The sequence below is a fragment of the Bacillus sp. PK3-037 genome, from assembly GCF_054161355.1.
On the sequence record NZ_CP096408.1, the window covers coordinates 749,728 to 1,211,100 of the forward strand.

Here is a 461,373-nt window from a genome sequence, read left to right on the forward strand (position 1 = left end):
TCGATCATGATGAAATGAAAAAAGCGATTATTGATGGAGCCGTCAAGCTGGAGAAGACCGGTGCGGACTTTATTTCTCTTCCTTGTAATACGGCGCATGCCTATTTTGAAGACATCCAGCAGGCATTGTCGATTCCTTTGTTACATATCATTGAGGAAACGGTGAAGGAGCTTCCGGATTCAGCACAAAAAGTGGCTGTTTTAGGAACAGATTCAACCATACAATCCTGTATTTATCAAAAAGGGTTGAAGGCGGGCGGACATGAGTTTATTCATGAGAAACATTGGCAGCGGGAAGTCAATCAGCTCATCGCCGCGATCAAACAGCCGAATCATGTTCACAAGACTCAGGACATATGGCGGGAGCTATATTTGGGAATCAGTAAAAGAGCGGATCTCATCATTTCGGCTTGCACAGATTTGAACACGGTGTTAGATCATTTTCACGGTGATATCCCGATTATAGATTCCTCTGATTGTCTCGCAAAAAGCACGGTCAGCACGTATCTTGCTTATCAAAACGAACCATTCAACAAGGGCTGTATATAATCGGCTCTTGTTTTTTTGTGTTCTTATCGTTTGACAGCCTCATGCAATGTTGTTAAAGTAAACATGTAAATAGTTACATGATTTCTTCTGAAGATCGGGTGGTGCTTATGAAGAAGCCAGTTTTAAAGAAATTCGTCTCTCTAGACATGAAGGTTGATCCTCCGATCACCATTGGTGAGACAGGCTTAGGTCTGAGACGTTGGATTCCGATTCGATCGGGAACAATAACCGGGGAAGTGGAAGGACGTATTTTGCCGGGCGGAGCTGATTCGCAAATCATTCGCGCTGACGGCAGAACAGATTTATCTGCCAGATATGTCATAGAAACAGCAGATCATGAACTGATTTACATTGAAAACAATGGAATACGGCAAGTCAGCGAGCCGTTCCGAACACAAGCAGCTGCCGATGAAATGATTGACACCGAACATGTTTATTTCCGCACGGTGCCGACTTTTGAGACAGGCAGTGAAACCTATCGATGGCTGCATGACCGCTTGTTTATCGGTTCCGCAGAAAGAACCCCTGATTACGTTCGATTAGACATTTATGAAGTAGAGTAAAAGACTAAGGAGAGTGTGAAATATGGAAAACTTTATCGGAAGCCACATGATTTATACTTATGAAAACGGTTGGGAATACGAGATTTATATTAAAAATGACCATACAATTGATTATAGAATTCATAGCGGAATGGTTGCCGGACGCTGGGTTCGGGATCAGGAAGTGAACATTGTCAAACTGACAGAGGGCGTATATAAAGTGTCTTGGACAGAGCCGACAGGCACAGATGTTTCATTAAACTTTATGCCGAATGAAAAACGCATGCACGGCATTATTTTCTTCCCGAAATGGGTGCATGAACATCCTGAAATTACGGTCTGCTACCAAAATGACCACATTGATCTGATGAAAGAATCCCGCGAAAAATATGAAACGTATCCAAAATACGTTGTACCTGAATTTGCGGAAATTACATTTCTGAAAAACGAGGGAATAGACAATGAAGAAGTGATATCAAAAGCTCCTTATGAAGGAATGACAGACGATATCCGCGCGGGAAAATTGTAAAAAACGAAAAACCCGGAAAAGAGAGTTACTCCTCTTTCCCGGGTTTTCTTTTTGCTGAGTATGTGGGAACCATCATAATTCCCGCGAAAAACAGTGTGATGCCAGTCCAGCGCATAGGCTGGTAATAGGCTGTGTCCCGTAAACATATTACAGCTGATAAAATGATGATACAAGCTGCCACAACGATGACAGCGCCAATGTATCCTGTTTTCCCCATGTTTATACTCCTTTTGAAGGGAATAGTTTTTGCCTTTTTTCAGATTCAGGATCGTTTTCGATCGAAATCTTTGAATCTAAAATCAGCGTCTCTCTTGTTTCATCTTGATATGCCGGCCATGTAACATTTTCGGTGCTTGGGTTTCCTGTTTTGGCGAACGAGATCCACGCTGATTGTATGTTAAGAGAAAGCTGTTTCACCTCATCGGTAACCTCCGCTTTTGCCATCCGCTCTAACGCGTCCAGATTTCCGAAAACAAAAGGAAGCTCTAATGCGTGAAACGCCTTATCGTACGGCGGCTGATCCGGGTGCCAGTCAAATCGGTACATCCAGACAGGTGCGTAACGGGACTGGGCGGAGGCGCAGGCGACGGCCGGGCGCCAAAATAACAAATCCGTCATCATATGAATTTGGCTTTCGAGAGAGCGCGGATACAGATCGGCGGCTTTCTCGGCCAGCGGCTGCCCCAATAGATACTCAAGCGCTTCATCTATCGTTTTCTGAGAGTGAACTTCTGAATCGGGCGTAAAAAATAAATACCCTTCATCACGATTTGTTCCGACTAACAGCGGAATGCCGTCAGCGGCCCCTTCAGCAATGGCCTTCTCAGGCTCAGCAGGCAGTGTTTTCGGATCAAGTGCAGGCTGGAAGAACAGCTGAAAGATATTTTCATTTTCGGTTTTTCGCAGCTGGTCGGCGGCTTTAAGCAAATCTTCCGCAGATACAGTATGCAGCCTGTCCAATTGGTGACGTTCAATTCCAAGGACTCGTAAAAAAGCATCCGCGGTGCTGGCCGCTTTTTCTTCCGGCATGGTTCGGGAAGAGCCGCTTTCCAGGATTGCTTTCTGGAACAGGCCTTTTGCAGCAGGCATGGCAAGCAGTGCGGCAATGCTCATACCGCCTGCTGATTCTCCAAACACCGTGACATTTCCCGGATCGCCGCCAAACGCAGAGATATTTTCCTTGGCCCATTTCAGAGCCGCGGTTTGGTCAAGCAGTCCAAGGTTGTCGGAATACGCATCATCAATGGAAGACAAATGCAAAAAGCCGAATGGCCCCAGCCGATAGTTCAGTGTGACGACAATGACATCCCCCAGAGCCGCCAGGTTTGAGCCGTCGTATAAAGGCTCACTGCCCGCGCCGAGATAAAATGCGCCGCCGTGAATCCACACCATGACAGGACGATTTTTGCCCGGAGTGTCAGGCGCAAATACATTTACATACAAGCAATCCTCAGACTGGCGGGGCAGTTCAGCATTTGAAAGTGACAGTAAATCAGGCGGCTGCGGGCAAACCGGGCCGTATGCTGCTGCATCCAGTTCTTCCTCTCACACTTCCGGAGGCTCCGGTGCTTTAAAACGCAATTGCCCAACAGGCGGCTTGGTGAGAAAGCGTGACGGAAAAGTTGATGAAGATGAATTAATGAACAATCATATGGAAAATCAACTTCGACCCTTGAGAAATCATATGAAAACTATAGATTCAAATATTGTGACGAATCAAGGCATTTTTCCTTATCGAAACCCTTATCGTAAACTATTTGTATTTTACTTATAAATAGACGTCATATAGGGGGCATATTTTCCACTTAAAAAGGGGTGTTCATATTTAAGTAACCATTAAAATAAAAGCATGATGACAAAAAGCCCTTTCCGAAGCGAATACTTAACAGACCTCGTTCTCTTCATCCTTTATAAAAACAAACATCCTTAAGAGAATAAAAAACAAAGTCAGGAGATTCTAATCCCCTGACCTGATTGAAAGTCTAATTAAAATGTCTGGTAAAATGCAACAGTTCCAATTATTGCGCCTAATACAAATAGCGCAAGAATAGTCCATAACGTAATTTTAACTTTCTTGCTCATTACCATAACCTAAGACTCCCCTTCTTATATATTAGTCCCTCCACATCTTCTTGTATGTTCTTTTTCCATTTTTATCGCCAACAGCTTTTAAGTAGATGTTTCCTAATTGAATTCCAACATCTTTGATTGGGCCAATTTGATAATAGAAGCTTCCTTTTACAGCGGCCTTATTATCTCCAGTAACCCATGCGCTTTTCCCGCCAGTATTTAAACCTGTTCTAACGACTGGATTCCAATTTCGGACTACGTTAGCAGAGGAACTTAAGATTTTTTTAACTTTCCCTTTAGTGACTCGATATGATACAGATACTCTGTAACTCGTTTGGCTTGCACCAAAGAATTTCACTGAATCCTGATAAGAAACACCTTTGTCGGCCATAATCGTAGCCTGTTCTTCAACGTTGTCTCCACCAAGAACCTGTAACTGGGGTTTGAAGAAACTTTCTACAGTTCTCTCCTGATCATCTCTAGACATTGATTTGAATTGTTTAAGGACTTCCGAAGATTCTTCGACAGCGTCAGCGACAAATTCAGGATCTACTCCTGCGTTTAATGCGTCTTGAGCGTCATAATTTTCTAAATAATTTTCGTAATCTTCTACTGTATATCCTTTTTCTTTTTCGGCTTCTTGTGCTGTTACTTCTTGAGGCAATGTTAATCCAATTGTAGCAAATGCGGCGACAAAAAACAGAGTCAATTTTCTCATCTTTTTCTCTCCTTATCTTATGCGCTTTCTCCATTGAAAAATGCCCACGAATAAACCATCTAAAGAACTAATCAAGTCATCTGATGATCACCACCTCCTAGTAAGACCCTATCATATTAAGAGTTTACAATAAATACCTTTAAGGTAAAATGGTACATATTTACTAGAATATCCCACAGGAAAGGCTAACATAAAAAATGTTAGCCTTAATAAATATTAAAATCATAATCTTTTAGATTCCATTTTTCATTTAAATGTAAAGGGTGCCTCCCCTCTTTACCGTGTTCATCTACGAATATCTTTACTTTATCCCCGTATTTTTCAACTATTTTTAAGACTTCTTCTTTTCTATCGGCATATCCTCCTCTCACCCACGCAATTATTGAAATAAGACTATCTTCGAAAGCTCCTTCTATGTAATCATTGTTAATGCTGTCATGAGAATCATCTCTAGATTTTAGTCCAGACTGCGGAGTTGATACATGAGAAAATATATTTACAACTCTTATTCCACCGAACCCTTTGTCTATTAAGTAGTTAATCACGGCCATAACTGTTCTATCTGTTTTAATTTCCCCTGCTATTGATGGGTTCAACATCAGTACTGTGGCAATGGGAAGATTTCGATCCCAAATCCTTTCAAGCAAGTACCTATTCGACCCATCTTCGGAATATATCGAACGAGATATTATTTCTACCTTTTTCTCAACAACGTTCATAAATATCCCCTCTCATCACTCAAGTAAACAATAAAGAGAAGGTTTGGTACAAACCTCCTCTCAGTTAGTTGATTCTTAATGGCTCTTTGTGATGTTGCTCAAGTTTAACTTCGGCCTCTTCTTCTCTTTACTCTGATCCACATCTTTAATAACTGGCTTAGGACTAGTTTTACGAGGTTGGTTCAGATGTGTCTGTTATCATCTTAAATGTTTCACCACTGCTTTTAGATGCGGCTATATAATATCTAAGCGCCTGTCTAACAGCGTCAGCCTTTCTACTCTTAGGAAAGTTATTTAGCCACTCATAAATATCCTTGTCTACTTCCTTGTTATTAGGAAGCTTATAGATAGCGGCAGTCTCGTCAGACATTACTCATCGCCACCTTTCAAAACGTTGGCAATATACATCCCTACTCTAGATAACCTTCGACATCACTATCTCCATTATTATTAGGAATTGTTATTCCATCTATAATTTCTTCTAGTTGTTCAGAGAAAAATTCTGCACTTCCGCCCACCAATAACACCTCATCTAAGTCTGTATGCTCTTTCCACTTCGACATTATTGTTTGCTGGATTCATGGCAACTTCATTTACACCGTCATACAAGGACTTTGTGAAATCAACTTCTTTTTTACGTTTTGATGGCTTATAAGTATATCTAGCATCTGAACCAGAAGCATCCTTAAGGATTTCAAGTAGCTCTAGTCTGTTACTTTGTGAGATGGATAATAAGGTTGAATACAACCTCTAATAGACTCATATACATCTCTAAAGCCTTTTGGAACACTATCATATCCATTTAATCTTCTCAGGGACTTTACTATATCGATGTCAGAGGTTCCAGCTTCAATATCAATACAATTGTATAGTGTACAAAAATTGAAACCACCCCCTTTAAAATTTGTATGCTCTAGTTCTTTATGATTATTTATTTAAAACATATATATTTAACATTTAAGAAATTTATTAGAACACGAAACGTTTTTCAAATCCGTCTCCAACAGGCCTCAGAGATTAAAATATCGAATCAGAGGCTTCTATGGCCTTCGTACAGAGTTCTAAAAACATCCCTAGACTAAGTTTTTAGTCTATAGACAAAAAACCGTTCTACCGTCCCAATAAGGACCTTAAATACGGCCATCATAATATGCTAATAAATAAACATTAATCAGCTCTCATCGCATGAAACCTATATAAATATAAAAAACATTAAACAAGACCATTGAAATGTATAGGGAATGCCTCTCCATATATGTACGCCATTTTCTGTTGCGCCATTCACTCTGCCGTATTGAGTCGTTACTGTTTATGAGACATAGCGTTCTCTCCCTTTTCCCCCCATTATAAACAGATTTGTCCTGATGATGCGAACTTCAGCCCTTATCTGATAGTCATTTTCCCATCGTTTTTAAAAAGGTTTTGACTTCTTGAACCGACAGGCCGATTTCCCTCGCTTCCGCCATCAGTGCTTTCCACTCTTCTATATTCGATTCTGTCAGCTTTCGGTTTCGGTAGGAGGCTGTTTCAGGCTCCTCTTTCTTTAGTTTGTTCGTAAAAGTGAACAATTCTTCCTTTTCCATTCCGGCTTGAACAGCTTGCACAAGATGCACACGCCATTCATCCTCACCGCCGCTGATTTTTTGATACATCATCGTTTCGGCGTCGAATAATTCTGTTAATTCGACATCCAGGGTTGCTGATACTTTTTTTAAAAATTGAACGGACGGATTCGTATGAACGCCTCTTTCAATCTTGCTTAAATAGGATTTTGAAACGCCTGACTCGATAGCCAGCTGATTAATAGAATAGCCTTTTCTTTTGCGGTACAAACGGATAATTCTTCCAATCATAATATGAAATTCTCCTCTATTCCTGTCGTTATTTCGTTCATTATAAGGAATTATTCGTTCTTTATAAAATTTAAAATAATAAGGGAAGTGCAGTAAATAAGAGGAAAATCATGATATTGTTCTCTAAAGAGAACTTATTGGCTTATTTTGCAATTTTTAAATAATAAAGTTTTCTTTTATAATCCAATCATTAACAGAAAGGGGCTTGGGAAGCCAGCCGTGAGAAGGCTGAAGGCTATGAATATATGAATGAGAATATGAGTTTTAAAGAATTATACGCGATTGTCAGACATAGATTCGTGCTGATTCTGCTCATCACAATAGGCGTCACCTTTATTACAGGTGTTGTGCAATTTAAGGTCATTTCACCTACATATCAGGCGTCGACTCAAGTGCTGATTCATGAATCAGACGGTGAAGAAAACTCGAATCTCAGTGACATCCACCGAAATCTTCAGTACAGCAGCACGTTCCAATCTATTATAAAAAGCACGGCCTTGATGGAAGAGGTCAAGGCGGAATTGCATCTTTCTGAATCGGCTTCCTCGCTGAAAGGAAACGTGATGACCAGCAGTGAAAACGAATCAGAAATTATCACCGTTGCCGTTCAGGATCACAATCCAGAGCGAGCGGCTAAAATTGCGAACACGTTAGTCAGCAAGTTTGAAAAAGAAGTAGATGAAAGAATGAATGTCCAAGGCGTACATATTCTATCTGAGGCGAAGGCTTCTGAAAGCCCGATGATCAAGCCGTCCCGAATGAGAAATATGGTCATGGCTTTTGGAGCGGCCGTGATGGGCGGCATTACACTGGCATTTTTTCTGCATTTTCTCGATGATACGTGCAAAAGCGCACGGCAGCTCAGCGAGAAAACCGGATTGCCCTGCTTAGGCTCCGTCCCTGATGTCAAAAAGAAACGGAATCGCAGGGCTGGATAAAACATTTCGAGGAGTGAAGTGAGTGGTCTTTAGAAAAAAGAAAGCAAGGCGAGGTTTGGCTCAAATATCCGTTTTACATCATAAATCAATTGTTGCGGAGCAATATCGCACCATTCGGACAAACATTGAGTTTTCATCCGTACAGACCAACTTGCGGTCCATTCTCGTCACCTCCTCTGTGCCTGGTGAAGGAAAATCGTTCAGTGCAGCGAATCTTGCGGCAGTCTTTGCGCAGCAGCAGGAAAAGAAAGTGCTGCTGGTGGACGCCGATTTAAGAAAACCGACAATTAACCAGACGTTTCAGATTGAAAATCTGACCGGGCTGACAAATGTGCTGGTCGGCAATGCTTCTCTAAATGAAACGGTGCAAAAAACACCGATCGATAACTTATATGTGCTGACAAGCGGACCGACGCCGCCGAATCCGGCAGAACTGTTATCCTCGAAAGCAATGGGAGATTTGATATCAGATATCTATGACCAATTCAGTCTGGTGATCTTTGATTCTCCTCCGCTTTTAGCTGTCGCGGACGCTCAAATTTTAGCGAACCAGACAGATGGAAGCGTGCTCGTTGTCTTAAGCGGAAAAACAAAGACCGATACCGTCCTGAAAGCGAAGGACGCACTGGAGCAATCCAATGCAAAGCTGCTAGGTGCTCTTTTAAATAAAAAGAAAATGAAAAAATCAGAACACTATTCCTATTAATTTGTGCTTTTAGGTGATGTCTCCTTACCTGTATCAATGGAGGCACTCGGCTCCGCTGTGGGCAGCTTGAACAGGCTGCCTTAGATGCTGGTCGTCGCTGGCGGGGCGTGAGGACGGGTTAAATGCCCACTTATTTGATATATATAGGAAATGTTATCGGTTTAGCTGCTGTCGTTTTTTAGATGACGAAAACCGCCGCAGCTAAACCGATAAAAGTATTAGGGGGGAAAAGGTTGAGTTACCGGAGAAGACTGTCAATGATTATCGCGCTGGATACTTATCTCGTTTTGAATTCAGTTATTGCAGGATATCAATTTTTAAAAGATTCTTATCAATTTTATGACTCCGGAGCATTATTGCTTACCGCTGTCAGCTTGCTCCTCAGCTATCATGTATGTGCTATCCTGTTCCGTCAGTATAAACAGGTCTGGACATACACCGGGCTCGGCGAACTGATCGCTCTGCTTAAGGTCATTACGATTTCAGCCGCTGTGACCGGCATCATTCAGTACGCAGTGTATCATACGATGTTTTTCCGGCTGTTAACGGCGTGCTGGGTGCTTCAGCTTCTGTTCATCGGGGGGACCCGCGTTTTATCGAGAATATTAAAAGAAAGCATCAGAAAAAAACGCTGCACGTCGGCCCGCGCATTGATTATCGGAGCGGGATCAGGCGGAACCCTGATGGTCAGGCAGCTGCTGCAGAAAGATGATCCCGACATTACACCTGTCGCTTTTATTGATGACGATCAAACGAAACATAAGCTGGAAATGATGGGGCTGCCCGTCATCGGCGGAAAAGAAAGTATCATGCCTGCGGTGCAAAAGCTCAAAATTAACTATATTATTATTGCGATTCCTTCTCTTCGTACCCATGAACTGCAGGTGCTATATAAAGAATGCGTGCGGACCGGGGTGAACATCAAAATCATGCCTCATTTTGATGAAATGCTGCTTGGAACGCGCACTGCCGGGCAAATCAGAGATGTAAAGGCTGAGGATTTACTCGGCAGGAAGCCGATAACCCTTGACACAAGCGAAATTTCAAACCGCATCAAAGAAAAAACAGTTCTCGTCACAGGAGCGGGCGGTTCAATCGGCTCGGAAATCTGCCGGCAAATCAGCGCGTTCCAGCCTAAGGAAATCGTTCTTCTCGGCCATGGGGAAAACAGCATTCACTCTATTTATTCTGAACTGAATGGACGATTCGGAAAACACATCGTGTTCCACACAGAAATTGCGGATGTGCAGGACCGCGACAAAATGTTTACCTTAATGAAAAAATACGAACCGCACGTCGTCTATCATGCGGCTGCTCATAAGCATGTGCCTTTAATGGAACACAACCCCGAAGAGGCAGTCAAAAACAACATTATCGGAACAAAAAATGTGGCGGAAGCGGCAGATATGTGCGGGACAGAGACATTTGTGCTCATTTCATCTGATAAAGCGGTGAACCCGGCCAATGTAATGGGGGCAACAAAACGCTTTGCTGAAATGATTATTATGAATCTGGGGAAATTCAGCAGAACAAAATTCGTCGCTGTCCGCTTCGGCAATGTGCTTGGCAGCCGAGGCAGCGTCATTCCGGTTTTTAAGAAACAGATTGAAAAAGGCGGTCCCGTTACGGTGACACATCCGGCGATGACCCGCTATTTCATGACCATTCCCGAAGCGTCACGGCTTGTCATCCAAGCTGGAGCGCTGGCGAAAGGACGCCAAATTTTTGTTCTTGATATGGGTGAGCCCGTGAAGATTGTCGATCTCGCCAAAAACCTCATTCATTTATCTGGCTACACGACGGAGCAGATTCCGATTGAGTTCACAGGCATTCGCCCGGGTGAAAAAATGTATGAGGAGCTGCTGAACAAAAATGAAGTTCACGCCGAACAAGTTTTTCCGAAAATCCATATCGGCAAAGCGGTGGACGGCGACTGGCCATTGCTGATGCGCTTTATAGAAGATTTCAATCAGCTGCCGGAAGCCGAGCTCAGGGAGCGGCTGTTTGCGGCAATAGACACATCAAACGAAATGACGGCTGCCGGCGTTCGTTAGGGGGAGTGAAGATGACGAAGAAAATCCTATTTTGTGCCACTGTCGATTATCACTTTAAAGCCTTTCATCTTCCTTACTTTAAATGGTTTAAACAATTGGGCTGGGAGGTTCATGTCGCTGCGAGCGGACAGACGCAGCTGCCGTATGTCGATGAGAAATTCTCCATTCCGATCCGAAGGTCACCCTTTCATCCTCAGAACATTGCCGTTTACAGACAGCTGAAGAAAGTGATCGAAACCAACGAGTACGACATCGTCCACTGCCATACGCCGGTCGGCGGCGTTCTCGCCCGGCTTGCGTCACGGCATGCGAGACGAAACGGAACAAAGGTGCTCTACACCGCTCACGGATTTCATTTTTGCAGCGGAGCGCCAATGAAAAACTGGGTCCTTTATTATCCGGTTGAAAAATGGCTTTCTGCCTATACAGACTGCCTGATCACCATAAATGAAGAAGATTACACACGAGCGAAAGGGCTACAAAGACCGGGCGGAATGACAGAAAAAATTCACGGCATCGGCGTTAATACAGACAGGTTCCGGCCAGTCAGCCTTGAAGAACAGCATAGGCTGAGAGAAAAGCACGGCTTCCAAAAAGATGACTTTATATTGATCTATCCGGCTGAACTGAACCTCAACAAAAATCAGAAGCTGTTAATTGAAGCTGCCGCACTGCTGAAAGATAAGATTCCTGAGCTCCGTCTTGTTTTTGCCGGAGAAGGAGCGATGGAACAAACGTATCGGGCCTTAGCTGAAAAGCTAGGAGCTTCCCGCAATGTTTGCTTTTACGGCTTTTGCCGCGATATTCACGAGCTGATTCAGCTTGCGGATGTATCTGTCGCCTCCAGCATCAGAGAAGGCCTCGGCATGAATGTGCTTGAGGGCATGGCGGCGGAGAAGCCGGCGATTGCCACTGATAACCGCGGACACCGGGAAATCATCCGGGACGGAAAAAACGGGTTTCTCATCAAAATTGGCGACAGCGCCGCTTTTGCCGATCGGATTGAACAGCTCTGCCTTGAACCGGAACTGCGGAGAACACTCGGACAGGAAGGCCGCCAAACAGCCTTGCGCTTTTCGGAAGCGCGAACGGTAGAAGAAATGGCAGATATTTATTCCGTATACATGGATATGGATAAAAAGGAGAAAAGCGTATGAATTCAGGACCGAAAGTTTCTGTCATTATGGGCATTTATAATTGTGAACGCACTTTGGCGGAAAGCATTGAATCCATTCTCAGCCAATCCTATAAAAATTGGGAGCTGATTATGTGCGATGATGCGTCAACAGACGGCACGCTCCGTATCGCGAAGCAGTATGCCGCTCATTACAGCGACCGTATCAAGCTGATTCACAATCAAACAAACAAGCGGCTGGCCGCTTCGTTAAATCACTGTCTTTCTTATGCAACAGGCGAGTATATCGCCCGCCAGGACGGAGATGATCTGTCCTTTCCGCGCCGTCTGGAGAAGCAGGTTGCCTTTTTAGAAAAGCATCGGCACTACCAGGTGGTCGGCACCGGCATGCTAGTGTTTGATGAATTTGGCGTAAGGGGCACACGGATGCTGCCTTCTGTTCCGGAGCCGGCCATCATGGCGAAAGGGACGCCGTTTTGCCATGGGACAATCATGATGAGAGCCAGCGCTTACCGTACGCTGAAAGGCTATCGTTCGGTGCGGCGGACAAGACGAATGGAGGATATCGATTTGTGGCTCCGCTTTTTTGGAGAGGGCTTCCGAGGCTATAACCTCCAAGAAGCGCTGTATAAAGTAAGGGAAGACAGCGACGCATTCAAGAGGCGGTCTTTTACCTATTCAATCGACAACGCTATTCTTGTGTACCAGGCATGCAGACGCCTGAAGCTTCCTTTTTCCGCTTACATCTATATCGCAAAACCGCTCATTCGCGCGTTTATGCCTCCTGCTGTGATGAATCGTTACCATAAAAAAAGAGTGATGAATCAGAAGGAAGGGCTTGTGAAGCATGAATAACAGCCAGCAGCGCGTGCTCCATGTTCTCAGCGGCATGAACAGGGGCGGCGCGGAAACCATGGTCATGAATTTATATCGGAAAATGGATAGAAGCAAGGTGCAATTTGATTTTTTAACCTATCGAAATGATCCGTGCGCTTATGATGAAGAAATTTTATCGCTAGGCGGGCGGCTTTTTTATGTCCCGAGTATCGGACAAAGCAATCCCCTCACATTTGTGAAGAATGTAAGAAACACAATAAAAGAAAACGGGCCGTTCAGCGCGGTTCATGCGCACACAGATTTTCAAACCGGCTTTATCGCGCTTGCGGCAAGGCTAGCCGGGGTGCAGGTCAGAGTCTGCCATTCCCATAACACCTCGTGGAAGACCGGCTTCAATTGGAGAGACCGCCTGCAGCTGATGGTGTTCAGACGCCTCATTTTGGCATATGCGACTGAATTGTGCGCTTGCGGAGAGGATGCGGGCCGGTTTTTATTCGGGCGATCGAATATGGAGCGGAAGCGGGTTCATCTGCTGCCGAACGGAATCGACCTTGATCTGTTCTCTCCCGCCGTGCAGGCGGCCGATGACGAAAAAAAAGCACGCGGCATAGCGTCTGACCGTCTGATCATTGGTCATGTGGCCCGGTTTCATGAAGTGAAAAACCACGCGTTTTTGCTGAAGCTTGCCGTTCACCTGAAAAAACGGGGAGTTCGCTTCCAGATGGTTCTAGCAGGAGACGGACCGCTGCGGGAGCAGATGGAGGAGGAAGCGCGGCGGCTGAATCTGCTTTCAGATGTCCTCTTTTTAGGAACTGAAGAACACATTCATGAGCTTATGCGCACCTTTGATGTATTTGTCATGCCGTCGCTGTATGAAGGCTTGCCTGTTGTGCTTGTGGAAGCGCAGGCTTCGGGTCTTCCGTGCATTATTTCCGACACGATCACAGAAAAAGTCGACACGGGGCTCGGACTTATGAAAAGGGTGAGTCTCTCTAAGCCGATGGATATTTGGGCTGAAACAATTGTAAGAGCGGCCGCCGCAGGCAGGCCGAAGCGGGAGCTCGTGAAAGATACCCTTGCGAAACTCGGCTATGATGCGCGGCGAAATGTGGGTGCATTGATGAATTTATATCAGATTAGCACTGAAAAAGGACAATAAAAAATGATTGTGTATGTCGTCAATATGGGAATTGTATATATTTGGTCTTGGTTTGCTAAAATGTGCGGCGGACGGGATGAGTCACTTGCTACCGGCTATCGTCCGAACAAGCTTCTCATTTGGATTCCGCTCGCCTCGCTTGTGCTTGTTTCGGGCCTGCGTTACAGGGTCGGTACAGATTTTCAGACGTATACGCTGCTGTATCAAATGGCAGGAGACTATCAAAATATTTGGCAGATATTCGGTTTCGGCACGGCGAAAACGGCAACAGATCCGGGCTTTACCGCGCTGCTATGGCTGATGAATTTTATCACGAAAGACCCGCAAATCATGTATGTGACCGTTGCAATGGTGACCTATATCTTTATTATCAAGACGCTGGCAGACTACGGAAGACCGTTTGAGCTGAGCGTCTTTTTATTTTTAGGAACCTTTCATTATTACGCATCCTTTAACGGAATCAGACAATACATGGTGGCAGCCGCTTTGTTTTGGGCGATTCGCTATATCATCAATGGAAACTGGAAGCGTTATTTTCTGATTGTGCTGGTCAGTTCGCTCTTTCACTCCTCGGCGCTGGTGATGATTCCGGTCTATTTTATTGTCAGAAGAAAAGCCTGGTCACCGGCAATCTTCGGTCTCTCAGCTTTATTTCTCGGCATGACCTTTTTATATCAGAAATTTATTTCGGTATTTGTCGTTGTCCTTGAAAACAGCTCATACAGCCATTATGAAAAGTGGCTGATGACAAATACAAACGGAATGAATGTGGTCAAAATCGCTGTTTTGGTCCTGCCGCTGTTTTTGGCCTTTTGTTACAGGGAGCGCCTCCGAAAGCTGTGGCCGCAAATTGATATTGTCGTTAATTTGTGCCTTCTCGGATTTTTATTCGGGCTCTTGGCCACAAAGGACGTGATCTTTGCCAGGTTTAATATTTACTTCGGACTGTATCAAATGATCCTAGTCCCTTATTTTGTCAGGATATTTGATGAGAAATCGAATGCGTTGATCTATATCGCCATTGTGGTTTGTTATTTTTTATACAGTTATTTGCTTATGCCGGTTGATTCTTCCGTTCTGCCGTACAGAACGATTTTTTCCCGGTAATTTATGCAAGAGGAGCCGGTCATTATGGAAACACCTGCGGTTAGTCTGTTAGTCGCTGTTTATAATACAGAAACCTATATCAGAAACTGCCTTGAATCTTTAAAGAACCAGACATTGGACAATATTGAAATCATCATCGTCAATGACGGTTCGGCAGACGCCAGCCCGGACATCGCGGAGGAATATGCAGAAAAGGATAAACGATTCAGAGTCATTCACCAGGAAAACCAAGGGCTCGGTGCGGTCCGGAACAAAGGGATCGAGGCGGCCCGCGGCGAATTTGTGGCTTTTATTGATTCAGACGATTGGATCGAGCCTGATTATTGCTTGCAAATGGTTCAGGCAGCATCGGAGGAAACCGATCTGGTCATTTGCAACTATGCCGCGGAGTTTGAGGATACTGAAAAAACCGTTGTCTCAGACATTGCGGAAACCTATCAGGATCAGCCGAAGGAGTCCTATATCAAGGCGTTATTCGAAGGGAAGGTCAGGGGATTTTCATGGAATAAACTGTACCGAAGAAGCATGATTGACGCACACCGGCTTTCGTTCCCGCTCAGAGGTGAGCTGGAGCATGTCGAGGATCAGTTTTTCAGCTTCAGGGCACACTTTTTCGCCCGCTCGGTTTCCTATGTAAAAGCGCCTCTCTACCATTATCGAATTCACCTTTCCTCCATCGTGCAGGGTTATCAGAAAAAACTGTTTGAATCAGGACTGGCGCTGTATCAGGCGAACGCAGGGTTCTTACAGGAGAACAACAAGCTGGAGGAGTACCGAAAGGAGCTTGATTTCTTTATCGTTCTCCATGGGACCATCTGTCTCTTGAACGAATGGAAAACAAGCGGCAGCCGGCGTCTTTTGGAAAGGCTCAAAACGGTCGGCGTGATTTGCGCTGATCCGGTGTTTCAAGGCAGTCTGTCGAAAACGGGGACAGCGCCTTTTGACGCAAAACGGTCATGCCTGCTGCTGATGGCGAAATACAGAATGGTTCCGTTCGTTGCTATGGCGTCCGCCGTGTATCAGCGAGTGATCGAGTACAAAATGAAAATCAGAGGGTGAAGACATGTCGTTACATTCATTGAAAATCAACCTTGCAGAATGGCTGCTGCTAAAGGTCAAGTACCCGTCCCAATTTTGGCTGGGTGCGGCCGATCAGCCGGTAAAGGCTGCCGCACATAAGAAGAAAATCATACTGACCCTGCTGCCTTCCCATGACAATTTGGGGGACCATGCCATTGCTTATGCCAGCAAAGCGTTTCTTGAGCAGGAATACTCCGATTTTGAAATCGTTGAGGTCGATATGAAGGACATATACAAATCAGCAAAAGCGCTGATCCGCTCCCGCCACCCGGAGGATATGGTCTTTATCATCGGCGGCGGAAACATGGGGGATTTATACCGGTATGAAGAGTGGACGCGCCGCTTTATCATTAAAACGTTTCATGATTATCAAATCGTCCAGCTACCGGCAACCGTTCATTTTTCTGATACGAAAAAGGGACGAAGAGAGCTGAAACGGGCGCGGAAAATTTATAACGCGCACCCCGGTTTATTGCTGATGGCGCGTGATGAAACGACGTATCAATTTATGAAGCGGCATTTTAAAGAAAAAAAGATTCTGAAGCAGCCTGATATGGTGCTGTATTTAGATAGAAGCAGCACCCCTGCGGAACGCGAAGGGGTGTATATGTGTTTGCGCGAGGATCAGGAAAGCGTGCTTCAGGAAGATCAGAGAAACCGCGTGAAGGCCGCTCTTTTTGATGAATTTGGCGAGATCAAAGCTTTTACGACAACGATCGGGCGCCGGGTCAGCCGCGGCACACGGGAACAGGAGCTGGAATCGCTTTGGTCTAAGCTGCAAAGTGCTGAAGCCGTTGTCACTGACAGGCTGCACGGCATGATTTTTTGTGCGCTGACAGGAACGCCGTGTGTAGTGATCCGGTCTTTTGATCACAAAGTCATGGAAGGCTACCAATGGCTGAAAGATATTCCAGCCATGAAGCTGATTGAACAGCCGGAGCCGGAAATTGTGACAGCCGCAGTGAAAGAGCTGCTGACAAAAGAAACAAACCGTGCCGGCTTTCCGCGGGATATGTATTTTAAAGGGCTGCGGGAGAAAATCAGCGGTGAAGCACAATGACACCGCTCGTCAGCATTATTGTCCCAATGTATAACGTTGAACCATTCATTGAAGAATGCATCAATTCACTGCTTGCCCAAACGCTTTCTGATATAGAAATCATCCTTGTTAATGATGGAACACCCGATCGATCTGGTGAGATGGCAGCGGCATACGCGAAACGGGATGCAAGAGTTCAAGTCATTCATAAAAAAAATGGCGGCTTGAGTTCGGCTCGAAACGCGGGAATCAAAGCGGCGCGCGGCACGTATATCGGGTTTGTAGACGGAGACGATTATGTCTCTCCCGCCATGTTTCAAAGGCTTGCACAAGAAGCGGAGCAGCACCGGCTCGATATCGCCGGTTGCGGATTTTATAAACAGTCCGAAGACAGGCGGGTATACGTACCGCCGCAGCTCGAAACAGGCCGTATGCTGACAAAAGCGGATATAGCTGAACAGCTCCAGCGTGCCCACGAAACGAGATTTATCTGGTATGTATGGCGATATGTGTATCGCCGTGAGCTTTTGGAGAGGGTGAACCTGCGGTTTGATGAAGACATCCGTTTTGCTGAAGATTCACCCTTTAATTTATCTGCTTTTTATGAAGCCGAGCGGGTAAAAATGCTGGATGAAGGCTTGTATATATACCGTGAAAATCCGAACAGCCTGACGGAACGCCCTTATAAGCCTGCGATGGATGAAAATATCAAAAAACAATATCAAGCCAAACTCGCATTCTACAATCAGTGCGGCTTAGCGGCTGTGTGCAAAGAAGATTTAGATGTGTACATTTGCAAGCACCAGCTTCCGATGCTTCTGGCAAACGCCTGTGCCTCACCGCAGCCGCCGAAAGACATCAAAAAACAGATCAGACAGATTTTATCCTATGACATGGTTCGGCAGGCTGTCAGACACACACCGTTCCGGCATGAGAAATTAGGCAGAGGCGAGCGATTGGTCTTAGGACTGTGCAAATGGCGGCTGATCTTTCTCATCAAGCTGTTTTTTGAGACACGCGGAACCATGAAAGGCAGTGCAAAACAGGCATGAAATTCACCATTAACTTCAGCGCCAATCTCACAGCTTTTCTTCTGTCCGTATTTCTGTCTGTCTGGATGACGCCTTTTATTGTCAAGACGCTCGGTGTCGAGGCTTTTGGCTTTGTGAATTTAACGCAAAATGTGATTAATTATTTTTCCATTATCACGGTGGCGCTCAGCTCCGTTGTTGTGCGTTTTTTTTCTGTCGCAGCCCACAGGGGAGAGCAGGAAAAAGCAAATGCGTATATCAGCAATTATTTGGCTGCATCTGTTTTGATTTCATTGCTGCTTCTGCTGCCTCTTGTAAGTGCGGCTTTTTTTATTGACCGCGTTATGAATGTCCCTCAGGATCTTTTGGCTGATGTTCGTCTGTCAATTTTGATTGGGAGTCTGCTGTTTCTTTTAACATTTTTGATGGCGGGGTTTGGGGCGGCACCGTTTTATGCCAACCGGCTGTATATCACCAGTTCGATTCAGGCGGTGCAAATGCTCATCCGCGTGCTGTGTGTGCTGGCGCTGTTTGCATGCTTTACGCCAAAAATCTGGCAGATTCAGCTTGCCGCTTTAGCCGGTGCGGTCATAGCGTCTATTCTGTCTTTCTGCTTTTTCAGAAAACTGATTCCATGGTTTTCATTTAGGCTGAAAGACTTGTCATACCGCATAAGCAAGGAACTGTTTCAGGCAGGAACCTGGAACTCAGTCAATCAGATCGGCGTGCTGCTTTTTTTGCAGATCGACCTATTAACCGCCAACTTGGTGCTCGGTGCATCTGAAGCGGGAAAATACGCGGCGATTATCCAGTTTCCGCTGCTGCTGCGCAGTTTGGCGGGAACAGTCGCATCTCTATTTGCGCCTGTCATTACTTCTTATTATTCAAAAGGCGATATGGACGGCTTGGTCAAGTACGCCAATCAGGCAGTGAGACTGAACGGGCTTTTGCTTGCGCTTCCGGCTGCATTATTGGGAGGTTTGGCCGGGCCTTTTCTGACGATCTGGCTTGGACCGCCCTTTTCCTCTGTAGCGCCGCTTTTATATATTCACGCCGGATATTTGGGGATCAGTCTTGCCTTTATGCCGCTGTTTTATATATGGACCGCCTTTAATCAACAAAAAACACCGGCGCTCGTCACCCTGCTGTTAGGCGCAGTGAATGTTGTGCTGGCGGTCACATTAAGCGGGCCGGCGCATCTTGGGCTTTACGGTATTACGCTGGCCGGGGCGATTTCGCTTGTGCTGAAAAATGTCATTTTTACGCCGCTTTATGTATCACGTATTACCGGCTACAAAAAGCATGTGTTCTTTACAGGCATGTTCGGTCCGGTCTTTGCCGCTTTATTTGCTTGGGCGGTTTGTGAGGCCATCCAGTTATGTATCACCATTGAAAGCTGGACATCACTGATTGCCGCAGGTGCTGCCGTCAGCTGCTGCTATGCGGTTTTCGCTTTTATGTTTGTTTGTACGAAAGAGGAACGACAGCTGGTGCTGAAACGGTTTAGAAAAACGAAAGGAGCTGTAAATATTTGATCCTGAAACGTCTTTTTGATCTGACGGCCGCTATTGTTTTATTGTGCTGCACGGGTGTCATTATTCTATTCACTATCGCTGTAGTCAGGCTGAAAATAGGATCGCCTGTCTTTTTTAAACAAGTACGGCCCGGCCTGCATGGGAAGCCGTTCACCCTTTATAAATTCAGAACGATGACGGATGAACGGGACAGTGAGGGAAACCTGCTGCCGGATGCAGTCAGGCTTACGAAAACAGGCAGGCTGATCAGAAAGCTGAGCATTGATGAGCTGCCGCAGCTTCTGAACGTTTTGAAAGGAGACCTCAGCCTCGTCGGTCCCCGGCCGCTGCTGATGGACTATCTGCCGCTTTATACGAAACAGCAGGCACGGCGCCATGAGGTGAAACCCGGTATTACAGGCTGGGCGCAGGTCAACGGCAGAAACGCGATTTCCTGGGAAAAGAAATTTGAACTGGATGTTTGGTACGTTGACAACCGTTCATTCTTGCTCGATTTGAAAATTTTATGTCTGACGGTACGCAAAGTTCTTGTGTCAGAAGGGATTCAGCAAACCAATCATGTGACCGCAGAACGCTTCACAGGAAGCGGAGATGTGTCCTCATGAGAAATGTGGCCATTGTGGGAGACGGCGGTCACGGAAAGGTGATCAGAGAACTCATAAGCGCCCGTTCAGACACGCGCTTAGCTGCGGTACTGGACGATAAATTCAGCACATTTGATGCCGGGAAAGAGCTGTACACAGGCCCCTCGGAAGCAATTCCTGAATTGCGCAAGCTGATCCCTGACGTTATGTTTGTGATTGCAATTGGAAACAACAGCGTCAGAAAACAGCTGGCGGAGCGGCTGGGGTTATACAAAGAAGATTTCATCACATTAATCCACCCGTCAGCCATCATCAGCAAATCGGCTGTCATCGGGGAAGGATCGGTTATTATGGCCGGTGCGATTATTCAGGCGGATGTTCAGATCGGCGCCCATTGTATCATCAATACGGGCGCGATTGCAGAGCACGACAATCAGATCGGCGATTTCGTACATCTTTCTCCGCGCGCCACGCTTTCTGGTGGTATTGCGGTTCAAGAAGGGGCTCATGTGGGCACCGGGGCCTCCGTCATTCCGCAGGTTACTATTGGCTCTTGGAGCATTGTCGGCGCAGGCTCCGCGGTGATCCGCTCCATCCCTGCCGGGGTAACGGCAGCAGGAACCCCGGCGCGCGTGATTTCCTCTATTCAAACCTAAAGCAAAGGATGGTTACATGCATAAAAAAATCTACTTATCCGCCCCTCATATGAGCGGCAGGGAGCAGCACTATATTTCAGAAGCCTTTCGCTCAAACTGGATTGCGCCGCTTGGGCCGCTTGTGAATACATTTGAAGAAAAATTGGCTGAACGAGTCGGCGCCAAAGGGGCGGCTGCGGTCAGCTCAGGCACCGCCGCGATTCATTTGGCGCTGCGTTTGCTGGATGTAAAAGCGGGAGACACCGTGTTTTGTCCGTCCTTTACATTTGTGGCAACGGCAAACCCAATTTTATATGAAAAAGCGGTGCCTGTTTTTATAGATTCTGAGCCAGATACGTGGAATATGTCTCCGAAAGCACTTGAAAGAGCGCTGGAGGAAGCAAAACGAAATGGAAATCTGCCCAAAGCGGTCATTGCCGTCAACCTGTACGGACAAAGCGCGAAAATGGATGAGATTGTAAGCCTGTGCGGCTTATACGGAGTGCCGGTCATTGAGGATGCGGCTGAATCCCTCGGTTCGGTCTATAAAGGTAAGCAGAGCGGGACATTCGGCCGTTTCGGCGTTTATTCATTTAATGGAAACAAAATCATTACCACTTCAGGAGGCGGGATGCTTGTGTCAGACGATGAAGCTGCCATTGAAAAAGCAAGATTTCTCGCGTCACAGGCCCGCGATCCAGCTGTTCATTATCAGCACAGTGAAATCGGGCACAACTACAGATTGAGCAATATCCTTGCCGGAGTCGGCATTGCCCAGCTTGAGGTGCTGGATGAGCGGGTGGAGAAAAGACGGGAGATTTTTGCGAGGTACGAAAAAGCGCTTGGCATCATAGATGGCGTTTGCTTTATGCCGGAATACTCAGAAGGCGTGTCCAACCGCTGGCTTACTGCACTTACGCTTGATAACGGGCTGACTCCTTATGACGTGGTTCAGCATCTAGCTGAAGAACAGATCGAAGCGAGACCGCTTTGGAAGCCGCTGCATACCCAGCCTCTGTTTATATCATCTGCATTTTATTCCCATACAGATTCTGAAAGTGTGTGCGAAAACTTATTCAGGCGGGGAATCTGCCTCCCATCCGGAACAAATATGACCGAAGAAGATCAAGACCGAGTAATCGATGTGTTGTCACACTTATTCCAAACAACAGAGGTGAAGAGATGGACAGCAAGCATTCAATGATCAGCCTGAAGAAAAAACTGGCCGGGCTGCTCGAAATGATTCCGAAGCAATCCGAAATCATTTACGCCGACTATCCTCTATACGGAAATGTAGGGGATCTATTTATTATGAAAGGAACGGAAGCCTTTTTTAAAGAAAATGCCATTCGGGTCAGAAAACGCTGGAATCCAGACAATTTCCCAATCGGGCGTAAGCTTGATCCGAATCTGATCATCGTCTGTCAGGGAGGCGGCAACTTCGGGGATTTATATCCGTACTATCAAGGATTTAGAGAGAAAATCGTTCAAACCTATCCAAACCACAAAATCGTCATTCTGCCGCAATCCATCTATTTTCAAAATGAAGACAACTTAAAACGGACGGCTGACATATTCTCTGCCCATTCAAATCTGCATATCATCACAAGGGAAAAAGCCTCCTATGCAACGGCACAGGCGTACTTTCTAAACAATCATATCAAGCTATTGCCTGATATGGCCCACCAGCTGTTTCCCATCATTCCGACACAGCAGCCGACCGGCCAAAAGCTGAAATTTATCAGAACAGATCATGAAGCAAATGATGAGCTTCAAAGACATGCGCAAGCGGAAAGCTATGACTGGCGTACAGTGCTGTCAGCTTCAGACCGCCGGACAATCGCTTTTCTCCAAACGCTGAACGTCCTGAACAAAAAAGCGGGCAATCCTCTGCCCATCGCATTGATATGGAGAAAATACTCGGATTACATCGTCACCAAAGCCATTCGCTTTTTCAGCCGTTACCAATCGGTGGAAACGTCAAGACTGCACGGCCATATTTTGTCCTCTCTTCTTCAAAAAGAAAACACGGTCATTGATAATTCCTACGGAAAAAACGCCAATTACTATCATACTTGGATGGAGGGAGTGCCAAACACTCAAATCATTCGGGACGCCTCAAAGAAGGAAAACCTTCCTGCTCACATGTGAGCGGAAGGTTTATTTTGATTCTCCGCGTTTTACTTTGTTGTAGGCTTCATCTAAATGCTGAATCCGCTTGAGGACAACTGAGTTTTTTGTCAGCTGATCCTGCACAAGTGTGGAAACCACAGAACGGTAGTAGCTGTTCATTGCGTGGATCTTATCCTCAGACGGGTTCATTTCAATATGCTGCTTTAAGTTTTCAATAAAATACGGTACAGAAAAAAGTTCAGACATTTCTTTGGCAGCTCCTTTTTCATAAATGTATACGGTGTCATCCCAATCATGTACAATGAAGAAAGGGGAGTGAGCAAGATGGATATGAAACTTCAGCAAGTACAAGTACTAAAGCCTCAACTGACACAGGAGCTCCGGCAGGCCATCACGCTGCTTGGCTATCATTCGGCGGAACTGGCCGAATACATTGATGAGCTCTCACTGGAAAACCCTCTTATTGAACGAAAGGAAACAGACACACCGCCACTATCTTACCATAAAACAAACAAAAACAGGATCAGCAGGCAGGAGGCGGGCCTTCAATTAAGCAATCCGCAAAAAACACTGCAGGATGTCCTCAAACAGCAGTCGCTGGATATGAATCTGTCAAACACTGAAAAAAAGATTTTTAATTATCTGATACATTCGCTTGATTCAAACGGATATCTGGAGGAAGATGTGGAGGAGGCAGCCCGGCGCCTGTCTGTTTCGGCAGAGGAAGCGGAAGCGGTTCTGAGAAAGCTACAGTCGCTTGAACCAGCGGGAATCGGGGCAAGGTCTCTTCAAGAGTGTATTCTGCTGCAATTACAGCGTCTCTCGAACAGAAATGAACAGGCAGAACTGCTTGTTTCAGAACATTTTGATGAATTCGCCCAAAAAAATTGGAAAGCGCTTTCAAAGGAAACTGGAATCCCGCTTCACGCGATTCAGGACATTTCTGATAAAATTGCTGCGCTTCACCCAAGACCCGGCCTTCTGTTTGCCAGTCCGGAGCAGGATATGTATATTGAACCCGACATTTTCATCATCGTTAAAAACGGCCAGATCACAGCGGAACTGAACAGCCGCTCGTTCCCGGAGATTGAGCTGCATCCGCAGTACAGGCCGCTTCTATCGTCGGGCGCCTGTCAGGATACGGTTTCCTATTTATCTTCGAAATATCAGGAGTGGCGCTGGCTGAGCCGCGCGCTGAGGCAACGGAAGCAGACGATTACCAGAATTGTAAATGAGCTGACCGCGCGTCAAAAAGATTTTTTCCTGAAAGGGCGGAGCGCCATGAAGCCGCTGACACTGAGAGAGGTGGCGGATTGTCTGGGCCTGCATGAATCAACCATCAGCCGGGCCATTAAAGGGAAAACGATACAAACGCCTTACGGATTGGTTGAGATGAAAATGTTCTTCTCAGGAAAAGCAGAGGCCTCTGGGGATGGCGATGCATCCAACTATGCGGTCAAAACGCATCTTCAAGCATTGATTCAGCAAGAGGATAAAACAAAACCCCTCTCAGATCAAAAGCTTGCCGACCTGTTATATGAACAGCACCGCATCCAAATCTCCAGACGCACAGTGGCGAAATACCGCGATCAATTGAACATTCCGTCATCGGCAGCAAGAAAACGCTACAAATAAAATCCTCCCTGTAAGGGAGGATTTTTTTACGGGATCATCCAGCTGAAAAACTGGTGCTGCAAAAAGGTGATGATACAGACGAGCAGCAGCAAAAACAAGCTGTGCTTGATCGTAAAGCGGAAAAGATCGGACTCCTTCCCGGCGAGTCCGACTGCCGCACACGCGACCGCGATCGACTGCGGGGAAATCATTTTGCCGGTGACGCCGCCTGATGAATTGGCCGCGACCGATAGGACAGGGTCCATTCCGACCGATAAGGCCGTTACTTTCTGCAGGTTTCCAAACAGCAGGTTAGCCGACGTATCCGAGCCGGTAATAAAGACGCCGAGCCAGCCGAGAATCGGCGAAAAGAAGGTAAACATCGAGCCTGTCAGCGCCAGCGTCATGCCGAGCGTCGTGCTCATTCCCGAGGAGTTGGTGACATATGCAAAACCAACGACCGAGGCGATCGTCAAAATCGGAAACTTCAATTCCTGCAGTGTTTCGCTAAAAACAGCTCCCCATTCTTTCCACGAAATGGACGTGATGAATTTTGACAGCACTGCGGCAATTAAAATCGCGGTGCCTGCCGAACCGAGCACCTCAAGCTTATAAACCGCTTCAATCGGAGTGCCGTCAGCATTGACGATCTGATTGTTCAAAAAAGGCACCCCAGGAGCAAAAGTCAGCTTTTCTCCAATCACATTCAGCCATTTTAAGACAACGGCTGTGCCTTCGTAATGCCCTGTCAGCGCGGATTTGACCGAAGGAATGCCCCAAACAGAAATCATCACCGTCAGCAGCAGAAACGGCGACCAGGCCTTAAAAATCTGCCCGCCGGTGTAAGCAGGTGCATCAGGGTGCAGTTTTGCCGTTTCAATTGCGGCGGCCGATTCCTGTTCCCCCGCAAACCGGAATGTCTTCTTCGGCTTCCACCATTTCAAAAACACAGCTAGCGCAGCCATCGACACTAGCGCCGACAAAACATCCGGCAGCTCCGGCCCCAGAAAGTTGGAACTGAGATACTGAACAGCGGCAAAGGAAACACCGGAAACAAGAATCGCCGGCCATACCTCAAAGGCTTTCCTGAATCCGCTCATAATGATAATTAAATATAGAGGAATAAATACAGATAAAAACGGCAGCTGCCGCCCGACCATTTGAGAAATCTCCATCGCCGGAATCCCTGTCGGCCCTTCTACAGCTGTAATCGGAATCCCAATTGCCCCGAAGGCTACTGGCGCCGTATTGGCAATCAAACAGATCCCCGCCGCATAAAGAGGGTTAAAACCGAGGCCGACAAGCAGTGCGGCCGAAATCGCGACCGGCGCCCCGAAGCCCGCCGCTCCTTCTAAAAAAGCCCCGAATGAGAAAGCGATCAGCAGCGCCTGAAGCCGGCGGTCATCGGTAATAGAGAGAACAGAGCTGCGAATAATATCAAACTGTCCCGTTTTTACAGTGATTTTATACAAAAAAACAGACGTCACAATGATCCAGCCGATTGGCAGAATGCCGTATACGGCTCCTTGTGTAGCGGACATCAGCGCTTTTTCCGCCGGCATCCCGTAAATCAATACAGCAATCAGCAGCGCGATTCCCAAGGTGGACATTCCCGCCGTATACCCCTTCATTCGTTTAATGGCGAGTGCCCAGAAAAAGAAAATAATTGGTACAAGTGCGGCAAGCGCAGATAAAAGCAAATTTCCCCCTATAGGCGTATATGCCTGTGTCCATTGCATCCCAAACCCCTCCTTCAAACATAACTGGCTATGTGTAAGCGGTTTCTAAAGATGATATGATCATCTGATGACTAGATAATAAGACCAGTTACCTAGCATTATATTTTGAAAAAAATCAAAGTACAAGACTTTTTGACGAAATTGTCTAAATCTTTTGGCGGCGCCCAAAAGGGAGTATAATAGATCGTAAACAGCCAGACCTACAAGTTGCGGGGTGAATTGCATTGAAATATAAACAGATTAAAACAAAGAAGATATATGAAGAAGTAGCGGATGCATTATTAGATATGATCAAAACCGGCCAACTGAAGCCGGGGGATAAACTTGACTCCGTTCAGGCGCTTTCCGAAAGTTTTCAAGTCAGCCGTTCAGCCGTGCGCGAAGCGCTTTCCGCATTAAAAGCGATGGGGCTTGTCGAAATGAAACAGGGAGAAGGCACCTACTTGAAGGAGTTTGAACCTGATCAAATTTCTCAGCCTCTGTCAGCCGCACTTTTAATGAAAAAAGAAGATGTCAAACAGCTGCTCGAGGTCAGAAAGCTGCTTGAAATCGGCGTGGCTTCATTAGCTGCCGAAAAACGGACAGAAGAGAATCTCCAAAGCATTCATGCGGCGTTAAAAGAAATGGGGGAGATTGAAGCAGACGGGGAGCTAGGCGAAAAAGCAGACTTCGCCTTTCATTTGGCACTCGCTGACGCTTCACAAAACGATCTGCTCAAACATCTGATGAATCACGTATCATCATTGCTGCTGGAAACGATGAGAGAAACTCGGAAAATCTGGCTGTTTTCCAAGAAGACCTCGGTACAGCGGCTTTATGAGGAGCATGAACGGATTTATAATGCCGTGGCTGCCCAGGACGGAGCAAAGGCGGAAGAAGCGATGCTGGCACACTTGACGAATGTGGAAGATGTCCTTTCGGGATATTTTGAGGAAAACGTGCAATAACCGACTCATTTCCCGGGCAATTCAGCTGGGTGCATACAAACAACCAAGACTGAGCTGTAATGGTTCAGTCTTATTTTCATTGTGCGGCTGACACAGCTTGACATTTACGAAAAAGGAAGTAAAATCTTTTACTAAAACGACTACTGGCATGTTGAAAATGGAGGCAGATATAATGGCGACAATAAAAGATATCGCACAAGCCGCGGGATTTTCGATTTCAACCGTTTCCCGTGTTTTAAATAACGATGAGAGCCTTTCTGTACCGGACGAGACGCGTGAAAAGATATATGAAGCCGCGGAGAAACTTAATTATCGCAAGAAAACTGTAAGGCCGCTGGTGAAACACATTGCTTTTTTATATTGGCTGACAGATCAAGAGGAGCTGGAAGATGTCTATTTCAAAACAATGAGATTAGAAGTAGAGAAATTGGCGAAAACCTTCAATGTCGACATGACGACCTATAAAATAACGGACGGTATTGAATGCATTCCAGCTCATACAGAAGGTTTTATTGCCGTGGGCACCTTTTCTGATAAAGAACTAGCGTTTCTCAGAAATCTGACAGAGAACGGCGTTTTTATTGACTCTTCCCCTGATCCCGGCCATTTTGATTCGGTAAGGCCGGACTTAGCGCAAATGACGAAGAGAACGGTAAACATCCTAGTTGAAAAAGGGCATAAGAATATCGGATTTATTGGCGGCACGTACAAAAATCCAAACACGAATCAAGATGAAATGGATATTCGTGAAAAAACGTTCCGATCCTCTATGCAGGAAAAAGGGATGCTGGACGAGCGCTATATATTATGTCACCGCGGCTTCTCCGTCGAAAATGGCTACCGCCTGATGACTAAAGCGATTGAAGCATTGGGTGATCAGCTTCCGACCGCCTTTTTTATCGCGGCAGACCCGATTGCGGTCGGCTGTCTGCAAGCCCTGAATGAAAAAGGAATCGCGATACCAAACAGAGTGAGCGTCGTGAGCATCAATGACATCAGCTTTGCCAAGTACGTCTCTCCGCCGCTGACGACCTTTCATATTGATATCAAGGAACTATGTAAAAACGCTGTGGAATTATTGCTTGAGCGAGTGCTGGAAAAGCGGAAAACGGTTAAAACGTTATATCTGGGAGCTGAATTAATCGTCAGAAAGAGCATGAATTAAATCGCATTTCAAAATGGCTTAGTATTCTAAGTCATTTTTTGTTTGGTAAAAAAATTTACTTGTAAGAGTAAATAGTTTGTTTACACATTTTCTCAGTCATGCTATATTATTTTTAAAGCGCTTTCATTTAATACGGAAGGGTGACAATTGATGAAAATGGTAAAAAAGTACGCCGGTGTCATGCTCTGCGCGGCTGTCAGTTTATCTTTAGCCGCCTGCGGACCGCAGGGAAGCAGCAGCGAAAAAACAAGTTCAAAGGGCTCAGAGCTTGTCGTGTGGGAGGATAAAGAAAAAAGCATCGGCATTAAAGACGCTGTTGCCGAATTTGAAAAAGAGCATGATATAAAGGTCAAAGTTGTTGAAAAACCTTATGCCCAGCAGATTGAAGATTTGCGTATGGACGGCCCGGCCGGCACAGGGCCTGACGTGTTAACCATGCCCGGTGACCAGATCGGAACGGCTGTCACAGAGGGATTAATCAAAGAATTAAACATCGAAAAGGATGTTCAATCGCTCTACACAGACGCATCCATTCAGTCTCAAATGGTGGATCAGAAGCTTTATGGCTTGCCTAAAGCCGTCGAAACAACAGTGCTTTTTTATAACAAAGATCTCATCTCAGAGGATGAATTGCCGCAAACGCTGGAAGAGTGGTACGACTACTCTAAAAAAACGGCTGATGGCAGCAAATTTGGATTTTTAGCCTTATTTGATCAAATTTACTACGCGCAAAGTGTCATGGGCGGGTACGGCGGATATATCTTTGGAAAGGATAAGGACGGAAACGATGATCCGTCTGATCTTGGAATCAATAATGAAGGCGCTGTCAAAGGTGCTGAGCTGATTCAGAAGTTTTATCAAGACGGCTTATTTCCGGCTGGCATTGTCGGAGAGCAGGGAATCAATGTACTCGAATCTCTGTTTACAGAAGGAAAGGCTGCCGCGATTATTTCAGGCCCGTGGAATGTAGAAGCCTTTTCGAAAGCGGGAATTGATTATGGCATCACCAAGCTCCCGAAGCTGGAAAACGGCAAAAACATGAGCTCCTTTATCGGCGTCAAAAGCTACAATGTCAGCGCATTTTCTAAACATGCAGAGCTGGCGCAGGAGTTAGCCGTTTTTCTGGCAAATGAAAAGAATGCCAAAAAACGATATGAACAAACGAAAGAAGTTCCGGCCGTTCAATCATTAGCAAGTGACACGGCTATTATGAAAAGCGAAGCGGCACGGGCGGTTACCGAACAATCCCGTTTCTCAGAGCAGACGCCGAATATACCGGAAATGAATGAAATATGGACCCCGGCTGATTCGGCATTACAAACGATTGCAACAGGAAAAGCGGACCCGAAAAAAGCCTTAGATCAGGCTGCCGAAACGGCCAAAGGGCAGATGAAGGCAAAGCATGGCGGAAAATAAAGAGAAAAGTAGATTTGTATTGTAAGAGAGGTGAAAACGGTGCAGCATCGTAAAGTCGCTTTGTTATTGTCAATCATTCCGGGCCTTGGTCAATTCTACAACAAACAATGGATCAAAGGCCTCCTGTTTCTCCTCTTGGGCGCATCATTTTTTGCGGTATTTGGAGATTTGCTGAATATGGGGCTTTGGGGAATCTTTACGCTGGGAACAGAGGTGCCGCGGGATAACTCGGTGTTTCTGCTGGCGGAAGGCATTATCGCTGTCATTGTGACATGCTTTGGACTTGCGGTATATTATGTGAATTTGCGAGACGCATATCAAAGCGGAAAACACCGTGATGAAAAGAGGCCCTTGAGCTCTCTCAAGGAACAATATCAAAATATCATCGCTCAGGGTTATCCATATGTCGTCAGCGGACCCTCTCTGTTTATTTTAATTTTCACGGTGATCTTTCCCATCTTATTCAGCTTTGCCTTAGCTTTTACAAACTATGATTTATATCATTCTCCTCCTGCTAAATTAGTAGATTGGGTTGGTTTTCAAACATTCACTGATATTTTTACTGTCGATATTTGGCGCTCTACCTTTTTTGATGTGCTGGCTTGGACGGTGGTGTGGACGCTTTGCGCTTCCACTCTGCAAGTCAGTCTGGGGATATGGCTGGCGATCATTGTGAATCAGAAAGACATCCGGTTTAAACGGTTTTTCCGGACTATTTTGATTTTGCCATGGGCTGTTCCCGGATTTGTTACGATTTTAATTTTTGCCGGTTTGTTTAACGATAGCTTCGGCGCAATGAATCATGACATCTTGGCTTTCTTTGGCATTGATCCGCTTCCGTGGATGACAGATGCGAATTGGTCGAGGCTGGCGCTGATCCTCATGCAGGGCTGGCTTGGTTTTCCGTATATCTTCCTTGTTTCAACGGGTGTTTTGCAATCGATTCCTGAGGATCTTTATGAAGCGGCGACAATCGATGGTGCTTCCATCTTCTCAAAGCTGAGGTACATCACGCTCCCGATGGTGTTCATTGCGATGGCTCCGATTATCATTACGCAGTTCACATTTAATTTTAATAACTTCAATATTATTTATCTTTTCAACGGAGGCGGTCCGGCTGTTGCGGGATCAACAGCCGGCGGAACAGATATCCTCGTATCGTGGATTTATAAATTGACGATGCAGTCCAGCCAATATTCCCTTGCGGCTGCTTTAACCATTTTATTGTCTGTGTTTGTGATTGCCATTGCATTGTGGCAATTCAGACAGACGAAGTCTTTTAAAGAGGAGGGCTGAGACATGCTGGCAGATATGAAGGTCAGAAAATGTATGCGGCTCATTTTCTCTTACTTGTTACTAGCCTGCATGGCGGTCATCATTGTGTATCCTCTCCTTTGGACGGCAGGCGCCAGCTTTAATCCCGGCAACAGTTTAATCAGTACATCCCTCATTCCGAAGAATCCGACGTTCGACCACTACAAAGAATTATTTGCGGGCAAAGAAAGCCTTCAATATGTGCAGTGGTATATCAATTCGATAAAAATCAGCCTGTTTACGATGGCTGGCTCACTGATCTGTGTGACCTTTACGGCTTATGCGTTTTCCCGGTTTCGGTTTAAAGGAAGGAAATACGCATTAACGCTCTTTTTATTGCTGCAAATGATCCCTCAGTTTTCTGCTTTGATCGCCCTGTTTGTGCTGGCTCAAATATTAGGAATGGTCAATAGCCATTGGCTGCTGATCCTGCTTTATATCGGCGGCCTGATCCCGATGAATACGTACTTGATGAAAGGATATATGGATTCCATTCCGATTGATTTAGACGAAAGCGCAAAGATTGACGGGGCAAGCAGCACGAGGATCTTTTTGCAGATCATCCTGCCTTTATCAAAACCGATGGCGGCAGTGGTTGCGATGAATGGATTTACCGGCCCGCTCGGAGATTTTGTTTTGTCATCAACGATATTGAGAACACCGGAATCATATACATTGCCCGTAGGCTTATTCAATTTAGTCAATGATGTCATGGGAGCAAGCTATACGACATTTGCGGCGGGTGCCTTGCTCATCAGCATACCGGTTGCCGTCATCTTTATCATGCTGCAAAAGAATTTTGTGTCCGGATTAACCGCAGGCGGAACGAAAGGATAAGAGAATAAGGGGGAGAAAATCATGTCAAAGCTTGAAAAAAAGCACGTTACAAAAGCGAAGTTTATGCTCCACGGAGGAGACTACAATCCTGATCAGTGGCTGGATCGGCCGGATATTTTGGCCGACGATATAAAGCTGATGAAGCTTTCCCATACCAATACGTTTTCTGTCGGCATTTTTGCATGGAGTGCGCTTGAGCCGGAGGAAGGTGTATATCAATTTGAATGGCTTGATGATGTTTTTGACCGTATCCACAGCATCGGCGGCCGTGTCATTTTAGCAACGCCGAGCGGAGCGCGTCCTGCCTGGCTGTCGCAAACCTATCCTGAAGTGCTGCGAATCAATGCCTCCAGAGTGAAACAGCTGCACGGCGGACGGCATAACCACTGCCTGACGTCCAAGGTCTATCGTGAAAAAACGCGGCACATCAACCGTTTATTAGCAGAAAGATACGGCGGTCATCCGGCGCTTTTGATGTGGCATATTTCCAATGAATATGGAGGAGAATGCCACTGTGACCTATGCCAGAACGCCTTCAGAGAGTGGCTGAGAATGAAATATGACAATAGTCTCAAGGTATTGAATAACGCGTGGTGGACGCCGTTTTGGAGCCATACATTTAATGACTGGTCACAAATTGAAAGCCCTTCCCCGATTGGAGAAAATGGCTTGCATGGCCTGAACTTAGACTGGCGCCGGTTCGTCACGGATCAAACCATTTCGTTTTATGAAAATGAAATCATACCGCTGAAAGAGCTGACGCCGGACATTCCGATTACAACGAATTTTATGGGTGATACACCAGATTTGATTCCTTATCAGGGTCTCGACTACAGCAAATTTGCAAAGCATGTGGATGTTATCAGCTGGGACGCTTATCCTGTGTGGCACAATGATTGGGAAAGCACAGCAGATTTGGCGATGAAGGTCGGCTTTATCAATGATCTGTACAGAAGCCTGAAGCAGCAGCCCTTTCTATTAATGGAGTGTACGCCTAGCGCTGTCAATTGGCATAACGTAAACAAAGCAAAACGCCCGGGCATGAACCTGCTTTCATCTATGCAAATGATTGCCCACGGATCAGACAGCGTCCTCTATTTCCAATTTCGGAAATCCCGCGGATCATCGGAAAAACTGCATGGGGCGATTGTGGATCATGACAACAGCACAAAGAACCGCGTCTTTCAAGATGTGGCAAAAGTCGGGGAGACATTGGAACAGCTGTCTGAAGTCGTTGGAACGAAGAGACCGTCTGAAGCTGCTATTTTGTATGATTGGGAAAATAACTGGGCGCTTGAGGACGCTCAGGGATTTGCAAAAGCGACAAAGTGTTATCCGCAAACACTGCAGCAGCATTACCGCACATTCTGGGAACAGGATATCCCGGTCGACGTCATTACAAAAGAACAAAATTTTTCAGCGTATAAGCTGCTGATTGTCCCCATGCTGTATGTAATCAGTGAAGAAACCATTTCGCGATTAAAGAAGTTTACGGCTAACGGCGGAACCTTGGTGATGACCTATATCAGCGGAATCGTCAACGAGCATGACTTAACGTACACAGGCGGCTGGCACCCAGACTTGCAAACGATATTTGGAATTGAGCCGCTCGAAACAGATACGCTGTATCCGAAAGACCGAAATGCCGTCAGCTTCCGCAATCAAACGTATGAAATGAAAGATTATGCAACGGTGATCGAATTGAAAGCCGCAACGGCAGAGGGTGTGTATCAGGATGACTTTTATGCGCATACCCCTGCGGTTACAAGCCATCAATATGAACAAGGAAAAGCGTATTTTATCGGCGCGCGTTTAGAGGATCAATTTCACCGGGATTTTTATCAAGGTTTGATTAAAGAACTGTCTTTATCTCCGGTTTTTCCGGTTAAGCATGGTAAAGGCGTCTCCGTACAGGCGAGACAGGATCAGCACAATGACTATATCTTCATCATGAATTTTACGGAACAACAGCAGCTGGTTTCGTTTGATAAGCGTGTGAAGGATATCGTTACTGGTGAAATGCTTTCAGGAGACCTGATCTTGGAAAAATATGAAGTGAGAATTGTCGTGAACTCACATTAAGGTGTGCCCCGCCTATATGGGCGGGGTGTTTTTTTGAAATCGCTTACGTGAGAGGGTGGAAATATGAAAGGCAGAATCATCATGCTGTTAACCGCTGTCATCGTCTGGAGCGGTATCGGATGTTCGACGGGATATGCCGCCGCAGAGGAGGAGAAATATGTGTCAGAGCTTCAGGCGAATGACCTTTTTGTTAAAAAGGTAGCGGGCATTAACAAGGACTTTATCAAAGGAGTTGACGTGTCGAGCATTATTGCTTTAGAAAACAGCGGTGTAACCTTTTACAATGCAAGCGGGAAACGTCAGGACATTTTTACAACCTTAAAGCAAGCAGGGGTCAACTATGTCCGCGTCCGCATTTGGAATGACCCGTATAACGCCTATGGCAATGGTTATGGGGGAGGCAATAATGATGTTCAAAAAGCCATCCAAATCGGAAAAAGGGCTACCGCGAACGGGATGAAGCTGCTGGCAGACTTTCATTATTCCGATTTCTGGGCAGATCCTGCAAAACAGAAGGTGCCAAAGGCTTGGGCGAACTTAAGCTTCGAAGCTAAGAAAGCGAAGCTCTATGAATTTACAAAACAAAGTCTGCAAGCCATGGTCAAGGAAGGCATTGATATCGGTATGGTACAGGTCGGAAACGAAACAACAGGAGCATTTGCCGGTGAAACGGATTGGAAGAAGATGAGTCAATTCTTCAATGAAGGAAGCCGGGCAGTCAGGGAAACAAATCGTGACATATTGGTCGCGCTGCATTTCACCAACCCAGAAACGTCGGGACGATATTCATATATTGCTGAAACCCTCAACAAAAACAAAGTCGATTATGATGTATTTGCCAGCTCATATTATCCATTCTGGCACGGTACGTTACACAATTTGTCCTCCGTGCTGAAAGCTGTTGCGGATACGTACGGCAAAAAAGTCATGGTGGCGGAAACGTCATACACCTATACGGCTGAAGACGGAGACGGACATGAAAACACAGCGCCTAAAAGCGGTCAGACGCTGCCATACCCGATTTCAGTGCAAGGCCAGGCAAATGCCGTAAGAGATGTGATGGACGCAGTGGCAAAGACAGGAACAGCCGGATTGGGCGTTTTTTATTGGGAGCCTGCGTGGATTCCGGTCGGCCCGAAGACGCAATTGGAGAAAAATAAAACGATATGGGAAACATACGGTTCCGGATGGGCCTCCAGCTATGCAGCCGAATACGATCCTGAAGACGCAGGTAAGTGGTATGGAGGAAGTGCAGTGGATAATCAAGCTTTGTTTGATTTCAACGGACATCCGCTGCCATCCTTACAGGTATTCAAATACGCGGAACAGGCCATATCCCGAAAAAATAATGAAAATCCATGAGGTGTAACAACGCATTGTTATCTCTCATGGATTCTTTTATTTTACATCTACTAAAATAAAACACTCATCATCGTTTTTGGGCTCAGCTTGGAGAGATGAGAGGATTTTGTTTTTCAGCTCAGCTATAGGCAAATCAGGATGATTCTTTATTAAACGGTGTAAATAACATGATGCCGTCGGGTCCATCACACCGTCTGTATACAGAAGCAGCCTTCCGCCGCGTGTATAGTGAAGGCTGCTTGACTGAAACACCGCTTCTTCAAACATCCCAATCGGCGGTGCGGTTGCGTCCAGCGTTGATTGGGTTCCCTCGGAATCCTGCCATAATGCGGGCGGGTGACCCGCGTTGACATAATCAATTCTTTGCCGGTCTGTATCAATGATGAGGCAAATAGCGGTACAGTAATGTCTTGCTTCCTCGTCGTTTTGAAACAAACTGTGAAGATGGTAGTCTAGTTCCTTCATGACTTTTTCGGGACTGATTCCTTGTGTCATTAATCGCTGGAATAAAGGATGGAGGGACATCGTAACTAATGCAGAAGAAATGCCGTGTCCCATCACATCAAGGATGATCAAGCCGTAGCGGTGCTGATCGATTTGATAAAATCCATATAAGTCGCCTGATAAGTCACTGGATGCTTTATAATACGAATCAATCTGAATGTGGTCATTCAAGATCGGCTCGGTCAATGAATTTTCTTGAATCTTTCTGGCGAGTTCAAGCTCTCTTTTTGTATTCGATCTGAATTGCTGATTTTGCTTATTGATCGCAAGAAGCTCTTCTTGTTTCACCTTCAGCGTCTGCAAAGCAATTTCCAACTCCGCATTTGCTTTCTGTTTGGCGAGCAATGCTTCCTCGGCCGCGTTTCTGGCAATCAGCAGCTCATTTTCATATTCGTTTCGCTTCCTCATCGGAATGACAACGCATTCTGTTACAGCGGCTTCCTGATCCGCTCTCCGTACAGCGTTTATAAGAACGGGGATTTCTTCCCCATTGTTTGTTTCCAGGGAGATGTACATTTCCTCAATATGTTGTTCCAGCTGCAAAAGCGGAACAAAATAAAGCTGATAAAAAAGCTTTGCAGGAACGGTTAAAAGAGCATTGATATGCTGACCGATCACCTGTTCCGATTCATAATCAAGAATCTTAAGCAAGGTGTGATTGACAGCTAAAATTGTACCCTCTTCTGATAAAGTGAGGAAACCGCATGGTGCATGATTCAATTGTTGATCCATTCAGAGGGTCACCTCTATCCCTTTCGTTCCTAAATCACGTATGCGTTCAAATAATCGCTGATCAGCTGTATCGTCTCTTCAGGATGGCTCATATGCGGGCAGTGCCCTTGAGCCTTCATTTGTTTCATTGTGCTGTAAGGGAGATGCTTGTGCATATACTCACCTACTGACGACGGCGCAATGACATCATTCGAACATTGCAGAATAAGTGAAGGCACGGTCACCTTTGAAAGATCCCTTCGATGATCTGAAAAAAACGCCGCATTCGCGAATTGCCGTGCAATGATAGGATCAGTAGAACAAAAACGGCTTTCCAGCTCTTCCTTAATTTCTGGCCGGTCTGGCTGATTCACTACGGTTGCCGCAAAAACGGTTGCCCAGCCTATGTAGTTTTTCTCCATCATCTCTATTAACCCAAGGAGCTGCTCTTTCTCAAAACCCCCGTAATACTCAGGCGGATCATTTAAATAGCAAGGAGAAGGCCCCACCATAATCAGTTGTGAAAAAAGCTCGGGACGTCGTAAAGATGCAAGCATGCCAATCACAGCCCCGACAGAATGCCCCACAAACACGGCTTTTGACAGACCTAAAGCTTCACAAACATCCAGAACATCCTGGGCATAGCCGTCAAGTGTGCGGTAACGATCCATATCATATGCGTGCAAATCAGAATTTCCCGCACCTACGTAATCAAATAGAATCAGCTGGTATTCGTCTTCAAAGGCAGGAGCCACCGCATTCCACACGCTTTGATCACACCCGAAGCCAGGTGCAAATACAATTGGTGTTGTGCCGTTCCCCCTCACTTTCACATGATTCCTAGTTAAAATAACTTGATCCATAGTCGGCTCCTTTCAGCCAAAACGACATGAAGATTACTATGTATATCATACCACTTCAAGGCGTGAATTGCGGGCTTTCTATGAAAGTAAATAGCGTCTTGCAGAAAGAGGACATGCGGCATGGAGAGTTGGATTGATTGGAAGATGTAGCGGAAGGATTGCCTAGGTGCCGGATATAATATAAAGCGGTAATATCATCTGAATGACACAAATGACATTTGTCATCTCAAATCATGACACCCCTTACTAAAATCATCTGATCCGGTATTTTACAATCAATGTAAGCAATCAGGAGGTGCTCATAAAATGAATGAGGTTGTGTCAGTAAGAAATGTCACAAAACATTTTCAAAAAAAAACAGCAGTGAAGAACATTCATTTCAGCATAGGAAAAGGAGAGATTGTGGCCATCCTTGGCCCGAATGGCGCAGGGAAGACAACAGCGATCTCTATGATGCTGGGATTGCTGAAGCCAAGTGAGGGTGAAATCAAATTATTTAACCGTCAGCCTGATGAAAAACAGGTGCGTGAAAAAATCGGTACCATGCTGCAGGAAGTGAGTATCATGCCGGGATTAAAGGTCTGCGAAACCCTCGAGCTTATCCGCAGTTATTATCCCCATCCATTATCCATGAAAGAGCTTGTCTCGCTGACAGCACTCACAAAAGAAGATTTGAAAACACCGGCAGAGAAATTATCCGGCGGACAAAAACGCCGTCTGAGCTTTGCTTTGGCACTTGCCGGCAATCCGGAGTTACTTGTATTTGATGAACCGACTGTCGGAATGGACACGACATCCAGGCACCAGTTTTGGAAGACAGTGAACAGCTTGGCGGATCAAGGCAAGACCATTATTTTTTCAACTCATTATTTACAGGAAGCAGATGATGCCGCGCAGCGCATTTTGTTTTTTGCTGAAGGACGGCTTGCCGCAGACGAAACGCCGAAGCAAATCAGAGCAAGGATTCAGAAGCAGTCTGTTTCCTTTAAGGTTTCATCGGATGAATCATTGGAAAAGCTTTATCGGCATCCGGAAGTAGAACGAGTGACTCAAAAGCATCAGCGAATCAGCATTCAAACGTCAAATACTGATAAAGTGTTAGCGCTCATCTTTCAAGAAAACATCAATGCACGTGATATTCGAATCGAACAAGGAACGCTCGATGAGGCATTTCGACAGCTTGCAGACGGGAATAGGGAGGCGATGTGAGATGAACATGCTGCGGAAACAGTGCATAGCTGAAATGAAAAGGGTGCTCAGGAATAAATACTTTGTGTTTTGGTCGCTTGTTATGCCGATTGCCTTTTACTATCTCTTTACAAACGTAGTGAATACCAATGTTCCTGACAAGGGCGCCTGGAATGCCCATTATTTAATGTCAATGACCACCTTCAGCGTAATGGGTTCGTCTATGATGACGCTTGGAATCCGTTTGGTGCAAGAACGGGCACAAGGCTGGTCAGTTTTTATCCGCATCACGCCTCTGCCGGATCATATTTATTTGGCGGCTCAGATGATCGGGCAAAGTGTCATTCATCTTTTATCTATTACTGTCATTTTTCTTGCCGGCGCCATCATAAACGGCATTGACTTGTCACCGTTTGAATGGGTTATGAGCGGGCTTTGGATTTTAATTGGGGCATTTCCGTTTTTAGCGTTAGGGACATTAATCGGTCTCATGAGAAAAGTAGAAACGGCAGCTGGGGTCAGTAATGTGCTTTACATGCTGCTGGCGATAAGCGGGGGCATGTGGATGCCGATCGAGATCATGCCGGACATATTGAAAAACATAGGTCAATGGCTCCCGTCTTATCATTTTGGGAGCGGAGCGTGGGCTCTTGTTCAAGGCGAGCTTCCAACCTGGAAAAATATTCTGATGTTACTCGCTTATTTAGTGATCTTCATGCTACTATTTAAGTATATAAGAAGAAAACAAGAAGCGGTGTAATACATGAAACTTATAAAATCCATATTTCCCAAGCAATTCGGTTTTTTCCCTTATATCTTTTTGGTGTATACCATTATGCCGTTTCTTTCTTTATTGAGAGAATCAGGCAGCAAACAAGTGCTGGGATATGGCATGCTGCTCCTATTTGTTGTGACATATCGTCAATTGTTCGTCAGTGCGGACAGACCTTCATTTACGTATTGGTTATGCGCGCAAATAGCCATTATTTTTATTTATAGTTTGTTTTATCATATCAGCTATATTTATTTAGGCTTTTTCCCGGCAAACTTTGTGGGCTATTACCGCGAGAAAACGAAGTTCAACCGTGCTTTCTTTGGTCTTGTTTTCATGCTGATATTTCCGTGCGTGTATCATTTTCTGGCGGATTCGGCCTCGATCAGGGAGCTGTTATCTGTTCTTCCGTTTCTGGTCATTATGCTGATTTCTCCCTTCGGAATTCGATCTATGTTTCGAAGAATAGAGCTTGAAAAAAAGCTTGACCAGGCCAACGAACATATAAAGGAACTCACCAAAAGGGAGGAACGTGTTCGGATAGCCCGCGATCTTCATGATACCCTCGGCCATACCCTCTCGCTCCTCACGTTAAAAAGCCAGCTGATTCAGCGGCTGGCGGCAGCAGATGCAGAACGGACCAAGCTTGAAGCGAAAGAAATGGAAACAAGCTCGCGTGCGGCACTCAAACAAGTTCGTGAGCTTGTAGCGGATATGAGAACGGTCACCATGACGGAGGAGCTAGCCAACATTCGGCACATTTTAAGAGCGGGTAATATTACCTTTCAATACGAAGGGGCCGAAGATTTTACAGACATCTCTCCCGTCACTCAAAATATTGTCAGTATGTGTATGCGGGAGGCAGTGACAAATATCATCAAGCACAGCAAAGCGACCCATTGTGCAGTCACCATTTCTCAATATGCCGATAAAATGACTGTTCTCATACGGGATGACGGAACAGGAGCGGTGAAGGAGAAGATGTTTGGGAATGGACTGAGGGGAATGGAAGAGCGGCTGATGTTTATTGACGGAGAGATGACTCTTTCAGACCATAACGGAACGGTGTTGACACTGACGATTCCGCTCATTAGAAAAGCAGAATAATAGGAGGGCGAAATAGATGATTCGTCTGTTTATTGCTGAGGATCAGCGAATGCTTTTAGGCGCTCTTGGATCCTTGCTTGACCTGGAAGAGGATATGAAGGTCATCGGACAAGCGTTAAATGGAGAAGAGGCGCTGAAAGCCATTCTCAGGCTGGAGCCGGATGTCTGCATCATGGACATTGAAATGCCGGTTTACAGCGGGCTGGAGGTTGCAGAGGAGCTAATGAAAAAAGGCTGTAAAAGCAAGGTCGTTATTCTGACAACCTTTGCCCGCCCAGGATATTTTGAACGCGCGGTCAAAGCCGGCGTACACGGATATCTTTTGAAGGATGGGGAAATTGACGATCTGGCAGATGCCATACGAAAGTGTGTAAAGGGAAAACGGATGTTCAGCCCGGAATTAACCTTCAACATGATTCGTGATGAAAATCCGCTGACTGTTAGAGAACAAGAAATACTGCGGCTGGCTGCTTTAGGCAAGACAACAAAAGACATCACACTTGAACTCTATTTATCTCAAGGCACAGTCCGAAACTATATCTCAGAAATCATCCAAAAACTGAATGCGAAAAACCGGACAGAAGCGGCTAGTATTGCTGAGGAGAAAGGATGGATTTAATGAGGAACCTGGTTATTTATAGCCAGGTTTTTTTTGTGTTCATCTGGTCATTTATGGTTGCGATATTCAGTGTAACTGTATATGATGGAATTATACAGTTACACTGAATATTGGAGGCCGTTATATGAAAGAAAATAAGCATTTGCCGCTGACTGAGACTGTTTACTATGTTCTTTTATCTTTGTTACATCCTGCTCACGGCTACATCATTATGAAAAATATTGAAGATCTTAGCGGCGGAAGAGTAAAAATGGCGCCTGGAACTCTTTATGGCGCAATCGAAAACTTATTGAAGCATCAATTGATCGAGCCTTATCCAAGTGAAGACCGCCGCAGAAAAACATATATCATCACTGAGCTCGGAAGAAATGTGTTGTGGAAGGATATGGAGAGAATGGAGCGGCTGGTTGACATAACAAGGCAGGAAGTAAATAAAAAGGGGGAGACCATATGAAGAAATACAGGTATTTTATGGACATAGACAGTGAGGAACAATGGCTGAATAAGATGGCAGATAAGGGGTGCGAATTAAAAGGGAAAGTTTTTTTATCCTATCGTTTTTCAGATGAAGCATCATCTGACAACTCTACCGTCAAAATAGACTATCGCACCTTTAAACATCCGGGAGATTTTACTGATTATCGAACTCTCTTTGAAGACAGCGGATGGAAGCATCTTTTCAGTTCACAAGGCCTGCATTATTTTAGAAAAGAGAAAGCCAGTGCATCAGACGATATTTTTTCTGATACAGAATCCAGAGCCGGAAGATATAAACGCCTATTGCAATCGTACTTTGCACTTTCTTTTATATTCTTATCCTTCATCCTGATCCTCTTTACTACCAATGGTTTGACTGCTGATTTATTTATCCGTCCCCAGAGTTTGTATTATACGCCGGGCCTGTGGGATAAGACGGGAGCAGCTTTTATCAGAGCCTTTTTGTTTGAAACACCTTTTGCACTGATGAGAGGGGGAGCGGGTTGGATAGTTCTCCTTAGCGCTCTTAGCTTCTTTTATTTATTTGTGAAAACATATAAAAAATACAGAAAGTGCCTGTATGGCCATTAAAAAGTGTGTAGTGCTATGAACGTCTGTCCAGTGGAACAGGCGTTTTTTATTGCTGAAATCATTAGAAAATGCTTTCAATTTTGTGTCCAAATAGTGTACGATATTGGTAAAAGCTTTAACTTCAGGTCATCAGATGACCGGATCATATATTGGGGATGAGAGAGGGGTTCATCATGAAAGTCTCACTTTTTGTCACTTGTCTTGTTGATATGTTTCAAACAAACGTAGGAAAAGCAACGGTAGAGCTGCTTGAGCGGCTCGGATGTGAGGTTGATTTTCCGGAGGGGCAGATCTGCTGCGGCCAGCCGGCTTACAACAGCGGTTACGTCAATGACGCCAAAAAAGCAATGAAACGAATGATTCAAACGTTTCAGGAGTCAGATTATGTCGTCAGTCCATCCGGTTCCTGCACCACAATGTTCAGGGAGTATCCGCACCTGTTTAAAGATGATCCGAAATGGGCGGATAAAGCGCAGAAACTGGCGGATAAAACGTATGAATTAACAGATTTTATCGTCAACGTCCTTGGGGTAGAGGATGTCGGCGCGACCCTTCATAAAAAAGCGACCTTACATACGTCATGCCATATGACAAGGCTGCTCGGCGTATCTGAGGAGCCGATGAAACTGCTGAGCCATGTGAAGGGGCTTGAATTCACGTCACTTCCGGGAAAACACAACTGCTGCGGATTCGGAGGAACGTTCTCTGTTAAAATGGCGCAGATTTCTGAACAGATGGTTGATGAGAAAGTCGCATGTGTGGAGGAAACGGGAGCAGAGGTGCTCATCGGCGCTGACTGCGGCTGTTTGATGAATATCGGGGGACGGCTCGGCCGGAAAGACAAGAATGTCAAAGTGATGCACATCGCCGAAGTGCTCAACAGCAGATAACACTGGATACAGAGGGGGAAAAGGATCATGGCGATGAAAATCGGTACTGACGCTTTTAAAGAGCGGGTATCACAGGGGATCGATAATGAATTTATGAGAGGCGCTGTTTCGGGTGCGCAGGAGCGTCTGCGGACGAGACGGCTGGAAGCAGCCGAAGAGCTGGGAAACTGGGAGGAATGGCGTTCGTTGTCTGAGGAGATCAGACAGCATGTCCTTGAAAATCTTGATTTTTATTTGGAGCAGCTTGCATCCAATGTATCAAGCAGAGGAGGACACGTTTATTTTGCTGAGACAGCTGAAGAAGCATCCTCTTATATCCGCAGCGTGATTCAAAAGAAAAACGGCAAAAAAATCGTAAAGTCTAAATCAATGGTGACGGAAGAAATCAATCTGAATGAAGTGCTGGAGAAGGAAGGCTGCGAAGTCGTCGAAACCGATCTCGGCGAATATATTTTGCAGATTGATGATCATGACCCGCCGTCACATATTGTGGCGCCGGCTCTTCATAAAAATAAAGAGCAGATTCGCGATGTATTTAAAGAAAGACTGGACTATAAACAGACAGAAAAACCGGAAGAGCTCGTCATGCATGCGCGCGGCATCCTCCGGAAAAAATTTCTGGAAGCCGATATCGGCATTACCGGCTGCAACTTTGCCATTGCCGACACGGGTTCAGTCAGCCTTGTAACCAATGAAGGAAACGGGCGGCTTGTCACGACATTGCCGAAAACACAAATCACTGTCATGGGAATGGAGCGCATTGTCCCGTCATTTTCCGAATTTGAAGTGCTTGTCGGCATGCTCACAAGAAGTGCTGTCGGACAGCGGCTGACGAGTTATATCACGGCCTTAACCGGCCCAAAACTGGAAGACGAAATCGACGGCCCGGAGGAATTCCATCTTGTCATTGTTGACAATGGCCGGTCCAACATTCTCGGCACCGAATTTCAGTCTGTGCTGCAATGTATCCGCTGTGCTGCCTGTATCAATGTCTGCCCTGTGTACCGCCATGTCGGCGGACACTCATACGGCTCGATTTACTCGGGGCCGATCGGAGCCGTTTTATCGCCGCTGCTCGGCGGTTATGACGATTATAAAGAGCTGCCGTACGCGTCTACACTGTGCGCGGCTTGTTCTGAAGCCTGCCCGGTCAAAATCCCGCTTCATGAGCTGCTTCTCAAGCATCGTCAGAACATTGTCGAAAAAGAAGGCAGAGCGCCGATCAGTGAAAAGCTTGCGATGAAAGCGTTCGGTCTTGGGTCTTCCTCTTTGTCGCTTTATAAAATGGGCTCAAAATGGGCGCCGGCCGCCATGACGCCTTTTACAGAGGACGACAAAATTTCGAAAGGGCCCGGCCCGCTTAAAGGCTGGACGCAAATCCGCGACTTCCCGGCACCGCATAAATCAAGATTCAGAGACTGGTTTACAGACAGAGAAACAAGTGAACGCATGAAGGAGGAGCAGTGATGACGAAGGGAACCATTCAGAATCAAGAGAGCTTTTTAAACCGGATCGCGTCACGCCTTGACCGAGACAGAAGAACGGGTGGCGTGGCCGTCCCTGAGTGGGCGCATCAGCCGCAATATAAAACATTTGAAGGGTATTCGGCCGATGACTTAGTCACGGTGCTCAAAAACCATTGTGTCAAAATCCATACTGAGCTGATTGAGACGGATTCAACCGGTTTGCACGATGCCTTGCGCGAACAAGTCAGCCGGTTTTCCGGAGGGCCTGTCATCATTCCGAAGGACCCCCGGTTTGAGGCTTACGGTTTACATAGCCTGCTCACCAAAGACTGGCCTGGTGAAGGAACGCAAGTCTGGGAATGGGATGCTGACCAAGGTGAAGAAAATATCAAAAAAGCGGAGCAAGCCAATGTGGGGATTACATTCAGTGAAATCACACTGGCCGAGTCGGGTACGGTTGTCCTTTATTCTTCAAAAGACATCGGCCGCTCTGTCAGTCTTCTGCCGACAACTTATATTGCCATTGTGCCGAAATCAAGCATAGTGCCGAGAATGACACAAGCCAGTGATATCATCCGGCAAAATATGGCTGACGGCATCACGGTTCCCTCATGCATTAATTACATTACAGGACCGAGCAACTCCGCCGACATCGAAATGGATTTGGTGGTCGGTGTTCACGGTCCGGTTAAAGCGGCTTATATTCTCGTATCTGACCGCTGATCTAAAAAAGCCCGGCAACCTATGCCGGGCTTTCTGCTTGAAAAAACTTCATGTTCCAAAAATTTGGCCGATGAGAAGAATATGACGTAAAAAGGAGGGAACGACATGAAAAAATGGCTGATCATAGCTGTTTCACTAGCGATTGCGATCGTTCTGTTTATGTATACAAAAACAGAAGCAAAGGCGGCCGGTATGACATTAGGCTATACAACCGGGGATACGGCATCATACAATTCTCTTACGAAATACCATAAATATATCAGCTCCATTGCCACTGATACGTTTGCGTTTGATAAAAACGGACGTGTGATTGGCGATGTCCCGAGCAAGCAGCTTACATACGCGAAGAAAAATAAAATCAAAACATGGGCCGTCATTTCCAATTATAATGACGCTATTTATGATTTTGACGGAAACTTAGCGAATCGGGTCATGACTGACAAAACAGCGAGAAAACGATTCACAGACCAGCTCATTTCTTTGGCAAAAAAGCACCACTATTACGGGGTCAATATTGATTTTGAGGCAGTTAAACCGAAAGACCGTTCTGCATACTCAAGCTTCATTCAATATGTCTCACAAGCTTTGAAAAAGAAACATATCAAAACAATGGTTTCCGTTCCGGCCAAAAACGCCGATAATAAAAACGATGACTGGAGCTGGCCGTATGATTATGCGAAAATCGGGAAATATGCCGACTATGTGCAAGTCATGACTTACGACGAACATGGCGTTTGGGGCGAACCGGGCTCAGTGGCGAGCACAAGCTGGATCAAGCGCTCGCTGCAGTTTTCTGTCAAAAAAATCAAAGCAAACAAAGTGATCATGGGGGTCCCTGCGTACGGATATGATTGGGATCTGAAAGACGGAAGCAGCAGCTCAGCGAAGGAATGGAATGACATCAAGCCCCTCATTAAGAAGCGGAAAGCAAAGCCGGCATTCAATAAAAAAACAGGTTCTATGACGTTTTCTTACACTGACAAAAAGAAACATAAACATGTCGTTTGGTATGAAAATGAAAAAACAATCGAAACAAAAAGCCGTCTGGCGAAACAATATAAAATAGCCGGTGTCTCTGTCTATGCTTTAGGACACGAATCGGAATCCTTCTGGAAGGCCATTCAGAAAGGAACAAAATAACAATTTCTTTTTTCTCGCAAGTTATTGACAGAGAAAACAGAAGCACGTATATTATGTTAATATATTCAGATCATAAAATTTAAGTTTTTCAGAAAACTAAAACACATAGATTGGGAGCAGTAAAAGAAAGGTATCAGAACAGAGAGCTGCGGGATGGTGCGACGCAGCCTGATTCTTCTTTGAACTCGCCCGGGAGTGGTAGGACGAAACGGAATAGATTGAATATTCCCCATGTTTTAACGGCTAACCTTCGTTACAGGGTCAAAAAGCTGGATTCTTCTAGGAAGGATCAACAAGAGTGGTACCGCGGTCAGCCGAAGGCTCGTCGTCTCTTTATCTATTCGTATAGATAAGAGACGGCGGGCTTTTTTGTTTTTGAAGACGAGAAGGAGAGGAAAAAGAGGATGAAAAAGGACAATCAGACGTTAAAACGCACGATGACGTCCCGCCATATTATGATGATGGCGCTGGGCGGAGCAATCGGAGCGGGTTTATTTAAAGGAAGCAGCTCGGCAATCGATGTGGCAGGGCCATCGGTCATTATCGCATACCTGCTCGGCGGCATTATTTTGCTGTTTATAATGCAGGGGCTCGCAGAAATGGCTGTGCGCAATCGAAACGCGAGAACCTTCCGTGATCTTGTGGAGCAGGTGTTAGGAAATTACGCCGCTTATTTCTTGGACTGGATCTACTGGAAAATGTGGGTGCTTAACATTGCGGCTGAGGCTGTTGTAGCTGCGATCTTTATTCAATATTGGCTGCCGGGCTGTCCGATCTGGGTGCTGGCATTAGCGATTTCTCTCGTTGTTACGATTGTGAACTTGCTTTCTGTAAAAATCTTCGCCGAAACTGAGTATTGGCTGGCTATGATCAAGATTACCGTTATTGTTATCTTTATTTTATTAGGATTGCTGCTCTTATTTGTATCATTCGGTGATCACACAGCTGCCGGGTTTTCGAATCTGACAGAGCACGGCGGATTTTTCCCGCACGGAGGAACCGGGCTGATCACAGCGATGCTTGTCGTCATCTATTCCTATGGCGGAACAGAAATTATCGGTGTGACACTGGCTGAGACAAAAAATCCGGAAAAGGTTGTCCCGAAAGCAGTCCGCAGCACATTAACACGGATTGTCGCGTTCTACCTGCTGCCGTTTTTCATCATTGTCAGTCTGATCCCGTGGAATCAAGTGAATTCAGTTCCTGAAAGTCCTTTCGTCATGGTCTTTAAAATGGTAGGCATTCCGGGGGCGGACCATATCATGAATGCAGTCATCCTGCTTGCCATCATTTCCTCTATGAATTCAGGTTTATACGGATCGTCCCGCATTTTGTATACACAGGCAACTGACGGAAGACTGCCGCGGATCTTTTCTAAGCTTTCATCGAAAAACGTTCCGATGTTTGCGATACTGATGTGCACTTCTTCTTTATATATTGGTGTATTGATTTCTCTGTTCGCCGGAAGCCAGACATTTAATTACTTAATGGGGTCACTGGGATATACAGTCTTATTTATTTGGCTGATCATCGGATTGGCCCATTTGAAATCAAGAAAACATCAAACAGAAACACCGGCTTATTATGTCAAATGGTTCCCGTACACCACATGGTTTGCGATTCTGGCATTACTCGCCATTTTGATCGGGGTCATCATGACAACGTCAATTGTCATTACCATCATTACTGCGACGATCTACCTTTTGATTACGATTGCGTATTTGGTCAAAGGACGCAAGCACCAGTAAATAAAAAAACTCTTGTCATTAGACAAGAGTTTTTTTAATGGGCAGCCTTCTCATTTACACCGAGCGCTGCCGCTTTCTGAGCCTTTGATTTTGTATTGACGAGGCAAATGCTTGTGACAATCAGAACAAGGCCTGCCAAGAGGCTGACGGTTAACGGCTCATGCAGGAAAATCGAGCTGGCCACGATGGAAATGAGCGGAATCAAAAAGGTGTAGGAAGCGACCTTGCTTGCTTCTCCAGAACCGACAAGGGTAAAAAAGACAAGCCATCCAAGCGCGATGACAAACACTGAGATGAACAGCAGACTGACGACAAACGGGACTGTCCATTGGATCGCGGAAAAACTCTCTGTCCAGAAGCCGGATACGAGCAAAAATACGCTGCCGATTGTCAGCTGCAAGGCGACCATCCAGATGGAATCAACGCGGCTGCCTGTTCTTTTCATAAATACTGTTCCGAGTGCCCAGCTGAGCGCGGAACCCAGAGCCAGCAGAACTCCTATGACAGAAATATGCCCGTCAAAGCCCGCGGCACTGATGACTGCAACCCCGGCAAAACCGAGCACAAGCCCGATCACTTTCATCGCAAACATGGATTCGCCGAGCCACATCCAAGAAAAGACACCCATCAGCACCGGCTGAAAGAACACGATAGCTGAAAAGAGACCAGCCGGAAGATAATTCAGCCCAATCGTTTGCAGGCCGTAGAATAACGTAATATTTAAAAGAGCAGAAACAAGATAAATCGGCCACGTCTCTTTAAAACGCAGTTTGTGAATACGCGGCAATGCGACAATCACTAATAAAAGCCCGCCGATCAGCGTCCGGATGCCCGCAAACAATAAAGGCGGCGAATAGGCGAGCGCGGCTTTCGACAGCGGCCAATTGACCCCCCACATGATAACGAGAAAGGCGAGAAGGAGCGCTGTCCGCGTTTTTGATAGCTGCTTCACTTTTGATCACTCCTTGTAGAACATTTCCATCATATGATACGGTAGAACATAAGATAAATAAAATGAATCTTTTTTATGAGGAGCATAAGTAAATTGTTATGACCATTACGCAATTAAGAGTTTTCGTCAAAGTAGCTGAAACGGGGAGTTTTACAAAAGCGGGACAGGCGCTGAACATGACACAGCCGGCTGTCAGCCATGCCATTTCCGCGATTGAAGCCGAGCTTGATGTGAAACTGATCATCCGTGACCGCCGAAACGGCTTGATGCTGACAGACACAGGAAAAAAGATCTTAGTCCATATCAGAGAAGTGTTAAAAGGAATCGAAAAAGTTGAGCAGGTCGCAGCGGCAGAAAAAGGGCTTGAGCTGGGAACAATTCATATTGGCACATTTCCAACCGCTTCCGCTTATTTTATGCCGAAGCTGATCAGCGAGTTTAAACAAAGGTATCCGAAATTGGAGCTTGTTTTGCATGAAGGAACCGTAGATGAAGTCAAGGAGTGGCTTCACACGCGGATGATCGATGCCGGCATTCTTCTGTATCCGGCAGACGAGATGGAGTACATTCGGCTGAAAAAAGACAAAATGGTTGTCGTGCTGCGTGATGACCACCCGCTGTGCACTCGCACGGCCATCACGCTGAAAGATCTCGATTGTGAGCCGATGGTTGTCTGCGACGGCGGCTATGAATCACCTTTTATCGATAAGTTCAAGCAAGCTGGTTCAACGCTGCACACTGCTTTCACTGTCTATAACATTAACACCTCGATCAGCATGATCAAAGAAGGCTTGGGGCTGGCGATTTTATCAGAAATGTCCATGTCGGGAATGCCGCTGCCGGAGCATGTGGTCACGCGGGATCTCGATCCGCAGGTGTATCGGGATGTGCAGCTTGCCGTTCCTTCATTACATGAGGCTTCTTTGGCGGCTAAGCTTTTCATTGAGATGGCACAGGAGCTGTTTGCGTAAAAATCAAAATGAAGAAACGTCTTTTTTATTGTTCGAATTTCATCGAATCAAATTCTTTTCATCCTAAACGCAGTTGTGATAAGGTGTGATAGAAGTCCTTTCGATAAAGACATAGCAGCATGAGGCTGTTTACTTATATCACAACTGCAAAGGAGAACAATATGTCTAACAACCAACGCAAAGATACCTTGCTTTCTGTCTTGAATTTATCTCCTGTTGTTCAAGGGGGAACGATAGCAGAGTCATTCCGAAACAGCATGGACTTGGCGCGCCGTGCAGAGGAGTGGGGCTATCACCGTTATTGGCTTGCAGAGCATCATAATATCGAAGGTGTCGCAAGCTCTGCCACCGCGGTTCTAATCGGCCATATAGCCGGCGGCACAAAGAAAATCCGCGTCGGTTCCGGCGGCATTATGCTTCCGAATCACTCGTCACTTGTCATCGCTGAACAATTCGGCACCCTGGAAACACTGTATCCCGGACGGATTGATCTGGGGCTCGGACGTGCACCGGGAACAGACCAATTGACTGCAAGGGCGCTCCGCAGAAACATCAGCAGCGGTGAAGATTTCCCGGAACAATTAGAGGAACTGCGCAATTACTTTAAACCATCAGGAAACGTGCGCAATCAAGTCCGCGCCATTCCGGGAGAGGGCATAGATGTGCCGATTTGGCTGCTGGGCTCAAGCGGCTTCAGCGCCCGTCTGGCAGGTGAGCTGGGTCTTCCGTTTGCATTCGCTGCCCATTTCTCACCGGCGAATACCGTTCCCGCTTTGGAGCTGTACCGCAATTCCTTTACACCGTCAGAAGTGCTCGATGAACCGTATGCGATGGTCGGCGTAACGATTATCGCCGCAGATACAAACGAGAAAGCGCAGCATCTGGCTACATCGCATTACCAGCGATTCCTTGATCTTGTCCGCGGCACGCCGAACCAGCTGAAGCCGCCAGTAGAAGACATGGATCAAATCTGGAGCCCATATGAAAAAGCAATGGTTCATGAGCAGCTCAGTTCAACCATTGTTGGCGGTCCTGAAGAAGTGAAAGAAAAGCTTGAAGACTTTGTCAAAACGACTCAGGCCGATGAAATTATGGTCAACTCAGAAACCTTTGAACACGCTGACAGAATGCGTTCATTTGAAATCGTGGCTGACATTTGGAAAAACAGATAAAGGCCATAAAAAAGCAATGTAAAGGGAAAACCCATACATTGCTTTTTTATTCATTCAGCTTTCTTGCGGACTGGCGGATGATCAGCTCAGGCTCAAAAATGACATCTTCCTGCTTAGGCTTTTTATGCTCCAAACAGTCAATAACATATTTTGCAGCCGCTTTTCCCAGCACAGACTTCGGGTGCTTCACAGAGGTTAATTTCACCTCGGAGATTTGCGCGAAATGAGAATCATCATACCCAACGATGGACATATCCTCAGGCACCTTGATATCCATCTCCCGAAGCATATCAATCACCTTCAGTGCAATTTCATCATTATAGCAAAGAATAGCAGTCGGCATGTTTTTGCTGTTTTTCTCCAGTGTCTCTTTTACTTTCTCCAGCAGCCTTGATTCCTTTTCTTCCGTCGTAAACGTCACAATCATATCAGGAGAAGGAAATAACTCACGCTCACGATGCGCCTGTATGAACCCGTTCATCCGTTTGACACCCTGCGTGTCATCAGCTTTAAAAATACCCATCATGTGCGTATGGCCGAGAGAGAGCAGGTGCTCGGCCGCCATCACGCCGCCTTTCACATCATCCAGAGTAAAACTTGGTGCGGCAAGCTCGGCGTATGACGCATTAATCATCGCAAAAGGAATGCCGTTTTTCTCTAAATTGAGATAGTAGCCAATATTCGGCGTTTGCAGAGCGCTTTTTGTCGGTTCTACAATCAATCCGTCAATATGCTGTGACAGCAGGTTTTCTAATCCTCTGCGTTCATTGTCCGGATTGTTGTTTGTGCTTGTCAAAAGCATAGAATATCCCTGCTCACTTAAATAAGACTCGATTCCCCTAATGATGCTCGGAAAAATATAGTCTGATATGTAGGTCGTCAGAACGCCGATCGTTTTATTGGAATGCAGCGCTGATTTAGCAGAGCGTGAAGCGACAAAGGTGCCCCCGCCTTGCACGCTGTAAAGCAGGCCTTGCGATACGAGATCTCCAATGGCTTTACGAATGGTATGCCGGCTGACGCCAAATTGCTGCATTAACTCGTTTTCGGTAGGGATCTTTTGATCGGGCAGAATTTTACCTTGATTAATCCATGAACTGATTTCTTCTTTTACTTGAGCATATTTTGGTAACATATCTAATCCTCCAAAATGTATACGGACAAATTTTAGTATATCACAGTGATCTATACAAGAAAACATTGACAGAAAATGCAAACAGGATTATTCTATATTTGTACGTACTAATAAACAATAATTTTCATTAAATTTTTAAATAAGTACGTACAATTAGAAAGAGAAATGTAAACGCTTTACTCAACTTTCGGGAGGGCAGAGAAATGAAGAACACTCCAACTCAATTAGAACCAAATGCTCCTGTAACAAGAAGCCATTCAATGGGATTTGTGATTTTGATATCATGCGCGGCGGGGCTTGGCGGTTTATTGTACGGCTATGACACTGCAGTTATTTCTGGTGCTATTGGTTTTCTCAAGGATTTATACAGCCTGAGTCCGTTCATGGAGGGGCTTGTCATTTCAAGCATTATGATTGGAGGAGTTGCGGGAGTCGGGATATCCGGGTTCTTAAGCGACTGGTTCGGGCGCAGAAAAATCTTAATGACAGCGGCCCTGTTATTTGCGGTATCAGCAGTTGTTTCTGCTGTTTCACAAGACGTGTCGACCTTAATCATTGCAAGGATTATCGGAGGTTTAGGGATCGGAATGGGTTCGTCATTATCCGTCACTTATATTACGGAAGCGGCGCCGCCCGCCATACGAGGAAGTTTATCTTCCTTATATCAGCTCTTTACGATACTGGGTATTTCCGCAACGTACTTTATTAATCTCGCTGTCCAGCGTTCCGGAACATATGAATGGGGCGTGCAAACCGGCTGGAGATGGATGCTCGCTTACGGAATGGTGCCATCCGTTATCTTTTTCCTTGTCCTGCTGGTCGTGCCGGAAAGTCCAAGATGGCTGGCGAAAGCAGGCAGAACTAAAGAAGCGTTATCGATTCTGACACGCATTAATGGAGAAACTGTCGCAAAAGAAGAATTGAAGAACATTGAAAACTCATTAAAAATAGAACAAATGGGATCACTATTACAGCTCTTCAAACCAGGCCTCAGAAAAGCGCTTATCATTGGAATCCTGCTGGCGCTCTTTAATCAAGTGATCGGCATGAACGCCATCACCTACTACGGACCGGAAATCTTTAAAATGATGGGATTCGGACAAAATGCCGGATTTGTGACAACCTGTATTGTCGGTGTCGTGGAAGTCATTTTTACCGTCATCGCAGTTTTATTGATTGATAAAGTCGGGCGCAAAAAACTGATGTCCATCGGTTCTGCATTCATGGCTATTTTTATGATCTTAATCGGAACGTCGTTTTATTTTCAGTTAACAAGCGGATTTATGCTGATCTTCTTTATATTAGGGTTTGTCGCCGCGTTCTGTGTATCGGTCGGGCCGATCACATGGATTATGATTTCTGAAATTTTCCCGAACCATCTGCGGGCGAGAGCCGCAGGGATTGCGACCATCTTCTTATGGGGAGCAAACTGGGCGATCGGACAGTTTGTGCCAATGATGATCAGCTCGTTCGGACTTGCCTATACGTTCTGGATCTTTGCCGTCATTAACATTCTCTGCTTCCTGTTTGTCGTCACAATCTGTCCGGAAACGAAGAATAAATCGCTCGAAGAGATTGAAAAGCTCTGGATAAAATGAAAACGCTTTTAAATATGCAGCCCTTTCGATTGAGAGGGTTCTTTTATTTTGTGCGCACCATTAACGGTTTGCTGTATAAGATAGAGATATAAAGGGAAAAATAATGAATAAGAAACGCAGCTGCATGAAAACTGGGCGAATATTGTCGATGAATTGGCTCTTAACAGTTGAATAAACATTTCCACCCTGTTAAAATAATTAAAGAAAGCAGAAATAATTTTTTTTGGCTATGATGGGACGTTTTTTGTCATAGCGGGACGTTTGATGTCCAGCAAAAAAAGGAAGGAACGTTTGAGTCATGAACCAGTTAATACTAGCTCAAAAAAAATTATTGCCTGATCTTCTGCTCGTTATGCAAAAGAGGTTCGAAATCTTGCAGTATATCAGGCTGACAGAACCCATCGGCCGCAGAAGCCTGTCTGCCAGTCTCGGAATCAGCGAGCGTGTGCTGAGAGGCGAGGTTCAGTTTTTGAAGGAACAGAATCTGGTCGATATTAAAACAAACGGCATGACGCTGACAGAAGAAGGTTATGAACTGCTTTCCGTTTTAGAAGATACGATGAAAGATGTTTTAGGTTTGACGCTTTTGGAAAAGACATTAAAAGAACGTTTAAATCTAAATGATGTCATTATTGTATCCGGAGACAGCGATCAATCCCCATGGGTCAAAAAAGAAATGGGAAGAGCGGCTGTCGCATGTATGAAAAAAAGATTTTCAGGCAAAAATATCGTCGCTGTGACCGGCGGTACGACAATTGAAGCTGTCGCCGAGATGATGACGCCGGATTCTAGAAACCGCGAGCTTTTGTTTGTGCCTGCAAGAGGCGGGTTAGGCGAAGACGTAAAAAACCAGGCGAACACCATATGCGCGCATATGGCGGAAAAGGCTTCAGGCACTTACCGGCTTTTGTTTGTTCCAGGGCAGCTGTCACAAGGCGCCTATTCATCTATTATTGAAGAACCTTCTGTCAAAGAGGTGCTGAACACGATTAAATCAGCGAGTATGCTGGTTCATGGAATCGGCGAAGCTAAAACTATGGCTGAGCGGAGAAACACACCTTTAGAAGACTTAAAGAAAATAGATGATAACAACGCGGTGACAGAAGCGTTCGGCTACTATTTTAACGCGGACGGCGAAGTGGTCCACAAAGTGCATTCTGTCGGAATGCAGCTGGATGACATAGACGCCATTCCCGATATTATAGCGGTAGCGGGCGGATCATCAAAAGCCGAGGCGATCGAGGCTTACTTTAAAAAGCCGCGTAACACGGTTCTCGTCACTGACGAAGGAGCCGCAAAGAAGTTATTAAGGGATGAATAATCCCTCAATATAAATATCTCTCACTTATTTAAAGGAGGAAACAATCATGGCAGTAAAAGTCGGTATTAACGGTTTTGGTCGTATTGGACGTAACGTATTCCGCGCAGCATTAAACAATCCTGAAGTTGAGGTAGTAGCGGTTAACGATTTAACAGATGCTAACATGCTCGCTCACCTTTTACAATATGATTCTGTACACGGAAAATTAGACGCTGAGGTTTCAGTTGACGGTAACAACCTTGTTGTTAACGGTAAAACAATTGAAGTTTCTGCAGAACGCGATCCTGCTAAACTTAGCTGGGGTAAACAAGGCGTTGAAATCGTAGTTGAATCTACTGGTTTCTTCACAAAACGCGCAGACGCTGCCAAACACTTAGAAGCTGGCGCGAAAAAAGTAATCATCTCTGCTCCTGCTAACGAAGAAGATATCACAATCGTTATGGGTGTTAACGAAGATAAATACGATGCGGCTAACCACGACGTTATCTCAAACGCATCTTGCACAACAAACTGCCTTGCGCCGTTTGCAAAAGTACTTAACGACAAATTCGGCATCAAACGCGGTATGATGACAACAGTTCACTCTTACACAAACGATCAGCAAATTCTTGATCTTCCGCACAAAGACTACCGTCGTGCGCGTGCAGCAGCTGAAAACATCATCCCAACTTCAACTGGTGCTGCTAAAGCAGTTTCTCTAGTTCTTCCTGAACTAAAAGGCAAACTGAACGGCGGAGCAATGCGTGTTCCAACTCCAAACGTTTCTTTAGTTGACTTGGTTGCTGAACTGAACCAAGAAGTAACAGCTGAAGATGTAAACGCAGCTCTTAAAGAAGCGGCTGAAGGAGATCTTAAAGGAATCCTTGGCTACAGCGAAGAGCCATTAGTTTCTGGCGACTATAACGGAAACAAAAATTCTTCTACAATCGATGCTCTTTCTACAATGGTTATGGAAGGCAGCATGGTAAAAGTAATCTCTTGGTACGATAACGAAAGCGGCTACTCTAACCGCGTTGTTGACCTTGCAGCTTACATCGCTAAAAAAGGTCTTTAATTCATAGCTGAAAAAAGGACCTTACTTGGTTCTTTTGAATAGAAGCGCTATAATGAAAGCGGACAAGGGAAGGGGACGGACTCCCTTTCCCTTTTTCCATGAAGACCGGCTTTCAGAAAACGTTCTGTGAAAGAGAAGCATCTGCGTTTTGCAGCTTTCCGGCGCCTTCGCCTGCGGCCACTGCCCTGGCTTCAGACGATCTGCCCTGTGCCGAAAAGTATGCGATCTGCCCTCGCGGAGTAATCGCTTGATCAGACGGTTTCACGTTTTTCGTGCTGTATGCAAACCATTTTGAAGGAGGATCTCCTAGGCATGAATAAGAAAACTCTCAAAGATATCGACGTAAAAGGCAAAGTTGTATTCTGCCGCGTTGACTTTAACGTTCCAATGAAAGACGGGGAAGTAACAGACGATACACGTATCCGTGCTGCGCTTCCAACAATCAAACACCTTGCAGACCAAGGCGCGAAAGTCCTTCTAGCGAGCCACTTAGGCCGCCCGAAAGGCGAAGTCGTTGAGGAGCTTCGTTTAACTCCTGTCGCTGCACGTCTCGGCGAACTGCTTGGCAAAGAAGTGAAAAAAGCGGATGAAGCTTACGGCGATGCTGTAAAAGCACAAATTTCCGAGATGAAGGACGGAGACGTTCTTGTATTGGAAAACGTACGTTTCTACCCTGGTGAAGAGAAAAATGATCCTGAGCTTGCAAAAGCATTTGCTGAGCTTGCAGATGTATATGTAAATGACGCATTCGGTGCTGCCCACCGCGCTCACGCATCTACAGCTGGAATTGCCAAGCATCTGCCAGCGGTTGCAGGTTTCTTAATGGAAAAAGAGCTTGATGTACTCGGAAAAGCGGTTTCTAACCCTGACCGCCCGTTCACGGCGATCATCGGCGGAGCGAAAGTAAAAGACAAAATCGGTGTCATCGAAAGTCTTCTTGATAAAGTAGACAACCTGATCATCGGCGGAGGTCTTGCTTATACATTCGTTAAAGCGCTTGGCCATGAAGTCGGTAAATCTCTTCTTGAAGAGGATAAAATCGAGCTTGCGAAATCATTTATGGACCGCGCGAAAGAAAAAGGCGTTAACTTCTATATGCCTGAAGATGTACTCGTTGCAGATGATTTCTCTAATGATGCAAACGTAAAAATGGTGCCGATCTCTGAAATCCCTAGTGATTTAGAAGCGATTGACATTGGTACGAAAACACGCGAAACGTATGCTGATGTCATTAAAAACAGCAAACTTGTCGTGTGGAACGGGCCGATGGGCGTATTCGAAATCGACTTGTTCGCTCAAGGAACAAAAGCGGTTGCGGAAGCATTGGCAGAGGCAAAAGATACATACTCTGTCATCGGCGGAGGAGACTCTGCGGCAGCGGTTGAAAAATTCGGCCTTGCTGACAAAATGAGCCACATCTCAACAGGCGGCGGCGCATCCCTTGAGTTTATGGAAGGCAAAGAGCTTCCAGGGGTAGCTGCACTGAACGATAAATAATCTCAAAACTGCTATAAGGAAGTGGAACAGATGAGAAAACCAATTATCGCCGGTAACTGGAAAATGAACAAAACACTCGGCGAAGCTGTCAGCTTTGTTGAAGAAGTGAAATCTTCCATTCCAGCAGCAGACAAAGCGGAAGCTGTTGTTTGCGCGCCAGCGCTTTTCCTAGAAAAGCTGACTTCTGCTGTTAAAGGCACTGACCTTAAAGTCGGCGCTCAAAACATGCACTTCGAAGAAAGCGGCGCGTTCACAGGCGAAATCAGCCCGGTTGCTCTGAAAGACCTTGGCGTTGACTACTGTGTCATCGGCCACTCTGAGCGCCGTGAAATGTTCGCTGAAACTGATGAAACAGTTAACAAAAAAGCACATGCTGCTTTCAAACACGGCATTGTGCCGATCATCTGTGTGGGTGAAACGCTTGAAGAGCGCGAAGCCGGCAAAACAAATGATCTTGTTGCTGACCAAGTGAAAAAAGGCCTTGCTGGTCTTTCTGAAGAACAAGTTGCTGCTTCTGTTATTGCGTATGAGCCAATCTGGGCAATCGGAACAGGCAAATCTTCTACAGCGAAAGATGCGAACGACGTGTGTGCACATATCCGTAAAACCGTCGCTGAAAGCTTCGGCCAAGAAGCGGCAGACAAGCTTCGCATTCAATATGGCGGAAGCGTAAAGCCTGCAAACATTAAAGAATATATGGCAGAGTCCGATATTGACGGTGCTTTGGTCGGCGGCGCGAGCCTTGAGCCACAGTCATTCGTTCAATTATTGGAGGAAGGTCAATATGAGTAAAAAACCAGCTGCACTCATCATTCTTGATGGGTTCGGATTACGAAATGAAACAGTAGGGAACGCAGTCGCTTTGGCGAAAAAACCGAATTTTGACCGCTATTGGAATCAGTATCCTCATCAGACACTGACTGCTTCAGGCGAGGCTGTAGGTCTTCCTGACGGACAGATGGGGAACTCCGAAGTAGGCCACTTAAATATCGGTGCGGGCCGTATTGTGTACCAAAGCTTAACACGCGTAAATGTTGCCATTCGCGAGGGAGAGTTCGAACGCAATCAAACATTCCTTGACGCGATCAGCAACGCGAAAGAAAACGACAAAGCCCTGCATCTGTTCGGTCTATTATCAGACGGCGGCGTGCACAGCCATATCAATCATTTATTCGCGCTGTTAAAGCTTGCGAAAAAAGAAGGGCTGACAAAGGTATATATCCATGGCTTCCTTGACGGCCGTGATGTAGGTCCGCAAACAGCGAAAACGTACATCAACCAGCTGAACGAACAAATCGAGGAAATCGGTGTCGGAGAAATCGCCAGCATTTCCGGACGCTACTACTCAATGGACCGCGACAAACGCTGGGACCGTGTAGAAAAAGCGTACCGTGCAATGGCATACGGCGAAGGCCCGACATACCGCAGCGCACTGGATGTTGTTGATGATTCATATGCGAATGGAATCCACGATGAATTCGTTATTCCATCTGTCATCACAAAAGAAAACGGTGAGCCTGTTGCGAAAATCGAAGATGGCGATTCTGTGATTTTCTATAATTTCAGACCGGACCGCGCCATTCAGATTTCCAACACGTTCACGAACAAAGACTTCCGCGATTTCGACCGCGGCGAGAATTATCCGAAAAACCTGCATTTCGTCTGCCTGACTCACTTCAGTGAAACAGTTGACGGCTATGTGGCGTTTAAACCGATAAATCTTGATAACACAGTCGGAGAAGTATTATCTCAGCAAGGATTAAAACAGCTTCGAATTGCAGAAACTGAAAAGTATCCGCACGTCACGTTCTTTATGAGCGGCGGCCGTGAAGCTGAATTCCCGGGTGAAGAGCGTATTCTCATCAACTCGCCGAAAGTTGCAACATACGACTTGAAGCCTGAAATGAGTGCGTATGAAGTAAAGGACGCGCTTGTCAAAGAAATCGAAGCTGACAAGCATGACGCGATTATCCTTAACTTTGCAAACCCAGACATGGTCGGCCACTCCGGAATGGTTGAACCTACAATTAAAGCGATTGAAGCAGTGGACGAATGCTTAGGCGAAGTCGTTGACGCGATTCTCGCTAAAGGCGGACACGCCATCATTACCGCTGATCACGGTAATGCTGATATTCTGATCACAGAATCAGGCGAACCGCACACTGCACATACGACAAATCCAGTCCCTGTCATTGTTACGAAAGAAGGCATCACGCTGCGTGAAGGCGGAATCCTAGGCGACCTTGCACCAACGTTATTAGACCTTCTCGGTGTTGAAAAACCGAAAGAAATGACTGGAACATCTTTAATTCAAAAATAAGCTGAAAATCAAAGGAGAGACAAACTCATGCCATACATTGTTGATGTTTATGCACGCGAAGTATTAGACTCCCGCGGCAACCCAACAGTTGAAGTTGAAGTATATACAGAAACAGGAGCTTTCGGCCGCGCATTAGTGCCAAGCGGAGCTTCTACAGGTGAATACGAGGCAGTTGAGCTTCGTGACGGCGACAAAGACCGTTACCTTGGAAAAGGCGTGTTAACAGCTGTTAACAACGTAAACGAAATCATTGCTCCAGAGCTTCTTGGCTTTGATGTAACTGAACAAAACGCAATCGATCAGCTTTTAATCGAGCTTGACGGTACTGAAAACAAAGGCAAACTTGGTGCGAACGCAATCCTTGGCGTATCTATGGCTTGTGCGCGCGCAGCTGCTGATTTCTTACAGATTCCTCTTTACCAATACCTTGGAGGATTCAACTCAAAAACGCTTCCTGTACCGATGATGAACATCGTCAACGGCGGAGAGCATGCTGACAACAACGTAGATATTCAAGAATTCATGATCATGCCAGTAGGTGCTCCTAACTTCCGTGAAGCACTTCGCATGGGCGCTCAAATCTTCCACAGCCTGAAATCAGTTCTTTCTGCTAAAGGAATGAACACAGCTGTAGGTGATGAAGGCGGATTCGCTCCAAACCTTGGTTCTAACGAAGAAGCGCTTCAAACAATCGTTGAAGCAATCGAAAAAGCCGGCTTCAAACCTGGCGAAGAAGTAAAACTTGCAATGGACGCTGCATCTTCTGAATTCTACAACAAAGAAGACGGCAAATACCATCTCTCTGGCGAAGGCGTTGTGAAAACATCTGCTGAAATGGTTGACTGGTACGAAGAAATGGTTTCTAAATACCCAATCATCTCTATCGAAGACGGACTTGACGAGAACGACTGGGAAGGCCACAAGCTTCTTACTGAGCGTCTTGGCAAAAAAGTTCAGCTTGTTGGTGATGACCTATTCGTTACAAACACGAAAAAGCTTGCTGAAGGTATCAAAAACGGCGTAGGCAACTCTATCCTGATCAAAGTAAACCAAATCGGTACATTGACTGAAACATTCGATGCGATCGAAATGGCGAAACGCGCAGGCTACACTGCTGTTATCTCTCACCGTTCTGGTGAAACTGAAGACAGCACAATCGCTGACATCGCTGTGGCAACAAACGCAGGACAAATCAAAACAGGTGCTCCGTCACGTACGGACCGTGTTGCGAAATACAACCAGCTTCTTCGCATCGAAGATCAGTTGGCTGAAACTGCTCAATACCACGGTATTAACTCTTTCTACAACTTAAACAAGTAATAAAATGACCGCCGAGATATATCTCGGCGGCTTTTTTGTGCTTTTAGAGATCCAAATAAAGCCTCACCATATCCCGGCATTGAATGCCGTTTTCAAAGATCTCCTCATCGTAGTGTCTGATAAAAAAATCATGGTCGATCGCCTGCAGGCGAAATCCGCATTTTTGATAAAGCGACAGCTGATGGATGCTGGAATTTCCAGTGCCAATCTCAATCACCTTTGCTCCCATCTGTTTTGCTTTTTCGATGGCGTCGCGGATAAGAAGCTTGCCAATGCCCTGTTTTTGCATTGTTTCTTTTACTGCGATGTTAACGATTTCTACAGTTTGCGGTCTAGTTGTAATGATCACGTATACACCAGCTAATTCGCCCGTTATATAAGCTGTATAGCATTCTCCTCTGGCAATGTATTCATCAACGATTTCTTTTGACGGATCGGCGAGCAGCAGAAGGTCATACAGCGCTTGATCATAGTTTATTGCTTTTTGAATGGTGAGATGTTGCATGGTCATTCCACCTTTTCATATGTTTATAGAGATATTTTCATGATTTCCTCCAATTTCATACCATTCTATTATAAAATATGTAACATAGGAAATCTGTACAAAATAGTGGATAAAAAATAGGAGGAAAGTCACATGTTTTGTAAGGAATGCGGTCAAAAAAATAATGAAGGGGCCAAGTTTTGTAAAGAATGCGGCACCCCGATCGGAGGGAGCAGCAGACAGGCAAATCAAGAAACAGCAAGCACTGCTGAAACGAGGCAGGCTCCGCGAAAACCAATCCCTAAGAAAACCATCATGTTATGGAGCAGCATTGCCGCAGCGTGCGTCATATTATTCGCCGCATATAAAACCGGAGCGTACCTTACTTCTAAGGACAGGTTAGTCGACAAATTTGAACAGGCTGTAAATGATGAGGATGAAGACCAAATCGCTACGCTGCTAACGCCGGCAAATGACAAGCTCAAGCTTACTAAACAAAACGTAAAGCCGTTTCTTACATATTTGAAGGATCATCCTGACAAAAAAGATGAGCTTTTTGCATCGCTGCGTGCTGAAACAGTCCAAAAGGATATTGTATACGCGGAGAAAGACGGGAAAAGCTTGCTAGTATTTGACCATTATGATTTAAAGATAGCACCTGTTTATTTTGAAGTAACCAGCAATTATAAACATACCGATCTCTATGTGAATAAAGAGGAAGCCGGATCTGTAAAGAAAGCGGATCAGGCACAAACCCTCGGACCGTACATTCCAGGCGAATATACAGTCTCAGCCAAACTGAAAAACGATGTAGTCGATCTTGTGAAAAAGGAAGACATTCAGGCGGTTGGTGACAACAGCTTTCGTGTTGATCTTTCATTGGAAGCAGATAACGTAACCTTCAGCTTAGCGGACGACATAAAGGATGGAAAGGGAGATTTGCTGATTAACGGTAAATCCATCCATAAGGATCCGTTCAAATCTGTCACATACGGCCCGCTTCTGACAGACGGATCAATGACAGCTGCGGTAGAAGCGGAGTTTCCGTGGGGAAAAACAAAAACAGCGGGTGTGCCGATTGATAGCAAAGAAATGGAGTTAACATTAATTCCTGACCAAGACACACAAGAAACAATCATGAATACGATTGTCAAAACGACAAAGCAATATTCCAAAGCGCTTTCTGATGGAAATACAGCTCAGATGACAGAGGCAAGTGCCAGTTGGAAAGCTGAAGCAAAAGATAACGTGGATTCGATGAAAAACACGGATTCTTACTTAAAAGATAAATACCTGGAAACAGACTTTGATTTGGATACATTTGCTCTATCCCAGAAAAATGACGGCACATGGCAGGCGGCAGTAAAAGGAAAAGAACTTCACCAGTCGGCTAATTATAATGACTATACGAAACCTGAAATGTCGGATGAGAGCCCGAGCTATGAATATCTGCTTTCATATGATAAAAAACAGAAAAAGTGGATGTTCGAAGATGCAGAATCATCTTTTGATTCTGCCGGAACAAATATAAAGAAAATAAAAAATGATCATGCAGAGACGTACACGTCAGCCTGGGCAGACGCGAAAGGCAAAAAAGCAAGCGTAAGCCCATCGACCGGCGATGTCACGGATGAACAAGTGACATCATTTATGGTTAGTTATCTGACAAATCAATCAACCGCAGTGAGTTTAAATGAATTTGCGGTCATGGAAGGCAATCTGGAAAAAGGAAGTTCATTATATTATGATCAGCAGAAATTGGTTAAGAAGCTGTACAGCGAGGGGACGACTGAAGTATTTATTGATGTAGAGGTAAAAAGCTTTAATCAAAGCGGCTCGAATATCACAATTAAAACATATGAAGAATTTGATATTACAAAATCAGGCGGCAGTACAAAGCGCAGAACATACAACTGGACCTACACCGGCGTAGTGAAAGACGGAAGAATCTATTTAACATCTATTCAATAAAAACAAACCCCCATCACCAGCAGGCGATGGGGTGTTTTTTAAAAGAAGATATAACGGAAAATCTCTTTGATATAATGTTCGATGATGAGCCGAAACGCAACGCATGTGATGAGATAAATCACAATGGTTGAGTAAATGATATCAGCCTTTCCTTTATACGAATGCTGGTAACTGCTCAGCATCGCAGGGGGAATAGCGAAGAATGCGCCGATTAAACCAATCGCTAACACGGTGAAACAAAGGTCTGTATGTAATAAAAACAATAGAAGTGCAAGAATCAAAATAGCTGTAAACGGAATAAGAAACGCACCAAATCTGGAGAATGAATCTTTAAATGAGACTTGGTTTCCCGCGATTTTTAAGGAAAAAAAGATCAATGCATGCAACCCGAAAATAAAAAGGGCAAAGTAAATGGTTGGCTTTAAAAAGATTTCTGTAAAGCTCGCACTGCCGGGACCATCTGAAAAAAGAATATAAAACATCAGCGGAGTTAGTAAACTGAAAAGCACCATTGTAATGATTCCGCTGATCAGCTGTTCGCCGCCTGTTGTTTTGCACTCCTGATAAGGGCGTTTCAGAACAGCCAGAACAAATGAACCGAACTGCTTTGCTGCTAGTTTTGCAGCTTCAGCTCCCGCCTGTGCTCCTTGATTTTCGCCGGCTTGGCGTGGAAGAGGCGATCCGCATTTCTCACAAAACTTTCCGCCATCTGCTTGATGGCCGCATTGAGGACAAAACATATGATGACTCCTTTTACATGTAATATAGGGAAAATAGACTAATAATGTCATTATAAAAGAAAAAAGTAGAAAAGTAACCAATATCCAGCCAAAAAATTTTCTCCGAGATTATGTATCAGAAAAAAGACACGAGCTGCCAGATGCGAACCCGTGCCTTGTTTCTAGTTATTAATATATTTTTCAAATACGTCACCGAAATCTTTAATATGGTACTGCGAGCGGACGGAAGTGACCCATGTAAACCCGAATTCGGTCAGCTCTTTGTATTGTGTTTCAATATTGACGTGCTCAGGGCGGGTATGCTGAAGGATGGTGACTGCTCGTTCCAGACTTTGTTCAGCCTGATTGATCAAAATGTCATTTTCATAGATCGTTTCAGAGATACGGAGAAGGGCTTTATACAAATCTTTCAGCTTTTCAATTTGCTCTTTATGCACATCGATGTCAAATTGTTCAGAGCCCAGCTTGAACTTGATTTCAACATCCAAATCGACTTTCCCGGCGGTTTCCAGAAAAACATCAGAGATTTTATATTGGGAATAAGGGTAGCGTTTCAGCGTTCGTTTAGAGGAAGTGGCACGTTCGCCGTCAACATGGATCAGCGCCAGATTTGTGAAGCAATATTCATCGGCTTTTGTTTTAATCAGGAAATAAATTTTTTCGTTGTCTTCATGCATGACATAGTCATCAGCATCTGTTTTATCATAATCCTGAGGTTCGATAATTTTTCCGATATCTGATAATCCGAGTGCATCTGCTGCAATTTTCTTGAACATATAGATACATCCTTCCTATTTACATAGTCACTTCATTGTAGCATGTGGTGTTTCCGAATGGCTATAAACGTTTGCGAAGATTCAGCCTCTGGGTAAGGCCAATGGCACATGGAGGAAGTATACGATGTTCTCATATATGATGTTTCCAATATTAATCTCATCATGTAGAAAAGCAGTTCCCTTACTTCAGGGAGCTGCTTTCAGCTGTTTTCGGCACGTATTCAAATACTTCCTCACTCTCAAAAAACTCAATTAAGCGGCTCAGCCAATCATAGTAATGAAGCCATTCTCTTAATTCATTCAGCAGCCGGTTGACTTTCTCTTCCGCTTCTGGAGAAAGCCCGTCCTTTTGCAAAAGATCAGTCAGCTCCCGGTTTAATTTTTTATACAGTACTTTGTTTTTACTCACGACCTTAGTCCAGTTCGCCGCAAATAAAGAAATGAAGGTTTGAAAATAATCCTGCTCTACGTCGTAAAGATCTTTTCTTACGCCTTTTTCAAACACCTTTTCGGCAATGTTGGCATCAATCATTTCACGGACGACCTGGCTCATCCGCGTTTTGCTCATGCCTGTTGCTTCTGACAGCTCGCTTAACGTCATCGGTTTTCGGTTCATATAAATAATCCCGAGCACACGCCCGACAGTAGAAGGCATTCCAAACGTATGCATGTTTTCGGCAATCTTCTCGATGAGATGCTCTTCAGCATGTTCAATGATGTCGAGAGCAGTTTTTTTCACAGCTGATCATCCCTTCAAATGGCAATTGATGGTGTCAATATATCATATTTCTGCCAGTTGTTGAAAACAGCTGTATGCGGAGGAAGCGAGAGGTATCCGGCGTAATTGTAAGAACACCCTCTCTGCCTGAGTCATAACAATAAATAATCTGTAAATAACATATAATTTCAACACATTGTAAACTTTTTATTTTACAAAGTTCAAATTATAATAAAGATTATACTTTTCAGAAAAATTAACGGAAACCTGCGGAGGTGCACGGATTGCTGAAATTAGAACAAGTGTCAAAAGTATATAAAGGCGGCAAAAAAGCTGTGAACAGCATTGATTTAGATATTGCCAAGGGTGAATTTATCTGTTTTATCGGCCCGAGCGGCTGCGGAAAAACGACGACGATGAAGATGATTAATCGATTGATAGAACCATCGTCAGGAAAGATCTTTATCGACGGAGAAAACATAATGGAACAGGACCCGGTTGAACTGCGGAGAAAAATCGGCTATGTGATTCAGCAGATCGGTTTGTTTCCCCACATGACCATTCAGCAGAACATTTCACTCGTTCCGAAACTGCTGAAATGGCCTGAAGAAAAACGAAAAGAACGGGCGAGAGAGCTGTTAAAGCTTGTTGATATGGGCCCTGAATATTTAGACCGTTATCCCCACGAGCTCAGCGGCGGACAGCAGCAAAGAATCGGCGTGCTGCGCGCACTGGCTGCGGAACCCCCTCTCATTTTAATGGATGAACCGTTCGGAGCGCTTGACCCGATCACGCGGGATTCCCTTCAGGAAGAATTCAAAAAACTGCAGAGAACCTTAAACAAAACGATTGTGTTTGTAACCCACGATATGGATGAAGCGATTAAGCTTGCTGACCGTATCGTGATTTTAAAAGCGGGAGAAATCGTTCAAGTCGGCACACCTGATGAGATTCTCCGGAACCCGGCAAATGAATTTGTTGAAGAATTTATCGGGAAAGAGCGCCTGATCCAGTCAAGGCCGGATATCGAGCGGGTTGAGCAAATGATGAACAGAACGCCAGTGACAGTGTCAGCAGACAAAACGCTTTCCCAGGCCATTCAGCTGATGAGAGAAAAACGCGTCGACTCGCTGCTTGTTGTAGATGAGCAAAATGTGCTGAAGGGATACGTAGATGTTGAAATCATTGATCAAAACCGCAAAAAAGCGAGCGTTGTTGGTGATGTGTACCGCTCGGATATGTATACCGTGCAAAAAGGAGCGCTTCTTCGCGATACAGTCCGAAAAATTTTGAAACAAGGGATCAAGTATGTTCCTGTCGTCGATGAACAGAACCATTTAGCAGGGATTGTGACAAGAGCAAGCCTTGTAGACATCGTATACGATTCCATATGGGGCGAGGAAAACCAGCTAATGACGATCTGATCAGGGGAGGAACTCTTACACATGAATCAAATAATGACTTTTTTACAGACGAACGGCGGAGAGCTGCTGTATAAAACAGGTGAACATTTATACATTTCTCTCATTGCTGTTGTATTGGGCATTATCGTTGCGGTGCCGCTCGGCGTTCTGCTGACCAGAATGAAAAAAGGCGCAGGCGCGGTTATAGGTGCCGTCAACATTGTGCAAACCTTGCCGAGTCTGGCGATTCTGGCATTTTTTATCCCGCTTCTCGGTGTGGGAAAAGTGCCTGCGATCGTCGCTTTATTTTTCTATTCGGTGCTTCCGATTCTGCGCAATACGTATACAGGCATTAAAGGTGTAAACAAAAATCTGCTTGAGTCAGGAAAAGGGATTGGAATGACCGGCTGGGAGCAGATCCGGCTCGTCGAGATTCCGCTGGCGATTCCGATTATTATGGCAGGCATCCGCACATCCACGATCTATTTAATCGGCTGGGCGACCCTTGCCTCATTTATTGGCGGCGGCGGACTCGGTGATTACATTTTTATCGGACTGAACCTGTATCAGCCTGAATACATCATTGGCGGTGCTGTGCCGGTTACAATCTTAGCCATTATCATTGATTATTTGCTAGCCGTGACGGAACGAAAAGTGACACCGAAGGGATTGCAAGGGATGAAGGAAGTTTCTTAAGGAGTTGGCTGTATTGAAAACGAAAAAAATCAGATGGATCGGCGCGCTCGCTTTCGCCTTTGTTATGCTGCTGAGCGGCTGTTCTCTGCCGGGACTTGGCGGCGCCTCACAAGATACGATCAAGGTCGGGGCGCAAAGCATAACAGAATCAGAAATTTTAGCGAATATGATTGCGCAGCTCATTGAACACGATACGGATTTAAATACGGCTTTAGTCAAAAATCTCGGATCAAACTATGTTCAGCACCAGGCGATGCTCGGCGGTGACATTGACATATCCGCCACACGCTATTCTGGCACGGATTTAACGAGCACCCTCGGAATGGAGGCGGAGAAGGATCCGGAAAAAGCGCTGAATATCGTGCAAAAAGAATTTGACAAACGTTTTAAATATAAATGGTTTGATTCTTACGGGTTTGATAACACATATGCCTTTACCGTAACAAAGAAGTTTGCGGAAAAGGAGCATGTAAACACCGTGTCTGATCTGAAGAAAAACGCTTCTGATTATAAGTTGGGGGTCGACAATGCCTGGTTGAAACGGAAGGGCGACGGATATAAAGGTTTTGTCAGCACGTATGGATTTGAGTTCGGCACAACCTATCCGATGCAGATCGGACTTGTTTATGACGCAGTCAAAAACGAGAAAATGGACGCTGTTCTTGCTTATTCCACAGACGGCCGGATTAAGGCGTATGATCTCAAAATCCTAGAAGACGATAAACAGTTTTTCCCGCCGTATGACTGTTCGCCGGTGATTCCGGAAAAGGTGCTTAAGGAACATCCGGAGCTTGAAGGCATTATTGATAAACTGATCGGGAAGATTGACACGGAAACCATGCAGGAGCTCAACTACGAAGTGGACGGCAAACTGAAGGAGCCGTCTGTTGTGGCAAAGGAATTTTTAGAGAAACATCATTATTTTGACTAAGAAAAGAGGCAGACCAAATGGAAGTATTACAGCAGCTTGGCACTTACTATTCGCAAAATGGCGGTTATGTGCTGCAAGAGTTTTACCGCCATTTTCTGATGTCGGTGTACGGCGTTTTGTTTGCGGCCATCGTCGGCATTCCGCTTGGCATCCTGATTGCCAGGTACAGAACATTAAGCGGCTGGGTTTTCGCCGTCACGAACGTGATCCAGACGGTGCCGGCGCTCGCCATGCTGGCCGTGCTGATGCTAGTGATGGGGCTTGGCGCCAATACGGTCATTTTATCGTTATTTCTTTATTCACTGCTGCCGATCATCAGAAATACGTATACAGGCATTGTCAGCATTGAACATGCCTATCTTGAATCAGGAAAAGCGATGGGTATGACAAAGTTTCAAGTGCTGCGGATGGTCGAGCTTCCGCTGGCGCTTTCTGTCATTATGGCCGGCCTCCGCACCGCGCTCGTCATTGCTATCGGCATTACTGCCATCGGGACATTTGTCGGCGCCGGAGGCCTTGGAGACATCATCGTCAGGGGGTCAAACGCAACAAACGGGACCGCGATTATATTAGCTGGCGCGATCCCGACAGCTCTTATGGCGGTGATAGCTGATTTGGTCATGGGCTGGCTTGAACGCGCGTTAAGCCCGATTAAAAAGAAAAAGAAGAAAAAACTGGCCAGTGCAGCTTAATAAAAAAAACGCCTTGTTCATGACAGGGCGTTTTTTACGGTTTCGGTACATATTTAAAAATCTCTTCACTCTCAAAAAACTCAATCAGACGGCCGAGCCAATTGTAATAGTCGAGCCATTCCTTTAATTCCTTCAACAGCTCATTCACCTTTTCTTCCGCTTCAGGAGTAAGCTCTTCATCCAAGACGCTGAGCAGCTCCGGGTTGAGTTTTTTATGCATCATTTTATTTTTGCTGACGACTTTGCTCCAAGTGGCTGTAAACAGAGTGATAAAGGTTTGGTAGTAATCCTCTTCAACATCGTATAAGTCTTTTCGCACGCCCTTTTCGAACACCTTCTCGGCGATGTTGGCATCGAGCATGTCCCGCACGACCTGGCTCATTCGCGTTTTGCTCATGCCGGTCGCTTCTGATAATTCCGTCAGCGTCATTGGCTTGCGATTCATATAAATAATGCCCAGCACACGTCCGACGGTAGAGGGCATTCCAAATGCATGCATGTTTTCCGCGATTCTTTCTATAAGGTGGTCTTCAGTCTGTTCAATTATCGTTAACGGATCTTTCTCCAACAGTTTCAATCCTTTCAGCTAACAATTCCGATGTCAATATACCACATTTTTGATGCGGCGGAAATGCTGTAGTCATAGAATTTGGCAGGAAATTGGAGCAATAAGGAGATCATTACCGGTCAATACGGGTAAATCAGGGTTTACACATACTTTATAAATAATATGAACAAATTGTAAACTTTTTATTTTATAAACTTTATTCTATAATGGGAAGCATTCAATTGTCTGAAAAATTAAATATGAACTGAACGAATTGAATGAATTTAATTTTGGGGGTGCGAATGTTTGCTGACATTAGAAAATGTCTCGAAAACATACAAAGGCGGCAAAAAAGCCGTGAACAACGTGAATCTTAAGATTGCAAAAGGTGAATTTATCTGTTTTATCGGCCCGAGCGGCTGCGGAAAAACAACAACAATGAAAATGATTAACCGATTAATTGAGCCGTCTGCCGGCAAGATTTTCATTGACGGTGAAAACATCATGGAACAGGACCCGGTAGAACTCAGGCGTAAGATCGGCTATGTCATTCAGCAGATCGGACTGTTCCCCCATATGACCATTCAGCAGAACATTTCACTTGTGCCTAAGCTGCTGAAATGGCCAGAGCAGCAGCGGAAAGAACGTGCGCGTGAGCTTTTAAAATTGGTCGATATGGGACCTGAATATTTAGACCGTTATCCTCATGAATTAAGCGGGGGACAGCAGCAGCGAATAGGTGTATTACGGGCACTTGCCGCGGAACCGCCGCTTATCTTAATGGATGAACCGTTTGGGGCGCTTGACCCGATTACGAGGGATTCCCTTCAGGAAGAATTTAAAAAACTGCAAAAAACCTTACATAAAACCATCGTATTTGTTACCCACGATATGGATGAAGCGATTAAACTGGCAGACCGGATCGTCATATTAAAAGGCGGAGAGATTGTGCAGATCGGAACGCCTGATGATATTCTGAGAAATCCGGCAAACGAATTTGTTGAGGAGTTTATCGGCAAAGAGCGCCTGATTCAGTCATCAAGTCCTGATGTTGAGCGGGTTGATCAAATTATGAGTACACACCCGGTGACCATTACGGCGGATAAAACGCTCTCTGAAGCGATCCAGCTGATGAGGCAGGAGCGTGTCGACTCGCTGCTGGTGGTAGATGACAGCCACGTTCTTCTAGGCTATGTAGATGTGGAAATCATTGATCAATGCCGGAAAAAAGCCGAGCTCGTAGGCGAGGTCCTGCATCAAGACATCTACACCGTCTTGGGCGCAACACTGCTGCGGGATACAGTACACAAAATTTTAAAACGGGGTGTAAAGTACGTGCCGGTTGTCGATGAAGACCGCCGTTTAATAGGAATTGTGACGAGAGCGAGCCTGGTTGACATTGTGTATGAGTCCATCTGGGGAGAAGAAAAACAGCTCGCAGTATTGTCATAGGGAGGTTGTCAGACATGGATCATATCATTGAATTTTTGCAAACCAACGGAGGCGAGCTGCTTTACAAAACATATGAGCATATCACCATTTCTCTCATCGCCGTCATTTTAGGCGTTGCTGCCGCTGTGCCTCTTGGGATTGTGCTTACCAGAATGAAAAAAGGAGCCGGCACCATTATCGGCATTGTGAATATCATTCAGACGCTGCCCAGTCTGGCAATCCTCGCTTTCTTTATCCCGCTCTTGGGAGTCGGAAAAGTTCCGGCTATTGTGGCCTTGTTTTTCTATTCCGTTTTGCCGATCCTGCGCAACACGTATACCGGGATTCGCGGCGTTAACAAAAATCTGCTTGAATCAGGAAAAGGCATCGGGATGACGGCCGCTGAACAAATCCGCCTCGTGGAACTGCCGCTTGCCGCGCCCGTCATCATGGCGGGGATCAGAACATCTACGATTTATTTAATCGGCTGGGCGACGCTTGCATCCTTTATCGGAGGCGGCGGATTGGGTGATTACATTTTCATCGGCCTGAATTTATATCAGCCGGAATATATCATCGGAGGAGCGGTTCCCGTCACGATATTGGCGATTGTCATTGATTATGTGCTGGCGTTGACGGAACGAAAAATCACGCCTGCCGGACTGCAGGGAATGAAGGAAGTTTCATAAGGAGGCTGCTCATGAAAAGAAAACATCTTAAATGGCTGAGCGGTTTCACGCTCGCAGTAATGCTGATGCTAAGCGGCTGTTCGCTTCCAGGGCTCAGCGCCGCTTCAGACCAGACCATCAAAATCGGCGCGCAAAGCATGAGTGAATCAGAAATCATCGCCAGCATGCTTGGCCAGCTGATCGAACACCATACGGATTTAAAAACAACAGCCATTAAAAATCTCGGCTCCAACGCGGTGCAGCAGCAGGCCTTGGTGAACGGAGAAATCGATATTGCGGCCACAAGATATACAGGTGACGCGCTGACAGGCACGCTGAGGATGAAACCTGAAAAAGATCCGGACAAAGCGCTGGCGCTGACACAGCAGGAGTTTAAAAAAAGATACGATTTAAAATGGTATGACTCCTACGGGTTTGATAATACGTATGCCTTTACCGTCAGCAAGAAGCTTGCGGACCAATATCATTTAGAAAACGTATCAGACGTCAAAAAATGGGCGCCGCAATTAAAGCTGGGCGTCGACAATTATTGGATGAAGCTGAAAGGGAACGGCTATCAGGATTTTACGAAAACCTACGGCATGACATTCGGCGGCACGTATCCGATGCAGATCGGGCTTGTGTATGACGCGGTGAAAAGCGGAAAAATGGACATTGTCCTCGCTTACTCCACGGACGGGAGAATCAAGTCCTATGGTCTTAAAATGCTAAAGGATGATAAGCAATTTTTCCCGCCGTACGACTGCTCTCCGGTTGTTCCGGAACAGGTGCTTAAAGAACATCCTGAACTGGAAGGCGTCATCCAGAAAATGATCGGAAAAATCGACACAGCCACGATGCAGGAGCTCAACTATGAAGTCGACGGCAATTTAAAAGAGCCTTCTGTCGTTGCCAAGGAATATTTAGAAAAGCATCATTACTTCGAATCATGAAAGGGGGAAGAAACCAATGAATGTGCTTGAACAGGTCATGACATATTATGCGCAGAACGGCAGCTACGTCATGGAAGAATTCGGCCGACATTTTCTCATGTCGGCTTACGGCGTCTTGTTTGCCGCTGTCGTCGGGGTTCCGGTCGGAATCCTCATTGCGCATTTCCGCCGCTTGTCAGGATGGGTATTCGCCGTAACAAATGTCATTCAGACGATTCCGGCGCTCGCCATGCTGGCAGTCCTGATGCTTGTCATGGGGCTCGGCGCAAACACGGTGATTGTATCATTATTTCTGTATTCCCTTCTGCCGATTATCCGAAACACGTACACAGGCATTGTCAGCATTGAACATGCCTACTTAGAATCGGGAAAAGCAATGGGCATGACGAAATTCCAGGTTCTTCGGATGGTTGAGCTCCCGCTCGCGCTTTCTGTCATTATGGCAGGCTTGCGCACGGCTCTCGTCATTGCCATCGGGATTTCAGCAATTGGCACATTTGTCGGAGCCGGCGGCCTTGGAGATATAATCGTCCGCGGCTCAAACGCGACAAACGGAACAGCGATTATTCTCGCCGGCGCGATACCGACTGCGGTGATGGCGGTTGCAGCTGATTTGCTCATGGCTTGGCTGGAGCGGGTGTTACATCCGGTCAAGAAAAAAAGATCCAGGGTGAGACGTATTCAAACAGCTGCATAAGAACAAAAAAAGAGGCTTGGATGATTCCAGCCTCTTTTGTCTTATTTAAATTGTAAACTGATCCATTTTCTCATTCAGTTCTTTCGCCAAACGCTCAAGCTCCTCAGCATTTTGAAGCACTTGATCCATCGAATGGGCGGATTGCTCAGTTATTGAAAATGTTTCTTCAATGCCGGCGGCCGACTCTTCAGAAACGGAGGCGATATTTTCAATCGATTGGTTAATTGTGATCGATTGATTTGTTAACTGCTTTAATCCGTCCGTTACTTCCTTAATGCTGTCCGCTACATAGGTGACCGATTGCTTAATGTTCTGCATGGCCTGTCCGGTGTCAGTCAGGTTTTCAGTACCTTTTTCTACTTCGGTAAAGCTGCTTTCCAGGTATTGAATGACACTGTTGATTTCCTGTTGTGTGCCGCCAACTATTTTAGTGATATCCTGAACGGAGTCAGATACGCCGTCTGCGAGCTTTCGGACCTCCTCTGCCACAACGGCGAAGCCTTTGCCGCTTTCTCCTGCGCGAGCTGCCTCAATGGCGGCATTAAGTGACAATAGGTTCGTTTGCTCGGCAATGCCGTTGATGACCTGAACAAGCTTGTTGATGTCCTGTGAATGCTGTTCCAGCGATCTTACTTTATGAACGGCCTCTTGAACGATATGATGGATGGTTTTCATTTGCTGCACTGACGTATCCATATTTTCGTTTCCGTTTACGGCGAGTTGAAGAACGTTTTGAGACGTATCGCTGATCGTCATGCCGTGATTGTAGGCTTTATCAATGCTTTCTGTAAATTCATTCATTGATTCGGCAATCGTCACAGCGTCTTGCGCCTGCTGCTCGGAGCCTTCAGCCATTTCGTTCATCGTTTCGGTAATATGCCTGCTGCCGGTTCTTGTTTCATTCGTTGCAGTGGTCAGCACCTGTGATGAAGAAAGCACGCGGGTGGAAATTTCTTTTGAATATCCGACGATATCTCTTAAATTCCCTACCATTTTCTGAAGCGCTTCGTTCAGATCGCCGAGCTCGTCTTTTGAGGCCAGCGGCTCTATGTCATTTGACAGATTGCCTTCGGCGATCTCATTCGCAGATGATTTCATTCGAATAATCGGTTTTACAATGCTGCGATTAATATAAAGCCAAATACATATACTGATGGCGATGGAGGCTGCCAGAAGCAAAGCCGTGTAAATCAGACCTTTATGATAAACGTCCTTGGTTTCTTTCACCGCCGTGTTGCTGCCTTCTTTATTAAAGTCAACAAGTTCAGTGATTGATTTTTTCATATCCTCAAAGTTTGCTTCAGTCTGTACCAATAAACCCCTTGCTTTATCTATATCATTCGTGCGTCCGCTCTCTAAAATTTGGTTATGAATATTCGTATATGAGTTGACTTCAGTCTTGAGCTGTTCGAAAATGCTGCGTTCTTTGTCATTAGAGATTGTCTTTTCATAGTTATCAAGCTTTTCATTAATATCCTTAAGGATCTGGTTCATATCTTGGTCCAGCGTATCCAATTTATCTTTGTCTGTATAAATCAGGAAATCCTTTTCCGTAGAGGAAAGGTGCTCTGTCAAATAATTAATAGATGTAATTTCTTTAATGCCGTCTATCCATTTCGTGTTGATTTCATCTGTCTTTTTGATGATGTGCTGCATATTGAAAGCGCCTATTCCGCCTATAAGCAGATTGATGAGGATCAGTGTCAAAAATACCAGGCTGAATTTGCGGGAAATCGTCAGTCGCATATAAGTGTTCTCCTTTAAAAAAAGTGATGTGATGTCCTATATATCGGCTGAGAAATTGTTTTTTCACCTGGAAATAAAAAATAAAAAACGGCTCTTCTCTCCGTTGAGATAGAACCGTTTTAGCAATTACATATGAAAGGAAGGGTCAATCCATTCAGTAGCCCATTTGGAGATTTCACCCAGAATGGGCGCTAACGCCATTCCCTTGTCAGTTAATGAATATTCGATGCGAACCGGAGTTTCGGGGATGACGTCCCGCTTAACCACTCCTTCAAGCTCAAGTTCTTTCAGCCTTTCTGACAGAACTCTGCCGCTTAGATTTGGAAGTGCTGCTTCTATTTCGCTAAATCGCTGCTGACCGTTCAACAGCTGAAAAACGATTAAAGCAACCCAGCGTTTGCTCAAGATGTCGACTGCTTTTTCAAATCTAGGACACATTTCTGATTGGTTCATACTTTTCACCTCGTCTGTCATTATTATAACGCAAATAACGAGGGAACGTATGCATGCGTGATTGATAAAATGCGAAAAGAGATGCAGAGGATTACGTGGAAGAGGAGCGTTTTTTCGCTTCGGAAGCTAAAAAATCGAAGTATTTGCTGAGATTTTCAATATCCTGCTTGGAGAGATACCGCCATTTTTCGCTGTTAAAAAGAGACAGGTTCTCCGTTCCGCGAGTGACAGCCGTCTGATAAATCGCATAAATAGACTGATAGCTTTCCGAAGCCTCTCGAATTTCTTCAGGAAAAGCGGTAATGTGCCCTGCGGCTGCCATCAGGTTTTCGTGCGGTATTTTCAGCACCGCTGCGAGCTTTTTTATGGTCGCGGGCTTTGGTGTGCCGCGCTTGCCGTTTTCTATTTTTGAAATGGTCGCTGAGCTGATGCCCGAGTACACCGCAAGCTGGTTTACTGTCAGTTTGCGGGCGCGGCGCAGCGCCCTTAATTCCTGTCCGAATGTTGACATGATGATCGCCTCGCATTTCTGGAAAGAGTTATTGATCAGCAGATCGTTTTTTGGCTTCGTCTGAAATAAAAGAGAAATAATGATCCAGCATGAGCAAATCCTCTTTGTTGAGATACTGCCATTTTTCACTCTCAAGAAGGGCAAGGTTTTTCAGGTCATAAGCCTCCGCCTTTTCAAGCAGCTGGCACTTCGTTTCATAAGGCGCTCTGGCTTCATGAACCTCTTCGATATATCCCGCTTTATACATAAGCCCTTCATAAGGAATTTTTAAGGCCTCCGCCAGTTTTTTGATGGTGGCAGGTTTAGGAACGCCGCGTTTGCCGTTTTCAATTCTGGAGATGCCGGCCGCGCTTACACCGGAATAAGTCGCCAGCTGGTTGACTGTCAACTTTCTCTCCTCACGCAATGCCCGTAATTGTTCGCCGAAGCTTTCCATATGTCTCACCCCGTCCCTCACTGTTACTCATATTTTAGTATGTTTATTGACTAAAGGGAATAGGTAGGCTGGAAATGTATTGACAAAAGTTAACATACGCCGTAATGTAAATGTATAGAAAAAGTTTTTTCATGAACGGAAGGTGAGGAAAGTGCCAGTAGAAAAGATACAGATTAGACGTGATTATGTATTGCAGTATATGGTCAATAACGATTATTCCCTCAATCAGCTTGCGCTGGAAATCGGAGTCTCACCCGCCACACTGAGCCGTGTGCTAAATGGAGAAAGACGGCCGGGGCAGCTTGTGATCGGAAAAATGCTTCACTATTTTGACTTGAAGTTTGAGGATCTTTTTTACTATGATTTTATTGACAAAAGTCAATGATGTAAAAACGCCTGGGGAACCAAGCGTTTTCTAAGCCTTATCATCAATGTGTCAAAACAAAACCCGTCACAAGTTCATTGCATGTTTTCCATTGTTTTGTCGGCAGCTGATGGCCTTGGTATTCCAGCCTGAAAAATTCAGCGTGGCTGCATGCTTTCCGGTAATAGCCTGCATGTGTAAAGGTCCAGTCGCGCAGGCCGCCATACATAAACAGCATCGGCATGTTAAAACGGGGCAATTGTTCAAGGCAGCTGTAGCTGAGCGAATCCTGATAATATTGATACCAATGGGCGAGGTCAGCTTTTTTCATATGACTCGTTAATAGATTTCGGAGCTGTCTGTTTTTCGTATGGCTGCTGGCGATAATTTTCATCAGCATGCCGGGACTTTTTTCAAGAAGATACATTCCCATTTTGTGAAGCTGCTGACCGGCCAAGGTATGAACAGCAGGGTAAGCGCCGGCCAACACCAAATGAGATACTTTGTCCGGCCGAGTGAAGCCAATGTGCTGTGCGATTAAGCTGCCGGCGGAATACCCGAATACTGCAGCCTGATCAATGTGCAAACGATCCATAAATTGCACGATCTCGTTTGCGTAATAGGAAATCGAGATTTGCTGGTCTGCATGATCGCTGTCGCCATGTCCGCTTAAATCGGGAAATATCACCCTGAAATGATCCGCCAGAAGGCGCTGATAATAAAAAACCTTGCGGCCCATGCCCGGCGGGTGAATAAAAATGATAGGGATTCCCTGTCCATATTCCTCATAATATAGATGTTTCTTATTGGCTGTGCTGATGATCGGCATTGTTGTTCTCCCTTTTCGCTCAATTCATACGAATAGGCTAACCAAAACAAAATGTCTTATCCGGTCTTTTGGCGTCTGATACGGCGTGACATGGCAAACCTTTTCATGTAAAATAGAAGTAATGTAGGCCAGTGAGTCTGGAGGTGTAAGGGATGCACGCGGTTTTGATTACCTTATTGGTTATCGTCAGTATTGCACTTATTATTGTCGTTTTGCTTCAATCCAGTAAAAGCGCCGGATTATCTGGTGCGATTTCAGGCGGAGCGGAGCAGCTCTTCGGGAAACAAAAAGCAAGAGGTCTTGATTTGATTCTGCACCGCATTACGGTTGTGCTGGCAGTCTTGTTTTTCGTGTTGACGATTGCGCTTGCTTATATCCTATAGGGCAATGTTTGTATAAGGTCTGATGTAAAGTCAGGCCTTTTTCACGTTTCTGGCTGATATTCAGAGCGTTTTTTTCTGATCAAACTGTGGAAAACTAAAATGATCGTGCAGAAAGAAAGGGAGACATGAGCATGAAAGTTGTGACACCAAAACCATTTACATTTAAAGGCGGAGACAAAGCGGTGCTTTTGCTGCACGGCTTTACAGGGAATACAGCGGATGTGAGAATGCTGGGACGTTATTTGAATGAACGGGGCTATACGTGCCACGCGCCTCAATATGAAGGACACGGCGTTCCGCCTGAAGAATTGGTACATACGGGGCCTGAAGACTGGTGGAAAAACGTCATGGATGGCTATGAATATTTAAAATCTGAAGGCTATGAGGACATTGCAGCATGCGGACTGTCGCTTGGCGGGGTTTTTTCGCTGAAATTGGGTTACACTGTACCCATAAAGGGAATTGTTCCAATGTGCGCGCCAATGCATATTAAAAGCGAAGAGGTCATGTATCAGGGCGTCCTTTCCTACGCGCGCAATTACAAAAAATTCGAGGGGAAAAGCCCAGAGCAAATAGAAGAGGAAATGAAGGAATTTGAAAAAACGCCGATGAATACCCTTAAGGCGCTGCAAGACTTGATTGCCGATGTGCGAAAGAATGTCGATATGATCTATTCTCCGACATTTGTTGTGCAAGCCCGTCATGATCACATGATTAATACCGAAAGTGCCAATATTATTTACAATGAAGTGGAAACTGACGATAAACAGCTGAAATGGTATGAGGAATCAGGCCATGTTATCACGCTGGACAAGGAACGGGACATCGTACATCAGGATGTGTATGAATTTTTAGAGAAGCTGGATTGGTAACCAACAGGAGGTCGGATTATGGAAAAAGAAGCATTTATGGATAAGCTTCTCTCGTTTATGAAGGAAGAGGCGTACAAGCCTCTGACTGTTCAGGAACTTGAGGAGATGTTACAGATTACGGATGCCGAGGAATTTAAAGAGCTCGTCAAAGCGCTGGTTGCGCTGGAGGAAAAAGGGTTTATCGTGCGGACGAGAAGCGACCGCTATGGCATTCCGGAAAAAATGAATTTAATTAAAGGAAAGCTTTCTGCGCATCCGAAGGGATTTGCCTTTTTGCTGCCTGAGGATACGTCGTTAAGCGATGTGTTTATTCCGCCTAATGAGCTGAATACAGCTATGAACGGCGATATCGTCATGGTACGCCTGAATTCGCAGTCAAGCGGCTCCAGACAAGAGGGTACCGTCATTCGCATTTTAGAAAGAGCGATTCAGCGGGTAGTCGGAACCTATACAGAAACAAAAAACTTTGGTTTTGTCATTCCGGATGACAAAAAAATCACAAGCGATATCTTCATTCCTAATAGCGGGAAAAATGGCGCGGCTGAAGGGCATAAGGTGGTTGTTAAGCTGACCAGCTATCCTGAAGGCCGAATGAATGCAGAGGGTGAGATTGAATCCATTCTCGGCCATAAAAATGATCCGGGCATTGATATTTTATCAGTCATCCATAAGCACGGACTGCCGGGTGAATTCCCTGCCGATGCAATGGAACAGGCGACAAGCACGCCTGATACGATTGATGAAAAAGACCTGAAAGACCGCCGTGATCTCCGTGACCAGGTCATTGTCACCATTGACGGAGCGGACGCGAAGGACTTGGATGATGCGGTTACAGTGACAAAGCTGGATGACGGCAGCTATAAGCTTGGCGTTCACATTGCCGACGTCAGCCATTACGTGACTGAAAACTCGCCGATCGACAAAGAAGCGATGGAAAGAGGAACGAGTGTGTATTTGGTTGACCGTGTGATTCCGATGATTCCGCACAGACTGTCAAACGGTATTTGTTCATTAAATCCGAAGGTTGACCGCCTGACACTTTCTTGTGAAATGACCATCAACAGTCGGGGAGAAGTCACAGAGCACGAAATCTTCCAAAGCGTCATCAAAACAACGGAAAGAATGACATATTCCGATGTGAATCAGATTCTTGTTGATGATGATGAAGAATTAAAGCAAAAGTACGAACCGCTCGTGCCGATGTTCAAAGACATGGAGCGGCTGGCAGAAATTCTTCGCGAAAAGCGGATGAACCGCGGCGCCGTGGATTTTGACTTTAAAGAAGCAAAGGTGCTTGTCGATGAAGAAGGCGCGGTCAAAGACGTTGTGATCAGAGAACGATCTGTCGCCGAAAAACTGATTGAAGAATTTATGCTTGTTGCGAACGAAACCGTTGCAGAGCATTTCCATTGGATGAACGTTCCGTTTATTTACCGGATACACGAAGAGCCTAATGCTGAAAAACTGCAAAAGTTTTTAGAGTTTGTGACAACATTTGGATATGTTGTAAAAGGAACGGCGGGAAATATTCATCCGCGCGCGCTGCAAAGCATTCTTGACGCTGTTCGTGACAGACCAGAGGAAACAGTGATTTCTACTGTCATGCTACGTTCCATGAAGCAGGCGAAATACGACCCGCAAAGCTTGGGGCACTTCGGCCTGTCAACGGAATTCTATACCCATTTCACATCGCCGATCCGCCGTTATCCGGATTTAATCGTCCACAGATTGATCAGAACGTACTTAATCAACGGCAAGGTCGATGAAGCGACACAGGAGAAGTGGGCTGAACGGCTTCCGGATATCGCTGAACATACTTCATCAATGGAACGCCGTGCAGTTGACGCAGAGCGTGAAACAGATGATCTGAAAAAAGCGGAATATATGCTTGATAAAATCGGTGAAGAATTTGACGGCATGATCAGCTCTGTGACAAACTTCGGGATGTTTGTCGAGCTGCCGAATACAATTGAAGGACTCGTCCACGTCAGCTTTATGACGGATGACTATTATCGCTTTGACGAGCAGCATTTTGCGATGATCGGCGAGCGGACGGGGAATGTGTTCCGTATCGGAGATGAAATTACAGTCAAAGTCGTTGACGTCAATAAAGACGAGCGCAATATTGACTTCGAAATCGTCGGTATGAAAGGCACCCCGCGCCGTCCGAGAGAAATGGACAGCCGCAGCCGAAAACGCGGAAAACCTGCCAGAAAACGCGTGTTAAGCACAAATACGCCTGTATCTCCTGCTCCTTCCGAGGAAAAAGGGGAGTGGTTCACAAAGCCGAAGAAGAAAAAGAAAAAACGCGGCTTTCAAAACGCACCGAAGCAGAAACGTAAAAAGAAGAAATAGCAGCTCAACCAGCAAATAGGGCGCAGTGCTCTATTTGCTTTCTTTCGGAAACAGCTTTTCATTGTAGCCATGCGTGACATTTGGTAAAATAGAGCGTATCGCAAAGGTCGACAGTTTTTCCTTAGTGAGAGGAGGTTCTGGCATGCCGAAAGGGTCAGGAAAAGTATTATCACAAAATAAAAAAGCCAATCACGATTATTTTATAGAAGAAACATATGAAACAGGCATTGTATTGCAAGGAACAGAAATCAAAGCGATTCGCGCCGGCCGCGTGAATCTTAAAGATTCCTTCGCCAAAATCGAACGGGGAGAAGTATTTCTCCACAATATGCACGTCAGCCCGTATGAGCAGGGAAACCGCTATAACCACGATCCGCTCCGGACGAGAAAGCTGTTAATGCACCGCAAGGAAATTAACAAGCTGATCGGCTTAACGAAGGAAAAAGGTTATTCTCTCGTTCCGCTCAAGCTGTATTTGAAAAACGGCTTTGCCAAAGTGCTTCTCGGTCTGGGTAAAGGGAAGAAAAACTATGACAAACGTGAAGATCTGAAGCGCAAGGATGCGAAGCGTGAAATTGAAAGAGCGTTCAGAGACAGTCAAAAAGGGTTCTAAAAGCATAACGCTTGATACTGAAATCCAGCCTGTGCTATACTGATTCCACGATGAGATGACACGGTCTTTTCTTGAAGAATTTGTCAATTGAAATGAGCCGTGATCATGTTATAATAGGAACGTAGCCAGTTTGAGTGAGAGCTTGATATTTCTCCCGTATTTCCCTTATAACAAGGGGACGTTACGGATTCGACAGGGATGGATCGAGCTTGAGCTGCGAGCCGAGAGGCGATCTCGTAAACACGCACTAAATATAACTGGCAAAACTAACAGTTTTAACCAAAACGTAGCATTAGCTGCCTAATAAGCGCAGCGAGCTCTTCCTGACATTGCCTATGTGTCTGTGAAGAGCACATCCAAGTAGGCTACGCTTGCGTTCCCGTCTGAGAACGTAAGAAGAGAAAAACAGACTAGCTCTCGGAAGGCCCGCCCGCAGGCAAGAAGATGAGTGAAAACACAAATATGCAGGCTACGCTCGTAGACGCTTAAGTAATCGATGTTTCTGGACGTGGGTTCGACTCCCACCGTCTCCATACATACTTTGTAACCGCAGTGCTATCAAGGCTTCTAAAGCTTTCGAGGGCACTGCGGTTACTTTTTGGTAACACTTTTAAAATTTTTCGTTTTCCATGAAGCCAATAACGTCATTTGTGTAGACGGATAAAGGTGACTATACTTGTTCAATGCGATGACCAATGGATTGCATTTTTTATTGATTAAGTATGACGCATGTGAATGTCTGAAGTCGTGGATCACCCCTGATTTTCTAAGGTATTTTTCGTAGCGTCTATCAATTGTGCTAGTCGCTATGCTATCGTAAAAAGAACCAAAAATCCTATAATCTGATTTTACTGGCGCTGTGTTTTCAGCGCCATTTTTTGTCTTTTAAAAGAGACAGTTACTCTATCGGCTCTCTCTGAATCTGCATGTGAATTTTATCCCTAATCCCAATTATTCGGGAGATGCAATTGAGATGGTATGGGAGGTTTGGGACATAGTGTTAGGGGAGCTGTACACATGAAAAAGAACAAAGGAGGTTATGCAAGCTTGTCGCACTGCGTACCCACTGGATTTTGTAAATAACACAGTGTTGCCCCGACTTGATTCAAAGCAGCTTTACTTAAGTTAAGTGCATCTTCCAAACATCCGTGAACACTACTGGTTTTGACATTCGTATAATTATATTCCTTATTCATATATAAGCGAAAGCGATCATGCCATCTTTTTGACCTGCAGTATAAGGAGACTTTTCAAGCCCATCCTCTTTGACTGTATACCCCGTCTCTTTGTCAAAAACTAAAATTCTAGTAAAAATGTACTCAACTTCTGCTAGAGCTTTTTCAATTGGTTCTTCAGTTAAGCCATCTAAATCGTCCTCCGGATTCACTTGGTTTGCTTAAGCTGCTGGTGCTATTGTCGCAATAGCAAGAAAGAAAAGCGACGCCGGAAAAAACAATCTTTTCAACATGTGTGAACTCCACTTTTTTTGAAATGGTAAAAGGAACATACATTTTTCAAAAGAAGGGTTTTAATCATAATAAGTCAAATATCGACAGAAGATTGTTACCACAAATGCAAAGCAAGAAACGAAAACGCCCATGCCAATATGCCGAACATTACAAAGAACCTAAGAAAAGTTTCATATCTTGTAAGTCTTCGTTCTCTTTTTGTTTTACCTAATCTCCAATAAAGGGCGTAGCCGGAGAACAATAAAATGATTTGTCCAAATTGCGACACAGATTCTATAAATTCTATACCTTTCATTGATTTTCACCTCGTTTATTTATGAGAAAAAAATAAAGCAGACTTGCAGAGAGTCTACTTACCGCTTATCCAAAGTACCCATTTTCTTCGGTTTAAAAATCGCTTGAGGGTGAAATGGCTTGCACGTCGGTTAATAAAGTAAGGCTTAATGCTATTGGTTAAATGCCCTATCCTTATTCGCCCATTTACCCATCACATATTAGTTTTATTATCGCAAATGGAAAGGGAAGTTCCAATACTTACGTGAAATTAGTAATTTGTAATATGTCTAATGGTATAAAGGAATGTCGTTTCCCTTATCCAGCAGAACCTTTTACAGGTTCTGCTTTATTTTTTTCGTATAACAGGCACCAAAAAGTGCGTACTTCCATTTGAATCCCAGCTGTTTCATACTGGTTTTACAGCAGATGTTTTACCAATCGCATTTCTGTTAATAAATAAGAGGAAACAAAAACGGAGGGATGAACGAATGAAGCTGAATTTACATGGGAAAACCGCACTGGTGACCGGCTCAACGTCGGGGATCGGCAAAGCGATTGCCGCTTCGTTAGCGGAAGAAGGCGCGGCGGTTATCATTAACGGACGCCGGGAAGAAAAAGTGAATCAGACGATAGACGATTTGAAAACACAGCATGCAGAGGCTGTGTTTTATCCGGCCGCATTTGATCTTGGAACCGAAGAAGGCTGCAATGACCTGTTTCAGGCATATCCGCAGGTTGATATTTTGGTCAATAATTTAGGGATTTTTGAGCCGGCGGAGTATTTTGATATTCCCGATGATGAGTGGTTCCGATTTTTTGAAGTGAATATTATGAGCGGTGTGAGGCTCACACGCAAGTATTTACACAAAATGATAGAGAAGAAAGAAGGCCGGGTGATTTTTATTGCCAGTGAAGCGGCAATCATGCCTTCTCAGGAAATGGCCCATTACAGCGCGACGAAAACGATGCAGCTTTCCATTTCCCGCAGCTTGGCGGAGCTGGCAACCGGCACAAATGTAACGGTAAATACAGTCATGCCGGGTTCAACCTTAACAGAGGGAGTGGAAACAATGCTGAACTCTCTTTATCCTGGTGAAAACCTGACTGTTCAAGAAGCTGAGACCCGTTTTATGAAGGAAAACCGTCCGACTTCAATTATCCAAAGGCTGATCCGGCCGGAAGAAATCGCTCACTTTGTTACATTCCTAAGCAGCCCGCTGTCTTCCGCGATTAATGGCGCGGCACTTCGGGCGGACGGCGGCTTGGTCCGCAGCGTCTTTTAGAAAACCTCTCCCTCTGGGAAGAGGTTTTTTTTATTGTATTGATTTCCAGAACCTGCTGTCGTATAATTTCGGTACCGAAAAAGTTTTTATAGTACCGAAAGCGAGGTGATTGAATTGGAAAAAAGAATATTGGCGGAAACCATTCGCCTGATCAGACAGAAAGGTTTTTCATTTACAATGAACGATCTGGCGGGAGCGCTTGGAACAAGCAAGCGGACGCTTTATGCGCATTACCCGTCGAAAGATCAGCTTGCGGAGGCCGTCGTGGCGCAGTTTATCACGGAAATGAAGCAAATGGAAAAAAGCATCTATGAAGATGAGACCTTAGATGCGCTTGAAAAGGTGAAGCAAATGCTGATCGGTCTTCCAAAGGAAATGGAATTGCTGAATATGGGTTTATTACAAGAACTCAAGAAATCCCATTACGATGCGTGGCTCAAATTAGACACGTTTATGAAGGAAGAATGGTCAGTTGTTATTGGATTGTTAAACGAGTGCAAGGAGCAAAAGAAGATCAGAAACATCAACATTGATTTATTGGTTCAAATGTATATAGGAAGCATCAACCAAGTGTATGATCCTGATTATCCGCTCAAACATCAGTACACGACAGGAGAGGTTCTTGAATCAATTGTAGATGTATTATGTAACGGCATAACAGAAAAATGAGGAGGCTGGTGGCGCATGCAATGGATGTTTTTATGTTTGGCCATATTATTTGAAGTTGCCGGAACGGTCAGTATGAAGCTTTCAGCGGGTTTTACAAGGCTTCTGCCGAGTGTGCTATTGATGTTTTTTTATGGCGGGAGTCTTTTCTTTCTGACGCTTACGCTCAAATCTATCGATGTATCTGTTGCTTACGCTGTCTGGTCGGGGATGGGCATTGTCCTGATCACAGTTGTCGGGTTTTTGTATTTTCAAGAGAATATAAGTGTCATGAAACTGATTTCAATCGGGCTGATTATTGCCGGTGTTGTGTCTTTAAACCTGATCGATCAAGGGGCGGAGTCTCAAACGGTACATAAAAGTGAGCAGTAATATGAGAATGATGAAACTGTTCTTTCTCGTGACGGATATCGGTTTTATATTGTACTGGCTGTCTGCCGGGTTTTCATTAATGCCGGAAAGCTGGGCCTTTAAACATTATCAAGATCCGTTTATGATCGCCTGGAATTGGTCCTTTTTTCCCTTGGATATTTTAATCTCCATTACTGGTTTGTACAGCTTGTATTTGCAGCGCGTCAAAAGAGCAATATGGAGGCAGGTGGCGCTGATTTCTCTTGTGCTGACCTTCTGTTCAGGCCTTCAGGCTTTATCATTCTGGACATTTAGCGGGGATTTTGATCTTGCATGGTGGCTGTTTAATGGATACCTTTTGATTTATCCTTTATTTTTTATTCACAGACTTTTATCTAAGCAGTGCGAGTAGCACTGTTTTTATTTTTCGAAAACACTTTGTTCTCAGAAAAGTAAAACGATATAATATGTAATATATTGCATATTACAAGTCAGGAGGATATACGTTGGCGACTCAGAAACAACGGTTGTACGGCTTTTTAATGGTGATTGTCGGAGCTGCTTTTTGGGGATTATCGGGAACGGTTGCCCAGCATTTATTTGAAACGAGTGATGTGTCGGTGGAATGGCTTGTAACGGTGCGTTTACTGTTATCAGGCCTGTTGGTGCTGATTATTGTGTCCGCCGGTAAAAACAGGAGGGCAGTTTGGGGCATATGGAAAGATAAAAAAGCGGCTGTCCAGCTTATTGTTTTCGGGATTGCCGGCATGCTGGGTGTTCAGTATACGTTTTTAGCTTCAATCGGAACCGGAAACGCAGCGGTGGCCACACTGCTTCAATACTTAGCGCCTGTTCTGATTATGCTGTATTTGCTTCTGACACGAAAGAATTCATTTCAGTTTTCCGATTTTTTGGGGCTATTATTGGCTTTAACAGGCACTTTTTTGCTGCTGACGAATGGAAACTTCAGCAATTTAACAGTTTCTCCTTTATCTGTTGTATGGGGGCTTCTTTCTGCTGGCGCACTTGCCTTTTATACACTGTATTCCAGTTCTCTTTTGAAAACATGGGGGTCGGCTCTCGTCATTGGCTGGGGGATGCTGATCGGGGGCGTCGGCATGAGTTTTATTCATCCGCCTTGGGCTGTACAGGCAGAAGGCTGGACGGTTTCTGGAATTGTATCGGTCGCTTTTATTGTTATTTTCGGAACGTTATTAGGATTCTGCATGTACCTAGAAAGTTTGAAATATTTATTCCCGCAAGAAGCGAGCATGCTGGGATGCACTGAGCCGGTTGCCGCAGTCGCGTCTTCAATTCTTTGGCTTGGCGTTTCCTTTGGGTTGTTTCAAGCGGCAGGAGCGGCATGCATTTTAGTCATGATTTTTGTCCTTTCACAGAAGAAAAGTGCCGGCAAAACGGCAGCATTAAAAAACCAAACCCATATTCAGAGGTGATGCTTTGTGCCGATACCGTCAAATGCCCCGAAGCCGAAACGGCAGACTGCCAAAAAGCTTGCTTTTGAGCAAATTCAAAAATGGATCGTGGAAGGAGTGCTTGTGCCCGGAGAAAAATTGAATGACGATGCGTTGGCCAAAGCGCTTGGCGTCAGCAGAACACCGGTCAGAGAGGCTTTGCAATTATTAGAGATGCAGGGGTTTGTTGAAATGTCTCCGGGGAAAGAAACAAGAATTTCACAGATTGAAAAAAATGATGTTTTCAAAGTCTATCCGCCGATGGCGTCTCTCCAGTCCGCCGCTGCCGAATTGGCAATTGAAAACATTCAATCGTCTCATATAGAGCAGCTGACAGCCATCAATCACGAAATGAAAGCGGCAATTGACCGAAACGAAATCTATGAAGTGCTTGGCATTGATAAAGCGTTTCATGATGTGATCATTGAGGCGGCTGATAATGAATATATCCGCAATTTTACCTCAGTTCTTCACATGCATATTCTTCGGCTTGAGTACCTTTTTTTCAAGTCTCCGCAGAATTCTATTGAAGAACATAACCAAATCATTCAGGCATATAAGGAGAAAGACCGGAAAAAGGCGGCTGAGCTGACATACAGCAACTGGATCAAACCAATGCATGACATTGCGAAAAAACTTGTGTAATGAAGGCAGAGAAGATATGTCTCTGTCTTTTTTGATGAGGGCATATCCAATGAGAAGATGAGTCTGTTTCTGGGCATACTATGGCGAATAAACGGGAAGAGACCAACATCATGTCGTAGAAGAGGGTTATGTAATATGAACAAGTCTTCTGATCAAAATCGAAGAACAGTGCCAAGTGTTGTCAAGGATGCCTTTCGCATTCATGCAACCCCTTTCCCATGGAAAAAGGCAATCGGGTCAGGCATCGCTTCAGGATTTCCTGTGTTTGTCGGCGTATTGTCGGGACACACGGATTTCGGTTTGACCGCTAGCATCGGCGGCTTTGTTTTTTTATATGCAGGCGGGGAATCGTATACGAAACGTATTCTGAAGCTGCTGTTCGTTTCATTGGGGATCGCCGCATCGTTTGGATTAGGGACGCTTTTGGCAGGGACTTTCTGGAGCATGGCGGCTGTTTTGGGGCTTATCGGGGCAGCTGCAATGTTTATTTTTAGCGCGCTTGGGATACAAGGGCCGGCACCGATGTTTTTTGTCCTTGCCTTTTTGGTGAGCTCGGGTTTGCCGGCAGATCCTTCAGAAGCTCCGTTCAGAGCGGGACTGACATTTGCCGGCGGGCTTTTCGCCACAGGAATCGCCTTGATTGGCTGGATCAATAACAGGCATGGACCGGAAAACACAGTGCTGAAAAGAACATACCGCCAGCTTGCATCCTGCCTTTCTGATGTCGGAACTCCTGATTTTCATAACGCGCAGCATCAGACCGTGCTGATGCTGAGAACAGCCCGTCAAACAGTGCTCGGCAAAGGGAATAGATGGAGAAAATCGCCTCATGATGAACGTTTTATCCGCTTGCTGGAAAAAGCGGATGATCTCTTCATCTCGATCATTCATTTTTCTGCCGAAACACCAAACGCAGATAAGGCGCAGATCGCAAAGGCACTTCGCCAAACTGCCGACATGCTGGGGCAATCTCGTGTTTCCGATGCGTTTCCTATTCAGGAGGATGAAGCGGAGCCAGCCCGGAAGCTGTATGAAGAAATCAACGAGGTGTTGAGTATCGCTTCAGGGCGGAATGATGATCCATCGGACGCGGAGCCAAGCCGGCTGCCATCCTCCTATTACTTTCTGAGAAATGCTTTTGACTGGGAGTCACCTGTTTTGATTCGGGCATTAAAGTATGGGATTGTGCTGTTTGCGGCGGCTTTGTTTGCCAATGTCTTCGGTTTTCACCGTTCTTACTGGATTCCGCTCTCGGCAGCGGCGGTGATGCTGGGCACGACTGTTGTCTTTACGCTGCAAAGAGCCATTCAGCGTTCGGCAGGAACCGTAATTGGCGTGATGCTGGCAGGAGCGATCCTGTTCTTTAAGCCATCCGGCGTGTATATCGCTTTATGCATCACAATGCTTCAATTCCTTCTTGAAATGCTGATTGTCCGCAATTATGCTTTGGCCGTTCCTTTTCTGACCGCAAACGCGCTTGTCATCACAGAAAGCATGCATGGCGGCTTGGGGGCCGGTTATTTTATAGCGGCGAGGCTGACCGATGTGGCTGTCGGCAGCACAATTGGCCTTTTGGGAACGATGCTTTTGTGGAGACGTTTTTCAGCAAAACGCCTGCCTGAATACATGAGGGAAGTGATCAGGCTGGAAGGGCAGTTTATGGAGAAACTGTTAGCCGGACAGCAAATAGATGGACATCAGCTTAGAGTGGGCTTAGTCAGGCTTCGGGATGCATATGATAAAGCACTTGGAGATTTTCCAAAAGCGAAAGCGGATACGCTGTGGCCGGCGATCTCTGGAGTACAGCACGTAGGTTATTATTTGCTCTCGGCTCAAGCCCATCACCGCCCGCCCTCTCCGGTTTCTGAAGAAGAAATAAACCATTTGAGAGCGTTTTTTGAACAGGCTGAGCAATCAGTATTGATGAAAATGCCGCCCGCTGTTATAGAAGTGCCGCGTTTTCCGTATTATCCGCGAATCAGCGGGGAGCTCTACACATTGTATACAGGTTTGCGAACAGCTTATGAAAAGTAAGCTGTTCGTACGGGTTTTTAAAAAATCTTTAATTCGAGATATTTTACTTGAAAGCAATTTTTATTGCACCTATAATAAGGTTTAAGAGATAAAGAATAATCATGACGCGTCTGAATGATAATAACGGATGTGTAATTTTAAAATTGAAAGGGCTGGTAAAAATGGCAAAAGTACTGTATATCACTGCTCACCCGCATGATGAAGCGACTTCTTACAGCATGGCAACCGGTAAAGCGTTCATCGAATCATACAAAGAAGCAAATCCAAATGATGAAGTTGTACATATCGACTTGTACAAAGAAAACATTCCTCACATTGATGCTGATGTATTCAGCGGCTGGGGCAAGCTCCAGTCCGGCGATGCACTTTCTGAAAACGAAAAAGCGAAAGTGGGCCGTTTAGGAGAGCTTAGCGATCAATTTGCATCTGCTAATAAATATGTGTTCGTCACACCATTATGGAACTTCTCATTCCCGCCGGTGATGAAAGCGTACCTTGATTCAGTTGCAGTAGCAGGGAAATCTTTTAAATATACTGAACAAGGTCCTATCGGCTTGTTAACTGATAAAAAAGCGGTTCACATTCAAGCGCGCGGCGGCTATTATTCAGAAGGCCCTGCGGCTGAAATGGAAATGGGCCACCGTTACATTGGCATCATGATGAACTTCTTCGGCGTTCCATCCTTCGATGGCATTTTCGTAGAGGGTCATAATGCAGAGCCTGACAAAGCACAGCAAATCAAAGAAGATGCGATTGCCCGCGCAAAAGAAGCAGGAAAAACATTCTAATGAAAAAGCCTCCCCGTATAAAGGGAGGCTTTATTTATTGTTCTAACGAAATGGTCCGTTTCTCTTCACTGCTTTTCACAGCCGCTTCAATGATCCGGATGACATCAATTCCCTCTTCAGCTGTGACAGGCAGCGGCGCGCGTTCGCGTATACTGTCCGCTATTTTGCGGTAATAGGTAAGGTAAGAGCCGTTAACTGATGGAATGATTTCTGTTTTTTTGTTCTCGCCATGAACAGTTGTCAGCTGACCGTAAGACTCGGGATCATCCGCACCCCAGCTGTCATCCTCCGGTTTTTTCCCGGCTCTGAGGGCATCCTCCTGTCCGTCAATCCCGTATTTGATAAAGCTTGATTGCTGTCCGTGAATTTGATAACGCGGCCCGTTTGCCGGGGCGATTGATCCGCCATATAGAATGGCTTGGAGCTTGCCGTAATCCATTGTCAGATGAAAATAATCAACGGTTTCAGCATGTTCTCTTTGAGCCATGACTTTTGCGGTTACAGTTTTAGGCATTCCGAATAAATGCAGTGCCTGGTCTATGATATGAGAGCCGAGATCATACAGCGTACCGGTGGCAGCCCCTTCTTTTTCCCGCCATTTTGCTTGAACATCAGGTTTGTATCTGTCATAGGAGACCTGATATGTATTGATATCTTGTAGAGACCCGTCATCAATGAGTTTCTTAATTGTTAAAAAGTCATTATCCCATCGCCTGTTATGGTATACGCTTAACAAGACGCCTCGTTCGTCGGCCGCTTTTTTTAATTTCTCCCCTTCTTCAGCAGTGGCTGTCATCGGTTTTTCAATAACGACATGTTTGCCCGCCTGAATGCATGCCAATGCGTGCTCGTAGTGGAGGCCGCTCGGAGTGGTGACGATGACAAGCTCAATTGCCGGATCATTTGTCATCTCCTCAAGCTCATGCACTACTTCGGCATCAGGGAAATCACGCTTCACCTCTTCCGTTCGCGATGTCATCACCTTGCTGATATGATACTCGTCCAGAACGGCAAGCAGCGGCGCGTGAAAGACCGAGCCTGACAGTCCGTACCCTAATATCCCTACCTGTATCGTATTCACTTTTCTTCTCCCCTTTTAAAAGTGCATTGATAAAGGTATATACCCTTATCTTTAAATGGTAAAACCTGCATAGTGATTTTTTTTGCCGCCGCTAGCTTAGACAACGGTTTGGACAATCAGTATAATGGGAATTAATATATGAAACAGAGGTGTGCGCATGGAGAAACATAATGAACATAAAGCATTAAATCATAAAAGCTCGAAAGAAAAGGATCAAATTACAAACCGATTGAAACGGATAGAAGGCCAGGTCAGAGGCATTCAAAATATGGTGGAAAACGATCGATATTGTGTTGACATTCTTGTGCAGATTTCAGCTGTTCAGGCGGCAATGCAAAAAGTGGCTCTCCACTTGCTTGAAGATCACGCCCATCATTGCGTAGCAGACGCCATCAAAAGCGGAGACGGGGACCAAGCCATTTCTGAGCTATTAGACGTATTTAAAAAATTAGCGAAATAATCATATTTTATTATTGTGATACCCTACGGGGGTATGGTAGGATGAAAACAGATCGAGTAAACAGGAGGAATTCATATGGAACAAAAAACATTGCAAGTTGAAGGCATGTCTTGTCAGCACTGCGTCAAAGCAGTTGAAACGAGTGTGGGAGAACTGGACGGAGTTAGTGCTGTTCATGTCAATCTTGAAGCGGGGAAAGTTGATGTCACGTTTGATGCCGGCAAAGTGTCAGTCAAAGACATTGCGGATGCGATAGAAGACCAAGGCTATGATGTAGCCAACTGATTCACGGTATCGCGCCTTCATCAAGGCGCGATATTTCTTTCATTTTTATATACCCCCAGGGTGTATATAAAGGAGTGAGTGTATTGAGTGAGCAAAAGGAAATTGCGATGCAAGTATCTGGTATGACTTGTGCGGCGTGTGCCGCCAGAATTGAAAAAGGCCTGAAGCGGATGCCTGGTGTCACGGATGCCAATGTGAATCTGGCGGCGGAAACGTCAAATGTCACCTATGACCCTGCTGAAACAGGGACAGAAGCAATCCAAGAAAAAATAGAAAAACTGGGTTATCACGTTGTAACGGAAAAAGCTGAGTTTGATATCGAGGGCATGACCTGTGCGGCATGCGCCAATCGGATTGAAAAGCGGCTTAGCAAATTAGAAGGCGTTACAAATGCTCCGGTGAACTTTGCTTTAGAAACTGTGACAGTTGAATACAACCCAAAAGAAGCGGCTGTCAGCGATTTTAAAGAAGCCGTTGATAAGCTCGGATATCAACTTAAGCTGAAAGGCGATGAGGATGGCGAAGCCGCTGCTTCCAAAAAGAAAGAAGAACGGCAGCAAACAGCGAGACTTATCTTTTCAGCTATTCTGTCATTTCCTTTGCTGTGGGCGATGGTGAGCCATTTTACATTTACTTCGTTCATTTGGGTGCCGGATTTATTTCTCAATCCGTGGATGCAATTTGCCCTTGCGACTCCCGTGCAGTTTTTGATCGGCTGGCCGTTTTACGTCGGCGCATATAAGGCGCTCAGAAATAAAAGCGCCAATATGGATGTATTGGTTGCACTCGGAACAACGGCTGCTTATGCTTACAGTCTTTATCTTACGATTCGAAGCCTCGGTTCCCATGGGCATACTGACGGTCTTTACTATGAAACAAGCGCGATATTGCTGACGCTCATATTGTTAGGAAAGCTGTTTGAAACGAAGGCGAAAGGGCGCTCATCAGATGCCATTAAAAAGCTCATGAAGCTGCAAGCCAAAACAGCGGCGGTCGTAAGAGACGGACAGGAGCAAATCATCCCGATAGATGAAGTGGCTGTTGGTGATGTTGTTCATGTCAAACCAGGCGAACGAATTCCTGTCGATGGAGAGGTGCTCGAAGGCCGCTCGGCTGTAGATGAATCCATGATCACAGGAGAAAGTCTTCCCGTTGACAAATCTCCCGGTGACAGCGTGACAGGAGCGACTGTGAACGCAAACGGTTTCCTGAAAATCAAGGCTGTTAACGTCGGGAAAGAAACAGCGCTTTCTCATATCATCAAAATCGTGGAGGAAGCACAAGGGTCAAAAGCGCCGATCCAGCGTCTCGCCGACCAGATCTCCGGCATTTTTGTGCCGATTGTATTGGGGATCGCCGTCCTCACGTTCCTTATTTGGTATCTTTGGGCGTCTCCAGGTGATTTTGCTGAAGCGATCAGCAAGTTTATTGCTGTTCTCGTCATCGCCTGTCCATGTGCCCTGGGTCTTGCCACCCCGACAAGCATTATGGCAGGATCCGGACGGGCGGCTGAATTCGGCATTCTATTTAAAGGCGGAGAGCATTTAGAAAAAACACACCGCCTTGATACCATTGTTCTCGATAAAACCGGAACAGTGACAAACGGAAAGCCGAAGCTGACTGATGCCATTCCGGCCGATGGCTTTGAAGAAACAGAGCTGCTCCGGTTCGCAGCAGCAGCTGAGACGGGCTCGGAACACCCGCTCGGCGAAGCGATCGTTGCCGGTGTGAAAGATAAAGGGCTGGAGATACCGAAGCTCACGCATTTTGTAGCGAAAGTAGGCGCTGGTATTTCAGCCGAAGCCGGAGGCAAAACGATACTCGTCGGCACAAGACGGTTAATGGAGAGCGAACGGATTGAGCATGAGGCTTTTCTTCCTCGGATGGAGGAGCTTGAAGGAGAAGGAAAAACGGTGATGCTCGTGTCCATTGATGGAGCAGCAGCGGGGCTTGTAGCGGTTGCCGACACGATAAAAGACACGTCGCGGGAGGCAGTCACCCGTCTGAAAGAGATGGGTCTGGATGTCATCATGATGACCGGGGACAATCGCAGAACGGCAGAGGCGATAGCGAAGGAAGCTGGAATTGACAGCGTCATTGCTGAGGTCCTTCCTGAGCAAAAGGCAGCGGAAATCTCACGCCTGCAAAAAGAAGGACGCCAGACGGCAATGGTCGGTGATGGAATCAACGATGCACCCGCGCTTGCCACAGCGGATATCGGCATGGCAATTGGAACAGGCACCGACATCGCGATGGAAACAGCGGACATAACGCTCATTCGCGGCGATCTGAACAGTATTGCGGACGCCATCCGTATGAGCAGACTTACGATGAAAAACATTAAACAAAACTTATTCTGGGCACTTGGCTATAACAGTCTCGGCATACCAGTCGCGGCCCTTGGATTTTTAGCGCCATGGATAGCGGGAGCGGCAATGGCTTTTAGCTCTGTATCTGTTGTTCTGAATGCGCTGCGTCTGCAAAAAGTAAAATAAAACCGGTGATTTGCCGGTTTTTATTTTTCATTGACACTTTCTTGGAAAACACCATATAATAGATGTAACTATTATATGAGTATATGCTCATATATGTAATTTTGATACTCACACTCATTCATATGCTTTGATGAGGGAATCCTAAATCGGAAGGTAAGGTGAGACAAATGAAACAAGTGAAGCGGGAATATGTTCTGGACGGTTTGGATTGCAGCAACTGCGCACAAAAAATCGAAAATGGCGTCAAAGGCATCAAAGGCGTTGATGGATGCGCGGTTAACTTTGCAGCAAGCACACTGACTGTCTCAGCCGATGGCAAAGAAGAACAATGGGTCACCAATAAGGTCGAGAAAAAAGTAAAATCAATTGATCCTCATGTAACAGTTCGTCCGAAACATAAAAAGAAATCAGCAGATGACGGTTATCGAAAAAGAATGATCAATATGCTGATCAGAATGGCAGCAGCGGTCCTTCTTGGAGCGGCGGCATATTTGATTCATGCCGGCCCAATGCTGGAATTTTTATTATTTTTCGCCGCCTACTTGATAATCGGAGGAGACATTGTCGTTCGAGCGGTCAAAAATATCAGCCGCGGACAAGTGTTTGATGAACATTTTTTAATGGCTCTTGCTACAATCGGCGCTTTTTTGATTCAGCAATACCCGGAAGGCGTTGCTGTGATGCTGTTTTATCAAATCGGCGAGCTGTTTCAAGGAACTGCGGTCAGCCGTTCTAGAAAATCGATCAGTGCATTAATGGATATCAGGCCGGATTACGCCAATATAAAAATAGGAGACGGCATCAAGACCGTTTCTCCGGAGGACGTGCAGACAGGAGATATCATTGTCGTCAACCCGGGAGAAAGCATACCGCTGGACGGAAAGGTTGTGCAGGGATCGGCGATGGTTGATACATCAGCGCTGACAGGAGAATCTGTCCCAAGAAAAGCGGCAGAAGGACAAGAAGTCATGTCCGGCTTTATCAATCAAAACGGCGTTCTGCATATCGAAGTAACAAAAGGCTATCAGGATTCCGCGGTATCCAAAATATTAGATTTGGTTCAAAATGCGAGCAGCCGCAAAGCGCGGACTGAAAACTTTATCACGAAGTTTGCCAAGTATTATACACCGGCTGTCGTCATTATCGCCGCCCTGCTGGCATTTGTCCCGCCGCTGTTTATTCCTGGCGCTTTACTTTCTGATTGGGTGTACCGCGCGCTTATTTTCTTAGTCATTTCATGCCCATGCGCCCTTGTTGTCTCCATTCCGCTCGGATTCTTCGGCGGAATCGGCGCAGCTTCGAAGGCCGGGGTGCTTGTGAAAGGAAGCAATTACTTAGAAGCCTTACATCAAGTCAAATACGCTGTGTTTGATAAAACAGGCACACTGACAAAAGGCAGCTTTGAAGTGACAGAGATCAAACCTGCGGAAGGTTTTTCGAAGGAGACGTTACTCGAAGCCGCGGCATACGCTGAGCTCCACTCTCAGCACCCGATTGCAGAATCTGTGCGAAAAGCATATGGAAAGCCGCATTCCCCGGACACAATCGAGTCATATGAGGAAATATCCGGGCACGGTATTTTCGCAAAGGTGAACGGAAAAGAAATCCTTGCGGGGAACAAGAAGCTGATGGAAAGAGAGCAGATTGAGAGCGTCCCGGATGAAAACGCCGGTACAATTGTTCACGTGGCTATTGATCAAAGCTATGCCGGGGCGATCATCATAGCAGATGAAGTAAAGGAAGACGCAAAACAAGCGATCGCAGATTTAAAATCGCTCGGTATCAAACAGACAGTCATGCTGACGGGCGATTCAAAACAGACAGGAGAAACAGTCGGAAAACAGCTCGGCCTCGACGAGGTTTATGCAGAGCTGCTGCCGGAGGATAAAGTGGAGCGGGTAGAAGCATTGGAATCGAAGTTGCTCCCGAATGAAAAACTCATTTTTGTCGGTGACGGAATTAATGACACTCCGGTGCTTGCACGAGCGGATATTGGAGCGGCGATGGGCGGACTCGGATCAGATGCAGCTGTAGAAGCCGCGGATGTTGTGCTGATGACAGATCAGCCGTCAAAAATAGCGGAAGCGATTCGGATTGCAAAACGGACTCGGCTAATCGTGTGGCAAAACATCGGATTTGCTTTAGGTGTTAAGGCCATTTTCCTCTTACTCGGAGCGTTTGGATTTGCGACCATGTGGGAGGCGGTTTTCTCAGATGTCGGTGTTACGCTTCTCGCTGTTGCAAACGCTATGCGCGTGATGCGCCTCAAAATGAGATAATTGTCGGAGAGAATTCACTATTTCGGGCTTTTCTTATAGACGGTTGTCTTGTTAAAATAAAGAAGTGGGTCAATTGAGATCCGCTTCTTTTTTAATTTTAAAACGATGAGGTGTCGGAGTGAAAAAGAAACAGCAGTCTTCTGCGAAATTCGCGGTCATCCTTACGGTTGTCGTTGTTGTCTTATTAGCAGCAATTGTCATCATTAATAACAAAACGGAGCAAGGCAACGAAGCAGTGTCAGGACAGCCGTCTATCAAAGGCCAGCCTGTGCTTGGCAAAGATGATGCACCGGTAACGGTAGTGGAATTCGGAGATTATAAATGTCCGTCTTGCAAGGTGTTTAACAGCGACATCTTCCCCAAAATCCAAAAAGACTTTATTGACAAGGGCGATGTGAAATTTTCTTTCGTGAACGTCATGTTCCATGGAAAAGGCTCAACGTTAGCGGCTCTTGCCTCAGAGGAAGTATGGAAAGAAGATCCTGATTCTTTCTGGGCATTTCATGAAAAGCTGTTTGACAAGCAGCCGGACACAGAACAGGAATGGGTAACGCCAGCGGTTCTCGGTGATATCGCAAAAAGCACAACAAAGGTAAACCCTGATACGCTGAAGGACAATCTTGATAAAGAAACATTTGCTTCTGCAGTGGAAAAGGATTCTGACCTTAATCATAAAATGAACATAAAAGCAACGCCTACGATTTACGTTAATGATAAAGTGATCAGTAATTTTTCGGATTATGAAGAAATTAAAGAAACGATAGAAAAAGAGCTGAAAGGGAAGTAAGCGCGATGAAAAATAGAATTGTTTTTTTATATGCTTCCTGGGTTGTTGCTCTTATCGCCATGCTGGGCAGCCTGTATTTCAGTGAAATCAGAAAGTTCATCCCGTGTGAACTGTGCTGGTACCAGCGTATTCTCATGTATCCGCTCGTTCTGATTTTAGGAATCGCCACCTTTCAGGGTGACACACGCGTGAAAAAGTATGTGCTGCCGATGGCGATTATCGGCGCATTTATTTCGATTATGCATTATCTGGAGCAAAAAGTGCCGGGCTTTAGCGGCATCAAGCCATGTGTAAGCGGTGTGCCTTGCTCGGGTCAATATATTAACTGGTTCGGTTTTGTAACCATTCCGTTTCTGGCCTTAATTGCTTTTATTTTGATCATCATTTTTATGTGCCTCCTCAAAGGCGAAAAATCTGAATAAGAAAAAAGCGCCCGCGGCAGGGCGCTTTTTTTTTACGGTGCACATGATAGGCACTGCCAGCGGCAAACTCATGCTGATCGGCGTTTACTGTTTTCCCTCTACATTTATCTTTTTTATCATAAAAATGTTATTGATTTTAAGCTGAAGCGGTTATAAAATCTAGAGGTCGTCAGAAAATTTAACAAATATAAAGGGAGTCATCAGAATGGCTTGGGAGCTGCTCAGTGTGATCGGCATCATTGCGTTTGCGGTCAGCGGCGCAATTGTTGCGATGGAAGAAGAATATGATATTTTAGGTGTTTATATATTAGGGATTGTCACAGCTTTTGGAGGAGGAGCGATCCGCAATTTGCTGATCGGAGTTCCGGTGTCAGCATTGTGGGAGCAGGGTGCGTACTTTCAAATCGCTCTGGTATCGATCACGATCGTTTTCTTGTTTCCGAAGCTGCTGCTGAAGCATTGGAACAAATGGGGAAATTTATCGGATGCGATCGGTCTTGCGGCTTTCGCTATTCAAGGCGCCCTGTACGCCGTCAAAATGGGGCATCCGCTTAGCGCCGTTATCGTGGCTGCGGTGCTGACGGGAAGCGGCGGAGGAATCATTCGCGACCTGCTTGCCGGGCGCAAGCCGCTCGTGCTGAAAGCGGAAATCTATGCGGTATGGGCGGCGCTCGGCGGTTTAATCGTCGGTTTGGGCTGGACCGGAAACTCGATCGGTTTATACGCGCTGTTTTTTGTGCTTGTCGTATGCCGCGTTTGTTCTTATATGTTTAATTGGAAGCTGCCAAACCGTTATTTTCGCTTAGATAGCCAGTAAATAAAAGAAACCTCATCCATGTGGGACTGACCCCCGTTTTTGAGACAGGGATCAAAACACCTTTTATACAGCCAATTGCCGATAGCTTATCGGTGATTGGCTGTTTAGTTTCGTTTGAATACGAATGTTGTTATAATAATAAATGTATTCTTTGACAGTGCGTTCTACGATGGCGGTCGTGGTTCGATCAATGCTGTTAAGATAGAACGTTTCAGACTTTAGTGAGGAATGAAACGATTCGATGGAGGCATTATCAGCGGGCGTCCCTTTGCGGGACATGCTCATGGTAATGCCTTTTGTGTTAACAGCTTTTTGATACTCGTAAGATGTATACACAGATCCTTGGTCACTATGTAACACGCAGTTCTCAGGCAGCGTTGGCAGCTGATCAAGTGTGTTTAAGACAAAGTCTGTGTCCTGCTTATCGCCAATCGTAAAAGCAATCACTTCTCCATTGTATAAATCTAATATACTGGAAAGATACAATTGTTTCTGTCCATAAGGCAAATATGTGATGTCCGTTACTAGTTTTTCAAGAGGGCGATCAGACTGAAAATTCCGATCCAACATATTATCGACCACGGCATATGGCTGCCCATTCTTCTTGCGCTTTTTCACCTTAACCCGGCACTGCCATTGATTTTTCTGCATAATACGCTGAACCGTTTTATGGTTGATACGCATTGTCTTTTTTAGTATGGCTGTGATTTTCCGATATCCATATCGATACTTGTGCTCTCGGCACAACGTGCCGATTTGTTTTTCAAAATAGCGCTTGGGATGATCTTTCGTCTGATTCTTCTTCCAACGATAATAAGACGCTCGAGAGATACCTAAATGAATACAGATATCCTGCACGGTCATTGTGCTGCGCAATCCTTCTACAAGTTCGACTGACGTTTCGCTATCAACTTCCTTTCCAATTCGTTGTACTTTTTTAGAACTTCATTTTGTTGTCTCAGATAACGATTCTCTGCCTGCAGTTTCTCTAAATCGGAAGCATACTCCGGCCCTTTTCCGTAAGTGTATTGCTTTCCAACAGGCTGTTCGAATCTATGTGTATCCCCAGCCTTATGCCATCTAACCCACGTCTTAATCTGTGTCTTATTCTTAATTTTTAATTTCTCCATGATCTCTTTCATAGGCACGCCTGCCAATCTCATTTCTACAGCCTTCTGTTTCACTTCAACCGGATAACTCACTCTTCTCCCCATAGAAAAAACACCTCCAAGTCTAATTTCGGCTAACAATCATCCGTTTTCAAACTTGAAGGTGTTTTTTATTTGTCTCATCTTATGGGGTCAGTCCCTGTCGGAGAGGTTTTTTTACTGCAGCCAGCTGGATCAAAGTCTTTTCAAATGCTGACCGCGCAGAGCAAAGCTGTTTGAAATTAATAAGTAGCCCAAAATGTATAGCTGATGGTCTTTTTTGTTCCTGTGTTAGTGAATTTGAATCTGTAATTTGTTTTGTAGCTTTTAGAAGCTTGTTTGTAACTTAAATTTGTAGAGCCTTTTTTCTTTGCATAAAAAGTTTTCACATTTTTCCAACCCTTATTTGTCTTTTGCTGCAGAGTTGCTGTAATTTTCCCGCTGCCTGATCCGTTTGCCGTAATGTTGGCCCAAGTTCCTTGCCCTGGATAATAAATATGAAAAGTTGGCGAGTAAGTATAGTTTTTAAATGAGCCCGAATGGTAATGAGTACTCCATATTTGACCTTTTTTAACCCAATCTTTAGCTTCCGCTTTGTTGTTTACTAGGTCAATAGCCGTAAAACTTGTTACGGCTACGACGAAAGCCAGCAACATCATATATAGCTTTTTCTTCACTGAGTATTTCCTCCTAGCTTATTCTGGTTCTTTCTTCATGTTCATATCATAAACCGTGAGAAATAATGTAACATCGTCCTAATCTCCCAAATTAGAAACTTCATTTTGTTGAAATATGTCGAAATTGGATAAAAAATGACTATTTTACTGCGTCTATAGGTATGATAGCAAGGATGGAAGGCTATTGATTTTAGTTGCTATATGGATGATAATACAGCCAGTTTAGTCACTCTTCACGTGAGATGAACTGATAAACACGGCAACGCTCTGTGTGTTTTTAAAATGAAAAAGATATATTTTCACATGGAAGATTGAATGTTATAAGGAATCGATACTGATGAAAGAGAAGATTCGCAACCTTAAAAAGCACGTACAAGAGTGACGAATGTGAAATCTTAAAATAAAAAACCGATTTCGAGTTGAAATCGGTTTTTTTATGCATATAAATAACCCAAACCTTGAACGATGTTGGGTGAATGTGTTATTATAAATTGTATTTGCCTGTTTTTATCATATATTAAATATATATCCAATTCTATTTTACATTATTTCTTCTTCGTTTGTCAACTATTTTCTGGAGGTGCCGTTCATGAATCAGCATGATAAGGAATGGAAAGAAGAGCAGTCAAGAATAGATGATGTACTGCAGGAGCTCGAGAATAAAGAGCGGCTTCTCGAAACGTCCGCGAGCGGATTAAAGCATGATATTATCGGATTACGAAAAAACTTCTGGGAGGATGTCACGGTTAACTTTGATGACGTCCATGAAGCGGTTGAAACGATGGCAAGCATGAAGCAGCAGGCAGAGCTGCTGTCTGATCGGGAACGGAATCATCGGCATATGGATCAGCAGCTCAAACGAATTCATCAATTAAAAGCATCGCCTTATTTTGGCCGGATTGATTTTATTGAAAACGGCGAGAAACAGGCGGAGCAGATCTATATCGGTTTAGCATCCTGTATGGATGAGCAAGAGGAACACTTTCTGATTTATGATTGGAGAGCACCGATATCAAGCCTTTACTATCATTATTCCCCAGGAAAAGCTGAATACGAGGTTCCCGGCGAAACGATAGAAGGGGAAATGGTGCTGAAGCGCCAGTTTATCATTAAAAACGGCGCTCTCAAAGCGATGTTTAATACTGATATGACGATTGGCGATGAAATGCTGCAAGAGGTATTAAGCCATCACTCTGATACACAAATGAAAAACATCGTGTCCACGATTCAGAGAGAACAAAATCAGATTATCCGAAATGAAAAAAGCAAATTTCTGATTGTGCAGGGTGCGGCAGGCAGCGGAAAAACGTCAGCAGCGCTCCAGCGTGTCGCTTATTTGTTATACAGGCACCGCGGTGTAATTGATGCCGGACAAATCGTTTTATTTTCCCCAAACTTTTTGTTTAACAGCTATGTCTCCTCTGTTTTGCCTGAATTAGGCGAAGAAAATATGGAACAGGCGACATTTCAGGAATATATCGAGCATCGGCTTGGCCGCAAGTTTCAATGTGAAAGCCCCTTTGATCAGCTGGAATATTGCCTGACCAAAACAAAAGATGGCAGTTTTCAATCAAGGCTTGCCGGAATCACGTGGAAGGCAGGCTTATCTTTTCAGCGATTTATTGATGAATACGTCAGCAGGCTGTCTTCTGAAGGTATGATCTTTAAAAATATCGTTTTCCGCGGACAAAAACTGATCACAAAGGAACAAGTCCAAGCGTATTTTTACTCGCTCGATCAAAGCCTGTCCATTCCGAACCGGATGGAACAAACGGCAAATTGGCTGCTGAGTGAGCTTAACAAGCTGGAGAAAAAGGAACGGCGAAAGGATTGGGTCGTTCAGGAAGCCGAGCTTCTCGACAAAGAGGAATATTTGGAAGTGTACAAAAAGCTGCAGGCAAGAAAACGGTTTAGTGAGAGTACATTTAACGATCATCAGAGAGAACAGCAGCTGCTTGCCGCAATGATTGTAAAGAAGGCCTTCAAACCTATTAAACAGGCGGTCAGGCAACTGGCGTTTCTTGATGTCAAACAGCTGTATCTGCAATTGTTTTCTGACTGGGGAAGCAAAGCTCAAACAGAGGATACTGCGGCACTAGGGGAGCTGACAAGGTCGGCATTTGGAGAAAATAAACTGCTCTATGAGGACGCGTCTCCATTTCTATATTTGCAGGATTTGCTAGAAGGCAGAAAGAAAAACACGCAGATCAAACATCTATTTATCGATGAAGCTCAAGATTATTCTCCATTCCAGATGGCGTATATAAGGAGTATTTTTCCGTCTGCCAGCATGACGGTGCTCGGTGATATCAATCAGTCTATTTACACCCATGCGATAAAGGGTGCAGCACGTATGGATGCCGGCTTTGAAAAAGAGCAGGCTGAGTGTGTCCGTTTAAAAAGAACGTACAGATCAACGAGACAAATTGTGGAATTGACAAAAGCGCTGCTGCAGGACGGGGCGGACATTGAGCCTTTTAACAGAGATGGGGAAATGCCCTGCGTGTTAAAAAGCGAGGGTCGCGAGGATCTTTGTCAAAAGATTACGCGAGAAATTGGGCGACTTAGAAAGAAAGGGCATGAAACCATTGCTGTTATTTGCAAAACGGCGCAGCAGTCAAGACAGGCACACGCTCAAATAAGCGAATATATCGATATTCGGCTGATTCATAAAGAAAACCAAACGTTTCAAAAGGGAGTCTGTGTTATCCCGGTTTATTTAGCGAAGGGAATTGAGTTTGACGCAGTACTTGTCTATGATGCCTCAGAAGAACAATATAGAACAGAGCACGACCGCAGGCTGCTGTACACTGCCTGCACCCGGGCCATGCACGGGCTGACCGTTTCTTCTATCGGTGAACCAAGTCCGTTTGTGGGTGCTGTGCCCCCTCATTTATATAAAAATGCTGATTGAAAGAGAAGGGATGCCTTCTCTTTTTTCTTCATTTAAATGAGACAAAGGGGTTTTATCATTAATAATCTTAATCGTTATCATCATGTAAATATATTTTACTTGCGGTGTGTCTTCCGGTAAAGTTCAATTAGATACTATTTCGATCAGTTTATACAATTTTGTGAGGTGGATACGTTGCAACTTCAGGTAATGAACAGTCCGTTTAATCAGGAGCAGGCAGAGCTCCTTAACCGCCTTCTGCCAACCTTGACAGAATCTCAGAAAATCTGGCTGAGCGGCTATTTATCAGCGCAATCTGTTTCCGTACTGGAAACATCGGGGGAGCCGGCTGCTGTGTCTGCGGGTGTAACGGCACCGGCCATTTCAAAAGAAGTCACCGTCCTTTACGGTTCACAGACGGGAAACGCACAAGGGCTTGCAGAGAACGCAGGCAAGCAGCTTGAGGAGCGAGGCTTTCAAGTCACCCTTTCATCCATGAGTGACTTTAAGCCGAACCAGCTCAAGAAAATTAACAATCTTCTGATTGTCGTCAGTACGCATGGCGAAGGTGAGCCGCCTGATAACGCGCTGTCGTTTCACGAATTTTTGCACGGAAGACGGGCGCCTAAGCTTGATGATCTTCGCTTTTCTGTTTTGGCGCTTGGTGACAGTTCATACGAATTCTTCTGTCAGACAGGAAAAGAATTTGATCAGCGTTTGGAAGAGCTTGGCGGAAAACGAATTTCTCCGCGCGTTGACTGTGATTTGGATTATGATGAGCCGGCTGCTGAATGGCTGGAAAGCGTATGTGAGGGCTTAAGTGAAGCCGAGGGCGGAAGCGCCGCGCCTGCGCCGGCCGCAGCGCCTCAAACTGGTGAATCTGCGTATTCAAGAACAAACCCTTTCCGGGCGGAAGTGTTAGAAAATTTAAATTTAAACGGCCGCGGATCAAATAAAGAAACACGACATGTAGAGCTGTCTCTTGAAGGATCAGGCCTTACGTATGAACCTGGTGACAGCCTCGGCGTCTATCCGGAAAATGATCCGGTACTTGTCGATTTGCTGCTTCAGGAAATGAATTGGGACCCCGAAGAAATTGTGACGCTGAATAAGCAAGGCGATGTCCGTCCGCTGAAAGAAGCGCTGATTTCTCATTATGAAATTACTGTTCTCACAAAGCCGCTTCTTGAACAGGCTGCTCATTTGACGGGAAGCGAGGAGCTTAGAGAGCTTTTAGCACCGGGAAATGAGGGTAAAGTGAAAGCGTATATTGAAGGGCGCGATTTGCTTGATCTGATCCGGGATTATGGCCCGTTCAGTGTAACGGCGCAGGAGTTTGTATCCATTCTTCGAAAAATGCCGGCCCGCCTCTATTCAATTGCTAGCAGCTTATCCGCAAACCCGGATGAAGTGCATTTAACGATTGGTGCAGTCCGGTACGACGCGCATGGCCGCGAACGAAAAGGCGTCTGCTCGATTTTATGCGCGGAGCGTCTGCAGCCGGGAGACACACTGCCGGTTTATGTCCAGCATAATCAGAACTTCAAGCTTCCGAAGGATCCTGAAACACCGATTATCATGGTCGGCCCTGGGACAGGCGTTGCACCGTTCCGTTCCTTTATGCAGGAGCGCGAGGAGACGGGAGCTGAAGGAAAAGCATGGATGTTTTTCGGTGATCAGCATTTTGTCACAGATTTCCTTTATCAGACAGAGTGGCAGAATTGGCTGAAAGACGGCGTGCTGACAAAAATGGACGTAGCGTTCTCACGCGATACGGAAGAAAAAGTGTATGTGCAGCACCGCATGCTTGAACAGAGCGCAGAACTGTTTGAATGGCTTCAGGAAGGAGCGGCTGTTTACATTTGCGGAGATGAAAAGCACATGGCACACGATGTCCATAACACACTCTTAGACATTATAGAAAAAGAAGGCAATATGACCCGTGAAGAAGCGGAAGTTTATCTTGCCGATATGCAGCAGCAAAAACGTTATCAGCGTGATGTATACTGATTTGACCTGAAAGGAGTTTTTCAACATGGTGACCAAAATCTTAAAAGCACCGGACGGCTCTCCAAGTGACGTCGAGCGCATTAAAGAAGAAAGCGATTATTTGCGCGGCACACTAAAAGAAGTGATGCTGGATCGGATCAGTGCGGGAATTCCGGATGATGACAACCGCCTGATGAAACACCACGGCAGTTATTTGCAGGATGACCGCGATCTCCGCAATGAACGCCAAAAGCAAAAGCTTGAACCGGCTTATCAGTTCATGCTGCGCGTCCGTATGCCGGGCGGCGTATCGACGCCTGAGCAATGGCTCGTGATGGATGAACTTTCGCAAAAATACGGTAACGGCACCCTAAAGCTGACGACGCGTGAAACGTTCCAGATGCACGGGATTTTAAAATGGAACATGAAAAAAACCATTCAGACGATCCATTCGGCTCTTCTGGATACAATCGCGGCTTGCGGAGACGTAAACCGGAATGTGATGTGCGCATCGAATCCTTACCAGTCTGAAATCCATTCTGAAGTATACGAATGGTCCAAAAAATTAAGTGATGATCTCCTGCCACGAACAAGAGCGTATCATGAAATTTGGCTTGATGAGGAAAGAGTGGCCGGCACGCCTGACGCAGAAGAAGTCGAGCCGATGTACGGGCCGCTTTACCTGCCGCGGAAATTCAAAATCGGTATTGCGGTTCCGCCGTCAAATGATATTGACGTCTTTTCGCAGGATCTCGGATTCATTGCGATTGTGGAAGATGGCAAGCTTATCGGATTTAACGTGGCAATCGGCGGCGGTATGGGAATGACGCACGGCGACAAAGCGACATATCCGCAGTTAGCCAAGGTAATTGGATTCTGCCGCCCTGAACAAATGTATGACGTTGCTGAAAAAACAATTACGATTCAGCGTGACTACGGAAACCGTTCCGTCCGTAAAAATGCCCGTTTCAAATACACAGTTGACCGCCTCGGTTTGGAAACAGTGAAAGAGGAATTGGAAAACCGTCTCGGCTGGAGCCTGGAAGAAGCGAAGCCGTACCATTTTGATCATAACGGCGACCGCTACGGATGGGTGGAAGGCATTGAAGATAAATGGCATTTTACGCTGTTTGTCGAAGGCGGCCGTGTGACGGATTACGAGGATTATAAGCTGATGACAGGCTTGCGTGAAATTGCTAAAGTTCATACAGGCGATTTCCGTCTGACAGCCAATCAGAACTTGATTATCGGCAATGTTCCAAGCGAGAAAAAGGATGAAATCAACGCATTAATCGATCAATACGGGTTAACTGACGGAAAGCATTATACAGCGCTGCGCCGCAGCTCTATGGCGTGTGTTGCTCTTCCGACCTGCGGATTGGCGATGGCTGAAGCAGAACGTTATTTGCCGACCCTTTTAGATAAAGTGGATGAGATTATTGACGAAAACGGTCTTCGTGATGAGGAAATTACCATTCGCATGACAGGCTGCCCGAACGGCTGCGCCCGCCATGCGCTCGGAGAGATTGGATTTATCGGAAAGGCGCCTGGTAAATATAATATGTATCTAGGCGCTGCGTTTGACGGCAGCCGCTTAAGCAAAATGTACCGCGAAAATATCGGAGAAGAAGACATTTTGAGCGAGCTGCGCGTCCTGCTTTCCCGCTATGCGAAAGAACGCGAGGAAGGTGAGCACTTCGGTGATTTCGTCATTCGCGCCGGTATCATTAAAGCGACAACTGACGGGATGAATTTTCATAATTGAGATGAGAGACAGGGGGGATTGCCCTGTCTCTTTTTGATTTTGCTTTGCGGCAAAAAAGTTCACCATGAGCATATCATGAGAAAAAATACCCTAAAAAGGGTACTATAAAAGAAGACTAGTGTGGAGGAGACTCCTGCGGAATCCAGTATTGGATGTAAGGCCATCCTTTATCTTTTGCAAGCCTCAGCCTCTTCGGACAAATATTTATCAACTCATCATGCAGATACGCAGCAGATTAAGGAGGTTATGCATTTGGACATATTTTTAGTCGTCCTTGTTTTACTGGCTATTATTGCGATTTCTAACATTGTCAATCGGTTTATCCCGCTTATTCCAGTGCCTCTGATTCAGGTGGCGCTTGGGATTATTGCCGCCTCATTTCCACAGGGGCTTCATTTTGAATTAAACACGGAATTGTTTTTCGTCTTGTTTATTGCGCCTCTTCTATTTAATGATGGAAAGAGGACGCCTCGGGCGGAGCTTTGGAATTTAAGAGCTCCAATTTTATTGCTTGCACTTGGCCTTGTATTTGCGACTGTGATTGTAGGAGGATACACGATCCACTGGATGATTCCTGATATTCCGCTGGCAGCGGCCTTTGGACTGGCAGCCATTCTTTCACCGACTGATGTCGTCGCTGTCAGCGCATTATCAGGAAGGGTGAAGATGCCGAAAGGAATTCTGCGCCTGCTTGAAGGGGAAGGGCTGATGAATGATGCATCAGGTCTGGTCGCCTTTAAATTTGCGATTGCCGCAGCGGTTACCGGGGCATTTTCACTGGCGCAAGCAGCTGTCAGCTTTGTGTTTATTTCTGTTGGCGGCCTTTTGTGCGGAGTTGTCATTTCGTTCTTGATTATCCGCTTTCGTCTATTCCTGCGCCGCCTTGGCATGCAGGATGTCACGATGCACATGCTGATTCAAATTCTGACGCCTTTTGTGATTTATCTGGCAGCGGAGGAAATCGGTGTTTCCGGCATTTTAGCCGTTGTGGCGGGCGGTATTACACATGCGGTTGAACAGGACCGTCTCGAATCGACGATGGTGAAGCTGCAAATCGTCTCATCGAGTACGTGGAACATTATTTTATTTATTTTGAACGGCCTTGTCTTTGTCATCCTTGGCGCACAAATTCCGGATGTCATTTCGGTGATTTTTAACGATACAGCGATCAGCAACATGAAAGTGATCGGCTATATTCTGGTCATTACATTTACGTTAATGCTTCTTAGATTTCTGTGGGTGCTGTTCTTCTGGAACGGCAAGTGGTTCTTTAATAAAGATCAAACCATTTATAAGCCGGGACTTCGTTCTACATTGTTAATTTCCATTTCAGGTGTGCGGGGAGCGGTTACGCTTGCAGGTTCATTCTCCATCCCATATTTCCTGGAGGATGGCACACCGTTTCCGGAAAGAAATCTGATTCTCTTTTTAGCCGCAGGCGTCATTTTATGCACGCTTGTTATTGCCACCTTCGTGCTTCCGCTTCTGACAGAAAAAGAAGAAGATGACGAAGAAAAAAATAAGAAGCTGCTGACGGCGAGACGCAAACTGATCAAAACGGCCCTCAAAACGATTAAAGAAGATATGAATGATACAAACAAAACGGCGTCTCTTGCGGTCATTGCCGAATACAATGAGAAAATGAAAAACCTTCGTTTTCAGCAATATACAACGTCAACCCGCATAAAAAAGTATGAACGGAAAGTCCGCGCTCAAGGGATTAAAGCCGAGCAAGAAGAACTGATGAAACTGCTGGAGCGGGGAGACATCCCGGAAGAAACGGCAAACGCTCTGCAAGAACGGTTTAATGAATTGGAAATTTTGTATGCCAACCCGTTTAAAGTCGGTTTATCAAAAACAAGGCTGAAACGTCTGATGTATTGGATTTTCTTCGGAGAACATAAAAAGCCGGAGATGTCGATTTTAAACGAAGAGGGATTAATGAGAGCAACTAGGGTTAAAACGGCTAAAGCTGCGATAGGACATTTGGAAAAGCATATACCGGAAGAACATAAAGAAGTATTTTTATCTGTCATCTCGTTTTATAAACAATTAATTTTCAGATTGGAGCACAGCCATCGCGAATATAAATCGAACGCCCATTTTGAAAATCAGAAGCTGGAAGTGAAGCTGAAGGCTGTGCAGGCGATTAGAAATGAGATTCAGACGCTCTTTGAGGAGCGGGAAATTTCCCGGGACATCTCTCATGAGCTTCGACAATATATTAATGATGTGGAAGCCGCAATGCTAGAAGGCGGCGAATAATTCCAAGAAAAAAAGCTGGCATCGGACGCCAGCTTTTTTCTATAGGTTAGGGGCGATGGAATTCGACAGTGTTGTCGTTTCGGTCGAACCAGCCTCTGAAGGCCCAGTTGATCCAGCCGCCGTCTCCTTTGTTTGTGAAGCTTCCGTCTTCAAATACCCAAATGCCGTACGTAATGCCGTCATAAACGGCCGAGCCGTAAAACTGCACACCATTTAAGTGATCTTCATACTCCTGGCTTAAGTTAAAAACCATGACGTTATATTTTTGGCCGGATGCGTAGAAGGAAGACTCCATGAGATTTTTCACAAAACCGTCCCTGTTCTGGGCTGATTTAATGGCATCTGAGATTTGGTTGGCAATCCCAAGCAAATCAAGGTTGACGTTTAAACCGACTTCTGCGGCAGCTGTTCCGGCTGTTGTTTTCTGTGAGATCTTCGGTGCGGGATTTTCCTCAGCAGAGGCAAGGGACAAAGGGGCAATTGTCAAAGCGGCGCCAAGTGCAAGAGTCATTGGGATACGAATACGTTTCAATTTGTTTCCTCCTCTATGTTTTGTGGGCTACAGTATTCGCTTACCCTGCTCGCTGTCTAAATAATCTTATAATTGATAAAATAGGAAAAAAATAGTACAAATGCGCATTGTTTACTATGAAATAAAAAACGTCCTTATGAAAAAAGAAGCAAAAAGAGGGCCTAAGCGTATTATTGGTATCGGCTGAGAGGAATGTGAGATAATATAGACGCTTACATTTCAGTGAAAGGGTGGATGTTCAAGTGCCAACAAGTTTAAAAGATACTGTAAAGTTACATAACGGAGTTGAAATGCCTTGGTTCGGTCTTGGTGTTTTTAAAGTAGAAAACGGAAGTGAAGCGACTGAATCGGTTAAAGCTGCGATTAAAAATGGCTACCGCAGCATTGATACAGCGGCTGTCTATAAAAATGAAGAAGGTGTAGGCATCGGCATTAAAGAATCCGGTGTTGCAAGAGAAGAGCTCTTCATTACATCAAAAGTATGGAATGAAGATCAGGGTTACGACACAACGCTTGCTGCCTTTGAAAAAAGCCTGGAAAGACTTCAGCTTGATTATTTAGACTTATATTTAATCCACTGGCCTGGCAAGGATAAGTATAAAGATACATGGCGCGCGCTTGAAAAGCTGTACAAAGACGGCAAAATCCGCGCGATCGGCGTCAGCAACTTCCAAGTTCATCATTTAGAAGAGCTTTTGAAAGATGCTGAAATCAAACCGATGGTGAACCAAGTTGAATTTCACCCTCGTTTGACGCAAAAAGAATTAAGAGACTACTGCAAAAAGCAAGGCATCCAGCTGGAAGCATGGTCTCCGCTTATGCAGGGCCAGCTGCTTGATAACGAAGTGCTGACACAGATCGCTGAAAAATATAATAAATCTGTAGCACAAGTGATTTTGCGCTGGGATCTTCAGCATGAAGTTGTAACGATTCCAAAATCGATTAAAGAACACCGTATTATCGAAAACGCTGATATTTTTGATTTCGAATTGTCTCAAGAAGACATGGATAAGATTGATGCGTTAAATCAAGATGAACGTGTCGGTCCAAACCCCGATGAGCTTCTGTTTTAATCAAAAACTCCCCGTCTGCACACGGGGAGTTTTTTAGTGCGTTTTTTTCAGTTGAATCAAAAACAGCATCAGAAAGGAAATCACGATGATACAGACGACCCACGCCCATGCAAGTGTGTTGTTGCCGGAATCCAAAGCGACATAAATGGCTGTCGGCAGAGTTTGGGTAACACCCGGGATATTCCCGGCAAACATTAAGGTGGCGCCGAATTCACCGAGCGCCCGAGCCAGACTGAGAATGCTTCCGGTCAGCAACGATGGATACGCCAGCGGAATGGAGATATGGATAAACACCTTCCATCTGCTTGCTCCGTCTACCATTGCCGCTCCCTCTATATCGGGGTCAATATTGGAAAACCCGGTTTTGGCCGATTGATACATAAGCGGAAAAGCCACGATAGCAGACGCAATCACAGCAGCCCACCAGGTGAAGATCACGGGCTGGTGAAAGATCCATTCGATCGCTTGTCCGATGAAGCTGTGCTTTCCAAACATGACGATCAAAATAAAACCGACAACGGTGGGCGGAAGAACGAGAGGAAGCATAAAAATCGTTTCGAGTATGGTTTTTCCGAAAAATGATGCTCGTGACATCCATGCCCCCGCCAAAGTTCCGAGAATGATCACCGCGATTCCGGCGACCGCCGCCACTTGAAAGGAAAGCATAACCGGCGTGAAAAATTCTGAAGTGCTGATGTTATTCAGCAGTAAAACCATATTTCTCAAACACTTTCATCGCTTCATCTGTTTGCAGGTAATCGTAAAATTCCTTCGCTTCCTTATGGTGTTTCGTATCTTTTACAATTCCTAACGGGTAAACGATCGGGCTGTGTGTATCAGCTTTTGTCTCATCGACGATTTTGACTTTCTTAGAGATCAGCGCGTCTGTTTTATAAACGACACCTGCGTCTACATTGCCTGTTTCTACATATGAAAGAACCTGGCGAACGTCTTTTCCGTACACGATCTTATCTTTTACTTTATCCCATAGAGACAGCTTTGTCAGTGATTCTTTTCCATAAGCTCCTGCCGGTACAGATTCTGGAGTCCCGAGAGCAATTTTTTCTGAATCAGTCAGATTGTCAAAGCCTGTGACCGGTGAATCTCCATCCTTAGGCACAACGAGCACAATTTCATTTCCGACTAAATGAGTGCTGTCTTTTTTAGCGATATCCCCATCATCTACAAGTTTTTGGAATTTGTCCTCAGCGGCTGAGAAGAACAGATCCGCCCCGGCTCCTTGAGAAATTTGCTTTTGCAAGGCACCTGATGAGCCAAAGTTATCTTGGATCGTAATATTGTGATGGGTTTTCTCGTAATTCTTTTGAATTTCCTCGAGTGCATCCTGGGCACTGGCAGCTGCTGAGACAGTTAAGGTCACTTTTTTCTCATTGTCACTTGATGATTGGCTGGCAGAGCAGCCTACTGCAAGCAGGAAAACAGTTAATGCTGCGGTCAGAATGGAATACTTCTTAAACATGATTGCACCCCTTATAATTAGTTATATCTAATTATAACTGATTATGTTTGGGGTATGTGGGTTTTGTTACATTCTCTGAAAAGGTATAATGAAATAGGAGAGTGATGATGATGAATGAAACCTCTTCCTATACGATAGAAGAAGTGGCTGGTCTGCTGAAGGTATCAAAGCTGACCGTTTATGATTTGATTAAAAAAGGCATGATCCCTGCTTACCGTGTCGGAAGGCAGATGCGTGTCGATGAAGCAGATTTAAAGCAATATAAGGCGAACATGAGAATGTCTCAGCCTGTGTCTTCACCCGAAGAGCCGAGAAAGACACAGGAGCCGATGCCGGAGGGAAGGCGGAATGTCGTCCTCAGCGGACAGGATATATCGATGGATCTGCTCAGCAAGCATTTGGAAAATGCCATTCAAGAGACGCCGCTCCGCCAATACAAAGGCAGCTTAAACAGCCTCATTGACATGTACCAAGGCAAATGCGACATTGTCAGTCTTCATCTGTACGATGCGGAAACCGCTCAATATAATACGCCTTATGTCAAACGCATTCTGTCAGGCGAACCGTTTTGTCAGATGAATGTTGTCCTTCGCAAAGCCGGCTTATATGTTCAAAAAGGAAATCCGAAAAACATACAAGGCTGGGATGACCTGAAACGAACCGACATCCGCATCATCAACAGAGAAAAAGGATCGGGCGCAAGAGTGCTGCTTGACGAACAGATTGGTCTGCTTGGTGTGACACCTTCAGACGTCAAGGGATACAGTGACATTGTGACTGATCATTATGCTGTTGCCTCCCAGGTCTCGAGCGGGCAGGCAGACGCGGGAATCGGGGCGCAGCACGCGGCACATATGGGAAACGTTGATTTTATCCCGCTCATCGAGGAACAATACGACATTGTCATTTTGAAAAAACACCAGCAGCTGCTTGAAGCTGTAAGGAGCATCTTGAAATCAGAAGAATATAAGGCCAACCTGTCTCATCTCAATGGCTATCAAACGAAGCTGACAGGTAAAGTGATATACGAAACATGAAAAAAATCCCTCGTAGAGGGATTTTTTATTGACCATAAAAACGCAGAAGGTCTCCGTTTAACATTTTATCAGAGAGAGACAGCTCTTCAGTTGCTTTTTCTTTATAGGGAGCGCACGCATCTTGGTTTTCTAACACTTCTCCTGTTTTTTGGCTGTAGCATGTGTTTTTCGTATATACATAGTCGTTCGTGATAAAGCTGCCGTTTCTCAGCACGGCAAATGGCGTTCGGTTGTTTGACATCAAATCATTGCCAAACTGAATATCACCTTTTGTATCAATTCCGAGCAGGTGCATCAGAGTCGGCCTGACGTCAACCTGTCCTCCGGCATCGGAGATTGTTTCCGGGTTTTGATCAGTGATTCCAGGAATATGAATGATAAACGGCACCCGCTGAAGCTGGATGGTGTCATATGGCGTAATTTCACGTTTTCCTAAAAACTCAGCCAGGGCTTTATTATGGGCTTCTGATATGCCGTAATGATCTCCCATAAAGACAATCATCGAGTTTTCGTATAAGCCTTCATCCTTGAGCTTTTTGATAAAATGCTTCAGTGCTTCATCCTCATAGCGAACCGTCGTCACATAGCGGTTTAACAGGTTGCTGCTTGAATCATATTCATCAATCAGCTGATCCTTTTCATCAATTTCAAACGGAAAATGGTTCGTCAATGTGATGAAATTGCTGTAGAACGGCTGCGGCAGGCTTTTCAGTTTAGAAGCTGACTGTTCCAGAAATTCCTTATCCTTTAATCCCCAGCTTGTTGAGGTTTCGGGAGTCACATGGAACTCATCGACATCAAAAAAGCGGTCAATCCCAAACGTTTCATACATCACATCTCTGTTCCAAAATGTTTTATGATTGGCGTGAAAGACGGCTGAATAATAATCATTCTGCTTGAGTGATTTGTACATCGTATGAAATTGATGGTCACTTTTCGTAAAAAAGACGGCGCCGCTTAGGGAAGGGTATAGAGAGTTAGCGACGATAAATTCCGAATCAGACGTTTTGCCTTGCTCTGTTTGCTGGTAAAAATGATCAAAGGAATAGCTTTTTTTCATCAGATCATTCATAAACGGGGTAATTTCTTTTCCGTTTACCTTTTCATTCAGAACAAAGCTTTGAGTCGATTCAAGCGTCACAAAAATCACATTCCGTCCCTTTGCCAGTCCGAACTTGCTTTGATCAGGCTTGCTGTAGTCAGCCTCAGTATAGTTTTTGATTGTAGAGAGGCTGTCTTCATCGGCAAATGCCTTCGCACTCATATTGACAGTCTGAGAAATGGTATCGTAGATGTGGAACTGAAACAGGCCAATGCTTTTGACGAGCACTTCCCGATCGAAGGAATGTGCCAATAGCTTCGGCTGTTCAATTTCTGCAAGCCCCAGCGTACCTATAAGAATCCCGCAGGAAGCAGCATAGTACCGCTTGACCGTACGGGGGTTCGCTTTCGATTCGGGACTCTTCTCTTTTCTGAAGAGCAGCAGAAGAAAAGCCAAATCCGCAAACAGAGCGATGAACAAAGGATTAAACAGTTCTTTTACACTGCTGCCCATATCGCTCATGTTGCTGGCCTGAAACAAAACCGGAATGGTAATAAAATCGATATAAAAGCCGTAAAAAATCGTGTTGGAGATCAAAATGGCAGTCAGAACCAAATTGGCAATCAGCAAAAAGATGCGCTGCTTGCTGCCTTTTAAAAGCAGTCCAATCCCAAATAGAGGGAGTATGAAGCTAAGCGGATTGATCAGCAGAATCAGCTCCTGCAATAGAGAGTCGATCTGCAAATCAAACCCCAGTTTATAGATCACATAAGTTTTGATCCACATGAATAAGATGGATAAACTTAAAAAACGCTGATTGTGAAAAAAGGTTCCTTTCATCAATTGATAACTCCTCACGTTTTCTTGAACATCTGCCATGAGATGCTTCTTATGTAAAACCTACTAAAAACAGTCTTCTTAGACAAGCTTCAGCACTCGTGTTTAAAACATACGCCCATGGAACAGCATATAAAAATAATAGCATGATGCTATTGTCAGACCGGCCAACACAAGCTGTTCGGAAAAACTGCCTGTCTTCATATACAGCGGCAGCCGTATGCGAATGGTTGAAGGGAATAACAATTTGATGCCGTTCACTGTCCAGGCATCCAGAACCAAGTGGCTTGCCATTCCGATCATCAGCCCTGCTGATATGTTTTTATCCGGAATATATGTAGAAGTGATAAAAAACATGATGAGCAGAAACAGCAGGCTGTGTGTAAAGGTGCGGTGGCCAAAAACGGAGCTGACCACTTTCGATAAAATAGGAAACTTTCTCCCGATTTTGCTTTGCGTGTGGCAGATGTCGGGAATTAATGCGCCAACCGCGCCGGACGCCGCCATGAGTACTGGGTCAAATCCATAATAATAAGCCGCTGCGGTACAAGAAGCGATGCCTCCCATGATGTGTGTTTTTCCTGTCATTTCCCGCTTCTCCTTTATCTTTTGCAAAAATCTCTGAATTACAAATATATCAAGAGAATGTATGTTTGAGCAACAGAACTTTGGCCGATAAAAAAATGAGCCGCATAATTTCCTGAGAAAAAGGCATCTTAAAGATGTACCTATTTTCTAAAAGAGGTGATACGAATGGCTTTCTTTAATAAAGATAAAGGTAAACGTTCTGAAAAAGAAAAAAACGTAATCCAAGGAGCTCTTGAGGATGCCGGTTCAGCTCTTAAAGATGATCCGCTTCAAGAAGCTGTGCAAAAAAAGAAAAATAATCGCTAACCGCATGCGGATAGGGCTTGGCTCTATCCGCATTTTCCATCTGTTCCCTTTGACAGATCATTCTTTCTTTGATAACCTTCTGGGAGTAACTGAATAAATAAATCCTCACTCTTTCTCAGTGAGGTAGAGGTTGCGCGGATGATGAGTCACACATGCCAGGCTGACAGGAGCTGTTAAACATGTGTAAAAGGCATCAGCGCCGAAGTGTGGAGAAAGCCGATCCTTCTCTATGCTGGGACTGTATCTGAATAAGTGCAGGACTGCCGCGTGCTTTTTCGCGGAGGGCTATCCGGAGATCAAGGGTGTGTGTTTCTTTAAGCATGGACTTTTGTTCAGGCTTTTTTTGTGTTTACATGATCTCGGGTTCTGGTCCGTACAAAGAATCATTGGAGGTACTGGAATGGAACAGACAAAAAAATGGGGTTTTTGGTTATTAACGGCGTTTGTCGTTGGAAATATGGTTGGATCGGGGATTTTCTCCCTGCCGAGTTCGCTTGCTTCGATTGCAAGTCCGCTTGGCGCTACGTCCGCCTGGCTTTTAACAGGTGCGGGCGTGCTGATGATTGCGCTTGTCTTCGGGCACTTGTCCATTCGCAAGCCTGAGCTGACAGCGGGACCGCAAAGTTATGCGAGAGCGCTGTTTTCTGATCCGAAGAAAGGGAACGCTGCCGGATTCACAATGGTGTGGGGCTACTGGGTGGCGAGCTGGATCAGTAACGTGGCGATTATCACAAGTCTTGCCGGTTACTTGACTTCGTTTTTCCCGATTTTAGTTGATAAACGTGTACTGTTTGCTGTCGGCAGCCAAGAGGTGACACTCGGCCAATTGCTGACGTTTGCTGTATGTACGATTTTGCTCTGGGGAACGCACACGATTCTTGTTGCAAGCATTAACGGTGCAAGTAAATTAAACTTTATCACAACGTTTTCAAAAGTATTAGGTTTTGTTTTCTTTATCATTGCCGGATTGTTTGTGTTTCAAACGACATTATTCGATCATTTTTATTTTCCGATTCAAGGTGAGAACGGCACAAGCATTGGCATCGGCGGACAGGTTCACAACGCCGCCATTTCTACTCTATGGGCGTTTGTCGGAATTGAATCAGCAGTGATCTTGTCTGGACGCGCGCGTACTCAGCGTGATGTGAAACGTGCGACCATCACAGGTTTGTTGATCGCGTTAAGCATTTACATTATTGTCACATTGATCACAATGGGGGTTCTGCCGCACGATAAGCTTGTCGGATCTGAAAAACCGTTCGTTGATGTGCTGTATGCGATTGTCGGAAACGCAGGAAGCGTGATTATGGCGCTGCTGGCGATTCTTTGCTTATTCGGAACGATGCTCGGCTGGATTTTGCTTGGCTCTGAGGTTCCGTACCAAGCTGCTAAAGCAGGAGATTTTCCGGCGGTCTTTGCGAAAACAAATAAAAAGGGAAGCCCGGTTATTTCACTGATCATTACAAATGTGATGTCACAGGTCTTCATATTCTCTGTTATTTCCCGGACAATAAGTGACGCATTTACGTTTTTAACGACAGCGGCAACCCTTGCGTATTTAATTCCGTATTTAGTGTCTGCGATTTACAGCCTGAAGCTTGTTATCAAAGGCGAAACGTATGATCAGCTGAAAGGTTCCCGGGTAAAAGACGGATTGATCGCGATTTTAGCGTGTGTATACTCATTGTTTGTTATTGTAACAGGCACAGCGGATTTAACGACATTTATTCTCGGCATCGGTTTGTTCTTTGTCGGTCTGGTAATTTATCCGTTTGTGATTAAGAAATTCTCGAAAGAAAAACAAGCATAACAGAAGACACCTGACAATGCAGTCAGGTGTCTTTTTTTATGCTGTTACGAGTCCCATACACAAAATAGCGGACAGGAACGATGTCAGTGATAGAGACATTCGAATATGCAAAAAACGCTTTTTCAGTTTCTCCAGAAAATGAAACAAAGCCAGCACTAGGATAAAAACGAGAAGCACATGAGAAAAAGGCCCGTTGAAAAAACGAATGGCAATGATGATGCAGCTTAATATGAATTGAGAAAGAAAATATGCGATGTGGTTCAATATGAGCTGCTCCGTCCTGTCGGTTTCTTTGCAATATAGAAAAGAGCCGCAGATCAGTGCGGCTCTTTGTTTATTTTGTTAAGCTTTTTGTAATAAATTTCAGCTGTCCTTCTAGTGAAATCGGGTCTGAGAAATAGAAGCCGATCGGGTCAATTTTATAGACATGATCATTTTTGACAGCATCGAGGTTTTTCCAGATGGAACTGTCAAATACGCCGCCATCGTCTCTGCCTGATTGCCATGGACCCGCGAAAATGTAATCTCCGGCGAAGTCAGGGAGCTTTTCTAAAGAAATGCTGGTATATCCTGGGCCTTGGTCAATGGCTTTTTCCTTTGTCAGCTTTGTGGCCTGTAAACCAAGATCTTTGTAGACGATGCTTCCGCCTCTTCCGAAATCTTTACCGAATACATAAATGTCTTTGCCGTTTGTTTGCATAATGGAAACCGTTTTGTCACCGATGACTTTTTGGATTTTTGTTTTGGCTTCCGCAACTTTTTTGTCCCACTCGGCAAGCCACTTCTCCGCTTTATCTTCCGTTCCTGTCATTTTTGCGAATTCTTTCAGCTGTTCGATGTTATCGAGCTTATCGTATTTCACCGCAACAGTCGGCGCGATTTTTTCGAGCTTTTTAATATCGGCGCCTTGTGTTGTCCAAACGATGATCAGGTCAGGCTTTAAATCAATCACTTTTTCAACAGAAGTGCCGTCTCCGATATTTGTGACACCATCGGTTTTACCTTTGTAGTAAGGGTTTTTAAATACATTTTCAGGTGCACCGACGACGTTGATGCCCAGTGTTTTGAAGTCTCCGTAGTAGCCGTCAGCCATGACAACCACCCGTTTAGGATGTTTAGGAATTTTCACATTTCCGTTTTCAGCCTTGTATGTAACGGTTTCTTCGTCTTTTGAATCAGAGGAAGAGCCTTTGCTTTCTGAGTGATTTCCGCAGGCTGCCAGCGCTGCAATCAATAGCAGGGCAAAAAATGAGGCTCCGAGTTTCTTATATATATGGGTCATATCTCATACCTTCTTTCCAAAAAAATAGATGATAAAGAGAATCATTATCATCTGTGATTATACCATCATAAGTGCCAGTTGGCACGATATTATTGCATTTATATTTTCGTTTTTATCAAAACGCTCTATTAAATCAGCGGAAAAAAGTGATATACTGAAACAGCAATTGATAATCATTATCATTATCGAAAGGAAGTACGGCTGTTGAGTCACATGAAAGATAAACAGATGATATCAGATGAAGAAATTCAATGGACATCCCGGTCGTTTGGTGCGGTCATTGTGCTTGTTGCGGGGGTATGTTTATTATGCTTCGGCGCGATGCTGTCCATTTCTCTCGGTGCTGCGGATATCCATTTACGGACTGTGTGGGACGCCATCTTTCATTTCCAGCCAAATGAAACCTCACACCAAATCATACACGATCTTCGGCTGCCAAGAACGGCTGCTGCCGCGCTTGTCGGCGCATTGTTAGCCGTGTCTGGGGCGGTCATGCAGGGCATGACGAGAAACCCATTGGCGGAGCCTTCTATTATGGGGATAACATCGGGCTCTGCTTTTGCTATTTCGATTGCGTTTGCTTTTTTTCCAGGACTTTCTGCCTTCGGGCTTGTGCTGTGGTCCTTTGCGGGCGCGGGACTGGGGGCATCGACGGTATTGGGCATCGGCATGTTTTCCAGGGGCGGTCTCACGCCTGTAAAGCTTGCTCTTGCCGGAACGGCCGTCAGTTATTTCTTTACGGGCATTTCAACCGCAATTGCGCTCCGTTTTGATGTAGCACAGGATGTCAGCTTTTGGTACGCAGGCGGGGTAGCGGGTGTGAAATGGTCAGGCGTTCAGCTGCTGGTTATTGCAGGAGCTGTCGGTTTGACGTTTGCGTTTATCATTGCCCGGTCTGTGACGGTGTTAAGCCTCGGTGACGATCTGGCGAAGGGGCTTGGGCAGTATACATCAGCGGTGAAACTGGTTGGCATGCTTGTCGTTGTCGTGTTGACGGGAGCTGCTGTTTCCATTGCCGGCACTATCGCGTTTATCGGACTGATTATTCCTCATATCACAAGGTTTTTGGTAGGAGTTGATTATCGGTGGATCATTCCTTGCTCGGCGGTGCTTGGCGCTGTTTTGCTTGTTTTTGCTGACATTGCGGCCAGACTCGTGAACGCGCCGTTTGAAACGCCTGTCGGCGCGCTGACCTCCCTCATCGGTGTTCCCTTTTTCTTTTATTTGGCACGTCGTGAAAGGAGAGGGCTGTAATGAAAACGAAAACGAAAACGAAAAAACCTCTTATTGTGATAGCAGTGACTTTTCTGCTGATCGTGCTTGTCTTTTTTATCAGCCTGAATCTGGGTGTCATTAAAATTGCCCCATGGCAAACGCTCAAGGTCTTCTTCGGCCAAGGGACGGCGCGGGATGAGCTTGTCTTATTTGAGTTCAGGCTGCCGCGAATAATGTTGTCGTTGCTTGTTGGGGCGGGTATCGCTGTTGCCGGAGCCATTTTGCAAAGCGTGTCTCAAAATGATTTGGCTGAACCGGGTATTCTCGGAATTAACGCCGGGGGTTCGCTTGCTGTTGTGCTCTTTATTTACTTTTTTCAAGGATCAGCATCAGATATCGGCTTTTTAGGGACGTTTATGCTGCCGTTCAGTGCTTTGGCAGGCGCGTTCCTCGCCGCGTTTCTCATTTATCTTCTGGCTTGGAAAAAAGGTGTGACTCCGATTCGGCTGATCCTAGTCGGAATCGGTGTGAATGCCGGATTTAATGCCCTTTTGCTTATTTTTCAGCTCAAAATGGACCCGCATGACTTTATGCAGGCTGCAGTTTGGATATCAGGTTCGATATGGGGGGCCAATTGGAACATGATCTGGGCGGTACTCCCCTGGATTGTGATCTTGCTTCCTTTTACTTTATATAAAGCACGCTATCTGAACATTTTACAGCTGGGAGACCAATTAGCGACCGGACTTGGCACTGCTGTTGAAAAGGAAAGACGGATTCTCCTTCTGGCAGCGGTCGCTCTTGCCGCATCCTGTGTGGCAGCTGCAGGAGGCATCGCGTTCCTCGGATTAATCGCACCGCATGCGGCAAGAAGGCTTACCGGTCCCCGCCACCAGACGCTTATACCGGTTTCCGCCTTTATCGGCGCGTTTCTGTTTCTGCTGGCTGATACGCTGGCGAGAAATGTATTGGCACCGTCAGAAATTCCGGTCGGACTTGTCATCTCCGTTTTAGGCGCGCCTTACTTTATTTATTTATTGATGAAATCGAATTGAGGAGGGGACCGAACTTGAATTCATTATCAACGGAACAGCTTGGGATCGGTTATGGCGACAGGCTGATTGTAGAAGATTTAAATATATCCATTCCTAAAGGGAAAATAACAACCTTAATTGGGCCGAATGGCTGCGGAAAGTCAACGATATTAAAAACGATGTCCAGAATTATGCGCTCACATCAAGGTGCCGTTTACTTAAACGGCAATGCGATTCATAAAATGTCTACTAAGGACATTGCGAAGGATATGGCCATTCTGCCGCAGACGCCTGAGGCTCCGAGCGGATTAACGGTGTACGAATTGGTGTCGTACGGCAGATTTCCGCATCAGTCAGGCTTCGGCAGATTAAATGATGAAGACCGCCGCATCATCAAATGGGCACTCGAAGAAACCGGCATGGCGGAATACCATGAGCGTCCGATTGAGGCATTGTCAGGCGGACAGTGTCAGCGCGTGTGGATTGCGATGGCGCTTGCACAAGGGACAGAGCTGCTTTTGCTTGACGAGCCAACAACATATCTCGATCTCGCACATCAGCTCGAAATCCTGCAGCTGCTTGACAGACTGAATAAAGAACAGGGGCGGACGATTTTAATGGTGATTCATGATCTGAATCACGCGGCCCGATTTTCCCATTATATGATTGCGCTCAAAAAAGGCACGGTCATTAAGGAAGGAACCGCACTGGAGGTCATGACGCCGGATATTTTGAAGCGGGTATTCCAGATTGATGCCGAAATCGTCACTGATCCTCGTACAAATAAACCAGTATGCTTAACCTATGACCTGATTAAAACTGAAAAACAGCTTGTTTCTGTGTAAGAAAAATCCCGGTATGACGCCGGGATTTTTTATTTTTAACCACAAAAATATAATATTCCTTGCTAATTCCAGATTTTGAAGAAAAAGATTGAAAGTCTATTTGAATTAATAGATAATATTGGTTAGAATGTTTCGGAAATATTACGAAAATTACAGAAAGAGGAGATCATTGTGTCCAAGAAGAAAAAATGGCTTATTGCCGGTTCGATATGTGCCGGTGTGCTCCTACTGGCGGGGATCGGCGCCGGCGGTTTTTACTTTTTTACTCACATGAACCAAGTTGCCGTATCATCGGAGCCTTATGCTGAATCGGTCGCGGTGTATATGGGCGGTGAATCTGAATCTGCCCAATCGTTTTCGGGAAAAGTTGAACCAGAGAAACAGCAAAAAGTATACATAGATTCAGAGAAAGGAAGCATTAAAAAAACGTACGTCAAAGAAGGCGATAAGGTTAAAAAAGGCGATAAGCTTTTCGAGTACGAGGGCGAGGATCATTCTGACGAAATTGAGCAAAGCAATTTACAAACTGAAATGACAAACCTTCAAATCAGCCGCTTGCAAAAATCAATAGCAGAAACTGAGAAGAAGCTGAAGACAGCCGGAAAAGACGAGAAAGCACAGCTTCAAGACGAGCTTGACCAGGCCAATTTTGATTTAAAGACAAGCCAGCTTGAACTGAAGCAGCACCAAAAAGAACTGGCTGCACTAACGAAAAACAAAGGTTCTAATGTGATCACAAGCAAGCATGACGGTATCGTTCAAAGCGTCAATCAGGATATTGCGGACGGCGCAACGGGTGATCAGGCAGCAGGCCCGTATATCCAAATCGTTTCAACGGGCAAATACCTTGTGAAAAGCCAAATCAACGAGCTGTTAATGGACACGATTAAAAAAGGCAGCAAAGTCAGAGTTACGCTGAAAACAGGCGGCGAAGGCGAGTGGAAAGGCAAGATCACTTCAATCGGCAAGCTTCCTGCTGGAACAGGCGAGGGGGAAGAGTCAGAAAGTTATGCTGAAGAGGAAATGAATCCCCAATCCTCTAACTATCCTTTCACTGTTTTATTGGACAGCCATAAGGGCCTTGAAGTCGGCTATCATGTCAATATTGAAGTCATAAGTGACGAAGCAGATGCGAATACGATTAAGCTGCCGTCCGACATGATTATCCAGGACGATGGCGAACCATACGTTTGGAAGACGGATGAGGAGCAGAAAGCGGTTAAACAGCCTGTTGAAATCGGAGAGACAGACGAAAGTGACATGGTCGAAATCAAAAGCGGCCTGACACCGGAAGATTATGTGATCTATCCTGATCCCGCGGTCAAGGAAGGAAAGCAGGTTACAGTCAATGCTGACACTGAATAATATTTCTAAATCGTACAAGCTGGGCAAAGAAGAGGTGCCGATCTTAAAGCATATTAATCTCACCGTCAAAGCTGGTGAATTTCTGGCCATTATGGGGCCGTCCGGTTCAGGGAAGTCTACGTTAATGAATATTATAGGCTGTTTGGACAGGCCGACCTCCGGAACCTATATGCTGGACCAGATGGATGTATTAAAAGGGAAAGACGGTGCTTTGGCTGACATTCGCAACGAATCGATCGGGTTTGTGTTTCAAACCTTTCATTTGCTGCCGCGTCTTACCGCACTGCAAAATGTCGAGCTGCCGATGATTTACAATAAGGTAAAGAAAAAAGAAAGAAGGCAAAGAGCCTATGAAGCTCTTGAAAAGGTTGGTTTGAAAGATAGGATCTCTTACAAGCCGCCAAAGCTGTCCGGCGGACAAAAGCAGCGGGTGGCGATTGCCAGAGCTCTTGTCAATCAGCCTCGGTTTATTCTGGCAGATGAACCGACCGGGGCGCTTGATACAAAATCAAGTGAACAAATTTTGTCGCTGTTTTCACAATTGCATCAGGAAGGCACTACGATTATTATGATTACCCATGACCCGGACGTCGCCAGAAAAGCCGACAGAACCGTTTTTATCAGAGACGGAGAATTAGTGTTAGACGAGAGAGGGATTAGCCATGCTTGAACATATTCGGATCTCCTTTCAATCTATTTTTTCACATAAGCTGAGGTCGATTCTTACAATGCTTGGTGTCATTATCGGTATAGCGGCGATCATTGCGATCGTCTCTATGCTGAAAGGCCAAAGCGAGCAATTAAAGCAAAGCATGATCGGCATGGGAAATAACGCGATTAATGTTGTGTACCAGCCAACAGGCGGGGAGGAGGAAGAAGGCGGTTACCAGGAGGTTTCTTACACGTCAGCACCCCCTGTATCTGAAGAAACCATTAAGACGATAAAATCAGACCCGGTTGTAAAAGGATTATCTTTATATTACTTGTCCGAAGGCGCCACCGTTTTTCACTTAACGAACGTTTCTTATCCTCAAGTGTACGGAGTGGATGCTGATTATTTCGATATGTTCCCGATCAGCATTACTGAGGGGAGAAAGCTGGCGGAAAAAGAATTAAACAGCACACACCAAGTGGTTATGATCAATGAGGCCGCAAGAGATGAGCTGTTTCCTGACGGTGACGCTCTGCACAAAAACATTGAGATGAACGGTGTGCCGTTCCGGGTTGCCGGTGTTTTTCATGAAAAGAAACAGGAAGAAAGCATGTTTGATGGCGACTATGCGAATCCGGTTTTATATGTGCCGAAAAAAGTGTGGCCGCTTATTGAAGGATTTGACGCGCCGACACAGATTGCGGTGCAGGCAGACTCTTCTGAGCATATCCAAGAAGCCGGTGTAATGGCCGCGGACCTTCTAAATCAAGGACTGTCAGATGCTGATTTGGAAAAAGCGGAGTACAGCGTGATGGATCTTCAGGAGATCGCTCAGGAAGTGGAGTCCTTTAACCAGTCGTTTGCTCTGCTGCTTGGCGGAATTGCAAGCATCTCACTTTTGGTCGGAGGCATCGGTGTCATGAACATTATGCTTGTTTCAGTGACGGAGCGCACGCGGGAAATTGGGATTAAGAAGGCGCTAGGTGCCAAGCGGCGCGTGATTTTATTTCAATTTTTAACAGAGGCTGTCGTGCTGACAAGTATTGGCGGAATTCTCGGTGTGCTGGCGGGCTTTGGCATCGCTAAACTTATCACGGTTATCTTTCCGATGCCTTTTATCATCTCCGTTCCGGCAGTTATCGGAGCACTCATTTTCTCAATGGCAGTCGGCATTATTTTCGGCTTGCTGCCGTCCATTAAGGCATCCAAGCTTCAGCCTGTTGACGCGCTTCGATATGAATAAAAAGAACGCATCCAATCGGATGGCGTTCTTTTTTTAGCTGGGCAGTGCTGAATTGCATTTATCTAAAATAAGAAAAACGGCTGCGAGGATCATTTCTTCTGTGGTTGACAGCCAAATGTTATGAATCATTTGATCTGCCGTATAAGCGGTCATCCATAAAAACAGCAGCTGGACGGTGCCGGCCATAAGGATAAAAGCTCGTTTTCCAGTCTTAAAAAACGTAAAACTATGTATCATCAGCCGTTCAAAAGGTTCAAAGCATAGTCCGAGCACAAGAAATAACACAGCAAAAAGCAGGACATGAGCAGCTGATCGATAGCTCGTTCCCGCCAAAGAAAAGACACAGAGAATGATTGTAAAATAGCAAAATAACACAGCCGCCGCTGCCAGCACATACTGTACGGCCTGCCGTAATAAATACTTTTGATGTATCACTGGTTCATCTCCTTATCAGCGCTTGCAGAGAGAGAACGAGCGCTCTCTGCAAGCTGCCAGTTTTTTATTTGCTGCTTTTCTTTTTCACAACCGGATGCTTTTCTTTTGAAAGGACATCCGTAAATTCTTTGCCTAAGTCAAGGTGTTCTTGGACGAAGGTTTCAGGAAGCATTGCGAGCCATTGGTTTAAAGACACATCGGCATAATGGTCATCTTTAAAGATTTCTAAAAAGACGAGCGGTTCATTGCCGAGGTTTTCTACGTAGTGGCCCATCGCAAATGGAACATAACCGACATCACCGGCTTGATAGTTAAAGGTTCTCGCATGGCCGTCAGCAGCAAAAACGGTCATTCTCGCTTTACCGGAGATGTAATATTGCCATTCATGCGTATTCGGATGCCAGTGAAGCTCTCTCATGGCGCCTGGTTCCACGGTTACAAGCGCGGATGCAATGGTTTTAGACACTGTAAAGTTTGTCGAATCCGCAATGTACACCTTTCCTCCTTCTGATGCAATCGGCTCCTGTTCAAGAAGGCGGTACGTAAACGGATAAGGCACTTCGCCGTACGGCCCTTCCACAATGTCATCTTTTAAACAGCCCGGCACAGGTTTTTCAAATATATATTTTTCTTTGCCTGGCAAATTGGCGATTTCTTTTTCTGTTACGCCAAAATTAGCGGCGATCACTTCTTTAGGGGTGTGGGCAAGCCAGTCTGTCAGCTGGAACGTGCTGTTTTCAGAGAATGACCCGTCGTCAAACACGAGCAGGAACTCTGCCCCTTCTTCAAGCGCTTGAATCGAGTGCGGCAGGCCTGACGGGAAGTACCATAAATCTCCTTCGCCTACATCATCAATAAAGCTGCGGCCCTTTTCATCCACAATCGTGACGCGTGCTTTCCCGTAGATCATATAAGCCCACTCTGCTTCCTTATGCCAATGAAGCTCGCGAATGGCGCCTGGCTTCAGCCGCATATTAACAGAAGCCAGGTTTTCTGAAATCGGCAGCTCACGTACGGTAACTTCACGGGCGTACCCGCCTTTTTCCAAACGGTTATGAGTATCTGAGAAAGAAAACTTCATATTTTCAACGGTGCCATGATCGGTTTCCGGCGGTACGAGCATATCGGGATTCTGCCGGTCCCTTTCAATATTACGCGGGATTTTCACTGTCGCTCCCTTATCTCCTCTGATTGGCTGCGGAATGTCGTTTTGTTTTTTCATTTTCCTGTCTCCTCCTTAAAAATAATTGTGGCGCAGAAAGAGAATGTGAAAGGCCTTTCGTTTTCCCTTCTGTCTTGTTAAGTGAAAAAAACCGATGAAAAGTCAACTTCGTTGCAAAATTAATGTTTCGCTTTCCGATCTTTCAGCTCTGTCATCAGTTCAATGAGCTGATCGAATTTTTTCTCGAAACGGGTCAGCAGGTACATCGCGATCAGTGCCGGGAACCCGAGATTGCTGATCTGCTTGACGACTTCCTCTATAAAAACCTGATCCATGAAAAACACCTCCCTCCTTTTTGTGCAGTCATGTAAGTAAGTGAAGGGAATCCAAAAAATCGTAAACCATGACTGGAAGGTTTGCTTCAGCAAGCGCTAGTCTGAAAGTAGTAGTTTACTTTTTTTTGCTTTCCTTCATTTAATTTAGTAGGGAGGCGGTTTGATGGACTATCAAGGTCTGTTGCGATCGAAATGTAAGGAGATTATGAAGCATCCCATCGTGAAGCATTTTTTGAGCAACCCTCAGCATTACCGTTTGTTCAAAAATGTAATGGAAAACCCGAATGAAAAGGATGCAAAATCGTTGGACGAGCAATTCAAGCAATTTTATAAGGAGATTCGCATCGTCAAGTATATGAATTCAATGATTCGGATTTTTTCCATCGATTTTGATAAGCGGGTTCGCAAAAATCAAAAACGGTATCCGCTGACGGTTGATCATCCGGAAGCAGGAGAACGACTTCCTTCCGAAACGGGAAGTGACGCGTTTGAGGAATTTTTAGACCTGCAGGATGATTTGAGCCAGCATGTCCAGGATTATCAGCTTTACCAAGCGATCCAGAAGCTGACTGACAAACAAAAAAGCGTGCTGACAAAAGTCTATCTTCACGGTGCCACGATGCAGGAAATCGCTGATTCATTAGGTGAGTCCCGGCAAAATATCTCTAATATTCATAAAAAGGGATTAGAAAATATCAGGAAGCAACTAGAGGCGCAAAAAAAGGGGGAAAAGTAAGCTGTGAGCGGCCAGGGTGAACATAATAGGAATAAAGATGAAATGTACGACATTGAGCATCTGATTGCATGCTTTTCACCGATGATCAGAAAAAAACTCAGCAATACGTCCTATCAAGAAAGAGAAGATTTGGAGCAGGAGCTGAAAATCAAAATGTTTGAAAAGGCTGATATGCTTCTGTGTCAGGAGGTTCCGGGATTTTGGGAGTTTATTCTGTACATGGTAGACGAGAACTCATAACGATAACTCATTCTAAGAAAAACGGGAACATTTTGCAGGTTCCCGTTTCCTGCTGTTCACCCCCGTCAAGAGCCCTCCTATTCAAAAATGTACCAAAAAGAAACGATATAATGATAAGATGTAAAAAAACAGTGACAGAAAGGAACATAAAAGTGGAAAATGCGTCAATTTTAATCGTAGACGATGAGAAAGCGATTGTGGATATGATCAAACGCGTTCTCGAAAAAGAAGGTTATCGACATATACTGGATGCGGCAAGTGCGGAGGAAGCCATTCCGGTCGTCAAGACAAATAAGGTTGATTTAATCGTATTGGATGTCATGATGGGCGGAATGACCGGTTTTGAGGCATGCACATTAATCAGGGAGTATTCAGACGCCCCGATTTTTTTCCTGACGGCGAGATCATCGGACACTGACAAATTATCGGGTTTTGCGGTCGGAGCTGATGATTATATTACAAAACCATTTAATCCGCTGGAATTAGCCGCGCGGATCAGAGCGCATTTAAAGCGTACGTATCAGTCGAATGCAGCTAAAACCTATACATATGATTACTTTACATTTTCTCCGCAAAATGCCGAGCTGATTGTGGGCGGGGAAACTGTAGCCTGTTCGGCTCAGCTTTTGCAGCTGCTTCAGTATTTTTGCGAACATCCCAATGTAGTGCTTTCTAAAGATCAAATTTATGAAAAAGTATGGGGCTATCCTTCGTACGGAGATAACAATACCGTCATGGTTCATATCCGCAAGCTCCGGGAAAAAATTGAGCGTGACCCGAGCAATCCGGAATATATCGTAACCGTTCGCGGTCTCGGATACCGTTTTATCCCGAGTCCAGAAGGAAACGGAAAGCGCCCATGAGGTTAAGGTGGAAGTTTCTGTTTCACTTTTTCGGGCAGATGCTGATTGTTATCCTTCTTCTTTCGATCATGCTTGTGGCTTCCTTTTTCTATTTAGACTCGCGATTCAGCGATGCGGAATCCAATTCAGGGCTGACAAAGGCAACGACTGACACGCTTGAGGCGTATCTCGATGTAAACGAAGACGGGTCATGGGAAGTGGACGATTTTCTGAAGAAATCTGTTGATAAACAGCACGGCTGGATGCAAATCATTGATTCTAATGGAAAAACGGATTATTCCTACAGCGTGCCGAAAGACGTGCCCGGCACCTACACCAAGAAGGAGCTTTTATCTATTTATAAAAGCAAGAAGCTTGATAACTATAAGCTGGATTATTGGGCAATCAATATTGAAGACAAGTCGTACCTCCTCTTGTTCGGCTGGAAATCAAAGAGCGAACAGCTGCTGACTTCCATTGAAAGCCGTGAACCCTCCATCGACTCTTTGTCACAATATAAGTCCAGTACAATTGACTATATTAAGCGTGAAAAAGGAGCCGTGTATCTGTTAGACAGAAACGGGAACATACTAGACAGCATTAACAGCAAGAAAAGCGAAAGAAAAACGATGAACCAGCTGGAGCTTCTCAAATACAGCTCTAAACCATGGAACTATAAACGGGAGATTTCTGTTAAATTCCTTGATCAAAACAGGTGGATGGTCGCTTCGGTGCCAAACCCTGTCTATATTACCGACCAGGAGTTTAATAAATCATTTCTGAGAGTTGTCCTGAAAGCGATGTTTCTGATTATGGGCGTTCTGATTCTTTATATATTCTGGATGACTGCCTGGTATATGTTCAGATTCGGCTTGCCGATTTTTCATACAATCAAATGGCTTGTCAATCTATCAAAAGGGAAGCTTGAAGAACCGAAAAACCGTAAAGGGCGCCCTGTCAGTAAAAACAAAAAGGGAAAAATCAAACAGCCGTACCGCTTCTTCGGTGAAATATTTGAATCTATGGATCAGCTGACTGAAACGCTGAGACGGGATAAGACAAACAGAGAAAAAATCCAGGCGACACGGGAAGAATGGATCGCCGGTTTGTCTCATGATTTAAAAACGCCCCTCAGCAGCATTTACGGATACAGCATGATGCTTGAATCGAAGCAATACGACTGGTCTCCTGATGAAGTGAAAGAAATGGGACAGGTTGTCAGAGAGAAATCGGAATACATGTCAAAGCTGATCGAAGACTTAAATTTAACGTATCGTCTGAAAAATGACGCTCTGCCGATGGAGAGAAAGCTCACGAACCTCATTCCGTTTTTTAAAAATGTCATTGAGGACTTTAAGAAAAATCCGTTTTCTGAAGGATATGATATTTCATTTGTATCAAGAGAAGAGCATATTGAATTTGCGCTGGATGAAGCCTGGTTCAGACGCATTCTGGAAAATCTGCTCGGAAATGCTGTGAAGCACAACGATAAAGGAACAGCGATTCAGGTGATTCTTGAACAGACAAAAAATCATATTTCATTGAAGGTCAAAGACAATGGGAAAGGAATGGATGAGGAAACGATCACCCATTTATTTAACCGTTATTACAGAGGAACCAATACGAAAGATCCGTCTGCCGGGACGGGGCTTGGACTGGCGATTGCCAAAGAACTGGTGCACCTGCATAATGGAACGATTCACGTCAACAGCAGGATCAATATTGACTCCGTCGTTACCATCCTTTTCAAAAAAGAATAAGGTGTGTGGTTTGGACACCTCTTTGCCGGGAATAACAATATATAGACTGAAGCTAAAGAGGTGTTACACATGGATGCAGTATTAGAAGCAGACACTAGGGCAGTAATCGGTGAAGGTCCGTTATGGGATGAAGAAAACGGCCGTCTATACTGGGTTGATATTTTAGGAAGCGAGCTCCATATTTTCGATCCTAAAGAAAAAATCAATCGTTCGGTCAAATTTACATCCTTTGTGACGGCGCTTGCGAAATATTCAAAGGATGAGCTGATCATGACGATGAAAGACGGTTTTTACCTGTATCATCTTCATGATGACAGTCTTGAAAAAATCAAACAGCCGAAGGATATGCATGAGAGCCTTCGGTTTAACGACGCCAAATGTGATCCGTACGGAAGGCTTTGGGCAGGGACGACGAGCATGGAAGGCGAACAAAAACAAGCCTCGCTTTACCGTTTGGACACAGATGGCAGCCTTGTCAAAATGAAAGATCAAGTCTCAACCTCGAACGGTTTGGATTGGGATCGCGAACGCAGCTTGATGTACTACATTGACACTCCGACGCAGGAGATTGTGTGCTATCAATACGATCCCGAAAGCGGAAACGTCTCAAACCCAGAAACCGTCTATCGTTTTGAAAAATCGGATGGATTGCCGGATGGCATGACAATTGATCAAAACGGCATGCTGTGGGTGGCGCTGTTTGGCGGGAGCCGTGTGGTTCACATTGATCCTTTTCAGAAAAAAGAAATTGATTCAATAAGTGTTCCGGCCAAATATGTCACGTGCTGTGCGTTCGGCGGCCAGGACATGAAAACCCTTTACATCACAACAGCTACTGAACAAATGACCGAAACAGAAAGATATGAACAGCCTCATGCGGGCGGATTGTTTTCAGCCAAACTTGAAACGGGCGGATACCAGCCGGTTCCATTCGCTGGGGAGTTATAAAGTTATACAAAAACGCATCCGAAAACGGATGCGTTTTTGCATTTAAAGTGAACGGATAATTCCGCCTTCCACACGCTGTGCGGTGCCGTTAATGGCAGATGCGGCATCAGATGCGAGGAATACAATTGTGCTCGCGACTTCTTCAGCTGTTGCGTATCTTTGAATGAGTGAAGTCGGCTCATTCACTTTAAAATAGTCTTTCACAAATGTATCTGTATCCTGGCCGGCTGCCTTTGCGGCGCCCTCCATATAGGAAGCAACGCCTTCTGTCCAAGTAGGACCCGGGAGCACTGAATTAACCGTAACCTTTGTGCCCTTCGTCATTTCAGCCATTCCTCTGGACAGGCTGATCAGCGCTGTTTTGGTCATTGAATAAGGTATCATAGTCGGAAGCGGTTTGACGCCTGCTTCACTTGCGATATTCAAAATGCGGCCGCTGTTTTTGGCAAGCATCTTTGGAAGGAAGTGACGGCTTGTCCGAACAGCGCTCATCACGTTTACTTCAAAATATTGATTCCATTCTTCATCCGTTACCTCGGCGAAATCCTTCACTTCAAAGAAACCGAGATTGTTGACAAGAACATCTATATCACCGATCTGCTTCACTTTTTCAAGAAAAGCTGCTGCTTCATCCGGTTTTGATAAGTCAGCGGCTGCTCCATGCACCGTTCCATATGAAGAAAGCTCTTCAACCGTGCGATCGACTGTCTCTTGTTTTCGGCCATTGACTATAACGGCTGCTCCTTCTTGCAAAAAGCTTTTCGCTGCGGCTTTCCCGATGCCGGAAGTTGAGCCTGTGATTAAGACAAGCTTGTCTTTTAGCTGTAAGTCCATAAGAATCATTCCTTTTTTATTGATCATGCTACTTAGTATACAAGATGAAATTTAGTGTTTACGAGAATTTTGCTTCCATACATGCAGCTGAGGAAAAGTCATTCATACTGCATATACAAGCCTGTCAGCCATATAGTATAATAACTCCGAAAAAGGATACGACTGTCAAACAGGTGCCGGTACGTGAAAATAGCCCGCTTAATAGGGAAACCGGTAAAAGCCGGTGCGGTCCCGCCACTGTAATTGGCCTTTGCGCCAAGAGCCAGGATACCTGCCTGTTTGATAAACACGAAGTCTGCGAGGACAGATGATGTGTAAACAATAGGCTTTTTTGTTGTTTACAGCGTCTTTACCATCGTAGAGATGCTTTTTTAGTTCATTTAGGAGGAAAGGGTATGAAAAAATTAGCCGGAATATGGACGGCGCTTCTGCTGACCGCCATTATGATTTCAGGCTGCGGCAATGCGGCAGGTGAGAAGGATTCCAATGCAAAGCAAAAGACAGCCGCGTCTGAAGCGTTCCCTGTCACAATTGATGATGCGTCCAACCAGGATGTTACCATCAAAAAGGAGCCGAAAAAAATTGTTTCGTTAATGCCGAGCAACACGGAAATTACATATGCTCTCGGACTCGGTGACAAAGTGGTCGGCGTCACAACAAACGATACATATCCAAAGGAAGTCAAACAGGTTGAGAAGGTTGGGGATATGAATGTAAACGTCGAGAAAGTCATTTCTCTTAAACCTGATCTCGTTCTCGCCCATGAATCTTCCATGTCAGCTTCAGCAGATGCCATCAAGCAGCTGAAGGACGCTGGCATTGCCGTGCTGACTGTCAATGATGCACAATCATTCGCAGAGGTATACAAATCAATCGAAATGATCGGTGAAGCTGCCGGAGCTGAGAAAAAAGCGGGCCAACTGGTCAACAGCATGAAATCAGACCTGCAGGAGATTAAAGAAAAAGCGAATTCCATTTCAAAAGACGAGGAAAAAAGCGTCTTTATTGAGGTTTCGCCTGATCCTGACATTTACACAACCGGAAAAGACACGTTTATGAATGAAATGCTGAATGACATCCATGCTAAAAACGCTGCAGCGGAACAAAAAGGCTGGGTGCAAATGACAGACGAGGCCATCGTAAAGCTGAATCCAGACGCCATTGTCACAACGGACGGTGTAAAAGCGGATGCGGTGGAAAAACGCGATGGCTGGAGCGGAATCAATGCTGTGAAACATCATCGCGTTTATGATGTTGATCCTGATCTCGTCACGCGTTCAGGTCCGCGTCTGATCGAAGGGGTCGAAGAACTTGCGGAAAGCATCTACCCGGATACGTTTAAAGAATAATCGTTTTGCTGCTTATAGCATCAGTTTCTTACTTTTAGCTGCCAGTATCATATTGGGCATTTCCTGCGGCAGTCTGCCCATTCCGATATCCGCCATCTTTCATATCTTTTGGCATGAAGGTTTTGACGGCTCTGCCGGCACCTATGATCCAATGTATACAAATATTATGATGAATATCAGACTGCCGAGAGTCGTGCTGGCCGCCCTTGTGGGGGCGGCTCTTTCTATCGCAGGGGCTGCTTTTCAGGGACTTTTAAAAAATCCGCTTGCTGATCCGTATACGCTCGGTGTTTCGTCCGGTGCTTCCGTCGGGGCGGTTTCAACCTTATTTTTTGGACTGCAGTTCCCTGTCATCGGAGGCTTTACACTGCCGGTTGTAAGTGTAGCCGCAGCGCTTGTCACGATTGTGGCTGTTCTTTCGTTCAGCCGCCTCGTTCACGCTTCGATGTCTGTTTCTACGCTTATTCTGACCGGTGTCATCATCAATTCATTTTTGGGCGCATTTATTTCTCTCATCATTGCTCTGACAGGCGATAATTTGCTGCCGATTGTGCATTGGCTGCTTGGCAGCGTCTCGATGAGAGGCTGGAGCTACGTTGCCCTGTTTCTCCCGTTTTTTCTTTTAGGAACCGTGCTCCTGATCATAAACGGAAGAGAACTCAACGTGATGACCTATGGAGAGGAGAAAGCAAGGCTTCTCGGGGTCAGCGTCCAGCACAGAAAAATGCTGATTTTAATTGCAGGGTCACTGCTGACGGGCAGCGCTGTGGCTGTATCCGGCACCATTGGCTTTGTCGGGCTTGTGATTCCGCATATCACAAGATTGCTGTGGGGAACGGATCACCGGCATTTATTGCCGCTGTCTGCCTTGCTTGGCGCGGGATTTCTCGTTTTGGCCGATCTGCTTTCGAGAACAATGATTGAACCGGTTGAGCTGCCGATCGGTATTATTACAGCCTTAGCGGGAGCTCCTGTTTTCGCTCTGATTTTAATTCGGCAGCATCGCGGGGGGAGAAGCTTATGATCAAGGCAGAGGGGCTGTCGGGAGGTTACGGAGACAGCCGGCTGATTAAAAATATCAGTTTAACAGTGAAGAAGGGAGAATTTCTTGGCATTCTCGGACCGAACGGGAGCGGAAAAACGACACTGCTTCACTTGCTGACAGGAACACTTCCGGCAATAGAAGGCTCCGTTTGTCTGGCTGGCAAACCACTTACGGAATATAAACCGAAGAAACTGGCGCAAATGGTGGCAGTTCTGCCGCAAAAAACAGATCAAGCCTTTAGCTTCACTGTCAAAGAAACCGTATCCTTCGGCAGGTATCCATTTCAAAAAGGGCTGTTCAGCCAGCAGACTGAAGAGGATGAAGCCATGATTCGGAATGCGATGGAACAAACAGGGGTACTCGCTTTCGCTGATAAATCGATTCGCGATCTAAGCGGGGGCGAACAGCAGCGGGTTTATTTGGCTCAAGCACTGGCGCAGCAGCCGCGCATTTTATTTTTAGACGAACCGACTAATTTTCTGGATTTGGCCTATCAAAAAGAACTGCTCGATCTAATCAAGCGCCTGACGAGAGAAAATGGGCTGACTGCTGTCAGTGTTTTTCACGATCTGAATACCGCTAGCCTGTACTGTGATGAAATCGTCTTTATAAAAAACGGAACAGCCGGGCCTAAGCAAAAACCGGAAACCGCCATCACAGAAGAGCGCATTAAGGCGTTGTATAACACGAAAGTCAGCACTTTCATCCATCATCAATTGCCTAAACCGCTTATTGCAATTCAGCCTGAAAACGGCGCCCTAAAGCAGCAGGCGATTCCGTTTGAAACTTTGCTGCAAGTGCGGACCGACGAGATCCTCTTGCAAACGGAAATCCCGCTCCGCACGCTGTCTTCTGCTCCTGTCGGTTCAGGCTTTTCTTGGAACCGGACATTTCTCCATAAACGGCTGCCTGCCCAGTCAGATCAAAAAGAAGAGCTTACAGCCTATTTATCTGAAAACGGCTTTTATCCGCAGGAAACCTGTGCGATGGCCTCCTCCGGAAGACTTGACCGGGTTGTGTGCCGTATGTTTGAAGAAGAAGAGCTGTCAGTATGTATTTGTGTCATGTCCGGCTTTTCGATATGGATTTTGATCAACGGCTTTGCGACAGACCAATTCTTCGTCAAGGCTGTCATGGGGGCGGAAGCCGAGCGGATGAAAGTGCTGGGCGGTGAACAGGATGAACATGGAGAAATCCTCGTTGCAGCGACACAAATTGAAGAGACTTCTTCAGAAACCATAGAAAAACGGCTGAATCAATTGATTCGGTTTGGGACAGCTGAATGTGTGCGGGAGGCTGCGGACCTGCTTGAATAAGTCTGTAAAGGAGACAGTTAAGATGAAACTATATACAAAAACAGGCGATAACGGGCAAACGAGTTTAATCGGAGGCAGAACAGACAAGGACAGCCTCCGAGTAGAAAGCTACGGCACGATTGATGAGCTGAACAGTTTTGTCGCACTGGCTTTGGCAGAGCTTTCCGGGAAGCGCGGCTTTGAGGATCTAACGGCCGAGCTGCTCAACATTCAGCATGAGCTCTTTGACTGCGGGGGCGATCTGGCAATCATCACAGAAAAAAGAGACTATAAATTGAAGGAAGAATCCGTTTCCTTTTTAGAAATGCGCATCGACGCCTATACAGAAGAGGCACCTGAACTAAAGAGATTTATTCTTCCGGGCGGATCAAAGGCCGCTTCGCTTCTCCATGTGGCGCGCACCATTACAAGGAGGGCGGAACGCCAAGTGGTGGCGCTGATGAAAACGGAAGAGATCCATGAAATGGTGCTCCGTTATCTCAATCGATTGTCCGACTATTTCTTTGCCGCAGCACGGGTTGTCAACGTGAGAAGCGGTATTGACGATGTGGAGTATGAAAGAAGCGCTATTGTGTTTCGCGATCGAAACAGCAGCGGATCATAAAAAACATTAATGAAAGCTGGCATTTTCAATACATGCCGGCTTTTTATTTTTTTCATTTTGTCAATTACCCTTTTTACGACAAAAAATGAACCTTATGAATTATTGACTGAAAAATGGAAAAATGAGATATTGTAACAAATTGATGTAAAAAATAGGCAGTGGGGGGCTCTGATAGATGGTGAGATTCATTGAAAGTGATAGCGTCTGGAAGAGAAATTTCAACTTTCTTTTTTTCTCAAGAATAGTCAAGATTTCCGGCGATATGTTCGCATTTAATTCGATATTATGGTTTTTAATTTTTGACGGTGAAGGTGCGATCGGAACTGCTTTATTGATTGCTGTCACCTTTTTGCCGGAAGCCGTTTTAGCACCTGTGACGGGTCCTTTCATGAAGCAGAATACATTGAAATTCTGGATGTACTTTTCAGACCTGACAAGAGCCGCGGTTGTTTTAATCATTCCGCTTTGCCATTTCGGCGGATTCTCTCCGCTGTGGTTTGTTATGACTCTTATGATTGTACATTCAGCTACTGGCGCTGCCTACAATCCTGCTTCCATTGCTTTAATCCCTCAAATTGTAGATGAAAAGGGCATTCAAAAAGCAAATGCTGTGCTGCAGTCGTCCGCCCAAATTGTCCGGCTTGGAGCTGTGACACTATGCGGCGCTCTCCTTACGTTTATCAGTCCTTCATATACAATGCTTATGGCTCTCGTACTTTATCTTATTTCTGGTTTTCTTGTTCTCTTTATCAAATACACTGCTGTTGAAACAAAATCGGAATCAGCGGCCGTTGCGCAGAGAGGTACATATTTTGGCAGACTGAAACGCGGTTTTGTCCTTGTCAGAAAACACCAAATCTTATATCCGCTCGCTATCTATTGTATTTTTATGAATTTCGCGGCAGCCCCTTGGGAAGCGCTCTCCGCTGTGTATGTTGCGGAGGATTTAAACGGACAGCCGATTGTATATTCGCTATTAAAAGCCACCACCGCAATAGGCGCGTTTTTATTGGGATTTGTACTGACAAAAGTAAAAGTAAACAAGTACGGACTGCTTTTCGTAACGGCAGGCATTATTGAAGGGTTCGCTTTCTTTATTACCGGAATGAATACCTTTTTGCCGCTCGTCTTTTTCGCCGCCTTTACATTTGGCGCTGCAGTCAGTGCGATCAATGTTCCTGAGTATACGATTATACAGACATCTGTCGATAGCGAGGACCAGCCGCAAGTTTATGCCGTCATACATATGATCTCAAATATTTCGATCCCGGCCGGCGCTGTCATTTGCGGATATGCCGCAAATGCTTTTGGTTCAGGGAAAGTGATCGCTGCCGGGGGAGTTGTGGAAATTATCGCGGGTATTGGAATCCTTCTGTTTACAAAGCTGGCCAAAGCAGAACAATCCGATTTGGTAAAAGAAAGGGAAGCAAGTGTTCATCTGTAAAGGTTTTTGAAGAAGCCATGCCTCGTGCATGGCTTTTTTTATGCCGCTGGGTCCGGTGCTGTCTACGACTCTGGTCTTATCCAAAAATCAATCTCTGATTCGTTTTGCTCATCTTCTGTTTTGTATAAGATGAAGACAAGGAAAACGAAAGGAGGATCTGCATGAAAATCAACAAGAAAACAATAGGCGGATTCATATTAATTGTATTTGGAATCTCCGTCTTTTTTGGGGGAGGCAGCTTCGGCTTTATGATTCCGCTTGCGATCGGAGGCTTGCTGACATACGCGGGAATCAAGAGGTTCGCAGCGGGCAAAACCATCACAGGTATCATCTTGGGCGGAATCGGGGCGATGATGCTCATTTGCTCACTGCCGTTTCTCGTCGGAATTGCACTCGCAGCCGCTATGGTGTATTACGGCTGGAAACTGATGAAAAACGGATCCGCGGAAAGCGATGTGTCAGGCTTTGACCCTGAACCAGCTTCTGCCGGCTACCAGTCTCATTTTGATGACGAATGGGAAAATTTCTTAAAGAAAAAATAACACATGACATGAGGAGGAATAACGGTATGGTATTAAAAAGAATGAGAGATATGTTTGTTGCGTCAGTTCATGAAGGCTTGGATAAACTGGAAAACCCTAAGGTGATGCTGAATCAATACGTTCGTGATATGGAAAGCGATATTGCAAAAGCAAAACAAACGATCGTCAAACAGCATACGATTGCCTTTCAATTTAAGAAAAAATATGAAGAAGCAAATGAAGTGGCTGGAAAGCGTAAGAATCAAGCTCAGCTCGCTTTTGATGCCGGTGAAGAAGAGCTTGCGAAAAAAGCGCTGACAGAAATGAAGTATTTAGAGGGAAAGGCGGCAGAACACAAAGCTTCCTATGAACAGGCAAGCAGCCAGCTGGCTGAGCTGAAAGAACAGCTGGCCACACTTGAAACAAGGCTTCAGGACGTAAAGGATAAAAAACAGGCGCTGATTGCCCGGGCAAACGCCGCAAAAGCAAAAGAGCATATGAACGCGACATTCGACAAAATTGACAGTGAAAGCGCGTATCGTGAATTTCTGCGGATTGAAAACCGAATTGAGGAAATGGAAATCCGTGCTGATTATTCGAAATCAGCGGAAGCCGGCACAGAATCGAGCCGAAGTGAATTTGCAGGTGAAGTAGAAGCTGAAATCGAAAAGATGCGGGAACTCTCATTGAAAAAATCAGATCAAACATCACATGCAGCAAATGAATAAGCGGGACAGGGAAGGGTTTTCGTCAAGTCCTTCCCTTCCGCACGTATCAATTCACAGGCTTTTCCTTTATAATAGAATGAATGAGAAGGATGAAAACAAATGAAAAAAATGCTGGGCAAACTGCTGATCATTGCCGGTATTCTTATTTTTTCCGCAGTTGTGATCAAAGACGTGCTTGCTGAAGGTCTTTCATTCATAAACGGCACTGAAGCTGATTCAGCCAGTGCTTCACCGCATGAGATCGAAAGCGTAATCATTGAATCGGATCACAAGAATGTGAAGATCATAGCGGAAGAGCGTAATGACATATCAGCAACCATCTCAGGTGATTCCGGGAAATTGTTTGTGGCTGAAAAGAAAAGAAAGCTGGAGCTGACGGCAAAGGAAAAAGAATTTCAATTTTTGAATGGATTTCATCGCTCTTCCCTTGTCGTCCGCATTCCATACACGTACAAAGGCGGTTTGGTTGTGAAAACATCAAGCGGCGACGTGTCTGTAGCCGGTAACAAACATCTCACGCTTTCCGAGCTGAACGCAGCATCTGCAAGCGGAAATATGGACGTAACGGGTATCCGCCTTCAGGAGCTGAAGATGAAGGGTTCTTCCGGGGATGTGTCGATATCAAATACAGACGCTAAAACAGCCGGCATTCGCTTAACTTCAGGCGACGCAAACTTGGACGGTGTTTCAGGCTCACTTGATGTACGGATGACATCAGGAGACTTTCGCGCGGATTTAGAAAAGGTAGCAGGCTCTTCAGCTGTCACATTAACGAGCGGTGATGTGTATCTGGAGCTTCCCGAAAACGGCAGTTTCAAAGTCAATGCGGCTTCAGAGAGCGGAAGCGTCAGTTCGGCGTATCCATTTGCTGATACAGCACATAAAGATCATCATCAAATCACAGGCTCACATGGAAGCGGCCAGCATCTAGTCGATATTAAAACAGACAGCGGGGATGTAGAGATACAGTAGCATCTGGCAGAAGAAAGGAGGCGGAACAACCAGAATGACAAAAAAACAGCTTCTTGGACTTATGATTGCTTTATTGGGCATCAGTATGTTTTTGCAAATTATCGGAATAGGCGATCTGCTGTTTTGGCCGCTCTTTTTTCTGATTGCCGGCTATTTTTTAAAAAAGTACTCCCGTGACTGGCTTGGGTCCGTCATGTATATCTTTGCCGCTTTCTTATTTTTGAAAAATCTGTTCAGCATCACCTTTAACTTATTTGGCTACGCATTTGCCGCATTTTTAATCTACGCAGGCTACCGGCTTGTGAAAGGAAAGCCAATTTTTGAACCGAATGAGAAGCCTATCGACTTAACGAAAAAAGAAAAACAGTCCGAGCCTCCTAAAGATGTGAAACACCCTGACATGCGAAGCTTTTTTATCGGCGAGCTGCTGATGATGAAGCAGCCGTTTGACCTGAATGATTTAAATGTATCGGGTTTTATCGGCGATGTGAAAATCGACTTGTCAAAAGCGATGATTCCGGAGGGAGAGAGCACGATTGTCATCAGCGGAGTGATCGGAAACGTTGATATTTATGTTCCATCAGACCTTGAAGTGGCTGTCAGCTCGTCCGTTTTTATCGGCGACATTAATCTGATCGGCTCGAAGAAAAGCGGATTAGGCACAAAGGTATACGCCGCGTCTCCTGATTTCAGCGAGTCCAAACGCCGGGTAAAAGTATCCGTCTCCCTATTTATAGGTGATGTGGATGTGAAATACGTATGAGAAAAAAACTGCTTGCCAGTCTCCAGTGGCGCGCCATTCGCATGACAACGGGAATCAGTCTGCTCCTTTTTGTCTGCTTGATTTCTTTTATGATGGTTTACTATCGGCTCGATCCGTTTGTGCTGCTGTCGTCAAGCTGGTTCGGGATTCCGTTTATCCTGATTTTGGTGCTGATCAGCCTTACGATCGGTTTTGCGTCAGGCTACATGTACGGCAACCGGCTGAAAACAAGGGTCGATACATTGATCGAATCGATTTTAACATTTGAAAACGGCAACTTCGCTTATCGTATACCGCCGCTCGGGGACGATGAAATCGGGCTTGCAGCCGATCAGCTGAACGAAATGGCGAAGCGGGTTGAACTTCAAGTCGCTTCCCTCCAAAAGCTTTCAAATGAACGGGCTGAATGGCAGGTGCAAATGAAGAAATCAGTCATTACAGAAGAACGCCAGCGATTGGCAAGAGACCTGCACGATGCTGTCAGCCAGCAGCTCTTTGCGATATCCATGATGACCTCCGCTGTATTAGAACACGTAAAAGATACGGATGATAAAACTGTGAAACGGATCAAGATGGTAGAGCACATGGCGGGAGAAGCCCAAAATGAAATGAGGGCGCTGCTGCTCCATTTAAGGCCAGTGACGCTCGAAGGGAAAGGGCTGAAGGAGGGTCTTACGGAGCTTTTGGACGAGTTCCGGAAAAAACAGCCGCTTGATATCGAGTGGGACATTCAGGATACATCGATTTCCAAAGGAGTAGAGGATCATTTATTCAGGATCGTACAGGAGGCCCTTTCGAATGTATTCAGGCATTCAAAAGCCTCAAAAGTATCGGTAATCCTTGGCGCAAAGAACAATCAGCTGCGACTGAAGGTCATTGATAACGGAAAAGGATTCAAGATGGACCAGGTAAAAGCGTCATCCTACGGCTTGAATTCGATGAAAGAACGTGCAAGCGAAATCGGCGGAGTCGCCGAAGTGATCTCGGTTGAAGGAAAAGGCACACAAATCGAAGTAAAGGTCCCGATTTTCCCGGAAGAAAAAGGAGAGAACGAACGTGATTCGAGTATTGTTGATTGATGATCATGAAATGGTCAGAATGGGGCTCGCCGCTTTTTTGGAAGCACAGCCCGATATTGATGTCATCGGCGAAGCATCTGATGGCAGCGAGGGTGTACAGCTTGCTGTTGAATTAAAGCCTGATGTGATTTTAATGGATCTTGTCATGGAAGGCATGGACGGCATTGAAGCGACAAAGCAAATTTGCCAGAAGCTTTCCGATCCGAAAATTATTGTGCTCACAAGTTTCATTGATGATGACAAAGTGTACCCGGTCATTGAAGCGGGAGCGCTCAGCTACTTATTAAAAACGTCAAAAGCGGCCGAAATCGCTGATGCGATCCGTGCCGCAAGCAAAGGAGAGCCAAAGCTGGAATCAAAAGTGGCGGGGAAAGTATTATCCCGGCTGCGCCACTCAGGCGAAAACGCGCTCCCGCATGAATCCCTCACAAAACGGGAGCTTGAGATTCTCTGTTTGATTGCAGAAGGAAAAACAAATAAAGAAATTGGCGAGGAGCTGTTTATCACGATCAAAACAGTCAAAACCCACATCACCAATATTTTATCAAAGCTGGATGTCAGCGACCGGACGCAGGCAGCCGTCTACGCACACCGAAATCACCTCGTCAAATAGGCGTCCGCTATTTGGACGCGCCTTTCGTCCCGAAATCTCTGACAACCACATTGACGCGGTAGTCTATTTCCGCATTGCTGAAATAATCATCCCATTTTTTTGAAATCTTTTTCCACTTCTGAGGATAATGGATTCTGACTTCGTTTCCCAATCCGGTCACGTCCGCTTTGATATCTTTCTGCAGTTTGTCTGTAATAAATGCTGTTACTGTTTCTTCTAATCGTTTTTCGACTGTCTTTTCAATTTCTTTGATATACGAGTCCTTAAAGGAATCTTCATTCGGATTCCAGTCCTCGGATAAACGCCCCTCAATATTGCGTGTGACGGTGAATTTGAACTTTCCGTCCTTATAGTCAGTTTTAATCTTGCGATTGCTGGAGTACACTTCGTAAGAAAAAAGATTGCCATTATGCCTCATATCAATGACGCCTCCTTCGACAGTGCCTGTAAATAAGTTGATATTTTGAACCTCACCCGGTGTTAAATTCCGGTTCCATAATTTATCTTTGATGATAGCAGCCCCGTTTATCGCGAGTTTGCCGTTTTCCTTACCGACATGAGGGATGAGGAACGAATCGTCAGAGGTCAAATGTTCTGAGATCTCCCCCAATGTAACAGGCTCCATCATTCTGATCGTGACCGCATTATTCTCTGTCAGATCGTAAATTACATTGGATGCGGGTTCGCCTTGATCATTCATTTTAAATATATCCTTAGTCCGTCCATCGGTGACAAAGACGTACGAACTCCTCCTTGTTCCGTTGTCTCTGACAAACTGGTTAATGATCGCGTCCATTCCAATATGATTCGCAATCACGCTCTTGGAAAGCAGAATGAGACGCAAATGCTGTGAAAACGTAGGATTATGCTTTAATGCAGATGTTCTCATCATTTGATGGACCGTTTCACCCTTTGTGACAGCAAGCTGTGTCGGATCAGATGAAGAGCCTTCCTTGGCGCTGATTTTTTTCGGGACGAGAATCTGCTGTGTCAGTTCTAAATTTTTATCATCCGGCTTGTCTAAGCCAACACCAATGATCAGGCTTAATTCCTCAATATTCCGGCTGTCCCAGCATCCGGTCAGCAATAGGATACATATGAACATACTTAAAATCCGGATTTTCATTTTGCTGTAATCCTCCTTTTGAGAGCTACAATGAAAAACAGAATGAAGGGAAGCAGAAACACGCCGATGAAAATGTATCCGAGATAATCGCTGTACATCATGACTTGATTGGTGTCATCCGGCCATAAAGAAAAATAATAGACAGCCGCACCGATGATCACCATGCTTTTTTTAGTCGATAATCCAAACGTCTTCTTCAGCCCGTTAGCGGCGAAATACCCATAGATGACGAACGTTGTGAAAAATTGGATGATCCAGACGATCAGTAAAAACGATTCAAACCGTTCAATGAATATGCCTTTGAGCTCAAAAGATTGAAAGAGAGAAATGGTCGGCCAGATCAGCGTTTTTACCTCAGGAGCTGTCAAAGCCCCGACAACAATGATATACGTCAGGATATATAAAAAAATCGGAATCAGAAAGCCAATAGCCGCGTATCTGAATGTGTATTTCTTTTTTTTCATATGTTCAGGAAGAAACAGCATCACTTCCATTCCTAAAAAAGAGATGGAAACAACAGTTAGCGAGTTAGCAATGGGACCAAAGCCTTCACCTAAAACAGGGCGCAAGTTATTGATGTCAAAAATTTTAAAACTGATCCCAAACACAACCAGCAAAATAATAATCGTAACCGTTAAATAAAAGGGAAACAGCCGCGAAACATCACTTAGCCCCCCAACGATTAAATAGATGCCGCAGCAGATAAACGTTATAATAATGACCTGAATCGGCGTTCTCTCCAGCAGGAAAAACTTCACCATTTCAGCCATCGCCCTGGTTTCAAAACTGGCCACTCCGATAAAATAGCAGGAGATCAAAAGCCCCATAATGCTGCCAATCCATTTCCCAAGGCCTTCCCGCAAATACTCAAACAGTGAGGGATATTGATGTTTTTTCTGAATGAGCGTGTTTAAATAAATGAAAAAAATAAAAATGACACCTTCTAATAACAGCGAGATCCAGCCGTCAGGAGTATTACCCCTAGTGGTCAGCGCTCGGGGCAATGTTAAAAGGCCAGCTCCGAGCATTGTATTTGCAACAACAGAAATACCTTGAAAGGTATTAAGTTTGAGTGGAGTCTGTTTTTGGCTCATTTGGATTATTCGCCTCTTTTGGTTTGTTTTTAATTGGGAGACGGATAATGGAATCCTCTGTATTTTTCAAGCTGAAAAATCCATTTGGCGAAAAATACGGAGATCCAAAGCTCGTTTGTCTCGTAAGGTGCGTATAAATGACCAGCATAAATAAAATAATCCCGTACAGCCCGAGTATTGCGGCGGAAAACATCGAAATAAAACGCAGCACCCGGAAAGACAGCCCCATTCCGTATTGGGGAACGGTAAAGGATGCAAGGGCAATGACACTGACGACAATCACCATAATCGAGCTGACAAGATTCGCTTCTACCGCCGCTTGTCCGATGACGACACCCCCGACAAGGCCGATCGTCTGTCCCAATGGGTTTGGAAGACGCAGCCCGGCTTCTCTTAGCAGCTCGATCGTCACTTCCATCAGCAAGGCTTCAAATATCGGAGGAAACGGCACGTTTTCTCTGTTTGCTGAAATTGTGACGGCGAGCGCGGTCGGCAAGAGCCCTTGATGGAATGACACGAGTGCGATATAAATCGATGACAAAAACAAGGTGATGAATATAGAAGCAAAACGCAGCGACCGGATGAGGGAAGCCGAGATCCAGCGCTCGTAGTAATCATCCGGAGATTGCATCAGTACACCGAGTGAAACCGGCACCAAAAGCACAAATGGGGAACTGTCCACCAAAATCGCAACCCGGCCGTTGAACAGGGCGGACGACACTTTATCGGGCCTTTCCGTATTTTGAATTTGCGGAAATGGCGAGTATTTATTATCTTCAATAAGTTCTTCAAGCGTTCCGCTGTCCTGGATATCCTCCAGTTTGATATTGTTAAGCCGCGCTTTTACTTCTTTCACAACGGACTTTTTTGCTTTGCCTTCAATGTACATCATCGCCGCCGGCTTCAGTTTGTTATCGCCAATCATGATTTTTTTGGTAATGAGTTTCGGATGAGAGGTCCTTTGCCTGATCAGAGCAAGATTTGTATCCATATCCTCCACAAACGCAACCTTTGGTCCGCGAACCACTTTTTCAGTCGTCGGCTCTGCCAGGCTTCTTGTTTGTTTCTTTCCTGTGGACAGGATATAGGCTTTGTTGAGTCCATTAACAAACACCGCGCAATTGCCGCTGAGAATCTCCTTAACCGTTTTTTCTGCCGTTTCTATCGGTCTTGCGTCAATTTGGTCGAAGCGTTTTTTGACCTGCTCAAGCGTCAGCGTCTCCTCATCCTTGATTAAGGTTTTGATCGATTCTAAAACCTTCTGCTGGTCATTCAATTCACTGAAGTAGAGATAGTAAAAAACAAGTCCATTCGCCAGCATTTTTTTATTTTTCACCAGATCATCGTTTTCTTTTAATTTTGGAAGCACCATTGCTAAATTATCGTGTATATATTCCTTAAATTCTGTTTGTTCCAACGAGGTCACCTCTTGTCCAAAACCTTAGTAGAGGTTATCTTTTCCTGTTAAAAAAATGATATACTGTGTTACAGTATTTTATGGCAGAAGTTTTTTTATGAAAGCGGAGGATATGAAGTGGCACAGGTAAGACTTGCAGGAAAACAAGAAGAAATAGAACAGCTCATTAAATCATTTGAAAAGCATTACGATGTCTCTTATACATCAAGGGAGTACGGACGAACGAATCCGAAGTACAAATATTCAAAGGACTCCCGCGTATATCTTGAATTAAAATTAAAATCTGCCAAGATCGAAAAATAAAAAGGATTTTTTATATCACTGGCGAATTTGATCTATTGAAGCAACCGTTATGGAGGGATACATAAAATGGACTACAGAATTGAAAAAGACACCATGGGAGAAGTAAAAGTTCCTGCTGATAAATTTTGGGGCGCCCAAACACAGCGAAGCAAGGAGAACTTCAAGATTGGTTCTGAAAAAATGCCGATGCGTGTTGTGAAGGCGTTTGCAATATTGAAACGCAGCACGGCGATCGCTAATAAACGCCTGGGCAATCTAGATGCGGAAAAAGCGGAAGCCATTGCAGCAGTTTGTGATGATGTGCTCAAAGGCAAATATGATGATAACTTCCCGCTTGTTGTATGGCAGACCGGAAGCGGCACACAAAGCAACATGAACATGAACGAAGTGGTGGCCAATCGCGCGACTGCGTTATTAAAAGAAAAGAACTCTGATCAAACGATTCATCCAAACGATGACGTTAACCGCAGCCAAAGCTCAAACGATACGTTCCCGACGGCGATGCACGTTGCTGCCGTTTTATCTGTCTATGAACAGCTTGTGCCTGCGCTTGATCAGCTTCGCAATACGTTAGACGAAAAAGCGAAAGCATACAATGATATTGTGAAAATCGGACGTACGCATCTTCAGGATGCCACACCTCTGACTCTTGGACAGGAAATCAGCGGATGGGTGCACATGCTCGATCGTTCGAAAGAAATGATTGTAGAAGCGACAGACAAAATGCGTGCGCTTGCAATCGGAGGTACAGCTGTCGGAACAGGAATCAATGCTCACCCGGAATTTGGAGAGCTTGTTTCAGAGGAGATCACGAAACTGACAGGTCAAACGTTTAACAGCTCGTCGAATAAATTCCACGCGCTGACAAGCCATGACGAAATCACATATGCACACGGCGCTTTAAAAGCTCTTGCCGCTGATTTAATGAAAATCGCAAACGATGTCAGATGGCTTGCGAGCGGACCTCGCTGTGGCATCGGGGAGATTGTCATTCCTGAAAATGAGCCTGGCAGCTCCATTATGCCCGGAAAAGTGAACCCGACACAAAGTGAAGCACTGACGATGATCGCAGCGCAAATTATGGGGAACGATGCGACAATCGGCTTTGCCGCAAGTCAGGGGAACTTTGAACTAAACGTATTTAAACCTGTGATCATTTACAACTTCCTGCAATCCGTGCAGCTGCTGAGTGACGGAATGAACTCATTCCATGATAAGTGTGCTGTCGGTATCGAGCCAAATAAAGAAACGATTCAGGAAAACTTGTCGAATTCTTTAATGCTGGTTACGGCGCTGAATCCGCATATCGGATATGAAAACGCCGCAAAAATTGCCAAGCTTGCCCATAAAGAGGGATTGACGCTGAAAGAAGCGGCTTTGAAGCTTGAATTGCTGACAGAGGAACAATTTAACGAAATGGTGAAACCGGAAGATATGGTAAAACCAAAGGCGTAATAGAGAAAAAACGGCTGCTTGTCAAGCAGCCGTTCTTCTAAATATATTGCTGTTTCAAGAGATATGTAAGCTGCTCGGCATCCTCTGCGAGAGCTTCCGACTCCATCAGATTATGGATCATTCCTTTTATGATTACCAGCTTCGGTGTTTTTTTCTTCATTTCTGCTTCAAGTATGTCCAAGCTCTCCGATAATTCAAAAGAGGAGTTTGTGTTCAAGCTTTTTATTTTTTCACGAAGGCTTTTCACAATCGATTCAGTCAGCGGGTCAGGCCGTCCGTGAGACAGGGGCCCGAATAAAGAGCTTGCTTCTTCTAATGTGATGAAAGGATCGTCGTTTCGTTCAGACATGCCTTTGACCATATCATCAATTCGGTTAATAACGAGATCTGCTAATTGATCCGGCTTCACAGTATACCCGAGCAAAATCATGCATTCCAGGTAAATCTGGCTGATTCCTTCTATTAGAAAACAAAGCTCCGCTGTATAAGGTTCAGCTTTCTCTCCGTATATGTTTAACAGACTGTCAATGTGAAATTGAAGGGAAGTCTGGCGGATTTTTTTCGCGCATTGCTCTACTTCATCCGTATAAGGCAGAGAACCTTCCTTCATCTGCATTGTAATAAAGTCTTTGTGTGCAAGGATGTTTTCATAGAACACGGTAAGCTGCTTGCGGTAAGCTGTTCTGGGACTGTCGCCTTTCGTTTTAATATGTAAAATACGGGTAAACGTTTTATCATAATAGTAATTCAGCATAGACAAAAGCAGCGCTTCTTTAGAAGGAAAATAAATATAAAAAGCGCCTTTAGAAATTTTACATGCTTTGGCAATTTCCTGAACCGATGTTGCGTTATATCCTTTTTGGGCAAACAGTTTAATGGCTGTTTCAATAATTAGCTTCTCTTTTTCCTTCAAATGGTTCCACCCTTTCGGAGCCTGAGGCCTACATAGGATATGACCATATAGTCATCCCGTACGTTATAAATTTAACCTTATTGTAACTTGTTTTTTTATCATGTATTATTTATATTATAAATTGAGATGACCGAACGGTCAAAGCTCAAGCGAAAGGGTGAATCTGAAATGAGAGAATTGGACGAAATGATCAGCCGCTTGCGAAACAGAGGAATTAAAGTGGAAAAAGTCAAATATCCGAAGCAGACGTTGTCAGAGAAAAAATGGGTTCATCAATGCAAACAGCCGCTCAAAACAAATTACAGAGATTTTAACGGCTATTCTTTCACATAAAAAATAGACTGCAAAAACATCTACAGTCTATTTTGGCACTGCTATGCGGTATGTTACACCCGTTTTGTCATTTTCAATTGAGATAGACGCCTTATGAAGAGTTAAAATACGTTTTACGATGCTGAGACCAATGCCGAATTCGCCTTTCTTCCCTTTATTAAAAGGCTCATAGAGGCTGGAAAGCATCTCATCTTCAATATGCGGTCCGTCATTTTTAATGGTGATAAAGATATTCCGATCATCTTGTTTCATGATGATTTCAATCTTTGTTGCGGCATAGCGGATTTGATTTTCCAGTATGTTCTCCAGAAGCTTGTTCCATTGCTCGGGATCACCCGGCATGAGAATGTCTTCATCTACATCAATTCCCCATGATATTTCTTTTCGCGCCCATTTCAGTCTTTCAATGACTTCTTCTGTCACTTCCATAATACTGAATGTTTCATGTTGTACTTTTTGCTTAGATAAGTAATCGAGCTTTGTTAAATATAATAAATCTTTTATTTTTTTCTCCAGCTTAAGGGCTTCGCCTTCAATGACATCTACTGTATTTTCAAGATCTCCTTTAGGAAAAATCCCATCTTTAATGGACTGGGTATATCCCCTGATCACCATAACCGGTGTTTTTAAATCGTGAGAAATATTCTGTAAAAGGGTTCTTTCTGTTTCATCCTTTTGCACGAGCTTTTGGCGCATCTCTTCGATGGTATGGCCCAATTTGCCGATTTCATCTTTCCGATCCACTATGACAGGATCATCCCAATCCTGTTCTGAAATCCGTTTGACGTGCTTTTCAAACGAAACGAGAGGCCTTGATAAATATTTCGCAAGCCAAATCGCCGGAATCCAGCTTAATAAAATGACAACCGCTATAATAAACAGCAGCTGTTTGAACAGGGTGAAGGCCAGATCGTCCCGATAAGAATCAAGTGCATAGGACAGCATCATGGCGGATTGCCCGTTGACGGAAAGTCCCTTTTTGATGACAAAAAACACTTTTTCGCCATTGATTTCAGCGCTGTATCGTTTCTTTTTGGCTTCCTGTTTATCAGCCAGCTGGTATACCTTATGGATAAACGCGGACGACAGGATTTTCAAATCCTTGTCTGACGAAGCCGCTTCATTTTCGGGCAGAAGCACGTGCTGTACAGAGCGCACGGTCGTCGGCGCTGTGGCTTCCTCACTGTAATAGCGCCTTTCGATTGAACCAGGCAGGCGGTACTCAGTCAGAACATGCTGTTCATTTTCAATGGTGGTGTACGTTTCATTGGTGAAAAAATCACGCAGCGTGTTTGAAAATAAAACAAGCAATAAAATCGATATGGCTAACAGGATGCCGGAGATGACAACCCATATTTGAAACGAGAGCGGCTTGTTTTTCATGATGTCATCATCCTGTAGCCAAACCCGTAAATGGTCTCCACTTTGAGTTCAGGCATTTTTTTACGCAGCCTCCGGACAAGATCGTCAACAACGCGGTCAGTTCCAAAGTAATCATGGCCCCATACCTTGACGAGAATATCCTCACGGGAATATGGATGTCCTTTATGATGGATAAATAAGAGAAGGAGATCAAATTCCTTCGACGTTAAATTAATCAAATTGCCGTTTTCATCATAGACCTCACGGGCGTCCTCTGCGACCCGATAGGAGGAGACGACGGTTTCGTTTTTTTGTGCGGCCGGCGCTTCCTTATAGACAAGCTGCAATAGTTTTTGCACACGTATAATCAGTTCCCGCGGGAGAAATGGTTTTGAAATATAGTCATTGCTTCCAAGCTCTAACCCAAGCACTCTGTCAATATCGGCGTCTCGTGCGGAAATAAAAATGACCGGCACGTCAGGGTCTTTCTCTTTGATTTCTTTTATTAATGTATAGCCGTCAGTATCCGGCAGCATGATATCGAGAATCCACAGGTGGGGAGACGGCGTCATTTTTTTTCTGGCGTCTTCGCCTTTCGTAAAAGATGTAATGTTCCAGCCCTCATTCTCTAAATACTTCGTCAGCAATTCATTCAGATTATCCTCATCCTCAACTAGATAAATGGTATATGACAAGGCTCTTCACATCCTTTCAACGTCATTATAAACTAGTTTTAACATACGGCAGGCAATTTTCATAATTTCACATATTCTTTTCATTTTTATCCCACAATGTTTGTTTATGATGTGTATAAGGGAAGAAAGGAAAAGAAAAGAGCGGGGAAGATGTAGGATGATCAAACATATTCTATTTTGGTGCTTTGCTTTTCTCCTCATTATTGGGACAATTGAACTTGTACATGCGATGAATATGTAACGATAAACGAAAACCGAATAAGGAGTGTATGCATATGGATTACAGACGTGATGACCAAAACGGAGAACAACACACAGAACCTTCACATACAGAAAACATGAATACAGAAAACCGGAAGCTGATTGAGCATCCTGAACAAGAACTGCTTGATCGGCCTCATTCTGATGAAGCGGGACGAAAAGAAACGGCTTCCGCTTTAGAAATGGAAAAGAAAGAAACAGCTGTAAAAAAAGAAAAGAAGCGGAGAGCCGCATGGCTGAGCCCGATTTTAGGCGGGATCATCGGCGGCGGACTGATGCTCGGCATCGCGCCTTATTTGCCGTCTGACCATAATCAGACGACCGAGACGGCTTCCGCAAATAAACAGGTGCAATCAGACAATTTTACAACGACACCTGTGACAAACGCGTCCAATGTGGCTGATATGGTAGAGGACTTAGAGCCGACAATTGTCGGAATCTCAAATATCCAAACCTCTCAAAATAACACATTCGGCACAGAAGGCAGCTCCGGCTCTGAAAGTGAAAGCGGAACGGGGTCAGGGGTCATTTTCAAAAAAGATAATAACAAAGCATATATCATTACAAACAACCACGTGGTGGAAGGAGCGAATAAGCTGACTGTGACTCTGTACAATGGTAAAACGGAGACAGCCAAGCTTGTGGGAAGCGATACAATTACAGATTTGGCTGTTTTGGAAATCAGCGGCAAGAACGTCAAAAAAGTGGCGAGCTTCGGTGACTCTTCGCAGCTGCGCACAGGTGAAAAAGTCATCGCCATCGGTAACCCGCTCGGCCAGCAATTCTCCGGAACAGTGACACAAGGGATCATCAGCGGACTTAACCGGACGATTGATGTCGATACGACACAAGGTACCGTTGAGATGAATGTGCTGCAAACAGACGCGGCAATCAATCCGGGGAACAGCGGCGGCCCGTTAATCAATTCAAACGGCCAAGTGATCGGTATCAACAGTTTGAAGGTAAGTGAAAGCGGGGTTGAATCACTAGGTTTTGCGATTCCAAGCAACGATGTAGAGCCAATTGTTGACCAGCTTCTTGAAAACGGAAAAGTAGACCGTCCATTCTTAGGCGTGCAAATGATTGATATGTCACAAGTTCCTGAAACGTACCAGGAGAACACACTCGGCCTGTTTGGCGATCAATTGAGCAAAGGTGTCTACGTCAAAGAAGTTCAATCCAATTCACCAGCGGCTAAAGCAGGAATGAAATCTGAGGATGTTATTGTCAAATTAAACGGCAAAGATATCCAAAGCAGTGCGGATATCCGTCAAATTCTTTATAAAGATTTAAAAGTCGGAGATAAAACAACAATTCAAGTGATACGAAACGGAAAAAAGAAAAACCTGAACGTGACACTGACCAAGCAGACAGAAAGCCTCAGCAGCTAAATAGCAAAAAAGCTGAACCCGAAGAGGGTTCAGCTTTTTTTAGCCTAAATAAGAGGAAAGCATCCACACTTGTTTTTCGACTTCATCGATTAATCCGACAAACAAGTCTGCTGTCGCGTTGTCTTGATTTTCTTCCGCAAGGCCGATGACGAATTTAGACTCGCTGCTGATTTGTTTATAGTCGTTCACCAAAGCTTGGACCATTTCGGAAGCTGACGTTTCGTTTCCGCCGTCTGTGATAGATGCTTGCTCAATGTATTCTTTCAAAGTGGCAACCGGCTGTCCTCCGATAGCCAGCAGGCGCTCAGCAATCGTATCCACAGTTTCCGCCGCGTGGTCATACAGTTCTTCGAATTTTTCATGCAATGTAAAGAAGTGAGGTCCTTTTACATACCAATGAAAACGGTGCAGCTTGGAGTATAGAAGAAACCAGTTTGATAATTGGGTGTTCATTGAATTCTCAACTAATGTCAGGTTTGTTTTTGCGTTTTCGGTTTTCATAATATTACGTCCTCCTTGTGATCTGTTAATTTAATTATACCACGTATTAATTAAAAATCAATACTAAATTATAATAATTATAATTTAGGTCAGCTGAATAGTTTTTTCTTCAGGATAGACTCCCATGCGGACCAAGGAAAAAGCGCTCGGAATAACAGGGTGAGCTTGACGCCTTTTCCGATCGGATAACGCAATTTCTTTAAACGCTGTTTCATCGCTAATTGATAAATGAGATCGGCAACCTCTTGGGGATCTCCGCTTTCATCGGCATTTTTTTCAATATAAGAAAGGATCTTTTTATAGTATTGATGATAAGCTGAATCGTCAGCCGGCACAGTCATGTGATTCGATAACGATGTTGACCAGATCGATGTTTTGTATGAGCCTGGCTCGATCAGAGCGGTTTCAATGCCGAAAGGAAGCAGCTCCAGACGCAGGCTTTCTGAAAACCCCTCCAATGCATACTTGGAAGAGGCGTAAGGCGACAATGCGGGAAATCCGGTTAAACCGCTGATACTGCTTACGTTTATAATCTTTGCCTCGCTATGCTTTCGTATGTAAGGAAGGACGATTTTTGTGACATTAATTAATCCGAAAACGTTCGTTTCAAATTGCTTTCTGAAATGCTCCATCGGCACATCCTCGATAAATCCCCCGTAAGCTGTCCCCGCATTGTTGACGAGTAAATCAATTGGGGCATACGCACTTATGGTTTTTCCAAAGGCTTCGATCGAGTGTTCATCAGTGACATCGAGAGCGGTGATGTGAATGGAGTCAGCTACATCATGTTTTGCTGCTAAACCGCGCAGCTGTTCCGCTTTCTCGGGCTGCCTTGCTGTGGCAATGACGAAAAATGACTGAGCCAGTTTGACTGCTGCCAGCAGACCGAAACCGCTAGACGCTCCTGTTACGATTGCTATTTTTTTATTCATTTTCCATATCCTCCGTTTTGGCGCTACAGCTATTGTATAATAATGCACAGAGAATGGCGCCATAAAAGAAATTTTTATGCAATAATTCGGAATTGTTCTATAATAAAATCAAATAAGGAAAGGGGTTTTGAGTCATGGGATTGCAAGGGGTAGACAAAACATGGGATCTGGATTCGTTTTTTAAAGGCGGGAGCCATTCAGAGGAATTCAAGGGATATATAGAAAAGCTGTCACAAAACCTGCGTGCATTTCAAGACATGACGGATGCATTTGAGGCGCCAGAAACACCTGATGATGCTGAAAGGCTGACCGCATTGCTTGATGCATTTGAACAAAATTCGGTAAAGCTGCAGCAGGCCGGTGCTTTTGTCGCTTGTCTTCAGGCACAGAACATGAGCGATCAGAAGGCGAATGAACATAAATCATTCATGCATCAGCTAGTCGCAGATTTTCAGTCCTCCCTTGTCACATTGGATCATAAACTTGTCGAGATTGATCAAGGCGTGTGGGAAGAATTGCTCAAAACACCTGAACTGCGTGAGGTATCATACATATTAAATGAAAGAAGAGAACGGGTTGCGGAAAAGCTCAGCCCAGACAAAGAAAAACTGATTGGAAGCCTTGCGGTTGACGGTTATCATGCCTGGGATGATTTATATCATATCGTTGTCGGAAAAATGACCATTCCGTTTAAGGAAAAACAATTATCTGTCGGACAGGCGGAAAACATGATGTCTTCTCAGGACCGTGATGTCAGGAAAACCGTTTTTGAACGCACCAATCAAGCTTGGGAGCGGGAACAGGATATTTTCAGCAGCACGCTGAATCATTTGGCGGGGTTCCGGCTGGAAACCTACAAAGCGAGGGGATGGGCGGACGTTCTGAAGGAGCCTCTGCAAATCAACCGGATGAAAAAAGAAACGCTGAATACGATGTGGCAGGTCATTACTGAAAATAAGCAGCCGTTCATTCAGTTTCTCAACCGGAAAGCATCCATGCTTGGTCTCGAAAAGCTCGATTGGTATGACGTTGAGGCACCGATTGGGTCTGCCGGGAAGGAATATTCATACGATGAAGCCGCAAACTTAATTGTCAGCCAATTTTCCACGTTTGGCCGAAAGTTGTCCGTTTTTACAGAAAAGGCGTTCCGTGATCGCTGGATTGAAGCCGAGGACAGAAGCGGAAAAAGAGTCGGCGGCTTTTGCACGAGCTTTCCGGACAGCGGGGAATCCCGTATCTTCATGACGTTTTCCGGCAGTGCCTCGAACGTTTCAACGCTTGCCCATGAACTCGGGCATGCCTTTCATCAGGAAGCGATGCTCAATGTAAGGCCGTTAAATCGATCCTACGCCATGAACGTAGCGGAAACTGCCTCAACTTTTGCGGAAATGATTGTGGCAGACGCGACTGTCAATCAGGCGGAGACAAAGGAAGAAAAGCTTGTGCTTCTGGAGGATAAAGTGCAAAGAAGCGTTGCTTTCTTTATGAATATCCATGCGAGATTTTTATTTGAAACGAGGTTTTACGAGGAACGAAAGCGGGGAATTGTGCCGGCGGACCGTTTAAACGAGCTAATGGAAGAAGCGCAAAAAGAAGCGTTCTGCGGCGCTTTAGGCGAGTATCATCCGCTATTCTGGGCGTCAAAGCTCCACTTTCATATTACGAGAGTGCCGTTTTATAATTACCCTTATACGTTCGGCTATCTGTTTTCTCTCGGCATTTACGCTCTGGCGCTTGAAGAAAAAAACACGTTTGAAGAGAAATATATAGCGCTATTGCGTGATACGGCATCCATGACCGTAGAAGGTTTAGCGATGAAGCATTTAGGCGCAGACATCACGAAGAGAGACTTTTGGGAAAATGCCATTAAGCTGGCAGTGCAGGACGTCGAAGCCTTTTTGCAAATGACTGAATCATAAAGGAAAGCTGGGCGCTGAAGCCCGGCTTTTTCTGTTCTTTTCTCTGAATGAGGATTCCATCCCTTGGACATACCTAAAAGAAATGGAATTCTACAGGGGGGAACCATTATGCATTTGATCAGAGCGGCCGGGGCCGTTTGTCTCGCAGTTGTTCTGATTGCGGGCTGCCGTCTTAATGAAGAACAGCAGCAAGCAGAAGGAGAAAATACGGCATTAACTCATATGAAATCTGTTCCTTACAGCAATTTCTCGCTTCGCGTCAGCTATGGTGACGGTGAGCATAATCGCTATGAAGGGATATACGAAAAAAACGGAACTCATGAAACAGCAGAAATACAAGATAAGCTCTCAGGCATCAATCAAGAGGGAGAAGAAGCGCTGGATGAGATGAAAATGATTCTGAGCGAGCTATCCGTGACAGATCAAATGGCTGAAAAGGAAGTGATTCACAGTGTGCTGGCGGCTTTTAACCTTGACAGCCACTATGATCATATCGACTTAAAACTGAAGCTTAAGAACGGGGCTGTCAGAGAAATTAAAAAATAATCATGTGCTGAAAAACCCATAACCGCCATTTTTGACCAGAAAACTAATTGAAAATGATTTTCAAAGTCACTGTTTTCTGCTACAATGAGGGATATATGACCATATCAGAGACTGAATATTGTATCACTTGCATTGATGACAAATTACTTACATGCATGTCTATATAAAACGTGCGATACATAGAGCTGCTAAAAAGCCAGCAAAAAGGAGCGGTTATGGGTATGAGTGCAATTTCTACAGAAACGCTGAGCTTAGGGTACGGGGATGCCGTTATTATTGATGAACTGAATTTAACGATTCCAAAAGGTGAAATTACCGTATTTATCGGCAGCAACGGCTGCGGAAAATCGACACTTTTACGTTCGTTGGCGAGGCTGATGAAGCCGAGAGGCGGTTCTGTGCTATTGGAAGGAAGAGCGATCGCCAAGCTTCCGACAAAGGAAGTCGCAAAGGAGCTTGCCATCCTGCCGCAGGGGCCTTCTGCTCCGGAGGGACTGACGGTGCATCAGCTTGTAAAGCAGGGAAGATATCCTTATCAAAATTGGCTGAAACAGTGGTCAAAAGAGGATGAGGCAGCTGTAGAGAGAGCGCTTAAAGCCACAAAGCTGGAAGATATGGCTGACCGCGCCGTCGATTCCTTATCAGGCGGACAGCGCCAGCGGGCTTGGATTGCGATGACGCTTGCCCAGGAAACGGATATTATACTTCTGGATGAACCGACAACGTATTTGGATATGACGCATCAAATAGAAATTCTTGATTTGCTGTTTGAGCTGAATGAGAAGGAACAGCGGACGATCGTCATGGTACTCCATGATTTGAATTTAGCGTGCCGCTACGCACATCACCTTGTGGCTATTAAAGATAAACAGATTTACGCTGAAGGCCGTCCGGAAGAGGTCATTACTTGTGATCTGGTGCAAAATGTGTTTTCTATGAACTGTCAGGTCACACAGGACCCGCTGTTCGGAACGCCTCTTTGCATTCCTCATGGCCGGGGCAGATGCATTGTCCGGGAAGCGGCTTTCACATCACATGGATAAATAACACGGCTAAAGGAGCTTTCATCAATGAGAAAGCTCCTTGCTGTTTTTTTGAAAGGAAGATGTATAAATGGAACAAAAACTGCAAGAACAGCTGGATGGATTGCTGGAGAAATATACTGAGCTTCTGCTTGGTGACACAAACAATGAGCTAAAAGAAGAAGTGAAGCAATGGATTTTGTACACACATATAGCCAAAAGCATGCCGCCGCTCGCTAAACATTGGAATGCGACATATCCTGACGCGAAGCAGGGCATTAAAGATATCATTCAGCATATTAAGGAATTAAATGAAGCGCATCGAAACAAACAATAGCTAAAAAAGCAGTCTGCCAATTATAGCAGTCTGCTTTTTTGTGATGCTGCCGTTTTATCTGGCGCAAAGGAATCCATAAAGGTCCGCAGCGCGCTGCTGATAAACGAATCCTTTCGGACAATAAATTCTGTTTTCATCTGTCTGAGAGCTTCGGGCAGCGGGTACAATCGAATCGACCCTTCAGCCTCGTGTTTCTGTACAACCGTTCTCGGCAGCAAAGAAATGCCAAGGCCTGCTGTTACCCCGCCGATAATCGCTTCAAGCGTGCCAAATTCCATAATGATCGGCTGTGTGACGCCTACAGAGCGCAACCATTTTTCAAGTGTCTCTCGATACGAACAGCCTGTGCTGTAAACGAGAATCGGCTTTGTGATGGCTTCCTCTGCATTGGATATGGAGGCAGCTGAAACAACTACTGGTTCTTCCTCAAATGCAGGATAGGATTCGAGCTCAGGATGATTGCATTCGCATCCGATAAATGCGCCATCTAATTCATACCGGAGAACTTTATCAAGGAGGAATTGTGTATGTCCTGTTGTTAAAGACAACTGGACGTTTGGGTGTTCTTCATAATAAGAAGCCAGAAGTTTCGGAAGCCTTACCGCGGCTGTTGTCTGAGTGGAGCCGATCATAAGCGGTCCGCTTGGCTCTACAGTAGATAAGAGCGCTTTAGACGCTTCATCCAGCAGGCCGATAATTTTATTTGCGTAGTTGAGCAGCAGTTTTCCGCTTGCAGAAAGTGTCATACCCCGATTGTGGCGCAAAAACAGGATGGTGCCCAGCTCAGCTTCCAATTGCTGAATTCTGGCTGTGACATTCGATTGCACATAGCCAAGCTGCAGGGCTGCTTTCGTAATGGAGCCTTCACGGGCTACCATTTGAAACACACGTAAATCTCCACTTTCCATTTTGAACTCCTCCGTTCGCTTGCTATCAATCTGAGTGATAGCAAGTATCTTTAACAATCATTATACGTAACACCTGACCTGGATTACAATGGAATCAGCAAGAGATGTTAATCAACAGCAAGGAGTGGCGGCAATGAATGTAATGAACAAAATTGCTCTCGTAACGGGGGGCGGCACAGGAATCGGACGAGCAGCCAGTATGGAATTGGCAAAACGCGGAGCGATTGTTGCGGTGAATTATTCACGTTCACAATCCGAAGCGCAGGAAACAGTGGATATGATTAAAAAAGCTGGCGGCCGAGCCTTCGCCATCCAAGCGGATGTATCAAAAAACAGCGAAGTGCAGGACATGGTTCAATCAATCGTGAAAACATACGGCACGATTGATGTTTTAGTCAATAATGCCAGCATTACACGGCACATTCCAATGGATGATCTTGAAGCTGCGACAGAAGACATCTGGGATGAGTTATACGCTGTCAATGTGAAAGGGATGTTTTTCTGCGCGCGGGCAGTGGTTCCGTTCATGAAAAAAAGCAAGGCTGGAGCGATCGTAAATGTCGGCAGCATCGCAGGGTTAACCGGGGCGGGTTCATCTATGCCTTATGCAGTGTCAAAATCGGCGGTGCACGGTTTAACGAAATCATTGGCCCACGCCTTAGCGCCCGAAATCAGGGTGAGCGGTGTAGCACCGGGAGCTGTCGCAACGAGATGGTGGGCTGGCCGGGAAGAAAAAATGAAAAGCATGATCGGCACTTTGCTGTTACAGCGTATTGCTGAACCGGATGAAGTCGCCAAATTGATTTGTTCGCTTGTTGAACAGGAATCACTCACAGGCCAAATCATCACAATTGACAGCGGACAGACGCTGTAAAGAGAGGAGATGCGGGGGATGCCATTTGTACAGATTCATTTACGGGCGGGAAGAAGTAAAGTGTGGCTTCAAAAACTAAGCAGAACCATTCACCAATCGATGGTCGAAGAAATTAATGTGCCGGAAGATGACTACTTTCAAGTCATCAGGCAATATGAAAATAGTGAATTTTTTTATGATCCGTCTTATCTGCAGGTCGAGCGCACCAATGAACTGATATACATTCATTTTACCTTGAAACAGTCAAGAACAACTGAACAGAAAAAAGCCCTTTACCACTCAATCGCGAGCCGGATTCATTCCCAGCTTGGCGTAAGAAAAGAAGATGTGTTTATTATGCTGGCCGGAAATCAGGATGAGGATTGGTCCTTCGGAAATGGAAGAGCTCAGATGATCGAATAACAAAACCCCGCGGATACCAATCCGCGGGGCACTCTATTAATGGGAAGGTGATTCAACGGCTTGTGCCGCTTTCTCCTTTACTTGTTCTCCCGTTTTCTTATTTGATAGCTTGATAGGTTTTAAGAACAATGTAAATACGGCTCCGACGGCGATAAAGATCAGGCCTGTATAAAACACGCTGTGGAGTGAATCCATCAACGATGTTTTTAATATCGGCATAATATGGGATGAGAAAGCCGCAGGGATTTGTTTGATTGCGTCCGGGCTGAACAGTGATTGCAGCAGCCCTTGCGGATTTGTATCAATCATACCCTTTAGCTGGGAGGCAAATGAGCTTGCCTGTGCCGGAAGTGAGTCTAAGTACGGCACCAGTTTATCTGTTAATAAACTTCCTGATCTTGCATTCATTACGGCTCCCAGCATGGTAATGCCGAATGTTCCTCCGATCGAACGGAAGAATTGGCTGGAAGAGGTGACAACCCCAAGCTCCTCCTTCGAAAAGCTTTCCTGTAAAGCAAGTGTCAGAATCGGCATAACCAGACCCATTCCTAGACCAATAATGGCCATATACGATGTAGCGACAAGCTTACTCGTATCAAGGTCCAAAGTCGTTAACAGCAGGAATCCTCCGGCCATAACTATCATGCCTGTAATAATTTGCGGTTTAATGCCGACTTTGTAAACAAGCTGGCCGCCGATAATACTTGTAATAATCATAGAGATCATCATCGGTGTCATAATTGTACCCGATTCAGACGCGCTGACTCCGACAATTCCCTGCATAAAGAAAGGAACAAACGTAATGGCACCAAACATGCCGATACTCATAAAGAAGCCGATCAGGTTTAAAAATGTAAACGTTCTGTTTTTAAATAAATACATTGGCAGGATTGGCTCTTTTGCTTTTGATTCTACGATAATAAAGCTGACAATGCCGATCAGCGCGAGTGCGAACAAGCCAAGAATCTGCCATGAACCCCACGCATAATCTTTTCCGCCAAAGCTTAGGGCGAGAAGGAGGCTGACAACCCCGACAATCATCGTGAAAATACCAGCGATATCGAAGTTGATCGGACCAGTCTGCTGGCGTCCCTGTAATCCTCTTGCAATGAAAATAACCGCGATAATTCCGACTGGCAGGTTAATATAGAAAACCCATTTCCAGTTTAACGAGTCTACAATCCAGCCGCCGATTTGCGGCCCGATAACAGAGGCAAGCCCGTAAATGGCGCCAAAGACCCCTTGGAATTTGGCACGCTGTTTCCCTGTAAATAAGTCACCAATGACAATCATGGCCATCGGCATCATAATACCTCCGCCAATTCCCTGCAAACCGCGGAAAATAATCAATTCTGTCATATTGTTGGCCATTCCGCATAAGGCAGAAGCAGCCATAAAAATAAGCAACCCTGATACATAGACGATCCGGCGCCCCAATAAGTCGGCTAATTTACCGGCAATCGGCACGACCGTTGTTGATGTTAACAAATACGCCGTGGTCAGCCAGGTCATCATGCTCAAACCGCCAAGATCTCCTACGATTTTCGGCATGGCAGTTCCGACAATGGTACCGTCAAGGGCTGAGAAAAACATGGCAATGATTAAGCCTGTTATTAATAAAGTCCGTTTTGATTGTTTTCCTTCATTACTCATTTCATCCGTTTCCTCTTTTCCTCTTTTACTTTTCATTGGTTTCGGCGGCAGCTTGTGCCAGCTTTTTCGTCATATGCGCTGCCTGCAGCAGTTCTTCTTCCGTCAGGTAGGAAAGGTATCGTGCCATTATGGCTTTTCTGCCCGCCAAAACGTCCTCGAACTTTCTGTCTCCTTCATCGGTAAGGCTGATATTAATGACTCGCCTGTCTTGGGTATTGTGTTTTCTGACGATCAGACTTTTTTGTTCAAGGCGGTCTGCCATTAATGTTACCGCGCTTGGCTTGACCTCCATCCGTTCGGCAATTTCAGAAATTTTAAGGCTGCCATTCTTTTTTAAGCTTGCGAGCACAAACAGCTGTGCGGGGGTAATCCCCTGTTTCTCCATGCTATCCAGCATTTCAGGCTGTATCTTTTGAAAGAGCGCCTGAAGCGATAATTGAATATCAGACATTAACTGATCCGCACTCTTCATTTTCATTTCTCCTCTTTAATATAATCTGTGTTTATATTTAATGTATCAAAATAGTTAATGCTTATTAAATATAAATAAGCATTAATAAAAAGTCAACTGATTTTACACACAAAAAAAGGATAGATGCCGGTAAAGCACATCATACCCTTTTTGCGGATCTGATTGATGGAACTTTATTGCTGATAAGGAGACTGCTGCTGAATGGTTTGCTGGAACTTTTGATAGGATTGCTGCAGCTTCTGGGCGTCCTCTGCTTCAACAGTATACCATCCATATTGGAACATGAGATCATACAGTTTTCTTTGCGCTTTTTGTGACTCATCAAAAATGGATTGAATATCCTGATAGAGAGATTCATGGCTGAACTCGTGCAGAGCAGTGCAATACGCAGTGGTCATGTATTTTTCCGTTGTCAAAAGTTCATTGACGACATCTCTGTCATTCATTTCTGATGTAGTCGGCACAGGTGTTTGCGGGTTGCTGATTTTCTGATTTTGCTGATTCACTTTGGCGCCTCCTTATTGGATGTAGCCGGACTGCTGCTGGCCTGGCTGCAGGTGCTTTAATATTCTTTGATAGTGATCGTGATGCATATGTCCGACGCGGTCTAGTTCTTGTTTTAATGTTTGATCCTGGCACTGCTGCGCCATAAAATGCGCTTTTTTCATCGCGAGCAGATTCCAGTTCAGCATGTCATTCAGATACAAATGATCCTTTGTCGAAATAACAGAGGGCGGCATTTGAGATTGCTGCTGATTGTTCATTGTCATCCTCCTTTGCGTTCTATTCGTTTTATGTTTCCTTCAGTATGGGAGTTATATACAGGTGTTTTGAAGAAGGCCGTATTGTCAGGAGGGAATTGGATGTTGAGACATATGTTTTTATTCTTATCTCAAAATAAAACGCTCACCAAGCTTGCAAAAGCATACGGATCACGGCTGGGGGCGCGGAGATTTGTCGCGGGAGACACGATTGAATCGGCTGTTCGTACCATTAAAAAGCTGAATCAATCCGGTTTGTGCACAACCATCGATTATTTAGGCGAGTATGCGGCTACACAAAAAGAAGCAAGTCGAGTCGCAGGGGAATGCAAGAAGGCGATTCAAGCGATTGCCGACCACCGGTTAGATTCCGAGCTTTCCCTTAAGCTGACGTCACTGGGGCTCGATATTTCAGAAGAGCTGGCCGTTTCACATTTGCGTGACATTCTATCTGCCGCGAAGGAAAATGACGTGGCTGTGACGATCGATATGGAGGACTACTCACATTATGAACAGACGCTTGCCATCTACAGGCAGTGCAAGCAGGAATTTGGCATGCTGGGTACGGTGATACAGGCGTATCTTTACCGGGCTGCAGAAGATATCCGAAAGCTGCACGATCTGAAGCCGAATCTCAGACTTGTCAAAGGCGCTTACAAGGAATCTGCGGCCGTTGCATTCCCTGATAAAAAAGGAACAGACCTTCACTTTCAGAGCTTGATTAAACTTCATCTGCTGAGCGGGAACTATACTGCCGTCGCTACACACGATGATGACATCATTGCGTTTACGAAGAAACTCGTTGCCGAGCATCAAATCCCGCTGTCACAATTCGAGTTTCAAATGCTTTACGGGATTAGGCCGGAGCGGCAGAAGGAACTCGTGAAGGAAGGGTACAAGATGCGTGTATATGTCCCGTATGGAACCGACTGGTTTAGCTACTTTATGAGAAGAATCGCCGAGAGACCCGCAAATGCGGCTTTTGTGTTAAAAGGGATTTTCAAAAAGTGAAAGCAGCCGCGAACCGCAGCTGCATTGTTATTGTTCCATGTTTTGTTTCTTATACTGCTGATTTTGGCTTGTCCGTTTTCCGCCGCCGTAATGCTGTGTCGGACCGGCATCTCCTTTTACGCTCGCCGCGCTTACTGCTGCTGAAGACGGGTTCTTTTTCTCTCGCACCATTCCCTTCACCTCCGGGTTTACGTTTCCCGTCTTCTATCAGCTTCATACAAAAAAATAACAAATTAGCTATTGAAGTCGAAACAAAAATCTTTTATGATGAAAGAAGAAACGGGTTTCCATTTTTTTTGACCAAAAAATGAATGATTATTCATTCAACGTTCAAGGGGGATGTCTCATGCACAAACACATTCAAAAAGCAGCCGTTTTAGGATCGGGGGTTATGGGTTCCGGTATTGCTGCGCATTTGGCTAACATCGGAATTCCGGTTCTGCTGCTTGATATTGTGCCGAACGATTTAACAAAGGAAGAGGAGAAAAAGGGGCTGACGAAGGAAAGTCCGGAGGTGCGCAGCAGGCTGAGCAGATCTGCGGTGAAAAAGCTGCTGAAACAAAAGCCCGCCCCTCTTACGTCAGCACAAAATACCGCTTATATTACTCCCGGCAATCTAGAAGATGATGTTGAGAAGCTGAAGGAAGCTGATTGGATTATTGAGGTCGTTGTTGAAAATCTTGAGGTCAAAAAGAAGATTTTCTCTCTCGTGGATGAGCATCGGAAACCGGGCAGCATCGTCTCAAGCAACACGTCCGGCATCTCAGTGCAGGCAATGGCTGAAGGCAGGTCTGATGATTTTAAAGCTCATTTTCTCGGAACACACTTTTTTAACCCGGCGCGATACTTAAAGCTGCTGGAGATCATTCCAATTAAGGAAACTGATCCTGACATCCTGGCGTTTATGACATCCTTCGGTGAAAATGTCCTCGGCAAAGGTGTGGTTACAGCTAAGGACACACCAAATTTTATCGCAAACCGAATCGGGACGTACGGACTTCTCATTACGGTTCAAGAAATGCTGAAAGGCGGCTATCAGGTCGGAGAAGTCGACTCCATCACAGGCCCGCTGATCGGCAGACCGAAGAGCGCAACCTTCAGAACGCTGGATGTTGTCGGCCTTGATACGTTTGCCCACGTCGCCCGAAACGTATATGACAAAGCAGAGGGAGACGAAAAAGAAGTGTTTCGCCTGCCTGACTTCATGAATGACATGCTGCAAAAAGGCTGGATTGGAAGCAAATCCGGTCAAGGCTTTTATAAAAAAGAAGGAAAAACGATTTATGAGCTAGACCCGATGACGCTTACTTACGGAGAACAACGGACAAAGATGAAAACGCCGGCTCTTGAAGCGGCAAAGCAAGCTAAAGGGACAAAAGCCAAAATGAAAGCGCTTATTTATTCGGAAGACAGGGCTGGCCAGCTGCTGTGGAATATCACGTCGCAAACGCTGCTTTACTCAGCCCAGCTGCTCGGAGAAATCGCCGACGATATTCATGCAATTGACCAAGCCATGAAATGGGGATTCGGCTGGGAACTGGGACCATTCGAAATCTGGGACGCAATCGGTCTCAGACAGTCGGCGGAACAGCTTGAACAGCTTGGAGCGGAAATTCCCGGCTGGATAAAAGATATGCTGGACAAAGGGAATGAGACCTTCTACATCAGAGAAAACGGAACAGTGCTTTATTACGAAAGCGGCGAATACAGAGCTGTAAAAGAAAACAAGAAACGAATCCATTTACAATCGGTCAAAGAAATAAACGGCGTCATTGCCAAAAACAGCGGAGCCAGCCTGATCGACCTTGGAGAAGATGTGGCACTTCTCGAGTTTCACTCGAAAAGCAATGCCATCGGGTTCGACATCATTCAAATGATCAACAGAGCTTTGGAAGAAACAGAGCGGAATTACAAAGGGCTTGTCATCGGCAATCAAGGCAAAAATTTCTGTGTGGGCGCCAATCTCGCCATGATCTTAATGGAAGTACAGGATGACAACTTTATGGAAGTTGATTTGGTGATACGGCGTTTTCAAGAGACAATGATGAACATCAAATACAGCGCGAAACCTGTTGTTGCAGCTCCATTTGGCATGACGCTCGGCGGAGGGACGGAAGTATGTCTTCCTGCTGCACGGATTCAAGCGGCAAGCGAAGCCTATATGGGACTTGTAGAATCAGGAGTCGGCCTTATCCCTGGCGGAGGGGGCAATAAAGAGCTGTACATCAATCATCTTCGCCGCGGTCTTGATCCGATGAATGCGGCCATGAAAACATTTGAAACGATTGCAATGGCTAAGGTGTCAACTTCCGCCCAAGAGGCTCGGGAACTGAACATTTTAAAAGTGGCTGACCGTATCAGCACTAACCAGGATCACCTTCTGTACGATGCAAAGCAGTCAGCCGCCTCTTTATACGATACCGGCTGGCGGCCGCCTATAAAACAAAAGGTCAAGGTGGCGGGGGAAACAGGTTATGCCGCGCTTCTGCTCGGTGCAGAGCAAATGAAGCTGTCCGGCTACCTATCTGAGCATGATATGAAAATCGCTAAAAAGCTCGCTTTTGTGATTGCCGGCGGAAAAGTGCCGTTCGGAACAGAGGTGGATGAAGAGTATTTATTGGAAATTGAGAGAGAAGCGTTTTTAAGTCTGGCAGGCGAGGCGAAATCTCAAGCGAGAATGCAGCATATGCTGGTGAAAGGCAAACCTTTACGGAACTAGGAGGGAGTTTATGAAAGAGGCAGTTATTGTGGCAGGAGCAAGAACACCGGTAGGGAAAGCGAAAAAAGGTTCATTGGCCACCGTTCGCCCGGATGATTTGGGAGCCATTTGCGTGAAAGAAACGCTGAAACGAGCAGGCGGCTATGAGGGCAATATTGACGATTTAATTATTGGCTGTGCGACACCTGAAGCAGAACAGGGGCTCAATATGGCGAGAAATATCGGCGCGCTTGCGGGTCTGCCATATACGGTGCCGGCGATTACGGTCAACCGATACTGTTCCTCAGGTCTTCAGTCCATCGCATATGCGGCAGAAAAAATTATGCTTGGCGCCTACGATACAGCCATTGCAGGCGGAGCGGAATCTATGTCACAGGTTCCGATGATGGGGCATGTGACCCGTCCGAACCTTGCATTAGCCGAGAAAGCGCCGGAGTATTACATGAGCATGGGACACACGGCAGAACAGGTTGCGAAAAAATACGGCGTTTCCCGTGAAGATCAGGATGCTTTTGCCGTGCGCAGCCACCAGAAAGCTGCCAAAGCCCTTGCAGAGGGGAAATTTAAAGACGAAATTGTCCCTGTCGAAGTCAAGGTGACAGAAATCGGCGAAAACCATAAGCCGCAGGAAAAACATACTGTTTTTTCTCAGGATGAAGGTGTCCGCCCGCAAACGACCGCAGACATTTTAAGCACATTACGCCCGGCCTTTTCCGTTGACGGGACAGTCACTGCCGGAAATTCCTCGCAAACAAGTGACGGGGCGGCGGCTGTCATGCTGATGGATCGCGAAAAAGCGGATGCGCTTGGTTTGGCGCCGCTTGTCAAATTCCGTTCCTTTGCAGTTGGCGGGGTGCCGCCGGAAGTCATGGGCATCGGGCCCGTGGAAGCCATTCCGCGCGCACTGAAGCTAGCCGGGCTTCAACTGCAGGACATCGGGCTGTTCGAACTGAACGAAGCTTTTGCATCACAAGCCATCCAAGTCATCAGGGAGCTGGGGATTGATGAGGAGAAAGTGAATGTCAACGGGGGCGCAATCGCACTCGGACACCCGCTTGGCTGCACGGGCACAAAGCTTACTCTCTCGCTGATTCACGAAATGAAACGAAGAAACGAGCAATTTGGTGTCGTCACAATGTGCATCGGCGGCGGGATGGGAGCAGCCGGTGTATTTGAATTATGCTAAAGGGGGAAAAACAAATGACGAAAAAAACGGCTGAAGTACTAAAAGGCGGCGGTTTCTTAATCGAGGATGTCACATATGATCAGATGTATACACCGGAGGATTTCACCGACGAGCATAAAATGATTGCGAAAACAACGGAGGATTACATTGAGCAGGACGTTCTGCCACATATAGATGAAATTGAGAGCCATCAATTTGAACATTCCGTCCGGCTTTTGAAGAAAGCGGGAGAACTGGGGCTTCTCGGAGCCGATGTTCCCGAGGAATACGGCGGGCTGGGCCTTGATAAAATCAGCTCGGCGCTGATCACTGAAAAATTTTCGCGTGCGGGAAGCTTTTCACTTTCTTACGGTGCACATGTCGGCATCGGTTCCTTGCCGATCGTATTCTTCGGAACGGAAGAGCAAAAGAAAAAATATCTCCCTGATCTGGCTTCAGGGGAAAAGATCGCTGCGTACGCACTGACTGAGCCGGGTTCCGGATCTGATGCGTTAGGCGCAAAAACGACAGCAGTGCTGAATGAAGCTGGAACGCATTACGTATTAACCGGGGAAAAACAGTGGATCACCAACTCAGCTTTTGCCGATGTCTTTGTCGTTTACGCCAAAGTGGACGGCGAAAAGTTTTCCGCTTTTATTGTAGAAAAAGATTTTCCTGGCGTATCAACCGGACCTGAAGAAAAGAAAATGGGAATTAAAGGGTCATCGACGAGAACCCTCATTTTGGATCAGGCTGAGGTGCCGAAGGAAAACCTTCTTGGAGAAATCGGCAAAGGGCATATCATCGCCTTTAATATTTTAAATATCGGCCGCTACAAGCTGGCGGTTGGCACAATCGGCGCGTCTAAGCGGGTAATCGAGCTCTCTGCGGCATACGCAAATCAGCGCCGCCAATTTAAAACGCCGATCGCAGCCTTTTCGCTGACACAGGAAAAAATGGCGACAATGGCATCGAGGCTGTATGCGATGGAAAGCTCTGTGTACAGAACCGTTGGGCTGTTTGAAGACAATATGAGCCAGTTTACAGCTGAAGACCTAAAGGACGGAAGACAAATTGCGAAGTCCATTGCCGAATACGCCATTGAATGCTCTCTCAACAAGGTGTTTGGCTCTGAAACGCTTGATTATATTGTCGATGAAGGCGTGCAAATTCACGGCGGCTACGGATTTATGCAGGAGTATGAGGTGGAAAGAGCCTATCGGGATTCCAGGATCAACCGGATTTTCGAAGGAACAAATGAAATTAACCGGTTAATTGTGCCAAGCACGTTTCTGAAGAAAGCGATGAAAGGCGAGCTGCCTCTTTTTGAAAAGGCACAGGCGCTTCAAGAAGAACTTATGATGCTTATGCCTGAGGAGCCGGGCACGGGCGTATTAGAGCAAGAGAAATATATCGTCAAGCAAGCCAAAAAAATCGCCCTGTTCGCCGCGGGTCTTGCCGCGCAAAAATACGGAAAAGCGATCGACCGTGAACAAGAAATCCTCGTAAACGTTGCTGATATTGTCAGCAATGTATATGCAATGGAATCAGCGGTGCTCAGAACGGAAAAGGCCATTGCCGCGCAAGGAAGCGATAAAGCAGCGCAAAAGCTGCTGTACACAGAAATTTTCGTTCAAGAAGCCTTTAACGAAATTGAAGCCCATGCGAAAGAATCTTTACTTGCAATGGAAGAAGGGGATTCTCTCCGTATGATGCTCTCGGCTCTTCGCAAGCTGACACGCGTGACGCCTAAAAATGTCATTCGGAAAAAACGTGAAGCGGCAGCGGGTGTGTTCGGGGCCGAAAAATATATTGTCTGAGTCCCAAGGAGCTCCGCACATCCGGAGCTCTTTTTTATGAAGCACTGTTTTAGGTTTTTAAAACAAACTGTGTTAAAATAACCTCGATTATTTTATTGAGGGGGAAGAAGATGTCGTTAACTTTTTACTGGTACCCTAAATGCGGAACGTGCCGCAAAGCGAAAAAATGGCTTGAAGAGCATGGAAAAGAAATCAACGAAATACATATTGCAGAACAGCCTCCAAGCAAAGAGGAGCTAAAATCGCTTTACGAAAAAAGCGGGCTGGATTTAAAGAAATTCTTCAACACAAGCGGCATGAAATACCGTGAACTGAATCTCAAGGAAAAACTGTACCACATGTCAGAAGACGAACAGCTTGAACTGCTGGCTTCAGACGGAATGCTGATCAAGCGCCCGCTCACAACAGACGGCGAAAAAGTAACAGTCGGCTTTAAAGAAGACCAATTTGAAGAAAACTGGTCATGATGTAAATTTTTTTCGAAAAGTGTGGTATCTTCTTATTGTAGTGCTGTAAAAAATGGAGGGATTCAATTGAGCATACCTAAAGATTTGCGTTACTCAGAAGAACACGAGTGGGTAAAAGTTGAAGGAGAAAAAGCCAAAATCGGCATTACCCATTTTGCCCAATCCGAGCTCGGAGATATCGTGTTTGTTGAGCTTCCTGAAGTCGGCGCTGAAATTAAAGCGGACGAGCCTTTCGGAAGTGTAGAATCCGTAAAAACGGTATCTGAGCTTTACGCACCGATTAACGGAACTGTAGTGGAAGTAAACGAAGATCTTGATGACAGCCCGGAGTTCGTCAACGAATCTCCGTATGAAAAAGCATGGATGATCGTCGTTGAACCGTCTGACGCGTCTGAAATTGAAAAACTAATGACAGCAGAGCAATACGAAGAGATGACACAGCAAGACTAAAACCGGATAGCTGAGCAGGCAATTGGATACGCTAACGCTATGGGAGGTGTCCAATATGGCTTTCAGCAAACAAAAGCTCGATGTCACCAATGATGTGACAGGCCGCTTTCAAAATGGCCGGCTCTCGTTATATCATGAAGATGAGATGATCGGCCAAATGACAGGCATGAATGAATATGAGCTTAAGTCCGGTTTTACCTATGAAAATGAAAAGTTTTATAAGACAGCCGACGTGGTTTCAGGAGACGATCAGAAATATGTGGATTGTGACTACGAAAGCGGCTGGTGTTAATGTTGGCGGTGAATTTCACTGCCTTCTTTTACAATCTGAACGTTTCAAATTTGACGCGGCAGGTGAAGCAGATGAACATGGACGAGCTGGAAAAAGTCTTGATTGTTGAAGGGAAATCAGATAAAGAAAAGATTGAAAGCGTCCTGAATGAGCCAGTGCGCATTATCTGCACAAACGGAACAATCAGCCAGCTGAGGCTGGAGGAATTGGCTGACGAGCTTTACGAGAAGGACATCTATATTTTGGTTGATGCCGATGAATCGGGCGAGAAATTGAGAAAACAGCTGAAAAGGGAATTTAATGAAGCCTTCCATTTACATATCGACAGAGCCTATAAGGAAGTGGCGGCGGCGCCCAGACACCATATAGCATCTGTATTGCTGAGCGCAAATCTGAATGTCCATACGATTTTTCTTGAAAGAAAGACCTGAGGTGTTATAGCATGAAAGAACTCCAAGAACAAGAACTTGATCACATTACTGATGATGTGTATCTCCTATATTTATATACTCCGTTTTGCGGGACCTGCCAGCTGGCAAGCAAAATGCTGACAGTCGTCGGAGAAATGCTTCCGTCTGTCGCCTTCTATAAAAATAATCTCAACTATTCACCGGCGTTTGCTAAAGCATATCAAATTGAAAGCGTCCCTTGTTTTCTGCTGTTTAAGGGCGGGAAAGTAATTGAAAGAGGGTATGCGTTTCATTCCGTTTCTTACTTATATGAGCTGATCAAACAAAAATCATCTTCTGCATCTCATTTATGACATTTTTCTCGGCGCATTCCAATGAAATTGTCGTTCGTTTTATAAAGGGGTTCTTGCGCTGAAGAGAGAAATGTGTATGTATGACCAACAAATAGGAGGTTGTACAAATGGAGAAAGCGGAAGTTTTAGAAGATGATTACCAGCATCTGTTTTTAAAACCCCTTTTGAACACTTCAACATTGCTCATTACCTTCCAAGGAGAAACAGAAGCCTTAACCGTCTCAATAAACGAACAAGGGGAAATGAAAAAGATTTCTCCGCCCCACACGTCCAACCTGACCTTTTATGGAAACCAAACAGAAATCATTGATCTTTTGCATGGAGACATTTCCCTTCAGCACCTGATCCAGAGCGGAAGCCTAAAGGTAAAGGGTTCATTCAGAGCGCTGTTAAAGCTGGAAGCCATTCTGTGGCTGACGAATGGCTTTTTTCAGAGGATTCTAAAGAATTGAAAAATAGTAAATTATTATAATAGTAAAAGTTGACATCATTTATTTTATTGACATTTTATCATTCGCCATGCTATTCTACATGAAGAATTTCCGGACGAAAAAGACTATATATTTCTCTTATCAAGAGAGGTGGAGGGAAGTGCCCTATGAAGCCCGGCAACCATCAACACTGTTGAAATGGTGCCAATTCACACGAAGCGTTCAGCTTTGAAAGATGAGAGAAAGGCGAGTTTAATATAAGCCTTTCTGCTCAAGTGTGCAGAAAGGCTTTTCTTTTGCAGAAAAAACCGGAAGATTTCTTAGAATAGTGTTAAGGCAGGTGATCGCTTTGATCAATCTTCAGGATGTTTCAAAAGTGTATAAGTCGAAACATGGAGATGTCAATGCTGTCCAAAATGTCTCGCTTTCCATTAAAAAAGGTGAGATTTTTGGAATTATAGGATATAGCGGAGCTGGTAAAAGTTCCTTAATCCGTCTGCTGAACGGACTTGAGAAACCAAGCTCAGGAATCGTGGAAGTGGCGGGAACAAAGATTAATGAAGTAAACGGACGAAATTTAAGAAAAGCACGCCATGAAATCAGTATGATTTTCCAGCATTTCAATTTGCTCTGGTCGCGAACTGTCAGAGATAACATCATGTTTCCTTTAGAAATTGCCGGGGTGAAAAAAAGCGAGCGGATCAAGCGTGCCAATGAACTGATTAAACTGGTAGGTTTAGAAGGAAAAGAAAAATCTTACCCGTCCCAGCTGAGCGGCGGACAAAAGCAGCGGGTCGGAATCGCCAGAGCGCTCGCAAACAATCCGAAGGTTCTCCTTTGTGATGAAGCGACATCAGCTTTAGATCCGCAAACAACTGATTCAATCTTGGATCTTTTGTCCGATATTAATGAAAGACTCGGTTTGACGATTGTGCTGATCACACACGAAATGCATGTCATCCGCAAAATCTGTAACAGAGTCGCTGTCATGGAAAACGGAAAGGTTGTGGAAGAAGGAGAAGTTCTCGATGTCTTCAAAAATCCGAAGGAAGACATGACAAAACGATTTGTTCAGCAGGTGACAGAGCCGGAAGAAACGAAAGAAACGCTACAGCACCTTCTTGATGAAACAGCATCAGGAAAAATGGTTCAGCTCACATTTGTCGGTGATTCTGCTGAACAGCCTCTGATTACAGAGATGATCAGAAACTTCAATGTCAGCGTCAATATTCTGCAAGGGAAAATCTCTCAGACGAAGGATGGAGCTTACGGTTCACTGTTCATCCATATTGACGGTGACGAGGAAGAAGTGCAAAACGTGATCCGGTTTATTAATGACAAACAGGTGAAAGCAGAGGTGATCACGAATGTTTGAAAAATACTTCCCGAACGTTGATGTAACTGAATTATGGAATGCGACATACGAAACGCTTTATATGACGCTGATCTCTTTGGTTTTTGCCTTTGTCATCGGGGTGATCCTCGGTCTGCTGCTCTTTCTCACGAGCAAAGGGAGCCTCTGGCAGAACAAAGCGGTCAACACTGTGATTGCGGCCATTGTCAATGTATTCAGGTCTATTCCGTTCCTCATTTTAATTATTTTATTACTAGGTTTTACGAAGTTTTTAGTCGGCACCATCTTAGGGCCGAACGCGGCACTGCCGGCGTTAGTCATCGGCTCAGCCCCGTTTTACGCGCGGCTTGCTGAAATTGCGCTTCGCGAGGTGGATAAAGGCGTCATCGAAGCTGCGAAATCAATGGGAGCCAAAACATCAACGATTATTTTCAAAGTGCTGCTTCCGGAATCCATGCCGGCCCTTATTTCTGGGATCACGGTTACGGCCATCGCTTTGATCGGCTCAACGGCAATTGCCGGCGCCATCGGTTCAGGAGGCCTTGGAAACCTTGCGTACGTAGAAGGCTATCAGTCTAATAATACTGATGTTACCTTCGTTGCTACTGTGTTTATTTTAATCATCGTATTTATTATTCAAATCATCGGTGATGTCATAACAAATATAATAGACAAACGATAAGGGAGGATTTACATTGAAAAAGCTATTTTTGGGTGCATTACTGCTTGTATTTGCAGGAGTTATGGCTGCCTGCGGTTCTAATAACGCTGAATCCGGCAAGAAAGAAATTGTTGTTGCAGCTACAAAAACACCGCATGCAGAAATTTTAAAAGAAGCTGAACCATTGTTAAAAGAAAAAGGCTACACACTGAAAGTGAAAGTGCTTAGTGATTACAAAATGTACAACAAAGCCTTGGCTGATAAAGAAGTGGATGCGAACTTCTTCCAGCACATTCCTTACCTTGAGCAAGAAATGAAAGAAAACAAAGATTATAAACTTGCGAATGCCGGTGCGATTCACTTAGAGCCATTCGGTATTTATTCTAAAAAATACAAATCATTAAAAGATCTTCCCGACGGTGCAACAATTATCCTGACAAATAACGTCGCTGAACAAGGCCGTATGCTTGCGATGCTTGAAAATGCAGGATTAATCACACTTGATTCTAAAGTGGAGACAGTCGACGCAACACTGAAAGACATTAAGAAAAACCCGAAAAACCTTGAATTCAAAAAAGTAGCGCCAGAATTAACGGCAAAAGCATATGAAAACAAAGAAGGAGACGCGGCCTTCATCAATGTGAACTACGCAATCCAAAATAAATTAAATCCTAAAAAAGACGCGATTGAAGTGGAATCAACAAAAGATAACCCTTACGCCAATATCATTGCAGTGAGAGATGGCGAAGAGGATTCTGCAAAAATCAAAGCGCTGATGGAAGTTCTTCACTCTAAAAAGATCAAAGACTTCATCGATAAAAAATATGACGGAGCTGTGCTTCCTGTATCTGAATAAGGCTGAAACCCCGGATGAGAAATCCGGGGTTTTTTGGGTATTTTCCTTAAAGCTGTTCATAATAAAAAGGAATGTTAAACAGATGGAGGGATTTTCTTTGAATCAAGATAGAGGAAGCATGCAGGACGCGTTAAAACAATATAAACAAAGTTTAGGCACATTTGAACAGAAGATGCCGATGATGGGAAGAAAGTTTAACGAATTTACCGAGCAATGCTTTGCAGCTAATTCACTAACAGAAAGAGAAAAACAGCTGATTGCACTGGGGATCGCTATCAATGCTCAGGACGAATATTGCATGATCTATCACACAAAAGGCTGTCTTGACCAAGGAGCGACGGAAGAAAACATTCTTGAAGCTGTCAGTGTGGCGGCGGCATTCGGAGGCGGCGCGGCTCTAAGCCAAGGTGTGACAGTTGTCCAGCAGTGCATAGAGGAATTTGGAAACACGACGCATTAGAAGAAGGAATATTCAGAAAAGCGATTCTCATTTCAACTCAAAGGGTCCTTTCGTCTCATCCGTTGTTATATCAAGCCATATCCATTTTGCAGCGCCGGCCGCAGAGCTGATACAATAGCAGTAAATAAATGAAGGGATTGATTCATTATTTGCAGCAGCCAGGACAGACTGGACCTCGATTATACGTCAGAAATGGAAAAAGCGATGCAGCTGTCGCATGGAATCGGGTACGAGGAATACGGACGCCGGCTGGATACAAGAATGGAAGTTGAGCGGCAGAGAGAGCTTGAATATAAAAAATGCAAGCGGTATTCTGCGGAGCTTAATGAGAAAATCGGTCTTTAAAAAAAGGGTGGGAATCCACTCTTTTTCTTTTTCAATTGCTTTAATAAAGTGCTGAACTTTGTTAAACTTGAGAAATGTGCAAGGCACGATAAAAAGTTGTATTTACTTTTCATTTGTTATAAAATTAGAATGAGAATAAAATGAGAATAATGATTATATATTTTTGGAGGTATAGATATGGCTGCTTCAACATTAACGATCAAAGATCTTCACGTTGAAATCGAAGGGAAAGAGATCTTAAAAGGTGTAAACCTTGAAATAAAAGGCGGAGAGTTCCACGCCGTAATGGGACCGAACGGTACTGGTAAATCAACTCTGTCAGCTGCTATTATGGGGCATCCTAAATATGAAGTAACGAAGGGCAGCATCACGCTTGACGGCAAAGATGTACTGGAAATGGAAGTGGACGAGCGTGCGCAGGCAGGTTTGTTCCTTGCAATGCAGTACCCAAGTGAAATCAGCGGTGTGACAAATGCCGACTTCCTTCGTTCTGCGATCAACGCGCGCAGAGAAGAAGGCGATGAAATTTCTCTTATGAAATTCATCCGCAAAATGGACGAAAACATGGAGTTCTTAGAAATGGACCCTGAAATGGCTCAGCGCTACCTCAACGAAGGCTTCTCAGGCGGGGAGAAAAAACGCAACGAAATCCTTCAGCTGATGATGATTGAACCGAAAATCGCCATCCTTGATGAAATCGACTCAGGTCTTGATATTGACGCTCTGAAAGTTGTATCAAAAGGGATCAACAGAATGCGCAGCGAAAGCTTCGGCTGCCTGATGATCACTCACTATCAGCGTTTGTTAAACTACATCACTCCTGATGTGGTTCACGTTATGATGCAAGGCCGCGTTGTCAAATCCGGCGGTGCAGAGCTTGCACAGCGTCTTGAAGCAGAAGGTTATGACTGGATCAAAAAAGAACTTGGCATTGAAGACGAAACTGTAGGCCAAGAAGCGTAAGCGTTAGGGGGATTAATATGACACTAGATACAAAACTATCCGTAGATCAGGAGTATCTCAAAAGCTTTTCCGAAAAGCATCAAGAACCTGCCTGGCTGAAAAACCTGCGCTTACAGGCTCTTGAACAAGCTGAGGATCTGCCGATGCCGAAGCCTGACAAAACAAAAATCACAAACTGGAACTTCACGAACTTCGCGAAGCATACAGTTGATAATGAACCGCTTTCTTCATTAGAAGATTTGACTGATGAAGCAAAAGCGCTGATCGATGTCGAAAACGAAGATAAAACGTTATATGTACAGCGTGATCAAACGCCTGCATACCTTTCTCTTTCTCAGGAATTGAAAGACAAAGGCGTCATCTTTACAGATATTTTGACTGCCGCACGCGAGCACAGCGACTTAGTGGAGAAATACTTTATGAAAGACGGCGTGAAGGTTGATGAGCATAAATTAACCGCACTTCACGCAGCTCTTGTTAACGGAGGGGCATTCCTCTATGTTCCGAAAAATGTTCAGGTGGAGACGCCGGTTCAGGCTGTTTATGTCCACGAAAGCAATGATACAGCTCTGTTCAACCACGTATTGATTGTGGCGGAAGACCATAGCTCAGTAACGTATGTAGAAAACTACATCAGCACGGTCAACCCGAAAGATGCTGTATTCAATATTATCAGTGAGGTTATCACAGGTGATAATGCCAGCGTGACATACGGTGCAGTGGATAATCTGTCTTCCGGCGTGACAACTTACGTCAACCGCCGCGGTGCTGCGCGCGGTCGCGACAGCAAAATCGAGTGGGCTCTCGGCCTCATGAACGATGGCGACACCATTTCCGAAAACACAACAAACCTTTACGGTGACGGCACTTACGGCGACACGAAAACGGTTGTTGTCGGAAGAGGAGAGCAAACAGAAAACTTCACGACACAAATCATTCATTTCGGTAAAGCTTCTGAAGGATATATCTTGAAGCACGGTGTGATGAAGGATTCCGCTTCTTCTATCTTTAACGGAATCGGCAAAATCGAACATGGCGCTTCTAAAGCGAATGCGGAACAGGAATCCCGTGTGCTGATGCTCAGCGAAAAAGCGCGCGGAGACGCAAACCCTATTCTTTTAATTGACGAAGACGATGTAACTGCAGGACATGCGGCATCTGTCGGCCGTGTGGACCCTATTCAGCTGTACTACCTGATGAGCCGCGGGATTGCGAAAGAAGAAGCAGAACGCTTAGTCATCTACGGATTCCTTGCGCCGGTAGTTAACGAACTTCCGATTGAAGGCGTTAAGAAACAATTGGTTTCTGTTATCGAAAGGAAAGTGAAGTAATGAATATCACAGATATTCGTGAACAGTTCCCGATCCTTCATCAGCAAGTGAACGGACATGATCTCGTTTATCTCGACAGCGCGGCGACTTCCCAGAAGCCGCGTGCTGTCATTGAAACACTGGATAAGTATTATAACCAATACAATTCCAATGTTCACCGGGGCGTCCATACGCTTGGAACCAGAGCGACAGACGGTTATGAAGGAGCGCGTGAAAAAGTCCGCAAGTTTATTAACGCGAAGTCAATGGCTGAGATTATTTTCACAAAAGGCACGACCACATCACTGAACATGGTGGCGCTAAGCTATGCACGCGCCAACCTCAAACCGGGTGATGAAGTGGTCATCACCTATATGGAGCATCATGCGAATATCATTCCGTGGCAGCAGGCTGTCAAAGCGACTGGCGCCACATTAAAATATATTCCGCTGCAGGAAGACGGCTCGATTTCATTAGATGACGTCAAAGCAACAGTCACAAGCAATACAAAGATTGTTGCGGTATCTCATGTGTCTAATGTTCTTGGCACGATCAACCCGATTAAAGAAATGGCGAAAATCGCTCATGACAATGGGGCTGTTATTGTGGTGGACGGTGCGCAAAGCACGCCTCACATGAAAATTGACGTGCAGGATCTCGATTGCGACTTCTTTGCGCTTTCTTCCCATAAAATGTGCGGACCTACTGGTGTTGGTGTGCTGTACGGAAAGAAAGCCCTGCTGGAAAACATGGAGCCTGCCGAATTCGGCGGTGAAATGATCGACTTTGTCGGGCTTTATGAATCAACTTGGAAAGAGCTTCCGTGGAAATTCGAAGCGGGTACGCCGATTATTGCAGGAGCAATCGGCCTCGGTGCCGCCATTGATTTTCTCGAAGAAATCGGTCTTGATGAGATTTCCCGCCACGAGCACAAGCTTGCAGCTTATGCGCTTGAACGCTTCCGCCAGCTTGACGGCGTAACGGTTTACGGGCCGGAAGAGCGTGCCGGGCTTGTTACATTTAACCTTGATGATGTTCATCCGCACGATGTGGCGACTGTGCTTGATGCGGAGGGAATCGCAGTCAGAGCCGGCCACCATTGTGCGCAGCCGCTGATGAAATGGCTGGATGTAACTGCTACTGCAAGAGCAAGCTTTTATCTGTATAATACAGAGGAAGAGATTGATAAGCTTGTGGAAGCTCTTCAAAAGACAAAGGAGTATTTTACAAATGTCTTTTAATGCAAACTTAGATACACTGTACAGACAGGTGATTATGGATCATTACAAAAACCCGCGCAATAAAGGAGTTTTGAATGACAGTATCGTCGTGGATATGAACAATCCGACATGCGGCGACCGAATCAGACTGACAATGAAGCTTGACGGAGACATCGTGGAAGATGCGAAATTTGAAGGGGAAGGCTGTTCCATTTCAATGGCATCCGCTTCGATGATGACTCAGGCGATTAAAGGGAAAGATATTGAAACAGCCCTTTCCATGTCTAAGATTTTCTCGGATATGATGCAAGGGAAAGAATATGATGATTCTATAGATCTGGGTGATATTGAAGCCCTTCAAGGCGTTTCAAAATTCCCGGCCCGTATTAAATGTGCAACCCTGTCATGGAAGGCACTTGAAAAAGGAGTCGCTAAAGAAGAAGGCGGCAATTAAAAGGATTGGAGTGAAAATGGATGGCTAAAAAAATGCCTGATATTGGTGAATACAAATATGGTTTTCACGACAAGGACGTTTCCATTTTCCGTTCAGAGCGCGGATTGACAAAAGAAATCGTAGAAGAAATTTCTCGCATGAAAGAAGAGCCTCAATGGATGCTTGATTTCCGCTTGAAATCACTTGAACATTTCTACAACATGCCAATGCCTCAATGGGGCGGAGATCTAAACTCACTGAACTTTGACGAAATTACGTACTACGTAAAACCGTCTGAGCGTTCAGAGCGTTCTTGGGATGAAGTTCCTGATGAAATTAAGCAGACATTCGACAAGCTCGGTATTCCTGAAGCTGAACAAAAATACCTTGCGGGTGTTTCTGCTCAGTACGAATCTGAGGTTGTATACCACAACATGAAAGAAGATCTTGAAGCGCAAGGCATCGTCTTTAAAGATACAGACAGCGCGCTGAAAGAAAATGAAGATATTTTCCGTGAGCACTGGGCAAAAGTCATCCCGCCGACTGATAACAAGTTTGCGGCACTTAACTCAGCTGTTTGGTCCGGCGGATCTTTCATCTATGTGCCAAAAGGCGTGAAGGTTGAGACACCGCTTCAAGCTTACTTCCGTATCAACTCTGAAAACATGGGTCAGTTCGAACGTACGCTGATCATCGTTGATGAAGAAGCAAGCGTGCATTACGTTGAGGGCTGTACGGCACCTGTTTACACAACAAACTCTCTTCACAGTGCGGTTGTTGAAATCATCGTGAAAAAAGGCGGATACTGCCGTTATACAACGATCCAAAACTGGGCGAACAACGTTTACAACCTTGTAACAAAGCGTACGATCTGTGAAGAAAACGCAACTATGGAATGGATCGATGGCAACATCGGGTCTAAACTGACAATGAAATATCCGGCTTGTATCCTAAAAGGCGAAGGCGCGCGCGGTATGACGCTTTCTATCGCTCTTGCGGGTAAAGGCCAGCATCAGGATGCGGGTGCGAAAATGATTCACCTTGCACCAAACACATCTTCCACAATCGTATCAAAATCGATCTCTAAACAAGGCGGGAAAGTAACCTACCGCGGAATTGTCCACTTCGGACGTAAAGCGGAAGGCGCCCGTTCCAACATCGAGTGCGATACGCTCATTATGGATAACAAATCAACATCAGATACAATTCCTTACAATGAAATCTTAAATGATAACATTTCATTGGAGCACGAAGCGAAAGTGTCTAAAGTATCTGAAGAGCAGCTCTTCTACTTGATGAGCCGCGGTATTTCTGAAGAAGAAGCGACTGAAATGATCGTAATGGGCTTCATCGAGCCATTCACAAAAGAGCTTCCAATGGAATACGCAGTTGAAATGAACCGTTTGATTAAATTCGAAATGGAAGGGTCAATCGGTTAATGTTAATAAAAAAGGACGCGACTGGTTTACAGACGCGTCCTTTTTTATATACAGAAGAAAACCGTGGGCCGAGGGCGCGCACGGAGTTGTTCTTTCTCAGTTTTCTGTTGTCTCGGGGTTAACAACTTTCATCACAGATGTTCTGTTGGTATAATTGCTGTTCATCTCTAGCAATTGAGTATAGGCTGTGTCGAATTCCTCTTTTGTCATCTGTTTTGCGGCTAACGCAGAGCATAAAATGGCAAAGGCAATTGGCATTGTGTCAATGTGAATATCAATATGGACTTCCGAATTGCCGCTGTTTTCGATAACAGAGCCATTTTTGGGCATTTCCGCAGCATGTCTGTTGATAGGAATGATATTCTCGTTCATTACTCTTCTCCGTCTTGAGACTGTGCCTGTGCCTGATCCTGATCTGTATTCACGTTGACTACGACTTTTGCATTGCCGCTGTTTTCAACTTTAGCAACTGATACATTGCGCTTTTGGTTTTCTTCATTTTCATGACGATTTTCGCTCATGGTATCATCCTTTCTCTATTGATAGTGACAGGATATTCAATAGGAGAGTGAAGAGATTGGACGAACTTCGCGGTTTCTCCACATTGGGTCTAAAGGTCGAAGGAAAGCACTCTATTTGGTAAAATGAATAGATATTATAAAAGAAAAGGTGTTTGCATATGAAGTCTTACATCATCGTCGGCGCAGGCATACTAGGTGCGTCGACGGCTTATCATCTCGCAAAATCAGGAGCCCGGGTTACGGTGATTGACCGGAATGAACCGGGACAAGCGACTGACGCGGCGGCGGGGATCGTCTGTCCTTGGCTGTCGCAGCGCCGCAATCAGGATTGGTATCAGCTCGCTAAGGGCGGAGCGCGATACTATAATGATTTAATCAAGCAATTGGAAGAGGAGGGAGAAACAGACACCGGATACAAGCGTGTCGGTGCGATCAGCATTCACACTGATTCAGTGAAGCTTGATAAGATGGAGGAGCGGGCGTATAAGAGGCGCGAGCATGCGCCGGAGATCGGTGACATCACCCGTTTGTCCGCGAGTGAAACGAAAAAGCTGTTTCCCATTTTAGCTGATGGCTATGAATCAGTTCATATCAGCGGCGCCGCTCGTGTGAACGGGAGGGCGCTATGCCGGTCGCTTTTAAACGCTGCCGAGAAACATGGTGCGGTCATTGTAAAAGGAAACGCGTCCTTGCTTTTTGAGAACGGAAGAGTCACCGGTGTCCAAGCAGACAAGCAGCAGTTTGAGGCTGATAATGTGATCGTGACTGGAGGGGCATGGGCCAATGAATTGATGAAGCCTCTGGGCATTCATTTTCAAGTGTCCTTTCAGAAGGCGCAGATTATGCATTTTGAAATTCCTGGCGCAGATACCGGATCATGGCCGGTGGTGATGCCGCCGAATGATCAGTATATTCTGTCCTTTGATGACGGCAGAATTGTAGCAGGCGCCACCCATGAAAATGGGGCCGATCTTAAAGACCTGCGTGTGACAGCAGGGGGACAGCATGAAGTCTTGAGCAAAGCCCTTGCCGCAGCCCCGGGGCTTGCTGACAGCACAGTCATGGAAACAAGAGTGGGCTTCAGACCGTTCACACCGGGGTTTCTGCCAGTGGTGGGTGCCGTGCCGAATGTTCAAGGACTTTACGCCGCTAACGGTTTAGGCGCGTCGGGATTAACGATGGGGCCGTTTCTCGGTTCAGAGCTCGCAAAGCTAGTTCTCGGAAAGCCGACAGAAATAGACCTTAGCCCTTATGATCTTGCCGGAGCGCTTGCATAATAATGAAAGGCATGACAAACAAATATAATAAAGCTGTTCTAGCTTTTCTTTCCTGTCTGTGTTAGCATTTATCTTTAATGAAAAAGAGGACGTGAACTGATTTTGATAAAAATTGATATACCCGCACCGAATGTGACGATCACCGAGCGGCAGCAGTCAGCCAATCATAACGAACCGAAAATAAAGGCGATTCACGGGTTCATTGACTTTCACCAGATTCCAAGGGATAAAGGCGGCATCTTTATGTTTTACAACATTCACGATGAGCTTTTGTTTGTCGGTAAAGCCAGAAAGTTAAGACAGAGAATTAAGAAGCATTTTGAAGACACTGTCTCACCGATTAAAAATCATAGAGACGAAGTATATAAAATTGAAGTATGTGTAGTCGATGATCCAATGGAAAGAGAAATTTACGAAACCTACATCATCAATACACAGCACTCGAAGTACAATATAGACAAGGTATTTTTTAAATAAGAAGTCAGTCTGCGGATTGAGCAGTGAAGCCAGAGCTTATGTTAAGTTCTGGCTTTTGATTTGGGCATTTTTTCGCATATGGACCCTTTTGACTATCATTCGAATAAATTATTGGGAAATTTCAGAAAATAATATTGACAATCCTAGCCGCGGACTTTAATATAACAATATATAATGTTATATAACGTTATATAATAAAAATGAGGAGTGAAGGATTTGAGTCAAGTCACAGCAAAAGTTAATCGTGAGGTTCAAGCTTTCTTGCAGGATTTGAAAGGAAAAACCATTGACCATGTATTCTTTGTCGCATGCGGAGGGTCTTCGGCCATCATGTATCCGAGTAAATATGTGTTTGACAGGGAGTCAAAATCAATCAGCTCCGACCTTTACAGCTCTAATGAATTTATTCAGCGAAACCCTGTGCAGCTTGGTGAAAAGTCTCTTGTCATTTTGTGCTCGCATTCGGGAAATACTCCGGAAACGGTAAAAGCCGCTGCATTTGCGAGAAGCAAAGGCGCGCTTACGATTGCAATGACGTATAAGCCGGAGTCTCCTTTAGCACAGGAAGCGCAATATGTCGCCCAATATGACTGGGGTGATGAGGCGCAGGCGATCAATACGAACTATGGCGTTCTATATCAAATCGTTTTTGGCGCTTTGCAGGTATTAGAAAACAATACGAAATTTGAACAAGCAATAGAAGGTTTAGATCAATTGCAGGCTGTGTATGATGAAGCCCTTAAGCAGGAAGCTGAAAACACACAGCATTTTGCAAAAGCACATGAAAAAGAAAGCATCATTTATACAATGGCAAGCGGTGCAAACTACGGTGTCGCTTACTCCTACAGCATCTGCATTCTCATGGAAATGCAATGGATTCATTCCCACGCCATTCATGCCGGAGAATATTTTCACGGACCGTTTGAAATTATTGATGAATCCGTGCCGTTTATCATCCTGCTCGGTTTAGATGAAACAAGGCCTCTTGAAGAGCGGGCGCTTACCTTCTCGAAAAAATATGGCGAAAAGCTGACTGTGCTCGATGCCGCATCTTACGACTTCACTGCAATTGACGATTCAATAAAAGGCTACCTTGCTCCGCTCGTTCTTAACCGTGTGCTGAGAAGCTATGCGGACGCTTTGGCAGAAGCGAGAAATCATCCTTTATCTCATAGAAGATACATGTGGAAAGTTGAGTATTGATCTGAAAAAGAGGAACCATTATGCATTAGACTATAATGTTATATAACATTATAGTCTAATGTCCAGAGGAGGCCAACCCTTTGAAGAAAATGTTTTTATTTTTGATCATTGCAGCTGTCAGTATGCTTACCATTGCGGGCTGTTCGAGCCAGGGCAGTTCAGCGGATGGAAAGGTGACATTGAAATTTTTCCACAGATGGCCGAAGGAGCCGGAAAAAAGGTATTTTGAAGAGGTTGTAAAGGAATTTGAAAAAGAGCATCCGGATATCGACATTCAAACTGAAGCGGTTTTGAATGACTCCTATAAAGATAAAATTAAAGTTATGCTGGGAACCAGCAGCCCTCCTGATATTTACTTCTCATGGAGTGACGAGTTTGCTTTTAAATTTATCAGAGGAAATAAAGCACTTGATCTCTCGTCCTACTACAAAGATGATACAGATTGGTCATCGCAGCTCGTTCAATCGCAAGTTACACCATTTACGTATGAAAACAAACAATATGGCGTGCCGTGGCAAATGGACGCTAAATCATTTTTCTATAATAAAGATATTTTTAAAAAGCTCAATCTAGAGCCGCCGGCGACTTGGGATGAACTCATCGATGTCTCCAAGAAGCTGAAAGAAAATGGCTATACGCCGATCAGTTTCGGAACAAAAGCGCCTTGGACAATCTCACATTATATCGGCACGTTGAATCAGCGGATGGTCGATGAAAAAACAAGAGAAAAGGATTATAACGCCAAAACGGGTGAATTTACCGATAAAGGCTATGTGAAAGCACTTGAAAAGCTGCAGGAACTGATGCCTTACTTCAATAAACATGTAAATTCCGTCGACCATGAATATGTGAGACAGCAATTTAAGAGCGGAAAGTCGGCGATGATATATGCGGAAACAGCTGAAATCAAACTGGTCGAGCCAGTGAATCTAGGGATGTTCTCATTCCCTGAAATCAGCGGACAAAAAGGATCTTCAGAAGCGTTAACGGGGGCGCCTGAAGGATTTATGATTTCCTCGAAAACAAAACATCCGAAGGAAGCAGTGGAATTTTTGCAATTTCTGACGTCGAAAAAAATGGGTGAAAAGCTCGTTAAAGACGTCGGCAAATACAGTGCGGTGCAAGGGACGGCAACCGAAGAAAATTCTACAGCCATTCAGCGTGAAGCCGTTCAGCATATCGTAGATGCCAAATCAATGGTTCCGTGGTTCGATATGGATGTTGATGTTGAAATCGCAGATGTGTACTTAACAAGCGTCCAGCAAATGCTTGGCGGCGACATGACACCGGAGCAGGTCATGAAAGCCGTCCAAAAAGCAGCCAAGCAAGTGAAGGCGTCAGCTGAATAAATCCAAGAAAAGGTGAAGCGACGCACCTTTTCTTTTTATAAAGGAGATGAGTGATCCTTGGTCAACCAAAATAGAATAATCCCCTATTTGTTTTTACTGCCGGCTCTTGTTTTTCTACTTTTCGTTTATATCCCGATTTTTGAGAATGTCTTTCTCAGTCTGTTTCAATGGAGCTCTTTTTCTCCGGAAAAAACGTTTATCGGGTTGAAGAACTATGTTGAATTATTTCGTGATCCTGTCTTTTATCAAGCCCTCACGAATAACGTGCTCTACGCAGTGATTTCAATTGTATGCCAGGTGTTTGGCGGTTTGATTTTGGCGGCGGTGCTTGAGGATAAGCTGGTCAGAAAATGGTCGCCTTTTTTTCGTACCGTTTTCTTTTTGCCGGTTGTTATCTCAATGACGGTGATCGCGCTTTTATTTGATTTTATTTACAACCCTGAGACGGGGCTTTTGAATCAGCTGCTTCAGGCAATCGGGCTGGATCAGCTGACGAGGGCATGGCTCGGGGAGGACAGCACGGCTATGCTTTCTGTCATCTTTGTATCGCAGTGGCAGTCTGTCGGTTATATTGCGATGCTGTATATTGTGTCGATTCAAAAAATACCGGATGAACTGTATGAAGCGGCGAGGCTTGACGGTGCGGGAAAAATTCAGCAGTTTTTTCACATTACCATTCCGCAGACGAAAGAGATGTCTTTTGTTGCGGTGGTGATGACGCTGACAGGCGCTTTTACAGTGTTTAACGAGCCGTACATTTTGACAGGCGGCGGACCGGGAAACGCTTCTGAGGTATTAAGCACTTTCTTATATAAAAGCGCCTTTACAAAGGATATGATGGGCTATGCTTCAGCGATTGCCACTGTTGTGTTACTCATTACACTTGCTTTGTCGCTCATGCAAATGAAGTTCTTTAAAACCGGAAAGGAGGAGTAACAGATGCTGCCTCAAAAGAAGACAGATTCGTTCAGATTAGAGCCTGTGCCTGACCGGCATATCGAGGTGAAAAGAAAGCCGAGGCGAAAATGGTATATCGGAGAAACGTCTGTATGGGTTTTTCTGTTTCTTTATCTAATCGCGATTGCTTATCCGCTTTTATGGATGGTCATGAGCGCCTTTAAAAGCTCGGATGATATTTTTGAGAACAGCTGGTCGCTGCCGTCTTCGTGGCATCCGGAGAACTTTGTGTCCGCCTGGAATCAGGGGATTTCTTCTTATTTTATGAACAGTGTGATCGTGACGGCGCTGACATGTGTGATTACTGTTTTTATCAGCGCATGGGCGGCGTACGGGCTTTCGAGGTTCGAGTTTAAAGGAAGAGGGTTCTTTTTGGTGCTTTGTCTTGGCGGTTTGATGCTGACGCCTCAGGTCAGTCTTGTGCCGCTTTATTCCATTATTCAGTCGCTGGGGCTTTACAATACGTATTGGGCTTTGATTTTGCCTTATGCGGCTTATCGGATTCCGTTTACCATCATTTTAATCCGCTCTTATTTTCTTTCTATTTCTAAAGAATTGGAAGAGGCGGCTTATTTAGAGGGGTGTACGAGTTTCGGAGTATTTTTCAGAATTTTCTTACCAATGAGTGTGCCGATTTTAGTGACGTCGGGTATTCTGACAGCTTACCATACATGGAATGAGTTTATGTTTGCGATTATTTTCATAGATGACGAGAATTTGCGGACCATTCCAGCGGGGCTGATGCAGTTCCGAGACGCACTGCAGACGGATTGGGGCGTCTTGCTGGCGGGATTAACGATTTCAGCCGCCCCGATTATTATTCTATTTTTATTTATGCAGAAATATTTTGTCCGCGGAATTGCAAGCGGAAGCGTAAAAGGATAAAGGAGGAAGCACAATGAAATTAATTGCTATTGGAGACAACGTTGTAGACTACTATCAGGATCAAGAAACATTCTACCCGGGAGGAAATGCCTTAAATGTCGCAGTGCTTGCCAAACGGCTCGGGCATGAGGCTTCCTATATCGGAATCATCGGCAATGACGAAGCCGCGGCTCATCTGTTGAATGTGCTGAAATTGGAGAAGGTCAACGCTGATTTTATTCGCCAGGCGCATGGGGAAAACGGAATGGCAATCGTTACCCTTGATGAACAGGGGGACCGGATCTTTGTCCGATCGAATAAGGGCGGCATCCAGTCGCGTCTCCGTCTTGTGTTCCAGGAAAAGGACTTATCTTTTATCAGCGGCCATGATCTGCTGCATACCAGTGTGTACAGCAGGCTTGAGAACGATTTGCCGCAGCTGTGCGGACTGATCCCGGTTTCTTTTGATTTTTCAACAAATCGAGAGGATGAGTATTTGAAAAAGGTCTGTCCTTATGTGACGTACGCGTTCTTTTCAGGGAGCGATCTGAGTGAGACGGAGTGCGGCCAGCTCGCCAAAAAGGCGCATGAGTATGGAGCAAAAATCGTTTGCATGACTCGCGGCGGGCAAGGGGCGATCCTGTCTGCGGAGGACCGAATCTACCATCAGCCGATTGTGGAAGCTGATATAATAGACACACTCGGAGCGGGAGATTCATTTATTGCGGGATTTTTGACTGCGTTTTGTGAGAAGCAGGATATGATGAACGCTTTGCGCCAAGGAGCGGAAACAGCTGCGAAAACATGCGGAGTGTACGGGGCATTCGGCTACGGCTATCCCTATCGACTGGAGGAAGGGGGAAGCAGTGAAAAAACGAGAATACTATAAGCAGTGTCTCGTTTTTTATGCCTGTCATGTGTAGGGACTGTTGATTGTAAATGTGACACGGTTTGTGTGCATCAAAAACAGTGAGCAGTAGATCGGCTGATCGTTTGAGGTAAATGCGGTTTTATCGATTTCAAACAGGGCATCCCCGATATCGCAATCCAAGTATTTGCTTTCCTCCTGCTGGGCATAGACAACATTTAATAGTTTTGTATTGTGAGTGGGAACAACTTGGTATTGCTGCTTTAAAATATCATGCATAGATACACCGTCAGCAATAAACGTATTGATGGCAGGAAACATGTCCAGCGGGTAATGCGTGATCTCAAAGGTGAGCGGCTGATCATCGTTATATAGAATCCGTTTTAATTCAACGACAGGGCTCTCGGGATTGATCTGAAGCTTTTCGGCGATCGGTTTCGATGCTGGTATGATTTCATGGGACAGAACCTGATGCTTCGGTTTTTTCCCGGTTGATTCCATAAATTCAGAGTAGCCGTTTACTGCGATCAGCTCTCTCTTCAATTTAGGGCTTTTAACGAACGTTCCTTTTCCCTGCTGCCTGATCAGATAACCTTCTTCGACCAGATCGAGAATGGCTTTTCTGACGGTAATGCGGCTGACATTATACTTGCTGCAAAGCTCGTTTTCTGTGGGCAGTTTGGCAGCCGGGGAATACAAGCCCTTTTTAATATCATCTGTTATGATTTGTTTTAGCTGAATGTATAAAGGTGTTGAACTTCCGTTGTTTAACAAGGGTTAGCCTCCTTTTAAGCTATTATTTATATTATAATGTATTATGACGTTATAATACAAATTTGCGTTTTTTATTTTAGAAATATAGCAAATATGGGAATCGATTACTCTAAAAATAACAGAAAGACCGAGTTGTTTCCAGTGACGAAATAACGGAGAAAAAAAGACGGGGGGAGTTTTCTGATGGCTTCATTAACATTTGAACATGTCAAAAAATCATATCATTCACAATTAACGGTGAAGGATTTTGATTTAGATGTAAAAGATAAAGAGCTTTTGGTGCTGGTGGGGCCGTCAGGCTGCGGCAAATCGACAACCCTGCGGATGGTGGCCGGGCTGGAAAGCATTTCGGAAGGCAGCCTCTTCATCGATGGGGAACGGGTCAATGATCTTCCGCCGAAGGAGCGTGATATCGCGATGGTGTTCCAAAACTATGCGCTGTATCCGCATATGACTGTTTTCGATAACATGGCATTTGGACTGAAGCTCAGAAAAATGCCGAAACAAGAAATTGCCGAGCGGGTGCATGCAGCTGCAAACATTTTGGAGATTGAGCATTTGCTGAAGAGAAAACCGAAGGCACTTTCCGGCGGCCAGCGGCAAAGGGTGGCGCTTGGCAGATCAATTGTGCGGGAACCAAAGGTCTTTTTAATGGATGAACCGCTTTCTAATCTGGATGCGAAGCTGAGATTGACGATGCGGACAGAAATCAGCAAGCTTCACCAGCGGCTGGAAGCAACCATTCTCTATGTCACCCATGATCAGACTGAAGCGATGACGATGGGCGATCGGATTGTCGTCATGAATGAAGGTAAAATTCAGCAAGTGGCCAAGCCTCATGATATCTATCATTATCCGGCAAACCTGTTCGTGGCCGGGTTTATTGGCTCTCCTGGAATGAACTTTTTCAAAGGCATGATTGAAGAGCACCATGGCGAGCTGTTTTTTACAAATCCTTCGATCCGGCTTCATATTCCTGAAGAAAAGGCGAAACGGCTGAAGGAAAAAGGCTATGCCGGAAAACAGATGACAGTCGGTGTACGGCCGGAACACATCGCACAAATGACTGGAAATGACCGGCTGTTTGATTCCGTGTTTAAAGCGACGGTGGAAGTGAATGAAAATTTGGGATCTGAGCTGATTGTGCATGTCAGCGCCGGGAATGAGCGGCTCACGGTTCGCCTGGATGGCGGCAATCGAATCGCCGCGGGCGATACAATTCAGCTGGCGGTGAAAATGGATCACGCCGTCTTTTTCGATGCTGAAACGGAACAGGCTGTGTATTAGAAAAGGTGCTCCCTTCGGGGGAGCACCTTTTTCTTACGGCCAAATGTCGTCTGCCCATTCAGGGTGATCGATAAATGGATTTCGGTTGTGCTGATATTTTTCATAAATGATTTCATTTCTTTTTCTTTCGCGGGCATCAACAGGGTCCTGCCTATTCCATTCAAGCAGGGCGGATTGTTTTCCGTGATAAGGTGCAGAGCCGTTTCCTGTCCTATCATTGAGCTCAAGGTCAGGGTAGCCGTCATCTCCTTCGTAACGGACAGCCATGTAAAACAGCATGCGGGCGACATCGCCTTTCACATCATCGCGGGGCTCCCAAGAATCTCCGTCATAATAATTTCCGGGCGCTTTCGCATACTCGTTGCCGCCGTTGTCAAAGTCCATGTTGCCTCTGGCGCTGTTTACTTGGACGTCTGCTGGACGCAAGTGATGAATATCAGTGCCGGGCCCTTTGCTTGTACCAAAATCGCCATGGGATTTCGCCCAGACATGCTCCCGGTTCCAGTCCCCGACATTGCCGCCGTTCAGGTTTTTCGAACGGGATTCATTCGTATAGAGCAGGATGACGTTATTTGGATTGGCCGGATCTGCATCTGTTTCTTTCAGCGCGTTCCATACCTCGCTGTAAGACAGCATCGTATGTCCGCTAATGATGCGGTGCAGCGCGCTTTTTAACGCCTCTCCGCTTTTTCCTTCAGCACCTTCATAATAGGTGTCTGTGTCGGCGTATGGTGCAACGGGAGAGACTAATGAGAGAATGCCCCCGGAGGCTGCGGAAGAAGTAGCCGCACGGTCATTCAGGTTCAATCCGGTTTGCGCGCTTGCTGAAGCAGAGGGCGCAAACCATCCGGAAATCAGTAATACACAGACGAGCGGCAGAAACCTTGCTTTTTTTGTCATCACTTGCCCTCCTTTAGATCAGATCATGTCTATTATCTAAAATTGAGTTAAAGGTTAGAAGTGTCATTTTGTATATTTTTTATTACATTTGTAAATTGGTAACTTTGGAGGAGGCGGAACTCTATTGTTCCGGGATCTTTAGTCCGCGTTATTGCTCCGGCTGAGTTTTGGCAAGCGCTGTTCCTTGATCGAGTGCTGCTTCACTGAAAGCATTGCCTTCCCGTGGTTTTCGCTAGTTTATACAATAAATCTTTAGAACCACTTTTTCCTCTCGCTGTTTTTTTAATCCATCGTTGCCTATTGACTCTCTTCCTTACTGGCTGCTATTCCTAAAATGGAATGGCAGGCTGGTTATTATGACCAAAAAACAAACGTTTTTTTGGTTTATGTGCTGATGAACTATACGTCTTCCTCCCTCTATAATGAAGTCACCATAACGGCCAGAGGAGGAAGCACATGGAAAAGCAGAGGCTTTCAGTAGAAAGCGGCATCGCTGATTACATCGATTGGCTTGCCCAATTCGGTGCGTCTGCTGATGGCGGAGTGACGAGGCTTTTGTACACCAAGGAGTGGTTGGACGCGCAGCTCGCCGTGAAAGCGGAGATGTCGGCATTTGGGCTTGACGCCAGATTTGACGATGTCGGCAATGTCTTTGGAAGGCTTCAGGGCACCCAGTCTCCGGATGAAGTGATTTTAGCCGGCTCACATATCGATACTGTGATCAATGGGGGGAAGTATGACGGCTCATATGGCGTGCTTGCGGCAATGCTTGCTTTAAAGCAGCTCAAAGAAACATACGGAGCGCCGAAAAAAACGCTTGAGGCCGTGTCTTTATGTGAGGAAGAGGGCAGCCGTTTTCCGATGACATACTGGGGATCAGGGAATATGATGGGTGCTTTGTCATTGAAGCATGCGGAAGTACCGAGAGACGGATCAGGTGTTTCATTACAAGAGGCGATGTATGACAACGGTTTTGGCAGAGGCGTGTATCCGTCAGCGCACAGGACAGATATCAGCGCTTTTATTGAAATTCATATTGAACAAGGACAGACGCTTGAAATGTCAGGACGAGATCTCGGTGTGGTGACAAGTATAGTCGGGCAGAGGAGATATCTGATTACGCTTGAGGGAGAATGCAACCACGCAGGGACCACCTCCATGAAGTGGCGCAAGGACCCGCTCGCAGCCAGCAGCCGAATGATTCATGAACTGCTGCTTCGTGCTGAAGAACAGCCGGATGAGCTTCGCCTGACATGCGGAAAAATGACGGTGGAGCCCAATGTGGCCAATGTCATACCTGGACGGGTGCAGTTTTCAATCGATATTCGACATCAAAATCAGTGTGTACTGGAGCATTTTCATGAAGAAATGACTGCTGTCATCAACGGCATTTGTGACGAAAAAGGGATTCACGCCATGATTGATGAATATATGCGGATAGAGCCTGTGCCGATGGACGAAACGCTTTCTGCCAAGGCTCTTGAGACAGCGGCAGAAAACGGTATCAGCTGTGAAGAAATGGTGAGCGGGGCAGGGCATGATGCGCAAATGATCGGAAGGAGCTGCCCCGCTTGTATGCTGTTTGTGCCAAGCAGAGGCGGCATCAGCCATTCGCCGAAGGAATTTACTTCTGCACGTCAGCTTGAGATCGGCGTCCGCGCATTGACTGATTTATTATACAAACTGGCTTACTGATGAAGGAGGAATGGCTGTGTCAGGCAGAAAAGAATTATGTACACCGTTAAGAACGATTATGACACCGGGACCCGTAGAGGTCGATCCGCGTGTATTAAGAGTGATGAGCACACCGGTTGTCGGCCAATTTGATCCGGCGTTTACCGATATCATGAATGAAACGATGGAGATGCTTCGGGAGCTGTTTCAAACGAAAAACCGCTGGGCGTATCCGATTGACGGCACATCCCGGGCGGGAATCGAAGCGGTGTTAGCGAGTGTCATTGAACCGGGAGATGACGTGCTTATTCCGATATACGGACGCTTCGGCTTTTTGCTGACTGAAATCGCTGAGCGGTACGGGGCGAATGTTCATACGATTGAGTGTGAGTGGGGAACGGTTTTTGACCCTGACGCTATTATACGGGAAATGAAAAAAGTGAAGCCGAAAATTGTGGCGATGGTGCACGGGGAAACATCAACTGGCCGAATCCATCCGCTGAAAGCGATCGGAGAAGCGTGCCGTGCTTGGGATGCACTGTTTATTGTCGACGCGGTAGCGACAATTGGGGGCTGCGAGGTGAAAGTGGATGAATGGAACATTGACGCAGCTATCGGCGGCACGCAAAAGTGTTTGTCTGTTCCGTCGGGGATGGCGCCGATTACATATAATGAACGGGTGGCGGACATCATTGCGGCGCGCAAAAAGGTGGAACGCGGAATTGCGACTCAGGCAGACAAGGCGCCGCTTACCGGAAATCGTCCGATCACCAGCAATTATTTTGATTTGAGCCAGCTTGAGGATTATTGGAGCGAACGGCGGCTCAATCATCATACAGAAGCGACGACGATGCTTTATGCCTTGCGTGAGGGCGTGAGACTGGTGCTTGATGAAGGTCTTGAAGCACGTTTCGAGCGGCATCAATACCATGAGGCCGCATTAATCGCCGGGATTAAGGCGATGGGGCTGAAGCTGTTTGGGGATGAGAGCTGCAAAATGCCTGTTGTCACCTGTGTGCAAATCCCGGACGGCGTGGACGGAGAGTCGGTCCGCCATATGCTTTTGGCACAGTTCGGAATCGAAATCGCCAGCTCATTCGGCCCTTTAGCCGGGAAGATTTGGAGAATTGGTACGATGGGCTACAGCTGCAGAAGAGAAAACGTACTGTTTGTCCTTGCCGGATTAGAAGCTGTGCTTCTCAGACACGGCGCTGTGATCGAAGCGGGAAAAGCGCTTCAGGCCGCGCTTGATGTATATGAAAATGCTAAGAGCCAGGCAGCGATTTAAAGAAAAAGCCTGCGGAATTCCGCAGGCTTTTTTCATTTTCGCTCATTCTCCAATCTGATTTTCTTCGTTTGACTCTTTTTACAAATCCGTTTTCTCTGTGTTGCATTTTCTGACGGAGCATGAGTCACTTTTTCTTTTTTCATCTATTCTTTATACAAGGCACCTATAAAATGACGTTTTATTTCTTACAGCAATTTTTGAAAGGGGGATGCGGCATTGGAGTATTTTCACACGATATTAGATGCGCTTCTGGAAGATCAGGACGAGGCTGTGCTGGCAACCATTGTACAAGTCGAAGGCTCTGCATATAGAAAAGAGGGCGCCTCCATGCTCTTTAAGAAAAACGGAGAAAGAATCGGCTTGCTGAGCGGCGGGTGTCTGGAAGAGGATATATCCGAAAGAATCTGTGAACTCGGCGACCAGCTGACGACAGCGTTTATATCCTATGACATGAGAACTGAAGACGATCTTTCGTGGGGCATGGGAGTCGGCTGCAATGGCGTTATTCATATCTATGCGGAACGAATCTCCCAGGAAAAAAAGCGGCACTATGAAAGAGTAAGAGACTGCCTTCATTCAGGAAAAGCCGTAACAGCCGTTACACAGATTGAATCCTCACAGGCAGGGCGTTATCTGTTTTTGTCAGAGAACGGATATTTTGGTCACTGGCCGAATGTGCCGCTTCAAGACATTCAACGCACCGCTTCAACGCTTCATGTACCGCATTTTGATCCATCATCAAACATTTTTATTCAGCGTATTGAGCCGAAGCCGCGTCTCGTTCTGTTTGGGGCGGGCCCAGATATGATACCGCTCGCCAATTTGGCGGCTGAGACCGGATTTTCTGTCATTGTGACAGATTGGCGGCCTGCATATTGCACAGCCGCTCTTTTTCCAAAAGCAGATCAGCTGATCACTGCCTTTCCGGAGCAGATGCTCAGTGAATTTGGATTTTCGCCTCAGGATTCCGCTGTCGTGGCGACTCACCATTTTCAGCACGATCAAGTCATCGTTGAATCCTTATTTTCTCGGGACCTTCATTATATCGGGCTTTTGGGTTCCGAAAACCGCACGAAACGGCTGCTGAATGGAAAACAGCCGCCCGCGCATTTTTACAGTCCGGTCGGGTTGAAAATCGGCGCGGAAGGCCCAGAGGAAATTGCCGTCAGCATCGTTGCGGAAATCCTTCAAACACGAAAACGGCTGGCGGTTATATGAGCATTATCGGTATATTTCTGGCGGCCGGAAAAAGCGAGAGAATGGGCACAAACAAGCTGGCATTGCCGCTAAAAGGAGAAACGATCGGATCGGCTTCATTAAAAACAGCTTTATTATCCCGTCTTGACCATGTGCTGATTGTCGAGAGGACAGAACGTGCTTCACATGAGTGGATCGGGGCGCAATATCAAGCACCGCCTTTTCTGGATCGCTGGAGTTTGCATGTTTGTAAAGAGGCGGAAAAGGGCCAAGGGCATTCTGTCAGCAGCGGGGTGAGAAAAGCGGAAAGCATGGGGGCAGACGGGGTCGTCATTCTTTTGGGTGACCAGCCTCAGCTTTCTGTCGATCATATAAATGCCCTGATATCAAGGGCTCATGAAATGTTTGCGGTGTCAGCGTCTTTGCGTACGCTCAGTCCGCCTATTTATTTCTCATCCGCCTGTTTTCCATATGTAAAGGAGTTGAAGGGAGATGAGGGTGCCCGCAGGCTGCTGAAAAACGGACAGCTTGGCACTGGAGCGGTGCTGGCAGTGAAAGCGTGCGAGGAACTGGAAGATATTGATACGCCGGAGGAATATGACATTGTCAGGAGGCGAATACATGAACGGACAAGTGACACAGGCGCGAATGAACATTCAATTATGGAGGCCGGCAGCGCTTGATGAGGCATTTTCTCTTTTGGAGCAACTTGCGCCAGATGTGTGTACAGCATCGGGCAGCACGCTGCTCCAGCTCCAATGGGATAAAGGAATTCTTCCGAAAGCGCATCTCATCAGCCTTGAAGGCATTGATGAGATGAAAGGCATTACCGCTGACGGCACCCACATGTCAATCGGGGCGCTCACCACGCTGAATGATTGCAGAAAAAACAACTTCATCAAACTGGAACTGGCTTGCTTATGTGACGCAGTTTCTGCTGTAGCAGCGCCGGGAATCCGAAGCCGGGCCACAATTGGCGGCAACATAGCGAGTAAAATAGGGGATTTGATTCCGCTTCTGCTTGTGCTTGATGCGGAGCTTATCGTTTATCAGAAGGAGCTTGTCAGGCTGCCGCTTGCTGAATGGATCTCCAGTGAAGCGTATTCACTTGGAATCGTGACGCGTGTGATCATCCCGCGTCCAGAGGGAGATCGTGTGTTTTTCCGCAAGCTGGGAAGGCGGCAGGCATTTACCGGAGCGGTTGCTGTGGCGGCGGGACGTTTACTGATAGACAGTGACATTCGCCTCGCAGCGGGCCATGCCAATATCAGGCCGAAAAGATTAATAGAGAGCGAGGCGAAATGGATGGAGCCTAATTGGGAGGCGCACGAGCTGTACGAAACCCTTATCAAGGAGCTGCCGTTTTCAGCTGATGCTTTCGTGTCAGCGGCATACAGAAAAAAAGCGGCTGCCAACGTCATCATGTCCGAGCTGATGTTTGAGGGAGGGGAATAAATGAGCATAAGCAAACCATCAAGAATAAGGCCGGATGGAAGGGAAAAGGTCACGGGTGAATTGAAGTATATGACTGATCTCACTTTTCCGGGGATGCTGTATGGCAAAATCCTGAGAAGCGCTTATCCTCATGCGGAAATCGTGTCGATTTGCACCAAAAAGGCTGAAGAAATGGAAGGTGTGCGGGCGGTCGTCACCCATAAGGACGTCCCGGGTTTCAACCGTTTTGGGATTGTTATTCCTGACCAGCCGGTTCTATGCGAGGATAGAGTGCGTTATGTTGGAGATGCAGTGGCAGCCGTCGCAGCAGAAACGGAAGACATTGCCGTCGCCGCGCTGGAGTTGATTCACGTGGTGTACAGGGAGCTGGAGATCATTGATTCTCCGGAAAAAGCGCTCCGACCAGATGCGCATTTGCTGCACCCGGACGGTAACATCCTTCATCGAGCGTTTTTCTCGCACGGCGATGTGGAAGCGGGATTCCAATCGTGTCACACCATCCACGAAGAAACCTATGAACTGCCGCGGCAGATGCATACGTATATGGAAACGGAAGGAGGCGTAGCTGTTCCGGAACGTGACGGGGGTTTTACGATGTACGCTGGCACTCAGCACGGCTACAAGGACCGTTTTCAGCTTGCCCGCATTTTTGGTATTCCTGAAGAGAAAATTCGGGTTGTGTCGAGTCCGATGGGCGGCTCATTTGGCGGAAAGGATGAGCTGAATATTCAGCCGTATGCCGCGCTTTTGGCCTATAAAAGCGGGCGTCCGGTCAAAATACATCAGACGAGACAGGAATCTGTACGCTCAGGAATCAAGCGCCACCCCATGAAAATCACGATCAAAACAGGGGCTGATCAAACAGGGAAGCTTCTGGCTCATGATGTGAAAATCATTGCCGATACAGGCGCTTACGCCACGCTGGGACCGGCAGTCCTGGATTTTTCTGCCGAGCATGCCGCCGGTCCGTACCGCATTCCGAATATCCGTACTGAAGGGATCTCTGTGTTTACGAACAATGGGGTGGCGGGAGAATTCCGGGGCTTTGGCGGCAATCAAATCACATTTGCGCTTGAAACCCATCTTGATCGAATCAGCAGCATGCTCGGCATCGATCCGCTGGAGCTGCGAAGAAGAAATATCAGAAAACCGCATGATCCGGGGCCGCTTGAGCATCGGATTGCGCCCACTGACGGAGCGGCGCAGGTGTTCAACGTCATTTCTGCATCTCCTATTCTCAAAAGAAAACATCAGACGTCTGGTTATAAACGAAGAGGTGTTGGCGCCGCGATTACTATGCACGGCGGCGGGCTTGGCTATGGCCGGATGGATGCCGCAGGAGGGCGTCTTTCCCTTTCAAGTGACGGCAAAATCACGGTTTCGTTTGGGTTTGAAGAGTGCGGACAGGGCATCCTCGCAGCGATTGAACATATTGTCACCGAAGAGCTGGGATGCGCGGCGAAGGATATTTCCATTATCATCGGGGATACCGCAAAAGTGCCAAAGTCAGGCTCCTCCACAGCATCCCGCGGCACGAGCATGGTGTGGCACGCGATCCAGCGTTTGAAGAAACCGTTTCTATATCAGCTGAAAAAACGTGCCGCACAATCGGTCTCATGTTTGCCTGAACAACTCATTCTCAGTGCAGGGGGGCTGCGGATGCATAATACAAAGGAGCTGGTGGTGACCTATAAGGAATTGGCAGAAAAAGGCCCTTTGACTGAGGAAACAGCATTTGATTTTCCGACAACGCCTGATCCTGTGGTCGGCGGCCATTTTCTCTACTCATTTGGAGCGGCTGCAGTTGAGGTGGAGGTAGATCTGTTAACAGGCGATGTCAAAGTGATAGATTGTGAGCACGCCATTGCGGCAGGTCCGGTTGTCAGTCCGCAGGGCTATCGCGGACAAATCGAAGGCGGCGCTGCTATGGCGCTCGGCTATACGCTGATGGAGGAAGCAAAAATGACGGACGGCCGTTACACGGCGGAGAATTTGGATCAGTATGTAATTCCGGGAATCAAAGATGTTCCGGCAATGAAACTGACCGCGATAGAAGAGCTGATGGATGGTGACTCATATGGTCCGCGCGGTGTCGGAGAAATAGGAACGATCGCCATTACCCCGGCGATTGTAAAGGCGGTACATGATGCAGTCGGCTGTTGGGTGAACAAGCTGCCGATTTCGCGTGAAGAGCTGCTTGATGCGATAGACAGAAAGGGGATAAAACAATGGACGTAAAAGAAGCAGGATCTTTCTCTGTAAAAAAGCATCGGTTCCGAATGACCGTGAATGGAATAGAGCGGGAGGTTGATGCAGTTCCTACAGCTCGTTTGAGTGACCTTCTCCGGACGGAATTCGAGCTGACCGGAACTAAGATTTCCTGCGGAATCGGCCGTTGCGGAGCATGTTCTGTCCTGCTAGACGGCAAGCTCGCCAATGCGTGTATGACCATGGCATATCAAGCGGACGGCCATTCGATCACAACCATTGAGGGGCTTCAAAAAGAAGAACTGGATATCTGCCAAACCGCTTTTCTGGAGGAAGGCGGCTTCCAATGCGGATATTGCACACCAGGGATGACGATTGCGCTTAAAGCTCTGTTTCAGGAAAACCCGCAACCTACTGACGAAGATATTGAAGAAGAGCTGGCGGGCAATTTATGCCGGTGTACCGGTTATGGAGGGGTTATGCGGTCGGCTTGCAGGATTAGAAAAGAGTTAGCAGGTGGGAAAAGGGAGCCATGGGACTTTTCCCGCAGCTACGGCAAAGCACCGGATTTAAAAAGTTAAGCAAATCGATAAAGCTTTAGAGAATGGCCTGGATGAACTTCAATTACAGATCGTGAAGATGAAATACCTCTTCTCCCTGTACTTTTTGCCTAGTTGTGTTTCATACTAGAAATAGGTAATGTTACAAATGAGGGAAAGAGGGAGAGATGATGAATAACTTAAATTGGTGGAAAATACTTTTACTAACCTTTCTTTGTTCCCTGATTTTTTCTGTCGTCTTTGTCACTGTTCAACGGATTGACTTAATACTCAATCCACCGGAAGTACCTGTTAAATCGATTGAAAAAATAAAATAATTCATTTTGGAGAAAAGGGAATGAAAGAATTTTTTGTAGGTGCGGAAGAAATCGATCCGAAAGAAACTAACAAATCCGTTAACAAGCGTTTCCAAATGGCGGGATTAATTGAAGAGCGTGATCAAGACGCGGCCGGTTTGTGGGAAAACATCACGCCCTCATCTCATATTGTAATGGAGGACAAGGATTTGCAGCGAGTGTGATATTTCCCTGCTCAAAACCTTGCTATAGCAAAACAAACGCCATAAAGAATTCTTATGGCGTCTGACGGATATGGGGTGAGGTGAGTTCTTAATAGCCACCGAAGAAAGAAGTGCCAACAATGATTAATAGGATGAATAGCACCACGATCAAAGGGAATGACCTCATAACTTCACCTCCCTTAAAAGAGGATAGTACATGATATGCTGATAGAGATAAATTGATAGTGATGCTAGTTTAATTGAATTTAAATATTTTTTAGTCTAAGTAGAAATAGAGAACGATAAATATTTAAAAACAAACCCAAACTCAGAGGTCCGGGGGTGGTATAATTCGCAGGAACCTTCTCACAATAGGGAGGGTCTTTTATTGATGCAGGATCCAGCAATCACATCTGCAGAGCCCGCCTCACCAGCGGGCGGGCTCTTTTCTTAACTCCCTCTATATACTTGATAACCAAACGGTGACAGCAAAAGCGGGATATGATAATCAGCTTCCGGATCAGAAAGATGGAAACGAACTGTTACAATCGTTAAAAACGGCTCAGCCGTGTTCGTTTTCTTTCCCGCAAAGTAATCCCCTGCATGGAATTCCATCACATACTCCCCGGACTTCAGCTCTTCTCCCGCAAGGAGCGGAGCGTCGACTCGGCCGTCATCGTTGGTGAAGGCCTCTTTAACAAGGATGACCTCTTCGCCCAGCCGCTTCAATTCGATTTTTACGTTCGCCGCGGGTTTGCCGCAGGTTAAATCCAAGATATGTGTTGTCAGCTTCCCCATCAGGCATTCAGGCTCCCTAATGCTTCCTCGGCTTTCCGTTTTTCTTTCTCGGCGTCTTCTCTCGTCACGGTGAACCGCTGGAAACCGAATGGCGGGCGCGGTTCTGTGTAGACTTTTCCTTTTGTGCCCGCAATCTCTTCGACGACTGTATCCCATGTGTGATTTTGAGATTGGAAGCTGACATCCGCGAGCTGCGGGAATCTCGTTAATATTCTGCATCCGATATGATAGATTAAGTTTTGAATGGAGGGCGTTTCGAGCTCGTGAAATACAGTGCTCGCTAAGTCACGGACCTGTTCAGCCGCCACGTAACGGGCTGGATCGTTGGCGTATGCATCATTCGCATGTTCGTAACGCCAGCTAATGTTTAAATAGACAAAGAGCGGACGATTGCCATCTTCAGGGAGAGTCGTATATTCGTCTCTGATAAAGCCGACGAAGGAGTTTCCGCTTACTTTGACAAGCTGGAGATCCGTGATTTCGCTGTATTGCTCCTTCAGCGTTATCGTATCCCCCGTTCGCTTTGCTTTGAGCACTGACCGAGCGCGTTCATTGCGCGATCTTCTAAAGACAAGCTGGCTTGTGCCGAGCTCTTGATCCTCGTATGCAGGCATCGCTTCAAACGGAATGTCTTCGCCTGTCAGAGTGATCGTGTCCATATGTGAATAGGTGTCTAAAAATCTGTGAGCCACATAATGCAAGAAGCCTTCCGTGGTTGTTCCCTCATAGGAAGCGAGGTGGCGCTGAATAAAGTTTTTCATCGAATCCGTAGCCACGATGAGTGTATTATCTCCGTCTGTAAATGACGGCAAAAAGGCATCTCCGCCAATTTCGCATGTCACATCAATGCCGACAACTGTATTGGTTCTGCCCGTAAAAGAAGACTCTGGGATTTTCTTTATGCCTGTGAGCGGTTTTAAAAACGTTCGGTATGCAAACACATTTCCTTTGCCGTAAGACATGGTTCTTTTCATTTGAATCTCTCCTTTTTCTGTAATGATGTCCTCTAAACGAAAGCGGGCGATGCGGTATATTTCTTCAAGAGCCTGCTGGAATTCTGTTTCTGGTTTGTTTTTCAGCCTTGTCAGCAGGGCTTGGCGGATCTCCTGTTTCGTTTTTTCCTTTACCGCTAAAATAAAAGGAAAACCGAAGTTGTGATAGTAGTCTTCATTTTGTTTGAGAAATTCCTCGGATTCCTGCTGTTCAAGCTTACTGAGCCCTGCGTTTTGCTGCTCTTTTACAGAGGAAGCGCTCATTGGTTTCTTGGTGCCGAGCCGGGGGTGTTTGCAGATGAGCTCAAGCTGTGTCTTGCGATCCGCAGCTTTGACTAAGCGGGACATTTTTTGATGCAAATCAGAAAGGGAGGAAAATGGGCGGAGTGCCGCGGCCTCCTCCGCAATCCATGCAGAGTGCTCGAAAATAGATCCAAGTGTGTCAGTCAGTGTTTGTCTATCCATTTGATTCAGGTCGTCAATCGTGAACATGAGCCATCACCCTTTACGTATTGATTTCCGCGCCATGGGGCCGTTTGAATTGATAAAAAGCGTTCAATGCGATCGCGGTTAAACTGCCAATGACAATGCCGCTTCCGGTCAACACGGAAGCTGCTCCCGGAAGAGATGAAAACAAAGCGGGCACCGTCGTGGCGCCAAGCCCTAAGCTGACAGAAGAAGCAATGATCAGGAGATTGCTTTGTGATTCAAAATCGACGCCGGAAAGCATTTTAATGCCGTAAGAAATGACCATGCCGAACATGACAATCATCGCGCCGCCGAGCACTGCATTCGGGATCACGGTCGTCAATGCCGCGGCTTTTGGAATCAGACCGACTGCCATCAGCATAAATCCCGTGATGGCGATGACATTGACACTTTTCATTTTTGAAAGCTGAACGATGCCGACGTTTTGCGAGAAGGCTGTATACGGAAACGCGTTAAATAAGCCGCCAAGCACAATCGCAAGCCCTTCCGCACGGTAGCCTTTCTCAAGATCTTCCTCTGTTAGTTTCCGGTTTGTTATATCGGAAAGAGCAAAGTAAACACCCGTTGATTCAACAAGGCTGACAATCGCAACCAATAGCATGGTGAGAATGGCAGGCAGCTCAAAGGTTGGCGCGCCGAAATAAAATATAGAAGGAACATGAACCCAGGACGCCTCCGCGACCTCAGAAAAATCGACTTTTCCCATAAAGAAAGCGGCTGCCGTTCCAGCTGCAAGGCCGAGCAAAATCGCAATGGAGCGGATAAATCCTTTAAAGAAATAAAACAGCACTAAAATAAAGGCTGTAACGGCAAAGCCAAGGAGCACGTTGCCTAGTGAGCCAAAGTCTTTGCTGCCTTCACCGCCGGCCAGGTTATTCATCGCCGTCGGAATCAGGCTGATGCCGATAATCATAACGACTGAGCCGGTTACGACCGGCGGGAAAAAACGGACAAGCTTCCCGAAGAAGCCCGCGGCTAAAACGACAATCAGCCCGGCTGCGATAATCGAACCGTAAATCGCTGAGACACCGTATGTGCTGCCAATAGAAATCATCGGGCCGACTGCAGTAAACGTACAGCCGAGCACAACAGGAAGGCCGATGCCGAAATAACGGTTTTTCCAGAGCTGTAATAGAGTCGCCGCCCCGCACATAAACAAATCAATGGCAATTAAATACGTCAGCTGGCCCGCATTCAGCCCGATCGCAGCTCCGACGATCAGAGGGACGAGAATGGCTCCCGCGTACATCGCCAGCATATGCTGAAGCCCAAGCATCAAAAGCTGAAAGGAATTACGCTGTTCCTTCATCTCTATTTACACCTCTTTTTCTAAAACAAGTGTGTTTTCTAATACCGGCAGTTCTTCCTTCTGAACGGTTTTTTCCTTGCTGGCGCGCAAACTGAAGAATAGGTTTAAAAAGATCGCGGTCAGGCTTCCTGTGATAATGCCGTCACTGACCAGAATACGGATCGGAGCGGGAAACGCTGCGAAAATCGCCGGCACTGTGCTGGCGCCGATGCCGAGTGCGATTGAGCAAGCGATGGTCAGCAGATGATATTGGTTTTTCAGATCCACTGTGCTGAGTATTTTTACTCCGGAGGCGATAACCATGCCGAACATGACAACGGTTGCGCCGCCGAGAACAGCGGCGGGAGCGGAGGAAGCAAGAGCGGCAACCTTAGGAATCAGCCCGAGGAAAAGAAGGATAAAGCCCGCGGTGACGACGACGTTTCTCGTTTTCACCTTTGTCAGCTGCAATAATCCGGCGTTTTGTGCAAATGTATTATAGGGAAAGGCGTTGAACAGCCCGCCTATCATAATGGCGATTCCCTCTGCCCGGTAGCCTTTGACCAGGTCTTTTTCGGTTAGGGGCCGGCCGCATATCTTTCCGATGGCGTAAAAAACGCCGGTTGATTCAACGATAATGACAATTCCGACGATCAGCATCGTGATGATCGGACCGATTTCAAAAGATGGAGCGCCGAAGTAAAACGGCTTCGGGATTTGAAAGAATGGGGCTTCAGATACAGATGAAAAGCTGACCTTGCCCATGACGGCAGCCGCCGCAGTACCCGCAGCAATCCCGATCAGAACGGAAAGCGTTCGGGCAAACCCTTTGAGAAAGCGGTTGAGGACTAAGATCAGGATAAGGACGCTGACAGAAAGAAGAAGGTTTTCGAGCGAACCGTACTCGGGATTGGCGCTGCCGTTTACTTTTTCACCGCCAGCCATATTTTTCACACCTGTCGGAACAAGAGAAAGACCAATCAAGGTGACAACAGTTCCTGTTACGACAGGAGGGAATAACACGGTCAGCTTGCCGAAGAAACGGGCACACAAGAAGATCAAGACACCGGCTGCAATGATTGAACCGTAAATCGCTGAAATACCGTAATTTGCACCAATTGCAATCATCGGGGTGACGGCCACAAACGAGCTGCCGAGCATGACGGGAAGGCCGATGCCGAAGTACGCTCCTCGCCAGGTTTGCAAAAGCGTCGCGGCTCCGCATGTTAACAGGTCAATCGCCAATAGATAGGACAGCTGTTCCGACGTTACATTCAGCGCTCTGCCGACAAGCAGAGGCACCAAAATCGCACCTGCGTACATGGCCAGCACATGCTGCAGGCCAAGAGTGAACACCGCAAACGGTTTATGTTTCACTATAGCCCCTCCTTTTACATGTGAACTTTAGTAACATGATAGCGTGCCGTTTGCCGGCTGTCATTGGATACAGTAGCTGAAAAATAGGAGCGTTATTGCCGAAAGTAACGAAAAGCCATTTCGTTTGTAACATCATGTGACAAATGCTAGCTGATCAGCCGCTGCATCCGCAAGGCAAGCCGCAGCCGCATTGTCGTTTCGGGATCTTTTAAGCTTTTGCCCAGCAATTCTTCACATTTTTCGAGGCGGTAGATGACCGTATTGCGATGCACATACAAGCGTTTTGCCGTCTCGGAAATTTGGCAGTGCGTCTCTAGATAGACAGACAGTGTGTGAAGCAGGCTTTGATCCTCCTGCTGCTTTTCAGCCAGGCTTTGAAGAGTGGAATTGTAAAATTTCTTCAAATCCTCAACCGGGAGCAGGCGGAGCAGCTCAGGTACATCTTTCGCGTGATACACTTGGATAAACTCCGTGCTTCTTGATAAATGCCCTGATTGGAGAGCGTCGGACGCTTCTGTGAAAGCGTCCGGAACATCGATCAGCTTTTGGCAAATGTTGCTGATGCCAAAGGACAATGTCCGTTTAAATTGGGTTTTGACCTGTGTCTGGAACTGCTCTAAAAAGCTGATCACCGAGGCGTGCATTTCACTCCAGCTGTCTGTCGCCTCGATCAGCAGAATGCCGACATTTCCTTTAATAAAGAGGTGAGGCGGAAACGGGAAAGCAGACAATTCGCCTTCAAGAAATTCAAATACGCTGTCAGAGGCCAGCTGATTTTCAGTAAAGCTGATCGACCTGTCATTCCGGTCGAGCTTTCCGGCGATGCACATATATTTTTGATCCCAGCGGAGCTTAAATTCTTTTGCGCGGTTTTTGATTTCGTCGTCAGAAGAGAACGATCGCTCGATAAAATTACTGAAAAACTCATTCCGCGCCCGCCGGCTGTATTGCTTCAGGGCGTTTTCCTTCAGCAGCTCAAAGGAAATCACGTTCGCAGCCTGTTCAATGGTGAGAATCAATCCTTTATCAGCGGCTTGGACCATTTCCGGTATCAGCAGGTAGCCGCAGCTTTTTTCGTGATTATAGATAGGAAGGACAGAATATGTTTTCTGATTTGAGATCGAAGAGAAACAAGTGAAAAATGGCCCGGACACGGTGTGTAGCGTGCTTTTGAGCTTTTCGGTTTCAAATGAAATCTGATGAGATGCAGAAAGCATTTTGGCATGCTGGTCAAGGAGCAGCACGGGAAGATGAAGGAGGTCTGATACCTTTTTGAGCAGAGATTGTAATCCCTTGCCGCTCATAATGTGGTTTGTGAATTTCTTATGTGCGTAAATGGCTTGCTGAAGCTCGTTTGAACGCATATCAAGAATATGGCTCAGCGTGGCGTTGACAATGTCTCCGAGGCGTATATGCTCAGGGAGCTCGATGATCGGAAACGCGTGTGAATCGGCGAGGTCAATGATTTCTTTCGGGATATCCTCCAGGTAGCGTTTTGTTTTAATGCCGAGACCGGCACAGCCGCGTTTGGCCATTTGCCGAATCAGCTCTGATAACTGGTGAGGATTGTCCTTCAGGTGATACGCGGTGGTGACGAGCAGCTCGTCTTTATGCAGAAAATCCGCGATATCAGGAGCATCCATCATGTTGACATGCTGAACCTCTCTTTCTCCCCCTGCTTTGCCCGCAATTAAAACTGCATTTTCGTAAGCCGGTATTTTCATCACATCAAAAATATTCATAGCTCATTCTCCTTTTCTCACAAAAAGTAACCATTGGTTAAGATGAATAAATTTCATTATTAATTCTAGCTGTTTTGCTGATGTAATACGATCATAGTAACAGTAAAATGTTGAAAATAGACTGATTGTGTTACATAAACTGACATAAAAATTCATCATCCTTACAGGGGAGGGATCAGTATGGCTTACGATTTGGTGATAACAGGCGCAAAGGCAGTCACGCCGGATGGTGTTAAAGAAGCTGATATTGCAATGAAAAACGGGGCTATTGTCAAGATCGGTTCTGCAATTGAAGCAGAGGGGGCACCAGTTGTGGAGGCTAGCGGGCAATATGTTTTTCCGGGTGCGATCGATTGCCATGTTCATTTCAACGAACCGGGCAGAGAGGATTGGGAAGGGTTTGAAACGGGCTCACAGATGATGGCTGCAGGCGGCTGCACCACTTATTTTGATATGCCGCTGAACTGCATTCCATCCACGGTGACGGCTGAAAACCTTCTCGCAAAAGCTGAAATCGGCAGGCGCAAATCGGCGGTGGATTTTGCGTTATGGGGCGGCCTTGTGCCCGGTCATATTGCTGACATACATCCGATGGCTGAAGCGGGTGCAATAGGATTTAAAGCATTTTTATCAAAATCAGGCACAGAGGAGTTTCGCTCTGTTGATGAACGGACCTTGCTCAAAGGCATGAAAGAAATCGCGGCCGCAGGAAAAATCCTTGCTCTTCACGCAGAAAGCGATGCGATCACAAGCTTTTTGCAGATGGAATGGGCGAATAAAGGGAAAGTGAATGCGGATGCTTATGCGGCCTCCCGCCCGGAGGAAGCCGAAGCTGAAGCGGTGTATCGCACGATTCAGTATGCGAAGGTGACAGGCTGTCCGGTGCATTTTGTCCATATCAGCACGGCGAAAGCGGTCCGCTTGATACGGGAGGCGAAACAGGAGGGATTAGATATAACGGTCGAAACATGCCCGCATTATGTCTTGTTCAGCCATGACGATTTACGGGAAAAGGGCTCTGTCGCAAAATGCGCCCCTCCGCTTAGATCGCAGCCATCAAAAGAGGCGTTAATTGATACGCTGATCGCGGGGGATATTGACATGGTGTCCTCGGATCACTCCCCCTGCCGTCCTTCTCTGAAGCGGGAGGATAATATGTTTTTGTCATGGGGCGGAATCAGCGGCGGGCAGTTTACTTTATTGGCCATGCTTGAATTGGCCCTTGAGCGGGACATTCCATTTGAAACCATTGCTGAATGGACAGCGGGGGCACCCGCGAAGCGATTCGGCCTTCAGCAAAAAGGGCGGCTTGAAGAGGGGCGGGACGCGGATCTCGTTCTCGTCAGCATGGAGCCGTACACAGTCACAACAGAAACGATGTTTACAAAACATAAGCAGAGCATTTATGAAGGACATACTTTCCCCTGCCGCATCTCGGCCACCTACAGCAGAGGACGGTGCGTGTACAGTGATGGGGAGAAAGCAGACAGCGGAATTGAGGGAGCATTGGTCGTTCCTTCGTAAGCCCGGCAGATTGAATTCTGCCGGTTTTTTTATGTCAGTGACTTTGGTTTTTAAAAATCCATCATCGTGGTATCTTTTTAAAAAGGGGGCTTTCGATGATGGAACACATCAAACACATACTAAACCAATCATGGTCGCTGCATACGAGTTCCAAATGGACGAAAGAATGCCCGGCATGCGGCCAATGCGGCGTGACGGCATTGGTGATACAGGAGCATTTCGAGGGCGATATTTTCAAAACAAAGGTCGGTGAGAGCTGGCATTTTTATAACAGTATAAATGGGGCTGTGTATGACTTTACGAGTGAACAGTTTCAGGAGCCTATTGAGTACCAAAATATTCTTTCCTCAAGAGAGGAGGCGTTTTTGGATACCAATGAGGAACAATATCAACATCTGCGCTCAGCATTTTCCCGCCATATGAACAGCATTTCCGAGGAAACCTGAAAACGCGTGTGATAAACTGGAAGAGAGGTGAATGATTGTGATTTATATCGGACTGACGGGATGGGGGGATCATGACAGCATCTATCCGCCGAAAACGGCCAGCCAGAAAAAATTGCAGGCCTATTCCTCCCATTTTCCGATCGTGGAATTAGACGCGAGCTTTTACGCGATTCAGCCGGCGCGCAACAATGAAAAGTGGGTGAAGGAAACACCGGAAACCTTCCAATTTATCATGAAAGCGTATCAGGGCATGACGGGGCATCAGCGCGGCGACATTCCGTTTGACTCCAAAGAGGAGATGTTTGATGCTTTTAAGCTGTCCTTAACGCCATATTTACATAGCAATAAGCTCGCCATGGTGCTGTTTCAATTTCCGCCATGGTTTGACTGCAAGAAAGAAAATGTCGCTTATTTAAGATGGTGCAAAAATCAGATGGGCGATATTCCTTGCGCGCTTGAGTTCAGAAACCGCTCCTGGTTTTCGCCGCCATTTTATGAGCAGACGCTTTCCTTTATGAAAGCGGAAGGCTGGATTCACAGCGTATGTGACGAACCGCAAATCGGCGAGGGAAGCGTTCCGACTGTGTTGCGGGCGACCGATGAAAACAAAACGCTCGTCAGGTTTCACGGACGTAATAAGCAGGGATGGATGAAGCCCGATGGCGGGAAAAACTGGCGTGAGGTCAGATATTTATACCGCTATAACAAACAGGAGCTGGAAGACTGGAAAAAGCATCTGAACGAATTGCAGCAGCAAAGTAAAGAGGTATTTGTCCTGTTCAACAACAATTCCGGCGGAGACGCCGCGGATAACGGCAAGCAGATGCTTGAACTGCTTGATATCGAGTACTCCGGACTTTCTCCGAGACAGCTCGATTTATTTTAGAAAAGAGGTTTTGATTGATGTCGTTTGTGATTTTGGCCGTACTGGGATTCATCGCAGGTACGGTGGGAAGTCTGATTGGGCTTGGAGGCGGAATTGTCATCGTGCCGTCTCTGATGTTTTTAAGCACAGTGACGCCGCTGTTTCAGGATGTGACGCCGCAGATCGCGATTGGAACTTCGCTTCTGGTCATTATTTTTACGGGTCTTTCCTCAACTTTAGCTTATATTAAATATAAAACGGTTGATTATAAAAGCGGGCTCATTTTCTTTATCGGTTCAGGTCCCGGCAGCATGATTGGTGCTTACGTGTCAAAGCTTTTTAATTCAAACTCGTTTTCCATTTGGTTTGGCATATTTATGATTCTTATTTCATTATCCTTAATGCTGAAAGCGAAGGCGCGGCCGGTAAACAAAGAGCATAGGGGAATAATACGGACTTTTCAGGATGATGCCGGAGAGCCCTATACTTACTCGTATCAGGCGTCTGTCGGGATTGCCATCGCCTTTGTTGTCGGCTTTTTAGGCGGGCTCTTTGGAATAGGCGGCGGCTCGCTGATGGTTCCGGCCATGATGCTGTTATTTCTGTTCCCGCCAAAGGTTGCGGTGGCAACGTCCATGTTCATTATTTTCCTGTCCTCTATGACAGGATCTGTTTCACATATCATGTCCGGGCATGTGAATTGGCTGTACGCCCTCGCACTTGTGCCCGGCGCTTGGTTCGGCGGAAGGCTTGGCGCCGCCATCAACCGAAAAATGCAGACGAAAACGATCGTCATGATTATGCGGATCGTATTAATTTTGATCGGCTGCCAGCTCATTTATGAAGGCATTTTCAGCTGAACGATTAGGGAGAGAATGGTATGAAAGAGAAGCTCCGCTTATATCACACAAATGATTTGCACAGCCATTTTGAAAATTGGCCAAAAATAACAGATTATATTGAGCAAAAAAGAAAAGAACATCAGCTGCACAGCGAAGAGACGCTCGTTTTTGATATTGGTGATCATATTGATCGTTTTCATTTTGTGACAGAGGCGACATTCGGAAAAGCCAATGTAGACCTCTTAAACCGTCTTCAAATTGATGGAGCGGCGATCGGCAATAACGAGGGGATTACGCTTCCTCATGAAGAGCTTGCTTCTTTATATGATCATGCCGAGTTTCCCGTTATCGTCTCTAATCTGTATGACAAAAACGGAAACCGCCCGTCCTGGGCAGTTCCTTACCATATCAAAACATTGAGAAACGGCATGACCATCGCTTTGTTAGGTGTAACGGTGCCTTATTATCCCGTCTATGACAAGCTGGAATGGACTGTTACTGATGCGCTCGAAAGTATAAAAGAAACCATACAGGAAGTGAAAGGACAGGCTGATATCATCGTTCTCCTGTCGCATTTGGGAATCCTTGACGATCAAGCGGTTGCTGAAGCGGTTCCGGAGATTGACGTTATCCTCGAGTCTCATACTCACCATCTGCTTGAAAATGGACAGATGGTCAACGGCGTATTGCTTGCCAGCGCGGAGAAATACGGAAACTATGTCGGCTGTGTAGACATCACGATGGACACTGAAAAGCGAAAAATCATCAGCAAAACAGCGTCTGTTCAAAATATGGCGGAATGGACAGGGGAATCGGCGGAAACCAAAGCATTTCTTGAGGGAAAAGAACGTGAAGCCGGGGAAAAGCTGTCCGTTGCCGTTGCGGAGCTTGCGCAAGATGCTGAGGTCAAGTGGTTTGAAGAATCAGAGCTGCCTTTGCTTCTGGCGTACGCGTTAAAGGAATGGTGCGGGACGGACATCAGTATGGTGAATTCCGGTGTCATTCTCGGTCCGCTGAAAGCGGGTCCAGTGACGAAGCTGGATCTGCACCGCATCTGTCCTCACCCGATCAACCCGGTGGCTGTCCGCCTGACGGGAGAAGAACTCAAAGAGACCATTGTCCATGCCGCTTCAGAACAAATGGAGCAGCTCCGGATCAAAGGGCTCGGCTTCCGGGGAGAAGTGATGGGAAAAATGGTGTACGCGGGTGTTGATGTAGAAACGAAACGGCTGGATGACGGAATCACGCATGTCACACGGATCACGCTTAACGGGGAAGAAATTGAAAAACATAAACAATACTCCGTTGCGGTTCTCGACATGTTTACGCTCGGCAGGCTGTTTCCAATCATCCGCGACGCCGGGGTAAAAGAATATTTTATGCCGGAGTTTTTGCGGGATCTGCTTGCCTGGAAGCTTGCACAATAAGGAGGTCAGCCCACAACAAGCCGCGCCCTTCATCATAAAGTGATGAAGGAAGGGAGTGGTTGACGTGGTAAATCTGACACCGATTATGATAGAAGGACAGCCTTTTACAGCTGTGACAGTAAAGCTTCCAAAAACAAATTTCATGGCAGTCTCCAATGATCACGGATACATTATGTGCGGCGCGCTTGATGTGGCGCTGCTGAATGAAAAATTAAAGGAGCGTGGAATTGTGGCGGGACGGGCGGTTGGTGTGCGAACAATTGACCAGCTGTTAGACGCCCCTTTAGAATCCGTCACATACGCCGCAGAAGATCTTGGCATTCATGCCGGCATGAGCGGCAGAGAAGCGCTCTTAAAAATGGTGAAATAAAATAAATTGGCCCGGCTATTACTATGTCCCCCCTTACAAGCATACATTGTGATATGTAAGGGGGGATTTTCTTGCCAAGATATCGCGGCCCTCTTCGCAAGAGAGGACCTTTGCCTTTCCGGTACGTGCTGCTGCTGTCACTCGTATTTTTTATCATATCTACAACAGTCAGCCTTTGGATGATCAACGGCTCGATTAAACCGGTATTAATGAGCATCGGTGAAATGGAAACGAAGCGTGTGGCAACAGAGGTGATTCAGGATTCGATTGAGGATTATATGTCTGACAGCGAAAATATGAAAGATATGTTTCAAATGAATTCTGATGAAAACGGAAATTTAACGACAATCGATTTTAATACCCAGATCATAAACAATGTGAAAACAAAAGTGACAAAGCAGCTTCAGTCTCATCTGAAAGAAATGGAAACCCACACCGGACACAGCGGCGCCAGTGAAAATATTATGATCAACATCCCATTGGGACAGGTGACAGGAAACAGCCTTCTTGGAAACCTCGGCCCGAAAATCCCGGTCCGGTTCAATTTAATTGGTGACGCCTTTACAGACGTCAAAACAAAAATAAAGCCATATGGCATTAATAACGCACTTATTGATATCAGCATCTTCGTAGAAATTAAAGTGAAGGTCATTATCCCGTTCGCAAGCAAAACGGCCGTGGTCACCAATAATGTTCCTGTATCAATTAAAGCAGTGCAGGGCGAAGTGCCGCAATTTTATAACGGAAGCGGCGGTTCAGGTGTTACGCCTTCTGTCCAGCTTCCAAGCAGCAAAGAAGAAGACAGCCATGATTCAAAAAATGAAAAAAACAGCAAATAAAGCCGCCTTTTCATGAGGCGGCTTTCGTCATTTCTTTTTCTTGTACTCATAGCGCTCCCACGCTCTCAAATGTGGATAAGGATCAAACGACCATTCAGTTTTTCCATTATCCTTATACATGCCATAGTGCAGGTGCGGCGGGAATTTTCCGGCCGTGCCAGGCGGGCCGTATCCTGAGCTGCCCACTGACCCGATCACTTGGCCGGGCTCAACGATCTGCCCTGTTTTAATGCCCTTTGCAAACCCATTGAGATGGGCGAAATAATGATACGTATTGTTAATATCTCTGATGCCGATTCTCCATCCTCCAAAGCGGTTCCAGCCTTTCATTTCAATGACGCCGTAACAGGTGGATTTAACAGGAAGGCCATAGTGGGCAAAGAGATCTGTACCTTCATGAATCCGCCTTCCCCCAAAGCCGCGGGCGTCTCCCCACGTGCTGCGGTAGCTGTAATCCGTTCTGATCGGAAGCGGAAACGCATGCTCGCCCAAATCAATATGACCGTAAGCCTTAAACAGCTTCATGAACTCGGATATGATTCCCACCGTTTGATCACGGCGGTAATAATTCCAGAGCCCGATGCGGATATTCTCCTCATCTGTGCCGTACGACAGCAGATATTGTGCGAATGTATACAGAATGTCTTCATCATTGCTGACCTCGGCTTTCCCGTCGCCGTCACCGTCCATTCCGATTCCGTCAAACACTTTTATGCTTAACGGCGCATCGTCTTTCGGGTTCGGGTTTTCTGGTCCGCTCCAGATCTCATCCGGTACATAGATGCTGATGATTCCCGTTTTGTCAGGCAGATCCTTTCTGTTGCTCCGCACATTCTCCTCGTATTGATCAACAGCGGCAAGCGCATACCAAGGAATCTGCGTCACAGCCTCGACTTTATGATATAATTCCATCCGTTTGGAAAGCACCGGATCTGAAAGCTCTTTTCCAGACGCATAAGGTTCAAATGCAAACAAAAGGAGAAGAAGGGCAGATAACACAACTTTCACAAAATAATCTCCTTTCAATATTGAATACACATAGTTTGCGGCAACCCGGCGAGAAAATGTCAGTAATCATCTTCCCTTGTCGAGAAATTTTTCCTATGTTAAAGTGTCTAAAGAAAAGACTTTCTTTAGTTAGAAAAACATTATTTTTGTTGCAGAAATGAAAAAACTGCACCTATCTCGTTTTCAGAATGTTTCGTGTCAGAAATTGAGTATATTGGATATTGGAGATGATGGGAATTGGCAAAGAAAGACGAACACCTCAGAAAGCCCGAATGGCTCAAAATCAAATTAAATACAAATGAAAATTATACAGGACTCAAAAAACTCATGCGGGAAAACAATCTGCACACCGTATGTGAAGAAGCAAAATGTCCGAATATTCATGAATGCTGGGCAGTGAGACGTACAGCGACATTTATGATCTTAGGATCTGTTTGTACGAGAGCGTGCCGTTTCTGCGCCGTCAAAACGGGCCTTCCGACTGAGCTTGACCTGCAAGAGCCGGAACGCGTAGCAGATTCCGTCGCTCTGATGAATCTGAAACACGCGGTTATCACAGCTGTTGCGCGTGATGACCAAAAAGACGGCGGTGCGCGTATTTTCGCGGAAACTGTCCGTGCGATCCGCAGAAAAAGCCCGTTCACAACAATTGAGGTGCTTCCGTCAGATATGGGCGGAAACTATGATAACTTAAAAACATTAATGGATACGCGCCCTGACATCCTGAATCACAATATCGAAACGGTTCGCCGCCTGACGCCAAGAGTCCGCGCGCGTGCGACGTACGACCGTTCATTGGAATTTTTGCGCCGCGCGAAAGAAATGCAGCCCGACATCCCGACAAAATCAAGCATCATGATCGGACTCGGTGAAACGAAAGAAGAAATTATCGAAGTGATGGACGACCTCTTGGCAAACAATGTTGATATTATGGCAATCGGCCAATACCTGCAGCCGTCGAAGAAGCACTTAAAAGTCCAAAAATATTATCACCCTGATGAATTTGCAGAATTAAAGGAAATCGCAATGCAAAAAGGCTTCAGCCACTGTGAAGCCGGTCCGCTTGTGCGTTCCTCCTACCATGCGGATGAACAGGTGAACGAAGCATCTAAAAAGCGCCAAGCACAAGCATAATGCCAAAACGCCAGATCATCTGGCGTTTTTGTCATTTCTATTCGTTTCCTTGTCCTGGCGTGTTTCTCCATTGGCATTTTCGTTTTCTGAGACAGGGCTTCCTTGCGGGGAGGTTTTCATTTCTTGTATCGTCCCCGACATGATGTCTCTGACATCTCTTGAACCGGGACCGAGATTGCTGTAATTTTTGATGGCCTGCATGTGATTCGGATTGTCGGAAATGTATACATGATAGTAACGCGGAATCACCGAAACCGCCGTTTTTTTCACTTGATCAGCTGTCAGCTCACGGTTTTTCGAATCGGTTTTGTACACGACAAGCGCTTCTTGGTCAGTGACAAGCGCTGCGGCATCTTGAATATGAGGGAGCTGAACCGTTAAGCTAGATATGATGTGAGCGGTTTCTTCACGGTCTGGCGCCGGTGTCTCCTGCTGTTCGCCGTCCAATTGTTCTTTTTGATAGCGGACATAACCAAACTGTTCATTCTCATCATGCCTGTTAAAAGCCTCATTACGGTCAGATACATGAATGGGCCTGGTTTCATTTTGATGCTGGGCATTCTGTTCAGCGTTATTGAATCCTGCGCCTCCGCATCCGGATAAAAGCCCGGTCATCAGGCAGAGGCTGATAGCAGTTCGTTTCATTTGTCATCCCTCCTCATGTGTAGGGTAGCCAAATCACACGAATTATTCTTTAGTAATTGATGGGGACGGGGCAATGAATTATGATAGGAATGAGTGAAAAAGAGGTGAGATCATGATTCTTATTCAAAATGCCGAATTTGAGCTGGTGCACAATTTCAAAGACGGCTTCAACGAAGAGGCTTTTAAAGCCCGTTATTCCGATATTTTAAATAAATACGATTACATTGTGGGAGACTGGGGATACGGCCAGCTCAGGCTCAAGGGCTTCTTTGACGACCAGAATCAAAAGGCGACCTTTGAAACGAAAATCAGCACATTGGACGAATACATTTACGAATACTGTAATTTCGGCTGTGCGTATTTTGTCTTAAAACGGATCAGAAAATAACCATTACACAAAGGGGATGCTGTCATGTATTTTGTTGACAGAAACAAGATAGAGCATACACTTGGGTTCTTCGAGCGTCAGCTGGCGCTGTTTCATTCGCAAGCAGACTGGAAATCCGAAATCGAAGGGCTCGCGCTTGAACGCATCGGCCACCTGTTAATCGAATGCATTCTAGATACAGGAAATGACATGATTGACGGTTTTATTATGCGGGACCCGGGCAGCTATGATGATATCATGGACATACTGGTTGATGAAAAAGTCGTAACGGAAGAAGAGGGAGCGGAGCTGAAGCAATTGATTGCGTACCGAAAAACATTGGTTCAGCAATACCAGCTCGCTGACAGTGCAGAACTTTACAAGCTGATCACCGCGCATCTAGCGGTCCTGCAAGTCTTTCCGAAACGAATCAGAAGCTACTTGGAAACAGAGCTGGGCCCTGTTTCCGCGTTTAAATAACGACAGGAAAGCCACAGGAGTGTTTAAAAATGAAAACATATAAAGGATATTTAATTGATTTAGACGGAACGATGTACAACGGCACAGAAAAAATCGAGGAAGCTTGTGAATTTGTCAGAACGCTGAAAGACCGCGGCATTCCTTATCTTTTTGTGACAAACAACTCTTCCCGCACACCGAAGCAGGTGGCGGACAAGCTGGTCTCTTTTGACATTCCGGCAACAGAGGAGCAGGTTTTTACGACAAGCATGGCGACTGCCCAGCATATCGCCCAGCAGAAAAAAGACGCGTCTGTGTATGTGATCGGGGAAGAAGGAATTCGCCAGGCGATTGAAGAAAACGGCCTGACCTTTGCAGAGGAAGATGCGGACTTTGTTGTAGTCGGAATTGACCGCGGGATTACATACGAAAAACTTGCCGTCGGCTGCCTCGCAATCAGAAATGGCGCCCGCTTTATTTCCACCAACGGTGACATTGCCATACCGACTGAAAGAGGCCTCCTGCCGGGCAACGGTTCACTGACCTCTGTGTTAACCGTATCCACAGGCGTGCAGCCGGTATTTATCGGCAAGCCGGAATCCATCATCATGGAGCAGGCGATGCGTGTTCTCGGCACTGACATATCCGAGACACTTATGGTCGGCGACAACTACGCGACTGATATTATGGCAGGCATTAATGCAGGGATGGATACGCTGCTTGTCCACACAGGCGTAACGAAAAGAGAGCATATGACAGACGATATGGAAAAACCGACTCACGCTATTGATTCTCTGACTGAGTGGATTCAGCATATATAAAAAAGGGCGCCCCAAAAGGGTGCCCTTTATTCTGTATGCCGCGCGCGGTGTGCGAGCCTGCTGGAGGCCGCAGCGGAAATAGCGCCGACAATGTCATCAAGAAATGTATGGCATTCGCCGGTTGATTTATCATTTAAACGGCCGAGGATACCGGGTTTTTCTTTGTCGATGTAGCCATAGTTTGTAAACCCGATGGACCCGTAAATATTCACGATGGAAAATGCCAGAACTTCATCTACTCCATATAGGCTTTCATCTATCTCCAGCATCGTTTGCAGCGGTTCAGACAGTTTTTTCTGCTCAGCAAGAACGTCCAGTTCAATGCCCGTTAAAATCGCGTTTTGCACCTCACGCTTTGCGAGGACCCGATTCACATTCAACGTGCATTCATCCATGGTTAAATCCGGATGATATTTTTTCTGCAGAAAAAAGACAAGCTCGGCAATATCGGATACCTCAACGCCGCGCTCCTTCATCCGTTCTCTTGCTTTGGCTTCCATCTGACTGATTTGTTCTTTATCTGACATCAACTTCACCCAATCTTTTTTTACTAGTTTATACAAAACGTACGAGATGTTTACGACTTTTTCTTGCTCCTTCGCCGGATTAAAATATGTATTCATAATTCCGCCTGTGTATGACTACGATGTGATGAGCCCTAATTCAACAGGCAGGTGATCATTGTGAAAGGCACAATAAAAGAAAAATACGGCATTCATATCAGGCAGCTTTCAATGTATCAGCATACGTATCAATGCTTTCAAACACCGAATTCCTTCTTTTTGATTGTTCCCGTTTCCCATTTTTCAGATGAGGAGCTGGCGGAGCTTTATTACATGAGTCAGTATTTACAAGAACAAAGTGACCCATACGTTTCCGTTTTTATCTTTACAAAAGAAGGCGAGCTGACCTTTGAACATGAAGGAAAAACGTACGCCCTGCTGAAGGCGGCTCCTCCTTTTTCAAACCGGGCATTTTCCATAGGGACAGAACTGGCGGAGTTTCATCGAAAGGGCAGAGGATACCCGTACGAAGTGAAGGAGGCCGGAAGAATCGGGCAGTGGAAAGACCTGTGGGGAAAACGCATTGATCAGCTTGAAGCGTTTTGGCAGCGAAAGGTTCATACCCCTCCGCACGAGCCCTTTGATAAAAAAATGATTGAATCGTTTCCATATTATTTAGGACTGTCAGAAAACGCGATTCAATATTTAGTCGATACTGAGCTCGATGACAAACCGCAAGCGGCTGATTCAGGAACAATATGCCATCAGAGGATGGAAAGAAATACGTGGTCTTCTGAATCCCTAATCAGGATTCCGGCTGACTGGGTATTTGACCACGCTGCACGCGATTTAGCCGAATATATGAGACACGCATTTTTGCATCATCGTGATGATTTTAACCGGCAGGGCTTTCGCTTTTTGCAGGAATATGAGCAAATCACACCGCTGTCTTCATTTTCGAAACGTCTTTTGTACAGCCGTCTCCTTTTTCCGCTTCATTATTATGAAATCGTGGAAGGCTACTATATTTCTTCAGAATCGGAAAAGCACTATTATGAAGAGCAGCTCGACTACATTCTCAGCGATTCGGGCTATGAACAATTTCTGAATGCCGCCCAGGAGTTTATGAACATGAGAGCGCAGAACATTTTTGTTCCCCCTGTCAGCTGGCTCGGAAAGGGCGGCTTGTAAGGAAGGAGAAAATCTGACAAAAATAATTAGAAAATAAAGAATCTTGTCATATCAATTGGTTAAGCGTTTGCATTCGCAAAATTCAGCAGATTGTTGTCTTGTCAAAACAGGAGTGGGCTTATATAATATTTGTAACTTATATGTCTGTGTTGAGTTAACAATTGTCTCTCTTGAAAGGACAATCCGAAGAAGGGTGGAGTTTTTTTGAAAGCAATTCGTGTAGGGCTTTTAGGCTTAGGTACCGTCGGAAGCGGTGTCGTTAAAATTATTCAAGACCATCAGGATAAGCTGATGCATCAGGTTGGCTGTCCAATTACAATAAAAAAAGTGCTTGTGAAAGATGTAGAGAAAAAAAGAGAAGTAGATTTGCCGAAGGAAGTGCTCACGACAGAAGTATATGATGTGATCGACGATCCAGATGTTGATGTCATCATCGAGGTGATCGGCGGTGTTGAGCAGACAAAACAATATTTGCTCGACGCTTTGAGATCGAAAAAACACGTTGTCACGGCAAACAAAGATTTAATGGCCGTGTACGGTTCTGAACTGCTGGCTGAAGCAAAGGAAAATGGCTGTGATATTTACTTCGAAGCCAGCGTTGCCGGCGGGATTCCAATTCTTCGCACATTAGAGGAAGGCCTCTCATCAGATAGGATTACTAAAATGATGGGAATCGTGAACGGAACAACGAACTTTATCTTAACCAAAATGATTAAAGAGAAAAGCCCTTACGAGGAAGTGCTTAAGGAAGCGCAGGATCTGGGGTTTGCCGAAGCTGACCCGACTTCAGATGTGGAAGGGCTCGACGCCGCACGGAAAATGGCAATATTGGCGCGTCTCGGCTTCTCAATGAACGTCGATCTGGAAGATGTCAAAGTGAAGGGGATCTCCCAGATTACAGACGAGGATATCAGCTTCAGCAAACGTCTCGGCTACACAATGAAGCTGATCGGGATTGCCCAGCGTGACGGCAGCAAAATTGAAGTCAGCGTTCAGCCGACGCTGCTTCCAGATCACCATCCGCTTTCTGCCGTGCATAATGAATATAACGCCGTCTACGTGTATGGCGAAGCTGTCGGAGAGACGATGTTCTATGGCCCGGGAGCGGGAAGCATGCCGACAGCCACATCAGTTGTGTCTGACCTGGTTGCTGTCATGAAAAACATGCGTCTCGGCGTAACCGGCAACAGCTTTGTTGCGCCGCAATTCGAGAAAAACATGAAGTCGCCGTCCGATATTTATGCACAGCAATTTTTGAGAATTCACGTGAAGGATGAGGTAGGCTCATTCTCGAAAATCACGTCTGTGTTCTCAGAACGGGGCGTCAGCTTTGAGAAAATTCTTCAGCTGCCGATTAAGGGGCATGATGAGTTAGCAGAAATCGTCATCGTCACACACCACACATCAGAAGCTGATTTCAGTGATATCCTGCAAAACTTAAATGATTTGGAAGTCGTTCAAGAAGTCAAAAGCACATATCGTGTAGAAGGGAACGGTTGGAGCTAATGTGGAAAGGACTTATCCATCAATATAAAGAGTTTTTACCTGTAACGGATCAAACACCGGCGCTTACATTACATGAAGGCAATACGCCGCTCATTCATTTGCCGAAGCTGTCTGAACAGCTCGGGATTGAGCTCCATGTCAAAACAGAAGGCGTAAACCCTACTGGATCTTTTAAAGACCGCGGGATGGTCATGGCGGTGGCAAAGGCGAAAGAAGAAGGCAACGACACGATTATGTGCGCGTCAACCGGAAATACATCAGCGGCTGCGGCTGCTTATGCAGCCCGCGCCAATATGAAATGTATTGTCATCATCCCGAATGGGAAAATCGCGTTTGGCAAGCTTGCCCAAGCAGTCATGTACGGAGCTGAAATCATTGCGATCGACGGCAACTTTGACGATGCCCTTAAAATTGTCCGTTCAATTTGTGAAAAATCACCGATCGCGCTTGTCAACTCGGTCAACCCTTACCGCATCGAAGGCCAAAAAACAGCTGCCTTTGAAGTATGCGAACAGCTGGGCGAAGCACCGGACGTTTTGGCGATCCCGGTCGGAAACGCGGGAAACATCACAGCGTACTGGAAGGGCTTCAAAGAATATCATGAGAAAAACGGCACTGGCCTTCCGAAAATGCGCGGTTTTGAAGCGGAAGGTGCAGCTGCGATCGTCCGCAACGAAGTTATTGAAAACCCGGAAACAGTGGCAACAGCGATTCGTATCGGAAACCCGGCAAGCTGGGATAAAGCTGTAAAAGCGGCTGAGGAGTCCAATGGGAAAATTGACGAAGTCACTGACGATGAAATTCTTCATGCGTATCAGCTGATTGCCCGTGAAGAAGGCGTGTTTGCAGAACCGGGCTCCTGCGCATCTATTGCGGGTGTGCTGAAACAAGTAAAATCCGGAGAAATTCCGAAAGGCAGCAAGGTTGTGGCTGTGTTAACAGGGAACGGGCTGAAAGACCCGAACACAGCGGTCGACATTTCTGAAATGAAGCCGGTCACCCTGCCGACTGATGAAGACAGCATCCTCGAATATGTAAAAGGAGCGGCCCGTGTATGAACGATGCCGACATGCTGTTCTCTGTCACTGTTCCAGGAAGCACGGCTAACCTAGGCCCCGGCTTTGATTCAGTCGGAATGGCGCTCAGCAGGTATTTGAAGCTGACCGTCTTTGAAAGCGATCAATGGTCTTTTGAAGCTGAAACAGAAACAGTCGCCGGAATTCCGGCGGGTACAGATAATCTGATCTATCAAGTGGCGAAACGGACGGCAGATATGTACGGAAAAGCAATGCCTCCTGCACATGTGAAAGTGTGGAGCGACATTCCGCTCGCCCGCGGCCTTGGAAGCAGCGCTGCGGCCATAGTGGCGGCTATAGAACTGGCAGACGAATTATGCGGTTTACAGCTCTCCGAAGCAGACAAGCTGCATTTAGCCAGCCTTGAAGAAGGACATCCGGACAATGCAGGCGCTTCTCTCGTCGGCGGGCTTGTGATCGGACTGCATGAAGACGACGAGACGCAAATGATCCGCGTGCCGGATGCCGACATTGATGTCGTGGTTGTCATTCCTTTTTACGAGGTGCTGACAAGAGACGCGCGGGACGTGCTCCCGGCAGAGTTTCCATATGCGGACGCTGTAAAAGCCAGCGCCGTCAGCAACATTCTCATCGCGGCGATCATGTCAAAGGATTGGCCGCTTGTCGGAAAAATCATGAAAAAGGATATGTTCCATCAGCCGTATCGGGCGATGCTTGTCCCGGAATTGTCTAAAGTGGAGCATGTTGCCGAGATGAAAGGCGCTTATGGAACTGCTCTCAGCGGAGCGGGCCCGACGATTCTCGTCATGACCGAAAAAGGAAAAGGAGAAGCGCTGAAAGAGCAGCTCGCACTTCATTTCCCGCATTGTGAAGTCGACGCTTTGACCGTTCCGAAAGAGGGAAGTATAATAGAGCGAAATCCTTTCTATCAAGTGAAAAGTGTATAGTTCATTCAAAGCGTTCCTCAGCGTCAGCGGAGGACGCTTTTTTTCTTCATGATATAAAGGGATTTTTATTTAGAAAAACGAAATAACATGTAAAAAGGAGGAGATTGATATGAAAAAGCTGATGACCGCGGAAGATATGACAGCCATTGTCTCGGTGACAGACCCTCAATACGCCCCGGACGGCAAGCGTGCGGCTTATGTGAAGTCACAAGTAAACAAAGAGAAAGATTCATACACTTCAAATATATGGGTATATGATGCGGAAAGCGGCACGTCCATTCCTTGGACACATGGAGAAAAGCGGAACACTGATCCTAGATGGTCTCCGGACGGACGCCAGATTGCGTTTGTTTCTGACCGTGATGGCGATGTGGCTCAGCTTTATATAATGAGCGCTGAAGGCGGAGAAGCAAAAAAACTGACTGATATTCCATATGGTGTGTCACAGCCGGTATGGTCTCCGGATGGAGAGTCAGTGCTTGTCACGGTCAGCCTGGGAGATGAAGAAAGTGTTTATGATCATGAGAAAACGGAACACGACAGCTTTGAACCGGTTGAAGTGCATGGTTTAGCCTATAAACGGGACGGAAAAGGACTGACGAGAGGGGCGTATGCGCAGCTTGTGCTTGTCAGCGTGAAGTCTGGTGAGGTAAAACAGCTGACTAATGAAAAAGCTGACCACTTCGATCCGGCTTTTTCTCCTGACGGCAAATCTCTCGTTTTTTCGGCTAATTTGACTGAAACGGATGATGCCAGCAAGCCGCACGATGTCTGCATGGTGTCGCTGGAGACTGAAGATCTCAAGCTGATTACCTCTCATCGCGGCTCATTCGGACCCAGCTCTTTTTCACCGGACGGAAGGTACCTTGCTTTGCTTGGGCATGAACAGGAATATCGGAATGCAACGCTAGAAAAAGCGTGGCTTTATGATATAGAGCAAGACCGCCTTACGTGTCTCACTGATATGCTGGACGTTCACTTAGCGGATGCGTTGATTGGAGATTCGCTGATAGGAGGAGCTGAACAGCGCCCGGTTTGGACAAAAGACAGTCAAGGGTTTTATGTCATCGGCACAGAACAAGGCAGCACGGGAATCTATTATGTTTCTATAGAAGGACTCGTATATCCGATTCGGTTAGAAAAAGAATATATCAACAGCTTTTCCATTCATCCAGATGAACAAAGCTTTATTGCCAGTGTGACAAAGCCTGGCAGACCTAGTGAGCTATACAGCATTCCGCTTGGACAGGAAGAAAAACGGCTGACTGATGCGAATGACAAGTTTGTCGACGAGCATCTTATTTCGTTACCTGAAGACATTCAATATGTGACAGAAGACGGGATGACGGTGAACGGCTGGCTGATGAAACCTGCTCGCGCTGCAGAGGGCAAAAACTATCCGCTTATTCTCAATATACATGGCGGTCCGCATATGATGTACGGGCATACATATTTTCACGAATTTCAGGTGCTGGCGGCGAAAGGATATGCAGTGGTTTATGTAAATCCAAGAGGAAGTCATGGTTACGGACAGGAATTTGTGAACGCAGTCAGAGGGGATTACGGCGGAAAAGACTATCAGGACGTGATGCAGGCAGTGGATGAGGCGATCAAAAGAGACCCGCAGATTGATGCCGAGCGGATAGGGGTCACAGGCGGAAGCTACGGAGGCTTTATGACCAACTGGATCGTGGGGCAGACAAATCGTTTTAAAGCAGCTGTCACTCAGCGTTCGATTTCAAACTGGCTCAGCTTTCACGGCGTTAGTGATATCGGCTATTTTTTCACGGACTGGCAGCTTGAGCATGACATGTTTACCGATACAGAAAAGCTGTGGGACCGTTCCCCTTTAAAATATGCGGCAAACGTGGAGACGCCCCTTTTAATTCTTCATGGCGAACGTGATGACCGGTGCCCGATTGAACAGGCTGAACAGCTTTTTATCGCCTTGAAAAAAATGGACAAGGAAACCGTGCTGGTCCGTTTTCCGAAAGCGTCGCATAATTTGTCACGCAGCGGACACCCGGAACAGCGGATCAAGCGCCTGACCTATATAAGCTCATGGTTTGACCAATATCTCTCATAAAAAAAGCCAGGCTGATCAAATATCAGCCTGGCTGCTTTATTAAAAGACTTGTTCTACTTCAATTACACCAGGCACTTCTTCAAGAAGAGCGCGTTCAATTCCGGCTTTCAGCGTAATTGTTGAACTTGGGCAGCTGCCGCACGCGCCTAAAAGACGAAGCTTAACAATACCTTCATCAATGTCTACAAGCTCACAGTCACCGCCGTCACGAAGTAAAAACGGACGAAGTTTGTCCAGTACTTCCTGCACCTGTTCTTTCATTTCAACTTCAGTCATGACATTCGCTCCTTTCGTCGTCATAAAACCATTATATTCAGTGTAACAATAAAAATCTATTGTTTGGTTTGCAGAATTGCTCCCATTATTATAGCACATTCAGACTTGAACACAAAAACGGTTTTTTTCTATAAAAACGTCTTTTGTCTCTGTATACTTAATAGAAAGAATGTAACGCAGAGAAATGGGGGCACTTATCAATGACCAAAACTGTCATGCTCAGCGTATATGGGGCAGAAACCGTTTGTGCAAGCTGTGTCAATATGCCGACGGCTAAAGATACATTTGAATGGCTTGAGGCTGCGCTGAAAAGAAAATATCCGGATCAGCCTTTTGAAATCCAATACATCGACATTTACGAGCCGCCTGACGTCGAAAACGTAAAACAGCTTGCGGAAAAAATCAGAAATGACGAATATTTTTATCCGCTCGTCCTCGTCGAAAATAAAATTGTCGGAGAAGGCAATCCGAAATTGAAGGATGTATATGAGGAAATGGAGAGATACGGTTATACAGAAAACCGCTGACTTCATCAGCGGTTCTGCTATTATCCGTTATGGTGTTTGTACATCCACAGCAAGCCGGATTTCAGCAAACGCGGAACACGGCCGATCAGCGGCCGGTCAGCAACAAGTCCGAAGCCGGCTTTTTTTCCGAGTGAACCTAAAACGCCTTTCAGCTTAAACTGAGGCATTGATTCAGGAAGGGCTTCACCATTCCAGCGTTTTTGCAATATTTGGACAATCTGTTCTGCTTGAGCTTCTGCCAGCTGGGCACTCGGTGCGTGAGGAAGGCTGGCACAATCTCCGACAACGTACAGATGTTCATCACCCGGGACATTGTGATGAGGGGTTAACACGACACGGCCTTGTGCGTCCTTTTCCACATCCAAGTCTCTGACGACTTTATTCGGCTGTATGCCGGCTGTCCATACGATGGCGTCTGCGGAAATGGCGTCATCGTGGTTATACACAACGCCTTCTTCTACTCTTGTGATATTTGCCCTGTTAATAATGCGGACACCGTGCTCTTCGAACCATTTTTGCACATATTTGCTCAAACGCTCGGGAAAGCTTGATAAAATGAGATCTCCGCGGTCAAACAAAATAATGTTCAGATCGTCACGGCTTTCTCTTAATTCACTTGCAAGTTCAACGCCGCTAAGGCCTGCTCCGACAATGGCAACAGTCGCTTCGGCGCATAAGTTGTTCAGCTTTTGATAGGTTTCGCGGGACTGATCGATGGTTTGAATGCTGTAGGTGAAGTCGGGCGCTCCCGGCACGTTATGATATTTATCCTCGCAGCCGAGCCCGATCACTGCGTCATCGTAAGAAATCGGTTCGCGGTCATGGAACAGCACTTGTTTTTGTGCAATATCAATTGATGAAATATCGCCGTACTCGACATCCAGGCGAGGGTGCTCTGGGAACGTTACTCTGATATGGTGGTCAGAAATTGTGCCTGCGGCAAGGGCATAATATTCTGTTTTTAAGCAGTGATAAGGATTTCTGTCAATTAACGTGATTGAAACATCATGAGGCAGCTGGTTGGGCAATAAGCGATGAAGAACACGCATGTTTCCGTAACCTCCGCCGATCAAGACCAATTTTTTCATTTGAATTCCCCTTTAACCCGAAGAGTATGATAGACACATTGATGAAAAATACGAACTTTGTAAAATAACATCTAGAATTATATCGAATTTGATCTAAAATCACAATATTAGTTTCAAAATAACCTACAAATTAGCCTTAAAACGTAAATTAGTAAAACGTTATTGCGGGAATGATATGTTACGATAATAAATTTTGAAGCGTTCGTTGTCTTTGACGAATAGTGAAAAATTCGCGATAATGTTCATATGTGAGGTGAAACCGCATGAATCCAATGATTGAATTTTGTGTCAGCAATCTGGCTCACGGCTCTCAGGAAGCCCGAGCGATTTTAGAGAAAGATCCGAATCTGGATGTTCTTGAATACGGCTGTTTAAGCTATTGCGGAAAATGTATGGAATCACTATTCGCTCTAGTAAACGGAGAAGTCGTTACGGGTGAAACACCTGCTGAGCTTGTTGAGAATATATATACATTTATTGAAGAAAACCCAATGTTTTGAAGAAAAGGGCCTGTCTCAGGCCCTTTTTTATTTTGCGGTACAAAAGTACTGAAAAAATGTGTAGACATCAAAAAATATTATTGTTATCGTATAAAAGATTTGTTTTAAATAAATTTTAAGAGGTGTAGGTGTATTCATGAATGTTCTTTGGGGACTGCTCGGCGCAGTTGGGATAATCGCCATCGCGTTTTTATTTTCAGAAAAGAAAAGCAATATTAGAATAAGAACCGTCATCGTTGGTTTATGTATACAGGTGGCGTTTGGATACATCGTGTTGAAATGGGAAGCGGGACGCGCTGTTTTTTTATGGTTTTCAAGCCGTGTACAGCTTCTGATTGATTATGCGAATGAAGGCATCAGTTTCATATTTGGGCCGCTTTTAAAAGTCGGCGACAGCCCGGCGTTTGCATTAAGTGTACTGCCTGTTATCATTTTCTTCTCAGCACTGATCGCAGTTTTATATCATTTAAAAATCATGCAGCTCATTTTCCGTGTGATCGGCGGCGGATTGTCGAAGCTTCTTGGGACAAGCAAAACGGAATCTCTTGCGGCTGCTGCTAATATTTTTGTAGGGCAATCGGAATCTCCGTTAGTGATCAGGCCCCTCATTGCAGGGCTGACGCGCTCTGAACTGTTTACAATCATGACGAGCGGTCTATCGGCTGTTGCGGGTTCAACTTTGTTTGGCTACGCCCTTCTCGGTATTCCGATTGAATACTTGCTCGCGGCGAGCTTCATGGCTGCTCCTGCGGGTCTGGTTTTCGGGAAATTAATCATTCCAGAAACGGAAACGCCGCAAACAGTAAAAGGCGATTTCAAAATGGATGAAGGCGAAGGAGCGGCCAATGTGATTGACGCGGCTGCAAAGGGTGCGTCAACAGGTCTGCAAATTGCGCTGAACGTTGGTGCGATGCTGCTTGCATTCGTCGCATTAATCGCCGTGGTCAACGGTATTCTCGGCGGTGTTTTCGGCTTGTTCGGTTTAAAAGATGTCACATTAGAATCTATCCTCGGCTATGTGTTTTCTCCAATCGCCTTTATGATTGGTGTGCCATGGCATGAAGCCTTGCATGCCGGAAGCTTTATCGGCCAGAAATTGGTGCTGAATGAGTTTGTCGCTTATTCTAACTTCGGTCCGCACATCGGCGAGTTTTCTAAAAAAACCGCTACGATTATCAGTTTTGCGTTATGCGGATTCGCAAATTTCTCCTCGATTGCGATTATGCTCGGTACGCTTGGCGGTTTAGCGCCAAGCCGCCGTTCAGATATCGCACGCCTCGGGTTAAAGGCTGTTCTGGCGGGAACATTAGCCAATCTGCTGAGCGCGGCTATTGCCGGCATGTTCATATAAAAGATAAAAGCTCCTTGCGTAATTGCAAGGAGCTTTTATGTATGAAAAACGGGGGATAATTGTATTGTGTCCGTTTATAATAGCTTTTATACTAAGAAAAAGAGAAAAAGTTGGAGGCATCTATGAACTCATTTCGATTTACCAAAATGCACGGACTTGGAAACAGCTATATATACGTGAATCAATTTGAAGAACAACTGCCGGAAGAACAACTGTCTGAAATAGCGGTTCAAGTGTCTTCCGTTTATACAGGGATCGGTTCCGACGGAATGATCCTGATATGCCCTTCAGATCAAGCGCCTGTCAAAATGCGGATTTTTAATAATGACGGGTCTGAAGGGAAAAACTGCGGCAACGGCCTGCGCTGCGTCGCAAAATACGCGTATGAGCATAAGCTGGTTGAGGAAACATCTTTTCTGATTGAAACCCTCTCCGGGCTTGTGAAAGCGGAGGTTCAAGCTGAAAACGGAAAAGTGAATGTTGTCACTGTCGATATGGGTGAACCGCGTCTGACAAAAGCCGAGCTTCCGATGCTCGGCGGCGGTGAGGAGCAAACCATTAATGAAACAATGACATTTGGCGAAGCTGAACTAAAAGGCACCGCGGTTTCCATGGGCAATCCGCATATCGTTTTTCCGATTGCCGATATTGAACAGGCTCCGCTGACGACACTGGGACCGGTGATTGAAAAAGATCCAAGATTTCCGGAAGGTGTGAATGTCGAGTTTGTGGAAACCGTGAATGAGCATGAACTGCACTTCCGCGTGTGGGAACGGGGATCAGGCATCACACAGGCTTGCGGGACAGGCGCTTGTGCAGCGGCTGTCGCATCTGTTTTAAACGGCGTATCAAGACGAAATGAAGACATTACGGTTCATTTAGCGGGCGGAGATTTGGTCATTAACTGGAAAGAGAACGGCCATGTGTTGATGACAGGTCCGGCAGAGACTGTTTGTGAGGGCGTCTATTTCTTATAAAACAGCTAGTTTGAGAAATGAGCCGATCAAGTTTATAATAAAAGACAACATCCGGTTTCTAAAAGGAGGTTCACATTAATGAGCAACCCTGTAACAATTACAGAAGCAGCAGCTTTGCATATAAAAGATATGATGAAAGAGCATGAAGAAGAAAACGCGTTTCTGCGTGTCGGCGTTAAAGGCGGCGGCTGCAGCGGCCTTTCATACGGAATGGGCTTTGAGCATGAAAAAAGCGAAGCAGACAGTATGTTTGAGGAGCACGGCATTACTGTTCTCGTTGACAAAGAAAGCCTTGATATCATGAACGGCACTATTATAGACTTTAAGCAATCCATGCTTGGCGGCGGTTTTACCATCGATAATCCAAACGCCATCGCCTCATGCGGCTGCGGTTCTTCTTTCAGAACAGCGACGAATGCGGGTAAACCAGAAGAGTGCTAATAATAGAAAAAGCCAAGTCAAGCGGTGAACCGCTGACTTGGCTTTTTTTATTTTAATACTTATCTCCATTAAAAATCGAATTCTTCACGATGACATAATCCACATTGCGGATAGCCTCCAGCTTAGTTCCGCCAGCATAAGAAATAGAAGATTGAAGATCCTGTTCCATTTCAGTCAGCGTATCCATGATTGCGCCTTTATGCTCTACGTGCATTTTTTTGCCTTCGACATTTTTCTTTTCGCCTTTTTGATATTCAGAGGCTGAACCAAAGTATTCTTTGTAGAGCTTTCCGTCTTTTTCAATGGTTTGTCCCGGTGATTCCTCGTGTCCGGCAAATAGTGAACCGATCATGACCATGGTGGCGCCGAATCGGATTGATTTTGCGATGTCGCCATGGGTGCGGATTCCGCCATCCGCGATAATCGGTTTGCTGGCGGCTTTTGCGCACCAGCGCAGCGCGGCTAATTGCCATCCGCCTGTGCCGAAACCGGTTTTAATTTTCGTTATACATACTTTTCCCGGTCCGATGCCGACTTTTGTGGCATCCGCTCCGGCATTTTCGAGCTCTCTGACCGCTTCCGGTGTTCCGACATTTCCCGCGATGACAAAGCTGTCCGGAAGATGCTTTTTGAGGTGCTGAATCATCTCAATGACGGCATTGGAATGTCCGTGAGCGATGTCGATGGTTACGTATTCAGGGACCAGATTTTCTTCTGCCAGGTGACGGACAAATGCATACTCCTCATCTTTGACCCCAACGCTGATAGAAGAGAATAGGCCGCGTGCGTTCATGTCCTTTATAAAGTCAATCCGTTTTTCAGGTTCAAAGCGGTGCATCACATAAAAGTAGCCGTTTTCGGCTAATGAAACCGCAAGTTTCTCATCTATAATCGTCTGCATATTGGCAGGAACGACGGGCAATTTAAATGTACGTCCGCCTAAACGCACGGATGTATCACACTCAGAACGGCTGTTCACAATGCATTTTGCAGGAATTAGCTGAATATCTTCGTAATCAAACACGTTTTCCATAGAATCCACTCCTAAATACGAATATTTATAATGAATAAACACCAAATGTTCGCCTTGTATAATGTACTCTGTTTTGGGGAGGATGTCAAACGATTTATCTGATGATGGATGTGATTCAGGTGCGGAAGCTTGTCATTCAGGATGAGTTTGGGTATCATAGTCTTAACGAATGGTCTCATAGAGCGGATGATAAGACGCTAATATATAAGTTCAGCACAGCTTGGTCCTTCTGCACCAGGCTTTCTTTATGACATGGACATGGAAAGGAGCGAGTGGAGATGACTCAAAACGAAGAACAAACACCAAAGTCCCAAAAGATCCAAGACCGCATTATCATGACCACGATCTGGGTTGTAGCAGCCCTTGTGATTGCGCTGGTTATCGGAACTGCGATGAATTATATAAATATCTTTAAATAAAAAAGGAGCTGTGTCACCTTGACACAAACTCCTTTTTTTATTATTTATTTTCAAAAAGACTTGTAGAGTGCAGAGGCTGTACGCGAGCTTTCGGGTCCATGTAAGCTTTCGCGTTGTTAACAGCTGTCGGTGCTTCGCCAAAGCCGCTTGCTATCAGGTTGACTTTTCCTTCGTATGTGCAAATGTCACCTGCTGCGAAGAAGCCTTCGATATTTGTTTCCATCGTTGATTTGACGACAATGGAATTTTTCTCAATTTCAAGTCCCCAGTTTTTAATCGGTCCAAGAGATGAGACGAAGCCGTAATTGACAATTAAGTCATCGATTTCTAAAATCTCTTTGCGGTCGCCTTTCACTTCCTCAAGCACAAGCTGCTCGATTTTGTCTTCTCCGATGAGCTCTGTCGGAACAAATGGAGTCAGGACATTCACTTTAGATGCGTGAAGGTTTTCCACACTGTGCTCATGCGCGCGGAATTTATCGCGGCGGTGAACAATGGAAACTTCTTTTGCGATTGGCTCAAGCATAAGCGCCCAGTCAACCGCTGAATCTCCTCCGCCCAGAATCGCAACGCGTCTGCCGGCGAATTTTTGTAAATCATCAACGAAGTAGTGAAGGTTTTTGCCTTCGTATTGTTCGGCTGTTTCAAGCTCGAGCTTTCTTGGTTTGAATGCGCCATTTCCTGCTGTGATGATGACCGTTTTAGAGTAATGGGTTTCTTCGTTTGTCACAAGCTTAAACACGCCGTCTGCTTGTTTTTCAACAGATTCAACCGCTTGCTCTAAACAAATCGTTTGGTCGAATTTCGCCATTTGCTCTTTTAAGTTGTTCACTAGCTCTTGGGCGCGGATTTTCGGAAATCCTGCTACGTCATATATATATTTCTCAGGGTACAGGGCACTAAGCTGTCCGCCAAGCTGAGGCAGGCTTTCGATAATTTTGACGCTTGCCTGTCTCATGCCTCCGTAAAAAGCGGTGAATAAGCCGACCGGTCCCCCGCCTATAATTGTAATATCATAAACTTTTGTATCCTCTCGCATACGAAAATTGCCTCCTAAATGAAAATTGTTATTAATTATACCATATTGCTCTTAAAATTGACGAGTCAGCAGAAAAATTTGCGAGTGCATTGTATGCGCATTCATTCTTGATCATATGCCCGCGGGCCGATACGATAAGAAAAACATGAATTCATCTTTTTTCTGAATGTTTCATGAACCAGCCGGATACACATGATAGTAGTGCTATGGGTGTGGACTTCACAAAAAACTTTTCAATATATTTCATAAAATCCTGCCAATAAGCTGAAGATAACACAAATGATGATTTTTATATGCGTCTAACAGCAAAAAAAAGAGAAGGTGGATGTGATGGCATTGAATAAGCCCAAAATCGTGATTTTAGGTGCAGGTTATGGCGGATTGATGACAGTGACAAGGCTGACGAAGCATGTCGGTCCGAATGATGCTGATATTACGCTTGTGAATAAACACAATTATCATTACGAAACGACATGGATGCACGAAGCGAGCGCCGGTACGCTCCATCATGACCGCTGCCGTTATCAGATAAAAGATGTAATCAACCAGTCACGTGTCAATTTTGTACAGGATACCGTGAAGGCAATCAAAACAGACGAGAAGAAAGTTGTGCTTGCCAATGGAGAGCTGCAGTACGATTATTTAGTTATCGGCCTCGGAGCGGTACCTGAAACGTTCGGCATTAAAGGCTTAAAAGAATTTGCGTTTCCGATCGCCAATATCAATACATCCCGTGTGCTTCGGGAACATATTGAGCTGCAATTTGCGACTTACAACATCGAAGCTGAAAAAAGGCCGGACAGGTTAACAATCGTTGTCGGGGGAGCCGGGTTTACGGGTATTGAATTTCTTGGCGAACTGGCTGCCCGCGTGCCGGAGCTCTGCAAGGAGTATGACGTTGACAGAAGCCTTGTACGCATTATCTGCGTAGAAGCAGCGCAGACCGTATTACCGGGCTTTGATCCCGAGCTTGTCGATTATGCTGTTCACTATCTTGAGGAGAATGGCGTTGAGTTTAAAATCGGAACGGCGGTTCAAGAGTGTACCGCAGAAGGAGTCACAGTCGGCAAAAAAGATGAGGAGCCCGAGCAAATCAAATCGCAAACGGTGGTGTGGGCGGCAGGTGTCCGCGGACATCCGATTGTGGAAGAAGCCGGCTTTGAAAATATGCGCGGCCGGGTGAAAGTCAATCCTGATCTTCGCGCGCCCGGACATGACAACGTCTTTATTCTCGGCGACAGCTCACTGTTTATCAATGAAGACACTGACCGTCCTTATCCGCCGACCGCCCAAATCGCGATGCAGCAAGGGACTACGGTCGCTAAAAACATTGCAAAACTCATTAAGGGCGGCGAGCTTGAAGAATTCAAACCTGATATAAAAGGAACGGTGGCTTCTCTAGGCGAGCATAATGCGGTCGGAGTCGTGTACGGAAGAAAACTGAAAGGGACGCCGGCTTCTTTTATGAAAAAAGTCATCGATAACCGTTCGCTGTTTTTAATCGGCGGACTCGGACTCACACTGAAAAAAGGCAAGTTTAAGTTTTTCTAAAAACCCGCTCTCCGCGGGTTTTGTTTTATTAAAAAACGCCAAAATAAAAAGAGAACAAGAGGAAAATAAAAATGTTTCCGCTTACATCGAAAGATTTGTCACATGATCTGACTTTATCATTGACAGCTTGGTATGGTACTATTATCTGAAAATTAAGAAAAAGGTGATGCTAAGATGAAAACCGCAACGACAACCGCTTCACAGGCATGCCCGTTTTGCTCAGGGAAAGGGTATTTTCAATTAATCCTCGGCGGTTCAGAAACTTGTCCGTCATGTCAGGGGACAGGTAAAGACAGTCATTCATTTTCCAGCCATTGACTTTTTAAAAGCCCCCGCGGTACACTAAAAGTAACGCAGGGGGTGGGGTTTTGATTAGTCTGCCAGTCGCTATCATCTCAATTGTTTTATTTTTTGTTTTGTTTTTTGGAATCGGTTTCTTATTAAACATGCTGCTGAGAATGTCCTGGATTATGGCTGTGATTTATCCGATTGTATGCCTTTTTATAATCAGCAAGGAAAAGCTGATCAGCTATATCCAATCGCCAGGCGAATCCTTTGCCAGTCTGTTTCAGAGAGTCGTATCGTTAGCTGCTGCAGATGTATTGATTTTAGCAAGCGGTCTGGCCGGCGCCATTGTCTCAGGCATAGCGATCAACATGCTCAGAAAAAGAGGATATCAGATGTTTTAATGCCGCTTTCTTTCTAAAGAAAGCTTTTTTTGTGCTTTCAGCGCATTCACCGTTTTGAATATTGCTCACGCTATTTGGGAACAATGATTCGGAGGAGAGGTGAATAATGTTGAAAATGATCAGACGTTTGCTGATGGCCTGTTTATTTCTGCTCGCGTTTGCCACGACATATTTAGCCATATCAGGAGTAGAGGCGAAGGACTTATCAAAATGGGTGCAAGAAAATAATGAGAAGCACTCGAAGAATACAGGGCTGACATTAAAAGCATTGCAGCAGAAAAACGAAAAAACGATGTCCGCTGCAGCCAAAGCAAAAGACAAACCATTGGAAGAAGCCTTTGACTGGAACCAGTATCCGGCGCAAAAAGTAACGGCTACAGGCTATACAGCGGGAGTCGAATCGACGGGTAAAAAACCTGGTGATCCATTATACGGGCTTACATATTCAGGTGTTAAAGTGAAAAGAGATTTATACTCTACGGTTGCCGCCGATCCATCCGTTTTTCCGATCGGCACCATTTTATTTATCCCGAACTACGGTTTGGGCGTCGTTGCGGACACAGGATCGGCCATCAAGGGAAACCGCATTGATTTGTACTTTGAAACCGTTCATGATGTCTACAATGAATGGGGCAAAAAAACCCTGGACGTGTATGTGATTAAGAAGGGGACCGGAAAAGTCACTGAGGATGAACTGGTAAAGCTTAATGAAACAAAATCATTGCAGGTGTTCAGAAATCAATACAAAACAGTGAAAGAATAAAACGCTCCAGCTACGGCTGAAGCGTTATTTTTTTACAGAAAAAAGTATGCCAGTGCCAGTGTTAATAAAATTCCTGTCAATCCGCCAAAAAAGACCTCGATTGGCTGATGGCCGAGAAGCTCTTTCAGCTTTTTTTGTTTTTCTTTCTCTTCGGCTTTCGGAAAATCTTTTGCTTCATTCACAAAACGGTTAAAATCAATCACAAGTTTATTAATGACTGTTGCCTGCTCGCCGGCATGACGTCTGACGCCGGTTGCGTCAAACATGGTAATAACGGCGAAAATGGCTGAAACCGCAAAGAGAGAGGAACCTAATCCATGCTCTAAGGCTACGCCTGTAGAGAGCGCCGTAACAGCTGCGGAGTGGGAACTCGGCATGCCGCCTGTGCTTGTCACCAGCGACCAGTCCAGTTTTCTGGATACGATAAATTGTATCGGCACTTTAATGACTTGTGCAAAGATGATGGCAGCAAGGCTTGATAATAAAGGAAAATTCATAAAAAGTTCCATAGGCGACATCCTTTCTATATGAAAATCTTTCGTGTTACAAAAGAAAAAAGCAGGTCTTTGTCTGTTGTTTGATAAAATAAATTGAAGGAAAGAATGTTTTTCCTATTATACCATTGTTCATTACAAATACCCATTACGTTAGGAGTGTAAGCCTTATGTTTTATGCGGTTCAACAATTAGAGCATACTGAAACCCTAGTGGTCGGACTTTTTCAAAAAAGCCAGCTGACAGGCAAAGCAAAGGAAATTGATGAAAAACTGGAAGGCCATCTGACTCAGCTTCTGAAAGACGGTGATGTCTCTGCCAAACGGAATCAAGTATCAAAAGTATTCCCTCCGTCCTCCGCTGGTATGAAACGTATTTATTTCGTCGGTTTGGGAAGAGAGGCGAATTATTCATTTGAAGAGGTGAAGGAATGCTTTGCCCATGTTTTTCAAGCCATTCATAAAGACAGAAAACAAGAGGCTGCCGTACTGCTTGACACATTTATTTGTGAAGAAATTCCCGCAGCGGATGCCGCTCACGCATTGGCTGAGAGCTGCCTGCTTGCTTCTTATGAGGTGCAGGATTATAAGCACAAATCAAATGAACCGGATAAACAGCTTGAATCCATCTATGCCGTCACAGATGAAGATACACAAGAAGTGCAGGCCGGTCTTCTTGTCGGCCGGGCATACGGGCAGGGCACAAATTCGGCGAGAACGCTTGTTAATATGCCGGGAAATATGCTGACAGCAACTGACTTGGCTTCTTATGCGTCCGAGCTTGCGGCGAAGTATGATTTTGAGTGTGAAATATTGGAGAAATCGGATATGGAAGAGCTCGGCATGGGCGGAATCCTTGCGGTAAACCAAGGCTCTGCCGAACCGCCCAAAATGATTGTCTTGAAATATCAGGGCAAAAAGGAATGGGAAAACGTTATCGGACTTGTCGGAAAAGGAATTACCTTTGACACAGGCGGTTACTCTATTAAAACGAAAACAGGAATTGTCGGCATGAAATCCGATATGGGAGGAGCGGCAGCGGTCCTTGGCGCAATGGAAACGATCGGCGAGCTTCGTCCGGAGCAAAATGTGCTGGCTGTCATTCCGTCAACCGACAACATGATTTCAGGCGGGGCGATGAAGCCTGACGATGTCATCGTGTCATTAAGCGGAAAAACGATTGAAATCCTTAACACGGATGCAGAAGGAAGGCTTGTGCTTGCAGACGGCCTTACATATGCGAAACAGCATGGCGCGTCTGTTCTTGTTGATGTGGCAACGCTCACCGGCGGTGTTGTTGTGGCATTGGGCACAGAAACAACCGGCGCCATGACAAATAACGAGAGCTTTTATCAGCGGGTGGCTGAAGCTGCGGAAGAGTGCGGTGAGGCCATCTGGCAGCTGCCGATTACAGAAAAGGATAAAAAACGTGTGAAAAACAGCCAAGTGGCGGATTTAAACAATTCACCGGGACGGGAAGGCCATGCTATTATGGCAGGAACGTTTCTTGGTGAGTTTGCTGAAACGACTCCTTGGGTCCATCTTGATATTGCAGGCACAGCAACTTCAAGTAAAGCAAACTGCTTCGGTCCGTCCGGTGCAACCGGCGTCATGGCAAGAACACTGGCTACGCTGGCAGAAAGATTCACAGCGGAAGAAGACGCAAAAGCATAATAAATATAGCCCTGCTGCGATTTCGCGGCAGGTTTTTTTTCTCCAAAATCTTTAGTTGACTAAAGTGTCATGAATATGATACGATACGTTCGTACTTTATTTATCTACTACATTAGCAAACTAAAGGATTTTTGGAGGGGTATCATGAATGCAGTCGTAATCGCAGTGCTGCTTATGCTTGTCTTAAGCCTTCTGCGTGTCAATATAGTTATTGCTTTAATCATAGGTGCTTTGGCCGGCGGCTTAACAGGAGGACTCGGCCTGGGTGAAACGGTTAAAGCCTTTACAGAAGGGCTCGGCGGAAATGCCACCGTTGCAGTCAGCTACGCTATGCTTGGTGCGTTTGCGGCGGCTTTAACGAAAACAGGTCTTCCGGATGCTATGGTGGAAGCTTCTGTAAAATTAATTGGAAACAAAGAAGATACTCGAAAAAAGGCACTGTCTAAAGTGCTTATCGTACTGATTATTTTAATCGTAGCTTGTTTTTCACAAAACGTGGTACCGGTTCACATCGCATTTATTCCTGTGCTGATACCGCCGCTTTTGAAAATCTTTAATGAGCTTGAAATGGACCGCAGGCTGATTGCGTGTGTGATTACGTTCGGCTTAACGGCTCCTTATATTTTGCTGCCTGTCGGCTTCGGCCAGATTTTCCAAGGCATGCTGAAGGACAACATGGCCGATGCGGGTTTAAACGTTCCGCTTGGCGATATCCCGTACGCGCTGATCATACCGGTCGCAGGCATGGTTGTCGGTTTGATTTTATCAGTAATTGTTTTTCGTAAACCAAAAGTGTATGAAACAAAAGAAATCTCAGGTGTAAAAGCATCTCCATATACGAAAAAAAGTCTGGGAATCGCGGTTCTCGCCATTGTAGTGTCACTCGGCGTCCAGCTTTATTTATCGCAGACCTTGGGAGTGGAAGGGATGATTATGGGGGCGCTGGCCGGCCTGATTATCCTGTTTGTCAGCGGTGTAATGAAACGTGACGAAGCGGATTCATTGATTACTGACGGTATGGTATTAATGGCCTTTATCGGATTTGTTATGCTTGTGGCAGCCGGTTTCTCAAATGTATTGACAAAAACCGGAGATGTCGAGTCATTGGTCAAAACATCAGCTGGTATTATCGGGCACAGTCAGTCACTGGGTGCATTGCTGATGCTGATTGTCGGCTTGCTGATTACAATGGGAATAGGCTCATCTTTTGCAACGATTCCGGTGATCACAACGATCTTTGTGCCTCTATGTATGCAACTCGGATTCAGCCCGATGGCAACGATTGCGATTATCGGAGCGGCTGCCGCGCTTGGCGACGCCGGTTCACCTGCCAGCGATAGTACACTTGGCCCGACTTCGGGTCTGAGTGCGGACGGACAGCATCACCACATTTGGGACACTTGTGTGCCGACATTTATCTTTTATAACATTCCGCTTGTTATTTTTGGCTGGATTGCGGCGCTTGTCTTATAGAAAAAAGGCTCTCCTTAACGGGAGAGCCTTTTTTCGTTTATCATTTCAAATAACCGTCCATCGGAACGATTTTTAAGTGGACGATATTTGATGTCTGTTAAAGCCGGTTGCTTTATGAATAGAGCGGTAGATCGCAGGTGCGATAAATGTCAGCAGCACAGCCAGCGCTGTGTCTTTTACCATAAACCAAGTCATAAAGCCCCAAACCGTGCCGTAGCTCACCGGTGTATGAATCCACAGATTCAGCGCAAGATACATATAGGTGGTGCCGATGATATACATAATGGCCGTTCCGATAAGAGAAGCAACCAGAAAACGGATTTTACTTGGCTGGATTTTGCGTTCTAATAACCATCCAGCTGCAAATGCTGCAGGAATGTATGAGATAATGAAGCCGCCGCTTTTACCTGCAAATGGTGCGAAGCCCGCGGAAAACTGAGCGAACACTGGTGCCCCTGCCAATCCGACAAGCGCATATACAAGCATTGCGATAGCAGCGCGTTTGCTGCCGAGAAGCAAAGCCGCCAAGAGGCAGAAAAACGGCTGCATCGACAGCGGAATGCCGGCAACTTGCAAAAAGGGCGCGACTGATGTAATGTTGGCGCCGACAGCCATAAGTGCGGCGAACATGCCGATCAGCGCCATATCACCCGCACGAAGTTTATGTTGTTTCATCGTTGTTCCCCCTTAGGTTTACATACACAATGATAGAGTAATAAAGATCTGAATGATTGTCAACATAAATATAATTAGGGTTAACAAAAGGAGGATTTGCATGTATTTCGGAAAAATAAAACAGGCAGGTCAGTCAGGAAGAGTGCCGCCCAATCAAAATGTGACGACTTCGTTTCCTGTGCTTCATACGGGGAACGTTCCGTATTATGAGGATATGACGAAGTGGAATCTGCAAGTGTACGGATTGGTTGATCACCCGATGCTTTTAAGCTTTGAAGATATAAAAGCCTTTCCTCAGTGCGAATCAGAAAATGACATTCATTGCGTGACAGGCTGGTCGCGGCTTGATAACGTTTGGCAGGGGGTAAGGACACGGGATATTGCGAAGAAAGCCGGTGTAAAAGAAGAGGCGGGCTATGTCATTTTACACGCGGAAGAGGGTTGGACGACAAATCTGCCGCTCGATGACTTTTTGGCTGAAACATCACTGCTCGCTTATGCGCATAACGGCGAACCTTTAACGCCTGAACACGGATTCCCGCTGCGAGGGGTGTTTCCTCATTTGTATTTTTGGAAAAGCGCTAAGTGGCTGCGCGGCATCCAATTTACGAAAGAAAATCATCCTGGTTTTTGGGAGCAGAACGGCTATCATATGAGAGGCGACCCTTGGCAGAATCAGAGATTTACATGGGATTAAGGTTCTAGTGAACGTAGGATAATCAGCATCTTTTTCAGGGTTTTATTTCCATATTGCTAGTCGTCAGGTACCTTATTTAGATAAGGTGCCTTTTTTATTAAGGAAAAAGTTGACTTTGTTTGCCAGAAAACCTATTATTTGAGTTGTCTAGTTGATAGTGAAAATCATTATCATAAATGCGGCCAGTTTTAAGGAGAGGAATGTCGTACTGCATGAAAAAAACAGATGGGGCTAAAGGCGGGACCTACAATGCATTTACCATTCCGGGAACGGAAGTGCGTAAAATGTCTTCACGCAATGACAGCCGCGGCTATCAGATCTTTATCTCAAAACCGAGCACAGAGCCGCCGCCTTCTGGTTATCCGGTTATTTATCTGCTCGATGCCAATTCGATCTTCGGTACAATGTCGGAAGCTGTTCGAGTGCAGGGGCGCCGCCCTGAGAAAACAGGGGTGATTCCCGCTGTGATTGTCGGTATTGGCTATGACACAACAGAACCGTTTTCTTCTGCGCGCCACCGGGATTTTACAATGCCTACGTCTTACTCGGAGCTGCCGGTAAGGCCTGACGGCAAAGAATGGCCGGCGCATGGCGGAGCGGGGGACTTTTTAAGATTTATTGAAGAGGATCTCAAACCGGAGATTGAACAAGATTATAAGATTGACAGAAACAGACAAACGATCTTTGGCCACTCTCTTGGCGGGCTCTTCGTTTTGCAGGTGCTCTTAACGAAACCGGATGCATTCCAAACGTATATCGCGGGCAGTCCGTCCATTCATTGGAATAAACCATTTATTGAAAAGGAAACTGAGCGTTTCGCTTCCTGTTTAAAGAAAAACGGTCAGCCTGTCAATCTTCTGCTTGCGGCAGGAGAATTGGAAAAGCATCATAAATGCCGAATGAACGATAACGCGAAGGAGCTTTACGAGCGGCTGTCCGCTTTGGCTGAACAAGGCGTACGGACAGAATTTTGCGAGTTTTCAGGAGAAGGACATATTTCGGTTCTTCCTGTTTTGGTCAGCAGGGCATTGCGTTTCGCGCTTCACCCTGACGGCCCGCACATTTCAATGAGCTGAGAATTTCTCAGCTCCCATATTTGTCACAAAAATTATATTTGACTGTCGGATGACATGTGGATATGATTATTTTTATAATTGATAATGATAATCATTATCAATTAATTGCGATTAATGGTAAGGTGAAGCAGTCTTTTTCGCAAAATGTCATTTTTGGCGTTACAAGCGAAGAAAGGAAATGATGAAATGAATGTAAGAGGTATAGAAGGCAAGATCGCATTGATTACAGGGGCCGCCCAAGGAATAGGTGAAGCTGTTGCGCGGACGCTTGCCGGTCAGGGGGCGCACATTGCTGCGGTTGATTACAATCCAGAAAAGCTTGAAAAAGTCGTGAACAGCCTCAAAGCTGAGGGGTGTCATGCCGAAGCCTTTCAGGCGGATGTGAGAGACAGTGCGGCGATCGACGATATCACGGCTCGAATCGAACGTGACATGGGCCCAATTGACATATTGGTGAACGTAGCGGGTGTGCTTCGGCCAGGGCTGATTCATTCTCTCAGTGATGAGGAATGGGAGGCCACTTTCTCAGTGAATTCGACTGGTGTTTTTAACGCGTCGCGCTCAGTCAGCAAATATATGATGAACCGCAGATCCGGTTCGATTGTAACAGTAGGATCAAATGCAGCCGGTGTGCCAAGGACATCTATGGCGGCATACGCCTCATCAAAGGCAGCGGCCGTGATGTTTACAAAGTGCCTTGGCCTTGAGCTTGCAGAATACAACATTCGCTGCAATATTGTTTCTCCCGGGTCAACGGAAACAGACATGCAGTGGTCCTTATGGGCTGATGAAAATGGAGCAGAGCAAGTCATCAAAGGATCGCTTGATACATTTAAAACGGGAATTCCGCTCAAAAAACTGGCCAAGCCTTCGGATATTGCGGATGCCGTGCTCTTTTTGGTTTCTGAGCAGGCAGGCCATATTACGATGCACAATTTATGTGTAGATGGCGGCGCGACATTAGGCGTATAACTTAACTCAAAGGAGGTTTATGAAGATGTTGGAACAAAACGTTATATCTGAAACAAAGGCGGAGCATTTGCTTCATGATTATCAGCCGGGCGCTTTTTTCCTGGCTTCCCCTCACCGTGTGCTGCTTGGAAAAGGAATAAGTGAAACCGTGCCGGATGCAGACGGCCAAAACCAATTAGAAACCTTACCCGGCCGCATTGCTGAGGCGCTTAACAAAGCGAAGCAATCGGGGCAAAGCCGTCCGGTTGTTGTGGGAGCTGTTCCATTTGATCATTTGAAATCGCCCCGGCTTGTCGTTCCGGAGGAGGTACGGTGGTCGGGACCGCTTCAATTCGATCGTGCCAACATCGAACAGCAGCCGGAACATACATATCAAATACAGCCTGTTCCTGCACCGGAAGACTATAAAAAAGGTGTAGAACAAGGATTGGCAAGCATTGCTGACGGCACACTCAGCAAAATTGTCCTGTCCAGATCGCTGCACCTGACATCATCTGAAGCGATACTTACGGGTGAACTGCTTCATCATCTGGCGCGGCATAATACACACGGTTATACTTTTGCAGCTGATGTATCCGGCCAAGATGATTCATCTTCCCATCGGACATTACTCGGAGCAAGTCCGGAGCTTCTCGTTTCGAGAATGGGAAATCAGGTGGTATCCAATCCGTTAGCGGGCTCTAGACCTCGCAGTGATGATCCTGTTGAGGACCAGCGCCGGGCCGATGAATTGCTTTCCTCCGCAAAGGATCTTCATGAGCATGCTGTTGTGGCTGATGCGGTTGCCGCCGGGCTGCGGCCTTTTTGCCGGACGCTGGACGTTCCGGAAAAGCCTTCGCTGATCCAAACTGAGACGATGTGGCATTTGTCCAGTGTCATTAAAGGAGAGCTTTCTGACCCGACTGTAACCGCGCTGGAACTCGCCGCCGCGCTTCATCCTACGCCGGCAGTCTGCGGAACACCGACTGACCTTGCAAGAGAAGCCATCCGGGAAATTGAACCTTTTGACCGCGGTTTCTTCACCGGCATGGTGGGCTGGTGTGACGATGCAGGCGATGGCGAATGGATCGTTACGATTCGCTGTGCAGAGGCTGAAGAACGTTCACTTCGTCTTTTTGCAGGTGCAGGTGTTGTAGCCGGATCAAAAGCAGAGGACGAGCTCCAGGAGACATCCGCAAAGTTTCGGACAATGCTTCGGGCAATGGGTGTCAATCACATATGATCAGAAATCAATGCAGGAGGGAAACAGCATGCTGAATGGATTTACGCCTTGGCCCAAGGAGTTTGCGGAAAAGTACCGGGAGAACGGGTGCTGGGCCGGTGAGACTTTTGGAGACATGTTAAGAGACAGGGCTGCCAAACATGGCGATCGTATCGCGATTACATGCGGGGACACCCATTGGAGCTATCAAGAGCTTGACGCAAGGGCTGACCGTCTGGCAGCCGGATTGCAGAAGCTCGGTATTAAACAAATGGATCGTGTAGTGGTGCAGCTGCCGAATATCGCGGAGTTTTTCGAAGTCATCTTTGCGCTTTTTCGGCTGGGAGCGCTCCCGGTCTTTGCGCTGCCCTCTCATCGAAGCAGTGAGATTACATATTTTTGCGAGTTTGCTGAAGCGGAGGCTTATATCATCCCCGATTCTCATTCGGGATTTGACTACCGCACACTTGCCAGACAGGTTCACAGCAAGCTGCCGTCCTTGAAACACATCATTGTCGCAGGTGAGGCGGAGGAATTCCAGCCGCTTGAGGCATTGCATACAGAACCTGGTGAGCTGCCTGAAGTAAAATCTTCGGATGTGGCGTTTCTCCAGCTTTCTGGCGGAAGCACCGGCTTATCGAAACTGATACCGCGAACCCACGATGATTATATATACAGCCTGCGGATGAGTGCGGAGGTTTGCTGGCTTGATCACAGCACTGTGTACTTGGCCGCATTGCCGATGGCGCACAATTACCCGCTGAGCTCACCCGGCGTGCTAGGCGTATTATACGCTGGAGGAAAAGTGGTTTTATCTCCTTCTCCGAGTCCGGACGACTCGTTCCCTTTGATTGAACGGGAACAGGTGACAATAACAGCTCTTGTCCCGCCGCTTGCAATGGTATGGATGGACGCTGCTGCCTCACGAGATGATGATTTATCAAGCCTTCAAGTGCTGCAGGTAGGCGGCGCGAAATTCAGCGCTGAAGCCGCGCGCAAAGTGAAATCTGTATTCGGCTGCACCTTGCAGCAGGTCTTCGGAATGGCAGAAGGACTCGTTAATTATACAAGGCTTGATGACCCGGAGGAAGTTATTGTTAATACCCAAGGTAAGCCGATGTCTTCTTATGATGAAATACGTGTGTGGGATGACCAGGACCGTGACGTGAAACCTGGTGAAACGGGGCACCTGCTGACACGGGGACCGTATACGATCCGGGGATACTATAAGGCTGATGAGCACAATGCGGCTTCGTTTACCGAGGACGGTTTTTACCGCACTGGCGATCTAGTGAGACTGACACCCGACGGTTATGTTGTCGTGGAAGGACGGGCAAAGGATCAAATCAACCGCGGCGGAGAAAAAGTGGCGGCTGAAGAGGTTGAAAATCATCTTCTGGCGCATCCGGCTGTGCATGATGCGGCAATGGTCTCAATGCCTGACCAATTTCTTGGTGAAAGATCATGTGTTTTCATTATTCCCCGAGATCAAGCACCGAAAGCCGCAGAGCTCAAAGCTTTTCTAAGAGAACGCGGGCTTGCAGCATATAAAATTCCAGACCGGATCGAATTTGTTGAGTCCTTTCCGCAGACAGGGGTAGGAAAGGTAAGCAAAAAGGCGCTTCGCGAAGCGATCGCCAAAAAACTTCTTGCAGGTTCGGAAAAATAGAAACGATTTGAAAGGGAGTGTTCAAATGGCTATTCCTGCCATTCAGCCGTATCAAATGCCGACAGCGTCTGATATGCCAACAAACAAAGTATCATGGGTGCCTGATCCAAATCGGGCAGTCTTCTTAATACACGATATGCAAAACTATTTTGCCGACGCGTTTACAGCAGGAGCGTCCCCGGTAACAGAGCTTTCAGCAAATATACGCAAGCTGAAGGATCAATGTGTTCAGCTCGGGATACCTGTTGTCTACACAGCGCAGCCAGGCAGTCAAAATCCGGAGGACCGGGCATTGCTGACTGATTTTTGGGGACCTGGATTAAGCAGCGGTCCTTACGAGGAAAAAATTGTGGCCGAGCTTGCACCGGAAGACAATGATCTCGTATTGACAAAATGGAGATACAGCGCATTTAAGAGAACGAATCTGCTTGAGATCATGCGTGAACAGGGGCGCGATCAGCTGATCATCTCCGGGATTTATGCTCATATTGGCTGTCTCGTAACAGCATGTGAAGCGTTTATGGAGGATATCGAAGCATTTTTTGTTGCTGATGCAGTTGCGGACTTTTCTCGGGACAAGCATAAAATGGCGCTTGATTATGCGGCTGGGCGCTGTGCGTTTACGCTGATGACCGACAGCTTGCTTGATCAGCTGCAACATACGCCTTCTGCGGCTCAAAAGCCATCAGAAAAAGCTGAAAAACATGTATTTACCTGCGAGAGTATCCGAACACAAATTGCTGAGCTTCTTCAAGAATCGCCTGATGATATTGCAGATAATGAAGACTTACTGAATAGGGGACTTGATTCTGTGAGGATCATGACATTAGTTGAACAATGGCGCCGTGAAGGAGCCGAGGTGACATTCGTCGAACTGGCTGAGCGGCCGACAATAGAAGAATGGCAGAAATTGCTTTCAATCCGCATTGAGAGAGTGCTGCCAAACGCGGACTATTTATAAAAGGAGGTAAAAAAACGGATGCCTGATACAAAAGAACTTCAATATTCTTTAACCGGAGCGCAAACCGGTATTTGGTTTGCTCAGCAGCTTGATCCGGACAATCCAATCTACAATACAGCCGAATATATAGAAATCAACGGCCCAATCGACATTTCTCTATTTGAAGAAGCTTTACGGCACGTGATAAAAGAAGCGGAATCACTTCATGTCCGCTTTGGTGAAGATATGGACGGGCCTTGGCAGATGATGAATCCATCACCGGATGTACAGCTCCAAGTCATTGACGTCAGCTTTGAGCCTGATCCGGAAAAGACAGCTTTACACTGGATGAAAGCTGATTTGGCAAAGCCGGTCGATTTACAGCATGACCCATTGTTCCGCGAAGCTTTGTTTAAAGCCGGGCCACAGCGTTTCTTTTGGTATCAGCGCATTCACCATATTGCGATCGACGGCTTTGGGTTTTCTCTGATTGCCCAGCGGGTTGCACATGCTTATACTGCACTTGCAGGAGGACGGTCCGCTGATGATCGTTCCTTCGGCTCTTTGCAGGATATTTTGGAGGAAGACGCAGCGTACCGCGCGTCTGAAACATATGAAGAGGATCGGCAATTCTGGCTGAATCGTTTTGCGGACAGGCCTGAAGTTGTCAGTTTAGCAGAACGTGCGCCGAGAACCTCAAAAAGCTTTCTGCGCCAGACTGCTTATTTGCCGCCATCAGATGTAAACGCGCTGAAAGAGGCGGCGCGCTATTACGCCGGAAGCTGGCATGAAGTCGTGATTGCGGTATCAGCTGCTTATGTGCACCGTATGACCGGCTCTGAGGATGTTGTGCTCGGACTGCCTATGATGGGACGGATGGGATCGGCATCCTTGAATGTTCCGGCTATGGTGATGAATCTTCTCCCGCTGAGGCTGTTTGTGAGTCCATCGATGAGCTTTTCTGAGCTTGTGCTGCAAATTTCCCGGGAAATCCGCAGTATCCGGCAGCATCATAAATACCGCCATGAGGAACTGCGGCGGGACCTGAAACTAATAGGAGAAAACCATAGATTATTTGGACCGCAAATTAATCTTATGCCTTTTGATTACGGTCTCGACTTTGCGGGAGCCCGGGGGACGACGTACAATCTGTCAGCCGGTCCTGTTGATGATTTGTCGATAAATGTCTATGACAGAACAGACGGAAGCGGGCTGCGAATTGATGTGGATGCCAATCCTGAAGTATACAGCGAGACAGAAATAAAGGTCCATCAGCAGCGGATCTTACAGCTTTTACAAACGGCGTCAGCCGGTGAGGATATGCTGATTGGGCAAATGGAATTTCTTTTGCCTGCAGAAAAAGCACGGGTCATAAGCGAATGGAATGAGACAGCAAAATCCGAGCGGCTGCTCAGCCTTCCAGATATGTTTCAGGAGCAGGCTGACCGTTCCCCTGAACGTATCGCCCTGATTTGCGATCACATTCAATTAAGCTATCAAGAGCTGAATGAACAAGCAAACCGCCTCGCGCATCTTTTGATAGAAAAAGGGATTGGGCCGGAGCAGTTTGTCGCCTTGGCCCTGCCGCGGTCTTCCGAGATGGTAGCTGCAATGCTCGCCGTACTAAAGACTGGTGCTGCTTATCTTCCGCTTGATCCGGAGTTTCCTGCCGACAGAATTTCATACATGCTGAAGGATGCAAAGCCATCATGCATGATAACGACTGAGGAAATTGCAGACACTCTGCCTGACGATCTAACGGCACCGCAGCTTGTGCTGGATCTGCCTGTGACAAAAGAGATTGTGAAGCGTTATTCTGCCGACAACCCAAATGTACATGTATCTCTTGCCCATCCGGCGTATATCATCTATACATCAGGATCAACAGGAAGGCCAAAGGGTGTTGTTGTCACGCTGAAAAGTTTAAGTAATTTTCTGCTGTCTATGCAGGAGACATTTTCTCTCAATGAACAAGACAGGCTGCTGGCTGTGACGACTGTCGCGTTTGATATTTCTGCTTTAGAATTATTCCTCCCGCTTATCAGCGGAGCTAGTATTGTTGTTGCTCAAAAAGAAACAACCCGTGAGCCGCAGGCATTAGCTGAAATGATTGAATATTTTGATATAACGATTATGCAGGCAACGCCGACCCTGTGGCATGCGTTAGTCACAAACGAACCTGAGAAACTTCGGGAGCTCAGGGTGCTTGTCGGGGGAGAGGCGCTTCCGAGCGGGCTTTTGGAGGCGTTGCAGGCGATTGATTGTCCAGTGACTAATTTATACGGACCTACTGAAACAACCATTTGGTCTGCGGCAGCTTTTCTCGAAAAAGGAGTACAGGGTGTGCCTCCGATCGGAAAGCCGATTTGGAATACGCAGATATATGTGCTCGATAATAGTTTGCAGCCCGTTCCGCCAGGCATTGTTGGAGAACTCTATATTGCGGGAACCGGATTGGCCCGCGGATATTTAGGGCGCCCTGATTTAACGGCGGAGCGCTTTGTTGCTGACCCGTACGGACCGCCGGGCACACGAATGTACCGAACCGGAGACCAGGCCCGCTGGCGTGCGGATGGGTCTCTGGATTACATCGGGCGGGCCGATCATCAAATCAAGATTCGCGGTTTCCGCATTGAGCTTGGAGAAATTGATGCCGTGCTTGCCAAACATCCGCAAATGAAACAGGCTGCGGTTGTCGTTCGAGAGGACCAGCCGGGAGATAAACGATTGGTGGCGTATCTGGTCGTTTCTTCAGCTCTAGATATTGCTGAGCTTCGCCGTTATGTCGGTGCCAGTCTGCCTGATTATATGGTGCCTGCGGCATTTGTGGAGATCGATGAACTGCCATTAACACCTAACGGCAAGCTTGACCGGAAAGCATTGCCGGCACCTGATTTTGGGGCGTCTGTCACTGATCGGGGACCGCGAACGCCTCAAGAAGAGATACTGTGTGATCTGTTTGCCGAGGTTCTGGGTCTTGCACGCGTAGGCATCGATGACAGTTTCTTCGAGCTGGGCGGCCATTCTCTCCTTGCGGCCCGTTTGATGAGCCGTATTCGAGAGACAATGGGAGCTGAGCTGGGCATCGCCAAGCTCTTTGACGAACCGACAGTTGCCGGACTTGCTGCACATCTTGATCAGGCGCAGAGTGTCCGTCCCGCTTTGCAAAGAGCGGAACGTCCCGAGAACATTCCGCTCTCTTTTGCACAGCGCCGGCTATGGTTCCTCCATTGTCTGGAAGGGCCAAGTCCTACATATAATATCCCGGTTGCCGTCCGTCTTTCAGGTGAACTGAACCAAGAAGCGCTGCAAGCGGCCCTATATGATCTCATCAGCCGCCATGAAAGCCTTCGGACCATTTTCCCTGAATCACAGGGGACATCTTATCAGCGCATTTTGGACGCCGATCAAGCCCGTCCTGATTTATATGTTACAGAAATGAAGAAAGAGGAGCTTTCTGAGAGGCTTGCCGATGCTGCTCGCTACAGCTTTGACCTTGCAGCTGAGCCTGCTTTCCGGGCCGAGCTTTTTGTTATCGGTCCTGACGAGTACGTGTTGCTGCTGCTCGTGCATCATATTGTCGGCGACGGATGGTCATTGACTCCTCTGACTCGTGATCTGGCTGCTGCTTATACCGCCCGCTGTCACGGGAGAGCTCCCGAATGGACACCGCTTGCTGTGCAGTATGCGGATTATGCGCTCTGGCAGCAAAGTCTGCTCGGAAGCGAGCATGATCCAGACAGTTTGATTGCCGGTCAGCTTGCTTTCTGGAAAGATAGACTGAAAGATCTGCCCGATCAGCTCGAGCTGCCAACCGATTATTCACGACCTGCTGAGCCGAGTCATCAAGGGGATACAATCCATTTCCATATAGACTCAGAGCTTCACAGCCGATTGCTGGAGCTGGCCCGTGCCAATAGAGTAAGTCTGTTTATGGTGCTTCAATCAGGACTTGCCGCCTTGCTGACAAGGCTCGGAGCTGGAACTGATATTCCGATTGGAAGCCCGATTGCGGGGCGGAATGACGATGCGCTTAGTGATCTTGTGGGACTGTTTATCAATACATTGGTGCTCAGAACAGACACCTCTGGTGATCCGAGTTTCCGTGAGCTTCTTGACAGAGTGCGGGAAGTGAATCTGGCAGCATATGAAAATCAGGATCTGCCGTTTGAAAGACTTGTAGAGGTGCTCAATCCTGCTCGCTCCCGGGCCACGCATCCATTATTCCAAGTCATGCTCGCGTTCCAGAACACACCTGACGCAGAGCTGAGCCTGCCTGATACAGAAAGCAGCCTGCGCATTCACAGCGTAGGATCTGCCAAATTTGATTTAACATTAGAAATCAGTGAAAGCCGTCTTGATGACGGGACACCAAATGGACTGGAAGGACTGCTTGAGTACAGCACCGATCTATTTAAACGAGAAACTGTTCAAGCTCTTGCTGAGCGCCTTCTGCGGCTGCTTGAGGCTGCCGGGGCTGATCCTGATCAGGAAATCGGAAGACTGGATATTCTTGCACCAGAGGAACGCAGTATCACGGTAACGGATTGGCAAAGTGTTTCTGAAAAGATTCCGCAAGCGTGTCTCCCGGAGCTGTTTGAGAAACAAGCTGCGCTGAGCCCTGATTCCATTGCTGTCGTTTATGAAGATCAGGCGATGAGCTATATGGAGCTGAATGAAAGGGCGAACCGGCTTGCCAGGCTGCTGATCAGCAAAGGCGTCGGACCGGAGCAATTTGTGGCATTAGCTTTGCCTCGCTCATTGGATATGACTGTTAGCCTGTTAGCGGTACTAAAAGCGGGAGCTGCATACCTGCCGCTTGATCCGGACTATCCGGCTGACCGCATCGCTTTTATGCTGAGCGATGCGCGGCCTGCGTTTATCATCACGAGCTCACAGGCGGAAAATCAAATCCCGCCTGCAGAAAATGTGCAGAACATTGTGCTCGATGATCCGGAATTACGCGAGAAACTAAAAACATACAGCCCTTTGAATCCGGATAATACGGACAGGATACGCCCGCTGTCACCGTTCAGCACGGCTTATGTTATTTATACATCCGGTTCAACAGGCGTTCCAAAAGGCGTCATGATTCCTCACCAAAATGTGACGAGGTTATTTGGAGCGACCGATCACTGGTTCCATTTCGGTTCAGACGACGTGTGGACAATGTTCCATTCCTACGCGTTTGACTTTTCTGTTTGGGAGATTTGGGGACCTTTGCTGCACGGCGGCCGCCTTGTTATCGTGCCTCATGACATCAGCAGATCTCCGGAAGCGTTTCTGCGCCTGCTGGTAAAAGAGGGTGTGACTGTTTTGAACCAGACACCATCAGCGTTCTATCAGTTTATGCAGGCGGAAAGGGAGCAGCCTGATCTCGGACAGGCGCTCAGCCTTCGATATGTTGTTTTTGGCGGAGAAGCGCTTGAACTCAGCCGTTTAGAGGATTGGTATCATCGCCACCCTGAACAGGCGCCGAAACTGATCAATATGTATGGTATTACTGAAACAACAGTGCACGTCAGCTATATCGAATTAGACCGGAATATTGCAGCTTTAAGAGCAAACAGCCTGATCGGCTGCGGAATTCCCGATCTTGGGGTGTATGTGCTGGATGAGCGTTTACAGCCGGTTCCGCCGGGTGTGGCTGGAGAACTGTATGTGTCAGGCGCCGGATTGGCCCGAGGCTATTTAGGACGGCCCGGTTTAACGGCGGAACGCTTCATCGCTGACCCGTTCGGGCCTCCGGGCACACGGATGTACCGCACGGGAGATGTAGCCCGCAGGCGTGCTGATGGTTCTCTCGATTATGTCGGCCGTGCCGATCATCAAGTGAAAATTCGGGGCTTCCGGATTGAACTGGGAGAAATTGAAGCTGCGCTTGTTCAGCATTCACAGCTGGAAGATGCGGCAGTGATCGTTCGTGAGGACCAGCCGGGAGATAAACGTTTGGCAGCTTATGTCATACCTTCCTCGGAAGAAACGTTTGATACGGCGGAACTGCGCAGGTATGCTGTTGAGAGACTGCCAGATTACATGGTGCCTTCAGCCTTTGTGACGATGAAAGAATTGCCGCTGACGCCGAATGGAAAGCTTGACCGTAAAGCGCTGCCTGCTCCAGATTTTGCTTCTGCGGTGACAGGTCGCGGGCCGAGAACCCCGCAAGAAGAAATCCTTTGTGACTTGTTTATGGAAGTGCTTCATTTGCCGCGTGTCGGTATTGATGACCGTTTCTTCGATTTGGGCGGACATTCCCTGCTCGCAGTTCAGCTGATGAGCCGCATACGTGAAGCGCTCGGGGTTGAACTCAGCATCGGCAATCTATTTGAAGCGCCGACTGTGGCGGGGCTTGCCGAAAGACTGGAGATGGGATCAAGCCAAAGCGCACTTGATGTTTTGCTGCCGCTCCGAACAAGCGGAGACCGGCTTCCGTTGTTTTGCGTACATCCGGCGGGCGGACTTAGCTGGTGTTATGCCGGACTGATGACATCTTTAGGAACGGATTATCCCATCTATGGACTGCAAGCGCGCGGAATTGGACAGCAGGAGGCGCTTCCGAAAACACTCGATGACATGGCTGCCGACTATATAGAACAGATTCGGACGATCCAGCCGAAAGGGCCGTACCATTTGCTTGGCTGGTCCTTAGGCGGAAATGTCGTTCAAGCAATGGCAACACAGCTGCAAAAGCAAGGGGAAGACGTTTCTCTATTGGTGATGCTGGACGCCTACCCAAACCACTTCCTTCCTATAAAAGAGGCACCGGATGATGAGGAAGCGCTTATTGCCCTCCTCGCGTTAGGCGGGTACGACCCAGACAGCTTAGGAGACAAACCGCTTGATTTTGAAACAGCCATTGAGATTCTGCGGCGAGACGGAAGCGCACTTGCCAGTCTGGACGAATCGGTCATTTTGAATCTAAAGAATACGTACGTCAATTCTGTTGGCATTTTAGGCTCATATGCACCGAAAACCTTCCGTGGAAATGTTCTGTTTTTCAGATCAACTATCATTCCTGAATGGTTTGACCCGATTGAACCTGATTCGTGGAAGCCTTATATTGACGGACAAATTGAACAAATCGACATTGACTGCCGCCATAAAGATCTCTGTCAGCCGGAACCGCTCGCAGTCATCGGCCGGGTTCTGGCGGCTAAATTGGAAGAAATGAATCAATAAAGGAGGAAAAGCAATGGCAAATCCTTTTGAAAATGCGGATGGCATATACCTTGTTCTCATCAATGAAGAGGGCCAATATTCCTTGTGGCCCGGCTTTATCGATGTGCCGAGCGGCTGGACAGTCGTTCATGAACAAAAAGGGCGTGAGGCTTGTCTGGACTACATCCAATCGCATTGGAGCGATATGAGGCCGAACAGCCTAAAGCCTGTCGAAAATGTCTAAATGCATTGACGGTAAAAAAAGAGACTGCGGCAGGCAGTCTCTTTTTCTATCTTACGCAGACGTTTGGGTATGATCGCAATCTCTGACGGGGTTCCCGTTTTCATCCGTACACCATGACTGGGATAAGAACGCCAAAAACACAGCCGCCCACTGATCGGCAAATTGAATCAGAATACCTCCGTCATGCCAAGAGCCGTTGTCTTTTTTCCAGCGAGTATCCAGCGCATTGCCTTGATTCATGTGGATATTGTGCATACCGTTTGTCGGGGTAAAGCCGAATATTTTATCTGCCGCCTGTTCAGGTCCAAATTTTGATCCAAATATATAAACCGGCGCTTTCTCTTCTTTTGCTTTCTTCATATACGTTTCAATAAAGTCATTTAAATCATTATCAGGCCCCGTGATTTCATGAGGCAAAGGCTTCATTTCCCGAGGATCAAAAAGATTGCCCCGCACATAATCCAGGGCTATTTCACGGTTTTCGTCATTGATCTTCGTATATCCATACGGCATGTTCGGAAGAATGGTAATTGAGCTCGAATCAAACTGATCATCAGCTAAATACAATACTTCTGATTCCTCGGAACTGGACATGACATTGATGGCGCACCTGTAATACGTATTCTCTTCACCGAGCATCTTCACTTGGAAATGAGGACTGTCATCATCTGTTTCCCGCTTCATATCTAAGACAACGCCTTTTAACACGCCATATTGCTGAACAGCCATATGAATCCTCCTTTATGATCAAGTTCTTCGTTTTAATTCGAGACATCATTTCCTTTTTCCTTTTTAAAAGATAAAAAAGCCTGCAGAAATTTTTCTGCAAGCTCCATATGAATTAAGCGCCCGCCACAGATGATTCATCCTGTAAGGCTTTCTCGGCAGGGACATATTCGTATCCTAAATCTTTGGCAACAGCCTCATAGGTTACGTGGCCGTTTGCTGTGTTTAATCCCGCTCTTAGTGCCGCATTGTCTGCGAGTGCTTGTGCTGCCCCTTTGTTTGCGATTTGCAGCGCATATGGAACCGTGACGTTCGTTAAAGCAATTGTTGAAGTGCGAGGCACAGCGCCCGGCATGTTCGCAACAGCATAGTGAACGACGCCGTGTTTTTCATATGTCGGCTGATCGTGTGTCGTAATGTGGTCGACAGTTTCGACGATGCCGCCTTGGTCAATTGCAACGTCCACAATCACTGAACCAGGCTTCATTTGCTTCACCATTTCCTCTGTGACAAGCGTCGGAGCTTTAGCACCAGGGATTAACACGGCGCAAATGAGAAGGTCCGCTTCGGCTACCGAGTCGGCGATATTGACCGGGTTAGAAATTAACGTTTTAATTTGATGGCCGAATATATCATCAAGCTGACGCAGGCGATCTGCGTTTAAGTCGATGATTGTCACATCTGCACCCAGGCCGACAGCCATTTTCGCCGCGTTGGTTCCGACCGCGCCTCCTCCGATAATGGTTACCTTTCCGCGGGCAACGCCAGGCACTCCGGCAAGGAGGATTCCTTTTCCGCCTTTAGGTTTCTCTAGGAACTGCGCTCCGATTTGCGCTGCCATTCTGCCTGCCACCTCGGACATCGGTGTAAGCAGCGGCAATGTCCGCCCCTCACTTACCGTTTCATACGCGATCGCTGTGACGCCTTTATCCTTCAGTGCCTGTGCAAGCTCCGGTTCAGCCGCTAAGTGGAGGTAAGTAAACAGTACAAGCCCTTTCCGGAAGTATGCATATTCTTCTGGAAGCGGTTCTTTGACCTTCATGACCATTTCAGCGTCCCAGACCTGTTTCGGATCAGCAATGATTTCCGCTCCTGCTGACTCATAAGCTTCATTTTCAAAGCCGCTTCCAAGGCCTGCGCCTGATTCAACCAGCACGCGGTGACCGTTTGAAACGAGCTGTGAAACGCCCCCAGGCGTCAATGCGACACGGTTTTCATTGTTTTTTATCTCTTTAGGAACCCCGATGATCATATCTATTTCCCCCCGTATATGTGATATGTTTAGTGTAGCTTGATTTTTTGGAAAATTCTTTGTTTGAAAAAGAAAATAAAAAAACAAGGGTTTGTGAAATTTCACAAACCCTTGTTTCGAAGTTTGATATCCAAATATATAGTAAACTTATGATTCACATTTTTTAAATCGATCTCAGCGATCTGGCTGATTCGCTTCAGCCGGTAATTCAATGTATTAACGTGAATATTTAAGACCTTAGAGGCGGTATTCACATTGCTGTCGGCTTCAATAAAACGTTCGAGCGTTTCGACCATATTGGACTGGTGATCCCGGTCGTACTGCTCGAGTTTTGAAAGGGAGTAGTTGAAATATCCCGTTTGCTTCCGTTTCTCATCTAACACGTCCAAGTATTGATAAATGCCTAATTCTGAAAAACTGAAAAGATGCTTGGTTTCTTCAGCAAACCGTTCCTTTGCTTTTAATACGGACAATGCTTCCTGATATGAACGGCAGACAAACGAAATGGAGTTGTATATTCCGCCAATTGCAATAGAAGCATCCTCTATTTTATAACGTTCCCTCAGCTGCCTTTGCGTGCTGAAAGCGAACTGTTTTAAATCTTGAAAAGGACGATCCGTTTTTGGCGCGGTTAAAATGATAAGTTCATTGGAATCAACGGTTGTCAGCAGAGCATGAACCTGCTGGGTCGTTTCCTGCATATAATGAAGCTGCTGTTCTGTTTTTTCGGTCAGCTCGCCGTTTACCCGGATGATCATCACGGAAAATTCAGAGGGAACGACCATTCCAAGCTTGTTAAACCCATCCGTCATGTCCTGTTCTTGATAGATGTGTCCGGTCAGCATTTTCCAGAAAAATTCTTGGCTGCGCTCCTCATTTTTCGTTTTTCGGATTTGGAGCTTCAGCAGCTTGTTTCTGACTGCGTTAGCCGCCATTTTTAATGTCAGCAGATCATCATCCGACAGTGTTTTTTGAATTTCAAGCGCCCAAATAAACCCCAGCACCTGGTTGTTCTTCCAAATCGAAATCGCGACGCGGTTGCTTAGTCCGACTTCGTCAATTTCCTTCACTCTGATCGGCTGGTCCGTTTTTAGCAGTGCGGGAATCGTCCCGTCTTTCCACAATTTATTAATAACCTTCTCTGGCACTCTTCTGCCAATGATCGTAGACGTCCGTGCAGGATCAGTACAATCGCTGTGGGTGCTGTAGGCTAGCAGTTTGTGGTTCACATCTTCAATGGTGATCGGACATTGCAGCACTTCACTGATATGGTCAGCCACATCTTCCAGTCTGTCAAAACTGTATTTAAACGGATCCTTTGGCATGGTCATCATTATCCCTACTTTTCCATCCTTTTATTCTTTGTTCTCTTTGACAGCAAATTGTCTTGCTTTTATTATGATTGTTCTTGTTTGTGAAAATCAACAACAAAGAATGACAGTATAATAGAAGTGAACAAAGTCAAAAAACACTTTTTAAATATAATGAAATACATGTTCTGTTTGGGCCAGGAACTGACTGATGAATATTTCTGAAAAACTGAACCTTTCAGAGATGGTGCTGTAGCATCAAATTTTCCGAAAGGTTTTTTTTGGGAGTTAGAGAATCATTTGGGCCTTTTGGATTATTTGAAGAAGGCGAGGTGGATTGAGAAAATAAACCTACTTATTTAACAAAATATGTAATTTTTAATGAGTGAGAGGTAAACCATTGGACTCATTTTGTAAAATTAAAACATATTTGTTTGACTGTACCGAAAAACTGTTTTTATAATAATTACGTTCTAAAAATAAGTGAATTAGCCCATATTTAGGCTGATGGCACAGGAGGTAATGAGGAATATGGCAGGATTAATTCGTGTCACACCCGAAGAGCTAAGAGCGATGGCGAAGCAATATGGCGTTGAAAGCCAAGAAGTATTAAATCAGGTTGATCGTTTAAACCGTATGATCTCTGATTTAAAAAGCATGTGGGAAGGTGCTTCTAGCGAAGCGTTCGCAGATCAATACGAGCAGCTCAAACCTTCATTTATCAAAATGTCAGATTTGCTTCAAGATGTAAACCAGCAGCTTGATCAAACAGCAAATACTCTTGAGTCTACTGACCAAGACATCGCAAATCAAATCCGCGGATAACAGTATGAAAGGGAAGGAGCGCCTGATTCACCAGAAGACGGCGCTCTTTCTATGTAAGGGTGAATGAACATGTATATTGATATTACGATAGATTTGAAACATTATAACGGAAGTGTCTTTGATCTCAGATTGTCAGATTACCACCCGGTGAAAAAAGTCATTGACATCGCTTGGCAGGCCCAAAGCGTTTCCATACCTCCGCGCGAAGGGCACTGGATCAGAGTGGTCAATAAGGATACGGTGTTTTCCGGAGAATGCAAGCTATCTGATTGCGGCATTACAAGCGGAGACCGGCTTGAAATATTATGAAAGGATCTGGTTGAATGTCAGGTGAACAAACATCATATTTAGAAAACCAATTAGAAGCTGCTTCTCAGAAAACGGAAGACGGCTATACATTTACCTTTCAACGGGAAAAAATAAAGCTTCTGGACGGTCTCGAAGCGAACGTGATCAAGGATGTAAATCCATCTTTTCATAAAGAGATCGATGTGACGGAAGACGAAGTGATCATCACAATCCAACCTCCTCCCTCCTATAAAGAATTTCGCTTGATAAAAGCTAAAGATAAAAAAAGCAAATGGCAGTTTGCCTATCAGCTTGTTCAGGCTGTACAGCAGCACAAGTTATCAAGGCTGCATTTGATTGTGGCCCCGGAAAACATTGTATTCGATAAAGGACTGACCCCATATTTTCTTCATTACGGCGTAAAAGAAAGCATTCCGCCTTACGAGCACGATGAGGAAAGAGTCTGGCAGGAGCTGAAAGCCGCAGCGGCTTTGGCAGTCGACGGCGCTTTTACATTTGAGGACTATTTGAAATTCAATGAAACGCTGACATTCTCTCCGGAGGCAAAAGCGATATTGGACGCGAAGTCCTATGATGAACTGCTCGAGCTGATTCAGACACATATCGATGAGCTCGAAGCCAAAGCAAAAACATACATACATATCCCGAAAAAGAAATGGAACATCCAAAGATATATCGGCCTGGGACTCATTGTGTTGCTTGTGCCGGCTCTGATTTATTCGATGTACGCTTTATTTTTCGCGCAGCCGAAGCATCAGGCGATTGTGGAAAGCAACCGCGCTTTCTTGAACAAGCAGTACAGCGGGGTCATCAACACGCTGGCTAAATATGATGCGGAAAGCCTGCCTGAATCAGTGCAGTATCAGCTTGCAATGTCTTATGTTGAGGTTGAAAAATTAGGCGACACTCAAAAGAAACAAATTGAAAATAATTTGGTCACGCTGCAATCAGATCCACAGCACTTTCTTTATTGGATAGACATAGGGAGAGGCGAGAATAAAGAAGCCGTTAGTATCGGAAGAAAGCTGGAGTATAACCCGTACATCGGGCTGGGGCTGATTCGATATAAGGCTGAGATATTAGCAGATGACAGTATGAAAGATGATGAAAAGCAAAAAGAATTGGATACGGTACAAAGCGAGATCGACCAAATTACCAAACAAATGAAAGAACAAAAAGAAGAAGCGATAACAGGCACGGCAGAAACTGATACAGCCAGCCAAGCCGCTGAAGAACAATCAGATAAAGAAAAGCAGCAAGCTGAAGAGAAAGCGGCAGAAGAAAAAGCCGCAGCCGAGGAAAAAGCGAAAAAAGAAGAACAAGAGAAAAAAGAGAAAGAAAAGAAAGATGAGAAAAAAGATGACAAATAAAGTGAAACATGAAGTTCAGGTCATCGCACGCCGTATTTCGGCCGTTAGGGGGTTCGCCATTTGAGTCTATTATGGGTTTTCTATCAGCAAAACGTCCAAAAACTAAAACTGTCTGATCTCCCGGCGTCCCAGCCGGTGACCATAGGGCCTGAGGTGAAGGATTCCATAACGATCGGCACCATTCCGTTTGAGAACGGAGTAATTTCTCTTCAGAGGAAGGAATCCGGCGGCCAGTACGATGTTTTCCTGGGAAATGATTGCCTGGGCAGTCTTGAAACTGATACATCATTTTCTCTTCAAACGGATCAACAGGAGATACGTCTGTTTTTAATTGCCGGCAAACCTGAAAAATCCGTTTATTTTACAGGAAACAGAGACGAAATGACATGTTCTTCAGAAAAGACAGATGCAGATATCTATCTGAACCCGAATGATTTTGCTTTTGCGGAGCAAAGCACATTTTCATTACTGCATATCGGCGAGAAATGGTCGATTCTCCCAAAAAGCGGGAATGTGTTCTTAAACGGAGAGAAGGTAATAGGTGCTGCACCGCTCAAGCCGGGGGATGAAATATTCTGGAACTTTACGCAAATGAGAGTAACTGAACAAGACCTCTTAGAAATCGTTCATTACACACCGCTTGAAACAATGTTAACCAAAACAGTCAAACCAAGCACAGAAATGCAGAAGAAATATCCGCAGTACAGAAGAACGCCGCGGATGGTGTACGATTTGCCAGATGACCGTGTGTCCTTCAGTTTTCCCTCTCAGGAGAGCGATCAAACCAATAGAGGGCTGTGGCTCGTCATCCTGCCTCCGCTTGTGATGCTGATCGTGATGGGCGTTGTCGCGATCATCCAGCCGCGAGGCATATTTATACTCGTTTCTCTGGCGATGTTTATGATGACCCTTATTACCTCGACCGTTCAATATTTCCGGGATAAAAACCAGCGGAAAAAACGCGAGGAAAAGCGGGAGCGTGTGTATAAGCTTTACTTAGATAATAAGAGAAAAGAGCTTCAAGCGCTTGCTGAAAAGCAAAAGCAGGTTCTTGACTTTCATTTTCCTTCTTTTGAACAAATGAAGTACTTAACAAGTGAAATCAGTGACCGAATTTGGGAAAAATCACTCGAAAGCAAGGATTATCTCCAGGTTCGGCTCGGGACCGGAACAGTCACTGCAAGTTATGAAATCAATATGAGCGGCGGAGACTTGGCGAACCGTGATATTGATGACCTTATGGAGAAATCGCAGCATATGCAGCGTGTCTATAAGGACATTCGCAATGCGCCGGTTACGGTCGATTTGGCGGAGGGGCCGATGGGCCTTGTCGGGAAATCGCAGATTGTTAAGAATGAGATTCACCAGCTGATCGGCCAGCTTTCGTTTTTCAACAGCTATCACGATTTGCGCTTCGTCTTTATTTTTCATGAAGAGGAGTATAAAGACTGGGAGTGGATGAAGTGGCTTCCGCAATTTCAAATGCCCCATATTTATGCGAAAGGCTTTATTTATAATGAACAAACGCGTGACCAGCTCCTGTCCTCACTTTATGAATTGATCAGAGAGCGCGATCTCGAAGATGACAAAGAAAAACTGCAGTTTAAACCGCATTTTGTATTTGTCATTACGAATCAGCAGCTGATTTCAGAGCACGTCATTCTTGAATATTTAGAAGGGCAGCATGAGCAGCTGGGCATCTCTACAATTGTCGCCGCGGAAACAAAGGAAAGTTTATCAGAAAACATTACGACCCTTGTCCGCTATATCAACGAAAATGAAGGCGACATTTTAATACAAAAGAAAAAAGCAGTAAGAATTCCGTTCCGGCTCGATCATCATCAGCGCGAGGACAACGAACGGTTTTCACGCACCCTTCGCACGCTGAATCACCAGGTGGGCATTACGAATTCCATTCCGGAAATGGTCTCGTTCCTGGAGCTTTTTCATGCGAAGGAAGTAAAAGAAATCGGAATCCAGCAAAGGTGGCTGACGAGTGAATCGTCGAAGTCGCTGTCGGTGCCGATCGGCTATAAAGGGAAGGATGACATTGTCCATCTGAACCTTCACGAAAAAGCCCACGGTCCGCACGGTTTGCTTGCGGGGACGACAGGTTCGGGGAAAAGTGAATTTCTCCAGACCTACATCTTGTCACTTGCGGTGCATTTTCACCCGCATGAAGCGGCTTTCTTATTAATTGACTATAAAGGCGGAGGAATGGCGCAGCCGTTCCGCAATATTCCCCACCTGCTCGGCACGATCACCAATATTGAAGGCAGCCAAAACTTCAGTATGCGTGCGCTCGCTTCGATTAAAAGCGAGCTGAAAAAAAGGCAGCGTCTGTTTGATCAATATCAAGTCAATCACATCAATGACTATACAAAGCTGTACAAGCAGGGGAAAGCAGAAGTAGCAATGCCGCACTTATTCTTAATTTCTGATGAGTTTGCAGAGCTGAAAAGCGAAGAGCCTGATTTTATCAGAGAGCTTGTCAGTGCTGCACGTATCGGCCGAAGCCTTGGCGTACATTTGATTTTGGCGACACAAAAGCCGGGCGGTATCATCGACGACCAAATCTGGAGTAACTCGCGCTTTAAAGTAGCGCTTAAAGTTCAGGACGCCACCGATAGTAAAGAGATTTTGAAAAACAGCGATGCCGCGAACATCACGGTTACCGGACGCGGTTATTTGCAGGTCGGAAACAATGAAGTGTACGAGCTGTTCCAATCCGCCTGGAGCGGGGCCCCTTACTTAGAGGAAGTTTACGGAACAGAGGATGAAATCGCGATTGTCACGGATACCGGCCTGATCCCGCTTTCTGAGGTTGACACGGAAGAAATGGCGAAAAAAGAGGTTCAGTCAGAAATCGAAGCAGTGGTTGACGAAATCGAACGCATTCAAGAGGAAATGGGAATCGAGAAGCTGCCGAGCCCTTGGCTGCCGCCGCTTGCGGAACGTATCCCGCGCACCCTTTTCCCATCAGAAGAAAAGGACCATTTCCACTTTGCTTATGTTGATGAACCTGATCTGCAAAGACAGGCGCCGATTGCTTATAAAATGATGGAAGACGGAAATATCGGCATTTTCGGCTCCTCAGGCTATGGAAAATCGATTGCAGCGGCAACATTCCTGATGAGTTTTGCAGACGTCTACACGCCTGAAGAGCTTCATGTCTATATCTTTGATTTCGGGAATGGAACGCTCCTGCCATTAGCGAAGCTGCCGCACACGGCGGATTACTTCCTGATGGATCAGTCGAGAAAAATTGAAAAGTTCATGATCCGGATCAAAGAGGAAATCGACCGCCGAAAACGTCTGTTCCGTGAAAAAGAAATCAGCCATATCAAAATGTACAATGCGCTGAGCGAAGAAGAGCTTCCATTCATTTTCATCACAATCGACAACTTTGATATCGTCAAGGATGAGATGCATGAGCTTGAATCGGAATTTGTCCAGCTTTCCAGAGACGGACAAAGCTTGGGAATTTACTTTATGCTGACGGCAACGCGCGTAAATGCTGTCCGCCAGTCGCTCTTGAACAACCTGAAAACAAAGGTTGTCCATTATCTGATGGATCAATCTGAGGGATATTCCATTTACGGACGGCCGAAGTTCAGCCTTGAGCCGATCCCGGGGCGCGTGATCATTCAAAAAGAAGAGCTTTATTTCGCCCAAATGTTCCTGCCTGTTGAAGCAGATGATGATATCGGCATGTTCAACGAGCTGAAAGCAGAAGTGCAGGTTCTTCAGGATCGCTATGCTTCACTTCAGCAGCCGGCTCCGATTCCGATGCTGCCGGAAAGCCTGTCGACGAGAGAGTTTTCTCTCCGCTTCAAGCTGGAACGCAAGCCTTTATCTGTGCCGATCGGGCTTCATGAAGAAAGCGTCAGCCCGGTGTACTTTGACTTGGCTAAGCACAAGCATTGCCTGATATTAGGGCAGACACAGCGAGGAAAAACAAACGTCTTAAAAGTGATGCTTGAGCATCTGCTTGATGATGAAACGGAAATGATCGGTTTGTTTGATTCGATCGACCGGGGTTTATCCAAATATGCCAAAGAAACAGATGTCACATACATGGAAACAAAAGATGATATTGAGCAGTGGATTGAAACAGCGGAAGACATTTTTAAAACAAGAGAAGCAATGTATGTAGAAGCCGTTCGCCAGGGAGACGCACAAAGCCTGCGATTCTCTCAAGTGGTTCTGATGATTGACGGAATTACGAGATTCCAGCAGACAATCGATACGAGAATTCAAGACCGCTTGGCGAACTTTATGAAATCTTACGCGCATCTTGGCTTCAGCTTTATTCCGGCAGGCAATCACAGTGAGTTCTCCAAAGGCTATGATTCCCTGACGACTGAGATGAAGCAAATCAGACACGCTATCCTGCTGATGAAAAAATCTGAACAAAATGTCATTCCTCTTCCGTACCAAAGACAGGAGCCGGAGATTCAGCCGGGCTTCGGATATGTTGTGGAAAACGGGAAGGAGCAAAAAGTTCAAATTCCTTTATGTTCTGCTGAAAGGGAGAGTGCTAGATGACAGAACAACGAAAAAACTTGATCAAGTTAATATCCGCCGTCATCATTATTTTGCTGCTGCCGGTTTTGTTTTTCCGGTTTATCGGGGAAGATCCAGCGAAAAAAGCAGCCAATTCCACGCGGCAAATCGCAGTGGTAAATGAAGACACAGGCGTATTGAGTGATGAGGTGAAAGCGGACGATGAGGATGATCAATCCGCCCAGTTCGGTAAGGAAGTAGCTGCCGTTCTGGGGGAGCGTCCTGATTATTCTTGGACGGTCGTGAACCGAAGTGCAGCCGAAACAGGCCTGAAATCGAAAAAATACGATGCGATCGTCTACATTCCCTCAGATTTCTCAAAAAACATTTTGAGCTATGACAAAGAGCGTCCTCAAAAAGCCACGCTTGAGTTCAGCATTCAAGATAACCTGAATGCAGTTAACAAAGAAAAAGTGCAGCGTGAGCTTGAAGATGCCCAGAAAACAATGAACAAAAAAATGTCGGCCTTATATTGGAACTTTGTCTCACAAAAAGTGGACAATATCAGAGGAGAGTTTGACAAGATCGTCAATAAAGAATCTGAATTCCAAAATGTCATGTACAATTTCTACAAACCAAGCTCTAACGATTTGGCTGGTGAAATCAAACGCCAGAAAGACCTAATCGATGAGCTGAAGAAATCAATGAATGAAGCCCAAGGCACGACAAAAGAAAAAGCTTCGACAGCGGAGGAAGCAAAAAACACGCTGAAAGACTTCGTTGATACAGTTGAACGATACAAAGAATATCAAGAAAATCAAAAAAAGCTGCTATTGGCAGCCCAGGATTCAACTCAGCAGCAAATCCAGACAGGATTGGATGCCATTTCAGCACAGCAAAAGGCCAATCAGTTCAGCGAGCAGATGAGCGGCCTGTCAACAGGAATCAGCCAAGTGAAAACACAGCTTGGGATTGCTGGTCTTGCGATGAATGATGCTAAAAAGGCAAGACAGGATCAAGTGCCATTGCAAGAAATGGGAATGGCGAAGATTCAGAGTGATCTCATCAAGGATTATAGAGATAATGTTCTAAATCAAGTATACGGACTTCTCGTTGACGCGCGTGAACCAATCACTGATGGGAATGAATCTGAGACTGATGATCAAGATCCGAAGGAAGTAGATCCTGAAGAACTGAAAATCGATCTGGAAAAACAGCGTGAAGAACTGAAAAACATCGCAGCTGATATTAAGGACATTTCAGATAATCTAAAGGAACCTGAAAAAGAGGAGCCGACGCCAGAGGACCCGGGAACTGAAAATCCAGGAACAGACGAACCGTCCACTGACAACCCTGACAAACCTGATGACGGAAACAACACAAATCCTGATGATACACAGGGAGACAACGGAAACAATGATAACAGCAGTGATACCGGGAAAGACGGACAAACGGACGGCAATAATCAGGATCAAGACCAGCAGCAGGGAACAGACGGTCAGGAGCAGAACGGAGATGCCTCCAATGGTGAGTCAGACAGCGGACAAACCGAAACGGGCACATCTGCCGAACAGACTGCTTCATCTCACTCTGCCCTTCAATTTATCCAGCTGGCAAATGAAGACGGAACCGGAGATTCAGGAGGCGACGGTGGCACGACTGAGCCTGGAAATGAAGATCAACCAGGAAACGACGACATTTCTGATATTGCAAAAGCAAAAGAACAGCTCAGCAAAGCGTCTGAGCGAATAAAGAAAATTGAAGAAGAATTGAAAGAAAAAGAAGATAAACATAATGAAGAGCTCTATAAGAAGATCGAAGAATTGAATGGTCAAATAGATGATCTTAAGGATGAAATAGACGAACTAAATCAACAACATGAAAAAGTATTTAGTGAGGGTATTTATAAAACTATCTATGATTTAGAATCAAAGAATCAACTTGGTTTTACCAAGCCACTTAAATCTAAAAATATATCTAATTTAATGAAATACTATAAATATCTATCTGTATATGATTTAGTATTATCCGGAACCATAGATAGCACTGCAAAAACCAATGCCATTGACGGCCAGCAGGGCAACGTCAAATCAGTCCTAGCCATCAAACCGGAAGAATCAGCAAGCTGGGAAAATCTCAAAAACAACACGATGCAAACCGATGAAGACATCGACAATTTCATCAACGGCATGACCGAGTTTGCAGACAACTACGGCAGCTATATCCGTGATTCTCAAGCCGGTGTTCTCGACGAACTGACGAAGATCTCTGAGAGTGCGTCAAAAGCGTCAGAACAGCTTGTAACCGGCGCGGCGCAGGAATCTGCAACGTTCAATAATGATGGCCTGTCAGGCACAATGGCACTGAGCGTGCAAGATACGGTCGGCCAGGAAGTGCTGCAAATGTCAGACGTGATGGGCTCATTATCTGAACGCCAGTCAGGCATTATTGATTACACAACCAACATGCAGCAAAGCGTAAATGATGTGCAGACGAAAGCTGACACATTAAACAACAACTGGGGTAAAAATGTTGCTTCCACGAAGCTTGTACGCAGTGACGTATACGGCATTCTGGGCAATACATTAGTAGATGGCCAAAACAACGGCTATGTATATGATTACTTGGCAAATCCGCTTAAAATCAGCGGTCAGGTTCCGGAAGAAAAAATTCAGACGGTGCCGCCGGTTGTCATCCTGGTTATTATTTTGATCAGCAGTCTGTTAATCGGATATTTCAGCTCGTATTATCAAAATGCGCCGCTGCTCGTCAAAGGAGCGCTTTTCGGAATTCTGAATATCCTTGTCGGCTTGATGATCAGCTTGTTCGGTTTGAATATTTATTCACTGCCGGACGATCAGACAATTAAGTGGTCTGTATTTACGATTTTATTGCTGGTCGCAAGCTCTGCCTTTATTCGGGCGGCATTCCGGTTCGGATCAATTCCTGGGTGGGTTGCTTCAGCGGCAATGATTTTATTCTATGTTGCGCCGCTTATTGATTTGATTATGCCGAACTTCACATTTGAAGATCCGGTGTCGAAGGTATATATCGACATCCAGTACGGAACAGGGCATTTGTTTACAATGGGAATATCGGTTCTGCTGATCATTACGTTGATTGCAGCGGCTCTGCCGCTTGTCATACGCTTGATAGCAGAAAAAACAGCGGAAATCGATGAAACGTATGAAGCGTAATCGCAGCTTGGAAAAGGGGATCATGATGTGTATGCTCTCCTTTTCCCTTTTCATACCCTCTGCCGCTGCTGCCGAAACCGAAGAAAATACGGATGTCGCGCCAAACCAATATGAAAAGAAAGACATTGAAATCGATACGAATTATTTGCATGAAGATTCTTCCTATGAGGAGAAAACAGAACTGCCTGAGGAGCAAAAGGATATTACCTTTGATAAGCCGAAGGATCGGGACGCCGAGCTGATAAAGGATTTGTTTACATCAACAGATGCCGAGGGCTCCAACACCATCGCGGCTCAATCTAAACAGCTTGGGATTACATTTGCCGAGAAACCGATCACAAAAGCATCATCAACGGAAATGGAAGAAAAAGAATCCTCTTCAGTCCTGCTTCCGATCATCTATACCGTGCTGATTCTGCTCGGGATCGCAGGTATTGTTTTTCTCATACCAAAGGTTATCGTGCAGGAAAATAAAAAGGCGTAAGGCCCGCGCTTGTTTTGCATAAAAGCGGTCCGTACAATAAGAACGGAAGGAGGAGGTTTCCAATGGAACTTTATATCATCACCGGAGCGTCAAAAGGACTGGGGAAAGCCATTGCATTACAGGCTCTGGAAAAAGGCCATGACGTCCATGCCCTGTCCAGAACAACAACAGATGTTTCTCATGAGAAACTGACACAGCACCAGATCGACCTGATCAATCTCACAGAGGCTGATCAGCAATTCAAAACAGTGCTTTCATCCATCAATCCGGCTGATTATTCGGCCATCACACTGATCAATAATGCTGGAATGGTAACGCCGATCAAACGCGCCGGAGAAGCGTCTCTGGAAGAGCTGCAGCGCCATTATCAGCTTAATCTGACAGCGCCCGTGCTCTTGAGCCAGCTGTTCACAAAACAGTTTGCTGCTTTCAGCGGAAGAAAAACAATCGTTAATATTACCTCTGGCGCGGCCAAAAACCCATACAAGGGGTGGAGCGCGTATTGCAGCTCAAAAGCCGGACTTGATATGTTTACGAGAACGTTCGGATTTGAACAGGAAGACGAAGAACGGCCGGTGAACATGATTTCTTTCTCACCGGGTGTCATGGACACTGACATGCAGGCCGTCATCCGTTCATCATCGAAAAAGGATTTCCACGATATCGAGCGGTTCCGGAAATTGAATGAAACAGGAAGCCTTCGCAGTCCGGCCTTTATTGCCGGCACGCTGCTTTCTTTATTAGAGACAGGCGCTGAAAACGGGCGCATATATGATATTAAAGAGTTTTTGTAGAGCAGAGTGAATCTGCTCTTTTTTTATATAAAAAGGCGATAGCTTAAGCATTCCGGAGTTCGTCTGCATATACTGACTGAAACTCTGCTTTTAGGGTATAACAAACATGAAAAGTAAACAAAAATGATATGACATAAGAATTGAGTTTCTCTGCAAATTATGTTAGGATTCTAAAAATATCTAAAGGAGGGGTTTCCATGAGAAAGGTTACATTAATGGATGTCTTCACCCATCCAATTGCACAAAAATATTTACAGCGTTCCGGCGTGGCTCATGCGATTGCCTGCGCCTATCATGCATACAGGCTGTCTGTAAAGGCTGATATCAGCCCTGATTTAGCCGCAAAAGCGGCATTGCTGCATGACATCGGCCATTATGAATGGTATACAGATGGAAAATGGGATTATGAGAAATACAGAAGAAATGACATCCATGCCATTAAAGGGGCGGAACGGGCGCATAAGCTCTTGATTCGTCTTGGTGAAGAACCGAAAGCGGCGAAGGAGATTGCCCTTGCCATTTTGCTTCATACCGATTCCTATCTGCCTGAAGGTGAACTCGATAAAAATACGCTGCAGCAGATTGTCAAAAAAGCGGACGAACTTGATGAGGAACCTGGCGGCCACCATCATTACCGACAAATTGACGAAGCAATCGCACTGAAAAAAATAGAAAAGCTGGACCGATTAATCGACCAAGCCCAGTCTTCTATAATAAAGCCTGTATAGGTCCCGCCTGTATTCGGAACAGCGTCCGCTTTCTTCGCTGTCTCCGTTTCATCACCATTTCCCTACACCCGCGTGAATCACACTCCCCAATCGTATCCGCATCCCCTTGTGTTATCCGGTAAGCCTGTGTCATTATCCTTAACCGTGGCATAAGCTGAGATAAAACATATAAAGGGGATTGAAGTATGGCCAACCAAGGTAGTCCTCAACTGGTCTCATTAGTCGATCCTTATGTCTATCAGACCATCAAAAAGCTTATCGGCTCAAAATTCATTATCCAGACAGGACGAGACACGGTCAGAGGCAGACTGATTGATGTAAAACCGGACCATATCATCATTGAAGCAGCCCGAAATTCTGTTTTATTAATCAGTATCCAGCACATGGTTTCCGTCACGCCAGATTACAGTGAACGGGTATAACAGTGCTTGCGCTTGAAAAATAGGCGTACACCGGGACGTCCTATTTTTCAGTTAAGCGCTGTAAAACGCCCCGTCATAAGCGGTCATCTGATTTAAAGCGTGAACAACAACCGAAGTGATACCCGCCCGCATCCTTTACATATAAACGGGGCTTCCCGGCAAACGGAGCACAGCGCCGCTGCCTCTCAGTCATTCTATCGTTTTGATTCACATCAAGCAGGATAAAATCTAATCGTTAAGCTAGTCCGCAAGTACATAAATCAGTGCGGCGTCCCTGCCGTATGTCACAGCCTGTATAATCAACAGTCCGTTCACTGATTAAGAGTTCTGATATCCGTTCATTTTTGTTACAATGATGGGGTGCAAGTTCTTTTATCTGATAGACAAAGAAAAACTAGGAGGAACAAGCTTGTTGAAATCAAAAGTCCATTTTTGGACATTGCAAATTTTATTTGTTTTGCTGATTATTTTCGTAGCAACAAAAGTTTCATTTGTGTTTCAGCCGTTTATCGTGTTTATCTCGACATTGTTTTTCCCGATGCTGATCGCCGGAATTCTGTATTTTATTTTTAATCCGGTCGTCCGACTGCTTGAGAAAAAAATGCCGCGGACATTATCGATTCTGCTCATCTATTTAGCATTTATCGGTTTGCTAGCCTTTGTTTCTGCGGCAGTCGGGCCTGTCATTACATCACAGGTGACCGGGCTGTTTAACAATCTTCCTGAATATATAAAACAGATTCAGGCATTGACAAAGGATTTATCTCACTCTCAGTGGTTTACCTGGATGATGACACAGGATTATGTATCCATATCAAAAATTGAACAGTCTCTGACAAGCTTTCTCCAAAACCTGCCGCAAAATATTACATCCAGTTTATCCGCGGTGTTTGGTGTCGTGACAAATATCACACTTGTCATTATCACTGTTCCGTTTATCCTCTTTTATATGCTGAAGGATGGACACCGCTTTCCGCATCTGGCAGTCAAAATTCTTCCGGCTTCTTACCGGACAGAAGGTCTAAAGATCTTTAAAGATTTATCCGACACACTCGCTGCGTATTTTCAGGGACAGCTGTTAATCTGTCTTTTTGTAGGGACAGCGTGCTTTATCGGATACTTGATTACCGGGCTGCCATATGCGCTGATTCTTGGAATTGTCATGGCCATTACAAATATCATTCCTTATGTCGGGCCTTTTCTCGGCGCTGCGCCGGCTGTTATTATCGGCTTTATGGATTCACCGGCCAAAGCGCTTTTTGCGATCATTGTGGTTGTGATCGTTCAGCAGCTCGACGGAAATCTGCTTTCTCCGCTCGTTATCGGCAAACGCCTGAATACGCACCCGCTTACCATCATTTTGCTGTTGATTGGAGCAGGAAGCTTCGGCGGCATTCTTGGCATGATTTTAGCTGTGCCGGTGTATGCGGTAGTCAAAGCGTTTTTCCTGAATATCGTGCGGCTGATCAAGCTGCGCCAGCGGTCACGCCTTGAAGAAAACGAACGTCCCGCTGAATAGGCGGGCACCATTGGCTCCTTTCCGCATATGATGCTGTAAATCAGTGCGGAGGTGGGGAAATGCCTGCGATTGTAGGGCCGATATATATTATGTCTATATCAGGTGATGCTGCGGCCAGCTTTGGAGATGTGTTTGCGATTGCGCCGAAAAGCGTCGATCACACAGGTGCTGGGTCTGGCACATTTCAGCTGGGGGATTTTGTGAAGATCAATAACGAATATAGTAAAACAATTTTAAACGATGCCGATATCATTGATGAGACCGTTTCGTTTAACGGGTAACAGCCTTTTCTAGAGAGGCTGTTGCTTTTTTATTGTATAATATGGATAGTCTTTTAGTTAGCGAGGTCATGTTATGAAAATCAGAAAAGCAAATATCAGCACACAAACAGGAATGATCACTGATGTATATCTGCATGAAAACAGAAAAGAGCTGCATACGCTAGTAGCCGTTCCGCAGCTGGAGTGGAGCACGATTATTTCATACGAGGAAGAAAAATCATCGCTGCCTGAACGGCTGGAGGCTTCTTTGCGCCGGCATACAGAAGACGAGCCTGCTGGTGAGCTGGCAAAAAAAATCATTCATTGGGTAACGGAAATGTAACAGCCCTTGAAAGTTTAGCCCCCGCAGGATCAGGCGATAATGAAGACAAACAAGACGGGAGGACGAGCTTTTGAGTGATGAAACGCTGGATCTCTATTTACAGCAAGGCATGTACGGGCCGCTGGAAACAAAACCTGACGAGCGCCATTTGTTTTTAGGCTCATTGCGGGAAAGAGTGCTTTTGGCAATGACGAAAGGGCAGGTGCTCAGAAGCAAGCCGTATGACGAAGCGGAGCAAGCGTTAAAACGCAATAAAAATATATCTCTTCTTATCAATGGAGAGCTTCAGTATCAGTCTTATTCACCTTATGTGAAAATGGCGAACCAAAACGGAGTGCCTTTTAAAGTCGTATCTGATCTTCAGTTTCATACGCCTTTAGGCCTTGTCATTGCGGCGGACAGTGCGGTAAATCATGAATCTATATATATTCAGGACGACATTTTTAACCGGTCGGTGCTGAAATCTTAAGAGACAAACGGACCGTTTGTCTTTTTATTCATGGCAATTCCCTTACAACGGGAGATAAGATATAATGTTCTCATACTGATGGCGGGGAGGCCGGCTATGAAAAAAGCACTTATTTGTATTGATTATACGAATGATTTTGTGGCGAGTGATGGAAAATTGACCTGCGGGGAGCCCGGCAGAATGATTGAAGAGGCGATCGTCAATTTGACAGAATACTTTATCACAAACGGTGATTACGTCGTATTTGCAGTAGATTCTCACAATGAAGGGGATCAATATCACCCTGAAACCCGTCTGTTCCCACCGCATAATATTAAGGGTACGGAAGGAAAAGACCTGTACGGAAAGCTTTTGCCTCTATATCAGAAACATGAACATGATCATAATGTATATTACATGGAAAAAACGAGATATTCTGCTTTTGCGGGTACTGACTTAGAACTGAAACTCAGAGAGCGGCAGATTGACGAGCTGCATTTAGCCGGCGTCTGCACAGATATCTGTGTCTTGCACACAGCGGTTGATGCATACAACAAAGGTTTCCGGGTTGTTGTGCATAAACAGGCTGTTGCCAGCTTTAATCAGGAGGGGCATACGTGGGCTCTTTCCCATTTTGCAAACAGCATCGGAGCGCAAGTGGCAGAGTAAGGAAGGGGAAAAACAGTGTTAGAGTACGGTTTTAAAGATGACAGCCTGTCATTACATACAGACCTTTATCAAATCAATATGGCGGAAACTTACTGGAGAGACGGCATTCATGAAAAGAAAGCGATTTTTGAGCTTTTTTTCAGAAAGCTTCCGTTTGAGAATGGCTATGCGGTTTTTGCGGGCTTGGAAAAAGCCATTGAATATCTGGAAAACTTCAAGTTTACCGATAGTGACCTGACTTATTTACGAGATGAGCTTGGCTACCATGAAGATTTTATTGATTATTTGAGCGGTTTATCTTTTACAGGTTCTCTTTATTCCATGAAAGAAGGAGAGCTGGTTTTTAACAATGAGCCGATTATGAGGGTGGAAGCTCCCCTTGTAGAAGCGCAGCTTATTGAAACAGCTTTGCTTAACATTGTGAATTACCAAACATTAATCGCGACAAAAGCAGCGCGCATCAAGGGTGTCATTGGCGACGAAATTGCACTTGAATTCGGAACAAGACGGGCGCATGAAATGGATGCGGCTATGTGGGGAGCGAGAGCAGCGTTAATCGGCGGCTTCAGCGCGACAAGCAATGTAAGAGCCGGAAAGCGCTTTAATATTCCGGTATCAGGCACACATGCCCATGCCCTTGTGCAGGCCTACCGCGATGAATATACAGCATTCAAAAAATACGCGGAAACGCATAAGGATTGCGTCTTCTTAGTCGACACGTATGATACGCTTCGTTCAGGCATGCCGAATGCGATTAAAGTTGCCAAGGAATTCGGAGACCGCATCAACTTCATTGGCATCCGCCTGGATAGCGGAGATTTGGCTTACCTGTCAAAAAAAGCCCGGAAAATGCTTGATGAAGCAGGTTTTACAGACGCGAAAGTCATTGCGTCAAGCGACCTGGATGAGCATACAATTATGAATTTAAAGGCTCAGGGAGCCCGCATAGATGTCTGGGGTGTCGGCACGAAATTGATTACAGCCTATGACCAGCCGGCTCTCGGCGCGGTTTATAAGCTCGTCTCCATCGAAGAAAACGGAGAAATGGTCGACACGATCAAAATTTCATCCAACCCTGACAAAGTGACAACACCTGGCAGAAAGAAAGTGTACCGGATTATTAATCAGTTAAATCATCATTCTGAAGGAGATTACATTGCGCTTTATGACGAGCAGGTGAATGACCAGAAGCGGCTGAGAATGTTTCACCCGGTTCATACCTTCATCAGCAAATTCGTCACGAATTTCTATGCGAAGGATCTTCACGAGCTGATTTTTGAAAAAGGCATCTTATGCTACCAGAACCCTGAGATTTCTGACATTCAGCAATATGTACAAGACAACCTCAGCCTTCTGTGGGAGGAATATAAGAGAATCAGCAAACCTGAAGAATACCCGGTTGATTTAAGCGAGGACTGCTGGAGCAACAAAATGCAGCGGATCCATGAAGTGAAAAGCAGACTTGAAGAAGAGCTCGAAGAATAAAGCAAACTGGCCTTTCGTTCGCGAAGAGGCCAGTTTTTTTGTGGGAATAATATTTTTCATGTTTAGACAAATTTCGTCAAATTATTTGATATACTTAGGGTGGAAAGCCGCGTGTTTTGTAAGGAGGATAAGTCAATGAGGGTGTTTGTTGCAAGACAGCCTATATTTAACAAAAAAGAACAGGTTGTCGCTTATGAACTTTTATATAGAGAGAGCGAAGAGAATGTGTATTCCGCTGCAGACGGCGATCAGGCTACAACAGATTTGGTGATTAACAGCTTTTTAAACATCGGAATCGAGAAGCTGACGGAAGGAAAACGCTGTTTTGTCAATTTCACTGAAAGCCTGATGTTTTCGGATCTCCCCACCTCCTTCAATCCAAAACAGCTTGTGATTGAAATCCTTGAAGATATACCGATTACTCCGGCTCTCGTCTCAAGGTGCAGAGAGCTGAAAAAAATGGGGTATACGCTGGCGCTCGATGATTTTTACGCGATAAACCCGAAAAATGAAAAATTATTGGAAAAGCTCATGAGCTATATTGATATATTGAAAGTTGATTTTCTTAAAACCACCCGAATGGAACGCCGAAACATTTTGCAAACCTACAGCTATTGCGGCTTGATTTTTTTAGCTGAGAAAGTAGAAACACGCAAAGAATATGAACAAGCGGCGCAAGATGGCTTTCAGTTATTCCAAGGCTACTTTTTCAGCGAACCGCGCATCATCAGCGGCCATGATCTGTCGACCCATTTTTATTCTTACTATGAATTGCTCAACGAATTAAGCAAAGAGCAGCCTAACATCCAGCGTGTAACTGAGTACATAGAACGTGATTTATCGCTGTCTTATCAAATTTTAAAATTCTTAAACTCTTCTCATAGCCGCTTAACCCAAAAGATCGACAGCATTAAGCAGGCTATCATGCTTCTTGGGTTTAACGAAATCAAACGGTGGATATACATCCTTTCCTTTAAGGATTTAAGCAGAAAAGGGAATTCGAGCAAACACGAAATCATAAAAATTTCTTTAATGAGAGCAAAGCTATGTGAACTGTTGGCAAGAAAAACAGCGCGCCCGCAGCCGGCCTCGTATATGCTGATCGGGATGTTTTCTCTCATAGACACCCTTTTGCACAGAGAAATAGAAGAGATTATTCAAGAATTGCCTTTAATAGATGAAGTCGGTCAAGCGTTATTAGGTCATCAAAACGACTATTACCAAATGCTTGAGCTTGTGAAGTTAATCGAAACCAACAATTGGGACTCTTGCGGAGAATTAGCAAAAGAATTGGACAAGGAAGAAGCGTACGACTGTTATTTGGAAGCCTTGGAGTGGTGTCATAAGCTCATGGGCGAAAAGTAATTGCGGTCTTCTGACCACCGCAACGCCAGGATGATTCGGCTTTGCATGCTGATCAGGCTGATGTATATGCCATCGGGATTAAAGACCGAATCAACATCATGCCGGACGCCAGTCTGTTTGATCAGGCGCTTTACTGTTTGTTTATCTGACTGCTCCGCTGCGGTCATGAGGCGGCGCGAAAGCTCCTGTGACCCCGCAATGCGCCTAAGCACAAGCTGAGCATCAGCGAGCAGCCCAGCGGCATCCTTTGCGGAACGGATAAAGATCTCTGTATTGGCGGCAGGAGCGGGCGGACGGCGTATGGCGTACGGATAGACGTAAAACCAAGGATAAGGATATATCATGGAAGCACCTCGCAAAAAGGGGATATGTCTATATGTATAGATCACTCAGGTGCCGGATATGACAAAGCGAAAAGGCCACAACTTTGCGTTGCGGTCTTTTCGGTGTTTGTCGGTCACGATACGCCAAGAATCGCATATTGAATTTTGAAAAAGCGGATAGAGGGACTATAGTCTTACATTGTGAAACAGATAAACACAATAAAATCAAGGAAATTAAGAATCTTTCTCAATTTCATCCGAAATCACCGTTTTTTCACATAGAAAAATAGTCCCGTTCTTATTGTGATTCCTTTGAGTATAAGGACCTATTGATGTTTGCGGTGTCACGCAGGATCTTTTTGCATACTTTTCGGTGAAAAATGAGCCGAAAGCAGATACACTATTAGTAACAGATCAAATACCTAGGACTCGTTCACCATACACAATTCATTGATCTTTCAAAAAAAGGAGTGTGGAAACGATGGAAAAGAAACTTGAAGAAGTAAAACAATTGTTATTCCGACTCGAACTTGATATTAAAGAAACGACAGATTCATTACGAAACATTAACAAAAGCATCGATCAGCTCGATAAATACAATTACGCAATGAAAATTTCGTGAAAAAGACTTGGAAACAAGTCTTTTTTTTCGTTCTACCCATACAATTAATGGATAAAGTATTATATGATTGTTAAAAAACGAAAAACCTGCTGTCCTTTAAATGTCCCATTTAGTAAAATGGAATGGGAGGGTGAAGAATATTAGTAAGGAAATGTGTTTAGATGAAATTTCGATTAAAAAAAAGATGAAGGAGATTGTACACGAAAAAATTCGAAATTTGGATTTGAAAAAGTATTTAATCAACTTTATCGATGAGAAAAACCACTTTTCTTTTGGTATCCTGGCTTATAAGCATTACGTAGCATTAAGAGGTAACAGTTATTTGCATATTTTAACGTTGGCTGGAGGAATTGAGCTTTTAATCATAGCCTTCGATATATTTGATGATTTAGAGGATGAGGACAACTTTGAAAAAAAATGGATGGAAATAGATTCTTCTCTCTCTCTAAATGCTGCAACTACCCTTTATACTTTAGGGTTAGAAGCCATTTGTTCTATTAGCGATAAGGCTGAATATCAGCGGCTCACTTTAAAATATGCTTTAAATGCTATGCAGGGGCAACATGACGATTTAATAAACTTTCCAGAGACAGAAGAAGAATGCATTCAAATGATGAAACAAAAATCAGGTTCTCTTACAGCTATGTCTGCCGTTTTAGCTGCCATGCTTGCAAATGGAGAGTTTAATCAAACTATTGAGGATTATGCTTATAAAATAGGAATAATAAAGCAATTGGAAAATGACTATTATGGTTTAGTTAATGATCAGCGTAGCGACATTAGAAAGAAAAGAAAGACTTTAATTTATTTATTTTTAAACCGCAAATTTAATGAGGCTTCTGAAAAGATATTAAAATTAATAAATTCCCAACCAAGTTATCATAGTCTTATAGCTGATCGCTCTAAATTTGATGAATTATTATTTGAAGCGGGGCTTAATCAATATGTATCTATGTTGATAAAGTTTTATGAGGAAGAAATCACAGCAAGCATGAATCAATTAAACCTAAATATAAAGTTATAAGGAGAGGTATACCTATGAAACAAGATATGATTGATTACTTAATGAAGAATCCTCAAGTTTTAACTAAATTAGAAAATGGAGAGGCAAGCTTAATAGGAATTCCAGATAAACTAATCCCTTCAATTGTAGATATTTTCAATAAAAAAATGACTCTCTCAAAGAAATGCAAGGGAATTTTCTGGGAGCAATAATTCAGAGAGAAGTGGTCTATTGAAAAACTTTAAAGGAAATTTTTCTATAGTGCTAGTATTATTTAGTCTCTTATATTTTGCTTATATTGTTTATTTCACTCAGAATGGTATTTTAGTTGGTACTTATGTTTCTGAAACAGCCAATCATGAGTTAAAAGTTGAAAAAATGACTAAATCCACATATGGAAAATATATGGGATTAAAAGAAGGCGACTTAATACTCGAAGTTAGTGGGAAGAAACCTACAAGCGAAAATATTAAAAGAAATTATTTAGCAAAAGCTGAACATTTAAAAGTTAAAAGGGATAATCATGAAATTCAATTACATAATATGGAGTATATCTCTTTAAATAATTCTTATAGCTTTTTCATTTATATTATCCCTTGTATATTTTTTGCTTTGAGTCTGTTATGTGCTTTTTATATTTATAGGGTCAATCGAGTGAAAAATACGTACTCGGCTTATATTTTGATTAATTTTTTGCTGTTTATATCGATAGCATATTTAAGTGCTGGAGGCGTTACTAGAGGATATGAAATAAATAGATATATTAATCTTTTTACCTTTTTAAATGTACCTGTCTTGTATTTGCATTTTCTATATCAATATTTCAAAGAATTAAGCATCAAATTTTCATCACGTTATACCGTGAATATGTTATACATGCTACCAATCATTAATGTAATAATAGAGTTCGCTGAGAAATATCTTCCATCGGGGATTACTACGAATATTAGTAATATAAACTTAGCAACATTCTTAATAGAGATTACAGTTGTTTATTTTTGTATAATCTATTATGGGATAATTTATAGAAAAAAGGATCATTACTATTTATTGAAGGTATTATTGATTTCGAATACTGTTGCTTTTTTTCCTTTTTCGGTCTTATATATCTTGCCGGAAGTTTTATTTGGGCAATATATTTATTCAGCAATAGTGACTGCGCCGTTCTTAATTATTATCCCATTAGCATTGGTTTATCAATTCGTTGTAAATAAAATTTATGATATTGACTTTATCCTAGGAAGAATTAGATATTATAGTTTCTTGTCCATCATTCCGACAATTGGTATAGTTTGGTTGTCAATTGTATTCGATAGTAAAAGAGCGGATTTTAATGTCATCTTAATTACGTTATGTACGTTCATAATTTTTCTGTCGGTCTTTTATATTAAAGAATTATTAGACTATAAATTTCGGTTAAAACGATTTTCGGAAAAATATAATTATCAAGACAGTATTTTTAAATATACGCAATTAATTAAAGGTGTATCAGCTTTAGATCAAGTATTTAAGAACTTAAAAACAACAATACTAGAAGTTCTACCCGTAAGTAAAGCATACACCTTTGAAGTTGGTTCTGATAGAGAAATTATATACTTTGACAAACAGAGTGTTGAACCCAATTGGAAGCTATATGAAACAGAATTTGAAAAGGTCACTAAAGAAATAGGGAAAATTGTTGAGGTTAATCAAGGGTTTTTGATCAAGGTAGGGGAAAAAGGTACAAGTTCTTATGTATTGCTTTGTTTATCTAGTATCAACACACCGAGGTTGACAAGAGATGAAGTTTCATGGCTGAAAACATTATCGTTTTATACTAGTGTATCCATGGAAAACGTTGTACAAATTGAAGAACTTATGGATCATTTACAAGCTTTAAAAAGGGAAGATGCTAACCCCGTCTGGCTCAAAAAACTCATGTACACCATTGAAGAAAAACAACGTTCTGATCTCGCCCGCGATCTCCACGATTCCGTTCTTCAGGATCTGATTTCATTAAAACGGCAGTGTGAGCTGTTTTTGGCTGAGTTTAAGAAGGATGATGATCCATGCCGTGAAGAGGTACAGGACAAGCTTGTACAGATGAATGAGCAGATGTCTGATGTGATTACGATGACGAGGGAGACGTGTCATGAATTGCGGCCGCAGCTTTTGTATGATTTGGGACTGGTGAAGGCGCTGTCTAAGCTGGTGGCGCAGCAACAGGAGCGGGTTCCGTTTCATATCCGCTTAAATACCGGCAGATTTACGGCGTCGCTTGATTTGGATTCGCAGCTGAATTTGTACCGGATCATTCAAGAGTTTTTATCAAATGCAGTGAAACACTCTCAGGCTACGGAAGTGTTGATTATGCTCATCAGTATTCAAAACAAAATCGTTCTTCATTATGAGGACAATGGCGTAGGGTTTGATCAAGAAAAAAATAACGAACATTCCATGAGTATGGGTCTTTCTGGCATTAAGGAGCGAGTCAGGGCTTTAGATGGACGCCTCCGAATCGAAACAAGTGAAGGAAAGGGCTTTAAGGCCGATATTGAAATGGAATTGTAATGGTTTTATAACGGAAACGACTTGGCAGAAGCCAAGTCTTTTTTATAAAATGGAAATGAGTGAGTAAAAGGGAGGAAAACATGAAAAAGATACTAGTGATTGATGACCATCCGGCTGTCATGGAAGGCACCAAGACAATTTTGGAAACGGATTCGAATTTGTCTGTTGATTGTCTCAGTCCTGAACCGAGCGAACAGTTTATCAAGCAGCATGATTTCTCGTCATATGATCTCATTTTAATGGATTTGAATTTAGGCGGCGAAGTCAATGGGATGGAGCTTTCTAAACAGATTTTACAAGAGAATCCTCATTGTAAAATTATCGTATATACCGGTTATGAGGTCGAGGATTATTTTGAGGAAGCGATTCGTGCGGGTCTGCACGGCGCCATCAGCAAAACCGAATCAAAGGAAAAGATCACCCAATACATATATCACGTGCTCAACGGAGACATTTTAGTCGATTTCGCTTACTTTAAACAGCTGATGACTCAGCAAAAAACAAAGCCGGCCCCTTCCTCTCAAAAAGAACAAGATGTGCTCACACCACGAGAATGCCTGATTCTTCAAGAAGTTGAAAAAGGTTTTACCAACCAAGAAATTGCAGATGCGCTTCATTTAAGCAAGCGGTCCATCGAATACAGCCTGACATCGATTTTCAATAAGCTGAATGTCGGTTCCCGGACGGAAGCAGTTTTGATTGCAAAATCAGACGGTGTACTTTAAATAAGGGAGTTAAAACTATGGATATGAAACATACATTGCTTGGCGCGCTGGGAATTGAAATTGTAGAAAGCACAGCGGAACGCTGCGTGGCAGTGATGCCGGTGGATCACCGGACCGTCCAGCCCTTTGGTTATTTGCATGGAGGCGCTTCAGTCGCTCTTGCGGAAACTGCGGCGAGCGTGGGTGCCCAGCATCTAATCGATTCTCGTACACAAGCTTGTGTCGGTTTGGAGATTAACGCCAATCATTTGAAATCTGTCAAGGAAGGAACGGTAAAGGCGGTAGCCGAGCCTGTTCATAAAGGCAGAACGACCATTGTGTATCAGATTCACATTTATGACGAGCAAGAGAGACTGATCTGTATATCCAGATGCACGCTGGCTGTCATCACAAAATAAAAAAAACAGCCGGAACTCTGCCTGTCCGGCTGCTCATTTTTATAGGTAAGAATCCTCTTTTCGTTTAATCACAAAGTTTCTGATTCCGTTATAGTCATCCTGTATACTTCTTTCATCCAGCTTGACGCCAGAGTTGTACGCAGCTCGGCAGATCAAGTGTCCCCCGACCGGCGTCGTAATAAAGATAAAGAAAATCCCGAGCAGAATTTTTGCTGATATCTCTCCTGTTATAAACCACAAAAAGAAGAAGACACCGAGCAAAATCATATTTACCCCTAACGTTGAGCCTTTAGAAGCAGCGTGAGAGCGTGTGTACATATCGGGAAGGCGAAGCGTCCCTAAGGAAGCCGCAAGACAGATTAGCGCCCCTACTAGGATCAATATCGCTACGGCTATTTTAGCGATCACGATCATTTTCGATAATCTCTCCTTTCTCTAAAAACTTAGAAAACGCAATGGTTCCGATAAAAGACAAAATACCCAGCAATAATATGATATCAAGAAAAATACTCGTATTCAGCAGGATGGAGACAAGCGCTGTCATCGCTATCAGATTAATGCCGATTGCATCCAGAGCCACAACCCGGTCAGGAACAGTCGGCCCTTTGATGACACGAACGACATACAACAGGGTGGACACCGCCATAATGCCGAGCGCGATTTGAAGGATTAACGTAAACATCAGCGGCTCACCTCCTGTATGGCTTTTTCAAATGACTCACGAATATCAAAAATCGCTTTTTCCGCATCCTCAATATCCATCGCGTGAATATAGAGAATGGTCCGGTCATCGGAAATATCCATGACCAATGTTCCCGGCGTTAATGTAATAAGCAGTGAAAGCAGGGTGATTTCCCAATCCTTTGTCAGCTCTGTTTTAAATGCGAATATGCCTGGTTTGATATCCAGTTTTGGCGACAGGACTGTTTTCAGCACACTGACGTTGGCAAGGTATAATTCCCTTATAAAGATCAAAAAAAGTTTGATAATCGAAAACATTTTCCATAGATAAAACGGATGAGCAAGGAAGCGCCGGAAGAAGAAGAGAGAGATCATTCCCAGGATAAAGCCTGTGATGAATCCGGCAGCGCTTGCGTCATTGCTCAGGAACATCCAGCAAAAAGCGAGAAACACATTTAATAAAATTTGAAATGCCATGCGATCTACTCCTTCAAAACAGCTTCAATATATTTTTCCGGATTCAGCAAAGTCTCGGCCGCTTGATCAACGTACGGTGACACCCATTCTGTACCTAATCCGAAGAGAAGAGACAGGAAGAGAAAAATAGCTGCCGGATATAGAAGCCCTTTAGCTGTTCTAAGATTTTGCTTTGGTGTTTCTTTTTCTTCGCCCCAAAACGCATGGATAAAAATTCTTAACACGGAATACAGGACGAGCAGGCTTGAAAGCAGGATCAGCATGGAAATCGTAAATTCACCTTCAGCGAAGCCGCCTTCTGCAATTTTAAATTTGCCTACAAATCCGCTGAGAGGCGGAATGCCGGCAAGAGATACAGCCGACATGAAGAACATCCATCCAAGAACGGGGTATCGCTTGATCAGACCGCCCATTTGTTGCAGGCTTGCTGTTCCTGTCAAAGCGATCAGCGTGCCTGCCAGCATAAATAATGCGCCTTTAATCAGCATGTCGTGAATCAGATAGTAAATCGCACCTTGAATGGATGCGGGCGTTTGAACTGCAACACCGAACAAAATAACGCCGACAGCGGTAATAATATTATAGATCACGATTTTCATGACATTCTGATAGGCAAGTGAACCGATGACACCGAAGATGACAGTGAGAGCCGCGAGCCATATCATCAGCTGGTGGGTAAACGCTGTATCGTGAATGAAAATCAGTGTGAACACTCTTGTGATCGCATATAACCCGACCTTTGTCAGCAAGGCGCCGAACAATGCGGAGATGGCTGCCGGCGGCGCGTAATAAGAGCCGGGAAGCCAAAAGTAGAGAGGGAAGATCCCGCCCTTCATACCAAACACGATGAGTAACAGGACACCGATTACAGTAATCAGCCCAGTTTGTCCGGATTCGCTGATTCTCACACTTAAATCAGCCATGTTTAATGTGCCGGTCACAGCGTATAAAAAGCCGACGCCGATGACAAACAATGCTGATGACACGATATTAAACACAATGTATTTAAGCGATTCCCGCAGCTGAATTTTTGTGCCGCCTAATACAATCAGCATATAAGAAGCAATAAGCAGAAGCTCGAAAAATACGTACATATTAAATAAATCGCCTGTTAAAAACGCTCCGCTTACACCAGCCAGCAAAAACTGCACGCCGGAGTAATAAAAGGCACGTTCCCGTTTTTCACCGATAGAACGGAAAGAATAAAGCACAACCAATAAGCCTATGACTGCTGTGGTGAGAACAAGCAGGCTGGCAAATTGATCTGCAACAAGCACAATTCCGTAGGGGGCTCTCCAGCCGCCCAAACTCAGTGTCTGAATGCCGTTTGTAAAAACAGTCTGTACGAGTAAAACGCTGATCACAATCCCGAGTGCGGATGCCGCAGTGCTGAAGATCCGCATGAGCATGATGCGTTTGTTCATGAAAATCAGCAGAATGGCGGACAGGAGCGGGATCAGAATTGGCAATATAACAAAATTATTCATGTTGATCATTTCCCCTCATTTGATCCATATCGTCCGATTTCAATTCCTGATAGGCCCGAAACGCCATGACGAGGATGAAGGATGTAACTCCAAATGAAATGACAATAGCCGTCAAAATCAGGGCTTGCGGAAGCGGATCGACAAATGACTTGGCATGCTCGCTCAAAATCGGAGCGGCGCCTTTTTTTAATCCTCCCATAGTTAAAAGCATTAAATGAACGCCGTGGCTTAAAAGCGCTGTTCCGATAATGACCCGAAGCAGGCTTTTAGACAGCAGCAAATACGTAGCAGCCATAAAAATAATACCGGCTGTAACAGCCATTAAGATTTCCATTATTCTTCCTCTCCAATCGTTTGAATAATGGTCATCGTAATGCCTACGACAACAAGATAAACGCCTAAATCAAAAAGCGTCGCCGTGGCGAGCTCCGTTTTCCCTAAAATCGGCAGATGAAAGTAACCGAATGTGTGGGTTAAGAAGGGTGCCCCGAAGACAAAAGAGCCAACTCCTGTTAAGACAGCGAGCAGAAGACCGGCTCCCGCGACGTAAATGAAATTAACCGGCAAAATGGAACGCACGGTTTTTAAATCATAAGCCAAGAGCAATAGAACGATGGAAGAGGACGTGATCAGTCCGCCGACAAAGCCTCCTCCAGGGGCGTTATGCCCCGATAAAAATAAATAGAAAGAGAAAAGCAAAATGATAAAGGATACAAGCTTTGTCACGGTTTGAAGAATCAAGTCATTTGTTTTTTGTTCATTCACCGCTTTTCCCCTCCTCTTTTACTTTTGTTTTAATCATGCTGTAAATGCCGAGAGCGGCAATCGTTAATACCGTAATTTCAAACATTGTATCAAAGCCCCTGAAGTCAACGAGGATGACATTGACGACATTATCCCCTCCGCCAAGATCGTGGCTGTGCTTTGTAAAGAAGGAGGCGATACTGTCTTTTGTCCGCTGGCTTGAGGATGCAATACCGAGCAGGGTGACAATAATGCCGACTCCTAAAGCAATGATAAAGTTTGTCATTCGGAACGTTCTCGTTTTCTTTTTCAGACGCAGTTTTGGCAAATGATAGAAACAAAGCAGAAACAGGGCGACGGAAATCGTCTCAATGACCAGCTGGGTCAAAGCCAAATCGGGCGCTCTGAAAATAACAAAAAACAATGCAAGCGTATAACCGACAACACCAAGTGAAATAATCGCCGTCAGTCTGGATCGGGCGAATACAGTCGCCGCTGTCGCGCTGATCATGACAAGTGTCAGAATCATTTCATATATGCCGATTTTCGCCATACCCTCAGTTGTAAAGGAAAATCCGCCTTTCAAAACGAGAGCCCCGCTCATCAGAATGATAAATCCAGCGAAGATATACAGAAGATAATCCCGCAAAAATCCGGTCATATATTGTTTTGTCACTCGATAAGAGCCTTTTTCCATGATGGTCAGGAGCTTCTCGTATAACCGATTGAGCGTGAGTTTCGATGGAAACAGCTTATAGATCCCTTTCCACTTGTTTATCGTCAAGTATCCGATTGTACCGACAGCGATAATGCCCAGGGTCATCAGAACTTCGGCTGTAAACCCGTGCCACTGCGAAATATGAACATGAAACTTCTCATGGCTGTCCAGCAGTGTCGGATAGATTGAATTCATCGCAGGCTCTATCAAGCTGTAGGACAATATATTCGGGAAAAAGAAGAGACTGACAGCGAGCGCAACAAGAATGACAGGTGATACGAGCATTCCAATCGGCGCTTCATGAGCCTGTTTTTCGAGTTTTTCAGGCTGGTAATTGCCTTTAAATGTTTTAAACAGCAGTTTCATGCTGTAGATAAATGTAAACACACTTCCTGCCCAAGCGAGGACAGGGAACAGCGCTCCCCACGTCTGAACGTTGAACAAATCGACATGTGTCACACGAAGCATGCTGGTGAAAAACATTTCTTTACTCAAAAATCCGTTAAACGGCGGGAGACCAGCCATTGAAAATGTGCCAATCAAGGAAATCGTAAATGTAATCGGCATGATCGCCATCAGTCCGCCGAGCTTTCTGACGTCCCGCGTGCCTGTTTCATGATCAATGATGCCGACTGCCATAAACAAGCTTCCTTTAAAGGTAGCATGATTGATGAGATGGAAAATGGCAGCCATGGCGGCAACTGTGTAATACTCTGTATGGCCGTAATGCAGGGCTGCAGCACTGACACCAAGCATCGAGATGATCATGCCGAGCTGGCTGACCGTTGAAAACGCCAAAATGGATTTTAAGTCGGTTTGTTTGACGGCATGGAATGAACCCCAAACCATGGTAAAAATCCCGACGAGAGAAACAATCCAAAACCACTGAGCTGAAAAGGCGAAAATCGGACTGAATCGTGCAATCACATAAATTCCCGCTTTGACCATCGTGGCTGAATGGAGATACGCGCTGACAGGCGTCGGCGCTTCCATGGCATCAGGCAGCCAAATGTAAAAAGGAAACTGGGCGGACTTTGTAAATGCGCCTAGTAAAATCAAAATCATCGCCGGAATAAATAGATCATGGCCGGCAATCAACTGAACCTGATTGATCATTTCTCTGATACTGAATGAATCTGTGATCAGATAAAGGAGAATGAATCCTCCCAGCATACACAGTCCGCCGCTTACCGTAATCAAGAGCGATTTTGCGGCGCCGTAGCGAGATTTTTCACGCTTGTACCAATATCCAATCAGCAAAAAGGACGAAAGGCTGGTAAGCTCCCAAAACATGTAGAGAACCATGACGTTGTCAACAAGAACAACACCGAGCATAGCCCCCATGAACATTAATAAATAGACATAAAAAGGCCCAAGCTGTTCTTTTTCTTTCGATAAATAAAAAATACTGTAAAGAGTGACCAACGAGCCGATCCCTGTTATCAGTAAGGCGAATAGCAGTCCGAGACCGTCTACATAAACGGTAAAGTTAATGCCTAATGAAGGAATCCACTCCAATACCGATCGTAATGTTTCTCCCGACTGAGTCATTCTGATCATTGGAAGAAAGTATATAAACAGCAAGACGGGCAGGATCAGAACAAACCAGCCCGTATGCACTCTTTTTGCGTATTTTGCCAGAAAGGGAATGATAAAAGCAAATACAAAAGACGATAAAATAGCAAAATGTAAGAGCTGCAAAGACAAGACCTCCTTTTCTTTCATTGAAACTTGTTCTATGTATAAATCATTAGAATATACGGTCAAACGACCCAGTCCAAATTATATCGCACTTTTTTGGAAGCCGCCATGCTTCAACCTGCCGCGAATGAATTTTACAAGTTCTTTTGACCTTAAAATAAGTTTAACAAAAATCAGGTCATTTGTATATTTAAATTCGCTCCTGATCAAGCTGTATGTAAGGAGCTGATCATGGTGAAGAGAAAGGTCCTTATGTGCTCAGGTTTATTCTGCTCGATATGTGCAGGGGCATTCATGCTGAATCAATATGACGGCCGTGCCCGTGTGGCAGACAATGATGATTGGGAACTGTATTTATTGGAGCACCACCTGTCAACTAAAATGAGTGAGGCGGAATCTAAGGACAGGCCGTTTGGGCCCAGGGAGTATATGCGGATTGTGAACAAATAAAAAAGAGTTCCGTCAAAGACGGAACTCTTTTTCTGATCATGAAGTGAAAAAGCGAAGTAAAATCGTCGCGCAAATGACAGTTCCAGCTCCGCCGAGGCGGGTAGAAATTTGGGCGAATGGCATAAGGCCCATTCTTCCTGAAGCGGACAAAATGGCGACATCTCCCGTTCCGCCGAGACCGCTGTGACAGCAGGTAACGATTGCGGATTCAACAGGGTACATGTTCATCAGCTTGCCTACAAAATATCCGGAAGAAATCATGGCAACGACAACTGAAATACAAATGATGACAAACGGAATAGAAATCACAGACGCCACGTCATCTAAAGGGATAAAGAGAATCCCGAGGCCTACCATAAGCGGCCATGTAAAGCTTGATGAAATAAACTTATAAAGCTGATACGCGCCATCCTCCATTTTTTTCGGAAGGATATTTGCATATTTGATTGCGGCTGCTGAAATAATCATTAAAATAGCGCCCGGGATGAAGATAAATTTCTCCAGTAAACCGCCGAAAATAAAGAACGTACAGGCGAGCAGAACTCCGGCTCCCATCAGTTTAAAGTCAATTTTCGCTTCAGCCTCTTGTTGATTGAATATATCGTTCGCTTTCTTAGATTTAACGAGACGCCCATTGCCGTTTAGATCAGGACGTTTTTCGCCCAGTTTTTTCATTAAAGCAGCACAGATAATAGCGAAAACGTTTCCAATGATAGCGGCAGGAACCAGCTGCGACACATACACATCAGCGGAAGACCCCAATATTTGCGAATAAGCAATCGAGAGCGGCAAAATTCCTTCACCTATTCCCCCGGCAATAATCGGCACAACGACAAAGAAAAAGGAATCATAGGCACTGTAGCCGAAGATGAATCCGACGAGCACACCGGCCGCAACCGCCGCAATTGTGCCCGCTACTAAAGGAACGAACATTCTGATGAATCCCTGTATTAAAACAGTTCTGTTCATTCCAAGAATGCTCCCTACAACAAGACAAGCGATATAGAAATAAAGAAAGTTAGACGTTTTCATTAAATTGGTTACTGCATCTAATGATGATGGATTCAACACATTATAAAAAACTAAAAAAGATGGCACAAACAAAGATAAAATAGCAGGACCGCCAATATCCTTTAAAATCGGAATCCGCTGGCCGATATCGCCAAGAAAGACACCTAAAATCATAATGATGGAAAAACCGCCCAGCATGTTTGCAGGCAGCTCGTTGTAATAGGCCGCAAGAATAATAATGACAGCTAATGCTGTATATAATGGGAGAGGAATCACGCCGATTTCCCAAGTCCATATTTTCTTAAACAGGCTTTTCTCCTGTGTGTCTTTGTGATCAGGTAAAACTTCCTCTGTTTTGTGAATTGCTCCCATTGTCATACACCCCCATGTATTGTTTGTTACAGTCTACAAGAAAGCGCTAACAAAGAATATTTTTTTAAGTTAAATAATTAATAAACAACTAAATTAATTAGGTATTTTGGAGCAGAAAAAATCCCTGAGAAGCCGCTTCCCAGGGAGATGTGGTTACCGTTTTCCTTTAATATAAGGCACACCATTTGCTTTTGGCGCATCTGCGCGTCCGATAAAGCCGGTTAAGGCGAGAATGGTTAATACGTAAGGGGCAATCAGCATATATACATTCGGTATGTCCTTAAAAAGAGGGAGCAGTGAGCCGATAATGCTTAGGCTTTGCGCGAATCCGAAAAACAGGGCAGCGCCGAGTGCGCCGATCGGATGCCATTTTCCGAATACAAGGGCGGCGAGTGCGATAAAGCCTTGCCCGGAAATGGTAGAGTGCGTAAAGTCGAGGGCAATCGTTGACGCATATACGCCGCCCCCGAGGCCGCCGAACAATCCGCTGATCATCACGCCGATATAGCGCATTTTGTAAACATTGATCCCCATAGTATCGGCCGCCATCGGATGTTCTCCGACGGAACGAATACGGAGGCCGAACGGGGTTTTAAACAAGATAAACCACGAAATAAAGGCCAGGACAATTGCGAGAATAGACGTATAATAGACATCTGAAAAGAAGATTTTTCCCAATACGGGGATGTCGCTCAAGCCGGGAATACTTGTTTTATAAAAAGGCTCGGGAATTTTGTCAGTTTGCGCTTTTCCGTAAATCAGCTTTACGATAAATAAAGTAGCCCCAAGCGCCAGCATATTAATGGCGACGCCGCTGACTGTCTGATCGGCGCGAAACGATATCGCCGCTGCCGCGTGAATCAGTGAAAACAGCGCGCCGGCTGCCATAGCGGCAATGAGCGAAAGCCAAGGTGCTGCGGCTCCCAATTCAGGGCCTAAAAATAAATTGAATAAAACACTGGTGAATGCTCCGATAATCATGAGGCCTTCAAGGCCGATATTGACGACGCCTGATCTCTCGGAAAATACGCCGCCGAGAGCGGTTAAAATAAGCGGGGCTGCGTATACGAGTGTGGCAGGGACAATGATTGATACAATCTGCAGAAAGTCCACTTAGTTCGCCCCCTTTTTCTTCAATTTATCCGCGACAAAACGAATGGCATAGCTTGAAGCAACAAACAGAATGATAATGGCAATCACAATATCGACAACCTCAGAAGGTACGCCTGATTCAATTGGCATATTTAATGCCCCGATTTTGAGGCCGCCAAGCAAAGCTGCCGCAAGCACAACACCGACCGCAGTGTTCCCGCCCAGAAGAGCGACGGCAATACCGTCAAAGCCGACGCCGGTAAATGCGCCTTTGACAGCTGCGTATTCGAACGTTCCCAGACCTTCCATGGCACCTGCAAGGCCTGCAAAAGCTCCTGAAATGAGCATGGAGGTCATAATATTCTTCCGCACGCTCATACCGGCGTACTGGGACGCGTGCTGGTTGAATCCGACTGCCCGAAGCTCAAAGCCTTTCGTTGTTTTGTTAATCATAAACCACATAACAACAGCTGCGAGAAGTGCGATGACGATCCCCCAGTGAAGCCTTGAATAATCCGTAATCTGCTCAAGAAACGGCGAGCGCAGTGAGGCCGATTCGTGAATTTTTTCCGTCTTATCCTGATTGTCTGTCATAACTTTTGAAATCAAATAATTGGTCATATGCAGCGCGATATAATTCATCATAATGGTGACAATGACCTCATGAACATAGAACCGTGCTTTTAAAAAGCCGGGAATAAATCCCCATAAACCGCCTGCTGCAGCCGCTGTGATCAGTGCGAGCGGCATGTGAATATATGCCGGCCCGTCAAACGCCGTTCCAACCCAAACGGCAGCTGTCCAGCCCACTAGCAGCTGTCCCTCTACCCCGATATTGAAAAGCCCGGTTCGGAACGCGAAAGCAACAGCTAATCCGGATAAAATATAAGGTGTAATCTGCCGGACGGTTTCCCCGATGTAATAGATTTCTCCAAATATCCCATTCCATAAAGCGGAATAGCCGCTGATCACACTGTATCCGCTCGCAAGCATAATAAGTGCGCCGGCCAGCAAGCCGAGCATGATTGCAATAAGCGGCACGAGTAAATGAGAGAGTCGTTTAACCATTTGCTTTCCCCGCTTCCTTTTGCGTGCTTCCCGCCATCAAGAGGCCGAGCTCTTGCTCAGTCGTATCCAGCGGATTGACGCTGGTTATGATGCTGCCTTCAAAAATGACGGCGATTCTGTCACTGAGATTCATGATTTCATCCAGCTCAAACGATAGAAGAAGAATGGCTTTTCCGGCATCACGCTGTTCAATGAGTTTTTTATGTACAAATTCAATCGCTCCGACATCAAGGCCGCGAGTCGGCTGGGCGGTGATTAACAAGTCAGGATTTCGGTCAATTTCCCTTCCGATAATTGCTTTTTGCTGGTTTCCGCCTGACAATGCCCGCGCGTGTGTATATTCATCGGGGGTTCTGACATCGTACTCGCTGATCAGGCTGCGTGCTTTCTTATACATTTCGCCTTTATGTAAAACACCGAATGCTGAATAAGGCTTTTTGTAATAGCTTTGGAGCACGATATTCTCACCGATCGGAAAATCCAAAACGAGGCCGTGTTTATGGCGGTCCTGTGGAATATGCCCGATTCCGGATTCCGTTACTTTTCTCGGCGTGAGGTTTTGTATCTGTTTTCCGTTTAAGGAAATGGTTCCAGACTCCGTTTTTCGGAGTCCTGTAATCGCTTCAATCAGCTCTGACTGTCCGTTTCCGTCAACGCCGGCTATGCCGACAATTTCTCCGGCATTGACAGAAAGCGATAAATTCCTTACAGCTTCTACTCCGCGAGTATCTTTTACAGTGATTCTGTCAATCGCCAGCACTTCAGATCCCGGCTGAGCCGCTTTTTTTTCTGTTTTGAACGATACCTCGCGGCCGACCATCAGACTGGCGAGCTCGTCTTGATTTGTATCCCGGACATCCAGTGATTTGATGCCTTTTCCTTTGCGGATAATGGTAACGCGGTCACAAACCTCCATGATTTCTTTCAATTTATGGGTAATTAAAATAATTGATTTTCCCTCATTGACGAGGTTCTTCATGATTTGAATGAGCTCTTTGATTTCATGAGGCGTCAGCACAGCTGTCGGTTCATCAAAAATCAGAATGTCAGCCCCGCGGTAGAGGGTTTTTAAAATTTCTGCACGCTGCTGCATGCCGACGGATATGTCAGCTACTTTTGCCTCGGGATTAATTTGAAGTCCGTATCGGTCGGAAATGTCCTGAACCTCTCGGACAGCCCGTTTTCGGTCAATCCGCCCGAGCTTTTTCGGCTCCTTCCCGAGAATAATGTTTTCAGCAACTGTAAATGTATCGACAAGCATAAAATGCTGATGCACCATGCCGATTCCGAGATCATTCGCTTTGTTCGGGCTGTTAATGTGCACCTTCTCACCGCGAACCCGAATTTCTCCCTTTTCTGGCTGATACAGCCCGAAAAGGACGTTCATCAAAGTTGATTTGCCCGCTCCGTTTTCACCGAGCAGCGCGTGGATTTCGCCTTTTTTGACCTGAAGATTAATGTTGTCATTTGCGACGATACCGGGAAACTCTTTGCGTATATTGAGCATTTCAATGACATATTCCACAGAATTGACCGCTCCTTTTTTCAAGATGCTTTTAACAAAGCCGCAAGGACATGTGCAGCTTTGCTCTGAAAGAAAAACAAGGGATAAGGGCTCTTCTCCTTATCCCCGCGATTCTTATTCAGCTTTGAAATTTTTCAGCTCTTTCTCTGTTCCCGGCACTTCTAATCCGTCGATGATTTTTTTCTTCCACTCATCAACCGCTTTGATTACATCATCCGATAGGTTTTGTTTAGAGGAAGAAATGCCGACTCCGTCTTGATCAAGTCCGTATGTAAGCGTTTCTCCGCCGGGGAATTTGCCTTCGCTTGCTTTCTTCGTTAAATCTTCAACTGCTGTATCAACCTTTTTGACCATGGAAGTAAGGGTGACGTTATCGTCTGTTCCTTCTACTTGGCCTTCTGCGTATTGATCTTTATCGACTCCGATCACCCAAACATCACGCTTCGGGTCTTCTTTTTTCAGGTTCTTGGCTTCTGTAAAGACGCCTGTGCCGGTGGCGCCTGCGGAATGGTAAATCACATCAACGCCTGACTTATACATGCTCTCGGCGGTTGCTTTTCCAACGTCCGCTTTATCAAATCCACCCGCATACTTTACCTGGACAGTTGCGTCAGGTTTTACGGCCTGAACCCCTGCACGGAAGCCGACTTCGAATTTTTTGATTAATTCGGATTCCATGCCGCCCACAAATCCGATTTTTCCTGATTTGCTTGTTAAGGCTGCGGCCACTCCGACGAGAAATGAGCCTTCCTGCTCTTTAAACGTAATGCTTGCGACGTTGTCTTTATCGACGACTGCGTCAATAATCGCAAAGTTTGTATTTTTGCGCTGATCGGCGATTTCACTGATTGAATCTTCCATCAAATAGCCAACGCCATAGATCAAGTTGAAATTCTCACGCGCTAATTTATTTAAGTTTGTTGTATAATCTGCATCTGATTTAGATTGCAGGTAGTCGTATCCGTTTTTTCCTTTTTCCAGACCATTATCTTTACCGAAGGCTTGGATGCCTTCCCATGCTGATTGGTTAAAAGATTTGTCATCCACCCCGCCAATGTCGGTGACCATCGCCACACTGAATTTGCTTTTGCCCTCACTGTTCCCGCTGCTTTTTTCGCTGTTTCCGCATGCGCCTAAAATGGTGCCCGCTGCGATTACAAGTGACATCGCCAATCCGATTTTGCGTTTATTCAAGATATAACCCCCCAGTAAAATTTGGCCTGAGCTGATCCGGTCAGTCATGAGATGGGATGTCTCACTCAATTCTTAGAATCGATAAAATTTTCAGATAATAACAACGAGAATGAGCTGAGACAGTTCAGATCTTCCCTTAGTAAGTGTGGCGTGAATGTTTCCTTCGAAAGGCGGGGAAGAGAAGGATGCGGAAGGTGTTCCGGGCGGAAAACCGTGACATCTCTTTCTGAAGTGTGACTTATGACTTAGTCTAGGGATCAACTAACCACTCATAATTTATCATTTTACTTACAAGAAATAAATAGAATTACGCATTATTTTTTGAAAAATAAGTGTTTTTAGAATTGTATACTCAAATATGCAAAAAAGTCCTTTATTATTCTTGTATAGCTTATTGACGAAAGGTTCAAGCACCTTGGCAAGAGATGTGACAGAAAAAAACGCACTGCTCGACATGAACAGTGCGTTTTTTTATAAATATTGCTTAATTCCGTTAAGGTTGCCTGTATTGACATTGTACTGAAACACCGGTCTTCCGATCGTTCCGTACGCCATTTCAACATTCAGAACCTGTATATCCTCAAGAAATTTTAAGTATTTTCGGATGGATACTTGAGATATTTCAGTATGATTTGCCAGGTCTTCTGTCGTAAAGGACTCGTTTTCAAAGGATTGAATACTGGACCAAATCAGCTTCAGCGTGCTTTTTGTCAGCCCTTTTGGCAGGTGCACTTTTTCTGTCGCTTCCTTTTTATGAAACAGTTCCGCGTCCAATTCTTTTTGGCTCATGTTTCGATGGGTGGAATACACTTTTTGTTTTCGTCTGTAATCAGAAAGGGCAGTCTGAAAACGTTCAAATTCAAACGGTTTGATTAAGTAATCCACAGCTCCGTAACGAAGTGTTTTTTTGATGACGTCCAGCTCGCTTGCCGCAGAGATGACAATCACGTCAACCGCTTCATTTTGGGCTCTCAATTCCGTCAGCAGCTCAAGCCCGTTTTTGCCCGGCATATAAATATCAAGCAAAATGAGGTCGATGTGATGCTCTCCTAAAATATGCAGAGCGCTTTGAAAGGAAGAGGCGATTCCTTTCAGCTGAAAGCCTTCTATTTGGCTTAAATATCGTTTATTTAATTCACCCACCATGGGGTCATCTTCAACTATTAGTACATTAATCATGGTTTTCCTCCTTCGGTTCGTACGGGATGCGAAGACTGAATGTGGTTCCTTCATTTTTTTCGCTGGTGATAATCATTTGGCCCTTTAAATTCTCCATGCTTTGCTGGGTGAAATAAAGGCCGAATCCCCGGTTTTTGCCCTTTGTTGAATAGCCTTGTTCGAATACCTTGGCTTGGTCTTCTTCGGACATGCCGGCTCCTGTATCGGTAATTTCGATGTCCAGTATCTTGTCATGAAAACGCATGGACATCGTGATTTGTTTTTTCGGCATATTGGCAACAGCGTCCAAAGCGTTGTTGATGAGATTTCCGATAATCGTAATCAGTTCATGAATGACTGAAGGATCTGCTGCGTTTGGAATAACCCCGCTGCATTCAATATCGAGATTTGCGCCCTGCTCTCGTATGTAGCTCTGTTTTCCCAACAGAAATCCGGCCAGCACGGAGCTTTTGACATCATTTATGATTTCACTCGTTTCTGATTTTTGCTGAATGGCAATATCTTTAATATAATCTCCAAGATCGTCATACTCTTTCAGCTGGACGAGACCTAATATCACATGGAGTTTGTTCATAAATTCATGAGACTGCGCCCTCAGTGCGTTTGCATACATTTTAACACCGGAAAGCTGTTCAGCTAAATGTTTTACCTCGGTTTTGTCCCGGAATGTCGCAATCGCTCCGACGGTTTGTCCTTTCAGCTGGATGGGCACTTCATTAAACACAAGCTCTAATCCGTTAATGCGCACATCTCTGTCTTGAAGAGGTTTTCGGGTCTCAATGACATTTTTCAGACGGCTCTTCGGCAGGATGTCATTGACATCCTGATCGACGGGATTTGTTTCTATGCCCATTTTAATGAAAAGGCGCTTCGCTTCCGCATTGGCAAGCTTGATTTTGCCGTGTTCATCGACAGCGAGTATGCCTTCTTTCGTTGATTCAAGCATGGCGCTCCGTTCTTGAAGAAGTGTCGCGATTTCATACGGTTCAAGTCCGTACATGATATTTTTCACCGTGCGTGCGACGATAACAGCTCCGATGACGCCGACGAATATACTGACGCAAATAATAAAATAGAGCGGCCGTAAGCTGTGGCTGATGACTTCGTCAATTTCATTCACTGTGATGCCGACCGCAACGGCTCCGACTTGTTTTCCATTCTTGGCGTAGACAGGCACGAACGCTCTCTGCGATTTCCCAAGCGTGCCTGAGGCGGTGCTGATATGGACATGTCCTTTTAATACTTCGACTTCATCTCCGCCCCTGAATTTTTTTCCGATTTTGCTGTGGTCCGGATGGGTTCTGCGCATGCCATTCATATCCATGACAACGACAAATTCTGTGCCGGTAATTTTCTGGACGTCCAGCGTGTAGCTGAGCAGTTCCTTCTGGTTTTTTCCGCTCTCCAATGCGGAGGCAGTAATCGGCGCGTCGGCAACCATTTCAGCCGTTTGCAGCGCTGTGTCTCTTTCCTGATCACGTATCCTTTTAGAGGTTTGGGCACCGACGGTAAAAAAGGTGATGAGCAGTGCGATTAACACGACGATACAGACAAATATGGTGAGTCTGGTTTGCAGTTTTAATGTTTTTTTCATATAAAACTTCCTTACGTTTTATGATTCCTGCGTACTACTTTACTCTCAAAATGCCGCTTTGTGAAGATTTGGGACCGTAATTCGTAAAAAGGAGAAAAAATGGAATAATTTATCTTGTCAATGTGTTTTAAGTCCTCCATAATAAATGAGGTAGATTACAGAAAGGGACTTTTTTATATGAAAAATACTTATTTGACAGGATACTTTCCGCTGATTGCGATCCTGCTTTTTAGTTCGTCTTTATCCATTTCAACTTCACTCTATGCGTTGAAGATGCTGTCTTCATTTGGAATGTACGATGGAATGCTCGATTACTTCTCAGAGAAAGGAATCAGACTTGCGTTATTTGCGGCCTTTGCACTTTTATATTTTATGGTTCTGTCCGCTCTGAAATTAATTGCAAATACCGTGACTGAGCTGTCACTGCTGTTTTTCGCAAATGATCCGGAAGGAAACAACCTGAAAACAGTCAGAATGGGCTCTATCATATATTTAGGCGGCGGGATCTTATCCTTTGTGCTATTGCAAAATGTCATCTGGATTGTGATCTGGTTTGCAGTTGTTACACTTGCTTACTTTGTGTTCGTTGTTTACCGGATTTATTCAACACTTTCTATCATGTCCTTGGTCGGGTTCATTCTGTTGGAACTGCTGTTTTGGTTTACATTTGTTATCGGTATTCTGTTCATATTTATCAAGCTTTATAATAGCATAATGGCTAGCTTACCTGTGTAAGCTAGCCATTTTTTCGTTTATGGTAAAAATCTATTTTTTATAGAAGGGGAGGGGAGCATACATTCATTTTTTTTGCCGAACCACTTATAGCGGTTTTTGGCAATGAAAGAATAGAGCATATCTCTGACAGGTTTCGGCACTGCAAAAAACAAGACGAAGAGCCGCCACGGGCCCCGCAGATGCCTAAAAACCTTTATGGCTGCAGTTGACTTAGTGTAAACCTGGCCGTCTTCAATAAAGACAAAGCTGTCAAAATGCTCAGTCGGAAGCCCGCTTTTTTTCAGCAGGCTCTGTCCTGTTTCCGATTGAAGCGATGCAAATGAAATCAAACCGTTTGGATCACGCTTTATGATAAATTGAACGGCACCGTTGCATAAGTTGCACACACCGTCAAACAGCAATACGCGATTTGGAATTTGTTTTGATGTCACGGCAGATCCCCTCCGATTCTTTAATAAGCTGCCTGCAGCGTTCCTTTCCAGATGGAAAGCTGAGGGCTGATACTGTGAAGGTATTCAACGCTGCTCGGTGTATCTTTTCCGACCCAGACACCCATTGTGTACGTATCAGTCAGACCGACGAACCACATATCATGATAATCATTTGAGGTTCCCGTTTTACCGCCGATATAAGGCGCTTTGAAATATGCTTTTTTCCCTGTTCCGCTTTTGACAACGGAAGACATCAGTTTTTTCAGCTGCATGTTTGTGCGGACGCTGAATATCTGTGTCGCTTTGTCATTCCATTTATAAATCGTTTTTCCTTTTAAATCCGTCACTTTTGTAATCGCGTGGCTCGGCGAGTAGCTTCCGCTGTTGCCGAATGTTGTATACGCCTTTGTCATCTCAAGAGGCGTCATGCCGTGTGTAAATCCGCCAAGCGCCGCCGGCAGAAGATAGTCGCTGTTGACAAGCTTTGAAAAATGATACGGCTCAATATAGCTGAATGCTTTTTGGATGCCAACACGGTCCAGCATTCTGATGGCCGGTGTATTATACGAGTTTTTAAACGCTGTATCGAGCGTTACTGTGCCGAATGTGCGGTTATTGTAGTTTTGCGGACAGTAGTCTCTGCTGCAAAATTTGCCGGCATTAATTGTGCTGCTTGCCGTCGCACCTGTCTGTTCAATATAAGGTCCGTAATCGAGAAGCGGCTTAATGGATGACCCTGGCTGTCTGTATGCTTGGTAGGCACGGTTAAAATCATACTTGCGATAGTTTTTGCCGCCGGATAGAGCGACAACTTGATGTGTCTGGTGATTAATCACAGCCGCTCCGCCCTGTACGCCCGCATACGGAAGCTTCGAATTCATTTGTGCCACGACTTGATTTTGCATGTACGGATCAAGTGCGGTATAAATTTTTACGCCGTCTTTCAGAAGTGTGCTGACTCTGGCGGACAGCTCGTTTTCTATTTTGTCTTTTTGTTTTCCTGACGCTTTTTGAAGACGCTTATCAAAGCCTTCGGATTCAGACACTAGTTGAGTGAATTCATCATTTACGTAGGAAACGTAGTCGGGATATTTGTCTTCTTTCTCTTCGACATCCAGTTTGATTTTTTGTTTTACGGCTTTTTTCAGCTCTTTGTCTGTAATGACTCCGGCATTTTTTAACCCTTTAAGCAAGCGTTCTTGACGGCTTTTCGTGTAGTCAAAATGCTTGAGAGGATCATATAATGTAGGGTTATTAGGTATAGCGCAAATAAAAGCCATTTCTCCCAGTGTGAGAGATTTCAGCGGTTTGCTGAAATAGAATTCAGCAGCTGATCCGACGCCATAAACGCCGTTATTAAAATAAATCGTATTTAGGTAGGCTTCAAGAATCTCATTTTTCGTATACTTTTTCTCAAGCTGATAGGAGTACGCGAGCTCAGTCAGTTTGCGGCTGAAGGAGCGCTCATGACTCAAATACAAGTTTCTTGTAAGCTGCTGTGTGATGGTGCTGGCCCCCTGGTCAATCTTTTTGTCCTTCACGTTGGAAGCGGCCGCCCGCACCATCCCCATAAAGTCAAAGCCTTTATGTTCGTAAAAATGGCGGTCCTCGGAAGTTAAAAATATCTGTTTGACTTCTTCGGGAATCTTCTTGAAGGGAACCAGCACACGGTTCTCATCATCGCTGACGATTTCCGAGACCAGAGATCCGTCCCTGTCGTACATGTAGCTGTTCTGAACAAGGCTGATCTCTTTCAAATCAATATTCTTATCAAGCACCTGATCCAGGGACTTCATTTGTTTTACTTCTTTTCCGGAAGCGATAACTGTAAATGCAAACAATGGGATTATGCAAAGGAGCAAAATCCATCCGATTATTTTTCGTAACATGGTCACTCTCTTTTCTCCTAAATTCTAGCCATATCGTACCATTCTTTTGAGTTTACGAGAAGGTTAAATTTAGAAGACTCCTCAATTTTTGCTGAGAATCAGCTTGCTTTGGCATACGATTCTTTTTGGAATTTCTTCATGATCCAAAGCAGGCAGGCACCTGCGAAAAAGAGAAATGCTGTGACATAAAAGGCTGCAGAGATATTGAAGTGACTTGATATAATACCGCCGAGAAGAGGTCCGAGAACGTTTCCTAAAAAGCGAAAGCTGACATTGTAGCCGAGGACTTCTCCCTGGATGGAGCCCGGAGCCTCAATGCGGATCGCCGCTGTGATGCATGGCAGAAGGCCGCCCATCGCCATCCCGAATAAAAACCTGAAAACAAGCAGCACACTGAATGAAGAAGCGAGTGCCTGCGGAATAAAAAATAAAGAGGCGGCGATTAAAAGTCCGATTAAAATGCGGCGGTGGCCGTAGCGGTCTCCTAAATCTCCCCATTTTCTTGCCAGCAGCAAACTGCCGAGTCCGGTTGCCGAAAATGCCATGCCGGAGAAAAAGGCCAGATTGTCAGATCCGTGCAGCTCGTTTACATATAAAGCGAGCAACGGCTGGATACTGAAATTTCCTGTTTGAATCAGCATGGTTAACAGCATCATGACCCAAAGCGCGGGCTGGTGAAAAATATAGGAGAGCACTTCTTTTCTCGTATAAGACTGACGTTTATTTATCTTCTCTGTGAGCGGCTGTTCTTTGACCCCGAATAACACGAGAAGAACGGCTAAGAAAATCACAAAGGATGTGATAAAAAAGGTATACGTAAAGCCGAAGTGATCAGTAAGAACGCCTCCCAAAAGCGGGCCGAACAAGCTTCCGGACACTTGCCCCATTTGGAGCGTGCCAAGCGTTTTGCCGGCTGAGCTTTTAGGCGTCTGCGCGGAAATCATTGCAAGGGATGTCGGGATAAATCCGGTTACAAGCCCCATTGCCATTCGCAGAAAAAACAATTGATATACCGACGTGACAAAGCCCATTAATAAAATGCTGACGGCAATGCCGGTTCCGGTTGTCAAAAGGATTTTCTTGTAACCTCGTTTGTCTCCGAACCGCCCCCAGAATGGGGATACCAAAAAAGCCATGAAAAATGTAATGCCGAACACATAACCGCTCCACCTTTGCACAAAGCCGTTGGAAAAGGTGCTGAGCGTCTCAATATACAAGGAGAGAAAAGGGACGATCATCGTTGTGCTGGCTGATACAAAAAAATTCGACAGCCACACAATGACAAAGTTTTTCTTGCGGATAGAAATAACATCACCTTCTTATTATTTCGGGTTCCTTACTAATTATAAAGAAACAGTGCACCATTTAAAAGAAACAATGCGGCTGGGAAAATTCATTATTTTTAGAAAATGAAGAAATGAAGAGAAGGAGAATTGATATACTATAAAGATAGCATTCTTCTGATCGGAGGAAAGGCAGGTGTAAAAATAGTGGAGGCAGGCAACTTACTCATTATTGATTTCGAATTTACGATGCCCGAAGGAAAATACAGTCCGCAAAATTTTTTTCCGGAAATCATTGAAGCAGGAATTGTAAAGTCGGTTAATGGTGAAGTAGTTGAGACGTTTTCGAGTTATATCAGGCCGAAAAAATTCCCCAAGCTGACGAAGCGCTGCAGATCATTTTTAAACATTACGCAAAACCAGGTAGATGAGGGGATGAGGTTCGAGGACTTTATCCGTAAATTAAATGAGCTTGATCCTGAAAAAAATTGCACGATCATCACGTGGGGAAACATGGATATGAAAGTGCTGAAGCAAAATTGTATGTTTAACCATATTCCTTTCCCTTTTAAAGGGGAGATGAGAGATTTATCGCTTGAATATAAAAACTTTTTTGGAGACCGGACACTGACAGGCTTGTGGAAGGCCGCGGAAGAGTACGGAGATAAAGGAACCGGCACTCATCATAAGGCGCTTGACGATGCTCTTACAGCCTATAAGCTTTTTAAGCTTGTCGAGCAGGATAAGCAGTATCTTGAAAAACCAAAACCGCCGACAATCGGCGAGAGGATTGATTTATCTGAACTGTTCCGGCGCGCCACATAAAAAACCCAATCTTTCGTCAGACTGGGTTATGGACGGGTAAAGTATTCTTTTTCTAAAACGTCCAGATTGTTCAGGGAGCGCTTTGCCCATTCTGAATCATCTCCGGTCAGTTTGGCTCTCAGCTGTGCAACCGCTTCCCGCAAAGACTCGTTATAATCCGGCACTTCACTGTCATAGGGCTTCACCATATGATGAGGGATATTGGTCTGTTCGCCGAAAGCGAGCGCTCTTCTCTCATGGAAAAACGGCACATCTGCCTGTTTTGGATTGTGAAGGTCTCCTTGAGCGGGATGGGCAAGAACCGCCTTGATTTTGACTAAATAATGCTGCGGTCTGCAATCTGTTATTTCTCCTATGTATACACCTGTTTTGTAAAATCCTTTTACGATAGAGCCTTTCTCAAATGTACTCATCTGTTATCACCTCGCATTCATTCTATAAAAGTTCCAATTGATTTGCTAGTGAGGAAGGTCGGCAGGGAGCTTGATCGTCACAATGGTTCCTCTTTGAAAGCTGCTGCTGAACGAAATGGTTCCGTGATGATGTTCAATGATGGAAAACGTCACAGTCAGTCCAAGTCCTGTTCCGTTCGTTTTTAAAGAATAATAAGGTTCACCCAGCTTCTGCATTTGGTGATCCGTCATGCCGACACCGTTATCTGAGATTTTGATTACGATCATATGGCCGCTTCTTTTGGCTGAAACTTGGATGACCCCTTTACCCGGGGGGACGGCTTCAATGCTGTTTTTCATGAGGTTGATCACAGCCTGCTTCAGCTTTGTTGCATCCCCGTATACCAAAAGGTCCGGCTCGGCGTCCGCCTCTACTGTCACAGATTTGTAATTGGCATACGAAATCATGAGGGAGCTCGTCTCTCTGATAAGAGAAGATAAATCAAAAATCTCTTTTTCATATAATTGCTGTTTGGCGATATCAAGATAATTTGTAATAATGCCTTGAGCCCGGTCAAGCTCTGACAGCACAAGTTTTTTATAATCCGCACTGGATTTGTTTTGAAAGGATTCATCATTAAAAAGCAGCTGGACAAATCCCCGGACAACTGTCAGCGGATTTCTGACTTCATGAGCCACACTTGCCGCAAGTTCACTCACAATCTCCATTTTTTCCGAATGAATAAGCTGGGAACGCAGGGCGATATTTTCTGCGATGCTTTCTATAATATAAATGCTTAAAAGAAGAACGATGCAGCGGAATAAACCCGATACAGCTGCCTCATAATATAACGCTTCGGAATTTTGAAAATTTAAAATATTAACGGCGGAAAAAACCAAGATGGAGGCGAAAAATAAGAAGATCTCCAAGCAACCGATGAATAAAGACAGCAGCAGTTTTCTCGCTTTGGACATGAATGGCCACTTTTTTTGAAGCAAAATTGAGATGATGATATGAAAAGGCAGCAAAGTGAAAACATAAATGGCGGAAGGCTCAAAAAACAGCAGTTCAAAACATAAGACGGATGCGGCGACTGTTAGCCCGGAAGCAGTGTTTATGTAAAATAAACAAATGATGACAGGAATGATTTGAAGACCGTATTGGATGTAGTCCATTTCCTGTATAGGGAAGATAATGCATAAAACGGAGGCGCCGCATGCAAATAACGTGACCAATCCATTGTTGATTTTTGGTACAAGGATCGACGGTTTTCCAAGCCAAAACACTTGGTAAAGAAGAATGGGAAACAAAATAAAGCAAATATGCAGGAGATAGTCTTTTAGAATTTCCATTCGAGTGAAATCCTTTCGTATAAAATATGAATCTATTATAACACTTATCATAAGAAGTAATATACAAAATTTCTTTATAAAGAACGCCTTTACGATTGATGCGTAAAGGCGTTTGTGACGAATTTTTACTCTAACGCTGTTTTTATCCGGCGCAGTCCGTCCTGCAAGGTTGCCAGAGGGCATCCTGCATTCAAACGCATAAATCCTTCTCCGCCAGGGCCGTACTTCGTGCCGGGCTCCAAAATAATTTTCCCTTTGTGCAGCATCTTTTGCTGCAGCTCTGCATCAGACAGGCCGTATGCGCGGAAATCGAGCCAGATCAGGTAAGACGCATCAGGCTTTATCATCTTGACATTCGGGAGCTCGCTGGTCAAAAAGGCCGCCGCCTCATCCATATTTTTCTCAAGATAAGAAATCAGTTCATCAAGCCACGGCCCGCCTTTTGAGTAAGCCGCTTCGATTGCGCTCACGGCAAACGCGTTTAATCCGCCTAAACCGTTTCGCTGCAGGCTTGCTGAAAATTTGGCGCGCTTCAGCCGGTCTGGAATAATGATTGCTGACGCCTGCAAACCCGCGATGTTAAACGTTTTGCTCGGTGCTGCGCAAGTCACAGAAATCTCAGCGAAATCGTCAGAAAGAGAGGCAAACGGTGTATGGGTATTTCCGTAGAGCATCAAATCGGAATGAATTTCATCTGAAACGACTGTAACGCCGTGTTCAAGGCATAATTCGCCGAGCTTCAGCAAATCTTCCCGGCCCCAGGCGCGCCCTGAAGGGTTATGCGGATTGCATAAAATAAACATTTTGACGCTCGGATCACTGATTTTTGTCTTCAAATCTTCAAAATCCATTACATATGTTCCGTCTTTTTCTTTAAGCGGATTATGTAAAATACGCCGGCCGTTTTTCTCAATCATATGGTAAAAAGGCGTGTAAACAGGGGATTGGACAATCACTTGATCCTTTGGTTCTGTAAAAGCCTGAACCGCCATGCCCAAAGCTGTGACAACACCGGGACTGAATGTAATGCTGTCCGGGTTCACCTTCCAGCTGTGCCGGTTATGCATCCATGCACACACTGCATCTTTTGTTTTCTGGTCTGGAGCTGTATATCCGAAAATCCCTTGTTCCAAGCGCTGTTTTAATGCTTCTGTTATGGCTTCCGGCGCACGAAAATCCATATCCGCCACCCACATCGGGAGTGCGTCTGTCACGCCGAATAATTCGCCTGTCTTGTCCCATTTGACGGATTGGGTGCCGAGGCGCTGTTCTTGTTTATCAAAATTCATTCTGTTCCACCTCTTATGTATGTTTATTTTTCTTAGCGTAACTATGATAAAATAGATCTGCACATTTTATTATAAGCGGTGATGAAAATGGAAGAAAGTCAAGCGGTCAGGGAAATGATCAATGTCATTGCCAAATGGGACCCGTTTAAATATGGTGAAGATTTTTATGAAACGGAGGCTGTTGATGTCGTACAGGCCGTCTATGATGAAGACGATCCTGAAGTGTTAGCAAAAAGCATACAGCATATTTTCGAAGCTTCTTTTGAACAAACACTTCCGATCGACAGCTGCCGGAATGTGGCTGGCCAGCTGCTGTTCATTAAAGACAGCAGCTCTTGCACGCCTTGAAAAACCGGTATACAAACCGGTCAGGCTGTCGAGAAAATCTCGACAGCCTTTATTTTTCCTTAAAATATCCATTCTCCTGTAATAAAATAAAAGAAAGATTAAAAAGGACGGTGTCTTTCTCATGTTCCACACAAGAAATTCTTCTCAAAATGCAGCCGAATTTGTTCTGCTTGACCAACTCGTCGAAGAAGATCATCTGCTTCGAAAAATTGATAAATACATAGACTTCTCTTTTATCATTGAAAAGGTTAAGCCGTACTACAGCGAAAACAAAGGCCGCCCCTCACTTGATCCGCTGATTTTATTTAAAATGATGTTTATCGGCTACCTCTACGGTATCCGTTCAGAAAGACAGCTCGAAAAAGAAATTTACTACAATATGGCGTACAGGTGGTTTCTCGGATTGAACATAAACGATCCAGTTCCGCACCACTCCACTATCAGCTGGAACAGACGTACACGCTTTAAAAATACAACCATTTTTCAAGACATTTTTGATGAGATCGTTCTCCAGGCCATCAATCATGACATGGTGGGCGGACGTGTCCTTTTCACCGATTCAACTCATCTAAAAGCCAATGCCAACAAGCACAAATACACAAGAAAAACAATTGCTCAGGATACCCAAAACTATATCAAGGATTTAAATGAAGCCATTCAAGAAGATCGGGAAGAACACGGAAAAAAGCCATTAACAATCAAAGAGGAGGTGAAAGCTGAAAAAGAGATCCGCCACAGTACAACCGATCCGGAAAGTGGATATCTATATCGTGAAAATAAACCGGAGGGTTTCTTTTATTTAGATCACCGCACAACGGATATGAAATACAACATTATCACAGATACCTATGTCACACCTGGAAATGTCCATGATTCTGTGCCTTATCTTGACCGATTAGACCACCAAATCGCACGATTTGGGTTTCAAGTAGAAGCCGTCGCCCTTGATTCCGGATATTTAACGACTCCGATCTGTAAAGGATTATCTGACCGCCAAATCTTTGGTGTCATCGCACATAGACGTTATCACCCTACGCGGGGCTTATTTCCAAAATGGAAATTTCATTACGACAGTGAACAAGACAGATATATTTGCCCGAACCAGCAAACACTTACATACTCAACAACTGACCGAAAAGGCTACCGGTCATATAAATCAAATCGTGAAACCTGTTCCGCATGCCCTTTACTTGCGCAATGCACAAGATCAAAGAACCGCCAGAAGGTCATCACCCGGCATGTATGGGAGGACCACAAAGAAAAGGTCAGACAAAATCGTTTGTCTGTTTCAGGGAAAACCCTCTATAAAAAAAGAAAAGAAAAAATAGAGCGAAGCTTTGCAGATTCAAAACAGCTGCATGGGCTTCGCTATTGCAGGTTGAGGGGAAAACGGAATGTGAGTGAACAAGTTCTCCTCACAGCCGCATGCCAGAACATGAAGAAGATTGCCACATACCTAGCCAAGCAGGGCTAGGCATGTGGGAACGCTTTTTCTGCATCTGAAACCTGATGAATATCTAAAGAAACTGTATAAAACAAAAAAGCTTGTAGAAAAAACATCGTTTTCTCTACAAGCTGACCGGTATACAAACCGGTTTTTTTATTCTGTGATAAACTCTGCAATTCGTTCGGAAACGAATTCAGGGCGTTCCTCCGGCACCAAATGCCCTGTTTCCCGCAATGAATACAGTTTGGAATCCGGAAGGTCATGGTGCAGGCGTTCGCCGATTTTAAACGGAACCACCTTGTCTTCCTCGCCCCAAATCAATAAAGCGGGTTTGTTGATCTTTTTCAATTCCTCAGACTGTAAATCTCCTTCTCTGTGCCGGATGAACCTCGTCATTGCTTTGAAAATCTGTTCATCTTGAAAAGGTTTGCCGTAGCCGTCAATCATCACGTCGTCAATCAGCGATTTGTTGTGGACGACATTTAATAAGTTTTTCATCACGCCTTCTTTGGAAAGCCAGCGTTTTATATAAAGATGAAAATATGGGAGGTGAGTCCCGAAGATAATCGTCGGGTGCGAGCGTTTTAAATAACCTGAACTGCAAAGAAGCACAATCTTTGAGAAGAGCTCAGGCTTTAATAGAGCAGCCGACAGCGATATCTGTCCTCCCATCGAATGCCCGACAAGCGCCGCCTGTTTGACTTGCAAGTGCTCCAGGAGTCCGATGATAAGCATGGCGAGGTTTTGATAGGTATATATAAATGTCCTTGATTTTTCTGATTGGCCGAAAGGAGGCAAATCGAGCGCGATGATGTCATACTGGTCTCGAAGCAAGGGGATTAATTTTCTGAAGCTGAAAGCAGAAGATAAAAAACCGTGTACGCAGACAATTGTTTGTTTGCCCGGGTTTTGATAGTGCTCATAATATACATGTACTCCTCCGACTTTAACACGCCTTATTGGTGTAACCGCCTCCATTTTGCCCGTCACTCCCTTCATAGGATGTCCTGTATTATGCCCTGAAATTGTCAGTTCTAGCGGAAGTTTCTCCTCGTTTTTTCTTAGCATTCGTCAAAAAACGTGATATAATGTCATGAGATTTCTTGACATTGCAAAGGTGTGAATTGAATGAAATTGACCGAGAAAGAAACAGAAATATTAGAAATTTTAGACGAAAACAGCCGCGCCGATCTAGAAACAATCGCAAAGATGGCCGGTATCCCTGTAAATGAAGTAAAAGCGATCATTGACAAATTGGAAAAAGAAAAGGTTATCATCGATTATTCCGCTATGATCGACTGGCGGAAGGTGGACGGTCATGAAGGCGTGACAGCTATGATTGATGTTAAAGTTACTCCGAAGCGCGGAGTCGGTTTTGACGAAGTGGCGGAGCGGATTTACCGATTCCAGGAGGTAGAATCAGTCTACCTGATGTCGGGCGTATACGACCTGTCTGTCGTGATCCGCGGCAATTCAATGTCTGACGTTGCGCGTTTCGTATCTGATAAACTGTCAACTCTTGATTCAGTTGTGTCTACAACAACACATTTTATCCTGAAAAAATACAAGCATGACGGCAAAGTATTTGAAACGGGAGACGACGACAAAAGAATCGTGGTGTCACCGTAAATGACTTCTTATTTATCCGATTATGTACAACAAATAAAACCATCCGGCATCCGCAGATTCTTTGATTTGGCGGCAACGATGGAAGGGGTTATTTCTTTAGGAGTCGGAGAACCTGACTTTGTAACGGCTTGGAATGTACGTGAAGCAAGCATTCTTTCCCTTGAACAAGGGTATACGTCATATACCGCTAATGCAGGTTTATACTCATTGCGGGAGGAAATCAGCCGTTATGTCAGCTGCCGGTTTGGTCTTACATACTCTCCTGACGATGAACTGATTGTGACGGTAGGGGCGAGTCAGGCTTTGGATATTGCGATCCGCGCCATTGTAAATCCCGGTGAGGAAGTGATTATTCCCGAGCCGTGTTTTGTGGCGTATGAATCGCTTGTGTCTTTGACAGGCGGCGTCCCTGTTCATGTCCATACGACGGCTGATAAAGGTTTTAAAGCAACGGCCGAGGATTTTGAAGCGGCAGTGACCGAAAAAACAAAGGCCATTCTCATTTGTTCGCCTTCGAATCCGACCGGCTCGGTTTACTCAAAGAAAGAGTTACATGAAATTGCTGAGTTTGCCAAAACACATGATTTGATTGTACTGAGCGACGAGATTTACGCGGAACTGACATACGATGAGGAATTTACAAGCATAGTAGCATTCCCGGGGATGAAAGAGCGGACGGTTGTCATTTCGGGATTTTCAAAGGCGTTTGCCATGACAGGCTGGAGACTCGGTTTTGCCGCGGCGCCTTCAGATATTCGCAACGCGATGCTTAAAATCCACCAGTATGCGATGATGTGCGCGCCTGCAATGGCGCAATACGCGGCGCTTGAAGGATTGAAAAACGGAATAGAAGACGTAGAAAAGATGAAAAAGAGCTATCGAAGAAGACGTAATTTGTTTGTTGAAACGCTAAATGAAATCGGTCTCAGCTGTCACCATCCGAGCGGTGCTTTCTATGCTTTCCCATCCATCAAAAGCACTGGGATGAGCTCAGAACAGTTTGCCGAGGAGCTCCTGATGCAGGAAAAAGTAGCCGTTGTTCCCGGTAATGTGTTTGGGCCGAGCGGAGAAGGATATATCCGCTGTTCATATGCGACATCAATTGAACAGCTGCAAGAAGCATTGGTCAGAATGAAGCGCTTCTTACACAAAACAACATAAAAAAAGATACGAACCTTTTGTTCGCATCCAATAAAAGGGGGAATACTAGAAAGCCTTTGGTATTTGCAGTATACCCTCTTTTTGATATGCTTAAACGTGATATCATATAAAAAAAGTTTCCTTTGCGGAAATGAAACATGTATGATATAATTTTAAATTGCGTATAAACAGATATTTAATTTAACTTAGGAGTTGTTATGAATGGCAGCAAAATTTGAAGTGGGCAGTGTTTACACTGGTAAAGTTACAGGATTACAAGCGTATGGTGCGTTTGTTGCATTAGATGAAGAAACTCAAGGTTTAGTACACATTTCTGAAGTGACTCACGGTTTCGTAAAAGACATCAACGAGCACCTTTCAGTTGGCGACGAAGTACAAGTAAAAGTACTAGCTGTTGACGAAGAAAAAGGAAAAATCAGCCTTTCTATTCGTGCGACACAAGCTGCGCCTGAGAAAAAAGAAAGCAAACCAAGAAAACCTAAAGCTGCGCAAGTAAGCGAAGAAGCTTCTGCACCACAAGGTTTCAACACATTAAAAGATAAGCTTGAAGAGTGGATCGAAATGTCCAACCGCAAAGACCTTATCAAAAAATAAGCACGAAAAAAGCACCGGACAGGAATGTTCGGTGCTTTTGATTTAATACAAAATCCCAAAACACTTTGTTTTGGGATTTTGTCTCCTTTTTTCAGCGTGATTGAAAACCTTTGAAGTCTAGGAAGGGCGAGCATTGAAGCACAGCGAATGTACAATTCGTGAGCACCGACGCGCAGACCTGACAACGAATGCGAAGGTTTGTCAACTCGCTGAAGCACCGGACAGGAATGTTCGGTGCTTTTTTATCCTATCGCATTTCAGGATTTGCTGCCTCTTCACGTGATCTTTCCTCGTTTGGTTTAAACAGCAGACCGAGGTTGATTAAGCCGGCGATTCCGACAAGACCGTAAATAATACGGGAAAGAGCTGACCCTTGGCCGCCGAAGATGGCCGCTACTAAATCAAATTGGAAAAATCCGATCAGTCCCCAGTTAATAGCGCCAATGATTGTTAACACAAGGCAAATTCTCTGAATGGTGCTCATGTTTTGCAACCTCCTCCATGAATTATTAAAACAGTTATAGATTGTGACATATTGGAGAATCTATACATGCATTCTCCATATTGAGAGTAGCCGACGAAACGGCCCAAACTCAGCTTGTATCTGTTCCTTTCCCAGCATCTTGCAAATGAAAACTGCCCGATACGCTGAAAACGGAAAGAGCTGATTGCTTTACATGGAGCGCAGGCATTCTGCATAATGAAAATCTAAGGAGGAGATGTCATGCAAAACTTTACATATTGGAATCCGACGAAATTAATTTTCGGCCGCGGAGAAGTTGAAAAACTCCCGGAGGAACTGAAACCTTACGGAAAAAATGTATTGTTAGTCTACGGAGGCGGAAGCATTAAACGCAGCGGCCTTTATGATCAAGTGATGGAACAGCTGAATAAAGCCGGTGTCACGGTGCATGAATTAGCAGGCGTAGAGCCGAACCCGCGCGTGTCGACTGTTAATAAAGGTGTTGCGATCTGCAAAGAAAACAACATTGATTTCTTATTGGCTGTCGGCGGCGGAAGTGTCATCGACTGTACAAAGGCGATTGCTGCGGGGGCAAAGTATGATGGTGATGCGTGGGATATCGTAACGAAAAAACACCAGCCGAAGGAAGCTTTGCCGTTCGGAACTGTATTGACTCTCGCCGCAACTGGTTCTGAAATGAACGCAGGTTCAGTTATTACCAACTGGGAAACAAAAGAGAAATATGGATGGGGCAGCCCGCTCGTGTTCCCTAAATTCTCTATTTTGGACCCAGTGAACACATTTACTGTTCCTAAAAACCACACGATCTACGGCATGGTTGATATGATGAGCCACGTGTTTGAACAATACTTCCACCATGTATCAAACACACCTTACCAGGATCGCATGTGCGAATCTCTTTTACGCACAGTCATCGAAACAGCGCCTAAGCTGATCAATGATCTTGAAAATTACGAGCTGCGTGAAACGATTCTTTACACAGGGACAATCGCTTTAAACGGTATGCTGTCAATGGGTGCAAGAGGGGATTGGGCAACTCATAATATCGAACATGCCGTTTCAGCCGTTTACGATATTCCGCATGCCGGCGGACTTGCGATTCTCTTCCCGAACTGGATGAGACATACATTATCAGAAAACCCGGCCCGCATGAAGCAGCTTGCGGTGCGTGTGTTTGATGTAGAAGAATCTGGAAAATCAGATGAGGAAATCGCGCTGGAAGGAATCGACAAGCTGTCTGCTTTCTGGACAAGCCTAGGCGCTCCAAACCGACTGGCTGACTACGATATAAATGACGAACAGCTCGACACAATTGCCGACAAGGCAATGGCAAACGGTACGTTCGGCCAGTTTAAATCACTTAACAAAGAAGATGTACTCGCTATTTTAAAAGCATCTCTATAACATAAGGGGGAAATAGCCGATCCGGCTGCTTCCCTTTTTCTTTGGACTTATGTTACAATTGTTAATCTGTTTTTTGATACAGCATCATTTGGAGGTTTTACAATGGAAAATTTCACTTATTATAATCCGACAAAGCTGATTTTTGGAAAAGGCCAGCTTGAACAATTAAGAAAAGAATTAAAGCAATACGGTAAAAATGTTCTGCTTGTCTACGGAGGCGGAAGCATTAAACGTAATGGCCTTTATGACCAGGTAACAGGCATATTAAAAGAAGAAGGCGCCGCTGTCTATGAACTGCCGGGGGTAGAGCCGAACCCGCGTCTTGCAACTGTGGAAAAAGGCATTGACCTATGCAGACAGCATGATATTGATTTTCTGCTTGCTGTGGGCGGCGGAAGTGTAATTGACTGCACAAAAGCGATCGCTGCGGGAGTAAAATATGACGGAGACGCTTGGGACATTTTCAGCAAGAAAGTAACAGCCGAAGATGCACTGCCGTTCGGTACCGTTCTAACCCTTGCTGCTACAGGTTCTGAAATGAACCCTGACTCTGTGATTACAAACTGGGAAACAAACGAGAAATTTGTATGGGGAAGCAATGTAACTCATCCGCGGTTCTCGATTTTAGACCCTGAAAATACGTTTACAGTGCCTGAAAATCAAACGGTTTACGGCATGGTTGACATGATGAGCCACGTGTTTGAACAATACTTCCATAATGTCGAAAACACACCGCTGCAAGACAGAATGTGCTTTGCCGTTCTGCAGACGGTAATCGAAACAGCTCCAAAACTATTGGAGGATCTGGAAAATTACAAACATCGTGAAACGATTTTATATGCTGGCACAATCGCTCTGAATGGCACGCTTCAAATGGGCTACTTCGGCGACTGGGCTTCTCATACTATGGAGCATGCCGTATCAGCTGTTTACGATATTCCGCATGCCGGCGGACTCGCGATCCTGTTCCCGAACTGGATGAGATACACGCTTGATACAAATGTCGGCCGCTTTAAAAACCTTATGCTCAATATGTTTGACATTGATACAGAAGGCAAAACGGATAAAGAAATCGTGCTTGAAGGAATCGACAAGCTGTCTGCCTTCTGGACAAGTCTGGGTGCGCCTTCCCGTTTATCCGACTATGATATCGGAGAGGAAAAACTGGAACTGATTGCTGATATCGCAGCCAAAGAAATGGAGCATGGCGGCTTCGGCAACTTCCAAAAATTGAACAAAGATGACGTGCTTGCCATCCTTCGCGCGTCACTCTGATTTCTAAGGACGGAATGCAGTCATTCCGTCCTTTCTTCTTGACTTGATTTCACAGATAAGTTCATATAAAGTGAAAGATGAAAACATTATACCGTTATGGAGGGACAAGCAATGACGCATGTACGCTTTGACTACTCAAAAGCGTTGACTTTCTTCAACGAACATGAACTTACATATTTACGCGATTTTGTAAAAACAGCACACCATAATATTCATGAAAAAACAGGCGCGGGCAGCGATTTTCTAGGCTGGGTGGACCTCCCTGAACATTATGATAAAGATGAATTCGCGCGCATTAAAAAAAGTGCGGAAAAAATCAAATCTGACTCTGATGTATTGCTTGTTGTCGGTATCGGCGGTTCTTACCTCGGCGCGCGGGCAGCGATTGAAGCGCTTAATCACGCGTTTTACAATACACTGCCAAAAGCAAAACGAGGCAATCCGCAAGTCATTTTCATCGGAAACAACATCAGCTCATCTTATATGAGAGATGTCATGGATCTTCTCGAAGATGTTGACTTCTCCATTAACGTCATCTCTAAATCAGGTACAACAACTGAACCTGCAATCGCTTTCCGTATTTTCCGCAAGCTTCTTGAAGAGAAATACGGCAAAGAAGAAGCGAAAGCGCGGATTTACGCGACAACTGATAAAGAGCGCGGCGCGTTAAAAACACTTTCTAACGAAGAAGGCTTCGAATCATTTGTCATTCCTGATGATGTCGGCGGCCGTTATTCTGTCTTAACAGCTGTTGGTCTCCTGCCGATTGCTGTCAGCGGCGTCAACATTGACGACATGATGAAAGGCGCATTTGATGCGAGCAAGGATTTTGCCGCATCAGAATTGGAAGAAAACCCTGCATACCAGTATGCGGTCGTTCGCAATGTGCTTTACAATAAAGGCAAAACGATTGAAATGCTGATCAACTATGAGCCGGCGCTTCAATATTTTGCGGAGTGGTGGAAGCAGCTGTTCGGCGAAAGTGAAGGCAAAGACGAGAAGGGCATTTATCCTTCTTCTGCCAACTATTCAACAGACCTTCACTCATTAGGACAGTACGTACAGGAAGGCCGCAGAGACTTGTTCGAAACGGTGCTGAATGTCGAAAAACCTAAACACGAGCTGACAATCGAAGAAGCGGATAACGATCTTGACGGCTTAAACTATTTAGCCGGAAAAACTGTAGACTTCGTTAACAAAAAAGCATTCCAAGGTACAATGCTGGCTCATACAGACGGAAATGTTCCGAACTTAATCGTCAACATTCCTGAGCTGAATGCATATACTTTTGGATACCTTGTTTATTTCTTCGAAAAAGCCTGCGCGATGAGCGGTTATCTCCTCGGCGTCAATCCGTTTGACCAGCCTGGAGTAGAAGCATATAAAGTCAATATGTTTGCATTGCTTGGCAAACCTGGCTTTGAAGAGAAAAAAGCTGAGCTTGAAAAACGTCTCGAAGATTAATGTAAGAAAGCTGACTGGCATTTGCCGGTCGGCTTTTTATAAAATCAGAAAGGTGCTGATGTTCATGAAACAAATGGTCAAACATCTCATCATTGCGGGTTTTTCTGCAGCTGTTTTAGTTATTCTCATATCCTTTGATGCCGTGAATACAGAGTTTTCTTCCAACCTTGGCGGCACACTCTCACACTTTTTTATCCACATCTTTCTTCTGATCGGGCTGCCGCTTGCCACTTTTACCGATGCGGTGCGCCATTTTCTGAATTTGAAGGGATCTCACACCCTTTTAACTAAGTTAGGACTCTATGCAGCTGTTGTCTATGTTTCATGGGAATCTGCGGCGGGGATTGCTGCAGCGATGACTGTTTACTTCTTAATTGAAAGTGCTTTCTTTTCGGTTGGCCGTGCAAAGGAAAAAACGGTTTCCATGTAATCAGCCTCTGAATGAAGTCTTGTTCTGCGGGACAGGATAAATGAAAAAAGGGGCAGTTTGATGATTACGATACCTTCCGTGATAGATGGACAGCCTTTCTTGCTTCAAGAGCTGGAACAAGTCATGAAGCCGCTCGGTTATGTGATAAACGGCGGCTGGGAGTACGACCACGGCTATTTTGATTATAAAATTGATAATAGAGACGGATATTTATTTTTAAGAATTCCCGTCAATGCCATACAAGGCAGTCTGGATGAACGCGGGGCAGCTGTCCGTATCGGAACCCCGTTTATGCTGAGGCAGGTGTTCCAGGCAGGCCTTGATGATCATGCTGAAGGAGGGCCGTTTCAATCGCTGTTTAATCAATTTTCTGAGCCCGAGAGACGGGACGCAGAGATTGATCCGGCGTATTTGGATATCGGCGCCTCCCTTGTCAAAGAGCTGGAGGATGTTTTGTTGGGTTAAAGCGCAAGGAACTGATCCGTTTCAAGCACTTTATATGAAAGAGGAGGGGTAATCATAGGCCCTTCCTCTTTTTGTATGCCGATAATAGTGGTGTTGTGATCAAGAAAATAGAGGACGCATGTTTTATAAGCGGCACCATGCAGTTCAGAAGGAACCGAAATCAGCCGCACTTTTTTATCTAATGTCAGTTCGATTAAGCTTTGCGGTTTAGACAGCTGCAATTTGACCCGGTAATGTTCCAGCATCACGCGGCTTAAGAGCTGGGACGTCCCGATAATTTTATTAGCGCCTGCCCGTTCTGCATTGGTGACAAAGCGGTCTGTCAGAATTTCGACAATACAGTATGCCAGCGGATTCAATCCTTTGACTGATAACAGAATCAGCACCGACAGCATGTCCGCTTCCGCTTCACTTTTATATTGGTCGGCAGTGACCATAACTGTGTCCGCCTCAGTAATATTGGCTCGTTTCAGCGTTTCATCATCAGCGGCGTGTCCGCGTATGAAATGGACATTTTCAATGAGCGGCCCTTCTTTTAACGATTCATCAATCAGAACGACTGTCTTTGAGGGCGCCGCCAGCTGAAGCTCCCTCAAAAGGCGATTTGATTTTTCGTTCCAGCCGATAATAATCACATGGCCCCGTCCTTTGTAAGCGACCTTTCCCTCTATGTAGCGGTGCTGTTTGCTGAAAGCGGCAGCGGATAAGGTGGCAAAGTAAGCAGTGACAAAGCTTGCGCCGATGAATATCAGCAGCATTCCGGCTGCTTGACCAAGCGGCGTGTGCGGCACATAGTCTCCGTAGCCCACTGTTGAGATGGTAACCACGGCCCACCAAATACCTTCGAAGACGGAAGTAAACTGTTCGGGCTCAAGTAAATAAATGATTTGCCCAAACAAAAGAATCAGAAAAAGAATGATCAGCCCGATTCGGATAAATAACGGCCATCTCAGCCAAGAAATAAAGATCCGGTTTGACTTCATTCTTTTTCTCCTTCTTCAGATAATGAAATAGATAAAATCTGTTTAATAATCGTATTCAGCTTCTCATTTAGCTTTTCCTGGCCGTACAGGTCGCGGGCCTGCTTCATGAGATCAGCTGTATCGTCTTCAAGCTGAATGAGCGGTTCGTCGATTTCGGATTCATTATAAAACTGGATAAATACGTCCAGCCCTTCGTTCATCCGGTCAATCGCTGCACTCAGCTGTTCCTTTTCCTCGCTCGTCACTTTCATGTTCATCACACCCGTGCTCTTTTTATAACAGTATGTCCCACTTCCGGCATTGTTTTTCAAAAAATGAACAAAACATATAAAACCGGATTTCTCCATAAACTAAAACAAATAGGCGAGAAAAGGATGGAACAGATGACGATCATTCAAAGAACCGTCGTTGTTTTGATCGGTACGCAGCTTGCGGCATCCGCAGTGATTTTGTTTATTTTCGACTTGAATTCGTATAATCACTTCTCCGATAGCTTCTCATGGCATCATTTTTTGAAAGAGCTGATTGGAGGCTTTTCTTTTTATTTGTTTTCGGCCGGCTTGTTCCTTTTGCTTATCGGAATGTGTGCGCCTAGACGGAAGAAGAAGCGCTTTTCTGTACACGAGAAAGAAAACTCATTAAAATAATCGTAATAAAGAAACATACGATCTTTAAAAAAGGATGATGAAACATGCTTTTTATATTTTTAACAATAGCCGCATTGGGATTGTCGTTTTGGGCACAATTTAAAGTAAAGAGCAACTTTGAAAAGTATTCAAAAGTGGAAGCCTCAAGCGGACGTACAGGGGCAGAAACGGCAAGACGGATTTTAGATATAAACGGTCTTTACGACGTGCCGGTCGAACCGGTAAGAGGCGCTTTAACAGACCATTACGACCCGACAAGACGGGTGGTGCGTTTATCTGAGCCGGTCTATTACGGCCGCTCAATTTCCGCCATCTCCGTAGCTTCCCATGAAGTCGGACATGCCTTGCAGCATCAGGAGTCATATGGTGCGCTTGTGCTGAGACATAAAATCTTCCCAGTCGTGAATTTTGCATCCGGTGTGGCTCCTTTGCTTTTCTTAGGAGGCATGCTTCTCGGCAGCCTGAATTTGATCGGGCTTGGCATTATTCTGTTTTCAGCCGCTGTCTTTTTCCAGCTGATCACACTGCCTGTCGAATTCAATGCAAGTTCACGCGCGAAGCAAATTATTGTGTCAGAAGGATTCATCCGGAACAATGAAGAGAATGGGGTAAATAAAGTGCTGAGCGCCGCCGCCTTAACGTATGTGGCCGCCGCCCTGGTTTCCCTGTTTGAACTTCTTCGCTTTGTGATGATCTTCTTAAACGGTCGTAATGAGAATTAACGTTAAGGAGGTGGCCCCTTACCATTTATGGTAAGGGCTTTTTTTGCTTATATTACAATTGATCGCCATTTTTGTTTTGATTGGCATTACGGCTGTTTTCGTTGCAGCCGAATTTGCAATCGTCAAAATCAGAGGTTCAAAAATCAATCAGCTCATCGAAAGCGGAGACAGCCGGGCGCTTGCCGCACATAAAATCATCTCCAATCTTGACGAGTATTTATCAGCCTGCCAGCTCGGGATTACAATTACTGCCCTCGGCCTTGGATGGCTTGGTGAACCGACATTTGAACGCATTCTTCATCCCTTATTTACAGCGGCAGGCATACCGGAACCGTTTAACCACATTGTCACATTTGTAATTGCATTTATCATCGTCACTTTTTTGCATGTGGTAATGGGTGAGCTTGCTCCGAAAACGGTTTCCATTCAAAAGGCTGAAGCTGTCAGTTTATGGATTGCAAAGCCGCTGATCTGGTTTTATAAAATCACATATCCGTTTATCAAAGCATTGAACGGCTCTGCAAGTTTTCTTGTGAAATTGTTTGGCTTTCATTCAGTCAAGGAGCATGAGGTTGTCATCAGCGAGGAGGAACTGAGGCTGATCCTTTCAGAAAGCTATGAAAAGGGAGAAATCAACCAGTCCGAATTTCGCTATGTGAATAAGATTTTTGAATTCGACAACCGCGTGGCGAGAGAAATTATGATTCCGCGTACAGAAATCGCTGTCATTTCTCTGGAGCAGTCGCTTGAAGAAGCGATTCATCTCATCATTAACGAACGGTATACACGGTATCCTGTCATCAAAGAAGATAAGGATCATATTTTAGGGATTATCAACAGCAAAGATATGTTTAAAGCGTATTTTCTCGGCCAGCCGATTAAGCTGAAGCAAATTATGAGACCTGTCATCAGGGTCATTGAAAGCATTCCTGTTCAGCAGCTTTTAATCCGCATGCAGAAGGAACGGATTCATATGGCGATTCTCGTAGATGAATACGGGGGAACGGCGGGGCTTGTCACTGTCGAGGATATTATCGAAGAAATTGTCGGGGAAATCCGTGATGAATATGATCAGGATGAAACGCCGCATATTTTGAAAAAAGGCGAGCACCATTATGTGATGGATGGCAAAGCGCTAATAGATGAAGTGAACGACCTGCTCGACATTGCTATTGAGAATGAAGAAATTGATACGATTGCAGGCTGGCTTCTGACACAAAAAATGGAGCTGGAAGCAGGAGATGTGATACAGGCGGAGGGCTGCGAGTTTAAAATCCTCGACGCCGAAGACCATCACATTCGATTTGTCGAAATCAAAAAAACAGAGTTTTAATCAAAAACAGCCGGGCTGGATCGCGGCTGTTTTTTTGAGTATTAAAAGAAAATCTGGAGCAAAGGCTTCTGAAAAATTGATCAGTGTTTTGTCATCGGCAAGAGGCTTTTTTCTGAAAAAGTGAATGCTTCAAAGGCCTTTTTCTACATAAGATATAAAAACCGCACACGCAGGAAGGAGTGGCTGTATGAAAAAGGCTTGGTGGAAGGAAGCGGTGGTCTACCAAATTTATCCCCGCAGCTTCAAGGATTCAAACAGCGATGGAATCGGGGATATTCAAGGAATCAGGTCCAAGCTTCCGTACATAAAAGAACTTGGTGCCGATGTGATTTGGATTTGTCCTTTGTACGACTCACCCAATGCGGATAACGGCTATGATATAAGAGATTATAAAAACATATTGAGTGATTTCGGCACAATGGCAGATTTCGATCAGCTGCTTCACGATATTCATGAGCTTGGCATGAAGCTCATTATGGATCTTGTCGTGAATCATACAAGTGATGAACATCCATGGTTCATTGAATCACGCGCATCTTTACAATCCCAAAAACGCGACTGGTATATTTGGAAGGACGGGAAAGACGGAAAAGAGCCAAACAATTGGGAAAGCATTTTCGGAGGATCGGCTTGGCAGTATGATCAGCAGACAAGCCAGTATTATCTCCACCTTTTTGATAAAAAGCAGCCAGACCTGAACTGGGAACATCAAGAGGTAAGAAACGCCGTTTATGACATGGTCAATTGGTGGCTCGATAAAGGCATAGACGGATTTCGGGTGGATGCCATTTCTCATATTAAGAAAAAAGAAGGACTGCCTGATCTGCCGAATCCGAAAGGGCTGTCCTATGTTCCTTCTTTTCCTTATCATATGAATGCTGAGGGCATATTGGATTTTTTAACAGAGCTGAAGGAAAACACATTTTCCCGCTACCCGATCATGACAGTCGGAGAGGCAAACGGTGTCTCGGCAAAGGAGGCGGCTGAGTGGGCGGGGGAGGAATCCGGCATTTTCAGCATGATTTTTCAATTTGAACATCTCGGTCTGTGGGATATAGAGGTCAATGAAAGCATCGATATCGCTGCATTCAAACGGATTTTAACAGAGTGGCAGAACCGTTTGGAGGGAATCGGCTGGAACGCTTTGTTTATGGAAAACCATGATCAGCCCCGTTCTGTTTCTGTATGGGGAAACGACGGGAATTCTTTAAAGGAAAGTGCAAAAGCACTCGCCGCTGTTTATTTTCTGATGAAAGGAACGCCGTTTATTTATCAGGGACAGGAAATCGGCATGACCAATGTGGCGTTTCCTTCCATTGAGGATTATGATGATGTCGCGATGAAGCGGCTGTATGACATAGAGATCGCAAAAGGCGCTTCTCACGAGGAAGTAATGAAGATTGTCTGGAAAAAGGGTAGAGACAATTCACGAACACCAATGCAATGGAATGCTTCTTCTCACGCTGGGTTTTCCGATGCCAAGCCATGGATTGGGGTAAATGACAATTACACATGGCTGAACGCCGAGGCGCAAATAAACGATAACACATCTGTCTATCACTTTTACAAAAGCTTGATCAAACTCCGGCAAACATATGATGTATTTATTTATGGCCAATACGAGCTGATTTTGCCGGAAGATCAGCAAATCTTTGCATACCTTCGCAAAAATGATAGCCAAACTGCCCTAATTGCGGCAAATCTGACGGGTGCGCCGGCGTTCTGCAGATATCCCGCATTGCCGTTATCTTCTGACAAACTCCTATTGTCGAATATGGAAACAGAACCGCACAAGCATACGACATCATTGCTGTTAAAACCTTATGAAGCCAGAGTATACCTATGGCAATAAAACTCCAGAAAAAAGCTGGAGTTTTTGTTTTCTTCAGGTTTATGAGCCTGATTTAACAGGAAAAAAAGAACACAGAACGAATATGCAAAGAGAAGAAGGGAATTGAAAGGAGAAACAAATGCTGAAAACTCTGCAAATCAAAACAAACAAAAGAGATGAAATGGTTGAAATCACTCACGAGGTCGAAGCGTTTCTTCAAGAAACAGGAGTGGCAAGCGGGGCAGCGCTGATTTACTGTCCGCATACGACGGCGGGCATTACAATTAATGAAAATGCCGATCCCGATGTGAAAAGAGATATGCTCCGAAGATTTGATGAGATGTATCCATGGGACCATGAGCTGGACCGCCATATGGAAGGCAATACAGCTGCACATATGAAGTCCAGTACGGTAGGCGCTTCACAGCATGTCATCATTGAAAACGGGCGTCTCATTCTCGGGACGTGGCAAGGTATTTATTTCTGCGAATTTGATGGTCCGCGCCAACGAACTTGCCATATCAAAATCATGGAATAACAGGAGGTGCTTCTATGACTCAATGGATGAAAGCACTATCATTATCAAAGCCTGTCATTCAGGCGCCGATGGCAGGCGGCCTGGTCACACCCCGACTGGCAGCCGCTGTGTCGAATGAAGGCGCGCTCGGAAGTCTCGCTTCCGGATATCTCAGTCCAGGTACGCTTGAAAAACAAATCATCGAGATGCAGGAATTGACCAGCAGCGCTTTTCAGGTAAATGTGTTTGTGACGGAAAAAAGGAAGACACCGGACGATAAAACGGTTCACACATGGAAAAAGAACATTCCGTTTGCGGAACAGGCGGCTGCTTTTCCTTTAGAGGAGGAAGAGTGGGAGGATTTTCATCAAAAAATAAATCTGATTCTTACATACAATGTAAGAGCCTGTTCATTTACGTTCGGCATTCCGCCTGATGAAAGCATTCATTTATTAAAGAAAAATGGCTGCTGTCTTATCGGAACGGCTACTTCGCCGCAAGAAGCCGTCCTGCTGGAAGAGCGCGGAATGGATATCATCGTGCTGCAAGGCAGTGAAGCAGGCGGCCACCGCGGTTCTTTTCTGCCGGTCAGCGGAGAGTCTTCAATTGGCTTAATGTCACTGATTCCCCAAGCCGCAGACGCTGTTTCAGTACCCGTGATTGCGGCAGGCGGAATTGCAGACCGCCGCGGCGTCCAAGCGGCTCACTGTCTCGGAGCGCAAGGTGTACAGGTCGGGACTCCATTTCTTATGTGTGAGGAAAGCGAAGCCTCTGAAACGTACAGACAGGAATTAAAAGAAGCGCATGGAACAGACACGCGCCTTACCGCATTGTTTTCGGGGAAGCCTGCAAGGGGGATAGTCAACCAATGGATGAAAGAGCAACAAGCTGAAGAGGCAAATACACTTCCTTATCCATTGCAAAACACGTTAACAAAACCGATGAGAAAACATGCCGCCGCAGCCAAAGATTCCGGTCACATGTCTCTGTGGGCGGGGCAATCAGTCGGAATGCTCAATGGGCCCGCTGACGTGAAAACGCTGATAGCTGAGCTTTGCCAATCGTAACATAACTAACAGAGGTGACAGACGATGAACATTCTTCAATATTCTTATAAAAAGAAAGGGAAAATTGAGTTTGTATTTGAAGACTGGCCTCATTCAAAAGTTACAATGGCTCCCATCAAAGGGTATTATTTTGTCCGGTTTATCAAGTGGAGCAGCCAAGATCCCATCGTGACGAGAAATGACCTTGAAAAAATGGAATGGGCTGCGAACCAGTATGTCGGCACAGCCCCTTTCTATCGAAAACGAAAAGCATTTGAAACCCCATCGTCCCCAAAATAGACGGTGGGGTTTTTAGCGGGTGATCGGATAGAGTGACGGAATATCAAGTCTGGTCGCTTGTGAAAGGAGATAAGCTGACTGTACGGCTCCTTTTCTTCTGAAAGAATTCAGCTTATCAACAATTTGCTGAGCGTTTAAAATTCCCAGGCCGTGAGCAAAATATTTGTCCTTTTCTAATAAAATCACATTTTCGCCTCTCCACTGCGCTTTCTGCGGATCAAATTCAGGATTTTTAAAATACAAACAGTCTCCAAGGAAAAAGTGATGTCCCGTTTCCGTATATATCGGCAATTTCTCATAATGCCAGTCATATAAAATAATTCTGTCAAAGGCTGCGTCGAATTTTTCTTCTCCGATGGTTTTAAGCAATGCTAGGTAATAAATCACAACGATTGCCGTCGCGCATTCAAACGCGTAAAACGGGCCGTTTTCTGCAATATCCCGAATCGCCTTTGAAGGCGGCATTTTATACTTAAGCTCCAGAGCCCCTTCCGGTGAAACCCGCCAATACGCTGTATTCCCGTATGTTTTTACAAAGGTGGCGAACTTCGCTCCGCTTTTATGCAGCGCTTTTGCCGATTCAACAATGTTCATACGCAAATGAAGCTCAAACATCAGTTCAGCGATCGAATGATAATCAAACTGAACGGGTGTATCAATCATTTCTTTTAGCAGCGGATTCAGGTTTTTGTCTATTTGCCAGTTTTCAATGTCTTGGGGACGGAGCCATTGCCCGGATACAATAATCATCTGAAGCCCCCCTTGTTTTTTATAAACTATGCACAAGGCTTGGGCAATGAAAGCTAAAAAGACAGAGAAATGTTGAAAAGGAAAATCCTTCTATTTTAAAAACTTTTTAAAGCAGCCGATATATACTGTATCAAACCTGAAGGAGAAGCTGGATATGAAGACTTTTATCAATTGGCTGACAAAACCGTCTATTTCTAGAAAACTAATTCTTTCATTTGTTGTGATTTTAATCATTCCGATTCTTATATTGGAATTCAGTTCTTATCGCTCAGCAAGCGGAAAACTGGATCAGGAAATCATGGGAAATGCGAAAAATAGTGTCGATTCATTTAATACAACCGTTACAAATGATTTAGGAGCAAAAGCGAAAGGCATCAGCTTTTTCAGTGAATCACTGAAAAGCTCCGCGTTTAAAGGAAAATCCAAACAGGAAGAGCTTAAGGCCAAGTTTTCGCAATATGTTTCCATTAACCAAGACGTAGCCAGAATTTACGGAGGGGCAGAAAACGGCACATATGTACAGGCACCAAAAGAAAAATTGCCGGATGGCTACGATCCGAGAAAACGCTCTTGGTACCAGGATGCAATGAAAGCCGGCGGTGAAATCGTAGTGACCGATCCTTATGTGGCAGCCAGTGACGGAAGCATGGTCATTACCATTGCTCAGGAATTGAAGGATGGTTCAGGCGTCGTCGCCATGGATATCACAATTGATAAACTGTTAGAACAGATGAAACAAATTAAAGTCGGAAAAGAAGGCTATGTTTTCATCGCGACGAAAAACAAAACATATGTCGCCCATCAAAACCATAAGGCTGGTGAAAAGCTGTCTGGCGACTGGGTTACCAAAATGTATGACAAGGACAGCGGCGAGCTGCAGTATACCCTGAATCATGAAGATAAAAAGATGACATATACGACAAATCAACTGACTGGCTGGAAAATTGCCGGCACCATGTATATGAGTGAAATCAAAGATTCCTCAAAATCTGTCCTGACAACAGGCATGATCGTGCTGATTGCTTCAATACTGGCAGGCGGGATGTTAATCCTGTTTATCGTTGGTTCGATCACAAAACCGTTAAAACGTCTGGTTCAATCATCAAAAATGATCAGCAGCGGGGATCTGACAGAAACCATCGAAACCCGTTCGAAAGATGAACTGGGCGAGCTTGGCGAAAGCTTCAACGAAATGGGACAATCCTTGCGTTCGCTTATCAGTGCCATTCAGGACTCGGTTAATAATGTTGCCGCATCATCCGAACAGCTGACTGCATCCGCCGGGCAAACGAGCAAGGCGACGGAGCATATTACAATGGCAATTGAGCAGTTCTCAAACGGAAACGAAGAGCAGAGCGAAAAAGTGGAGTCCAGCTCTCATCAGCTGAACATGATGAATGAAGGGCTCCAGCAAGTCTCACAAACATCATCAGACATTACGAAAGCGTCTATCCAATCAACGGAAATCGCGGGTACAGGCGAGAAGTTTGTCCAGCAGACAGTCGGGCAGATGAATTCAATTAATGAGTCGGTTCAGCAGGCTGAAGCAGTAGTGAAAGGGTTAGAAGAAAAATCAAAAGATATCACGAGTATTTTACGAGTCATCAATGGGATCGCTGATCAAACAAACCTGCTGGCATTAAATGCAGCCATTGAAGCGGCGCGGGCCGGGGAATCTGGACGAGGCTTCTCTGTTGTAGCGGAGGAAGTGCGTAAACTGGCCGTTCAATCTGCAGATTCATCTAAAGAAATCGAAAATCTGATCCAGGAAATCGTTGCAGAAATCGAAACGTCTCTTCACATGTTTAAAGCCGTTAATCAAGAAGTGCAATCAGGGCTAGTTGTCACAGACAATACAAAGGAAAGCTTTCAAAGTATTTTCAGCATGACAAATGAGATTGCCGACAAATTGCAGACGATGAATACAACAGTTGAACAGCTGTCAGGCCGTTCAGAGCATGTATCGGCAGCAGTGAGCGGAATTGCCGATGTTTCAAGAGAAAGCTCGGCAAGCATTCAAGACATTGCTGCATCGGCCGAGGAGCAGCTTGCTTCTATGGAAGAAATCAGTTCATCAGCCACGACCCTGGCGCAGATGGCAGAAGAGCTCCGTGATCTGACAAAGAAATTTAAAATTGAATAAGAGCAAAAAACAGCGCGTATGAAGCGCTGTTTTTTGTATAAGAAATAATATAAAAGACCTGTCTAAATCGGTGATTTTTGAACTATTTTTCATTTTTTCCTTCATTTTCAATGTAAGATAAAGGAATATCAGCCGATATAATTTGTAAATTATTGAAAGAAGGTTCAAGAGGAATGAAAAAAACACTCACCACCATTCGCAGATCATCAATTGCCAGGAGACTCATTATTTCTTTCCTGCTGATCTTAATTGTCCCGATTACGGCACTATCGGTAAGCGCTTATCAATCAGCCGTTGCATCTCTTGACATACAGATGACGCAAAGCGCAAAGGAAAACGTTCAAATATTAGATGACATTATTGATGGCAAAATCAAAACGACTGAAAAAAGCCTCGCGTTTTTCAGCGATTGGGCGACAGCAGACAAGTTGAAAGACAAGAAAAAAACGGAGCTCAAACAAGAATTTAAACAATTTATTCAAATGAATGACAATGTCGCTGCGGTGTTTTCAAGCAGCAAAGACGGGACATTCACACGCTATCCGCACGCAGACATGCCGAGTGACTTTAATGCTTTAGACCGTGACTGGTACACAGAAGCCATGGCTAATAAAGGAAAGACAATTGTGACCGAACCTTACGAATCCATTTCATCAGGAAAAATGGTTGTTACCATTGCGCGCCAGACAAAGGACGGATCAGGCGTTGTCGCCATGGATATGAAAATCGATGACCTTGTGGCTACAGCAAAAGAAATCAGTATTGGTAAAGAAGGCTATGCCTTTATCCTCAGCCAAAATAAAAAAATCATCGCCTACTCCGGTGAAAAAGCGGGAACGCAGTTAGAAGGGGAGTGGATAGACAAACTTTACAAAGACAAAAGCGGCGACTTTGAATATACGCACAAAGGAAAGAAGAAGAAAATGGCGTTCGCCACAAGCGAAACAACAGGCTGGAAAATCAGCGGCACGATGTATGCCAACGAGATTCATGATGCCGCAAGCAGGGTTCTTGTTATGGCATCAGTTGTCCTGGCCATTGCCATTGCAGCCGGAATAACGGCGATTTATTTTGTCATTCGGTCGATTACAAGGCCTTTAAAACGCATCGTTGCGTCAGCTGAAAAAATCAGCAAAGGCGATTTAACAGAAACGATAGAAATCAAATCAAAGGACGAACTCGGGGTTCTGAGCCAAAGCTTCAACCATATGGCGCACTCGCTCCGCTCGCTGATCTACGGCATCAAAGAATCTGTAGAACATGTCGCCTCATCGTCAGAAGAGCTGACAGCTTCCGCAGATCAGACAAGCAAGGCCACTGAACACATTACAATGGCGATCGAACAATTTTCAAACGGAAGCGAAAACCAGAGCGACAGAATCGAGACGACAACAGAACAAATTAACGAAATGAACGATGGACTTGCTGAGCTGGCCCGGGCGGCGGCAGTCATTACAGAAACCTCTGCAAACTCCACCGAAGTGTCAAGCGAGGGGGAAACACTCGTTCAGAGAACAACCGGCCAAATGAATACAATTGATCATTCTGTGAAAGAAGCGGAGAAAGTGGTAAAAGGCCTGGAAATCAAATCAAAGGATATCACAAATATTTTACGTGTTATCAACGGCATCGCGGATCAAACCAATCTTTTAGCCTTAAATGCCGCCATTGAAGCGGCCAGAGCAGGAGAGTATGGACTAGGCTTTTCTGTGGTTGCTGAAGAAGTGAGAAAACTTGCGGTACAGTCGGCGGATTCAGCAAAGGAAATTGAATCGCTGATCAGTGAAATCGTAAAAGAAATTCATACATCATTAAACGTTCTTCAATCCGTGAATAAAGAAGTGGAAACAGGACTGGTCATGACAGACGAAACAAAACAAAGCTTTAAACATATATCAAAAATGACGAATCAAATTGCCGCAGAATTGCAAAACATGAATGCGACGGTTGAACAGCTGTCGGCAGGGTCTCAGGAAATTTCCGCTGCTTCTATAGATATCGCCGCTATTTCTAAAGAAAGTTCAGACGGCATTCAAGATATCGCCGCTTCAGCCGAGGAACAGCTTGCCTCCATGGAAGAAATCAGCTCATCGGCGCAGACGCTTGAAAAAATGTCCGAAGACCTGCGGGATTTGACAAAACGATTTAAATTGGATGATGAATAGGTCTAAATCACTAATTTTTAATAGGGATTTAGTTATTTTTCTTGAATTTCTTCTTTTTTAATGTATATATTTACCCATTTTCAGCCGATATGAAGGGTAGCATAAAAAAGGAGAAATGAACTGATGAAAAAAATACTCCAACTTATCAAACAGAGATCAATTACACGGAAGCTTCTTGTTTCCTTTCTATCGATTCTCATCATACCGGTTGCCATAGTAGCGGCGATTGCTTATGAGTCTGCCAGCAGCTCGCTAGACAGACAGATGATGGGAAGCGCCCTAGAAAATGTACAGCAGCTAAACGAAATCATTAATACCAGCATCGGAGAAAAAGAAAACAGTGCCGAATACTTCAGTGAATGGCTGACACAAAAGAAATATAAAGCAAAGAGCAATGCCAGCATCGAAGAGAAATTCTCACAATATATTAAAATCAATAAAGACGTGGAATCCATTTATACGAGTGACAAAGACGGGCGCTTTACCCGTTACCCGGATCTGCCGATGCCAAGCAATTATAATCCCGTAGAACGGGACTGGTACAAAAAAGCGGTTGCCAATAACGGCAAAGTCGTCATAACAGATCCATACAAAACAGCATCTACGAACACAATGGTTGTGACAATTGCCCAGCAGACAAAAGACGGATCAGGCGTTATCGCAATTAACATGACGATCGATAACTTGCTGAAAACGACGAAACAAGTGAACATCGGCACAGAAGGCTATGCTTTTATTATGACGAAAGACAAAAAGGTCGTTGCGCATCCTGATGAGACTTCAGGAACCGAATTGAAAGGCGACTGGCTTGAACAGATGCTGTCTGCCGATAAAGGCGATTTTCAATACAGCATGAACGGCGATAAGAAAAAAATGGCCTTTGATACGAACAAGCTAACGGGATGGAAGATAGGCGGAACGATGTATCTGGACGAGATTCATGATGCGGCTAAGCCTGTGCTTCACCTCGCATTAATTGTCCTGATTGCAGCTATTCTCGTCGGTATCATCGTGATGACATTGGTTATTCGATCAATCACGACACCGCTGAAACAGCTTGTCGGTTCATCTAAGCGGATCAGTGAGGGAGATTTAACGGAAACGATTGATATCCGTTCAAAAGATGAACTGGGCGAACTGGGCAAAAGCTTTAACAATATGGCGTCTTCACTTCGCTCTCTCATACACGCCATTCAGGATTCGGTAGACAATGTTGCCGCTTCCTCCGAGGAATTGACGGCATCTGCCGCGCAAACAAGCAAGGCGACCGAGCATATCACATTGGCGATTGAACAATTTTCAAACGGCAATGAAAAACAAAATGAAAACATCGAAACAGCGGCGGAGCATATTTATCAGATGAATGACGGATTGACGAATATGGCTCAAGCTTCTGAAGTCATTACAGATTCATCTGTTCAATCGACAGAAATCGCAAGTGCGGGCGGACAGCTTGTTCATCAGACTGTCGGCCAAATGAACGTGATAGACAAGTCCGTGAAAGAAGCGGAACAAGTTGTTCGCGGATTGGAAACCAAATCAAAAGACATCACAAACATTCTGCGCGTGATTAACGGTATTGCTGACCAGACGAACCTGCTTGCACTAAACGCTGCCATTGAAGCGGCGCGCGCGGGTGAATACGGGCGCGGCTTCTCCGTCGTAGCGGAAGAAGTCAGAAAGCTGGCTGTACAGTCCGCTGATTCAGCTAAAGAGATTGAAGCGCTCATCATTGAAATCGTGAAAGAAATCAACACATCTCTCGGCATGTTCCAGTCTGTGAACCAAGAGGTGCAAACAGGCCTTGACATCACAGATCAAACAGAGACAAGCTTTAAACGAATCTCTGAAATGACAAACCAGATAGCCGGAGAACTGCAAAACATGAGTGCGACGGTTCAACAGCTTTCTGCCAGCTCTGAAGAGGTATCGGGAGCGTCTGAGCATATTGCATCGATTTCAAAAGAAAGCTCAGCCCACATTCAAGATATCGCGGCATCAGCCGAAGAGCAGCTTGCTTCTATGGAAGAAATCAGCTCATCAGCAGAAACACTTTCAAGCATGGCTGAAGAGCTTCGCGATATGACAAAACGATTTAAAATCGAATAATGAGTCAAAACACCCAAGGTTCTGCACTTGGGTGTTTTTTTTAGTTTTTTTATTAAAGCTTTTATCCTAGCTTGACGATATTATTTTTAGCTTAAAGGAGGAATTATCGAGAATGGAAAAATTCATACATTGGATCAAACAGCCATCAATCAGCAAACCGCTTATTGCTGCTTTTCTGGCGGTGCTTATTTTGCCGGTTGGGGTTTTAGCATATTTCAGTTATCAATCAGCTTGGAACGCACTGGACAGGGAACTCACGAATAGTGCAATAGGAAACGTTGAAGAACTCAACAGCACACTTGAAAACAAATTGAAAAATAAAGTAAAAGCAATTGATTATTACAGTGAGACGATTGATAAGGACATATTACAAGGCAAAAACAAAACCTTACTGAATGAAAAATTTAAGCAGTACACAACACTAAATGCCGATGTAGGAGCAATCTATGCGGCTTCAGAAAATAAAAAGCTTTACAAATATCCGGAAAGCGGCGTTCCTAAAGGTTTCGATCCGACAGAACGTGACTGGTACAAACAAGCTGTTGCGAAAAAAGGACAGGCTGTATTCTCAGAGCCGTATACTGACGAAGCGACAGGAGATATCGTTGTTACGATTTCCAAACAATTAAAAGATGGCTCAGGGGTCGTAGCGCTTGATTTAAATCTGGATGAAGTGCTGACAGCTTCACAGAGAATAAAAATCGGTAAAAACGGCTTTGCATTTATTACAACAGGCAACAAAAAATATATCGCCCATCCGACGATTAAGCCAGGAACAACTGGATCCGGCGACTGGACAAAAGAGGTATATTCAAAAGCAGACGGCTCATTTGAATACACCTTCGAAGGCAAAGAAAAGAAAATGGCATTTGCGACAAATAAACTGACAGGGTGGAAAATCGCGGGTGCGTATTTTGTCAGTGAATTGCAAGATGCTTCAAGTCCGGTACTGAACACTGCCGTTATCATTCTATGCGTGTCAATTGTGATCGGCGGCATACTCATTCTCTTTATTATACGCGCCATCACCAAACCGTTAAGAAAACTGGTTTCAACATCTGCGAAAATAAGCAGCGGAGATTTAACGGAAGTAATTGATATTCAGTCGAAAAATGAGTTTGGCCAGCTAGGAGAAAGCTTTAACGAGATGTCTGAATCATTGCGTTCTGTCATCGGTGTTATTCAAACGTCTGTAGAAAATGTCGCATCATCTTCTGAAGAACTGACGGCAAGTGCAGCCCAAACGAGTAAGGCGACTGAACACATTACGCTGGCAATCGAACAGTTTTCGAATGGCAACGAGGCGCAAAGCGAGAAATTGGAAACAAGCTCAGATCATCTTTCTCAAATGAACCACGGCATATCAAAAGTGGCTCAGGCTTCATCAACCATTACGAAGTCTTCAATCCAGTCCTCTGAGGCAGCCGGAAGCGGAGAAAAACTGGTAGAGCACACAGTCGGCCAAATGAAAACAATCGATGAATCCGTTCAAAAAGCTGAAGCTGTCGTCAAAGGCCTTGAAACAAAATCTCAGGACATTACCAGCATCTTAAATGTAATCAATGGCATTGCCGATCAAACGAACTTGTTGGCTTTAAATGCAGCAATTGAGGCAGCCAGAGCCGGAGAATACGGCAGAGGCTTCTCTGTTGTAGCGGAAGAGGTCAGAAAACTTGCTGTGCAATCTGCAAGTTCTGCGAAGGAAATTGAAGGATTAATTCAAGAGATTGTCAGAGAAATCAGCACGTCGCTCTCTATGTTCCAATCTGTGAATCATGAAGTAAAAGAAGGTTTGCAAATTACAGATCAAACAGCTGAAAGCTTTAAGCAAATCTATGAGATGACATCACAAATATCCGGTGAATTACAAAATCTGAATGCGACGGTTGAACAGCTGTCAGTCGGATCACAGGAAGTATCAAGTGCGGTTGAGGAGATTTCCGCAGTAGCGAAAGAAGGCTCAGCAGGCATTCAAGATATCGCAGCTTCGGCGGAAGAGCAGCTTGCGTCTATGGAGGAAATCAGCTCTTCAGCTGAAACATTGGCGAACATGGCGGAAGAACTTCAAGACATTACGAAAAAATTTAAAATTGAATCGTAATAGAAAAAGAAAGCGGCATATCTTTGCTGCTTTCTTTTTTTGTTTCTTGATAAAAACAAAAATAAACAAAAGGTATTCAAAAACAAACAAACATAATATATAATGAAAGCGGATACAAACAAAAGGGACGGGGGAAGATGAAAATGGTGAAACATGTATGGGAATCAGAACATGCCGCCCAGCTGCCAAAGGGTGTTGAAGAATTGGTGTATCGGTCCAATTTAATCGGAGCAGACCGCACTGTATGCAACTGGGGCGGGGGCAATACGTCGATGAAAACAACGGAGAAGGATTTCAGAGGCCGCGAAACAGAAGTGATGTGGGTAAAAGGAAGCGGCTCAGACTTGGCAACAATGAAAGCGCATAACTTTACCGGCCTGAGATTAGATGACATCCGTCCGCTGATTGAAAGAGACCAGATGTCAGATGAAGAAATGGTAGATTATTTGTCTCATTGTATGATAGACAGCAAACATCCCCGTCCTTCCATTGAAACACTCTTACACGCGTTTTTGCCATACAATCATGTTGACCATACCCATCCGGATGCGATTATCAGCATTTGCTGCGCAGATAATGGAAAACAAATTGCCAAAGATATTTACGGCAGCCGGTTTGTGTGGGTGCCATACGTTCGCCCGGGATTTTCTCTGTCTAAAATGATCGCAGACGGCGTGGCAAACAATCCAAATGCCGAGCTTGTCTTAATGGAAAAACACGGCTTAGTCACTTGGGGAGATACGTCAGAGAAGTGTTATGAGAAAACGATCTCCATTATTCAAGAAGCTGAGCAGTACATTCATGAACGCCTCAACCAAAAACAGCGATTCGGCGGCAAGCGATACGAGTCACTGCCAGCAGATAAGCGGAAACAAATTTTGGCGGGTATCATGCCTGTTATCCGAGGAGCTGTAAGCGATGAAAAGAAAATGATTCTCTCCTATGACGATCATGAAGAGGTATTGGAATTTGTAAACAGCGTGCATGCGCCGGAGCTTTCTCAAATTGGCGCTGCGTGTCCGGATCACCTCGTTCATACAAAGCGTGTCCCGCTGTACATTGAATGGAATCCGGAAACGCAAGATGCACAGGAGCTGGAGGATCTTTTGAAGTCAGGGATCGAGCGCTTCGAAGCAGAGTATCAAGCTTACTTTGCACGCAATCAGCAGGAAGGGGATCAAATCTTTGAATCAGCGCCGCGTGTCATATTGATTCCTGGCATTGGAATGGTCAATACGGGAAAAAGCCTTGCCATGTCAAAAGTTAGCGGTGCTTTATACCAGAGAGCTATTGCTGTAATGAAAGGCTCTGCCTCACTCGGACGATTTGTTTCATTAAACGAAAATGAATCCTACCATGTTGAATACTGGCCGCTGGAATTATATAAACTCACGCTTGCCCCGCCGGAAGCAGAATTTTCTCGAAAAGTAGCATTGATAACAGGTGGCGCCGGCGGAATCGGAAGTGCAGCCTGCCGGCACTTTGCAGCTGAAGGCGGACACGTGATCGCGGCTGACCTGAATGTAGAAGGCGCACAAAAAATTGCCGAGGAAATAAACGAAACGTACGGAGAAGGACGCGCAATGGCTGTCAAAATGGATGTGACAAGTGAAGATGAGGTACAGTCTGCCTTTGAACAAGCAGCGCTTACCTACGGCGGCATTGACATTGTTGTTAATAATGCCGGGCTGGCAACATCAAGCCCTTTTGACGAAACAAGTCTAAAAGAATGGAATCTCAATATCAATGTATTGGGAACCGGCTATTTTCTCGTGGCCCGCGAAGCGTTTAAGCAAATGAAACAGCAAAACATAGGCGGAAGCATGGTGTTTGTGGGATCGAAAAACGCTGTCTATGCGGGAAAAAACGCTTCAGCCTACAGTTCGGTAAAAGCACTTGAAACCCATTTGGCTCGATGTATTGCGGCAGAAGGAGGAGAATACGGCATTCGTGTAAACTCAGTTTTGCCTGACGCGGTTCTCCAAGGCTCAGCGATTTGGGGGTCAAGCTGGCGGGAGGAACGGGCTGCGGCATATGGAATAGAGCCGGATCAGCTAGAGGAACATTATCGGAAACGCACAACGCTTTTGGTTAATATTTACCCTCAGGATATTGCCCAATCAATCGCGTTTTTGGCTTCGTCTAAAGCTGAAAAGACGACAGGGTGTATGATTACAGTAGACGGCGGCGTCCCGGCAGCTTTTACGCGTTAGAAGTATGCTATGATATGGGAAAAGCAAGGCGGATATTAATGAGGAAGGACGTTACCGATGTTAGTAGCAGAACGGCAGAAAAAAATAGTCGAACTAGTGAATAAGCGTTTAAGCATCCGCGTATCCGAATTGAGTGACCTATTTTCTGTCACAGAAGAAACGATTCGGCGGGACCTTGAGAAGCTTGAGAAAGAGCATAAGCTGAGCCGCAGCCACGGAGGTGCGGTCAGCATTCAGCAGCAGGAGTCGGAAATTCATTTTTCTGAACGTGAAATTACAAATGTAATAGAGAAAAAAGCCATTGCTCATGAAGCGGCCAAATATGTAAAAAGCGGTGACCGAATCATTCTCGATGCAAGCACCACCGCATGGTACATGGCGAAAATACTCCCTGATATTGAGCTCACCGTCATTACAAACTCAATGAAGGCAGCCATTGAACTGAGCAAAAAACAAAAGATATCAGTTATTTCAACCGGCGGTATCTTGCTGACAAAATCATTATCATTTGCGGGACCGTTAGCTGAACGTTCACTAGAAACCTATCATGTAAATAAAACCTTTCTGTCCTGCCAAGGGTTTGATATGGAACATGGAATGAGCGACTCAAATGAGTGGCAGGCACTGCTTAAAATACGGATGATTGAAAGATCTGATCAGACCATTTTGATGGCCGATTCAAGCAAATGGGGGAACCGCGAGTTTTCACATATCGCCTCTTTGCAGGATGTCAGCTGCATCATTACCGATTCCAGACTTGATCCGATATCAGTAAAAGCCCTTGAAGAAAAGAATGTGAAAGTGACAGCCGTCCCCGTTCCTAAAGAAAGGGTGAAAGGATGATATATGCTGCTGTTGATATAGGGGCATCAAGCGGGAGAGTCATCATAGGCGAACTCCAGAAAGGAAAACTTGCAGTACAAGAGATTCACCGATTCGCAAACGGCTTCAGGCAAAGAGACGGACATGGCTATTGGGATATTGATCATTTGCTAGAGCAAATCCTGCAAGGGCTGCAAAAGGTGAAAGCCCTTGGCTATGACTGCTGCACCGTCGGCATTGATACATGGGCCGTTGATTACGTCTTGCTGGATGAGAAAGGCAGCCGCTTACGAGAAGTCATATCATACCGGGATAAAAGAACAGAGAACACAATGGAGAAGCTTGCGCAAACGATATCAAAAGAAACAATCTATCAAAAAACAGGCATTCAGTTTCTGCCTTTTAACACAATCTATCAATTATATGAAGAAGATCAGGAGCTGCTGAGAAAAACAGAGCAGATTTTAATGGTGCCGGATTATTTAGGCTATTGCTTAACCGGCAAAGCAGCAGCGGAAATCACAAATGCGTCCACGACACAGCTCTTAAACGCCTTAACCGGAAAGTTTGATCACGAATTGCTCGAAGCCGTGTCTGTAAAGGAACAGCAATTTCCGCCGCTGATTGAACCGGGACAGGAACTCGGCAAGCTAAGAAATGATTGGTTTCCTGGCTATGATCTGCCGGATTGCAGGGTGATTACCGTCGCAACGCATGATACTGCTTCAGCTGTCCTCGCCGCACCAGGCCTAAACAATGATTGGGCGTATATCAGCAGCGGAACATGGTCGCTAATCGGAATGGAGAACGAAACGCCGATTATAAATAAACTCGCATTGAAAAACAATTATACAAATGAACGCGGCGCAAACAACACCATTCGTTTCCTGAAAAACATCATTGGCATGTGGATGATACAAGAAGTCCGGAAACAATTACGAAAAGATTATGGTTTCCATCAACTGGCAGAAGAAGCTGGAAAAACAAAACCATTTCAGCAGTTTATCAACTTAAATGATGATCGTTTTCTGAATCCGAACGACATGATAAAGGAAATACAACATTATTGCAGAGAAACCTTCCAACAGATTCCTCACACCGCAGGCGAACTTGCCTGCTGTATCTACAGCAATTTAGCCATCATCTATGCGATAGCCATCTCAGAACTAGAAACCATTACAGGGAAAAACATTCAACAGCTTCATATTATCGGAGGAGGCGCCCAAAACGACTTCTTAAATCAATTAACCGCTGATATGAGCGGAAAAACGGTATACGCCGGACCTGCTGAGGCGACAGCCATCGGAAATCTGCTGATGCAAATGATTGCTGCCAAAGAAATAAAGGACGTAAACCAGGCCCGCAAGACCGTTAGAAACTCCTTTCCCATTAAAGTGTTTATGCCTAAAGATACTGACAGAAGCGCCATCATTCAGTCCTATCATCAAACTATTTTGAAAGCGCTATCTAAATGAAGAGAGGTGATCAGCTTGAAAAGAAAAGCGAGTATCATGTTCGTCCATAAAGATAAATTCAAGGAATACAAACAGCGGCATGATGACATTTGGCCAGAAATGGCAGAAGCGCTTAAAGCCCATGGGGCGCATCACTATTCTATTTTTCTAGACGAAGAGACAGGTCGGTTATTTGCTTATTTAGAGATAGAGGATGAGGAAAAGTGGAAGAAGATGGCGGACACAGAGGTGTGCCGCAGATGGTGGAAATCAATGGCGCCATTAATGAAAACAAACGCCGATGACAGTCCCGTTTCAATCGATCTGAAGGAAGTCTTTTATTTCGAATAAAAGGGAGAGAGCCGTATGACGATAAAAGCGAATTATGACAGCGCAAAACAAGAATATGAAAAATGGGGAATTGATGTTGAAGCTGTGTTCCGGCAATTGCAGCAAGTTCCGATCTCAATCCACTGCTGGCAGGGTGATGACATTGAAGGGTTTGAAGTGAATAAGGGCGAGCTTTCCGGCGGAATTGACGTTACAGGCAATTATCCCGGAAAAGCGCAAACCCCGGAAGAATTAAGAAGAGATCTGGAGAAAGCTCTGTCTCTCATTCCGGGAAAGCATCGGGTCAACCTGCACGCTATATACGCAGAAACAAACGGAGAAGTTGTAGAACGTGATCAGCTGAAGCCGCATCACTTTGAAAATTGGGTGAAGTGGGCGAAGGGTCTTGGTATCGGATTAGATTTCAATCCGACACTGTTTTCACATGAGAAAGCGGATGACGGGCTTACACTCGCACACCCTGATCCATCCATCCGGGAGTTTTGGATTCATCACTGCATCGCGTGCCGCCGCATCGGAGCGTATTTCGGCAAAGAATTAGGCACGCCTTGCTTGACGAATATTTGGATTCCGGACGGCTATAAGGATATTCCGAGTGACAGGCTGACGCCGCGCAAAAGATTAAAAGAATCATTGGATCGGATATTCCGCGAGGAAATCAGTGAAGATTACAATGTTGATTCGGTCGAGAGCAAGCTGTTCGGACTTGGATCAGAATCATATGTCGTCGGGTCTCATGAGTTTTATTTAGCCTATGCTTTAACGAACCATAAGTTATGCTTGCTCGATACGGGACATTTCCACCCGACAGAAACGGTATCAAACAAGATCTCGGCGATGCTGCTTTACACAGACAAACTTGCCTTGCACGTATCCCGGCCCGTTCGCTGGGACAGTGACCATGTCGTGATGTTAGACGATGAATTGAGAGAAATCGCCCTTGAGATCGTCCGTAATCAGGCATTAGAGAAAGTCGCCATCGGTCTGGATTTTTTCGATGCCAGCATTAACCGTGTCGCCGCTTGGACTATCGGAACGAGAAATATGATGAAAGCTTTAATGTACGCTTTGCTTCTTCCGAATGACCATTTAAAACAATTGCAGGATGAGGGGCGCTTTACAGAAAGGCTGGCGCTGATGGAGGAATTTAAAACTTATCCTTTCGGTGCCATCTGGGATTATTACTGTGAGCAAATGGGAGTGCCGGTAAAAGAGGCTTGGCTTGATGATATCAAAGAATATGAACAAAACGTGCTTTTCAAAAGGCAGGCATCCTCACCGATCGTTTAAAAAAATCCGCCCGTGTGCAACATGCCGCGGGCGGATTTTTTTTAGGCTTGATCAGCAGGGTACACAATACCCATCTGTTTTCTTGCTTCCTCCATGATGTTAGCAGTGATCAAGGAGCGTTCATATGTATTTTCTTCAGATTCCTGTTTCTTCTCTTTCACGAGTGAAACAAATTCAGCCGCTTCGTAATACATTGCCGGTTTAGGATCAGAGAGCGAAATGTTTTCCAGGCGGCCGTCACGATAGCGGATTTCCACTCGTTCAGGACGATGGATCGTATCCAATACTATTGTCCCGTCTTCTCCTTGGATTTCAGCAGGCGCGTAGGAAGTTGAGATTTTAGAATGCATCAGTACGGCCTCAAACCCGTCATATGAGAGAATGACGGTACCTTCTCCATCAACACCGGAAGATAAAGTGTATCCGTTCGCTTTCACGGCTTTCGGCTCTCCAAACAGCACAACGGCAGGGTAAATACAATAGATGCCGATATCCATCAATGAGCCGTTAGACAGCTCAGGCTGAAACGCGTTCAAAACAGTTCCGTTTCTAAACGCATCATACCTTGAAGAGTACTGACAGTAGCTTGCGATAAATCTGCGGATTGTGCCGATTTTGTGGAAGTGTTTTTTCAGCTCTTTAAAATTAGGCAGGAATGTGGTCTTCATTGCTTCCATGAGGACAACACCATTCGCTCTGGCGGCTGAAATCATCTCTTCTGTTTCTCTGGTATTTGAAGCAAGCGGTTTCTCGCATAGCACATGTTTGCCATGTTTCATAAAGAGGATCGCCTGCTCCTTGTGAAGAGCATTCGGGCTGGCGAGATATACAGCATCAAAGCTATCGCTTGCCGCCATTTCCTGAAGGTCGGAGAAGGTATGTGGAGCCCCATGCCGAGCGGCAAACTCAGCGGCGCGTTCAGGTGTTCTTGAATAAACGGCTGTGAGCCGGAAATCTTCAATTTCTGAAGCTGCTTCTAGAAAACGGTCTGTAATCCAGTTGGTTCCTACTATTGCAAATCGTATCACGCATATCGCTCCTTTTGTATGATATAGCTAAATTATAGCTTAAAAAGAAGAAAAGCACATGATAGATCAAATCACATTTTTTAGATAAGGAAGTTTTTCCAGCAATTAGCGGTTTTTATTTTTCATTATAGGTACGATAGTGTACAATTTACTTAAACTATGTATGACGGAGGAACGATAGTGGAGACGTTGCAAACATGGAGCGGCAGATTCAAGCGATTCTTCTTGGACAACAAGTTTGTTTTATTCCTGCTTGTTCTGCTGCTGATTGGTTTAAATATTCTTGTATTTACAAAAACATCATTTATTTTCACCCCGATCATTGTTCTGCTCAAAACGATATCGCTTCCGATTATTTTAACAGGCATTGTTTTTTATCTGTTAAACCCTGTCGTTGATTTCCTTGAGAGAAGAAGAATCAGAAGAATCTATTCCATTTTGCTGTTATATCTGTTGATTATCGGGCTGATCACGATCACAATCGTGTCGATTATCCCCTTTTTAAAAGAGCAAATTATGAGTTTGATTGACAACATCCCGAGATATGTTGATGTTGTTGAGAATCAAACAAAAGAACTGATCGGCAGTAACTTTGTCAATCAGGCGCAGCAAACGATGAACATTAATATATCTGATCTCGCGACAAAGGTGTCAGATCAGGCAGCGACGATTGTAAACAGCACCTTTACCGGCGTTGGGAATTTTATCGGCGCCTTAACTGAGATTATCATTTCGATCGTGACAGTTCCATTTATTCTTTTCTATCTGTTAAAGGACGGAAAGAAATTGCCGATCTACATACTGAAGTTTGTGCCGACACAATTAAAAGAGCAGACATACACAGTTTTAAGCGAAATGAATCATCGGCTAAGTTCTTATATCAGAGGACAGATCATTGTCAGCTTCTGCATTGGATTTTTGCTGTTTATCGGCTATTTGATCATCGGACTGGATTACGCTTCGCTACTTGCCGTTATTGCGGCTTGTACAAGCATTGTGCCGTATTTAGGTCCGACAATCGCCATTACGCCTGCGATCATTATCGCTATTGTGACATCGCCTCTGATGCTGCTCAAGCTTGTGATCGTCTGGACAATTGTTCAGCTTATTGAAGGGAAACTGATCTCCCCGCAAATTATGGGGAAAAACCTTCATATTCACCCAATCACCATTATTTTTCTGCTGTTAACCGCCGGTAAGCTGTTTGGTGTTATCGGAATTATTCTTGCGATTCCGGGCTATGCTGTTGCCAAAGTCATTACGACACATTTATTTGACTGGTTTAAAATGCAGTCGCATCTATACGATGAAGAAAAAAATGAAAATGCAAAGAGTCATAAAGCATAAATTTCATTTATAGTTATATAAGACGGGCTTTCCATTTATGGAAGGCTCCCGTTATGTAAAAAATAAATGTCTAATGGGGAGAATTAAAATCATGACTCTATGGGAATTGTTTGTAGCTGCTATTTTAGGAATCGTAGAAGGATTAACAGAGTACGCACCGGTTTCTTCGACAGGACATATGATTATAGTAGACGATATCTGGCTTAAATCAGGCAGTCTCATGTCTGAAGAAGCTGCCAACTCATTTAAAGTTGTCATTCAGCTTGGCTCTATTTTAGCGGTTGCGATCGTGTTTAAAGACAGGATTTTGAACTTGCTTGGCTTGAAAAAAAATATCACGAGTGACCAAGAGCATGGTCACAAATTAAGCATTGCTCAAATCGCAGTAGGGCTTGTGCCTGCCGCGGTTCTCGGCTTTTTGTTTGAGGATTATATTGATGAATATTTATTTTCAGTCCGCACCGTGGCCATTGGCTTAATTGCTGGGGCAGTTTTAATGCTTGCAGCCGATTGGATTAATAAACGGAAAGAAACGACAGACACCCTAGACCGTATTTCATATAAGCAGGCGATCGGCGTCGGTTTATTCCAATGTCTTGCCCTTTGGCCGGGTTTCTCACGGTCCGGTTCAACGATTTCCGGGGGCGTTATTCTCGGGTTGAATCACCGTGCGGCAGCTGATTTCACATTCATTATGGCAATGCCGATTATGATGGGAGCCAGCACCTTAAGCCTAGTGAAACACTGGGACAGCTTAAGCTCCGATTTAATGCCGTTTTTTATCGTCGGCTTTATCTGTGCCTTTGTTGTTGCACTGTTTGTGGTCCGTTTCTTCCTAAGACTGATTAACAAAATCAAACTTGTTCCGTTTGCAATCTACCGAATCATTCTCGGCGTGATTTTACTTTTGTTTATGATGTAAATCGAAAAATAAGGCTCCGGAAAGGGCCTTATTTTTTTCTGTCAATTAGAAAGGAACAGCTTGTTTTTCAAAAAAAAATCATCTATAATAAACCTGACGTTACACACGGGGCCATAGCTCAGCTGGGAGAGCGCTACGCTGGCAGCGTAGAGGTCAGGGGTTCGAGCCCCCTTGGCTCCATACCTGTAAACCCTTATTCTATAAGGGTTTTTTTGTTTTTAATGGAAAGGATTCATTCGCTGAACCCTTCTGTTGATCTGAAATCATATGTCTTCAGAAGCATTTCATAAACCAATGATAAAGTCAGATACTCCTTCGTTTGAAAAATGACAAATTTTAATCAAGTAAAGTAGTTCAGGCTGTAAATCATGAATTTTCCAATACACCACCTTGTTCTTCAAAGACCGTCATGTCTTCCATAGGGGGTGAGTAAACATGAAGAGACACCATTCGTTCGGAAGTCGGATTGGACATTTTGTGAATTAAACCTTTGGTTGAAATAAGACATTCTCCTTTGTGGACAAAATATGAATGGGAGAGTTCTGCATGATCGCCGGTTGAGCGATAAATAGAATTGAGAAGTTTTCCTTCTAACACCATTGCACAACCAATGGATTGACCATGATCGTGGACTGCTGTCTCCTTGTTTGGGGGAATGTTAATCACGATCATTTCTAATTCATTGTTTCTATAGATGGCATTTCGGCCGTAAGCGTACTGGTCTGGTTCCTTTATATATGGTTGACTCAATTTTGCCGCATTTGGAATTTGTTTTAAGGAAGTTGCCAAATCTTTAACCGATGGATTTTTCAAGCTGCTAAAGATTTCTTCGATACACTCATACAGTTCCATTCGTTTTTCCCTCCCGGATCATTTGAAATCGCCTGACATTGGTATTTCGCAAGATTAGTTCATGATATTTACCCATAGACAATTTAGAGGCGGCAATCGCCTAGTGAACACAAAAAATGTGCGGTCAACATGTTGTTCTTATCACCAACTTATACAGGTTGTTTAGTTGGAATTTTGATGAAAACAGTGAATTGAAAGGTGCCGTCATTACCCAAGCCAAGACCGATAGGATTCCTTTTAAAACGGCTTGCTTTGAATTGCTTGAGGGAGCAGGCAGGGACTTCATAAGTCACGATATCGGGGAAAAGCCGTTCAGGTTTTTGATTTGTGCTTGAAATTTGCGCCATTGACAAAACACAATCGGTTTGGAATAATGTTTGAGTATATGCTCATTTTTTCACATATTATCATAAAATAATATCATTTCCATGATGGGGAGAGAATCCGAATAAAAGCTAATGGCATGCAAAATCTATTAGCTTCTTTTGTTTTCAAAAAATGATGTGTTTCGTATGTATTCATATAGGAAGGAATGACAACATGAAGACAAAACACTATTGGGTGATTTCTTTGCTCGCTGTTTTAGCGGTCGGGCCGGGATTGATGTCTAACACGGCATTGTCGTCAGTTCAAGGCCTTGTTCAGAAGACGGTTGGAACAAGTGACTTCACATCAGTAAATCCAATATTGATCGGCAATATGACCTTCGCTTTATTCGTTCCGGCAGGACCGCTTCTAAGGAAAAAATTCGGTGCCCGTCCGATCTATCTGGCTTCATTACCCGTTTTTATACTTGGCTCACTGCTCTTCGCATTTTCAAGCGATATTGCCTGGATGGCGGCAGGACGCTTTTTACAGGGAGCAGCTACAGGTGTTATGCTGATGATTATGATTCCGATGCTTGTTCTGTCATTTCCGATTGACCGGCGGAATTACGCACTACTGGTGCTTATCGGCGGGTTCTATGGCTCTGTTATGATCGGTTCGATTTTAGGAACAATCGCGTTGAGCTACGGCCACTGGAGATGGCTGTTTTTTACTTTTGGCACACTGTCTTTGATCGGCGTCGCGTTGAGTTATTTCTTTCTCTATGATGAGCATCATGGGGGATCAGAAAAGGAACAGTCATCACTCGACAGAGCAGGGATCATTTTATCTGTATGCGTGGCCGCAGCCTCAGCGTTTACATTCATTTTTCTGCAAAAATGGGGCTTTTCATCAGGTTATGTACGGGTTGGTTTTGGGGTTGCTTTATGTTTGCTCCTCATTCTGTTATTTGTAGAATATAAGGTGAAAAACCCTTTCATCTCTATTAAACAGATGCTGCTGCCTAAACCTGTGCTCGGTTTATTTATCATAGCGGCAGGAACGATTACGGTAGCTGTCAGTCTGGCAGCTTTTCAAGGCTTGCTTCGTCAAATGTATGATATATCCCGAGATCATCTCATTCTTTTAAACATGACTCTATTGATCGGAGTGGCCATCGCAGCTATTGCGAGTGCCCTGTTATATGATAAAGTCGGACCAGGGGTGCTGGGGATTATAGGTTCTCTCATTCTCGTTTTTGTGAATTGTCAATGGCTTCATATGCAGTATCAATCGTCTCTCTATGTGTTTGCGGCGCTGTTCATCATGCTGGCAGCAGGAACCGGCCTGACGGTCGCAGCAGGACTAATGGGAGCCGCTATGGGCGGCCCGCTTCCTGATCTGGTCAAAAGAATGACAGCTGTTCAGTTTTTAAGATTGTTTGTCTATATGGGTGTGCCTATCCTGATCGGCTATTTCACGAAAAAGGATGCTGCCAGACAAAACGGATCGATGCAGGATTCTATGATGACTGCCTATCATGATCTGTTTTTGATTTCTTTTATCCTGAGCGTGCTGCTCGTTTGTTTATCGTTTTGTATGAACGCCACCGGAATGGGGCACAAGCTGGCTCATAAGCCTCATGAGAAAGGAAAACCCGCTCCGGAAAAACCGGCTGTTACCGCACATGGACTGACAAAGGCTGCCGTAAAATCTCATAAAGTCATACATGATCAAGAATATCGTGATGCGCTCAGGCATTTTAAACAGCACAGTTTTACAAAAATAGATACATGATCACTGCCTTTCCCTTGATGGGAGAGGTTTTTTGTTTGTTCTCTCTCAAACTTTATCCCTAAAGAATTGAAAAATATTAGAAGTACAAGTAAAATTCTTAAAGGTAGATTCTTTTACACTCGTAATCTTTTAAATCGAAGGAAGGTTTTCATGGCCCGTAAAAAACTGAAAAAACGTAGACTCTTCATCTCTCTATTTTTCGTTGTATCGATTCCGCTAGCCTTGTTTGTTTTAGCGACAACTCTTTCAAAGCCAATTGAAACATCCAAAGAACCTGAAGAAATTGATGAACAGCAAGTATTTATTGACAGCCTTTCCGGACATGCTCAAATTTTATATGAAAAATATCATGTCCTCCCCAGCATAACGATAGCTCAGGCCATACTCGAATCCGACTGGGGAAACAGCGAGCTTGCCTCTAAAGCCAACAACCTGTTTGGCGTAAAAGGAAATTATAAAGGACATCACGTCACCATGGATACAGATGAAGTTGAAAAAGGGGAAAGAAAAACGATTCGCGCGAAATTCCGCAAATACAGCACGTTTTTTGAATCAATGGATGATCACGCCAAATTATTTGTCCAAGGCACATCGTGGAATAAAAAGAAGTATAAGCCGGTGCTTGAAGCTGAGGATTATAAAGAAGCAGCAGGCGCTCTTCAAACATCAGGCTATGCCACAGACCCGGACTATGCTGACAAAATCAGCGCCATTGTGGAAAAGTACGATCTAGATGAATACGATGAGGTGAATCCATCGCTGAAATCTGTGGATTTAAAAGGCTCCATCAAAGACAGCGCCGTTCAAGATGTATGGTCTAAGCCTTCTACTGATGATCAATCCATTAAGCTGACCTCTGCGCAATCTTATGTTGGCAAGGATATAAAGGTTGTATCTAAAAAACAGAAAGGCCAGTCCGTATGGTACCAATTCCAAGTCAATAATAAACTCGTCGGCTGGATTGATGACTCAGCTGTTGAAATAAAGGAAGCAACCTGAGCCGTTTTTCCTGGTATTTTTATTTTTTGTTCCATTCCGGGGAATTTGAGGTATAATATTCCACGTGAGTTATCACTTAATAACTATGCTTCAGGAGGGAACAAAGGTGCAGAAATATAGACGGAGAAACACGGTTGCTTTTACTGTATTAGCTTATTTCACTTTTTTTGCGGGAGTATTTTTGTTTTGTATCGGACTCTATAACGCTGATAATCTCGAACTCAATGAAAAAGGCTACTACATTGCAGTGATGATCCTTGTAGCGGTCGGCGCGATCCTTACACAAAAAGTGACGCGTGATAACGCAGAAGATAATGATATCATCGCGGAGCAGGAAAAAAGACAAAGTCAATCTCATATTGAATCATAAAAAATCCGGCATGTAATATGCCGGATTTTTTTACATCACCCAGTAAACACCTCGCCGTCAGGGTAACGAATATTTGATTTTTCTGTTTTTGCAAATGAAAAAACAAACGTTAACGGACCGATTCTTCCGATGAACATAATCGCGATAATGATACATTTCCCCGCTGTTGTCAGCTCGGGAGTCAGCCCCATTGTCAGTCCGACCGTTCCAAAAGCGGAAAAAGTTTCAAAAACAACCTGTATAAACGGCGCTTGTTCTGTAATGGTCAAGGCGAAAATCCCTATAAAGACGATGAACAAACTGATAACACTGACTGCTAAGGCCTTAATAATGATCGGATATTTTATGGTCCGGCGGAAAATAACAGTTTCTTTATGCCCTCTTAAATAAGCGATGACAGACATCAAAATCACAAGAAAAGTAGTCAGCTTAATACCGCTCGCCGTTGAAGCGCTGCCCGCTCCGATAAACATCAGCAGCAGGACAAATACAATGGTGCCTTCTCTCATGCTGCCAAAATCCACAGAGTTGAAGCCCGCGGTTCTCGGCGTCACTGCCTGAAAATACGAAGCCCACAGTTTGTCTGGCAAATGCAAGGAACCAAGCGTGCCGGGGTTGCTGTACTCTAAAATAAAGATAATCAGCGTGGCAGCAATATTCAAAAAGAACGTTCCCGCAAGCATCAGTTTCGTATGTAATGAAAAGGCTTTGAAACGCCGATTTTTCAGGATGTCAAAAAGCACCGTAAACCCGATGCCCCCTGTGATAAATAAGAAAGTAATGACAAGGTTGACTGCAGGATCACCAACGTAGCTCATTATATTATCCGGCCATAAAGAAAAACCGGCATTGTTAAAAGCCGATATTGCATGAAACACACTGGCAAACAATCCGGATGCCCAGCCATACTGTGGCACAAGCCGGATGGATAAGATCAGGGCGGCGATCAATTCGATACTGATTGAAAATAGAAACAGGACTTTGACAAGACCTATCACGCCGCCAATTGTCGGCTGGTTTAAGGCTTCCCGGACCAGCATTCGTTCTTTCAATCCGATTTTTTTTCCTAAAATCATGACGATCAGAACAGCAAATGTCATAAAGCCAAGCCCGCCGACTTGAATCAGACCCATGATGACAGTTTGCCCGAACACCGTAAATTCTGTCCCAGTGTCAACAACTGCAAGCCCGGTAACAGTTGTGGCAGAAGCCGCTGTAAAAAGGGCATCTATCCATGACAACGGCTTCGTAGCAGAAATCGGGAGCTTTAACAAAAGAGAGCCAATAATAATAGTAAGAAAAAAACCAATCGCAAGCACTTGCGGGGGAGAAAAACGAACCCACTTGATTACAGTTTCCTTATGAAGTCTCACCTTTGTCTACATCCCTTCGTTTTCAAAGCGTTTAATATCCTTTTTGTGACCCATCATCACCAGGCAGTCTTGTTCGTAAATCACCTCTTCCGGTGCAGGAGAAAGGCGAACATCTCCATTATGTTTAATTGCCAGGATGGTACATCCGTACTTCGCTCTAACATTCAGATCATGAATGGATTTGGAATTCAGTTTTCGAGTTGCCAGCAGCTCAACAATACTGTAATCATCAGATAAGTCGATATAATTCAAGACATTTTCATCAGAAAGACTTTGTGCGATTTTGACGCCCATATCCTTTTCCGGATGAATAATGCGGTCGGCGCCGATTTTTTCCAGCACCTTATGGTGATAATAATTTTGGGCTTTCACCCAAATATTTGGAATGTGAAGCTCTTTTAATAGCAAAGTGGTCAGTGTGCTCGCTTGAATATTCGCACCTATAGCCACGACGACATATTCAAAATTACGAATTCCCAGTGAAAGCAATTCGTTTTCTTCAGTGGCATTGGCAATGACCGCATGGGTTGCGTAGGAAGCGGAGGCATTGACCTTTTCTTCGTTAATATCAATAGCAAGAACCTCATGGCCCATTCTGTGCAGCTCTTTGCAAATGCTTCCGCCGAATCGTCCAAGCCCGATTACTGCAAATTGTTTGTTTTTTATTCTTCCCAATGTTCAAGACTCCCTTAATAAAATTAGCGTTTTGAAGTAAAAAAGACCATTACAAAGAATGGTCAAAATAGACCTCCTCTCTGTATACGCCTACGAGGTTAGCTGTCGGATTAGGGATTCAGAGTACCCCTTCTTACTAAGTAAGATTCACCCCAAGACCGTTTTGTGAAACAGCCAATCATTGGTTTCCCCGTTCGTGTTTGATTAAGCGGTAAAAGAGACAATATGAAATTGAACACTCAAGAATTTACTCCTGTTTCTAGTGTTTGTCAATTTAAATTTAATACAAGTGAAAAGGTAACTGGAAATAGAGGGAAAAGGGAGAGGAAAAGGAGTCAAAATACGTAAAAAAGACCGGCGTTAAGCCGGCCCTCTGTGATTATTTACAGTCGCATGGCTGAGTCGGAGGTGTGCTGCGCTTAGCCACTTCGATGCTGGCTTCCGCGTAAAATTTATTTCCGATGCTCAGTGATTTGTTCTCTGCACGGAAAGTATATGTACCAGCGGCAGGAAGCGTTTTGTTATTCAGTTTTAACTTGAATTCACCAGCGCCTAATAAATCAAGTGCCAAAGGAACTCTTACTGTTTTCCCGTTATTGAGGATCTGTGTTGTACGCAAGGCATTTCCGTTCAATGTGTCTTTCGTGTTTGCAGTAAATCCGCTTGGCAATGTAAACTCCATAACGCCAAGGCTGAGAAGCGTATTTGGACGGTAAGTCAATTCGATATCTGAGAAAGACCATTCCGTTTTGCTGGCGCCAGTGATTGTTGCGAACAATGACGCTGTAGACTGTGTTCTCATAGTAGATTCAGTATGAGCTTTAGTTGATGTAGATTCAGCCGCGAAAGAAGCTGTTGGTGCAGAAATGAGTAACCCGAGACTTAATGCACTAATTGCCAAAGAAGATAATAATTTGCGTTTCATAATAAAAATTCCCCCTAATAAGTGATAAAGATTAAAGGCCTGCCTCTGCTTTCCACCTCCTCTTAAAGGCCAAATACAAATTTTACCTACATAAAATTATCATCAAATAAAATGGAAGTAAATGGGGTGTTTTTCCCGTATTTTTCAAATTTGCAGTAAATTTAGCGGAAAAACAAAAAAACGTCCGGTTTTCCAGACGTTTTTCGATTATTTGGTTTCAATTGGTATAAATTTAAAGATCTCTCCGCTCTGCACCGATTCAGCGAGACGTTTCAGCCAATCGTAGTAGGCTTTAGAACTTTCCAGCTGTTCGTATAAACGCTGCGCTTCATTCTTCATTTCCTCATTGAGTTCTTCCTTATGCAAGACCTCTTGTAAATCAGCCTGAGCCTCCTCAATTGCTGATACATTCACCTGAACTTCCCGTTCCCATTTTGGCGGAAAGAAATTTGTGAAAAATTTAAAGAAATCTTTTTCGGCTACAAATGTGTGCTTGCGGATGCCTCGGTGAAATGTCTTCTTCACGACATTTAAATCCTGAAGCTTTTTGACACCTGTGCTCATGCTGGGCTTGCTCATTTGCAGCTCCTCCCGCATTTCGTCAAGCGTCATCTCGTCCCGCATGTACATCGTTCCATATAATATCCCGACACTTCGGGTAATTCCGTAAAGATCCATTGTTTCAGCAATGGAGTCAATAACAAGATCCCGTGCCTGTTCTATAGCTGCAAATTCTGGATTTTCATCCATACTGACCCTCTTTTCCTTTAGAAAATTAAATTTGTTAAGTCATTTCTTTATGTTCTTTATCTTAACGAAACCTAGAGAAAAGTCAAAACGAAAAATCACAATTAGGGCTTTGACAGTTTAAAAACCATATGTTAGATTAAGGTTGTTAAAAACATTAAATTTTTATTTAACAAACTTTATTTTCGTCAAGGAGGACTTAGATGAGTCAAACACTATACATTGACGGTGAATGGATCAGTGCCGAAAAAGGGCAGGTCCGCAGTATTATTAATCCATTTAATCAAGAAGAAATTGCAACAGTTAGCGAGGGCGGGCGTGAGGATGCCGTTAAAGCAATCGCCGCTGCACGAAGAGCTTTTGACGCAGGAGAGTGGCCTTCTCGTTCAGGGCTTGAACGCGGAAAGATAGTTCTGAAAATTGCGGAATTAATCAGACGCGATCTAGACGAGCTGGCTGAGCTCGAATCCCTTGATACAGGTAAAACGCTTGAGGAAAGCAAAGCCGATATGGACGATATCGCCAATGTTTTTCAGTATTATGCTGGTCTGGCAGATAAAGATGGAGGAGAGATCATCTCATCTCCAATCCCTGATTCGGAAAGCAAAATCATCAGGGAGCCAATTGGCGTATGCGGACAAATCACGCCGTGGAATTATCCGCTTCTGCAAGCAAGCTGGAAAATCGCCCCGGCTTTAGCGGCAGGCAATACAATTGTCATGAAGCCGAGTGAGATCACACCGCTGACGACAATCAAAGTCTTTAAGCTGATGGAGGAAGCCGGGGTTCCAAAAGGTGTCGCAAACCTTGTGTTGGGACCGGGCGCCACAGTGGGTGACGAGCTTGCTGTAAACAAAGACGTTGACTTAATTTCGTTTACAGGCGGAATTGAAACAGGCAAAAAAATCATGCGGGCGGCAAGCGGCAACGTTAAAAAAATTGCGCTTGAGCTTGGTGGGAAAAATCCAAATATCGTATTCAAAGACGCAGACCTGGAAGTCGCGGTTGATCAGGCGCTAAACGCCGTATTTTTCCACGCCGGCCAAGTATGCTCCGCCGGGTCCCGATTGCTTGTAGAAGAAGATATCCATGACCGATTTTTAGCAGAGCTTGTCAAACGGGCGAAACGCATTAAACTCGGAAACGGTTTTCACGAAGAGACAGAAAGCGGTCCGCTTATCTCCGCGGAGCATAGAGCAAAGGTTGAAAAATATGTAGAGATCGGACTGGAAGAAGGTGCAAAACTGGAGACTGGCGGCAAACGTCCGGAAGATCCAGCACTTCAAAACGGTTTTTTCTATGAACCTACCATTTTCTCAAACTGTACATCTGGCATGAGAATTGTTCAGGAAGAAGTATTTGGGCCAGTATTAACAGTCGAAACATTCAGTTCTGAAGAAGAAGTAATCTCACTGGCGAATGATACGATTTACGGATTGGCAGGAGCTGTATGGTCGAAAGATATTGAAAAGTGCGAACGTGTAGCAGCCCGTTTGAGAATGGGAACAGTTTGGATTAACGATTTCCATCCGTACTTTGCGCAGGCGCCATGGGGCGGCTATAAGCAATCCGGATTCGGACGGGAACTTGGAAAAATAGGGCTTGAAGAGTATACAGAAGTCAAACATGTCTATCGCAACACAAAACCGGCAGCGGTTAATTGGTTCAATTCATAAGAGGGGGAGATTGATTATGACATTAAATATGAAAGTAGAAAGCATGCACAAATTTCACACATTTGAAATTCCGACTGTGATTAAGCACGGAATTGGCGCCATCAACCATGTAGGAAAAGAAGTAGCTGGACTGGGTGTTTCAAAAGCATTGCTTGTTACAGACCCTGGAATTTATAAAGCCGGCGTCGCAGATCCTGTCATCGAGTCATTAAAAGGGGCAGGCATTGAAGTGGTGCTCTTTAATAAAGTTGAGCCAAACCCTCCTGTACGGCTTGTAAATGAAGGTTCTGAGCTTTACAAAAAAGAGAACTGCAACGGCTTGGTGGCAGTCGGAGGCGGAAGCTCCATGGATACAGCGAAGGCCATCGGGGTAGAAGCGACTCACGAGGGAAGCGTACTTGATTATGAAGCAGCCGAAGGAAAGAAACCGCTGGAGAACCGCATTCCTCCGCTTACGACAATTCCTACAACGGCTGGAACAGGCTCAGAGGTAACGCAATGGGCGGTTATTACAGATGAAGAAAGAGAATTCAAATTTAACACAGGCGGTCCGCTGATTGCCGCGCATTTGACTGTGATTGACCCAGAGCTTCACGTCTCAATGCCGCCGCACGTAACAGCAATGACGGGGATTGATGCTCTCGCTCACGCCATTGAGTGCTACACAATGAAATTTGCGCAGCCGATTACAGACGCAGTGGCGTTGATGGCGATTGAATATGCCGCTCACTACATTAAGAGAGCATTTGCTGACGGAGAAGATCTCGAAGCCAGATACGGAATGGCGCAGGCTGCTATGCTTGCCGGTCTTTCTTACGGCAGTGAATCAGCGGGTGCTGCTCACGCCATGAGCCAAACACTCGGCGGTATCATCCCGGTCGCTCACGGCCAATGTGTGGCGGCAATGATGGGCCCTGTTATGGAATACAACTGGAAGGGATATCCGGAGAAATTTGCCCGTATCGCAAAAGCGTTCGGCATTGATACAAGCAATATGACAACAGAAGAAGCTGCAAAAGCATCTGTCAACTGGATGTACGATCTTGTGAAAGAGTTAGAAGTACCGACTTTAGAAGAACAAGGGGTATCGCCTGACATGATCGAGCGCTTGTCAAAAGAAGCGATGAAAGATCCGCAAACCTTCGGTAATCCTAGAGATTTAAATGAGAAAGCATATAACTGGATCTACAAGCGCTGCTTTAATCTTACGCCAAAAACTGTATAATGCATGATCCCGCTCCTTTACAGAGCGGGATTTTTTTGGATAATTGAACATAAGTGACAATCCTAGAGATGAAGGACGGTGCAAGCTTATGTGGAAACGCATGACCGCAAAAACGGAAGGGTTATATGTTGCAGATACAGAAAGCTTTGTAACAAAACAAATGGACAAGCTCGATTTTGATTATGGCGGCATTCCCGGCGACTTACATTTCGGCCTGACAAAAAAAGCTGGGGCCCGAGAGCCAATGTTTTCAAGAGGAACAGAAGTTTTTAACCGCAGACAAATTTCAATTGTTTCAACAGAAGAATGTGACGAAATTGCTTTGAAAATGGGAGTCCCGAGTATTTTTCCCGAATGGCTCGGTGCAAATGTTGCAATCAGCGGTATACCTGATTTCACAACATTAAAAGAAGGAAGCCGGCTTATATTTCCGAGCGGCGCCGCGTTACTGTGTGAGGGAGAAAATGATCCGTGTATCCAGCCGGGTGAAGTCATACAGTCTTATTATCCGGACAAGCCAAAGCTTGCACCGGCTTTTGTCCGCCATGCGTTGGGGATAAGGGGCATTGTATGTATTGTCGAGAGACCCGGTGCCGTGTATGCGGGTGACGAAATAATCGTTCATTCATACCAGCGAAACATCAAACAAAAAGCAGAAAGAGTCTGAATAAATCAGACTCTTTCTATTTTCTCTTTAATTTCTTTAATCTGGCTGAGGTGGCGTTTTTCATGATGGCCGATAAAATCGATCCATTGTCTGACGGTCAGCTCTTGAAACACGGGATGCGGCAATACTCTCTCAAAATCTTCTTCTTTAAGAGAGGCAATAACAGCTGTCAGCTGCTCCCTTACAACATCAAGCTCCCGTTTCATTTGGCTGCCTGAAATAAAATCATGATCCGGTTCAAGATGGGCCGGCGCTTTTCGTTTATTGCTTCTATCCTGTGCGGCCGTAAGCGGTTTTTCCTCAATCTCCTTAACAGGCGCTTCCTTTACTCGTTCTTTCAGCATGTTTTGGGCGGTCATATCAATTTTCTTCAAATGATCAAGAACTTCCCGTATACTCCATTCATCAGAAGAAGGCTTCTGATTCAGCTTTTCATCGGAAAGTCCTTTTACTTCATTCCATGTTTCTAATCTGGCTTCATTAAAGATACTCATCATATCTCCTCCTGAAAAAACATTACCATATATAAGAGCATTTATCATTTATAAAGTACTTCGCGGGGAGCAAGCATTTATCGAAAAATTTTGAAACCTTTTCCTCTGTATCTCGTATAAAAGGTAACGACGGCCGTCGGTTAAAGTAGCAGCTTAGAAAGGATGAGAAAATTGGAGTTATACGGTATTCCTGTCCAAACGATTTACCTTTACACCCTTATCATAGCCGGAAGCCTCACGCTGCTATTTTTATTTTTCGGAGATGTGTTTGAAGGGCTGTCCGAAGCTATTCCGTTTTTACACCCGACATTGGTGCTCTCATTTTTCACATTTTTCTCCGCATCTGGATATATAGGCGAAACAGTTTTCCCCCTCTCCAGCCTGATTATTGCTCTATCATCCTGTCTTCTTTCGGTGCTGCTGGTGATATTGCTCCATTTATTTGTGCTTGTCCCTTTATCTTCGGCAGAAGAATCATTGACTTATCGGGAAGATGATCTTAGAGGAAGACTCGGAAAAGTCATAACCGCTGTTCCGGTTGATGGATTTGGAGAAGTACTGATTGAAGGGATAGGCGGTACGATTTCAAAATCAGCGATCAGCTTTGAAAATGAACAGATCAGTTACGGAACAGTCGTCTTAGTTGTGGATGTCAAAAACGGAGTTCTTTCAGTCACTCCGCATGAATCTTTATAAAACAAGGAGGAATGTCATATGACAATGCCGATTATCATCGTCATCGCAGTTGTATTCTTTTTACTCATCGCACTTATAGCGGTATTTATTACAAAATATCGTACGGCAGGGCCTGATGAAGCGTTAATTGTTACAGGAAGCTATCTTGGAAATAAAAATGTTCACGTTGATGAGGGAGGCAACCGCCTGAAGATTGTTCGCGGAGGAGGAACCTTTGTTCTTCCGGTTTTTCAGCAGGCTGAGCCGCTAAGTCTGTTATCAAGCAAACTCGATGTATCGACACCTGAAGTGTATACCGAGCAAGGTGTGCCTGTAATGGCAGACGGAACTGCAATTATTAAAATCGGCGGCTCTATTGGAGAAATCGCCACAGCAGCCGAACAATTTTTAGGAAAGTCAAAAGAAGACCGTGAGCAGGAGGCGCGTGAGGTACTGGAAGGCCACCTCCGTTCCATTCTCGGGTCTATGACAGTAGAAGAAATTTATAAAAACCGCGAAAAATTCTCTCAAGAAGTGCAGCGTGTCGCTTCACAGGATCTTGCGAAGATGGGTCTTGTGATTGTCTCCTTTACCATTAAAGATGTCCGTGATAAAAACGGCTATCTTGAATCACTAGGTAAACCGAGAATTGCGCAGGTAAAACGTGATGCTGACATTGCAACCGCAGAGGCCGACAAAGAAACAAGAATTAAGAGGGCGGAAGCCGATAAAGAAGCGAAAAAATCAGAGCTTGAACGAGCGACGGAAATTGCCGAAGCTGAAAAAATCAATCAGCTTAAAATGGCTGAATACCGGCGAGATCAAGATACAGCAAAAGCCAACGCTGACCAGGCATACGATTTGGAAACAGCCAAAGCACGCCAGCAGGTGACTGAGCAGGAAATGCAGGTCAAGATTATAGAACGCCAAAAACAAATTGAATTAGAAGAAAAAGAAATTCTCCGCCGTGAACGCCAGTATGATTCTGAAGTGAAGAAAAAAGCCGATGCAGACCGCTATTCAGTTGAGCAATCTGCCGCTGCTGAAAAAGCCAAACAGCTAGCCCAAGCCGATGCCAAGAAATACAGCATAGAAGCGATGGCGAAGGCTGAAGCTGAAAGGGTCAGAATTGACGGCCTTGCAAAAGCAGAAGCTGAAAAAGCAAAAGGTGAGACAGAGGCCGAGGTTATTCGCTTAAAAGGTCTTGCTGAAGCGGAAGCGAAAGAAAAAATTGCCGCTGCCTTTGAGCAGTACGGTCAGGCTGCGATTTTCGATATGATTGTCAAAATGCTTCCGGAATACGCGAAACAGGTATCAGCACCGCTTTCAAATATTGATAAGATCACCGTCGTTGATACAGGAGGAAACGGTGATTCAAGCGGCGCCAACAAAGTCACAAGCTATGCGACAAATTTAATGTCCAGTCTGCAAGAAAGCTTAAAAGCGTCTTCGGGAATCGACGTAAAAGAAATGATTGAGAACTTTTCAGGAAAAGGCAACATCAAACAGAGCATCAACGAACTGACAAATGAATTAAAAGAAACAAAGCCTGTTCAAAAATCTGAATAACCATTGCGGAAAGGATTAGAGAATGAATGGTGACTATAAGAGAAGCACGACTAGATGATATAAAGGCCATCGCAAAAGTGCATGTTGACAGCTGGGTGACAACATACAGCGGCATTGTCTCCGCTGAATACTTAAATGGTTTGAACTACAAGGATTTTGAAGCCAAATGGAAAAGCCGTTCATTAAAGGGGGTCTTTGTAGCAGAAGATGAAGAAGGTTCAGTATTCGGCTTTGCATCTTTTGGTCCAATTCGTTCAGAGCAGAAAGGCTATGACGGAGAGTTGTATGCCATTTACCTTTTAGAAGAAAAACAGCGGCGAGGTGCGGGCAGAGCGCTTTTGACAAAGGGAATAGATTTTTTGCTTGATCATGGCTTTACGAGCATGTTTGTTTGGGTCGTAGAGGAGAATCCTTCGATTACATTTTATCAGTCGTTTTCACCTGAAAGAGCAGCCGAGGATAGTTTTGAAATCGCAGGAGAAAGCATGAAAGAAATAGCTGGCCGGATCTCGCTTCATTAAAAAATCTGCTCAACAAAAGATAAAAAACAACCCCCAGCGGACAGGTAGCTGGGGGTTGTTAGATTAAGCTTTTTCAGTTTTCAGCAAGCGCGGAGCTGTTATGAACAATAAACAAAGGACAATCGCACAGATGATGAATGACGGAACCATATAAGTAGCATTATAAGTTAACGAGTAAATCCATACCGGTGTTCCTTTTGGTGCAAAGCTGCCGAAAAATACAGCCCCTGAAATCACGTGTGCAGCATAACGCAGAAAACTGCCGATAAAAACTGCGCAAATAATTGATACGATCAATTTCCCTTTTGCTTTTGATAAGGCGGATTTGCGGACAGCGGAAGCGAAAAAACCGCTTATGCCGACAGCGGCGAACGCTGCAATGTAATCAAGCAACAGCTGAACAGGGTGCTGAAGAAATAGATTTCCGATCGCAATTTGAACGAGACCTGTCAATAGACCGGTGGTAAGCCCCGCTTTAACTCCCCAGCGAAAAGAAATCAAAAAAATCGGAATCATCATGATGGATACCGACCCTCCTTGAGGCATACGGAGAAACATTCCGGAAACGATGTCTAAAATGACAGCAGCAGCAGTCATGATTGCAATTTCAATAAGACGTACCAGTTGTCTTGATTGAGCCATAAAAATCCCCTTCCATCGATAGACAATCCAAAAGGACACAAAAAAGCAGCACGCGGAAGGATGAGGAAAGTTCCACGCACTGCTTTACAATCTGCAATTCATTTGACTTTGCCACATCCCTACGCCAGCGTTAACTAACAGGTTCAAAGGGTCAGAACGAAACCGCTCACTCTCAGCTTTTATGCTCCCCTTGTGGTCATCGGATATTTAGTTCGTTTCTACTATACAAGAAAAAGGTTAAAACAACAAGATGACATTGCCTGTGGTAAATGTTCTTTAATAGATAAATGTTTTATAAAGCATTATAAGTTAGATAGAATAAAGAAAGATTACAGTTTTATTGTTTTATAGATTTTTTTTAAAAAACTATTGCAATAAATAATTATAGGTGTTATATTATTAAACGTCGCTGATGAACAGCAGACAAAACAAGAAGCTTTAAACAACTTTTAAAAAAAGTTGTTGACAATTAAGAAGCTGAGTGTTATATTAGTAAAGCTGCTTCATTGAGAGCGGTGATGATCTTTGAAAACTAAACAAGACAAAACGTACCTGTTAATTCAAGTTTTATTATAAATCGCACAGCGATGTGCGTAGTCAGTCAAACTGAGGTCTGCACGATGCAGATCACGCAGATGTTGCCACAGGATGTGGTGAACTTAATCTGCGATCCATTTATCGGAGAGTTTGATCCTGGCTCAGGACGAACGCTGGCGGCGTGCCTAATACATGCAAGTCGAGCGGACAGATGGGAGCTTGCTCCCTGATGTTAGCGGCGGACGGGTGAGTAACACGTGGGTAACCTGCCTGTAAGACTGGGATAACTCCGGGAAACCGGGGCTAATACCGGATGCTTGTTTGAACCGCATGGTTCAAACATAAAAGGTGGCTTCGGCTACCACTTACAGATGGACCCGCGGCGCATTAGCTAGTTGGTGAGGTAACGGCTCACCAAGGCAACGATGCGTAGCCGACCTGAGAGGGTGATCGGCCACACTGGGACTGAGACACGGCCCAGACTCCTACGGGAGGCAGCAGTAGGGAATCTTCCGCAATGGACGAAAGTCTGACGGAGCAACGCCGCGTGAGTGATGAAGGTTTTCGGATCGTAAAGCTCTGTTGTTAGGGAAGAACAAGTACCGTTCGAATAGGGCGGTGCCTTGACGGTACCTAACCAGAAAGCCACGGCTAACTACGTGCCAGCAGCCGCGGTAATACGTAGGTGGCAAGCGTTGTCCGGAATTATTGGGCGTAAAGGGCTCGCAGGCGGTTCCTTAAGTCTGATGTGAAAGCCCTCGGCTCAACCGGGGAGGGTCATTGGAAACTGGGGAACTTGAGTGCAGAAGAGGAGAGTGGAATTCCACGTGTAGCGGTGAAATGCGTAGAGATGTGGAGGAACACCAGTGGCGAAGGCGACTCTCTGGTCTGTAACTGACGCTGAGGAGCGAAAGCGTGGGGAGCGAACAGGATTAGATACCCTGGTAGTCCACGCCGTAAACGATGAGTGCTAAGTGTTAGGGGGTTTCCGCCCCTTAGTGCTGCAGCTAACGCATTAAGCACTCCGCCTGGGGAGTACGGTCGCAAGACTGAAACTCAAAGGAATTGACGGGGGCCCGCACAAGCGGTGGAGCATGTGGTTTAATTCGAAGCAACGCGAAGAACCTTACCAGGTCTTGACATCCTCTGACAATCCTAGAGATAGGACGTCCCCTTCGGGGGCAGAGTGACAGGTGGTGCATGGTTGTCGTCAGCTCGTGTCGTGAGATGTTGGGTTAAGTCCCGCAACGAGCGCAACCCTTGATCTTAGTTGCCAGCATTCAGTTGGGCACTCTAAGGTGACTGCCGGTGACAAACCGGAGGAAGGTGGGGATGACGTCAAATCATCATGCCCCTTATGACCTGGGCTACACACGTGCTACAATGGACAGAACAAAGGGCAGCGAAACCGCGAGGTTAAGCCAATCCCACAAATCTGTTCTCAGTTCGGATCGCAGTCTGCAACTCGACTGCGTGAAGCTGGAATCGCTAGTAATCGCGGATCAGCATGCCGCGGTGAATACGTTCCCGGGCCTTGTACACACCGCCCGTCACACCACGAGAGTTTGTAACACCCGAAGTCGGTGAGGTAACCTTTATGGAACCAGCCGCCGAAGGTGGGACAGATGATTGGGGTGAAGTCGTAACAAGGTAGCCGTATCGGAAGGTGCGGCTGGATCACCTCCTTTCTAAGGATATTTACGGAATATAAGACCTTGGGTCTTATAAACAGAACGTTCCCTGTCTTGTTTAGTTTTGAAGGATCATTCCTTCGAAACGTGTTCTTTGAAAACTAGATAACAGTAGACATCACATTCAATTAGTAACACAAGATATCACATAGTGATTCTTTTTAACGGTTAAGTTAGAAAGGGCGCACGGTGAATGCCTTGGCACTAGGAGCCGATGAAGGACGGGACGAACACCGATATGCTTCGGGGAGCTGTAAGCAAGCTTTGATCCGGAGATTTCCGAATGGGGAAACCCACCACTCGTAATGGAGTGGTATCCATATCTGAATTCATAGGATATGAGAAGGCAGACCCGGGGAACTGAAACATCTAAGTACCCGGAGGAAGAGAAAGCAAATGCGATTCCCTGAGTAGCGGCGAGCGAAACGGGATTAGCCCAAACCAAGAGGCTTGCCTCTTGGGGTTGTAGGACACTCTATACGGAGTTACAAAGGAACGAGGTAGATGAAGAGGTCTGGAAAGGCCCGCCATAGGAGGTAACAGCCCTGTAGTCAAAACTTCGTTCTCTCCAGAGTGGATCCTGAGTACGGCGGAACACGTGAAATTCCGTCGGAATCCGGGAGGACCATCTCCCAAGGCTAAATACTCCCTAGTGACCGATAGTGAACCAGTACCGTGAGGGAAAGGTGAAAAGCACCCCGGAAGGGGAGTGAAAGAGATCCTGAAACCGTGTGCCTACAAGTAGTCAGAGCCCGTTAACGGGTGATGGCGTGCCTTTTGTAGAATGAACCGGCGAGTTACGATCCCGTGCAAGGTTAAGCAGAAGATGCGGAGCCGCAGCGAAAGCGAGTCTGAATAGGGCGCATGAGTACGTGGTCGTAGACCCGAAACCAGGTGATCTACCCATGTCCAGGGTGAAGTTCAGGTAACACTGAATGGAGGCCCGAACCCACGCACGTTGAAAAGTGCGGGGATGAGGTGTGGGTAGGGGTGAAATGCCAATCGAACCTGGAGATAGCTGGTTCTCTCCGAAATAGCTTTAGGGCTAGCCTCAAGGTAAGAGTCTTGGAGGTAGAGCACTGATTGGACTAGGGGCCCCTACCGGGTTACCGAATTCAGTCAAACTCCGAATGCCAATGACTTATCCTTGGGAGTCAGACTGCGAGTGATAAGATCCGTAGTCGAAAGGGAAACAGCCCAGACCGCCAGCTAAGGTCCCAAAGTATACGTTAAGTGGAAAAGGATGTGGAGTTGCTTAGACAACCAGGATGTTGGCTTAGAAGCAGCCACCATTTAAAGAGTGCGTAATAGCTCACTGGTCGAGTGACTCTGCGCCGAAAATGTACCGGGGCTAAACGTATCACCGAAGCTGCGGACTGTTCTTCGAACAGTGGTAGGAGAGCGTTCTAAGGGCTGTGAAGCCAGACCGGAAGGACTGGTGGAGCGCTTAGAAGTGAGAATGCCGGTATGAGTAGCGAAAGAGGGGTGAGAATCCCCTCCACCGAATGCCTAAGGTTTCCTGAGGAAGGCTCGTCCGCTCAGGGTTAGTCGGGACCTAAGCCGAGGCCGAAAGGCGTAGGCGATGGACAACAGGTTGATATTCCTGTACCACCTCCTCACCATTTGAGCAATGGGGGGACGCAGGAGGATAGGGTAAGCGCGGTATTGGATATCCGCGTCCAAGCAGTTAGGCTGGGAAATAGGCAAATCCGTTTCCCATAAGGCTGAGCTGTGATGGCGAGCGAAATATAGTAGCGAAGTTCCTGATTCCACACTGCCAAGAAAAGCCTCTAGCGAGGTGAGAGGTGCCCGTACCGCAAACCGACACAGGTAGGCGAGGAGAGAATCCTAAGGTGATCGAGAGAACTCTCGTTAAGGAACTCGGCAAAATGACCCCGTAACTTCGGGAGAAGGGGTGCTCTGTTAGGGTGCAAGCCCGAGAGAGCCGCAGTGAATAGGCCCAGGCGACTGTTTAGCAAAAACACAGGTCTCTGCGAAGCCGTAAGGCGAAGTATAGGGGCTGACGCCTGCCCGGTGCTGGAAGGTTAAGAGGAGCGCTTAGCGTAAGCGAAGGTGCGAATTGAAGCCCCAGTAAACGGCGGCCGTAACTATAACGGTCCTAAGGTAGCGAAATTCCTTGTCGGGTAAGTTCCGACCCGCACGAAAGGCGCAACGATCTGGGCACTGTCTCAACGAGAGACTCGGTGAAATTATAGTACCTGTGAAGATGCAGGTTACCCGCGACAGGACGGAAAGACCCCGTGGAGCTTTACTGCAGCCTGATATTGAATGTTGGTACAGCTTGTACAGGATAGGTAGGAGCCTTGGAAACCGGAGCGCCAGCTTCGGTGGAGGCATCGGTGGGATACTACCCTGGCTGTATTGACCTTCTAACCCGCCGCCCTTATCGGGCGGGGAGACAGTGTCAGGTGGGCAGTTTGACTGGGGCGGTCGCCTCCTAAAAGGTAACGGAGGCGCCCAAAGGTTCCCTCAGAATGGTTGGAAATCATTCGCAGAGTGTAAAGGCACAAGGGAGCTTGACTGCGAGACCTACAAGTCGAGCAGGGACGAAAGTCGGGCTTAGTGATCCGGTGGTTCCGCATGGAAGGGCCATCGCTCAACGGATAAAAGCTACCCCGGGGATAACAGGCTTATCTCCCCCAAGAGTCCACATCGACGGGGAGGTTTGGCACCTCGATGTCGGCTCATCGCATCCTGGGGCTGTAGTCGGTCCCAAGGGTTGGGCTGTTCGCCCATTAAAGCGGTACGCGAGCTGGGTTCAGAACGTCGTGAGACAGTTCGGTCCCTATCCGTCGCGGGCGCAGGAAATTTGAGAGGAGCTGTCCTTAGTACGAGAGGACCGGGATGGACGCACCGCTGGTGTACCAGTTGTTCTGCCAAGGGCATCGCTGGGTAGCTATGTGCGGACGGGATAAGTGCTGAAAGCATCTAAGCATGAAGCCCCCCTCAAGATGAGATTTCCCATTCCGCAAGGAAGTAAGATCCCTGAAAGATGATCAGGTTGATAGGTCTGAGGTGGAAGTGTGGCGACACATGGAGCTGACAGATACTAATCGATCGAGGACTTAACCTAATGTCTAATGATGTCACACCTGTTATCTAGTTTTGAGAGAACACTCTCAAATTGTTTGGTGGCGATAGCGAAGAGGTCACACCCGTTCCCATGCCGAACACGGAAGTTAAGCTCTTCAGCGCCGATGGTAGTCGGGGGTTTCCCCCTGTGAGAGTAGGACGCCGCCAAGCAGTTGCACGGTAGTGCAATTATGGAGGATTAGCTCAGCTGGGAGAGCATCTGCCTTACAAGCAGAGGGTCGGCGGTTCGAGCCCGTCATCCTCCACCATTCTTACTATACATAATATGTTTACATATGAGCCGGTGTAGCTCAATTGGTAGAGCAACTGACTTGTAATCAGTAGGTTGGGGGTTCAAGTCCTCTTGCCGGCACCACTTTTATATGTTATAATATTCAAGTCTCTTGTAAGAAGAGCCATTAGCTCAGTTGGTAGAGCATCTGACTTTTAATCAGAGGGTCGAAGGTTCGAGTCCTTCATGGCTCACCATTTATATGTTGCGGATGTGGCGGAATTGGCAGACGCGCTAGAATCAGGCTCTAGTGTCTTTACAGACGTGGGGGTTCAAGTCCCTTCATCCGCACCATTTCTGCGGAAGTAGTTCAGTGGTAGAACACCACCTTGCCAAGGTGGGGGTCGCGGGTTCGAATCCCGTCTTCCGCTCCAACTATACCATCCACGCCGGGGTGGTGGAATTGGCAGACACACAGGACTTAAAATCCTGCGGTAGGTGACTACCGTGCCGGTTCAAGTCCGGCCCTCGGCATTATAATTTGCGCCCGTAGCTCAATTGGATAGAGCGTTTGACTACGGATCAAAAGGTTAGGGGTTCGACTCCTCTCGGGCGCGCCATGATCTACATGAAATCGGGAAGTAGCTCAGCTTGGTAGAGCACATGGTTTGGGACCATGGGGTCGCAGGTTCGAATCCTGTCTTCCCGACCATTCTTGGGGCCTTAGCTCAGCTGGGAGAGCGCCTGCTTTGCACGCAGGAGGTCAGCGGTTCGATCCCGCTAGGCTCCACTTGATTTCAATATATGATTTGGCGGTGTAGCTCAGCTGGCTAGAGCGTACGGTTCATACCCGTGAGGTCGGGGGTTCGATCCCCTCCGCCGCTACCAAAGGACCTTTAGCTCAGTTGGTTAGAGCAGACGGCTCATAACCGTCCGGTCGTAGGTTCGAGTCCTACAAGGTCCACCACAATACGGAGGAATACCCAAGTCTGGCTGAAGGGATCGGTCTTGAAAACCGACAGGGGTGTCAAAGCCCGCGGGGGTTCGAATCCCTCTTCCTCCGCCATATATATTCTTACATTTTATCATCGCGGGGTGGAGCAGTTCGGTAGCTCGTCGGGCTCATAACCCGAAGGTCGCAGGTTCAAATCCTGCCCCCGCAACCAAACAAATATATCCTTTTAAATAAGGAGTGCCCGATGGGTGCAACAAATTAAAATGGTCCGGTAGTTCAGTTGGTTAGAATGCCTGCCTGTCACGCAGGAGGTCGCGGGTTCGAGTCCCGTCCGGACCGCCATTTAAATAATAAGGCTCGGTAGCTCAGTTGGTAGAGCAACGGACTGAAAATCCGTGTGTCGGCGGTTCGATTCCGTCCCGAGCCACCATTTACAAATATATATATTTTGGCGGTTGTGGCGAAGTGGTTAACGCACCAGATTGTGGCTCTGGCATTCGTGGGTTCGATTCCCATCAATCGCCCCAAATAAAATTGCGGGTGTAGTTTAGTGGTAAAACCTCAGCCTTCCAAGCTGATGTCGTGGGTTCGATTCCCATCACCCGCTCCATTTCTATATCGTCATGGGCCTGTAGCTCAGCTGGTTAGAGCGCACGCCTGATAAGCGTGAGGTCGATGGTTCGAGTCCATTCAGGCCCACCATACCATGACTTTTACGTTCCACAGTAGCTCAGTGGTAGAGCTATCGGCTGTTAACCGATCGGTCGCAGGTTCGAATCCTGCCTGTGGAGCCATATGGAGAAGTACTCAAGTGGCTGAAGAGGCGCCCCTGCTAAGGGTGTAGGTCGTGTAAGCGGCGCGAGGGTTCAAATCCCTCCTTCTCCGCCATGACGGCCCGTTGGTCAAGCGGTTAAGACACCGCCCTTTCACGGCGGTAACACGGGTTCGAATCCCGTACGGGTCATCCTGAAACCTTGCATATCCTGCAAGGTTTTTTTGTTTTCTAAATGATATGCATCTGATTTTGTTTTTTATTCTATATCAAATTTACAACAAAAAACTCCAAATCTTTTGTTTTTCTTCAGAAAATGAAGTTTTATGTCAATAAATATAAGCGCTTTCTAGAAAGGGCTTTTTTTTATTTCTACGAATAAATAATATAAATGAAAACTATGATGTCAGAAAGGATGATTACATGGCCGCTGCCAGCCCAACAGCACATGATGTTTATCTTTTTCACGAAGGCAGTCTGTTTAAAAGCTATCAGCTGTTTGGCTCGCATAATCGCGAGCTGAATGGCCAAAGCGGGTATGAATTTTGTGTGTGGGCGCCTCATGCGTCAGAAGTTCGAGTGGCTGGAGATTTTAACAGTTGGTCAGGTGAGCTTCATGTTATGCAGAAAGTTAATGCTCATGGCATTTGGACGTTATTTGTTCCAGGTTTGAAAGAAGAGGAACGATATAAGTATGAAATCGTGACAAATAGCGGAGAGACCATGCTGAAGGCAGACCCGTATGCTTTTTATTCAGAAGTAAGACCGAATACGGCGTCTCTTACTTACGATCTTGCAGGGTACAGCTGGCATGATCAAAAGTGGCAGAAGAAGCAGAAAGCTAAAACGATATATGAAAAGCCGGTTTTTATTTATGAGCTTCATCTTGGTTCATGGAAGAAGCATCCCGATGGCACGCTTTACTCCTATGAAGAATTAGGCCAGTCTCTTATTCCTTATATCAAAGAGCAGGGATTTACCCATATCGAGCTGCTGCCCGTTTATGAACATCCGTACGATCGTTCCTGGGGTTATCAAGCAACGGGGTATTACAGCCCGACAAGCCGATTTGGCACGCCACATGATTTGATGAGGTTTGTTGATGAATGCCATCAGGCAAACATCGGCGTCATACTTGATTGGGTCCCCGGACATTTTTGTAAAGATTCGCATGGGCTTTATATGTTTGATGGAGCGCCTCTTTACGAATATCAAGAAGAGCGTGACAGGGAGAACTGGCTGTGGGGCACCGCTAACTTTGATTTAGGAAAACCGGAAGTTCATAGTTTTTTAATTTCTAATGCGTTGTACTGGGCGGAATTCTATCATATAGATGGTTTTAGGGTCGATGCCGTGGCTAATATGCTGTATTGGCCAAATCAGGATGAACGCCATACGAATCTCTATGCAGTTGAATTTTTAAAAAAGCTTAATCAAACAATGCGGGAGGCATATCCGCATGTCATGATGATAGCGGAAGATTCCACCGAATGGCCTCAAGTAACAGGTTCTGTTGAGGAAGGAGGACTCGGCTTTCATTTTAAATGGAATATGGGCTGGATGAATGATGTGCTGAAATACATGGAGACGCCTGCTGAACAAAGGCGGCACTGCCATCAGCTTGTGTCTTTTTCCTTGCTTTATGCGTTTAGTGAACATTTTGTATTGCCATTTTCTCATGATGAAGTCGTGTATGGAAAAAAATCACTTCTTCATAAAATGCCTGGCGACTATTGGCAGAAATTTTCCCAATATCGGCTTTTACTCGGTTATATGACGGCTCATCCCGGAAAAAAACTCATTTTTATGGGATCGGAATTTGCTCAATTCGATGAATGGAAAGATACAGAACAGCTTGATTGGTTTTTGAACTCCTTCCCCATGCATCAAAAAGCAAGTGTTTTTACTCAAGATCTTCTCCGCTTTTATCAAAAAAGCAAAATCCTTTATGAAAATGACCATCGTGCTCAATCATTTGAATGGATTGATGTCCACAATGAGGAGCAATCCATCTTTTCTTTTATTCGGTATGGCAGACGGCACGGTGAGGCGCTTATCATCTTATGTAATTTTACACCCTCGGTCTATCATCAATACGATGTTGGCGTTCCCTTTCTTACCCAATATATCGAAGTGTTGAACAGTGACAATGAAAAATATGGGGGCTCAGGTCAATTAAATAAAAAGCCGTTGGCAGCCAAACCTGGAGCTGTTCATCACAAACCGTGCTATATCACAATGACAATCCCCCCTTATGGCATTTCAATTATGCGGGCGGTGAAAAAAAGAGGAGAGATAAATGAATGAAAAAACAATGTGTGGCTATGCTCCTTGCCGGCGGGAAGGGCAGCCGTCTCAGCGGATTAACAAAACATATGGCAAAACCGGCTGTATCTTTTGGGGGAAAATACAGGATTATTGATTTTACGCTCAGCAACTGCTCGAATTCAGGCATAGACACAGTAGGCATCTTAACGCAATATCAGCCGCTGGAGCTGAATTCCTATATTGGCATTGGCAGTGCATGGGACCTTGACAGGCACAATGGCGGCGTTACGGTATTGCCTCCTTATGCCGAGTCATCCGAAGTGAAGTGGTATAAAGGGACGGCTAGCGCAATTTATGAAAATCTCAATTACCTGAACCAGTACGATCCTGAGTATGTGCTGATCTTATCAGGCGATCACATTTATAAAATGGACTATGGCAAAATGCTTGATTTTCATATTGAAAAGAAAGCGGATGTGACCATCTCCGTGATTGAAGTGGGATGGGAAGAAGCGAGCCGATTCGGCATCATGAAGACAAATGAAGACGGGATCATCACACATTTTGATGAAAAGCCTAAATTTCCAAAGAGCAATTTGGCATCCATGGGTATTTATATTTTCAATTGGCCGCTCTTGAAGCAATACCTTGAGATGGATGACCGGAATCCGTATTCAAGCCATGACTTCGGCAAAGATATCATTCCTTTGCTTTTGGAGGAGAAAAAGAAGCTTTCCGCATATCCGTTTAAAGGATATTGGAAGGATGTCGGCACGGTGCAGAGCTTATGGGAAGCCAATATGGATTTGCTGAAAGACGAGTCTGAGCTGAGGCTGTTTGAACGCAATTGGAAGATTTACTCTGTCAATCCGAATCAGCCTCCGCAATTTATTTCGCCTGAGGCGCAGGTTCATGACTCACTTGTGAATGAGGGGTGTGTTGTTTATGGGAATGTGTCTCACTCCGTTCTTTTTCAAGGTGTCACCGTCGGTAAGCACGCAACGGTCAAGCGTTCAGTGATTATGCCGGATGTGACAATCGGTGAGCATGTCGTGATTGAGAATGCTATCGTGCCCAAGGGCTTAGTGCTTCCGGGTGGCGCAGTGATTAAATCTGAAAAAGACATTCAGGAGGTGCTGCTTGTTTCGGAGGAATTTGTAGAGAAAGAATTGATTTAATTACTGAAGAGGAGGCAGAATCAGTTGATCAATAATCAAATGTTAGGAGTTATAGATGAAACCACATATAAGCATTCTCTTCAGGATTTAACCGCACAGCGGTCGCTTGGTGCGATTCCTTTTGCTGGCAGATACCGTTTGATAGATTTTATGCTGTCCAATATGGTGAATGCAGACATTAGGAGTGTGGCGATTTTTCCGAAATATCGCTACCGGTCTCTTATGGACCATCTTGGAGCAGGGAAGGAATGGGATTTACACCGAAAAAAGGACGGCCTCTTTTTTTTTCCGTCACCGCATTTGCATGATGAGTATAATGAATTCGGTTCATTTCGCCAATTTTCTGATCATCTTGATTACTTTCATAGAAGCACACAGCAATATGCAGTCATCACCAACAGCCATACTGTATGCAACATTCAATTTCAATACGTGCTGAAAAGACATCAGGAGGCGGGCTGTGACATTACCGAGGTCTTTCAGGACGGTCAGTCGCTGCAAATCTATATCATGTCTTCTAAACTCTTGAAGGATCTGATCTACGGACATATTGAAAAAGGATACAGAACCATTCAGGAGGTTATTGAAAAGGAAGCCTCCGCATTGACCATTTGCCCATATGAATATTCGGGGTATGCAGCTGTTATTGATTCTGTAGAAAAGTATTATACCCACAGTATGGAGCTTATTCAGCCACGTTTTTGGCAGCAGGTGTTTTTGCCTCAGCAGCCGATTTATACAAAAGTGAAGGATGAGCCCCCAACGAAATACGGGAAGAACAGCACTGTTAGAAATTCTTTAGTGGCAAATGGCTGTGTGCTTGAGGGAGAGGTCGAAAACTGCATTTTGTTCAGGGCGGTGCATGTCGGGAAAGGCACAAAGCTGAAAAACTGCATTATTATGCAAAAAACGCAGATTGGTGAGGATTGTTTGCTGGAGCAGGTGATTGCTGATAAAGATGTCAAAATCGGCAATACAACTGAAGCTGCGGGAACGGAGGAGCAGCCGCTCGTGTTAAAAAAAGGTTTGGTGCAAGGAGAGCTGATGAATTCTTGAAGGTGTTATTTGCTGTCTCAGAATGTACCCCGTTTGTAAAATCAGGCGGCCTGGCCGATGTGGCAGGCGCGCTGCCCAAAGTGCTTTCTCGTCTTGGGAACGACGTAGCGGTGATCATGCCGAAATACAGTCAAATTCCTGATCCCTGGAAAAAGCGTTTGAAGAAAACAGCTGAATGTACGGTTGCTGTTGGCTGGCGTCAGCAATATTGCGGGATTGAACATTTGGCTGAAGATGGTGTGAATTATTATTTTATCGACAATAAATATTATTTTTCAAGGGATTCCCTGTACGGGCATTTTGATGATGGGGAGCGGTTTGCTTATTTTTCAAGATCTGTGCTGGAAGCGGCAGAAGCAGTGAATTTTCAAGCCGATATCATTCATACTCATGACTGGCATACAGCGATGGTCAATTACTTGTTGAAAGAGGAATACAGCAAGCGCCCTTTTTATGAGCAGATGAAAAGTGTGCTCACGATCCATAACTTGCAGTTTCAAGGTATATTCCCGCCTGAGGTGACACATGACTTGCTCGGTCTGGACATGAGTCATTTTCATTATGAAAGATTAGAATGCAATGGATTTGTTAATTTTATGAAAGCAGGGATTCTCGCTGCTGATCATGTAACAACGGTGAGCCCGACTTATAGAAATGAAATTTTAACGCCGTATTACGGCGAGCAGCTTGAGCCAGTTTTGCAGCATAGGGAAAAAGATTTAACAGGGATCTTAAACGGTATTGATGACTCTTTATATCAGACAGAGAGCGATCCGTATATTGAGATGCATTACGACCCTGAACGTCTTGATTTAAAGGAAGAAAATAAAACGAAGCTCCAGCGGCGGATGGGCCTTCCAGAACGAAAAGATATTCCGCTGATCAGTATGGTAACAAGGCTGACCAAACAGAAGGGGCTTGATCTTGTTAAGAGAATGATGCATGAGCTGCTGGGGGAGAGAGACATACAGCTGATTGTGCTCGGTACGGGGGAGCGGGAATTTGAGGATTACTTCCGGTACATTGAATTTGCATTTCACGATAAATGCAGGGCGTATATTGGGTTTGATGAGCCGCTTGCCCATCAGATTTATGCGGGCTCGGATTTGTTTCTGATGCCGTCGAAATTTGAGCCGTGCGGTCTGGGGCAGATGATCGCGCTTCAATATGGCGCTATTCCGGTTGTCAGAGAAACAGGCGGGCTCTATGACACTGTCCGTTCCTACCGGGAGGAAGAGGGCATAGGCAACGGTTTTACGTTCTCAGCCTTTAATGCTCACGATCTGAAATTTACGATCGAGAGGGCGCTGTCGTTTTATCGCCAAAAGGATGTATGGAAGAGCATCATGAAGACCGCAATGAATGCAGATTATAGCTGGAAACAATCAGCCAAACAGTATCAGCGCATTTTCGAGCATGTGACAAGGAGTGGACGGGATGTTCTCGAGTAAAGAACGCTTTGCAGCCTTATTTTTAAAGCGTCTGGAAATGACGTGCGGGAAAAGCTTTAAGGACTCTTCCAGGCTTGATCAATATAAAACCTTAGGCAATATGATCAGAGAGTACATCAGCGCTGATTGGATCCAGACAAATGAAAGAAGCAGGTCCAATTCCGGAAAGCAGACATATTATTTGTCGATTGAATTTCTTCTCGGACAGCTCCTTGAACAAAATTTAATGAATCTCGGTATTCGGGATGTAGTGGAAGCGGGTCTGAAAGAGATCGGCATCAGTTTAGACGAGATCCTCTATATGGAGAGTGATGCAGGGCTTGGGAATGGCGGTCTGGGGCGATTGGCAGCTTGTTTCTTAGATTCTCTGGCTTCGTTAAACTTGCCTGGGCATGGGATGGGGATTCGCTATAAGCATGGCTTATTTGAACAAAAAATTGTTGACGGGCATCAGGTTGAGCTGCCTGAGCAATGGCTGAAAAACGGAAATGTGTGGGAAGTAAGAAATGCTGATCAAGCGGTTGACGTGCCGTTTTGGGGCGAGGTGCATATGATTGAAAAAAACGGCCGTCTGCATTTTCGTCATGAGCAAGCAACAATCATTACCGCCGTTCCTTATGATATCCCGATCATCGGATACGATACGGGCACAGTCAACACATTAAGGCTTTGGAACGCCGAGCCTTATGCGCATTATCACGGCGGCAATATTTTGTCTTATAAACGGGAAACAGAAGCTGTATCTGAATTTTTATACCCTGATGACACGCATGACGAGGGTAAGATATTACGGCTGAAGCAGCAGTATTTTTTAGTTTGTGCTAGTTTAAAAAGCATTGTGAACAATTACCGCAAAACGAATCAATCATTATATGGCTTGCATAAAAAAGTAAGCATTCATATTAATGACACCCATCCTGCACTTGCTGTGCCTGAACTGATGCGGATTTTGCTTGATGAAGAAAACATGAGCTGGGAAGATGCCTGGCATATCACAGTACATACAATTTCCTATACGAATCATACGACACTGTCAGAAGCGCTTGAAAAATGGCCGATTCATTTATTTAAGCCATTGCTCCCGCGAATGTATATGATTATTGAAGAGATTAATGAGAGGTTTTGCAGAGCGGTTTGGGAGAAGTATCCCGGTGACTGGAAAAGGATAGAGGATATGGCGATTACGGCGCACGGTGTTGTCAAAATGGCTCATCTCGCAATAGTGGGAAGCTACAGTGTAAACGGAGTTGCCAAAATTCACTCCGACATTTTAAAGGAACGGGAGATGCGTCATTTTCATGTGATGTTTCCGAATCGGTTTAACAATAAAACAAATGGAATTGCCCATAGGCGCTGGCTGTTAAAAGCCAATCCCGGCTTGTCCGCGATAATAACGGATGCGATAGGCGATGAATGGATAAAACAGCCGGAATCCTTGATTCGGCTGGAACCGTACGCTGCTGATCCCGCTTTTATTGAGCAGTTCCAAAACAACAAAAGCAGAAAAAAGCAAGAGCTTGCTGATCTGATTTTTTGCACGGCCGGAGTGGCTGTAAATCCGGACAGCATATTTGACGTACAGGTGAAACGGCTTCATGCGTATAAACGGCAGCTGCTGAATGTTCTTCATATTATGTATTTGTATAACCGCCTGAAGGAAGATTCGGGATTTTCTATTTATCCGCAAACCTTTATTTTCGGAGCAAAGGCTTCACCAAGCTATCATTACGCGAAGAAAATCATTAAACTGATTCATTCCGTTGCAGAGAAGGTAAATTATGACCCGGCGGTGAGGCAGCTGCTCAAGGTGGTTTTTTTAGAAAATTACAGGGTCTCTATGGCGGAGCAGATTTTTCCTGCATCAGATGTAAGTGAACAAATTTCGACTGCAAGCAAGGAAGCGTCCGGTACAGGTAATATGAAGTTTATGATGAATGGCGCGCTGACAATCGGCACGCATGACGGGGCGAATATTGAAATTCTGCAACGGGTCGGGGCTGATTGTGTTTACACATTTGGTTTGAAAGCGGATGACGTTCTTTCCTACCAGGAAAACGGAGGCTACAGATCAAGGGAGTATTATCAGCATGACCGCAGAATCAGGCAGGTAGCGGATCAGCTGATCAACGGTTTTTTTGAAGGTGAAGCCGATGAATTTGAATCCATCTATGATTCGCTGCTGCCGCACAATGACGAGTATTTTGTATTGAAGGATTTCAGTTCATACGCGGATGCCCAGGAGCGTATTCAAGCCGATTATCAAGATCGGCGAAAATGGTCAGAGCGTTCGATTTTAAACATTGCCCATTCAGGTTATTTTTCAAGCGACCGGACGATTCACGAATATGCGAAACACATTTGGAGAATTAAGCCGATGGTGTAAAAAAGCCGCTGTTTGAGCGGCTTTTTTGTTCAAAGGTTCATTGAATAGATGGTAAAGGATAAGCCAGTTGCAAAGACACTCCATAAAAAATAAGGCACAAGAAACCAGCTTGCGGCCCTGCTGTATACTTTTGCAATGATGATTACAACCAGCGCTGTTATGGCGACAAGCAGGCAGTCAATGGATGCGGCAAGGAGATTCTTTTGCGTGAACTGAAAATAACTGAATGCCTGATTAAGCACATAATTGATTAAAAACGCCAGCCAAAAGCTTTTGGCTTTTTTAAATGAACATTTGGCAAAAACAATGGCAGCTGAAAGAGAAATCAGTGCAAACAGGACGGCCCAGATGATGCCGATCGTTGACCCGCTTGGCGTCCAGTCTGGCTTTTTTAGTGAATGATACCAATTTTGGTCGATCGGAAATAGATAGTCTGCGGCTGAAAACAGTGCGTATGTAATGATAAAAACTACGATTGCGCCGAACATCTTTTTCATTATTTCCCTCCGGTATGTATTTATTTTACATGTAGCTTTACCCTTTATCTTGGATAGATCAAACCCCTGATATGCGGGGGAGATGATGTAGAGAGCTGCTGTAATGCGGTCATTTATGAAAACAAAAAAGAGAACCCCCTTTGCCTGGGGGTTCAATCTGCATGGAGATCGCCAAACGTCGTCATGATGCCTTCTTCATCCAGCTCTTCCTCATAACGTTCATGCGCCCTGCTTGGATACACTGTAATTTCTTTGCCTGTAATATCTGTGGCAATGAAATTCTCATATGATTCTGTATTGCCGATATTTTCTTCGGCATTCATCGTCATATCATCATAGCTAAGCGGCGGATTTTCCATGTCCTGCGGTGTTTCCGAGTTTCCGTATTTTTCAACGTCCTGATAGGAATCTTCACTGTCGTAAGGCGCTCTGATTTCTTCATCATCGTCAAATTCAAATTGCCCGAAAGGTGTTTCTTCTTCGATCGGACGGTCTTTGGAAACAACATCCTGGGATGAATATTCCGCGAGCGTTGTAGCAGTCGGAAGCGCTTCTAGGCGTTCATAAGGAATTTCCTTTCCGCTGACCTCACAAATCCCGTATGTGCCGTTTTCTATCGCCTTTAATGAATGCTCAATGTCCCGGAGATGCTCCCGTTCATGCAAATCAAGAGCAATGTCTTTTTCGCGCTCATAAAGCTCTGTCGCCTGATCGCCTGGGTGGTTGTCATAAGCAGAAAGCTCACCCCACGAATCATATGGAAAAGCGGAATTGAGCTGAAAATGGTCATTGTCTTTGAAGCGGTTCAATATATCTTCTTTCGTTTGTTCAAGTTCCTTTTTTAAATGCTGAAGCTGTTCGTTTGTAAGCAATATGATCGCCTCGTTTCTCTGTAATGCATACCTTTAGTATGGACAGATCGCCTGAGAACTTTCATAAATCTCTTGTGGAGGAATATAGGGGATTTTCCTTATATGGTAAGCGGATACAAGCTTTGCTATCAGTGGAGAAAGAAATTTAAGGTTTGTTTCTTTTTCATTTCTGCAATTAGGTTTATAATAGGTAAGGCAGGCCATTTGGACTGCATGATCTGTGTATTTGACACAATGTAGACACAGGTGTATGGTATTAAAAGCATTTTAAGAATTATGGAGGAATGTCTCATGGTGACAACGGTGCAGCGTACGTTCCGAAAGGAAGTTCTACATGCATTACATAAAGCCAAAGAAGTCAACCATGCTGTCTTAATAAGCTATTCGAGACAAATTAAGTCTCTTGACCCTCTATCATTTTTCAATTACGGAGCAAAAAAATATACAGGCAATCGATTTTTTTGGTCAGAACCTGAAAGTGAATTGACAATAGTCGGTCTTGGCAAAGAAGCTGTTTTCCAGACGAATCAAAAAAACGACGAGCGGTATCGCGAGGTTTTTGAACAATGGGAGCGCTTTAAAAAGACGGCTTTTCATATTTATGAAGAAGAAAAGCTGCAGCATTCTGCAGTGGGACCTGTCTTATTCGGAGGCTTTTCCTTTGACCCTTACGAAGAAAGAGGTGCTCAATGGGACCATTTCTCGGAAGGGGATTTCTTTGTGCCTTCGCTTATGCTGACAATGTCTGCTGACGGTTCGTTTTTAACAGTCAACAGATGGGTCAGCGGAGAAGAGGATGCAGAAACTGTTTTGGAAGGCTTAAAAGCTTTTGCAGCGGAATTTATGGTCCCCGATGTAAATCAAGAAGATCAGGCTGTGATGACAGCATCTCAGGAGCTGGATAAGTCTGATTGGCTGAAAGCAATCGAAACGGCAACAAGCCAGATTAAAGAGAATCAATATGATAAAGTGGTTCTTGCCAGAGAGCTGCTGCTCACGTTTGACGGCCCGGTCAAAATGGAACCGGTGCTTAAAACGCTTTTGACCGATCAGCAGACAAGCTATGTTTTTGCAATCGAACAAGAAGGCAAAACCTTTGTCGGCGCATCCCCGGAAAGACTGATCAAAAGAGACGGCAACACTGTCATGTCTACTTGTCTGGCAGGTTCCATAAAGCGTGGCTCTGATGAAGAAGAAGACCGCCGCATCGGCCTTGAATTATTAAACGATGAGAAAAATCTGCTGGAGCATGATATTGTTGTAGGCATGATTCATAACGCTTTTGTATCAAGCTGTTCTGACGTTGAAAAGCCTGACGAACCTGTATTGTACAAAACGAAAAGCGTCCAGCACTTATTTACGCCGATTGTCGGACAGCTTCACGCGTCTGCTTCGCTTTTTGACTTAATTGAGAAACTGCATCCCACACCTGCGCTTGGGGGAGCACCTCAGAAAAAAGCTGTAGAAGTGATTAGAGAGATCGAACCGATGTCCCGCGGCTGGTATGCGGCTCCTGTCGGGTGGATTGACAGTCAGGATAACGGAGAATTTGCTGTTGCCATCCGTTCAGGGCTGATTGAAGGCAGCACAGCACGCCTGTTTGCCGGGTGCGGCATTGTGGAAGACTCTGAACCGCAATCGGAATACGAAGAAACACAGATTAAGTTAAAGCCGATGATCTCTGCACTGGGAGGTGAGAGACGTTGACAGTGAACCCGATTACTCATTACATCGGAAGCTTTATTGATGAATTCGCCCTTTCCGGAATTACAGACGCTGTCGTTTGTCCGGGCTCGAGATCTACACCGCTGGCAATTCTAGCTGCCGCGCATCCGGATATCAACGTCCATATCCAAATCGATGAAAGATCTGCTGGATTTTTTGCATTAGGGCTGGCAAAAGCACAGCAGCGGCCCGTGCTTCTGATTTGCACATCAGGAACAGCCGCGGCCAACTTTTATCCGGCTGTGATTGAAGCCCATTATTCAAGAGTACCGATTATAGTGTTAACTGCTGATCGGCCCCACGAGCTGCGTGAAGTAGGCGCACCGCAGGCCATTAATCAGCACTTCTTATTCGGTAACTTTGTTAAGTTTTTCACAGACTCTGCTCTTCCCGAAGAGTCGCCGCATATGCTGAGATATATCCGAACGCTGGCAGGCCGTGCCGCCGGGGAAGCGCAAAAGCGTCCAATGGGGCCTGTGCACGTGAATGTACCTCTTCGTGAGCCGCTGATGCCCGACCTTTCTGATCAGCCGTTTGAAAGAATGAGAACTGGGCGTCACGTGTCAGTGAAAACGGGTACGCAATCCGTTGACCGAGACTCTCTGTCTGACGTGGCTATGATGTTGAAAGAGGCCGAAAAAGGCATGATCGTCTGCGGGGAACTCCACAGTGATGCTGATCAGCAAAAAATTGTGGAGCTGTCAAAAGCGCTGCATTATCCAATTTTAGCTGACCCGCTGTCTAACCTTCGGAACGGCGTCCATGATAAAAGCACCGTTATAGATGCGTATGACTCATTTTTGAAGGATGATGAGCTGAAGTCAGCACTGCGGCCTGATGTCGTGATCCGTTTCGGACCGATGCCTGTTTCAAAGCCGGTTTTTTTGTGGCTGAAGGATGACCCGGCCATTCAGCAGATTGTGATTGATGAGGATGGCGGCTGGAGAGACCCGACACAGGCAAGCGCACATATGATTCACTGCAGCCCGTCTAGTTTTGCCGACGCGATCATGGCTGAGCATACTGGAATGGGTCGAACTTCGGAATGGCTGGAAAAATGGCAGATCGTGAATCAGCGTTTCCGTGAATATCTGCAAACGGTCAGCAGTGAAGAGGTTTCATTTGAGGGCAACCTCTATCGAATCCTCCAGCATCTTGTGCCTGAAAATAGCTCGCTGTTTGTCGGAAACAGCATGCCAATCAGGGATGTCGATACGTTTTTTGAAAATCAGGACCGCAATTTCCGTATCTATTCAAACCGTGGCGCAAATGGGATTGATGGTGTTGTCTCTTCTGCCATGGGTGTTTGTGAAGGAACAAAAGCACCTGTGACACTTGTGATCGGGGATTTGTCTTTTTATCATGATTTAAACGGGCTGCTGGCGGCTAAAAAACTGGGTATTCCGCTTACTGTGATCCTCGTGAACAATGACGGCGGAGGGATTTTTTCATTTTTGCCGCAGGCGTCTGAAAAGACACATTTTGAAGATTTGTTCGGCACGCCGACCGGGCTCGATTTCAAGCATGCGGCTGAGCTTTACGGGGGCACGTATTCATGCCCGGCTTCGTGGGATGAATTTAAAGCATCATACGCACCGCAGGCTGATAAGCCCGGCCTTCACATTATAGAAATCAAGACTGATCGCCAATCAAGAGTTCAGCTTCATCGTGATATGCTGAATGAGGCTGTGCGGGAAGTGAAAAAACAATGGGAACTGTAAACATAACTGTTGCAGACGGCGTCCGCTATGCTGTGACAGATGATCGGCCGAATGCTTCTGATGCCATCGTCTGTCTGCACGGGTTTACCGGCAGCAAACAATCCTGGGCCTTTCTGGACCAGTTGCTGCCTGATTCCCGTGTCATCAAAATTGATTGCTTGGGGCACGGAGAAAGTGATGCCCCGTTGAATGGAAAAAGATATAGCACGAGCCGGCAAGTTTCAGACCTTGCCGAAATATTTGATCATTTAAAACTTCACAAAGTGAAACTTATTGGTTATTCTATGGGGGGAAGGCTTGCATATTCCTTTGCCATGACATACCCTGAACGGATATCAGCGCTTGTGCTCGAAAGCACGACGCCCGGTCTTAAAACCCTCGGGGAACGGAAAGAACGAATCTTGCGGGATCGGAAGCTTGCCGATTTTATTTTGCGTGACGGGATCAAAGCCTTTGTCGACTATTGGGAAGGCATCCCTTTGTTTTCGACGCAGCAGCGGCTTGCTGAAGACGTTCGGCAAAGGATACGGTCGGGCCGTCTGAGAAACAATAACATTGGACTGGCCAACAGTTTAATCGGTATGGGCACCGGTTCACAGCCTTCCTGGTGGAGCCGGTTAAAAGATATTGCGGCGCCTGTGCTTCTCATCTGCGGAGAATGGGACGAGAAGTTTTGCGCCATTAATCAAGAGGTGCATAAGAAGCTTCCATCTAGTAGAATAGAGATTGTTCCTGAAGCAGGGCATACAGTGCATGTGGAACAGCCGCGTTTTTTTGGTAAAATAGTGAGTGAGTATTTAACAAACTTATAACTCGTTCATATGAAAAATAGAGGAGGTCATATCATGGCTGTAGAATGGAAAACTGAACGTACATACGATGAAATACTGTATGAAACGTATAATGGTATTGCAAAAATAACTATCAACCGCCCTGAGGTACATAATGCGTTTACCCCTAAGACGGTTGCTGAAATGATTGATGCATTTGCTCGCGCGAGAGATGATCAAAACATCGGCGTTATCGTGCTTGCCGGTGCCGGAGACAAAGCGTTTTGTTCTGGCGGAGACCAAAAAGTGCGCGGACACGGCGGTTATGTAGGCGACGACCAAATTCCGCGTTTAAACGTATTGGATCTTCAGCGTTTAATCCGCGTCATCCCGAAACCTGTTGTTGCGATGGTATCCGGATATGCGATCGGCGGAGGACACGTGCTTCACATCGTATGTGACTTGACAATCGCTGCCGACAATGCGATTTTCGGACAAACCGGCCCTAAAGTGGGAAGCTTTGACGCAGGTTACGGTTCAGGCTACCTGGCTCGAATCGTAGGACATAAAAAAGCTCGTGAAATCTGGTACCTGTGCCGTCAGTACAACGCGCAGGAAGCGCTGGATATGGGACTTGTCAACACAGTTGTTCCTTTAGAACAGCTTGAAGAAGAAACGATTAAATGGTGTGAAGAAATGCTTGAGAAAAGCCCGACCGCACTTCGTTTTCTTAAAGCTGCGTTTAACGCGGACACAGACGGACTTGCTGGAATTCAGCAGTTTGCAGGGGATGCAACCCTTCTTTACTACACAACTGATGAAGCAAAAGAAGGCCGTGATTCCTTTAAGGAAAAACGCAAACCGGATTTCGGTCAATTCCCGCGTTTTCCGTGATCAGCAGATACGTATGAAACGAACAGCTTGAGCCATTGCGGTCCAAGCTGTTTTCTTTTCAATAAAGTAATTTTACCTCGGAGATGATGACATGCTGACAGAACAGCCCAACTGGCTCCTGCAACGGGCACAGCTAACACCTGAGAGAATCGCTCTCATTTATGGAGATCAAACCGTGACATTTGCTGAATTATTTGCCGCATCCAAACGAATGGCGTCCCAGCTTTCCGCTCATTCTTTTCGAAAAGGGGACACCGCGGCTCTTCTGCTCGGAAACCGGGCGGAGATGGTATATGCCGTACACGCGTGCTTTTTGCTCGGCGTAAAAGCGGTGCTGCTGAATACAAAGCTGTCTAAACATGAAAGGCTGTTCCAGCTGGAGGATTCCGGCGCCCGCTTTTTATTGACGGATGAAAGTTTTGATATGCAGGATTATAAGCATATGATTGAAACCATTAATGTGGATGAACTGGTAAAAGAAGATGCACAGGATATTGAAATTGAGCCATACATGCAAATGGACGCAACGGCGACTCTTATGTATACCTCCGGGACAACCGGCAAGCCCAAGGGAGTTCAGCAAACGTTTGGAAATCATTATTTCAGTGCGGTGTCTTCTGCTCTTAATTTGGGTATAACAGAACAAGACCGCTGGCTTATCACGCTGCCGCTCTTTCATATCAGCGGACTGTCCGCATTATTTAAATCTGTGATTTACGGAATGACGGTCGTGCTTCACCAGCGTTTTTCCGTAAGTGATGTATTGGATTCTATCGACAGGCATCAAGTTACGATTATTTCTGCGGTGCAGACAATGCTGGCAAGTCTTTTGGCAGAAACAAGCTGCTGCCCGTCATCCCTCAGATGCATCCTGCTCGGAGGAGGTCCTGCGCCGCTTCCTTTGCTGGAAGAATGCCGAGAGAAAGGCTTCCCCGTCTTTCAATCATACGGAATGACGGAGACGTGCTCACAAATCGTTACTCTCTCGCCGGAATTCAGTATGGAAAAGCTCGGATCAGCAGGAAAACCGCTGTTTTCATGCGAAATCAAAATTGAGCGGGACGGAAAAGCGTGTGAGCCGTTTGAACACGGTGAAATTATGGTGAAAGGCCCGAATGTCATGAAAAGCTATTTCAACCGGGAAAGCTCAAATAAAGCATCCTTTCAAAATGGCTGGCTGAAAACAGGCGATCTCGGTTATTTGGACAGTGAAGGGTTTTTATATGTATTAGACAGGCGATCAGACCTTATCATTTCAGGCGGAGAAAATATTTATCCCGCTGAAGTGGAGTCTGTGCTGCTTTCTCATCCGGCTGTTGCAGAAGCCGGCGTTTCAGGCGCGGAGGACATAAAATGGGGAAAAGTGCCTCATGCTTATCTTGTGCTCCATCAGTCTGTCAGCGCTGAAGAACTGACCGTTTTTTGCAAAGAACGATTGGCGAAATATAAAGTTCCGGCAAAATTCTTTGTATTAGAACGCCTGCCGCGCAATGCGTCGAATAAGCTATTGCGAAATCAGCTGAAGGATGCGCGTAAAGGAGAACTGTTATGATCGAAATAGAAAAAATTACGCTTTATCATTTAAGCATGAATCTAAAAAAACCGTTCAAAAACAGTATTGAGACGCTTCAGGAGCGCAAATTTTTGATCGTGGAAGCCATCGATATATCCGGAGTTACAGGATGGGGAGAAGTGTCTGCATTCTCCTCACCGTGGTACACCGAGGAAACGATTGGCACTTGTCTGCATATGCTGAAGGATTTTTTTATTCCTAATGTCGTCGGACGTGAATTCAGCCACCCCTCTGAAGTGCCGGACAGCTTGGCGCGCTATAAAGGTAACAGGATGGCAAAAGCGGGGCTTGAATCGGCTGTTTGGGATATTTATGCAAAAAAGAAAGGGATTTCTCTTGCGGAGGCATTAGGAGGGACAAGAGACAAAGTCCCTGCCGGAGTCGTTGTCAGCTTAGCGCCTCTTGAGGATATGCTAAAAGAAATTGAAGCTTATCAAAAAGAAGGCTATCAAAGAATAAAAATTAAAATTCAGCCAGGACAAGATGTGGAACTGGTAAAAGCCATCCGCAGCCGATTTCCTGGCATCCAGCTTATGGCGGATGCGAATTCCTCTTATGAACTCAAGGATATCAGCCGCTTAAAGGAGCTTGACGAATATCATTTAATGATGATTGAACAGCCGCTCCAAGCTGATGATATTGTTGATCACCGCCACTTGCAGAAGCATATGAAAACGGCGATTTGCCTTGATGAAAGCATTTGCTCAGCTGATGACGCGAGACGGGCGATTGAGCTGGGAAGCTGCAAAGTCATTAATATCAAGCCTTCTCGTGTCGGCGGATTGACGGAAGCTCTGAAAATCCATGATCTGTGCAAGGAGCACAATATGCCGGTTTGGTGCGGAGGAATGCTGGAGACTGGCATTTCAAGAGCGCAAAACGTGGCGCTGGCTTCCTTGCCCCAATTTACGATACCGGGCGATATTTCGTCATCTTCAAGGTATTGGGATGAGGATATCGTGACCCCTGATATCCGTATCGATAACGGATTTATTTCTGTGTCGAAACAGCCTGGTTTAGGGGTTGAAGTAAATCAGGAAATCATGCGAAAATATGTGACCAAAATGGATGTTTTCACACAGCATGGATGAGAAAAAGGCATTTTATCAATTTGAGAGAATGTGAGTGTGCTGTTAGAGTAAAAGCGTTGAATACATCCCTTCTCGTTTGACCGGCTGCTGAACCAGCCGGTTTTTTTATGCGAAAAATATCTTGACAGAAATGGACAAACGCGATAATTTTGCACTAAGGAAACTTTTTGTCCTATATAAACAAAACATGCTTTTGTCTAATTAAATGTCACATGTCTAAGAAAACACAACATAAGATAAAACAACAGGACATCGATGACAAAGAGGAGGGAACAAATGAAAAAAAGAGGACTGATAGCGGCATTGATCCTTGCATGCCTTGCTTTAACGGGGTGTGGATCAGAGTCTTCCGGTAAAAGCTCTGATCAGCGGCTGCAAGTGACGGCAACGACATCCCAAATTGCGGACGCGGCTGAAAAAATCGGCGGAAAGCATGTGAAGGTCACTTCTTTAATGGGACCGGGAGTAGACCCGCACCTTTACAAAGCGTCACAAGGTGATACGAGAAAATTGACATCAGCAGACGTTGTGCTGTACAGCGGCTTGCATCTCGAAGGGAAGATGGAAGACATTCTCCGTAAAATCGGTGAACAAAAACAAGCGGCGGCGGTTGCCGAAGCGATTCCGAAAAGCAAGCTTATTTCTGCGGGAAAAGGGAAGATGTATGATCCTCACGTCTGGTTCAGCATCCCATTATGGATTTACGCAATTGATGAAATCGAAGAGCAATTCAGCAAAGCGGTGCCTGAGCATGCGGATGACTTTAAGAAAAACGCACAAGAGTACAAAGATAATTTGCAATATTTAGATAAATGGGCTCGTCAGGAGATTGCGAACATTCCGGAGAAAAGCCGTGTGCTTGTAACCGCTCATGATGCGTTTGCGTATTTTGGGAAAGAGTATGGATTTAAAGTAGAAGGCCTGCAGGGGCTCAGCACAGATTCAGATTATGGTTTAAAGGATGTACAGGACCTGGTTGAGCTTTTGGCAGAAAAACAAATTAAGGCTGTTTTTGTAGAAAGCAGCGTGTCTGAAAAATCAATTAATGCCGTAGTGGAAGGGGCTAAAGAAAAAGGCCATTCGGTGTCAATCGGCGGTCAGCTCTATTCGGATGCAATGGGTGAAAAGGGGACAAAAGAAGGCACATACGAAGGCATGTTCCGCCATAATATCAACACGATTACCGAAGCGCTTAAATAAGGAATAGAGGTGAAAGAAATGTTTCCTGTTGAGCTGGAAAATGTAACAGTCGCTTATGATAAAAAGCCCGTTCTGCAAGAGATTTCGCTGCAGGTGCCGGAAGGGAAATTAATCGGTATTATCGGCCCGAACGGCGCTGGGAAGTCCACTTTGATCAAAACGATTCTCGGTCTTGTGCCCCGTGCATCAGGGGACATCTCCATTTACGGCGAAACTTATAAACAACAGCGGACAAGAATCGGATATGTGCCGCAGCGAGGTTCGGTTGATTGGGATTTTCCTACCAGCGCTCTCGATGTCGTGCTGATGGGAAGGTACGGCCGAATCGGCTTGCTGAAAAGACCGAAAAAGGCAGACACGGAAATGGCTGAAGCGGCTTTGGAAAAAGTCGGCATGCTCGATTATGCGAACAGGCAGATCAGCCAGCTGTCAGGGGGCCAGCAGCAGCGGGTATTCCTTGCCCGGGCACTCTGTCAGGACGCCGACATTTACTTTATGGATGAACCGTTTGCCGGCGTGGATGCAGCGACGGAGCGGGCAATCATGACTCTTTTGGCGGAGCTTAAGAATAAGGGCAAAACCGTACTTGTCGTCCACCATGACCTGCAAACCGCCGAAGACTATTTCGATTGGATATTGCTGCTTCATTTAAGGAAAATCGCCTTCGGACCGGCGGAGGAAGTGTTTACGATTGAAAACCTTCAAAAAACGTATGGAGGAAGGCTGACATTTCTAAAAGATAAAGTGCTGGCAGAAGGTAATAGGGGGTGAGCGCATTGATAGAAAGTTTGTGGCTGCAGCTCCAGCATCCGAATACACAGTGGGTGTTGGCCGGGACGCTTTTGCTCGGCGCAGCAAGCGGTGTTTTGGGGAGCTTTGTGCTGCTTAGAAAACAAAGTTTAATCGGAGATGCGATGGCCCATTCTACCCTGCCGGGTGTGTGTCTCGCTTTTCTGTTCACCGGAGAAAAATCGCTCCCTTTCTTTTTGCTCGGCGCGGCGCTTGCAGGGCTTCTCGGAACGTGGGTGATTCAGCTGATACCGCGGCTTTCAAAAACAAAAGAGGACTCGGCAATTGGGATCGTTCTCTCTGTGTTCTTTGGCGTCGGTATTATACTGCTGACATATATTCAGCGGCTGGGGTCTGGAAGCCAAAGCGGACTTGATTCTTTTCTGTTCGGCCAGGCTGCTTCATTAGTCAGACAGGATATCATTCTTATTGCGGGAGTATCCGCCGTTTTATTGCTGCTTTGTACTGCCTTTTTTAAGGAATTTAAAATCATCACCTTTGATATCGCATTTGCAAAGGGATTGGGATTGCCGGTACGTTTTTTAAACGGACTTTTGGCCTGTCTTATTGTCTGCGCTGTTGTGATAGGGCTTCAAACTGTAGGTGTCATCTTAATGGCAGCTATGCTCATTACACCCGCGATTGCCGCAAGATATTGGACCGAGCGTTTAACGGGCATGATCGTGATTGCCGGGATGACAGGCGGGATCAGCGGCGTGTCCGGAACATTGCTGAGTACAACAATGGAGGGCATGGCGACGGGGCCTTTGATGATTTTATCGGCAACGATCATTTTTCTTTTTTCGATGATTTGTGCACCTAAGCGGGGACTGGCTGCTAAAGGGATAAGATTAATAAGGCTGCGTAGAAAAACAAACCGGGAGCAGGTGCTTCTGACGATTTTTGAGCAGTATGAACATAAGGAAATATATGTAACGGAGGAAAGTATACGAAAGAAAAGGCGGCTTTCACCTTCATTATGTCATAAAGTTTTGAATGATTTGGAAAAAGAGAGGTGCGTTGCACGGGTTGAAAACGGGATTTGGAAAGTGACACAGGCTGGGATAGAAAAAGGTTATCTGACGGCTTTAAAATATCGGATGTATGAAATGTACCTCATGCATGAAATGGATATAGAAAAAGCAGGTGCGGATCAGGATGATTTTGTGCCGGACCGATTGCCGGAGGCTACAAGAGATAGGCTTCTTTCACTTTTGAAGCTGCATGGCAGGATGCCTGAGCTCCGTCAGCCATACCCTGAAATCAAGAAGGGGAAGATTGCCAATGAGCTTTGAAGCGTGGATTATAGTGACGGGCATACTAGTCGGTGTCAGCTGTGCGTTGATCGGAACATTTCTTGTATTAAGGAGAATGGCAATGCTGGCCGATGCCATCAGCCATACTGTTTTGCTTGGAATTGTTGGTGCTTTTCTTGTGACAAAAAGCCTTGACGGGATTCCTATGTTCATCGGTGCAGCCGTGTCGGGACTGTTAACGGCATTTTTGGTACAGCTTCTTCACAGCAAAGGGGTTCAATCAGATGCCGCCATAGGCGTTGTTTTTACCTCCTTATTTGCAGTTGGTGTCATTTTGTTATCAGTATATGGAGCGAATGTCCATCTCGATATTGAACATTCATTAATGGGAGAAATCGCTTTTGTGCCATGGAATACGATCACGGTATTCGGAGTGGACATCGGGCCAAAAGCGTTTTGGATGCTGGTTGTTGTGCTGCTTTTCAATATAACGATGGTCAGTGTGTGTTATAAGGAGTTCAAAATTTCTTCGTTTGATCCGCAAATGGCTTTGGCCATCGGAATACCGGTCATGCTGATTCATTACCTCCAGATGGGGATGCTGTCGCTTACGACCGTTGCCTCCTTTGATTCGGTCGGCGCCATATTGGTTGTGGCGATGCTGATTGTTCCGCCTGCTGCCGCCCATCTATTAACGGACCGGCTGCTTTATATGCTGATTATCAGCGCGGTCATCGGAGGGCTGTCAGCTCTATTGGGCTATATCTGCGCAACATGGATCAATGTTTCCATCTCCGGAGCGATGGCGGCAATGACAGGAGTTTTTTATGCAGGTGCCTTTTTATTTTCGCCGTCAAACGGAGTGATGACGAAAAAGATAAGAACGCTCAAAACAGAAAAAGAAAGAGCTGTCTGATGCCAGCTCTTTCTTTTGATTTTTACAAATCTTGCGGTTTAAACGTTTTGCAGTCTGTTTCCCGGCTGTTTTCGGCAGTCTCGCCAGTATGGCTGACAACATAAATGGCATCGGCTGTGCATCTGTTGCCTTTGTCCCAATAAGAACAGTTGTTGACCTCGCATAGGATTTTCTGGTCCATGCCATCCCCTCCTTATAAAGGTTCAAGCTTAGTATAGCCGGAGGGCTTGGGCCCTATTCTTCCTGCTGGCGGATATACCGTTTATCCTTCATAAACAGCTTCCAGAAGAAGTAGAAGCCTGGGAACAGGATAATGAATGCAACGATATATGTCATAAACAGCGCTCTGAACGTGGCGGGCTCGGTGAAACCGGACATGATCGTCACGTCAGGATAAATCATATAAGGGAGGTGGGCGCGGCCGTACGCGTAGCTTGCGAGGAAATACTGTATCGCAATCGCGACAAGCGCCAGTCTGGGTTTCCCAATCTTTTTGCCGAAGCTTTTGTTAGGCAGAAAAAGAGCTATGCCTGCGATGATGAATGTAATAAACGAAGCAATAATCCAGGAAAAATCATTCATCATTCCAGTATAAAGCCAGTTTGCTTCATTCCGCATCGTCAGCATAATGCATACGGCAAATAGGAGCGAAATCGGGCCGGTGATTAAGGCGCTTTTTCTGTACGCCGTGTAGGCGTCCTGTTCCTCAGCCACATTCGAAACATCCGCCAGCAGCAGGGAGGATAAAAATAAAGTGCTTAAAATCGCAAACCCTATAAATGAATAGGCGTTTGGGCTTGTCAAAATGGTAGACATATTCAAGCTGTATACGCCGTCTGTGTTTTCGATAAATCCACCGTGTGTCACCGGGAGAACCAAAATCAGAACAGCGGGAATAATAAAACCGGAGATGCCGGAAATATATCTGAGCAATTTCCTTTCCTTCGCTGTGTTTGAAAAAACGAGAAATCCGCTTCGGATTGCTAATAGCAATAAAATAATGCTGCCGGGAATTAATAAAACAGTTCCGAGCACAAACGTCGCACCTGGAAAAAAGCTGAAAAGCGCAACGACAATGGCCACGATAAAGACGTTAGTGACCTCCCAAGTCGGCGACAGAAAGCGGTTTGCGATATCGGTTGCCTTCATATGCTCCTTGTTTAAATAGATTATAGACCAAAATCCCGCTCCGAAATCCATTGTGGCCATGACGGCGTAAATAAACACAAAACCCCAAATAATTGAGATGGCGATCAGAGCGTCAGTTGAAATGTCCATTTGTCGATCTTCCTTCCATTTAGTTTCCTGCTTGCGAAGCTATTGAGACTCCGCCGTATTTAAATCCTCATCCACAGGGTGCTTTTTGAAATAGTAAAGCAGCACATAAACGACAGCTGCGCCCAACACGGCGTAAACAAATGTGAAAAACAGAAAGAGCACACCGATCGAGCCTGTCGTCGTGACGACATCTGATGTTTTCAGCAGATGATAGATGACCCACGGCTGTCTCCCCGTACAAGCGAAAATCCAGCCGAATTCAATTCCAATAATGCTGAGAGGACCGGCCGTCATGAAAATCAACAGCAGCCAGGTTGGAAAACGATCTTTCTTTAATACTTTTCTCCAGACGACACCGATAATGGAATAAAGAATAAGCAGCATTCCGACACCGACCATCGCGTTAAATAACGTGTGGATAAAAAGCGGCGGCCATTCGTCTTTCGGAAACGCATTTAATCCTTTTACAACAGTGTCAAAACTGTTGGCTGCCAAAAAGCTTAATGCCCACGGAATCTCGATTGCCCATTTCACTTTTTCCTCTTCCGGATCGGTAAATCCGCCGATTGCAAGCGGGGCATGGGATCTTGTTTCAAACAGGCCCTCTGCTCCGGCGAGTTTTTCCGGCTGATATTCATGCAGCATCTGTGCTGATTCGTGGCCGTTTAAGGCAGTTATCAATGAAAAGATACCGCCGATCGTCAGCGCGAGCAGCAGGGCTTTCCGGTGAAAGCGATAGACGTTTTCTTTTTTTCTCGACCGGATCATTTTGTATGCGGCAACAGAAGCAACGATAAAGGCTCCTGTCATGAACGCAGACAGAACGACATGGCCGGCGGTTACAAAAAAGCTTGGGTTAAAAAACGCGGCCCACGGATCAACATCAGTGATCTTTCCGTTTATAATTTTAAATCCGGCCGGGGTTCCTTCAAAGGCATGGACATTCGTGATCAGAATGGCAGACGCCGCGGCCCCGATCAGCACAAAGACAACAGCGATAATCCTCATGACCGGCGATAAGCGGTCTGCGGCATATACATAAATCGACATAAACAGGGCTTCGATAAAAAAAGCGTAGATTTCAATTTGGAATGGCAGGGACATGACCCGGCCGATGACTTCCATAAAACCCGGCCATAAAAGCGCGAGCTGAGTACCGGCAATGGTTCCGGTCGGAATGGCCACCCCCAGCAAAACAGCCTGTGCTTTTGTCCATCTCTTCGCCATGATGGCATAATGGTCATCCTTCGTTTTTTGATAGATCAATTCAGCTATTAAAATCATGAGCGGCAGACCGACTCCCAAGGTTGCGAAAATGATATGAAAGCCCATTGTCGTACCAAAAAGACTCCTAGCCAAAACTAAATCATCCACAATCATAAACCACCTTTCTCAAAACGATCTGTATGTAATATGGGTTTATTATTTGCTTCCTCGGTTAGATTATTCTTCCTGTTCTTAAAAGCGTGAGGTTTATGAAGCGAAAGATCGGGAAACCTGTAAGGAGATTGACAAAATGTTTGTTAGGATATAAAATAAAACGTAATTATTACGATTTGATAAGGAGAGATAGACATGAAGGAAGAAATTCATCCGAAGAATCACAAAGTAATATTTCAGGATGTAAACAGCGGATACCGCTTTTTGAGCAGGTCTACCAAAACATCGGAAGAAACAGCGGAATGGGAAGATGGAAACACATATCCGGTTATTAAAGTAGAGGTAAGCTCAGATACTCATCCGTTTTATACAGGCCGCCAGAAATTCAATGAAAAAGGCGGAAGAGTCGAGCAGTTCAACAAAAGATATAACATGGGAAAATGAGGCAGCCGCAGGGCTTGCCTTTTTTTCTGGTCTCAACATCATGCCGATAGGATGACGAAAGGCAGGGGCTGTGATATATTGAAGAAAAAAGACCGGAAAGGAATACCGCTATGAGTCTTCTAAATGATATTCTTGACTTTAATAAAACTTTTATTGAACAAAAAGATTATGAAAAGTATCAGACATCAAAATTCCCGGATAAAAAAATGGCGATTCTTTCTTGCATGGACACTCGTTTGGTTGAATTGCTGCCGCATGCGATGAATATGCGAAACGGTGACATCAAAATTATAAAGAGTGCCGGTGCGCTTGTTACACACCCGTTCGGAAGCATTATGAGAAGTTTACTGGTTGCAGTGTACGAGCTGAACGCAGATGAAGTCTGTGTAATCGGACACCATGATTGCGGTATGAGCAAAATCAGCAGCGAAAGCATGCTTAATAGAATAAAGGAAAGAGGAATTCCGGAAGAACGCATCGAAACATTGAAGTACTCCGGAGTTGACTTTGACCAATGGTTTAAAAGCTTCGATTCAGTTGAAGCGAGCGTAAAAGACAGCGTGGACGTCATTAAACATCATCCGCTGTTCCCGGAAACTGTGCCTGTCCATGGTTTAGTCATTGATCCTGAGACAGGGAAACTGGATGTTGTCGTAAACGGCTATAACGCTTAATCTTTGCGCTTTTTTTCAGGGACGGGATCGACACCGCCCGGATGAAAGGGATGGCATTTCAAAATCCGTATGAGAGTCAGCCATGCGCCTTTAAGGGCGCCGTGCGTTTTAATGGCTTCGATTCCATATTGTGAACAAGTCGGATAAAAGCGGCATGTTGGCGGCGTCAGCGGCGAGATGAATTTTTGGTACCCTCTGATCAGAGCAATAAATATGGTTTTCATGTGTCTTCAGCAACCTTTCTGATGCAAGTATAAAAAAAATAACGAGGTTTGAAAAGTTGTTCGATAATTCTTATCGGAAAGGTATGTTATAATAAAAATACATTTTTAAAAAAAGGGAGAGTGCCATTATGCCTTCAGTAGAAAGTTTTGAACTTGACCATAATGCGGTTGTTGCCCCATACGTAAGACATTGCGGTGTGCATAAAGTAGGAACAGACGGTGTTGTAAATAAATTTGATATTCGTTATTGCCAGCCGAATAAACAGGCGATGAAGCCTGATACGATCCATACACTTGAGCATTTGCTCGCGTTTACGATTCGCACTCATGCTGAGAAATATGATCATTTTGATATTATTGATATTTCGCCAATGGGTTGCCAAACCGGCTACTATCTTGTTGTCAGCGGAGAGCCGACTCCTGCGGAAATCGTTGATCTGCTTGAAGACACAATGAAGGAAGCTGTAGAAATTACCGAAATTCCGGCTGCCAATGAAAAGCAGTGCGGCCAGGCGAAGCTTCATGACCTGGAAGGCGCAAAACGTTTGATGCGTTTCTGGCTGTCACAGGATAAAGAAGAATTGCTAAAAGTATTTGGCTAAATAGAAAAAAGACCTTTTTGCCCGAAAGCAAAAAGGTCTTTTTTGTGACGTTACAGATTTTGTATACCATTTGCTGTAAGCGTTTGCTACTATTGAGGTAAACGACGAAAAGGGTGATGGAATGAAAAAGATGGTCGCTGCAGTACTTTTTTCTGCTGTTTTTTTACTGAACGGGTGCGGATCTGAGGAGAATAAAGCACATACAGCAGCTGAGACGCCTGAGGTATTAGATGTAAAACTCACCGGACCGGAAAAAGTGAAGCCGGGAGAGAATGCTGCTTATAAAGCGGCGGTTTCTTACGGAGATGAAGCGGTGACAGATGCTGATGAAGTGGAGTTTGAGGTATGGAAAGACGGAGAAAAAAACGACAGCAAAATGTTTAAAGCCAAACAGGAAGATGGCGTATATCAATTTGAGACAGAGTTTAAGGAAGATGGCGTATACACTGTCCAATCTCATGTCACTGCAAAAAAACAGCACAGCATGCCGACCATAAAAGTCCAAGTCGGAGACGCCGATGCTGTCACCAAGCAACCTGAAGAAAATCAATCACACCATCATTGACCTTTTGGGTCTGAACCGGGAGCATTTCCTTCTTGAGGAGGGTCAATCGTGTGTTTCACATTATAGGCTTTTACAGTCGTCCAAACACTTACGAGCAAAACAGCCAGCACAATCAAAATACTTATCGTGATGAGAAGCGTCATGATTCCACCTCCGTTTTCAATAATTGTAACATAGTGGAAGACACTGTGACAGACGGGTAAAATAAAGGTTTTAGCGTACGATATGAAGGGTATACACCTAATATAAACAAGGAGGAAGATAATATGTCAGAACAATTGATTCAAGCTGTGAACAAACAAGTAGCCAACTGGACGGTCATGTATGTGAAACTACATAATTATCACTGGTATGTAAAAGGGAAAGATTTCTTTACACTGCATGAAAAATTTGAGGAGCTTTATAACGAGACAGCAACTTATATTGATGATTTGGCAGAGCGTCTTTTGGCTTTAAACGGAAAACCGATCGCGACAATGAAAGAATCTTTGGAAACAGCTTCTGTAAAAGAAGCGAACGGAAACGAAACAGCAGAACAAATGGTTCAGAGTGTGTATGATGATTTTACAGTCATCGCGGAAGAACTGAAAAGCGGCATGGACTTAGCCGATGAGGTTGGAGACGAAACAACAGGGGACATGCTTCTTGCCATTCACCAAAATATTGAAAAACATAACTGGATGCTAAAAGCTTACCTTGGATAATAGAAAAGAAAGGCCGGATATCTTTGAAGATGTCCGGTTTTTGTTTTGCCTTGCAAAAATAGGCGACAACTAGTCCATTTTTCTGAAAAATCCAATCCGTTCGGCATGCTTTCCATAGAATATGGTAAGGCCGTTTCTGTGAAAGGATGTTGGGATAAATGGATAGAGACTTTGGCATCTTTTCGTTTTTTGCAGTCAGCGTTTCAGCAGCGGGGTTTTTCTTCGGAGGTTTTCAGTACTCACTCCTCATTCTGCTGTCTCTTATGGCAATTGAATTTATCAGTACGACCTTGAAGGAAACGATTATTCACAAACTGGCGTTCAAGAAGGTTTTTGCCCGTTTCGTCAAAAAATTAGTTACGTTGGCTCTGATCTCTGTCTGCCACTTTTTTGACCAGCTGCTGAATACACAGGGATCAATACGTGACTTGGCCATTATGTTTTATATTCTTTATGAATCTGTGCAAATTGTCGTGACAGCCAGCTCTCTCGGTATACCTGTTCCGGAAATGCTTGTGGATCTATTAGAAACGTTAAAAAATAAATTCAGGCGCAAACCGTAACTTTTATCTGTTCGCGGGTCATAATAAAGCCCAGAGCGTCAGTCATTTGCATTTTGACAAGAGCTGCGGCCAAAAGCTGTACGAGCTGGTCTATCGTTTCAGATCCGGATGGCGTGCTGGGTTTCCCTTATTTTTTGATAAAAAGCTTCCGAAGAAACGTAACTGTGGTATGATGTATGGAAGATAGCTAGGAACGGATTTGAGGGATAAACATGTACGAGTTTAAAGATTATTATCAGAATACTGTTCAGCTCTCCTTTGACAATCAGCCCTTTTCGGACAGCCCGAAGCATGTCTGGGTCATCTGCCGTTTTGGTGACAAATGGCTTTTGACAGAACATGAGGACAGAGGCTTTGAATTTCCGGGCGGGAAAGTGGAACCGATGGAGTGCGCGGAAGAGGCGGCGCTTCGAGAAGTAAAGGAAGAAACAGGGGCGAGAGTGAAAAGCCTCAAGTATCTCGGACAGTATAAAGTTCTCGGAAAAGAAAAGGTTATTGTGAAAAATATATATTTTGCAGATATAGAGAAGCTTGAAAAGCAAAGTGATTACTTTGAAACGAAAGGGCCGGTTCTGTTTCATGAACTTCCGGAAAACCTGCCCCGCAATAAAAAATTCAGTTTTATTATGAAGGATTCTGTGCTTCCCATCAGTTTGAAAAAACTGAAAGAATCGGGATGGATCAACTAAAGACCCGGCTATCCGCCGGGTTTTTTATGTTCTGCCCTTCGTCCATTTCTTTTCTAACAGTTCTACGCCCTGATACATCAGGGTGGCAAATACAGCAATGATCAACAGGCTTAAGAAGACGAGTGTAAAATTGAAGACTTGGAATCCGTAAATAATCATGTATCCTAATCCGACCTTTGAAACAAGAAATTCGCCTACGATAACACCGACCCACGATAAACCGACGTTTACCTTCAGTGTTGAAATAATAGCGGGCGAAGATGCGGGAAGAATCGCTTCTTTAAAAATAACCCACTTGTTTGCGCCGAATGTTTTCATTACTTTAATATAGTTTTCATCCACCTCTTGAAAGGCAGTATAAACGACGATGGTTGTGATGATGACACTGATGACCGCTCCCATCGCGATGATGCTGACAAAGCCGGGACCGAGCGCGACAATCAGAATAGGTCCGAGCGCCACTTTCGGCATTGCATTTAAAATGACAAGATACGGATCTAATATCCTGGCAAGCCGATTAGACCACCATAACAACGCGGCAAGACACGTGCCCAGGAAAGTCCCCAGCAAAAAGCCAAGCACCGTCTCAAATAAAGTAACCCCGATATGCGACAGCAATGAGCCGTCAGCAAGCTTTTCTATCAGTAAACGCCATACGGCTGACGGCGAGCTGAAGATCAGAGGATCAATCCAGCCCTGTCTGCTTGCAATTTCCCATCCGGAGAAAAAGAGGATAAATATCGCAAGCTGAAAAGAATGCACATTCCATTTCTCTTTTTTCTGTTTCAATTGAAATTGCTCATGCAGCAGATCAATTGTTTCTTTGCTGTTTCTCAAGTGAATTCAGCTCCTTCCATATCGTTTGAAACAGCGTCTGGAAGGATGGCTCCTGCCGGGCGTCAAAAGGCATCATCGCAGCCAATTCTCTAGGGATTGTAAAAATTTGATGAATGGTGCCTGGCTGATTAGAAAATAAAAAGATGGTATCACTCATCGCAATCGCTTCCCCTATATCATGAGTGACAAGCACCGCTGTTTTTTGATATTCCTTTAATGTGCGGAAAACGAGGTTTTCCAAAGACAGCTTCGTTTGAAAATCAAGCGCGGAAAATGGCTCATCCAGCAACAGCAGACTTGGATTTGGGGCTAGAGTTCTTGCAAGCGCAGCCCGCTGCCTCATCCCGCCTGACAGCTCCTTAGGATATTTCTTTTCAACATCAACTAGACCCAGATCCGGCAAAAGACCAAGTGCCGCGGCCTTGTTTTCTTCAGTAAGCGTGTCGGCAATTTTTAAACCGAGGAGCACATTTTCCTCAATGGATTTCCAGGGAAATAAGTAATCCTGCTGAAGCATGTAGCCAATGTTATGTTCTTTTTGATTCGGCTCGCGGCCTTCAATCAGGACTCTGCCTTCCGAAGGTTCAATCAAGCCTGCAATTATGGAAAGCAGTGTTGTTTTTCCGCAGCCACTCGGACCGAGAAATGAGATGAAATCGCCTTTTTCGGCATCGAAATGAATGTCCTGTACGGCGGTTGTTTTTTCTTTAATAGAAAAATAAGTATGAGTTACATGGTCGACATGTAAAAAAGACATAGATGGCGCCTCCTATTTTTCCGAGGTGACTTTTTCGGCGATGTGTTTGTTCACAAGCTGACTGTATGGTATATGCTTTGGCAGTTCACCCGACTGATCCATAATTGTTTGGAGCAGTTCCCATTCTTTTTCGTTGAGGAGCGGGTCTGGAGAATACGAATTTTGTTTTTTGTAGCGTTCAATGGACGTTTCGATGACATCTGGATCTGTATCGTCAAATTCATTTTTAATCGCTTCTGTGATGTCCTTCGCTGAGTGATTTTCCACCCACTGCTGCGCTTTATAAATAGCTCTCGTGAATTTGACGGCTGTATCCTCGTTTTTCTTTAAATAGCTTTGTTTTGCCATAAATGTTGTATAAGGAACCTGGCCTGATTCTTCTCCGAACGAAGCAACGATGTGGCCGATACCTTCTTTCTCAAAGAGTGAAGCAGTCGGTTCAAAAAGCTGGACATACTCACCGGTTCCGGATGCAAAGGCATTGGATATATTGGCGAAGTCTATGTTTTGGATGAGTTCAATATCCTGATGCGGATCAATGTGATGTTGGTTCAGCACATACTCGCCGACCATTTGCGGCATGCCGCCTTTTCTCTGGCCGAGAAAAGTCTTTCCTTTCAGCTGATCCCAGCTGAAATTTTCGGCATCTTCTCTTGCGACAAGGAACGTTCCGTCTGTCTGAGTCAGCTGTGCGAAGTTAATGACAGGGTCTTTAGCCCTTTGCGATTCGACATAAATGGATGTTTCTGATCCGACAAGAGCAATGTCCGAGCCGTTTGAAAGAAGCGATGTCATCGTTTTATCGCCGCCCCAGGTCGTATTGACGTCGACATCAAGGCCTTCATCCTTGAAAAAGCCTTTAGATTCCGCAACATATAAAGGTGCATAAAAAATGGAATGGGTCACTTCGGCTACTTTTACTTTCGTGAGTGTTTCTTCCTGCTTGCAAGCGCTCAGGGCAATGATGAGAAACACACTGCAAACGCAGAAACAGCCCAGCCTTAACCATTTGTTCACATGACAACCTCCTTATTTAGCATCAAGTTAATATCCTTTTTTGCTTTACATATCGTATGATGGGTATAAAAATGTGTGAATGCCTAATCCGGGTTACAGGATTTATTTTTAAAGGCAGGAAAGAATAAAGAAAAAAGGAGGCGGGAGCATTGATTGTTGAGAAAAGAAGATTTCCGTCGCCGAGCCGGCATGTGCGCTTGTTTACCATCTGCTACCTTTCAAATGGCTTAAAAGTGAAAGGGCTGCTGGCGGAGCCGGCGGCACCTGGGCAATATGACGGATTTTTATATTTGCGCGGCGGTATTAAAAGTGTTGGAATGGTCAGACCGGGCCGAATTATCCAGTTTGCGTCCCAAGGATTTGTGGTATTTGCCCCCTTTTACAGAGGGAACCAGGGAGGGGAGGGCAACGAGGATTTTGCAGGAGAAGACAGAGAGGATGCTTTTTCCGCTTTTCGCCTGCTTCAGCAGCATCCGCAAGTCAAAAAGAACAGAATTCATATTTTCGGTTTCTCAAGAGGCGGCATTATGGGAATGCTTACTGCGATTGAAATGGGACGGCAAGCGGCTTCATTCGTTTCGTGGGGAGGCGTCAGTGATATGATTCTTACATATGAAGAGCGGCAGGATTTACGAAGAATGATGAAAAGAGTGATTGGGGGAACGCCGAAAAAGGTGCCTGACGAATACAAATGGCGAACGCCTTTTGACGAAGTGAACAAAATTGAGGCACCCGTTTTATTAATTCACGGAGAAAAAGATCAAAACGTTTCCATTCAGCATTCGTATTTATTTGAGGAGAAATTAAAACAGCTGCACAAGCCTGTAGAGACGTGGTACTACAGTACATTCACACATTATTTTCCGCCGAAGGAAAACCGGCGTATTGTGCGGCAGCTCACGCAGTGGATGAAAAACCGCTGACGGTGAAATATGTTATGATATAGAAAAAAGAGAACGAAAGGGGATTTCAATTTGGGAATGCCTGTTGAATTTAATACATTGATTGTGACAAAAGGAAAAGAAGTTCGCATAGATGAAAATATATTCAGATTAGAGAAAGACGGGTATCGCATTTATCCAATGGAGATTCCGATGGATGTCAGCAAAACAAAGTTTGGTGAAAAGTCAGGCACAGCCGAAGTGCAGAAGCTTGAATGGACAGATGGGCGGACAATCATTACGTACAAGCTGACTTCCTTGCATACAGTCAATTAAAACAAGCCAAGAGCTTAATTGCTCTTGGCTTTTGCTTTTTTATACGAGAGGCCCGCCCGCTTGCGCGATGGCATCTGTATTTGTGAACTTTCTGAAGTTTTCTTTGAATTCGTTTGCCAGATACACAGCCTTTTCTCTGTATTCCTCTTTGTTATTCCACGTGTTTTCCGGCTGAAGGATATGATCGGGAACGCCCGGAACATGAACCGGGATGTGCAGACCGAAAATATCGTCAGTGGTCATTTGCACATTTTCTAATTTGCCTTCAATCGCTGCTTTTACCATCGCCCGTGTGTATGAAAGCTTCATGCGTTCGCCTGTGCCGTAGCCGCCGCCGGTCCAGCCTGTGTTGACCAAGTAAACGTCTGCGCCGTGTTCGTCAATTTTCTTGCCGAGCATTTCCGCATATACATGAGCCGGGAGCGGAAGGAACGGTGAACCGAAGCATGTGGAGAATGTCGTCTCAGGAGACGTGACGCCGCGTTCGGTTCCGGCTAGTTTACTCGTATAACCGCTTAAGAAGTGGTACATCGCCTGCTCCTTCGTCAGCTTGCTGATTGGCGGCAGAACGCCGAATGCATCAGCCGTCAGAAATACAATCGCTGACGGGTGGCCCGCAATGCTCGGAGAGACAATGTTGTCAATCATATGAATCGGGTAAGCGGCACGTGTGTTTTCTGTATAGAAGGAATCATCGTAATTGGCTTCACGCGTATCTTCATCTACAACAACATTTTCGAGAACGGATCCAAACCGAATCGCTTTAAAAATCTGCGGTTCCTTTTCTTCGCTTAAATGAATGCACTTGGCATAGCATCCGCCTTCGATATTGAAGACACCGGTATCCGACCAGCCGTGTTCATCATCACCGATCAGTTTCCGGTCAGCATCCGCCGAAAGGGTGGTCTTTCCTGTTCCCGACAGGCCGAAGAAAAGCGCGACATCGCCTTTTTCACCGACATTAGCGGAGCAATGCATGGATAAAATATCTCGCTCAGGCAGCAGGAAATTCATGATGGAGAAAATCGATTTTTTCATTTCTCCGGCATACTCCGTTCCGCCGATTAAAATCGTACGCTTTTCGAAAGAAACAATAATAAAGGTTTCTGAATGTGTGCCGTCTGTTTTTGGGTCCGCTTTAAAATGTGGAGCGGAAAGAATGGTAAACGGCTGTTCGACTGTTTTTTTATCATTGTCTTCAGGACGGATAAACAGCTGTCTGGCAAATAAATTGTGCCATGCAAACTCATTAACGACGGTGATCGGCAGTCTGTATTTTTCATCGGCACCGGCAAATCCTTCGAAAACAAACAGCTCATCTCGCTGTTTCAGATAGCTGACAACTTTCGTGTACAGCCGGTCAAACGCTTCCTCGGAAATAGGCTGATTCACCGGACCCCAATCAATCTTACTCTTTGTGCTTGCTTCTTCTACAATGAATTTATCCTTCGGCGAACGTCCCGTGTAAGCGCCTGTGGTCGCCCGGACGGCACCCGTCGATGTCAAAATGCCTTCGCTGCGGGAAAGTACTTTTTCTGTAAGCTGAGCTGCAGATAAATTATGCTGCACATTAGGACTTGTTAATAAGGCTTGCAAATCAGCGGTTAAATCAACTGAGTTCATAAGAAACCTTCCTTTATCATTTTATTTGTGTTTTGCTAATTGTGAATTAGTATAACATATATTTTCAAATAGTCTATACTATTTATCGTTTTTTGTGTGTGCATTTCCATTGTTTTCCCTCAATATAGGTGCCTATTTCTTCTGAATCATATTGACATTGCAAACCCTTTTACGATAAGATATTTCATTGAGCGGATACTCTTATCCCGAGCTGGCGGAGGGACAGGCCCTATGAAGCCCAGCAACCGGTTTCTCTATTATTCATTATGTTCAAATTGTGTGAGACAACCAAGGTGCTAACCTGATGCAAGGTTGAATGATTCCTTGAGCGATAAGAGTGAAAGGCACAAAGACCAAACCCTTTCCTCGAACGGAAAAGGTTTTTTTATTTCATAAATATGCCAATTAACATCTCTAATATAAACGTAACATTGTATAAGAGGGAGCGAGTTCCGTATCATATATATAAGGTCTTTCGGGAGGCCTTGTGCAGGAGGAAGCAAATCATGAGTAAAAATCGTCGTTTATTTACATCAGAATCTGTTACGGAGGGGCATCCGGATAAAATCTGTGACCAGATTTCTGACAGCATTTTAGATGAAATTTTAAAGAAAGACCCTAACGCGCGTGTTGCTTGTGAAACATCTGTGACAACTGGTTTGGTTCTTGTCAGCGGAGAAATCACAACTTCTACGTATGTTGACATTCCAAAAACGGTTCGTGAAACGATTAAAGAAATCGGATACACACGTGCAAAATACGGATTTGATGCGGAAACTTGTGCGGTTTTAACATCAATTGACGAGCAGTCTGCTGATATCGCGATGGGTGTAGACCAAGCGCTTGAAGCCCGTGAAGGCACAATGAGCGACGAAGAAATTGAAGCAATCGGAGCGGGTGACCAAGGTTTAATGTTCGGTTATGCGTGCAACGAAACGAAAGAGCTTATGCCTCTTCCAATTTCACTTGCTCATAAATTAGCCCGCCGCTTGAGTGAAGTGCGTAAAGAAGATGTTCTTCCTTACCTTCGCCCTGACGGCAAAACACAGGTAACGGTTGAGTATGATGAAAATAACAAACCTGTCCGCATTGACGCGATTGTTATTTCAACTCAGCACCACCCTGAAATTACGCTTGAGCAAATTCAGCGCAACATTAAAGAACATGTCATCAATCCGGTTGTTCCTGAAGAATTAATTGATGAAGAAACAAAATACTTCATTAACCCTACAGGCCGTTTCGTCATCGGAGGACCTCAAGGGGATGCGGGGCTCACAGGACGTAAAATCATCGTTGATACGTACGGCGGCTACGCACGTCACGGCGGCGGCGCGTTCTCTGGTAAAGATGCGACGAAAGTAGACCGATCAGCTGCTTATGCTGCAAGATACGTTGCGAAAAACATCGTTGCGGCTGAGCTTGCAGATTCTTGCGAAGTGCAGCTTGCTTACGCGATCGGTGTTGCACAGCCTGTGTCTATCTCAATCAACACGTTCGGTTCCGGAAAAGCTTCGGAGGAAAAACTGATTGAAGTTGTGCGCAATAACTTTGATTTACGACCTGCCGGCATTATCAAAATGCTTGATTTACGCCGTCCGATCTACAAACAGACTGCCGCGTACGGCCACTTTGGACGCCACGATGTTGACCTTCCGTGGGAGCGTACAGACAAAGCGGAACAGCTGCGTAAAGAAGCGTTAGGAGAATAATTTTATAGCCGCTTACTGGTTAAGCGGCTTTCCCTTTTTTATCGATGTATCCATGTTTATTTTTTTACATAACTGTGAAACCAAACACTGTTCACAGCGTCTATAAATAGGGGTTCAATGATGACAATTTTAAATATGGAGGCAATACTATGTGTGGATTTGTCGGGGTTTTTAACAAGCATCCGTTAACTCAAACCGCTGATCAAGAAGAACTAATCAAACAAATGAACCAAATGATCGTTCACCGCGGTCCTGACAGTGATGGATATTACCATGATGAGCACGTCGGATTCGGATTCAGACGGCTCAGCATTATTGATGTGGAGAATGGCGGACAGCCTTTATCATATGAAGATGAAAAATATTGGATTATTTTTAACGGGGAAATCTATAACTATATCGAACTGAGAGAAGAGCTTGAAGCAAAGGGATATACTTTCAACACAGATTCTGACACAGAGGTTCTTCTTGCGACTTACCGTCACTATAAAGAAGAAGCGGCTTCCAAGCTGCGCGGCATGTTTGCCTTTCTGATTTGGAATAAAAACGATCATGTTCTTTATGGAGCAAGAGATCCATTCGGCATTAAGCCGTTGTATTACACAACGATCAATGATCAGGTTTATTTTGCCTCAGAGAGAAAAAGTTTAATGGCAGCCCAAAATGATATTGAAATAGATAAAGAAGCATTACAGCAGTATATGTCTTTCCAATTCGTTCCTGAGCCAAGTACGCTTGATATTGATGTGAAAAAAGTAGAGCCGGGGTCTCAGTTTACAATTCGCCCTGATGGTGATATCACATTCAAAACGTATTTCAAGGCGCGCTTCCAGCCTGTTCAGACGGAAGAAGATAAACTTGTCAAAGAAGTCAGAGACGCTATCTATGACTCTGTAAACGTTCATATGAGAAGTGATGTGCCTGTCGGTTCATTCCTATCAGGCGGAATCGATTCTTCTTTTATTGTATCCGTTGCGAAAGAATTTCATCCCAACCTGAAAACATTTTCTGTCGGATTTGAACAGCAGGGCTTCAGTGAAGTTGATGTAGCGAAAGAAACTGCCGCTGCACTGGGCATTGAAAATATCAGCAAAGTCATTTCACCTGAAGAATACATGAACGAGCTTCCTAAAATCGTATGGCACTTTGATGATCCGCTTGCAGACCCGGCTGCGATTCCGTTGTATTTCGTGGCGAAAGAAGCGAAAAAACACGTAACGGTTGCGTTATCTGGCGAAGGTGCGGACGAGCTGTTCGGCGGCTACAACATCTACCGTGAACCGCTTTCTCTTAAACCGTTTGAACGCATTCCGTCCGGCTTGAAAAAGATGCTTCTGCACGTAGCGGCCGTTATGCCTGAGGGAATGAGAGGAAAGAGCCTGCTTGAGCGCGGCTGCACTCCGCTTCCGGAGCGTTATATCGGCAACGCGAAGATCTTTGAAGAATCCGTGAAGAAACAGCTGCTGAAGCACTATGATCCGAGCCTTTCGTATCGCGATGTGACGAAGCCTTACTTTACAGAAAGCAGCTCATACAGCGATATTAACAAAATGCAGTATGTCGATATCCACACTTGGATGCGAGGCGACATTTTGCTAAAAGCGGATAAAATGACGATGGCGAATTCTTTGGAATTGCGTGTGCCATTCCTTGATAAAGTCGTATTTGACGTTGCGTCTAAAATTCCTGATGAATTGAAAACAAAGAACGGTACGACAAAGTATCTCCTTCGCAAAGCTGCTGAAGGCATTGTGCCGGATCATGTATTGAACCGCAAAAAGCTCGGTTTCCCTGTACCGATCCGTCATTGGCTGAAAAACGAAATGAACGAATGGGTGCGCAGCATTATTCAGGAAAGCCAAACTGACGCTTATATCCATAAGGATTACGTTCTTCAGCTTCTTGAAGACCATTGTGCCGACAAGGCTGATAACAGCCGTAAAATTTGGACAGTGCTCATTTTTATGATCTGGCACAGCATCAATATCGAAAAACGGTATATGCCTGAAGAGCTGAGCCATCAGCCTAAAGAAGTCATCTTTGTCTAACAGATAAGGCTTTCGATTCGTCGAAAGCCTTGTTATTATACCAGTATTTCTCCATCATCATTGATTACCCTGCACATTCGTGTGAAATATTCAGAAAAATGATGTAATGATATTTTTTTCTAGGGGAGAAGGGAACATGCAAAAACAAAAACAAGAATTGCATCGCGGTCTGGAAGAAAGGCATATTTCTTTGATGTCTTTAGGGGCTGCCATAGGAGTGGGACTTTTCCTTGGCTCCGCATCAGCTATTCAATTAGCAGGACCGGGTATTTTGGTGGCATATGCCTGCAGCGGCCTGGTTATGTTTTTTATTATGAGGGCGCTTGGGGAAATGGCGATTCAAAAGCCGGTCGCGGGCTCCTTCAGCAGGTATGCGCGTGACTACTTAGGTCCGCTCGCAGGCTACTTAACCGGGTGGAATTACTGGTTTTTATGGGTTGTAACCTGTATGGCGGAAATCACCGCTGTCGGAATTTATATGGGATACTGGTTTCCAGATGTGCCCAATTGGATTTGGGCATTGTCGGCGCTGGTGATTATGACTGGTGTCAATTTCCTGGCCGTAAAGGCGTATGGAGAGCTGGAGTTTTGGTTCGCATTGATTAAAATTGTCGCGATCCTTTCTATGATTGCTGTTGGTTTATTAATGATCATTACAGGAGTCGGCAATGGAGGCATTGCGACTGGCATCAGCAACTTGTGGAGCAACGGCGGATTTTTTCCTCATGGAATAAAAGGGGTTTTATTGTCACTTCAAATGGTGATGTTCGCGTATTTAGGCATTGAGATGATAGGGGTGACGGCCGGCGAAGTCAAAAATCCGCAAAAATCATTAGCAAAAGCGATTGATACGGTATTTTGGCGTATCCTGATTTTTTACGTCGGTGCTTTATTTGTTATCATGTCCATTTATCCGTGGCAGGAAATCGGATCGCAAGGAAGCCCTTTTGTACTCACGTTTGAAAAAGTGGGGATTCCGTATGCGGCAGGCATCATTAACTTTGTCGTTCTGACGGCAGCGCTGTCTTCTTGCAACAGCGGCATATTCAGCACCGGACGTATGCTCTTTAACTTAGCGGAGCAGCGCGAGGCGCCAAAAGCGTACGGTAAGCTGACCAAAGGCGGCATTCCGGGTAAGGCCGTACTGGCTTCTGCGGGTGCGTTATTAGTCGGCGTGCTGTTAAACTATGTCGTGCCTGCGAAGGTATTTACTTGGGTCACAAGCATTGCGACGTTCGGAGCGATTTGGACATGGGCGATCATCTTGCTTTCTCAGATCAAATATCGTAAAGGCATGCAGCCAGAGGATCAAAAGCAATTAAAATACAAAATGCCTTTTTACCCATTCACGTCATATTTATCTTTGGCCTTTTTAGCATTTGTCATTATCCTGATGGCTTATAGCCCGGAAACAAGAGTCGCCGTAATTGTCGGTCCGATTTGGTTTCTGATTTTGATAGCCGTTTATTATGGCAAAGGCTTTCATAAGAAAAACGCAGCTGTGTCAACTGAACAACAGATCAGCTGATAAAAAGAGCTCCTGGCGGGCTCTTTTTTGTTTAAGTAAAGCTGCTCATAGAGAGCAGAGAATAGGAATATGTTTTTTGCAGAGACTGCTTACAGTGGCGTCTTGTTTTTTATGATAAGATAAAAGTCACACGTTTCTTTTTACATGTGAACGTTTTATGGAAAATTAAAAACCCGAACTGCATTTGGTTCGGGTCAGCGATGGTTATCGCTTAAATAATATTTTGAAAAATGGTAAAGTAAAACGAAGCTGGTCTTACATTTATTGAAGTGATTTATAATATTGACCCTTTGCTACATATTCAGACCGTATTCTCTGCATGTCTTTTCGGTCGTCATCCGTCAAAGGACGGATGACTTTTGCTGGGCGACCGTAGGCTAGATGGCCTGGCGGAATGACTTTCCCCGGCGGAACAAGGCTGCCGGCACCGATAAATGCGCCTTCACCGATTTCGGCTCCGTCTAAAATGATTGAACCCATGCCGATTAAGGCGTTCTTGCGGATCACGGCGCTATGGAGTGTAACCTGGTGGCCTATCGTGGCGTCATCTTCAATGAGAAGCGTCCGGTTCGGGCTTTGATGGAGGCAGCTTAAATCCTGGATATTGACTCTGTTACCGATTCTGGTCGGGGCTACATCTCCTCTTATGACAACTGAGAACCAAATGCTGGACTGTTCCCCGATGACCACATCACCGGTAATTGTTGCATTATCGGCTACAAAAGCCGTTGGATGGATTTCTGGCGTGTATTCCTTATAAGGGTAAATCATATATCTTTCATCCTTCTTTCTCTATTTTATTTTTGTATGAGGTGAACCGCATGTGGACCTGGAAAGCAGACAGACCTGTGGCAGTGATTGTTATGATCCACGGGGCAAGTGAACATCATGGACGATATAAATGGCTGAGTGAAATGTGGAGATCTTCGGGTTATCACGTTGTAATGGGTGATCTGCCGGGACAAGGGACAACCACCCGGGCCAGAGGTCATATTCGCTCATTTCAAGAATACATTGATGAAGTAGATACTTGGATAGATAAAGCGCGAACCTTTGAGCTGCCTGTTTTTCTTCTCGGCCACAGCATGGGCGGCCTGATTGCGATTGAATGGTTTAAACAGCAGAGAAACCCCCGCATTACGGGAATTATTTTATCATCACCGTGTCTCGGGCTGCAAATTAAAGTCAATAAAGTGCTTGATCTTGCATCAAAGGGGCTGAATGTCATTGCCCCGTCGCTTAAAGTTGATTCAGGATTATCGATTGATATGGCGACACGCAATGAAGATGTCATCGAAGCAGGCCAGAACGATCCCCTCTTTGTGAAGAAGGTGTCTGTCAGATGGTACAGAGAGCTGTTAAAAACTTTCGAGTCTGCCATGGTGCCGACAGAGGCTTTTCTGAGGGTGCCGCTTTTGGTCATGCAGGCCGGAGATGACAAGCTGGTCGATAAAACGAAGGTCATCAAGTGGTTTTCAGGGGTTGCTTCCCACAATAAGTCATATAGGGAATGGGAAGGGCTTTATCATGAAATATTTAATGAACCGGAAAGAGAAGACGTTTTTAAAGCCGCAAGAGCATTTACTGATCAATATATTTGAACTAGGGGGGTGCATGTGTTGACAGTACCGGAACATCCTTTTGGACTGATGGCAAAAGTATATCGTGATATTTTTCCGCTCGTTCATCAAGAGCTGAACATATGGAAGCAAAAATCAGAAGCAATTAAAAACAGTGAATTAAAAGCACAGGCAACCGCAAGTATTCGAGATAAAACGTTTCATTGTGAAGGCGGCGGCATATTGGCCTTATTGTCAGAAAATCATAAGCAGAAATGTGTTGAGTTCATCATCGCATACCAAACGATCAGCGATTACCTGGACAATTTGTGCGACCGCAGCACATCACTTGACCCGGAAGATTTTCGAATGCTTCACACCTCTATGCAGGACGCATTGACAGTGGGAGCTGAACCGCAACATTATTATCAATTCAGGGACGAGCAGGATGACAGCGGATATTTGCAGGAATTGGTGAAAACATGCCAGCGTGTCCTCGGATCTATTGAACACTACGAAATGATTAAACCTTATCTGCTTGAGCTTTGCGGCTATTATTGCGATTTGCAGGTGCATAAGCACGTTGTTGAGCATGAGCGTGTCCCGCGCCTTGAAAAGTGGTTTACCCAATATGAATCAGAGCTTCCCGAGATGGAATGGTATGAATTTTCAGCTTGTGCGGGCTCCACGCTAGGCATTTTCTGTCTTGTCGCATATTCGTTTCAGCCCGATTTTACTGAAAGCACCGCAAAAAAAATCCGCAACAGTTATTTTCCTTACATACAAGGTCTTCATATTCTGCTTGATTATTTGATTGACCAGGAGGAGGACTTGCTTGAAGGGGACTTGAATTTCTGCTCGTATTATCAGTCGCATGAAGAAATGATGAATCGGCTGCAGCACTTTATTCAGAAAGCCGATGAACATCTGCACGGCATTCCGCACGAAAACTTCCACCGTTTAATCAACCGCGGCTTGCTGGGTGTTTATTTGTCTGATGATAAAGTGGCGGGCCAGAAGGAAATGGGCCGGCTCGCGAAAAAGCTGATCAAAGCAAGCGGAAAAACCTCCTTTTTCTTTTATATCAACGGCAGAGCCTACCGGAAATTTCAAAAAATGGCCTGGATGAAAAACTCAAAGAAAAAAGCTCAAATCATTTGCTGATTTGAGCTTTTTTTTCGATGGCGACAATAAATGGCGGGTCATTTTGCTGATTGATAAATCCGTATGTTAAGACACGGGCTGTTTGCTGATCCAAGTCCCGGCAGAAGTCGAGCACGTCGTTTTTTTCAGCTTTGCCTTCCGGGTGGCCATGATAGACGACCAGCACAATCAGGCCTTCATCTTTCATGATGCTGAGAAGCTGTTCAATTGCTTTGATGGTTGAATTGCCGCTCGTCGTAATCGATTTGTCCCCGCCTGGCAGATAGCCGAGGTTAAACACAGCGGCCGCCACTTTGCCGTGTGTTTCCTGCGGAAGGGATTCAGCAATTTTGTCATGGCTTTTATGAAATAAAGTTGTCCGGTTTTGATAGGCGTCACCGAGCCGCTCCTTCGTATTGGCCACTGCTGATTCTTGTATATCAAATGCGTATACATGGCCATTTTCACCGACAAGCTCAGCTAAAAACAGGGTGTCGTGCCCGTTCCCCATTGTGGCGTCAACAACGATGTCTCCATCCCCTGCGGCCATTTTCAGCAGCTCTTTACTGTAGGGAAGAATTTTTTTCAGAATCATAAGACCGATTCCTCCTGAAGACGCTGAAAGAACTTACCTTGGTAGCTGCCGCGGTTTTCAAGTTCTTTATTGATAGCGCCAAGCACTTCCCATTTGTTCACACTCCACATTGGCCCAATCATCAATTCAATCGGCCCGTCACCAGTGATACGGTGTACGATCATTTCTGGCGGGATGATTTCAAGCTGGTCACAGACGAGCTGCACATATTCGTCTTGAGAGAGAAATTCCAGCTTTCCCTTTTCGTATTGCTTCACCATCGGCGTGCCCTTCAGCAGGTGAAGCAAATGGATTTTAATACCCTGGACGTCCAAATCTGCCACTGCTTTTGCCGTTTCCATCATCATGTCGCGGTCTTCCAGAGGAAGTCCATTGATTATATGCGAGCAGACGCGTATGCCGTGTTTTCTTAGCTTATTCACACCTTCAACGTAGCAGTCAAAGTCATGTGCCCGGTTGATCAGAAGAGCTGTGCGTTCGTGAACTGTCTGAAGCCCAAGCTCTACCCAAAGATACGTGCGTTCATTCAGTTCTGCCAAATACTCAACAACGTCATCCGGCAGGCAGTCCGGACGTGTGGCGATTGAAAGGCCGACCACATCGTCGAGCGCGAGAACAGACTCGAATTTCTCTCGCAGCACGTCAACCGGAGCATGCGTATTGGTGAAAGCTTGGAAATAAGCGATATATTTCCCATCCTTCCATTTTTCGTGCATTCGGTTTTTAATGTCGTGGAATTGCGTCAGTAAATCATCGGCCCGGTTTCCTGCAAAATCACCGGAGCCCGCAGCGCTGCAAAAGGTACAGCCGCCGTGAGCGACAGTGCCGTCCCGGTTCGGGCAGTCGAAGCCGCCGTCAAGCGCTACTTTAAATACCTTATGCCCGAAATGATCTCTGAGATGATAATTTAATGTATGATAGCGTTTTTCCGTATTTGAATAAGGAAAAGGATTGTTCTGCATCACGATTCATGTGCCTCCTTGCGTACAATTGCATCCTAAAATTGTAGCACGCATTTCATGTGAGAACAAATGAATATCGACCATAAATTTCTTTATTGAATCATGTCTGATGAGGCTACACTATGGATGATGGATTGTTTCCATTACCAAGAGGAGGGGTTACTGTGGCAACAAGACAATCAGTAGATGAACATCTCCAACAATGTATGCAGGTTTATGATTATGCTGAAGAACAGCTGAAAATCGCTTCTAAACAAGAGCATTATAACGACCAAGAATACAGTGATGCGCAAATGCAGATTGAAAATGCGGTAAATGCCTTGAATAAACTATGGCTGTCATCAAATGATCAGCAGAGGGAACAGCTGTACAGAATGAGACTTCAGCTTCAAGCTTTGCAAAATAATATGATCTTGCAGCACCCTCTTGATGTGTAAGAAACGGACCCTTTTGATAAGGGTCCGTTTTTTTGTAAAAAAAGGATTGACTTTGTGCGTCAAAGTATTTATTGTATTAAGTGTACTAATTGAAGTAATACACTATAGACACTGATGAAAAGTCATTTATATATTGAAATTAAGGGAGGCAGTTATGAAACATAAAAAACAAAACAAACGTAACGTGCCAATGCTGATCGCGGCATCTGTGATCGCTTGTTCTTTTTTTCTTGTTCTTGTAATGATCGGTTTTGAATGTCAAAAAAGTATAATTGATCAGTTTTATCTATAAAAGGTTCAGATCGTATAGAAAGTAGGGAAGTAAATGATTCAAATCGATCCAAGAAGCTCAACGCCCATTTACGAACAAATTATTCAGCAAATGAAAGAGCTTTGTTTGAAAGGGATCATGAAGCCTGGTGATAAGCTTCCTTCTGTCAGAGAATTGGCGACGATCATTATTGCGAATCCGAATACTGTCAGCAAAGCGTACAAAGAGCTTGAGCGAGAGGGGATTATTGAAACGCTGCGTGGCAGAGGGACCTATATATCGGAAAATGCAAAAACGACACTGGTTGAAGGGAAGATGACGATGATTAAAGAGCAACTCAAACAGCTCATCATCGATGCACATTATGCGGGGGTTGAGCTGGATAAACTGCAAGAATGGATAAAAGAAATCAGCGCTGATGTGAAAGGGGGTAAGAGCGATGATTGAATTAAGACAGCTGTCAAAAACGATTGACGGAAATCAAGTATTAAAAGATGTTTCATTAACAATTGAAAAAGGAGAAATCTTCGGGCTGCTCGGCCGCAATGGGTCAGGAAAAACAACAATGCTTCGCTTAATCCAGCAAATCATTTTCGCCGACAGCGGGACGATTTTATTTGATGGCGTAGAAATCAAAAAGCATCCGAAGGTCAAACAGAATATCATCTACATGCCTGTTCAAAATCCTTTTTACGACAAGTATACATACAAGCAGCTAGTCGATATCCTAAGAAGAATTTATCCCAAATTTGATGTCACGTACGCGAATGAGCTGATGAACAGATACGAAATTCCGGAAACGAAAAAATACCGCGAGCTGTCGACAGGTTTGAAAAAACAGCTTTCGCTCGTTCTGTCATTTGCGGCGAGACCGGCGCTGATTCTCCTTGATGAGCCGACGGACGGCATTGACGCGGTGACAAGGCATGATGTGCTGCAGCTGATGGTCGATGAAGTGGCGGAGCGTGATACGAGCATTCTGATCACTTCTCACCGGCTTGAGGACATAGAGCGGATGTGCAACCGAATTGGTTTTCTTGAAGATAACAGACTGACGAATGTGATGGATCTTGATGAGCTAAAAGAAGAATACATCAAAATTCAAATGGCGTTTGATACAGATGTCAATTTGGCCATCAGAGAGCAAAACATTCCGATGCTCGATCAGGCCGGTGTGTTTTACACGGTGCTGATCCCGAAAAGCGATGAGAAGAACAAGAGCTTTTTGAGAGAGCTGAAGCCAAAAGTGTGGAATGAGCTTCCTGTCAACCTAGAAGAAGTATTCATTGCGAAGTTTGGAGGGAAGCGGAGATGGTAGACCGAGGTCTCCTCTATCGAGAGTGGAAGCAGAATCAAGTGGTGATTGTGTTAAGTATTGTGTTTTTGGTGCTGGCAAATCCCCTCTCTATCGTTAATACGTATTTGTCTTATCAAGGATGTCTTGATCGCCAAGACCCGCAATATTGTGATTTTATTGTGGATTATTCCATAAGCAATCTGATAGATATCAACTGGGTGCCGGGTGTCATTTTGGCGGTTTGCTTCCTGGGAATGGAACGTTCGAAAGGCACGATGGATTTTATATTAAGCCTTCCATATAACAGAAGCCAAATTTTCCAGACGAAATTTTGGTTAGGCGGTTTTGTGATTGTGCTGTCACAATTGATTGGCTTTTTACTTGCATGGCTGCTAATTCTTGTTTATAGCCCTGAACACGTCAACTATTTTGAGCATAGCAGCGTTGGAGTAATCGTGATTAGTTTTATGGCTTTTTCACTGGTGATGGCCTCCGGAGCGTTGACTGGAAATTCTTTTGCCCAACTGTTAACGACGTTTTCTGCAGCTATATTGCCGTATTTAATTATTGCATTACCGATAAACAATTTAGAGATCGTTTTTAATTTCCATATATATGAGTTTTTCTCTTCCATAAAAGGTTATGACGAGTTGGAAAACAAATTTATGTATCTATTTCCTTTTATTTATGTTGAAAATGACTGGCTTTTCGATAACAGATTTACTTTATTGATTCCGGCTATTTTGAGCATTATGTTTTACTTGATTGGCTATATCAGCTTTAAAAAGCATGCAAGTGAGCGAAACGGATACTTTTTCATTTGGAAGAGATTAGACCGTCCGGTACAAGTTTTGGTTATCATTTTTGGCATTCTCGGATTTGGTTTGTTTGGATATTCTGCCGGACATTCCATGATTGGTTACATTTTTGGAATGATCATTGGTGCGGTTGTCGGCTTTTTTGTAAGCTACTTTGCAATTTATAAGAAAACAAAACATTAAAGAAGTGCTTTCAGTTGGGAGGGAAGTGATGTGCCGGATTCCGGGCTGTTTTATAAAGAGTGGAAGCAAAATAAAGCTCTGTTAACCATGATTTTTTTGGTATTTATGCTTAGCAATCCTTTTACTGTATTAAATACGTACATCTCATACCAAGGCTGCGTGGCTAATCAGAATGAGTGGGTCGGAACCTGCGTATTTACGATTAACTATTTAAATGGCACATTTATCTCGCTGTTTTGGATTTGGGGTGTCGTACTGGCTGTCAGCCAGCTTGGAATAGAACGAAGCAAGGGCCTTTTTGATTTTACATTAAGCCTTCCTTATACGAGAGGCCAGATATTTAATACGAAGTTCCTTACCGGCGGGATGGTGATTGCGGCACCGCAAATTTTTGGATATGTATTATCCGTTTTGCTCCTAGTGCTTTTGAAACCCGAGCAAGCCGTTTATTTTCATCACTACAGCCTTGGAATGATCATCGTCAGCTTGCTGGCTTATTCTCTGGTCATGGCGGGGGGAGCTTTGACAGGCCATACTTTTGCACAGCTTTTGGTTTCAGCTACTGTTACGATTTTGCCTTTTTTGCTCATAACTCTTCCTGCTATCAACCTGGAAATCCTTCTTGGCGGAACAGTAGAGTTTATACATGGTCCTGTGCCCGAATGGGTGCAGTATCTATTCCCGGTTACTTACGTTGTGCCGAACTGGGTTGAGGATTCTCCATATTATTTGGTGATTCCGGCCATCATGACGATCATCTTTTACATTATCGGCTACATCAGTTTTGTCAAACTGTCTAATGAACGGAATGGATATTTCTTTTTGTGGAAACCGCTTGACCGCCCGGTACAGGTCATTGTCATTATCATTGGAATCATGGGCTTCGGGTATTTTGGATTTGCCGCAACGGAAAGCTTCGCCGGCTACATATTTGGCATGGCTGCTGGCGCCGTGATTGGTTTTCTTATCAGCTACTTTGCGATTTATAAAAAAACAAAACATTTATAAGGGAGAGAGAAAAGATGATTGATGTTCAGCATATTAACCATTCTTTCACGATCGGAAAAAAGGGCCGTGAGAATGAAGTGCCTGTCTTAAAAGATGTCTCGTTGACTGTTGCGAAAGGGGAAATCGCCTGTATTGTCGGACGAAGCGGGTCGGGGAAGTCAACGCTTCTGAATTTGATATCAGGTTACATCTCACCGACAAAAGGGCGTATTGTGATTAACGGAACTGATGTCACGGGCTTTAATGAGAAGGAATGGGCTCAGTTCCGCCTTGAACACTTTGGGTTTATTTTTCAAAGCTTTCAGCTCATCCCGGGCTTAACGACGTATGAGAATGTGGAAATGCCGCTGGCGCTAAAAGGGATCAAACCGTCTGAGCGCAAGCAAAAGGTACAGGATATGCTGAAGCGCGTCGGTCTTGAAAACCATGCCGCTCATTATCCGAATGAACTGTCGGGCGGACAGCAGCAGCGTGTCAGCATTGCGAGAGCGCTGATTTTAAATCCGTCGATTATTTTAGCGGATGAGCCGACGGGAAGTCTAGATTCAGAAACGGAACAGGAAGTGCTTGAATTGATTCAGCAGCTGAACCGTGAGCGGGGCATTACATTTGTGATGATTACCCATGACGATGAAGTGGCTTCAATCGGACACTCAAAATTCCAGCTGCATGACGGTGTGTTAAAAGGGGGTATTACCGTTGAGATTTAAGGATCAGGTTCATTTTATCAGAAGAAATATGAAGAAAAACAGGCTCCGCGTCTTTATGACAATTCTTGCGACAACAATGGCGTGTGCGTTTTTGGTTGTGCTGTCGTCGGTTGGATTCGGGATTCAAAAGACAATCACAGATATGACGATGAGCCAGCAAATTGTGACTAAAGTCAGTGTAATGGGCAAGGAAGGGGATAAGCCTATTAAAAAAGCTGATTTAGAGAAGTATGATCATGTAAGGTCTGTTGTAGAACGAACGCAAGTGTATGAGCCAAACAAAGCAACTTTAGGCAATCGCACAAATGAAAGCTCTAATCTTATCTTTACCAATATGAATGATGAATTAAAGGCCAATATGGAATTAGAAAAAGGAAGAGTCGCAAAGTCGGAAAATGAAATCGTAGTAGGATACGACTTTGCAAAGAGATTATTGACGAAAAAAGAATCGGAAGCATATAACAAAAAAATCGAGGAAGCAAATGGAAACCCCGAAGATATAGAAGAACCAAAGGGTTATACGAAAGACATCCTGAACAAAACGATTGAATTAAGTGTATCAAAAACAGATCCTAAAACAGGGGATGTTACAAAAACAAAAACATATGACTTTAAAATTGTCGGTATTACAAAAAAACCATCTCAAGACTGGATGGAGGACTCAAACATTTTCATCAGTGATCAATTCAAAAAAGATTTTTCGGAATTCTTAGATTTTAAAGGCGGAAACGTTGAAAATAAAATTGGCGTTTTTGCTGATAAATTTGAGAATGTGGAACAGCTGACAAATGATCTGACAGATGACGGATACTATGTCACATCAGTGACTACCGAACTTGAGGGAGCCAACACCTTCTTCATGGTCTTCAAAATCGGCTTGATCTTTGTCGGATGTATCGCGGTTATCATTTCAGCCATTGGGATATTTAACACGATGACGATGGCGGTGACAGAAAGAACGCAGGAGATCGGCATTATGAAAGCGATCGGGGCGAGTCCGTCTATCATTCGCCGAATGTTCTTGATGGAAAGCGCGTATATCGGAATTTTAGGCTGTGTGGTTGGCATAATCATTTCTTACGGCGTGAGCTACCTTGTCAACCTTGCCGTTCCGATGATTCTCGCGGCGACAAGCGGAGGCGAAGCGGGCGATCTGAATTATACGTTTTCTTATATTCCCCTCAGCCTTGTCATCATTGCGGTTGTGATTTGCGGCGGTGTCGCTGTGATCTCGGGTATGAACCCGGCCCGAAAAGCAACAAAAACCAACGTGCTGACAGCATTAAGAAGAGAGTTGTAATCAGAAAAAGCCGGCTGAACCAGCCGGCTTTTCTGTATAGCGCATCAACAAGATTTGCTATACACTTGACATAAAAAAGGAAAAAGTGCGGTGAGTCCATTGTTTAAACTTTTGCTGATAGAAGATGATAAATCGCTGTTTCATGAAATCAAGGAGCGTTTAACGGGATGGTCCTATGATGTATACGGCATACAGGATTTCAGCCAAGTAATGCAGGAATTTGCGTCAATCAAACCCGATTGCGTCATTATTGATGTTCAGCTCCCTAAATTTGACGGGTTTCATTGGTGCCGGCTGATCCGTTCCCGGTCAAATGTTCCGATTCTCTTTTTATCCTCTCGTGACCACCCTGCTGATATGGTCATGTCGATGCAGCTGGGAGCGGATGACTTTATTCAAAAGCCGTTTCATTTTGATGTGCTGATTGCGAAAATTCAAGCGATTTTCCGGCGCGTGCATCATTATAATACGGAGCCGAGCACGATCAAAACCTGGTGCGGGGCTGCTGTAGACGCGGAGCAGAATCTCGTCAGCAATGACGAAGGCTCTGTTGAACTGACTAAAAATGAAATGTTTATTTTAAAACACTTAATTGAACAAAAAAACAAGATTGTCAGCCGTGAGGAGTTAATCAGAAGCTTGTGGAATGATGAGCGTTTTGTCAGCGATAATACACTGACCGTCAATGTCAATCGCCTGCGGAAAAAACTGGACGAACTGCAGCTTGGAACATATATCGAGACGAAAGTCGGCCAAGGCTACATGGCGAAGGAAAAGGATCATTTCTATGATTAAAGCATTCCTCATCGAAAGACGAAGCTGGATTGCCGCATTTTTGCTGCAGCAAATTCTGATTTTGCTGATTGCCTTTGTCGATCCGTCTATTCCATTAAAAAATGTTCTTTATATTGTTTATTTGTGTGTCCTGATCTTTGTTGTGTTTGTTATCATCCGTTTTCGGAAAGAAACCGCATTCTATAAAAGCCTCGAAGAATGGGAAAATAATCTCGATGTCACAGCCATAAGTGAACCGGAGACGCCGTTTGAAGTGATGATTGAAAAAAGCATCACCGGACAAACGGAACAATTGAAGCAATCTGCATTGCGGAATCGCTTGGCATTAGAAAATGAAAAAGATGAACTGATGGCGTGGATACATGAGGTCAAAACGCCATTAACAGCGCTGCATTTAATCATCGAGCGGATGGAAGACCCATCATTAAAATCCCAGCTATCGTATGAGTGGCTGCGCATCCATCTGCTTCTTGATCAGCAGCTTCATCAAAAGCGCATGTCCTTTATCGAAAATGATCTGTCTTTAGAGATGATCAAGCTTAAGCCCTTGATTATCAAAGAGATCAGAGACTTGCAATCGTGGTGTATACAGAAAGGAATCGGTTTTGACATTCAGCTGGAGGCAGAGGAAGTCTTAAGCGATGCGAAATGGCTGGCCTTTATCATCAGGCAGCTGCTGACCAACGCCGTAAAATACAGTGAAGCCGCTGATATTGTGATCAACAGCTATGAAAAAGACGAACGGAAGGTTCTTGAGGTGAAAGATTTTGGACGGGGCATTGACAGGAAAGATGTCTCACGAATTTTTGATAAAGGGTTTACATCTACAACCGATCATCATAATCAGTCTTCTACAGGCATGGGGCTGTATCTGGCGAAGAGAGCCGCAGGAACGTTGCTGATCGATATCGATGTGCATTCAGAGCTTGGGGATGGAACAACCTTTACTTTAACCTTTCCGAAACGAAATCAATTCGAACGTGTCATTAGCGTGTGACGAAAATGTCACATGCTTTTCTTTTTTGTTCGCCTAATCGAAGGAAAAGCCCGGCAATCCTTTTTATAATAACAGTATCCAATATAAAGGAGACTACGGAAATGATGATTTTAGAAGCGAATAAAATTCGAAAAAGCTATGGTAACAAGCTAAATAAACAGGAAGTGCTGAAAGGCATCGATATTCACATTGAAAAGGGCGAATTCGTCAGTATTATGGGTGCTTCGGGTTCGGGCAAAACGACTTTGCTTAACGTTCTGTCCTCGATTGATAAGGTCAGTCACGGAACGATCAATATTAACGGAAACGAAATGACGTCCTTGAAGGAAAAGCAGCTGGCTGAATTTAGAAAACAGCACTTAGGCTTTATCTTTCAGGATTACAATTTATTAGACACATTAACAGTGAAAGAAAATATCCTTCTGCCGTTATCGATCACGAAAATATCAAAAAAGGAAGCAAACCGCAAGTTTGAGGAAGTGGCGAAGGAATTGGGAATTTATGAATTGCGGGATAAGTATCCGAATGAAATTTCCGGCGGCCAGAAGCAAAGAACATCCGCCGGGAGAGCGTTTATTCATGACCCGAGCATTATTTTCGCTGATGAACCGACCGGCGCGCTTGATTCGAAATCGGCCTCTGATCTATTAAACAAGCTGAGCCAGCTCAATCAAAAACGAAGCGCCACAATTATTATGGTTACCCATGATCCCGTTGCAGCGAGCTACTGCGGCAGAGTCATTTTTATTAAGGATGGCCTGATGTATACGCAGCTGAATAAAGGGGGCCAAGACAGGCAGACGTTTTTCCAGGATATCATGAAAACACAAGGCGTGTTAGGCGGGGTGCAGCATGAACATTAATCAGCTTATTCTGCGAAATCTGAAAAAGAATATCAGGAATTATTATCTCTATGTGTTTGCTTTAATCTTTAGTGTGGCGCTTTATTTCGCATTTGTCACACTCCAATATGACCCGGCCATTAATGAAGTAAAAGCTTCCATAAAAGGCGCCGCGGCAATTAAAACCGCTTCAATTTTGCTTGTGGCTGTTGTATCAATCTTTATTTTGTACGCCAATACCATTTTTATTAAAAGGCGGAGTAAAGAGATCGGGCTGTTTCAATTAATCGGAATGACAAAGCACAAAATCTTTCGTATCTTAAGTGCGGAAAATATCATGCTGTATTTCGGCTCGTTAGCCATCGGGGTTTTTGCCGGATTTTCAATCTCAAAGCTTGTGCTCATGATCTTGTTCAAAATCGTCGATGTCAAAGCTGATGCGAAACTGCACTTATCTGAGCAAGCCTTGGTTCAAACAATCATTGTGTTCTGCGGCATTTACCTTTTGATTATGATCATGAATTATACGTTTATCAAAAAACAAAGCATTTTATCTTTGTTTAAAGTAACGTCTTCCACTGAGGATAAAGTGAAGAGAATCTCTTTTTTCCAGATGCTGATCGGGGCGCTGGGCATCGTGTTGATTTTAACGGGATACTACGTCTCTTCCGAACTGTTTAGCGGAAAATTCAAGACCATAAATGAACTGTTTTTCGCAATGAGTTTTATCTTAGGGTCCGTCATTATCGGGACGTTTCTCTTTTATAAAGGATCGGTTACGTTTATCTCGAACATCATTCGGAAAAGCAAGGGCGGGTACTTGAATATCTCAGAGGTTCTGTCACTGTCATCGATTATGTTCAGGATGAAATCGAACGCTTTGCTGCTGACAATTATCACAACCGTTTCAGCGCTCGCCATCGGGCTGTTATCCCTTGCTTATATTTCGTATTACTCGGCAGAAAAGACTGCTGAACAAAATGTAGCGGCGGATTTTTCATTCATGAATGAGAAAGATGCCAAACAGTTTGAAAGCAGTTTGAGTGAAAATGACATCTCGTACGTCAAAAAAGAAATGCCTGTCCTGCAATCGTCTTTTGATCTCACAAATATCATGGATGGAACCCAGAAAGAGATGCAGGGCGATCCCGGTAACACACAGCTCGCTGTTGTTAGCGATAAAGATGTAAAAGGAGTCGATGTGGCGGCTGGGGAGGCGGTTTTCTCAGGATACACCGACTTGCTGCAAAAAATAATGGTTTTAAAAGACTCCGGCAGCATTAAAGTCAAAAGCAAGAATGAGACACAATCATTACACTATAAAGGATTAAGAGAAGAGTTTCTTGTATCCTACACGTTTACAAGCGGGGGAATGCCCGCGGTCATAGTGGATGACAACCTGTTTAAACAGCTGAATAAAGATAAAGACCCTCGCATTCAGCTGGCGCAATCTGAATTTATCGGCATTAATATGAAACATGGGGATCAGCTTGAAAAAGCAAATGAGCTTTTTCAAAAGGTGAACAAGAAAGATCTGCATTTATCAAGGCTGGATACAAGTATTGCGCAAAAATCTCTTTTTGGTATGGTCATGTTCATCGTTGGTTTCTTAGGATTAACATTTCTCATCACCTCGGGATGTATCCTTTACTTTAAACAAATGGGTGAAAGTGAAGAAGAAAAACCGAATTATACCATCCTAAGAAAACTCGGTTTTACACAGGGCGACCTGCTGAAGGGGATACGCATCAAACAAATGTATAACTTCGGCATTCCATTGGTGATCGGCCTCTTTCACAGTTACTTTGCCGTTCAATCCGGCTGGTTCTTATTCGGATCAGAGGTATGGTCGCCGATGATTATGGTGATGGTGTTATATACTGCACTCTATTCTATTTTCGGTATTCTGTCGGTTCTTTACTATAAAAAGGTGATTAAGTCGGCATTGTAAATCAGTAAAAGCTCCAGAGAAACTGGAGCTTTTTGTTTATCGTTTCGGCGCCCGATACCCGGCTGCCTCAGCCTCTTTAACTGAACAAAACATTTCAGCAGGGTCTGTCGTCCGGTCATAGTATGTACTGCCCGGCGTATGATAAATGCCGTTTTTGCTGCCTTTGATAAGACAGCCTTCTGCTGTATCAGCTGAGCTGGTTTCGTTGCTTTTATTTGTGCTGGTTGAAGAATGTTCGCTGCTTTCTTTTGTGCTGGCTGTTCGGTTTTGTGCCTCTTTTAATTGCTTTTCAAGTTTTGTTTTATCTTGTTGAAGGGTTTCATTTTCAGCCTTTGCTGTTTTGGTATCATCTTTGAGCTGTTTTTGTTTTTCTTGAAGTTCTTTATTTTCTGCTTTTAATGATTTCTGAGTCTTTTTTAGTTCACTATTTTCTTTCTCCAGCTGCTTGAGCTTGTCTTGATCTTTTGTGTCGTCTTTCAGTTTCTTTGCTTCAGAGCTGATGGCTTCATACTCTTTCTCAAGTGCTTCATGCTCTTGTTTAAGACTTTTATATTCAGTGTTTAGTGCTGAATATTTTTTATCGGCATTTGCTGCGGCAGCGTCAGGTTCTGACAAAGCTGCTCCGGTGAAGAGCAGAATGAGACCTCCGATAAAAAGCGGCCAAAAGAGTTTTTTAGAGAATCGTTTTTCTTTTTTCAGCACATATCTGACGAGATGGTACACTCCATAGCCAAGCGAAAAGAGAAATAGAAAAAAACCGAGGAACGCGAATGCCATTTCCATGAAATTTACCCCTTTTCTATTTATTTTACAATTTTTGAGCAATATTTGTTAGATTTTTTCACACTCATCTGTTGAAAAATATGAGATAGACAGATAGAATGAATGTGCTATGATAACTGGATTCGTACGGAGCCTGTTGAGGTTTCCGTTTTTTCATGAGCTTTTATAGATAAGAAAGGGGGATCAGTATGCCGCGCGCATTGAAAATTTTAGTGATAGGGATGTTTATTAATGTGACAGGGGCATCCTTTTTATGGCCGCTTAACACGATCTATATTCATAATCATTTAGGAAAGTCGTTAACGGTCGCGGGGATTGTCCTTATGCTGAATTCCGGCGCCAGTGTGGCAGGGAATTTATGCGGCGGGTTTTTGTTTGATAAAATCGGCGGGTTCAAATCCATCATGCTCGGAATCGCGATTACGTTAGCAAGTCTGGTGGGTCTCGTCTTTTTTCATGATTGGCCGTTTTATATTGTGCTCCTTACGATTGTCGGGTTTGGTTCGGGTGTTGTTTTTCCGGCCAGTTACGCAATGGCTGGATCAGTGTGGCCTGAAGGGGGAAGAAGGGCATTTAATGCGATTTATGTCGCGCAAAACGCGGGTGTCGCCGTCGGTTCTGCGCTTGGCGGCGTGGTGGCGTCTTTCTCGTTTTCATATGTATTTTTGGCGAATGCCGCGCTGTATGTGGTCTTTTTCTTTATCGTATATTTCGGATTTCGAAACATTCAGACGAAGGATGTGTCTCAAACGTCTGTGCTTGATTATGACGCTGTAAGCAGCAAAGCGAAATTTACGGCTCTGGTCATATTGAGCAGCGGGTATGTGCTCGGATGGCTGGCATATTCTCAATGGTCTACCACCATTGCATCGTACACGCAAAGCATCGGAATGTCACTTTCGTTATATAGTGTGCTGTGGACAATTAACGGAATTTTAATTGTGGTTGGACAGCCGCTTGTCAGCTTTTTTGTGAAAAAATGGGCTGAGTCGCTGAAAGCGCAAATGATCATTGGTTTTGTCATTTTTATTGTGTCTTACAGCATGCTGCTGACTGCGAAGCAATTTCCAATGTTTCTGGCTGCCATGGTGATCTTGACCATCGGGGAAATGCTTGTTTGGCCTGCCGTGCCGACGATTGCCAACCAGCTTGCACCTAAAGGGAAAGAAGGGTTTTATCAAGGGTTTGTGAACAGCGCTGCGACAGGTGGCAGAATGATAGGGCCTTTGTTCGGAGGAGTGCTCGTCGATCATTCCGGCATTCACGCTCTTGTTTTATCACTTTTGATTTTGCTTATGATCAGCATAGCGACGACGATTTTATACGACAAACGGTTAAAATCAGCTGATAAAGCGAATAAGCAAGCTTCAGTTTCTTCATAAGAAAGATCCCGCCGGATGAGCGGGATCTTTTTACATAATCGGAAGCACGTTCACGGCATCCTTTACATTAGAATATGTTTTCAGCGATGAAAAATTGGCATCCAGTTTATTCATCTTCATGGCCAATTCGGGCTTAATGCCGGTAATGATTAATTCGGTTCCGGTCAATTTCAGCAAATGGCTCAGCTTGAAAATCTGGTCGGCGGTTTGTTCATTTACTTGGGCCAATCCTGATAAATCAATGATCAAATAATCATCTTTGGATGTTGATAAGATATTCGTCAATGTGCTGACGATGGAATTAAATCGCTCCTCTGTCAGGTTGCCGACTAGCGGAAGAGCCGAAATGCCGTTGCGAATCGGCACAATAGGAGTTGAAAGTGCAGTAATTTCTGTGAGGGAATCCTCGAGAAGCTTTTCATACTCTTTTTGCTTGGTGATGTCTTTTTGAATTCCGACAAAATAGGTTTTGTCTTCTATTTCCAGCGGATCAATATTTAACTCATTCCAGAACATCGTTCCGTCTTTTGTGTAGTTTTGAATCTGAACTGTAACCGGTTCTTTATTTTGTAAACCGGCTCTGATGTTGTCCACTTCACCAGCGTCTGTATCTTTCCCCTGTAAGAAGCGGCAGTTCTTTCCTAAAATTTCCTCGGCCTCATAGCCGGTCATTTGAACAAAGCCTTGGTTTACGTAGACAATCGGATTATCTTCAAGTGAAGGATCTGTAATCACTACACCGACTCGCGCGTGATCAAGCGCTTTTTTGATGATGTCCAGCTGTCCTTTTATTCCGAATGATTGAAAACTAGCCATATAATTCCCCCTTAGGCCGCCAGCTTGCTATGCGAAAGCCTGATATTCCCCTTTTTTTAATGAATTCTACAGTAACCGTAGCACAACACATGTTCTGATTCAAGCAAGCGCAGTTTGTTGTTTGTCATTAGGGCTTGTCCTCGTATACACTAAAAATAAGAACAGAGTTTGAACATATGAACGGAAAGGTTTCTACATGCTAAATAGGTGACTAGGTCAATGTCACTGGGTGAAAAATGAATCCAATGCATCAAGCTTACCGATCATGTGTTCACATATAATGGAAGAAACAAGCTTTTTTCAGATTTGCCAGTATGTAGATATCGAAAATCATCGGAATCGTTTAAGGGGGCTGGATGGCCTGAAGTCGCTTTACGAAATAAGGGCTTTAGGAAGGTGATGATGAAGATGCTGCATCAGGTACTTATTGCTTGTGTAATTGGAGGAATCATGGGGATTCTCGGTCATGTGAAAAAGAGAGGCAGGCTGGAGAAGCCCAGAATGACGAAGCGGTTTATCTACCTTGGATTTTTGGAAGATTGGTTTATCGGCATGACAGCTTCCATTTTACTTGTATTATCCGCTGACCCCGATTCAGGAATTCAACTTGTCATCTTATCCATTATCTCAGGCTACGGCGGTGAAGCTGTTCTCAGAAGCTTTGATTTTGTAAGAGAAATGAACAGCGGCGGCGAACCGGCCGAGTCGAAACGTCAAACCAAAACTCCACCAGAATAATTGTCCTCAATCTTCGCCCGTTCAGGGTACATTCCCATTGTATACAAACCTGCTTGCACTTATGAACAGAATTCTATAAAATACAGTTAAGATTACGGTTGCGATAAGAACAATGAAGAGGAGCAGTAAGAAGCAGATATTGTTTCAGAGAGTTGACGGCTGGTGAAAGTCAATCAAGTTTGTTTCCGAACTCACCTCAGAGTTGCAGCGGTGAAAAGCCGCTGACGCATAACTGCGTTAAAAGTATCAAGTGAGTGCGGCGTCTGCCGCGCTAACGAGGGTGGTACCGCGGGAAAACGAAAGTCTCTCGTCCCTTTTAGGGATGAGGGAGTTTTTTTTAGTTTGGGAATATTCTGAATATAATTATCCCTTTCCCGTCAATACTTGAACCATAAAACGCCGTATTCAATCAGAAGGAGGTTTTTACTTTGAGTTTTCAGCACAAAGAGATAGAAAAGAAATGGCAAAATTATTGGCTGGAAAACAAAACATTTGCCACTCTTGATCATAATGAGAAACAAAAATTTTACGCGCTCGACATGTTTCCTTATCCGTCTGGAGCGGGTCTGCACGTCGGACACCCTGAAGGCTATACAGCGACGGATATCCTCTCCCGCATGAAGCGCATGCAGGGGTATGACGTTCTTCATCCGATGGGCTGGGACGCTTTCGGTCTGCCGGCTGAGCAATACGCTCTCGACACCGGGAATGACCCGGCAGTGTTTACGAAGCAGAATATTGATAATTTCCGCCGCCAAATTCAGGCGCTCGGTTTTTCATATGATTGGGATCGTGAAATCAACACGACAGATCCTGAATACTATAAATGGACACAATGGATTTTCTTAAAGCTTTATGAAAAGGGCCTTGCTTATGTTGATGAGGTGCCGGTAAACTGGTGCCCTGCACTCGGTACGGTTCTTGCCAACGAAGAAGTCATCGACGGAAAGAGTGAACGCGGCGGCCATCCGGTCGAAAGACGCCCGATGAAGCAGTGGATGCTGAAAATCACAGCTTATGCGGACAGGCTTCTTGATGACTTGGAAGAGCTTGATTGGCCGGAGAGCATTAAAGACATGCAGCGCAACTGGATCGGCCGTTCTGAAGGTGCGCACGTTCATTTTGGCATAGACGGACATGATGAATCATTTACGGTGTTTACAACAAGACCTGATACATTGTTTGGCGCTACATACACTGTACTTGCTCCGGAGCATGCATTGGTGGAAAACATCACAACGGCTGAGCAAAAAGAAGCTGTTGAAGCATATATCAAAGAAATTCAATCAAAAAGTGATCTTGAGCGTACGGATCTCGCGAAAACAAAGACAGGCGTATTCACGGGAGCTTATGCGATCAATCCTGTAAACGATGAAAAACTGCCGATCTGGATCGCGGATTATGTTCTTGCTTCATACGGAACAGGTGCAGTCATGGCTGTTCCCGGTCATGATGAGCGTGATTTTGAATTCGCCAACACATTCGGCCTTCCAGTCAAGGAAGTCGTGAAAGGCGGAAATGTTGAGGAAGAAGCGTATACAGGCGACGGAGAGCACGTAAACTCTGACTTCCTGAACGGACTTAATAAACAGGAAGCGATTGAAAAAATGATCGCTTGGCTGGAAGAAACGAAAAACGGCGAAAAGAAAGTCACTTACCGTCTGCGCGACTGGCTCTTCAGCCGCCAGCGTTACTGGGGCGAGCCGATTCCGATCATTCATTGGGAGGACGGAACGTCAACAGCTGTGCCGGAGGAAGAACTGCCGCTGATTCTGCCGAAAACAAACGAAATCAAACCGAGCGGCACCGGCGAATCACCGCTTGCGAACATTAAAGAGTGGGTTGAAGTCACAGACCCTGAAACAGGGAAAAAAGGAAGAAGAGAAACGAATACAATGCCGCAATGGGCGGGAAGCTGCTGGTATTTCTTGCGCTACATTGATCCGCACAATCCGGATCAGCTGGCATCACCTGAGAAAATGGAAAAATGGCTTCCGGTTGATATGTATATCGGCGGCGCGGAGCATGCTGTGCTTCACCTTCTGTATGCCCGTTTCTGGCACAAGTTCCTTTATGATATCGGTGTCGTGCCGACGAAAGAACCGTTCCAAAAGCTGTATAACCAAGGAATGATTCTCGGTGAAAACAACGAGAAAATGAGTAAGTCAAAAGGGAACGTTGTCAACCCTGATGAAATCGTTGCATCTCACGGCGCTGATACGCTGAGATTGTACGAAATGTTCATGGGACCGCTTGATGCTTCAATTGCCTGGTCTGAATCAGGCTTAGACGGCGCGCGCCGCTTCCTTGACCGCGTATGGCGCTTGTTTGTTGAAGACAGCGGTGAGCTTAATGGCAAAATCGTTGAAGGCGCCGGTGAAACATTGGAGCGCGTCTATCATGAAACAGTCATGAAAGTGACAGACCACTATGAGGGCCTGCGTTTTAACACAGGTATTTCTCAGCTGATGGTCTTTATCAACGAAGCCTATAAAGCGTCAGAGCTGCCGAAGGAATATATGGAAGGCTTTGTGAAGCTTCTTTCTCCTATCGCGCCTCACCTCGCGGAAGAGCTGTGGGAGAAATTGGGCCATAGCGGTACGATTGCATATGAGGCTTGGCCTGTATATGATGAAGCAAAACTTGTTGACGACGAAGTTGAAATCGTTGTTCAGCTGAACGGAAAAGTGAAAGCGAAACTACAGGTTCCTGCAGATGCGACGAAGGAACAGCTGGAACAGCTTGCTCAAGCAGATGAAAAGGTCAAAGAGCAGCTTGAAGGCAAAACCATTCGTAAAATCATCGCGGTGCCTGGCAAGCTTGTCAATATTGTGGCAAACTAATCCTGGAAAAATCCCCTTTGTCAAAAAGGGGATTTTTTTCATCAGTCTCTGAATAGCAATCGTCCGGCTGACTTTGATATACTGAACATGATTATTGGTGAATAGGAGTGTTTTCTTTGGAAATAAAAGAAATCAGCACAGCCGCTTTGAAAGAAAAAATCGAGGCGGATGAAGAATTGTATTTGATTGATGTCAGAGAAGATGAAGAGGTTGCGGAAGGCATGATCCCGCAAGCGGTTCATATTCGCATGGGGGATATTCCTGAAAAAATGGACACCCTCGATAAAGACAAAGAGTACACTTTTATCTGCCGATCAGGGATGCGCAGCATGAATGTCTGCAGGTATTTGGATGAGCAAGGTTTTAAAACAGTCAACGTAGAAGGCGGCATGATGGCCTGGGATGGCGAAACGAAACCGAAAAACTAGGGGAGAGATCACCCCTAGTTTTTTTATTTGTATGCTGGAAGCCAATCGCCGTGCGCTTCAAATAAATCATCACACATAGAAATAATGTCATTGATGGACAGCTCCGCGCTTGTATGCGGGTCAAGCATGGCTGCCTGGTAAACAGCTTCTTTTTTTCGTGTAACAGCAGCTTCAATGGTCATCAGCTGTGTGTTGATATTCGTTCTGTTTAATGCTGCGAGCTGCTCAGGCAGTTCTCCGGCAAAGCACGGGGTTATTTTTTTTCTGTCGGCGACGCATGTCACTTCGACTACCGCTTTGGAAGGAAGGTTTGTGATGAGTCCTGTATTTAAGACGTTTCCTCCGAAGGTGAACGGCTGATTCGTTTCCATTGCTTCTATTATTCTTGAGCCATATTCCTTTGAGCGTTTATGGGCGAGGTTTTTATTGTTAACAATGTCATCCCTCATTTTCTCCCAATCTTCTATCTGTTTCACGCATCTTCTTGGATATTCGTCCAGCGGGATCTGCAGCTCGTTGATCAATTCAGGATAATTCCGCTTAATAAAATAAGGATGGTATTCTGCGTTGTGCTCAGAAGATTCCGTGACGTAATAACCGAACTTATCCATCAATTCAAATCGCACCATGTCATGATGCTTTGTTTTTTGCTTTTCTCTCGCTCTCTTTTTGATTTCGGGATATAAATCAGCGCCGTCCTTTTTCACTTCCAACAGCCATGCCATATGATTGATGCCTGCGATGCGTTCTTCAATCCCGTCATGCTCCATACCGAGAGATCTCAATAAATCTCTTGTGCACACTTGGACGCTGTGGCACAGCCCGATCGTTTTCACATCCGTATAGCGAAGCATAGCGCCAGTCAGGGAGGCCATTGGGTTTGTATAGTTTAAAAACCAGGCGTCGGGACACATTTCCTCAATATCTCTTGCGATATCAAATAACACGGGGATTGTCCTGAGTGATCTGAATATCCCGCCGATGCCCACCGTGTCGGCAATCGTCTGACGCAATCCGTATCGTTTAGGAATCTCAAAATCGATGACTGTGCTTGGTTTATAGCCTCCAACCTGAATGGCATTAATCACATAGCCCGCTTGCTGCAAAGCCAGTTTTCTGTCGTCATAGCTGTTGATAACCACGCTCGGATTATAGCGGTCTCTCAAATTTTCGAGCATAAGCTGAGATTCCTGCAAACGTTTTGGGTCAATGTCGTAAAGCGCAAATTCAAATCCATTTAACGCCTCCGTTAACAAGCAGTCTCCTAAAACATTTTTTGCGAAAATTGTGCTCCCTGCACCGATAAATGTGATTTTTTTCATGTCGGTTCCTCCTTGAATTCATTATCCTTTTACCGCGCCTGATGACAGCCCGGCAATAAAGTATTTTTGCAGCGCCAGGAACAGAATGACCATCGGCAGCATTGCCATGATGGCAGCCGCGGCGACCAAATGCAGATTGTTGGCATTTTCTCCGAAAAATCCGGCCATTGCGACAGTAAGTGTCTGCACCTTCTGATCCTGTAAAAAGAAAATCGCAAATTGATAGTCATTCCATATAAAGACACAGGAAATAATACAGATGGTGGCAGTGATCGGCTTCAGCAAAGGAAATACGATCGTAAAAAAGATTTTCAGCATTCCCGCTCCATCCATTCTTGCCGCTTCTTCAAGCTCTTTTGGAATGGTTGAACGGATAAAGCCGGAATACAAAAACACGGTTAATGGCATATACGCCGCTGTATTGATCAAAATGGCGACTGCGTGTGTATTGACCATGCCGGCGTCCACGACCATTCTGTACAAAGGCACCATGGACGTTAACGGAGGGATGATCATAATTGAAATCAGCAGCGCGAAAACGGCTTTATTCAGCTTGGTTTCCCGCCGGGCAAGAGGGTAGGCGGCCAGTGAGCCGAATATGATTAACAACAATGCCGAAACGCCTGTGATGATGATTGTGTTGATAAACGAGTTGCCAAGTGAAGCGCGCTCCCATGCCTCAGAAAAATTTTGAAAGGAAATATCAGCCGGAAACAGCCATTTGGAACTGTAATCTCCTTTTGCTTTCAATGAAGTGGTCAGCAGAATGTAAAAAGGAATGAAATGCGCACAGGCTACAATGGCAGCGAGAAGTGTAATAAAACGCAGTTTGTTTGAGCGGGCGGCTCTCATGACATTTCCGTCTCCTTTCTTTTAAAGTACGCAAGCGCGCAAAAGCTGATGATCAAAATGACAAATGCCATAAATATGCCTTGTGTCGCAGCATAGCCGGCATCCTGCCGTTTAAAATACAGGTCATACATAAACGTTGACATCGATTGTGACGCGTTTCCGGGTCCGCCTGCAGTGAGCGCAATTATTACGTCAAACAGCTTTAAGCCCCCAATAATGTTAATGACCATATTGATCGTGATCGAGGGCATTAACAGCGGCAGGGTGATGCCGAAAAACTGCTGGCCCCGTGTCGCGCCATCCATTTCAGCTGCTTCATAGTAATCTTTCGGAATGCTTTGCAGGCCTGCCAAATAGACAATCATGGCGATGCCGACATATTGGTACGTGTTAATCATGACGATGATCCATGGGTTCGAAGACGGACTGGCGAGCGCGTTGATCGGGGTGATGCCGAAAACGCCAAGCAGGTCATTAAGCGCGCCTCCGTCATAAGAAAAGAAAAAGTACCAAATGTAGCCCATAATGAGCGGACTGATCATCACCGGCAAATACACAACGGTTCTTGTTATCGCTTTCATTTTTATGCTTTGATTTAGCAGCAGGGCGTACAGAAGCCCAATGACGTTTTGAAAAAAGGTGCTGCCGAGTCCGTATAGCAGCGTGTTTTTTAAGATATGCCATGTGTCGGGATCAGCAAACAGCCTTTCATACTGAGCGAAACCGACCCACTGATAAACTTGAGAAAATCCGTTCCAGTTTGTGAAAGTGATAAAAGCGCCTTTTACAAACGGATAAATCATGAAGATCAAAACGGAGAGCAGAGCCGGAATATACATCCACCAAAGTGAGGATTGTTTTTTCGGCTTGACCTGTTTTACATGAACATCTCTTGCGATCTCACTCATTGTTTTCAGCTCCCTGTGTTCCAGATTGCTCCCGGAGTCGTTTATATTCTCTTCCCAGCTTTTTAGAAATCTCGTTGGGTGTCAAAATGTCTGCCGCAAGCTCCTGGCCGACCGTTCCCATCACATCCCACATCCCGTTCGGCAGGTACAATCGGTCGAAATAGGGCTCGACTTTCATATTCTGATAATGCTGATAGTCTTTGGCATAGAAAATATCGGCTTTTACATTGGTCAGCCCTGAAGGAAGCGATGTGGCTTCAGCCATTTCTTTCGCATGGGCGGGACGAGCCATAAAGGCGATAAATTGCTTTGCTTCCTTTAAATGAGGGGAGTCTTTCCATGCTGCCAGGGTATAGCGTTCGCCTCCAATCCATATCGGGTCATCACCGGAGTGAATAGCTGGTGTCGGAATAATCCCAACCTTTACATTCGGGTTAATTTGGGCGACGTCTTGGCCGAGGGTGCCGCCTTGCATGGTAAAAGCAATTTTGTTTTGAGCCATTAACTCAATGAGCTGTGATTTTTTTGCTGTTACGGCATCGATATTGATGAGCTTTTCTTTCTGCATTTGTTTGAGGGTATCTGAAAGATAAGTAAATTTGCTCCAATTGAAGGTACCGTCAATGAGCTGTTTCTTTTCATTATGGGCAGGGTCTGTGATGAGAAGAGGTGTTGCGAATTGGTCATAATATTGGGCGAAAGAGCTTTTATCATATCCGGCGAACCAGAAAGGAACGATTTCTCCATTGCTTTTTTCTTTAATCGTTCTCAGTGCTCTTATAAAATCATCCATCGTTTCCGGCGGATCAATGCCGAAACGGTCTAACATATTGCGGTTGTACGCCAGGCCGTCCTTTGCCTGGTTGATCGGATATGCGTATACCTTTCCGCTTTTGTTTTTAAGGATGCTGTTTAAATTTGGATCAAGATTCTGAGTCCAGTCCATATCCCGGAGATCGGCTGTATACTCCCCGTACCTGATTTTCCCCCAGCCATGAGTATCAAAGAGATCAGGCAGATCATTGGCGGCCATTCTGACACGCATCATATTTTCATAGTCATTGCCTGGGAAATGAATGCTGACGTGAATGCCGCTTTCCTTTTCGAACGCAGCGGCTAGTTTTCTGAATGTGTTTCTTTCACTGTCCGTTGACATCGTAGAATAAATGGTTAACGTCTTTTTGCCCGTATCTGCAGCGCTTTCTTCAGATGAGCAGCCCGGCAGAATCAGCAGAATAAGAGAGAGAAATAAAACAAATATGTGTTTCATCTTTTCCTCCTTATGATCTTGATGAACGTTTGTCTTGCGTCACCTCCTTAGCTGTGTATCCGCAGCTTTGCCTGATGATCAGTGTTGTCGGCAGGGTGACTTGATGAGGAATTGTTCGGCCGTTAAAGCGGTCGAGAAGCTGTTTTACGCCTGTGCGGCCCATTTCCTCTGTATGCACTTTCACGGTGGTTAAAGGTGTGCTGGCAAACTCGGCCTCTTCAATGCCGTTAAAGCTGACAATGGCTGTATCTCGCGGCACATGCAGATCGGCTTCCTGAAGTGCTTTCAATGCGCCGATGGCCATAGAATCACTTGCGATAAAAAAGGCTTCCGGCAGCTTGCCTTGAGTGATGGCTTTTTTCATCAGGCGATAGCCCTCGCGCATGCTGTAATCGCCGACCAGGACGTGTTCAGGCTGAGGATGGGCGGACTGCAAAAAGGCAGTCTGGCGTTTGTCTTCAATTGTTCTGCGAATGCTTTGGCCGTCCCTCAGTGTATGCTCCTTCTCCTGCCCGCCGATATAGCCTAATCGCTGGTAACCTAAATCGAAAAGGTGATCAATTGCCTGGCGTGCGGCGGCTTCAAAATCAATCCCAATCGAGTCGTATATCTGCGGATCGGGAGAATGATTGATAAATACAGCATGCTCCAATCGGCCGCTGATATGTTGAACGGCTTCGTCATGGACACGGCCGATAACAATAATACCGTCTAGTTCCCGAAAAATATGCTCTTGGAAGGAACCGAGATGGATGGAGTTTGTAATAAAAATTTCCTGTTCAAAGCATTCTTTTTCAATTCCTTTGCGAATAGAAGAAAAATAAGGATCCTGCCGTTCTTCATCGGGAGATAAGCAGCTCAGCACCCCGATAAGCGGCTGGGCGCGCTGTTTTTGTCCGCGGGCTTTTCGGCGTTTAGCGACAGTTTGATAGCCTAGCTCTTCAGCGATACTGATCACTCTTTGTCTCGTTTCACCAGCCACAGAAAGCGAATGATCTTCATTTAAAATTCTCGAAACAGTAGCATTTGAAACGTTCGCTTTTAAGGCGATATCTTTTATACGAACCATGGTTACTCCCTTTCATTTGAATCAGATTTACTAAAACAAAAGAAATATTTTACTCATACATTTTTGATAAATTGATACTACCATATGAAAGTAAGCGGTTACAATAATGAATTTCAGAATATTTCGTTATATTTAGTAAAAGTTTAGTAAACTACGATTTTTGTTTCTGTATGCTGTGTGAAAAATAAAGGGAATAACAAATTCGTCTCGTACATTGAAGATAAGCGAAGAAGGAAGGGTGATGGGATGAGTAACGAAAAAAGAGAGCTGCTGTTTCGATTGCTTGGTGATTTGCCTGATCGGAAGCATACGGGGGCGGAAACGCTGCGTATTGAGGAAAAAGAGGGATATATGATTGAAACGCTGCTGCTTGATTTAAATGGGCTTGAAAAGGTGCCTGCATATTTTGTGAAGCCGAAAGCAGCAAAAGGACGGTGCCCGGTTATATTATTTCAGCATTCGCATGGCGGGCAGTATGAACGGGGAAAAAGTGAACTGCTTGAGGGAGCGGATTATTTGAAAACGCCTTCTTTTGCTCGGGAGCTGACTTCTCTCGGATATGGCGTATTGGCAATCGATCATTGGGGGTTTGGAGACAGACGGGGAAAATCAGAAAGCGAGATTTTTAAAGAGATGCTTCTGACGGGCAGAGTGATGTGGGGCATGATGATGTACGACAGTATAAGAGCCATTGATTATGTGCAGAACCGCCCTGATATTCAGCCTGACAGAATCGGAACGATCGGCATGTCTATGGGGGGCTTGATGGCTTGGTGGACAGCGGCGCTTGATGAACGGATTAAGGCATGTGTGGATTTATGCAGTCAGGTTGACCATCATGTACTGATTGAAACACAGAACCTTGACCGGCATGGCTTTTATTATTATGTTCCGTCGCTTGCCAAGCACTTTTCTGCATCAGATATCCAAAGCCTGATCGCACCGCGCCCGCACCTTAGTCTTGCCGGCATACATGATCGGCTGACACCCGCTGAGGGAGTGAACAAAATCGAAAAAGAATTAACAGCTTTGTACGCTGAAAAAGGGGCTTCTGATTGTTACCGTATGGTGCGCTCCGCTTCAGGGCATTTTGAGACAGCTAGGATGAGGCATGAAGCTCTGCGGTTTTTGAAAAAGTGGCTGTGACAGTGAAAAAGGGCAAGCTTTACGTGTTTTTCTGAAATGGTTCTAAACCGGTAAGGAGGCGAGCATCTGCCCGTCTCTTCTTTTTCTAGCGGATCAATACAGTTATCAGGAATATACATGATAAATAGATTTTGTTTATGAGGAAATGGTGTTCTGATATTGACAGAATTGTATATACATAATAGTATTCTATTTGTTAACCTTAATTTTAAAATGGTTAACAAATAGTCTGCTTTCTTCTGTAATCAAAGCTGAAAGGGCGAGAAGGTATGCAAGAAGAAACATTTTACAGTGTTAGAATGAGAGCTTCTATGAATGGGTCTCACGAAGATGGAGGAAAGCATATATCCGGCGGAGAACGGCTCATCACGTTCGATAATATGAAACGTACGGTGAATGCCTTATTAGAAAAAGGGTTATCTCACTCTAGAGGAAAACCGGATTTTATGCAAATTCAATTTGAAGAGGTACATGAGCCGGTTAAGAAGATTCATCCATTACCTATGAAGACAAATGAAGTGGAATCCCCGGAAGAGGGACAAAGTCTTGCCCGATTCTTATTGGAGAGAGCGGGTGTTCCAAGAAAAGTGGTTGAAAAAGCATATCAACAAATTACTGAATGGTCAGGTATCAGGGGAGCGGTGGTGTTTGATATTCATACTGGCAAACGAATTGATCAAACACACGATAAAGGTGTACGGGTGTCCAGAATGGATTGGCCCGACCTCAATTTTGAACAATGGGCACAACGCTATGGCGCACCATCAAACCCAAGGATAAAAGAGGCCCTTGCACTTGCTTCAAAGGTGAGTGAGCATCCGGCAACCGTTGCAGAATTATGCTGGTCGGATGACCCTGATTACATAACAGGCTACGTCGCGGGTAAAAAATTGGGCTATCAGCGTATTACAGCAATGAAAGAATACGGGACTGAAGAGGGCTGCCGAATCTTTTTTGCTGACGGCTCTGTAAATGTAAACACATACATAAATGATCTCGAGAAGCAGCCTATTTTGATAGAGTGGGAGGAAGATGATGACTCAAGATTTGATAGAAAAAAGTAAAAAACATCTTTGGCTGCCTTTTACTCAAATGAAAGACTATGATGAACATCCCTTGATTATCGAAAGCGGCAACGGAATCAAAGTAAAAGACATAAACGGCAAGGAATATTATGACGGCTTTTCTTCCGTTTGGCTTAATGTGCACGGGCACCGCAAAAAGGAATTAGATGAGGCCATCATAAAACAGCTTGGAAAAATTGCTCACTCCACATTATTGGGCATGACCAACGTTCCGGCGACTGAACTTGCCGAGACATTAACCGAGATCAGTCCGGAGAAGCTGACGCGTGTTTTTTATTCAGACAGCGGTGCAGAAGCGATGGAAATTGCTCTAAAAATGGCGTTTCAATATTGGAAGAACATCGGAAAGCCTGAGAAACAAAAATTTATTGCAATGAAAAATGGGTATCACGGCGATACGATCGGTGCCGTCAGTGTCGGTTCAATTGAACTGTTCCACCACGTCTATGGCCCGTTAATGTTTGATAGTTATAAAGCTCCGATCCCTTATGTATACCGCTCGGGAAGCGGCGATCCTGTGCAGATCCGTGATGAGTGTCTCTATGCGCTTGAACAGCTGCTGAAGGAACACCATCACGAAATTGCGGCGCTTTCCATTGAATCAATGGTTCAAGGAGCGTCCGGTATGATCGTGATGCCGGAAGGATATTTGGCAGGCGTGCGCGAGCTTTGTACAGCTTACGATGTCTTAATGATTGTTGATGAAGTTGCCACTGGTTTTGGGCGTACGGGGAAAATGTTTGCATGTGAGCACGAAAATGTTCAGCCTGATCTGATGGCTGCCGGCAAAGGCATTACAGGAGGCTATTTGCCGATAGCTGTCACTTTTGCCACCGAAGACATCTATAAGGCATTCTACGATGAGTACAAAGAACAAAAAACCTTTTTCCACGGTCACTCCTATACAGGAAATCAGCTTGGCTGTGCGGTTGCTCTTGAAAACCTGAGATTATTTGAATCTGAAAACATCGTTGAACAAGTCGCGCAAAAAAGTAAAAAGCTCCATTTACTTCTTCAGGACCTGCATGCTCTTCCTCACGTTGGGGATATTCGGCAGCTCGGCTTTATGTGCGGCGCAGAGCTTGTTCAGTCAAAGGAAACCAAACGGCCTTATCCTGCTGATCGGCGGGTGGGGTACAAAGTTTCTTTGAAAATGAGAGAGCTCGGGATGCTGACGAGACCGCTCGGCGATGTAATTGCATTTCTGCCACCGCTTGCCAGCACGGCTGAAGAGCTCGAAGCAATGGTGTCTATTATGAAAGAAGCGATCCAAGAGGTAACCAGCCTTGAGCATTGACAGCTGGTTAAGCCGCCGGTTAGACAAAGCGAAGGGAGCCGGCGTATACCGTACACTGCGAAAAATGAACGGCCCTCCAATTCCGGAGGTGACGATTGATGGCAAAAATCAAACGGTCTGGTCGTCAAACAATTATTTAGGACTCGCGAGCCACAGCCGCTTGATCTCTGCAGCCCAAGAAGCACTGCAGCAATTTGGGGCGGGAAGCAGCGGCTCACGTTTAACGACGGGCAATTCGATCTGGCATGAAAAACTCGAAAAAAAGATTGCCGGTTTTAAACGGACAGAAGCGGCTTTACTGTTTTCAAGCGGCTATTTAGCCAATGTCGGTGTCCTTTCTTCGTTGCCTGAAAAAGGGGACGTCATTTTAAGTGATCAATTAAATCATGCAAGTATCATCGATGGCTGCCGCCTGTCTAAGGCTGATACGGTCATTTATCGCCATATCGAAATGGCTGATCTTGAAGAAAAACTGAAAGAAACACAGCGGTACCAGCGCCGTTTTATCGTAACAGACGGGGTATTCAGCATGGATGGCACGATTGCCCCTCTTGATCAGATCATATCCCTTGCTAAACGCTGCAATGCTTACGTGATCGTTGATGATGCGCATGCAACAGGTGTTTTGGGCGAATCAGGAGGAGGGACGAGTGAACATTTTGGTGTTTGTCCTGACATTGTCATCGGCACGTTAAGCAAAGCTGCCGGAGCGGAAGGGGGGTTCGCGGCAGGTTCAGCAGTATTCATCGACTTTCTGCTGAACCATGCCAGAACGTTTATCTTTCAAACCGCTATTCCGCCGGCAAGCTGTGCAGCTGCCCATGAGGCGTTAGACATCATGGAGGCCAGCAAGGAAAAACGGCAGCTTTTATATTTTTATATCCAGATGATCAAAACGAATCTGAAGCACATGGGCTATGTGGTGAAAGGGCATCATACACCGATTATTCCGGTGGTCATCGGCGATACCCGAAAAACGGTCACGTTTGCTGAAAAACTGCAGGACATAGGAATCTATGCCCCTGCCATTCGTCCGCCGACCGTTGCGCCAGGAGAAAGCCGTATCCGATTAACCATCACTGCTGGGCACAGTATGAGGGATATTGATCATTTGCTGGATGCATTTCGTTCAATCGGAAAGGAGCTGAACATCATTCCATGAGAGGTTTTTTTGTAACCGGAACAGATACAGAAGTGGGGAAAACGGTGATATCCTGCGGTCTAGCAGCCTTATTGCGGGAAAATAAAATGGATGTCGGAGTATTTAAACCATTTCTAAGCGGGATCTCCCCTCATCATCCAGAGAGCGACACAAGCCTGCTGAAAGAGATGTCGCAAACGAGTCTTTCACATGAAGAGATTACGCCTTTTGCATTCAAGGAGCCGCTAGCTCCATACGTTGCAGGAAAGCTGGAGGGAAAGGCTGTCAAAATGGAAGAGGTCTTACGCCATTGGGAGCGGATAAGAGAAAAACATGATTGCTTCATCGTAGAAGGTGCGGGCGGGATTTCTGTGCCATTGGGAGAGGATTTTTTAGTCAGTCATGTTATAAAAGCGTTACAGCTTCCGGTGATTATTGTAGCACGCCCTCATCTTGGAACGATTAATCACACTTTTTTAACTGTTCAATATGCCAAAAGCATGGGCCTTCCAATCGCCGGAATCGTCATCAATGGAATCAGTGATTCTCCTGATTATGATGAAAAAACCAATCCTGAGATGATTGAGCGCTTATGCGGTGTGCCGCTATTAGGAGTGACGCCAAAGCTGATAAACACAACAAAAGAAACGATTCAGAATATGGTGAAGGACCATATAGATTTATCATTACTGATCAATCGAGTGGGGGCATGAAAATGAATCAATGGATGGAACTTGCAGACCGGGTGCTGGGCGGAGCAGAGGTGACCAACGAAGAGGCGCTTTCGATTTTAAACTGTCCAGATGAAGACATCTTGCTTTTGATGCATGGAGCTTTTCACATCAGAAAACGGTTTTATGGAAAAAAAGTAAAGCTCAATATGATTATGAATGCAAAATCAGGGCTCTGTCCGGAAAATTGCGGCTATTGTTCCCAGTCTGCCATTTCAAAAGCGCCGATTGAGAGTTACCGGATGGTGAATAAGCAAACCCTTCTGGAAGGCGCAAAGCGGGCGCATGATTTAAATATAGGTACATACTGTATCGTAGCAAGCGGCAGGGGGCCGTCCAACAGAGAAGTGGATCAGGTCGCAGAAGCGGTACAGGAAATAAAAGATACGTATGGACTGAAAGTTTGTGCGTGTCTCGGATTGTTAAAGCCGGAGCAGGCGAAGCGGCTGAAAGAAGCCGGAGTAGACCGGTATAATCATAATGTCAATACATCACAGAGAAATCATTCAAACATTACCACGTCACATACGTATGAGGACAGGATCAATACGGTTGAGATTGCAAAAACCTCCGGCATGTCTCCATGTTCTGGCGCCATTATCGGGATGAAGGAAACGAAACAGGATGTCATCGATATCGCACAAAGCTTGAAGGCCCTTGACGCTGATTCCATTCCGGTGAATTTTTTGCATGCGATTGACGGCACACCATTAGAAGGCGTAAATGAATTAAACCCGCTGTATTGCTTAAAAGTACTGGCGCTGTTCCGTTATATCAATCCGTCAAAAGAAATCCGCATTTCTGGAGGAAGAGAGGTCAATCTCCGTTCATTGCAGCCATTGGGGCTGTACGCCGCCAACTCCATCTTTGTCGGAGATTATTTAACGACTTCCGGACAGGAGGAGACGGAGGATCATAAAATGCTGAGTGATTTAGGATTTGAAGTAGAATCGGTCGAAGAAATGAAAGCCAGTTTAAGTGCAAATAGCTGAAAGCAAGAATAGAAGCAATCGGTGTCATGTCGATTGCTTTTATTTTTATGGAGTCAAAATGATGATGTCAGAATCATGAGAGGGAGCATATGACAAATTCAATTTCACTTACACCTTCTGCGTTTTTTAAAAACCCTTATCCTTTTTACGATACATTACGTTCTGCACACCCTTTATATAAAGGGAATGTTTTGAAGTATCCAGGCTGGTATGTCACGGGATATGAGGAAGCGGCAGCAATTCTGAAAGATACCAGATTCAGAACACGTGTCCCGTTGCCTGAGACCTCTATAAAATATAAGGATTTGAATCATGTCCAGAAGCAGATGATGCTGTTTCAGAATCAGCCTGATCACAGGCGCCTGCGTATGCCGGTCAGCGGGGTATTTACTCCGAGAATGACAGAGGGCTATCGCCCATTTATAAATGAAACTGTCCATCATTTGCTTGATCAAGTGCAAGGTGAAAAAAAGATGGAACTGATTTCTGACTTTGCTTTTCCTTTGGCAAGCAGCATTATAGCTAAGATCATAGGTGTGCCGGCAGAAGGAAGGGATCAATTTAAAGAGTGGGCGTCAAGCCTTGTTCAAACGATTGATTTTACCCGATCAAGAAAGGTGTTAACAGATGGCAATCAGATCACTGTAATGATGAGGGAGTATTTTAGAGAACTTATTCAAAAACGAAAACAAAAACCGCAGCATGACGTGATCAGCATGCTGCTGAAGGAAGGACAGGCTGATAAGCTGACGGAGGAGGAAGTGACATCAACGTGTATATTGCTGGCGATCGCCGGACATGAAACCACAGTGAATCTCATCAGCAACTCACTTCTTTGTCTGCTGCAGCATCGAGAACAGCTTTTGCAGCTCAAAGAAAACCCAGCTCTGATTCATACCGCAGTTGAGGAATGTTTACGTTATGAAAGCCCCACACAAATGACAGCCCGTGTTGCGTTAGAAGATATTGAAATGAATGGCGTAACGATTCGACAAGGGGAGCATGTTTATATTCTGCTGGGGGCTGCCAATCGAGACCCAAAAGTATTCGCGCATGCCAATGAATTCGATATCACCAGAAGCCCTAATCCCCATCTTTCATACGGACAGGGCCACCATATTTGTATAGGTTCCTCGCTGGCACGGCTAGAAGCACAAATTGCAATCAACACTCTTCTGCAGCGCATGCCCGGCCTGCAGCTCGCTGTTTCTGAAGTGCGATACCGGAAGCTAATTGGTTTTAGAGCGCTTATGGAGCTGCCGGTTATTTTTTAATGAAGGCTAAAGGAAGCCATGTGAATGCTGAAAACGTGTCATCCCCCGCGAAAATGGGCAATCTATAAAAAAGGGGAGTGAACATATGAGAAAAGTGCTGATCGCCGGCGGGAATGGTGTGATTGGGAGGACATTGGCTAAAGGGCTTAAGTCTGAGTACGAGGTGACGGTGCTGGATAAAGACCGCTACGAAGGCTTAGCACCCGCTATTCAGGCAGACGCGTCAAACTATGAGGATCTATTGAAAAAGATTCCGGGAGATACAGACGTGATCGTGAACTTACTCGCTGTCAAAATCAAATACGATGTCATGGACACAGCAGAATTTGAAAAAATGACGGATATTTTTTATAGAGCAAGCTACTATTTGTGCCGTGCGGCAGCAGAGCTCGGCATCCCAAAGGTTGTTTTCGCCAGCAGCAATCATGTGACAGATGTGTACGAAAAAGACGGGCGTTCGCTCTTAGGGCGGGAAATCACAACCGACGATTATCCGCTGTCAAAAAATCTATACGGCGTCCTAAAGCTGACCTCGGAACATATCGGCCACCTGTTTTATCTGGAAAATAAGCTCTCTGTCATCAACCTTCGAATCGGAACGGTCGTCACAGATGAAATGGATACACTGCATGAGAACGACCGGACGAAAAAAACGCTTCTTTCCCATCCGGACTTGCTGTCGATATTTAAAGCAGCCATTGAAACGAATATCCGTTATGGCACTTATTACGCCGTCTCTGACAATCCCGGCAAGCCGTGGTCGATAGAATCCGCGGTTCAGGAGCTTGGGTTTGCGCCTCAAATGAATACGGCTGACCTTCTGAAATAGGAAGAGAACGGCAATAACAGAGCATAATCATTTTCTAAGATTATGCTCTTTTTCTTTTATGATCGGTTTCAAGCCAGTTCCGATGCCGCCGGGCAAGGGACAGTGTTCAAATGATTATAGACATGGCAATCGCACATTTGCTACATTTTAGACACGATATCGTCACAGCTGCAGCTCGTTCAGAAAATAATGATAACGCTTACAAAAGAGAGGTGGGAACGATCGCACATTCACTGAAAAATCGTCTGTTTGATATGTTGATTTACGGATTTTTGCTGATGTTCGCTTTAATATGCGTACTTCCGTTTATTCATGTCATCGCAGCATCCTTTGCCACAGTAGAGGAAGTGGTTTCGAAAACTTTCATCTTAATACCGACCACTTTTTCGCTCGATGCCTATCGTTACATTTTTTCGACAGATATCATTTATAAAAGCTTGCTCGTTTCTGTGTTTGTAACAGTTGTAGGCACGGCGGTCAGCATGTTTCTTTCTTCATTGATGGCTTACGGTTTATCCCGCCGCGACTTAATTGGGCGGCAGCCGCTCATGTTTCTTGTCGTATTTACGATGCTCTTCAGCGGCGGAATGATTCCGACTTTCCTGGTGGTCAAATCGCTTGGATTGCTCGATTCTTACTGGGCCCTTATTTTGCCGACAGCGATTAATGCCTTTAACTTGATCATTCTGAAAAACTTCTTTCAAAACATCCCGGCGAGCCTGGAAGAGTCCGCAAAAATTGACGGCTGCAATGATTTGGGGATTTTCTTCAAAATTGTGCTGCCGCTGTCTCTTCCAGCGATCGCAACGATTTCACTGTTTTATGCGGTGACGTACTGGAATACGTATATGACGGCGATCTTGTACTTAAATGATTCAGCTAAGTGGCCGATTCAGGTGCTTTTGCGCCAAATCGTGATTGTATCAAGCGGGGTGCAAGGGGATATGTCGGAAATGGGCTCGGGCAGCCCGCCGCCTGAGCAAACGATCAAAATGGCAGTAATAGTCGTAGCAACCATTCCGGTTCTGCTGGTCTATCCATTTATTCAAAAGCATTTTGCAAAGGGGGCTTTGCTGGGGTCTGTCAAAGGATAAAGAAAATGAAACGGAGGGGTACGATGGGTAACAAATGGAGGGTGTTTTTGCTTGTGCTTGTACTTGCATTTGGCGGAGTGCTGGCGGGCTGTAAAGGGGCTGATCAATCATCAGGCAAGGCGGACTCGGATTCAAAGGTAAAGCTGTCTATGATGGCGATTTTGTATCACCAGCAGCCGCCGAAAGACAGGGCGATCAAAGAAATTGAGAAGCTCACAAATACAGAACTGGACATCACGTGGGTTCCTGATGCGGTAAAAGAAGACAGACTGAATGCGGCGCTTGCAGCCGGCAATCTCCCGCAAATCGTGACGATTCAAGACATTAAAAATTCGTCTGTCATGAATGCCTTCAGATCGGGAATGTTCTGGGAAATCGGCGATTATATCAAAGATTATCCGAATTTAAACAAGATGAATAAACTCATTAATAAAAATGTCACAATCGATGGCAAGCTTTACGGGATATACAGAGAGCGTCCCCTCTCGAGACAAGGCATCGTCATTCGGAAGGACTGGCTGGACAATTTGAATTTGAAAACGCCGGAAACGCTGGATGATCTTTATGAAGTTGCCAAAGCGTTTACAGAGAACGACCCGGACAAGGATGGAAAAGATGATACATTCGGATTGACTGACCGAAATGATCTGATTTACGGCGCTTTTAAGACACTTGGCTCATATGAAGGCATGCCGACAGACTGGAAGGAATCAAACGGCACATTTACGCCTGATTTCATGACGAAAGAATACAAAGACACGATGGATTACATGAAAAAACTGCGTGATAACGGCTACATGAATAAAGACTTTCCGGTCACAAGCAAAACCCAGCAGCAGGAGCTGTTTTCTCAAGGAAAAGCCGGCATCTATATCGGGAATATGGTGGACGCTGTCAATTTGCGTGACAATGCTTCCGATAAATCAATGGAGCTGGAGATCATCAACCGCATAAAAGGCCCTGATGGAAAAGAGCGTGTATGGGCGTCAGGAGGGCATAACGGTGTATTTGCTTTTCCGAAAACGAGTGTGAAATCAGAAGCCGAGCTGAAACGGATCTTGGCGTTCTTTGACCGAATAGCCGAAGAGGACGTCTACAGCCTGATGACATACGGCATGGACGGGGTCCATTACAATAAAGGAAAAGGCAAAACATTCACAAGAAAAGAAAGCCAGGTAAAAGATTGGCAGACTGATATTCAGCCGCTGTCCGCCTTAATCGCCATTGATAAAGCCTACTTAAAAAACACCGGTGATCCGCTGCGGACAGCGTACGAGGAGCTGACGGAAGACAATGAAAACATCATCATCTCCAATCCGGCAGAGAGCTTGTATTCCGCCGCGGAGTCTGAACGCGGAGATGAACTGAAAAAAATGATAGACGATGCCACCTATAAATATATGATCGGAGAAATTACAGAAAGCCAGTTTGATAAAGAAGTTGAAAAATGGGAAACAAGCGGAGGAAAACAGATTATTCAGGAATACGAGGAAGCGTTTAAAAAAACAAAGTAATATTGAAAAAACCCAAAACGTGCAAGCGGTTTTGGGTTTTTATATGCTTCTTTTTTGCTGGCGGTAGTTGCCCGGTGTGATGCCTTCCAGCTTTTTAAAGGACCTGATAAAGTTTTGCGAGTTTTTGTATTTGAGCTTTTCAGCTATGTCTTTCACTGCCATGTCGGATTCAGCCAGCCAGCTTTTTGCCATATGGTGGCGGTAATTTGAGACATACTCGCTGAATGAAATGCCCATTTCTTTTTTGAAAATACTGCTTAAGTAGTTCGGGTTGTAATGCAGCCTGCGGGCAATTTCGTCCAGCGTTAAATCGGATTCAAACTCATGGTGGATGATATGGATTATGTTGTCGGAAATATTTTTGTACTGTGCATCGGCCCGGGCATTTACTTTGTCTGTCATCGGGTCAATGAATTCTTGCTTCAGCCAGTTTTCAGTATCCTCGAATGTTTTCAGCTCAAAAATTTGGTCATACAGCATTTTGTTTTCTTCAAGCTCAAATAGTTCAATTCCGAGTACATGCATCAGTTCAATAACATGATTCAGAAAACGGGCGATTGCGATCTGAAATTGGTACGGGTTGGTGTTGTGTGTAAAAATCGACTGTAAAATCGCGTGCAGGCATTTGTCTGCTTTCTCCTTGTCACCGGCTTTTACAGCATCGAACAGCTCATGCTGAAGCTGCTTCGGAAAATGGGTTTTGAACGTTTTTTTCTGATCCAGGTCTTCATAAAAGATAATCGATTTGTTTTCTGCTTTCAGCCGGTATTTTAACGCTTCTAAGCCTTCCGCATAGGCGTTTTTCGCCATTGCTAATGCATCAAACGGCTGGCTGACGCCGATACTGACAGACAGGTGCAGCTCAGCTTCAACTGTATCCTGAATCATCCGGGCAGTATCATTCAGCTCGGCCATAAATGTCTCTTTTGTTCCGCTCTCATTCATCAATATGGTTGCCTGCTGTTTATCAATTACTGCTGGTGCGAGGCGTTTTTCCGCGGGGATGTTCCGCTCAATCAGGCTGTTGACGGCAAACAACAGCAGATCCATATCTTTTTTCTCATACGGTGTCTGATTCAGCGTGTCAATTTGGAGCACCAGCAGGGCGAGATGCCGCCAATTTTGTTTTAAGCCGAGGCTTTCAAAGCGGTTATTGACCTCTTCATCCGTCAGCTTTCCTAGCATAAGCCTGACCATAAAATATTGCTGAAGATGAGTGGCCTGTTGCCTCATTGTTTCTTCAAGGTCGTCGTTTCTGTTTTTGAGCTGCTTGAAGCTTTGCTCAATTAATTCAAACTCATTTTGATGAGGCTGTTTTTCTGGAAAGGCTCCGTGCCGCGCAAATGATTCATAAAGCAGCCGGATCGGCTTATAAAAATGGCGGGAGCCCAGCCAGGAGAATAATAATGAAAGCGCTAACAAAATGAAGCATACCATAAAGGTGATCCAGCCGATCGACTTGGCTTCTTTTTTTAGTTCTGGCAGGGAAACGAGAGAAAAATAAGTCCACGTGTTATAGTCTGATTTTTGATAGGTCACTTTATAATGAATGCGGTCAATGACTGTTTCAAACTGGCCGCTTTTGGAGCTTTGCGCCAGCATTTTTTTGACAAAATCGTCGTTCTGAAGAGAATCGCCTATATCAGACATGTTGTTGTGAAGGATGATACGGCCTTTTTCATCAATGATAAACACGCTGTTTGCGCTTGAATAATCAGGCATAATTTTAACGAGTGAACAGCTTGGGATGCTTGCGGCTGCCAGTCCCTTCGTGTTTGTGCTGTTCAGCGGGAGCTGCTTAATCAAATTGATATTATAACGGCAGCTTTCTGAAGCGCCTTCCTTTGTGGAGATCAAACGGTTGTTTTTTTCCAGCGTCCAATAGGACCGGCTGGCTTGTTTTTTCGAATACGCCTCGGCTGCTTCATGAAGGGAGTCCGTATTCATGCGGTACAAACCGGAATTGTTCATGTACCAATTTTTCATATAGCTGACAAGCGTCATGTTGGACAAATCGGTATCAAAGCTTTGCAAATAGTTGAGCTCTTGGTTCACTTGGTCATAGATTTGAAATTGGTCAGAGTGCAAAGGTTCGGACAGTGTGCGGAGGAGAGGCGGCGAACTCACATAGTGGGTTAAAGAATGATCGACGGTTTTTAGGATGTGCTCGATGCTTAGCTGGGTCTGCTGGAGTGTGTCGAGTTTTTCCTCCGAAACGTTGGAGATGGCCGTTTTCTGAGAGTGCTCGTACGAAAACAAACCGACCAAAATGACGGGAATGGTGCTGAGTAAACAAAAAAACGTGATGAGTTTGTAATAAAACTTGTATTGGCTTCTTTTCATAAAACCCCCCATTTCATAACACCTTAATTCAATTAATCCAAAGATTGATAGATATTGTCAATAATCATTTTCTAATATCGGTGTCTTTTGTTCAGATAAAGAGGCGAAATCCTTGGTGACAAAGGGATCAGGCAGGATGTGATCATATGATTGTAGACGGACTTTTGCGCGCTGCGCTACAGTGAAAACAAGAACCCGTGAAAGGAGGCTTTGAAAAAGATGAAAACAGCAGAAGCACAAGCGACGGCTGTAGACGCAGTCATTTTTAAAAAAGAAAAAAGAAAGCGCTTACTAAACAAGCTGCTGCAGCAAAAGTTTTTGTACTTTATGATTTTGCCGGGATGTATTTATTTTTTGCTTTTTAAATACGTTCCAATGTGGGGAATCGTGATTGCGTTTCAGGATTATCAGCCGTTTCTCGGCATTTGGGGCAGCGAGTGGGTCGGGCTGAAGCATTTTATCAGGCTGTTTACAGAGCCTACATTTTTTGTCCTGTTAAAAAATACGTTCGTGCTCTTCGCCTTGAATCTGGTCATTTTTTTTCCGGTGCCGATTTTATTAGCGCTTCTTCTAAACGAAGTGCGGATCGCACTCTTTAAAAAATTCGTTCAGACGCTGATTTATATTCCGCACTTTATGTCCTGGGTCATTGTTGTATCGCTGTCATTTGTGCTTTTGACAGTAGACGGGGGCCTGATTAATGAACTGATTACGTTTTTTGGCGGTGAAAAAATCAATTTTCTGCTGAACGAAGAATGGTTCCGTCCGCTGTATATTCTGCAGGTCATCTGGAGAGAAGCGGGCTGGTCAACGATCATCTACCTGGCCGCAATGACGGCGGTTGATCCTCAGCTTTATGAAGCGGCGAAAATGGACGGAGCGGGACGGCTGCGGCAAATGTGGCATATTACGCTGCCGGCTATCAAAAGCGTCATCGTCGTTTTGCTGATTTTAAAAATCGGGGACACGCTGGAGCTTGGCTTTGAGCATGTGTATTTGCTGTTAAACGCCACAAACAGGGAAGTCGCGGAAATTTTTGATACGTACGTTTATACTGCAGGGCTGAAACAGGGCCAATTCAGCTACAGTACAGCGGTCGGCGTATTTAAAGCGGCGGTCGGGCTGATTTTGGTCATGCTTGCGAATCGTTTGGCGAAGAAATTTGGCGAGGAAGGAATCTATTAAGAAAGGGATGGTATCAATGGATCAATCAATCGCTGTAAAGTCGCCTCTTACGTACGCGGAGGCATTGGCAGAAACGATTATGAACACGTATACAGTTGAAGAGCTGCCGCCTGCAAACCGCTGGCACTATCATCAGGGCGTTTTCTTATGCGGGGTTTTGCGTCTTTGGGAAGCAACCGGACAGGAACGGTACTTTGATTATGCGAAAGCTTACGCGGATCTCCTAATTGATGATTACGGCAATCTATTATTTAAAAGAGACGAACTCGACGCGATTCAGGCGGGCCTTATTCTTTTTCCTTTATACGACAAGACGAAGGATGAACGCTATGTAAAAGCGGCAAAAAGGCTGCGGGGCTTATACGGAACGCTGAACCGAACATCAGAGCAGGGGTTCTGGCATAAGGACGGCTATCCATATCAAATGTGGCTTGACGGTTTATATATGGGCGGGCCGTTTGCACTGAAATATGCCAATTTGAAGCACGAGCCGGAGCTGTTTGACATGGTTGTGCTTCAGGAAGGCCTGATGAGAAAGCATACGAAGGATCCAAAGACCGGGCTCTTCTATCATGCGTGGGATGAAGCGAAAAAAATGCCTTGGGCCAGTCGAGAGACAGGCTGCTCTCCGGAGTTTTGGGCGCGTTCAATCGGCTGGTACGTCATGTCACTCGCAGACATGATTGAAGAGCTGCCTGAGAAGCACCCAACCTGTCATGTCTGGAAAAAAACACTTCAGGACATGCTCGAAAGCATCTGCCGCTGCCAAGACAAGGAAACAGGATTATGGTATCAGATCGTTGACAAGGGCGACAGATCTGACAACTGGCTGGAAAGCTCGGGATCGTGCCTGTATATGTATGCCATCGCTAAAGGAATTAATAAAGGATATCTCGACAGGTCCTATAAAACATCATTGTTAAAAGCGTATCAAGGCCTGATTCAGCATAAAACTGAAACAACAAAAGACGGCGCGTTTCTCGTCAAAGATATATGTGTCGGAACGTCGGCAGGATTTTATGATTATTATGTCAGCCGGGAACGGAGCACAAACGACCTTCACGGGGCGGGAGCGTTTATTTTGGCGATGACAGAATTGGAAGCGCTTCTCGGGTCAGACGAAAAATGAAAAGATCTCTATGTGCGGCTGTATGTGTGATCGTCTCGGTGCTGTTTTTGGCTTCGTGCTCAAGCAGACCGGACGGCATTCATGTCATCCTGTTTTCAGATATGCAGGCAGGCGTACAGGATAACATAAAAGAGGCCGCTGAAAAGAAGGCAGGCAGGGCAGAAATCTTTCCCGCTTTGCCGGAAAAGCTGCTGACTGAAATTACGGCTCGCGAGGGTGACGTCTTTATCGTGCCTGAAGACTTGTTTGCAGCATACGATGATCCGGAAAATTTTCAGCCGTTAGACGGATTGTCACTGACACATTCATCGCCCTATACAGCCGTAAATCAAAAAACGGGAGAAAAAACAGTCTATGCCGTTCTGATTGAGAAAGGGGAAAAACAGCTGAACGGCTATTCTTTTCGGCTGAATCGAAATATGGCGGCGTTTATCCCTGTATACTCCGAAAAAACAGAGGAAGCGCTGCAGCTGATTTCCCAATTAACAGAAGTCCGATAGGGGTGGGGACCATTGAAAAGCATCGTCATTTGCGGATTAAGCAGCAGAGCCCTCAGCATGTTTATCAAACCGCTGCTCAAACAGTTTTCATCCATTTATGAAATTACGGGATTGCTGGATGCCGATCCGAAACGATTCGCCGTCTGCAAAGAGGCATTTCCGGAACTTGCGCAAGTACCGGAGTATAAAGAGGAAGATTTTGACCATATGATGAGCGTTTCGAAGCCAGACATTGTGATTGTGACGGGAAGGGATGACACCCATATCACCTATATATTGAGAAGCCTTCAGTGGGATACGGATGTTATAACGGAAAAACCGATGGTCACGACGGTGCAGGATGCAAAGCGGGTGCTTGAGGCAGAAGCGAAAAGCAAAGGGAAGGTTACTGTCGCGTTTAATTACCGCTACAGCCCATATCATCGGAAAATCAAAGAAATGATTTTAGAAGGAAAAATAGGAAGGGTCACCTCTGTTGATTTGAATTGGTATATTGATACCTATCACGGCGCCAGCTATTTTAAACGCTGGAACCGATCCAGGCAATTTTCCGGCGGCCTGTCTGTCCATAAATCCACACATCATTTCGATCTGGTGAATTGGTGGCTCGGCCAAAACCCGGCGGAGGTATTTGCTTACGGCGAGTTGAATTACTACGGGCCGGACAGTGAGTGGAATCCGCTGCCGGAAGAAGACGGTCGTTTTTGCGGCACATGCCGGGTCAAAGAGAAATGCCATTACTATGCGAGATGGCACCCCCGTGCCTCTAAAGCTTCTGTAAAGGATGATCATCTCAAGGCGGATGCAGACCAGTCAAGCTTATATACCGCATATCGCCCTGACGCGTGCATTTTTGACGAGGAGATCGACATTGAGGATACGTATGTGGCGGCTGTCAAATATGACGGCGGTGCGCTTTTGAGCTACTCGATCACATTTTCCGCTCCGTACGAAGGCTACCGCCTTACGATAAACGGCACTAAAGGACGCATTGAATCAAATGAATTCCATGAGCCTTCCAGAATTCCGTTTGCTTTTCCCGAGCAAACGATTGAGTATTATCCGCTTTTTGAATCGAAGCAGACCATTCAAGTCGTCAAAAACGAGGGAGGACATGGCGGAGGTGATCCGCTTTTGCTTGCTGATCTATTTATAGGCAAAGATCCGCTGCGCCAGTATGACATTTTGGCCGGAGCCGAAGCCGGAGCCTATTCTATCGCGGTCGGTGAGGGAATATGGCGCTCCGTTGTTGAAAAGAAACCAATTGATATTAAACAGCTTTTTCATATGCAAAATGTATAAAAGCGAAGAGGAGGGGCTTTCGTGGAACATGACGGATCAATGGCACGGGTGCTGCGTTTTTGCGAGTGGATCATGAGGTTTGCGTATACCAATTTGCTTTGGCTGCTTTTTACGATCATCGGTCTCGGAGTGCTCGGTGTCATGCCCGCGACTGCCGCTTTATTCGCTGTTATGCGAAAATGGATTCAGGGTCAGGATCACGTTCCGGTGCTGCCGACCTTTTGGCGGGAATACAAAGCTGAATTTCTCCGTTCCAATCTGATCGGCGCTGTACTGGTGGTAATCGGTTTGGTCATTTATATCGATTTGGCCTTTATTTACCCGAGCCACTTCTTATTGCATATCCTGCGCTTTGCTATTATGATATTTTGCTTTCTGTTTGTATCAATGCTTTTTTATGTGTTTCCGCTGCTCGTCCACTTTGATTGGAAAAAGCGCCTGTATTTTAAGTTTTCCCTCTTGCTGAGTGTGGCGTACTTACAATATACCCTCGTCATGCTTATGCTGACGGTCGCGTTCTTTTTCCTGCTGGCCTATCTGCCGGGAATTGTTCCTTTTTTCAGCGTCAGTCTCATCAGCTACTGCCACATGAGGATCGCTTATGCCGTCTTGGTGAAGCTGGAGCAGCAGGACCATGAACCGGCAAAGAAACATCCTGAACCAGAAGCTTTTTATCCGGAGACGAGGTAAACATTTCTCTATCATATATTGATTCCAAACGGAATAGATTGATAGAGAAAGGAGAGCGGATAAATGCTGAAGGTGGCAGTGTTTGATGAAGAGCATGAAAAAGATTTGCAAACGGAGATCAATTCATTTTTAAAAGGAATATCGGAAGAGCAGCTTGTTGATATCAAATATACGGTTTCAGCGGCGTGTGACCCTGAAGGCGAGCAGCTCTACTGTTTTTCCGCACTCATTCTATATCGAAAATAAAAAAAGATCTTCCCGCGGACTGCGGAAAGATCTTTTTTATGGTTAAGTCTTTTTCACTCTTGGGCTTCTCGGTTTCTGGAATTTCTCTGCTGCTCTGATTTCTCTTCGTTCTCTTGCCAATGCTTTATAAAGAGCAGCAATCATGAGCAGGATAACAATTGAAAAAGGCAGTGCGGCCAGAATCGCTGTGTTTTGCAAAGCGGCAAGTCCGCCGGAATACAAGAGCGCAGCTGCCATAGCAGACTGAATGATACCCCAGCTGAATTTGACTGAGTTAGCCGGGTTTAATGAACCGTATGTCGTCTGCATACCAAGGACAAATGTCGCTGAATCAGCTGATGTGATAAAGAACACGGCGATCAGGATCAATGCCAGGATAGACGTGATCATTGTCAGCGGATAGTGATCCAGTGTTCCGAACAGCATCGTTTCGGAAGACAGCTTCGCCACATTAAAGATCCCTTTTTGCTGAAGGTCCATTGCGGAAACACCGAAAATGGAGAACCATAGGAAAGCCAAAATACATGGTGCCACCAGGACGCCGATCAAAAATTCACGGATTGTCCGGCCTCGGGATACACGGGCGATGAAAATGCCGACAAATGGAGACCAGGAAATCCACCATGCCCAATAGAAAATCGTCCAGCCGTTGATCCATTCACGTTTGCCTGGATCGTTCGGCGCCAGTCTGAAGCTCATTTGAACAATGTTTTGAATATACTGCCCAATTGAATCTGTAAATGAGTTCATGATCAAAACGGTAGGTCCGACAACCAGCATAAACAGCATCAGCAATCCGGCTAGCGCCATATTGGTGTTGCTTAAATACTTAATGCCTTTTCCGAGTCCGCTCCAAGCCGATAGTAAAAAGAGCACTGTTACAATGACAATCAAAATCAATTGAACGATAAAATGATTCGGAATTCCGAATAGGTAATTCAATCCGCCGTTAATTTGAGTTGCGCCGATCCCCAGACTCGTTGCAACGCCGACAACTGTAGCGAAAACAGCAATACAGTCAATCAGTTTACCGATCGGGCCGTTTACTTTATCGCCGAGAATCGGAGTCAGTGTGCTGCTGATTAATCCAGGCGCGTCTTTGCGGAATTGAAAATATGCGATACATAATGCCACGACGGCATAAATGGCCCAAGCGTGCAGTCCCCAGTGGAAAAAAGTGTAACGGAGCGCATCTCTGAAGGCTTGGGGGGTTTCTGTTTCACCTGATGGAGAGCTAATTGCGTAATGGCTGATCGGTTCAGCCGCACCATAGAATACTAAACCGATTCCCATGCCTGCACTGAACAGCATGGCAAACCAAGATAATAACCCGAATTCCGGTTTTTCATCCGGTTTCCCCAGTTTAATTTTTCCGATCGGGCTGACAATTAAAAAGAGACAGAACCCGACAAACAAAGAGACGACTAATAGATAATACCAACCAAATGAATCTGTTATAAACGATTGTGCCGATTGAGACACGTTTTGCAGGCTGTCAGGAGAAATAACGCCCCACAAAACGGCTGCGGCTGTGATGACAATCACAATCCAAAATACACTAGATATATTCTTCAAACATTCTCACCCTCTGACTTTTTTGTGTACGCCTATATCTTCCTCGCAGGCTTAGTATGGTCGTACGATGGCAGATCATTCCTTCCTGTAACTTACCCCGCAATCAGGTGAAACAAAACAAATCTCACCCTAACATTTTTGCGGGAATTTTTCAAATGCCCGGCATGCTGTAAGAGTTTGAAAAGTCTAATGTTTACATACGGGAAAAGCGTCCGGCATTCAGTCCGGCGAGTCTGCCTGTGACGAGCGCAGATGTGATATTGTATCCGCCTGTATAACCGTGAATATCTAAGATTTCGCCGCAAAAATACAGGCCGTCCATTTTTTTAGACGCCATCTTTTTCGGGTCAATCTCCTTCACCGATACACCGCCTCCTGTGACAAACGCTTTGTCTAGAGACAGTGTGCCGTTTGCGAGAACGGTAAATTGCTTGCAGTCTTTGACAAATTGTCTGAAAGGCTCCTTCGGCAGCTCAGAAAATGATATGTTCGGTGAAATGCCGTTTTTTTCGAGCAGGAAAAGAAGGTAGCGCTCCTGCATCCAAGGCTTCAGCACATTTTTTAACGCTTTTTTTGGCGCGTCTTTCAGCTCCTTGTGCATCTTTTGGAATAGCGTTTCTTCATTGATATCCGGAAACAAATCAATTCTGACGGGCACTTCCGGCTGTTTTTTCAGCTCTTTCACGATAAACTGGCTGCACCTGAGTATGGCGGGGCCTGAGAGGCCGAAATGAGTAAACAGCATGTCCATCTTATGTGTGATAATGGCTTTGCCTTTTTTGTTTAATACACTGACGGCGACATCTCTGAGCGATAAACCCTGCAGTGTTTTTTTCTTAATAAACGGCTCGGCAGATGTGACGGGCACCTCTGTCGGGAAAAGCTCTGTTATGGTGTGGCCTGCGGCTTCGGCCCATTCATAGCCATCACCCGTGCTGCCGGTATGGGGAACGCTTTTTCCGCCAACCGCGATAATGACTGCCTGACTATGAATCACTTCGCCATTATTCGTCACAATGCCTGCCGTATGTCCATCTTCATATGTAACAGATTTGATTTTTTCGTTCGTTCTGATCGTCACACGCAGCTGTTTCAGCCTGTTTAACAGAGCGTCGACAACACTTTGCGCTTTGTCTGTCACCGGAAACATCCGGCCGTGATCCTCTTCCTTCAATTTGATCCCGAGATTTTCAAAAAACTTGATAATATCTTCGTTATTAAATTCAGAAAACGCACTGTATAAAAAACGGCCGTTGCCGGGGATGTGCTTAATAATTTCTTCGACAGGAAGGCGGTTTGTCACATTGCAGCGGCCGCCTCCGGATATGGCAAGTTTACGGCCTAACTTATTTCCTTTATCTATTAACAAAACATCAGCACCCTGTTCTCCGGCTGCAATGGCAGCCATCAGACCTGAAGGGCCTCCGCCGATTACAATTACGTCATACTGCTTCATTTTTATCATCAACTTTCTTTTTACATTTCGTGTGCGGAACGCTGTCCGTAGTACTATTATAGCGAAAGACAGGTTCTGCTTAAACGTATTTTGCCGCAAACTTGCATTGTTCCTGAGATTGCTTTTGTATTTATTACCGTCTATATGCCCAGTTGTGTTAAAATAGAAAAGTTGAATCTTCGTAGAAAATGGTGATGAAGAAACATGTCAAGCAAACTGTTAAGAGGCACGTTTGTGTTAACGCTCGGTACATATATTTCACGGATACTGGGAATGGTTTATTTAATTCCTTTCAGCATCATGGTCGGAGCGACAGGCGGTGCGTTATTTCAATACGGATACAATCAATACACTTTATTTTTGAACATTGCCACAATGGGCTTTCCGGCCGCCGTTTCTAAATTTGTTTCCAAATATAATTCCAAAGGGGATTATGAAACAAGCAGAAAAATGCTGAAGGCGGGCATGTCGGTTATGCTTGTAACGGGAATGATTGCCTTTTTCATACTATATTTATCTGCTCCGTTTTTTGCGGAAATATCGCTTGGGGGCAAAGATAATAACGGTTTGACGATTGATCATGTCGTATATGTCATCCGCATGGTCAGCTTAGCGCTTTTAGTCGTGCCGATTATGAGTCTTGTGCGCGGATTTTTCCAAGGTCATCAAATGATGGGGCCTACGGCTGTCTCTCAAGTTGTTGAGCAGATTGTCCGCATCATCTTTTTATTGAGTGCGACCTTCTTGATTTTGAAAGTCTTAAACGGCGGCCTTGTGATCGCTGTCGGTTATGCAACCTTTGCAGCGCTGATCGGTGCCTTCGGCGGGCTGATCGTATTGTATATTTATTGGAACAAACGAAAAGGCAATCTGCTGGCGATGATGCCTAATACGGGGCCGACAGCAGATTTAAGCTACAAGAAAATGTTTTTCGAGCTCTTCAGCTATGCCGCTCCCTACGTGTTTGTCGGACTAGCCATCCCTTTGTATAACTATATTGATACAAATACGTTTAACAAAGCCATGATTGAAGCAGGGCATCAAGCTATCAGTCAGGATATGATGGCCATTCTGACACTTTACGTACAGAAGCTCGTAATGATCCCGGTTTCTCTTGCGACGGCATTCGGACTGACCTTAATTCCGACGATTACAGAATCGTTTACAAGCAGAAACTACAAGCTGTTAAATCAGCAGATCAACCAGTCGATGCAGACGATCCTGTTTTTAATTATTCCGGCTGTTGTCGGTATATCGGTATTAGCAGGCCCTGTGTACACGTTCTTTTACGGATCAGAGAGCCTTCATCCTGAATTGGGGAAAAACATCCTGTTTTGGTATTCGCCAGTTGCGGTCTTGTTCTCTTTGTTTACTGTCAACGCCGCCATATTGCAGGGCATCAATAAGCAAAAATTTGCGGTTGCCAGTCTTGTGATCGGTGTCGTGATCAAACTTGTGCTAAATGTCCCGCTGATTAAGCTGATGCAGGCTGACGGCGCTATTTTAGCTACGGCACTCGGGTATACAGCTTCACTTATATACGGATTTATCATGATCAAACGGCATGCTGGCTATTCGTATAAAATATTAGTGAAACGGGGCGTTCTGATGCTGCTCTTGTCAGCAGTGATGGCGATAGCTGTTAAAATCGTCCAGTGGGTGTTAAGCTTTTTCATCTCCTACGAGGATGGCCAGCTGCATGCTGCGATCGTCGTGCTGATTGCGGCTGTGGTCGGCGGAGCTGTCTACCTGTATTGCGCGTATCGTTTAGGGTTTTTACAGAAAATATTCGGCCGCCGTTTACCGGGGTTCTTAAAGAAAGGCAGACATGCCGCTGATTAACAGAATATGTTGAAACAGAGGGCTCGCTTGATGCGGGCTTTCTTTTATAGGAAGGAGAGATTGGCATGAGACTGGATAAGCTGCTTGCCAACAGCGGGTATGGTTCGAGAAAAGAGGTCAAATCGATTGTGAAAGCGGGAGCCGTCATGGTCGACGGAAAGCCGGCAAAAGATGTCAAGGCGCACGTGGACCCTGATGCTCAGGAGGTGACCGTTTATGGCGAGCTGATTGATTACCGCGAGTTTATATATATCATGATGAATAAACCGCAGGGCGTGCTGTCAGCGACTGAGGACAGCCGGCAAAAGACAGTGGTCAATTTGCTGACGCCGGATGAACTTAGATTCGAGCCGTTTCCTGCCGGCCGGCTTGATAAGGATACAGAAGGATTTCTGCTGCTGACAAATGACGGTCAGCTCGCTCACCGGCTGCTATCGCCGAAAAAGCATGTTCCGAAAACGTATGAGGTCCACTTAAAGTCGCAAATTTCGCCAGAAGACATCACCAGCTTAGAGACTGGGGTATTTATTGAAGGCGGCTACAAAACAAAGCCGGCACAAGCAGAAATAAAGGCAAACGACAAAGAGCATACCGTGATATACCTGACGATAACAGAAGGAAAATATCATCAAGTCAAACAGATGGCAAATGCTGTCGGCAATGAAGTCATTTATCTGAAGCGGCTCTCAATGGGACGCGTATCCTTGGATCCTGCTCTGGAGCCGGGAGAATACCGTGAGCTTACAGAAGAAGAGCTTGAAAGGCTGAACGAGCTGCAAGCATGAAAAAATCCCGCATCTCACATGCGGGATTTTTTATGATATATAAGCACACAAAAACAAGGCTAAGAACGTTTCCTCGCCCTGTATCTATCAGGCCGCTCACAGGGCGGCCCTATGTAATTTTTAATGTTATGAGGTAATCTTTACTTTCTTTCTCGTTGTCTCCCATTTGCCACGGCTTGGACTATGAACAAGATCATTATATGCTAACACATTTAAGTCTCTTTGAATCGTTCTAGGTGTAATGCCGAATTCGTCAACCAGTTCCTGTGTTGTCACAAGGCCTTTCTCTTGAATAAACATGTAAACTGATTTGATTCGAGTTAGCATACGGTTTGTTGAAGGTTTCAAAAAACCACTCCCTATCATAAGATCGGATGGACTTGACTAACCACAACTCACGACTATCAACTGCGTACGAAATAGCAACTAAGGCAGACATCTGTAATATTTAAATAATTCGCCTTCATTATACACGATTTCGCCGCGTTGAATCTAGGAATAAGTATTATAAATTTTTTCCAATTTGAGTTTGGCCGCCATCCTTGTTGGATTACTATGTATTCCAGCACAATATTATTATGGATAAAGAAACTTTTTTTATTCTGTTTCGTATGTGATTAAGGGGGTGAGTGAGATTGAGAGTGTTGTTGGAAGCATCGATAGAGCAAGCAGGGTATACAAGCCGAAAAAAAGTGCTCACCGATGTTTTATTGGAAGTCAGAGAAGGGGAGCTTGTCGGGTTGATTGGAGCGAACGGCGCTGGAAAAAGTACAGCCATCAAGGCGATACTCGGCCTCTCGCAAGACTTTAAAGGGACTATCGCTTGGAATGATTGCTCGTTTACTTATATTCCGGAGCACCCGTCCTTTTATGAGGAATTAACGCTGTGGGAGCATCTCGATCTGATCAGCACTTTGCACGGCATTGATCAGAGTGAATTCGAATATCGGGCCCAAAGTCTTCTTGAAACATTTTCGCTTGATCATGTCATGCATGAGCTGCCGGTGACGTTTTCGAAGGGCATGCAGCAAAAGCTGATGCTGATTCAGGCTTTTCTTTCTAAGCCTGATATGTATGTGATTGATGAACCGTTTATTGGCCTTGACCCGATATCGACAAAACGCTTTGTGGACATGCTGAAGGCTGAGAAAGATAGAGGAGCCGGCATTCTCATGTGCACACACGTACTTGATACCGCGGAAAAAATCTGCGACCGGTTTTACATGATTGATAAAGGTTCTTTGTTTCTTCAGGGAACGTTAAAAGATATTCAAGAGCAAACAGGGTTAGGCGGGCAGTCATTGCTTGACTGTTTTTATACGGCGATTCAAGGAGAAAAAGCATGAACGGACGGTCTCTCTTTTTTCGAAGGTGGCTGGATTTTTACCGATATCAGTTTAAGGTGCTGCATGCTGTCATTGATTGGACGGTTGCGCTCTACATTGTCCTGCCGGCGCTTGCTTTTGTGATCTATCAGTATGTGGAGTGGGCGAATGGAAGCGGCCTTCTTTACGAGTGGTCTGAGAGAGTCGAATGGAGATGGTTATACGCTGTCGGTATACTGATTGTTTGCACAGGCTCCATCCATACTTTTTTACTGGAAGCGGACCAGGTGTTTTTGCTGCAAAAGAAAGCGATCATTCGCCAGATGAAACAATACGCATTGGTGTATTCTTTATTGTTCACGTTCGCCAAATGGCTGTTGCTCTTTTTTCTTTTTCTTCCCTTTATCATTGATTCTGTTCGCGTCACTATTCCGGAAAGCGCTGCTCTATTGATCTATGCATTCGGTCTTCATACGCTCTTTTTATCCTTGAAGCAGGACAGGGTCAGAAAACTAAGATCTATTTGGAGACAGATTGCGGACTTTTTTCTCAAGGCTGTGCTTTTGGCATGTTCTTTTCTCATGATTACCTTTATCGAGTGGCACTTGCTCTCGCTTGCCGGTGTTTTGTTTTTTATTTTTGCTTTCATACGCAGTTTGAAAAAGACGGCTTCATTTTCGGCTTTTGAGGCAGAGGTGCTTGAGGAGAAAAAAATCAGGCTCACTCTTGCAGGTCTTGTAATGATGACGAGCCAGGATGTGAGAATGCCGAGAGTAAAGGACAGGATGAGGAGAAAACCACTGTTATTCCGGAATTCTAAAAGGATATTTAAGAAACGGACAATGTATACAATTTATAAAGAATTATTTTTTAAAGTCATGCTGAGGAATGGGGAGTATGCGAGGCATCTTTATATGCTTTTGTCGGCTTTTACGGTTTTAACAGTCGTTTCCCCGCTCTTTCTTAAGGTGATTGCGCTGCTGGTTTATACAGGTGTTTGCCGTTATGTGCTTTCGCTTATTTTTGACAAAGTGATGGATGCGCCGATCTTAATTGGGGCTGATAAGGAAAGTGATGAATATTACCGGGCCAGAAAAAGCTGTGTGAACACGCTGCACTATGCTTGTGTTGCCTGCTGCTGTTTGGCGGCCGCTATCTCTTTTTTGGTGAAATAAAAACCCCAAACGGATGCCGTTTGGGGTTTCTGTATGTTATAGAATAAATAGCTGGATGAAAAACAGAACGGCAAATACGAGGACGAGCGGATGAATGTCTCTCCATTTTCCCCGTGCTGCTTTCACAATCGGATACGAAATAAAGCCAAGCGCAATTCCTGTGGAAATGCTTGAT

The 461,373-nt window shown here is 45.1% G+C and carries 446 protein-coding genes, 22 tRNA genes, 3 rRNA genes, 1 other RNA gene, 5 pseudogenes, 6 riboswitches and 2 other annotated features (2 of these 485 cut by a window edge); of the genes and pseudogenes, 342 read left to right on the plus strand and 135 right to left on the minus strand.

Annotation, left to right across the window (positions count from 1 at the left end):
* The 3 genes from M1D69_RS03865 to padC form a co-directional block, all read left to right on the plus strand.
* A protein-coding gene (locus M1D69_RS03865) for an aspartate/glutamate racemase family protein (protein ID WP_458104510.1) crosses the window boundary here: on the plus strand, positions 1-548 show its 3' portion. Its footprint begins 160 nt before the window's first position; the window shows 548 of its 708 coding nt (coding positions 161-708); the start codon falls outside the window, past its left edge; its stop codon occupies positions 546-548.
* Positions 549-655: 107 nt separating this feature from the next.
* Positions 656-1,111, plus strand: coding sequence for a DUF3237 domain-containing protein (locus M1D69_RS03870; RefSeq protein WP_458104509.1), 456 nt, complete (start codon positions 656-658; stop codon positions 1,109-1,111).
* Between the two features lie 22 nt (positions 1,112-1,133).
* Positions 1,134-1,619 (plus strand): phenolic acid decarboxylase, encoded by a 486-nt coding sequence (gene padC / locus M1D69_RS03875; RefSeq protein ID WP_242734236.1) that lies wholly within the window; start codon positions 1,134-1,136, stop codon positions 1,617-1,619.
* A 25-nt stretch (positions 1,620-1,644) separates the two neighbouring features.
* Here the strand turns inward: padC and M1D69_RS03880 are convergent, their stop codons facing one another.
* The 5 genes and pseudogenes from M1D69_RS03880 to slrR all read right to left on the minus strand — a co-directional run bounded on the left by M1D69_RS03880 (position 1,645) and on the right by slrR (position 6,979).
* Complete coding sequence (locus M1D69_RS03880) at positions 1,645-1,836, minus strand: hypothetical protein (protein WP_458104508.1); 192 nt, start codon at positions 1,834-1,836, stop codon at positions 1,645-1,647.
* A 2-nt stretch (positions 1,837-1,838) separates the two neighbouring features.
* Positions 1,839-3,218, minus strand: a pseudogene (locus M1D69_RS03885) (carboxylesterase/lipase family protein); the annotation flags it as partial.
* A gap of 514 nt (positions 3,219-3,732) precedes the next feature.
* Positions 3,733-4,407 (minus strand): hypothetical protein, encoded by a 675-nt coding sequence (locus tag M1D69_RS03890; protein WP_458104507.1) that lies wholly within the window; start codon positions 4,405-4,407, stop codon positions 3,733-3,735.
* 206 nt (positions 4,408-4,613) lie between these two features.
* On the minus strand, positions 4,614-5,126 hold the full coding sequence (locus M1D69_RS03895) for a DUF1643 domain-containing protein (RefSeq protein ID WP_458104506.1): 513 nt from the start codon (positions 5,124-5,126) through the stop codon (positions 4,614-4,616).
* 1,394 nt (positions 5,127-6,520) lie between these two features.
* On the minus strand, positions 6,521-6,979 hold the full coding sequence (gene slrR / locus M1D69_RS03900; protein WP_059353590.1) for an HTH-type transcriptional regulator SlrR: 459 nt from the start codon (positions 6,977-6,979) through the stop codon (positions 6,521-6,523).
* Between the two features lie 245 nt (positions 6,980-7,224).
* Here slrR and M1D69_RS03905 point away from each other — a divergent pair.
* The 15 genes and pseudogenes from M1D69_RS03905 to M1D69_RS03975 all read left to right on the plus strand — a co-directional run bounded on the left by M1D69_RS03905 (position 7,225) and on the right by M1D69_RS03975 (position 22,970).
* Positions 7,225-7,934 (plus strand): annotated as a pseudogene (locus M1D69_RS03905) (YveK family protein).
* Between the two features lie 5 nt (positions 7,935-7,939).
* Positions 7,940-8,623, plus strand: a complete 684-nt coding sequence (gene epsB / locus M1D69_RS03910) for a protein tyrosine kinase EpsB (RefSeq protein ID WP_458104505.1) — start codon at positions 7,940-7,942, stop codon at positions 8,621-8,623.
* A gap of 233 nt (positions 8,624-8,856) precedes the next feature.
* Complete coding sequence (locus M1D69_RS03915; protein WP_175422397.1) at positions 8,857-10,677, plus strand: polysaccharide biosynthesis protein; 1,821 nt, start codon at positions 8,857-8,859, stop codon at positions 10,675-10,677.
* 11 nt (positions 10,678-10,688) lie between these two features.
* Positions 10,689-11,834: a glycosyltransferase family 4 protein gene (locus tag M1D69_RS03920; RefSeq protein ID WP_458104504.1), complete on the plus strand. Its 1,146-nt coding sequence runs from the start codon at positions 10,689-10,691 to the stop codon at positions 11,832-11,834.
* A complete protein-coding gene (gene epsE, locus M1D69_RS03925) occupies positions 11,831-12,667 on the plus strand; it encodes a glycosyltransferase EpsE (RefSeq protein ID WP_024122933.1) in 837 nt (278 codons plus the stop codon). Before M1D69_RS03920 ends, epsE begins: the two co-directional genes overlap by 4 nt.
* The gene (locus M1D69_RS03930; RefSeq protein ID WP_458104503.1) at positions 12,660-13,808 is read left to right on the plus strand and encodes a glycosyltransferase family 1 protein; all 1,149 of its coding nucleotides are present in this window, start codon (positions 12,660-12,662) and stop codon (positions 13,806-13,808) included. Before epsE ends, M1D69_RS03930 begins: the two co-directional genes overlap by 8 nt.
* A gap of 3 nt (positions 13,809-13,811) precedes the next feature.
* Positions 13,812-14,915, plus strand: coding sequence for a biofilm exopolysaccharide biosynthesis protein EpsG (epsG, locus tag M1D69_RS03935; RefSeq protein WP_458104502.1), 1,104 nt, complete (start codon positions 13,812-13,814; stop codon positions 14,913-14,915).
* Positions 14,916-14,939: 24 nt separating this feature from the next.
* Positions 14,940-15,974 (plus strand): glycosyltransferase family 2 protein, encoded by a 1,035-nt coding sequence (locus M1D69_RS03940; protein WP_202647704.1) that lies wholly within the window; start codon positions 14,940-14,942, stop codon positions 15,972-15,974.
* Positions 15,975-15,978: 4 nt separating this feature from the next.
* Entirely contained in the window at positions 15,979-17,055 is a 1,077-nt protein-coding gene (locus tag M1D69_RS03945; protein WP_202647703.1) for a polysaccharide pyruvyl transferase family protein, read from the plus strand.
* Entirely contained in the window at positions 17,052-18,086 is a 1,035-nt protein-coding gene (locus M1D69_RS03950) for a glycosyltransferase (protein ID WP_458104501.1), read from the plus strand. Before M1D69_RS03945 ends, M1D69_RS03950 begins: the two co-directional genes overlap by 4 nt.
* The gene (locus M1D69_RS03955) at positions 18,083-19,600 is read left to right on the plus strand and encodes an MATE family efflux transporter (protein WP_202647701.1); all 1,518 of its coding nucleotides are present in this window, start codon (positions 18,083-18,085) and stop codon (positions 19,598-19,600) included. The genes M1D69_RS03950 and M1D69_RS03955 overlap by 4 nt, the downstream gene beginning before the upstream one ends.
* Entirely contained in the window at positions 19,597-20,205 is a 609-nt protein-coding gene (locus M1D69_RS03960; RefSeq protein WP_095712972.1) for a sugar transferase, read from the plus strand. The genes M1D69_RS03955 and M1D69_RS03960 overlap by 4 nt, the downstream gene beginning before the upstream one ends.
* Complete coding sequence (locus tag M1D69_RS03965) at positions 20,202-20,840, plus strand: acetyltransferase (protein ID WP_458104500.1); 639 nt, start codon at positions 20,202-20,204, stop codon at positions 20,838-20,840. Before M1D69_RS03960 ends, M1D69_RS03965 begins: the two co-directional genes overlap by 4 nt.
* Positions 20,841-20,856: 16 nt before the next feature.
* A complete protein-coding gene (locus tag M1D69_RS03970) occupies positions 20,857-22,023 on the plus strand; it encodes a DegT/DnrJ/EryC1/StrS family aminotransferase (RefSeq protein ID WP_458104499.1) in 1,167 nt (388 codons plus the stop codon).
* Positions 22,002-22,970 carry a polysaccharide pyruvyl transferase family protein gene (locus M1D69_RS03975; RefSeq protein ID WP_458104498.1) on the plus strand — a complete coding sequence of 323 codons (969 nt, stop codon included), beginning with the start codon at positions 22,002-22,004 and terminating at the stop codon, positions 22,968-22,970. The genes M1D69_RS03970 and M1D69_RS03975 overlap by 22 nt, the downstream gene beginning before the upstream one ends.
* Before the next feature lie 9 nt (positions 22,971-22,979).
* Here the strand turns inward: M1D69_RS03975 and yvfG are convergent, their stop codons facing one another.
* Positions 22,980-23,198: a protein YvfG gene (gene yvfG, locus M1D69_RS03980; protein WP_024122922.1), complete on the minus strand. Its 219-nt coding sequence runs from the start codon at positions 23,196-23,198 to the stop codon at positions 22,980-22,982.
* A 78-nt stretch (positions 23,199-23,276) separates the two neighbouring features.
* Between yvfG and rpoN the strand changes: the two genes are divergently transcribed.
* Positions 23,277-24,587 (plus strand): RNA polymerase factor sigma-54, encoded by a 1,311-nt coding sequence (gene rpoN, locus M1D69_RS03985; protein ID WP_458104497.1) that lies wholly within the window; start codon positions 23,277-23,279, stop codon positions 24,585-24,587.
* A 26-nt stretch (positions 24,588-24,613) separates the two neighbouring features.
* Here rpoN and lutP read toward each other — a convergent pair whose 3' ends face one another.
* The gene (gene lutP, locus M1D69_RS03990) at positions 24,614-26,305 is read right to left on the minus strand and encodes an L-lactate permease LutP (RefSeq protein WP_458104496.1); all 1,692 of its coding nucleotides are present in this window, start codon (positions 26,303-26,305) and stop codon (positions 24,614-24,616) included.
* Positions 26,306-26,529: 224 nt separating this feature from the next.
* Here lutP and lutR point away from each other — a divergent pair, with 224 nt between their 5' ends.
* The 7 genes and pseudogenes from lutR (at position 26,530) to M1D69_RS04025 (ending at position 35,415) form a co-directional block, all read left to right on the plus strand.
* The gene (gene lutR, locus M1D69_RS03995; RefSeq protein WP_044159187.1) at positions 26,530-27,252 is read left to right on the plus strand and encodes an L-lactate utilization/bacilysin biosynthesis transcriptional regulator LutR; all 723 of its coding nucleotides are present in this window, start codon (positions 26,530-26,532) and stop codon (positions 27,250-27,252) included.
* A 172-nt stretch (positions 27,253-27,424) separates the two neighbouring features.
* The gene (locus M1D69_RS04000) at positions 27,425-28,417 is read left to right on the plus strand and encodes a LacI family DNA-binding transcriptional regulator (protein ID WP_458104495.1); all 993 of its coding nucleotides are present in this window, start codon (positions 27,425-27,427) and stop codon (positions 28,415-28,417) included.
* 150 nt (positions 28,418-28,567) lie between these two features.
* Positions 28,568-29,833 carry a sugar ABC transporter substrate-binding protein gene (locus tag M1D69_RS04005; RefSeq protein ID WP_458104494.1) on the plus strand — a complete coding sequence of 422 codons (1,266 nt, stop codon included), beginning with the start codon at positions 28,568-28,570 and terminating at the stop codon, positions 29,831-29,833.
* A gap of 39 nt (positions 29,834-29,872) precedes the next feature.
* Positions 29,873-31,129, plus strand: a complete 1,257-nt coding sequence (ganP, locus tag M1D69_RS04010; protein WP_458104493.1) for an arabinogalactan oligomer ABC transporter permease GanP — start codon at positions 29,873-29,875, stop codon at positions 31,127-31,129.
* A 3-nt stretch (positions 31,130-31,132) separates the two neighbouring features.
* Positions 31,133-31,984 carry an arabinogalactan oligomer ABC transporter permease GanQ gene (ganQ, locus tag M1D69_RS04015; protein WP_458104492.1) on the plus strand — a complete coding sequence of 284 codons (852 nt, stop codon included), beginning with the start codon at positions 31,133-31,135 and terminating at the stop codon, positions 31,982-31,984.
* 18 nt (positions 31,985-32,002) lie between these two features.
* Positions 32,003-34,066: a beta-galactosidase gene (locus tag M1D69_RS04020; RefSeq protein ID WP_458106211.1), complete on the plus strand. Its 2,064-nt coding sequence runs from the start codon at positions 32,003-32,005 to the stop codon at positions 34,064-34,066.
* Positions 34,067-34,129: 63 nt separating this feature from the next.
* Positions 34,130-35,415: pseudogene (locus M1D69_RS04025) on the plus strand (arabinogalactan endo-1,4-beta-galactosidase).
* Between the two features lie 49 nt (positions 35,416-35,464).
* Here the strand turns inward: M1D69_RS04025 and M1D69_RS04030 are convergent.
* Entirely contained in the window at positions 35,465-36,664 is a 1,200-nt protein-coding gene (locus tag M1D69_RS04030; RefSeq protein WP_458104491.1) for a PP2C family protein-serine/threonine phosphatase, read from the minus strand.
* A 29-nt stretch (positions 36,665-36,693) separates the two neighbouring features.
* Positions 36,694-37,506, minus strand: coding sequence for an alpha/beta fold hydrolase (locus M1D69_RS04035; protein WP_458104490.1), 813 nt, complete (start codon positions 37,504-37,506; stop codon positions 36,694-36,696).
* Between the two features lie 306 nt (positions 37,507-37,812).
* Here M1D69_RS04035 and M1D69_RS04040 point away from each other — a divergent pair, with 306 nt between their 5' ends.
* From M1D69_RS04040 to M1D69_RS04090, 11 genes are all read left to right on the plus strand, one after another.
* Complete coding sequence (locus M1D69_RS04040) at positions 37,813-38,715, plus strand: ABC transporter ATP-binding protein (RefSeq protein ID WP_458104489.1); 903 nt, start codon at positions 37,813-37,815, stop codon at positions 38,713-38,715.
* A 1-nt stretch (position 38,716) separates the two neighbouring features.
* Entirely contained in the window at positions 38,717-39,454 is a 738-nt protein-coding gene (locus M1D69_RS04045; RefSeq protein ID WP_458104488.1) for an ABC transporter permease, read from the plus strand.
* Positions 39,455-39,457: 3 nt separating this feature from the next.
* Positions 39,458-40,573 carry a histidine kinase gene (locus M1D69_RS04050; protein ID WP_458104487.1) on the plus strand — a complete coding sequence of 372 codons (1,116 nt, stop codon included), beginning with the start codon at positions 39,458-39,460 and terminating at the stop codon, positions 40,571-40,573.
* Between the two features lie 16 nt (positions 40,574-40,589).
* On the plus strand, positions 40,590-41,192 hold the full coding sequence (gene yvfU / locus M1D69_RS04055; protein ID WP_458104486.1) for a two-component system response regulator YvfU: 603 nt from the start codon (positions 40,590-40,592) through the stop codon (positions 41,190-41,192).
* Between the two features lie 124 nt (positions 41,193-41,316).
* Positions 41,317-41,646 carry a PadR family transcriptional regulator gene (locus M1D69_RS04060; protein WP_106295524.1) on the plus strand — a complete coding sequence of 110 codons (330 nt, stop codon included), beginning with the start codon at positions 41,317-41,319 and terminating at the stop codon, positions 41,644-41,646.
* Complete coding sequence (locus M1D69_RS04065) at positions 41,643-42,260, plus strand: DUF2812 domain-containing protein (RefSeq protein WP_458104485.1); 618 nt, start codon at positions 41,643-41,645, stop codon at positions 42,258-42,260. Before M1D69_RS04060 ends, M1D69_RS04065 begins: the two co-directional genes overlap by 4 nt.
* Before the next feature lie 173 nt (positions 42,261-42,433).
* Positions 42,434-43,150, plus strand: coding sequence for a lactate utilization iron-sulfur protein LutA (lutA, locus tag M1D69_RS04070; RefSeq protein WP_458104484.1), 717 nt, complete (start codon positions 42,434-42,436; stop codon positions 43,148-43,150).
* Between the two features lie 27 nt (positions 43,151-43,177).
* The gene (gene lutB / locus M1D69_RS04075; protein WP_458104483.1) at positions 43,178-44,617 is read left to right on the plus strand and encodes a lactate utilization iron-sulfur protein LutB; all 1,440 of its coding nucleotides are present in this window, start codon (positions 43,178-43,180) and stop codon (positions 44,615-44,617) included.
* The gene (lutC, locus tag M1D69_RS04080) at positions 44,617-45,339 is read left to right on the plus strand and encodes a lactate utilization protein LutC (protein WP_458104482.1); all 723 of its coding nucleotides are present in this window, start codon (positions 44,617-44,619) and stop codon (positions 45,337-45,339) included. Before lutB ends, lutC begins: the two co-directional genes overlap by 1 nt.
* Positions 45,340-45,444: 105 nt before the next feature.
* Complete coding sequence (locus tag M1D69_RS04085; RefSeq protein ID WP_458104481.1) at positions 45,445-46,479, plus strand: glycosyl hydrolase family 18 protein; 1,035 nt, start codon at positions 45,445-45,447, stop codon at positions 46,477-46,479.
* A 97-nt stretch (positions 46,480-46,576) separates the two neighbouring features.
* Positions 46,577-46,815, plus strand: a binding site (T-box leader).
* Positions 46,816-46,883: 68 nt separating this feature from the next.
* A complete protein-coding gene (locus tag M1D69_RS04090; RefSeq protein WP_458104480.1) occupies positions 46,884-48,227 on the plus strand; it encodes an amino acid permease in 1,344 nt (447 codons plus the stop codon).
* Positions 48,228-48,261: 34 nt separating this feature from the next.
* Here M1D69_RS04090 and M1D69_RS04095 read toward each other — a convergent pair whose 3' ends face one another.
* Positions 48,262-49,179, minus strand: a complete 918-nt coding sequence (locus tag M1D69_RS04095) for a DMT family transporter (protein WP_458104479.1) — start codon at positions 49,177-49,179, stop codon at positions 48,262-48,264.
* A gap of 98 nt (positions 49,180-49,277) precedes the next feature.
* On the opposite strand from M1D69_RS04095, the gene M1D69_RS04100 reads away from it, so the two are divergent.
* Both M1D69_RS04100 and M1D69_RS04105 read left to right on the plus strand, forming a co-directional pair.
* Positions 49,278-50,150: a LysR family transcriptional regulator gene (locus tag M1D69_RS04100; protein WP_458104478.1), complete on the plus strand. Its 873-nt coding sequence runs from the start codon at positions 49,278-49,280 to the stop codon at positions 50,148-50,150.
* Between the two features lie 161 nt (positions 50,151-50,311).
* Positions 50,312-51,322: an LLM class flavin-dependent oxidoreductase gene (locus M1D69_RS04105; RefSeq protein WP_059292524.1), complete on the plus strand. Its 1,011-nt coding sequence runs from the start codon at positions 50,312-50,314 to the stop codon at positions 51,320-51,322.
* A 46-nt stretch (positions 51,323-51,368) separates the two neighbouring features.
* On the opposite strand, the gene araR is transcribed toward M1D69_RS04105, so the two are convergent.
* A complete protein-coding gene (araR, locus tag M1D69_RS04110; protein WP_044159159.1) occupies positions 51,369-52,457 on the minus strand; it encodes an arabinose utilization transcriptional regulator AraR in 1,089 nt (362 codons plus the stop codon).
* 203 nt (positions 52,458-52,660) lie between these two features.
* Between araR and araE the strand changes: the two genes are divergently transcribed.
* From araE to gap, 3 genes are all read left to right on the plus strand, one after another.
* Positions 52,661-54,055, plus strand: a complete 1,395-nt coding sequence (araE, locus tag M1D69_RS04115; protein ID WP_458104477.1) for an arabinose-proton symporter AraE — start codon at positions 52,661-52,663, stop codon at positions 54,053-54,055.
* A gap of 298 nt (positions 54,056-54,353) precedes the next feature.
* Positions 54,354-55,376 carry a gapA transcriptional regulator CggR gene (cggR, locus tag M1D69_RS04120; protein ID WP_458104476.1) on the plus strand — a complete coding sequence of 341 codons (1,023 nt, stop codon included), beginning with the start codon at positions 54,354-54,356 and terminating at the stop codon, positions 55,374-55,376.
* 46 nt (positions 55,377-55,422) lie between these two features.
* Positions 55,423-56,430 (plus strand): type I glyceraldehyde-3-phosphate dehydrogenase, encoded by a 1,008-nt coding sequence (gene gap / locus M1D69_RS04125; protein WP_010331916.1) that lies wholly within the window; start codon positions 55,423-55,425, stop codon positions 56,428-56,430.
* A 112-nt stretch (positions 56,431-56,542) separates the two neighbouring features.
* Here the strand turns inward: gap and M1D69_RS04130 are convergent, their stop codons facing one another.
* On the minus strand, positions 56,543-56,695 hold the full coding sequence (locus M1D69_RS04130; protein WP_024122894.1) for a hypothetical protein: 153 nt from the start codon (positions 56,693-56,695) through the stop codon (positions 56,543-56,545).
* A gap of 47 nt (positions 56,696-56,742) precedes the next feature.
* Here M1D69_RS04130 and M1D69_RS04135 point away from each other — a divergent pair, with 47 nt between their 5' ends.
* Genes M1D69_RS04135 through eno form a run of 4 tightly spaced genes read left to right on the plus strand, consistent with a single transcriptional unit; the run spans position 56,743 to position 61,567 of the window.
* The gene (locus tag M1D69_RS04135) at positions 56,743-57,927 is read left to right on the plus strand and encodes a phosphoglycerate kinase (protein ID WP_458104475.1); all 1,185 of its coding nucleotides are present in this window, start codon (positions 56,743-56,745) and stop codon (positions 57,925-57,927) included.
* A 30-nt stretch (positions 57,928-57,957) separates the two neighbouring features.
* The gene (gene tpiA, locus M1D69_RS04140; protein WP_268360916.1) at positions 57,958-58,719 is read left to right on the plus strand and encodes a triose-phosphate isomerase; all 762 of its coding nucleotides are present in this window, start codon (positions 57,958-57,960) and stop codon (positions 58,717-58,719) included.
* Positions 58,712-60,247 carry a 2,3-bisphosphoglycerate-independent phosphoglycerate mutase gene (gpmI, locus tag M1D69_RS04145; RefSeq protein ID WP_024122892.1) on the plus strand — a complete coding sequence of 512 codons (1,536 nt, stop codon included), beginning with the start codon at positions 58,712-58,714 and terminating at the stop codon, positions 60,245-60,247. Before tpiA ends, gpmI begins: the two co-directional genes overlap by 8 nt.
* A 27-nt stretch (positions 60,248-60,274) precedes the next feature.
* Positions 60,275-61,567, plus strand: coding sequence for a phosphopyruvate hydratase (gene eno / locus M1D69_RS04150; protein ID WP_003151625.1), 1,293 nt, complete (start codon positions 60,275-60,277; stop codon positions 61,565-61,567).
* A gap of 43 nt (positions 61,568-61,610) precedes the next feature.
* On the opposite strand, the gene M1D69_RS04155 is transcribed toward eno, so the two are convergent.
* Positions 61,611-62,078: a GNAT family N-acetyltransferase gene (locus M1D69_RS04155; protein ID WP_458104474.1), complete on the minus strand. Its 468-nt coding sequence runs from the start codon at positions 62,076-62,078 to the stop codon at positions 61,611-61,613.
* A gap of 126 nt (positions 62,079-62,204) precedes the next feature.
* On the opposite strand from M1D69_RS04155, the gene M1D69_RS04160 reads away from it, so the two are divergent.
* Positions 62,205-64,022: a zinc ribbon domain-containing protein gene (locus M1D69_RS04160; RefSeq protein ID WP_458104473.1), complete on the plus strand. Its 1,818-nt coding sequence runs from the start codon at positions 62,205-62,207 to the stop codon at positions 64,020-64,022.
* A gap of 38 nt (positions 64,023-64,060) precedes the next feature.
* Here M1D69_RS04160 and M1D69_RS04165 read toward each other — a convergent pair whose 3' ends face one another.
* The 3 genes from M1D69_RS04165 to opcR all read right to left on the minus strand — a co-directional run bounded on the left by M1D69_RS04165 (position 64,061) and on the right by opcR (position 66,277).
* Positions 64,061-64,762 (minus strand): zinc ribbon domain-containing protein, encoded by a 702-nt coding sequence (locus M1D69_RS04165; RefSeq protein ID WP_458104472.1) that lies wholly within the window; start codon positions 64,760-64,762, stop codon positions 64,061-64,063.
* A gap of 161 nt (positions 64,763-64,923) precedes the next feature.
* Positions 64,924-65,538 carry a PH domain-containing protein gene (locus tag M1D69_RS04170; RefSeq protein ID WP_010331909.1) on the minus strand — a complete coding sequence of 205 codons (615 nt, stop codon included), beginning with the start codon at positions 65,536-65,538 and terminating at the stop codon, positions 64,924-64,926.
* A 181-nt stretch (positions 65,539-65,719) separates the two neighbouring features.
* Positions 65,720-66,277 carry an opuC operon transcriptional regulator OpcR gene (gene opcR, locus M1D69_RS04175; RefSeq protein WP_458104471.1) on the minus strand — a complete coding sequence of 186 codons (558 nt, stop codon included), beginning with the start codon at positions 66,275-66,277 and terminating at the stop codon, positions 65,720-65,722.
* A gap of 263 nt (positions 66,278-66,540) precedes the next feature.
* Here opcR and opuCA point away from each other — a divergent pair, with 263 nt between their 5' ends.
* From opuCA to opuCD, 4 genes are all read left to right on the plus strand, one after another.
* Positions 66,541-67,680: an osmoprotectant ABC transporter ATP-binding protein OpuCA gene (gene opuCA / locus M1D69_RS04180; RefSeq protein WP_458104470.1), complete on the plus strand. Its 1,140-nt coding sequence runs from the start codon at positions 66,541-66,543 to the stop codon at positions 67,678-67,680.
* Between the two features lie 21 nt (positions 67,681-67,701).
* Entirely contained in the window at positions 67,702-68,355 is a 654-nt protein-coding gene (gene opuCB, locus M1D69_RS04185) for a glycine betaine/carnitine/choline/choline sulfate ABC transporter permease OpuCB (protein ID WP_059292536.1), read from the plus strand.
* Between the two features lie 64 nt (positions 68,356-68,419).
* The gene (opuCC, locus tag M1D69_RS04190) at positions 68,420-69,286 is read left to right on the plus strand and encodes an osmoprotectant ABC transporter substrate-binding lipoprotein OpuCC (RefSeq protein ID WP_458106210.1); all 867 of its coding nucleotides are present in this window, start codon (positions 68,420-68,422) and stop codon (positions 69,284-69,286) included.
* 17 nt (positions 69,287-69,303) lie between these two features.
* Positions 69,304-69,978: a glycine betaine/carnitine/choline/choline sulfate ABC transporter permease OpuCD gene (opuCD, locus tag M1D69_RS04195; RefSeq protein ID WP_458104469.1), complete on the plus strand. Its 675-nt coding sequence runs from the start codon at positions 69,304-69,306 to the stop codon at positions 69,976-69,978.
* Positions 69,979-70,012: 34 nt separating this feature from the next.
* On the opposite strand, the gene M1D69_RS04200 is transcribed toward opuCD, so the two are convergent.
* Positions 70,013-70,546: a GbsR/MarR family transcriptional regulator gene (locus tag M1D69_RS04200; RefSeq protein ID WP_458104468.1), complete on the minus strand. Its 534-nt coding sequence runs from the start codon at positions 70,544-70,546 to the stop codon at positions 70,013-70,015.
* Between the two features lie 285 nt (positions 70,547-70,831).
* Between M1D69_RS04200 and opuBA the strand changes: the two genes are divergently transcribed.
* From opuBA to M1D69_RS04220, 4 genes are read left to right on the plus strand one after another with little or no spacing between them, the layout of a single operon-like run.
* Positions 70,832-71,977, plus strand: a complete 1,146-nt coding sequence (gene opuBA, locus M1D69_RS04205; protein ID WP_458104467.1) for a choline ABC transporter ATP-binding protein OpuBA — start codon at positions 70,832-70,834, stop codon at positions 71,975-71,977.
* Between the two features lie 14 nt (positions 71,978-71,991).
* Positions 71,992-72,645 (plus strand): ABC transporter permease, encoded by a 654-nt coding sequence (locus M1D69_RS04210; RefSeq protein ID WP_105953912.1) that lies wholly within the window; start codon positions 71,992-71,994, stop codon positions 72,643-72,645.
* An 11-nt stretch (positions 72,646-72,656) separates the two neighbouring features.
* A complete protein-coding gene (gene opuBC / locus M1D69_RS04215; protein ID WP_458104466.1) occupies positions 72,657-73,577 on the plus strand; it encodes a choline ABC transporter substrate-binding lipoprotein OpuBC in 921 nt (306 codons plus the stop codon).
* Positions 73,578-73,593: 16 nt separating this feature from the next.
* Positions 73,594-74,274: an ABC transporter permease gene (locus M1D69_RS04220; protein WP_458104465.1), complete on the plus strand. Its 681-nt coding sequence runs from the start codon at positions 73,594-73,596 to the stop codon at positions 74,272-74,274.
* Positions 74,275-74,319: 45 nt separating this feature from the next.
* Here the strand turns inward: M1D69_RS04220 and M1D69_RS04225 are convergent, their stop codons facing one another.
* The 4 genes from M1D69_RS04225 to rghR form a co-directional block, all read right to left on the minus strand.
* The gene (locus M1D69_RS04225; protein ID WP_458104464.1) at positions 74,320-76,020 is read right to left on the minus strand and encodes a HAMP domain-containing methyl-accepting chemotaxis protein; all 1,701 of its coding nucleotides are present in this window, start codon (positions 76,018-76,020) and stop codon (positions 74,320-74,322) included.
* A 126-nt stretch (positions 76,021-76,146) separates the two neighbouring features.
* On the minus strand, positions 76,147-76,473 hold the full coding sequence (gene catR, locus M1D69_RS04230; protein WP_010331897.1) for a catDE operon transcriptional regulator CatR: 327 nt from the start codon (positions 76,471-76,473) through the stop codon (positions 76,147-76,149).
* A 91-nt stretch (positions 76,474-76,564) separates the two neighbouring features.
* Entirely contained in the window at positions 76,565-76,984 is a 420-nt protein-coding gene (locus M1D69_RS04235; RefSeq protein WP_458104463.1) for a helix-turn-helix domain-containing protein, read from the minus strand.
* A 28-nt stretch (positions 76,985-77,012) separates the two neighbouring features.
* Positions 77,013-77,420, minus strand: coding sequence for a transcriptional repressor RghR (gene rghR / locus M1D69_RS04240; protein WP_010331895.1), 408 nt, complete (start codon positions 77,418-77,420; stop codon positions 77,013-77,015).
* 151 nt (positions 77,421-77,571) lie between these two features.
* Here rghR and M1D69_RS04245 point away from each other — a divergent pair, with 151 nt between their 5' ends.
* Positions 77,572-77,805, plus strand: a complete 234-nt coding sequence (locus M1D69_RS04245) for a helix-turn-helix domain-containing protein (RefSeq protein ID WP_010331894.1) — start codon at positions 77,572-77,574, stop codon at positions 77,803-77,805.
* 43 nt (positions 77,806-77,848) lie between these two features.
* Here M1D69_RS04245 and M1D69_RS04250 read toward each other — a convergent pair whose 3' ends face one another.
* Complete coding sequence (locus M1D69_RS04250) at positions 77,849-78,613, minus strand: alpha/beta fold hydrolase (protein ID WP_458104462.1); 765 nt, start codon at positions 78,611-78,613, stop codon at positions 77,849-77,851.
* Positions 78,614-78,765: 152 nt separating this feature from the next.
* Between M1D69_RS04250 and secG the strand changes: the two genes are divergently transcribed.
* From secG to ssrA, 5 genes are all read left to right on the plus strand, one after another.
* Positions 78,766-78,996: a preprotein translocase subunit SecG gene (gene secG, locus M1D69_RS04255; protein WP_003220028.1), complete on the plus strand. Its 231-nt coding sequence runs from the start codon at positions 78,766-78,768 to the stop codon at positions 78,994-78,996.
* A gap of 131 nt (positions 78,997-79,127) precedes the next feature.
* Positions 79,128-79,868, plus strand: coding sequence for an alpha/beta hydrolase (locus M1D69_RS04260; protein ID WP_044159124.1), 741 nt, complete (start codon positions 79,128-79,130; stop codon positions 79,866-79,868).
* A gap of 18 nt (positions 79,869-79,886) precedes the next feature.
* Complete coding sequence (gene rnr / locus M1D69_RS04265; protein ID WP_458104461.1) at positions 79,887-82,223, plus strand: ribonuclease R; 2,337 nt, start codon at positions 79,887-79,889, stop codon at positions 82,221-82,223.
* Between the two features lie 142 nt (positions 82,224-82,365).
* Positions 82,366-82,836: an SsrA-binding protein gene (gene smpB, locus M1D69_RS04270; protein ID WP_010331890.1), complete on the plus strand. Its 471-nt coding sequence runs from the start codon at positions 82,366-82,368 to the stop codon at positions 82,834-82,836.
* A 174-nt stretch (positions 82,837-83,010) separates the two neighbouring features.
* Positions 83,011-83,372: a transfer-messenger RNA gene (gene ssrA, locus M1D69_RS04275) on the plus strand.
* A gap of 656 nt (positions 83,373-84,028) precedes the next feature.
* Here the strand turns inward: ssrA and M1D69_RS04280 are convergent.
* Together M1D69_RS04280 and M1D69_RS04285 are read right to left on the minus strand one after the other, a co-directional pair.
* A complete protein-coding gene (locus M1D69_RS04280) occupies positions 84,029-84,223 on the minus strand; it encodes a hypothetical protein (RefSeq protein ID WP_458104460.1) in 195 nt (64 codons plus the stop codon).
* Positions 84,224-84,399: 176 nt separating this feature from the next.
* Positions 84,400-84,600, minus strand: coding sequence for a hypothetical protein (locus M1D69_RS04285; protein WP_458104459.1), 201 nt, complete (start codon positions 84,598-84,600; stop codon positions 84,400-84,402).
* 469 nt (positions 84,601-85,069) lie between these two features.
* Between M1D69_RS04285 and M1D69_RS04290 the strand changes: the two genes are divergently transcribed.
* The 8 genes from M1D69_RS04290 (at position 85,070) to azoRB (ending at position 91,820) form a co-directional block, all read left to right on the plus strand.
* The gene (locus tag M1D69_RS04290; RefSeq protein ID WP_106019561.1) at positions 85,070-85,864 is read left to right on the plus strand and encodes an SDR family NAD(P)-dependent oxidoreductase; all 795 of its coding nucleotides are present in this window, start codon (positions 85,070-85,072) and stop codon (positions 85,862-85,864) included.
* Positions 85,865-85,978: 114 nt separating this feature from the next.
* Positions 85,979-86,533 carry a TetR/AcrR family transcriptional regulator gene (locus tag M1D69_RS04295; protein WP_263870735.1) on the plus strand — a complete coding sequence of 185 codons (555 nt, stop codon included), beginning with the start codon at positions 85,979-85,981 and terminating at the stop codon, positions 86,531-86,533.
* Between the two features lie 15 nt (positions 86,534-86,548).
* Entirely contained in the window at positions 86,549-86,902 is a 354-nt protein-coding gene (locus M1D69_RS04300) for a DMT family transporter (RefSeq protein ID WP_059292545.1), read from the plus strand.
* 1 nt (position 86,903) lies between these two features.
* Entirely contained in the window at positions 86,904-87,293 is a 390-nt protein-coding gene (locus M1D69_RS04305) for a YvaD family protein (protein WP_256766401.1), read from the plus strand.
* A gap of 94 nt (positions 87,294-87,387) precedes the next feature.
* Positions 87,388-88,335, plus strand: a complete 948-nt coding sequence (locus M1D69_RS04310) for an EamA family transporter (RefSeq protein ID WP_458104458.1) — start codon at positions 87,388-87,390, stop codon at positions 88,333-88,335.
* 6 nt (positions 88,336-88,341) lie between these two features.
* The gene (locus M1D69_RS04315; RefSeq protein WP_059334899.1) at positions 88,342-88,998 is read left to right on the plus strand and encodes a GntR family transcriptional regulator; all 657 of its coding nucleotides are present in this window, start codon (positions 88,342-88,344) and stop codon (positions 88,996-88,998) included.
* 135 nt (positions 88,999-89,133) lie between these two features.
* Positions 89,134-91,032, plus strand: a complete 1,899-nt coding sequence (locus tag M1D69_RS04320; RefSeq protein ID WP_458104457.1) for an FUSC family protein — start codon at positions 89,134-89,136, stop codon at positions 91,030-91,032.
* A 161-nt stretch (positions 91,033-91,193) separates the two neighbouring features.
* Entirely contained in the window at positions 91,194-91,820 is a 627-nt protein-coding gene (azoRB, locus tag M1D69_RS04325) for an FMN-dependent NADH-azoreductase AzoRB (RefSeq protein WP_458104456.1), read from the plus strand.
* 34 nt (positions 91,821-91,854) lie between these two features.
* Here azoRB and M1D69_RS04330 read toward each other — a convergent pair whose 3' ends face one another.
* Positions 91,855-92,901 (minus strand): oxidoreductase, encoded by a 1,047-nt coding sequence (locus tag M1D69_RS04330; RefSeq protein ID WP_458104455.1) that lies wholly within the window; start codon positions 92,899-92,901, stop codon positions 91,855-91,857.
* A 157-nt stretch (positions 92,902-93,058) separates the two neighbouring features.
* Here M1D69_RS04330 and csoR point away from each other — a divergent pair, with 157 nt between their 5' ends.
* From csoR to M1D69_RS04365, 7 genes are all read left to right on the plus strand, one after another.
* A complete protein-coding gene (gene csoR, locus M1D69_RS04335) occupies positions 93,059-93,361 on the plus strand; it encodes a copper-sensing transcriptional repressor CsoR (RefSeq protein WP_024122845.1) in 303 nt (100 codons plus the stop codon).
* A gap of 75 nt (positions 93,362-93,436) precedes the next feature.
* Positions 93,437-93,646 carry a copper chaperone CopZ gene (gene copZ / locus M1D69_RS04340; RefSeq protein ID WP_024122844.1) on the plus strand — a complete coding sequence of 70 codons (210 nt, stop codon included), beginning with the start codon at positions 93,437-93,439 and terminating at the stop codon, positions 93,644-93,646.
* 83 nt (positions 93,647-93,729) lie between these two features.
* Positions 93,730-96,141 (plus strand): copper-exporting P-type ATPase CopA, encoded by a 2,412-nt coding sequence (gene copA, locus M1D69_RS04345; protein WP_458104454.1) that lies wholly within the window; start codon positions 93,730-93,732, stop codon positions 96,139-96,141.
* A 167-nt stretch (positions 96,142-96,308) separates the two neighbouring features.
* Entirely contained in the window at positions 96,309-98,420 is a 2,112-nt protein-coding gene (locus M1D69_RS04350; RefSeq protein WP_458104453.1) for a heavy metal translocating P-type ATPase, read from the plus strand.
* A gap of 118 nt (positions 98,421-98,538) precedes the next feature.
* Positions 98,539-99,207, plus strand: coding sequence for a DsbA family protein (locus M1D69_RS04355; protein WP_059292554.1), 669 nt, complete (start codon positions 98,539-98,541; stop codon positions 99,205-99,207).
* 5 nt (positions 99,208-99,212) lie between these two features.
* A complete protein-coding gene (locus tag M1D69_RS04360) occupies positions 99,213-99,629 on the plus strand; it encodes a disulfide oxidoreductase (protein ID WP_024122840.1) in 417 nt (138 codons plus the stop codon).
* A gap of 205 nt (positions 99,630-99,834) precedes the next feature.
* Positions 99,835-100,446, plus strand: coding sequence for a trimeric intracellular cation channel family protein (locus M1D69_RS04365; protein ID WP_010331875.1), 612 nt, complete (start codon positions 99,835-99,837; stop codon positions 100,444-100,446).
* Between the two features lie 63 nt (positions 100,447-100,509).
* On the opposite strand, the gene M1D69_RS04370 is transcribed toward M1D69_RS04365, so the two are convergent.
* Positions 100,510-101,660, minus strand: a protein-coding gene (locus tag M1D69_RS04370; RefSeq protein WP_439024324.1) for an IS3 family transposase whose coding sequence is annotated in 2 segments (ribosomal slippage) — positions 100,510-101,387 and positions 101,387-101,660 — 1,152 coding nt in all. Because the reading frame shifts where the segments join, the coding sequence is not laid out codon by codon here.
* Between the two features lie 176 nt (positions 101,661-101,836).
* Positions 101,837-102,271 carry a hypothetical protein gene (locus M1D69_RS04375; RefSeq protein ID WP_024122837.1) on the minus strand — a complete coding sequence of 145 codons (435 nt, stop codon included), beginning with the start codon at positions 102,269-102,271 and terminating at the stop codon, positions 101,837-101,839.
* A gap of 589 nt (positions 102,272-102,860) precedes the next feature.
* On the opposite strand from M1D69_RS04375, the gene helD reads away from it, so the two are divergent.
* The 4 genes from helD to M1D69_RS04395 all read left to right on the plus strand — a co-directional run bounded on the left by helD (position 102,861) and on the right by M1D69_RS04395 (position 111,183).
* A complete protein-coding gene (helD, locus tag M1D69_RS04380; protein WP_458110424.1) occupies positions 102,861-105,185 on the plus strand; it encodes an RNA polymerase recycling motor HelD in 2,325 nt (774 codons plus the stop codon).
* 174 nt (positions 105,186-105,359) lie between these two features.
* On the plus strand, positions 105,360-107,174 hold the full coding sequence (locus M1D69_RS04385) for an assimilatory sulfite reductase (NADPH) flavoprotein subunit (RefSeq protein WP_458104452.1): 1,815 nt from the start codon (positions 105,360-105,362) through the stop codon (positions 107,172-107,174).
* Between the two features lie 25 nt (positions 107,175-107,199).
* A complete protein-coding gene (gene cysI / locus M1D69_RS04390; protein ID WP_458104451.1) occupies positions 107,200-108,918 on the plus strand; it encodes an assimilatory sulfite reductase (NADPH) hemoprotein subunit in 1,719 nt (572 codons plus the stop codon).
* A gap of 252 nt (positions 108,919-109,170) precedes the next feature.
* Positions 109,171-111,183 carry a Na+/H+ antiporter gene (locus M1D69_RS04395; RefSeq protein ID WP_458104450.1) on the plus strand — a complete coding sequence of 671 codons (2,013 nt, stop codon included), beginning with the start codon at positions 109,171-109,173 and terminating at the stop codon, positions 111,181-111,183.
* Between the two features lie 46 nt (positions 111,184-111,229).
* On the opposite strand, the gene yvgO is transcribed toward M1D69_RS04395, so the two are convergent.
* Positions 111,230-111,715: a stress response protein YvgO gene (yvgO, locus tag M1D69_RS04400; protein ID WP_024122833.1), complete on the minus strand. Its 486-nt coding sequence runs from the start codon at positions 111,713-111,715 to the stop codon at positions 111,230-111,232.
* A 242-nt stretch (positions 111,716-111,957) separates the two neighbouring features.
* Here yvgO and pgoN point away from each other — a divergent pair, with 242 nt between their 5' ends.
* Complete coding sequence (gene pgoN, locus M1D69_RS04405) at positions 111,958-112,788, plus strand: glyoxal/methylglyoxal reductase (RefSeq protein ID WP_458104449.1); 831 nt, start codon at positions 111,958-111,960, stop codon at positions 112,786-112,788.
* 33 nt (positions 112,789-112,821) lie between these two features.
* Here pgoN and modB read toward each other — a convergent pair whose 3' ends face one another.
* Positions 112,822-113,514 carry a molybdate ABC transporter permease subunit gene (gene modB, locus M1D69_RS04410; protein WP_458104448.1) on the minus strand — a complete coding sequence of 231 codons (693 nt, stop codon included), beginning with the start codon at positions 113,512-113,514 and terminating at the stop codon, positions 112,822-112,824.
* Positions 113,486-114,268 carry a molybdate ABC transporter substrate-binding protein gene (modA, locus tag M1D69_RS04415; RefSeq protein WP_458104447.1) on the minus strand — a complete coding sequence of 261 codons (783 nt, stop codon included), beginning with the start codon at positions 114,266-114,268 and terminating at the stop codon, positions 113,486-113,488. Before modA ends, modB begins: the two co-directional genes overlap by 29 nt.
* A gap of 110 nt (positions 114,269-114,378) precedes the next feature.
* On the opposite strand from modA, the gene M1D69_RS04420 reads away from it, so the two are divergent.
* The gene (locus M1D69_RS04420; RefSeq protein WP_458106209.1) at positions 114,379-115,305 is read left to right on the plus strand and encodes a substrate-binding domain-containing protein; all 927 of its coding nucleotides are present in this window, start codon (positions 114,379-114,381) and stop codon (positions 115,303-115,305) included.
* A 25-nt stretch (positions 115,306-115,330) separates the two neighbouring features.
* On the opposite strand, the gene M1D69_RS04425 is transcribed toward M1D69_RS04420, so the two are convergent.
* Both M1D69_RS04425 and M1D69_RS04430 read right to left on the minus strand, forming a co-directional pair.
* Positions 115,331-117,187 carry an LTA synthase family protein gene (locus M1D69_RS04425; RefSeq protein WP_458104446.1) on the minus strand — a complete coding sequence of 619 codons (1,857 nt, stop codon included), beginning with the start codon at positions 117,185-117,187 and terminating at the stop codon, positions 115,331-115,333.
* 102 nt (positions 117,188-117,289) lie between these two features.
* Complete coding sequence (locus M1D69_RS04430) at positions 117,290-117,772, minus strand: metal-dependent hydrolase (protein WP_458104445.1); 483 nt, start codon at positions 117,770-117,772, stop codon at positions 117,290-117,292.
* A 165-nt stretch (positions 117,773-117,937) separates the two neighbouring features.
* Here M1D69_RS04430 and sspJ point away from each other — a divergent pair, with 165 nt between their 5' ends.
* Positions 117,938-118,078: a small acid-soluble spore protein SspJ gene (sspJ, locus tag M1D69_RS04435; RefSeq protein ID WP_010331863.1), complete on the plus strand. Its 141-nt coding sequence runs from the start codon at positions 117,938-117,940 to the stop codon at positions 118,076-118,078.
* A gap of 116 nt (positions 118,079-118,194) precedes the next feature.
* Positions 118,195-118,374, plus strand: a riboswitch (Lysine riboswitch).
* 104 nt (positions 118,375-118,478) lie between these two features.
* The gene (locus tag M1D69_RS04440; RefSeq protein WP_103671332.1) at positions 118,479-119,888 is read left to right on the plus strand and encodes an amino acid permease; all 1,410 of its coding nucleotides are present in this window, start codon (positions 118,479-118,481) and stop codon (positions 119,886-119,888) included.
* A 36-nt stretch (positions 119,889-119,924) separates the two neighbouring features.
* Here M1D69_RS04440 and M1D69_RS04445 read toward each other — a convergent pair whose 3' ends face one another.
* Both M1D69_RS04445 and M1D69_RS04450 read right to left on the minus strand, forming a co-directional pair.
* The gene (locus tag M1D69_RS04445; RefSeq protein ID WP_458104444.1) at positions 119,925-120,152 is read right to left on the minus strand and encodes a hypothetical protein; all 228 of its coding nucleotides are present in this window, start codon (positions 120,150-120,152) and stop codon (positions 119,925-119,927) included.
* Between the two features lie 70 nt (positions 120,153-120,222).
* Positions 120,223-121,170 carry an iron-hydroxamate ABC transporter substrate-binding protein gene (locus M1D69_RS04450; protein ID WP_458104443.1) on the minus strand — a complete coding sequence of 316 codons (948 nt, stop codon included), beginning with the start codon at positions 121,168-121,170 and terminating at the stop codon, positions 120,223-120,225.
* Between the two features lie 213 nt (positions 121,171-121,383).
* On the opposite strand from M1D69_RS04450, the gene M1D69_RS04455 reads away from it, so the two are divergent.
* The 6 genes from M1D69_RS04455 (at position 121,384) to M1D69_RS04480 (ending at position 127,524) form a co-directional block, all read left to right on the plus strand.
* Positions 121,384-122,424, plus strand: coding sequence for a FecCD family ABC transporter permease (locus tag M1D69_RS04455; RefSeq protein ID WP_458106208.1), 1,041 nt, complete (start codon positions 121,384-121,386; stop codon positions 122,422-122,424).
* Positions 122,424-123,440 (plus strand): FecCD family ABC transporter permease, encoded by a 1,017-nt coding sequence (locus M1D69_RS04460; protein ID WP_458104442.1) that lies wholly within the window; start codon positions 122,424-122,426, stop codon positions 123,438-123,440. The genes M1D69_RS04455 and M1D69_RS04460 overlap by 1 nt, the downstream gene beginning before the upstream one ends.
* Positions 123,441-123,454: 14 nt before the next feature.
* Positions 123,455-124,264, plus strand: coding sequence for an ABC transporter ATP-binding protein (locus M1D69_RS04465; RefSeq protein ID WP_458104441.1), 810 nt, complete (start codon positions 123,455-123,457; stop codon positions 124,262-124,264).
* Between the two features lie 171 nt (positions 124,265-124,435).
* Positions 124,436-125,629 carry an efflux RND transporter periplasmic adaptor subunit gene (locus M1D69_RS04470; RefSeq protein ID WP_458104440.1) on the plus strand — a complete coding sequence of 398 codons (1,194 nt, stop codon included), beginning with the start codon at positions 124,436-124,438 and terminating at the stop codon, positions 125,627-125,629.
* Positions 125,613-126,299, plus strand: a complete 687-nt coding sequence (locus tag M1D69_RS04475) for an ABC transporter ATP-binding protein (RefSeq protein ID WP_024122819.1) — start codon at positions 125,613-125,615, stop codon at positions 126,297-126,299. The genes M1D69_RS04470 and M1D69_RS04475 overlap by 17 nt, the downstream gene beginning before the upstream one ends.
* Positions 126,292-127,524, plus strand: a complete 1,233-nt coding sequence (locus M1D69_RS04480) for an ABC transporter permease (RefSeq protein ID WP_458104439.1) — start codon at positions 126,292-126,294, stop codon at positions 127,522-127,524. Before M1D69_RS04475 ends, M1D69_RS04480 begins: the two co-directional genes overlap by 8 nt.
* 33 nt (positions 127,525-127,557) lie before the next feature.
* Here M1D69_RS04480 and M1D69_RS04485 read toward each other — a convergent pair whose 3' ends face one another.
* From M1D69_RS04485 to M1D69_RS04495, 3 genes are all read right to left on the minus strand, one after another.
* Complete coding sequence (locus M1D69_RS04485; RefSeq protein WP_024122817.1) at positions 127,558-127,959, minus strand: YrvL family regulatory protein; 402 nt, start codon at positions 127,957-127,959, stop codon at positions 127,558-127,560.
* A gap of 64 nt (positions 127,960-128,023) precedes the next feature.
* Entirely contained in the window at positions 128,024-129,181 is a 1,158-nt protein-coding gene (gene oxdC, locus M1D69_RS04490; RefSeq protein ID WP_458104438.1) for an oxalate decarboxylase, read from the minus strand.
* A 119-nt stretch (positions 129,182-129,300) separates the two neighbouring features.
* Positions 129,301-129,456, minus strand: coding sequence for a YvrJ family protein (locus tag M1D69_RS04495; protein WP_458104437.1), 156 nt, complete (start codon positions 129,454-129,456; stop codon positions 129,301-129,303).
* A gap of 205 nt (positions 129,457-129,661) precedes the next feature.
* On the opposite strand from M1D69_RS04495, the gene sigO reads away from it, so the two are divergent.
* The 5 genes from sigO to M1D69_RS04520 all read left to right on the plus strand — a co-directional run bounded on the left by sigO (position 129,662) and on the right by M1D69_RS04520 (position 133,982).
* Positions 129,662-130,192, plus strand: a complete 531-nt coding sequence (gene sigO / locus M1D69_RS04500; protein WP_105954123.1) for an RNA polymerase sigma factor SigO — start codon at positions 129,662-129,664, stop codon at positions 130,190-130,192.
* A gap of 42 nt (positions 130,193-130,234) precedes the next feature.
* Positions 130,235-130,432 (plus strand): sigma-O factor regulator RsoA, encoded by a 198-nt coding sequence (gene rsoA / locus M1D69_RS04505; protein ID WP_458106207.1) that lies wholly within the window; start codon positions 130,235-130,237, stop codon positions 130,430-130,432.
* Positions 130,433-130,584: 152 nt separating this feature from the next.
* A complete protein-coding gene (gene yvrH, locus M1D69_RS04510) occupies positions 130,585-131,295 on the plus strand; it encodes a two-component system response regulator YvrH (protein WP_458104436.1) in 711 nt (236 codons plus the stop codon).
* A complete protein-coding gene (locus M1D69_RS04515) occupies positions 131,292-133,034 on the plus strand; it encodes a sensor histidine kinase (protein ID WP_458104435.1) in 1,743 nt (580 codons plus the stop codon). Before yvrH ends, M1D69_RS04515 begins: the two co-directional genes overlap by 4 nt.
* A 69-nt stretch (positions 133,035-133,103) precedes the next feature.
* Positions 133,104-133,982 carry an SMP-30/gluconolactonase/LRE family protein gene (locus M1D69_RS04520; protein ID WP_105953873.1) on the plus strand — a complete coding sequence of 293 codons (879 nt, stop codon included), beginning with the start codon at positions 133,104-133,106 and terminating at the stop codon, positions 133,980-133,982.
* A 42-nt stretch (positions 133,983-134,024) separates the two neighbouring features.
* Here the strand turns inward: M1D69_RS04520 and M1D69_RS04525 are convergent, their stop codons facing one another.
* Positions 134,025-134,816, minus strand: coding sequence for an SDR family NAD(P)-dependent oxidoreductase (locus M1D69_RS04525; protein ID WP_024122809.1), 792 nt, complete (start codon positions 134,814-134,816; stop codon positions 134,025-134,027).
* Positions 134,817-134,970: 154 nt separating this feature from the next.
* A riboswitch (cobalamin riboswitch) is annotated at positions 134,971-135,109 on the plus strand.
* A 102-nt stretch (positions 135,110-135,211) separates the two neighbouring features.
* Here M1D69_RS04525 and M1D69_RS04530 point away from each other — a divergent pair.
* The 11 genes from M1D69_RS04530 to liaR all read left to right on the plus strand — a co-directional run bounded on the left by M1D69_RS04530 (position 135,212) and on the right by liaR (position 145,250).
* A complete protein-coding gene (locus M1D69_RS04530; RefSeq protein WP_458104434.1) occupies positions 135,212-136,165 on the plus strand; it encodes an ABC transporter substrate-binding protein in 954 nt (317 codons plus the stop codon).
* Positions 136,128-137,189, plus strand: coding sequence for a FecCD family ABC transporter permease (locus M1D69_RS04535; RefSeq protein WP_458104433.1), 1,062 nt, complete (start codon positions 136,128-136,130; stop codon positions 137,187-137,189). Before M1D69_RS04530 ends, M1D69_RS04535 begins: the two co-directional genes overlap by 38 nt.
* The gene (locus M1D69_RS04540; protein ID WP_458104432.1) at positions 137,186-138,526 is read left to right on the plus strand and encodes an ABC transporter ATP-binding protein; all 1,341 of its coding nucleotides are present in this window, start codon (positions 137,186-137,188) and stop codon (positions 138,524-138,526) included. The genes M1D69_RS04535 and M1D69_RS04540 overlap by 4 nt, the downstream gene beginning before the upstream one ends.
* 22 nt (positions 138,527-138,548) lie before the next feature.
* Positions 138,549-139,130 (plus strand): cob(I)yrinic acid a,c-diamide adenosyltransferase, encoded by a 582-nt coding sequence (locus tag M1D69_RS04545; RefSeq protein ID WP_458104431.1) that lies wholly within the window; start codon positions 138,549-138,551, stop codon positions 139,128-139,130.
* 175 nt (positions 139,131-139,305) lie between these two features.
* Entirely contained in the window at positions 139,306-140,574 is a 1,269-nt protein-coding gene (locus M1D69_RS04550; protein ID WP_217827976.1) for an MFS transporter, read from the plus strand.
* A 161-nt stretch (positions 140,575-140,735) separates the two neighbouring features.
* Positions 140,736-141,116, plus strand: coding sequence for a cell envelope stress-induced membrane anchor protein LiaI (liaI, locus tag M1D69_RS04555; RefSeq protein ID WP_044159078.1), 381 nt, complete (start codon positions 140,736-140,738; stop codon positions 141,114-141,116).
* 26 nt (positions 141,117-141,142) lie between these two features.
* The gene (liaH, locus tag M1D69_RS04560; RefSeq protein ID WP_024122802.1) at positions 141,143-141,823 is read left to right on the plus strand and encodes a stress responsive protein LiaH; all 681 of its coding nucleotides are present in this window, start codon (positions 141,143-141,145) and stop codon (positions 141,821-141,823) included.
* Positions 141,824-141,922: 99 nt separating this feature from the next.
* Positions 141,923-142,795 (plus strand): LiaG family protein, encoded by an 873-nt coding sequence (liaG, locus tag M1D69_RS04565; RefSeq protein WP_458104430.1) that lies wholly within the window; start codon positions 141,923-141,925, stop codon positions 142,793-142,795.
* Between the two features lie 34 nt (positions 142,796-142,829).
* On the plus strand, positions 142,830-143,558 hold the full coding sequence (gene liaF, locus M1D69_RS04570; protein ID WP_458104429.1) for a cell wall-active antibiotics response protein LiaF: 729 nt from the start codon (positions 142,830-142,832) through the stop codon (positions 143,556-143,558).
* Positions 143,555-144,637: a two-component system sensor histidine kinase LiaS gene (gene liaS, locus M1D69_RS04575; protein WP_458104428.1), complete on the plus strand. Its 1,083-nt coding sequence runs from the start codon at positions 143,555-143,557 to the stop codon at positions 144,635-144,637. Before liaF ends, liaS begins: the two co-directional genes overlap by 4 nt.
* Positions 144,615-145,250, plus strand: coding sequence for a two-component system response regulator LiaR (gene liaR, locus M1D69_RS04580; protein WP_024122798.1), 636 nt, complete (start codon positions 144,615-144,617; stop codon positions 145,248-145,250). The genes liaS and liaR overlap by 23 nt, the downstream gene beginning before the upstream one ends.
* 7 nt (positions 145,251-145,257) lie before the next feature.
* Here the strand turns inward: liaR and M1D69_RS04585 are convergent, their stop codons facing one another.
* Genes M1D69_RS04585 through M1D69_RS04595 form a run of 3 tightly spaced genes read right to left on the minus strand, consistent with a single transcriptional unit; the run spans position 145,258 to position 148,887 of the window.
* Entirely contained in the window at positions 145,258-146,376 is a 1,119-nt protein-coding gene (locus M1D69_RS04585; protein WP_458104427.1) for a Ger(x)C family spore germination protein, read from the minus strand.
* Entirely contained in the window at positions 146,373-147,470 is a 1,098-nt protein-coding gene (locus M1D69_RS04590; RefSeq protein WP_458104426.1) for a spore germination protein, read from the minus strand. The genes M1D69_RS04585 and M1D69_RS04590 overlap by 4 nt, the downstream gene beginning before the upstream one ends.
* Positions 147,439-148,887 (minus strand): spore germination protein, encoded by a 1,449-nt coding sequence (locus M1D69_RS04595; RefSeq protein WP_458104425.1) that lies wholly within the window; start codon positions 148,885-148,887, stop codon positions 147,439-147,441. Before M1D69_RS04595 ends, M1D69_RS04590 begins: the two co-directional genes overlap by 32 nt.
* Before the next feature lie 117 nt (positions 148,888-149,004).
* On the opposite strand from M1D69_RS04595, the gene M1D69_RS04600 reads away from it, so the two are divergent.
* Both M1D69_RS04600 and fumC read left to right on the plus strand, forming a co-directional pair.
* Positions 149,005-149,190: a YvzF family protein gene (locus M1D69_RS04600; protein WP_010331829.1), complete on the plus strand. Its 186-nt coding sequence runs from the start codon at positions 149,005-149,007 to the stop codon at positions 149,188-149,190.
* 66 nt (positions 149,191-149,256) lie between these two features.
* Positions 149,257-150,645, plus strand: a complete 1,389-nt coding sequence (gene fumC, locus M1D69_RS04605) for a class II fumarate hydratase (protein ID WP_458104424.1) — start codon at positions 149,257-149,259, stop codon at positions 150,643-150,645.
* Positions 150,646-150,682: 37 nt separating this feature from the next.
* Here fumC and M1D69_RS04610 read toward each other — a convergent pair whose 3' ends face one another.
* Positions 150,683-151,558, minus strand: coding sequence for a TetR/AcrR family transcriptional regulator (locus tag M1D69_RS04610; RefSeq protein WP_458104423.1), 876 nt, complete (start codon positions 151,556-151,558; stop codon positions 150,683-150,685).
* 168 nt (positions 151,559-151,726) lie between these two features.
* Here M1D69_RS04610 and spxO point away from each other — a divergent pair, with 168 nt between their 5' ends.
* On the plus strand, positions 151,727-151,891 hold the full coding sequence (spxO, locus tag M1D69_RS04615; RefSeq protein ID WP_003221681.1) for an anti-adapter protein SpxO: 165 nt from the start codon (positions 151,727-151,729) through the stop codon (positions 151,889-151,891).
* Positions 151,892-151,918: 27 nt separating this feature from the next.
* Here the strand turns inward: spxO and cssS are convergent, their stop codons facing one another.
* Positions 151,919-153,274, minus strand: a complete 1,356-nt coding sequence (cssS, locus tag M1D69_RS04620) for a secretion stress-responsive two-component system sensor histidine kinase CssS (RefSeq protein ID WP_458104422.1) — start codon at positions 153,272-153,274, stop codon at positions 151,919-151,921.
* Positions 153,271-153,948, minus strand: coding sequence for a secretion stress-responsive two-component system response regulator CssR (gene cssR, locus M1D69_RS04625; RefSeq protein ID WP_024122792.1), 678 nt, complete (start codon positions 153,946-153,948; stop codon positions 153,271-153,273). The genes cssS and cssR overlap by 4 nt, the downstream gene beginning before the upstream one ends.
* 258 nt (positions 153,949-154,206) lie before the next feature.
* Between cssR and M1D69_RS04630 the strand changes: the two genes are divergently transcribed.
* The gene (locus M1D69_RS04630; protein ID WP_458110430.1) at positions 154,207-154,290 is read left to right on the plus strand and encodes a hypothetical protein; all 84 of its coding nucleotides are present in this window, start codon (positions 154,207-154,209) and stop codon (positions 154,288-154,290) included.
* Positions 154,287-155,600 (plus strand): S1C family serine protease, encoded by a 1,314-nt coding sequence (locus M1D69_RS04635; protein ID WP_458106205.1) that lies wholly within the window; start codon positions 154,287-154,289, stop codon positions 155,598-155,600. Before M1D69_RS04630 ends, M1D69_RS04635 begins: the two co-directional genes overlap by 4 nt.
* Positions 155,601-155,639: 39 nt before the next feature.
* Here the strand turns inward: M1D69_RS04635 and mrgA are convergent, their stop codons facing one another.
* Entirely contained in the window at positions 155,640-156,101 is a 462-nt protein-coding gene (gene mrgA / locus M1D69_RS04640) for a metalloregulation DNA-binding stress protein MgrA (protein ID WP_458104421.1), read from the minus strand.
* An 89-nt stretch (positions 156,102-156,190) separates the two neighbouring features.
* On the minus strand, positions 156,191-157,033 hold the full coding sequence (locus M1D69_RS04645; protein WP_458104420.1) for an SDR family oxidoreductase: 843 nt from the start codon (positions 157,031-157,033) through the stop codon (positions 156,191-156,193).
* Between the two features lie 134 nt (positions 157,034-157,167).
* Here M1D69_RS04645 and M1D69_RS04650 point away from each other — a divergent pair, with 134 nt between their 5' ends.
* The 4 genes and pseudogenes from M1D69_RS04650 (at position 157,168) to M1D69_RS04665 (ending at position 160,857) form a co-directional block, all read left to right on the plus strand.
* Positions 157,168-158,952, plus strand: a complete 1,785-nt coding sequence (locus M1D69_RS04650; RefSeq protein ID WP_458104419.1) for a M3 family oligoendopeptidase — start codon at positions 157,168-157,170, stop codon at positions 158,950-158,952.
* A 108-nt stretch (positions 158,953-159,060) separates the two neighbouring features.
* Positions 159,061-159,498: a YusW family protein gene (locus M1D69_RS04655; RefSeq protein WP_458104418.1), complete on the plus strand. Its 438-nt coding sequence runs from the start codon at positions 159,061-159,063 to the stop codon at positions 159,496-159,498.
* Between the two features lie 215 nt (positions 159,499-159,713).
* Positions 159,714-160,541, plus strand: a complete 828-nt coding sequence (locus tag M1D69_RS04660; RefSeq protein WP_081638363.1) for an ABC transporter ATP-binding protein — start codon at positions 159,714-159,716, stop codon at positions 160,539-160,541.
* A 27-nt stretch (positions 160,542-160,568) separates the two neighbouring features.
* Positions 160,569-160,857: pseudogene (locus tag M1D69_RS04665) on the plus strand (YusU family protein).
* Between the two features lie 20 nt (positions 160,858-160,877).
* On the opposite strand, the gene M1D69_RS04670 reads toward M1D69_RS04665, so the two are convergent.
* Positions 160,878-161,765 (minus strand): LysR family transcriptional regulator, encoded by an 888-nt coding sequence (locus M1D69_RS04670; protein WP_458104417.1) that lies wholly within the window; start codon positions 161,763-161,765, stop codon positions 160,878-160,880.
* A gap of 133 nt (positions 161,766-161,898) precedes the next feature.
* On the opposite strand from M1D69_RS04670, the gene M1D69_RS04675 reads away from it, so the two are divergent.
* Entirely contained in the window at positions 161,899-162,639 is a 741-nt protein-coding gene (locus M1D69_RS04675) for an SDR family NAD(P)-dependent oxidoreductase (protein ID WP_087987502.1), read from the plus strand.
* 18 nt (positions 162,640-162,657) lie between these two features.
* Complete coding sequence (locus M1D69_RS04680) at positions 162,658-163,041, plus strand: tautomerase family protein (RefSeq protein ID WP_458104416.1); 384 nt, start codon at positions 162,658-162,660, stop codon at positions 163,039-163,041.
* 36 nt (positions 163,042-163,077) lie between these two features.
* On the opposite strand, the gene mdtP is transcribed toward M1D69_RS04680, so the two are convergent.
* The 4 genes from mdtP to M1D69_RS04700 all read right to left on the minus strand — a co-directional run bounded on the left by mdtP (position 163,078) and on the right by M1D69_RS04700 (position 165,930).
* Complete coding sequence (gene mdtP, locus M1D69_RS04685; RefSeq protein ID WP_458104415.1) at positions 163,078-164,694, minus strand: multidrug efflux MFS transporter MdtP; 1,617 nt, start codon at positions 164,692-164,694, stop codon at positions 163,078-163,080.
* A gap of 25 nt (positions 164,695-164,719) precedes the next feature.
* Positions 164,720-165,166: a MarR family transcriptional regulator gene (locus tag M1D69_RS04690; protein ID WP_044159054.1), complete on the minus strand. Its 447-nt coding sequence runs from the start codon at positions 165,164-165,166 to the stop codon at positions 164,720-164,722.
* Positions 165,167-165,339: 173 nt separating this feature from the next.
* Positions 165,340-165,672 (minus strand): spore coat protein, encoded by a 333-nt coding sequence (locus tag M1D69_RS04695; RefSeq protein WP_024122779.1) that lies wholly within the window; start codon positions 165,670-165,672, stop codon positions 165,340-165,342.
* A 12-nt stretch (positions 165,673-165,684) separates the two neighbouring features.
* Positions 165,685-165,930, minus strand: coding sequence for a hypothetical protein (locus M1D69_RS04700; RefSeq protein WP_010331808.1), 246 nt, complete (start codon positions 165,928-165,930; stop codon positions 165,685-165,687).
* Positions 165,931-166,029: 99 nt separating this feature from the next.
* Here M1D69_RS04700 and M1D69_RS04705 point away from each other — a divergent pair, with 99 nt between their 5' ends.
* The gene (locus M1D69_RS04705; RefSeq protein ID WP_458104414.1) at positions 166,030-166,938 is read left to right on the plus strand and encodes a proline dehydrogenase family protein; all 909 of its coding nucleotides are present in this window, start codon (positions 166,030-166,032) and stop codon (positions 166,936-166,938) included.
* Between the two features lie 27 nt (positions 166,939-166,965).
* Here the strand turns inward: M1D69_RS04705 and M1D69_RS04710 are convergent, their stop codons facing one another.
* On the minus strand, positions 166,966-167,109 hold the full coding sequence (locus M1D69_RS04710; protein WP_458104413.1) for a YuzL family protein: 144 nt from the start codon (positions 167,107-167,109) through the stop codon (positions 166,966-166,968).
* Positions 167,110-167,284: 175 nt separating this feature from the next.
* On the opposite strand from M1D69_RS04710, the gene M1D69_RS04715 reads away from it, so the two are divergent.
* The 19 genes from M1D69_RS04715 (at position 167,285) to sufB (ending at position 184,086) form a co-directional block, all read left to right on the plus strand.
* Positions 167,285-169,657: a 3-hydroxyacyl-CoA dehydrogenase NAD-binding domain-containing protein gene (locus tag M1D69_RS04715; protein WP_458104412.1), complete on the plus strand. Its 2,373-nt coding sequence runs from the start codon at positions 167,285-167,287 to the stop codon at positions 169,655-169,657.
* A 10-nt stretch (positions 169,658-169,667) separates the two neighbouring features.
* Entirely contained in the window at positions 169,668-170,843 is a 1,176-nt protein-coding gene (locus M1D69_RS04720; RefSeq protein ID WP_059353517.1) for an acetyl-CoA C-acetyltransferase, read from the plus strand.
* Between the two features lie 14 nt (positions 170,844-170,857).
* On the plus strand, positions 170,858-172,642 hold the full coding sequence (gene fadE / locus M1D69_RS04725; protein ID WP_458104411.1) for an acyl-CoA dehydrogenase FadE: 1,785 nt from the start codon (positions 170,858-170,860) through the stop codon (positions 172,640-172,642).
* Between the two features lie 110 nt (positions 172,643-172,752).
* The gene (locus M1D69_RS04730; RefSeq protein ID WP_024122775.1) at positions 172,753-173,109 is read left to right on the plus strand and encodes an arsenate reductase family protein; all 357 of its coding nucleotides are present in this window, start codon (positions 172,753-172,755) and stop codon (positions 173,107-173,109) included.
* 66 nt (positions 173,110-173,175) lie between these two features.
* A complete protein-coding gene (gene gcvH, locus M1D69_RS04735) occupies positions 173,176-173,559 on the plus strand; it encodes a glycine cleavage system protein GcvH (protein WP_010331800.1) in 384 nt (127 codons plus the stop codon).
* Positions 173,560-173,614: 55 nt separating this feature from the next.
* Positions 173,615-173,851: a YusG family protein gene (locus M1D69_RS04740; RefSeq protein ID WP_010331799.1), complete on the plus strand. Its 237-nt coding sequence runs from the start codon at positions 173,615-173,617 to the stop codon at positions 173,849-173,851.
* Between the two features lie 77 nt (positions 173,852-173,928).
* Complete coding sequence (locus M1D69_RS04745; protein WP_458104410.1) at positions 173,929-174,282, plus strand: toprim domain-containing protein; 354 nt, start codon at positions 173,929-173,931, stop codon at positions 174,280-174,282.
* Positions 174,283-174,293: 11 nt separating this feature from the next.
* Positions 174,294-174,614 (plus strand): thioredoxin family protein, encoded by a 321-nt coding sequence (locus M1D69_RS04750; protein WP_458104409.1) that lies wholly within the window; start codon positions 174,294-174,296, stop codon positions 174,612-174,614.
* Positions 174,615-174,721: 107 nt separating this feature from the next.
* Positions 174,722-175,066: an SCP2 sterol-binding domain-containing protein gene (locus M1D69_RS04755; RefSeq protein ID WP_024122772.1), complete on the plus strand. Its 345-nt coding sequence runs from the start codon at positions 174,722-174,724 to the stop codon at positions 175,064-175,066.
* A gap of 114 nt (positions 175,067-175,180) precedes the next feature.
* Positions 175,181-175,287, plus strand: a riboswitch (SAM riboswitch).
* 107 nt (positions 175,288-175,394) lie between these two features.
* Complete coding sequence (metN, locus tag M1D69_RS04760; protein ID WP_458104408.1) at positions 175,395-176,420, plus strand: methionine ABC transporter ATP-binding protein MetN; 1,026 nt, start codon at positions 175,395-175,397, stop codon at positions 176,418-176,420.
* Positions 176,413-177,081 (plus strand): methionine ABC transporter permease MetP, encoded by a 669-nt coding sequence (gene metP, locus M1D69_RS04765; RefSeq protein WP_044159042.1) that lies wholly within the window; start codon positions 176,413-176,415, stop codon positions 177,079-177,081. The genes metN and metP overlap by 8 nt, the downstream gene beginning before the upstream one ends.
* A 13-nt stretch (positions 177,082-177,094) precedes the next feature.
* A complete protein-coding gene (metQ, locus tag M1D69_RS04770) occupies positions 177,095-177,916 on the plus strand; it encodes a methionine ABC transporter substrate-binding lipoprotein MetQ (RefSeq protein WP_458104407.1) in 822 nt (273 codons plus the stop codon).
* Between the two features lie 82 nt (positions 177,917-177,998).
* Positions 177,999-178,376 carry a carboxymuconolactone decarboxylase family protein gene (locus M1D69_RS04775; protein WP_038954281.1) on the plus strand — a complete coding sequence of 126 codons (378 nt, stop codon included), beginning with the start codon at positions 177,999-178,001 and terminating at the stop codon, positions 178,374-178,376.
* A gap of 192 nt (positions 178,377-178,568) precedes the next feature.
* Positions 178,569-178,721: a hypothetical protein gene (locus M1D69_RS04780; RefSeq protein WP_010331789.1), complete on the plus strand. Its 153-nt coding sequence runs from the start codon at positions 178,569-178,571 to the stop codon at positions 178,719-178,721.
* A gap of 177 nt (positions 178,722-178,898) precedes the next feature.
* A complete protein-coding gene (gene sufC, locus M1D69_RS04785) occupies positions 178,899-179,684 on the plus strand; it encodes a Fe-S cluster assembly ATPase SufC (RefSeq protein ID WP_044159040.1) in 786 nt (261 codons plus the stop codon).
* A 17-nt stretch (positions 179,685-179,701) separates the two neighbouring features.
* Positions 179,702-181,015 (plus strand): Fe-S cluster assembly protein SufD, encoded by a 1,314-nt coding sequence (gene sufD / locus M1D69_RS04790; protein WP_105953846.1) that lies wholly within the window; start codon positions 179,702-179,704, stop codon positions 181,013-181,015.
* Entirely contained in the window at positions 181,015-182,235 is a 1,221-nt protein-coding gene (sufS, locus tag M1D69_RS04795) for a cysteine desulfurase SufS (RefSeq protein ID WP_458104406.1), read from the plus strand. Before sufD ends, sufS begins: the two co-directional genes overlap by 1 nt.
* Positions 182,225-182,668: a Fe-S cluster assembly sulfur transfer protein SufU gene (sufU, locus tag M1D69_RS04800; protein ID WP_003222809.1), complete on the plus strand. Its 444-nt coding sequence runs from the start codon at positions 182,225-182,227 to the stop codon at positions 182,666-182,668. Before sufS ends, sufU begins: the two co-directional genes overlap by 11 nt.
* 20 nt (positions 182,669-182,688) lie before the next feature.
* Complete coding sequence (sufB, locus tag M1D69_RS04805; RefSeq protein ID WP_003240854.1) at positions 182,689-184,086, plus strand: Fe-S cluster assembly protein SufB; 1,398 nt, start codon at positions 182,689-182,691, stop codon at positions 184,084-184,086.
* A 96-nt stretch (positions 184,087-184,182) separates the two neighbouring features.
* Here sufB and M1D69_RS04810 read toward each other — a convergent pair whose 3' ends face one another.
* Entirely contained in the window at positions 184,183-184,458 is a 276-nt protein-coding gene (locus M1D69_RS04810) for a hypothetical protein (RefSeq protein ID WP_059353513.1), read from the minus strand.
* Positions 184,458-184,607, minus strand: coding sequence for a hypothetical protein (locus tag M1D69_RS04815; protein WP_003240873.1), 150 nt, complete (start codon positions 184,605-184,607; stop codon positions 184,458-184,460). Before M1D69_RS04815 ends, M1D69_RS04810 begins: the two co-directional genes overlap by 1 nt.
* 158 nt (positions 184,608-184,765) lie before the next feature.
* Between M1D69_RS04815 and M1D69_RS04820 the strand changes: the two genes are divergently transcribed.
* The 7 genes from M1D69_RS04820 (at position 184,766) to M1D69_RS04850 (ending at position 191,623) form a co-directional block, all read left to right on the plus strand.
* On the plus strand, positions 184,766-185,884 hold the full coding sequence (locus M1D69_RS04820; protein ID WP_458104405.1) for an NAD(P)/FAD-dependent oxidoreductase: 1,119 nt from the start codon (positions 184,766-184,768) through the stop codon (positions 185,882-185,884).
* A gap of 102 nt (positions 185,885-185,986) precedes the next feature.
* Entirely contained in the window at positions 185,987-186,361 is a 375-nt protein-coding gene (locus M1D69_RS04825) for a nucleotide excision repair endonuclease (protein ID WP_458104404.1), read from the plus strand.
* A 216-nt stretch (positions 186,362-186,577) separates the two neighbouring features.
* Complete coding sequence (gene frlB / locus M1D69_RS04830) at positions 186,578-187,564, plus strand: fructosamine deglycase FrlB (RefSeq protein WP_458104403.1); 987 nt, start codon at positions 186,578-186,580, stop codon at positions 187,562-187,564.
* 80 nt (positions 187,565-187,644) lie between these two features.
* Entirely contained in the window at positions 187,645-188,913 is a 1,269-nt protein-coding gene (locus M1D69_RS04835; RefSeq protein WP_458104402.1) for an ABC transporter substrate-binding protein, read from the plus strand.
* Positions 188,914-188,970: 57 nt separating this feature from the next.
* Positions 188,971-189,849, plus strand: coding sequence for a carbohydrate ABC transporter permease (locus M1D69_RS04840; RefSeq protein ID WP_458104401.1), 879 nt, complete (start codon positions 188,971-188,973; stop codon positions 189,847-189,849).
* Between the two features lie 3 nt (positions 189,850-189,852).
* Positions 189,853-190,755 (plus strand): carbohydrate ABC transporter permease, encoded by a 903-nt coding sequence (locus M1D69_RS04845; protein ID WP_458104400.1) that lies wholly within the window; start codon positions 189,853-189,855, stop codon positions 190,753-190,755.
* Positions 190,756-190,768: 13 nt separating this feature from the next.
* Positions 190,769-191,623, plus strand: coding sequence for a fructoselysine 6-kinase (locus M1D69_RS04850; protein WP_458104399.1), 855 nt, complete (start codon positions 190,769-190,771; stop codon positions 191,621-191,623).
* Positions 191,624-191,647: 24 nt separating this feature from the next.
* Here the strand turns inward: M1D69_RS04850 and frlR are convergent, their stop codons facing one another.
* Entirely contained in the window at positions 191,648-192,376 is a 729-nt protein-coding gene (frlR, locus tag M1D69_RS04855; protein ID WP_024122756.1) for a transcriptional regulator FrlR, read from the minus strand.
* A 183-nt stretch (positions 192,377-192,559) separates the two neighbouring features.
* Between frlR and M1D69_RS04860 the strand changes: the two genes are divergently transcribed.
* The gene (locus tag M1D69_RS04860; RefSeq protein ID WP_458104398.1) at positions 192,560-193,663 is read left to right on the plus strand and encodes an ABC transporter ATP-binding protein; all 1,104 of its coding nucleotides are present in this window, start codon (positions 192,560-192,562) and stop codon (positions 193,661-193,663) included.
* Positions 193,664-193,696: 33 nt separating this feature from the next.
* On the opposite strand, the gene M1D69_RS04865 is transcribed toward M1D69_RS04860, so the two are convergent.
* Positions 193,697-194,563 (minus strand): endonuclease I family protein, encoded by an 867-nt coding sequence (locus M1D69_RS04865; RefSeq protein ID WP_458104397.1) that lies wholly within the window; start codon positions 194,561-194,563, stop codon positions 193,697-193,699.
* A 456-nt stretch (positions 194,564-195,019) separates the two neighbouring features.
* Here M1D69_RS04865 and allC point away from each other — a divergent pair, with 456 nt between their 5' ends.
* The 8 genes from allC to M1D69_RS04905 all read left to right on the plus strand — a co-directional run bounded on the left by allC (position 195,020) and on the right by M1D69_RS04905 (position 203,465).
* On the plus strand, positions 195,020-196,258 hold the full coding sequence (allC, locus tag M1D69_RS04870) for an allantoate deiminase (protein ID WP_458104396.1): 1,239 nt from the start codon (positions 195,020-195,022) through the stop codon (positions 196,256-196,258).
* 16 nt (positions 196,259-196,274) lie between these two features.
* Positions 196,275-197,525, plus strand: coding sequence for a pyridoxal-phosphate-dependent aminotransferase family protein (locus M1D69_RS04875; protein ID WP_082687827.1), 1,251 nt, complete (start codon positions 196,275-196,277; stop codon positions 197,523-197,525).
* Between the two features lie 216 nt (positions 197,526-197,741).
* On the plus strand, positions 197,742-198,743 hold the full coding sequence (locus tag M1D69_RS04880) for an XdhC family protein (protein WP_458104395.1): 1,002 nt from the start codon (positions 197,742-197,744) through the stop codon (positions 198,741-198,743).
* Positions 198,740-199,405 (plus strand): xanthine dehydrogenase accessory protein PucB, encoded by a 666-nt coding sequence (gene pucB, locus M1D69_RS04885; protein WP_458104394.1) that lies wholly within the window; start codon positions 198,740-198,742, stop codon positions 199,403-199,405. The genes M1D69_RS04880 and pucB overlap by 4 nt, the downstream gene beginning before the upstream one ends.
* On the plus strand, positions 199,344-200,177 hold the full coding sequence (pucC, locus tag M1D69_RS04890; protein WP_458104393.1) for a xanthine dehydrogenase subunit C: 834 nt from the start codon (positions 199,344-199,346) through the stop codon (positions 200,175-200,177). The genes pucB and pucC overlap by 62 nt, the downstream gene beginning before the upstream one ends.
* Positions 200,178-202,415, plus strand: a complete 2,238-nt coding sequence (gene pucD, locus M1D69_RS04895) for a xanthine dehydrogenase subunit D (protein WP_458104392.1) — start codon at positions 200,178-200,180, stop codon at positions 202,413-202,415. It abuts the gene before it with no gap.
* The gene (gene pucE / locus M1D69_RS04900) at positions 202,406-202,966 is read left to right on the plus strand and encodes a xanthine dehydrogenase subunit E (RefSeq protein ID WP_458104391.1); all 561 of its coding nucleotides are present in this window, start codon (positions 202,406-202,408) and stop codon (positions 202,964-202,966) included. The genes pucD and pucE overlap by 10 nt, the downstream gene beginning before the upstream one ends.
* A 316-nt stretch (positions 202,967-203,282) precedes the next feature.
* Positions 203,283-203,465, plus strand: coding sequence for a hypothetical protein (locus tag M1D69_RS04905; RefSeq protein WP_458104390.1), 183 nt, complete (start codon positions 203,283-203,285; stop codon positions 203,463-203,465).
* 88 nt (positions 203,466-203,553) lie between these two features.
* On the opposite strand, the gene M1D69_RS04910 is transcribed toward M1D69_RS04905, so the two are convergent.
* The 6 genes from M1D69_RS04910 to pucR form a co-directional block, all read right to left on the minus strand.
* Positions 203,554-203,631: a YjcZ family sporulation protein gene (locus M1D69_RS04910; RefSeq protein WP_072175780.1), complete on the minus strand. Its 78-nt coding sequence runs from the start codon at positions 203,629-203,631 to the stop codon at positions 203,554-203,556.
* A 263-nt stretch (positions 203,632-203,894) separates the two neighbouring features.
* Positions 203,895-204,242: a hydroxyisourate hydrolase gene (uraH, locus tag M1D69_RS04915; protein ID WP_458104389.1), complete on the minus strand. Its 348-nt coding sequence runs from the start codon at positions 204,240-204,242 to the stop codon at positions 203,895-203,897.
* The gene (pucL, locus tag M1D69_RS04920; RefSeq protein ID WP_458104388.1) at positions 204,242-205,726 is read right to left on the minus strand and encodes a factor-independent urate hydroxylase; all 1,485 of its coding nucleotides are present in this window, start codon (positions 205,724-205,726) and stop codon (positions 204,242-204,244) included. The genes uraH and pucL overlap by 1 nt, the downstream gene beginning before the upstream one ends.
* 13 nt (positions 205,727-205,739) lie before the next feature.
* Entirely contained in the window at positions 205,740-207,032 is a 1,293-nt protein-coding gene (locus tag M1D69_RS04925; RefSeq protein WP_458104387.1) for a nucleobase:cation symporter-2 family protein, read from the minus strand.
* A gap of 6 nt (positions 207,033-207,038) precedes the next feature.
* A complete protein-coding gene (locus M1D69_RS04930) occupies positions 207,039-208,334 on the minus strand; it encodes a nucleobase:cation symporter-2 family protein (RefSeq protein WP_458106204.1) in 1,296 nt (431 codons plus the stop codon).
* A gap of 200 nt (positions 208,335-208,534) precedes the next feature.
* Positions 208,535-210,130 (minus strand): purine catabolism transcriptional regulator PucR, encoded by a 1,596-nt coding sequence (pucR, locus tag M1D69_RS04935; protein WP_059292619.1) that lies wholly within the window; start codon positions 210,128-210,130, stop codon positions 208,535-208,537.
* Between the two features lie 180 nt (positions 210,131-210,310).
* Between pucR and M1D69_RS04940 the strand changes: the two genes are divergently transcribed.
* The 7 genes from M1D69_RS04940 to yunB all read left to right on the plus strand — a co-directional run bounded on the left by M1D69_RS04940 (position 210,311) and on the right by yunB (position 216,443).
* Positions 210,311-211,654, plus strand: a complete 1,344-nt coding sequence (locus M1D69_RS04940) for an allantoinase (protein ID WP_458104386.1) — start codon at positions 210,311-210,313, stop codon at positions 211,652-211,654.
* 98 nt (positions 211,655-211,752) lie between these two features.
* Positions 211,753-212,100, plus strand: coding sequence for a YunG family protein (locus M1D69_RS04945; protein ID WP_458106203.1), 348 nt, complete (start codon positions 211,753-211,755; stop codon positions 212,098-212,100).
* Positions 212,101-212,137: 37 nt separating this feature from the next.
* Positions 212,138-212,986, plus strand: a complete 849-nt coding sequence (locus M1D69_RS04950; RefSeq protein ID WP_059353728.1) for a DUF72 domain-containing protein — start codon at positions 212,138-212,140, stop codon at positions 212,984-212,986.
* Positions 212,987-213,003: 17 nt separating this feature from the next.
* Positions 213,004-213,825 (plus strand): sulfite exporter TauE/SafE family protein, encoded by an 822-nt coding sequence (locus tag M1D69_RS04955; protein ID WP_193659669.1) that lies wholly within the window; start codon positions 213,004-213,006, stop codon positions 213,823-213,825.
* 20 nt (positions 213,826-213,845) lie between these two features.
* Entirely contained in the window at positions 213,846-215,234 is a 1,389-nt protein-coding gene (locus M1D69_RS04960) for a bifunctional metallophosphatase/5'-nucleotidase (protein ID WP_458104385.1), read from the plus strand.
* A gap of 64 nt (positions 215,235-215,298) precedes the next feature.
* Positions 215,299-215,604, plus strand: coding sequence for a YunC family protein (locus M1D69_RS04965; RefSeq protein WP_010331750.1), 306 nt, complete (start codon positions 215,299-215,301; stop codon positions 215,602-215,604).
* 71 nt (positions 215,605-215,675) lie between these two features.
* Positions 215,676-216,443: a sporulation protein YunB gene (gene yunB / locus M1D69_RS04970; protein ID WP_458104384.1), complete on the plus strand. Its 768-nt coding sequence runs from the start codon at positions 215,676-215,678 to the stop codon at positions 216,441-216,443.
* Positions 216,444-216,470: 27 nt separating this feature from the next.
* Here yunB and lytH read toward each other — a convergent pair whose 3' ends face one another.
* Entirely contained in the window at positions 216,471-217,451 is a 981-nt protein-coding gene (gene lytH / locus M1D69_RS04975; RefSeq protein WP_044159001.1) for an L-Ala--D-Glu endopeptidase, read from the minus strand.
* Between the two features lie 237 nt (positions 217,452-217,688).
* On the opposite strand from lytH, the gene lipA reads away from it, so the two are divergent.
* Positions 217,689-218,585 (plus strand): lipoyl synthase, encoded by an 897-nt coding sequence (gene lipA / locus M1D69_RS04980; protein ID WP_458104383.1) that lies wholly within the window; start codon positions 217,689-217,691, stop codon positions 218,583-218,585.
* A gap of 15 nt (positions 218,586-218,600) precedes the next feature.
* Here lipA and M1D69_RS04985 read toward each other — a convergent pair whose 3' ends face one another.
* Positions 218,601-219,230, minus strand: a complete 630-nt coding sequence (locus M1D69_RS04985; protein WP_458104382.1) for a YhcN/YlaJ family sporulation lipoprotein — start codon at positions 219,228-219,230, stop codon at positions 218,601-218,603.
* A gap of 112 nt (positions 219,231-219,342) precedes the next feature.
* Between M1D69_RS04985 and M1D69_RS04990 the strand changes: the two genes are divergently transcribed.
* Genes M1D69_RS04990 through nucF form a run of 3 tightly spaced genes read left to right on the plus strand, consistent with a single transcriptional unit; the run spans position 219,343 to position 220,877 of the window.
* A complete protein-coding gene (locus M1D69_RS04990) occupies positions 219,343-219,618 on the plus strand; it encodes a YutD family protein (protein ID WP_003228682.1) in 276 nt (91 codons plus the stop codon).
* Between the two features lie 24 nt (positions 219,619-219,642).
* On the plus strand, positions 219,643-220,077 hold the full coding sequence (locus tag M1D69_RS04995) for a DUF86 domain-containing protein (protein ID WP_458104381.1): 435 nt from the start codon (positions 219,643-219,645) through the stop codon (positions 220,075-220,077).
* 29 nt (positions 220,078-220,106) lie between these two features.
* Entirely contained in the window at positions 220,107-220,877 is a 771-nt protein-coding gene (gene nucF / locus M1D69_RS05000) for a 5' nucleotidase NucF (protein WP_458104380.1), read from the plus strand.
* 26 nt (positions 220,878-220,903) lie between these two features.
* Here nucF and M1D69_RS05005 read toward each other — a convergent pair whose 3' ends face one another.
* On the minus strand, positions 220,904-221,404 hold the full coding sequence (locus M1D69_RS05005) for a phosphatidylglycerophosphatase A family protein (RefSeq protein WP_024122730.1): 501 nt from the start codon (positions 221,402-221,404) through the stop codon (positions 220,904-220,906).
* Positions 221,405-221,557: 153 nt separating this feature from the next.
* Between M1D69_RS05005 and yutH the strand changes: the two genes are divergently transcribed.
* The 5 genes from yutH to M1D69_RS05030 all read left to right on the plus strand — a co-directional run bounded on the left by yutH (position 221,558) and on the right by M1D69_RS05030 (position 228,147).
* Positions 221,558-222,571 (plus strand): spore coat putative kinase YutH, encoded by a 1,014-nt coding sequence (gene yutH / locus M1D69_RS05010; RefSeq protein WP_458106202.1) that lies wholly within the window; start codon positions 221,558-221,560, stop codon positions 222,569-222,571.
* A gap of 204 nt (positions 222,572-222,775) precedes the next feature.
* Positions 222,776-224,077, plus strand: a complete 1,302-nt coding sequence (locus tag M1D69_RS05015; protein WP_326140009.1) for a homoserine dehydrogenase — start codon at positions 222,776-222,778, stop codon at positions 224,075-224,077.
* The gene (gene thrC, locus M1D69_RS05020; RefSeq protein WP_458106201.1) at positions 224,077-225,135 is read left to right on the plus strand and encodes a threonine synthase; all 1,059 of its coding nucleotides are present in this window, start codon (positions 224,077-224,079) and stop codon (positions 225,133-225,135) included. The genes M1D69_RS05015 and thrC overlap by 1 nt, the downstream gene beginning before the upstream one ends.
* Positions 225,132-226,061 carry a homoserine kinase gene (gene thrB, locus M1D69_RS05025; protein WP_458104379.1) on the plus strand — a complete coding sequence of 310 codons (930 nt, stop codon included), beginning with the start codon at positions 225,132-225,134 and terminating at the stop codon, positions 226,059-226,061. The genes thrC and thrB overlap by 4 nt, the downstream gene beginning before the upstream one ends.
* A gap of 109 nt (positions 226,062-226,170) precedes the next feature.
* Positions 226,171-228,147: a S9 family peptidase gene (locus M1D69_RS05030; protein ID WP_458104378.1), complete on the plus strand. Its 1,977-nt coding sequence runs from the start codon at positions 226,171-226,173 to the stop codon at positions 228,145-228,147.
* Between the two features lie 39 nt (positions 228,148-228,186).
* Here M1D69_RS05030 and M1D69_RS05035 read toward each other — a convergent pair whose 3' ends face one another.
* Positions 228,187-228,522: a NifU family protein gene (locus M1D69_RS05035; protein ID WP_175422398.1), complete on the minus strand. Its 336-nt coding sequence runs from the start codon at positions 228,520-228,522 to the stop codon at positions 228,187-228,189.
* Positions 228,523-228,623: 101 nt separating this feature from the next.
* Between M1D69_RS05035 and M1D69_RS05040 the strand changes: the two genes are divergently transcribed.
* Positions 228,624-228,950: a YuzD family protein gene (locus M1D69_RS05040; protein WP_044158988.1), complete on the plus strand. Its 327-nt coding sequence runs from the start codon at positions 228,624-228,626 to the stop codon at positions 228,948-228,950.
* Positions 228,951-228,970: 20 nt separating this feature from the next.
* Here the strand turns inward: M1D69_RS05040 and M1D69_RS05045 are convergent, their stop codons facing one another.
* The gene (locus tag M1D69_RS05045; RefSeq protein WP_458104377.1) at positions 228,971-230,038 is read right to left on the minus strand and encodes an NAD(P)/FAD-dependent oxidoreductase; all 1,068 of its coding nucleotides are present in this window, start codon (positions 230,036-230,038) and stop codon (positions 228,971-228,973) included.
* Between the two features lie 263 nt (positions 230,039-230,301).
* On the opposite strand from M1D69_RS05045, the gene M1D69_RS05050 reads away from it, so the two are divergent.
* From M1D69_RS05050 to M1D69_RS05065, 4 genes are all read left to right on the plus strand, one after another.
* Positions 230,302-230,538, plus strand: a complete 237-nt coding sequence (locus tag M1D69_RS05050) for a YuzB family protein (protein WP_010331736.1) — start codon at positions 230,302-230,304, stop codon at positions 230,536-230,538.
* Positions 230,539-230,674: 136 nt separating this feature from the next.
* The gene (locus M1D69_RS05055) at positions 230,675-231,889 is read left to right on the plus strand and encodes a NupC/NupG family nucleoside CNT transporter (protein ID WP_024122722.1); all 1,215 of its coding nucleotides are present in this window, start codon (positions 230,675-230,677) and stop codon (positions 231,887-231,889) included.
* 122 nt (positions 231,890-232,011) lie between these two features.
* On the plus strand, positions 232,012-232,866 hold the full coding sequence (gene dapF / locus M1D69_RS05060; protein ID WP_458104376.1) for a diaminopimelate epimerase: 855 nt from the start codon (positions 232,012-232,014) through the stop codon (positions 232,864-232,866).
* Between the two features lie 78 nt (positions 232,867-232,944).
* Positions 232,945-233,307, plus strand: a complete 363-nt coding sequence (locus M1D69_RS05065) for a HesB/IscA family protein (protein ID WP_010331733.1) — start codon at positions 232,945-232,947, stop codon at positions 233,305-233,307.
* 52 nt (positions 233,308-233,359) lie between these two features.
* On the opposite strand, the gene guaC is transcribed toward M1D69_RS05065, so the two are convergent.
* Positions 233,360-234,340 carry a GMP reductase gene (guaC, locus tag M1D69_RS05070; RefSeq protein WP_044158983.1) on the minus strand — a complete coding sequence of 327 codons (981 nt, stop codon included), beginning with the start codon at positions 234,338-234,340 and terminating at the stop codon, positions 233,360-233,362.
* A gap of 278 nt (positions 234,341-234,618) precedes the next feature.
* Between guaC and M1D69_RS05075 the strand changes: the two genes are divergently transcribed.
* Positions 234,619-234,759 carry a hypothetical protein gene (locus tag M1D69_RS05075; protein ID WP_044158982.1) on the plus strand — a complete coding sequence of 47 codons (141 nt, stop codon included), beginning with the start codon at positions 234,619-234,621 and terminating at the stop codon, positions 234,757-234,759.
* A 40-nt stretch (positions 234,760-234,799) separates the two neighbouring features.
* On the opposite strand, the gene yumC is transcribed toward M1D69_RS05075, so the two are convergent.
* A complete protein-coding gene (gene yumC, locus M1D69_RS05080; RefSeq protein WP_458104375.1) occupies positions 234,800-235,798 on the minus strand; it encodes a ferredoxin--NADP reductase 2 in 999 nt (332 codons plus the stop codon).
* Positions 235,799-236,128: 330 nt separating this feature from the next.
* On the opposite strand from yumC, the gene M1D69_RS05085 reads away from it, so the two are divergent.
* From M1D69_RS05085 to M1D69_RS05100, 4 genes are all read left to right on the plus strand, one after another.
* Positions 236,129-237,349 (plus strand): NAD(P)/FAD-dependent oxidoreductase, encoded by a 1,221-nt coding sequence (locus M1D69_RS05085; RefSeq protein ID WP_458104374.1) that lies wholly within the window; start codon positions 236,129-236,131, stop codon positions 237,347-237,349.
* A 174-nt stretch (positions 237,350-237,523) separates the two neighbouring features.
* Complete coding sequence (locus M1D69_RS05090) at positions 237,524-237,667, plus strand: YuiA family protein (RefSeq protein ID WP_458104373.1); 144 nt, start codon at positions 237,524-237,526, stop codon at positions 237,665-237,667.
* Positions 237,668-237,717: 50 nt separating this feature from the next.
* A complete protein-coding gene (locus tag M1D69_RS05095) occupies positions 237,718-238,038 on the plus strand; it encodes a YuiB family protein (protein WP_458104372.1) in 321 nt (106 codons plus the stop codon).
* 103 nt (positions 238,039-238,141) lie between these two features.
* On the plus strand, positions 238,142-238,801 hold the full coding sequence (locus tag M1D69_RS05100) for a 3D domain-containing protein (protein WP_081638361.1): 660 nt from the start codon (positions 238,142-238,144) through the stop codon (positions 238,799-238,801).
* Between the two features lie 32 nt (positions 238,802-238,833).
* Here the strand turns inward: M1D69_RS05100 and M1D69_RS05105 are convergent, their stop codons facing one another.
* Entirely contained in the window at positions 238,834-239,310 is a 477-nt protein-coding gene (locus tag M1D69_RS05105) for a divergent PAP2 family protein (RefSeq protein WP_044158979.1), read from the minus strand.
* 155 nt (positions 239,311-239,465) lie between these two features.
* Here M1D69_RS05105 and M1D69_RS05110 point away from each other — a divergent pair, with 155 nt between their 5' ends.
* Both M1D69_RS05110 and M1D69_RS05115 read left to right on the plus strand, forming a co-directional pair.
* Positions 239,466-240,968 carry a leucyl aminopeptidase gene (locus M1D69_RS05110; protein ID WP_458104371.1) on the plus strand — a complete coding sequence of 501 codons (1,503 nt, stop codon included), beginning with the start codon at positions 239,466-239,468 and terminating at the stop codon, positions 240,966-240,968.
* A gap of 144 nt (positions 240,969-241,112) precedes the next feature.
* Positions 241,113-242,441, plus strand: a complete 1,329-nt coding sequence (locus M1D69_RS05115; RefSeq protein WP_458104370.1) for a Na+/H+ antiporter family protein — start codon at positions 241,113-241,115, stop codon at positions 242,439-242,441.
* Positions 242,442-242,513: 72 nt separating this feature from the next.
* On the opposite strand, the gene M1D69_RS05120 is transcribed toward M1D69_RS05115, so the two are convergent.
* Complete coding sequence (locus tag M1D69_RS05120) at positions 242,514-243,116, minus strand: biotin transporter BioY (protein ID WP_458104369.1); 603 nt, start codon at positions 243,114-243,116, stop codon at positions 242,514-242,516.
* Positions 243,117-243,216: 100 nt separating this feature from the next.
* On the opposite strand from M1D69_RS05120, the gene M1D69_RS05125 reads away from it, so the two are divergent.
* The 8 genes from M1D69_RS05125 to M1D69_RS05160 all read left to right on the plus strand — a co-directional run bounded on the left by M1D69_RS05125 (position 243,217) and on the right by M1D69_RS05160 (position 257,073).
* Positions 243,217-243,813 (plus strand): sulfite oxidase-like oxidoreductase, encoded by a 597-nt coding sequence (locus M1D69_RS05125; RefSeq protein ID WP_458104368.1) that lies wholly within the window; start codon positions 243,217-243,219, stop codon positions 243,811-243,813.
* A gap of 212 nt (positions 243,814-244,025) precedes the next feature.
* Entirely contained in the window at positions 244,026-244,889 is an 864-nt protein-coding gene (gene besA, locus M1D69_RS05130; protein WP_458104367.1) for a ferri-bacillibactin esterase BesA, read from the plus strand.
* A gap of 186 nt (positions 244,890-245,075) precedes the next feature.
* The gene (locus tag M1D69_RS05135) at positions 245,076-245,861 is read left to right on the plus strand and encodes a 2,3-dihydro-2,3-dihydroxybenzoate dehydrogenase (protein ID WP_458104366.1); all 786 of its coding nucleotides are present in this window, start codon (positions 245,076-245,078) and stop codon (positions 245,859-245,861) included.
* Positions 245,862-245,886: 25 nt separating this feature from the next.
* Positions 245,887-247,083, plus strand: a complete 1,197-nt coding sequence (gene dhbC / locus M1D69_RS05140) for an isochorismate synthase DhbC (RefSeq protein WP_458104365.1) — start codon at positions 245,887-245,889, stop codon at positions 247,081-247,083.
* Positions 247,084-247,111: 28 nt separating this feature from the next.
* Positions 247,112-248,731 carry a (2,3-dihydroxybenzoyl)adenylate synthase gene (locus M1D69_RS05145; protein WP_458104364.1) on the plus strand — a complete coding sequence of 540 codons (1,620 nt, stop codon included), beginning with the start codon at positions 247,112-247,114 and terminating at the stop codon, positions 248,729-248,731.
* A 25-nt stretch (positions 248,732-248,756) separates the two neighbouring features.
* Positions 248,757-249,692, plus strand: a complete 936-nt coding sequence (locus M1D69_RS05150) for an isochorismatase family protein (RefSeq protein ID WP_458104363.1) — start codon at positions 248,757-248,759, stop codon at positions 249,690-249,692.
* Between the two features lie 18 nt (positions 249,693-249,710).
* Positions 249,711-256,850, plus strand: a complete 7,140-nt coding sequence (locus M1D69_RS05155) for an amino acid adenylation domain-containing protein (protein ID WP_458104362.1) — start codon at positions 249,711-249,713, stop codon at positions 256,848-256,850.
* Positions 256,851-256,863: 13 nt separating this feature from the next.
* Positions 256,864-257,073 (plus strand): MbtH family protein, encoded by a 210-nt coding sequence (locus M1D69_RS05160; protein WP_044158967.1) that lies wholly within the window; start codon positions 256,864-256,866, stop codon positions 257,071-257,073.
* Positions 257,074-257,124: 51 nt separating this feature from the next.
* Here the strand turns inward: M1D69_RS05160 and M1D69_RS05165 are convergent, their stop codons facing one another.
* The 3 genes from M1D69_RS05165 to M1D69_RS05175 form a co-directional block, all read right to left on the minus strand.
* A complete protein-coding gene (locus M1D69_RS05165) occupies positions 257,125-257,802 on the minus strand; it encodes a DUF2278 family protein (protein WP_458104361.1) in 678 nt (225 codons plus the stop codon).
* Positions 257,803-257,914: 112 nt separating this feature from the next.
* Positions 257,915-259,051: an alanine dehydrogenase gene (ald, locus tag M1D69_RS05170; protein ID WP_458104360.1), complete on the minus strand. Its 1,137-nt coding sequence runs from the start codon at positions 259,049-259,051 to the stop codon at positions 257,915-257,917.
* Between the two features lie 101 nt (positions 259,052-259,152).
* Complete coding sequence (locus M1D69_RS05175; protein WP_458106200.1) at positions 259,153-260,376, minus strand: PucR family transcriptional regulator; 1,224 nt, start codon at positions 260,374-260,376, stop codon at positions 259,153-259,155.
* 516 nt (positions 260,377-260,892) lie between these two features.
* Here M1D69_RS05175 and M1D69_RS05180 point away from each other — a divergent pair.
* The 16 genes from M1D69_RS05180 to M1D69_RS05255 all read left to right on the plus strand — a co-directional run bounded on the left by M1D69_RS05180 (position 260,893) and on the right by M1D69_RS05255 (position 279,085).
* Positions 260,893-261,186 carry a WXG100 family type VII secretion target gene (locus M1D69_RS05180; RefSeq protein ID WP_003220661.1) on the plus strand — a complete coding sequence of 98 codons (294 nt, stop codon included), beginning with the start codon at positions 260,893-260,895 and terminating at the stop codon, positions 261,184-261,186.
* Positions 261,187-261,255: 69 nt separating this feature from the next.
* Positions 261,256-261,495 (plus strand): ESX secretion system protein YukD, encoded by a 240-nt coding sequence (gene yukD / locus M1D69_RS05185; RefSeq protein ID WP_010331710.1) that lies wholly within the window; start codon positions 261,256-261,258, stop codon positions 261,493-261,495.
* A 14-nt stretch (positions 261,496-261,509) separates the two neighbouring features.
* A complete protein-coding gene (gene essB / locus M1D69_RS05190; protein WP_458104359.1) occupies positions 261,510-262,865 on the plus strand; it encodes a type VII secretion protein EssB in 1,356 nt (451 codons plus the stop codon).
* A gap of 60 nt (positions 262,866-262,925) precedes the next feature.
* A complete protein-coding gene (gene essC, locus M1D69_RS05195; RefSeq protein ID WP_458104358.1) occupies positions 262,926-267,413 on the plus strand; it encodes a type VII secretion protein EssC in 4,488 nt (1,495 codons plus the stop codon).
* A complete protein-coding gene (esaA, locus tag M1D69_RS05200; RefSeq protein WP_458104357.1) occupies positions 267,410-270,568 on the plus strand; it encodes a type VII secretion protein EsaA in 3,159 nt (1,052 codons plus the stop codon). The genes essC and esaA overlap by 4 nt, the downstream gene beginning before the upstream one ends.
* 31 nt (positions 270,569-270,599) lie before the next feature.
* Complete coding sequence (gene essA, locus M1D69_RS05205; RefSeq protein ID WP_458106199.1) at positions 270,600-271,052, plus strand: type VII secretion protein EssA; 453 nt, start codon at positions 270,600-270,602, stop codon at positions 271,050-271,052.
* A gap of 62 nt (positions 271,053-271,114) precedes the next feature.
* Positions 271,115-271,846, plus strand: coding sequence for a (S)-benzoin forming benzil reductase (locus tag M1D69_RS05210; RefSeq protein ID WP_458104356.1), 732 nt, complete (start codon positions 271,115-271,117; stop codon positions 271,844-271,846).
* A gap of 197 nt (positions 271,847-272,043) precedes the next feature.
* Positions 272,044-272,574: an HD domain-containing protein gene (locus M1D69_RS05215; RefSeq protein WP_458104355.1), complete on the plus strand. Its 531-nt coding sequence runs from the start codon at positions 272,044-272,046 to the stop codon at positions 272,572-272,574.
* A 185-nt stretch (positions 272,575-272,759) separates the two neighbouring features.
* Positions 272,760-272,996 carry a YuzF family protein gene (locus M1D69_RS05220; protein ID WP_458104354.1) on the plus strand — a complete coding sequence of 79 codons (237 nt, stop codon included), beginning with the start codon at positions 272,760-272,762 and terminating at the stop codon, positions 272,994-272,996.
* A 409-nt stretch (positions 272,997-273,405) separates the two neighbouring features.
* The gene (locus tag M1D69_RS05225; RefSeq protein ID WP_059292639.1) at positions 273,406-274,515 is read left to right on the plus strand and encodes an AI-2E family transporter; all 1,110 of its coding nucleotides are present in this window, start codon (positions 273,406-273,408) and stop codon (positions 274,513-274,515) included.
* Positions 274,516-274,574: 59 nt separating this feature from the next.
* Positions 274,575-274,796, plus strand: a complete 222-nt coding sequence (locus tag M1D69_RS05230) for a spore germination protein (protein ID WP_458104353.1) — start codon at positions 274,575-274,577, stop codon at positions 274,794-274,796.
* Positions 274,797-274,869: 73 nt separating this feature from the next.
* Complete coding sequence (locus tag M1D69_RS05235) at positions 274,870-275,118, plus strand: YueH family protein (protein WP_024122689.1); 249 nt, start codon at positions 274,870-274,872, stop codon at positions 275,116-275,118.
* 109 nt (positions 275,119-275,227) lie between these two features.
* On the plus strand, positions 275,228-275,587 hold the full coding sequence (locus tag M1D69_RS05240; protein ID WP_458106198.1) for a YueI family protein: 360 nt from the start codon (positions 275,228-275,230) through the stop codon (positions 275,585-275,587).
* 96 nt (positions 275,588-275,683) lie between these two features.
* Positions 275,684-276,235, plus strand: coding sequence for a cysteine hydrolase family protein (locus tag M1D69_RS05245; RefSeq protein WP_458104352.1), 552 nt, complete (start codon positions 275,684-275,686; stop codon positions 276,233-276,235).
* 15 nt (positions 276,236-276,250) lie between these two features.
* Positions 276,251-277,720 (plus strand): nicotinate phosphoribosyltransferase, encoded by a 1,470-nt coding sequence (locus M1D69_RS05250; RefSeq protein ID WP_024122686.1) that lies wholly within the window; start codon positions 276,251-276,253, stop codon positions 277,718-277,720.
* 135 nt (positions 277,721-277,855) lie between these two features.
* Entirely contained in the window at positions 277,856-279,085 is a 1,230-nt protein-coding gene (locus M1D69_RS05255) for an EAL and HDOD domain-containing protein (RefSeq protein ID WP_458104351.1), read from the plus strand.
* On the opposite strand, the gene M1D69_RS05260 is transcribed toward M1D69_RS05255, so the two are convergent.
* Positions 279,061-279,429 carry a hypothetical protein gene (locus M1D69_RS05260; protein ID WP_458104350.1) on the minus strand — a complete coding sequence of 123 codons (369 nt, stop codon included), beginning with the start codon at positions 279,427-279,429 and terminating at the stop codon, positions 279,061-279,063. The two genes, M1D69_RS05255 and M1D69_RS05260, sit on opposite strands and share 25 nt — an antisense overlap.
* 460 nt (positions 279,430-279,889) lie before the next feature.
* On the opposite strand from M1D69_RS05260, the gene degQ reads away from it, so the two are divergent.
* From degQ to M1D69_RS05290, 6 genes are all read left to right on the plus strand, one after another.
* Complete coding sequence (gene degQ / locus M1D69_RS05265) at positions 279,890-280,030, plus strand: degradation enzyme regulation protein DegQ (protein WP_003220708.1); 141 nt, start codon at positions 279,890-279,892, stop codon at positions 280,028-280,030.
* Positions 280,031-280,160: 130 nt separating this feature from the next.
* The gene (locus M1D69_RS05270) at positions 280,161-281,054 is read left to right on the plus strand and encodes a polyprenyl synthetase family protein (RefSeq protein ID WP_458104349.1); all 894 of its coding nucleotides are present in this window, start codon (positions 280,161-280,163) and stop codon (positions 281,052-281,054) included.
* 14 nt (positions 281,055-281,068) lie between these two features.
* Positions 281,069-281,245, plus strand: a complete 177-nt coding sequence (comX, locus tag M1D69_RS05275) for a competence pheromone ComX (protein ID WP_041906074.1) — start codon at positions 281,069-281,071, stop codon at positions 281,243-281,245.
* Between the two features lie 19 nt (positions 281,246-281,264).
* On the plus strand, positions 281,265-283,583 hold the full coding sequence (locus M1D69_RS05280) for a histidine kinase (RefSeq protein ID WP_458110425.1): 2,319 nt from the start codon (positions 281,265-281,267) through the stop codon (positions 283,581-283,583).
* An 80-nt stretch (positions 283,584-283,663) separates the two neighbouring features.
* Positions 283,664-284,308 carry a two-component system response regulator ComA gene (comA, locus tag M1D69_RS05285; protein ID WP_044158945.1) on the plus strand — a complete coding sequence of 215 codons (645 nt, stop codon included), beginning with the start codon at positions 283,664-283,666 and terminating at the stop codon, positions 284,306-284,308.
* A 17-nt stretch (positions 284,309-284,325) separates the two neighbouring features.
* Positions 284,326-284,706: a hotdog fold thioesterase gene (locus M1D69_RS05290; protein WP_044158943.1), complete on the plus strand. Its 381-nt coding sequence runs from the start codon at positions 284,326-284,328 to the stop codon at positions 284,704-284,706.
* 39 nt (positions 284,707-284,745) lie between these two features.
* Here the strand turns inward: M1D69_RS05290 and mnhG are convergent, their stop codons facing one another.
* Genes mnhG through M1D69_RS05325 form a run of 7 tightly spaced genes read right to left on the minus strand, consistent with a single transcriptional unit; the run spans position 284,746 to position 290,514 of the window.
* Complete coding sequence (gene mnhG, locus M1D69_RS05295; protein ID WP_458104348.1) at positions 284,746-285,120, minus strand: monovalent cation/H(+) antiporter subunit G; 375 nt, start codon at positions 285,118-285,120, stop codon at positions 284,746-284,748.
* Positions 285,104-285,388, minus strand: coding sequence for a Na(+)/H(+) antiporter subunit F1 (locus M1D69_RS05300; protein ID WP_024122677.1), 285 nt, complete (start codon positions 285,386-285,388; stop codon positions 285,104-285,106). Before M1D69_RS05300 ends, mnhG begins: the two co-directional genes overlap by 17 nt.
* Positions 285,388-285,864: a Na+/H+ antiporter subunit E gene (locus tag M1D69_RS05305; protein ID WP_044158941.1), complete on the minus strand. Its 477-nt coding sequence runs from the start codon at positions 285,862-285,864 to the stop codon at positions 285,388-285,390. Before M1D69_RS05305 ends, M1D69_RS05300 begins: the two co-directional genes overlap by 1 nt.
* Before the next feature lie 5 nt (positions 285,865-285,869).
* Positions 285,870-287,351 carry a Na+/H+ antiporter subunit D gene (locus tag M1D69_RS05310; RefSeq protein WP_458104347.1) on the minus strand — a complete coding sequence of 494 codons (1,482 nt, stop codon included), beginning with the start codon at positions 287,349-287,351 and terminating at the stop codon, positions 285,870-285,872.
* Positions 287,344-287,685 carry a Na(+)/H(+) antiporter subunit C gene (locus M1D69_RS05315; protein ID WP_024122674.1) on the minus strand — a complete coding sequence of 114 codons (342 nt, stop codon included), beginning with the start codon at positions 287,683-287,685 and terminating at the stop codon, positions 287,344-287,346. The genes M1D69_RS05310 and M1D69_RS05315 overlap by 8 nt, the downstream gene beginning before the upstream one ends.
* Positions 287,685-288,116: a Na(+)/H(+) antiporter subunit B gene (locus M1D69_RS05320; protein WP_024122673.1), complete on the minus strand. Its 432-nt coding sequence runs from the start codon at positions 288,114-288,116 to the stop codon at positions 287,685-287,687. Before M1D69_RS05320 ends, M1D69_RS05315 begins: the two co-directional genes overlap by 1 nt.
* Positions 288,109-290,514, minus strand: a complete 2,406-nt coding sequence (locus tag M1D69_RS05325; RefSeq protein ID WP_458104346.1) for a Na+/H+ antiporter subunit A — start codon at positions 290,512-290,514, stop codon at positions 288,109-288,111. The genes M1D69_RS05320 and M1D69_RS05325 overlap by 8 nt, the downstream gene beginning before the upstream one ends.
* Positions 290,515-290,748: 234 nt before the next feature.
* On the opposite strand from M1D69_RS05325, the gene M1D69_RS05330 reads away from it, so the two are divergent.
* Positions 290,749-290,964 (plus strand): hypothetical protein, encoded by a 216-nt coding sequence (locus tag M1D69_RS05330; protein WP_099043587.1) that lies wholly within the window; start codon positions 290,749-290,751, stop codon positions 290,962-290,964.
* Between the two features lie 36 nt (positions 290,965-291,000).
* Here M1D69_RS05330 and maeN read toward each other — a convergent pair whose 3' ends face one another.
* The 7 genes from maeN to maeL form a co-directional block, all read right to left on the minus strand.
* Positions 291,001-292,347 (minus strand): sodium/malate symporter MaeN, encoded by a 1,347-nt coding sequence (maeN, locus tag M1D69_RS05335; RefSeq protein WP_458104345.1) that lies wholly within the window; start codon positions 292,345-292,347, stop codon positions 291,001-291,003.
* Between the two features lie 153 nt (positions 292,348-292,500).
* Positions 292,501-293,460 carry a guanosine ABC transporter permease NupQ gene (gene nupQ, locus M1D69_RS05340; protein WP_024122669.1) on the minus strand — a complete coding sequence of 320 codons (960 nt, stop codon included), beginning with the start codon at positions 293,458-293,460 and terminating at the stop codon, positions 292,501-292,503.
* Positions 293,461-294,507 (minus strand): ABC transporter permease, encoded by a 1,047-nt coding sequence (locus M1D69_RS05345; protein WP_322011810.1) that lies wholly within the window; start codon positions 294,505-294,507, stop codon positions 293,461-293,463. It abuts the gene before it with no gap.
* Positions 294,500-296,032, minus strand: coding sequence for an ABC transporter ATP-binding protein (locus tag M1D69_RS05350; RefSeq protein ID WP_458104344.1), 1,533 nt, complete (start codon positions 296,030-296,032; stop codon positions 294,500-294,502). The genes M1D69_RS05345 and M1D69_RS05350 overlap by 8 nt, the downstream gene beginning before the upstream one ends.
* 114 nt (positions 296,033-296,146) lie before the next feature.
* A complete protein-coding gene (nupN, locus tag M1D69_RS05355) occupies positions 296,147-297,226 on the minus strand; it encodes a guanosine ABC transporter substrate-binding protein NupN (protein ID WP_458104343.1) in 1,080 nt (359 codons plus the stop codon).
* Positions 297,227-297,697: 471 nt separating this feature from the next.
* On the minus strand, positions 297,698-298,405 hold the full coding sequence (gene maeM / locus M1D69_RS05360) for a two-component system response regulator MaeM (protein WP_024122665.1): 708 nt from the start codon (positions 298,403-298,405) through the stop codon (positions 297,698-297,700).
* Positions 298,398-299,999: a two-component system sensor histidine kinase MaeL gene (gene maeL / locus M1D69_RS05365; protein WP_458104342.1), complete on the minus strand. Its 1,602-nt coding sequence runs from the start codon at positions 299,997-299,999 to the stop codon at positions 298,398-298,400. Before maeL ends, maeM begins: the two co-directional genes overlap by 8 nt.
* Positions 300,000-300,176: 177 nt before the next feature.
* Here maeL and M1D69_RS05370 point away from each other — a divergent pair, with 177 nt between their 5' ends.
* Complete coding sequence (locus M1D69_RS05370) at positions 300,177-300,734, plus strand: YufK family protein (protein WP_024122663.1); 558 nt, start codon at positions 300,177-300,179, stop codon at positions 300,732-300,734.
* Between the two features lie 17 nt (positions 300,735-300,751).
* On the opposite strand, the gene M1D69_RS05375 is transcribed toward M1D69_RS05370, so the two are convergent.
* The 3 genes from M1D69_RS05375 to M1D69_RS05385 all read right to left on the minus strand — a co-directional run bounded on the left by M1D69_RS05375 (position 300,752) and on the right by M1D69_RS05385 (position 304,361).
* Positions 300,752-301,165, minus strand: a complete 414-nt coding sequence (locus M1D69_RS05375) for a thiol-disulfide oxidoreductase DCC family protein (protein ID WP_059292652.1) — start codon at positions 301,163-301,165, stop codon at positions 300,752-300,754.
* A gap of 20 nt (positions 301,166-301,185) precedes the next feature.
* Positions 301,186-303,060: a transglycosylase domain-containing protein gene (locus M1D69_RS05380; RefSeq protein ID WP_458104341.1), complete on the minus strand. Its 1,875-nt coding sequence runs from the start codon at positions 303,058-303,060 to the stop codon at positions 301,186-301,188.
* 92 nt (positions 303,061-303,152) lie between these two features.
* Positions 303,153-304,361, minus strand: coding sequence for a multidrug efflux MFS transporter (locus M1D69_RS05385; RefSeq protein WP_458106197.1), 1,209 nt, complete (start codon positions 304,359-304,361; stop codon positions 303,153-303,155).
* Between M1D69_RS05385 and M1D69_RS05390 the strand changes: the two genes are divergently transcribed.
* A complete protein-coding gene (locus M1D69_RS05390; RefSeq protein WP_458106196.1) occupies positions 304,264-304,467 on the plus strand; it encodes a hypothetical protein in 204 nt (67 codons plus the stop codon). The genes M1D69_RS05385 and M1D69_RS05390 overlap by 98 nt on opposite strands.
* A gap of 119 nt (positions 304,468-304,586) precedes the next feature.
* On the plus strand, positions 304,587-305,162 hold the full coding sequence (kapD, locus tag M1D69_RS05395; protein WP_233403574.1) for a 3'-5' exonuclease KapD: 576 nt from the start codon (positions 304,587-304,589) through the stop codon (positions 305,160-305,162).
* A gap of 26 nt (positions 305,163-305,188) precedes the next feature.
* Here kapD and M1D69_RS05400 read toward each other — a convergent pair whose 3' ends face one another.
* From M1D69_RS05400 to M1D69_RS05410, 3 genes are all read right to left on the minus strand, one after another.
* The gene (locus M1D69_RS05400) at positions 305,189-305,575 is read right to left on the minus strand and encodes a kinase-associated lipoprotein B (protein WP_458104340.1); all 387 of its coding nucleotides are present in this window, start codon (positions 305,573-305,575) and stop codon (positions 305,189-305,191) included.
* 45 nt (positions 305,576-305,620) lie between these two features.
* Positions 305,621-306,907 (minus strand): ATP-binding protein, encoded by a 1,287-nt coding sequence (locus M1D69_RS05405; RefSeq protein WP_458104339.1) that lies wholly within the window; start codon positions 306,905-306,907, stop codon positions 305,621-305,623.
* A 125-nt stretch (positions 306,908-307,032) separates the two neighbouring features.
* Positions 307,033-308,196: a MalY/PatB family protein gene (locus M1D69_RS05410; protein WP_458104338.1), complete on the minus strand. Its 1,164-nt coding sequence runs from the start codon at positions 308,194-308,196 to the stop codon at positions 307,033-307,035.
* 87 nt (positions 308,197-308,283) lie between these two features.
* Here M1D69_RS05410 and M1D69_RS05415 point away from each other — a divergent pair, with 87 nt between their 5' ends.
* Together M1D69_RS05415 and M1D69_RS05420 are read left to right on the plus strand one after the other, a co-directional pair.
* Positions 308,284-308,544 carry a YugE family protein gene (locus tag M1D69_RS05415; RefSeq protein ID WP_024122655.1) on the plus strand — a complete coding sequence of 87 codons (261 nt, stop codon included), beginning with the start codon at positions 308,284-308,286 and terminating at the stop codon, positions 308,542-308,544.
* Between the two features lie 121 nt (positions 308,545-308,665).
* A complete protein-coding gene (locus tag M1D69_RS05420; protein ID WP_458104337.1) occupies positions 308,666-310,018 on the plus strand; it encodes an IS1182 family transposase in 1,353 nt (450 codons plus the stop codon).
* Between the two features lie 126 nt (positions 310,019-310,144).
* Here M1D69_RS05420 and M1D69_RS05425 read toward each other — a convergent pair whose 3' ends face one another.
* Positions 310,145-310,969, minus strand: a complete 825-nt coding sequence (locus M1D69_RS05425) for an alpha/beta fold hydrolase (RefSeq protein ID WP_458104336.1) — start codon at positions 310,967-310,969, stop codon at positions 310,145-310,147.
* Between the two features lie 150 nt (positions 310,970-311,119).
* Between M1D69_RS05425 and M1D69_RS05430 the strand changes: the two genes are divergently transcribed.
* From M1D69_RS05430 to yugI, 3 genes are all read left to right on the plus strand, one after another.
* Positions 311,120-311,620 carry an Lrp/AsnC family transcriptional regulator gene (locus M1D69_RS05430; RefSeq protein WP_024122653.1) on the plus strand — a complete coding sequence of 167 codons (501 nt, stop codon included), beginning with the start codon at positions 311,120-311,122 and terminating at the stop codon, positions 311,618-311,620.
* On the plus strand, positions 311,621-312,781 hold the full coding sequence (locus tag M1D69_RS05435) for an aminotransferase (RefSeq protein WP_458104335.1): 1,161 nt from the start codon (positions 311,621-311,623) through the stop codon (positions 312,779-312,781).
* Between the two features lie 201 nt (positions 312,782-312,982).
* A complete protein-coding gene (yugI, locus tag M1D69_RS05440; RefSeq protein WP_019259312.1) occupies positions 312,983-313,375 on the plus strand; it encodes a S1 domain-containing post-transcriptional regulator GSP13 in 393 nt (130 codons plus the stop codon).
* Positions 313,376-313,622: 247 nt separating this feature from the next.
* Here the strand turns inward: yugI and M1D69_RS05445 are convergent, their stop codons facing one another.
* Complete coding sequence (locus M1D69_RS05445; RefSeq protein ID WP_003220771.1) at positions 313,623-313,859, minus strand: DUF378 domain-containing protein; 237 nt, start codon at positions 313,857-313,859, stop codon at positions 313,623-313,625.
* Positions 313,860-314,099: 240 nt separating this feature from the next.
* Between M1D69_RS05445 and M1D69_RS05450 the strand changes: the two genes are divergently transcribed.
* The 5 genes from M1D69_RS05450 to M1D69_RS05470 all read left to right on the plus strand — a co-directional run bounded on the left by M1D69_RS05450 (position 314,100) and on the right by M1D69_RS05470 (position 318,897).
* Positions 314,100-315,263 (plus strand): iron-containing alcohol dehydrogenase, encoded by a 1,164-nt coding sequence (locus M1D69_RS05450; RefSeq protein ID WP_101864148.1) that lies wholly within the window; start codon positions 314,100-314,102, stop codon positions 315,261-315,263.
* Between the two features lie 102 nt (positions 315,264-315,365).
* The gene (locus tag M1D69_RS05455) at positions 315,366-316,538 is read left to right on the plus strand and encodes an iron-containing alcohol dehydrogenase (protein WP_024122650.1); all 1,173 of its coding nucleotides are present in this window, start codon (positions 315,366-315,368) and stop codon (positions 316,536-316,538) included.
* 111 nt (positions 316,539-316,649) lie between these two features.
* Positions 316,650-318,002, plus strand: a complete 1,353-nt coding sequence (locus M1D69_RS05460) for a glucose-6-phosphate isomerase (protein ID WP_458104334.1) — start codon at positions 316,650-316,652, stop codon at positions 318,000-318,002.
* A 58-nt stretch (positions 318,003-318,060) separates the two neighbouring features.
* On the plus strand, positions 318,061-318,432 hold the full coding sequence (locus M1D69_RS05465) for a hypothetical protein (protein WP_458106195.1): 372 nt from the start codon (positions 318,061-318,063) through the stop codon (positions 318,430-318,432).
* Positions 318,433-318,492: 60 nt separating this feature from the next.
* On the plus strand, positions 318,493-318,897 hold the full coding sequence (locus tag M1D69_RS05470; protein ID WP_193659639.1) for a YugN-like family protein: 405 nt from the start codon (positions 318,493-318,495) through the stop codon (positions 318,895-318,897).
* Here the strand turns inward: M1D69_RS05470 and M1D69_RS05475 are convergent.
* The gene (locus M1D69_RS05475) at positions 318,894-319,880 is read right to left on the minus strand and encodes a potassium channel family protein (protein WP_024122646.1); all 987 of its coding nucleotides are present in this window, start codon (positions 319,878-319,880) and stop codon (positions 318,894-318,896) included. The two genes, M1D69_RS05470 and M1D69_RS05475, sit on opposite strands and share 4 nt — an antisense overlap.
* Positions 319,877-320,131, minus strand: a complete 255-nt coding sequence (locus tag M1D69_RS05480; RefSeq protein WP_458104333.1) for a protein mistic — start codon at positions 320,129-320,131, stop codon at positions 319,877-319,879. Before M1D69_RS05480 ends, M1D69_RS05475 begins: the two co-directional genes overlap by 4 nt.
* A gap of 132 nt (positions 320,132-320,263) precedes the next feature.
* Between M1D69_RS05480 and M1D69_RS05485 the strand changes: the two genes are divergently transcribed.
* The 7 genes from M1D69_RS05485 (at position 320,264) to M1D69_RS05515 (ending at position 326,276) form a co-directional block, all read left to right on the plus strand.
* A complete protein-coding gene (locus M1D69_RS05485; RefSeq protein ID WP_059335356.1) occupies positions 320,264-320,527 on the plus strand; it encodes a hypothetical protein in 264 nt (87 codons plus the stop codon).
* A 44-nt stretch (positions 320,528-320,571) separates the two neighbouring features.
* The gene (locus M1D69_RS05490; protein ID WP_024122643.1) at positions 320,572-321,249 is read left to right on the plus strand and encodes a zinc metallopeptidase; all 678 of its coding nucleotides are present in this window, start codon (positions 320,572-320,574) and stop codon (positions 321,247-321,249) included.
* Between the two features lie 43 nt (positions 321,250-321,292).
* The gene (locus tag M1D69_RS05495; protein ID WP_024122642.1) at positions 321,293-322,582 is read left to right on the plus strand and encodes a hemolysin family protein; all 1,290 of its coding nucleotides are present in this window, start codon (positions 321,293-321,295) and stop codon (positions 322,580-322,582) included.
* 187 nt (positions 322,583-322,769) lie between these two features.
* On the plus strand, positions 322,770-324,434 hold the full coding sequence (locus M1D69_RS05500) for a glycoside hydrolase family 13 protein (protein ID WP_458104332.1): 1,665 nt from the start codon (positions 322,770-322,772) through the stop codon (positions 324,432-324,434).
* A gap of 118 nt (positions 324,435-324,552) precedes the next feature.
* Positions 324,553-324,951, plus strand: coding sequence for a secondary thiamine-phosphate synthase enzyme YjbQ (locus tag M1D69_RS05505; protein WP_044158908.1), 399 nt, complete (start codon positions 324,553-324,555; stop codon positions 324,949-324,951).
* Positions 324,952-324,965: 14 nt separating this feature from the next.
* Entirely contained in the window at positions 324,966-325,997 is a 1,032-nt protein-coding gene (locus tag M1D69_RS05510) for a nitronate monooxygenase (protein WP_458104331.1), read from the plus strand.
* A 24-nt stretch (positions 325,998-326,021) separates the two neighbouring features.
* Entirely contained in the window at positions 326,022-326,276 is a 255-nt protein-coding gene (locus tag M1D69_RS05515; protein WP_024122638.1) for a hypothetical protein, read from the plus strand.
* A 12-nt stretch (positions 326,277-326,288) separates the two neighbouring features.
* On the opposite strand, the gene M1D69_RS05520 is transcribed toward M1D69_RS05515, so the two are convergent.
* On the minus strand, positions 326,289-327,026 hold the full coding sequence (locus M1D69_RS05520; RefSeq protein ID WP_069486991.1) for a protein-glutamine gamma-glutamyltransferase: 738 nt from the start codon (positions 327,024-327,026) through the stop codon (positions 326,289-326,291).
* A gap of 154 nt (positions 327,027-327,180) precedes the next feature.
* Between M1D69_RS05520 and tlpB (M1D69_RS05525) the strand changes: the two genes are divergently transcribed.
* From tlpB (M1D69_RS05525) to rhaA, 9 genes are all read left to right on the plus strand, one after another.
* Complete coding sequence (tlpB, locus tag M1D69_RS05525) at positions 327,181-329,169, plus strand: methyl-accepting chemotaxis protein TlpB (RefSeq protein WP_458104330.1); 1,989 nt, start codon at positions 327,181-327,183, stop codon at positions 329,167-329,169.
* A 173-nt stretch (positions 329,170-329,342) separates the two neighbouring features.
* Positions 329,343-331,334: a methyl-accepting chemotaxis protein TlpB gene (tlpB, locus tag M1D69_RS05530; protein WP_458104329.1), complete on the plus strand. Its 1,992-nt coding sequence runs from the start codon at positions 329,343-329,345 to the stop codon at positions 331,332-331,334.
* A 123-nt stretch (positions 331,335-331,457) separates the two neighbouring features.
* Positions 331,458-333,443 (plus strand): methyl-accepting chemotaxis protein, encoded by a 1,986-nt coding sequence (gene mcpA, locus M1D69_RS05535; RefSeq protein WP_458104328.1) that lies wholly within the window; start codon positions 331,458-331,460, stop codon positions 333,441-333,443.
* Between the two features lie 112 nt (positions 333,444-333,555).
* Positions 333,556-335,544 (plus strand): methyl-accepting chemotaxis protein TlpB, encoded by a 1,989-nt coding sequence (gene tlpB, locus M1D69_RS05540; protein ID WP_458104327.1) that lies wholly within the window; start codon positions 333,556-333,558, stop codon positions 335,542-335,544.
* A 143-nt stretch (positions 335,545-335,687) separates the two neighbouring features.
* On the plus strand, positions 335,688-337,757 hold the full coding sequence (locus M1D69_RS05545) for a bifunctional aldolase/short-chain dehydrogenase (protein ID WP_458104326.1): 2,070 nt from the start codon (positions 335,688-335,690) through the stop codon (positions 337,755-337,757).
* Between the two features lie 57 nt (positions 337,758-337,814).
* Positions 337,815-338,600 (plus strand): DeoR/GlpR family DNA-binding transcription regulator, encoded by a 786-nt coding sequence (locus tag M1D69_RS05550; protein WP_458104325.1) that lies wholly within the window; start codon positions 337,815-337,817, stop codon positions 338,598-338,600.
* Positions 338,597-340,054, plus strand: a complete 1,458-nt coding sequence (rhaB, locus tag M1D69_RS05555; protein ID WP_458104324.1) for a rhamnulokinase — start codon at positions 338,597-338,599, stop codon at positions 340,052-340,054. The genes M1D69_RS05550 and rhaB overlap by 4 nt, the downstream gene beginning before the upstream one ends.
* Positions 340,055-340,069: 15 nt before the next feature.
* On the plus strand, positions 340,070-340,384 hold the full coding sequence (gene rhaM / locus M1D69_RS05560) for an L-rhamnose mutarotase (RefSeq protein ID WP_059292671.1): 315 nt from the start codon (positions 340,070-340,072) through the stop codon (positions 340,382-340,384).
* Positions 340,385-340,399: 15 nt separating this feature from the next.
* Complete coding sequence (gene rhaA, locus M1D69_RS05565; RefSeq protein WP_095713953.1) at positions 340,400-341,674, plus strand: L-rhamnose isomerase; 1,275 nt, start codon at positions 340,400-340,402, stop codon at positions 341,672-341,674.
* A gap of 41 nt (positions 341,675-341,715) precedes the next feature.
* Here the strand turns inward: rhaA and M1D69_RS05570 are convergent, their stop codons facing one another.
* The gene (locus M1D69_RS05570; RefSeq protein WP_458104323.1) at positions 341,716-342,702 is read right to left on the minus strand and encodes a Gfo/Idh/MocA family protein; all 987 of its coding nucleotides are present in this window, start codon (positions 342,700-342,702) and stop codon (positions 341,716-341,718) included.
* Positions 342,703-342,882: 180 nt separating this feature from the next.
* On the opposite strand from M1D69_RS05570, the gene M1D69_RS05575 reads away from it, so the two are divergent.
* The 3 genes from M1D69_RS05575 (at position 342,883) to M1D69_RS05585 (ending at position 345,151) form a co-directional block, all read left to right on the plus strand.
* Complete coding sequence (locus M1D69_RS05575) at positions 342,883-344,049, plus strand: AI-2E family transporter (protein WP_024122625.1); 1,167 nt, start codon at positions 342,883-342,885, stop codon at positions 344,047-344,049.
* A 91-nt stretch (positions 344,050-344,140) separates the two neighbouring features.
* Positions 344,141-344,971 carry an undecaprenyl-diphosphate phosphatase gene (locus tag M1D69_RS05580; protein ID WP_010331630.1) on the plus strand — a complete coding sequence of 277 codons (831 nt, stop codon included), beginning with the start codon at positions 344,141-344,143 and terminating at the stop codon, positions 344,969-344,971.
* A gap of 107 nt (positions 344,972-345,078) precedes the next feature.
* Positions 345,079-345,151: transfer RNA gene (locus tag M1D69_RS05585), tRNA-Ala, on the plus strand.
* A 186-nt stretch (positions 345,152-345,337) separates the two neighbouring features.
* Here the strand turns inward: M1D69_RS05585 and M1D69_RS05590 are convergent.
* Both M1D69_RS05590 and M1D69_RS05595 read right to left on the minus strand, forming a co-directional pair.
* Entirely contained in the window at positions 345,338-345,823 is a 486-nt protein-coding gene (locus M1D69_RS05590; protein WP_458104322.1) for a cysteine dioxygenase, read from the minus strand.
* Between the two features lie 149 nt (positions 345,824-345,972).
* Positions 345,973-346,170: a hypothetical protein gene (locus tag M1D69_RS05595; RefSeq protein ID WP_458104321.1), complete on the minus strand. Its 198-nt coding sequence runs from the start codon at positions 346,168-346,170 to the stop codon at positions 345,973-345,975.
* Positions 346,171-346,363: 193 nt separating this feature from the next.
* Here M1D69_RS05595 and M1D69_RS05600 point away from each other — a divergent pair, with 193 nt between their 5' ends.
* The 3 genes from M1D69_RS05600 to M1D69_RS05610 all read left to right on the plus strand — a co-directional run bounded on the left by M1D69_RS05600 (position 346,364) and on the right by M1D69_RS05610 (position 349,295).
* Complete coding sequence (locus M1D69_RS05600; protein WP_458104320.1) at positions 346,364-347,926, plus strand: MFS transporter; 1,563 nt, start codon at positions 346,364-346,366, stop codon at positions 347,924-347,926.
* A gap of 150 nt (positions 347,927-348,076) precedes the next feature.
* Positions 348,077-348,925, plus strand: coding sequence for a glucosaminidase domain-containing protein (locus M1D69_RS05605; protein ID WP_458104319.1), 849 nt, complete (start codon positions 348,077-348,079; stop codon positions 348,923-348,925).
* Between the two features lie 106 nt (positions 348,926-349,031).
* Positions 349,032-349,295 (plus strand): YiaA/YiaB family inner membrane protein, encoded by a 264-nt coding sequence (locus M1D69_RS05610; RefSeq protein ID WP_024122620.1) that lies wholly within the window; start codon positions 349,032-349,034, stop codon positions 349,293-349,295.
* Positions 349,296-349,330: 35 nt separating this feature from the next.
* Here M1D69_RS05610 and M1D69_RS05615 read toward each other — a convergent pair whose 3' ends face one another.
* From M1D69_RS05615 to cudC, 4 genes are all read right to left on the minus strand, one after another.
* Entirely contained in the window at positions 349,331-350,668 is a 1,338-nt protein-coding gene (locus tag M1D69_RS05615) for a TrkH family potassium uptake protein (protein ID WP_458104318.1), read from the minus strand.
* A gap of 6 nt (positions 350,669-350,674) precedes the next feature.
* Positions 350,675-351,343: a potassium channel family protein gene (locus M1D69_RS05620; RefSeq protein ID WP_458104317.1), complete on the minus strand. Its 669-nt coding sequence runs from the start codon at positions 351,341-351,343 to the stop codon at positions 350,675-350,677.
* A gap of 71 nt (positions 351,344-351,414) precedes the next feature.
* A riboswitch (cyclic di-AMP (ydaO/yuaA leader) is annotated at positions 351,415-351,564 on the minus strand.
* Positions 351,565-351,722: 158 nt separating this feature from the next.
* A complete protein-coding gene (bslA, locus tag M1D69_RS05625; RefSeq protein WP_458104316.1) occupies positions 351,723-352,268 on the minus strand; it encodes a biofilm surface layer hydrophobin BslA in 546 nt (181 codons plus the stop codon).
* Between the two features lie 207 nt (positions 352,269-352,475).
* Complete coding sequence (gene cudC, locus M1D69_RS05630; RefSeq protein WP_059334714.1) at positions 352,476-353,018, minus strand: choline uptake/conversion transcriptional regulator CudC; 543 nt, start codon at positions 353,016-353,018, stop codon at positions 352,476-352,478.
* A gap of 200 nt (positions 353,019-353,218) precedes the next feature.
* Here cudC and betB point away from each other — a divergent pair, with 200 nt between their 5' ends.
* The 3 genes from betB (at position 353,219) to M1D69_RS05645 (ending at position 356,583) form a co-directional block, all read left to right on the plus strand.
* Complete coding sequence (betB, locus tag M1D69_RS05635; protein ID WP_458104315.1) at positions 353,219-354,691, plus strand: betaine-aldehyde dehydrogenase; 1,473 nt, start codon at positions 353,219-353,221, stop codon at positions 354,689-354,691.
* 16 nt (positions 354,692-354,707) lie between these two features.
* The gene (gene gbsB, locus M1D69_RS05640; protein WP_024122615.1) at positions 354,708-355,916 is read left to right on the plus strand and encodes a choline dehydrogenase; all 1,209 of its coding nucleotides are present in this window, start codon (positions 354,708-354,710) and stop codon (positions 355,914-355,916) included.
* A gap of 88 nt (positions 355,917-356,004) precedes the next feature.
* Complete coding sequence (locus tag M1D69_RS05645; RefSeq protein WP_458104314.1) at positions 356,005-356,583, plus strand: MOSC domain-containing protein; 579 nt, start codon at positions 356,005-356,007, stop codon at positions 356,581-356,583.
* Between the two features lie 5 nt (positions 356,584-356,588).
* Here the strand turns inward: M1D69_RS05645 and M1D69_RS05650 are convergent, their stop codons facing one another.
* On the minus strand, positions 356,589-357,077 hold the full coding sequence (locus M1D69_RS05650) for a DinB family protein (protein WP_044158879.1): 489 nt from the start codon (positions 357,075-357,077) through the stop codon (positions 356,589-356,591).
* Positions 357,078-357,248: 171 nt separating this feature from the next.
* Here M1D69_RS05650 and M1D69_RS05655 point away from each other — a divergent pair, with 171 nt between their 5' ends.
* From M1D69_RS05655 to M1D69_RS05665, 3 genes and pseudogenes are all read left to right on the plus strand, one after another.
* Positions 357,249-357,773: a hypothetical protein gene (locus tag M1D69_RS05655; RefSeq protein WP_458104313.1), complete on the plus strand. Its 525-nt coding sequence runs from the start codon at positions 357,249-357,251 to the stop codon at positions 357,771-357,773.
* An 18-nt stretch (positions 357,774-357,791) separates the two neighbouring features.
* A complete protein-coding gene (gene floT / locus M1D69_RS05660) occupies positions 357,792-359,321 on the plus strand; it encodes a flotillin lipid rafts scaffold protein FloT (protein WP_059292679.1) in 1,530 nt (509 codons plus the stop codon).
* Positions 359,322-359,347: 26 nt separating this feature from the next.
* Positions 359,348-359,865: pseudogene (locus M1D69_RS05665) on the plus strand (N-acetyltransferase family protein).
* Positions 359,866-359,905: 40 nt separating this feature from the next.
* Here the strand turns inward: M1D69_RS05665 and thiT are convergent.
* On the minus strand, positions 359,906-360,484 hold the full coding sequence (thiT, locus tag M1D69_RS05670) for an energy-coupled thiamine transporter ThiT (RefSeq protein ID WP_458104312.1): 579 nt from the start codon (positions 360,482-360,484) through the stop codon (positions 359,906-359,908).
* A gap of 99 nt (positions 360,485-360,583) precedes the next feature.
* Positions 360,584-360,685, minus strand: a riboswitch (TPP riboswitch).
* A gap of 474 nt (positions 360,686-361,159) precedes the next feature.
* On the opposite strand from thiT, the gene M1D69_RS05675 reads away from it, so the two are divergent.
* From M1D69_RS05675 to glgP, 29 genes are all read left to right on the plus strand, one after another.
* Positions 361,160-362,709 (plus strand): 16S ribosomal RNA (locus M1D69_RS05675).
* Positions 362,710-362,878: 169 nt separating this feature from the next.
* Positions 362,879-365,806, plus strand: a 23S ribosomal RNA gene (locus tag M1D69_RS05680).
* Positions 365,807-365,860: 54 nt separating this feature from the next.
* Positions 365,861-365,976: ribosomal RNA gene (rrf, locus tag M1D69_RS05685) — 5S ribosomal RNA — on the plus strand.
* Together the 16S, 23S and 5S rRNA genes with 21 tRNA genes alongside form the textbook arrangement of a ribosomal RNA operon.
* Positions 365,977-365,998: 22 nt before the next feature.
* Positions 365,999-366,074 (plus strand) — tRNA-Val (locus tag M1D69_RS05690).
* A 31-nt stretch (positions 366,075-366,105) separates the two neighbouring features.
* Positions 366,106-366,181: transfer RNA gene (locus M1D69_RS05695), tRNA-Thr, on the plus strand.
* A gap of 37 nt (positions 366,182-366,218) precedes the next feature.
* A tRNA-Lys gene (locus tag M1D69_RS05700) sits at positions 366,219-366,294 on the plus strand.
* A 10-nt stretch (positions 366,295-366,304) separates the two neighbouring features.
* A tRNA-Leu gene (locus M1D69_RS05705) sits at positions 366,305-366,391 on the plus strand.
* Between the two features lie 5 nt (positions 366,392-366,396).
* Positions 366,397-366,471: transfer RNA gene (locus M1D69_RS05710), tRNA-Gly, on the plus strand.
* A 14-nt stretch (positions 366,472-366,485) separates the two neighbouring features.
* Positions 366,486-366,571, plus strand: a tRNA-Leu gene (locus M1D69_RS05715).
* A gap of 9 nt (positions 366,572-366,580) precedes the next feature.
* A tRNA-Arg gene (locus M1D69_RS05720) sits at positions 366,581-366,657 on the plus strand.
* Positions 366,658-366,672: 15 nt separating this feature from the next.
* Positions 366,673-366,749 (plus strand) — tRNA-Pro (locus M1D69_RS05725).
* Between the two features lie 5 nt (positions 366,750-366,754).
* A tRNA-Ala gene (locus M1D69_RS05730) sits at positions 366,755-366,827 on the plus strand.
* Positions 366,828-366,848: 21 nt separating this feature from the next.
* Positions 366,849-366,925, plus strand: a tRNA-Met gene (locus tag M1D69_RS05735).
* 2 nt (positions 366,926-366,927) lie between these two features.
* Positions 366,928-367,004, plus strand: a tRNA-Ile gene (locus M1D69_RS05740).
* A gap of 6 nt (positions 367,005-367,010) precedes the next feature.
* Positions 367,011-367,103, plus strand: a tRNA-Ser gene (locus tag M1D69_RS05745).
* A gap of 23 nt (positions 367,104-367,126) precedes the next feature.
* Positions 367,127-367,203, plus strand: a tRNA-Met gene (locus M1D69_RS05750).
* A 54-nt stretch (positions 367,204-367,257) separates the two neighbouring features.
* Positions 367,258-367,334 (plus strand) — tRNA-Asp (locus M1D69_RS05755).
* 12 nt (positions 367,335-367,346) lie between these two features.
* Positions 367,347-367,422: transfer RNA gene (locus tag M1D69_RS05760), tRNA-Phe, on the plus strand.
* A gap of 21 nt (positions 367,423-367,443) precedes the next feature.
* Positions 367,444-367,519: transfer RNA gene (locus M1D69_RS05765), tRNA-His, on the plus strand.
* 9 nt (positions 367,520-367,528) lie between these two features.
* A tRNA-Gly gene (locus M1D69_RS05770) sits at positions 367,529-367,602 on the plus strand.
* A gap of 15 nt (positions 367,603-367,617) precedes the next feature.
* Positions 367,618-367,694, plus strand: a tRNA-Ile gene (locus M1D69_RS05775).
* A 17-nt stretch (positions 367,695-367,711) separates the two neighbouring features.
* Positions 367,712-367,786 (plus strand) — tRNA-Asn (locus M1D69_RS05780).
* A gap of 3 nt (positions 367,787-367,789) precedes the next feature.
* Positions 367,790-367,880 (plus strand) — tRNA-Ser (locus M1D69_RS05785).
* A 4-nt stretch (positions 367,881-367,884) separates the two neighbouring features.
* Positions 367,885-367,956: transfer RNA gene (locus tag M1D69_RS05790), tRNA-Glu, on the plus strand.
* 231 nt (positions 367,957-368,187) lie between these two features.
* On the plus strand, positions 368,188-370,071 hold the full coding sequence (gene glgB, locus M1D69_RS05795; protein WP_458104311.1) for a 1,4-alpha-glucan branching enzyme: 1,884 nt from the start codon (positions 368,188-368,190) through the stop codon (positions 370,069-370,071).
* Positions 370,068-371,210, plus strand: a complete 1,143-nt coding sequence (locus M1D69_RS05800) for a glucose-1-phosphate adenylyltransferase (protein ID WP_458104310.1) — start codon at positions 370,068-370,070, stop codon at positions 371,208-371,210. Before glgB ends, M1D69_RS05800 begins: the two co-directional genes overlap by 4 nt.
* 24 nt (positions 371,211-371,234) lie before the next feature.
* On the plus strand, positions 371,235-372,266 hold the full coding sequence (gene glgD / locus M1D69_RS05805; protein ID WP_458104309.1) for a glucose-1-phosphate adenylyltransferase subunit GlgD: 1,032 nt from the start codon (positions 371,235-371,237) through the stop codon (positions 372,264-372,266).
* On the plus strand, positions 372,263-373,717 hold the full coding sequence (gene glgA, locus M1D69_RS05810; protein ID WP_458104308.1) for a glycogen synthase GlgA: 1,455 nt from the start codon (positions 372,263-372,265) through the stop codon (positions 373,715-373,717). The genes glgD and glgA overlap by 4 nt, the downstream gene beginning before the upstream one ends.
* A complete protein-coding gene (gene glgP / locus M1D69_RS05815; protein ID WP_458104307.1) occupies positions 373,704-376,100 on the plus strand; it encodes a glycogen phosphorylase GlgP in 2,397 nt (798 codons plus the stop codon). The genes glgA and glgP overlap by 14 nt, the downstream gene beginning before the upstream one ends.
* Positions 376,101-376,129: 29 nt before the next feature.
* Here the strand turns inward: glgP and M1D69_RS05820 are convergent, their stop codons facing one another.
* Positions 376,130-376,597: a TspO/MBR family protein gene (locus M1D69_RS05820; RefSeq protein WP_458104306.1), complete on the minus strand. Its 468-nt coding sequence runs from the start codon at positions 376,595-376,597 to the stop codon at positions 376,130-376,132.
* Positions 376,598-376,749: 152 nt separating this feature from the next.
* Entirely contained in the window at positions 376,750-377,469 is a 720-nt protein-coding gene (locus M1D69_RS05825; protein WP_024122606.1) for a yteA family sporulation protein, read from the minus strand.
* Positions 377,470-377,760: 291 nt separating this feature from the next.
* On the opposite strand from M1D69_RS05825, the gene M1D69_RS05830 reads away from it, so the two are divergent.
* The 10 genes from M1D69_RS05830 to M1D69_RS05875 all read left to right on the plus strand — a co-directional run bounded on the left by M1D69_RS05830 (position 377,761) and on the right by M1D69_RS05875 (position 389,404).
* Entirely contained in the window at positions 377,761-379,176 is a 1,416-nt protein-coding gene (locus M1D69_RS05830) for an isochorismate synthase (protein ID WP_458104305.1), read from the plus strand.
* Positions 379,173-380,915: a 2-succinyl-5-enolpyruvyl-6-hydroxy-3-cyclohexene-1-carboxylic-acid synthase gene (menD, locus tag M1D69_RS05835; protein WP_458104304.1), complete on the plus strand. Its 1,743-nt coding sequence runs from the start codon at positions 379,173-379,175 to the stop codon at positions 380,913-380,915. Before M1D69_RS05830 ends, menD begins: the two co-directional genes overlap by 4 nt.
* Positions 380,903-381,727 carry a 2-succinyl-6-hydroxy-2,4-cyclohexadiene-1-carboxylate synthase gene (gene menH, locus M1D69_RS05840; protein WP_215510216.1) on the plus strand — a complete coding sequence of 275 codons (825 nt, stop codon included), beginning with the start codon at positions 380,903-380,905 and terminating at the stop codon, positions 381,725-381,727. The genes menD and menH overlap by 13 nt, the downstream gene beginning before the upstream one ends.
* 33 nt (positions 381,728-381,760) lie before the next feature.
* On the plus strand, positions 381,761-382,579 hold the full coding sequence (menB, locus tag M1D69_RS05845; RefSeq protein ID WP_010331603.1) for a 1,4-dihydroxy-2-naphthoyl-CoA synthase: 819 nt from the start codon (positions 381,761-381,763) through the stop codon (positions 382,577-382,579).
* Positions 382,580-382,670: 91 nt separating this feature from the next.
* Positions 382,671-384,131 (plus strand): o-succinylbenzoate--CoA ligase, encoded by a 1,461-nt coding sequence (locus M1D69_RS05850; protein ID WP_458104303.1) that lies wholly within the window; start codon positions 382,671-382,673, stop codon positions 384,129-384,131.
* A complete protein-coding gene (menC, locus tag M1D69_RS05855) occupies positions 384,128-385,243 on the plus strand; it encodes an o-succinylbenzoate synthase (protein WP_458104302.1) in 1,116 nt (371 codons plus the stop codon). Before M1D69_RS05850 ends, menC begins: the two co-directional genes overlap by 4 nt.
* A 276-nt stretch (positions 385,244-385,519) precedes the next feature.
* Positions 385,520-386,443 carry a metal ABC transporter solute-binding protein, Zn/Mn family gene (locus M1D69_RS05860; RefSeq protein ID WP_458104301.1) on the plus strand — a complete coding sequence of 308 codons (924 nt, stop codon included), beginning with the start codon at positions 385,520-385,522 and terminating at the stop codon, positions 386,441-386,443.
* An 18-nt stretch (positions 386,444-386,461) separates the two neighbouring features.
* Positions 386,462-387,214 carry a metal ABC transporter ATP-binding protein gene (locus M1D69_RS05865; RefSeq protein WP_458106194.1) on the plus strand — a complete coding sequence of 251 codons (753 nt, stop codon included), beginning with the start codon at positions 386,462-386,464 and terminating at the stop codon, positions 387,212-387,214.
* A gap of 5 nt (positions 387,215-387,219) precedes the next feature.
* Positions 387,220-388,527, plus strand: a complete 1,308-nt coding sequence (locus M1D69_RS05870) for an iron chelate uptake ABC transporter family permease subunit (protein WP_458104300.1) — start codon at positions 387,220-387,222, stop codon at positions 388,525-388,527.
* Complete coding sequence (locus M1D69_RS05875; protein WP_458104299.1) at positions 388,517-389,404, plus strand: metal ABC transporter permease; 888 nt, start codon at positions 388,517-388,519, stop codon at positions 389,402-389,404. Before M1D69_RS05870 ends, M1D69_RS05875 begins: the two co-directional genes overlap by 11 nt.
* A 22-nt stretch (positions 389,405-389,426) precedes the next feature.
* On the opposite strand, the gene M1D69_RS05880 is transcribed toward M1D69_RS05875, so the two are convergent.
* The 3 genes from M1D69_RS05880 to M1D69_RS05890 are packed head-to-tail and all read right to left on the minus strand — an operon-like array spanning position 389,427 to position 392,056.
* Positions 389,427-389,585 carry a DUF1540 domain-containing protein gene (locus M1D69_RS05880; protein ID WP_010331596.1) on the minus strand — a complete coding sequence of 53 codons (159 nt, stop codon included), beginning with the start codon at positions 389,583-389,585 and terminating at the stop codon, positions 389,427-389,429.
* A gap of 53 nt (positions 389,586-389,638) precedes the next feature.
* Positions 389,639-390,682 carry a cytochrome d ubiquinol oxidase subunit II gene (locus M1D69_RS05885; RefSeq protein ID WP_458104298.1) on the minus strand — a complete coding sequence of 348 codons (1,044 nt, stop codon included), beginning with the start codon at positions 390,680-390,682 and terminating at the stop codon, positions 389,639-389,641.
* A 39-nt stretch (positions 390,683-390,721) separates the two neighbouring features.
* Positions 390,722-392,056, minus strand: coding sequence for a cytochrome ubiquinol oxidase subunit I (locus tag M1D69_RS05890; RefSeq protein WP_458104297.1), 1,335 nt, complete (start codon positions 392,054-392,056; stop codon positions 390,722-390,724).
* Positions 392,057-392,257: 201 nt separating this feature from the next.
* Between M1D69_RS05890 and M1D69_RS05895 the strand changes: the two genes are divergently transcribed.
* A complete protein-coding gene (locus M1D69_RS05895) occupies positions 392,258-392,506 on the plus strand; it encodes a type B 50S ribosomal protein L31 (RefSeq protein WP_458104296.1) in 249 nt (82 codons plus the stop codon).
* A 110-nt stretch (positions 392,507-392,616) separates the two neighbouring features.
* Positions 392,617-393,180, plus strand: coding sequence for a beta-class carbonic anhydrase (locus M1D69_RS05900; protein ID WP_024122594.1), 564 nt, complete (start codon positions 392,617-392,619; stop codon positions 393,178-393,180).
* Here the strand turns inward: M1D69_RS05900 and yidD are convergent.
* Positions 393,177-393,404 (minus strand): membrane protein insertion efficiency factor YidD, encoded by a 228-nt coding sequence (gene yidD / locus M1D69_RS05905; RefSeq protein WP_458104295.1) that lies wholly within the window; start codon positions 393,402-393,404, stop codon positions 393,177-393,179. The two genes, M1D69_RS05900 and yidD, sit on opposite strands and share 4 nt — an antisense overlap.
* Before the next feature lie 128 nt (positions 393,405-393,532).
* On the opposite strand from yidD, the gene M1D69_RS05910 reads away from it, so the two are divergent.
* Together M1D69_RS05910 and M1D69_RS05915 are read left to right on the plus strand one after the other, a co-directional pair.
* Positions 393,533-394,006, plus strand: coding sequence for an S-ribosylhomocysteine lyase (locus tag M1D69_RS05910; RefSeq protein ID WP_458104294.1), 474 nt, complete (start codon positions 393,533-393,535; stop codon positions 394,004-394,006).
* A 121-nt stretch (positions 394,007-394,127) separates the two neighbouring features.
* Positions 394,128-394,571: a FixH family protein gene (locus M1D69_RS05915; protein WP_458104293.1), complete on the plus strand. Its 444-nt coding sequence runs from the start codon at positions 394,128-394,130 to the stop codon at positions 394,569-394,571.
* On the opposite strand, the gene ytzI is transcribed toward M1D69_RS05915, so the two are convergent.
* On the minus strand, positions 394,565-394,714 hold the full coding sequence (gene ytzI / locus M1D69_RS05920) for a YtzI protein (RefSeq protein ID WP_044153683.1): 150 nt from the start codon (positions 394,712-394,714) through the stop codon (positions 394,565-394,567). The genes M1D69_RS05915 and ytzI overlap by 7 nt on opposite strands.
* Positions 394,715-394,837: 123 nt before the next feature.
* On the opposite strand from ytzI, the gene M1D69_RS05925 reads away from it, so the two are divergent.
* The 3 genes from M1D69_RS05925 to ytkD all read left to right on the plus strand — a co-directional run bounded on the left by M1D69_RS05925 (position 394,838) and on the right by ytkD (position 396,527).
* Positions 394,838-395,275 carry a Dps family protein gene (locus tag M1D69_RS05925; protein WP_010331587.1) on the plus strand — a complete coding sequence of 146 codons (438 nt, stop codon included), beginning with the start codon at positions 394,838-394,840 and terminating at the stop codon, positions 395,273-395,275.
* A 158-nt stretch (positions 395,276-395,433) separates the two neighbouring features.
* Positions 395,434-395,838: a phage holin family protein gene (locus tag M1D69_RS05930; RefSeq protein WP_024122591.1), complete on the plus strand. Its 405-nt coding sequence runs from the start codon at positions 395,434-395,436 to the stop codon at positions 395,836-395,838.
* A 212-nt stretch (positions 395,839-396,050) separates the two neighbouring features.
* Positions 396,051-396,527 carry an RNA deprotection pyrophosphohydrolase gene (gene ytkD, locus M1D69_RS05935; protein WP_458104292.1) on the plus strand — a complete coding sequence of 159 codons (477 nt, stop codon included), beginning with the start codon at positions 396,051-396,053 and terminating at the stop codon, positions 396,525-396,527.
* 24 nt (positions 396,528-396,551) lie between these two features.
* Here ytkD and M1D69_RS05940 read toward each other — a convergent pair whose 3' ends face one another.
* The 3 genes from M1D69_RS05940 to M1D69_RS05950 are packed head-to-tail and all read right to left on the minus strand — an operon-like array spanning position 396,552 to position 399,138.
* Positions 396,552-397,364: an ABC transporter permease gene (locus M1D69_RS05940; RefSeq protein ID WP_326157626.1), complete on the minus strand. Its 813-nt coding sequence runs from the start codon at positions 397,362-397,364 to the stop codon at positions 396,552-396,554.
* Entirely contained in the window at positions 397,339-398,121 is a 783-nt protein-coding gene (locus tag M1D69_RS05945; protein ID WP_024122588.1) for an ABC transporter ATP-binding protein, read from the minus strand. Before M1D69_RS05945 ends, M1D69_RS05940 begins: the two co-directional genes overlap by 26 nt.
* 12 nt (positions 398,122-398,133) lie before the next feature.
* The gene (locus M1D69_RS05950; protein WP_458104291.1) at positions 398,134-399,138 is read right to left on the minus strand and encodes an ABC transporter substrate-binding protein; all 1,005 of its coding nucleotides are present in this window, start codon (positions 399,136-399,138) and stop codon (positions 398,134-398,136) included.
* Positions 399,139-399,287: 149 nt separating this feature from the next.
* Between M1D69_RS05950 and M1D69_RS05955 the strand changes: the two genes are divergently transcribed.
* Together M1D69_RS05955 and M1D69_RS05960 are read left to right on the plus strand one after the other, a co-directional pair.
* Positions 399,288-400,061, plus strand: coding sequence for an alpha/beta hydrolase family protein (locus M1D69_RS05955; RefSeq protein ID WP_458104290.1), 774 nt, complete (start codon positions 399,288-399,290; stop codon positions 400,059-400,061).
* Positions 400,062-400,112: 51 nt separating this feature from the next.
* Positions 400,113-400,355, plus strand: coding sequence for a DUF2584 domain-containing protein (locus tag M1D69_RS05960; RefSeq protein ID WP_024122585.1), 243 nt, complete (start codon positions 400,113-400,115; stop codon positions 400,353-400,355).
* Between the two features lie 39 nt (positions 400,356-400,394).
* Here M1D69_RS05960 and pckA read toward each other — a convergent pair whose 3' ends face one another.
* A complete protein-coding gene (gene pckA, locus M1D69_RS05965; protein WP_458104289.1) occupies positions 400,395-401,978 on the minus strand; it encodes a phosphoenolpyruvate carboxykinase (ATP) in 1,584 nt (527 codons plus the stop codon).
* A 198-nt stretch (positions 401,979-402,176) separates the two neighbouring features.
* A riboswitch (SAM riboswitch) is annotated at positions 402,177-402,316 on the plus strand.
* Between the two features lie 168 nt (positions 402,317-402,484).
* On the opposite strand from pckA, the gene metK reads away from it, so the two are divergent.
* The 3 genes from metK (at position 402,485) to alaP (ending at position 407,263) form a co-directional block, all read left to right on the plus strand.
* On the plus strand, positions 402,485-403,687 hold the full coding sequence (gene metK / locus M1D69_RS05970; protein WP_010331578.1) for a methionine adenosyltransferase: 1,203 nt from the start codon (positions 402,485-402,487) through the stop codon (positions 403,685-403,687).
* 149 nt (positions 403,688-403,836) lie between these two features.
* Positions 403,837-405,735, plus strand: a complete 1,899-nt coding sequence (gene asnB / locus M1D69_RS05975) for an asparagine synthase (glutamine-hydrolyzing) (protein WP_024122583.1) — start codon at positions 403,837-403,839, stop codon at positions 405,733-405,735.
* A gap of 136 nt (positions 405,736-405,871) precedes the next feature.
* The gene (alaP, locus tag M1D69_RS05980) at positions 405,872-407,263 is read left to right on the plus strand and encodes an alanine permease AlaP (RefSeq protein ID WP_458104288.1); all 1,392 of its coding nucleotides are present in this window, start codon (positions 405,872-405,874) and stop codon (positions 407,261-407,263) included.
* Positions 407,264-407,524: 261 nt separating this feature from the next.
* Here alaP and M1D69_RS05985 read toward each other — a convergent pair whose 3' ends face one another.
* On the minus strand, positions 407,525-408,034 hold the full coding sequence (locus M1D69_RS05985) for a gamma carbonic anhydrase (RefSeq protein ID WP_458104287.1): 510 nt from the start codon (positions 408,032-408,034) through the stop codon (positions 407,525-407,527).
* A 50-nt stretch (positions 408,035-408,084) separates the two neighbouring features.
* Here M1D69_RS05985 and M1D69_RS05990 point away from each other — a divergent pair, with 50 nt between their 5' ends.
* A complete protein-coding gene (locus M1D69_RS05990) occupies positions 408,085-408,864 on the plus strand; it encodes an alpha/beta hydrolase (protein WP_458104286.1) in 780 nt (259 codons plus the stop codon).
* Between the two features lie 18 nt (positions 408,865-408,882).
* Entirely contained in the window at positions 408,883-409,986 is a 1,104-nt protein-coding gene (gene tbcS / locus M1D69_RS05995) for a tetraprenyl-beta-curcumene synthase (RefSeq protein ID WP_458106193.1), read from the plus strand.
* Here the strand turns inward: tbcS and M1D69_RS06000 are convergent.
* Both M1D69_RS06000 and M1D69_RS06005 read right to left on the minus strand, forming a co-directional pair.
* Entirely contained in the window at positions 409,976-410,560 is a 585-nt protein-coding gene (locus M1D69_RS06000) for a class I SAM-dependent methyltransferase (RefSeq protein ID WP_458104285.1), read from the minus strand. The two genes, tbcS and M1D69_RS06000, sit on opposite strands and share 11 nt — an antisense overlap.
* The gene (locus M1D69_RS06005) at positions 410,557-411,525 is read right to left on the minus strand and encodes a TIGR01212 family radical SAM protein (protein WP_458104284.1); all 969 of its coding nucleotides are present in this window, start codon (positions 411,523-411,525) and stop codon (positions 410,557-410,559) included. The genes M1D69_RS06000 and M1D69_RS06005 overlap by 4 nt, the downstream gene beginning before the upstream one ends.
* A 161-nt stretch (positions 411,526-411,686) precedes the next feature.
* Between M1D69_RS06005 and M1D69_RS06010 the strand changes: the two genes are divergently transcribed.
* The 12 genes from M1D69_RS06010 (at position 411,687) to M1D69_RS06065 (ending at position 422,131) form a co-directional block, all read left to right on the plus strand.
* The gene (locus tag M1D69_RS06010; RefSeq protein ID WP_458104283.1) at positions 411,687-411,959 is read left to right on the plus strand and encodes a YtzC family protein; all 273 of its coding nucleotides are present in this window, start codon (positions 411,687-411,689) and stop codon (positions 411,957-411,959) included.
* A 154-nt stretch (positions 411,960-412,113) separates the two neighbouring features.
* Complete coding sequence (locus M1D69_RS06015; protein WP_063623039.1) at positions 412,114-412,251, plus strand: hypothetical protein; 138 nt, start codon at positions 412,114-412,116, stop codon at positions 412,249-412,251.
* Between the two features lie 33 nt (positions 412,252-412,284).
* Entirely contained in the window at positions 412,285-412,677 is a 393-nt protein-coding gene (ytrA, locus tag M1D69_RS06020; RefSeq protein WP_024122575.1) for a GntR family transcriptional regulator YtrA, read from the plus strand.
* Positions 412,670-413,548: an ABC transporter ATP-binding protein YtrB gene (ytrB, locus tag M1D69_RS06025; protein WP_044153718.1), complete on the plus strand. Its 879-nt coding sequence runs from the start codon at positions 412,670-412,672 to the stop codon at positions 413,546-413,548. The genes ytrA and ytrB overlap by 8 nt, the downstream gene beginning before the upstream one ends.
* Positions 413,542-414,528, plus strand: a complete 987-nt coding sequence (ytrC, locus tag M1D69_RS06030) for an ABC transporter permease YtrC (protein WP_458104282.1) — start codon at positions 413,542-413,544, stop codon at positions 414,526-414,528. The genes ytrB and ytrC overlap by 7 nt, the downstream gene beginning before the upstream one ends.
* 30 nt (positions 414,529-414,558) lie before the next feature.
* A complete protein-coding gene (locus M1D69_RS06035) occupies positions 414,559-415,536 on the plus strand; it encodes an ABC transporter permease (protein WP_458104281.1) in 978 nt (325 codons plus the stop codon).
* 14 nt (positions 415,537-415,550) lie between these two features.
* Positions 415,551-416,246: an ABC transporter ATP-binding protein YtrE gene (gene ytrE / locus M1D69_RS06040; RefSeq protein ID WP_044153726.1), complete on the plus strand. Its 696-nt coding sequence runs from the start codon at positions 415,551-415,553 to the stop codon at positions 416,244-416,246.
* The gene (gene ytrF, locus M1D69_RS06045) at positions 416,236-417,546 is read left to right on the plus strand and encodes an ABC transporter permease YtrF (protein ID WP_458104280.1); all 1,311 of its coding nucleotides are present in this window, start codon (positions 416,236-416,238) and stop codon (positions 417,544-417,546) included. The genes ytrE and ytrF overlap by 11 nt, the downstream gene beginning before the upstream one ends.
* A gap of 99 nt (positions 417,547-417,645) precedes the next feature.
* The gene (locus M1D69_RS06050) at positions 417,646-418,341 is read left to right on the plus strand and encodes a winged helix-turn-helix domain-containing protein (protein WP_458106192.1); all 696 of its coding nucleotides are present in this window, start codon (positions 417,646-417,648) and stop codon (positions 418,339-418,341) included.
* Entirely contained in the window at positions 418,334-419,338 is a 1,005-nt protein-coding gene (locus M1D69_RS06055; RefSeq protein WP_458104279.1) for an ATP-binding protein, read from the plus strand. Before M1D69_RS06050 ends, M1D69_RS06055 begins: the two co-directional genes overlap by 8 nt.
* Before the next feature lie 101 nt (positions 419,339-419,439).
* On the plus strand, positions 419,440-420,201 hold the full coding sequence (gene bceA / locus M1D69_RS06060; RefSeq protein ID WP_024122567.1) for a bacitracin ABC transporter ATP-binding protein BceA: 762 nt from the start codon (positions 419,440-419,442) through the stop codon (positions 420,199-420,201).
* Entirely contained in the window at positions 420,191-422,131 is a 1,941-nt protein-coding gene (locus M1D69_RS06065) for an FtsX-like permease family protein (protein WP_458104278.1), read from the plus strand. The genes bceA and M1D69_RS06065 overlap by 11 nt, the downstream gene beginning before the upstream one ends.
* Positions 422,132-422,167: 36 nt before the next feature.
* Here M1D69_RS06065 and M1D69_RS06070 read toward each other — a convergent pair whose 3' ends face one another.
* Complete coding sequence (locus M1D69_RS06070; RefSeq protein WP_458104277.1) at positions 422,168-422,914, minus strand: LMBR1 domain-containing protein; 747 nt, start codon at positions 422,912-422,914, stop codon at positions 422,168-422,170.
* A 188-nt stretch (positions 422,915-423,102) separates the two neighbouring features.
* Here M1D69_RS06070 and M1D69_RS06075 point away from each other — a divergent pair, with 188 nt between their 5' ends.
* A complete protein-coding gene (locus M1D69_RS06075; protein WP_458104276.1) occupies positions 423,103-424,296 on the plus strand; it encodes an MDR family MFS transporter in 1,194 nt (397 codons plus the stop codon).
* A 30-nt stretch (positions 424,297-424,326) separates the two neighbouring features.
* On the opposite strand, the gene M1D69_RS06080 is transcribed toward M1D69_RS06075, so the two are convergent.
* Positions 424,327-425,112: a blue-light photoreceptor gene (locus tag M1D69_RS06080; RefSeq protein WP_458104275.1), complete on the minus strand. Its 786-nt coding sequence runs from the start codon at positions 425,110-425,112 to the stop codon at positions 424,327-424,329.
* 402 nt (positions 425,113-425,514) lie between these two features.
* Here M1D69_RS06080 and M1D69_RS06085 point away from each other — a divergent pair, with 402 nt between their 5' ends.
* From M1D69_RS06085 to M1D69_RS06095, 3 genes are all read left to right on the plus strand, one after another.
* Positions 425,515-425,850, plus strand: a complete 336-nt coding sequence (locus M1D69_RS06085; RefSeq protein ID WP_003223352.1) for a DUF4257 domain-containing protein — start codon at positions 425,515-425,517, stop codon at positions 425,848-425,850.
* 103 nt (positions 425,851-425,953) lie between these two features.
* Positions 425,954-426,168 (plus strand) — a binding site (T-box leader).
* Positions 426,169-426,278: 110 nt separating this feature from the next.
* Positions 426,279-428,693: a leucine--tRNA ligase gene (gene leuS, locus M1D69_RS06090; RefSeq protein ID WP_458104274.1), complete on the plus strand. Its 2,415-nt coding sequence runs from the start codon at positions 426,279-426,281 to the stop codon at positions 428,691-428,693.
* 116 nt (positions 428,694-428,809) lie between these two features.
* Positions 428,810-429,121, plus strand: coding sequence for a rhodanese-like domain-containing protein (locus M1D69_RS06095; protein WP_458104273.1), 312 nt, complete (start codon positions 428,810-428,812; stop codon positions 429,119-429,121).
* 23 nt (positions 429,122-429,144) lie between these two features.
* Here the strand turns inward: M1D69_RS06095 and melA are convergent, their stop codons facing one another.
* From melA to M1D69_RS06120, 5 genes are read right to left on the minus strand one after another with little or no spacing between them, the layout of a single operon-like run.
* The gene (gene melA / locus M1D69_RS06100; RefSeq protein ID WP_458104272.1) at positions 429,145-430,443 is read right to left on the minus strand and encodes an alpha-galactosidase MelA; all 1,299 of its coding nucleotides are present in this window, start codon (positions 430,441-430,443) and stop codon (positions 429,145-429,147) included.
* 21 nt (positions 430,444-430,464) lie between these two features.
* Positions 430,465-431,295 carry a carbohydrate ABC transporter permease gene (locus tag M1D69_RS06105; protein WP_024122559.1) on the minus strand — a complete coding sequence of 277 codons (831 nt, stop codon included), beginning with the start codon at positions 431,293-431,295 and terminating at the stop codon, positions 430,465-430,467.
* Complete coding sequence (locus M1D69_RS06110; RefSeq protein ID WP_458104271.1) at positions 431,292-432,203, minus strand: carbohydrate ABC transporter permease; 912 nt, start codon at positions 432,201-432,203, stop codon at positions 431,292-431,294. Before M1D69_RS06110 ends, M1D69_RS06105 begins: the two co-directional genes overlap by 4 nt.
* The gene (locus tag M1D69_RS06115; RefSeq protein ID WP_458104270.1) at positions 432,196-433,473 is read right to left on the minus strand and encodes an ABC transporter substrate-binding protein; all 1,278 of its coding nucleotides are present in this window, start codon (positions 433,471-433,473) and stop codon (positions 432,196-432,198) included. Before M1D69_RS06115 ends, M1D69_RS06110 begins: the two co-directional genes overlap by 8 nt.
* A 10-nt stretch (positions 433,474-433,483) precedes the next feature.
* Positions 433,484-434,542, minus strand: coding sequence for a LacI family DNA-binding transcriptional regulator (locus M1D69_RS06120; protein ID WP_059291799.1), 1,059 nt, complete (start codon positions 434,540-434,542; stop codon positions 433,484-433,486).
* A 246-nt stretch (positions 434,543-434,788) separates the two neighbouring features.
* Between M1D69_RS06120 and M1D69_RS06125 the strand changes: the two genes are divergently transcribed.
* The 10 genes from M1D69_RS06125 to M1D69_RS06170 all read left to right on the plus strand — a co-directional run bounded on the left by M1D69_RS06125 (position 434,789) and on the right by M1D69_RS06170 (position 445,645).
* A complete protein-coding gene (locus M1D69_RS06125; RefSeq protein ID WP_458104269.1) occupies positions 434,789-435,688 on the plus strand; it encodes a dienelactone hydrolase family protein in 900 nt (299 codons plus the stop codon).
* A gap of 269 nt (positions 435,689-435,957) precedes the next feature.
* Positions 435,958-436,752, plus strand: coding sequence for a 6-carboxyhexanoate--CoA ligase (gene bioW / locus M1D69_RS06130; RefSeq protein WP_458104268.1), 795 nt, complete (start codon positions 435,958-435,960; stop codon positions 436,750-436,752).
* Positions 436,724-438,070: an adenosylmethionine--8-amino-7-oxononanoate transaminase gene (gene bioA / locus M1D69_RS06135; protein WP_458104267.1), complete on the plus strand. Its 1,347-nt coding sequence runs from the start codon at positions 436,724-436,726 to the stop codon at positions 438,068-438,070. The genes bioW and bioA overlap by 29 nt, the downstream gene beginning before the upstream one ends.
* Positions 438,060-439,232, plus strand: a complete 1,173-nt coding sequence (gene bioF / locus M1D69_RS06140; protein ID WP_458104266.1) for an 8-amino-7-oxononanoate synthase — start codon at positions 438,060-438,062, stop codon at positions 439,230-439,232. The genes bioA and bioF overlap by 11 nt, the downstream gene beginning before the upstream one ends.
* Positions 439,229-439,924: a dethiobiotin synthase gene (gene bioD, locus M1D69_RS06145; RefSeq protein ID WP_458104265.1), complete on the plus strand. Its 696-nt coding sequence runs from the start codon at positions 439,229-439,231 to the stop codon at positions 439,922-439,924. Before bioF ends, bioD begins: the two co-directional genes overlap by 4 nt.
* Positions 439,925-439,926: 2 nt before the next feature.
* The gene (bioB, locus tag M1D69_RS06150; protein ID WP_458104264.1) at positions 439,927-440,934 is read left to right on the plus strand and encodes a biotin synthase BioB; all 1,008 of its coding nucleotides are present in this window, start codon (positions 439,927-439,929) and stop codon (positions 440,932-440,934) included.
* An 89-nt stretch (positions 440,935-441,023) separates the two neighbouring features.
* The gene (locus M1D69_RS06155) at positions 441,024-442,208 is read left to right on the plus strand and encodes a cytochrome P450 (RefSeq protein ID WP_458104263.1); all 1,185 of its coding nucleotides are present in this window, start codon (positions 441,024-441,026) and stop codon (positions 442,206-442,208) included.
* Between the two features lie 85 nt (positions 442,209-442,293).
* A complete protein-coding gene (locus M1D69_RS06160; RefSeq protein WP_458104262.1) occupies positions 442,294-443,037 on the plus strand; it encodes an NAD-dependent epimerase/dehydratase family protein in 744 nt (247 codons plus the stop codon).
* 233 nt (positions 443,038-443,270) lie between these two features.
* Positions 443,271-444,131: a carbohydrate ABC transporter permease gene (locus M1D69_RS06165; protein WP_083244538.1), complete on the plus strand. Its 861-nt coding sequence runs from the start codon at positions 443,271-443,273 to the stop codon at positions 444,129-444,131.
* 23 nt (positions 444,132-444,154) lie between these two features.
* Complete coding sequence (locus M1D69_RS06170) at positions 444,155-445,645, plus strand: extracellular solute-binding protein (protein WP_458104261.1); 1,491 nt, start codon at positions 444,155-444,157, stop codon at positions 445,643-445,645.
* 39 nt (positions 445,646-445,684) lie between these two features.
* On the opposite strand, the gene M1D69_RS06175 is transcribed toward M1D69_RS06170, so the two are convergent.
* Positions 445,685-448,000, minus strand: a complete 2,316-nt coding sequence (locus M1D69_RS06175) for a helix-turn-helix domain-containing protein (RefSeq protein WP_458104260.1) — start codon at positions 447,998-448,000, stop codon at positions 445,685-445,687.
* Between the two features lie 207 nt (positions 448,001-448,207).
* Here M1D69_RS06175 and rmgP point away from each other — a divergent pair, with 207 nt between their 5' ends.
* The 6 genes from rmgP (at position 448,208) to M1D69_RS06205 (ending at position 453,040) form a co-directional block, all read left to right on the plus strand.
* Complete coding sequence (rmgP, locus tag M1D69_RS06180; RefSeq protein ID WP_458104259.1) at positions 448,208-449,173, plus strand: polygalacturonan/rhamnogalacturonan ABC transporter permease; 966 nt, start codon at positions 448,208-448,210, stop codon at positions 449,171-449,173.
* Between the two features lie 7 nt (positions 449,174-449,180).
* Positions 449,181-450,302 (plus strand): glycoside hydrolase family 88/105 protein, encoded by a 1,122-nt coding sequence (locus M1D69_RS06185; protein ID WP_458106191.1) that lies wholly within the window; start codon positions 449,181-449,183, stop codon positions 450,300-450,302.
* Positions 450,299-450,802, plus strand: a complete 504-nt coding sequence (locus M1D69_RS06190) for a lipoprotein YteS (protein WP_458104258.1) — start codon at positions 450,299-450,301, stop codon at positions 450,800-450,802. Before M1D69_RS06185 ends, M1D69_RS06190 begins: the two co-directional genes overlap by 4 nt.
* Positions 450,803-450,814: 12 nt before the next feature.
* On the plus strand, positions 450,815-452,104 hold the full coding sequence (locus M1D69_RS06195) for a Gfo/Idh/MocA family protein (RefSeq protein ID WP_322008383.1): 1,290 nt from the start codon (positions 450,815-450,817) through the stop codon (positions 452,102-452,104).
* A 21-nt stretch (positions 452,105-452,125) separates the two neighbouring features.
* Positions 452,126-452,794, plus strand: a complete 669-nt coding sequence (locus tag M1D69_RS06200; protein WP_458104257.1) for a YesL family protein — start codon at positions 452,126-452,128, stop codon at positions 452,792-452,794.
* A gap of 63 nt (positions 452,795-452,857) precedes the next feature.
* The gene (locus tag M1D69_RS06205; protein ID WP_003325003.1) at positions 452,858-453,040 is read left to right on the plus strand and encodes a sporulation protein Cse60; all 183 of its coding nucleotides are present in this window, start codon (positions 452,858-452,860) and stop codon (positions 453,038-453,040) included.
* 42 nt (positions 453,041-453,082) lie between these two features.
* On the opposite strand, the gene opuD is transcribed toward M1D69_RS06205, so the two are convergent.
* Entirely contained in the window at positions 453,083-454,615 is a 1,533-nt protein-coding gene (opuD, locus tag M1D69_RS06210; protein WP_458104256.1) for a glycine betaine transporter OpuD, read from the minus strand.
* A gap of 193 nt (positions 454,616-454,808) precedes the next feature.
* Entirely contained in the window at positions 454,809-456,071 is a 1,263-nt protein-coding gene (locus M1D69_RS06215) for an NAD(P)/FAD-dependent oxidoreductase (RefSeq protein ID WP_458106190.1), read from the minus strand.
* Between the two features lie 204 nt (positions 456,072-456,275).
* Here M1D69_RS06215 and murJ point away from each other — a divergent pair, with 204 nt between their 5' ends.
* Both murJ and M1D69_RS06225 read left to right on the plus strand, forming a co-directional pair.
* Positions 456,276-457,913: a lipid II flippase MurJ gene (murJ, locus tag M1D69_RS06220; RefSeq protein ID WP_458104255.1), complete on the plus strand. Its 1,638-nt coding sequence runs from the start codon at positions 456,276-456,278 to the stop codon at positions 457,911-457,913.
* A 65-nt stretch (positions 457,914-457,978) separates the two neighbouring features.
* Positions 457,979-458,698 (plus strand): pseudouridine synthase, encoded by a 720-nt coding sequence (locus M1D69_RS06225; RefSeq protein WP_458104254.1) that lies wholly within the window; start codon positions 457,979-457,981, stop codon positions 458,696-458,698.
* Between the two features lie 126 nt (positions 458,699-458,824).
* Here the strand turns inward: M1D69_RS06225 and M1D69_RS06230 are convergent, their stop codons facing one another.
* Positions 458,825-459,046 carry a DeoR family transcriptional regulator gene (locus M1D69_RS06230; protein ID WP_003152337.1) on the minus strand — a complete coding sequence of 74 codons (222 nt, stop codon included), beginning with the start codon at positions 459,044-459,046 and terminating at the stop codon, positions 458,825-458,827.
* Positions 459,047-459,333: 287 nt separating this feature from the next.
* Here M1D69_RS06230 and M1D69_RS06235 point away from each other — a divergent pair, with 287 nt between their 5' ends.
* Together M1D69_RS06235 and M1D69_RS06240 are read left to right on the plus strand one after the other, a co-directional pair.
* Positions 459,334-460,044, plus strand: coding sequence for an ABC transporter ATP-binding protein (locus M1D69_RS06235; protein ID WP_458104253.1), 711 nt, complete (start codon positions 459,334-459,336; stop codon positions 460,042-460,044).
* Positions 460,041-461,198, plus strand: coding sequence for an ABC transporter permease (locus tag M1D69_RS06240; protein WP_458104252.1), 1,158 nt, complete (start codon positions 460,041-460,043; stop codon positions 461,196-461,198). Before M1D69_RS06235 ends, M1D69_RS06240 begins: the two co-directional genes overlap by 4 nt.
* Positions 461,199-461,234: 36 nt before the next feature.
* Here the strand turns inward: M1D69_RS06240 and pbuO are convergent, their stop codons facing one another.
* Positions 461,235-461,373, minus strand: the 3' end of a protein-coding gene (gene pbuO, locus M1D69_RS06245) for a hypoxanthine/guanine permease PbuO (protein WP_458104251.1). 1,160 nt of this gene lie beyond the right edge of the window; only the last 139 of its 1,299 coding nucleotides appear in the window; the start codon falls outside the window, past its right edge — the gene reads right to left on this strand; the stop codon is at positions 461,235-461,237.

Excerpts from the sequence above, each read along its gene's own strand:
- lutP (WP_458104496.1), bottom strand. The coding sequence starts at position 26,305 with ATGCAATGGACACAGGCATATACGCCTATAGGGGGAAATTTGCTTTTA.
- glgP (WP_458104307.1), top strand. The coding sequence starts at position 373,704 with ATGTTCTCGAGTAAAGAACGCTTTGCAGCCTTATTTTTAAAGCGTCTG.
- M1D69_RS04135 (WP_458104475.1), top strand. The coding sequence starts at position 56,743 with ATGAATAAGAAAACTCTCAAAGATATCGACGTAAAAGGCAAAGTTGTA.
- M1D69_RS05820 (WP_458104306.1), bottom strand. The coding sequence starts at position 376,597 with ATGAAAAAGATGTTCGGCGCAATCGTAGTTTTTATCATTACATACGCA.
- M1D69_RS06065 (WP_458104278.1), top strand. The coding sequence starts at position 420,191 with ATGAACATTAATCAGCTTATTCTGCGAAATCTGAAAAAGAATATCAGG.
- M1D69_RS06125 (WP_458104269.1), top strand. The coding sequence starts at position 434,789 with ATGAGTAACGAAAAAAGAGAGCTGCTGTTTCGATTGCTTGGTGATTTG.
- M1D69_RS06110 (WP_458104271.1), bottom strand. The coding sequence starts at position 432,203 with ATGAGTGAGATCGCAAGAGATGTTCATGTAAAACAGGTCAAGCCGAAA.
- sspJ (WP_010331863.1), top strand. The coding sequence starts at position 117,938 with ATGGCTTTCTTTAATAAAGATAAAGGTAAACGTTCTGAAAAAGAAAAA.
- sufB (WP_003240854.1), top strand. The coding sequence starts at position 182,689 with ATGGCTAAAAAAATGCCTGATATTGGTGAATACAAATATGGTTTTCAC.
- M1D69_RS04960 (WP_458104385.1), top strand. The coding sequence starts at position 213,846 with ATGAAAGAGAAGCTCCGCTTATATCACACAAATGATTTGCACAGCCAT.
- M1D69_RS05875 (WP_458104299.1), top strand. The coding sequence starts at position 388,517 with ATGAGCTTTGAAGCGTGGATTATAGTGACGGGCATACTAGTCGGTGTC.
- pucC (WP_458104393.1), top strand. The coding sequence starts at position 199,344 with ATGAACGGACAAGTGACACAGGCGCGAATGAACATTCAATTATGGAGG.
- pucB (WP_458104394.1), top strand. The coding sequence starts at position 198,740 with ATGAGCATTATCGGTATATTTCTGGCGGCCGGAAAAAGCGAGAGAATG.
- M1D69_RS06055 (WP_458104279.1), top strand. The coding sequence starts at position 418,334 with ATGATTAAAGCATTCCTCATCGAAAGACGAAGCTGGATTGCCGCATTT.
- M1D69_RS04750 (WP_458104409.1), top strand. The coding sequence starts at position 174,294 with ATGAAAGAACTCCAAGAACAAGAACTTGATCACATTACTGATGATGTG.
- M1D69_RS06120 (WP_059291799.1), bottom strand. The coding sequence starts at position 434,542 with ATGGTTCGTATAAAAGATATCGCCTTAAAAGCGAACGTTTCAAATGCT.
- menH (WP_215510216.1), top strand. The coding sequence starts at position 380,903 with ATGGGAACTGTAAACATAACTGTTGCAGACGGCGTCCGCTATGCTGTG.
- M1D69_RS04430 (WP_458104445.1), bottom strand. The coding sequence starts at position 117,772 with ATGACAGGAAAAACACACATCATGGGAGGCATCGCTTCTTGTACCGCA.
- M1D69_RS04235 (WP_458104463.1), bottom strand. The coding sequence starts at position 76,984 with ATGTCAACATTCGGACAGGAATTAAGGGCGCTGCGCCGCGCCCGCAAA.
- M1D69_RS05145 (WP_458104364.1), top strand. The coding sequence starts at position 247,112 with ATGCTGAATGGATTTACGCCTTGGCCCAAGGAGTTTGCGGAAAAGTAC.
- alaP (WP_458104288.1), top strand. The coding sequence starts at position 405,872 with ATGCAAAAACAAAAACAAGAATTGCATCGCGGTCTGGAAGAAAGGCAT.
- M1D69_RS04650 (WP_458104419.1), top strand. The coding sequence starts at position 157,168 with ATGGGATTGCAAGGGGTAGACAAAACATGGGATCTGGATTCGTTTTTT.
- M1D69_RS05865 (WP_458106194.1), top strand. The coding sequence starts at position 386,462 with ATGTTTCCTGTTGAGCTGGAAAATGTAACAGTCGCTTATGATAAAAAG.
- rhaB (WP_458104324.1), top strand. The coding sequence starts at position 338,597 with ATGATATATGCTGCTGTTGATATAGGGGCATCAAGCGGGAGAGTCATC.
- M1D69_RS05405 (WP_458104339.1), bottom strand. The coding sequence starts at position 306,907 with ATGGAAATTCTAAAAGACTATCTCCTGCATATTTGCTTTATTTTGTTT.
- thrB (WP_458104379.1), top strand. The coding sequence starts at position 225,132 with ATGAACGATGCCGACATGCTGTTCTCTGTCACTGTTCCAGGAAGCACG.
- yugI (WP_019259312.1), top strand. The coding sequence starts at position 312,983 with ATGGCAGCAAAATTTGAAGTGGGCAGTGTTTACACTGGTAAAGTTACA.
- csoR (WP_024122845.1), top strand. The coding sequence starts at position 93,059 with ATGGAGAAACATAATGAACATAAAGCATTAAATCATAAAAGCTCGAAA.
- bioW (WP_458104268.1), top strand. The coding sequence starts at position 435,958 with ATGCAAGAAGAAACATTTTACAGTGTTAGAATGAGAGCTTCTATGAAT.
- M1D69_RS04305 (WP_256766401.1), top strand. The coding sequence starts at position 86,904 with ATGAGAATGATGAAACTGTTCTTTCTCGTGACGGATATCGGTTTTATA.
- M1D69_RS04670 (WP_458104417.1), bottom strand. The coding sequence starts at position 161,765 with ATGGAAAGTGGAGATTTACGTGTGTTTCAAATGGTAGCCCGTGAAGGC.
- M1D69_RS05510 (WP_458104331.1), top strand. The coding sequence starts at position 324,966 with ATGACTCAATGGATGAAAGCACTATCATTATCAAAGCCTGTCATTCAG.
- padC (WP_242734236.1), top strand. The coding sequence starts at position 1,134 with ATGGAAAACTTTATCGGAAGCCACATGATTTATACTTATGAAAACGGT.
- M1D69_RS05315 (WP_024122674.1), bottom strand. The coding sequence starts at position 287,685 with ATGGAAATCTTAATGGCTGTTACAGCCGGTATTATTTTTATGGCTGCT.
- M1D69_RS04740 (WP_010331799.1), top strand. The coding sequence starts at position 173,615 with ATGGCTTTCAGCAAACAAAAGCTCGATGTCACCAATGATGTGACAGGC.
- M1D69_RS05900 (WP_024122594.1), top strand. The coding sequence starts at position 392,617 with ATGAGTCTTCTAAATGATATTCTTGACTTTAATAAAACTTTTATTGAA.
- ytrC (WP_458104282.1), top strand. The coding sequence starts at position 413,542 with ATGGTAGACCGAGGTCTCCTCTATCGAGAGTGGAAGCAGAATCAAGTG.
- M1D69_RS04030 (WP_458104491.1), bottom strand. The coding sequence starts at position 36,664 with ATGGATCAACAATTGAATCATGCACCATGCGGTTTCCTCACTTTATCA.
- M1D69_RS05945 (WP_024122588.1), bottom strand. The coding sequence starts at position 398,121 with ATGTCTTTTTTACATGTCGACCATGTAACTCATACTTATTTTTCTATT.
- essB (WP_458104359.1), top strand. The coding sequence starts at position 261,510 with ATGTCAGGTGAACAAACATCATATTTAGAAAACCAATTAGAAGCTGCT.
- M1D69_RS05215 (WP_458104355.1), top strand. The coding sequence starts at position 272,044 with ATGAGAAAGGTTACATTAATGGATGTCTTCACCCATCCAATTGCACAA.
- pckA (WP_458104289.1), bottom strand. The coding sequence starts at position 401,978 with ATGAACTCAGTTGATTTAACCGCTGATTTGCAAGCCTTATTAACAAGT.
- M1D69_RS05105 (WP_044158979.1), bottom strand. The coding sequence starts at position 239,310 with ATGGAACTTTTTATGAATTTTCCTTTATTATCAAGCCTTGCTGCCATC.
- M1D69_RS05465 (WP_458106195.1), top strand. The coding sequence starts at position 318,061 with ATGTTCATGAAACAAATGGTCAAACATCTCATCATTGCGGGTTTTTCT.
- M1D69_RS04160 (WP_458104473.1), top strand. The coding sequence starts at position 62,205 with ATGTTTTGTAAGGAATGCGGTCAAAAAAATAATGAAGGGGCCAAGTTT.
- comA (WP_044158945.1), top strand. The coding sequence starts at position 283,664 with ATGAAAAAGATACTAGTGATTGATGACCATCCGGCTGTCATGGAAGGC.
- M1D69_RS04165 (WP_458104472.1), bottom strand. The coding sequence starts at position 64,762 with ATGTTTTGTCCTCAATGCGGCCATCAAGCAGATGGCGGAAAGTTTTGT.
- rpoN (WP_458104497.1), top strand. The coding sequence starts at position 23,277 with ATGGATATGAAACTTCAGCAAGTACAAGTACTAAAGCCTCAACTGACA.
- M1D69_RS06070 (WP_458104277.1), bottom strand. The coding sequence starts at position 422,914 with ATGGAAATGGCATTCGCGTTCCTCGGTTTTTTTCTATTTCTCTTTTCG.
- M1D69_RS05470 (WP_193659639.1), top strand. The coding sequence starts at position 318,493 with ATGATTACGATACCTTCCGTGATAGATGGACAGCCTTTCTTGCTTCAA.
- M1D69_RS05155 (WP_458104362.1), top strand. The coding sequence starts at position 249,711 with ATGCCTGATACAAAAGAACTTCAATATTCTTTAACCGGAGCGCAAACC.
- M1D69_RS04225 (WP_458104464.1), bottom strand. The coding sequence starts at position 76,020 with ATGCGACTGACGATTTCCCGCAAATTCAGCCTGGTATTTTTGACACTG.
- nucF (WP_458104380.1), top strand. The coding sequence starts at position 220,107 with ATGAAAACATATAAAGGATATTTAATTGATTTAGACGGAACGATGTAC.
- M1D69_RS05475 (WP_024122646.1), bottom strand. The coding sequence starts at position 319,880 with ATGAAGTCAAACCGGATCTTTATTTCTTGGCTGAGATGGCCGTTATTT.
- M1D69_RS04105 (WP_059292524.1), top strand. The coding sequence starts at position 50,312 with ATGTCTAACAACCAACGCAAAGATACCTTGCTTTCTGTCTTGAATTTA.
- M1D69_RS03890 (WP_458104507.1), bottom strand. The coding sequence starts at position 4,407 with ATGAGAAAATTGACTCTGTTTTTTGTCGCCGCATTTGCTACAATTGGA.
- M1D69_RS05290 (WP_044158943.1), top strand. The coding sequence starts at position 284,326 with ATGGATATGAAACATACATTGCTTGGCGCGCTGGGAATTGAAATTGTA.
- M1D69_RS04550 (WP_217827976.1), top strand. The coding sequence starts at position 139,306 with ATGGTGAGATTCATTGAAAGTGATAGCGTCTGGAAGAGAAATTTCAAC.
- M1D69_RS05910 (WP_458104294.1), top strand. The coding sequence starts at position 393,533 with ATGCCTTCAGTAGAAAGTTTTGAACTTGACCATAATGCGGTTGTTGCC.
- M1D69_RS04925 (WP_458104387.1), bottom strand. The coding sequence starts at position 207,032 with ATGAAGGAACAGCGTAATTCCTTTCAGCTTTTGATGCTTGGGCTTCAG.
- azoRB (WP_458104456.1), top strand. The coding sequence starts at position 91,194 with ATGGCAAAAGTACTGTATATCACTGCTCACCCGCATGATGAAGCGACT.
- M1D69_RS05125 (WP_458104368.1), top strand. The coding sequence starts at position 243,217 with ATGTATTTCGGAAAAATAAAACAGGCAGGTCAGTCAGGAAGAGTGCCG.
- M1D69_RS05255 (WP_458104351.1), top strand. The coding sequence starts at position 277,856 with ATGAGGGTGTTTGTTGCAAGACAGCCTATATTTAACAAAAAAGAACAG.
- M1D69_RS06240 (WP_458104252.1), top strand. The coding sequence starts at position 460,041 with ATGAACGGACGGTCTCTCTTTTTTCGAAGGTGGCTGGATTTTTACCGA.
- maeN (WP_458104345.1), bottom strand. The coding sequence starts at position 292,347 with ATGGGAGCAATTCACAAAACAGAGGAAGTTTTACCTGATCACAAAGAC.
- M1D69_RS05175 (WP_458106200.1), bottom strand. The coding sequence starts at position 260,376 with ATGCCAAAGGATCCGTTTAAATACAGTTTTGACAGACTGGAAGATGTG.
- M1D69_RS04660 (WP_081638363.1), top strand. The coding sequence starts at position 159,714 with ATGGGTATGAGTGCAATTTCTACAGAAACGCTGAGCTTAGGGTACGGG.
- M1D69_RS05450 (WP_101864148.1), top strand. The coding sequence starts at position 314,100 with ATGCAAAACTTTACATATTGGAATCCGACGAAATTAATTTTCGGCCGC.
- M1D69_RS04045 (WP_458104488.1), top strand. The coding sequence starts at position 38,717 with ATGAACATGCTGCGGAAACAGTGCATAGCTGAAATGAAAAGGGTGCTC.
- M1D69_RS04710 (WP_458104413.1), bottom strand. The coding sequence starts at position 167,109 with ATGGTGCGAGAGAAAAAGAACCCGTCTTCAGCAGCAGTAAGCGCGGCG.
- lutA (WP_458104484.1), top strand. The coding sequence starts at position 42,434 with ATGAAAGTCTCACTTTTTGTCACTTGTCTTGTTGATATGTTTCAAACA.
- M1D69_RS04290 (WP_106019561.1), top strand. The coding sequence starts at position 85,070 with ATGAAGCTGAATTTACATGGGAAAACCGCACTGGTGACCGGCTCAACG.
- M1D69_RS05370 (WP_024122663.1), top strand. The coding sequence starts at position 300,177 with ATGAAAAATACTTATTTGACAGGATACTTTCCGCTGATTGCGATCCTG.
- M1D69_RS04285 (WP_458104459.1), bottom strand. The coding sequence starts at position 84,600 with ATGAAAGGTATAGAATTTATAGAATCTGTGTCGCAATTTGGACAAATC.
- M1D69_RS06105 (WP_024122559.1), bottom strand. The coding sequence starts at position 431,295 with ATGAGAGCCGCCCGCTCAAACAAACTGCGTTTTATTACACTTCTCGCT.
- M1D69_RS04495 (WP_458104437.1), bottom strand. The coding sequence starts at position 129,456 with ATGGATCAGGTTTTTATAGAGGAAGTCGTCAAGCAGATCAGCAATCTC.
- yvfU (WP_458104486.1), top strand. The coding sequence starts at position 40,590 with ATGATTCGTCTGTTTATTGCTGAGGATCAGCGAATGCTTTTAGGCGCT.
- M1D69_RS05055 (WP_024122722.1), top strand. The coding sequence starts at position 230,675 with ATGAATGTTCTTTGGGGACTGCTCGGCGCAGTTGGGATAATCGCCATC.
- M1D69_RS03965 (WP_458104500.1), top strand. The coding sequence starts at position 20,202 with ATGAGAAATGTGGCCATTGTGGGAGACGGCGGTCACGGAAAGGTGATC.
- M1D69_RS05425 (WP_458104336.1), bottom strand. The coding sequence starts at position 310,969 with ATGGAGGCGGTTACACCAATAAGGCGTGTTAAAGTCGGAGGAGTACAT.
- esaA (WP_458104357.1), top strand. The coding sequence starts at position 267,410 with ATGACAGAACAACGAAAAAACTTGATCAAGTTAATATCCGCCGTCATC.
- M1D69_RS05520 (WP_069486991.1), bottom strand. The coding sequence starts at position 327,026 with ATGATTATTGTATCCGGGCAATGGCTCCGTCCCCAAGACATTGAAAAC.
- M1D69_RS05595 (WP_458104321.1), bottom strand. The coding sequence starts at position 346,170 with ATGGCGCAAATTTCAAGCACAAATCAAAAACCTGAACGGCTTTTCCCC.
- araE (WP_458104477.1), top strand. The coding sequence starts at position 52,661 with ATGAAGAACACTCCAACTCAATTAGAACCAAATGCTCCTGTAACAAGA.
- spxO (WP_003221681.1), top strand. The coding sequence starts at position 151,727 with ATGAGAGAATTGGACGAAATGATCAGCCGCTTGCGAAACAGAGGAATT.
- M1D69_RS04815 (WP_003240873.1), bottom strand. The coding sequence starts at position 184,607 with ATGAGCGAAAATCGTCATGAAAATGAAGAAAACCAAAAGCGCAATGTA.
- thrC (WP_458106201.1), top strand. The coding sequence starts at position 224,077 with ATGTGGAAAGGACTTATCCATCAATATAAAGAGTTTTTACCTGTAACG.
- M1D69_RS04000 (WP_458104495.1), top strand. The coding sequence starts at position 27,425 with ATGGCGACAATAAAAGATATCGCACAAGCCGCGGGATTTTCGATTTCA.
- floT (WP_059292679.1), top strand. The coding sequence starts at position 357,792 with ATGACAATGCCGATTATCATCGTCATCGCAGTTGTATTCTTTTTACTC.
- M1D69_RS05550 (WP_458104325.1), top strand. The coding sequence starts at position 337,815 with ATGTTAGTAGCAGAACGGCAGAAAAAAATAGTCGAACTAGTGAATAAG.
- opuCC (WP_458106210.1), top strand. The coding sequence starts at position 68,420 with ATGCTGCTGAGCGGCTGTTCTCTGCCGGGACTTGGCGGCGCCTCACAA.
- lutB (WP_458104483.1), top strand. The coding sequence starts at position 43,178 with ATGGCGATGAAAATCGGTACTGACGCTTTTAAAGAGCGGGTATCACAG.
- M1D69_RS06205 (WP_003325003.1), top strand. The coding sequence starts at position 452,858 with ATGCTGAAGGTGGCAGTGTTTGATGAAGAGCATGAAAAAGATTTGCAA.
- gpmI (WP_024122892.1), top strand. The coding sequence starts at position 58,712 with ATGAGTAAAAAACCAGCTGCACTCATCATTCTTGATGGGTTCGGATTA.
- sufU (WP_003222809.1), top strand. The coding sequence starts at position 182,225 with ATGTCTTTTAATGCAAACTTAGATACACTGTACAGACAGGTGATTATG.
- oxdC (WP_458104438.1), bottom strand. The coding sequence starts at position 129,181 with ATGAAAAAACAAAACGACATTCCGCAGCCAATCAGAGGAGATAAGGGA.
- sufC (WP_044159040.1), top strand. The coding sequence starts at position 178,899 with ATGGCTGCTTCAACATTAACGATCAAAGATCTTCACGTTGAAATCGAA.
- helD (WP_458110424.1), top strand. The coding sequence starts at position 102,861 with ATGAATCAGCATGATAAGGAATGGAAAGAAGAGCAGTCAAGAATAGAT.
- M1D69_RS05895 (WP_458104296.1), top strand. The coding sequence starts at position 392,258 with ATGAAGGAAGAAATTCATCCGAAGAATCACAAAGTAATATTTCAGGAT.
- M1D69_RS04930 (WP_458106204.1), bottom strand. The coding sequence starts at position 208,334 with ATGTACGCAGGTGCGATTTTGGTGCCTCTGCTTGTCGGCAGAGCGCTG.
- M1D69_RS04715 (WP_458104412.1), top strand. The coding sequence starts at position 167,285 with ATGCACAAACACATTCAAAAAGCAGCCGTTTTAGGATCGGGGGTTATG.
- M1D69_RS05075 (WP_044158982.1), top strand. The coding sequence starts at position 234,619 with ATGACTCAAAACGAAGAACAAACACCAAAGTCCCAAAAGATCCAAGAC.
- M1D69_RS05420 (WP_458104337.1), top strand. The coding sequence starts at position 308,666 with ATGTTCCACACAAGAAATTCTTCTCAAAATGCAGCCGAATTTGTTCTG.
- murJ (WP_458104255.1), top strand. The coding sequence starts at position 456,276 with ATGTCAAGCAAACTGTTAAGAGGCACGTTTGTGTTAACGCTCGGTACA.
- M1D69_RS04300 (WP_059292545.1), top strand. The coding sequence starts at position 86,549 with ATGCAATGGATGTTTTTATGTTTGGCCATATTATTTGAAGTTGCCGGA.
- smpB (WP_010331890.1), top strand. The coding sequence starts at position 82,366 with ATGCCGAAAGGGTCAGGAAAAGTATTATCACAAAATAAAAAAGCCAAT.
- tlpB (WP_458104329.1), top strand. The coding sequence starts at position 329,343 with ATGAAAAAAACACTCACCACCATTCGCAGATCATCAATTGCCAGGAGA.
- M1D69_RS05135 (WP_458104366.1), top strand. The coding sequence starts at position 245,076 with ATGAATGTAAGAGGTATAGAAGGCAAGATCGCATTGATTACAGGGGCC.
- besA (WP_458104367.1), top strand. The coding sequence starts at position 244,026 with ATGAAAAAAACAGATGGGGCTAAAGGCGGGACCTACAATGCATTTACC.
- M1D69_RS04705 (WP_458104414.1), top strand. The coding sequence starts at position 166,030 with ATGTTGAGACATATGTTTTTATTCTTATCTCAAAATAAAACGCTCACC.
- M1D69_RS04065 (WP_458104485.1), top strand. The coding sequence starts at position 41,643 with ATGAAGAAATACAGGTATTTTATGGACATAGACAGTGAGGAACAATGG.
- M1D69_RS06160 (WP_458104262.1), top strand. The coding sequence starts at position 442,294 with ATGAGAAAAGTGCTGATCGCCGGCGGGAATGGTGTGATTGGGAGGACA.
- M1D69_RS06085 (WP_003223352.1), top strand. The coding sequence starts at position 425,515 with ATGAAGATGCTGCATCAGGTACTTATTGCTTGTGTAATTGGAGGAATC.
- M1D69_RS05605 (WP_458104319.1), top strand. The coding sequence starts at position 348,077 with ATGGCCCGTAAAAAACTGAAAAAACGTAGACTCTTCATCTCTCTATTT.
- allC (WP_458104396.1), top strand. The coding sequence starts at position 195,020 with ATGGAAAAGCAGAGGCTTTCAGTAGAAAGCGGCATCGCTGATTACATC.
- M1D69_RS05830 (WP_458104305.1), top strand. The coding sequence starts at position 377,761 with ATGGTGACAACGGTGCAGCGTACGTTCCGAAAGGAAGTTCTACATGCA.
- M1D69_RS05085 (WP_458104374.1), top strand. The coding sequence starts at position 236,129 with ATGGCATTGAATAAGCCCAAAATCGTGATTTTAGGTGCAGGTTATGGC.
- M1D69_RS05400 (WP_458104340.1), bottom strand. The coding sequence starts at position 305,575 with ATGAGTACATTTGAGAAAGGCTCTATCGTAAAAGGATTTTACAAAACA.
- M1D69_RS03945 (WP_202647703.1), top strand. The coding sequence starts at position 15,979 with ATGTCGTTACATTCATTGAAAATCAACCTTGCAGAATGGCTGCTGCTA.
- ganQ (WP_458104492.1), top strand. The coding sequence starts at position 31,133 with ATGCTGGCAGATATGAAGGTCAGAAAATGTATGCGGCTCATTTTCTCT.
- dhbC (WP_458104365.1), top strand. The coding sequence starts at position 245,887 with ATGTTGGAACAAAACGTTATATCTGAAACAAAGGCGGAGCATTTGCTT.
- M1D69_RS05925 (WP_010331587.1), top strand. The coding sequence starts at position 394,838 with ATGTCAGAACAATTGATTCAAGCTGTGAACAAACAAGTAGCCAACTGG.
- M1D69_RS04730 (WP_024122775.1), top strand. The coding sequence starts at position 172,753 with ATGTCGTTAACTTTTTACTGGTACCCTAAATGCGGAACGTGCCGCAAA.
- M1D69_RS05885 (WP_458104298.1), bottom strand. The coding sequence starts at position 390,682 with ATGGACATTTCAACTGACGCTCTGATCGCCATCTCAATTATTTGGGGT.
- M1D69_RS04655 (WP_458104418.1), top strand. The coding sequence starts at position 159,061 with ATGCATTTGATCAGAGCGGCCGGGGCCGTTTGTCTCGCAGTTGTTCTG.
- betB (WP_458104315.1), top strand. The coding sequence starts at position 353,219 with ATGAGTCAAACACTATACATTGACGGTGAATGGATCAGTGCCGAAAAA.
- M1D69_RS05035 (WP_175422398.1), bottom strand. The coding sequence starts at position 228,522 with ATGTGCTATAATAATGGGAGCAATTCTGCAAACCAAACAATAGATTTT.
- M1D69_RS05230 (WP_458104353.1), top strand. The coding sequence starts at position 274,575 with ATGCCTGCGATTGTAGGGCCGATATATATTATGTCTATATCAGGTGAT.
- M1D69_RS04910 (WP_072175780.1), bottom strand. The coding sequence starts at position 203,631 with ATGAGGTCATTCCCTTTGATCGTGGTGCTATTCATCCTATTAATCATT.
- M1D69_RS04085 (WP_458104481.1), top strand. The coding sequence starts at position 45,445 with ATGAAAAAATGGCTGATCATAGCTGTTTCACTAGCGATTGCGATCGTT.
- lutC (WP_458104482.1), top strand. The coding sequence starts at position 44,617 with ATGACGAAGGGAACCATTCAGAATCAAGAGAGCTTTTTAAACCGGATC.
- M1D69_RS04250 (WP_458104462.1), bottom strand. The coding sequence starts at position 78,613 with ATGCCGATCATCAGCACAGCCAATAAGAAACATCTATATTATGAGGAA.
- bioD (WP_458104265.1), top strand. The coding sequence starts at position 439,229 with ATGAGAGGTTTTTTTGTAACCGGAACAGATACAGAAGTGGGGAAAACG.
- M1D69_RS04720 (WP_059353517.1), top strand. The coding sequence starts at position 169,668 with ATGAAAGAGGCAGTTATTGTGGCAGGAGCAAGAACACCGGTAGGGAAA.
- mnhG (WP_458104348.1), bottom strand. The coding sequence starts at position 285,120 with ATGATCGTGATCGCTAAAATAGCCGTAGCGATATTGATCCTAGTAGGG.
- bceA (WP_024122567.1), top strand. The coding sequence starts at position 419,440 with ATGATGATTTTAGAAGCGAATAAAATTCGAAAAAGCTATGGTAACAAG.
- M1D69_RS05460 (WP_458104334.1), top strand. The coding sequence starts at position 316,650 with ATGACGCATGTACGCTTTGACTACTCAAAAGCGTTGACTTTCTTCAAC.
- pucE (WP_458104391.1), top strand. The coding sequence starts at position 202,406 with ATGGACGTAAAAGAAGCAGGATCTTTCTCTGTAAAAAAGCATCGGTTC.
- M1D69_RS03895 (WP_458104506.1), bottom strand. The coding sequence starts at position 5,126 with ATGAACGTTGTTGAGAAAAAGGTAGAAATAATATCTCGTTCGATATAT.
- ytzI (WP_044153683.1), bottom strand. The coding sequence starts at position 394,714 with ATGACGCTTCTCATCACGATAAGTATTTTGATTGTGCTGGCTGTTTTG.
- M1D69_RS03920 (WP_458104504.1), top strand. The coding sequence starts at position 10,689 with ATGACGAAGAAAATCCTATTTTGTGCCACTGTCGATTATCACTTTAAA.
- M1D69_RS04675 (WP_087987502.1), top strand. The coding sequence starts at position 161,899 with ATGAATGTAATGAACAAAATTGCTCTCGTAACGGGGGGCGGCACAGGA.
- M1D69_RS03870 (WP_458104509.1), top strand. The coding sequence starts at position 656 with ATGAAGAAGCCAGTTTTAAAGAAATTCGTCTCTCTAGACATGAAGGTT.
- metK (WP_010331578.1), top strand. The coding sequence starts at position 402,485 with ATGAGTAAAAATCGTCGTTTATTTACATCAGAATCTGTTACGGAGGGG.
- M1D69_RS05235 (WP_024122689.1), top strand. The coding sequence starts at position 274,870 with ATGAAAATCAGAAAAGCAAATATCAGCACACAAACAGGAATGATCACT.
- M1D69_RS05580 (WP_010331630.1), top strand. The coding sequence starts at position 344,141 with ATGACTCTATGGGAATTGTTTGTAGCTGCTATTTTAGGAATCGTAGAA.
- M1D69_RS05065 (WP_010331733.1), top strand. The coding sequence starts at position 232,945 with ATGAGCAACCCTGTAACAATTACAGAAGCAGCAGCTTTGCATATAAAA.
- mcpA (WP_458104328.1), top strand. The coding sequence starts at position 331,458 with ATGAAAAAAATACTCCAACTTATCAAACAGAGATCAATTACACGGAAG.
- M1D69_RS05545 (WP_458104326.1), top strand. The coding sequence starts at position 335,688 with ATGGTGAAACATGTATGGGAATCAGAACATGCCGCCCAGCTGCCAAAG.
- menB (WP_010331603.1), top strand. The coding sequence starts at position 381,761 with ATGGCTGTAGAATGGAAAACTGAACGTACATACGATGAAATACTGTAT.
- M1D69_RS06000 (WP_458104285.1), bottom strand. The coding sequence starts at position 410,560 with ATGATTCTGAAAAAAATTCTTCCCTACAGTAAAGAGCTGCTGAAAATG.
- M1D69_RS04850 (WP_458104399.1), top strand. The coding sequence starts at position 190,769 with ATGAAATTAATTGCTATTGGAGACAACGTTGTAGACTACTATCAGGAT.
- M1D69_RS05430 (WP_024122653.1), top strand. The coding sequence starts at position 311,120 with ATGAAATTGACCGAGAAAGAAACAGAAATATTAGAAATTTTAGACGAA.
- M1D69_RS06155 (WP_458104263.1), top strand. The coding sequence starts at position 441,024 with ATGACAAATTCAATTTCACTTACACCTTCTGCGTTTTTTAAAAACCCT.
- M1D69_RS04690 (WP_044159054.1), bottom strand. The coding sequence starts at position 165,166 with ATGAAGAGTGCGGATCAGTTAATGTCTGATATTCAATTATCGCTTCAG.
- melA (WP_458104272.1), bottom strand. The coding sequence starts at position 430,443 with ATGAAAAAAATCACATTTATCGGTGCAGGGAGCACAATTTTCGCAAAA.
- M1D69_RS04995 (WP_458104381.1), top strand. The coding sequence starts at position 219,643 with ATGTATTTTGTTGACAGAAACAAGATAGAGCATACACTTGGGTTCTTC.
- M1D69_RS04945 (WP_458106203.1), top strand. The coding sequence starts at position 211,753 with ATGGAACACATCAAACACATACTAAACCAATCATGGTCGCTGCATACG.
- rnr (WP_458104461.1), top strand. The coding sequence starts at position 79,887 with ATGGAAAAAGAAGCATTTATGGATAAGCTTCTCTCGTTTATGAAGGAA.
- M1D69_RS05880 (WP_010331596.1), bottom strand. The coding sequence starts at position 389,585 with ATGGACCAGAAAATCCTATGCGAGGTCAACAACTGTTCTTATTGGGAC.
- M1D69_RS05410 (WP_458104338.1), bottom strand. The coding sequence starts at position 308,196 with ATGAATTTTGATAAACAAGAACAGCGCCTCGGCACCCAATCCGTCAAA.
- M1D69_RS05240 (WP_458106198.1), top strand. The coding sequence starts at position 275,228 with ATGTACGGGCCGCTGGAAACAAAACCTGACGAGCGCCATTTGTTTTTA.
- M1D69_RS05800 (WP_458104310.1), top strand. The coding sequence starts at position 370,068 with ATGAAAAAACAATGTGTGGCTATGCTCCTTGCCGGCGGGAAGGGCAGC.
- M1D69_RS05090 (WP_458104373.1), top strand. The coding sequence starts at position 237,524 with ATGAAAACCGCAACGACAACCGCTTCACAGGCATGCCCGTTTTGCTCA.
- M1D69_RS03970 (WP_458104499.1), top strand. The coding sequence starts at position 20,857 with ATGCATAAAAAAATCTACTTATCCGCCCCTCATATGAGCGGCAGGGAG.
- M1D69_RS05985 (WP_458104287.1), bottom strand. The coding sequence starts at position 408,034 with ATGATTTACCCTTATAAGGAATACACGCCAGAAATCCATCCAACGGCT.
- M1D69_RS04450 (WP_458104443.1), bottom strand. The coding sequence starts at position 121,170 with ATGACCCATATATATAAGAAACTCGGAGCCTCATTTTTTGCCCTGCTA.
- M1D69_RS04220 (WP_458104465.1), top strand. The coding sequence starts at position 73,594 with ATGAATGTGCTTGAACAGGTCATGACATATTATGCGCAGAACGGCAGC.
- gbsB (WP_024122615.1), top strand. The coding sequence starts at position 354,708 with ATGACATTAAATATGAAAGTAGAAAGCATGCACAAATTTCACACATTT.
- M1D69_RS04455 (WP_458106208.1), top strand. The coding sequence starts at position 121,384 with ATGAAAGATAAACAGATGATATCAGATGAAGAAATTCAATGGACATCC.
- cudC (WP_059334714.1), bottom strand. The coding sequence starts at position 353,018 with ATGGATGAAAATCCAGAATTTGCAGCTATAGAACAGGCACGGGATCTT.
- M1D69_RS06190 (WP_458104258.1), top strand. The coding sequence starts at position 450,299 with ATGAAAAGATCTCTATGTGCGGCTGTATGTGTGATCGTCTCGGTGCTG.
- liaI (WP_044159078.1), top strand. The coding sequence starts at position 140,736 with ATGAAAATCAACAAGAAAACAATAGGCGGATTCATATTAATTGTATTT.
- liaH (WP_024122802.1), top strand. The coding sequence starts at position 141,143 with ATGGTATTAAAAAGAATGAGAGATATGTTTGTTGCGTCAGTTCATGAA.
- M1D69_RS04475 (WP_024122819.1), top strand. The coding sequence starts at position 125,613 with ATGCTGACACTGAATAATATTTCTAAATCGTACAAGCTGGGCAAAGAA.
- mrgA (WP_458104421.1), bottom strand. The coding sequence starts at position 156,101 with ATGAAAACCGAAAACGCAAAAACAAACCTGACATTAGTTGAGAATTCA.
- M1D69_RS05260 (WP_458104350.1), bottom strand. The coding sequence starts at position 279,429 with ATGATATATCCTTATCCTTGGTTTTACGTCTATCCGTACGCCATACGC.
- M1D69_RS06175 (WP_458104260.1), bottom strand. The coding sequence starts at position 448,000 with ATGGGGGGTTTTATGAAAAGAAGCCAATACAAGTTTTATTACAAACTC.
- dapF (WP_458104376.1), top strand. The coding sequence starts at position 232,012 with ATGAACTCATTTCGATTTACCAAAATGCACGGACTTGGAAACAGCTAT.
- sufS (WP_458104406.1), top strand. The coding sequence starts at position 181,015 with ATGAATATCACAGATATTCGTGAACAGTTCCCGATCCTTCATCAGCAA.
- tpiA (WP_268360916.1), top strand. The coding sequence starts at position 57,958 with ATGAGAAAACCAATTATCGCCGGTAACTGGAAAATGAACAAAACACTC.
- M1D69_RS04360 (WP_024122840.1), top strand. The coding sequence starts at position 99,213 with ATGAAAAATAGAATTGTTTTTTTATATGCTTCCTGGGTTGTTGCTCTT.
- M1D69_RS04460 (WP_458104442.1), top strand. The coding sequence starts at position 122,424 with ATGAAAACGAAAACGAAAACGAAAAAACCTCTTATTGTGATAGCAGTG.
- M1D69_RS04260 (WP_044159124.1), top strand. The coding sequence starts at position 79,128 with ATGAAAGTTGTGACACCAAAACCATTTACATTTAAAGGCGGAGACAAA.
- M1D69_RS04050 (WP_458104487.1), top strand. The coding sequence starts at position 39,458 with ATGAAACTTATAAAATCCATATTTCCCAAGCAATTCGGTTTTTTCCCT.
- M1D69_RS04780 (WP_010331789.1), top strand. The coding sequence starts at position 178,569 with ATGGAAAAAGCGATGCAGCTGTCGCATGGAATCGGGTACGAGGAATAC.
- M1D69_RS04210 (WP_105953912.1), top strand. The coding sequence starts at position 71,992 with ATGGATCATATCATTGAATTTTTGCAAACCAACGGAGGCGAGCTGCTT.
- M1D69_RS05210 (WP_458104356.1), top strand. The coding sequence starts at position 271,115 with ATGGAACTTTATATCATCACCGGAGCGTCAAAAGGACTGGGGAAAGCC.
- M1D69_RS05645 (WP_458104314.1), top strand. The coding sequence starts at position 356,005 with ATGTGGAAACGCATGACCGCAAAAACGGAAGGGTTATATGTTGCAGAT.
- catR (WP_010331897.1), bottom strand. The coding sequence starts at position 76,473 with ATGAACCAATCAGAAATGTGTCCTAGATTTGAAAAAGCAGTCGACATC.
- asnB (WP_024122583.1), top strand. The coding sequence starts at position 403,837 with ATGTGTGGATTTGTCGGGGTTTTTAACAAGCATCCGTTAACTCAAACC.
- M1D69_RS05455 (WP_024122650.1), top strand. The coding sequence starts at position 315,366 with ATGGAAAATTTCACTTATTATAATCCGACAAAGCTGATTTTTGGAAAA.
- ytrE (WP_044153726.1), top strand. The coding sequence starts at position 415,551 with ATGATTGATGTTCAGCATATTAACCATTCTTTCACGATCGGAAAAAAG.
- cssS (WP_458104422.1), bottom strand. The coding sequence starts at position 153,274 with ATGAAAAACAAGCCGCTCTCGTTTCAAATATGGGTTGTCATCTCCGGC.
- M1D69_RS04955 (WP_193659669.1), top strand. The coding sequence starts at position 213,004 with ATGTCGTTTGTGATTTTGGCCGTACTGGGATTCATCGCAGGTACGGTG.
- M1D69_RS03975 (WP_458104498.1), top strand. The coding sequence starts at position 22,002 with ATGGACAGCAAGCATTCAATGATCAGCCTGAAGAAAAAACTGGCCGGG.
- pucL (WP_458104388.1), bottom strand. The coding sequence starts at position 205,726 with ATGTTCACGATTGACGACCTGAATCAAATGGATAGACAAACACTGACT.
- sigO (WP_105954123.1), top strand. The coding sequence starts at position 129,662 with ATGAAGCATCCCATCGTGAAGCATTTTTTGAGCAACCCTCAGCATTAC.
- M1D69_RS04525 (WP_024122809.1), bottom strand. The coding sequence starts at position 134,816 with ATGGACTTACAGCTAAAAGACAAGCTTGTCTTAATCACAGGCTCAACT.
- M1D69_RS04060 (WP_106295524.1), top strand. The coding sequence starts at position 41,317 with ATGAAAGAAAATAAGCATTTGCCGCTGACTGAGACTGTTTACTATGTT.
- liaF (WP_458104429.1), top strand. The coding sequence starts at position 142,830 with ATGACAAAAAAACAGCTTCTTGGACTTATGATTGCTTTATTGGGCATC.
- M1D69_RS05180 (WP_003220661.1), top strand. The coding sequence starts at position 260,893 with ATGGCAGGATTAATTCGTGTCACACCCGAAGAGCTAAGAGCGATGGCG.
- M1D69_RS04540 (WP_458104432.1), top strand. The coding sequence starts at position 137,186 with ATGATCAAGGCAGAGGGGCTGTCGGGAGGTTACGGAGACAGCCGGCTG.
- M1D69_RS03930 (WP_458104503.1), top strand. The coding sequence starts at position 12,660 with ATGAATAACAGCCAGCAGCGCGTGCTCCATGTTCTCAGCGGCATGAAC.
- mdtP (WP_458104415.1), bottom strand. The coding sequence starts at position 164,694 with ATGAGTAATGAAGGAAAACAATCAAAACGGACTTTATTAATAACAGGC.
- degQ (WP_003220708.1), top strand. The coding sequence starts at position 279,890 with ATGGAAAAGAAACTTGAAGAAGTAAAACAATTGTTATTCCGACTCGAA.
- M1D69_RS06170 (WP_458104261.1), top strand. The coding sequence starts at position 444,155 with ATGGGTAACAAATGGAGGGTGTTTTTGCTTGTGCTTGTACTTGCATTT.
- M1D69_RS04745 (WP_458104410.1), top strand. The coding sequence starts at position 173,929 with ATGGACGAGCTGGAAAAAGTCTTGATTGTTGAAGGGAAATCAGATAAA.
- M1D69_RS05305 (WP_044158941.1), bottom strand. The coding sequence starts at position 285,864 with ATGGCATTTCAAATTTTATTAAATGTGTTTCTCGCTTTTTGCTGGATG.
- M1D69_RS03955 (WP_202647701.1), top strand. The coding sequence starts at position 18,083 with ATGAAATTCACCATTAACTTCAGCGCCAATCTCACAGCTTTTCTTCTG.
- liaG (WP_458104430.1), top strand. The coding sequence starts at position 141,923 with ATGAAAAAAATGCTGGGCAAACTGCTGATCATTGCCGGTATTCTTATT.
- M1D69_RS06185 (WP_458106191.1), top strand. The coding sequence starts at position 449,181 with ATGGTATCAATGGATCAATCAATCGCTGTAAAGTCGCCTCTTACGTAC.
- metP (WP_044159042.1), top strand. The coding sequence starts at position 176,413 with ATGTTTGAAAAATACTTCCCGAACGTTGATGTAACTGAATTATGGAAT.
- ytrB (WP_044153718.1), top strand. The coding sequence starts at position 412,670 with ATGATTGAATTAAGACAGCTGTCAAAAACGATTGACGGAAATCAAGTA.
- M1D69_RS05500 (WP_458104332.1), top strand. The coding sequence starts at position 322,770 with ATGAAAAAGGCTTGGTGGAAGGAAGCGGTGGTCTACCAAATTTATCCC.
- M1D69_RS04545 (WP_458104431.1), top strand. The coding sequence starts at position 138,549 with ATGAAACTATATACAAAAACAGGCGATAACGGGCAAACGAGTTTAATC.
- M1D69_RS04420 (WP_458106209.1), top strand. The coding sequence starts at position 114,379 with ATGAATGAAACCTCTTCCTATACGATAGAAGAAGTGGCTGGTCTGCTG.
- M1D69_RS05490 (WP_024122643.1), top strand. The coding sequence starts at position 320,572 with ATGCTTTTTATATTTTTAACAATAGCCGCATTGGGATTGTCGTTTTGG.
- M1D69_RS04090 (WP_458104480.1), top strand. The coding sequence starts at position 46,884 with ATGAAAAAGGACAATCAGACGTTAAAACGCACGATGACGTCCCGCCAT.
- M1D69_RS04515 (WP_458104435.1), top strand. The coding sequence starts at position 131,292 with ATGAGGTTAAGGTGGAAGTTTCTGTTTCACTTTTTCGGGCAGATGCTG.
- comX (WP_041906074.1), top strand. The coding sequence starts at position 281,069 with ATGAAACAAGATATGATTGATTACTTAATGAAGAATCCTCAAGTTTTA.
- secG (WP_003220028.1), top strand. The coding sequence starts at position 78,766 with ATGCACGCGGTTTTGATTACCTTATTGGTTATCGTCAGTATTGCACTT.
- M1D69_RS03940 (WP_202647704.1), top strand. The coding sequence starts at position 14,940 with ATGGAAACACCTGCGGTTAGTCTGTTAGTCGCTGTTTATAATACAGAA.
- M1D69_RS04350 (WP_458104453.1), top strand. The coding sequence starts at position 96,309 with ATGAAACAAGTGAAGCGGGAATATGTTCTGGACGGTTTGGATTGCAGC.
- M1D69_RS05245 (WP_458104352.1), top strand. The coding sequence starts at position 275,684 with ATGAAAAAAGCACTTATTTGTATTGATTATACGAATGATTTTGTGGCG.
- M1D69_RS05300 (WP_024122677.1), bottom strand. The coding sequence starts at position 285,388 with ATGTTTACGTTAATCCTTCAAATCGCGCTCGGCATTATGGCGGTGTCC.
- M1D69_RS04755 (WP_024122772.1), top strand. The coding sequence starts at position 174,722 with ATGGAGAAAGCGGAAGTTTTAGAAGATGATTACCAGCATCTGTTTTTA.
- maeL (WP_458104342.1), bottom strand. The coding sequence starts at position 299,999 with ATGAAAAAAACATTAAAACTGCAAACCAGACTCACCATATTTGTCTGT.
- bioB (WP_458104264.1), top strand. The coding sequence starts at position 439,927 with ATGAATCAATGGATGGAACTTGCAGACCGGGTGCTGGGCGGAGCAGAG.
- M1D69_RS05650 (WP_044158879.1), bottom strand. The coding sequence starts at position 357,077 with ATGAGTATCTTTAATGAAGCCAGATTAGAAACATGGAATGAAGTAAAA.
- thiT (WP_458104312.1), bottom strand. The coding sequence starts at position 360,484 with ATGGCTCAATCAAGACAACTGGTACGTCTTATTGAAATTGCAATCATG.
- M1D69_RS05150 (WP_458104363.1), top strand. The coding sequence starts at position 248,757 with ATGGCTATTCCTGCCATTCAGCCGTATCAAATGCCGACAGCGTCTGAT.
- rghR (WP_010331895.1), bottom strand. The coding sequence starts at position 77,420 with ATGGAAAGCTTCGGCGAACAATTACGGGCATTGCGTGAGGAGAGAAAG.
- M1D69_RS05990 (WP_458104286.1), top strand. The coding sequence starts at position 408,085 with ATGTGGACCTGGAAAGCAGACAGACCTGTGGCAGTGATTGTTATGATC.
- rmgP (WP_458104259.1), top strand. The coding sequence starts at position 448,208 with ATGAAAACAGCAGAAGCACAAGCGACGGCTGTAGACGCAGTCATTTTT.
- M1D69_RS04170 (WP_010331909.1), bottom strand. The coding sequence starts at position 65,538 with ATGTTCAAGAAAATTGCAGCAGATGCACTCGGATTATCAGATATCGGA.
- M1D69_RS06225 (WP_458104254.1), top strand. The coding sequence starts at position 457,979 with ATGAGACTGGATAAGCTGCTTGCCAACAGCGGGTATGGTTCGAGAAAA.
- M1D69_RS04940 (WP_458104386.1), top strand. The coding sequence starts at position 210,311 with ATGGCTTACGATTTGGTGATAACAGGCGCAAAGGCAGTCACGCCGGAT.
- M1D69_RS06115 (WP_458104270.1), bottom strand. The coding sequence starts at position 433,473 with ATGAAACACATATTTGTTTTATTTCTCTCTCTTATTCTGCTGATTCTG.
- M1D69_RS04990 (WP_003228682.1), top strand. The coding sequence starts at position 219,343 with ATGATTCTTATTCAAAATGCCGAATTTGAGCTGGTGCACAATTTCAAA.
- M1D69_RS05165 (WP_458104361.1), bottom strand. The coding sequence starts at position 257,802 with ATGGCTGTTCAGCAATATGGCGTGTTAAAAGGCGTTGTCTTAGATATG.
- essA (WP_458106199.1), top strand. The coding sequence starts at position 270,600 with ATGCTCTCCTTTTCCCTTTTCATACCCTCTGCCGCTGCTGCCGAAACC.
- opuCD (WP_458104469.1), top strand. The coding sequence starts at position 69,304 with ATGGAAGTATTACAGCAGCTTGGCACTTACTATTCGCAAAATGGCGGT.
- M1D69_RS05030 (WP_458104378.1), top strand. The coding sequence starts at position 226,171 with ATGAAAAAGCTGATGACCGCGGAAGATATGACAGCCATTGTCTCGGTG.
- modA (WP_458104447.1), bottom strand. The coding sequence starts at position 114,268 with ATGTTTAAGAAGTATTCCATTCTGACCGCAGCATTAACTGTTTTCCTG.
- guaC (WP_044158983.1), bottom strand. The coding sequence starts at position 234,340 with ATGGAAAACGTGTTTGATTACGAAGATATTCAGCTAATTCCTGCAAAA.
- epsG (WP_458104502.1), top strand. The coding sequence starts at position 13,812 with ATGATTGTGTATGTCGTCAATATGGGAATTGTATATATTTGGTCTTGG.
- M1D69_RS04860 (WP_458104398.1), top strand. The coding sequence starts at position 192,560 with ATGGCTTCATTAACATTTGAACATGTCAAAAAATCATATCATTCACAA.
- maeM (WP_024122665.1), bottom strand. The coding sequence starts at position 298,405 with ATGATTAATGTACTAATAGTTGAAGATGACCCCATGGTGGGTGAATTA.
- bioA (WP_458104267.1), top strand. The coding sequence starts at position 436,724 with ATGACTCAAGATTTGATAGAAAAAAGTAAAAAACATCTTTGGCTGCCT.
- tlpB (WP_458104330.1), top strand. The coding sequence starts at position 327,181 with ATGAAGACTTTTATCAATTGGCTGACAAAACCGTCTATTTCTAGAAAA.
- rsoA (WP_458106207.1), top strand. The coding sequence starts at position 130,235 with ATGTACGACATTGAGCATCTGATTGCATGCTTTTCACCGATGATCAGA.
- menC (WP_458104302.1), top strand. The coding sequence starts at position 384,128 with ATGATCGAAATAGAAAAAATTACGCTTTATCATTTAAGCATGAATCTA.
- yidD (WP_458104295.1), bottom strand. The coding sequence starts at position 393,404 with ATGAAAACCATATTTATTGCTCTGATCAGAGGGTACCAAAAATTCATC.
- M1D69_RS05590 (WP_458104322.1), bottom strand. The coding sequence starts at position 345,823 with ATGGAACTGTATGAGTGTATCGAAGAAATCTTTAGCAGCTTGAAAAAT.
- M1D69_RS05050 (WP_010331736.1), top strand. The coding sequence starts at position 230,302 with ATGAATCCAATGATTGAATTTTGTGTCAGCAATCTGGCTCACGGCTCT.
- M1D69_RS05120 (WP_458104369.1), bottom strand. The coding sequence starts at position 243,116 with ATGAAACAACATAAACTTCGTGCGGGTGATATGGCGCTGATCGGCATG.
- cggR (WP_458104476.1), top strand. The coding sequence starts at position 54,354 with ATGAACCAGTTAATACTAGCTCAAAAAAAATTATTGCCTGATCTTCTG.
- M1D69_RS05115 (WP_458104370.1), top strand. The coding sequence starts at position 241,113 with ATGAATGCAGTCGTAATCGCAGTGCTGCTTATGCTTGTCTTAAGCCTT.
- copZ (WP_024122844.1), top strand. The coding sequence starts at position 93,437 with ATGGAACAAAAAACATTGCAAGTTGAAGGCATGTCTTGTCAGCACTGC.
- M1D69_RS05860 (WP_458104301.1), top strand. The coding sequence starts at position 385,520 with ATGAAAAAAAGAGGACTGATAGCGGCATTGATCCTTGCATGCCTTGCT.
- opuBC (WP_458104466.1), top strand. The coding sequence starts at position 72,657 with ATGAAAAGAAAACATCTTAAATGGCTGAGCGGTTTCACGCTCGCAGTA.
- M1D69_RS04635 (WP_458106205.1), top strand. The coding sequence starts at position 154,287 with ATGAATACAGAAAACCGGAAGCTGATTGAGCATCCTGAACAAGAACTG.
- pucR (WP_059292619.1), bottom strand. The coding sequence starts at position 210,130 with ATGAATATTTTTGATGTGATGAAAATACCGGCTTACGAAAATGCAGTT.
- M1D69_RS04365 (WP_010331875.1), top strand. The coding sequence starts at position 99,835 with ATGGCTTGGGAGCTGCTCAGTGTGATCGGCATCATTGCGTTTGCGGTC.
- M1D69_RS06080 (WP_458104275.1), bottom strand. The coding sequence starts at position 425,112 with ATGGCTAGTTTTCAATCATTCGGAATAAAAGGACAGCTGGACATCATC.
- kapD (WP_233403574.1), top strand. The coding sequence starts at position 304,587 with ATGCCCGAAGGAAAATACAGTCCGCAAAATTTTTTTCCGGAAATCATT.
- fumC (WP_458104424.1), top strand. The coding sequence starts at position 149,257 with ATGGACTACAGAATTGAAAAAGACACCATGGGAGAAGTAAAAGTTCCT.
- glgB (WP_458104311.1), top strand. The coding sequence starts at position 368,188 with ATGGCCGCTGCCAGCCCAACAGCACATGATGTTTATCTTTTTCACGAA.
- pucD (WP_458104392.1), top strand. The coding sequence starts at position 200,178 with ATGAGCATAAGCAAACCATCAAGAATAAGGCCGGATGGAAGGGAAAAG.
- gap (WP_010331916.1), top strand. The coding sequence starts at position 55,423 with ATGGCAGTAAAAGTCGGTATTAACGGTTTTGGTCGTATTGGACGTAAC.
- M1D69_RS04530 (WP_458104434.1), top strand. The coding sequence starts at position 135,212 with ATGAAAAAATTAGCCGGAATATGGACGGCGCTTCTGCTGACCGCCATT.
- M1D69_RS05850 (WP_458104303.1), top strand. The coding sequence starts at position 382,671 with ATGCTGACAGAACAGCCCAACTGGCTCCTGCAACGGGCACAGCTAACA.
- M1D69_RS04320 (WP_458104457.1), top strand. The coding sequence starts at position 89,134 with ATGAACAAGTCTTCTGATCAAAATCGAAGAACAGTGCCAAGTGTTGTC.
- epsE (WP_024122933.1), top strand. The coding sequence starts at position 11,831 with ATGAATTCAGGACCGAAAGTTTCTGTCATTATGGGCATTTATAATTGT.
- M1D69_RS05600 (WP_458104320.1), top strand. The coding sequence starts at position 346,364 with ATGAAGACAAAACACTATTGGGTGATTTCTTTGCTCGCTGTTTTAGCG.
- M1D69_RS04585 (WP_458104427.1), bottom strand. The coding sequence starts at position 146,376 with ATGAAAATCCGGATTTTAAGTATGTTCATATGTATCCTATTGCTGACC.
- M1D69_RS05480 (WP_458104333.1), bottom strand. The coding sequence starts at position 320,131 with ATGAAAGTGACGAGCGAGGAAAAGGAACAGCTGAGTGCAGCGATTGAC.
- M1D69_RS04100 (WP_458104478.1), top strand. The coding sequence starts at position 49,278 with ATGACCATTACGCAATTAAGAGTTTTCGTCAAAGTAGCTGAAACGGGG.
- M1D69_RS04810 (WP_059353513.1), bottom strand. The coding sequence starts at position 184,458 with ATGAACGAGAATATCATTCCTATCAACAGACATGCTGCGGAAATGCCC.
- M1D69_RS04480 (WP_458104439.1), top strand. The coding sequence starts at position 126,292 with ATGCTTGAACATATTCGGATCTCCTTTCAATCTATTTTTTCACATAAG.
- araR (WP_044159159.1), bottom strand. The coding sequence starts at position 52,457 with ATGTTACCAAAATATGCTCAAGTAAAAGAAGAAATCAGTTCATGGATT.
- M1D69_RS05110 (WP_458104371.1), top strand. The coding sequence starts at position 239,466 with ATGTTTTATGCGGTTCAACAATTAGAGCATACTGAAACCCTAGTGGTC.
- yumC (WP_458104375.1), bottom strand. The coding sequence starts at position 235,798 with ATGCGAGAGGATACAAAAGTTTATGATATTACAATTATAGGCGGGGGA.
- M1D69_RS04590 (WP_458104426.1), bottom strand. The coding sequence starts at position 147,470 with ATGAGCCAAAAACAGACTCCACTCAAACTTAATACCTTTCAAGGTATT.
- M1D69_RS04845 (WP_458104400.1), top strand. The coding sequence starts at position 189,853 with ATGCTGCCTCAAAAGAAGACAGATTCGTTCAGATTAGAGCCTGTGCCT.
- ytrA (WP_024122575.1), top strand. The coding sequence starts at position 412,285 with ATGATTCAAATCGATCCAAGAAGCTCAACGCCCATTTACGAACAAATT.
- M1D69_RS05915 (WP_458104293.1), top strand. The coding sequence starts at position 394,128 with ATGAAAAAGATGGTCGCTGCAGTACTTTTTTCTGCTGTTTTTTTACTG.
- sufD (WP_105953846.1), top strand. The coding sequence starts at position 179,702 with ATGACACTAGATACAAAACTATCCGTAGATCAGGAGTATCTCAAAAGC.
- M1D69_RS05220 (WP_458104354.1), top strand. The coding sequence starts at position 272,760 with ATGGCCAACCAAGGTAGTCCTCAACTGGTCTCATTAGTCGATCCTTAT.
- eno (WP_003151625.1), top strand. The coding sequence starts at position 60,275 with ATGCCATACATTGTTGATGTTTATGCACGCGAAGTATTAGACTCCCGC.
- M1D69_RS06215 (WP_458106190.1), bottom strand. The coding sequence starts at position 456,071 with ATGAAGCAGTATGACGTAATTGTAATCGGCGGAGGCCCTTCAGGTCTG.
- M1D69_RS05160 (WP_044158967.1), top strand. The coding sequence starts at position 256,864 with ATGGCAAATCCTTTTGAAAATGCGGATGGCATATACCTTGTTCTCATC.
- M1D69_RS03880 (WP_458104508.1), bottom strand. The coding sequence starts at position 1,836 with ATGGGGAAAACAGGATACATTGGCGCTGTCATCGTTGTGGCAGCTTGT.
- M1D69_RS05445 (WP_003220771.1), bottom strand. The coding sequence starts at position 313,859 with ATGAGCACCATTCAGAGAATTTGCCTTGTGTTAACAATCATTGGCGCT.
- M1D69_RS03950 (WP_458104501.1), top strand. The coding sequence starts at position 17,052 with ATGACACCGCTCGTCAGCATTATTGTCCCAATGTATAACGTTGAACCA.
- slrR (WP_059353590.1), bottom strand. The coding sequence starts at position 6,979 with ATGATTGGAAGAATTATCCGTTTGTACCGCAAAAGAAAAGGCTATTCT.
- M1D69_RS04425 (WP_458104446.1), bottom strand. The coding sequence starts at position 117,187 with ATGAAAGGAACCTTTTTTCACAATCAGCGTTTTTTAAGTTTATCCATC.
- fadE (WP_458104411.1), top strand. The coding sequence starts at position 170,858 with ATGACGAAAAAAACGGCTGAAGTACTAAAAGGCGGCGGTTTCTTAATC.
- yukD (WP_010331710.1), top strand. The coding sequence starts at position 261,256 with ATGTATATTGATATTACGATAGATTTGAAACATTATAACGGAAGTGTC.
- M1D69_RS05415 (WP_024122655.1), top strand. The coding sequence starts at position 308,284 with ATGGAAGAAAGTCAAGCGGTCAGGGAAATGATCAATGTCATTGCCAAA.
- M1D69_RS04440 (WP_103671332.1), top strand. The coding sequence starts at position 118,479 with ATGGAACAGACAAAAAAATGGGGTTTTTGGTTATTAACGGCGTTTGTC.
- ald (WP_458104360.1), bottom strand. The coding sequence starts at position 259,051 with ATGATCATCGGGGTTCCTAAAGAGATAAAAAACAATGAAAACCGTGTC.
- M1D69_RS04700 (WP_010331808.1), bottom strand. The coding sequence starts at position 165,930 with ATGAACAATCAGCAGCAATCTCAAATGCCGCCCTCTGTTATTTCGACA.
- M1D69_RS06015 (WP_063623039.1), top strand. The coding sequence starts at position 412,114 with ATGAAACATAAAAAACAAAACAAACGTAACGTGCCAATGCTGATCGCG.
- M1D69_RS05485 (WP_059335356.1), top strand. The coding sequence starts at position 320,264 with ATGACGATCATTCAAAGAACCGTCGTTGTTTTGATCGGTACGCAGCTT.
- M1D69_RS04155 (WP_458104474.1), bottom strand. The coding sequence starts at position 62,078 with ATGACCATGCAACATCTCACCATTCAAAAAGCAATAAACTATGATCAA.
- M1D69_RS05005 (WP_024122730.1), bottom strand. The coding sequence starts at position 221,404 with ATGTCAGATAAAGAACAAATCAGTCAGATGGAAGCCAAAGCAAGAGAA.
- M1D69_RS05045 (WP_458104377.1), bottom strand. The coding sequence starts at position 230,038 with ATGAAAAAATTGGTCTTGATCGGCGGAGGTTACGGAAACATGCGTGTT.
- M1D69_RS06075 (WP_458104276.1), top strand. The coding sequence starts at position 423,103 with ATGCCGCGCGCATTGAAAATTTTAGTGATAGGGATGTTTATTAATGTG.
- M1D69_RS04985 (WP_458104382.1), bottom strand. The coding sequence starts at position 219,230 with ATGAAACGAACTGCTATCAGCCTCTGCCTGATGACCGGGCTTTTATCC.
- opuCB (WP_059292536.1), top strand. The coding sequence starts at position 67,702 with ATGAATCAAATAATGACTTTTTTACAGACGAACGGCGGAGAGCTGCTG.
- bslA (WP_458104316.1), bottom strand. The coding sequence starts at position 352,268 with ATGAAACGCAAATTATTATCTTCTTTGGCAATTAGTGCATTAAGTCTC.
- M1D69_RS05515 (WP_024122638.1), top strand. The coding sequence starts at position 326,022 with ATGAACATTCTTCAATATTCTTATAAAAAGAAAGGGAAAATTGAGTTT.
- M1D69_RS05040 (WP_044158988.1), top strand. The coding sequence starts at position 228,624 with ATGACCAAAACTGTCATGCTCAGCGTATATGGGGCAGAAACCGTTTGT.
- M1D69_RS05930 (WP_024122591.1), top strand. The coding sequence starts at position 395,434 with ATGGATAGAGACTTTGGCATCTTTTCGTTTTTTGCAGTCAGCGTTTCA.
- M1D69_RS04905 (WP_458104390.1), top strand. The coding sequence starts at position 203,283 with ATGAAAGAATTTTTTGTAGGTGCGGAAGAAATCGATCCGAAAGAAACT.
- M1D69_RS04820 (WP_458104405.1), top strand. The coding sequence starts at position 184,766 with ATGAAGTCTTACATCATCGTCGGCGCAGGCATACTAGGTGCGTCGACG.
- cysI (WP_458104451.1), top strand. The coding sequence starts at position 107,200 with ATGGTGACCAAAATCTTAAAAGCACCGGACGGCTCTCCAAGTGACGTC.
- M1D69_RS04775 (WP_038954281.1), top strand. The coding sequence starts at position 177,999 with ATGGAGGGATTTTCTTTGAATCAAGATAGAGGAAGCATGCAGGACGCG.
- uraH (WP_458104389.1), bottom strand. The coding sequence starts at position 204,242 with ATGGGGAAGCTGACAACACATATCTTGGATTTAACCTGCGGCAAACCC.
- rhaA (WP_095713953.1), top strand. The coding sequence starts at position 340,400 with ATGACGATAAAAGCGAATTATGACAGCGCAAAACAAGAATATGAAAAA.
- M1D69_RS05310 (WP_458104347.1), bottom strand. The coding sequence starts at position 287,351 with ATGAATAATTTTGTTATATTGCCAATTCTGATCCCGCTCCTGTCCGCC.
- liaS (WP_458104428.1), top strand. The coding sequence starts at position 143,555 with ATGAGAAAAAAACTGCTTGCCAGTCTCCAGTGGCGCGCCATTCGCATG.
- M1D69_RS04680 (WP_458104416.1), top strand. The coding sequence starts at position 162,658 with ATGCCATTTGTACAGATTCATTTACGGGCGGGAAGAAGTAAAGTGTGG.
- M1D69_RS04040 (WP_458104489.1), top strand. The coding sequence starts at position 37,813 with ATGAATGAGGTTGTGTCAGTAAGAAATGTCACAAAACATTTTCAAAAA.
- M1D69_RS04520 (WP_105953873.1), top strand. The coding sequence starts at position 133,104 with ATGGATGCAGTATTAGAAGCAGACACTAGGGCAGTAATCGGTGAAGGT.
- yvfG (WP_024122922.1), bottom strand. The coding sequence starts at position 23,198 with ATGTCTGAACTTTTTTCTGTACCGTATTTTATTGAAAACTTAAAGCAG.
- M1D69_RS04865 (WP_458104397.1), bottom strand. The coding sequence starts at position 194,563 with ATGACAAAAAAAGCAAGGTTTCTGCCGCTCGTCTGTGTATTACTGATT.
- tlpB (WP_458104327.1), top strand. The coding sequence starts at position 333,556 with ATGGAAAAATTCATACATTGGATCAAACAGCCATCAATCAGCAAACCG.
- M1D69_RS05345 (WP_322011810.1), bottom strand. The coding sequence starts at position 294,507 with ATGGTTAAACGACTCTCTCATTTACTCGTGCCGCTTATTGCAATCATG.
- M1D69_RS04645 (WP_458104420.1), bottom strand. The coding sequence starts at position 157,033 with ATGAATAAAAAAATAGCAATCGTAACAGGAGCGTCTAGCGGTTTCGGT.
- M1D69_RS04035 (WP_458104490.1), bottom strand. The coding sequence starts at position 37,506 with ATGGATCAAGTTATTTTAACTAGGAATCATGTGAAAGTGAGGGGGAAC.
- M1D69_RS05505 (WP_044158908.1), top strand. The coding sequence starts at position 324,553 with ATGCTGAAAACTCTGCAAATCAAAACAAACAAAAGAGATGAAATGGTT.
- ytkD (WP_458104292.1), top strand. The coding sequence starts at position 396,051 with ATGTACGAGTTTAAAGATTATTATCAGAATACTGTTCAGCTCTCCTTT.
- M1D69_RS05435 (WP_458104335.1), top strand. The coding sequence starts at position 311,621 with ATGACTTCTTATTTATCCGATTATGTACAACAAATAAAACCATCCGGC.
- M1D69_RS04005 (WP_458104494.1), top strand. The coding sequence starts at position 28,568 with ATGAAAATGGTAAAAAAGTACGCCGGTGTCATGCTCTGCGCGGCTGTC.